Origin of the sequence: Nocardiopsis sp. LDBS0036, assembly GCF_041228755.1 — a bacterium.
Taxonomy (GTDB): Bacteria; Actinomycetota; Actinomycetes; order Streptosporangiales; family Streptosporangiaceae; genus Nocardiopsis; species Nocardiopsis dassonvillei.
Genome location: NZ_CP141103.1, coordinates 2,521,220 through 2,982,592 on the forward strand (window position 1 = coordinate 2,521,220; position 461,373 = coordinate 2,982,592).

A 461,373-nucleotide genomic window follows, 5' to 3' on the forward strand; every position below is an offset into this window, starting at 1 on the left:
CCCTCCGGACGGCGGCGGGGCGGGCCCCTGCGCCTCCGCCGTGCCCGCCCCGCCGGTGTCGTGGTCCGCGCCCCTAGGCGAAGCCCCGGTCCCGGGAGTCGACCCCCAGCACCAGTCCCAGGGCGACCATGTTGGCCACGATCGCGGTACCGCCGTAGGACATGAACGGCAGCGGCAGACCCGTCACCGGAACGACCCCCAGGCCCATCCCGATGTTGATGAAGGCCTGGAACCCGAACCAGGCGACCACTCCCACGCACAGCAGTCGCGGGTAGGACTGCTCGCACCCCTGGGCGATGCGCAGGATCCGCCACAGGATCAGCGCGAACAGGCCGATGACCACCACCGACCCCACGAACCCCAGTTCCTCGCCCGCCACCGTGAAGATGAAGTCGGTGTGCTGCTCGGGCACGAACTGACCGTGCGTCTGCTCGCCCTGGAAGAGCCCGGTGCCGTTGAACCCGCCCGACCCCACCGCGATCAGCGCCTGGTTGGAGTTGTACCCCGCGCCCTGCGGGTCGGCGGTCGGGTCCATCAGCGTGGCGATGCGGTCCAGCTGGTAGGGCTCCAGCAGGTCGAACCACCACACGCACAGCGCGCCGACCACCCCGCACGCCAGCATGCCCGCCACCCACACGATCGGGGCGCCCGACAGCGTGAGCATGCCCAGGAAGATCGTGACCAGCACCAGCGTGGTGCCCAGGTCCGGCTGCGCCATCACCAGTGCCAGCGGCACCGCCAGGACCACCAGGCAGAACACCACGTCCCGCGTCATCGGCCGGGCCTCGCCGTCGCGGGGCTCCCCCAGCAGCGTGGCCAGGACCAGGACCAGCCCGACCTTGGACAGCTCACTGGGCTGGAACTGGAAGCCGCCGACCACGATCCAGCCGCGCGACCCGTTGATCACCTCGCCGAGCGGGGTGAGCACCAGGACCAGCGCGACCACCGTGACCAGGTAGACGATCGGCGCGTACGCGCGGATCGTGCGGTGGTCCACCGCGGCGACCAGAAGGCACAGCGCCCACGCCACCAGCAGGTGGAGCAGGTGGCGGCCCAGGTGTTCGGTGGACTCCAGCGGGTCGCTGCCGTCGCCCGGGATGGTCGCCGACCACACCAGCAGCGAACCGATGGCGCACAGGGCCGCCACCGACGCGACCAGCGTCCAGTCCAGTCGGCGCGCCAGGCCCGCCGCGTTGCGTCCGATCTCGGCGCTCCGTGACCCGGGCGCCCCCATGTAGGTGCTCATGGCTACCGATCCAGCAGGTCGATGGAACCGTCGGGACGGATGTCGGGCAGTTGCTCGGGCGGCGCGCCGCCCGGGATCAGCGGCTCCGCGCCGCCGGACGCATCCTCTTCGACCTCGGCCTCGGCTCCCTGTGCCGGGGAGTCGAACCCGTAGATGCCGTCGTAGATGGCGCGCGCGATGGGCGCCGCGGTCGTACCGCCGGTACCGCCCTGGGAGACCAGGACGACGATGGCGAACTGCGGGTCGTCGGCGGGCGCGTAGGAGGCGAACCAGGAGGAGACCTGGCGCCCCTCCACGTCGGCGCTACCGGTCTTGCCCGCGACGGACACCTTGTCCTGCGGGAACCCGGCGAAGGCGCCGCGGGCGGTGCCCTCCTTGGGGACCGCCGTGAGCGCGGTCTGGAGGTACTCCAGCGTCCCGTCGCTGACCGGGAGCTCGCCGCGCACGACCGGTTCGATCTCGCGCACCTCCGTCCCGTCGGCGGAGACCAGCGCCCTGCCGATGCGCGGCTCGTGGAGCGTGCCGCCGTTGGCGACGGCCGCGTAGGCGCTGGCGAGCTGGAGCGGGGTGACGAGGACGTCCCCCTGGCCGATGGCGAAGTTGACGGCCTCGTTGGCCCGCCACTGGAAGCCCTCCACGCACTGCTCGTAGGCCAGCAGCTTGAGGTAGGCGGCGCGCGACGGGTCGGTCTCGGCGACGTCGGGGTAGCCGTGCTCGCCCCGGTGGCAGTTGTTCTCGCGGGTCTCCTGCCAGAAGGTGCGCTTCCACTCGCGGTCGGGGATGCGCCCGGAGGTCTCGTAGGGCAGGTCGATCCCGGTCGGGGAGCCGAAGCCGAAGCCCTTGGCCATCTCGGCCATCGCCTCGTCCGCCTCGCCGTCGGGGTAGAGCCCGCCGTCGTCCTTCCACATCTGGTAGCCGAAGTTGTAGAAGACGGTGTTGCAGGAGACCACGATGGCCTCGTGGAGGCTGATCGGACCCTGGCCCTGGCCCTCGTAGTTCTCGTAGTTCTGCCCGGCCAGGTTCACCGAGCCCGGGCAGGCGTAGGTGCTGCGCAGCGAGTACCCGTTCTCCGCGGCCGCCGCGAGCGAGGAGACCTTGAACGTGGAGCCCGGCGGGTAGGTGCCCTGCACGGCTCGGGAGAGCAGCGGCTCGCCCGCCTCCTCGCTGAGCATCTCGTCGAAGGTCTCCTGGTCGATGCCGCCGCGCCAGATCGCGGGGTCGTAGGTGGGCAGGCTCGCCATGGCCACCACGCCGCCGGTGCGCACGTCCAGGACGATGGCGGCGCCGGAGTCGGCCTTGTAGCGGGGCCGGGCGTTCGCCATCCCCTCGGCCAGCGCCTCCTCGGCGATCTTCTGCACGCCGAGGTCGACGTGGGTGACCAGGTGCATCCCCGGTTCGGGCGGCGCCTCGGAGATGACCTCCATGACCTCGCCGTGGTTGTTCACGCCCAGGACGCGCTTGCCCGCGGTGCCGCGCAGCTGGGCGTCGTAGACCGCCTCCACGCCGTCGCGGCCCACCATGTCGATGCCGGTGAACTGGGTGCGCAGATCCTCGCGGGCCTCCAGCTCCTCCTGGGTCACCGGTTGCAGGTAGCCCAGCATCTGGGAGCCGTGCTCGCCCTGCGGGTACTCGCGCACGGCGTGGGCCTGGGCGCTGATCCCGGGGAAGCGGTCGGCGCTCTCCATGATCTGGAGGGCGACGGAGGGCTCCACGTCGTCGGCGAGGGTGACGGGCTGGTAGGGCGAGCCGGGCCAGCACGGGCGGCTCACCTCGGGCCCGCACAGGCGCATGCGCTTCTGGAGTTCCTCCAGCGGGACGTCGAGCACCTCGGACAGGTCGGTCAGGACCTTCTCGCCGCCGTCCTCCATGCCCGTGATCTCGTGGTAGTCGGCGGAGACCACCAGCTCGGTGCTGTTGTTGACCAGCGGGCGGCCGGTGGTGTCCAGGATCTGCCCCCGCGTGGCGGGGACGAGGAGCTGCTGGTGGTGGTTGGCCACCGCGAGCTCGCGGTAGTGGTCCCACATCGGAATCTGGAGGTACCACAGCCGTACGGCCAGGGCCGCGAAGAGCACCAGGACCAGGATCTGGGCGAGCAGCAAACCGGCCCGGCCGAGTCTGCGGCCGGGCAGTTCGACGTCGTCGACGGGCGACATGTGCACGTTCACCACCCCCCGGGGGACACGGGGCCCCGGACGCCGGCGAGCTCGCTGTCGGAGAGCGCCCCCCGCGCCCACAGCAGCGGAAGCGTGACCAGCGGTGAGACCAGGGTGGTCAGGGCGGCTCCGACGAGGGTGTTGACCGCCACGGCGGCCAGCGACACCCGCGGGTCGCCCATGAGCACGCCGACCAGCGCGTAGCCCAGGCCCACACCCACGGCGGTGACGGCGGTGGCGGCCATCAGGGCCCACACCGAGGGCCTGCCTCCCAGGGCTCCGGCGGAGCCGGTGTTCCTGTGCAGCAGGGCCAGCAGGTAGGCGGCCACGCACAGCACCAGGGCGTAGCGGCCCAGCGCGTGCTCGGCGGGCGGCAGGACGTCCATGGCCAGCCCGGCGGCGAAACCGCACGCCGCGGCGGCGGCGGGGCCGGTGGTCAGGGCGACCGCGACGATCGCCGCGGCCACGAGGTCGGGCCCGGCCCCCCACTCGAACGGGAGCCGGTTGACGACGGTGGCCTGGGCGAGCACGGCGACGGCCACCAGTGCCAGGGTCGCTGCGTTCCTCATGAGCGTTCCCCCTTGTCGGGTCGGGGCGGGAGCACGGAGTCGCGCGGGTCCTCCTCGGGACCCCCGACCACCACGCCCACCACGTCCAGGGACGAGAAGTCCACGGCCGGGGCGATACGTGCGAGGCGGCTGAGCGCGCCGGGCGCCACCTGCACCTCCTCGACGGTGCCGATCGGCACGCCGGGCACGAAGGGCGCGCCCTCGTGCGAGCCGAGCGTGACCAGCCGGTCCCCGGCCTCGACCGGCGCCTGGAGGTCGAACAGCTCCAGGGTCAGTTCGGCGTCGGGGCCGCCGGGGACGGTGCCGCCCCGGACCACGCCGATCTTGCGCGTGGCCTCCAGACGGGCGCCGACGGCGGAGTTGACGTCGGTGGCGAGCATGACGGTGGCGGTGCTCGGACCGGCCTCGATCACCTTGCCCACCAGGCCGGAGCCGTTGACCACGGTCATGTCCGGGCGCACACCGGAGTCGGTTCCGGCGTCGATGGTGACCGTGTCGGCGTAGCCGCGCGCGGTGACGTGGGTGACGGACTGGGCGGGGACGATCTCGTAGCCGCCCAGACCGGCCAGCCCCAGCATCGCGTCGAGCTGCTCGGCGCGCGCCTTGTCGATGCGGGCGGCCCGCAGGTCGTCCTCCAGCTCGGCGTTGGCCTGCTCCAGCTCGGCCACGCGCTCGGATTCGGGGCCGCTGACCAGCCCCTCGTAGAGACCGGACACGGGTCCGGTCGCCCAGGTGACGCCCGCGGCGGCGGGCGCGAAGACGAGTTCGCCGCCCGCGCGGGCCACTGAGGTGACCGGGTTGGCGCCGGGACGGGCGTCCAGGACGAGCAGGGCCACCGCCACGGCGACGAGCACGGCGAGGAGTACGCGGGATCTGCGTGAGTCGCGGAACATGGGTCACCTCCGCCGCTCGGGGACGAGTACCTGGTGGAGCCGTTCGTAGTTCTCGACGCAGGTGCCCGAGCCGACGGCGACGGAGTCCAGCGCGTTGTCGGCGACGTGGATGGGCATCCCGGTCTCGTGCAGGAGCCTCTCGTCGATCCCGCGGAGCAGCGCTCCGCCGCCGGTGACGGCGATGCCGCGGTCCATGATGTCGCCCGACAGCTCCGGGGGGCACTTGTCCAGGCTGGTGCGGACCGCGTCGACGATGGCGGTGACCGGCTCCTCGATGGCCTGGCGGACGTCGCTCTCGGACAGGACGATGGTCTTGGGCAGCCCGCTGACGAGGTCGCGTCCGCGCACCTCGGCGCGGATCTCCTCGGAACCGGTCGGGTAGGCGGAGCCGATGGCCATCTTCAGCTCCTCGGCGGTGCGCTCCCCGATCATCAGCGAGAACTCCTTCTTGACGAAGGTCGCGATGGCCTGGTCGAGTTCGTCGCCGCCCACGCGGATGGACTGCGAGGTGACGATGCCGCCCATGGAGATCACGGCGACCTCGGTGGTGCCGCCGCCGATGTCCACGACCATGTTCCCGGTGGGCTCGTGGACGGGGAGCCCGGCGCCGATGGCGGCGGCCATGGGCTCCTCGATGATGTAGACCCTGCGCGCGCCGGCCTGGTATCCCGCCTCCTTGACGGCGCGGTGCTCGACCGAGGTGATGCCGCTGGGCACCGCCACGATCAGGCGCGGCTTGGCGAAGTGGCGCCGCCGGTGGATCTTCTGGATGAAGTAGCGCAGCATGCGCTCGGTGATCTCGAAGTCGGCGATGACACCGTCCTTCAGGGGACGGATGGCCGTGATGTTGGTCGGCGTGCGACCGATCATCTGCTTGGCTTCGATGCCGACAGCGACGATTCGGCCCGTTGAGGTGTTGAGCGCGACCACCGACGGCTCGTTCAGAACGATGCCGCGTCCTCGCACGTACACGAGCGTGTTGGCGGTACCCAGGTCGACGGCCATGTCCCGGCCGAGAAAAGCAAGGTTGTTCGGCATGTAACGTCCTCAGAGGCGCCGTGTCGGACGTGGTTGCCCGGGGCGACCATACGTAGTCGTTCCGGCACGATAGGTGTTGAGTCCCCCGTATCGTAACGGTCAGCACTTAGTCCGTTACGCAAACACACCGAATTGTTGCCCCGTCGGCGGACGAACCGACCGAAGTCGCCCGTGCCCGCGGGTCCCACATGCCGAAGGACCCGCGGACCGCCCCGTTTCCCCTACAGGTCGGGGAAGAAGAGCTTGATCTCGCGCTCGGCGGAGTAGGTGGAGTCCGAGCCGTGCACGATGTTCTGCTGCACCTCCAGCGCGAAGTCGCCGCGGATGGTGCCGGGGGTGGCGGTCACCGGGTCGGTGGCGCCGGCCAGGGCGCGGAACGCCTCCACCGCGCGCTCGCCCTCGACCACCATGGCCACGAGGGGGCCGCCGGTGATGAACTCGACGAGCGAACCGAAGAACGGGCGCTCGGCGTGCTCCTCGTAGTGCGTCTTGGCGGTCTCGGCGTCGAGCGTGCGCAGCTCCATGGCGACCAGCTTCAGGCCCTTGCGCTCGATGCGCGAGATGACCTCGCCGACGATGTTGCGGCGGACGCCGTCCGGCTTGATGAGAACGAGAGTGCGCTCCACGTGCGTGTCAACTCCTCACTGGGGCTCCGCGTGGCGCACGTGGGCACCCGCCCACGGCAGCGGCCGCACGCGGAGGAATCGGGTGATGGGTCACAGGTGCGGGGGCCGCAGGAGGAGGATTCTCCCCGGGCCGCCCGCCCGGACCTGCGTCACACTATCGCGTTTGGCGCGTGGGCGCGGAGGCCGCGGTGTCCTCGCCCCGCCCGGCGGCCTCCGCCTCGGCGCGGGCCAGGTGGGCGGCCTTCATCTCGTCGGTGCGGCGGCCCATGATGACGCCGGTCACCCACAGGGAGACGAACACCACGGCGACCAGCACCGCCCCGGAGACCAGGAAGGAGGTGAACAGGAAGGCGGCCTGCAGTACCCAGGCCGCGTAGTGCGCCCAGCGGTGCTTCTGGAGCCCGGAGAGCACGAGGGCGGCGACGGCCATCCCTCCCCACAGGCTCCCGGCCAGGACCGGGTCCATCCCCTCAAGGGAGATGGCGACGGGGATGAAGAGGCCGATCACGATGACCTCGAACACCAGGATGACGGCGCAGACTACACGCACGGCGGGTTCCCTTCGTAGTAGACCTGGCCCGTCACTCCTGCGCACCGCGCAACAGGTGGACGGCGTCACCGGCGGTGACGACCGATCCGGTGACCAGTACACCGGTGCCGCCGAACTCCCCGCCTTCCTCGGCCAGGCCCACGGCCCGGTCGATGGCGTCGTCGAGTCGGGGCTCCACGTGCACGCGTTCCTCACCGAAGATGTGCTGGGCGACGTTGGACAGCCGCTCCGGTTCGAGGGAACGCGGGGAGGAGTTACGGGTGACGACGATCTCGTCGAGCAGTGGTTCGAGGGGTTCGAGGATCCCCTCGACGTCCTTGTCGGCCATGATCGCGACCACCCCGACCAGCCGGGAGAAGGTGAAGGCCTCCTCCACGGCCGCCGCGGTGGCGGTCATCCCGGCCGGGTTGTGCGCCGCGTCGGCGATGATGGTCGGGCTGGTGCGCACGACCTCCATACGGCCCGGGGAGTCCACTCCCGCGAGGGCCTCGGCGACGATCGCGGGGTCCAGGCCCCCGGCGTCGTCGCCGGAGGAGGCGAACGCCTCGACCGCGGCCAGGGCCACGGCGGCGTTCCCCGCCTGGTGTGCCCCGAACAGGGGCAGGAACAGGTTCTCGTAGTTGCCGGTGAGGCCCTTGACGGCGATCTGCTGGCCGCCGACGGCGATCTCGCGGGAGGTGACGCCGAACTCCAGGCCCTCCCTGGCCACCCGCGCCCCGACCTCCGCGGCGTTGCGGACCAGGGCCTCGGCGGCGGGCAGCGGCTGCTGGGCCAGGACCGCCACGGAGTCGGGCTTGATGATGCCCGCCTTCTCCTCGGCGATGCCCTCCACCGTGTCGGGCAGGTACTCGGTGTGGTCGATCCCGATGGGGGTCACCACGGCGACGTCTCCGTCGATGACGTTGGTGGCGTCCCACCGGCCGCCCATGCCGACCTCGACGACGGCCACGTCCACGGGGGCGTCGGCGAAGACGGCGTAGGCCATCACCGTGAGGATCTCGAAGAACGACAGCGGTGCGTCGTTCATCGAGTCGGCCATCTCGACGTAGGGGCGGATGTCGTCGTAGGCCGCGACGAACCGCTCCTGGGATATGGGCTCCCCGTCGATGACGATGCGCTCGCGCACGGTGCGCAGGTGCGGGCTGGTGTAGCGGCCCACGCGCAGACCCCGCCCGCGCATGAGCGCGTCGATCATGCGGGCGGTGGAGGTCTTGCCGTTGGTACCGGTGACGTGGATGGCCCGGAAGTTGCGGTGCGGGTCGCCCAGGAGGTCCAGCAGGGTGCGGACCCGGTCCAGTCGAGGATCGATGTCGGACTCGGGCGCGCGGGCGAGGATCTCCGCGGTCACCTCGGCGTAGCGCTGCTCGGCGCTGGCTTCGCTCACGGTGTCTCGATGTCTCGTGTGTTCGGGGTGTACACCCGCGCCAGTCTACGCGCCCCCACCTGGGCACGATCCCCGGGTGAGGGAACCGGTGGCCTGTGTCGCGCAGACCATACTGGGACCATGCGAAGCCTTGACCCCTTCTTCTCCGAGTGGGCGCAGCGCCGCCCCGACCGCCCCCGCGACCGCACCGGAAGCCTGGAGCGTGCCACGGCGCTGATGCGCGTGCTCGGGCTGGACACGCGCCGCCCCCCGGTGCTGGGAGTGGTGGGGTCCAAGGGGAAGGGGAGCACGGCGACGACGGCCGCGGCGGCGCTGGCGTCGGCCGGACTGCGCACGGTCCTGGTCACCGGGCCGAGCTTCCGCTCCTACCGCGAGCGCGTACGGGTGGACGGGACCTCGGTGTCCGACGCCGAACTGGACGTGTTGGGCGCCCGGATCGACGCCGCCCGACGGGAACTGCCGACGGTGGAGGAGTTCGGCGGCCACCTGGCACCGAGCGGGCTGTTTCTCATGGCGGGGCTGCTGCGCGCCATCGAGGTGGGTGCCGACGTGTGCGTGCTGGAGGCCGGGATGGGCGGCCACCGCGACGAACTGCGCCTGGTCGGCCCGGAGGTCGTCGCGCTGGGCAAGGTCTTCGCCGAGCACGTGGGCGTCCTCGGCGACACCGTGGCGCAGATCGCCCGGGAGAAGGCGCGGGTGGCCGGGGAGCGGACCCGCGCGCTGGTGCGCCTGCCGCAGACCGCGGAGGTGGCCGCTGCGGCCGACGCCGCCCTGGCCGAGGCCACCGGGGGCCGGGTGCGGGCCGAGGTGGTCGATCCGGACAGGCCGGGGGTGGAGCCGCCGCCCGGGCTGCGCCCGCCGGGGCTGTCCGCGGCCTCGGGGGTGCTGGGGACGGCGGCGGCGGCGCGGATGCTGGACCACCTGGGCCGCCCGCCCCTGGACCGGGAGCGGCTGCACGCCGTCCTGGGCACCGTCCGGCTGCCGGGGAGGCTGTCCCGCCACACGGTGCCCGGAGAGGCGGCAGAAGCGTCCGGACGGGTCGGAGGGGCGCCCGGTCGGGCTGGAGGAGTGTCCGGCGGGGCCGACGGGGCCCCGGTGGGGGGCGGCAGCACGCCGGACGCGGAGGCGGACGCCGAGGTGGTCGTGGACTCGGCCATCGACCGCAACGGGGTCGCCGCCGCCCTGGCCCACGTCCGTGGGCTGTGGGGCGGGGTGGACCACGTGCTGCTGTGCCTGCCCGACCACAAGGACGTGTCGGGGGCGGTGGAGGTCCTGGGCGATCTGCCCGTGACCGCCGTGCGCCTGCCCGAGGCCCACCTGCGCTTCGAGCACGCCCTGCCGGGCCACTGGGGCCGCATGGACGCCGCGGACCTGTCCCCCGCGGCCCTGCGCGCGCTCGGCGAACGCGTGCTGGCCCTGGGCACGGTCTACTTCACCGGCCGGGTCCTGGAGGCCGTGGACGCCCCCACCGACCGCCTCTTCGGCTGAGGCCGGACCGCGCGGCCCCGAACGCCCACGTCGTCCACAGGTCGGAGGAGGCTCTGGCGGCGCTGGGCACTGGCGCGGGACACTCGAAAACGGGGGTGTCGGGCTTCCCCGGCGGTGGGGCGCGGCTCCCCCGAGATCGAGCCTACGCCGCCGGGCCCCGGTCCGGAACCGCTCTCCCGCAGCTGTGGAGGACTCCCCCGGACCCGCTCCACCCCCGCGTGCCCTCTCCCCGGGCCCCTCCGCCCGGCACGCCCTTCCCCATCCGGGACGGCACGCGGGGCCGCGGCACGGCGACGGGGGCGGTGCCGCGGCACCGCCCCCGCCCGGATCACGGGCTCGGGAAGCCCGTCAGCCCCTACCCGCCGTCAGCGCCGTCCCGGCCGGTAGCTCTCCTGACTCTGCGGGTTGAACTCCTCCATCCGCACCCGCTCGGCCGCGCGCACGCGCGGGTCGTCGATCCGCAGCACGTCCAGGCCGCGTTCGATGTCGGACGAGTACACGTAGCCGTTGTAGTAGTACGTCGACCAGGTGTCGTTGTCCTGCACACCCTCCTCGACGCGGGAGTCCACGTCGAAGAAGCCGATCTCGCTCGGGGCGCCCGGGTCGTTGAAGTCGATCACCGAGACGCCGCCCTGGTACCAGGACTGCACGAAGTAGTCCTGGCCGGGCACCGGGATCAGCGAGCCGTTGTGCGCCACGCACACCTGGTCGCCCTGGTGGCGGTCGATCTTGAAGTAGCTGGCGAATTCCAGCTCCGGCGAGTCGCCGCCGCCGATGGCGTAGATGGCGTTGGCGCCGCGCTGGGGGCCGACCTCCTCGGTGCAGGTCGGGGCGCCGCCTCCGCCGAGCTCGTCGGTGAACAGCACGGTCCGGGCGTCGTTGGTGAAGGTCGCCGAGTGCCAGAACGCGAAGTTCTCGTCCTGGACCACCTCGGTGACGACCGGGTTCACCGGGTCGGAGATGTCCATCAGCACGCCGTCGCCCATGCAGGCGCCCGCGGCGATGTCGCGCTCGGCGTAGACGGTGATGTCGTGGCAGCCCTGGGTGGGCAGCAGCAGCCCGTCCTGCTCGTGGTTGCCGCCCTCGGGGAACAGGACCGGTTCGTTGACGACCGCGGCCTCCTCGGGAGCGTCGTGCGGGACCTCGATGACGGAGATCTTGTCGTGCGGCGGCTGGCAGTTCGGGAAGCGCTCCGAGGGCGAGTACGACGACACGTAGATCAGGTCGCTGTCACCGGTCTTGCTCGGCACCAGGGTGTTGGTGTGCGAGCCGCAGTCGGTGCGCACCGCCGACACGTACTGGGGGTTGGCCTTGTCGGAGATGTCGAAGATCCGGATCCCCTCGAAGCCGTCCGGGTCGGTCACCGGGACGGAGGGTGCCCCGCACTCGGTGCTCGCTCGCGGATAGTCCACCGAGAAGTAGAGCAGGTCGCCGCTGACCGACACGTCGCCCTGTCCGCCCGGGCACAGCACCTCGGAGACGACCTGCGGCTCCTCCGGCTCGGAGATGTCGTAGATGACGAAGCCGTCGTAGTTGCCGCCGATGGCGTAGTCGCCGCTGAACGCCAGGTCGGAGTTGACGTTGCGCACGGCCGAGGGCTTGGGCGTGTGGGCGACGTGGGTGATGTTGTCGCTGTGGATGTCTTCGGCGGGCGCCTCGTCCGCCTGGGCGGCGGCCGGGCCGAGGAGCCCGAGGAGCAGGGACGCGGCCGCGGCGGACGCGAGGGCCGCGGTGCGCCGCAGCGCCTTCCTGGCCCGTGGTGCTGCGGGAGGTGCGGGCATGGGTTCTCCTGTGTGCACTAGGGGGTGGGGGTGGGGGTGGACGCGCCGGGGCCGCGGCGTACACGGCCGCGGCCCCGGTTCTTCGTCACCCGGCCACGGGCCGGGCGGCGTTCGGGCGGGCGCCCCGGTTCCCCTCGGGCCCGGGGCGCCCGTGCGGTCAGCGGCCGTTGCCGCGGCCCGGCCGGTACTCGGGCTGGGACTGGGGGTTGAACTCGTCCATCCGCACCTGCTCGGCCACCCGGAACCGGGGGTCCTCCAGTTTCAGGACGTCGAGCCCGCGGGTGATGTCGGAGGAGTAGACGTAGCCGTTGTAGTAGTAGGCCGACCAGGAACCGCCCAGGACGAGGTTGTCCTCGCTGATCGGGCCGCGGTCGAAGTGGCCGATCTCCCGGGGGTCGGCCGGGTCGTTGAAGTCGATCACCGAGACGCCGCCCTGGTACCAGGACTGCACGAAGTAGTCGCGTCCGGGGACGGGGATCAGCGAGCCGTTGTGCGCGACGCAGTTCTCGGTGTCGGCCTGGTGGCGGGGCAGCTTGTAGTAGCCCTCGAACTCCAGGTCGGGGGAGTCCTGGCCGCCGCCGATGGCGTAGATGGCGTTGGCGCCGCGCTCGGAGCCGATCTCCTCGTTGCAGGTGGCGCCGCCGCCTCCGCCGAGTTCGTCGGTGAACAGCACGGTCTCGCCGTTGTTGGTGAAGGTGGCCGAGTGCCAGAACGCGAAGTTGTCGTCCTGGACCACCTCGGTGACGACCGGCGCGGCCGGGTCGGAGATGTCCATCAGCACGCCGTCGCCCATGCAGGCGCCCGCGGCGATGTCGCGCTCGGCGTAGACGGTGATGTCGTGGCAGCCCGCGGTGCCGGTGTTGCCGCCGTCGGGGAAGAGCACCGGGGTGTCGATGACCTTGGCCTCGGACGGTTCGTCGACGGGGATCTCGATGACGGAGATCTTGTCGTGCGGCGGCTGGCAGTTCGGGAAGCGCTCCGAGGGCGAGTACGAGGAGACGTACACGTACTCGTGTTCGCCGTCCTTGCCCGGCACCAGGGTGTTGGTGTGCGAGCCGCAGTCGGTGCGCACCGCCGACACGTACTGGGGGTTGGCCTTGTCGGAGATGTCGAAGATCCGGATGCCCTCGAAGCCGTCCGGGTCGGTGGTCGGCACGGAGGGCGCGCCGCACTCGGTGCTCGCGCGCGGGTAGTCCACCGAGAAGTAGAGCAGGTCGCCGCTGACCGACACGTCGCCCTGTCCGCCCGGGCACAGGACCTCGGAGACGACCTGCGGCTCCTCCGGCTCGGAGATGTCGTAGATGACGAAGCCGTTGTAGTTGCCGCCGATGGCGTAGTCGCCGCTGAAGGCGAGGTCGGAGTTGAAGTCACTCATGGCCTCGGTCTTCGGGACGTTGGTCACATGGGTGATGTTGGCACTGGTGTCGGCGTCACTGGCGAACTCGTCGTCCGCCGAGGCCGAGGCCGGGCCGAGGAGCCCGACCATGAGCACCGCCGCTCCGGCGAGGGAGACTCCGGTCAGTCCGCGTCTGGCGCGCCGGGAGGTGGGGGTCGGGGGGGATGACGCCATCCTGTGTACTCCTGATTCTGATTGGAGCGAAACAGGAAGAAGGTACACAGTTCAACATCTATATGTATAGGGGGAGACAAAAGAAACCTTGTTCTTAACACGGTGTCCAGCTGGCCCGATTCGACTACACAAGGCGCCTAATCCGGGTGCCGCGCGGCGCACCGGAGGGCTCCGGCGCGCCGCGACCGACGGTTCAGCCGGAGGGCGTGGACGGCTGCGACTGCGGGTTGAACTCCTCCATCCGCACCTCCTCGGCCCCCGCCAGGCGGGAGTCGGTGAGCCGGAGCACGTCGAGCCCGCGCCTGATGTCGGAGGAGTAGACGTAGCCGTTGTAGTAGTAGGCCGACCACGAGCCCGCCGTCGTCAGGGCGTCGGGGTTCCAGGGTCCGCGGTCGAAGTGGCCGATCTCCCGGGGGTCGGCCGGGTCGTTGAGGTCGATCACCGAGACGCCGCCCTGGTACCAGGACTGCACGAAGTAGTCCTGGCCGGGCACCGGGATCAGCGAGCCGTTGTGCGCCACACAGTTCTCAGTTTCGGCCTGATGACGAGGCAGTTTGTAGTAGCTCCGAAATTCGAGCTTCGGTTCCGCCCCGCTCTGGTCCAGAGAGTAGACCGCGTTGGCTCCCCGTTCGGGCCCCGTCCCGGCGTCGCAGGTGGCCGCGTGCCCGCCGCCGAGCTCGTCGGTGAAGACCACGGTGCGGGCGTCGTTGGTGAAGGTCGCCGAGTGCCAGAACGCGAAGTTCTCGTCCTGGACCGCCTCGGTGACGACCGGGTTCACCGGGTCGGAGATGTCGAGCAGCAGTCCGTCCCCCAGGCAGGCCGCCGCGGCCAGGTTCCGCTCGGGGTAGGCGGTGATGTCGTGGCAGCCGGTGGTGGTCCCGTGGCCGCCGTCCGGCAGCAGCACCGGTTCGCTGACCACCCGGGCCGAGGCCGGGTCCGCCAGCGGAACCTCGACGACGGAGATCCTGTCGTGCGGCGGCTGGCAGTTGGGAAAGTCCTTCGAGGGCGAGTACGAGGAGACGTACACGTAGTCGCGCTCACCGTCCTCGCCCGGCACCAGCGTGTTGGTGTGCGAACCGCAGTCGGTGCGCACCGCCGACACGTACTGCGGGTTGGCCTTGTCGGAGATGTCGAAGATCCGGATCCCCTCGAAGCCGTCCGGGTCGGTGGCCGACACCGAGGGCGCGCCGCACTCGCTGCTGGCGCGCGGGTAGTCCACCGAGAGGTAGAGCAGGTCGCCGCTGACCGACACGTCGCCCTGACTCCCGGGGCACACGACCGTGGAGACCCGGCTCGGGTTCTCCGGATCGGAGATGTCGTAGACGACGAAGCCGTCGTAGTTGCCGCCGATCGCGTAGTCGCCGCTGAACGCCAGGTCGGAGTTGTAGGACGCGGTGCCGTCCAGCCCCTCCGGCCTGGGCAGGTTGGCCACGTGCACGACGCCCCCGCCGGTGCTCACCCCGTCGGCCCTGGCCCCGGGAACGGCCAGGAGGGCGGTGACCAGGAGGGGTGCCGTTCCGAGCGTCCCCCACCGCAGTCCGTTCGCGGGCCTTCGCGTCTCCGACACCACCGCACACCCCCCGGAAATACACAAAGCATCCAACTGACTACCATGGGTTTTACTCCTCCCCATTGGCAATAACCAGACGAAACGCCGAGAACGGACATCCAGCACTTCAGAAGGCCAAAAGCACGCAGAAACCCTCGGGGGTGAGAGGCGCCCCGGCACCGCGCCCGGTACCGCGAAGTCGAACGAGATGGCACCGACCCGGGTCCGGGACTGGACAGAACACCCGTCGAGTGAGTAAGAAAGCCCGCAGGACGTTGCCCCAGGGCACAGCGCCCGCCGGCACAGCGGCCCCGTCCGCACCCCACCCCATCGGAGGACACCTCGTGCGTCGCCTGGTACTCGCGGCCGGAACCGCTCTCGCCCTGCTCGGAGCCTCAGCCTGTACGGACGGGGGGGACGGGCAGGAGCAGGAGTCGGCCAACGTCATCGCCCCCGGCGCGCCCGGGGAGTCCTCCTCCCCCGCCACCGCCGACCAGATCGCCGCCCTCGCCGAGGAGCAGGGCCACAACGAGGCCGACGTCACCTACCTGGTGATGATGATCGAGCACCACTCGCAGGCCCTGGAGATGACCGACCTGGTACCCGAGCGCCACGAGCGCGAGGACATCGAGCTCATCGCCGACCGCATCGCCGACGCCCAGGGCCCGGAGATCACCGCCATGGAGAGCTGGCTGGAGGAGAACATCTTCGGTCCGGCCAGGGAGAACCCTGCGCACCAGAACTTCTGCGGGCTGGAGGGGGACGGCACCCACCACGACGAGAGCGGCGACGTGCCCGCCTGCGAGCTGGAGGTCGACCACGGCGACATGCCGGGCATGGCCACCGAGGAGGAGCTGGAGCGGCTGGCGGCGGCCGAGGGCGACGAGTTCGACCGCCTCTTCGTGGAACTGATGACCGCCCACCACGAGGGCGCGGTCACCATGGCCGAGGAGGTGCTGGCCGAGGGCAAGGACCAGACGGTGATGCGCATGGCCAACGACGTGATCGCCGAGCAGAAGGCCGACATCGCGCGCATGGAGCAGGCGCTGGAGGAGTAGGCACGGCGGTACCCGCGCGTCCGCCCCGGCGGGGACGGATCACGGCCCCGGACACACGCGAGGGGGCGCCCCGGTCGGGGCGCCCCCTCGCGTGTGCCGGACCTCGTCCCGCGGGCGGCCTGGCCGCCGGGGAGCGGGGCACGGGCCCGGGGAAGGCACCGCCGGACCCGTCGCAGGCGCGGAGACCCGGTGCGCGGGGTCCGGGAGGGACGCAGCTAGGCGGACTTCTCCTGGCGGGCCCGGCGCAGCTGGGCACGCGGGACGATGGTGGGGTTGACGTTGTCGATCACGGTCTCCCGCGTAATGATCACCTGCCCCACATCCTCACGAGAAGGCACCTCATACATCACCGACAACAACACCTCCTCGATAATCGCCCGCAAACCACGCGCACCCGTACCCCGAATAATCCCCTGCTCAGCAATCGCGTTCAAAGCATCCGGCGTGAACTCCAACTCCACACCATCCAACTCGAACAACCGCTGATACTGCTTCACCAACGCGTTCCGCGGCTCCGTCAAAATCCGAATCAACGCCTCACGATCCAGATCATGCACACTCGTGATCACCGGCAACCGACCCACGAACTCCGGAATCATCCCGAACTTCAACAGATCCTCCGGCATCACCTCACCGAACAACGCCGAACCACCCAGCTCACCCTTGGGACGCAACACCGCGTTGAACCCCATCCCCTGCTGACCCGTCCGCGACTCAATCAACTTCTCCAACCCCGCGAACGCACCACCACAGATGAACAACACATTCGTCGTGTCGATCTGAATGAACTCCTGATGCGGATGCTTCCGACCCCCCTGCGGAGGCACACTCGCCGTCGTCCCCTCCAAGATCTTCAACAACGCCTGCTGCACCCCCTCACCCGACACATCCCGAGTGATCGAGGGATTCTCGCTCTTACGCGCGACCTTGTCGACCTCGTCGATGTAGATGATCCCCGTCTCGGCCTTCTTCACGTCATAGTCAGCCGCCTGGATCAACTTGAGCAGGATGTTCTCCACATCCTCCCCCACATACCCCGCCTCCGTCAGCGCCGTCGCGTCCGCGATCGCGAACGGCACGTTCAGAATCCGCGCCAGAGTCTGCGCCAACAACGTCTTGCCCGACCCCGTCGGCCCCAACAGCAAGATGTTGGACTTGGCGATCTCCACATCCTCCTCGCCCGGACGATCCCCCTCCGAACGCACCCGCTTGTAGTGGTTGTACACCGCCACCGACAACGCCTTCTTGGCCTGCTCCTGACCGATCACGTACGAGTCCAGGAACTCGTAGATCTCACGGGGCTTGGGCAACGAGTCCCAGGTGAGCTCGGTGGCGTCGGCGAGTTCCTCTTCGATGATCTCGTTGCACAGATCAATGCACTCATCGCAGATGTACACGCCGGGGCCGGCGATGAGCTTCTTCACCTGCTTCTGGCTCTTGCCGCAGAACGAGCACTTCAACAGGTCCCCGCCGTCGCCGATGCGTGCCACCCAGCCACTCCTCAAAACTAAGGCCGCCCCGTCGGTGCCGCTCGCGCGGGCAACCGCCCGGAAGTCGAAAATCTTCCGTGACCGTCCACAGCGGTGGTCACGGACGAGGCGATCTGTGTGTCGCTCTCCGTCAGACTAAGCGAAAAACCGGACCGGCTTCACCACCGGGCTCCCCCAGGCGGGTCATGGGCCGGTCCGGCCTGCGCTTCACCTTCGCCCGGACGTCCTGCCCGGCGCCGCGTCCGCGCGCCCGGTCAGGCCGTCCGGCTGTGCCGCGGCCCTGCGTCAGGACTTCAGGGAGGCCTTGCGGTAGGGCAGCACGAAGTCGATGATGCCGTAGTCCTTGGCCTCCTCGGCGGTCAGGATCTTGTCCCGCTCGATGTCCTTGGAGACCTGCTCGACGGAGCGCCCGGTGTGGCGGGCCAGGGTGGTCTCCAGCTGCGTACGGATACGGGTGATCTCGTTCGCCTGGATCTCGATGTCGCTGGCCTGGCCGTGCATGCCCTCGGTCGCGGGCTGGTGGATCAGGATGCGGGCGTTGGGCAGCGCGCCGCGCTTGCCCTCCGTCCCGCCCGCGAGCAGGATCGCGGCGGCCGAGGCGGCCTGGCCGATGCACACCGTCTGGATGTCGGGGCGGACGAACTGCATCGTGTCGTAGATCGCCATGAGGGAGGTGAAGGAGCCTCCCGGCGAGTTGATGTACATCTGGATGTCCCGCTCGGAGTCGAGCTGCTCCAGGGTGATGAGCTGGGCCATCAGGTCGTTGGCCGACGTGTCGTCGATCTGGACGCCGACGAAGATGATCCGCTCCTCGAAGAGCTTGTTGTACGGATTCATCTCCTTGACGCCGTAGGACGTCCGCTCCACGTAGGACGGCAGGACGTAGCGACCCTGGGGGGCCATCGAGGCCGCGCCGCCGATGAGACTGGGGTTGAACTCGGTCATTTCACGCCTTCCACGCACTGCGCCGTTCCTGGGATGAGGTCCGACGGATCAACTCTGGGTTCGGCCCTGGGTCACGTCGAGGGTCCCTTCGAGGACCTCGTCGATGAAGCCGTACTCCTTGGACTCCTTGGCCGTGAACCAGCGGTCGCGGTCGGCGTCCTTCTCGATCTGCTCGACCGTCTGGCCCGTGTGCTCGGAGATCTTCTCGATGAACATCTTCTTCACGTAGAGCAGCTGGTCGGCCAGGATGCGGATGTCGGAGGCGGTACCACCGATGCCGCCGGACGGCTGGTGCATCATGACGCGGGTGTGCGGCAGCGCGTAGCGCTTGCCCGGCGCTCCGGCGCACAGGAGCATCTGGCCCATGGACGCGGCCATGCCGATACCCACGGTGCGCACGTCGTTGGGGATGTACTGCATGACGTCGTAGATCGCCATGCCCGCGGTCACGGAACCGCCGGGCGAGTTGATGTACATGGTGATGTCGCGCTGGCGGTCCTCCGCGGACAGCAGCAGCAGCTCACCCACCAGGCGGTTGGCGATCTCGTCGTCGACCTGCTGGCCGAGGAAGACGATTCGCTGGCGCAACAGGCGCTGAGGCGTCTGCTCAAGCAAAGGGGAAATCTGCGTCTCCGACGTACGGGCGTCGAAACGCGGGGACTCTTCAAAGGTCGACGGCACTCTCGTCACCTGCTCCGGAATCGAAACGGTTGCGATACAGCGACACTAACGCCGTGCGGCACCGCGCTCGTCCGGTTCGCGCCCCTGTTCGCTTTGAGCGCAGGGTGGCACGATCTCCGTACAGGGCGTTCTTCCACAGGCGAACACGACGCGGGCCCCGCCCGACCCGGAGGGGTCGGACGGGGCCCGTACGCGCGAAGCCTGGGGCTGCTCGGGGCCTACTTGGCCTCGTCGGCCTTCGTCTCCTCGGCCTTGGCCTCGTCGGCCTTGGCCTCGTCGGCCGCGTCCGCGGTGTCGGCCTCGGCGTCGTCCTCGACGGCCTCCAGGGCCTCACCCGCGGCGACGGCGGCGGCCTTGGCGGCCTCCTCCTCGGCGGTCTCCTGCTCGACGACGTTGCCGTCCTCGTCGGTGATCCGGGCGCCGGCCAGGACCAGGTCCATGGCCTTGCCGCGGACGACCTCGGTGAAGGCGACGCGGATCTGGTTGGACTCGACCAGGTGCTGGGCCAGCTGGTCCGGGCTCACGCCCATGCGCTGGGCCTGCTCGAAGACGTACTGGCTGAGCTCGCCCTGGTCGGCGCTCAGGTCCTCCTGGATGGCCAGCTGGTCGAGGATGAACCCGGCCTTGACCGCGGAGCGGGCGCCGGTGGTCAGCTCCTCGTCGAACTCCTCCTCGGTCTTCTCCTGCGACTCGAGGTAGGCCTCCTTGGTGAGGCCGCTCTGCGCGAGCTGCTGCTCCAGGCTCTGGCGGCGGCGGGTGATCTCCTCCTCGACGACCGACTCGGGCAGCGGGATGTCGACGGAGTCGATCAGCTGCTCCAGGGCCTTGTCGCGGGCGGCGGAGAGCTGCTGGAGGCGGCGGACCTCGCCCATGCGGTTGCGCACGTCCGCGCGCAGCTCCTCGATGGTGTCGAACTCCGAGGCCAGCTGGGCGAACTCGTCGTCCAGCTCGGGCAGCTCCTTGACCTTCACGCTGTGCACGGTGACGGTGACGTCCGCCTCCCGGCCCTCGTGCTCACCGCCGACGAGGGTGGTGGAGAAGGTGGCCTCGCCGCCGGCCTCCATGCCGCGCAGGGTCTCGTCGAGGCCCTCCAGCATGGTGTTGGTGCCGACCTCGTAGGAGTAGCCGCTGACCGCGACGTCCTCGAGCTTCTCACCGTCGACGGCGGCGGACAGGTCGATGGACAGGTGGTCGCCGTCCTCGACGGGGCGGTCCACGCCCACCAGGGTGGAGAAGCGCTCGCGCAGGGTGCCGATCTGCTCGTCGACCTGCTCGTCGGTCACCTCGGCGCTGTCGACGGTGACCTCGATGCCCTTGTAGTCCTCGACCTCGAACTTGGGGCGGACGTCGACCTCGGCCGTGAAGGCGAGCTCGTCGTTGTCCTCCAGCTTGGTGACCTCCACGTCGGGCTGGCCGAGCGCGAAGAGCTCCTCCTTCTGGATGGCTTCGTTGTAGAGCTCCGGAACGGCGTGGTTGACCGCTTCGCTGATCACCGCGCCGCGGCCGACGTAACGGTCGATCAGCCGCGCCGGCGCCTTGCCGGGGCGGAAGCCCTTGATCCGGACCTGCTTGGCGAGCGACTTGTAGGTCACGTCGAAAGCGTGATCGAGCTCCTCGAAGGGCACCTCGATGGTCAGCTTGACCCGGGTGGGGCTCAGCTCCTCGACATCGGTCTTCACGGGGCGGTACTCCTAGGTTTGCCGGCTGGTGTCCGCGTCGGCCCGCAGGCGCACCACACACAACGGCGAAAGGCACGCGCGCACCCCCGGGGTCTTGACGACCGCATCCAGCTGGGGTGCCCTGCGACGGGCTGGGACTTACAGTTTCCTGCTGATCGCACCAAGTCTAGGGCAGATAGACAGGGGGCCACGGCGCGCGGCCGGAGCCGCTGCCACGGTGGTTTCGTCGGGGTGGCGGGATTCGAACCCGCGGCCTCATGCTCCCAAAGCATGCGCGCTAACCAAGCTGCGCTACACCCCGTGTGCCGAACCAAGGATGGCACTCCTGAAAGGTGTGTGCGACCACGGCTCCGGAGACTGTAGTCTTGTCCCCGTCGGCTCCACGAGTCTAGAGGACACTCGAAGTCTCCGGTGCCACGCGGGCGTAGTTCAATGGTAGAACACCAGCCTTCCAAGCTGGCCATGCGAGTTCGATTCTCGTCGCCCGCTCCGCTCGGGGCGAGCTGTGCACTCACGTGCCAGCTCGCTTCGCCATTTCCCCCCGGGGGACGACCCCCGAACCCCCGCACCACACTCGGGACGAACTGCGCACTCAAGCACCAGCCCGCTTCGCCATTCCCCCCGGGGCCAACTCCTCCTCCTTGCCCTCCCCACTCTCCCTCCTTCATTCGCGATTTCGGACATTTCCGGCATTCCATCGAGTGGATTCTCCGGTGATGTAGCTCACATTCGCGGGCCACTCCCCCACACCGAAGGCGAACCGTGTTCGGTCGGTGCGCCCCGAGAAGGAATACCCGTCCCGAACGGATACGTTGACCTTTCGGGCGAGCCCGCGGGCGCGATCGGATCCGGGCGCCCTCAGGCCTGCCGAACGGGTGGTGGAATGACGGACACGGAAGCGACGCAGGGACCCGGCACCGCGCTGAGCGCCCACTGGTTCGAGCGTCCCGACCCCCTGGTACGACCGGCGGTCGTCACCGGGGCCTTCGACGTCCTGCACGTCGGACACGTCCGCTTCCTCCGCTCCATCGCCGACCGGGGGCTGCCCCTGGTGGTGGGCGTGGAGTCCGACGCGCGCGTGCGCGCCTGGAAGGGCCCGGGACGCCCCGTGAACCCTGCGGAGGAGCGCGCCGAGACCGTGGCCGCCCTGGCCTGCGTCACCGGCGCGTTCGTCATCGAGGGACCGCCCGAGGTCGCCGACTGGGTCTCCTACGCCGAGGTACTGCGCCCCCTGGCGCCCGCCGCCCTGGCCTACACCGCCGGGGACCGCTACACCCAGGCCAAGATCCGCGGCGCCGACGCGCTCGGCGCGCAGGCCTGGGAGCTGCCCTTCACCCCCGGCCGGTCCACCACCGCGGCCCTGGGCCGCCTCGCCCACTCCCTCTAGTACCGACAGGACCTCCCCGGCCCGTCGCGACGGCTCGCGGCTCCACCCGCCCCGTGACGCGTGCGGGCCCCTCCACGTGCCCGCAGGCGGCCTGGGAAGCGGTGCACACGCACCGGTGTTGACGCTTGCGTGGCGAATAGGCAAGCAGAACGAGGCTGTTCATGACAATGATGTCCGGCAGGCCCTCCTACAGGGCCCTGGTCAACGACGGGAGCGCGAAGGGGCAGTCACTGCCCCCCGGAATCACCCGACGCATCATCTCCTACGCCCGCCCGCACTGGCGGGTGATCCTGTGTTTCCTGTTGGTGACGACGGTCGGCGCCGGGATCGTGGTCGCCAACCCGCTCCTGCTCAAGGCCATCATCGACCGCGGCATCCTGACCGGGAACACCGCGCTGGTGGTGTGGCTGGCGCTCGCCGCGGCGGGGCTGGCGGTGCTGGAGAGCGGACTGACCCTGCTCGGCAGGTGGCTGTCCTCCCGGATCGGCGAGGGGGTCATCTACCAGCTGCGCACGCAGGTGTTCACCCACGTCCAGCGGATGCCGGTGGCCTTCTTCACGCGTACGCAGACGGGGTCGCTGATCAGCCGTCTGAACACGGACGTGGTGGGCGCGCAGCGGGCGATCACCTCCGTCCTGCAGTCGGTGGTGTCCAACGTGGTGAGCGCGACCGCGGTGATCGTGACGATGATCGCCCTGTCGTGGCAGGTGACGCTGATCGCGCTGGCCCTGATTCCGCTGTTCGTGGTCCCCGCCAAGGTGATCGGGCGACGGCTGGCGCACATCTCCCGCGACGCGATGGACACCAACGCGGACATGAGCTCGCTGATGACCGAGCGGTTCAACGTCGGCGGGGCGATGCTGGTCAAGCTGTACGGACGCCCCGAGGAGGAGTCGGCGGGGTTCGCCCGGCGCGCGAGCCGGGTCCGGGACCTGGGCGTGCGCCAGGCGGTGTTCGGCTCGCTGCTGTTCAGCATGCTGGGCCTGATCACGGCGCTGGCCATGGCGATGGTCTACGGGGTCGGCGGCGTGCTGGCGATCGGCGGGGCCTTCGAGGTGGGCACGCTGGTGGCGCTGACCACCCTGCTCGCCCGCCTGTACGGGCCGGTGACGACGCTGTCCAACGTGCACGTGGAGATCATGACCGCGCTGGTCTCCTTCGACCGGGTCTTCGAGGTGCTGGACCTGGAACCGGGCATCAGGGAGAGCCCCGACGCACGGAACCTGCCCGGGGAGCGTCTGGGCGTGGAGTTCGACAACGTGTCGTTCCGCTACCCGGCGGCGAAGGAGTCGTCGGTGGCGTCGCTGGAGCTGACGCCGCAGGCGTCGGTGGACGAGGACACCCAGGTGCTGAGCGGGGTGTCGTTCCGGGCGGAGCCGGGGACGATGGTGGCCCTGGTGGGGCCGTCCGGAGCGGGCAAGACGACGCTGACGCACCTGGTGTCGCGCCTGTACGACCCGACCGAGGGCCGGGTGCTCGTCGGCGGGCTGGACCTGCGCGAGGTGACCGGCGACTCGCTGCGCGAGGCGATCGGCGTGGTCACCCAGGACGCGCAGCTGTTCCACGACACCGTGGGGGCGAACCTGCGGTACGCCCGGCCGGAGGCGACCGACGCCGAGCTGGAGGAGGTGCTGCGGATGGCGCGGCTGGGCACCCTCCTGGACCAGCTGCCCAACGGGCTGGACACGATGGTCGGCGACCGCGGGTACCGGCTGTCGGGCGGTGAGAAGCAGCGGCTGGCGATCGCGCGTCTGCTGCTGAAGGCGCCGTCGGTGGTGGTGCTGGACGAGGCGACGGCCCACCTGGACTCCGGGTCCGAGGCGGCAGTGCAGGAGGCGCTGTCCGTGGCGCTGGAGGGCCGGACCTCGCTGGTGATCGCGCACCGGCTGGCGACGGTGCGCGAGGCGGACCAGATCCTGGTGCTGGAGGACGGCCGGATCCTGGAGCGCGGCACGCACGACGAGCTGCTGGTCCAGGGCGGGCTGTACACGGCGCTGTACCGGACCCAGTTCGCTCCGCAGAGCCGGTAGCGCCCGTGCCGGGGACCGACCCTGTGGGACGGTTTCCGGCGCGTCCGGGCGGCCGCCTGCCGGGAGCCTCTCCGGCGCCGGGGCGCGGGGCCTCCGGGGACCTGGGGTCAGTCCCCGCCGGACTTGCCGCCCTTCTCGGACTTCTTGTCCTTGGCTTTCTCGGCCTTCTTGGCTTTCTTGTCGTCCTTCTTGGACTTCTTGCCCTTCTTGGACTTCTCGTCCTTCTTCTTCCCGCCGTCCTTGCCCGGGCGGGCGGCGGCCTCGCGCCTGTCCTTCTTGCGCTCCTTCTTGGCCGCCTTGGAGTGCTTGGGCTTCTTGCGCTTCTTCGGCTTCTTGGCGTCCTTGGAGGTCACGTGGTCGGCCAGGACGGCGGGCAGCGGGGCGATACCGGGCCCGCCCTCGAAGATCCAGTCGTCGACGGCCTCGACCAGCTTGTCCTCGGTGACCTCCCCCAGCCACACCGGACGGCCTCCGGCGGCCCGCCCCGCCGAGGACGGCTGGACGACCACCACGTTGGCCTGGAAGCAGATGCCCAGGCACTTGCTGGTGCGGACGGGAACGCTGCGGCCGGAGTGGTCGTCGATGGCCCTGAGGCGGGCGAGCTGGGCCTTGTGGTCCACCCCGGGGACCTTCTTCTTGGTACCGCAGCAGCAGCCCCGGCACACCGTGAGCTGGCAGGGACGTCCTTGGGCCGTGTCCACTCTTCTCCCTTCACGCTCCCGTCGAGCCCCAGGAACCGTTAGGTTCGCCTTACCTCATCAGCGTAATCCGTGTCCGGAACCGTCTGACCAGCGGGTACGCCCTCGGGCTCGATGTCCTCCACCGGCGCGCCCCCGTGGCCGGGTCCGGCGACCACCACGGGGCGCCAGGTCTCGGGCAGTCCCGCGCCGCCGTCCCCGCCGTTCCACCCCGGCGCCCACACGAACGGCAGGCCGGCGGCGAACACAGGCCCCGGGCGGTCCATGAGCTGCATCCGCACCTGGGGCTCGGTGCAGGCACCGGAGTTCCCGCAGCGAGCCACCGTCTGACCCGCCCGGACGCGGTCGCCGCGGCGGACCGCGAGCGATCCGCGCTCCAGGTGGCCCAGAAGTACGTAGGCGCCGCCCACGTCGATCACCAGGTGGTTGCCGAGCAGCCCGGCCGGGCCGCGCAGCTCCCGCAGCGTGTTCTCCACGACCGAGCCGAACAGCCAGGGCCAGGAGTTGCGGCTGCGGTGGTCGCGCTGGCTCCCGTGCGCGGTCACCACCGTCCCGTCGGCGGGCGCGTGGACGGGTTGGCCGAAGGCCGGGAAGTCGCCCGGCGGACGGCTGAGCGGCCGCCAGCCGATGTCGGGGCGGGCGCCCGCGCCGGGTTCGGCGACCAGACCGAGCGCGTGGGTCTGCCCGTAGGCGTGGCTGCCCTGGCTCGGCACGCTGTCCACGGGGCTGGTGAGCGCCATCCACCTGCCCCGCACGGGCGGCTCCAGCACCCGGGGCTCGCACCGCACGGCGCCCAGTCGCAGGTACACGGCCAGCGCGGCGGCGAACAGGACGCCTCCCACCCACCAGGAGAGGCCGAGGTAACCGGCGAGGAGGGCGAGGGTGGCCGTCCACATCAGCGGCATGCGAACCCTGGCGAGCAGCAGCGGCCAGCGGGGGACGGGGCGGCCGGAGGGGTACGGGGAGCGGCGCGGGGCGGGTGAGGGCATCCCTCATTGTGGACGCCCCGCCCGCCCCGCGCGAAGACGGGCCGCGTTACCTCGGGTTCTCCCCGTCCCGGCGGATCTCCCCGTCCGGCCGGGTCCGCTCGTTCTCCCGAGCGCGCTTGCGCAGGTACTCCGTCGCGGCTCCGGCGCCCCGGTCGATCCTGTCGTCGTGGGCGCCGCCGGTGGCCTTCTTGGCCGCTCTGGCGGCCTTGCCGACCAGGCCCTGGGCGTGTTCGGCGTTGTCGTCGACGGCCTTCTTCAGCCGTTTGAACGCATCTCCGGTACCGGACATGTAATCCTCCCTCGATCCGTCCTGCCCTGTCGCGATACCCGGTTCCCGCCCCGTTCATGCCGGTGGGGCGTTCGGGGCGGGGCTGAAGACCAGGTCAAAGACCCAGGACCACGGTGGCGATGGAGAAGTAGATGAGCAGGCCCGTGGCGTCCACGATGGTGGTCACCATCGGAGAGGACACCACCGCCGGGTCCACGCCCACCTTGCGGGCGAGCAGCGGCATGGACGAGCCGATGGCCGCCGCCCACGTGCACACCGCGATCACCGAGCACGCCACCACCACGGCGACGTCCACGCCCACCAGCAGGGAGCCGATGCCCAGGGCCAGCACGGCCAGGAGGAGTCCCAGCAGCAGACCGACCCGGGCCTCCTTCCAGATCACCGAGGGCAGGTCGCGCACCCGGACCTCGCCCACGGCCAGGGCGCGCACGATCGCGGTGGCCGACTGGGCGCCGACGTTGCCGCCCGTGCCGATGAGCATCGGCACGAACAGGGCCAGGGCGGTGACCGCCTCCAGGGCCGACTCGAAGGCCTGCATCACGTTGACCGTGAGCGTGGCCGCCACGATGAGCAGCATCAGCCACACCGAGCGCGCGCCGACCAGGCGCAGCACCCCGACGGACACGTAGTGCTCGCCGACCGGGCTCGCACCGGACTGGAGGGCCATGTCCTCGGAGTCGGCGGCCTCGATGACCTCCAGGGCGTCGTCGAAGGTCAGCAGACCCACGAAGCGCTCCTCGGAGTCCACCACCGCCAGGGCGACCAGGTTGGCCTCCTGCATCAGGCGGGCGGCGTCCTCGACCGGTTCCGCGGCGCGCACGCGCGGCGCGAACACGTCCACGATGTCCTTGATCAGCCGTTCGTCGTCGCTGACCACGAGGTCGCCCAGCGTCACCGTCCCGACCATGCGGCGGCCGTCGCTGACCACCGGCAGGGTGTAGATGGTCTCGGCGTCGGCCCCCCGCGCGCGCACGACCTCCAGGGCGCGGCCCACCGTGAGGTCGCGGTGCAGGATGACCGTCTCGGGGGTCATGTACCGGCCGACGGAGTCCTCGGGGTAGCCCAGCAGGGCGGCGGTCATCCTGCGTTCGGCGGGGCTGAGCCCGGCCAGGGCACGGGTGGCGATCTTGGCTGGCGCCTCGCCGATCAGACGGGCCCGGTCGTCCGGGTCCATCTCCTCGAGGATCTCGTGGAAGGCCGTGTCGCGGAGCCCGAGCAGGATGGACTGCTGCTGGCCGGGGTCGAGCTCCTCGAAGACCTCCAGCTCGCGGTCCTTGTCCAGGAGCCGGAAGGGGATGATCGCCTCACTGCCGTCCATCCGGGAGAGTTCGTCGGCGATCTCGTAGGGCCTGTGTTCGGCCAACCAGAGCCGGATACCGGTCAGGTCGTTGTTCTCGACCAGATCGATCAGTTCTTCAGCGCGCTCGCCTTCTGACATGCGAAGCACCCCCTCGCATTCTTCTGCGCCCGGTGGGAAGCACCACGGGCGGCACCGGATCCTGGGAAAAGCGGTGGGCCGGTGGTTCCACGGCCCCGCTCCGGTCCCGTTGTCACTGGTGTGGTGAACCGTGCGTCGGATGGGTCTTCCGGGGGCGGAAAGGGCGGGCACGGTGATCCGGGGACGTGTACGGTCTGACCGCCGTACGCGGGACGGGGAGCACCCCGACCCTACCCGTCGAGGCGGTCCAAGAGCACACCGGACGCCTCACCAGCGCGCCAGAGGCCGCCCGGCGGGTCAGTCCCGCCAGAGGACGACCAGGGCGCAGTCGTCGTTCTTGTCCCTGCTGAGGGTGTCCACGATCTCGTCCGCCCCGGTGGCGAAACCGCGCGGGACGAGCTGCTCGGCCGCGCCGAGGAGGCGGTCGATTCCGGCGTCGAGGTCCTCGCCCGGGGTCTCGATGAGGCCGTCGGTGCAGAGCATGATGGCGTCGCCGGGCCGGAGTCTGCCCTCGACGGAGGTGTAGGTCATCTCGGGGATGACGCCGAGGACCACGCCCTTGGCCTCGGTGGTGCTCCACAGCCCGCCGCCGCTGTCGTAGTGCAGCGCGGGCGGGTGTCCGGCGGAGGCGATCTGGTACTCGCCGGTGTCCAGGTCCACGCTCAGGTGCACGGCGGTGACGAAGCCCTCGCCGCCGCTGTTACGCATGAGGTAGTCGTTGCAGTGGGCCAGGAAGTCGCGGGTGGGGACGGCCCCGATCAGCCCGCTGAAGGCGCCGGAGAGCAGCAGGGCCCGGGTTCCGGCGTCCACTCCCTTACCGGAGACGTCCACGACGGCCACGTCCAGCCGGTTCTCCCTGCGGATGGAGACGACGAAGTCGCCGCCGAAGGACGAGCCGCCCGCCTGGCGCAGGACCGCGGTGCGCCCCCAGCCCTCGGGCAGCCGGGGCAGCTTGCCCTGGCGGCGCAGGCGGTCGCGCAGGTCCAGCAGCATCATCTCGCCGCTGAGGCCCTGGACGCCGAGGCGCTCGCGCACCCCGGACAGCAGGTAGGACAGCACCGCGGTGACGCCGATGGTGACCAGCAGGCCGGGGCCCACCTGGCCGAAGTCGAGCATGAAGGCGACGAAGACCAGGACGGCGGCGACCACGGCCAGCAGGAAGGCCAGGCTCTTGCGCTTGAGGAGGAGGCCGCCCGCGAGGACGGTGAGGATGGTGGAACTGGGCGGGAACCAGCCGGTGGGACCCCACACGGCACCGACGCCGATGCCGACGGCCAGGGCGACGAGGGTGATCAGGACGAGCCGGTAACGGAACAGCACCTTGCGCCGGAGCACCGCGACGAGCCGCTGCGCGGTGGAGCGCAGTAGCCGGGTGGTCTTGGCGGTCGGTGTGGGCTTCATGTGTCCCCTGCGTTGCACACCCGCTCACCAGCGGGGGTTCGGTTCTCGGACGGCACGGTCGGGATGGGCGCGGGAGCCGCGTCGCCGCCGGGGGCCGGCGTACGGGGCTGTGTGGGGCACGCCCTGGCCGTGGTTGCCGGAGGTGCCGACCGGAGGGCACCGCCGCGCCGCGGGCAGCGAGGCCCGCAACTGTGCACGAACTGTAGCGCGGGGGGTGTCGCCGTGGCACGTGCAACCAGCAGTGTTCTCCACCCAAACCGAGGATTTGGGTTCAGCCGATAACCGAGCGTGTGGATTCGGGCATCGTTCCGGCGTCCGAAAACCGTTCCGTAAGCCGGGTGTTCATCCCTCTCGGACACTCCCGAGCGGTCGGGCTCCCCGCCGCCGATCGGGTCCGCGCCCCGTCGGCGCGGTCCGCTTCCAGGATCCCACGGTGCCGCGGCCCGGACCGGGGACTCTCGCCCTTCCGGTCCGCGCCGGAGGCCGCCGCGCGCGTACGGACGCCCCCGCGCGCGGCCTTCGGGCCCTCGGGGAGCGGTCCACGGGGTTCTGGAGGCGGCGGAGGTGGGGCTGCGAACAGGACTGCGCCGCGGGCGACCGTTGAGGGTGGTGGGCCCCGGTACGGGCCGTCTCACCGGAGACACCACCGCGCCCGCCGCGGCCCCGTTCCCGCGTCGAAGGGCGCCCGGACGGGGAGGGTACCGCGCGTGGCGGCGGTCGAAGGCGGTGGCCCGCCCCGCCGCGAAGCGCCCCGGAGGGCGGTGACGGACGACGGGCGGGCCGAAGCGAAGCGGAGGTCCCCGGAACCCCGTCTAGGGGAGCGGGGGCAGCTCGCCGGTCTCCTCGTAGGCCGTCAGCATCGCGATGCGGCGGGTGTGCCGTTCCTCGTCGCTGTACGGGGTGGTGAGGAAGACCTCCACGAACCGGGTGGCCTCCTGCGCGGAGTGCATCCTGGCGCCGAGGCTGAGCACGTTGGCGTCGTTGTGCTCACGCGCCAGGCGGGCGGTGTCCTCGCTCCAGGCCAGGGCCGCGCGCACGCCCCTGACCTTGTTCGCGGCGATCTGCTCGCCGTTGCCGGAGCCGCCGATGACGACGCCCAGGGAGCCCTTGTCGGAGGCGGCGCCCTCGGCCGCGCGCAGCACGAAGGGCGGGTAGTCGTCCGCGGCGTCGTAGGCGGCGGGCCCGGCGTCGACGACGTCGTGGCCCTGCTCCCTCAGCCAGGAGACGAGGTGTTCTTTGAGCTCGTAGCCCGCATGATCTGATCCAAGGTAAACACGCACGGGTCCAGTCTGGCAGGTCACGGCGGTGACAAGCGCAGCGCCCCGCTCGCTGGGGCGAGGCGGGGCGCGGTGGTACTCGTGTCCCTCAGATGGAGCCGGAGGCCGCAGCGGCGACGCTCAGCCCGAGGACAGCGAAGAGGGCCATCGAGCCGATGGCGATCACGTTGTAGAGGACGATCGCCTTGAGGTCCTTGCCGAGAGGACCTGCCTTGGAGACCGCGGGCTTCTTGCTCAACTTCCACCTCGTTAGGGTTCGACCAGGGATATCCCGTCGGAAATTTTTCCACACCGCACAACGTGGTTCCCACCGGGGCCGATTCCACGCGGGGGGCCGCGGGGGCCGTGAGTCCGCGCACACCCGTCGGCGGGTGCGCGCCACCGGTTCGCGCGCCGGGCTCCGCGGGGCCCGGCGCACGCCCGGCGTCACAGCTGGATGGCCTTGACCTCGCAGAACTCCTCCAGGCCGTGGGCGCCCCACTCACGGCCGTTGCCGGAGCGCTTGTAGCCGCCGAAGGGGGCGCGGGGGTTGAGGGCGCCGCCGTTGACCTCCACCTGTCCGGCCCGCAGGCGCCGGGCGACGGCCAGGCCGCGCTCGGGGTCGCCGGACCACACCGCGGCGTTGAGCCCGTACACGGTGTCGTTGGCGATGGCGACCGCCTCCTCCTCCGTGTCGTAGGGGATCAGCACCAGCACGGGGCCGAAGATCTCCTCCTGGGCGACGCGCATGTCGTTGCTCACGTCGGCGAAGACTGTGGGGTTGACGTAGTAGCCGTTCGGGCGGCCCTGGACCGGTTCGGGGCCGCCGGTGACCAGGCGGGCGCCCTCCTCCACTCCGAGCGCGAGGTAGGAGCGGACCCGCTCCAGCTGGTCGGCGGAGACCAGCGGGCCCATGCGGGTGGCCTCGTCCGCGGGGTCGCCGGGCGCGTACTTGGCCGCGGACTCGGCGGCCAGGGCGACGGCCTCCTCATAGGAGTCGCGGTGCACCAGCATGCGGGTGAGCGCGTTGCAGCTCTGCCCGGTGTTGCGCATGACGTCGGCGACGCCGCGCTTGACCGCCTTGACCAGGTCGGCGTCGGGCAGGATGACGTTGGGGGACTTGCCACCCAGCTCCAGGGCGACCTTCTTGACGGTCTCCGCGGCGACCTGGCTGACCCGGGTCCCGGCGCGCGTGGAGCCGGTGAAGGACACCATGTCCACGCGGGGGTGGGCGGCGATGGCCTCGCCCACGACCGGGCCGGTGCCCGAGACCAGGTTGAACACGCCCGCGGGCAGGCCCGCCTCGTGGAACACCTCGGTGAGGGCGTAGGCGCTGAGCGGGGCGACCTCGCTGGGCTTGAGGACGACGGTGTTGCCCGCCAGGAGGGCGGGGACGACCTTGAGCACGATCTGGTGGAGCGGGTAGTTCCACGGGGTGATGGCGCCGACCACGCCGACGGGCTCGCGCACGATGAGCGAGTTGCCCACCCGCTCGCCGCCGAAGTAGCGCTCGCCGCTCTCCTCGACCAGGTCGATGTAGGTCTGGAACATGCGGGCGGGCAGGCCCGCCTGGACCTTGCGTGCGAACACCGCGGGGGCACCCATGTCCCGGGTGAGCTCCGCGGCGATGTCGTCGATGCGGGTGTTGAACAGCTCCAGGGCCTTGGCCAGGTGGGTGACGCGCTGCCCGGGTGTGAGCGCGGACCAGGCGGGCAGGGCCGCCGCTGCCGCCGCGACCGCGGCGTCGACGTCCTCGGCGGCCCCGGCCGGAACGGTGTCGATGACCTGCTCGGTCGCCGGGTTGACCACGTCCAGTGCCTCGCTGGAGGCGGAGTCGCGCCAGGCGCCGTCGATGTAGAGGGATCGCATGGCCCCACTGTCGCAGAACGCGATTCGGGTTGGCCAGCCCGGGGCTCCGGGCCGGTGCTTTCCCCGATACCGGGATCCCGCGCGGCCCCCGTGGAAGGCACCGGACCGGCCCCGGTACGGGTCCCCGGACGGGCCCGGGGACCGACCGCGGGACCGGTCGCCCGCCGGATCAGTCCCAGTGCGGGGGGCGCTCCGCAAGGAGGCGCGCGGTGGAGTCGTCGTCGGAGTCGCCCCAGCCGGGGCCCCTCTCGTCGCCGGTGGTGTCGGGCAGGATGTCGAGATCGTCGAGGAAGTCGACCCTGCGCTCGTCGTCGGGTCCGGACACGGTCCCCCGCCCCCCTTCGCGTTCGTCGCGGCGGGCCCCCGCCCGCCGCCGGTGTTCGCCTCCAGTGTGCACCCCCGCGGGCTCGGCGCGGCCGTCCGCCCCGCCGGACCGGGGCGGGGGCCCCGGCGGACACGGGTCAGTCGAAGATGGGGTCCCGGGTGCGGGTCCGCTTGAGTTCGAAGAACCCGTCGGTCCCGGCGACCAGGAGCACGCCGTCCCAGAGCCTGCCGGCCGCCTCGCCGCGCGGGATCGGCGTGACGACCGGTCCGAAGAAGGCGGTGTCGGCGACCTGGACCACGGGGGTGCCCACGTCCTCGCCGACCAGCTTCATCGCCTCGGCGTGCGAGGCGCGCAGGGCCTGGTCGTAGTCGGTGGACGCGCCCGCCTCGGACAGGTCCTCGGGCAGTCCGGCCTCGGCCAGCGCCGCGCGGATCGTGTCCGTGGTGCGCGGTTCGCCGCCGTTGTGGAAACGGGTGCCCAGGGCCGTGTACAGGCCGCCCAGGACCTCGGGACCGAAGCGCTGTTCGGCGGCGACGCACACCCGCACCGCCTCCCAGGACCCGTCGATGCTCGCGCGGTAGTCCTCGGGCAGGTCGCGTCCCTCGTTGAGCACGCCCAGGCTCATCACGTGCCAGCGCACGCGGACCGGCCGGACCTTCTCCACCTCGATGAGCCAGCGCGAGGTGATCCAGGCCCACGGGCAGGCGGGGTCGAACCACATGTCCGCGTGGACGGTCTCCTGCCCGTCACCGGGGTCGAAGGTCTGCGTCATCGCTGCTCCTCGGATCGCGAAAAGGTGTGCACACTTCACGTCGTAGGAGTGCAACCCCGGTTATCGGTTGCGCATTCCGTCCCGGCGCGTGGCAGGATCGGGTCGAGTGGAAGACGACCTCCGGCCCCGACGACGCTCCACCCCAGGCGGCGGACTCGCCGTGGTCGGCAATGATCCGGCCGGCGACGACGGCGGCCGTGGAGGGAGCGTGGCGTGGCAGGGAACCTGACACGGGACGAGGCTCGTGAGCGTGCGCGGATTCTCAGCGTCGACTCCTACGCCGTGGAGCTGGACCTGACCACCGGTGCCGAGACCTTCAGGTCCACCACCGTGATCCGGTTCTCCAGCTCGGAGCCCGGGGCGCGAACGTTCGTCGAGCTGGCCGCCCCCGCGATCCGCACGGCGACGCTGAACGGAGCCGAGCTGGACGCGGCCGAGCTGTTCGACGGCGAGCGCCTCGTCCTCCCCGAGGTGGCCGCGGACAACGAGCTGACGGTCGTCGCCGACGCCGTGTACATGCGCACCGGAGAGGGCCTGCACCGGTTCGTGGACCCGGTCGACGACTCGGTGTACCTGTACACCCAGTTCGAGACGGCCGACGCGCACCGCATGTTCGCGTGCTTCGACCAGCCCGACCTGAAGGCGACCTTCGAGCTGACGGTGTTCGCTCCCCCCTCGTGGGAGGTCGTGTCCAACAGCGCGCCCGACGTGGAGCGCGAGGCCGCGGGCGAGGAGCGGGTGCGCTGGCACTTCCCGGCCACGCCGGTGATGTCCACCTACATCACCGCGCTGATCGCGGGCCCGTACCACGTGGTGCGCGACGAGCACGACGGCATCCCGCTGGGGCTGTACTGCCGCGCCTCGCTGGCCGAGCACCTGGACTCCGACGCCCTGTTCGAGGTCACCAAGCAGGGCTTCGACTTCTTCCACGGCCTGTTCGACCTGCGCTACCCGTTCGGCAAGTACGACCAGCTGTTCGTGCCCGAGTTCAACGCGGGCGCCATGGAGAACGCGGGCGCGGTCACGTTCCTGGAGGACTACGTCTTCCGTTCGAGGGTCACCGACGCCCGTTACGAGCGCCGCGCCGAGACGATCCTGCACGAGATGGCGCACATGTGGTTCGGTGACCTGGTCACCATGCGCTGGTGGGACGACCTGTGGCTGAACGAGTCGTTCGCGACCTACGCCAGCGTGTACTGCCAGGCCAACGCCACCAAGTGGACCGACGCCTGGACGACGTTCGCGAACGTGGAGAAGAGCTGGGCGCTGCGCCAGGACCAGCTGCCCTCCACCCACCCGGTCGCCGCCGACATGGTCGACATCCAGGCGGTCGAGGTCAACTTCGACGGCATCACCTACGCCAAGGGCGCCTCGGTGCTCAAGCAGCTCGCGGCGTACGTGGGCGTGGACGCGTTCTTCGCGGGCGTGCGCGCCTACTTCAAGGAGAACGCGTTCGGCAACACCGAGCTGCGTGACCTGCTCAAGCACCTGGAGGCCGCCTCGGGCCGCGACCTGTCGGGCTGGTCGCGCGACTGGCTGGAGACCACGGGCGTCAACACGATGCGCCCGGAGTTCGAGGTGGACGCCGAGGGCCGCTTCACCTCGTTCACCGTGCTCCAGGAGGCCCCGGCCGACCACCCGACGCTGCGCTCGCACCGCCTGGCGATCGGCCTGTACGACCGCACCGACGAGGGCGTCGTGCGCCGCGAGCGCGTGGAGCTGGACGTGCGCGGCGAGCGCACCGAGGTGCCGGAGCTGGTCGGCCGGGTCCGGCCGGACCTGGTCCTGATCAACGACGACGACCTGACCTTCACCAAGGTCCGCCTGGACGAGCGCTCCCTGCGCACCGTGGTGGAGGGCGTCGGCGAGATCCGCGAGTCCCTGCCCCGCGCGCTGGCCTTCGGCGCCGCCTGGGACATGACCCGCGACGGCGAGATGGCCGCCCGCGACTACGTCTCCCTGGTCATCTCCGGGATCAGCGGCGTGGACGACGTCATGGTCGCCCAGACCCTGCTGCGCCAGGCCAACTCGGCTCTGCACATGTACGCCGACCCGGCGTGGCGCCCGTTCGGCTTCGAGCAGCTCTCCGAGCGGCTGCGCGAGCTGCTGACCGCGGCCGAGCCGGGCGGCGACCTGCAGCTGGCCTACGCCAACGCGCTGGCCGCCTCGGCGGCGAGCGACGCCCACCTGTCCCTGCTCCAGGGCCTGCTGGACGGCGCGATCACCGTGGACGGGCTGGTCGTGGACACCGACCTGCGGTGGACGCTGCTGCGCCGCCTGGTCGCGACGGGCAAGGCCGGGGAGGCGGAGATCGCCGCCGAGCTGGAGCGCGACGCCACCGCGGCCGGGCAGCGCAACGCCGCCGGGGCCCGCGCCGCCATCCCCACCGCCGAGGCCAAGGCCGCGGCGTGGGAGCGGATCGTGGGCGAGGAGCTCGCCAACGCCGAGTTCCGCGCGGTCCTGCTGGGCTTCACCGAGCCGGGCCAGGCCGAGCTGTACCGGCCGTACGTGGAGAGGTACTTCGCGCAGCTGGGCCCGGCCTGGGAGAAGTGGACGGGCGAGTTCGCGCAGACCTTCGCCGAGGTGGTGTACCCGAGCGGTCTGGTGGAGGAGGCGACGCTGGAGCGCACGGACGCCTACATCGCCGAGTCCGACCCGGCCCCGGCGCTGCGCCGCCTGCTGGTCGAGGGCCGCGCGGGGGTGGAGCGGGCCCTGCGCGCCCGGGCCACCGACATCGCCGCGGGCGAGCGTCAGGAGTAGGAAGGGGCCGCGCGCCCGCCCCGCCTGCGACGGCGGAGCGGGCGCGCGCGTGTTCGGCCCGGCCGCCCTCCCCGCCGTGACCCGGTGCTCGCAGCGGGCCTCGGCCGCCGAGACCGGCCAAGACGCGGTCCAGGGCCCCGCGTCACTCGGCAAAGGTTCCGGACGGCCCGTTAGGGAGCGTGGTCCCGCCGGCCGACAGGCCCGAGGGTGCGGCGGATGCGCGCCACCATGCGCGGGTCGGCGAGCAGTTCGTCCACCAGGACCGGCTCTCCCTCGCCGCTGGTGAGCGGGATGCGCCAGTTCGGGTACTCGTCGCTGGTGCCGGGCTGGTTCTGCATGCGCCGCTCCCCCACCACGTCGGTGAGCGCGACCCCGATCATGCGGGCGGGGGTGGCCACCAGGTAGGCGTGCATGGCCGCCACCACGGCGGCCGGGTCGGCCACGGGGTCCACGTCCTCGTCGAGCAGGCCCAGCTCCACGAGGAGCTCGCGCCAGCGTTCCACCCGCGACTCGGCGTCGGCGCGCTCCTCCTCCACGGGGCGGCCGAGCAGGCCCAGCCGGTCGCGCAGCTCGACGTGCTCGGTGGACAGGAACGACGCCACCGGCGGCAGGTCGTGGGTGGCGACCGTGGCCAGGCAGTCGGTGCGCCACTCCTCCGGCGGGCGCGGGCGGCCGTCGGCGTCCTGCTCGAACCACAGCACGGAGGTACCGAGGATCCCGCGGTCGGCGAGGTGTTCGCGCACCCACGGCTCCACGGTGCCCAGGTCCTCCCCGACCACGACGGCGTCCGCCCGGTGGGCGGCCAGGGCGAGCGTGCCCACCATGCCCTCGTGGTCGAACCTGACGTAGGTGCCCTCGGCCGCGGAGGCGCCCTCGGGCACGCACCAGAGCCGGAACATGCCCATGACGTGGTCGATGCGGACCCCGCCCGCGTAGCGGAACGCCTGGGCCAGGATCTGGCGGAACGGTTCGTAGCCGCGCCCGGCCAGGCGCCGGGGGTGCCAGGGCGGCTGGCCCCAGTCCTGCCCCTGCCGGTTGAACTCGTCCGGGGGCGCCCCCACGTGCAGGCCGGGCACGAGGGCGTCCCCGTACATCCACGCGTCCGCGCCGCCCGCCTGCACCCCGATGGCCAGGTCGTGCACGATGCCGACGGCCATCCCGCCGGTCTCGGCGGTGGTCTGCGCCTGGGAGAGCTGCTCGTCGAGGATCCACTGGAGCCAGCGGTGGAACTCCACGGCGGGCCACCGGCGCAGGGCCTCCTCCCCGACGTCGCGGCTGTGGACCCCGCGCAGCCCCTGCGGCCAGGTCCGGTAGTCGGTGCCGTGCCGCTCGGCCAGGGCCGACCAGGTGGCGAACTCGACCAGCGGTCGGCCCTCGCGTTCGAGGTAGGCGCGCAGGGAGGCCTCGCGGCCGGGGGCGCGGGGCGACTCGAAGAGGACCTCCAGGGCGGCGCGCTTGGCCCTCCACACGGAGTCGCGGTCGAGGAGGTCGGCGGTGCGGCCGCGTTCGCGCAGCGGCCGGGCCAGGCGCTGGATGCCCTCGCGCTGGGCGGGGTCGAGCCGGGCGTACTCGGGCACGTCCTCGATGCGGATGTAGAGGGGGCTGGCGTAGCGGCGGCTGACCGGCAGGTAGGGCGAGGGCTCCACCGGGGGCAGCGGCTCGGTGGCGTGCACCGGGTTGATCAGGGCGAAGTCGGCGCCCAGGTCGCGCGCGCTCCAGTCGGCGAGCTCGGCGAGGTCGCGCAGGTCGCCGGTGCCCCAGGAGGCGCGGGAGCGCACGCTGTAGACCTGCGCCATGATCCCCCACAGGCGCGGGTGGTCCCTGAGCGCGCTGGGTTCGATGCGGTCGGGGGCCACGAGCAGGGGCGCGGTGTGCTCGGCGGCGCCGTCGGTGACGCGCAGGGTGTGCACGCCCAGCGGCAGCCCGGGGCCGAAGGGCAGCAGGGAGCCGCCGCAGGTCTCGACGACGCTGTGCGTCCCCTCGGCGAGCACGAGGTCGGGCGCCTTGCCCTCGCGGACGACGACCGCGGGCGGCAGCGGGCCCGGCGCCGCCCCCGCGTCCGGGGCCGCCGGGTCCACGCCCAGGGCGGCCAGGACATGGCGGATGGTGTCGGGGCTGACCGGGACCCTGCGCCCCCGCCAGTCCTCGTAGGTCGTCGCGACTCCGTGCTGCTCGGCCAACCGTGCCAGCTGAACGTCCCTCACAGAATCCGATCATGCCCTACCAGGGGCTCCGTACACCGGAGGCCGTTCCGGCGTGGGACCAGAACGTGTCCCGGGTGCGGGCCGATAACGGCTCCCCGCGCGGCGCGTCCGGACTGTCCAGCACGTACAAACGGGCGCTCTGCACAGGCCGTCAAAGCGATCGCCCGATGTCCTCGACATCTGCATAATCGAGGTGTGCTCGCGAACTACCGACGGCTCTTCGCCGTCCCCCACGTGCTTCCCCTGCTGGCCTGGTCCCTGGCCGCGCGCTTCTACATGCCGGGGCTGATGATCGCGGTCACCTTCCTGGTGGAGGGGTGGACCGGCTCCTACACCCTGGCCGGGCTGGTCGCGGGCGCCTTCACCCTGGGCATCGCGCTGGTGGGACCGCTGCGCGGGCGGATGGCCGACCGGGGCGGAACCGACCGGCTGGTGCTGGTGTGCGGCGTGGTGTTCAGCGCGGGGCTGCTGGGCCTGGTCCTGCTGCCCGAGCGGCTGTGGTGGCTCTCGCTCCCGCTGGCGCTGGGCACCGGGCTGTTCGGCTCCCCGGCCAACCAGATCGTGCGGGCGCTGTGGCCGCGGCTGACGCGCGGCCCCGAACGGCAGGCGATCTACGCGGCCGAGGCGACCACCCAGGAGCTGCTCTTCGTCTTCTCCCCGATCATGACCGCTGGAGTGGTGGCCTTCGCCGGTGCGCGCTGGGCGCTGGTGCTGCTGTCGGCGGTGGCCCTGCTCGGTTCGCTCGGGTTCGCGCTCGGGCTGCGCCGGGCCGGGGTGACCGGCCCCGCGCCGACCGGGGAGGGAGCCGGTGAGGAGCCGTCCGGTCCCCTCCGGAGTCTGCTGCGCAGCCCGGCGCTGGTGGCGCTGTTCCTCATGTGCCTGCTGATGGTCAGCGGGATCATGGGCGTGGACCTGGTGATCGTGGCGTGGGCCAACGAGCTCGGCGCCCCGCAGTACGTGATGGTGCTGGCGTCGGTGTGGGCGCTGGGGTCGCTGGTGGGCGGGGCGATCGCGGGCGCGCTGCGCGGACGCCCCCACCTGGTGCGCCGCTGCTTCGGCTCGGCGCTGGGCGTGGCGGTGCTGGTGCCGTTCGTACCGCCGTTCGCGCAGCTGTCGACACCGCTGCTGATCACACCGCTGCTGTTCCTGTCCGGTATGGCGCTGGCGCCGACCCTGGCCGCGGTCATGGGCCGTCTGGGCGACCTGGCCCCCGCGCGGCGGCGGGCCGAGGCCTTCGGGTGGATGTCCACGGCTCTGGGCGTGGGCGGGGCGGTGGCCGGTCCGCTGTCCGGCGGCCTGATCGACCTCATGGGGATCGCGGGCGGTGTGCTGGGCGCCGCGGTGCTGGTGCTGGTGTCGGCGCTGCTGAGCCTGTTCGTGCCCGAACCGCCCCCCGAGGCCGCCGAGGAGCCGGGCGGCCTCGACCCCGAGGAGGTCGGGGGGAGTGTGCTGGAGGCCCCTCCGGTGCACGGCGCCGCGGCGGGCGCCGAGGCCGCGTCCGACGAGCCCCGCTGAGGCGCGGGCCGCCGGAGCGCGCGCCTCGTGCCGGTCCTCGCTGCCGCTGTCGGCGTCGGGGTGGTACCGAACGGGGGGCGGCCCCGGCCGTCACACCGGTGACGAGTCCGGTCGGCCGGCGCGCAGCGGCGGGACGCGGTGGGCCCACGGGCGCGCGCGTTCGAGCTGCGCCGACAGCGACAGCAGGGTGCCCTCGCCGCCCATGCGGCCGGTGAGCATGACGCCGATCGGCAGTCCCTCGGGCGACCAGTGCAGGGGGACGCTGACCGAGGGCTGTCCCGAGACGTTGTAGACCGAGGTGAACGGCGCGAACGCGGTCATCCGCCGGAACTCCTCCTCGGGTCCGTCGCCGGTGAAGTGCCCCAGCGGGACCGGGGGCGCGGCCAGCACGGGCGAGAGCACCGCGTCGAGGGGTTCGGTCGCGGCGACCAGGGAGCGGACGCCGCGCTGGAGGCGGGCGCAGGCGGCGATGTAGTCGGGCACGGGCGTGGCGCGGGCCCGCTCGCGCAGCCATTGGTTGAGGGGGCTCAGCTCGGCCTCGCGGGCGGGGGCGACCGGCGTGGCCGAGGCCATCGCCGCCCAGACCACGCCGAAGTCCGCCATGAAGGAGCCTCCGAAGTGGGCGTCCCCGGGGGCGGGGACCTCCTCCACCTCGTGTCCGAGGTCGGCCAGGAGGCGGACGGCCTCCTCGTGGGCGGCCAGGACGTGGGGGTGCACGGGGATCCGGGCGGAGCCGGTGGTGGCGTGGCAGCCGATGCGCAGGCGTCCGGGTTCGCGGCCCACGTGGTCGGCGAAGGTCTCGCCCGGCGGCAGGGGCGGCGCGGTGAAGTGGTCGCCCGGTCCGGAGAAGGCCATGGCGTCCAGGAGGAGGGCGGCGTCGCGGACGCCTCGGGTGAGGGGTCCGGCGGTGGACAGGCCCGCGAGGTCGGGTTTGAGGGGTGCGCCGGAGATCCGGCCGCGGGTGGGCTTGAGGCCGAAGAGCCCGCACGCGCTGGCGGGGATGCGGATCGAGCCGCCGCCGTCGCTGCCCTGGGCCACGGGGGCGAGTCCGGCGGCGACGGCCGCCGCGGCGCCTCCGCTGGAGCCGCCCGGGGACAGGTCGGTGTTCCAGGGGTTGCGGGAGGGCGGGGCGACGGCGTTCTCGGTGTAGCAGCTCGACCCGAACTCGGGGGTGTTGGTTTTTCCCGGCAGGACCGCGCCCGCGGCGCGCAGCCGGGCGACCACGCCCGAGTCGGTCGGGGCGACGGCGTCGCGGAAGACCGGTGAGCCCTGGGTGAGGCGGACCCCGGCGACCGGGTCGAGGTCCTTGACGGGCACGGGGAGCCCGAGGAGGGGGGGCAGGGTCTCTGGCGTGTCGGCCATCACCCGCTTCTGCGCGTAACGGGCTTGTTCGAGCGCCTTTTCCGGGGTGACCGTAATGTACGCGCCGACGAGGTGGTCGTACCTCTCGGTGCGGTCCAGGAAGTGCTCAGTGATCTCAGTAGGCGACAGCTCACGACTGCGGACCATCGCGAGGAGGCGGTGGGCCGGAAGGTCATGGATCTGGGTCATGGCGAGACAGGTTAGCGGGCACACCGCAGGGCACCACGGTGAGGAGGAACCGCTTCTCCAGAGAGACTGACCGAAGGGTAAGCATTCCCTGTCCCAAGGCGACCGACACGCTTACGCACCGAGGAACAGGGATACAAAAGTGTGAGAAGTAATGCACTAGGACTCGGATATGGATCGAACTAACCTGTCCGACGTGAAATCGGCTACCAGAGTGAACGGCTCCACTCCAACGTCCGGGGGATCGGACCCCGAAAGGCCCGAATCCCTCTTTTTCCCCAATCAGAGAAAGAAGAAGGACACCTCGGGCGGCAAGGCGGTCTACGGTGCCCTGCGCTCCAACCGTTCCGTCCGCAGATGGGTGGTACGCGGCGGCGGCGCCGCCGTGGTGGCCGTCCTGATCGGCCTGCTCACCTCCGACTGGCGGATCGGCGTCACCTTCGGCGTCCTCACCCTGGCCGGGATCATGGTGTACGCCTCCCGGCGCGAGTCGGAGATCCCGCGCTGGCGCAAGCCCTCGGCGGCCCAGCGCAAGACCGAGGCGCAGCTCAAGGTGATGAAGCAGCTCGGCTACCGCGTCCTGCACGCGCGCGCGGTGCCCGGCGGCAACGGCCAGATCGACCACTTCATCGTGGGCCGGCGGGGCGCGTTCGCCATCGACTCCGAGTCGTGGGACAAGCGGCTGCCGCTGCGCAACAAGCTGGAGAAGCTCTACCACGGGCGGTTCAGCAAGAACGAGCGCATCGACGAAGCCCTGGAGGAGGCCAAGCGGGCGCAGGACCTGATCAGCTCCGAACTGGGGCGCGAGATCAAGGTGCGCGCGTCGCTGGCCATCTACGGACCCGGCATGCCCTGGGACAGCCACCGGCTGCGGGGCGTGGACATCATCACCGGCACCAAGGTCCGCAAGTGGCTGCGCAGCGGCCGGGACCGCCTGACCGAGAAGGAGATCGAGGAGATCTACCAGGCCGCGATGAAGGCCCTGCCGCCCAGGTACTGAGACGCCCCCACCCCCCCTGACGCCACCCCGGCCCGGGACGGACCACAGCGCCGTGGCACCCGGGCCCTCCTGTTTCCAGGGGCTTCTCGCTCCCCCGCACCGGCCGCGCCCCGGCCGCGGCCCGGCCTTCCCACCACGGGCGTCTCACGATCCGGATGGCCCGTCTTCCAGTACGAGACCAGAGCGGTGCGACGAAGGACTACCATCGAGGGGAAACACCCGTAACGATGGGAGCCCGCCCCATGCCAGCCCTACGCTCACGCACCGTCACCCACGGCAGGAACATGGCCGGCGCGCGCGCCCTCATGCGCGCCACCGGTGTGGAGCGCGAGGACTTCGGCAAGCCCATCGTGGCCGTGGCCAACAGCTTCACCGAGTTCGTGCCGGGCCACGTCCACCTGCGCGAGGTGGCCGAGGTCGTCGCCAACGCCGTCCGCGAGGCGGGCGGCGTCCCCCGCGAGTTCAACTCCATCGCCGTGGACGACGGCATCGCCATGGGCCACGGCGGCATGCTCTACTCCCTGCCCAGCCGCGAGCTGATCGCCGACTCGGTCGAGTACATGGTCAACGCGCACTGCGCCGACGCCCTGGTGTGCGTGTCCAACTGCGACAAGATCACCCCGGGCATGCTGCTGGCCGCGCTGCGCCTGAACATCCCCACGGTGTTCGTCTCCGGCGGCCCCATGGAGGCGGGCAAGGTCACGGTGGTCGACGGCACCGCCACCACCGTGCGCAAGCTGGACCTGATCAACCCGATGATCGCCGCGGCCGACGAGAGCGTCTCCCAGGCCGAGCTGGACGAGATGGAGGAGGCCGCCTGCCCGACCTGCGGCTCCTGCTCGGGCATGTTCACCGCCAACTCGATGAACTGCCTCACCGAGGCGATCGGCCTGGCCCTGCCCGGCAACGGCACCGTGCTGGCCACCCACACCGCCCGCCGCGCCCTGTACGAGGACGCCGGACGCCTGGTCGTGGAGGCCGCCAAGCGCTACTACGAGGACGACGACTCCTCCGTCCTGCCGCTGTCCATCGCCACCCCCGAGGCCTTCGGCAACGCCATGGCCCTGGACGTGGCCATGGGCGGCTCCACCAACACGATCCTGCACCTGCTGGCCGCGGCCACCGAGGCGGGCGTCGGCTTCGGCCTGCCCGAGATCGACGCGGTCTCGCGCCGGGTGCCGTGCCTGTGCAAGGTCGCGCCGAACACCGAGAAGTACCACATCGAGGACGTGCACCGGGCGGGCGGCATCCCCTCCATCCTGGGCGAGCTGGCCCGCGGCGGCCTGCTGGACACCTCCCTGCCCACGGTGCACGGTAAGACGGTCGGCGAGTTCATCGCCGAGTGGGACATCGTCTCCGACACCGTCTCACCCGAGGCCGTGGAGCTGTTCCACGCCGCCCCCGGCGGCAAGCGCACCACCAAGGCCTACTCACAGGACACCCGCTGGGACACCCTGGACACCGACCGGGAGAAGGGCTGCATCCGCTCCGTCGAGCACGCCTACACCAAGGACGGCGGCCTGGCGGTGCTGTTCGGCAACCTCGCCCCGGACGGCGCGATCGTCAAGACCGCGGGCGTGGAGGAGGAGCTGTGGACCTTCTCCGGACCGGCCAAGGTGTTCGAGTCCCAGGAGGACGCCGTGGACGGCATCCTCAACAAGCGGATCGAGCCCGGTGACGTGGTGGTCATCCGTTACGAGGGCCCCAAGGGCGGTCCGGGCATGCAGGAGATGCTGTACCCGACGAGCTTCCTCAAGGGCCGCGGCCTGGGCAAGGCGTGCGCCCTCATCACCGACGGCCGCTTCTCCGGCGGCACGTCGGGGCTGTCCATCGGCCACGCCTCCCCCGAGGCCGCCGCGGGCGGTGACATCGCGCTGGTGGAGGACGGCGACGTCATCAGCATCGACATCCCCAACCGGGGCATCGTGCTGGAGGTCTCCGCGGAGGAGCTCGACGCGCGCCGCGAGCGCCTGCTCAAGGAGCTGGGCCGGTTCAGGCCGCGCGACCGACAGCGGCCGGTGACCGCGGCTCTGCGCGCCTACGCGGCCATGGCGACCTCGGCCTCGACCGGCGCCGCGCGCGACGTGTCCCAGGTCGAGAAGTAGCGGACCGGGAGGTGGGGCGGCGCGGCCGCCCCACCCTCAGGAGCAGCAGCCGCCCCCGCAGCACCCTCCACCGGAGGGCGCGGGGGCGGACGCGCGTCCGCCCACCGCCACGGTGGACAGCAGCCGGACCGTGTCGCCGTGCCCCTGGGGGCAGGCCGCCGGGTCACCGGCCCGCGCCATCGGACGGGAGAGCTCGAAGGTGTCGCCGCACTCGCGGCAGCGGAAGTCGTATCTGGGCATGCGGTCAGGATACGACCGCGCCCGGCTCATCCCGTGAAGGGGTTCAGGAGCCGCACTCCACGGTTCGCGACGTCCTTGGTGTTACGGGTGACGAACGTCCACCCGTGGTGCTTGGCGGTGGCCGCCATCAGACCGTCGACCACGGGTATCCGATCCGGAACGTTCATCGGCGCCCATTCGAGGACGACTCCCACGTCCACGGGGACGACCCTGTCTCCGTAGGCGCGGACGAGTCGGTCGAGCCAGTCGGACAACCGCTCCGCCTGGGAACGGTCGCCCCGGTGGTGCAGTTTGCGGACTCCCAGCCGGATCTCTCCCACCACGAGTGCGCTGATGTACAGGTCCGAGTCCTCGACCTCGTCCCACCACCTCAGGAACCCCGGGTCCGGCTCGCGCCGACGCAGTTCGGACAGGACGTTCGTGTCAAGGAGGAAGCTCAACGTTCGCCCCAGTCGATCTCGCGCCCGAGATCCGGGGCACGGACCTCGTCGAGCACGTCCAGCGGAGGCACGGAACCGAGAAGCTCCTTGAAACCTCCGGACTCCCCCTTCAGCCTGCGGTACTCCTCCATGTCCACCAGTACCGCGATCTCACGCCCGTGGCGTGTGATGATCTGGTCGCCCTCACTCTCCACCGCACGGAGCACCTCACTGGTGCGCTGCTTCAGTTCCTGTACCTGCCATCTCACAGCAACCACCTCCGGTTACAGTCTAGACTGTCTGGACAGAAGATGGAGGACGTTCCGCACCGTAGCGGGGGAAGAGCCGAGGGAGCACGCGACCGCCCCCCGGCGCGTGCGCCGGAGGGCGGTCGGGGTCGGCGGCGGTGCCGGGTGGGACGCGAGGTCCCGGCTCCGCCGGATCAGGCGGCCAGGTGGGCCATGTACGGCTCCCACTGGGGGTCGCCGTGGAGGTCACCGTTGATCAGGCGCCAGTGGGGCCCCTTGGGCACCTTGGGGGTCACGTGCAGCTCCCAGCCGAGTTCGTCCAGGAACTTGTCGGCCTTGCGGTGGTTGCACGGCTTGCACGCGGCGACCACGTTCTCCCACACGTGCGCGCCGCCGCGGCTGCGCGGGATGACGTGGTCGATGGTCTCGGCCTTCTTGCCGCAGTATCCGCAGGTGTGCCTGTCGCGCCGCATGAGGGCGACCCTGGTGAGGGGCACTCTGCGGCTGTAGGGGACGCTGATGTAGCGTCGGAGCCGGATGACCGACGGCACGTCGTAGGAGCGCGTCGCCGAGTGCAGTATCGCGCCCGCGTCGTCCTGGTGGACGACCTCCGCCTTCTCTCTCAGGACGAGCAGGATCGCCCTGCGCAGGGGCAGTGTCGTCAGTGGTTCGAAGCTGGCGTTGAGCAGCAGCACGTGGCGGCGGGCGGTGCCTGTGCCACCCTCCCGGCTGCTTCGGGCGCTCATCGCGTCGCCCCAGCCGTCGTCTGTGACGGCCGTGTCTCCTCCCCAGCCAGCCGATCGGCCAGCCAGGAGACCTCCCTGTGCACCGATCCGAGGATCGATGGTTCCGTACGCCTTGCCACACGGACCTCCCGGTGGTCCCGCCGAGTTGCGTCCCGCATTCAGTTTGCGTGGTCGGACCGCTCCGGCGCCACCCCAATTTGCGCTGGGCCGCCCAGAAACCGCGTGTTCCCCCTTTTCCCGGCTCCATTGTGCGCTGGCGGCGCTCCTTTTCACACTGGCGCCGCGCCGGACACATCGGGGTGGATGGCGGTGGATAGGGTGCGAAGTATGCGTGAACTCCGCTACCCCCAGGCCGCACGGCTGGACATCATCGAGAACCTGCACGGTCACACGGTCGGTGACCCCTACCGGTGGTTGGAGGACGGCGATTCGGCGCAGACCAAGGAGTGGGCTGCCGCGGAGGACGCCCTGTACACCGAGGTCTCATCGCGGTTCACCACAAGGAACTGGTTCGCCGACCAGGTGCGGTCCCTGCTGGGCGCCGGAAGCGTCGGGGCGCCCGTGTGGCGGGGTGAGCGCCGCTTCTTCGTCCGCCGCACCGCCGAACAGGAGCACGGTGTGCTCTACGTCCAGGACGGCGACGGCCCCGAGCGGGTGCTGGTGGACCCCGGGGCGCTCGACCCCCAGGGTCTGACCACACTGGACGCCTGGAAGCCCGACCGCTCCGGCGCGCTCCTGGCCTACCAGCTCTCCGAGGGCGGCGACGAGGAGTCGGTGCTGCGCGTCGTGGACGTGGCCAGCGGAGACCTGGTGGACGGACCCGTCGATCGGGTCCGGTACAGCCCGATCGCGTGGCTGCCCGACTCCTCCGCCTTCTACTACGTGCGCCGGCTCCCCCGGGACCAGGTGCCCGAGGGTGAGGAGAGCTACCACCGCCGCGTCTACCTGCACCGCCTGGGCACCCCCGCCGAGCAGGACACCCTGGTCTTCGGCGAGGGCCGCGACAAGACCGAGTACTTCACCCCGGTCGTGAGCCGGGACGGGCGCTGGCTGGTGCTGCTGGCCAACCGCGGCACCTCGGCGGCCACCGACGCGTGGATCGCCGACCTGTCCGACGGCGGCCTGGACGCGCCGCGCCTGGTCCCCTTCCAGGAGGGCGTGGACGCCTCCCTGTACCCGCACGTGGGCCGGGACGGGCGCCTGTACCTGTTCACCGACCGGGACGCCCCGCGCGGACGCCTGTGCGTGGCCGACCCCGCCGACCCCGGCTACGGGAACTGGACCACTCTGGTCCCGGAGGACCCCGAGGCGGTGCTGGAGGGGTACGCGGTCCTGGACGGCCCCGGGATGGAGCGGCCCGAACTGCTGGTCTCGCGCAGCCGCCACGCCGTCAGCGAGATCACCCGGCACGCCCTGGCCACCGGCGAACTCCTGGGCGGGCTGGACATGCCCGGCCTGGGCACCGTGACCGGGCTGCTCGAACGCCCCGAGGGCGGGCACGAGGCGTGGTTCGGCTACACCGACAACACCCACCCCTCGTCGGTGTACCGCTACGACGCGCTCTCGGGCGAGGTGTCGCTGTGGGCCGACGCCCCCGGTGACATCGACCTGCCCGACGTGCGGGTGGAGCAGGTCACCTACACCTCCCGAGACGGCACGGCGGTGCGCATGCTCGTGGTCTCGCCCCAGGCGCCCGCCGAAGGACCGCGGCCGACCATCCTGTACGGCTACGGGGGCTTTCGCATCTCCCTCACTCCCGCCTACTCGGCGGTGGCGCTGGCCTGGGTGCGCGCGGGCGGCGTGTACGCCATCGCCAACCTGCGCGGCGGACTGGAGGAGGGCGAGGAGTGGCACCGGGCGGGCATGTTCGCCGACAAGCAGAACGTCTTCGACGACTGCGCGGCGGCGGCCGAGCACCTGGTCGCCACCGGGGTGACCGACCCCGGGCAGCTGGCCGTCATGGGCGGCAGCAACGGCGGACTGCTGGTGGGGGCCATGGTCACGCAGCGGCCGGACCTGTTCACCGCCGCGGTCTGCTCGGCCCCGCTGCTGGACATGGTCCGCTACGAGCGGTTCGGACTGGGCCAGTTGTGGAACGTCGAGTACGGCACCGCCGACGACCCCGAGCAGCTGGGGTGGCTGCTGGGGTACTCGCCCTACCACAACGTGCGCGAGGGCACCCGCTACCCGGCGACGCTGTTCACCGTGTTCGACAACGACACCCGCGTGGACCCGCTGCACGCGCGCAAGCTGTGCGCGCTGATGCAGCACGCCACGGGGGCCGCGCCCGAGGAGCGGCCGATCCTGCTGCGCCGGGAGTCGGAGGTGGGCCACAGCTCGCGGTCGGTGAGCCGCAGTGTGGCGCTCAACTCCGAGCAGCTGGCCTTCCTCGCCCACTACCTGGGGCTCCGCGTGGACTGAGGTCCCCTCCCCGGTGTCCGCCCCCGCGAGAGCAACAACACAGGGGGCGGGCACCGGGGGACGCCCGTTCCTCCGCGAAGCGTTGAGACAATCGAGGGGACCGCCCCCCAGGAGAACAGCGCGAGAGGATCCGGACGTGACACAGACCGAGACCGGAGCCGCCGACACCCGGACGGCCGAGCCCCGGAGGCACGTGCACCTCGCGCAGGTCCGCTACGCCGACCTCGACCCGCAGCACCACGTCAACAACGTGCGGATGCTGACCTACCTGGAGGACGCCCGGGTGTCCTTCCTGCGCTACGGCGGTGCCGTCGAGGGCGACGAGGTCTTCGGCGCCATGGTGGTGGCCCGCCAGGAGGCGGACTACGCGGCCCCGCTGCTGCCCCGCTCCGAGCCGGTGCGCGTGGAGCTGTGGGTGACCGAGGTGCGCAACGCCAGCTTCACGCTGGCCTACGAGATCCGGGACGAGACCACGGTGTACCTGCGGGCCAGGACGGTGCTGGTCGGCTTCGACGTGCCCACGCAGCGCGCCCGGCGGCTCAACGAGGTCGAGCGCGCCTTCCTCGCCGACTACGCCTGAGCGCCGCGGGGACCGGGCGGCCCGGTCCCGGCGGCCGTGTCGCCTCGGATCACTTGAGGGAGATGGTGACGGCCTCGCCGTCGTCCCCGTCGTCGCCCTTGGCGGACACCGAGACCCGGGTCGGGTTGGCGACCTCGGGAGCGGTGGTCTCCTCGGGCACGTTGACCATGCTGTGCGCCGCCATGACCATGTACTCCCAGAGCTGGCGCTCCAGGGCTTCGTGCAGGTCCAGGGAGTCCACGGCGGCGCGCATGTGCGTGAGCCACAGGTCGCGCTCGGCGACGCCGATGCGGAACGGCACGTGCCGCATGCGCAGCCGGGGGTGGCCACGCTGCTCGTTGTAGGTGCGGGGGCCGCCCCAGTACTGGATGAGGAACAGGCGCAGGCGCTCCTCGGCGGGGCCGAGGTCCTCCTCGGGGTACATGGGCCGCAGCACGGGGTCGTCGGCCACCCCCTCGTAGAAGCGGCGGACCAGGCGGGTGAAGGTCTCCTCACCGCCCACGGCCTCGTAGAACGTCATCTGCACGGGCTCGTCGCCCGCGCTCTGCTGGGAATCGCGCGCGGAAGTCATCGCCACCAGGGTATGCGACCGCCCCGGCCCGGACGAGTCGTCCGCCGGGGCGCGGGAGCGCGAGGGCCCGCGGCAGGATCGGGGATCCGGCCGCGGGCCCTGGGCACCGCTCGGCGCGGGGCGCTCGGCCCCGGCCGGTCAGTCGCGGGTGAGCTTGCGGTGGGTGACCGCGTGCGGGCGCGCGGCGTCCGGGCCCAGGCGCTCGACCTTGTTCTTCTCGTAGGACTCGAAGTTGCCCTCGAACCAGTACCAGTTGGCGTCGCCCTCCCACGCGAGGATGTGCGTGGCGACGCGGTCGAGGAACCAGCGGTCGTGGGAGGTGATCACGGCGCAGCCGGGGAAGTCCAGCAGCGCGTTCTCCAGCGAGCCGAGGGTCTCCACGTCCAGGTCGTTGGTGGGCTCGTCCAGGAGCAGCAGGTTGCCGCCCTGCTTGAGGGTGAGCGCCAGGTTCACGCGGTTGCGCTCACCGCCGGAGAGCACACCGGACGGCTTCTGCTGGTCGGAGCCCTTGAAGCCGAACGCGGCGACGTAGGCGCGGCTGGGGATCTCGACCTTGCCGACCTGGATGAAGGTCTCGCCGTCGGAGACGGTCTCCCAGACGTTCTTGGTGTCGTCGATGCGGCCGCGGTACTGGTCGACGTAGGAGATCTCGACGGTCTCGCCGACGTTGATCCTGCCCTGGTCGGGGGTCTCCTCGCCGACGATCATCTTGAACAGCGTCGTCTTGCCGACACCGTTGGGGCCGATGACGCCGACGATGCCGTTGGGCGGCAGCGAGAAGCTCAGGTCCTCGATGAGCACGCGGTCGCCGAAGCCCTTGGTGAGGTTCTTGACCTCGACCACGGTGTTGCCCAGGCGCGGGCCCGGCGGGATCTGGATCTCCTCGAAGTCCAGCTTGCGGGTCTTGTCGGCCTCGGCGGCCATCTCCTCGTAGCGCTGGAGGCGGGCCTTGCTCTTGGTCTGGCGGGCCTTGGCGTTGGAGCGGACCCACTCCAGCTCGTCCTTGAGCCGCTTGGCCTTCTTGGCGTCCTTTTGCCCCTCGACCTTCAGGCGGGCCTGCTTGGTCTCCAGGTAGACGCTGTAGTTGCCCTCGTAGGGGTAGAACTGGCCCCGGTCCAGCTCCAGGATCCACGTGGCGACGTGGTCCAGGAAGTACCTGTCGTGTGTGATCGCGATGATGGTGCCCGGGTACTTGGCCAGGTGCTGCTCCAGCCAGTTCACACTCTCGGCGTCGAGGTGGTTGGTGGGCTCGTCGAGCAGCAGCAGGTCGGGCTGCTCCAGCAGGAGCTTGCACAGGGCCACGCGGCGCTTCTCGCCACCGGAGAGCTGGGTGACGGAGGCGTCGCCGGGCGGGCAGCGCAGCGCGTCCATCGCCTGCTCCAGCTGGCTGTCCAGGTCCCAGGCGCCCCGGTGGTCGAGCTGCTCCTGGAGCTTGCCCATCTCCTCGAGCAGGTCGTCGGAGTAGTCCGTCGCCATCTGCTCGGCGATCTCGTTGAAGCGGGTCAGCATCGCCTTGGTCTCGGCGACGCCGTCCTCGACGTTCTCCAGGACGGTCTTGTCCGGGTCGAGGTGGGGTTCCTGCGCGAGCAGTCCGACGGTGAAACCGGGCATGAGCCTCGCCTCGCCGTTGGACGGCTGCTCGATGCCGGCCATGATCTTCAGAAGCGTCGACTTACCCGCACCGTTGGGGCCCACGACGCCGATCTTGGCTCCGGGCAGGAACGACCCCGAAACGTTGTCCAGGACGACTTTGTCGCCGTGCGCCTTGCGCACGTTGTTCATGGTGTAGATGTACTCCGGCATGAGTCCAAGCCTAGGGTGTCGCGGCCAATGCCCCCGCCATGGCCCGGGCCCGCGGGAGCCGGTTCCGGGCGGCGGTCGCGACCGAGAAGGCCGCGGCTCCACGGCCCGGGGCGGTGAGGCCGGTCCGGGGCCTCCGTCGCGGCCACAAGGCCACCGCCCCACGGCCGAGGCGGGGCCCGTTCCGCACGGGGAGTGGGACCCGGTTCCGTACGGGGGTCCCGCCGGATCGGGGCGGTGGGGTCCGCCGGACGGGCCCGGCCGCGCCCGCGAAGGCCGCGTCCCCTCACTCCTGCGGCCGCTGGCTCCTCGCCCGCAGCCAGCGGGGCGTGAACTCACGCCAGCGCTCCACGGGCAGCCCCCAGGCCAGGGCCCGGCTCATCAGCACCGCCATGGAGTAGCCGGGGTCGGCGGCCAGGGCCACCTCCAGCGCCGCGGCGGCCAGGGGCTCGTCCCCGCGCTGCCAGGCGGCGACCGCCAGCAGCGAGGCGGGCGCCGCGCGCTGGTGCCGGGGCAGGTGGCGGGTGACCCTGGCCCACAGTTCCTGGTGCACGGGGGCCGCCTCGGCGGTGATGCGCGCCCACGCCTCGTCACGCACCCGGATCTCACCCAGGTAGACCCCCAGCCAGGCCAGTTCCTCCCGGTCGGTGACGCCCCGGCCCGCCCGTTCGGCCCGCACCGCCGCGAGCACGGCGCTCAGACCGCGGTCGGTGAGCGAGCCCCGCATCCCCTGTTCCAGGAGCCGTCGGGCGCGCGCCTGCACCTCCTCGGCGACCACGTCCATCGCGGCGCGTTCGGAACCGTGCACGGGCCGCAGCACCTCCCGCACCCGCTCGATCTCGGCCGTGACCCCGGAGAGCGGCTGGACCGGGACGATCCCGTGCAGGACCGCGCTGGCCGGGACGGTGGAGCGGTCCACGTTGACCACGGTCCCCTCCACCGGACAGCAGTCGGCCCTGGCACAGGTGTAGGACCAGTACCGGCCGCCGGTGACCCGCAGGGCGTCGACGACGGTCAGGCCGCGGCTCCGGGCGGCGGACAGGATCCCGTCCACGTAGGGCGTGACCCGTTCGGGCGGCCCGTAGGCCACGGCCACCAGGGCGGTGCAGCCCTCAGCGACGGCCATGTCCACGGGGACGACCGCGCGTTCCAACGGGTCGCCGGAGGCGGCCAGGCGCTCCAGGTCCGCGCAGAACGCCGAGTGCACGCCCTTGTCGCGCACGGCGAGGACCACGATCCCCGGATCGGGCGGCGTGCCCACCAGGTAGGGCAGGGTCGCGATGATGTCGGTCGGGTTGGTGAGGGTGAGGGCCGCGCCCGCCGCCGCGGGGCCGGTCGGCCCCGGCCCGCCGGGGCTCCGGGGCGGGGGAACGGGGGCGCCTTCGCCCGGGGAGCGCCCGGGCGCGGTCGAACGGTCGGACGGGGCGGGACGGTCGGGAGCCCGCGCGGAGTCGAGGGGGCGTCGGGGGTCGGAGGGGCCGAGGGAGTGGTGCGGCTGGTCAGAGTGCATATCTTCACGGTGCGTGATCCGACGGTTCGGGCGCAACGCCCTTCTTCGCGCTGTGGACAACTCCGCCGGACCACGAAACCGCGGGTCACGGAAGTTCGGTGTGCTCGGTGGGGTCCTTGGGATCCGTCTGACCGGAGATCTCGCCTCCCCGCGGCCCCGGGATCTTGCCGCTGCTCCCGGTGCGCCCGGCGGGCAGGCACACGCGGTTGCGGCCGGTCTCCTTGGCCCGGTAGAGCGCGAGGTCGGCCGCGGTGAGCAGCTCCACCAGGTCGTTGCCGTGGTCGCCGATGACGGCCGCGCCGATCGAGATGGTGATGGACACCGGCACGTCGTCCACCGCGATCTCCATGCGTCCCACCTGGGAGCGCAGGCGCTCGGCGGCCCGCCAGGCCTCGGCGGTGTCGGAGCCGGGCAGCAGCACCACGAACTCCTCTCCGCCGAACCGGCCGAGCAGGTCGGACTGGCGCAGCTGCTGGGCGATGGTGGTGGCCACGCCGAGCAGCACCTGGTCGCCGAACAGGTGCCCGTGGTTGTCGTTGACCCTCTTGAAGTGGTCGATGTCGATGATCAGCACCGCCGCCCTGCCCCGCGAGGAGCGGGCCCTGGCGATCTCCACCGACGCCTCCTGCTCCCAGGTGGGGGCGTTGAGCAGGCCGGTCTTGGGATCGGTCCGCGCCGCCATCTGGAGCTGCTGGTACATCAGGCTGCGCTGGAGCAGCAGCACGGGGGGGACCGCGATGACCAGCAGGAACAGCGACAGGTGCGCGAGGATGGCGACGGTGACGCCGACACATAACTCGACGGCGTCCACGATGAGGGCCTCGCGGTCCCACATGGGCCGCAGGGTGTGCCCGGGGCCGCTGCTGATCCGCGCGGCCACCGCGACGAGCAGGTTGTTGAGGACGGTGAACCCCGTGCAGCACAGCACGGCGACGAGCACGCCGGGGCCCGTGGTCAGGTACTCGTGCGCGCCGGGGGTGCCGCTGAGCCCGTCGACGAGGCCGCCGCCCCAGATCGAGTGCCAGGTCACCGAGGCCAGGAACCCGGACAGGGCGATGGAGGCGGCGTTGAACACCCGCCGGTGGAGCAGCGCCCGGCGCGTGCGGTACTGGAGCATCAGGAAGACGGGCACCGGGAGGATCAGCGCGTACAGCGGCGGCAGCAGGAGGACCGCCGGAAACCACCAGGCCCCCAGGAAGTCCCGGTTGATCCCGGCCGGCGTGCCGAGGCGGCGGCCCGCCTCCACGCAGAGCACGGCGCCCGTCAGCAGCGCGACCAGGGTGACCAGGTCCATCACCGCGGGGGCGGTCAGCGCCACCGCGCCTCCGAACAGGAACAGCGTCGCGGACACGAGCAGAGCCATGTAGACGATCAGTCCGCGTGGCTGCTGGAGGATCGGCCAGCGCGGACGTTCGTCCTCAGGACGCCCGGCCGGCGCGATCGGCTTCTCAGAGATGCTCACCGTTGCGCCTCCCTCCTCACATCGCTCTCCACCGTCCGACTCCTACACCCGCCTCTGATGGGTCCACCGCCTCCCACGGTTCTCCCTTCGACGGGGTTGTTTCGCCGCGCGTTCCCTTACGGTGCCAGTCGGTTACGACAACGGGGTGTCGGAGCCCGACAGCGGTGCGGCACGTCAGTCCCGCGACACGCTCCACTTTACATTACGTTGGGTAATAACTTAATTGCTGATTGTGTGATCTCCATGGGTAACGGCTTACGGCCGAGGCACCCGGTTTTCACGGGGTTGGGCTCAGCGGTGATCTAGGGCATCCTGCCGTAGGGACCCTCCACGGTAGCCACTGCGTGGCACGGCGTGTCGACCGCCTGACACCCCGAACGCCTGGGCCCCCACGGCACTCACTACAAGGAGCACACATGTACAACGGCACTGTCTGGGTCTAGAACCCGTTACAGCTGAGTGAAGATCACCGGGGACGGGCGGCGCGGTGCCGCCCGTCCCCGGCCTCGGAAACGCGGTGGGGCTCCGGTCGGGGCGTCAGCGCCCCTCCGGACCCCGGGGTCAGTCCGCCGTCCTGGCCACCTCGTAGGCCGCCCGGAACGCCCGGTACCTGGCCAGTTCGGCCTCCAGGGGCTCCACGACGCGCAGCCCGGTGATCTCCCGGACCCGGGCGGAGGCCGTGCGCTCCACGTCCTCGCGGCGCTGGACCGCGGCCACCTCGACGAGGTTGCCGCAGCCCACCCCGGTCAGCCACCCCACCAGCAGGGCCGCGACCACCAGGACGCCGGAGTAGGCGGCGAACACCGGGTCGTCGAACACCACCAGGCCGGTGATGCCGCCGCCCAGCCAGCTCGACAGGGTCACGACGGCCCAGGCCAGGCCCAGGCCCGCGACCGCGAGCAGCGCGTACTGGGCCGCACGGGCGACCTTCCACCACGACGGGCTCCGGTCGGGATCGCCGACCGCCCCGGCCACGGCCTGCCCCAGTTCGGCGGGCAGCTCGGGAACGGCGCCGCGGGCCACGGCGCGCATGCGGCGGCGCCACATCGGGGGCATGCCCTCCGAGACACTGTCGGCGGCCTCGCCCAGCGCGGTCTCCAGCTCGGCCTCGTGCGCGTCCACCGGGCCGCCCACACCGCTGCCGCTGTCGCGGCGCAGGAAGTCCAGCTGGACCGCGGCGAGCGGGTCCTTGCCCAGCCGCAGCGAGCGGCGGGCCACCGGCCAGCCGACCTGGCGTCTGCCGCGCCGGACGTCGTTGGTCTCGGTGACGTCGGCGACCGCCGCCACACCGGCCGCGTTGGCCAGTCCCTCCTGGACGCGGGCGCGCACCTGGGCCGGGACCGCCTCGGGCACCGCGCCCTCGCCCTGGAACTCCCCGAAGGGCTCGACCACCTGGTCCAGGTCGGCGGCCAGCCGGTCCACCAGCGCGCGCCGCTCGCGCACCGTCTCGGCGAGGAACTCGCGCAGGTCGCGGATGCCCTGGCCGGTGAGCGTGGACGTGGTGATCACCCGCGGGTGCACCCCCGACTCCGTCTCCAGCAGGCGGCGCAGGTCGGTGAGCAGTTCCTCCAGCTCGGCGGGCTCGACCTTGTCGACCTGGTTGAGGACGGCGACGGTGACCGCGCCGTGCCCGGCCATCTGGGCCAGGTAGCGGTGGTGCACCGCGGCGTCGGCGTACTTCTGCGGGTCGAGCACCCACACCAGCAGGTCGACCGAGCCGATGAGGCGGTCGGCCTCGGCGGTGTGCATGCTGCGGACGGAGTCGTGGTCGGGCAGGTCGAGCAGGACCAGGCCGGTCAGCTCGGAGTTGCCCGTGTCCAGGACGCTGGTGCGCGAGTGGCGGTAGCGGGTCGGGACGCCCAGCCAGCCCAGGAGGGCGTCGGCCCCCTCGTGGCCCCACACGCAGGCGTGCGCCTTGGAGGTGGTGGGCCGGGTGACGCCGGTCTGCGACAGCTGGAGCCCGCACAGGGCGTTGAACAGCGAGGACTTGCCGCTGCCGGTACCGCCCGCCAGGGCGACCACGGTGTGGTCGCCCGACAGCCGCAGCCGTGCCCCGGCGTGGTCGAGCAGTTGGGTGGACCGGGCGACGAGTTCCTGCGGCAGGTCGTCGCGGCCCAGTTCGGTGAGGGTGGACAGCGCGTCCAGGCGCTCGATCAGCTCGGCCCGGGTGGTGGAGCGGGTGGAGTGCCAGGTGTCGTGGGTGGTGGGACGGTACTCCTCGTCCTCCTCCGCGTCGGCGGCGGTGTCGGCGCCCACGGCGCGGAAGGCCCCGGAGACCGCGGAGGGGCCGGGGACGCGGCGGGGCAGCGGCTCGATCCCCTCCGCGGCGCCGGATCCGGCCGGCGCGGGCTCCTCGGACGCCTCGTGCTCATCCGGTTCCGGGGAGGCCTCCCGCGCACGGGGCGGCGCCTGGTCCTCGCCCCCGTCCTCGGGCTGCTGGCCGACGACCGGAAAGGCGCCGGTGGCGCGCCCGGCGATACGGGTGTCGTCGGCGGCCTCGGCGAGGCTGCCCACCCATCCGGCGAGTCCGTCGGGGTCCTCGTGGTGGTCCTCGGCGGGACGGCGGACCGCCTCGCGCTCCCTGTCGGCGAGGGACCGCGCGTGGCGCCCAGAGCGCCGCTGCGCGGCGGGGGACGGCACCGGGCCCTCCGGCTCCGCGTCCGTACCGCGCGGAGCGCCCTGGTCGCTCTGGACGCCCCGGTGCGGAGCCCCGGCGCCCGAGGGGTCGGGGTAGGCCGCGATGCCGTCGTAGGCGGGATCCTCGGAGCCCGCCTCGGACACGGCGTGGTCGGGGTGCTCGGGCACCGGCATGGTGTACCCGCGCCAGGGCCCGGACGCCGCGTCGCCGCGGGGGCGCCCGTCGTCACCGGCGCCGGACGCGCTCTGTCCGCTCTCGCGGTCCTCGTCCTCGGCGCGGGCGTGCGCACCGGGCTCCCCGTGCGCCTGCGCGGGGTTCCATTGAGTCGTCATCGTGCAATCTCAAGGTTGTACGTGGCCTGGTAGAGCTGGACGGCGGTGTCCTCGGACGGGATCGCGGCAGACGCCAGGGCGCTGTCGAAGGGCACGCGCTCGCGGTCGAGCAGGCCCTGGACGCGCTGGCGCAGGTCGTCCCGTGCCGCTGCGCCAATGCTACGCAGTGACTGGGCGCCGAACAGCCCCTTGAGCAGGCGCTGCGGGGAAGGGCCGGAGGCCTCGGCCGCATGGGCGCCGCCTCCGGAGCGGGACCGCTCGTAACCGAGCAGGTCGATGATCAGGACCAGGGCGACGACGTCGTGGTCGAAGGTGACGAACCGCGCCACGGAGCGCTTGGTGGCGCCGCTGGCGGTGGTCATCTCGGCGACGCCGCGCTGCCACTCGGTGATCTCCTGGCGGATCTGCTGTGAGAGCAGGCCGGTGCCGGGTTGGTTGAGGGCCTTGGAGGCGAGGTCGCCGCCGCCGGGGACCTCGCGCCACCTGCGCTCGACCTCGTCGGAGGCGCGTTCGCAGGTGGAGACCACCAGGGCCTCCAGGCCGTCGCGGATGGCGCGCTCCAGGGCACCGACCCGCTGGCCGCGCTCTGCCTGTTCGGCGCGGCCGCCCAGGCGCGTGCGCCTGCCGCGCGGGCGCAGGCTCCTGGTGAGCTCTCCCCCGGCCGCCACCTCCTGCCAGCGGGCCAGCAGCGATCCGCGCAGCAGGGAGCCGTCGGCCAGGCTGGTGTCGACGCGGTCGCGGGCGGCGGCGTAGGAGTCGTCGACGGCGGCGGTGAGGGTGCGGCCGGTCTCGATCTGCGCCTCCACCTGGCGGGCCAGTTCGGGCACCCGCGTCCGGAAGCTGTCGATGACGCCGATGAAGGTGCGCCGTGAGACGCGGTCGCGCTGCTCGGCCTCGCCCGCGACCTCCGCCAGGTAGTCGCGGATGTGGTCGGCGACGTTGGAGGTGAAGCGCTCGCCCCGGATCTGGTCGGTCTCGGGGATGGCGAACCGCGCGGCCGCGCCCAGGCCGTTGGCCTCCAGCATCGCGCCGAAGTGGTCCAGGAGCTGTCGCCTGCCCCTGCGCGGCACCCGGGAGAGCACGACGGCCAGGGAGGTGTCGCGGTCGCGGGCGACCTGGAGGAACTCCCACACGCGCGCGTCGGCGTAGCGGCTGCTGGTGGTGACGAACACCCACAGGTCGGCGGCGTCGAGGAACTTGGCCGCGAACTCGTGGTGCGCGGCGACGGCGGAGTCGACGTCGGGGGTGTCGAGCAGGGCCACGCCCGGGGGCATGGCCTCGGTGGCGGCGAGCACGAGCATGCCGTCCTTGCCCGGCATGGCCAGGCCCTGCTGGCGCACGCGCGGCAGGGAGGGGATGAAGGAGGCCTCGCTGAACCAGTCGACGTCGGCGGGGTTGCAGGCCAGGACGGGGCTGTTGGTGGTGGGGCGGCGCACGCCCGTGGTGGTGACCTGTTCGCCGACCAGACTGTTGACCAGGGTGGACTTGCCCGCTCCGGTGGATCCGGCGACCGCGATCAGCAGCGGGATGTCGGGGCGGCGGACCCGGGGCAGGACGTAGTCGGAGAGCTGGGCGAGCACGTCCGCCTGGAGGGCGCGGCCCTCCTCGTCACTGGGCAGGCCCTCGGCGAACTCCAGGTCCCGGATGTGCTTGCGCAGTGCTTCCAGGACCTGTTCGAAGTGGTTCTCTTCGGGTTGGGGGGCGCGGTGCTTGGCCGGTCCGGCGGCGAGCGGCACGGTGGGCCCCCGTCGGGCGCCGACGGCCTCGGTGTCCGCCTCGCGCGCGGGTGCGGAGCCCTGGGCGGGCTGTTCGGAGGTGGCGGCCGGTCCGGTTCCGAACCGGTCCGGAGCGCCGGGACCGTTGGTCCCCGGTGCGGCCGACGGCCGGGTCATGATCGGGGTGCCCTCCTCATCGGTGCTGACGGTTCCCGCCGCGGAGCGACGTACGCCGCGGGCGGAGGTCTCACTGGAGATCGCGCCCGGTCGCCAGTCGACGGGTCTCGAACTGGTTTCCCGTGTGCAGTATGTCAAGATCCCGCGCTGTTTTGACCACTTCTCCGATGATCACCACCGCGGGGGGCCGCACTCCGGCCGATCGGGCCGCGGCGGCGATGGTGGCCAGCGTACCGGTGACGGTCCGCTGCCCCGGCAGCGTGGCCTCCTGTACCACCGCCACGGGGGTGTCGGCGGATCTGCCGTGGGAGACGAGGGCCTCGGCGATCGCCTCGATCCGCTCCACCCCCATGAGGACGACGACGGTACCGCCCGCGCGGGCGAGTCCGGCCCAGTCGACCGTGGAGCGCCCGTCCCCGGGGGGCACGTGCGCGGAGACGATGTGCAGGTCCTGGGCCACGCCGCGGTGGGTGGCGGGGATGCCCGCGCTGGCCGGGGCGGCGAGCGCGCTGGTCACACCGGGCACGGCGATGACGGGGATCCCCGCGGCGGCGCAGGCGGCGGCCTCCTCGCCGCCGCGGCCGAAGAGGAAGGAGTCGCCGCCCTTGAGCCGCACCACGAACTTCCCGCGTCCGGCGCGGTCGACCAGGGTCGCGTTGATCTCCTCCTGGGTCATGGACCGGCCGTAGGGGATCTTGGCGGCGTCGACGATCTCGACGTCGGCGGGCAGGCGGTCCAGGAGGGAGGTGGGGGCGAGCCGGTCGACCACCACCACGTCGGCCTGGGAGAGGAGCTGCTGTCCCCGCACCGTGATCAGGCCGGGGTCGCCGGGACCTCCTCCCACGAGCGCGACGCCGCGCAGGCGCTCGCGTCCGCGGCGGGCGTCGAGGGTGCCGTCGGCGAGGCCGTCGACGACGGCGTCGCGCAGTCCGGCCGAGCGGCGGGGGTCTCCGGAGGCGACGACGCCCACGGTGACCCCGGCCGCGCTGCCGCTGGCGGGGGTCCAGGCGGAGGAGGCGTGGCGGTCGTCGGCGCGCACGCACCACACGCGGGCGTTCTCGGCCTCCTCGGCGACGGCGGCGTTGACGCGGGGGTCGTCGGTGGCGGCGTGCACGAGCCAGTGGGCGGGGGCGTCCGGGCCCGCGACGTCGCCGGGGGCGTAGGGCCGCCGGTGCCAGGTGAGGCGTCCGGCCGAGGCGAGGTCCTCCAGGGCCGCCGAGGCCTCGGGGGAGACGAGGGTGACGCGGGCCCCGGCCTCGATGAGCACGGGGACGCGCCGCTGGGCGACCCTGCCCCCTCCGACGACGAGGACGTCGCGTCCCCGCATGCGCAAACCAAGGAGATAGGTCATGTGTCGCGCCCCTTCGGTCGTCCGTGCCGGTCCCCGGCGACGACGGCGGGGTGCTGGCGGAGGAGGACCGCCAGCCGCCGGCGATAGTTCGGCGATTGCTCCAAAAGTACCTTGTCAAAGAGGTATTACGCGGGTGTAAACGGGTCCCGCAACGGGGGTGTGAGCCCGCCCGCACCGGGGGCCGGTGCGGGCGGGGGACGGTGGGGCGCCCCAGGTCAGGGGGCGGTGGAGACGCCCGCGTCGTCGAAGGTGGCGACGTCGTGCAGGACACGCGCCGCGCTCTGGAGCAGCGGCAGTGCCAGCAGCGCTCCGGAGCCCTCGCCCAGGCGCATCTCCAGGTCGACCAGGGGGCGCAGGCCCAGGTGCTCCAGGGCCAGGCTGTGCCCGGGCTCGCTGGAGCGGTGCCCGGCGAAGCAGGCGCTGAGGGCCTCCGGGGAAATCGCGGCGGCGGCCAGGGCGGCCGATCCGGCGATGACCCCGTCCAGCAGCACCGGGACCCGCAGGGCCGCGCCGCCGAGCACGAACCCCGCCAGGGCGGCGTGCTCCAGGCCGCCCAGGGCGGCCAGGGTGCCGATGGGGTCGGCCGGGTCGACGGGGTGCTCGGCCAGGGCACGGCGCACCACGTCGACCTTGTGGGCGTACACGGCGTCGTCCACACCGGTGCCCCGTCCCGTGGCGTGCGCGGGGTCGGCTCCGGTGAAGGCGCACACCAGGGCGGCGGCCGGGGTGGTGTTGGCGATGCCCATGTCGCCGGTGACCAGGCAGCGGTTGCCCGCGGAGACCAGGTCGCGGGCGACCTCGATGCCGCACTCCAGGGCCTGGAGGGTCTGCTCGCGGGTGAGCGCTGGCCCCTGGGTGAGGTCGGCGGTGCCGCGCGCGACCTTGCGGGCCAGCAGGCCGGGGGCACGGGGCAGGTCCGCGGCCACGCCGACGTCCACGACGGTGACCTCGGCGCCGACCTGGGCGGCGAAGGCGTTGACGACGGCGCCGCCCTCCAGGAAGTTGTGCACCATCTGGGCGGTGACCTCCTGGGGCCAGTGGGTCACCCCCTGGGCGTGCACGCCGTGGTCGCCCGCGAACACGGCGACGGCGGCCGGGTCGGGGATCGGCGGCGGGCACTGCCCGGAGATCCCGGCCAGCTGGACCGAGACCTCCTCCAGGAAGCCGAGGGAGCCGGGCGGCTTGGTCATCCGGTCCTGGCGGTCCCTGGCCTCCTCCATCGCGCGGGTGTCCAGCGCTCCGACGGCGGTGATGGTCTCCTCCAGCAGGCTCGTGGGTTCCCGGCCGGGCAGACCGCGGCGGCCGTAGCGGTCGTGGTGCACCGCCCAGGACAGGGGGCGCTCCCTGGCCCAGCCGGAGAGGCTGAGCTCGGACTCGGCGGGGAACTCCTCCACGTAGCCGACGCACAGGTAGGCGGCCACGTCCAGGTGGGCGGGGAGTTCGAGGGCGCGGGCGACGTCGCGCTCGTCGACGAAGGTGAGCCAGCCGACGCCCAGCCCCTCGGCGCGCGCGGCGATCCAGAGGTTCTCCACGGCGAGCGCCGCGGCGTGGTCGGCGCTCAGGGGGCGGGCGTGGCGGCCCCGGGCGTGCCGTCCTCCCCGTGTGGGGTCGACGGTGACGGCGATGTTGAGGGGCGCGTCGAGGACCGCCTCGGCCTTGAGTCCGGCGAAGGCGCGGGCGCGGACGCCCGGCGGTGCGTGGGCGTGGTCCTCGCGCTCGGCCGCGGCGAGGTCGCCCACGCGGGCGCGCAGGCCGGGGTCCTCGATGACCAGGAAGTCCCAGGGCTGGGAGTCGCCGACGCTTGGGGCCTGGTGGGCGGCCTCCAGGACGCGGATGAGCACGTCGTGGGGCACGGGGTCGGGCCGAAAGCCCGTCCGGACGTCGCGGCGTTCGCGGATGGCCCGGTAGACGGCGGCGCGCTCGGCCTCGCCGTAGGCGTGGACGGAGCCGTTGCCGGCCCGCTCGGGAGCCTGGGCGGTGGACGCGGCCGCGGGCTCGGGGGCGGTCTGGACAGGAGGCCCGGCGGGCCCGGGCAGGGGCTCGGATGGTTCGTGTGCGTGCATGCTCTGCTCCGGCTCGGTGGTCGCGGAGTGCTGTTCCGCGCGTCCGTGGTCTGTGGTCGGTGCTCCGGCGTCCCCGGCCCCCGCTTCCTCCGGGTCGGTGGTGGTCCCGGGCGGGCGGACGGTCCGGGCGGGGTGCGTAGCCGGGCGTGCGGGTACCGCCGGACGGGTGGGAGCAGCCGGGCGGGCAGGCCCCGTGGGGGGCGCGGACGTGGCCGGGCGGGCGGAAGCCACAGGGGGTGCGGGCGTGTCCGGGCGGGCGGGTACCTCGGTGTTCGGGGGCGCGGCGGGGTGCGCGGACGCCGCGGTGTGCACGGGTTCGGCGGGGCGCGGGGGCGCCGGCGGTGGGGCGGGGGCGCCCTGGCGGGCGGGCGCCGCTGGACGGACGGGTACGGCCGGACGTGCGGGCGTGACCGGGCGGGCGGGTGCGGCGGCTCGGGCGGTCGTCGTGCCGTGCGCGGGCACCGCCTCCTGTGGGCGCGCCGCCTTCGCGAGCACCGCCGACCTCGCGAGCGCGGCAGCGTCCGCGAGCGCCGTCGAGGGCTCCGGCTCGGCCAGGGGCTCCGGCTCGGCCGGACCGCTGGGCTCCGCCGGATGTTCGGACTCGGCGGAGGGAACGGTCCGCTCCGGGCCCGCCTGGCTCTCGGGGCTCCCGGGAACCGGACTCGGCACGGCTCCCGGGCTGGCCGCATCGCTCCCGGCGGGGCGCTCGCCGCCGCGGAAGGGGATGACGTCGGGCCGGTGCGGCGACCCGGTCGGCGACGGCGCGTCCGCCGCGAGCTCGACCGTCGGCTCGGCCTCCGGTCGCGGGGCCGGGGGGATGTCCAGGGGAAGCGCGCCGTAGGGCGAGACCGGGGCGGAGGGGACCCGTGGCGCGGGGTCGGCCGGCGCGGGGGGCCGGGGCCGCTGCCGGAACGGGTTGGCCGTGCCCGAGGAGCCGCGCGGGGGTTGGGCCCGGGCGCCGCGCCCGCTCTCGGGGAGCCCGTCGAACAGGCCGCCGAGGCGGGGACCGGTTCCCGAGGCGGGTCTGCCGCCCTTCCAGCGGGACGGCTCGGCTCCGCCCTCCTCGCCGCGCCGGGCGTCCTCGCGGTCGTCTCTGGTCATGATCGCTCCACGCAAGAGGTGTTGTGACGGGCCCGTCTCCGCCTCGTCCGGCATAGACCGGTAAGCGTAGTCCGCCGCTTCCGTGCCGCCCGCACGGGTCCCGCGGACCCGGGGCGGCCGGTGCCGACCCGGTCGCCGGAGCTTCCGAGTCATCACCAACTGTGCCAGAGACCGAGCGGGTGCGCGCTGGCTCCGGGAACGGCCAGGCTCGGGAAACACGGCCGAGGCCGGGAACCCTGCGGGCGTGCTCCGGCCCCGGCGACGGGCCCGGTCCAGACGGCGCGGCGGCCGGGAACCCCGGGAACGCGCGCTGGCTCCGGCGGTCGTCCGCGCGCACGGCCCCCGTACGCGGACGCGCCTCACCGGTCGAGCAACTCCCCCAGCGCGTCCGTCAGGACCCGGTGGACGGCGGGTTCGCGGACCGCCACCCGGAACCACTCCGGGCCGAGGCCGGGAAAGGTGTCACCGCGCCGGACGGCGATCCCCCCTTCCCTGAGGCGGGCCCGCAGCCGGTCCGCCTCAGGGTCCGCTACCAGCAGGAACGAGGCCCGGGCTCCCGGGACCACCCGCAGGCCCAGGTTCCGCAGGCCCGCGGCGAGGTCGTCGCGGTGCTCGGTCAGGGACGTCGCCCAGGCGTCGGCCTCGGCGAGGGCCTCCGGCCTGCAGCACGCCTCCACCGCGACCAGGGCGGGCGTGGACACCGACCACAGGGGCTGTGCCTCGGAGAACCTGGCCACCAGGTCGGGTTCGGCGAGCAGGTACCCGGCGCGCAGCCCGGCGAGGGACCAGGTCTTGGTGAGGCTGCGCACCACCACCAGGCCCGGCAGGTCCCCGCGGGAGGCCAGCGACTCCGTTTCGCCGGGAACGCAGTCGGCGAAGGCCTCGTCGACGACCAGCACGCGCCCCGGGCGGGCCAGCCCGGCCAGGACCGGTCCGGGGTGGAGCACGGAGGTCGGGTTGGTCGGGTTGCCCACCACGACCAGGTCGGCGTCCTCGGGGACCAGTGCGGGGTCGAGGGTGAAGTCCGGTTCCAGCAGCACCCGGTCCACGGCGTGCCCGGCGGCGCGCAGGGCGGCCTCGGGCTCGGTGAACTGGGGGTGCACGACGACCGCCCGCCGGGGGTTCAGGACCCGCGCCAGGAGGACGAAGGCCTCGGCCGCCCCGGCGGTGAGCAGGACCTCGCCCGGCTCCCGTCCGTGGCGCCGGGCGACCGCCTTCCGCGCGCGGGAGGGGTCGGGGTAGGCACCCAGGCCGGTCAGCGAGTCGGCGAGGAGCCGCCCCAGCCAGGCGGGCGGCGTCCGGCCCCGCACGTTGACGGCCAGGTCGAGCAGCCCGCCGCCGACCTCGGCGTCACCGTGGTGGCGCAGGTCGTGGCCCGCGTCCATGTACTCCCCCACCCCGTATGTTCCTTTCTTCGCAGGAAAAACATCGCACCATACGGCATCAGCAGCCCTTTCTGATAACAGGGGGTGCCTTCGCCACATATTCGGACGTGCCGTTGGTGGCGCGGCTCACGGCCCTGTGTCAGGGTGTGCGCGTTCCCACCCTCAGGGCCCCCGCCCGATCCGAGAGAACGGACACACGATGCGAAGGCGTACCCTCCTGGCCGGTGCCACCGCCGCTGCAGGACTGACCGCGCTGGGCACCGCGCTCACCTCCGCCCGCCCCGCACTGGCCGACACCGGCGGCGACCGCACGGTCCCCCGCGTGCTGGCGGAGCCCTCCGCCTCACACGGACTGGTCCGCCCCGACCTGCGCTTCGACATGGTGGCCGTCACCGGTGACCCCGGAGAGGCCGACGCGGCGGTCCGCTTCGAGACCGCCGACGGCCTGGGCTCGTGGAACCCGGTGCACCTGCACACCGGGGGCCGCGACGGCCGGGACCCGGTCGCCGCCGCGCTGGTGCGCGCGCCCGAGGGCGCCACCGGTTACGAGGTGCGTTCGAGAGGGGGGACCGCGGCCGTGAACCTGCGCGACGGAGAGGGTCTGCGCTTCGGCGGCCCCGCACAGGCGTCGCTGTCCGCGGAGGCCTCCGGTACGCTGCGCGGCCGGACCAGCGTCCCGTTCCGCACCCGCGCGGGCTGGGGCGCCGACGAGTCCTGGCGTTTCGACGACCAGGGCGACAACCTGTGGGAGGCGGAGTTCCACCCCGTGCAGGCGCTGACCGTGCACCACACCGCGATGCCGACCGGGGACGACCACGCGGCGGACGTGCGGGCGGTGTACTACCTGCACGCGGTGCAGCAGCTGTGGGGGGACATCGGCTACCACGTGCTCATCGACCCCGACGGGGTGGTCTACGAGGGCCGCCACTCGGGCGAGGACGGCGTGCCGGTCTTCTCCGGGATCCCGCGGCCGGGGCGGGCCGAGTCGGTGACCGCGGGGCACGCCTACGGGTTCAACCAGGGCAACGTGGGCGTGTGCCTGCTCGGGGACTTCACCGACGAGCTGCCCACGCGGGCGGCGCAGGACTCCCTGGTCGACGTGCTGCGCGTGCTGTGCGCGGTGACCGGCGTGGACCCGGCCGGGCAGATCGAGTACGTCAACCCGGGCACGGGCGTGGTCACGCCGGGCGACGCGATCTCCCGGCACCGCGACTGGCTGGAGACCGAGTGCCCGGGCAACGCCTTCTCCGAGGTGTTCGACAGCGCGGTCCGCCAGCGCGTCATCGCGGGCCTGGCCTAGGCGGACGGGGGGTGCCCGCCGGAGCCGTGGTCCGCACGCGGTCCACGGCCGCCCCGACGGGTACTCCCTGGTCGGGGCGGTACGGCCCGCCCCTCGGGGCTCGTGGAGAAACCCGGGTGCCGCACTCGGACTCTGCGCGTATCGTGAGCGCACTCCGACCCGAGGGGAGAGGCGTGACCATCGCACAAGACAGACCGATACTGCCGTCAGTGATCCTGGAGACCGAGCGCCTGCGGCTGCGCCCGTTCGTCGAGGGCGACGTCGACGACGTACACGCGTCCTGCACCGACGCCGAGCTCCAACGCTGGCTCCCCCTCCCCCTTCCCGGGGTGCCCTACACCCGGGAGGAGGCCGAGCGGTGGTGCTGTGAGGTGGCCCCCGCCCTGCGTACCTGCGGTGAGGGACAGCAGTGGGCCATGGTCGAGCGGGAGTCCAAGCGGCTCGTGGGCTCGGTGGGCCTGGTGCGTGTCGTGTGGGCGTCGATGAACACCGAGGTCGGGTACTGGGTCTCGCCGTGGGGCCGCGGCCGCGGATACGCGACGGAGGCCGCCGTGGCCGTCTCCCGCTGGGCGCTGGACCAGGGCTTCCAGCGGGTGGAGATCAAGGCCGCCACCGGCAACACCGGGTCGCGCCGGGTCGCGGAGCGGTCGGGGTTCAGCCTGGAGGGCGTCGAACGCAGCGCGATGCCGCTGCACGAGGGCCGCGCCGACCTGGCGGTGTACAGCCTGCTCCCCGGCGACCTGGGCTGACCGGCGCACCCCGTCCGCACCGTGCTCCCCAGCCGCACCGGTCGTACCGGGCACGCGGCCGGGGCCGCACGCCCCCCGGCCCGCGGTCGCGGAGCGTACGGGGCACGCGGACGGGGCCGCGTCGCGGTCGCGGAGCGTACGGGGCCGCAGCGGACGTGCCCGGCGGCTGCCCCACGAACGGACACCGCCCGAGCGGGTACCGCGTGCGCGGCGCCACCGGGGATCGGCGCGGAGGAGGGCGGGCGCGGGGCGGGCGGCGTCAGCCGGGGCCCGGTGGGGGCACGGCGAGCCGGCCCGGGGGCCGCCCCCGAGCGCGCCCTACCCCCACACGCGGGAGAGCAGCCACCTTCCGGTGGCCGTGTCGTGGCGCAGTTCGTACACCCCCTGGGACTGGGCCGTGCCCGCCTCCACCCGCCAGTGCCTGCGCTCGGGCGCCTGGGACTCACGCGCCGGTGTCCAGTCCATGCGCAGCGTGACCCAGTGTTCGAGGATCCTGCGCACTCCGTACACCCTGCCGTTCCACACGAACCGGGCCGGGCGCCCCTCGTCCTCGACGACGGTCACCTCCGCCCCGTAGTACCGTCCCACGACACTTCCCCTCAGCATCATCCGCCTCCTGTCAGTCCCGGCACACGCCACCGGGACACCCATCCGTGGGGAAGACGCGGCCAGGTGTTCGAACGTGTGTTCTAATCCTAGCGAAAACCGGTGCCTCCGGGGAACCGTTTCGGCGCGAGGGGCATCCCCACGACTGACACGGCGCGTCCGCGCGCCGCTTTCGAACACCCCGCCCCCGGATCCGGGCCCCGCGTCCGTGGAAGCCGAGGGGGCTGTCAGTCCAGAACGCACCAGCGTGACGGCATCGGTACGCTGTGAGCGCGAACTCCACGATTCATATGAGGACCCCCAACTGTGACGTCGAACGGGCACCAGAGCGGCAAACCCCTGCGCGCGGGGGACCCGCGCGAACTCGACGGTTACCGCATCGTGAGCCGTCTCGGCCGGGGCGGTATGGGCACCGTCTACCTCGCCAGGGACGCCTCCGACCGACCCGTCGCAGTCAAACTCATCCACCCCGACCTGGCTGACGACGAGTCCTTCCGGCTGCGCTTCGCCCGCGAGGTCGAGTCCGCGCGCCGTGTGGCCCGCTTCTCCACCGCGGGGGTGATCGACGCCCGCCTGGAGGGCGATCCCCTCTTCATCGTCTCCGAGTACGTGCCGGGCCCGAACCTGGACGAGGCGGTCCGCGCGGACGGCTCGATGACGGGCGGCACCCTGGAGGGCCTGGCCATGGGCGTGGCCGCGGCGCTCACCGCCATCCACGGCTCCGGCGTGGTCCACCGCGACCTCAAACCCGCGAACGTACTGCTCTCCCCGGTCGGCCCGAAGGTCATCGACTTCGGCATAGCCCGCGCCCTGGACGAGGCGGCGGACGCGGTCACCCGCTCCAGCCAGCTCATGGGCACCCCCTCGTACATGGCCCCGGAGCTGATCCTGGGCGAGCGGGCCACCGCGGCCGCCGACATCTTCGCGTGGGGCTGCCTGGTGGCCTTCGCCGGTACCGGCACCGCCCCCTTCGACGCCGCCACGGTGCCCGCCGTCCTGCACAACATCTCCTCGGCACCGCCGCGCCTGGACGGCCTGGACCCGGATTTGTACGACCTGGTCAACGCGGCGCTGGACAAGAACCCGGCCAACCGGCCCACCTCCAAGCAGCTCCTGGCCAGGCTGACCGGCCAGGAGGACCCGCAGGAGGCCGAGGTGGAGCGCACGATCAGCACCTCGTGGGCCCCGCCGAGCAGTTCCCCGGTCCCGGGGCAGCCGCCCCAGGACACCGGGGTGCGGGAGAGCGGGCCCGCGGCGCACCAGACGCCGAGCGGACCGCAGCAGGTGGACGCGCGGCACCCGGACAGCGGACCGCAGCAGGGCGCCGCGCTCCCGGACGGCGGCCAGCCCCTCCACACGCAGGCCGCGCGGCACAACCCGTACGTGCCGCCCGCCCACGTCCAGCACCCGGTACAGCCGCCCCACGTGGTCCAGCAGCCCGGCGTGGAGCAGCACCACGGCAACCCGGGGCCGCAGCCCCCGGGACCCCAGCCGGGCACGGGGCACGGCGGGTACCCGCCCCAGGGCCAGCCTCCGATCCATGGCCAGCAGGTTCCCGGCCACTACGCCAACTCCGGCGGTCAGGCCCCCTGGACGCACCAGGCGCACGGCGGTTACGCGTCCTCGCCCCAGGGCCGGCCCGCCTTCAACGCCTACTCCGGTCCCGGCGGTCCGGGAAACCCCGGCGGACCCGGCGGTCCGGACCCAGCGGGCCGACCCGCCGGGCCGTCCGGCGGCTCCCCGCGCAGACGCAGGCGTCTGGTGGTGATCGGCGCGGCCGCGGGCGCGGTCGTCCTGGTGGCCGCCGTGGGCGCGACGGTCCTGCTCAACGGCGGCCCGGAGATCCCGGAGAACACCGTCTCCGTCTACAACACCGATTTCACCACCGATCCCGGCTGGGTCAGCAGGACCTACGAGCACGAGGAGTCCGACGGCTACTGGGCCGAGCGCAGGGGCGCCCTGCTCCAGCTCGACCCCGAGGACAGCCCCAGCCGGGGCGAGGTCGTGTCGCTGGACCGCGAGGAGGTCCTGCCGGACGACGTCCTGGTGAGTACCACCGCGTACGTGGTCCAGGGCCCGGAACAGGCGACGTTCGGCGTGCGCTGCTGGGACAACGACGGCGAGGAGTACCGGAGCCAGTACGAAGGACTGCTGCGCTACGACGGCCAGCGCGCGGAGATCCGCCGGATGCACGAGGCCGAGGGCGACATCACCCTCGGCGAGACCACCGACGTCGCCGGATACACCCCCCAACCCCTCTTCGACGAGTCGGTGCGCGAGGAGTACGGCTACGAGGAGCGCGACCCCCTCGGGTTCGACCACGAGAACATCCCCACCAACACCGTCACCCTCTCCTGCTCCCTGCAGGAGGACGGGGACGGCAACGAGGTCATGGAGCTCTCCCTGTGGGTCAACGGCGAGCACGCCGTGACCGCGGTGGACGAGGAGCCCCTCCCCGACGACGCCGAGGCCGTGGAGGACCGCCGCAGGGTCGGCATCGTCACCCGCTCCGGACCGGGCAACGACTTCCTGGGCGTGCTGTACACCGCGTTCTCGGTCCACGAGATCCTCGAGGAGGACCAGTCGGCCAGCCCGCCGTGGCCGGTCCCGGCTCCGAGCTGACATGATGCCGGGAGCCGACCCGGAAGGAGCAGTGGACCCATGCGTGCCATCGTGATCGAGGAGAACGGCGGGCCCGAGGTGCTGCGGCTGGCCGAGAGGGACGACCCGGCGCCCGGTCCCGGGGAGGTCCTGATCGACGTCGAGGCCCGCGGGGTCAACTTCATCGACATCTACCAGCGCAGCGGCCTGTACGACGTCCCGCTCCCCTATGTCCCGGGGATGGAGGGCGCGGGCGTGGTGGCCGCCGTTGGCGAGGGCGTCACCGACCTGTCCGTGGGGCAGCGGGTCGGCTGGGCGATGGCCCCCGGCGCGTACGCCGAACGGGCCGTGGTCAAGGCCTCGCTGGTCGTCCCCGTCCCCGACGCGGTCTCCGCCGAGCAGGCCGCCGCCCTGCTGCTCCAGGGCATGACCGCCCACTACCTGGTCCGCTCGGTGTACCCGGTGGCCGAGGGCGACACCGTGCTGGTGCACGCGGCCGCGGGCGGCACCGGCCTGCTGGTCACCCAGCTGGCCAAGGAGCGCGGCGCGCGCGTCATCGGCACCGTGTCCACCGAGGAGAAGGAGCGCATCGCCCGTGGGGCGGGCGCGGACGAGGTGGTGCGCTACACCGAGACCCCCGTGGCCGAGGCGGTGCGCGACCTCACCGGCGGCGAGGGGGTGGCCGCGGTCTACGACGGCGTCGGCCGGGACACCTTCGACGCCAGCCTGGCGTCGCTGCGCCCGCGCGGCGTGCTGGCGCTGTTCGGGCAGTCCTCGGGAGAGGTGGCCCCGGTGGACCCGCAGCGGCTCAACTCCGCCGGTTCGGTGTACCTGACCAGGCCCTCGCTGGCCTACTTCGTGGCCGACCGCGAGGAGCTGCTGGGCCGGGCCGGCGACCTGTTCGCGCTGGTGGGCGAGGGCCGTCTGGACGTGCGGATCGGCGGGCGCTACCCGCTGTCCGACGCGGGACGGGCCCAGAGCGACCTGGCCTCGCGCCGGACCACCGGCAAGCTCCTGCTGGTCTGAGCCGGACGGCCGCGCGCCGAGCACACGGCGGGCGGGGGAAGGTGTCACCTCTCCCCCGCCCTCACGGACGGACCGGTCATCCGGTCCTTCGCACGCAACCGTGCGCGCCCTGCCCCCGGCCCGCGCGGACGGACCCTAGTCAGTCCTCTTCGCGGGGCCCGGGCGGCCGGGAGCCGCCGAGGGCCGACCCGGCCCGCCGGACGTCGTCGCGGGCGTCGGCCACCGCGCGTTCGGCGGCCTCGGCCGCGTCCACGGCCGCCTGCGCCGAGGAGGACCGGGTGGGATCGGGCGCCGTGAGCTGCGCGGGTCCCCGGGGTTCGGCCTGCTCGTCCTCCTTCTCCGTGGAGGGAACCGTCGGGGCGTTGCCCGCGAAGGCGTGGCTGACGTTCTTGACCGCCTCGGTGAGTTCGCCGGGGATCACCCAGAAGGTGTTGCCGTCGCCCTCGGCCAGGGACGGCAGGGTCTCCAGGTACTTGTAGGCGAGCACCTTGGCGTCGGCGTTGTTGGCGTGCACCGCCTGGAACACGCGCTCGATCGCCTTGGCCTCGCCGTCGGCCCGCAGGATGGCCGCCTGCTGGTCGCCCTGGGCCTCCAGGATGGCCTGCTGGCGGGCGCCCTCCGCCTTGAGGATGCGTGACTGGCGCTCGCCCTCGGCGTGGAGGATGGCCGCGCGCTTGTCGCGGTCGGCCCGCATCTGCTTCTCCATCGCCTCCTTGATGGTGGGCGGCGGGTCGATGGCCTTGATCTCCACGCGGTTGACGCGGATGCCCCACTTGCCGGTGGTCTCGTCCAGGACCCCGCGCAGGCGGGTGTTGATCTCCTCGCGGGAGGTGAGGGTCTTCTCCAGGTCCATGGAGCCGATGACGTTGCGCAGCGTGGTGACGGTGAGCTGGTCGATGGCCTGGATGTAGTTGGCGACCTCGTAGGCCGCGGCCCTGGGATCGGTGACCTGGTAGTACAGCACGGTGTCGATGTTGACGACCAGGTTGTCCTCGGTGATCACGGGCTGCGGGCGCGAGGTGAACACCTGCTCGCGCAGGTCGAACTTGGAGTTGACGCGGTCCACGCCCGGGATGAGGAAGTTCAGACCCGGGTTCAGGGTGCGGATGTAGCGGCCGAAGCGCTCGATGTTGTACGCCCTGGCCTGTGGGACGATGCGGATCGCCGACAGGGCGACGGCCACGACGACGACCGCGAGGATGATGAGGGCGATGGTGGGTTCCATGTGCTGGCACCTGGCCTAGGTCGGGGACGTGGCTGTGTCGGGTTTCAGGGCAGTGCTTCGCGCGGGTAGACCACGGCTGTGGCCCCGTCGATCTCCATGACGTCGACGCGTGTGCCCACCGGGATGACGAGGTCCTCGTCGATGCAGCGCGCGGACCACTCCTCCCCGGAGAGCTTGATCCTGCCCCGGTCGGCGCCGACCTCCTGGAGGACGACCGCGGAGCGTCCGACGAGCGCCTGGGCGCCCGACCTGACGACGGGGCCGCCCCTGAGCTGGCGCCGCATGATCGGCCGCACGAGGTAGATCCCGGCCGCCGCGGTGGCGGTGAACCCGATGATCTGCGCGGCCACCGGAAGGCCGATGGCGCCGAGGAGGGCGGCGACCAGCGCCGCGACCGCCAGGAGGCCCAGTACGAACGTGAGGGTGAAGACCTCGACGACCCCCAGGCCCACGGCGAGGATGAGCCAGATCAACCAGGCGTCCATGTTCCTGCGGCCCTCCCGCTCATGTTCGGGTATTCCTTACGCTACCCACACGGACCCGGCGAAGCACGCGATCCGGCTCCAGTGTTCCCCTGCCGTGACACACGGACGCGGCCCCCGCCGGCACCCGCTCGGGGCCACCGCGGGCCGCGTCCGCTCCGCCCGTCCTACCGTCCGCCGGAGAACTGGTAGACGAGCTGGTACGTGGGCCGGTTCTGCCACGCGATGGGCCACATGTTGATGCCGCCGACCGCCTGGTGGATCACCGTGTCCGCGCACAGCTGGTCGCCCGGGTCGCAGTGCTCGTCGCCGGGGTAGACCTCCGCCGCGGGGGTGTCCGCGGCCTGGGCCAGGGTGTCCAGCAGCACCGTACGGCAGGCGTCGGGGTCGCCGCCACCGCAGTAGGCCTCGCCCAGTCCGCCCTCCACCTCCTGGCCGAGCACCGTGCGCAGGTCCTTGTCCACGTAGGACCACCAGCCGTACTGGAACGCCGATCCCCGGTGGGGCTGCGCCTGGTTGACGCTTCCGGGCTCGCCTCCCCCGATGGAGCCCGAGGGCGACTCGTCGGTCTGCACGGCCCTGGTGAGCTGGGTGTAGAGGTCCTCGCCCAGGCCCGGTTCGAACTGGGCCCGGACCAGCAGCGGCCACCAGGCGTCCAGCGTGCGGATGGCGTCGGCGTGGGAGTAGTACCCGGCGTCGCGGAAGGGCTCGCGGCGCAGGGATCCGGACTCGTGCCAGAGCCGCAGCTCCTCCACGACCGCGGCCAGTTCGGGGTCGTCCACGGCCTCGGCGCCGATCACCTCCAGCAGGAGCGGGAGGACCTCCTGGGCGCGCAGGTCGGCGACCCCGGCCTCCATCATCACCCGGGTCAGGCTGGCGGTGGTGAACTCGTGCCCGTCGGCGACCAGCGCGGAGACGCGGCCGTCGATGAGATCGCCGCGGTGCACCGGTCCGGTGGCCCAGCCCGAGGTGTAGCCCTGGGCGGGCTTGTTGTTCCAGTTGACGATGTAGTCGGGGTTGATCGCCTGCGGGTGGTCCTCCTGCGGGTGGTAGTCGGCGCCGTTGGTGGCGGGGTCCCAGCCGGACCAGCCCGCGTCGGAGTAGGCGTCCACGGGCAGGTTGGGGTTGGTGCCCTCGGTCCGGACCGGGTTGGCCCCGGAGTTGACGAAGGCGATGTCCTCGTCGTCGACGTAGTGCCAGTTGAAGGCGTAGCCGATGTCCTCGGCCGCGTCCGTGAAGGTCTGCGCCGAGGTGATCTCGCCGGGGTCGTTGAAGCGCTGGAAGCCGATGATGGAGTCGACCTCGCGCATGTAGGTGGAGCGCCGCGTCGTGAACGCGACGGGCTCGCCGTCCACGGTCGCGAAGGAGTGCACCAGGCCGAACTCCGAACGCAGGGAGGTCAGCGTGTAGCCGCCCGCCGGCGTGCCGTCGGCGACGGTGGGCGACCACTCGTTGGTGACGCTCAGCTCCTCGAAGGGCACGCAGTCCCCGGCGGTGTCCACGTAGGCGCGCGACCCGGTGGTGGGCGCGGACCCGTCGGTCTCGCACAGTTCGACGGCGAAGGTGTCGGTGACGTCCTGGCCCGCCGAGGTGGCGCTCCAGGCGTAGTCGACGCCGCGCCCCATCTGGACGTAGAAGCTCACGCCCGCGAAGGACGCGCCGCGCGCGCTGACACCCGGCCCCTGGAGTTCCTGGAGCATGAGCAGCTGCGGGGAGAAGTAGCCGGTCTGGGGGCCCATCACCGCGACGGGGTTGCCGCTCGCGGTGTGCTCGCCCGAGACGAGCAGGGCGTTGGACATGCCGCGGGGGTCGGTGAAGCCCTCGGGCAGGACGCCGTCGTTGAACACGCCCTCCACCGCGGACAGGTCCCCGTCCTCGACCATCCGTTCCAGCTCGTCGCGCTGCTCCTCGGGCAGGTCCTCGACGGCGGGCGCCTCGGCTCCCTCCCCGGGCTCCTCCACCGTGCTCGCCAGGGGGGCGGGCTGCTCGGCGGTCTCGCCGCTGAGCGCGGAACCGTGCTCGTCGTGGACGATGTCGTAGGGCTCCACGGAGCCGGGGTCGGGCACGGCCTCGCCGACCGGGTTCTCGGGGGTGCCGCCGTAGGGGAACTCGCCCCCGACGCTGACCACGGCCTCGGGGTCGTTCTCCATCCGCCAGGCGCGGTAGAGCTCGGCGCCCTCCTCGGCTCCGTAGCGGTCCCGGAAGTTGGCGAGCACGACGGCCGCCTGGACCTCGCCGCCGCCACCGCCGCCGAAGATGCCGCCCACCATGGCGGCGATGCCGACGACGTCGGTCGGGGTGAAGGGCTCGATCTCCCCGGCGTTGGTGATGGCGTCCTTGTGCCCGGTCAGGACGTACTCGCCGGGGAAGTCGCGGTTGTCGTCGGCCTCCTCGATGTAGGCGTTGACGCCCTCCAGGTAGGCGTCGACGTCGGCGAGGGCCTGTTCACCGCGCTCTCCGCTGGCCGCGACCCGGTCGATCTGCGCCTGCTTGTCCTCCTCGGTGTAGGGGGCGCTGCGCCACAGGTCCTGTTCCAGCCCGCGGTTGCCCTCGGCGCCTCCGGCGAAGGAGGTGAGTTCGCCGCGGCCGACCCGGCGCAGCACGTCCATGAGGAAGAGGCGGTCCTCGGCCGCGGCGTATCCGGCGCCGAACATGGTGCCCTCGCGGGTGGCGCCCTCGACGTGCGGGATGCCGTGGTCGGCGTCGCGGGTGATGGTGACGTCGTCGCGCGGCTGGTACCGGCGCCCCACGTCGTCGGGGTCGACCCCGAAGCCGGCGTCGAGGAAGAAGTCGTCCAGGCCTTCCTCGGTGAGGCCGTCGTAGTGGTGGACGAGGTTGTCGTACATGTCCAGCTGGCTGGAGGAGTGCCGCGGCCGGGTGCCGAAGACCTGGTGGCCGAGGATCTCGACGAGCGTGGCGCTGCCGTTCTGGCCGGGGGGAAGGATGTCGTTGCACCCCCCGGGCGCGCAGTAGTCGGGTTCCGGTTCGGCGAGGGCCTGGGGGGCGGCGGGCAGGGCGGCGAGCGTGGCCGCGGCCACCGCCAGGGCGGTACCCGAGGCGCCGGTGCGTAGCCGTCTTCTGAACGAGGGGAACAAGAGCTGTCACCACCTGGGGGTGCGGGCGATGGGTGAGCGCATGCTACGCACGGGTAGGGAAATCGCGAAAGAGATTCACGTTTGGGCGGGCCGGAAGGACCCCGTACCAGAGAACCGGCGGGTTTGGAGTGACCCACGCCACAAGCAGCCCGAATTCCGGGGCGCCGACGGGAAAGCGCCCGGTACGGGGGCCGGGGCGTGGCCACATCCGGCCACGGCCCTCGGCCGCGACGCCCGCGGGGCCGTGGGCGCGGTCGGAACGGCCCTGGGAACCGGGCGGTACGGCCCTGGAGGCGGAGCGGTACGGCTGGAAGGGGCCGGGGAGGGGGCGGCGGCAGCGGGAATGGGCCCGGGAAACGGGACCGCACAGGCGGGACCGGGCAGACGGACAGGCGGAACCGGACAGGCGGACAGGCGGGACCGGGCAGACGGACAGGCCGACGGACAGGCGGGCGGGTCGGTGCCGGTACCGGGGAAGTGGTTCTGGGCCTCCCCGCCCTTTGACACAATCGCCGCATGAGCGAGTACCCCAACTCCCGTCCAGGGGAACCGTGGTGGCACGAGCCCCACGGCGAGACCCCCGGCTGGGGCCTTCCCCCGCAGCAGCACAGCGGCGGGGCCCTGGAACCCTACGGCTCCCCCACCGGGGGCTACCAGCCCGCCGCCCCCCAACCCCAGCCCGAGGGGGACGTCCCCCTCGGCACCATCGGAGAGATCGCGTTCTCCCGGCACACCGTGATCACCCCCGTCGGGCGCTTCCCGATCAGGGGAACGGTGTGGACGGTGAACGACATGAGCCGCACCGAACGGAACACGCCCACCTGGGCGATCATCGTGGCCATCCTGGTCTTCTGGTGGACCTGTCTGCTCGGACTGCTCTTCCTCCTGGTCAAGGAGCAGAGGACCACCGGGCACGTGCAGGTCACCGTCCAGGGGCACGACAGGCACTACAGCACGACGATCATGGTGACCCACCCGGGCATGGTGGGCCAGATCCACCAGCAGGTGAACTACGCGCGCAACCTGACCTGAGTCGGGCCCGCGCCCGGCGCCGCCCCGGAAGCGGACGGCCGTCCGCTTCCGGGGTAGGCGCCCGCGGTCCCGGGGGCCGGGGCGCTCCCGGCCGCCCCGGAGCCCCGCACCAGGTGTTCACCGACGCCCGCGGCGCGCGCTACCGGGCCACCGCAGCGGCCACGGCCAGGGCCCCGAGGTGGACGGCCCGGGCGAGGCGGACCGCCCGTCGGATGTCGTCGACCCCGGCCCGGGGCCCGTCCCCCATCGCCGGGCGGCGCTCCTCGCGCCCCCCGTAGACATTGGCGCCGCCCAGGGTCCTGCCGAGCGCTCCCGCGAACGCGGCCTCGCACTGCCCGGCGTTCGGGCTCGGGTGCCGGTCACCGTCGCGCCGCCACACGCGCCACGCCCCGCGCACGTCGCCGCCGACCACGGGCGCGGTCAGCACCGCCAGGACCGCGGTCAGCCGGGCCGGACCCCACCCGGCGAGGTCGTCCAGCCGCGCCGAGGCGGATCCGAACCGTTCGTAGCGCTCGTCGCGGTGACCGACCATGGCGTCGAGGGTGTTGACCGCACGGAAACCCGCCAGACCCGCGACCCCGCCCAGGGCTCCCCAGACCAGGGGGCCGACCACGGCGTCGGAGGTGTTCTCCGCGACCGACTCGACCACCGCCCGGGCGACCCCCGCCTCGTCGAGCCCGGAGGGGTCCCTGCCGCACAGGTTCGGCAGGAGTCCCCGCGCCCGCGCGAGGTCGCCCTCCTCCAGGGCCCCGGCGATCCGCTCGGCCTCCCGGCACAGCATGCTGCCGCCGAGCACGGCCCACGTCGTGGCCGCCGTCGCCGCGCCGCCCCGCACCACGGAACCCGCGGCCACCACCGGGAGCACGGCCCCGGCCGTGAACAGGACCCCGCGCGCCCGCGAGTCCCCGTAGACGCGTCGCTCCCACCATCCCGCGGCACGCCCGTACAGGGCGACCGGATGCCCCCTACGCGGGTCGGGCACCGCCTTGTCGAGCAGGAAGCCCGCCACCAGTCCCAGAGATCGCACCCGACCACGTTAGCCGTGCCAAGGAAGTCCCCCGCAACTCCCAAACCACGGCAAACCATGTTTGTCCCCCTGGGTAATAACACATACACAAAGAGCAATAAGCGGCTGACCGTAAGGAGCCCCCTCATGCTGACCGCGCTGACCGCGCTGTTGGTTTCCGCAGGTCAGTGGTGGATGTTCTGACTCCCCGCCCCACTTTGGGCATCGGGACTTCGCGAAACGCCCGGGGTACAGCACCGCACCAGGAGTTAATCACCGGTAACGTGGTGCGCGAGGCCCATAGCGACCGGTTTGGTGGAGCGCGCGTGGTAACGAGAGGCAACTACGAATCACCGTAGTTGATGAGGCTTTGCCCGCCTGTGGGCGACATCGGACGAATACCCTAGAATGTCTGCCCGGGACGCCACCGGCACCACGGCACGGGTCCTCCCGACCGCAGGCCCGCCGAGCGGCCCCCGCCCTGCCTCCGGCACGCGACACCCACCCGCGACCACGTGTCACAGCGTGATCACGACCTGCCGTAGCGGGCCACAATTGAATCGAGCACCCGTAGCTCAGTGGATAGAGCACCGGACTTCTAATCCGATGGTCGCAGGTTCGAATCCTGCCGGGTGCGCAACAAAACCCCAGGTCAGACGGGGTGTGCGAGGACCTCGAACGAGGTCCTCGTCGTGTTTCGGGCCCTGAAATGCTCCCCGTGTGCTCCGCAGTGCAAGGTCCAGTACAGGTGGAGGCCCACCTCGCGGAGCACTTTGCCTGCGCGTGACCGTGGCGACGGCGCCCCGCGTCCGTCCACCAGCTCCCCACAGCCGCCCCGGCACCGCCGCGCGACGCTACGCCCCTGGACACGCCCCGTCGCCCCACCGATCGCATATGGCTGCTCCAGCCGAAACCCCTCACCCCACGGGATATTCCGCGCCACGTTCTGATGACATGAGCCCCGGATCCAGGGCTCCGGACAAGTCGGGCAGTGGGGATGTGACCTGCGTCTTCGTAGGTGGGACAAGCAGGTTCGGGCGTGTCCGATCCGGTTGGCTGGACGTTCTTCACGCCGCCATCCATCCGAGGAACACGCCCGCGCGCGCCATCGTCCAGCCCCGGTGCTCTCACCGTCGCACCCGTCTCACGCCAAGGCCACCTGCTCCAGGTCATCGACATCGTCGGTGCCATCGTCACCCTCGGCACGGTGCCCACCCAGGCCGACACCCCGGCCACGGTCCGCGCCGGGGGCGCCCACTACGTCTTGACCGCCAAGGCCAACGACAAGCACCTGTACGCCCAGCCCAAGGACCTGCCCTGGAAATACGTGCCCGCGCGCACAATGCGCGGCACGGGCCATGGCCACCGCGAGACCCGCACGACCAAGACCGCTGACGTCCCGGCGTGCATCACCTTCGAGGGCGCCGCTCACGCGGGTGGGTCATTACCGCAACTGACACGAGCACGTCATCGTGGGCTTGGCGTCGCGAGCCGCCGGGACCGAATCGGTACGTCATCGCCCGAGGCCCCCGGCCTTCAGCAGTGCAAGCTCAACGATGCGGTCGCAAAAGTCACCGAATGTAATTCCGGCAGGCTCCAACGCCTTCGGCAGGAGGCTCTGGGATGTAAGTCCCGGGAGCGTGTTGACCTCCATGAACCAGACAACACCTTCGTCGTCCACGAGGAAGTCGCTGCGGCTGTATCCGTCGAGTTTGAACAAATGGTGGATTTTCAACGCTGCCGCCTGCAGCTCAGCAGCCAGGTCTGCGCTGATCTGCGCCGGGAAGACTTCAGTAGCCCCCGCCGCCTGGTATTTCGACTCGTAGTCGAAGAGCCGTCCGTTGTCCGTGATGATCTCTCCTACTGGGAGCGGAGTGTCATCCAGGACGCTGACTGTGAACTCCCGACCGGAAACATACGTTTCGATCATGACCTCACCGTACCGAGCCGCGTTCACGATCGCCGATGAGAAGCCTTTTTCTTCCCGCACGATCTGCAGGCCGACGCTGGAACCCTGGGTGTTGGGCTTCACGATCACCGGGAGACCCAGTGAGGCCGCAACGGTTGGGAAGTGCGTCTCGTTCATGAGCCAGCTCGGTGTTCGAACTCCACCCTGCTCCGCGAGACGCTTAGAGATATCCTTGTCCATCGCCAGCCCGCTGGAGACACTCGATGAGCCCGTGAATGGCACACCCAGGAGCTCAAGCAGGGCCTGTACGTGACCGTCCTCGCCCGAACCTCCGTGTAACGCGATGAACACGACATCGAACTCCCCCATTGTGTTCCCGAACGCTATCGCGTTCGAACGTGAACGAAGGGACAAAAGGCTGCTTTCGGTCGGCTGTTCACGCACCCCGGAGAGCGCGGTCAGCTCGCGATCCTGTGCAGATGTCAGACGCCCGGTCGCGCTATCTATGGCGGTTACGTTGTGTCCCTTATCCCGAAGCGCCCGTACCACTTTTGACGCAGAAGCGATCGATACCTCTCGCTCTTCACTGGTACCTCCGAACAGGACGGCAATATTCATGAGTGCTCCTCCAACAAGAGTGTTTGTAGTTTAAGGTACCCGTAGGCGGGCGGTTCCGCTTCGCTTCTCGGGGCGGGGCCACCCGCCTACGTGAAGGGGACTACTCACTGGGTATAAGTCTGGCTTTCCAAGAGTCCGCCCGGAGCGGCTTCCACCTGCACTGATAAAGCTCGTGAGGTGGGCCGATCAAAGCGGCCCGCCCATGGGCGGAGGCACAGGCGGAGTCACAGGTCTTTCAACGGCCCACGCCCTGACACAGGGTTCTTCTGGTCTCCGCCACGTGAGGCCGGGGTGGCGCCACCCCCGTAACCACGGTCAGCACCACACCGGCGTGGGTTCTTACTCCTCAGGTGGAGATCGCCTGCCAGCGCCGCACCAGATGGGCCAGCTCAGCGAACTCACCTCCGTCACCGCCCCCAGGAGCAGAAGGCAGTGATGCCTCCGGGCCTCGACCACCCGCCGCTTCCCCACCTCGGTTCGCCTGCACGCCTTCCCTGGTAGACGTGCGGACGACGCGGTCCTCGTGCCGAGCGAGATAGGGGCGCACCCCGCGCACTCCCTCGTCGTCCTCACACCATCCACGCGGTCCCGTGTACGGAGTTCGCTGTGGCGGCACCCGCACCTGAGCCTCCCTCGGCTGTTCCTCTCCAGGCCGGGGCCGAGGAACATCCGTACGCTCCTTGGCCGCAGCCCGTACCGAGGCTGGTTCGCGGTCCTTTCGCGCACTCCGCAAGGGCAGCGGTGGGCGGACATCGGCCGCCGATCGTGCACTCGGGCCGGTGGGGCCGCAGAACAGCGCGGCGAGCACCACTCCGAGGACCCAGCGCATCTGTTCGCCCCAACCCTGGCGGCGCCTGCGGTGTCGCCCGCTATGCTTCTCCACGATTTCCTCCTGCTGTAGTCAGGTGGGAATCACGCCCCGGGCCGGTGTTCGCAGCACCGGTTCGGGGCACCCTTCGTCATGTTTGTCAGTGGCCTCGTGAACGAGGCCGGTTCTTCCTGTGACGTCGCGGGTGAGTGTCAATGGCCCCGAGGTCGTACGCTCCCGAAACTGCGCTTCTCACCCACACCGCACAATTATTCGCAAAACACCCCAAAGCCCAATGAATAGGTGCCCTATTCGCTGAGGGTGGTCGATGTTCCCTTGGGTGGGCGAGCGCCTGCAACCCCAACCACGAAATACGTCCCGCCCCTATTCGCTGGGCGTCCGTCACTGCTGGCCACGCGTGCGCCCGGACCGGTCGAAGGCGTCGTTCACTTCCAGGTCCTAGGGCGGGAGATGTCGGCGGGAGAGGACCTCTGCTTGGGCTTTGCGTTGCAGGGCTCGGCGTTTGCGCAGCCGAACCAGGTACATCACGTTCTGATGCCGGGCCCCGGGCCGGTCGTAACCCCACAGCTGGGAGGGGGTCTCGCCCTCGTGCCACAGAGCCAGGAACGCGCGGCGGGCCCGCCCCAGCGCGCGGGTGAAGGCAGGCGGGTCCATGTTCAGCGAACGTTCGGCGCGGCGTCGGTCCTCGTGTTCGGCCAAGGCGGTGAGGACCTGGCGGTGGGCTGGTTTCAGTGCGGTCCAGATTTGGGCCAGGGCCAGGCGGTCGACGATGTGGTCCTCGTGGGAGTGGGCGGGGGCCGAGGCGCTGGTCCAGTAGCGCACGAACGCTCGGGAGAGCAGAGTCTTGTCCTTGCCGCCCAAGCCACGGACCTTGAGGTCCTGGTAGTGCTGGGCCTTCATCGCCTTCCAGCCCAGGGCGATCAGCTCCGTCTCCTCCGGGCGTTCGGAGGCGAGTTGGAGGTGTTCGGTGATGGCCTCCCAGGCGGTCTCCGCGCGGTGCGCGGGGTCCATGGCGTCCACCCATCGGCATTCCCGGGCCGCCCACACCGCCAACCGCACCACCTGCACGGCGGTGTACCCGTGCCCCACCGGATCATCGGCCCGGGGAGGGGGCAGCAACGGACCGAACTCACTCGATCCACGCGGAGCATGCACAACAGGCCTGCTGTGATCGTCCCCTCGTGTCTCCGTTGTCCTCGGTTCAGTCTTCGAAGGTTGCAGGGAATCGCAGTGAGCATGGGTCTGGGTGCTGTGTGGAGGCCCGGGAAGTACTCGATGCGCACTTCGCGCAACGACCGGACCGATCTCAGACGTTCTCGCTGGGGTCATGGGGCCACTGTTGAGAGAAAACGCTGACAACCCCATGACTGTGCGGGCATAGTGGTTATGACAAGTCAGTCATGGTCGGTCGGTATGCGGCCCGCGTAGTGTTCTGTGCCATCCGACGCCCCGAGGTCTCCAGTGGAAGGCGCCCGTGCTCTGCGGAAATTGCGGCCGTCACCGCAGCGACGACTGTTCTTGCGTCCCTGCGCGTTTTTGGCGCATGCCTCAAGTGCGGCAGGCTGTGGCCGACCAGGACGCCAACATGCTAATTCGCCTTCTGTTGAGGCATACAGAACTGGCTCAGGATGCCATCGCGCGGATGGGTGACCTGTCGCAGGCCATGGTTTCCCGAGTCCTGAGCGGACAGCGCGAGTTGCGCAAGCGGGAGACCGTCCAGCGTGTGCTGGAGGGTCTGACTTGCGGGTACGACATCCCTGGGCCGACGATGGAACGCTTCCCGCCTGAACTCGGTTTGGGGCTGAACGGCTCCGGTCAGCAGACCGCTTCGGTTCTCGAACGGGTGACCCGGCTGGACCTGGAGGAAATCCCCGGAGCGGACGCACAACCGCCCTATTCAGCGATCAGTTCGGCCGTACTGTCGTGGTTGGTATCCCACACCCCGTCCGGTTCTGAGGGGTTCCGAGGCGAGAAAGGTCCCGCAGCGAGTATTCGTGCTGCCGCGGCTGCGTTCGCAAGCCTGGACAACCGCTTCGGCGGCGACCACACGCGGATAGCCGCCACGCAGTACCTCAGCGGCACGGTGGTCCCCTTGCTGCGTACGTCATACCCGAGCAGTACAGGGCGATCGGTGTTCGCGGCGTCTGCGGAGTTCGTGCTCTCGCTGGCGTGGATGTCCTACGATGCCCAGCGCAACGGAACGGCCCGACGCTACTTCGTGCAGGCCTTGGACCTGGCGAACCATGCCGAAGATCGCCTGCTAGGGGCGAGTGTATTGTCGGCCATGAGCCACCAGGCCAACTACGTGGGCTCCTATACCGAAGCTCGGGATCTGGCGCGAGCGGCGTTGACCGGAGCCGGGAATCGGGCGACGGCGACTCTGCGGGCGCAGTTCCTGATGATGGAAGCGCGCGCCCATGCATCTCTGAGGGACGAGGGCGCGTGTTCTCGGGCGATGGGCCACGCCGAGCAAGCTTTCAACCAACGCGACCCCGATGCCGATCCGGCGTGGATCGGGTACTTCGACCAAGCGGAGTACTCCGATGAAGTGGCCCACTGCCACCGGGATTTGGGGGAATCCCGTGCAGCTCGACGGTCGGCCGAGCACAGCCTGACCGCCTCCCGTGGTCAGGAGTACGCGCGCAGCCGGGTCTTCACCCGGGTCGTGCTGGCGTCCGCGATGCTCGGACAGGGCGAGGTCGAGGAGGCCTGCCACTTCGGTGCGGCGGTCGTGCCGCAGGTGCAGGCGACGTCCTCGGCCAGGTGCGCGGGGTACCTGGACACGTTCGTCGATAGTGTGCGCGCTTATCGGGGGCAGCCGGAGGCGGATCGGTTCCTTCAGCAGGCCCGGGCGGCGAAGGTTGTGGGATCCGCGGGTCAGTAGGGATTCCAGGTGCGCTGGCGCCGAGGCTCAGCGAGGTCGGCGATCCGCCGAGCGATCTCAGCGTCGATCTCGGGGCTCTCTCCGCCCTTCTGGGCAAGCCAAGTGATCATCCGCAGCTCCCCGACCTGTTTGTAGAGGGGGTAGCCGTCCCAGGAGGTGACGTCGAACCCGTATACGTCGCAAAAATCGGCGTACTCGGTGTCGGTGTGCCAGTCCAGGTCCCGGTACAGGGCGGTGAGGACCAGATCCCATTCGGGTGGGCCCCAGCAGATGCCGTCCAGGTCGAAGAGCACGACCCCCTGGGGGGTGGCCAGGACGTTGCCGATGTTGGCGTCACCGTGGATGACGTGTGTGCCGAGAGCGGGTGTGACCGTGGGCCAGCGGGCGGCGAGGTCCTGCTGGTGTGTGCGGAGCAGATCGCGCTGGGCGGTGTCGAGCCCGGGGGCGGTGTCGATGCGTTCGGCCACGCGGTGGAAGGGGTCCAGGTCAGGTAGGCCGAGCGACGGTGGTGGGGTGAGGTGGTGCAGGGTGCGCAGCAGCCGGGCCAGTTCCCGTGGGACGGTCCATTCGCCTTGAACCCCTTCCCAGAGGGTGACGAGGAGGCCCTCGGCCAGGACGGGTTGTCTCCCGCTGAGGGGACGGGTCACCGGGAGGGACTGCTCGGCAAGCCAGCGAGCGGCTCGTACTTCTCGGTCGGCCGCCTCCCACCTGTCCGTGGAGCGCTCAACGCGGGCGATCACGTCACCGTCACAGAGCCGGTACACCGCTCGTTCTCCCATCCGGACAAGCTCGGGAGGACTGCCAGTCCGTGAAGCGGGAACCCCCAGGATCCGGGCGGCAACGCTGACAGCGCGAGCGGCACGCTGGAGGAAGTCTTCGGTGTGGGCCACAGGCCCAAGGCTATGCCGGATCGGCTCTGTTGCCCCATGACCACAAGGCATAGGCCGATCGTGGAGGAGGAGTGCGCCAAGTGAGTGACGGGAGGCGATCCCGACACACACCACAGAGTCCAGCAACCGAACTCTGAAGACACGGGACACACCAGCCTCTGAACAACCTGGGGAGGTTAAGCGACGGTCCCATGGAGCCGGAGAACCCTGGGCCCTGGCCGGTTCCGGCGAACGGCTACCCCTGGCGCCTGGAACAGGGAACAATACCTTCATGCGGTGGAAATGGGTGGTACTCCTAGTCATCATCGCGGTCGTGCTCTCGGGTGTGTGGGCGCTGCCGTACCTGTTCCCGAACCTAAGTTTGGGATTGAATGAGCTCAACCAACTAGCCGGAATCGCCTCGCTGGCCATCGCGGTGGCCGCGCTGGTTTCCAGTGTGTGGGCGTTGTGTAGTCCCTCTGCCTCTCCCGATCGCCCCGGCACTGGGGGCACTGTCAACGCGAGCCACAGCAATGTGACGGGGTCCGTCGTCCAGGCCGGTCGGATCGAGGGCGGGGTCAGCAACACCGCTTACGAGGGCGACCACATCGACTTCTCTGGCGGCACCTTCTACGGCAAGGTCGTCGGCAAAGAGGAACACCATCCCTGGCCGAGCCCTCTGAACGGCCCTAACCGCTCATGACCGGTCTCAATCCTCGGTCGGATCGCATCGACTTCTCTGGCGGCACCTTCTACGGCAAGGTCGTCGGCAAAGAGGAACACCACCACCCCTCCACCGGGCTCGAAACCGAGGCGCCGCACAGTCTGCCGTCGGCGCCACGCGGATTCATCGGACGCTGCCAGGAGACGGAAGAACTTCTGAGACGGCTGGATCCAACGAGTGACGCGGATAACCCGAACGGGTCGGGTGCGGTGATGGTATCGGCCCTTTCGGGAATGGGCGGGATCGGGAAGACCGCGTTGGCCTTGCACGCTGCGGGCATCGCCCGTGGGAAGGGATGGTTCTGCGCGGAACTGTTCGTAGACCTGCACGGCTTCACCCCAGGGACGACACCCGTCAAGGCCACAGCCGCACTGGATACCCTGCTACGGCAGGTGGGCATAGATCCCGACGGGATCCCTGTGGACCCCGGAGAGCGGTCTGGGTTTTATCGGTCCGCATTGCAGTCCTTGTCCCATAAGGACCCGGAAGGTCGGCCAGTGTTGGTCGTGGCTGACAACGCCCACCACCTAGCCCAGATCGAACCCCTCCTGCCCGGGCCGGGTGGACATCGGCTCTTGGTCACCTCTCGTGGGCGCCTGACTATGGATGGCCACCGCCCCCTGTCCTTGGACCTTCTCTCCGAAGACGAGGCCGTGGAGCTGGTCGCGACCAGGCTAGGCTCCGATGATCACCGTTCACGGGACGAAGCAGGGTTGAGCACTCTCGCGCAACGGTGCGGTTTCCTGCCGTTGGCGCTCAAGATCTCCGCTGCCCTGCTCGCTCGCACCCCCTACTTGAAACCCGGTCGGCTCGCACAGCGGTTGGCCGTCGCTTCGACGTTCACGGACGACCGCGACGACCTTCCGACAATCTTCACAACCTCCCTGGACCATCTGCCGGCGGATCGGGTGCGGGCGTTCGCACTGCTCGGATCTAACCCCGGGACCGACATCTCCACCCTGGCCGCGATATACCTCACCGGCCTGGAACCGGATCGAGTGGAGGAGGTGCTGGAGGACCTGGCCGCAGCCCACCTGCTCACCGGACACCCGGAGGATCGGTGGTCGATGCATGACCTGCTCGCCGACCACGCGCGGACCCTCCCCCTGGGACCCGATCAGGCGGACCTGCGGGAACGGAACGTGAAGCAGCTGGTGGGCTTCTACGCCATCACGGCCTCGGCGGCCGATGAACATCTGTTCCCCACGCCGGGGGCCGCTCCATCGGAGATGTTCCCGAGTCGTGAAACGGCGTTGGTGTGGCTGGACTCCGAACTCAACAACCTCATCGCCGCCGCACACACCGCCCGGGATATCGGCCTCACCTCTACGCCCGTCGCTCTGGCCTTCGCGCTCAAGGACTACTTGGAGCTGCGGCACCGATTCGAGGAGGCCGTCGTCGTGCTCACCCTGGGCCGCCAAGCCGCGAATGAGATCGGCCACGCTGACCGTGAGGCCGTGGCGTGGAACAAGCTCGGCGGCATTCTGCTGAGAATGCGACGATTCGAGGAGGCCGAGAGCGCCCACACCCGCGCACGCGACCTGTTCCAGCAGATCGGTGACACCCATGGCGAGGCCATGGCCTGGAACAACCTCGGCTTCACTCTCCGGGAATTGGGGCGGTACGAAGACGCCATCACCGTTCTGGGTCGCGCACGCGACCTGTGCCTCCATCTCGGCGACATCCGGGGTGAGGCCATGGCCTGGGGCAATCTCGGTGCCGCTCTGTGCCAGTCCCAGCGAACAGAGGAGGCCATCGAAACCCTGACCCACGCACGCGGCCTTTTCCGCCAGGTTGGCGATGATCACAACGAAGCCTCGTCTTCGATGAACCTCGGATCGGCTCTGCGCCAAGCGGCAAGGCTCGAGGAGGCGGTCGATGTCCTCACCCATGCATGCGACCTCCACCACGAACTCGATGATGTCGACGGCGAAGCTCTAGCATGGACCAATCTCGGTGTGGCTCTGGCGGAGGCGGGCCGCTTCAACGAAGCCATCGACGCCCACATCCGCGCACGCGACCTGTTCCACGAGATCGTCGACATCCACGGTGAAGCCACGGCATGGCGCAACCTTGGTTTGGCCGCGGCCCATTCCCATCGTTTGGAGGAGGCCGTCACCTTCTTCGTCCATGCCCAGGACCTGAACCAGCGGATGAACGATGTCCGAAGTGAAGCCCTCGTCACGAACGAACTCGGTTTGGCACTCCAGGAAATCGACCGCCTGGATGAGGCTATCGACGCCCACATCCGCGCACGCGACCTTCACCAGCGCTGCGGGGACACCTGCGGCGAGGCCAAGGCCTGGGGCAACCTGGGCAACGCCTTCCAGCGGGTCGGTCGATTCGACGAGGCTATAGATGCCCACACTCACTACCTCGCCCACTGCTGCCAGGTTGGCAACGATCACGGTGAGGCCGCAGCATGGAACAACCTTGCCGTCGCCTTGGCGTCGGTCGGGCGCCGAGAAGAAGCACATCATGCCCATGAACAGGCTGTACAGAAGTTCCAGAACATCGGTGACCCTCTCGCTCTCACCATCGCGGAACAGCTTTCCGCCCGAACACGACAACAATCACCATGGCGCTTCTGGAAACGCTGGTCCAAGAATACCCGCTAAACCTCTATTCCATCGGGGTACAGACAGTCAGCCATTGGTGGGTTAACCAGAAAGGTTCACCGGGTCCGTGACCCCTGACAGGGTGGGACGCGACAACAAGTTCCACCCTATGGAAGGCATCCGGTGGTCGAACCTGTCCAAGCCCGCAGAATCGCCCTGCCCGAAGACCAGACACTCCAGCGCATCGTCCACCGAGGCAACACCAACACCGTGCACTACCGGCGGGCGATAATCATTCTGGCCTCGGGTGGCAGGGCCCACGGCGTGCCTTCTCAGAGGCTGTTCACGGTGTCGATGACTTGCCGCCAGGACGGCAGACGGTCCTCGTAAGGGGCGTCGTGGTCGTGCAGGACGGTGACCGCGTCCATGAAGCCCAAGGTGTCCAGGGAGCGGGTGAACGCCGGGGGACGCCAGTTGGGGTTTGCAGTGGGGCACCACCGCGGTGGACACCCCGTATCCGGCCATCTCGCACAGCAGGGCGTTCGCGAAGTTGTCGGCCAAGCCTTGGGAGAACTTATTGGTGGAGTTGAAGGTCAGGGTGCAGGCCAGCACCGCGTCGGCGAGCGGCAAGGGCGTGCCCTGGCCGGGTCTGCGAAACCTCACGCGGACCGGGTCGCCGGTGACCTCCTCCAAGCGGGCGGGGCCGTGGAAGTCGGCGCCGGTGGGGGTGGACAGCACCGTCACCTGCCAGTCATGGCCTTGCAGGGCCTGGACGAGTTCAACCACTCCCTCCGGTGCGGGTGCTCCGGTCAACACCAGGTACAGGGTTCGCGGCATGGCCCGAGTGCAAAGCCGAGCTGGCTGGCGGATCCGAGGTTCAGCCGTCTCGAACGAAGGGCACGGCGGGTCTCAGCCACCCGAGTGCCGGCAGGCGATCCCAGCACACACGCTCGGTACAAGACGCGTCTCACGGGCAGGACACCTGAGCCGCCCTCATACAGTCCAGAAAGTGAATGACTTCCCGACTGGTCAGGGTGTTCCACAGCCGAGATAGCGGTCAGACACAGGCATGGCCGTTACCGGCCAACCCGACCCACAAGACGCACCCAGCCCACTACCTTCCCGACGTGGACATCACGCTCGCCGAGGCCTGGACCCTGTGGTGGTCAGGTCAACAACTCACCGACCACACCATCCACGGCCTGTCCGTGCTGTGGCTCGCCAGGCTAGGGAAGCTTCTCGCGTTCCTCGCCGGAACCACCATCGTCCTTGATGTCATTGGCCCTGAACGACTCATCGCGTGGAGCCAAAAGGCAAGCACCGACCCCAAGCTAAAGCGCGGTGTGATCACTGCCTTGTTCGCCATGGGCTTGGCTCTCGGTGTAGTAGCGGAAGTGCTTGCCTGGCAGCGGAACGACTTCACCTCCCCGGACTACAACCTGAGGTGGGCGCTCCTTGTCGGCTTCGTTTCATCACTGCTTGGAGCCAACGCTGAGCGCATCGCTGGCTGGGTCGGTCATGCCCTGGCACGAGAGGGGATCGAGAAGTGGGTGCGCCGAGTCGCGATCCCCCTGTTCTTCCTCGGGTTCGCCCTGGACTACATGGCATCCTGATCCGATAGGCGAGGACCTCATGAGGTGCCATCGGACGCCACTAGGGGCCGGTGTGTGCTCCGTTTGTGCTCCGCAGTTCCGGACTGGGGCGACACCGGGCGACACCTCTTAACACGAAACGATGGTGGTGATCGGATGGATAGGGACGAAACGGCACCCTGTGGCACGTAGAAGCACGAAACCAGCGAACTTCTAATCCGATGGTCGCAGGTTCGAATCCTGCCGGGTGCGCCACAAAACCCCAGGTCAGACGGGGTGCGCGAGTCGAACAGACGAGGCGCCGGGCCCGGATCGGGGCCTGAAATGCTCCCCGTGTGCTCCGCAGTGCAAGGGCCAGTACAGGTGGAGGGCCACCTCGCGGAGCACTTTGCCGTTCCGTGACCGCGCGGACCCGTGGCGGCGTGCCCCTGCGTCCGCCCGCCAACGGCTCACGGCCGCCCCGACGCTGTCGCGTAGGCACCACAAGACCGGGGCACGCCCTACCCGCCCCACAGGCCATATATGGCCAGTTTCACTGCGGCCCCTTGCCCCGCAGGCCATGGACACTCCACAAGTGTCATGATGCGGGAAGCACTCTGAACCCCCATGATTCACCACATGCGATAGCGATCCAACCGAAGCTCCTTTACTCCCGAAGACACCTCTGGACCTCTGGCATTACAAGCTCCTTCAGGTCGCGGCACGAAAGGGCCTCCGTGGAACTCCTGCCCTCCACCGATCCTCCACAGATCTGCAGTTACCACCTGGGTTCACGCCTGAGCGGGGGCGACATGGGCCCCGTCTGCCTCGCCCGAGCCCGCTCAACCCACAAGGCCAATACCGCCCGCCGCGTCAGCGGATTCCACACAGTCGAGGTCGTAGATGCCTCCCCCGGCGCGGTTGTTGCCTACGTCCGTGACACCGAGTTCGCTGTAATCTCTCGGCTGGCGGGCTGATACGCATGCCCGCTCAGCTTCCAAACAAAGTCACCCGCTCTCGCTACCGCCTCTACCTACCACTTGGAGTACTGCTCCTCGTGACAACAGTGGCCGCCACCTGGCTCGTGGTTCGCATCGGCGGCGGACAGATTCCCCCCTCGGGCACCGAGCTCACCCCCGAACCCACCGCCCCTGCGCCCTCCTCTGTCGGGGAGAACTTTGTGCCGCTGGCCGGACAGGACATGGCCCACAACCGCTTCCCGGTGGGCTTCCCCCACAGCCCCGAGGGCGCCGCGTCCATGGCCATCGTCTACCTCCAGGCCCTGTCCACCAACGACGCCCAAACGCTCGCCCTGGCCTTCGACGCCTACGCCGACACCGCAGACCCCGACGCCGACGTCGGCGAGTGGCTCTTCCCCCTGCGCGCCGATGACATCGAGGACTACCTGCCGCCCGGCGGGAGCTTCGACCGCGAGGCCTTCCCCGCGCCGAGCTCCCACTACTACATCGAGCCCATCGGCGTGTCCTGGGATGAGGTCGACGCCGACACAGTCGACGTGTGGGTACTGGCGAACGAGGAGGTCAGCGACGGCGAGAGCGCAGCCTTCGCCCGGTCCTACATCCACGGGATGCGCCTGGAGTGGGATGCGTCAGTGCGCTCGGGGGACTGGGTGATCACCGACATCGAAGACCCCAGCCGCAGCGCGGCCTTCAACCTGGGCGAAGAGTACTACAGCTTGGACCACGAACTGTGGACGCCGATCTTCTTCCCCGAAGGGGACGAAGGAAGGTGAGATGCCTTTGGAACCAAAGCTGACCCTTAACGATCCTGAACCCAATGCCCAGCGAGTGACCACGGTCGCCCAGCCCTGGAGAGCGAACCACAAGGCGGCTCGCTTCGTGGTTCAGGAGCGGTTCTGATCGGGGTGCAGCACGGTTGGGTAGAATCCAAGGACACCCCGTGAGCCCAGCGAACAACCGCAAATTATTATGCTGGCCGATTGAGATTTTAAGCTGCACAGAATGGCCTCGAATGTCGGCACTACACGAAAGCTACCCACCTTTGGCACCGATGAAATCGCCGCCCCGGTCCTTCTTGCAGCGGTCTTTCAGTCGGCATGCAGTCCGTCACCGACCATCATCACCATGACCCCCTTCTGTCCACCACCAAATTCGCTAACTTCTTCCCCTAGCCGACCCAACGAACCGAAGGACACGCCTTGACCGGCGACAAAGTGACGCTGAAGCGGATCGCCCCCATCTTCCTTACCGCCGTGCTGGCACTGACCTCTTGCAGCTCCGGAGGAGACGAGGCCGCGCCGGAGGGGGCATCGCAGACCGACGCCGAGTCGGCGGAGCCCATGGTCCCGGCAGAGGAACTGTCCGGACTGTTGGAGTACCACTGGGGAACGAGAGGAGCGTTCCTCACCTTCCACGATCTGGAAGACGGAACCCAGAAAAGCCTGATCGATCTCACTGAACTGACAAGGGCCGAGACAGCCAGCATGGGGATCGATGTCTTCTGGAGCAGGTTCGCGTTCTCTCCAGATTTCGGGTTCGCCGCCTACGAGCATGACGGCGGACTTCGCTTCGGCACACTTAACGCCGAGACCTACTCCTATGACTGGATAGGAGCCGTGGAACCGGAGGAGTCGACCACGTTCAGCGGTGGCGAAGTCGAGTACCTCGCCCCACAGTTCTCCCCCGACGGTAGCCAGCTCTGGTTCGAGGAGCAGCACCAGCACAGCGAGGAGGACTCACGCATCCTTTCTGTCGAGATCACAGATCTGGAAGGGGAACCGGAGCACCGGGGCGACGCCCCGCGCGATGTCGAGACCATCCACGAAGTCGACTCGCGGGTGCTGAGCGGACAGGGAACCCGCCGAGGTCCGGACAACGTCTACGCCATCACCGAAGACACCCAGTTGGAAGTGCTGGAGAGGGTCAACGACGAGGAGACAGGGCTGGACTACTTCGTCGGAGACACCACCGGTGTGATCCCCTGGAACTTCGTCGAGGGGGCGCCCGGCCAGTTCTTCGGACCGCTCGGCTTCGACCACAGCACATTCACCGAACTACACTCGCTCTCGCTCTCCGATGACGGGACCGTCTCCGACGACGGGATCGACCTCGAAGCCACCGGCAACAGCATCAGTCGCGTATGGGCCGACAAGGAACACGACCGCCTGATCCTCTTGGCCGGAAACTCCTACTTCGCCTACACACCCGGCTCAGACGACGAACCGGTGGCGCTCTTCGACGACCTCACGTACGAGGAAAGGCCCGAAGGCGTGTATCAGAGCGAGATCCTCGGCGTCTACCCGGTCCATAACGGCTAGGTCAGGGAATCAGCGGGCCCACGATCACGATCGCATGGTGGGAGCCGAGCACGCCGCGACGGCGGTGATCCCTGCCGAGGCCGTCGACAAGGAACCCAGCCAGCGCGGGTTCCAGGTGCTTCCACACCGGCAGGACGTCGAGCACACGTTCGACTGGCTCGTGCTCCACCGCCGTCTGGTCCGCGACTACGAGCAGTTTCGGATCGAGGCGGCGCCACACGGCGTGACATGGCACGAGACGGCAAACCGGATCGGATGGATCCGTTTCCTGAGGAACAAGAAGTGGGCTTCCACGGCCTACCTCCCCAGCCTGTGGTGCACCATGGGACCTTTGATCCGATCGGTTACCGGCCCTGGGCATGAGGAAACCCCAGGCCAGTCGGGTTGAACCCGTGTGCTGACCTGGGGTCGGTGGTGCCGTGTGGCTCGGGGTGTGCTCAACGGTTCGGCTACCCGGCCCTCACCGGAGACGGGCCTCGTAGCAGCGCGGCGGTGGCCTCGGCCGCCGCTTTGGCCACGTCCGGGAACACCGACTGGTAGGTGTCCTGGGTGAAGTGCGTGGTCGCGTGCCCCAGCTCGGCCGAGACCACCTTCACGTCCGTCCCGGCGGCCAACGCCAGTGAGGCGGCGCCGTGGCGCAGCCCGTGCAACGTGATCGGCGGCAACCCGGCGGCCCTGGCGATGCGCAGGAACCAGTCACTGACCTGCCCCGGATGCCATCCTGCGCCATTCTCCTTGGTGAAGGCCAGGCCACTATCCACCCACGCCGCCCCGGCCTTGAGACGGGCCTCGTTCTGGAACCTCCTCCAAGCCCGCAGCACCTTGATGGTGTCGGCGTCCAGAGTGATGGTGCGCTGGCCCGCCGCGCTCTTCGGGGTGGAGGTGATCGTCTCCCACGCCAACTGGACGACCTGGACGCGGATGTCGATCTGCCCGTCCGTCAGCCGGGTGTTGGACCAGGGGAGTCCAACCGCTTCTCCTCGCCGTAGGCCTTTGACCGCGATCAGGTGGAACATCGGATACAACCACGGGTACTTCCTCGCGTGCACCAGGAAGGTGCGGGTCTGTTCCGGGGTCCACACCATCACCTCCCCCGGCACGATCCCGTCCTTCTTCCACTGGCGTACCCGGTCCGGTGTCCACACCAGCGGACGCTTCCTCGGACACGAGGGCAGGCGTACGTGCGAGGCGATGTTCACCGACACCGGCAGATCCGGACGCCTGACGGCTTCGGACAACGCACTCCGCAGAGTGGCGCGGATGCGGTGCTTGGTGGACAGCGAGATCACCCTTCGCCCCCTGACCGAGGCCCGCACCTGAGGGTCGTCGGACTCGCGACACTCCAAAATGTGGCTGTTGGTTTCCTCAATGGCCGCGAACATGGTCTCGACGTGGCGGGCCTGGAGCTTGTCCAGCCGGAGCCGGCCCAGGTGCGGGGCGAGGTAGGTGCGGATGTGCCCGGCGTAGGAGGCCCGGGTTCCCGCGGCCAGATCGGGCTTGCCCTTCAACCACTCCCCCAGCCAGGCGGCGAGGGTGGGTGGTTCGGTGCGCACGTCCACCGCCATCGCGACCCGCTTGCGTACCTCTTCCAGGTCCGGGAGTGGGCGGCGTTGCTTCAACGCCGCCTGGACCAGGTCAGCGATCTGTATCTCGACCGTGGGATCCTTCTCCGCCAGACCGATGAGCACTTTGACGTGCTCCAGTCCTTTCCGGGCTTCCTCCTGGGAGGGCAGGCCGACGCGGCGGGCTTGGCGGCGCCCGCCCTCACTGGTCGGGGGAAGCTCGTACTGAAACGCCCACGCCCCATGAGAGGGGTTCCAACCTCCGCTTCGGCGTTTGAGCTGCGGACACCTCACTCCCAACACCCTGCCGGTGTTCTCGTCGCGGCATCCGCACCGTTTGAACGTGGACCCCTCACGCGCGGCCATGCACGGCCTCACCTTCGTCTCGCTCCCCACGCACACCACATCCGCTACACCCGGCAACCACCGACAGCGAGCCGACCTCGACCACCATGACCGGAGTACTCACACCCACCTGGCTCACCTGCCCACCACCTTTGAACTGCGCGGATACGGCGTACGACCCCGCGTGTGGCGGGGCACCACGCATCCACGCTCGACCTCGTAGAGGTGGTCAAGCGGATTCAGCAGGAACGTCGTCAGATGGGCACACACCCCCGCCCGCCCATCCGATACGCCCGACATCGCCCTGTTCCTGCCACCGCCCCACCCCGGACCGGTCCAGGGGTCAACGACGCGAGCCCCACCGAGCCCGCCACGCGGCCCGTCCGCGCCGAACGCCCCGCCCCAGGACGCCCGGGGCACCGCCGCGCGGTCGGGCCGACGTGGGGGCGCTGACAGCCCCACGCCACCCGCCCACGTCCCGGGGCCACACCATGGGCCTGGAACCCGCTGCGAACCGCCCCGTCCCCGAGCAGTGCTTCTCCTCGCCACCACGCCTCGGTCTCTCCCCCGACATCGTCTTGGGCCTCTTCGCCCCGATGAACCCCTATGAAGACGCAACCTACGAAGATGCGACACCCGACCTCAGAACCTCACGCGGCTCGGCCTCCGCCACCACGTACCGCTGACAGACGAGGCCGCGCGAAACACAACGCGGGACAACAAAAAACACGTGGCAGGAATCAACAGGGAACGATGCGATGCAGCGCCCGGAGCTGGTCGATCTTGGGCTCTACACAGGAATAAGGGATCAGCTTTATCTCTCACGATGAAGACGAAAGACTTTCACTGAGAAAGAGGCGAAGAAAGAAGGGATGCCGCGCGAGCAGAGCGCCCGTGGAGGCGGGCGGGGCGGGCGCGCTCGCCCGCGAGCGAGGGCGCCCCGCCCGCCTACGTGAGGAGAACTACCCACTGGGGTATAAGTCTGGACGGCCGTTGGCCCACCCGCAGGGGCGTTGACCTGCGCATCAGCACGAGTAGGGGTGGGCCAGCCAAGAGTGGCCCACCCGCTGGCCCAGTCGGTGGCCCATGCGCTGGCCAGGGGTTCACTTCGGGTTCAGTGGAGGTTCACACCCCACCTTCCCGCTTCCAAGGAAGTCAGAGAGAAAGCGCGCATGCGCTTCTCACAGGCACAGGAAATCGCGCTTTGCCACTCGATAAGCGAGAGCACTCCGGCTACCTCGATCGCACTAGAGCGACTCTTCGCGGGAAGGGATCGCGATTGCGATCCGGAAGGAGAAGATCCCTTCTTCCATGGCGTCTTGGCCAGGGGAAGCCTGCGCGTGGCAGGTGATCGGACTTGCACGCCCCTGGTCTGGTGAGAGGAAGAGAGGGTAGACGAGACCGCCAGGGAGGAGGCGCAGCGGGAGGGGGAAGGCAGCCATGAGTGGGCTGAGGCCACGGTAGACGTAGGCGGGCGGGTCCGCCCCCGCTTGTCGGGGCGGGGCCGCCCGCCTACGTGAAGAGGACTACCCACTGGGTATAAGTCTGGCTTTCCAACGGCCCACCCGCAGCGGCTCCCACCTGCACTGATAACGCTCGCGAGGTGGGCCGATCAAAGCGGCCCACCCATGGGCGGAGGCACAGGCGGAGTCACAGGCCCCCGGAGAGGCCCCGTCACCGGCGGAGTCACAGGCCCTCCAACGGCCCGCTCCCCGGCATGACGCGGGGATGGAACACTCTCTCCCGCACCAACGGACAGGCTGCGCGAGTGAGGCCACCTTGACCGCACTCTCCAGGCGAAGAGGGCGCCCTGCGGTTCCAGGACGCCCCACCACAGCCTCTTGCCAGCCGCGAAACTAAGCCCTCATATCCAGCCAGATACGCACCGCAGAGGCCAGCTCGGCGAACTCTCCGTTCTTCTCCGCTCCAGGTGATCGTTGTCCTGTTCCAGGGCCACACGTGTTGCCCTGCGCTTGCGGGACCTTGAACACATACGGGCGAACCCCGCGCACCCCGTCATCGTCCACACACCACCCCCGTTCCTCAGGACGGGGCTCGCGCGGGCGGGGCACAGCGATGGTGCCACCGCCAGAACGGCTCTGGCGAGGTCGGGGAACCTCAGGGCCATCTGAGGCCTGACGAGAAGGCTCCGGAATGCCTGCCGGGCCTGCACCGACACCTTTGGGCGGCAGTGGTTTCGTCATGGTGGGGGACGCCGGGTCCGCGCCCCGGCCGAGTGGGCTGCAGAACACGAGCGCCAGCAGCGCTCCGAGCATCCAGCACAGGCGCTCCGCCCAGCCCTGGCGGCGCTTGCGGTGCCGCCCGCTATGCTTCTCCACGATCTCCTCCTGCTGTCGTCAGGTGGGAATCACGCCCCGGACCGGTGTTCTCAGCACCGGCTCGGGGCACCCTTTTCTCTTGCCAGCGACCTCATGGTCGCGGTCTTTTCCCTCCGCGTGCGGTTGCGGCATGGGTGTCAATGGCCCCGGAGGCGTACGCCTCTGAAACTGCGCTTCCCAACCGAACCGCGCGAAAATACGCAGAGAGCCGCCCCTGGAAAAGCGCACCGATTCCCAGGGGTGGTTGATGTTCACTTGGACTCGCGAGGTTTTTCAACCCGTTGCGCCAGAAAAACCACCCCGCCGTTCCATCCAAGGCTCATAGTTCGGATAAATAGGACATTCAGCCCCGGATATTCACAGAAGCCGGAGCCCGGCTCACATGCTCCTGACGGCATATGGCCGAAACGGGACAGACTCCGGCCTGCCGAGTACCTCGAGCACGTGGTCGAGGTGTTCCCGGGGGAAGAAGAGATGCGTGTCCCTGGTGCGTGCCGGTCCGCCGTAGACGTCCGGCACGACGGGGCGTACGCAAAGCCAGGACTCCGCTCTTCCCCACTCGTTCATGGCGATACAGATGTCCCGATCCGCTCCGAGGAGGGTGATCAGGTGTTCGGCGGGAGCGGGTCGCAGTTTGAGCCACACCCGGTCGGCGTAGAAGGCGCTCCACCGCGGGTCTCCCGGAGGCATCCCCGGCCCCGAGCCCTTCAGGGATTCGCCGAAGTTCTGGCAACTGGCCCTGGTGTTCATGCCGAGGGACCACAGGCGAAGGACGAGCGGGACGAGTTCACGGTCAATCGGGACACGCACTCCACTGGGTGCCTCAAGCAGCTGGGTCTCGTGGGTCTTCAAGGGGACGCTCATGGTGGTTCCCAGCGGTGTCGTGGGCCTGCGTGAGGGAGGCTGCCCAGAGCCGGATGGCCGCTATGTGGTGGCGGCCCAGCCCCGCATACGGGTCCGGCTGGATCAGCAGAGTGGGTGCACCGCGCCAGGTTCGCTCCGCGGCCCAGTCGTAGTCCGGTGGCGCGAAGTCGTCGTCGATCCAGGCGACGGGCGCGTTCCCGAGCCAGTCGACTACCGGGTCGCGTTTCCAGAGGTAGCCGCGCGGGTGCGGGGTCGAGATGTCGGGCGTGCCCAGATCGACGTGCGGGAAGTGGGGCATGCCCACGCGTGGCGCGATCAGAAGGTTCGCCTCGGCTCCCCAGCTCGTCGCCCAGCACGGTTGGACGAGGCCGGTGGAACACAGTGCGTTGACCGTCGCACCGTGGTTCGGGTTGAGCCAGATCGGCACACCTCGGTGTCCCCTGAAGTCGACACGGTGGGGAAGGTACTCCGGTGGCACGGAACCGCCCGGGCCGGGGAACGGGTTGAGGACTCCGTCGACGTCGATCAGCAGGTACGGGGGGACGGCTGCCATGGGTTCACCCTCCAAGGCTCAGACATCGAGGAGACGGGCCGCGTCGTGGGTGTGACGCCGCACCACGTTCGTGTAGGCGGGATCGGCGGCGGTGTCACCGATCCAGACCAGGGACTGGGCGAGGAACCACTCCAGGGCCCACACCCGGTGCCAGCCGAGCGCCCAGTCCTGTGGCGGCAGGCCTGCGCGTCGGGTGAGCACTCCGGCGCTGCCTCCGGCCTCCACGTAGGACTCCAGGAACGCCCGGGTCCGGTCGGGATCGGGGGGCTCCACTGTCCCGTGCCAGGAGGCGAGGTCGATCAGTCCAGGGCCGTGGAAGGCTCGGGCCAGGTCGTAGAGACGGACGCGTCCGTCGCGGATGTGCAGGCTCTCGGGATGGAACTCCGAGTGGACCCATCCGTAGGGTGCGGTCGTGGTGCCCTCGGCTCGTGCGCAGGCGGCTCGATCGATGTCGCGCAGTGTCTGCATGATGTCGTCGGCGTCGGACCAGCGTCCCTGGGCGTTCAGCAGGTCCAGGGTGCGCATCGCCCTGCGCGGGAGCGAGGCCAGCCATGTGCTGTCGGCCAGGGGAAGGTGGGGCGGGACCGCCGCGCTGTGGAGTTGGACCGCCGCCGCGACGCCGTCGCGGTCCGTGGCCTCTCGGTCGGGTTCGCCCAGGTCCTCCATCAGCATCGCCAGGGTGGTGCCCGAGCGCAGGGACGCGATGAGGCGGGGAACGCTGACGCCCGCCTGCCGGGCGCTGGTGAGCGCTTCGTGTTCGTGTGTGAAGGGTTCGGTGGCGCACTTGAAGACGACGGTGGACCCGTCCGTCAGGGTCAGGCGCTCCACGTGTGAGAGTTCCCAGCTGTGCAGCGGCTTGGCCTCTGCGAGTTTGTCGACCATGTCGGCGGCGGCGAGTACCTCGTCGCGCATCCGGTCGATGTCGGGTTGGTGCATGTGGTGCTCCTCGTGTCGAGGAGGGGCTCTCCGTAAACGAACGGAGAGCCCCTGGAGGTCGGGGATGGTCAGGAGCGGTCGCTGTAGGAGCGGACCGTGGTGAGCCAGGTGTCCCGGAAGGTGTCCAGCTCGTCGCGGAAGCGCTTCATGTCAGTGCCGTAGGGGGCCACGACTCCGCCCCTGCGGTCGGGGGCGGACTGGCAACCGTGCACCAGGCGCCCGCCCAGGGCGGCGTGGGCCTTGACTCCCTCGATGCGCCGGTACTCGTTGAACCAGGCGCCGTGGAAAACCTCGTCCAGGAGCTCGGTGGTGGGCTCGTCCAGGTCGTAGACGACCTGTGCGGTGTCGGCGAAGAACCAGGTGGGGCCGACGACACTGATGTGGCCGTCGTCCTCGACCTTGTTCAGGGCGGTGAAGGTGGAGACCTCCGCGAGCATCCGCAGGTGGTCCGCGGTGACCCCGTCGATGCCCAGCGAGGTCAGGTGTTCCTCGCGGAAGAGGTGGCTGTAGACCTGCCAGGCGATGTGCAGGACCTCGGCCGGGTCGTGGGTGGTGCGGGAGTTGCGGGCGATGTAGTCCAGGGCGATCTGTTCGATGGCCGACTCCGAGGTCTCCTCGACGGGAAGGAGTTCGGCGGCGACCTTGTCCCAGTCGATGACGGTCCAGGTGTCGGACTCCAGGCGGAAGAAGTACGCCTCGGGGTCGATGGTGACCGTGTCGTCCTCGACCGACATTCCCACGACGCGGTTCCAGCGGGGGTCGAAGTTGTGGCCGGGGATGCTCAGGCTCGTCGGGGCCAGCTTGACGGACATGGAGTGGTTCCTCTCTCAGGTTTCTTTGTGGAAGGGGTGTCGGATTTCTTTGTGGAAGGGGTGTTGGACTGGGCCGCGGCCGTACCAGGGCCGCTGTCCAGAGCTGTGGGGCAGGGGTTGCCTTGTTGTCACCGGTAGGTGTTCGGCCCACCGCTTGTCGCTCTCACCGCAGCGCCGATCGCGAGATGGCGGCCCACACCGTGAGGGGTGTCCCCTGGACGCCCAGGAATCCCCAACGGCGGCTGAGTCGCTCCACCAAGGCGAGGCCACGCCCGTTCTCCAGGCCGGGATCCATCGGACTCACGCGGGGAACGGAAGGGACCGCACCATGCCGGGGGCCGGCGTCCTCGACGGCGAGGCGGATCACATCGGTGTCGAGGTAGGCGATCGTGACCGTGAAGTGGCCGTTCTGGCCCGATGCCGTGTGCCTCAGAGCGTTGGTCACCAGTTCGGAGAGCACCAGTTCGATGACGTCGGCTTCCTCCTGCGAGAGACCGGTGACCGTCCTCGCCCAGCGGCGGGCCTCACGGACCTGCGGCGGTGTGTGCCCGAATCTGGCGGCGTGACGGCGGTGGGCTCCGCCCAGTCGGGGCATCGTGGAGTACCCGGGCACCCGGTGGGGCAGCGCCGGTGTCACCTCGGCATCCGCGCGGCCGTCCTGTTTGGGTGCGTTCATGGTGTTCATCCGTGTTGCGGTCGTCATCCGCGCCTCGATCTTCTGACCCGTACCGCACGAGTCCTGGGGTGTTCCCTGCCTGCACCTCCCATCGAACACCGAGAGCAACTACAGGTCACGGGGCGTACGGACATGGTTTCTATGCCACCCGCGACGTCCCTGAACTGGCGTTTTCCCGATGGGAAGCGCGTTTCCATGTCAGACCGGCGAGTGCGCGCGACGAAGTGCCGGTTGCAGGCTTTGTGGTTTCGGGCAATCTGGATACCGACGCCTGAGGAGAGCTGCATGAAGTGGACGAAAGCCCAGCTCCGGAAACTGCGCGAGCAAATGCGCGAGCAGGATCGCACGAACGATGAGATCGCCGACGAAATCCGTATCCGCTGCGGGTGCTCGCCGTTGGCCGCTTATCGCCACATGCGCGGGTGGAGCCAGGCCGAGGCGACCGAGCGGTATCGCGGTTCCGCTGGCGGGTTGCCGCTGGACCAGGCGGGACTCAGCCGCCTGGAGCTCTGGCCCGAGGTGGGTGGACGGGCACCACAGGCGACACAGGTCATCGCTCTGGCGACGCTCTACGGCACCTCCCCACGGAGACTGCTGTCCCCCGAGGGGTTCGACAAACTGAGCGAGCACGAGCGCAATGTCCTCAAAAGGATCGGAAACCAGCTCACTCCCACTGAAACAACCCAGACAAGCACAGAACAGGCATATTTCTCCGTCAGCGAAGAAACCAGAACGCTACCGCCAGAAAGGCAGATCGAGATGGCCGCGAAACGCGCGATGAGGTTCGGAGCGATGGCGGAGGGGACGAATGTGGGGGTGGAGACCATCCAGGAGCTCTTCGCGGAGGTGTCCAGGCTGGCGAAGGCCTATCCCCGTGCTCCCCTCCACGAGGTTCTGGGAGACCTGGTCGAGGCCCAGGACGTGGCGTTCATGTTGTTGGAGGGGCGGCAGCGTCCCAACCAGACCAGGGACCTGTATCTCCTGAGCGGCCTGTTGAGCATCATGCTCGCCAAGGCCAGTCATGACCTCGGTGATCCGCACGCCGCGATGAAGCAGGCCCGGACCGCGTTCATCTGCGCCGACAACGCCGACCACGACGGGCTGCGCGTCCGGGTGCGCGCCCAGCAGAGCCTGATGGCCTACTGGGCGGGGTGGCCTACCGAAGCCGCCCGGTACGCGGAACTGGCTCGCGATCTGGCCACCGAGCGCACCGGCACGGCCGCCATCTGGCTGATGTCCCAAAGCGCCCGCACGTGGGCCTCGCTGGGCAGCGCGGAGCGCGCGCTCGACGACCTCCAGGCGGCCACGGCCCTGCGCGAAGGACTGCGCGGCGACGACCTGGACGAGCTCGGCGGACTGATGCGCTTCGCGCACTGCCGCCAGCTCTACTACGGAGCCGAGACGCAGATCTGGATTCCTGGACGTGAGGAACAGGCCCAGCAGGTCGCGCAGGAGGCCGTGGGTCTCTACGAGACCGCCGCCGCGGAAGGGTCCGACGACTGGGCCTACCAGGACGAGGCCGGGGCACGCGCCGACCTCAGCTACGCCCGGGTCTCCCTGGGAGAGATCGAAGGTGCCGCGCAGGCCCTTGAACCGGTCCTGGGCCTGCCCGCCACGAAGCGGGTGTCCGGCGTGGTGAACAGCGTCATGCGCGTACACGGCGCCCTACGCAGCCCGGACTACACCGGAAGCAAGGCCGTAGCCCGGATCCGCCAGGAGATCGAGGCCTACAGCCGCACTCCCGCCTCGGCACTGACCTCGGGGCGCTAGCCTGCCGGACATGCACCCAGTCGAGCTCTCCAGCGCCAGGCTCAGCCTTCGGGAACTGCGCCTCACCGACGTCGAGGACCTGCTCCGGGTCTACGGAGACCCGGAGGCGGTAAGGCACCTGTCCTTCACAGCGCGCACCAGGCAGCAGTGCGCGGCCATCGTGGAGGCCGCGATGACCGATGCCGAGCGGGAGGGCAGGGGCGTCTACATGCTCGCTGTCGCACGGCAGGAGGAGCTTGTCGGCGCCGCGCGCTTGGCCGTGGACGAGCGCCCCCACAGCGCGCAGATCGGTTTCGCCCTGCGTCCGGACCTGTGGGGGCGGGGGTTCGGTAGTGAACTCGTCCAGCTCCTGCTCCGGCTCGGCTTCGACGAGCTGGGGCTCAAACGGATATGGGGCGCCCGCTCTCCAGAGAACCAGGCCTCCGAGCGCGTCATGCGCCGGGCTGGCATGGTGGAAGAGGGACGGATCCGGCGGCACCTGTGGACCCGGAACGCCTGGCGCGACTCCATCGTCCACTCGATCCTGGACGACGAGTGGACTCCCAACTCGGTGACGCACAAGCCATAGGTCCCGCCCGAAGTCCAAGTCACGGTCCGGGTGACGGGAGGCGACCCCGGCACTCATCTACATCCGGCACCAACGCCAACCCTGGGGCGAAGCCTGGCCGGATACGGCCAACCCTGTCCACACACCGCGCCACAGCCCGGGTTCTGCAATCGTAGGACCGCACACCCTTCACCCCCTGTCCTTAAAGGAGAGCAGCGTGGAACTTCGCCTGACCGACGCCGTCCGAACCTTGCGCGAGGACCTGACCAAGGCCGTCGAGGAGGCCGAAGCCCACAGCCCCGACATCACCTTCAAGGTCGGACCCATCCAGATGGACTTCGAAGTCCAGTTCCGCGCCGACGCCAAGGCCAAAGCCGGGTTCTCGGCCTGGATCGCCACCGGCAGCGCCGAAGCCGGGGCCGGGCGCACCAAAACCCACAAGGTCGCCTTCACCCTCACCCCGCACAACGCCACCCACCCCGGTGGGGACGTGTCCATCAACAGCACCCGCCAGGACACCGGCGGCGATACGACTCCCGTGGCCTTCACCCGCTAAGGCTCCGCATCTATCCCCTCTGAGGTATCGGTTCCGAGCCAGTGACCGGAGTAAACGTTGGACACCGCCGAGCGCATCACCCGCCTCACTTCCCCCCACGGCAGCGGGTCAGGGTTCGTGATCGCCCCGCGCCTGGTGCTGACCAGCGCCCACGCCGTACCCGAGGTTGGTGGCCAGGTACACGTGCACACCGCCACCGACCACCAACCCCACACCGGCCAGGTCCTCTGGCGCGGCACCCCGAAGGGGCGCGATGACGCCGCCCTGGTCCATATCACCGACCCCGGCTGGGTCGAGCGTGCGGTGAGCACCCGGTGGGGGCGCCTGGTCACCACCACCCCCGGCACCCCGTGTGAGGTGTGGGGGTTTCCCGACCTGGTCCAACGCCCCGGCCGGGCTGCGGAGACCGCGCAGTTGGTCGGCGTGGTGGCCCCGGGCAACCACTTCGTCAACCACCGGCACGTGATGGACCTGAGCGCTCACCCGCCCCGCTGGTACTCGCACGAGGTCGAGCAACAGCAGAGGGAGGGGGTGCGGCGCTCGCAGTGGGCGGGCCTGTCTGGAGCGGTCCTGCGCTGCGGCGATGGTGAACTACTGCTCGGGGTGGTGGCCGCCGACCTCGAACACCGCGACCACGCCGCCCTGGAGGTCGTGCCGGCCTACGTCCTGCACCACGACCCGGAGTTCCGGGCGGTGCTGGCCGAACACGGCGTGCCTTTGGTGTTGGAGCCGGTCGAGCTCACCCACCTGGCCCACACCCCGCGCACGCACCGGCGCCCCTCCCCCGCTTCGCTGTTGGAGGCCCATCGCCGGGTGGTGGACTTCCACGACCGCGAACCGGTGATGGACAACCTGTCCGCGTGGTGCAGAGGCGAAGAGGAGCTCTCGGCGGTGGTCGTGCACGGGCCCGGCGGGCAGGGAAAGACCCGCCTGGCCCACGAACTCACCGCGCGCCTCACCGACCCCGACACCGATGGGCGCCGGTGGGCCACTCTGTGGCTCAGGGGCGAGACCACCGCCGAAGAACTTGCCCCGGTCAAGGACTCCACCGTCCCGTTGTTGGTGGTGATGGACTACGCCGAGACCCGTACCAGGCAATTGGTTCACCTGCTCCGGCTGTGCGACCGGCCTCCGGGCCATGCCCCCGTTCGACTGCTGCTGTTGGTGCGCACGCTGGGCGATTGGTGGGAGCAGGTCAATACCGATACCGGCCACCTGCTGGCCGACATCACCCAACAACTCCCTCTGCCACCACTGGCGCACCGCCCCACCGAGCGCGCCCGGGAGTACCGTATCGCTCTGCACCACCTCGCTGACGCCCTGACCACAGCAAACACACAGCGCCCGGCCGACTGGGCTCAGGTCGTGTCCGGCCTGGCCGATCCGGACCTGTCGGGTCCTGAGTGGGACACCGTGCTGAGCGTGCACATGCGCGCCCTGGCCGACCTGCTGGACGCCACCCAACCCGCCGAGGCCATCACCGCCGACAGCGCGGTGGAGGGGCGGGTGCTGGCCCACGAGTACCGATACTGGAACCACACCGCCACCACCCACGGCCTGGGCGACACCGACCTCGCGCAACCACTGCGCGACGTGCTAGCTCTGGCCTTCACCCTCACCCCCGCTGACAAAGAGGAAGCGGATCGCCTCCTGCGGAAGGCCACGGTAATGGAAGGACAGACCACCGCCCGCAGAAATCAGATCCGCCAATGGATCACCGGCCTGTATCCCACTGACGGAAGAGGGGTATGGGGCTGCCTGCAACCTGACCGGCTGTTGGAGTACTTCCTCGGCCAGCGCCTGCAGAGCGACCCGGACCTGTTCGATCCCCATCTGGACACCATCGCCGACGCGGAAGCCGAACACCTGGTGACCCTGTATGCCCGCGCGGCCACGCACCCCGCCCTGACCGCCGTGGGAGGGCACCTGACCAGACTGTGCGCACGCCACCCGCTTGCGCTCGGCCCAGCCACCATCGCTGTAGCCACACAGTCCGAAGATCCCTCACCTCTCGTAGAGGCGCTCGACCAGATCACCGCACATCCCAAAACCGATACAAGAACTCTTGAGCGCCTACAAGACTCCCTCCCCGTTTTCAGCAATTGCCTCGCGGGATGGGCCGTACACCTCAACAACCAGCTAGTAAAAAATTATCGCATGGAGGAAGAACTCAACCCCAACGAGGACTTTGTCGGCCTCGCCAGATCTCTAAACAACCTATCCATTCGCTTGATCGACGTCGGAAAACAAGAAGCAGCCCTGCAGGTCATCAACGAAGCCGTCGAGCGCTACCAAGCTCTTTCCGAGAAACTCCCTCATGCCCACCTACCCAATCTCGCCTTGTCTCTCAATAACCAGTCTAAGGTCCTGGGCGAGATGGGAAAATATCAACAAGCATTAGATGCCATCACGCAGGCCGTTGGTCACTACCGAACACTTGCCAAGAGAGAGCCCAGCCCTAACCTTTCCGACCTCGCTATGTCCCTCAACAACCAGTCTGTCGCCATGAGCGACATGGGGTATCACGAGGAGGCTCTTGAAGCAATCACCATGGCCGTTGACATCCGCCGCGAACTCGCCCGCCACAACCCCGATGCCTTCCTGAACGACCTTGCCACATCCCTCACCAACCAAGCCAACCGCCTTGCTGATCTAAGGCGCCATGAGGAGGCTCTTGAAGCAATCACCATGGCTGTTGACATCCGCCGCGAACTCGCTTACCACAAACCCGATATTTTCCTCAGTGACCTTGCAACATCCCTCAACAACCAAGCAAACCGCCTCGGCGAAGTAGGGCGCCACGAAGAGGCAGCTAAGACAATCTCTCACGCCGTCCATCATTATGAAGAACTCTGCAAGAAAAATCCCGACACCCATCTTCCCAACCTTGCCACATCTCTCAAGAATCAGGCATTTCATTTAAAGAGCCTTGGACAGTATGACGAGGCCCTTACCTGCATGGACTGGGCCGCACGCATCCACCAGAGACTTGCAGAAATTCAACCAACTATCTACCGACCTCACTTGGAGCAAACTTTACAGGCATGCGCATGGCTGCAAAAAAAGTTTGATCTTTACGAGGATCGATTCAGTAAGGGAACCTTTGCCCGAAACCCACAGGAAGGCCCGTAAGGTCGGGGAGGGCACCGGTGAGCACCGCTCTATTCGGCCGCCATCGCTCCGAAGCCAAGGTGTTCAGGCCTGTTTCAGGTCGCTGGTCCTGGACACCCCGGGCCTGGTCAGGGCCACCAGGGAGGTGTAACCCTGGCTCATGGTCCAGGCCCATGGACGACCGCTGGAGGCGACCTTGTCGTTGACGAGCGGGGCGCTCAACCGCACCGTGTCGGCATCCTCCGGCCCGGAGAGCAGGAACACCATGTACTCCTCCCCCTCCTCCCGGACCTCGGTGTCCAGGGCCCACCTGATGATCTCCCCGATCCGAGCTTCGTTTCCTCCCTGGGTCTTGCGGCGGTCGGCCTCGGCGTAGGTGAACAGCACCCGGCTCTCCCGGGCGTGGACGCGGGCGATCTGCGGTTGGATGGCTCCGCCGGCGTAGAAGCCCAGGTGGGTCAGCCCGGGTCGGAAGAAGCGGTCAGGCTGGCAGATGTAGGCCGAGCTCTCCAGGTACTCGCCGTGGGCGATCCCGGCCGCGACGACCACCACGTCGTCATGGGTGATCAGTCCTTCAGCCTCGAACAGTGCCTGGAGTTCGCGCAGCAGGAACCGATCGCGCTCAGAAGGGGCGGAAAGGGCGTCGTCCAGGACCTCGGTGATGGCGTCGTGCAAAGCGGCGAAGTTGAACCACACCACCCGCATGTCCGCCAGCTCCTCGACAATTTGGGGGCGGACCGGGTCGGGGGTGAGCACGAATAGGAACCGCTTCGACGTCTTCTTTCCTGACTCCTCGTCCAAGAACTGCAGGTGGCCGGTGAGCTGTTCAGGGTCCTGGATGGCGTTGCGGGTGGTCTTGACCTCGAACAGGTAGGTGAAGTCCGCGGCAATCCGCGCGTCGGGGACTGTGCCCTTGCCGGTGGAGTGCTGGTTGGTGAAGACGACCGTCTCCAGAGTGGACTCACCCGAGGCCCGGGCCAGGATCGTCTCGGTCACGGACAGGCCGACGCGCTCGAAGACGGCCAGCATGGAGGAGGTGACGCGGTTTTCGCCCTGACGGTAGGTGGAGAATAACGGAGTGGAGGGCATCGGCCTGCACCTTCCCAAAAGAAGTACGAGGGGCGACCATCATCGCGCACCCACCGACTTCGCAAGCGCGATGGCCGATAGAGGACACACCCACCCCGTCTCGGAGCCGCTGGCCCGAGAATACTGAAGGACGACCGAGGTCCTCGCGAGGTGCCATCGGACGCCGCCAGGGGCCGGTGTGTGCTCCGATTATGCTCCGCCGTCCCGTACTGGCACGGCACCGGGCGGCATCTCTTGACACGAAACGGCAGCGGTGATCGGATGGATAGGGACGAAACGTCATCGTGTGACACGTAGAGGCACGAAAGCACCGGACTTCTAATCCGATGGTCGCAGGTTCGAATCCTGCCGGGCGCGCCACAAAACCCCAGGTCAGACGGGGTACGCGAGGACCTCAGAAGAGGTCCTCGCTGTGTTTTCGGGCGATGTGTGCTCCTGGTGTGCTCCCCAATACAAGGCGAGTACAGGTGGGGCGCGACCTCACAGAGCACTTTGCCGTCCCGTGACCGTGCGGGCCCGCAGTCGATGTGCCCCCGCACGCCCTTCAACACCCCGCGGCCGCCTCTGAACCCCTACCCTGCGCGGGGGCAACCGGGGGCCGGACGAGCCCTCTCAGACGCCCATCGGAGTGTCCAACACAACCGGGGAGATTCACTTCGTGTCGTGTGCATGCCGTGGTGTTGGGACCGACCAGCTCATCAACTACGCACCCGTCCGGGCCTGTCTACCCGGCCACGCACGACCCCCGTCGACGTGAGGAACGTGTTCTCAAGCTCAGGAAGCCTCTCCGCGTTCTTGTAGAGATCCTTGGCGCTGTTCGTGCCTTTCTCGGAAAGCCTCGCGCCGCTCCCGTTCGCGCCGGCTGAAGGCGGCGTTGCGCACCGACTCCTCGCTCTCGAAACCGGACCCGATCGCACCCGCCACCGTGGCCGCCGCCGTCACCAGCACAGGGATCAGCACATAGGTGCCCGCGCTCGCTTGGCCAGCGATGTACGAATCCAGAACCCCTGGCGAGAGCAATACCAGCGCCGCTGTCAAGTTGACCAGATACAGGACCACATACAAAAAAGCTACTCCGAGGCCCAAGGTCAGTACCGTCGTCGCGTTGAACAGCACCGCCTGTTGGCGCTCGTCGCGGGGGCGCGCCCTCACCGGTTCCCACAAGTTGTGGTAAACGATGAGCCATCCAGTCATCACCGACAGCGCTCCCATTGCCGCAAGGGCCAGGCGCCAGGCTGACAAAGTGGTCGCGATCTCCCAAACTGTGGCGTTGAGCAAATAGAATGCGCTGAAGGCAAAGGCACCGACCAGCGGGCTGGTTAAGCTCCAGGTCAGGCGCCAGGGCCGGTTGGCTCGTACCATCCCCAACAACAAACGCAGATTCCCCCCCTTGGAGGAGATCCGGGCATCGACTCCGGCCTGGTCGGGGGTGTGACGCCGAAAACGCGCCGCTAGTAGGGGGATGCGGTTTCGTGCGTGTGGTGCGGTCCCCTCTTGGGGAGCCCCGGGTCTGTGCATATCAGCGACGAGCTGAGCCACTACCGCACCGACCCTGCGCCGCAGCGCCATGACCCCGAAGGCCGGTAACGAGACCACGACTACGCGCCGCTGGCTGTTCATGTCACCCATGATCACTCGCTTGCCGCTGCGCATGGGCAGGTCGGTCACGCATACGACCATGTCCCAGCCGTGCTCGGCCAACTTGGTCTCGGCGAGCTCCATCATCGCCGTGTGGCGGCTATCGCTGGGCGGGAGGCGTTCCCAGTGCACCTGGGCGGCCCAGGTTTGTTCTGAGTCGACTTGTTGAGTCAACAACTGTGGAAGGTCCTGAGCGAGCTGTTCCCCGATCAAAGCTGGCATGGCGACGGGATCAGCGATCACGCCGACCGTAAGGCGGTTCTCGTTCTGGCCCTTCTGACGTTCTGCGTCCAGCAAAATTCTGCCTCTCTTATTGAGTGAGACCCAGTCAGGAAAGCTGACACACAAGCCCTGAAGAAAAACACCAGACCTTGAACCTTGCAAGCACAGACCTCATTGCCTCATAAACGGCAGCGGATCCCCTACTGAAATCTTATATGGGAAAAGTGAAAAATGTACCCGTCTCCTCAAGGGGCTACACTTCGATTTTACTGATCTTTGATGAGGCGCTTGACGGAATAGGGCACGGATCCAACCGGACCGATCGGATGAAACCGCGCAACAAACCGGGCTGTCACTGGACCGAGCACAGATGGGACCGCAGCACCCGCTCCAGCTCCTCCGAGCTCCGGAACGCCCGGTTCACCAGATGGCCCGTCGGGTGTGCCCACAGTGTCTCGCCCGGCACTCCGATTGGGTTTCCGGTTTGTCATGATTTCTGGACTGCTTTTCCGCGGTAGTGGCAGCGCCGAGCGTCTGTTTGATGGTCGAGGCAGGGCGCCCCAGTTGGCGCCCGATCACTCGCAGGCTCTGGCCTTGGTGGTGCAGATCCGCGATCCGTTCCCGGTCGGTCAGAGTCAGAAAACGCGGGTACACCTGCGCTCCGAGCGCGGCTAGGGTTGGCGGAGGGCTGGTCAGGGACTTGGTGGTCGTCTACCCGGTGGGGAGTCCACGCTACGCCCGTCGGTGTAGAGCCAGCTGTTACCGGACTTGCGTACCCTGTGGTCCCAGTCCCGTGCGGTGCGCTCATTCACCCCGACTTCTCACGCGGTCTGTCGGGGCACGTGTGCGCAGGCGTTCGTACTCCTGGCGCGCTGGGTACGGCCGTTGTCGGCGTTGTGCGCTCGGCCCGGCCTGACGAGCCCACCCCAAGGCGGTGTTCCGGTTGATCTCGAGCAGCCGGGCTACCTCGGTGGCGTTGCCGATCTGGTCCATCAGTTCCAGGAACCGTGCTCGCAGACGATCCCGTTCTTCCCTCGAAAACGACACCGTGGTCGCAATGTCCTGAAAGTCAGGGTGTTGCGACCACCGTTAGAACCTGAGCTCCTCCGGGCCCGCGTGGTGGAGGTTGCGTGGCCGACTGGCCGACCAGCGGCGTAGCTCACGCCAGCGCGGGCTTGAGCACCACCTTGGTCCAGCCGTCCTCGCGGTTGTCGAAGTGCTCGTAGGCCTCCGGTGCCCGCTGCAGAGGCAGGTCATGGGACACGATGAAGGACGGCTTCGCGCGGTCCCGGTGGATCATGTCCCGCAGTTGCCGGTTGTAGGCCTTCACCGGCGCCTGGCCGGTACCGATCTTCTGGCCCTGGAACCAGAACGTCCCCATGTCGAAGGTGAGCCGACCGTTGCGGGCCATCTCGTCCGACGCTCCGGGGTCGGAGGGCAGGAAGGTGCCCACGACGCCGATGCCGCCGGTGAACTTCACCGACTTGACCAGGTTGTTCATGGTCATCTCGGGGTGCTCGACACCGAGATGGTCGTGGGCCTGGTAGCCGACGCACTCGCAGCCGCAGTCCGCGCGACGGCCGTCGGTGAGGTTGAGGATCTGCTCGACCGGGTCGCCCTTGGAGTCGTCCACGGCGATCGCCCCCATCCTCTCCACGAGGCGCAGCCGGTCGGGGTGGCGGTCGACCACCATCACCTGGGACGCCCCTTGGAGCAGCGCGGAGTAGGCCGCCATCAGGCCGACCGGACCCGCGCCGTAGACGACGCAGGACTCCCCCGGCTTGAGCCCGGCCAGGCGGGTGGCGTGCCAGCCGGTAGGGAAGATGTCGGCGACCATCACGTAGTCGTCCTCCTTCTCCTGCGCGTCCTCGGGCAGCCGCAGGCAGTTGAAGTCCCCGAACGGCACGCGCAGGTACTCGGCCTGCCCGCCGGAGTAGGGGCCCATCCCGACGTAGCCGTAGGCGGCCCCGGCCATCTCCGGGTCGGGGTTGGCCGTCAGGCAGTAGGAGGGCATGCCAGTCTCGCAGTTGCGACAGAACCCGCAGCCGATGTTGAACGGCAGACACACGTGGTCGCCGACCTTGACGCGCTCGACACCCTCGCCGACCTCGACGACCACGCCGAGGTTCTCGTGCCCGAGCACCTTGCCGGGCTCCAGGTCGGTGCGTCCTTCGTACATGTGCAGGTCGGAACCGCAGATGTTGGTGGCGGTGATGCGCACGAGCACGTCGGTGGGACGCTCGATCCGGGCGTCAGGGACCTCCTTGACGGAGACATCGCGGGATCCGTTGTACACAAGGGCCTTCATGATCTTCTCCAAGAATGGGTGCGGGACGGGCCTGGTGGGGCTTTCCGCCCTTGCTCCGACCCCTGCTCTCCTAGCACCGGGACGAAACAGCCTCACGCCCACGATTCGGACAAAACATGTCAAGGTTCCGTGACTGACCGCCACGAGAGCCGGGACGCAGGGTCCACCATCCCCGCCACTGGTAGGCCGTGGTTGGCGGCCGCTTTCGCCCGTGTGGGAGGAACCTTCCGGGGACAGGGCTTCGGCGTCGCGGCAACTGAGCAAGCGCCGCGCAGGGGCGAAGTGCTGCTGGACGTCAACGACATCCAGCTGAGCCACCAGACCGAACTGCGCTGGAAGAGCAACGAGGATTGGGCGTGGTCGGGCTGTCCCGTCCGTGAGCCGCTCATCGGGCCGGAGGAGTTCGACCAGGTTCAGACGCTGTTGGGCTCGCGCGGCCGCACGCGGGCAGGGGAGCACAAAGTTCACCGCACTCGTCGGCGCTACCTGTTTTCGGGGAGCCATGGAGTGCTGTCTGCACGATCACAGGACACCGGGGCACTGGACCAACGGCGACCGTGCTGTCGGTGCCGCTGCCCGCAGGAACATGCCCTGGCCAACAGGTTGCACCACCCCCGTAACACCCCTCCACTTTCCTGGCCATAATCGGCACCGCCTGCATCCTCATTTGCTATAAGCATCTGGCCAAACGGGCCGACGACAGAATGACCAAAAGAGGAAGACACCAGGGCAAGTTCTCGATAATCGATCGGACCTTTGATCCGATCGGCCACCGCCCCCGAGCACGAGGAAACCCCAGGCCAGCCGGGGTGAACCCGTGCACTGGCCTGGGGCCGGTGGTGCCGTGTGGCTCCTGGTGTGCTCGTCGGTTCGGCTACCCGGCCCTCACCGGAACCGGGCCGCGCAGCAGCGCTGCGGTGGCCTCAGCCGCCGCCTTGGCCACGTCCGGGAACACCGACTGATAGGTGTCCTGGGTGAAGTGCGTGGTCGCGTGCCCGAGCTCGGCCGAGACCACCTTCACGTCCGTTCCTGCAGCCAACGCCAGTGAGGCAGCCCCGTGGCGGAGCCCGTGCAACGTGATCGGCGGCAGCCCCGCTGCCCTGGCGACGCGCAGGAACCAGTCACTGACCTGCCCCGGATGCCACCCCAAGCCGTTCTCCTTGGTGAAGGCTAGGCCGCTGTCCGTCCAGCCTGATCCGGCTTTGAGACGGGCCTCGTTCTGGAACCTCCTCCAAGCCCGCAGCACCTTGATGGTGTCGGCATCCAGGGTGATGGTGCGCTGGCCCGCCGCGCTCTTCGGGGTGGAGGTGATCGTCTCCCACGCGAGTTGCACGACCTGGACGCGGATGTCGATCTGCCCATCGGTCAACCTCGTGTTGGACCAGGGCAGTCCGACCGCTTCTCCTCGCCGTAGGCCCTTGACGGCGATCAGGTGGAACATCGGATACAGCCACGGGTACTTCCTCGCGTGCACCAGAAAAACGCGTGTCTGCTCCGGGGTCCACACCATCACCTCCCCCGGCACCGTGTCGTCCTTCTTCCACTGACGCACCCGGTCCGGTGTCCACACCAGCGGACGCTTCCTGGGACACGAGGGCAGGCGTACGTGCGAGGCGATGTTCACCGATACCGGCAAATCCGGACGCCTGACGGCTTCGGACAACGCGCTCCGAAGAGTGGCGCGGATGCGGTGCTTGGTGGACAGCGAGATCACCCTCCGCCCCCTGACCGAGGCCCGCACCCTCACATCGTCGGACTCGCGGCACTCCAGGATGCGGGCGTTGGTCTCCTCAATGAGGTTGAACATGGTCTCGACGTGGCGGGCCTGGAGTGTGTCCACCCGGAGCCGGCCCAGGTGCGGGGAAAGGTAGGTGCGGATGTGCCTGGCGTAGGAGGCCCGGGTACCCGCGGCCAGATCGGGCCTGCCCGCCAACCACTCCCCCAGCCATGCGGCGAGGGTGGGTGGTTCGGTGCGCACGTCCACCGCCATCGCCACCCGCCTACGCACCTCCTCCAGGTCAGCGAGGTCGAACTCCTACTCCGGCGCGGCTTCGACGAACTGGGGCTCAAGCGGATATGGGGCGTCCGCTCTAGGGAGAGCCGTGGCAAAGGGCTGTGGACATGGCGACCTCGGCATATGCGAGGCGGGCTTCCTCGCGCACGTTCGGGTCGGGGTGGTGAAGGAAGGGCTCGATCAGCGACTGTGCTCGCGGGTCCTGTGTGGCGCCGAGGATGTGCAGGGCGTACTCGAGGAGTCCGGGTTCCAGCGTCCTCGCGACTGAGGCCAGCGGTTCGACAAGGCCCAGAGGCAGGCTGTAGTGGTCGAACGCTTCGCTGACCGCGTTCAGGGCGGACTCACGGACTTTGACCACGGATTCGATGACGGCCAGGTTGATCAGCCGGCCAACGACCAGGCAGGCGGTGGCCGTGTCGAGCATGGCGCCGCGCAGGAAATCTCCGAGCACCTCGGCGGCGAGGTCTCGCCGGTCCGGATCGCAGCCGGTCAGTGCTTCGAGTGCTGTGAGAACGTCCTTCACACCATGCCCATCTTGGCTCTCTGGAGCAGGACTCCACGTTTCAGGACGGAGTCGACCGGGATCCCTGAAGCCGGTTGAAGGGCCTCCGAGCCACGCCGTTCTCACGTGGACTTCGGCGGCTTCTCCAGGTCGCCCAGCCGCCTGTTCATCGTGTCCAGTGTCGGCCAGGGAGGGCCGTCGCGCAGCGCGCGCAGGAGTTCCTCTCCGAATCGCCTCCCGTTCGGGAACTCGTCGTCTCGGTCCCAGCGCCACGCCGCGACCATCGCGAGGACGAGCTGTCGGCACTCGTCCAGCAGCTCCTGGTCGATGTTCGGGTAGTGCTCGCAGACCGCCTCGGGAACATGGGCGAGGTCGAACTCGACGGGACCGCGGCAGCACGTCTCCAGGTCGATGAACAACGGGCCGTTCCGCGTGCTGAGCACGTTGCCCGGATGCGGCTCTCCGTGGAGCAGCTGCTCCACGGCGCCGCGCTCCCCGATCGTCCGTCGCAGGTCCGCCAGCCTGCCGCTGAGGAAGGCGCGGTCGGCGTCGGCCAGCTCCGGCGAGCGGTCCGGGTCGGCGACGATGTCCTGCGCCTGGGCGATCCGGTCCGTGAACCGCGGGCTCGGCACGTCGACCCGGCGCATACCGGCGTGCAGCAGTTCCAGCGCCTTGGCGCAGTCGTTCGGTGGGACGCGGGGTGTCACGGGCTCGTGGTAGGTCCACAGCGTCACCGTGAAGCCGTCGCGCGTGTACACGCGCGGGTCCGCCCGGGGCTCCAGGGGGCACACCGGGGCCCCCACCGCGACGAGCCGCTGGGCGAGTTCGACCTCGAACCGCGCGACTTCCTGCCCCACGGGGGCGACCCGGGCGAAGACGTCGCACGGTGTCAGCCGCAGCGCCAGCTTGTTCGAGTTGTGGAGCACGATCGCGTTGCTGACCGGCAGGCCGAGCGACGCGGCGACCGAGGTCGCGGCCGCCATCGCACGAGTGACGTCGGACATCTCCATGCTCAGATCCTGGCGTACCGGCCGCCGGTAGTCTCCCCGTTTTCCGTGTCGGGCACGGGGCGGCTCGTGCCCTTCGCCGCCCGACCCCGTCCACCGCCGCCCCGACGCGCCTCCAGGCCGCACCGGTTCGGCCGTCCCGCGCGTCGACGTGCCGTTGGAAGTCCGCGAAGCTCCTCCCCGGCCGGGGCCCACTCGGCGAACGCCTCGCCCGGCAATCCGTCACCCACGGTCACCGGACATCACGCGGAGGGCCCGTGCGGCGGTTGGAGGGTTCGGGACCGGGTAGTGGTTGCCCCATGCTGCTGATGAGGCCACCGGGTGTTTACCCAGCTCAGGAGGACACCTCCCTGCTCCGTACCGTGCTGCGCCAGCGCGGTCGGGTCGCCGGGCGCTCAGTCCTCGACGTCGGTTCGGGCACCGGGGCGCTGGGCATCGAGGCCTTCCGCGCCGGTGCGGCCAGCCTCACCTCGATCGACCTGTCGCGACGCTCGGTACTGGCGAGCTGGCTCAACAGCCGACTGCACGGGGTCCCGGCGACGGTGCGGCGCGGCGACCTGTTCGCTCCCGTGGCCCCGCACCGCTTCGACCTCGTGCTCGCCAACCCGCCCTACATGCCCGCTACCGGTCGGCGGCTGCCCCGCCACCGGATGGCGAGGTGCTGGGACGCGGGGCCGGACGGGCGGATCCTGCTGGACCGCATCTGCGCGGGGGCGCCCTCGGTGCTCAGCGAGGACGGCGCGCTCCTGCTCGTGCAGTCCGAGCTCGCCGACGAGCAGGCCACGTTGGACCGGCTCGAGAAGGCCGGGCTGGTGCCCGAGGTCCTCGCCAGGGCCCGCATCCCGTTCGGTCCGGTGCTGCGCGCGCGTGCCGCGGCGCTGCGCGCCCGCGGACTGCTCGGCCCCGACCAGATGGAGGAGGAACTCGTGGTCATCGAGGCGTGCCGTGGCTGAGGACCGTCGCCGGGTCGTGGTCACCGACGACGGTCCGGTCCTCGTCTACGGCCCGGTCGACGTGGAGACGCCAGACGGAACGCGCGTGCGCAGCGACCGGGCGGTCACCGCGCTGTGCGTGTGCGGCCGCAGCAGGCGCCGCCCGTTCTGCGACACCAGCCACCGTCGGCGCGTACGCGGTGACGAGGGGAAGGAGTACGGCCCATGACCATGACGACGCCGGAGGCGCCGACGCTGCCCGCCCCCAGGGGTCCGCTCTCCGAGGCGGTTATGGACGCGCTGCGCGGGAACCGGACCGGGTTCCCCGCGGTGGACGGGTCCCCGCCCTACGGTGAGGACCTCCAGCTCGCCCTCTACTGCTGCTACGAACTCCACTACCGCGGGTTCGGGGGAGTCGACGCCGACCGCGAGTGGGACCCGGCGCTGCTGACGCTGCGCGCCGAACTGGAGGGGGCCTTCCTCGGCGCGCTCAGGGACGAGGTGGCCCCCGGCGCGGACGTCGGGAGCGAGCTCGGCGCGCTCCTGGTCGAACACGTCGACGCGTTCGGCGCCTCCCACCACCTGCGCCGCCACGGGCAGCTGTGGCAGCTGCGCGAGTACGTCGCCCACCGCTCGCTCTACCACCTGAAGGAGGCCGACCCGCAGAGCTTCGTCATCCCCCGCCTGCACGGCCCCGCCAAGGCCGCCCTGGTGACCGTGCAGCACGACGAGTACGGCGCGGGGGACCCCGAGCGGACGCACTCCACGCTCTTCGCCGACATGATGGCCGAGCTGGGCCTGTGCGCGGACTACGGCGCCTACCTCGACTCCGCCCCCGCCGAGATGCTGGCCGAGGTCAACTTCATGTCGCTGTGCGGTCTGCACCGCGGGTTGCGCGGAGCGCTGATCGGACAGTTCGCCACCGTCGAGCTCACCTCCTCCCCCGGCTCGGACCGGTTGGTCAAGGCCATGCGGAGGCTGGGCTGCGGCCCGGCCGCCGTCCGGTTCTACGCCGAGCACGTCGAGGCCGACGCGGTGCACGAGCAGCTCCTGCGGCGCGAGGTGATCGCGCCGCTGCTGGACACCGAACCCGAGCTGGCCCCCGACATCGTGTTCGGCATCCGCGCCAGCACTCTCCTGGCCACCCGGCTGGAGGAGTACCTCCTGCGGCGGTGGGGTCGCGGCGAGTCGAGCTTCCGCGACGGGACGGACGTGAGGGAACCATGAGAACACCTGGACCAGCGGTGCGGGTCCGTGTGCTTCCGCTCGCAGACAGGGGCGACGCGGTGCCGGACGACACCGTGGTGCGCGACTGCCTGCGGCAGTCGCCGCCCCGGCTGCCGCCCTGGCTCGGCTACGACGCGGTCGGCTCCGCACTGTTCGAGCGGATCACCGAGCTGCCCACGTACTACCTGACCCGTGTGGAACGCGACCTGTTGGAGCGCCACTCCGCGGAGATCGCCGAACTGCTCGCCTGCGGGCGGATCGCGGAGCTGGGCAGCGGAAGCGCGAAGAAGACACGGCTGCTGCTGGAGAGCTGTCTGCGCCTGCGCGGGACCGCCTACCTGCCGATCGACGTCGACCGGGGCATGCTGGAGTCCAGCGGCGCCGCGTTGTGCGCGGAGCTGGACCGCCTGGAGGTCACGGGCCTGTGGGGACGCTACGAAGCAGGTCTGGACTGGCTGCGCACCCATCCCGGTGAGCCGCTCGCGGTCGCCTTCCTCGGCAGCAGCTTCGGCAACGCCACCCGCGGGGAACGCGACGCGCTGCTGGGCGAGATCGCCCGGACCCTGCGCCCGGGCGAGGCCTTCCTGGTCTCCGCCGACCTGGACAAGGGCCGCGAGGCCCTGGAGACCTGCTACAACGATCCCGCCGGGTACTCGGCCTTCGCCGACTTCCGGCTCAACTACCTCACCCGGTTGAACGACCTCTACGGCGCCGGGTTCGTGCTCGACGACTTCGTCCCGGAGGCGTGTTACGACGCGGACACCACCACCGTGGAGGGACGCCTTCGCGCCCGGGCCGACCAGGCGGTGCCCGTACCGGGTCTGGGACTGACCGTGCGCGTACCGCGCGGGCGGTTCCTCAACGTCGGCTACTCGGTGAAGTTCGACGTGCGGGGGCTGGCCGACGAGGTGGGAGCGCACGGTTTCAGCCTGGGAGCCCGGTGGCTGGACCCCGGAGCACAATACGGGCTCTTCCTCTTCCGCCGTGACGGGGGCTGAACAACCGGCGCGAACGGGCGCCCGACTGCCGGCGCATCGGGCCGCTCCCCGCAGGCGGTCCGCACGCGCTCGCCCCGTCCGCCGCTCCGGCCCCGTCCGAAGGTCACCGGCCGGGGCAGCGGCCAAGGCGGAGGGCCGCCACCCGTGCGGGTGGCGGCCCTCCTGGCGGAGAGGTGCGGCTACCTCCGGCCGATGACCTCGAACTCGAGGACGTCGGTGAACTCGCGGCCGTAGGCGTCGGTCGCGGTCACCTCGGCGGTGTGCTCACCGGTGTGCAGGTTCCTGGGCAGGTCGAACCGCCACAGGTGCATCGTCCGGTTGGCGAGGCTGCCGCCGTGGACGAGCTGCTGCGCGACCGCGTACGGGTCGGAGTACTCGACGCCGACGTTGACGGCCTCGCCCCGCATCTGCTGGGTGCGGGTGGCCTCCTGGGCCGGTCGGCCGTCGATGCTGACCTCGACCGTCGAGCCGGTGGAGCCGAAGAAGAAGTTGGTCGTCAGCCAGCTGCCGTGGGCCAGGTCCCTGCGGTCGACCACCAGGGGCTCCTCCAGCTCGGGGGCCTCGCCCACCGGGTCGGCGTTCCACTCCTGGCGCGCCCCGACCCACTCGCGGTAGGTCGGGCTGTTGATGCCCAGCTGCGTCTGCACGTCGTCGGACTCGCCGGTGACGGTGTAGCGCTCCTGGAACCCGTTGCCCTGGATGTCCAGCGTCACCACGCCGGGGCGTCCGCCGTCGCGGCCGATCGCGGTCGGGTAGCCCTCCTCGCCGATCGCGCCGGAGTACCAGTCACCCGAGATCGCGCCCGCGGTGATGTGCGGAAACGGCAGGCCCTCGACACCGAACAGGTCGTTCCAGCCCTTGGCGCCGTCACCGGTCTTGAGGTTCTCGATGCTGTGGCTGTGGCCGGACACCGCCACGGCGTTGCGGCCCTCCAGCAGCTCGTGCACGCGCCGGACCTGGTCGGTCTGGTGCACCGGGGAGGTGGAGTCGGCGTAGTTGAGCAGGCCGATGTGGCTGGCGACGACGACGAGCTTGTCGGGGTCGACGTTGGCCAGGTCGCGTTCGAGCCAGGCGAGCTGGTCCTCGTCGAGGCGGCCGTTGTAGGAGGGGTCGCCCTCCGGGTCGGCGCAGTGCGCCTCGATGCCCGCGGGGCTGTCCTCGGCCGCGACGCACGGGTACTCGACGGTGTTGAGCGCGATGATGTGCGTGTCGCCGACGTCGTAGGAGTAGTACTCCGGAGCCAGCTGCGCGCGGTAGGTGTCGAAGGAGTGCTCGGAGTTCGGGGCGTCGAAGTCGAGGTCGTGGTTGCCCGGAAGGAAGCGGGCGGGACCGTTGGTCTCGGCGACCAGGTCCTTGATCTCGGGGTAGAGCGACAGGTCGTCGCCGACGACGTCGCCGACGAACAGCGTGCCGCAGCCGGCGTAGTCGTGGCGCGCGGCCAGGTCCGCGATGGCGCCGTCGCGCGCGTACTCGATCTCCTGCCGGTCGTAGGTCTGCAGGTCTCCGGCCATGATGCAGCTCTGCGCGTCGGTGGCGGTCAGCTCGCTCTCCACCAGCGGGAAGTTGACCGCGGACGGCAGGGGTCCGGTCGGCTCGATCCCGCCGTAGCGCAGTTCCGGCGACCCCTCGGGCAGGTGGTTGTAGTGGAACTGCGGGATGTTGTGCTCGTCCATCGGCACCTGGTAGCCCGACGGCTGCGTGATGGACACCGTCATGTTGTCGAACGCGGGCAGTTCGTAACGGCCCTCGCCGTCGGTCAGCACCACGTCGCGGCCGTTGGTGACCATGACGCCGGACAGGCCGGCCTCCTCGCCGTCACTGGCGCTGTCCCGGTCGGCGTCGACGAACACCCGGCCGGTCAGCACCGCGTCGTCGGCGGCTCCGGTCGGGGTGCGGACCACCTCGACCTCGCCGCGGTAGGCGGTGTCCTCGAAGTTCTCCGAGGGCGCCGCCGCGGCCGGTGTGGACACCGCGGTCAGGGAACCGGCGATGACCGCGGCCATCGAGGCCGCCAGCGCCGCGCGAGAGTAACGGCGTGCCCGCGGAGCACTCGGCGTTCGCGCACGTCGTGAATGTGTCGTTGGCATGCAGTTGCCTCCGGTATGCGGGGGAGGGGGAGCAAAACCGGCCAGGGGGACCGGCGGGAAGCAACCTTTCTAGATATCGCTGAACAAAGGACCAGTTGTCGGCCAACAGTCGGCCACCAGGCGGTGACCACTGGCGCGGCACACTGATTATTCTCAGCCAGTTCTATCCCCATACGTTGTGAATGGCTAGGGCCGTCCGGGCTTTCCCTGCGATCCCTCCCGGACTGGTTCGGGCCCTGATTTCGGGACGGCCACGAGGCTCATCCGGCCTCACGGCACACTTGTCCCGGAGAAAGTTCCGAAGCCGGGACCCGGGCGTGGCTGACAAATGTCCGCGCACGTCAGCTAATGTCTACGCACGCCGGCCCGGGAAGCAAGGCGCAACTCCGTCCACGCCGAAAATCCTCGCGGAGCGGCGTCGGGCAGCGCCCCGCGACCGTCCCGGACGGCACGCCACGTTCGGAGACGCCACCGGCACCGTGCGACGTACATCCAGGTGAACGGCGGGTGTTCGGGCCCGAGGAGCGGCCCTGTCGACCGGTGCCCAGCCCCTCCCCCGCGACCCCCGGGCGGCCCCGTCCTCCGCGACGACACCACGACCGGTGCCACCCTCGCGCGCCGCGACCCTTTCCTGTACCCTCGTCGTGGTCGCTTTTCGGATAAGCGGGAAGGTGCGAGCGAAGATCAGGACACTGGCTCCCCTCAGTCTGGCTTCGTCTTTCCGGGGCCATTACAACTGGCGGAGCATGCCCGCGAACTCGCACTCCCACTCGGCCCCGCGACACTCCTGCAGTTCCTTCTCACCATCGCCGCCGGCCTGTTCACCTGCAAAGTCGCCACGGGTACCGCTGATCTGCTCGTGAGAATCCTCAGGCACAAGGCCGCACAACGGTGGCCGGGCCTGGTGCCGGAAAAGCCGCGCCACTGTTCGGCCGAAACAGGGGAGCCCGTTCCGGGGCCGGCGGGAACCCGCAACGGGGTCCACGGCGACGTCGGGGGCGTCGTGATCCAGGCCGGGCGCGTAGACCGGCTCCACATCCACCCCCACGGCAGCGCGCCCCCGAAGGACGGCCCGGGGACGGCGGGAACGGCCGCGCCCGAGTAGACCCCCTGAGAGGCGAACCGTGCCCGGGATCGGGACACATCACCATCCTCCACCCATCTATACACATTGTGTATAGTCGCCGCCATGTCCATCGGCAACACGCTGCTCGGTCTGCTCGAATCGGGCCCCCGCCACGGGTACGACCTCAAACGCCTCTTCGACGAACGGTTCGGACACGACCGGCCGCTGCACTACGGACAGGTCTACTCGACGATGTCGCGCCTGCTCAGGGACGGCCTGGTCGAGGTGGACGGGGTGGAGACGGGCAGCGGCCCCGAGCGCAAGCGCTACGCCATCACCGACGCCGGTGTCACCGACGTCGGCCGCTGGCTCTCCACGCCGGAGAGCCCCGAGCCCTACCTCCAGAGCACCCTGTACGCCAAGGTCGTGCTGGCTCTGCTGACCGGCCGTGACGCCGCCGGGCTGCTGGACGTCCAGCGGACCGAGCACCTGCGCCTGATGCGTGAGCTCACCCGCCGCAAGAGGGGCGGCGACCTCGCGGACCAGCTCGTCTGCGACCACGCCCTGTTCCACCTGGAGGCCGACATCCGGTGGCTGGAGCTGACCGCCGGCCGCCTGGACCGGCTCGCCGGGCAGGTCCGCGCATGAGCGGCACCGCCGCCGCGGAGGTCACGGGCACCCTGCTCACCGCCACCAGGCTCCGCAAGTACTTCGGTTCGACCGCCGCGCTGAACGGGACGGACTTCAGCATCGACTCCGGCGAGGTCGTCGCCGTCATGGGCCCGTCCGGATCCGGCAAGTCCACGCTGCTGCACTGCCTGGCGGGCATCCTCGACCTCGACGGCGGCACCGTGCACTACGGCGGGCACGAGCTGACGGCCCTGTCCGACGCCGAGCGCAGCAGGCTCAGACGCAGCGACTTCGGCTTCGTCTTCCAGTTCGGCCAGCTCGTCCCCGAGCTCACCTGCGTGGAGAACGTCGCGCTGGCCCTGCGCCTGACCGGCGTCGCCCGCAGGCGGGCGGAGGCCTGCGCGACGGAGTGGATGGCCCGCCTGGAGGTGGACGACGTCCGCGACAAGCGCCCCGGCCAGGTGTCCGGCGGGCAGAGGCAGCGGGTGGCCATCGCGCGGGCGCTGGTGGCCGAGCCCCGGCTGCTCTTCGCCGACGAGCCCACCGCCGCGCTGGACTCGCTCGACGGGGAGCGCGCCATGGAGCTGCTCACGGGCGCGGCCCGCGACACCGGGGCCGCGGTCGTCCTGGTCACCCACGACGTCCGGGTCGCCGCCTACTCCGACCGCGAGGTCGTCTTCCGCGACGGCCAGGCCCTCGGCGACGCCACCGGGCCCACGGGGGCGACGTGACCGGCCGGTGGTACCGCGACCTGGCCATGGGCGCCAGGCTCACCCTGAACGGCGGGTGGGCCGGCTGGACGGGGACGCTGCTCACCGCGCTGGGCGTGGGCCTGGGGGTGATGGTGCTCCTGCTGGCCGCCTCGGCGCCCTCGGTGCGTGCGGCGGGCCAGGAGCGGATGGACGAGCGGACACCGGTGTACCTGGAGTGGGGTGCGCCGACCGGCGACGCCGCGGTCCTCGCGGCCCCGCGGGTCGTGGAGTACCGGGGCGAGATGTTCACGGGCATGCTGCTCGAAGCGCCCGCGGGTCCGGGGTCGGACGTGCGCCCGCCGGGGATCGACCGGCTGCCGGAGGCGGGCGAGCTCCACGTCTCCCCCGCCCTGCGCGACCTCCTGGAGTCCCCCGAGGGCGCCCTGCTCGCTGAGCGGTTCGACGGCGCCCCGGTCACCGGCCTGATCGGCGCCGAGGGGCTGCGGGGGCCGCACGAGCTCTACTTCTACCTGGGCACGGACACCCTCTCGCAGTCCCCGGTACCGCACGCCGCCTCGGGCTTCGGCGCGGATCTGCGGGACGGCGGCATGCCCGCGGTCCTCGTCCTTCTCGTCGTCGTCATCATCGCGGTGCTGCTGCTGCCGGTCGCCGCGTTCGTCCTCACCGCGACGCGGTTCGGGGCCGAGCGGCGCGACCAGCGCCTGGCCGCGCTGCGGCTGGTGGGCGCGGACAGGGCCACGACCCGCAGGATCGCCGCGGGCGAGTCCCTCGTCGGCGCGGTCCTGGGCCTGGTCCTGGGCACCGGGTTCTTCCTGGCGGCGCGGGCCTTCGCCGACGACGTGCGGCTCCCGGGCCCAGGCGTGCTGCCCGCGGACCTCACACCGGTGCCGCTGCTCGCCGCCCTCGTGGTGGTGCTCGTCCCGGCCGGCGCCGTCCTGGTGACGCTCCTGGGACTGCGCGGGGTCGAGGTCGGTCCGCTGGGCGTCTTCCGGGAGGGCGCCGACCGGGGGCGGCGGCTGTGGTGGCGCGCGGCGGTCCTGGCCGTCGGCTGCGCGGTCCTGGCCGTGCTCGGGCGCGGAGGAGGCTCCGAGGGCACGGAGTGGGCCGTCGCCGCCGGTGTGGCGGTGACCCTGACGGGGTTCACCCTACTGCTGCCGTGGGTGGTCGAGGCCGTGGTGGGCCGACTGCGCGGCGGTCCGCTGTCGTGGCAGATGGCCACGCGGCGCCTCCAGCTGAACAGCGGGATCGCGGCCCGCACCGTCAGCGGGGTCACGCTCGCCGTGGCCGGGGCGATCGCGCTCCAGATGCTGTTCTCCGCGATCGAGGCCCAGGCCGCCTCCGACGGCGGCCGGGGCTCCGGCCGGGTGGGGATGATCGCCTCGGCCGCGGTGGGGAGTCGCGCCGAGGCCGCGGAGTTCGCCCGCGACCTCGACGGCGCCAGGGGCGTGGAGTCCTCCTCCCCCTTCCTCCTGGCCCACCTCCCCCCGGCGGACGCCCCGCCCGGCGCCGACGACCCGTCGCGGACGCGGACGGTGGTCGTCGCCGACTGCGCGACCCTGGGCGGGCTGATCACGTTCTCCTCGTGCGCCGACGGCGACGCCTTCGTCGCGGGCGGGGAGGCGTCCGCCGTGCGTCCGGGGGAGCGGCTGGACCTCGACAACGCCCCCGGGGGCGGCTCCGCCGCCGGGCCCCGTCCCTGGACCGTCCCGCCGCTGCGCGAGGCCCGGGCCGCGGACGACCTGGTCGGGCAGGAGTACCGGGGCCTGTTCGTCACCCCGTCGGCCCTTCCGGTCGGGGAGCTGGAGTACCTCCAGTCCACGGTGTTCGTCACCCTGGACGGGAGCGACCCGGAGGCCGCCGAGCACGTGCGCAACCACATCGGGATCGACAGCCCCGGGACCTCTCTGCGCGCCCTCCACTCGGAGAGCGGCGGCAGCCTGTTGACGTCCATCGGCGACGCGCTCCGGGCCGGTGCGGTCCTCACCATGCTGGTGATCGGGGCGAGCATGGTCGTCTCCACGGTCGAGCAGCTGCGGGAGCGCAGGCGGCAGCTCCCGGTGCTGATCGCCTTCGGGACCAGCCGTTCCACGCTCGCCGCGTCGGTGCTGTGGCAGACCGCGATCCCGGTGGTGCTGGGCCTGGCGATCGCCGTCGGGGGCGGGACCGGGCTCGGGCTCCTCCTGCTGCGGCTGGCCGACCTCCCGGTCACCGACTGGTCGGGGTTCCTCCCGCTGGTGGGCGCCGGATTCGGCGTGATCGCGCTGGTGACGCTGGCGAGCCTGCCCTACCTGTGGCGGATGACGAGCCCCGAGGGACTGCGCACCGAGTGAGGCCGGGGAGCGCGGCGGGGTCGTGGATCCGGTGTCCGCGGCCCCGTCGGCCGTTCGGGGGAGGCGGTCACGTCGGAGGTCCCCGTCTCGGGAGGACCGCGGCGACCGAGGGAGACCCGGGACGGCCATATCGCCTTTTGTCCGACATTGAGGCGAACGCGTTTTCCCTACCCCCGACCGCGAACCCCCTTCAGGATTCACCGGGACCTGGAAGCCTCCCCGAGATTCGGGGAGGAGAACCCCGGAGCGAGCCGAATTCCGGCGTTCCGGACCGCCAGCCTTCGGAGTTCGACCCAGCCCCAACCCCGAAGAAGATGGCGACGGCAACCTGCAACAACACGGACAATCCGTACGGCTCCGCCGGTTTTTATTCACTCCTGTCCGTTTGCTCCTCTTGCTTCTTTCCGCCAACACTCGCCAAACCGAACCAGATCACACCATTGCGTTGACAAAAACGGCGATGGCCGAAGATGATCACTCCACGAGAACCGCGGCGGACATCCGGCCGCCCGGACGGTATTCGCCGTAGGCGGCGCCGTTTCCGGCCGCGGTCCTTTCCGTGCCGATCGGGAACAGGGGGTGTACGCCGTGGCGCACACCGATGATGACGCGGGCACCGACCGGGCACGCGAGCCGCTGCTGGTCGCGGCCGGGGTGGCCGACCTGGCGTGCAGCCGGATCGGCGCGGCCCTGCGGGGAGCGCGGTCGCTGCTGGGCCGGTCGGACCTGGCCGAGCTGGCCCGGGACGGTCGGCGGGACCTGCGCCAGCGCGGCGAACTGGCGCTGCGACGGTACGCTCCGACGACCGAGTCCCACATGGAACTGCTCGCCCGGCGGGCCGCCGCCTCCCGCCCCGGCCACAGCGGTGGCTGAGACCGGGGAGCAGGTCCTGCTCCGGACGCGCGTGGACGCCGAACTCCGGGAGTTCGCGCGCCGGGAGACGGACCGGCTCGTCGCCATCGACGCCGACCTGCTGCCGGTGGCCGAGCAGCTGGACGTGGCGCTGACCGGGGGCAAACGCCTGCGCGCGTCGTTCTGCTACTGGGGGTGGCGCGCGGCCGGGCAGCCGGACAGCGACGCGCTGGTCAGGGCCGCCGCCGCGATGGAGCTGGTGCACGCCGCGGCCGTCGTCCACGACGACCTCATCGACGAGAGCCCGATACGGCACGGTGTGCCGAGCGCCCACGTCGCCCTGCGCGCGGCGTTCACCGGCAGGCCCAGGCCCCACGCCGGGAGCCGCGCCCTGGCCCTGCTGACCGGGGACCTGCTCATGTCGTGGGCCGCGGAGCTGTTCCTGTGCTGCGGTCTGCCCTCGGCCTACCTGTCCCGTGCCCGTGAGCTGTGGCTGGTCATGGCACGGGAGCTGATCGCCGGGGAGTGCCTGGAGGTGCTGCGCACCGGCTCCCCGCCCGACACGGGCCGCTCGCTCCAGGTGATCCGGTACAAGACGGCCAAGTACACCGTCGAGCACCCCCTGCGCATCGGCGGCGCGCTGGCCGGCGCCCCGGGCGCGGTGATGGAGGCCTTCACCGCCTACGGGCTTCCCCTGGGCGAGGCCTTCCAGCTGCGGGACGACCTGCTGGGGCTGTTCGGCGACCCGGAACTCACGGGCAAGTCGAACCTGGACGACGTCCGGGGCAACCGGCCCACCGTCCTGCTCGCCGAGACCTGGGCGGCCGCCACCGCGGCCGAGCGCCGGGAGCTGCGCGGTCTGCTCGGCCGCCGCGACCTGGAGGGCGAGGGCCTGTCCAGGGTGCGGTCGATCATGCGGCGCACCGGGGCGCCCGAGCGCGTCGAGGAGATGATCGACGAGCGCGTCCGGGCCGCCACCGACGCCCTCGACCGCGCCGACCTGCCGGACGGAGCCGCCGCCGCCCTATCCCAGATGGTGGCCTCGGCCGCGGCCCGACACTCCTGACCCCTGGAAGGGATCCCATGTCCTACACACCGGAGTCCATGGACGCGCTGCGGCTCATGGGGGACGAGCTCGCCGACGCGACGGTGCAGACGCTCTTCGAACGCGGGGAGGTCGGCAAGTTCAACACCCTCATGCGCTACTTCTCCACCGCCGGACAGGACCTGCCCGACGGACTGCCCGACGTCGCCCGCGAGTACCTGCACGCCACGGCCGCGCCGCCCTCCTGGGTCGACTGGGACGAGATGGAGAGGGCCCGCCTGTTCTTCATCGACAACAACGTGCACATCTCCACCGCCCTGGCCTTCTCGGCGATGCCCGCCTGCTACGTCATCCCGCACGTGGCCAGACTGCTCAGCGCCACCCACGCCCTGGAGTACCCCTCGCGGCGCATGGCCGAGACCGGGCAGTTCACCGTGTACCTGATGCAGCCCGACGCCTTCGAGGCGGGGGGCCGGTTCGTCCCCTCGGCCCAGAAGGTGCGCCTGCTGCACGCCTCCATCCGCTACCACATGCGCCGGGAGGGCCGCTGGGACGTGGACGCGCTCGGCACGCCGATCTGCCAGGAGGACATGATCGGCGGCCAGATGATCTTCTCCATCCAGGTCCTGGACGCGCTGCACCGGCTGGGCGTGCACATGTCGGTCGAGGGCGCGGAGTCCTACTACTACGCCTGGCGCATCGTCGGCGCCATGCTCGGCGTCAGCACCGACCACGCTCCGCCCGACGTGGCCAGTGCCCGCGAGTTCTCCGACCTGTACATGACCCGGTACATGGGTCCCTCCGAGGAGGGTGCGCACCTGACCCGCCAGCTCATCGACCTCTACGAGGAGGTCGTGCCCGGGACCCTTCTGGACCCGGTGGTCGCCGCCCTCGTCCGCTACCTCATCGGCGACACCTGCGCCGACTGGCTCCAGGTTCCGCGCAGCGCCTGGGACACGGCCGTCAGGGCCTCCCCCGCCCTGCTCGGGATCCTCGAAAGCGTCGAGGACCGTTCCCCGCTGGGCGCGTGGGCCCTGGACCGCCTCGGCCACGTCACCACCCACCTGGAGCTGAGCTCCCTCACCCGCGGCAGGGTCATGCAGTACGCCATCCCCGAACGGCTCAAGGACGAGTACGGCGTCCCCTCCCGCGCCCCCCGCGCCCAGCGCTGGACCCCGCCGCCCCCGGTTCCCCAGCCCTAGGTACGGTCGGCCGGTCCCGCGCGCAGACCACCGGGCCGCCCGATGGCCCTGCTGGGCACTGCGACCCCTGTTGCACGGTGCCCCCGGGCGTCCTTCACGGGGGTTCCCGAACATGGCGGGGACTGCCGGGGACCCCCTCCCCCGGCAGCGGCCCACCCGGTGGGCCCCCTACGCGGTCGCCGCTGGGATGATCGCGGGGCCGACGCCACGGTCGGCGCAGTCGAGGGGAGCCCCTGCCGTGACCGGACGCCTTGTGCACGTGGGACCGGTGATCATCGACGTCGTGATGGCGGTCGACGCCCTCCCCCGGGCCGGTGAGGGCGTGTTCGCCTCCTCCGCCCGAACCCTGGTCGGAGGCGGTTTCAACGTCGTCGCCGCCGCGGCGCGCGCGGGCATGGAGGTGGTCTACGCGGGGGCGCACGGAACCGGGCCCCACGGGGACCTGGCCCGTGCCGCGCTGCGCTCCGAAGGGGTGGCGGTGGCGCACGCACCCTCCCCCGACGCGGACACCGGCTTCTGCGTGGCCCTGGTGGACGGCGACGCCGAACGCACCTTCGTCACCCGGCTGGGCGCCGAGATGGACCTGGCCCTGGACCGGCTGCGCACCCTCCGGCCCGGACCGGGGGACTTCGTCTACACCGTGGGGTACTCGCTGCTGCCCGGACCGCGCGCCGACGACCTGCTCACCTGGATCGGCGGACTCCCGGAGGGGGTGCGCCTGGTCCTGGACCCGGCTCCGGTCGTGGGCGACGTCCCCGGGCCGACCCTGGACCGGGTCCTGGCCCGCGTGGACCTGCTCAGCCTCAGCGCCGCCGAGGCCGCGACCGTGACCGGGCGCGCCGTCCCCGAGGAGGCCGCCGCGCTCCTGCTCCCCCGGATCCGGCCCGGCGGCGCGGTGGTCGTGCGCGACTCCGCGCGGGGCTGCGTGGTGGCCGGGGGCGGGAACGGGCCCGGGGCCGGGGACACCGCTCCCCGCCGGGTGCCCGGTTTTGCCGTGCGCGCCGTGGACACCAACGGAGCGGGCGACGCGCACGTGGGCGTGTTCACCGCCGCCGTGGCCGAGGGCATGGACCCGCTCGCGGCCGCCCGTCGGGCCAACGCGGCCGCCGCCCTGGCCGTCACCCGCCGCGGCCCGGCCACCTGCCCCACCGCCAAGGAGACGGACGCCTTCCTGGAGGAGGCCGAGGGCGGCGAGGCCCCCGACCGGGGCAGGTGAGCCGACCACCAGCGCCGCCGTCCCGAAGCGTGGGCCCCTGCCCGTGCCCCGCCCGGGACCGGCGCTGCGACCCCGCCACAGGTACGGGGCCGCGGTGAGGGGACGGGCGGCGCCGCGCCCGCCTTCACCCGCCGGAAGCGACCACCGGACCCACCTGCGGTTTTCGGGACGCGTCCTGACCCCCGGCTTGCCGCCGGGCGATCCGCGGGTGAACGCCCGGCCGGTTTCCGGGGAGAGGGTGAAGTCCCCATGAACCGAAAATAAAGTTGCAGGAAAAACAGCCTGTGCAAGAAAAATTGCTTGTATCGTGGGCGCCGTGAACCTCCAGGAACGCATGAGCGAGTACCGCGACCGGCTGACGAAGTCGGACCGGGTCCTCCTCGACGAACTGCTCTCCAACCCCGCCGAGGCCCCCCTGTGGCGGGGCGGGGAGGTGGCCCAGCGCGCGGGGGTCCACCCCGCCGCCGCCACCCGGCTGGCCCAGCGGCTGGGCTACCAGGGCTATCTGGAGCTGCGCGAGGACCTGCGCGAGGCCCACGAGGCACGCCTCAACGGTGCGGGCGACCGGTTCCGGGCCGAACTCCGGGGCCAGGGGCAGGCCAGCGTGCTGGACACCCTCCTGACCACCGAGCTCGACTCCCTGGCCGCGGTCGGCAAGCACGTGAGCCAGGCCCAGATCGACGAGGTGGCCGACCTCCTCGTCGGCGCGCGGGTGGTCTACCTCTTCGCGCGCGGCAACTCCGGGGTCCTGGCCGAACTCCTCGACAGCCGGCTGCGCCGGTTCGGGATGCGCCCGGTCAACCTCGTCGGCCCCGGCCGCGAGGTCGCCGAACGCGTCCTGGCGATGTCGGACTCCGACGTCGTCGTGTCGTTCGCGTTCCGCCGCGCTCCGCGAGGCCTCACACAGCTGTACGCACACGCCTGCGAGGTCGGAGCCCGGTCCGTGCTGGTCACGGACACCCTGCACACCCTCGATCCGGCTCCGACCACCGTGCTCTCGGCCCCGCGCGGACACCAGGAGGGCTTCTCCTCCCTGAGCGTCCCGATGATGATCGCGAACGCCATCGTGCTCACCGTCGCCCAGCGGCACCCCGAGACCATCCTGCCCGCCCTCGACCGCCTGGACGACCTGCTCAACGCGTTCGACTGACGCCGGTCTCCCCATCCCCCGCGACGGCCGGACCACCCCGGCCCCGCTCCCGCCTGCGCGAAAACCGACGCAAAGGACCTGTCATGCGTACTTCGAGACTGCTCTCCGCCTCCGTCGCCCTCCCGCTCGCCGTGACGCTCGCCGCCTGCGGCGGCGGCACCCCCGAGGCCGCCGACACCGCCGACGCCGGCGAGGCCGCCCAGCCCCACGAACTCGACGACGCCACCCACGAGGAGCTGGTCGAGCTGGCCAGGGAGGAGGGGGAGGTCACCGTCTACTCCTTCACCTCGCGCATCGCCTCCGTCGAGGAGGCCTTCGAGGAGGAGTACCCGGGCGTCGACCTCATCGGCCACGACATCGCCTCCTCCGAGCAGATCACCCGCCTCCAGTCCGAGGCCCAGGCCGGAACCCCGTCGGCGGACGTCGCCTACATTTCCGACGCCCCGGTGGTCATCACCGAACTCGTCTCGGGCGGCATCCTCCAGAACCACGTCCCCCAGCGCGTCGCCGAGACCGTGCCCGAGGAGTACCGGCAGCCCCTGCTGGCCAACCGGCTCTCGACCAAGATCCTCATGTACAACGAGGAGGCCCACCCCGACGGCAGCCCGGTCCAGAACCTGTGGCAGCTGACCGAGGAGGAGTGGAACGGCCGGGTCGTCATGGTCGACCCGAGCGTGCGCGGCGACTACCTCGACCTCATGGCGGAGATCGTCCAGCGCTCCGACGAGATGGCGCAGGCCCACCAGGAGCACTTCGGGTCCGAGGTCGAACTCGACGAGGGCGTGGAGAACGCCGGGCAGCAGTTCATCAAGGACCTCTACGCCAACGGCCTGGTCCTGGTCGACGACACCGACAACGTCAACGCGGCCGTGGGCGCGACCGGGCAGGAGGACCCGCCGGTCGGCATCACCTCCTACTCCGACCGCCGGGACAACGAGGAGGAGGGCTGGGCGCTCCAGGCCTCCCTGGGGACCGCGCCGTCGCTGGGCATCACCTTCCCGGCCTACATCGGCATGGTGCAGGGCTCCGACAGCCCGGCCGCCGCGCGCCTGGTCGCCGACTTCCTCATGGGCGACGACTCCGCGACCGGCGGTCCCGGATACGAGCCCTTCTACGTCCCCGGCGACTACCCGGTCCGCACGGACATGGAGATGCCCGAGGACGCCGCGCCCCTGGACGAACTGGGCGCCTGGGACATCGATCCCGAGGAGACCGCCCAGGTCCGCGACGACGTGGCCGACTTCCTGCTCACCCTGTAAGACCCCTCCCCCGGCTCCCACGCCGGCGAAAGGACACCATGACGACGGCACCCGCCCCCCGCCGCACCGCGGTCGGCACCACGGTGGCCCGTGCGCGCACGGCACTGAGGCAGCCCGCCGTGGTGCTGGGAGCCGGCACCCTGCTCGTACTGTCCGTCCTCGTGGTGGCGCCGCTCAGCGGGCTGGTCAACACGACCCTCCAGAGCGGCAACCGCGAGGCGTGGGCGGACGTGTTCGCCAGCCCGATGTCGGAGAACCTCCTGTGGAGGCCGATGGGCAACTCGATCCTCATGGGGACCGCCACCGCCGTCTGCTCGACGGTGGTGGGCGGGTTCCTGGCCTGGGTGGTCGTGATGACCCGCATCCCGGGGCGCAGGACCCTGGGGCTGCTGGCGACGATCCCGTTCGCCCTGCCGAGCTTCGCCCTGGCGCTGGCGTGGGAGTCGGTCTTTCGCAACGACCTGATCGGCGGGTCCACCGGGATCCTGATGAACCTGGGCCTGGGCGTCCCGGACTGGCTGGCCTGGGGACCCGTACCGATCGCCGCGACCCTGACGGCCCACTACTTCTCGCTGTCGTTCATGCTGGTCGCCGCGGCGCTGGCCAGCGTCAACGGCGACCTCATGGAGGCCGCCGAGATGACCGGGGCCTCCACGCTGCGGGTGGCCCGGGACATCGCCCTGCCGGTCGTGGCCCCGGCGATGATCTCCGGCGCGCTGCTCGCCTTCGCCGAGGGGGTCTCCAACTTCGTCTCGCCGGCCCTGCTCGGCCTGCCGGTGCGGTTCCACACGCTCTCCACCCGGCTGTACGGGGCGATCTCCACCGGTGACGTCGCGCGCGGGTACGTGCTCTCGATCGTGCTCATCGTCGTCGCCGCGATGATCATGTACGCCTCGACGCGCATCACCGGGGGCGGGCGCAGCTTCGCGACGATCACCGGCAAGGGCGGCCGCCGCCGGGGCGTGGACCTGGGCCCCTGGGGGTGGCCGGTGGCCGGGCTCGCCTGGCTGCTGGTCACGTGCACCACGGTCGTGCCCGGCCTCGTGCTCGTCCTGAGCTCGCTGACCGTGCGCACGAACGACTTCGCCTCCGGGCTGACCCTGCACTACTGGATCGGCGGCTCGGACCCGGCGCTCGCCCAGGGGCAGCGGGGCGTCCTGAACAACCCGCAGATCCTGGAGGCCACCTGGAACACCGTCCTGCTCGGGGTGTGCGTGGCGGTCGGCGCCGGTGTGCTCGGGCTGCTCATCTCCTACGTCATCACCCGCTCCAACGGCCCGAGGTGGCTGGTGGGGACCATGAGCGTCACCTCGTTCGTGCCCTTCCTCATCCCCGGCATCGCGCTGGGCGCGGCCTTCATCGCGCAGTTCGGGGCGCCCATCGGCCCGCTCCCGAGCCTGTACGGGACGTTCGCGATCCTCGTGCTGGCCGGGATCGCGGCGACGATCCCGTTCTCCGTCCGGTCGGGCACCTCGGCCCTGAGCCAGGTGTCCAGGGACGTCGAGGAGTCCGCGGTGATGGCGGGGGCCGGGCTGACGCGCAGGATCGGCGCGGTCATCGCGCCGCTGACCGCGCGCGGCCTGTTCACCGGCGGGGTGCTGGTGTTCGTCCAGATGGTGCGCGACCTGTCCCTGGTCGTGCTGCTGGCGACCCCGGCGATGCCGGTGCTGGCCGTGCTCACCTACCAGTACTCCTCGGAGAACTTCACCCAGTTGGCCAACGCGGTCACCGTGGTCATCGCGGTGATCTCGGTCGCGGCAACCGTCATCGCGCGGCGCTTCGAGGGCGCCGCCCAGCCCTGGAACTCCCGATCATGACCCCGATGCCGCGCGCCCGGCAGGCCGAAAGGACCGACATGCGCTCCGAAACCTCCTCGGCCTCCCTGACCATCACCGACCTGCGCAAGGACTTCGGCGGCACCGCCGCCGTGGACGGCGTCTCGATCGAGGTCCCGGCGGGCTCCTTCCTCGTGCTGCTCGGACCGTCCGGCTGCGGGAAGACGACGACCCTGCGGATGCTCGCCGGACTGGAGAACCCCACCGGGGGCGAGATCCGGTTCGGCGACCGCGTCATCGCCCGCGGCGACGGGACCGAGATCGTGCCGCCCGCCGAGCGCGAGGCCGGTCTGGTCTTCCAGTCCTACGCGCTGTGGCCGCACAAGACCGTGCGCCAGAACATCGTCTGGCCGCTGACCGTGGCCAAGTGGTCCAAGGCCGACCGGCGGGCCCGCAGCGAGCAGGTGCTGTCGATGCTGTCGATCGAGGACCTGGCCGACCGCTACCCGGGGGAGATCAGCGGCGGCCAGCAGCAGCGGGTGGCGATCGCCCGCATGATCGCCCCGCAGCCCAAAGTGCTGCTCTTCGACGAACCGCTGTCCAACCTCGACGCGAAACTGCGGGTGGACACCCGGGGCGAGCTGATGCGCGTGCACCGCTCGACCGGCGCCACGAGCGTCTACGTCACGCACGACCAGGTGGAGGCGATGACCATGGCCACGCACATCGCGCTCATGAAGGACGGCCGGATCGAGCAGTTCGGCACGCCTCGGGAGCTGCTGGAGTCGCCGCGCACCGCGTTCGCCGCGACGTTCGTCGGCACTCCCCCGGCCAACATCATCGAGTGCCGGGCCGGGGGCGGTCGCCTGTCGGCCCTGGGCGCCGACTGCGGCGCGGCTCCCGCGTCGGTCCCGGACGGGGTCGTGCGGGCGATGTACCGGGCGGGTTCGCTCGGGGTCGACCGTGACGCGTCCGCGCCCGGCTGCCTGGAGGCGGTCTTCGCCGACCAGGTGCCGATGGCCGACAGGTGGGTCGTGGGCGTGGACCTGGCCGACGGCACCCGGGTGAACGTCTCCCGGGACACGCCGGTCGACCTGCTGCCCGGGGACGCGGCCGGTCTGCGGCTGCCCGAGGCGCCGGACGCCTACTTCGACGCCGCGGGCGACTGCCTGGACACCGGGGATGCCCGATGACGCGGCTGATCCTGGTCCGCCACGGCGAGACCGAGTGGAACGGCGAGCGCCGCCTCCAGGGGCAGCAGGACATCGGGCTGTCGGAGGCCGGGCGCGGCCAGGTCGCCGCGCTGGCGGAGACGGTCCGCTACCTGGACCCCGGCTACGTCGTCACCTCCGCGCTGCGCCGCACGCGGGAGACCGCCGAGGTCCTCGGGGTCAGCCCGAACGCGCGCGACCCCCGGCTCAACGAGGCCTACCTGGCCGGGTGGGAGGGGCGGTACTCGGCGCAGATCAAGGAGGAGGACGGCGGTGTGTACGCCGCGTGGCGCGCGGGGCGGTTCCACCCCCCGGGCGCGGAGAGCTTCGGCGAACTCACCGACCGGGTGGTCGAGGGGATCGGCGCCGCCGTCCGCCGGGCGCACGCCGACGGCCACCGGACGCTGCTGGCCGTCACCCACGGAGGACCGGTGCGGGCCTTCCTCGTGGCCGCCGTCGGGCTCGACCCGGCGCGCACGGTACCGAGCCACCCGGCCAGTCTGAGCATCGTGGACGTCGACCCCGGGGCCGCCTCCCTCACCGAACCGGGTGCGGCCAGGCTCCGGCTGTTCAACTACTCCCCGGCGATGTCGCCGCTGGACCCGCCGGACTGACGGCAACCGCCGGGGCGGGAACGCTCGTGCGGCGTTCCCGCCCCGGCGGCGGGTCGGTCCGGGGGGCTCCACGGCCGGTGCGCGGACCGGTCCCGCGGATCGTCCCCGCACCGTAGCCCGGCCGGTCCCCGCTCGCTGGAGTGCGGACCGGAGCCGGGCCTCAGTCGTTGCCGGACTCCATGGCGGCGTGGTCGAGCAGGTCGTCGCTCTCGGGGGCCTGGCCTCGGGAGGCGATCGCCTCGGCGCCGCCCTCGGGCATCGCGCCGATCAGCCCGGTCGAGGCCGCCTGGGCGGCGCCGATCGACGTCGGGTGCGAGGTGCCGACCATGCCGACCCTGGAGTACTCCTCCAGCTTGGCGCGGGAGTCGGCGATGTCGAGGTTGCGCATGGTCAGCTGGCCGATGCGGTCGACCGGGCCGAACGCGGAGTCCTCGGTCCGCTCCATGGACAGCTTGTCCGGGTGGTAGCTGAACGCCGCGCCGGTGGTGTCCATGAGGGAGTAGTCCTCGCCGCGCCGCAGCCGCAGGGTCACCTCGCCGGTGACCGCCGTGCCCACCCAGCGCTGGAGGGCCTCGCGCAGCATCAGCGCCTGGGGCTCCAGCCAGCGGCCCTCGTAGAGCAGCCTGCCGAGCCGTCGGCCGTCGTTGTGGTAGCTGGCGAGGGTGTCCTCGTTGTGGACCGCGTTGACCAGCCGCTCGTAGGCCGCGTGCAGCAGCGCCATGCCCGGGGCCTCGTAGATGCCGCGGCTCTTGGCCTCGATGACGCGGTTCTCGATCTGGTCCGACATGCCCAGGCCGTGCCGGCCGCCGATGGCGTTGACCTCGTTGACCAGGTCGACGGCGGTGGCGAAGGTCTTGCCGTTGACGGTCACCGGGCGGCCCTGCTCGAAGCCGATCGTGACGTCCTCGGGGGTGATCTCGACCTCGGGGTCCCAGAACCGCACGCCCATGATGGGCTCGACGATCTCGATGCCGGTGTCGAGGTGTTCGAGCGCCTTGGCCTCGTGCGTGGCGCCCCAGATGTTGGCGTCGGTGGAGTAGGCCTTCTCGGTGCTGTCCCGGTAGGGCAGGCCGTGGGCCAGCAGCCACTCCGACATCTCCTTGCGGCCGCCGAGCTCGTTGACGAAGTCGGCGTCCAGCCACGGCTTGTAGATCCGCAGGGAGGGGTTGGCGAGCAGGCCGTAGCGGTAGAACCGCTCGATGTCGTTGCCCTTGAAGGTGGATCCGTCGCCCCAGATCTGCACGCCGTCCTCGAGCATCGCGCGCACCAGAAGGGTGCCCGTGACGGCCCGCCCGAGGGGGGTGGTGTTGAAGTAGGTGCGGCCGCCGGAGCGGATGTGGAAGGCTCCGCAGGCCAGCGCCGCGAAACCCTCCTCCACCAGCGCCTCCCGGCCGTCCACCAGGCGGGCGCCCTCGGCGCCGTAGGCGGTGGCGCGGCCGGGGACCGAGGCGATGTCGGGTTCGTCGTACTGGCCGATGTCGGCGGTGTAGGCGTACGGGACGGCGCCCTTGTCGCGCATCCACGCGACCGCCACCGAGGTGTCGAGGCCACCGGAGAAGGCGATACCGACGCGCTCGCCGACGGGGAGGGAAGTGAGTACCTTGGACATGGAAATAAGTATGCGCCCTTATGAATGAGCATGCAATCTGGGGGACCGCATGTCGGTGTGGGATAGATCCCTGACCTGGCGCGCGGGGCACCGGGGCCGGGGCCCGCTCCCCCCACCCTGCCCGGGACCGGGGCCGCCCGACCGGCGACGCGCCGGACGCTCCCGGGCGGTCGCGCCCCGCGCCCGCGGGGCCGCGGGAAAACCGCGTGCGCCCCGGGGGAGCGCGGGTTAGCGTTCCGGGATGAGCGCACGGGAGAACCACTTCGCGGAGAGCGTCGCGGCGACCTACGACGAGTCGTCGGCGGAGATGTTCGAGCCCGCCGTCCTGGATCCGGCCGTGGACCTCCTGGAGGAGCTGGCCGGTGGCGGCCGGGCCCTGGAGCTGGGGATCGGCACGGGGCGCGTCGCGCTGCCGCTGGCCCGCCGCGGGGTCGCGGTGCACGGCATCGACCTGTCCGAGGCGATGGTCGAACGGCTGCGGGCCAAGCCCGGCGGCGACGCGGTCGGGGTGACGGTCGGCGACTTCGCGACGACCCGGGTGGAGGGCACGTTCTCCGTCGCCTACCTGGTCTTCAACACCATCATGAACCTGACCACGCAGGACGAGCAGGTGGCCTGTTTCCGCAACGCCGCCGACCACCTCGAACCCGGGGGTCACTTCGTCATCGAGGTCGGCGTCCCCGACCTGCGCAGACTGCCGGAGGGCCAGGACGCCGTGCCCTTCCACGTGGGTTCGAACCGGCTGGGGTTCGACGTCTACGACGTCGCCACGCAGGCGATGAGCTCGCACCACGTCACGGTCGCCGACGGGCGCGGCACGTACCGGGAGGTCCCCTTCCGGTACGTGTGGCCCGCCGAACTCGACCTGATGGCGCGGCTCGCCGGGATGCGCCTGCGCGACCGGTGGGACGGGTGGACCCGGGACCCCTTCACCAGCGCCAGCCGCCAGCACGTCTCGGTCTGGGAGAAGCCCGTCGGCTGAACCCGGGGCGCGACCGGTCCGCCTGACGCGGGCGCACCGCGAGGTCCCGGTGTTCCCGCCGGACCGACAACGGCTTTACGGAGGGGGCGCGTTCGGCGGGGGCCGGCTCCGCAGAAGGCCACCGCGCCCGGCGGCGGGCCGCGCCCCGCCGGAACCGCCGTTAGAGTCGAGTGGACGAGAGGGGGTGCCGCGATGTCCGGGGCGCAGCACATGCAGATCGGCGAGGTCGCCGAGCGGACCGGCCTGTCCCTGCGCACGATCCGCTACTACGGCGAGGTCGGCCTGGTCGAGCCCTCCGCGCGCTCCCGCGGCGGCTTCCGGCTCTACACCGAGACGGACGTGGACCGCCTGAACCTCATCAAGCGGATGAAGCCGCTGGAGTTCAGCCTGGAGGAGACCCGCGAGCTGCTGGAGGCCGTCGACCGGCTGGGTTCGGCCGAGACCGGCCCCGAGGAGCGGCGGGCCCTGAGCGAGAGACTCGACGCCTTCGAGGCGGCCATCGTCGCCCGCTGCCAGGCCCTGCGCGACCAGTTGGCGATGGCCGAGGAGTTCGCCGAGCGGCTGCGCGAGCAGCGCGCCCGGGACGACGCCACCGCCTAGCGTCCGCCGGGACCGAGCCGCCAGCACCCCGGGGCGGGAACCCGCTCCCCCCGGCCCCCGCATCGCGGGTCACCGCACACCGGCACCGCTCCGGGACGGAACCCGCGCCCCGCGCCCGAGCCGGGGACCGGGGCGTGCCGCCGCGGCCGTGGAACACGGCCGCCTTCGCTCCCGGGCGCGCGTCATGGACCGCGCCCCACCCCACCAGCCGCAGGCTGAAACCGCTCCCGCGGGACGCGGGCCACGGACACGGCCCCGCGGCCCCGACCGCACCCGCACCCGCACCCGCACCCGCACCCGCACCGACGGTCACGGTGCGCCGCCACCAGTGGAGCACCCACCCCTGCCCGGAGGAACAGCCACACCCTTCCGTCGTGTGAGGGTTGTCTCAGTCGCCGCGAGCGAATCAGACTCTCACGTAAGAGTAGAGTTTCTCCGGGTCGTCACCCGCGCACGAGCGGAGGACCACCACACCCTCTTCCCGGCCCGGCCCAGGGGCACGGCCGGGCCCGCGGCGACGAAGCCGCGCCGGGGCGTCACCGACATCGCCCCGGATCCCCGTGCGCACCAGCGCACCCCCGCCTCACCCGGCGCGCGTCCGCGCCGTGCACGAACGCCTGACCCGACACCGCGGTCCTCGTTGTGGGCTGCCCGAAACCCGATGGGTGCCATGAAACTGCCCGTGAAGACCCCCAGGTCACTCAAGGCCCGGATCCCCGCCGCCGCGCAGCTGCGCGCCGACGTTCTGGCCGGACTGGTCGTCGCCCTGGCCCTGATCCCCGAGGCCATCGCCTTCTCCCTCATCGCCGGGGTCGACCCCCGCGTGGGCCTGTACGCCTCCTTCGTGATGGCCGTGTCCATCGCCTTCCTGGGCGGACGGCCCGCGATGATCTCCGCCGCCACCGGAGCGATGGCCCTGGTCGCGGCGCCGCTGTCGATGGAGCACGGCGTCGACCACCTGATCGCCGCCACCATCCTGGCCGGGCTCATCCAGGTCGCCCTGGGCCTGCTCGGGGTGGCCAGGCTGATGCGGTTCGTGCCGCCCAGCGTCATGACCGGGTTCATCAACGCCCTGGCCATCCTCATCTTCACGGCCCAGCTGCCCTACCTGGAGGGCGTGGGCGTGCCGATCTACGTCATGGTGGCCGTGGGCCTGGTCATCGTCTTCGGCCTGCCCCGCCTGACCAGGGCGGTCCCCGCGCCGCTGGTGGCCATCGTCGTGCTCACCGTCGCCGCGCTGGCCCTGGGCGTCCCGGCGCAGACGGTCGGGGACATGGGCGAACTGCCCGACACCCTGCCCGTGCCGCTGATCCCGGACGTGCCCTACACGCTGGACACGCTGGTCCTGATCGCCCCCTACTCGCTGACCCTGGCCCTGGTGGGGCTGATGGAGTCGCTGATGACCGCCAAGGTCGTCGATGACCAGACCGAGACCGCCTCGAACCACGGCCGCGAGGCACGCGGACAGGGCATCGCCAACGTGCTGGTCGGGTTCTTCGGCGGCATGGCCGGGTGCGCGATGATCGGCCAGACCATGATCAACGTCAAGTCCGGGGCCCGCACCCGCGTCTCGACCTTCCTGGCCGGCGTGTTCCTGATCATCCTGTGCGTGGCCCTGGGCGACCTGGTGGGCATGATCCCGGTCGCGGCGCTGGTCGCGGTGATGTTCTTCGTGGCCGTCGTGACCTTCGACTGGCACAGCGTCGCCCCGGCCACCCTGAGGCGGATGCCCTGGACCGAGACCCTGGTCATGGCCATCACCGTCGCCGTGGTCGTGGCCACCCACAACCTGGCCCTGGGCGTGATCGTCGGGGTCGTGGTGTCCATGGTGCTCTTCGCCCGCCGGGCCGCCATGCAGGCCGACGTCACCAGCGTGCTCGACCCCGAGGGCGGCACCCGCGTGTACTCGGTCAACGGCGAGGTGTTCTTCGCCTCCACCGGCGAGCTGGTCAACCGGTTCGACTACACCGAACAGGGTCTGGAGAAGGCGGTGGTGGACATGTCCAACGCGCACGTGTGGGACTCCTCGGCCGTGGCCGCCCTGGACCAGGTCACCGAGCACTTCCGCAGGCACGGGGTGCGGGTGGAGATCACCGGCCTCAACGGGCCCAGCGCGCACCTGCACCGGGAGCTGTCCGGGACCCTCACCGGCGGCCACTGACCCGGGGCGCCGGAGGGCGGCCCGCCGGAAGCATGGCGGGCCGCCCCCGTGTTTCCTCGGACCGTGCCCCGGCCGCGGCGGCGCCGGGGAAGGACGGCCCCGGCCGGGTGGAATGGGTACGGCCGGGCGGGGCGGACGAGCCTGACCGGGCGCGGCCGGTCGCGGGACGCGCGCTCCCCCCGCCCGGCGCGGTCAGGCCTCCTCGTCCACGTGGATCGCTCCGGTGGGACAGACCTGCCCCGCCTCGCGCACGGCCGGGTACAGGTTCTCCGGCGGCCGTTCGGTGAGCAGTTCGACGATGCCGTCCTCCTCCCTCTGGTCGAACACCTCCGGGGCGAGCAGCACGCACTGACCGGCGCCGCAGCACCAGTCCTGGTCGACGGTCACCCTCATGGTCGCTCCTCCTTCGTCGTCGCGGCGTGGTCGCGCCCCTCGGCCGGGGTCGCGGGGGCGAGCCAGATCCCCGTGAGCGCGTCCACCAGTCCGGTCGCCGTGTCCTCCCAGCTGCACCGGGGCGTCGCCGTCTCCTCGGCGAGCGCGCGCTCGCGTTCGGCGCACGTGTGCACGATCAGGTGGCGGGTCATGTCCTCGCGTTCGGCGCGCACCCGCGGCGGCAGGTCGGGCAGGCTGGCGCGCAGGCCGAGGAGGACCCGCCCGAGCGGGGGCGAGGTGAGCGTCTCCTCGGTCATGATCACGCGCAGGCCCGGGTCGGTCATGACCTGCGCGGAGAAGCGGGCGAACCAGCTCGGGACGCCCAGGTCCGCGAGGTGCCGGGTCACCGGCCGGACCAGGCAGGCGATCCAGTCGCCCGCCCCGGCCGGGTCTCCCGCCTCCTCGACCGCCCGCGCCCACAGCGGTTCGAGCCGGTCGGTGTGCGTGCGCACGATCGCGCGCACGAGGTCGGTCCTGGTGCCGAAGTGGTAGCCGACCGCGGTGTTGTTGCCCTGACCGGCGGCCGCGCCGATGCCGCGGTTGGACACCGCGAACAGACCGTGTTCGGCGAACAGGCGCTCGGCGGTGGCCAGGATCAGCTCCCGGGTGGCGCCGGCCCGTTCGGTCCGCGTCCTCGGCACGGTCACCACCGGACCGGGACCTCGCGCAGTCCGCCCACGACCAGGCCGTCGAGTCGCCTCAGCTCCGCCGCGGGGACGGCCAGCTCCAGCGTGGGGAGTCTGCGCAGCAGCACGTCGAGCACGGCCTGGAGTTCGGTGCGGGCCAGTGCCTGCCCCAGGCACGAGTGCGCCCCGGCGCCGAAGCCCAGGTGCGGGTTGGGCACGCGCCCCAGGTCCATCTCGTCCGCGTTCTCGAACGCGCTCTCGTCCCTGTTGGCGGCGCCCATGCTGCACATGACGGTGGTCCCGGCGGGGACGGTGGCGCCGCCGATCTCGGTCTCCTCGGTGATGTAGCGCGGCAGGCCGAGCCCGGAGTTGGCGTCGAAGCGCAGCGCCTCCTCCACGGCGGAGCGCACCAGCGTCCGGTCGGCCAGCAGCCTCTCCCAGCGGCTCCGGTCGTCCAGCAGCATCGCCACCATCTTGCCGATCATGTTGGCGGTGGTCTCGTGCCCGGCGACCAGCAGGCCCATGCTGGTGGCGACCAGCGCGGAGGTGGGCAGGTCGTACCCGGCCTCGGCGGTCTCGGTGATCAGGGAGCTGATCAGGTCCTCGCGCGGCTCCGCCCGCTTGGCCTCGACGTGGCCGCCCATGTACGCGAGGAACTCGGCCTGGGCCCGGTCCATCTCCTCCTGGGTGTAGCGGGTGAGGTTGAGCAGCGCGTCCGACCAGTGGGAGAAGCGGTCGCGGTCGGAGTCGGGCACACCGAGCATGTCGCAGATGACCCACACCGGCAGGGGGAAGCCCAGGTCCGCCCTGAGGTCGGCCGGGTGGCCGCGCTCGACCATGCCGTCGACGAGCTGGTCGGCCATGGCCTCGATACCGGGCCGCAGCGCGTTCATGCGCCTGGCGGTGAACCACTTGCCGACCAGCCGCCGCCACTGCCGGTGCTCCTCCCCGCTGTCGGGGACCGCCGCCGCCAGGTCGCTGTTGAACACGCCGCCCGTCGCGCTGGCCGAGACCCGGGCCGCGTCCTCGGCGTCGAGCCGCCGGGTGAAGCGCGGGTCGGAGAGCACCCGCCTGACGTCCTCGTAGCGGGTGACCACCTCCGCCCGGTCGCCGCTGGGCAGCCGTACCCCGGCGACGGGGCACCGCCGCCTCAGCTCGGCCCACTCGGCGGGCGGCTCCAGCGCCTCCGGGCCGGGGAAGGGGTAGTCCATCAGCGGTTCGGTCCCGTCGGCACCCACAGCCCTCACTCCTCTGCGTCAGCGGTACGTACACGTACAGTGAACGTCCGCCGCGGCGTTGAGTCAAGCGACTGACTTAAGAAGTGGGGCGTAGGCGTCGGGGCGGCCGCCGTCGCGGACCCGGGGCCGGGTCCGCGCGCGGTCGCCTCCTCAGACGGCCGACCAGCCGTTGTCCACCGGCAGCACCGCGCCGCTGATGCTGCTCGCCGCGTCGGAGGCCAGGAAGACGACGGCGGCGGCCAGTTCCTCGGCCCGGGCCACACGGCCCATGTTGGACATGAAGGTGCCGAGGGTGGTCGGGCCGTGGGGCGCGGAGGCGACGTCGACGGTGATCGAGGTGGCCGTGCCGCCCGGGGCGACGGCGTTGACCCTGATCCCCTTGTCGCGGTACATCACCGCGGTGGACTTGACCAGGCCGACCACGCCGTGCTTGGAGGCGGTGTAGGCGGCCCCGGCGGCGCTGCCGCGCAGGGAGGCCTCCGAGGCGGTGAAGACGACCGATCCCCGGCCCCGCTCCGCCATCAGGGGCAGGACGGCGCGGGTGAGCAGGAAGGGCGCGGTCAGGTTCACCCGCAGGAGCCGCTCCCAGACCGCGTCGGTGACGTCGGCGGTGGCGGACATGTCGTCCATGATCCCGGCGTTGTTGACCAGGACGTCGACACCGCCGAGGCGTTCGACGGCCGTGGCGACGACCCGGTCCACGACCTCCTGGCTGCTGAGGTCGCCGACCACGGTCTCGGCGGTGCCCCCGGCCGCGCGGATCTCCTCGGCCGCCTCCCGCGCGGTGTCGGCGTTGAGGTCGGCGATCAGGACTCCGGCGCCCTCCTTGGCGAAGCGCAGCGCGCTCGCGCGGCCGATGCCGGAGCCGCCTCCGGTGACGATGACGTTCTTGTCCTTCAGGCCCAGGCCGGTCATGGGAAGCCCTCTCGTTGCCGCTGGTGGCGGCCGCGGCGGCCGCTTTTGTCACTGTAGGACTTTTTGTCACTCAGAGACAAATATTGTTCTGCCTGGTCCGGACGTCAGTAGAGTGGACACGCCCAGACACCGCGGACACGGGAGGGGGCGGTCGTGCCGGGAACACCGTCCGCGCAGACGCCCCGCGCACCCTCGGGGCGGGGCCGCCCGCCCATGACCGAGCGGCGCAGGGAGATCGTGCGCACGGAGATCGCGCGCGCGGCCGTGCGGCTGTTCACCGAGAACGGGGTGTCGGGCACCACGGGCGACGACATCGCGCACGCGCTCGGCATCTCCACCAGGACGCTGTGGCGCTACTTCCCCAGCAAGGAGAGCTGCGTCCGGCCGCTGCTGACGACGGGCCTGGAACACATGGCCGAACGCCTGCGCGCCTGCCCTCCCGGGGTCCCCCTCCTGGAGTACCTGGAGCGGGAGCGGTTCTTCGACGGCGAGCCGCAGGTCGTGGAGGGGCCCGTAGCAGACCTCATCCGGATGACCCGCACCGAACCGGCGCTCATGGCGGTGTGGCTGGAGGTCCACCACGCCGCCGAGTCCGTCTTCGCCCGGATCATCGCCGACCGCACCGGCGAGTCCGCCGACAGCCTGCCCGTCCGCGTCCAGGCGGCCACCCTCAACTCGGCGCTGCGCCTGGCCGCCGAGGAGCGGGCGCGCCTGGGGGACGACGGGCGCGGCCTTCCGCCGGAGGGAGTGGGGCCGCTGCTGCGCACCGCGCTGACCACCGCGGCCCGCGGCCTGCCCGCCTTCGGGCACGAGGGCGGGGACGAGCACGGGCACGCGCCCTCGGACTGAGGGTGTCCGCGCCGCCCCCGGTCGCCGCCAGCACGGGGACGCGCTCTCAGACTGAGGGTGTCCGCGCCGACCCCGGCCGCCGCTACTGCCGGTGCGGGGACGATGCCCTCGAAGGCGCGATGGTTCCGGGAGGCCGCCCCTCTCCCGCCGCGCCCGGTGCGGCTGCGGCGTGCGGCGGAGCGGATCGGGTCGAACCGGTACCGCCTGTGGACACGCACCCCAGCACCCGGATGCGAACGTGCCCCGGACGGCCGGGCCGCCGGGGCACGCGCCTGCCCGCTCCTACTCCGGGTAGACGGCTTCGGGAACCTCCACCCGCGCCCAGTCGGTGTCCGCGCCCAGGTGGAAGGACGTGTACGCGGGCTGGTTGTAGCCGGTCTGCTGCCGGGCCACGTCCACCCGGTACTGCGGGTCGTGCATAAGGGTGTGCAACCGGTGTCCGGTCACCTCGGGGCTGGTGAGGATGCGCAGCGCTCCGCTGTCGCGCGTGCGCAGGACCAGCTCCTCGCGCCAGTCGCCGAGCACGTCCGCGACCAGGGCGGGGTTGCCCTTCGTCCCGTTGTTGGTGAGCGTGCCCTGGGCGGTGAGCAGGGTGCCGCGCCGCCAGTCCTCGATCCTCGGGTCCTCGGTACCCTCGACGATCTGCGTGGTCATGTCGGCGGACCAGCGGATGCTCATGTTCGTCCCGGGGGTGCGGTCGCCCAGGAACTCGCCGTCCGCGCTCCACAGGCCCGCCTCGCCCCCGCCTCCGGGCGGCATCGAGGACCACGCCTCCAGACCGGGGACGTCCGGATCGACGTCGCCGACCATGCCCCGGCCGGTGTCGGTGCCCGTGTACCCGCCGAACAGCACCTCGCCGGTGGCGGCGTCGCGCATCGCGAACCCGTACGGCGCGCTCGCGCCGCCCTCGTGCACGGTCCAGATCTCCAGGCCCTCGCGCTCCGGGTCGAGGTCGCCCACGTGCATCGCGTCGCCGTGCCCGAGCTTGGCCGTCTCGCCCTCGATGGCGCTCCCGGGCGGCCCCTCGGCGTGCGAGGAGTACAGCAGCGACCCGTCGTCGTCCAGGGTCGCGGAGCCGTAGACGATCTCCTGGCGTCCGTCGGCGTCCACGTCGGCCACGCCGAAGGAGTGGAAGCCCTGACCGGCCAGCGTGCCCATGTCGGGATCGGAGCCCCGACCGCCGTGCGGTGAGGCGTCGAACGGGTTGTCCATCGGCACGTGCCCGCTGTCCGCGATCCAGCGCGTGCTGATGTCCTCCCCGTCGAAGTCGTAGGCGGCCACGGCCGAGCGCGTGTAGTAGCCCCGGGCGAACACCGCCGACGGGTTCCGTCCGTCCAGATAGGCCACGCCGGACAGCAGCCGGTCCACCCGGTTGGCGGGTTCGATGCGCGCCATCGCGTAGTCGCCCCACATCAGGCCGTCGTCGCCCCGGCCCGGTTCGTAGCGGACGGTGTCCAGCTCCGCGCCGGTCCGGCCGTCGAACACCGTCAGGTACTCGGGGCCGTCCACGACGAAGCCCTCGAACTCGCGCAGCTCGTTGCGCGCGCTGCGCGAGGGCGCGTACTCGTCGAGGAAGAAGTCCGCGAGGGCCCCGGCGTCCGCCTCGCTCAGGGGGTAGTCGTACCGGGGTTGCTCACCGAAGGCCTCCTCCAGGGTGGCGGGCCAGTTCCCGGCCACCACCTCGGGGTGCCCGTGCCAGCCCCGGAACACCTCCACGACGTGCTCGCGGTAGTCCTCGGCGCTCATCCGGTAGTCGTCACCGTGATCGACCCCGGCCTCGACGTCCTCGTCCGGCAGGGTGATGTGGTCCCCGGCCGCTCCGCCGTCCCCGTCGAAGGTCAGCGTCCGGGTGCCCGGGGCGGTCTTGAGCATGATCTCCGAACGGCCGTCGCCGTCGAGGTCGTAGACGACGAACTGCGTGTAGTGCGCGCCCGAGCGGATGTTGACGCCCAGGTCGATGCGGTGCAGCAGCTCGCCGTCCAGGGTGTAGGTGTCCACGTACGTCGGACCGGTGTAGCCCCGCTGCGAGACGTCCTTGGAGTTGGTGGGGTCCCACTTGACCACGAACTCGTACCGCCCGTCGCCGTCCACGTCGCCGACGCTGACGTCGTTGGCGGTGTAGTCGTACTCCTCCCCCGCCGGGGTGGTGCCGCCCTCGGGCTTCTGGAGCGGCAGGTCGTGGTGCCCCTCGGCCCACACGGAGGCCTCGCCCTCGGGGCCGACGCCGGGTCTCCCCCGGGGGACGGGGACCACCCGGTACTCGGAGTCGGCGCCGCCCTCCCCGTCCAGGAAGTTGGTGCTGTCGCGCACGATGGCGATGACGTCACCGTCCCGGTACACCCGGAACTGCGGGCCCCGGAGCCCGGAGTCGGTGTGTCCGCCGACCTCGGAGGCCAGCAGGCGCCAGCTCAGGAAAACGCCTTCCGGGGTGTCGACCGCGACCAGACCGCGATCCAGCCGTTCGAGCTGGACGCCGGAACCGGTGTCCGGCTCGGCCAGGGCAGTGGCACTCGCGGCCATCACCAGGGCACATACGCCCGCGAGCAGCGGACTCGTTCTTCGGACGGAACGCGGGGGGATCCCCATGGGCACGCCTCCTTGAACAGCGGGGTGACCCACGTTACAAGGCAAGCGCTTTCCGACCAAGGCCCCCACCGAGGGGGCCGCCGCTGCGCCGGGGACACACACCCGCGCACGACCGGGGCCGCACCCGCCTGTGCCAGGCCACCGCCCGCGACCGGGACCACCTCTCCACCGGGAGGCCCCGCCCGCACCGGGACACCCGGCTCGCGATCCGAACGCCCTGACCTCAACCGGGACCGCCTCCCGGGCCGGGACACACCGCCGCGCACCGGCGACACGCACCGGCGGCACGCGAACGGGCGCGGCTGGCACGCCGGACCTCCCCTTCCGCCCTCCGGCGGAGGCGGTGTCCGTCCCCTCGACGCGGACCGCCCCTCACCTCGGGCGGACCCGGCGTGCCGCCGCGGGCCCGACCGGACCCGTGGGCCCGGCCGGGCGCTCCCTCCCGGCGTGGTCGAAGATCCCCCTACGGGACGAGGATCGCGCGGCCTCGGATCCGCCCGGCGTCGAGGTCGTCCAGCGCGTCCTGGAAGCGGTCGAGCGGGTACTTGCTGGTGTGCAGCCGCACGTGTCCCCGCGCCGCCAGCACCATCAGCTCGCACAGGTCGTTGTAGGAGCCGACGAGGTTGCCGACGAAGTTGATCTCCGCCGAGATGACGTCGATCGTCGGCACATCGATGTTCTCGCCGTACCCGACGACGTGGTAGTCCCCGGCACGGCGCAGGAACCGCACCCCGTCCGAGGTCGCCCCGCCCTCCCCCACGAAGTCGATGACGGTCTCGGCGCCGTGGCCGCCGGTGAGTTCGAGGACCTGCTCGACCTGCGTGCCGTCCGCGACCACTCCGTGGTCCGCGCCGATCGAGGTGGCCAGGGCGACCGCGTCGGCGTTGCGGTCCACCGCGATGATCTCGGCCGCGGTGATCGCCTTGAGCACCTGGATGCCGATGTGCCCGAGGCCCCCGGCGCCGATCACCGCGCAGCGGTCGCCGGGACGCAGGCGGCGCGCGGCCTTGGCCGCCGCGTGGTAGGCGGTCAGCCCGGCGTCGGCGAGCGCGGCCACGTCGGAGGGTTCGAGGGAGTCGTCGATGCGCACCACGCTGCGCGCGGAGGTCTTGAGGTACTCGGCGTAGCCCCCGGCCGTGTCGATGCCGGGGAAGAGGTTGTTCTCGCAGTGGACGTCGTCACCGGAGCGGCAGGCCCGGCACAGGCCGCAGGTGATCAGCGGGTGCACGATGACCTTGTCGCCCTCGGAGACGTTGGTGACGCCGCTGCCCACGGCGTGCACCCAGCCCGCGTTCTCGTGGCCGATCGTGTAGGGCAGGGTGACACCGGACTTCTGGGCCCACTGCCCCTCCAGGATGTGGATGTCGGTGCGGCAGACTCCGGCGCCGCCGATCCTGACGATGACGTCGAAGGGACCGGTGACCTCCGGGGCGGGCACCTCCTCCATGCGCGGGTTCTGGCCGTAGCCGACGACCTGGACTGCCTTCATGACTGCCTCGCTTGAACGGTGAGCGGAAGTGTGTGGGCGGGCGGGGCCTGGTCGGCCTCCGACCCGGGGTAGCGGGTGCGCAGCAGCCCGCGGCAGAAGTGCGAGTTGCCCTCGATGGAGATCCGGGTGGAGCGGGCGAACCTCAGCCGCAGCGGGACCTCCTCGCGGGGGAAGGGGTCGCCGTGGTCGTCCACGAGCACACGCGCGGACGGGTCGCAGTTCAGCCCGAGCGCCGCGCGGCGCCGCAGCAGCGCCCGCCCCGCCCGGTCGTCGGGCAGGTCGGCGAGGGTGAGGTCGTGCAGGTCCTCCTCGGCCAGGCCGGGGTCCGCGCGCAGCAGCAGGGTCAGCGCCCGCTCCATCGCGGCGGCGTGGGCCTTGCGCCGGAAGACCAGGCGCAGCTCCTCCAGGTCCTCGCGGGCCTCGTCCCCGAACGTGCCGCGGTAGCCCGCGTCCGCGGCCAGGCCGCGGTTGATCCTCTCCGAGTCGTGGTGGTCGTCGAGGAGGACCGCGACCTCCCGTACGCCGGACAGGTCGGTGAGCACGTCCTTGGCGTCGGAGGCCATGAGGTAGGCGAAGTTGGGCGCGCAGAACGAGGTGGGCAGCCGCAGGTGGACGGTGAGCGCGCCGCCGTCGGCCCTGACCGAACGGACGAAGCCCAGGTCGGTGACGGGCTCGTCCAGCTCTGGGTCGTACACCGCGTCCAGCGCCCGCAGCGCCGCGAGTTCCAGTTCGGCGTCCTGCGGAGTGCCGGGTTCGGAGGCCGTGTGCGCGGTTTCCGGGCGCTCCAGTGCGGCGTGTCCGGGCGGGCGCATGTCAGACCACCGCCTTGGCGTCGGCCTCGGCCGTCAGACCTAGCCCCTGCGGCACCTCGATGCCGTACATCGCGGCCGCGTTGAGCCCGAGGATCTTCTTCTTCTGGTCCACGGTGACCGGCGCGTACTCGGTCATGTCCTCGGGGATCTGGAAGTCCACGAACTTCTCCACCAGCCAGCGCGGGGTCCACAGGGCGTAGTCGCTGGAGAACTGGATGCGGTCCTCGTCCAGCCAGTACAGCAGCTCTCCGAGGATCTGCGCGAAGTAGCGCGGCCGCGTGTGGATGAAGGGGATCGCCACCGCCAGGCCCGCGTGCACGTTGGGCTCCTGGGTCGCGATCCAGCAGAAGTCCTCCAGGCGGGGCAGCCCGCAGTGCTCCACCACGAAGTTGAGGTCGGGGAAGTCGGTCGCCGCGTGGTCCACGTCGGCCACGTCGAAGGCGTCGCGGTCCAGCGGCCGGATCGTGGGCCCCTTGTGGACGTGGATGTTGCGGATCCCGAGTTCCTGGCAGGTCTCCAGGTAGCGGTAGGTCCACGGGTCGTCCAGCTTGTACCCGCGCGAGCCCTCCTTCCACTCGGCGGTGTAGAGCTTGACCCCCTGGAGCCCGAACCGCTCGGCGTCGCGGCGCAGCCACTCCAGCCCCTCCTCCTCGAAGCGCGGGTCCCAGCAGTGGTTGTAGGTGAGCTTGTCGGGGTGGGCCTGGGTGAGCGCGAAGGCCTCCTCGGCCTGCCCGAACCCGTTGCGGTAGAAGGCGCCGAGGTGGGCGGGCTGGAAGATGGCGTGGTCGACGTAGCCGTCGGTGAACAGGTCGCGCATCAGGCGCTCGCCGCCGTAGTAGAGGAAGTCCTCGTACGGCCACAGCTCCGACTCCGGGCCGAGGTTGCGGTGGTAGTCGTAGAAGCAGTCGATGAACTGCTTGCCGTGGATGTTGAGCTGGTTCTCGGGACGCGCGTCCCACAGGGCCACGTGCGCGTCCACGACGAAGTAGTTCTCGCCGTCCTTGCTGTACATGCTTCCTCCCACGGGGCCGGGTCGAATCGGCCGTTTCGCTGGAAGACTAGGGAGACGTACGCAACTCTGGCCTGTGTCGCGTGTCTCAGTTTGAGACAGCCGCTCCGAAGCCTCCGGGACACGGACGAGTAACCTGGCCGTCACGCGGCCCGGGCGGATGTACCGACCGTCCGCCCAGGTCGCGGCCGCAGAACCCCTGGAGGCCGACGTGCACGACCGGACGTGTTCACCGCCCAGACACGCACCCACCGACACCGCCGGACGGACACCGGCGAAAGCCCCGCGGCTGCGCGCCTCGTGGCGGCGCAGCGAGCACTACGGCGTCTCCGCCGAACGGGTGGAGCCCGCGTTCACCGGTTCCGTGGACACGGAGTCGCTGTTCTACGAGTGCGGCAACGAGGTCCTGCGGGGCATCCAGCGGACCATCGCCAACGAACCGGTGAGCCTGATGATCACTGACAGCGAGGGACTGGTGCTGAGCAGGCTCGCCAACGACGCGGCGATCCTGCACTCGCTGGACCGGGTCCACCTCGCCCCCGGATTCTCCTACGCCGAACGCGACGCGGGCACCAACGGCCTCGGACTGGCCCTGGCCGACCGCGCGCCGTCGCTGGTCAGGGCGGAGGAGCACTACTGCACGGGGCTGCGCGGGTACACCTGCGCCGCCGCTCCGGTCCTGGACCCGGCGGACGGCACGCTGGTCGGCAGCGTCAACCTGACCACCTGGTCGGAGTCCTCGTCGGCCCTGCTGCTGGCTCTGGCCCAGTCCGCCGCGCAGAGCACGTCCGCGCTCATGCTCGCCCGGGGCACGGGGCGCCGGGTCCAGCCCGCGCCCAGGGGCGCGGTGTTCCGCTTCCGCGCCGCCGGCGGCGGACAGGCCGACGCTTGCGCGTCGCGACTCTGGCGCGGCGCCGTCGCCGAGGCCCGCGAGGCGGTGGGCGGGCGGACGCTGGCGGTCGTGGGCGAGCCGGGTTCGGGTAGGACTTCGTTGGCCTCGCTCGCGCGGCGGCAGGTCAGCGCACGGGAGAGGGTGCTCAACGCCCGTCCGCCCGCCCCGGAGGACGTGAACTCCTGGCTCACGCTCTGGACCCCCGAGCTGGCCAAGGACGACACGTGCGTGATCGTGTCCGGGGTGGAGGCGCTTCCGGCGTGGGGCGCGAGCGAGCTGGCCCGGCTGCTGGCCGGGGCGCGGCGCGCGGGTGGGCGCCCCCAGCCCTTCGTGGTCACGGGACGGAGCTTCGACGCTCTCCCGGAGGCGCTGCGGGAGCTGGTGGACACGGTGGTCGAGGCCCCCGCCCTGCGCCGCCGCCCGGAGGACGTGCTGCCGCTCGCGCGGCACTTCGCGCAGGGGGCCCGGGGGCGGGCGATCGGCCTCACCCCGGCGGCCTCCCGCGCGCTCACCGACTACCACTGGCCGGGCAATGCCACCGAGCTGAAGCGGGCGGTGTGCGACGCGGCGCAGCGCGCGGACGTGGTCGACGTGCACCACCTGCCCGCCGAGGTCTTCCGCAGCAACGGCGGGCGCCGCCTCAGCCGCATCCAGGCCGTGGAACGCGACGAGATCATCCGCTGCCTGACCGCTCCGGGCGCGACCGTCGTCGGGGCCGCCGCCGAGCTGGGAATGGGGCGGGCGACCGTCTACCGCAAGATGCGCCAGTACAACATCCGGATGCCCCACCAGCAGGAGTAGGCGGTTGTCCGGCCGTGGAGGCTCCGGCGGGAACCAACGCTGAGTCACGGGTGGGCCGGAACCGCTGGCGGCGGTTCCGGCCCGTGGTGGGAGGGCCGGTCAGGCCGGTACGGGAGTGCCGGTCTCGACGGCCAGGGCGGGCGGCATGAACGGGGCGTTGTGCGGCCACAGGGCCAGGAGGAGGGCGTCAGCGCTCACGGCTTCGAGGAGTCCGGTGGGAGTGACCGCCCAGAAGGACTGCGTGGCCTCGCCGTAGTAGACGATCAGGTGGCGGTGCCGGGCCTGGACCGCGGCGGCCTGGGCGTGCTCGCGGGAGAACTCGGAGCGGTGGCCGCCCAGGCGGGGCAGGCGCTGGGCGCGGCGAACCCGGCAGGAGGGGTGCTCGCACACCGGGCAGACCGGGCCGACGAGCGGGGTGCGGCGCGGAAGCGGCGGGATTGGCCGGGGCATCGGTCGAACGTCGTCCGAACGCCGGGGCGAGGGGATAGGGTTCTGCATCAGATCCTCTTTTTCCTTACTTATGAGCTGTTTGGTTTCTGGGGGTTCAGGGCTCGGGAGAAGCGCTGCAACGCTTCCCTGGGCCCGTCTCATGTCGGCGGCATGTCAGTCGTCGGTGTGGGTGTTCCAGCGGCTTCTGGTGAGGTCGTAGGCCAGCGAGAACCACACCGTGCGGTAGTGGGCGTTGCCGTTGTCGCCCCAAGCGGTGGCGAAGGCGTTGACCATGGCCAGGCCCCGGCCCGATTCGGCGTCCAGGTTGAGACCGTTCTTCTTGGGCTCCAGGCGGGAGTCCTTGTCACGCAGGCCGCCCCGGTCGCGGCAGGCCAGGTGCAGCCCGGTGCGGTGGCGGTGGACGAGGAGGGCGTAGCTGCCGCCGGGTCGGCCGGAGAGGCTGTGGCGGATCGAGTTGTTGGCCAGCTCCGATCCCAGCAGCGTGAACAGGTAGCGGTAGTCGGTGTCCTGTGCGACGGCGCAGGTGTCCAGGAATGCCCGCACCAGCGGCATGACAGCCGGGGTCCCAGCGAAGTCGTAGCGGCGCGTGCGGTAGTTGGGCCGCTCGGGCTGCCGGGTGAAGTAGTGGCGGTGGACCGGCCGGATGAAGCTGGTCAGCGGGACCGTGGCCTCGCCCAACGCGGGCACGGGAGTCGGGGCGGTTGCGGGCATGACGAACACACTCCTTGGCGTGAGCAGGGGTTTCGTGGTGCCCGTTGGAGGAGTCTCACGGATGCCGTGATGCGCGGAACGGGCGAGGCGTAGCCTGACCGGCATGAACTCTCCGTGATTCACCGGTCACTGGTTACAGTCACATGATGCAGCTCGATTATCGAGCTGTCAACGATAATCGAAAACTCTTGGTCTAGAATCCTGACATGCACAGCCCTTTCAGCCCCACGGTGCGCCGCCGACGATTGGCGCGCGAGCTTCGACGGCTACGTGAGTCACAGGGATTGAAGCTGTCTGTGGCCGCGAAGGCAGCCGACGTCCCCCAGTCCACCCTCAGCAACATCGAAGGTGCGGACGCACGCCGCATCAAAGCGCGTGACATCGACGCACTCGCCGACCTGTACAGGGCTCCTGACGAGATCCGCGCAGCTCTTCACGAGCTGGCGAGAGAGTCCAAAGAACAGGGCTGGTGGTCCAGTTACAAGGATGTCTTCGGCGGTAACGCCATACCGGACTTCGAGGCCGAAGCGTCCATGATTCGGACCTACCAGTGCCAGGTCGTTCCCGGCCTGCTGCAAACACCCAGGTACAGCGAGGCTGTCTTCCGAGGTGGGCGCGCCTACTCAGACGATGAGGTCAGGCGCAACGTTGACGCACGGCTACAGCGTCAGCACATCCTGGGGCGCTACCAGCCGCCACACTTTTGGGCCGTGATCGACGAAGCAGCCCTGAGAAGACGGCTCGACGACCCACAGATCATGCGAGAACAGCTACAGCACCTGCTGGACATGGCCACCAGGAAGAACGTGGACATCCAGGTGCTGCCCTTCGACGCGGGCATGCACGCTGGACTGTCCGGGTCCTTCGTCCTCCTGGACTTCCCCAACCCGGCCGATCCCTGCATCGCCTACACAGAGACCGCGACAGCGAGTCTCTTTGCCCAGGATTCCGATGACGTGCAGCGCTATGTCACGATCTTTTCGCATCTGAACTCAGCAGCGCTACAAGCTTCGCGTACGACCCACTTCGTCCAGCAGATCATGGAGCAGGAGCACCTGACATGACCAGCAGAACCGAACTGCGGTTCTTCAAGTCCAGTTACAGCAGCGACAGAGTCGAATGTGTCGAGGTCGCGCACATCCCCACGGGCTTCCGGAAGAGCACCCACAGCGGCCGGGCCCAGAACTGCGTCGAGATAGCCGACCTCCCCTGCGGCGCGGCCGTCCGCGACTCCAAGCACCCCAGCGCCGGACACCTCCCCTTTCCCGCCGCCGAATGGAGCGGCTTCCTGAGAACCGCCCTCTCTCGCTGATCCCTGGAACCACCCACGCCCGGCCGCCTCCCCCGAGGACCACGGCCGGGCGTCGCTGTTCCCAGAGAACAGGCATCCCGGCCGCCTCGCCCGTCTCCCGCCTCACCCCAGGGAGTTGAGGATGAACAGAAGCAGGGCGGTCAGCGCCACCGAGACCACCAGCGACATGACGCAGCCCAGACGGTTGCTGAAGAAGACGAACACGGTATCCCCTCCACTCTCAGCCACTCCCGAAGGACTGAGCACGGTTGCCGGTCCCCTACCCCGCCTGCCCCGCCCCAGTACGGCCCCCTCCGGCCGCATCTTCAGGGCTAGCCAACCTCAACTCCCAAATACCGCCAGATAAATCGCCTTGAGGGCATACCAGAGAAAGCTGGCAGAAAACAAGGCGAGAACAGCCGTAGCCAGGTTCCTCTGAAAGCGGTACGCGCCCCCCTCTTCGACTCCTGCCTCCGACCAGCCCTTCGAAACGACCATCCATGGCATCGAAAAATTTATCAAAGTGCCTATGATTCAGCCAGGCCAGAAGAGCAAGGAAGACAGAGAGAAAGACGATAAGGGCAATTTCACACCATATCCCACCCACCACAAGCCAGAAAAAGGAGGATTACTGAAACACAGAAGCCGAGGCCGCGAGTCCACAAGCCAACACAGACAGAGGAAGCCAACGGGCTTCTGAAAGAAAACGCACGAGACTTTCCTAACCAGGCCCCACTGCCCTCCCGCACCACCACCGTCTCGCTCGCGCGCTCGGAGGAAATCATAGTCTCCGTGTCCAATGCGGAATTCCAGGCCACTTCTACCCGCCAAATAAGTGACCGCCTGAGAACCGACCGCTCGCGTTGACTCCAAGCACCACCGATGCGCAATCACCTTCACCAGGAAGACTACAGCCGAGCATCACTGTGCTCACAGCTATGCTGCTTGAAGTCCTCAAACAACACCCCCTAGCCAAATACTCCAGCAAGCACCATTAAGGATAGAACAACAACAATGGAAAAAAGGGAAATGATCGAAATAGTAACCAGCCTTGGCGGATTTACGCCTTTACTCTGCGCAATCACATGCAGCAGCATTGCCAACGAAGCGACGGCAGCCAACAGAAGTACGAGCCTCTCCAAACAAACCTCCACCAATCAAATAAGAGCCAGTCAATTAGTCCCAGGTTAAATTTCATCGCGACACTGCTTAAAATTCGCCCGGACGCATAGCGGAACAGTTTTCGCCACAGTTAGCCACGAGCATAGTCACCATCGCTCGCCAGAACTGCATCTTAAATCCACCAGACGCAACCACCTAATGGATTTCATGACAAATCGTAGACCACGCAGGCAAAGGTAGATCCTGCTGCAACAACTCCCCAGAATATTCCCCAGGCACCCAAGCCTGGAGGACCTCCCATGGACGCAGCCGCCAAAGTTCCAAAACCAATCGTCCCCATGACAGCTCCGACTCCTACACAGAGACTCGGCTTGTCATCGTCTTGGGTGTTATAGCATTCATACGCAGGATCAGAACAGTCAATTGGCTCGGGCCCGGATGGGTTGTCAGTAGGTTCAGGGAGATCGGACCCAACAGACATAGTCGAAACTCTTCGGTATTCAGCAGACCCACCTTCAGCACGAACCGCCGTGGCCCTCACCGCTTCCCGACGCCGTGCCTGCTGCTCCTGTGCCTGACGGCGGGCAGCATTTCGACGTTTCTCCGCAGCGACCCTCGCCGCCCTCTCACGCGCAGCCTTCACCGCGGCCGCCTTACGCGCCGCAGCTGCCCTCGCGGCCGCCGCCCTCTTCGCAGCCGCGATCTTGGCGGCGCGGATCTGAGCAGCCCTGATCTTAGCGGCGCGAATCTGCGCGGCACGAATCTGCGCCGCACGGATCGCGGCCTGGCGAATGCGGTACGCCCGGATCGCGGCCAGACGGGCCTGGTAAGCGCGGATCGCGGCCTGGCGGGCCTGGTACACGGCCCACCTCCGGGCCTGCGCGAAGGCCTTCCTCAGGAACAGACCGTCGGGGTCGGTGAAGGACACCGGGTTGTTGTTGGAGTAGGAGTACCCGTGCATCTGCTCGGGGTCGCTGAAGTCCACGACCGGGTCCGGAGAGATGAACGACCCCAGTTCCGGTGCGTAGGAGCGCGCCCCGAGCCGGGTCAGGCCGACCTGTTCGTCAATGACTCCGCCGACGAACCCGCGCGAGTTGGGCCAGTCCCCTCCGACGCTTCCGCGGTCTCCGCCGAAAGCGGTGAACCTGCGCCGGATCGTTTCCCCGGTGAGGGAGTCCATGGCGAGCTGGCCGGTCTTGTGGTGGTCGGAGAAGATCCAGTGCACCCTGCCGTCGTTGGAGCGGCTGGCGACGACTTCACCGGCGTGCTCATAGAGGCGGGTGGACTGCGAGATCAGGTCTTCCTTGTCGTACTTGATCTCCATGCCGGGCAGGAACAGCGTGACCACACCGCCGTCGTCACGGATCAGCCGCTCGCCCTCGGCGTCGTAGACGAACTCCGAGGTGTTCTGGCCCTCGTGGATGGCCGCGAGCTGGCCCTCGGCGTCCCACTCCAGCGTCTGTGTGCGGTTGCCGTCCTGCCTGGAGGCCATGTTCCCGGCCTCGTCGTAGGTGTAGGTCGCGGTTCCGCCAGCACCGTTGGAGTCCACCCGGGTCACCGCGTGCGGGCGCTCCTCCCCCGCCCCGGGACGCTGGTAGGTCCTCTCGACGTCGCTGCCGTCGACGAATCCGTGGCGGGTCTCGGTGAGGCGGTTGCCGAGGTCGTCGTAGGTGTAACTGTTCCAGTACGGCGCGGCGCCGCCCATGGCCTCCTGGGACGGGGTGGTGTCACAGGCCTGGTCACCGCTGGCTGACGTCGTCCACTCGTTGGTGAGGCGGCGCATGTCGTCGTAGGCGAAGCACTGCACGTCCGGCAGCAGCCCCTGGGCCGTGGGTTCGTCCCGGATGCTCAGCACATTGCCGGCCGCGTCGTAGGAGTAGGTCTGGTCGACCAGTGTCCCGTGGCCGATCTCGTGGCTCACCCGCGCGGTGAGGAGCCGCTGGGTGCCCGGGTCGTAGTCTCGCGTGGACCAGGTGGACTTGGCCTGGGTCGATCCGTCGTTGCGGTGGTGCCACCGCTGCATGATCTGCCCGCGGGACGAGTACGACGTTTCGTGGACGTAATCGAGCGTCTCCACTCCTTCGAGCGAGCCAGCCACCGAGACCGGCAGGCCCAGCTCGTTGTAGGTGTAGCGGACGAACTCGCGGGGCAGCCCCCCTGCCGCGGGCAGTGTCTCCGTCTCGATGGTGCCGTCGGCGTTGTAGGTGCTCCGGAACCGGTAGGACCCGCTCAGAGCCCCGTACTCCGGTGCGGAGGGGATGCTGATCGTCGTCGCGAGCGGCCGGCCCATGGCGTCGTAGGCGGCGACGGACGTGCTGTACTGCAGTCCGTCGGCGTGCCGGGTGGCACGGGTCAGCTCTCCCTTGGCGACGGAGTCGAAGGTCCACGAAGCGAGCAGGGGACCGTTGACTCCGCCCTCCCGCTGCTCGGTCTTACGGCCGAGTTCGTCGTAGGCGTAGACGACCGTCTCGTCCCGGGCGTCGGTCCGGGCCACCATGCGGTCAGCGGAGTCGTAGACGAACGTGGTCGTGCCCCGGTCGGGCTCGTCGGTACGAACCTTGCGCCCCCGCAGGTCGTAGTGGTTGCGCCAGACGTTGCCCGCCTCGTCGGTCACCGTCTCCACCTGCCCCGCCGGGGTGTGGGTGTAGGTCAGAGCGGTGTAGTCGGCTTCGGGGGTGTCGCCCTGGTGCTGGCGCACCTCGATGGTCTGGCCGCGCGCGTTCTTGATCGTGGTGGTGGGGATGGCGCCCGGAGCCGGTGTGACCAGTTGGCGGTCACCGCGGTCCTCGGAAGAGGTCCGCCACAGCTCTTGGCCGTTGGACATGGTCAGGACCTCGGTCGGGCGCTCCGCGCCGTCGTAGACCGTCTGGGTGTACCGGGGGATGAGGTCGTCGTTGCCGCCGGGCACGCCGTTGTTGCCGGGCACGAAGATGTCCTGTGTGGGCGCCTCGTCGTTGGTGTAGGCGTGGCGTTCCTTGACCTTCAGACCGCGGCTGTCGTAGAAGGTGTCGGTGATCAGGCGTCTGCCGCCCACACCGGGCTCCTGACGCTGGCGTTCACGCAGCAGCCCGTCGTAGATCTGGTAGGTCGAGGAGTAGCCGCCCTCGTTGTTGCGGGTGTGGGTCGCCACCACCGTGGGGGCGTCGTCGCGCACGTGGTACTCGAACCGCATCGCCGGATCGTCATCGGACTTCTTCAGGTCGGGAGTCCATACCGCGGTCAGGCGTCCCAGGGGGTCGTAGGTCATGTCACTGCGGTTGCCGTTGGCGTCGATCTCCGCCACGGGAAGCCCGCGTGCGGGATCGAAGTGCTCGGTGGTGGTGTGGCCGAGCGGGTTGGTGGTGGTGACGGTGGTCGGCGCACCACCGGGCACGGTGGTCGTGTAGTCCGTCTCGGTGACGTTGCCGAGCGCGTCGGTCTCGGAGACGGTGCGCCCGTAGGCGTCGTGTTCCCTCTCCTGCACGACCTGGTAGGTGGGGGTGGAGCCGTCGTACTCCATGACCCGTTGGGAGCTGGTCTCCAGTCCGACGGTGGGGGCGTCTCCGAAGCCGCCTCCGTCGAAGAGGGAGCGCTCGTCGCTGATCACGTCGTCGGGGTAGGCGGGAGTCGTGCCGCAGCCGACCGCGACCTTCTCCGTGCGGGTGACGGTGTCCAGGATCCTGCGACCGGTGTTGTCCGCGTAGGTGTAGCGGGTGCACTGGTCGTCGTCGGCGTCGTCGAGGTCACCGTGGTCGTGGGTCTGGGTGATGCGGCCCAGGGAGTCGTACTCCGCGCTCTCCCTGCTACGCATCCATCCGTCGCCGACTGCCGTGTACTGGGTGCTGGAGGCCATCCCCGTCATACGGGACTCGAGAGTGCCCCACGAGTAGGTCCGCTCACCGGTGACCCGGCTCCAGGGCAGGGAGATGGTCTTCTCCACGACGTCCCCGCCGGGTCCGTTGAACGTGGCCTCCTCCAGCGTGAACCCGTTGTACTGGTTGAGGTCGGTGTGCTCGCCGCCCGCTGAGTCGGTCACCGTGGCGGTTCGGGTCCCGTTGGGCAGGCGGTCGCCGTGCATGCCGCGGAAGAAGCGGTGTTCGGTCGCTGACCGGGTGGCGTTGGCATCGCCTTCGATGACGCGGACATGCGCGTATCCGCGCCAGTCGGACCAGGTGCGACGCTCGTCGCGCACGAACCCGTCTGCGTCCTGGTAACGCCAGGCGGCGTCGCCCAGGTACTCGTAGGCGGTGATGAGGTCCGGCTGTGCGGTGACCAGGTCGTGCTCACTGACCTGGGTCACCACGTACTTGTGGAACCAGTCGGTGTACTCGCCCTTGCCGTCCGCAGTGCTGTTCACGACCGGGAAGCAGCGGGTGCCGTTGGTGTGCGGGTCCGGGAAGTCCCCGGTGTCGCACTCACCACCGGCGTAGCTGATGTCGGTCTGGGAGCCGCTCTCGGTGAGGATCTTCGTGATCCGCCACTTCAGCATGGGGGCGAAGCCGTCGTCCTGGGTGTCGACCCTGTTCTCGAACTGGGTGCCGCCGAACTCCAGCGTGGGCATGGAGGCGGTGTCGCCCACGTGACCGGTGTGGGAGATCGACTGCAACCACAGGTCCGGCGGGGTGCCGTCGCCGTTCGCGGGGTAGACGTGTTCCAGCTCCCAGGAGTCGACGTTGCCGTAGGCGGAGCCGTCGTGGACCTGGGTGGTGATGGAGTCCAGCTTCTTGCGGGTCCAGAAGGTCGGGGAGAGTTTGTTGGTGCAGTTCTGCCCCTGCGCGCAGTGCCGGTCGAAGGGGGCGTCCGGCCAGTGTCTGGCGTTGCCGCTGGTGAACTTGTCCTCGGCGCAGTCGAAGCCGTCCGTGGGGATGCAGCGCTCGCTGACCGCGAAGTTGACCCGGGCGGGAGCGGTGGCGTAGACGTCGTCGGAACGCAGACCGTAGTTGATACGGCGCAGGTACCCGCCCCGGTCGTAGACCGTGGGGGAGTTGGCCTGCCCGTTGCGGCCGTAGTAGTTGCGCTCCTTGGTGTACTGGTAGGTCATCACGTTGCCGTGCGCGTCCACCACGTAGTCCAGGTTCCACCGCCATGCCTGCTGGCACCAGGAGTTGGCGAAGCTGGAACCGTTGCAGGGCTGACCCGAGTTCCGGCCGAACACCGGCACCGTCCACGCCGAGTTCGTCTCGGCATCGCCGCTGCCGTAGCCGGGAAGCCGGTTCATCCCGAAGTAGTACTGGGTGCCGTCCGTGGTGGTGATGCGCCAGTACTCGCCGTCGTTGTCGCCGTTGGTGGTGCCGGTGAGCCGCTCGATGCGGGACGCGTCGTCGTGGCGCATCCGCCACGTTCCGTCCTCGTCCAGGAACATCTCGCCGGAGCGGCCGTTCAGCGAGAACGTGGCGTTGTGCCGGGACCAGCACAGGTCCCCGGTCTTGGCCGAGTCCGGCTGACTGTCGGCGCAGGGAACGTACTTGCGCTCGATGAAGCCGGGGTTGTAGTCGAAGCCCTCACCGATCCAGGACGTCTGGTTGTTGGAGGAGGAGACCCTGCCGTCCACGGAGGCCGAGGAGTAGCCCAGTTCGATGCCCGGGGTCAGGTCACCGGCGACGGGGGGTGTGTCGACGGGGTAGCTCCAGGAGAAACTGCCCGTCTGGAGACCGACGTCCCAGCTCGACGTGGCGGACAGGTCGGTGGCCTGGTAGTCGCCTCGGGGGCCCTCCTCCTCTGCGGCCGCGGCCAGGAGCATGCCCTCTCCGCCCAGGGCGGGCACGGTCCCGGTGAGCGTCTGGGCGTCGGTGTCGTTGTCCGTGGTGAACGTGTGCGGAGCACGGTCCTGGCACTCGACGGAGTCGTCGAGGAGACAGGTGTCGACCTCGACCAAGTCGAGGCGGCCCCCGTAGTCACCGCCGTAGGCGTTGGCGAAGTCGGAGTAGTCGACCGTCAGGTCGACCGGGCCTACACCGGCCTCGTCGTCGGTCCGGGTCACACGGAGAAGCAGCCCTTCGATCCCCGCTTCCTCGGCCGCGGAGCGGTCGAGGACCTCCACCTGGACGGATTCGACGCTGCTGACCGCCGGATCGGTTTCCTCCGCCTCTTCGGGGGAGGATTCAGTTGTATTCTCCGCTTCGGGTGCGCTGCCGGTTTCCGCTTCCGGCTCTGGGCTCTCCGGCTGTTCCTGCCCCGCGTCCGAACCCTCCTCAGAACGCGCGGGCGCGTCCCCCTCTTGCTGAGGGTCTTCCTCGTCCTCGGAAGCTCCGGTGTCGACGTAGTCCTCGGCTACTTCTTCAACCCACGTTTCTTGGGCCTCGTCGGAGACCTGGGCGACCGTGACCAGGTCATCGACGACCTGGAGGTCGGTTCCAGGGTCGGCGAGTCCGGTTTCGCCGACGTCACCGGTCGGCCAACTGGCCTCCAGGGGCTCGGTCAGAGCGGCGTCAGTAGCCGCGTCCTCGGTCGAGGGCGCGTCGAGGGCCCCGGCGATGTCCTGTCCCGGAACGGACGCCTCGTCCTCCACCTCGGGGCGGGTGTTGAAGGTGAGCGAGGACGCGGGAGCGGCCTGGAGGAGGCTGCCGACCAGGACCAGAGTCGCGGCATAGGTCATCGGCCTCTTGATGAAACGGATGACACGGCTGTTGGCCATGGTGCGAGCTTGTGGACGCGAGGGCTTTTCCTGGTCCGGCTCGGGTGTTCTCGCAGCGGAGTTGGACGCGTTCGGGGGCAGGTCGGACACGGCGTGCCTTTCTGACAGCGGCCGAAGCACAAGGGGGATGAGGGCGAGGACGCGGGGGGGCGGTCTACCGCTTAGAGCCTGGGGACCGGCGCGATTCCTTCCCTGACTGCGAGGATCTCGTGTTCGTCGAACACGCCCTGGTACAGGAAGACGTCGCTGATGTCTCCGGCCCAGGCATCGGAGAGCTGCTGCTCGAAGCGTCCGCCGCCGATGACGACCGGACCGTTGGCGTGCCAGGCGTCAGGCACCTCGGCCGTGCCCTGCTCGACACCGTCGAGGTAGAAGGTGGTGGTCCGCGAGGTGTGGTCGTAGGTTCCGACCAGGTGGGTCCAACGCCCGAACTCGGCGTGCTGATCGGATCTCGCCCGGTGCCAACCCGAAGCTCCCGCGGTGTCCGAAGGCGGATTCTTCAGCATCCACTGGTGGGAATCTGCTGTGTACTGGTAGCCCAGGTAGAAGCCGCTGTGATGAACACCGTCCTGGGAGACCGCCGTGGAGTTGTGCCCGACCTCGTCCAGACGGACCCACGCCGCGACGCTGTAACTGCGGTCGGTACGGATAGCCGGGCCTTCGGTCGTGATGCGTTCGGGGACGGCTGGGTTCAGGCTCACACCAGGAGCGAACGTGACGTCGTTGAGGGCCTTGTTCCACGCGGTCAGGGGGTCGCCGTGCAGGGTTGCGCCAAGACCGTGGTCGGAGGAGTCCGCGGCGAGGGCGCCGTCGGTCTCGTCCAGTTGCCAGCGGCCTTCCAGCGCGATGGGGCGGTTGGCCAGGGTCCAGACCTCTGAACGCGCCTCGGTGTCCTCCCCCGTGACCTCGTCGGTGACCACACGGTCCCAGACCCGTACGTCGTCGATGGCTCCGGACCAGGCGTCGTAGAACTGACCCCGGTACCTGGCACCTCCGATCACCAGAGGGCCTTGCGCGTTCCACGGGGACTCCTGGACCACCTCGCCCTGACGTACTCCGTCGACGTAGAGGACGAGCTGACCGGTCTCTGGATCGTGGGTTCCCAACAGATGGGTCCACACCCCCGTCTCAGCGGGCTCATTCGAGTAGACGCGCCGGGAGATACTGGTCTCGTCTCCGTCGAAGGGGGCCTGCTTGAACACCCAGTTGCCCTCGGCAGTGTGGTTGTAGCCGAGGTAGAAGCCGCTGTGCCGTTCACCGTCCTGGGACACGGCCGTGTGGTTGCCTGTGGCCTCGTCCAGACGCACCCACGCCGACACCGAGAACGCGCCACTGGTGTCGACCACCGGTGCGTCGGTACGGGCGTGGCCCCCGTCCGCCGTGGCCAGGCTGGTGCCTTCCAGCTGGTAGCGGCCCTGTCGGACACCGCCCACTCGGCCCCGCGTCCAGCCGGTGTCACCACTGGCCGTGGCCGTCCTGTCCGGGTCCGCCGCGTCAACGGCGGTTCCCCCTGTGCCTTCGTCGAGGGTGAAGCGGGAGATCGGGGCGCTCGGGGGCGCGACCAGGAAGTAGTACGCGAGCTCGCACGGAGACGAGTTGCCGTAGGCGTCGACAGTGCTGGCGTAGATCATGTTCGCCCCGCTACGGCTGGGCGTGATCGGGATCGTGGCGCTGGCCCCCGGCTCACCGAGCTTCACCTCGGTCGTGCACGAGGTGTCATTGAGGCTGTAGTAGTACGAAGCCGCCTGTTCGACGCCGTTGTTGGAGAAGGTGAAGTCGCCGGTGCGTCCGGCGCTGCCGTGCAGCGCGTCGTCGGCCGGGTAGTCGGTGGAGGCCACGATGGGACCGGTGTCGGGCTTGGATGTGTCGATCTTGATCCAGCACCAGTCCGACCACGGGTAGCCCCACTCGGTCTCGTCGTGTGCGATCGCCCGGTATCCCAACACCTCGCCCTCGGGAAGTCCGGTGGCGGTCACCGCGCGTTCGGAGCCCTCAGGCCAGTAGCCCACGTCGGCGTAGGAGGAGTCGGCGTACTCACGAGGTTCGGTGCCGTTGACCCGCCACTCCACACGCAGCTTGAGCTTCTGGCCGCCCCAGGCGGCGCGCGCGTCGTAGTCGCGGACGGTGGCGCGGAACGTGACGGTGGTGTTGTTGATCAGTCGCGGGTTGTCCTGGTCCGTAGAGCACACTCCGCCAAGGGAGTCGGACATGCTGGAGGTGGCCACCTGGGAGGGCGTGTTGTTGTAGTTGATCACCAGCACGGGCGGCTTACCGTCGATGTCGATGCGCCGCCAGGCGGAGTTCGAGGTCTCGTCGCGTTCCTTCAGGCGCAGGTAGACGTAGGACTCGTCGTTGTCCGCGCCCCACTGATAGGCCTCGGTGGCGTCGAACTCCGTACCGCGGTCGGACGGGCAGGCGGCCCAGCCATCCCTGATGTTCCGTGTGTCGAGCAGAGTCCTCGCGGTGGGTTGGTTGTTCCAGGTCGTCCTGTTCGTGAAGCGGTCCACTCGGTGCAGCTCCACGTAGGAGTTGCTGTTGCAGGTGGAGGCCCACTCCACCTCGACGCGCATCGTGGCCGAGTGGATCGTGGTGGTGTCCTGCTTGATGCGTCCCGGAACGGAGAACTGGAAGAACGCGCGGCGGGTGTACGTGCCGGTGTGGTCGGAGTAGCGGCCCACACCGACATTGTCGATCTTCTTGTTGTGGTTGGCCTGGTCCGGGTAGGCCTTGTCGACATAGGCCCAGTTGAGGCGGCTGGCGCTGACCGAAGGGTCGATGTAGAGCGGGAACTCGGTGTCCTCCCCGGTGAGTAGCCCCTGGTCCGGGATGAGACGGATGGAGTCAACGCCGATCTCGGTCTCGACCAAAGCTGTGCGGGATCCCGTGGTCGGCGCCAGGAGCGGGTTCTCACCGGCAGCCTCGTCCTGGCCGGTGGAGTCCCACATCGCCGGGGCCTGGGCTGTGAAGACGCTCTGGCCGCCCTCGTCACCGATGGCCTCGATGTTGCCGTGTTCGTCGGCGACGACGCTCACCCCGGTGGCGTCCAGGGGGAGTTCGAGTTCGGCCAGTTCCGGGGAGGCGGCGGCCTCGGGGGTGTGCACGACCAGGACCTGGGTGAAGCCCTCCACCCCGGCGGTCAGGACCAGGTCCACGTCCGGCAGCACGTCGGCGTAGGTGGCCTGGTCGCCGTCCAGGGTCGGCGTGGGCAGTTCCGCGACCCAGTCGAGCGCGACGCTGTTCGAGCCGATACCGATCCGGGCCATCGGGGCGTCGCCGCCGCCGGAGAAGGCGATGTCCATGCCCGCCGCCCTGGGTCGGACGAGACCGTCGTCGCCGGCGACCAGGGTGGTGTCCACGTCCACCCAGCCACCCCCGGAACGAACCCGAACGGGGATCGCGGAGACCTCGGCGGTGAAGGTGCCGTCGGGGTTGGCGAAGTGCTGGGTCTTCTCGTCCGTCAGGGACGGGATCTCCACCGGCTCCCCGGTCTGCTCCGCCAGCGCGAGCGCGTCGAACTCCTCGTTCCCGCTCTGCGTGCCTTCGCTGCTGGGCGATGTGGACTCGTCGTCGGCCGCGGCGGGTACCGCGGTCAGGAGTGACAGGGCCAGAGTGGCAGCGGTGGTCACCGCCGCTACCCGGGTCAAGGGGGAGAGCACGGGGGATGCCTGTCTTGTGTTGTCGTGGTGGAACACCGTTCCCCGAGGGACAGGGACACAGTTTCTTCAAACCGGACAGAAAGCTACTAGTCACTCTGATGAGGGCACAAGGCACACGAGAGTTTTATTGTTCGCCCCAACGAAGTCAGACCTCCACTCGAACAGGTTGACATGGGCGCAAACCTCGTTGGCCGGATCCGGCCAACGGGTTCTCGTCCCGAGGACACCGTCCTCGCGGGCACGCTGTCCTTCACCCTGTGGTCGCAGGTGCGAATACTGCTGATTCTCTACAAAGCCGCAGTTCACGGTCTGTTTTTCTGCGGGTTCGAGAGCGAGGGCCGCTACCGGGAAACCGACGTGTCCTCGCCCAGGCCAGCTTTGAGGACAGTGCCCGGCATTCTCGGGAGTACCCGTCCATGTCGCCTACGCAGCCACCGGCACCTCGTGGACGCGCTCGCGACAGTCCTGGAACCAGCCCTGCTTCTCGACGGCGACCGCGTCCAAGGTGGCCGGGGAGAGTTCTCCATGGGTGGGGAAGCTCTCAGTCCGCTTCCGGAGAGTCCTGGACCGAGACGAGTCTCGACCAACGCGGTGGAACGAGGTGTGCCCATCAGACAGGTGAGGGGCAGAGGCGGCCCGAGCAGGGGTTCCCCATCAACAGCGATGGCGAGCTCCCCGTCGGGCAGCAAAGGTCACCGGGAGAAATACCGCTTTCTTCCCGTGGTAGAAAAAATTCCATGCCAGCCAGAAGTAGCATTCCGGGCCACGAGGTCGGGAGTCCCTCGCAGGACCTGCCGCCCGGAGTGCCACAGCCGTGGGACCCCGCCGCGCCCACCTCCTCACCAGCGCCGACGGAGTCAACGGCCCCCGCCAGTTCGGACGGCGCAGCCCAGCGAAGCACCCGTCCCCCGGCGCGCGATTCCCACTTGGACAACGCCAAATTCCTCCTCATCACGCTGGTGGTGGTGGGACACGCCATCGAGCCCCTGCTCGACCAGGGAGCGGCACGGGCGCTGTACTACTGGATCTACTTCTTCCACATGCCCGCGTTCATCCTCGTCAGCGGATATCTGGCGCGCTCGTTCGACGGCTCGCCCGCACGTGTCGAGAAGCTGGTCCTGTCCGTCGCCGTGCCCTATCTGGTCTTCTGGGGCATCCATAAGGGGATCTACACGGTCGAAGGCGGTGAGCTGCCCGAAACGCTGTCCCCACTGGAGCCGACCTGGACCCTGTGGTTCCTGATCGCCCTCTTCGTGTGGCGGCTGAGTGTGCCGGTGTGGCAACGCCTCAAATATCCGGTGCTCATCGCCGTGCTGATCTCGCTTTTCGCCGCATCGGTGGAACTGGGAACGACGATGTCCCTGGGCAGGGTGCTCAGTTTCCTGCCGTTCTTCGTGCTGGGTCTGTGCCTGCGGCGAGAGCACTTCGCGCTTCTGGCGCGCACACGGGTACGCGTCGTCGCGCTCGTGTTCCTGGCCTCGACCGTGCTCCTGGCTGTTCCTCTGGCCGAGCGGTTGGACAAGGACTGGTTGTACTGGGTCCACAGTCTGACCGACCGCGCCATCGATCCGCTGCTCCCGAGTGTCCTCATCCGTCTGGGCCTCATGGGGCTGGCTCTCCTCATGACCGCGGCGTTCTTAGCCCTGGTTCCGCGACGCCGCACGTGGTTCACCGACGCTGGTCGGCACACGATGTACGTGTTCCTCTGGCATTCGGTCGCCTTCATCCTGCTCAAGGCATCGCCCTGGTACGACTCCATCGACGGTGAGAAGGGGCTGGTGGTCACCGTCCTCATAGGGCTGGCCCTCGTCCCGCTGTTGTCCTCGTCGTGGGTTCGGCGCTCCACCCACTGGGTGGTGGAACCGAAGGCCGGGCGACTTCTCCGCGAGGACGTTTCCCGGAACGGCCTCTCCGGCAGTTCCTGACGCGGCCGGAACCGGACCGGGGCGACGAGGCGCCCCGGGGCTCCGGGCAGAGCGACGACCCCCGGCTCGCGCGACACATCGGTATCAACCTGACGTAGGAGTCTTGCATCTGCCCGATAAATCATGAAGGTTTTCTCCTAGGGCAGACCCGGACGCCGCGCGCGGTGACCGCACCGGAGCGCGTCCCTTCCGGCTGCTCGCTGTCCGCACGACAGAAGCCGGAAGGAGCCCACGTTGGCGAAACCGCACCGGAACCGTCCCGCTCATCCGCCCGCCCGGGGGGCGGGCCGGGTCTCCCGAGCCGTCGCCCTGGCCGCAGCGCTCACCGCGTCGCTGCTCCACGCGCCGCACGCGGCGGCCGCCGCTCCGGCCGTCCCGGCGACGAACACCTCCGCCGAGCCGTGCGCGGTCGATCCGCAGGCGCCGCCCAAGCGGCAGATGCGCGCCGAGTGGATCTCCTCGGTGGTCAACATCGACTGGCCCAGCGAGCAGGGCCTCTCACCCGAGCGGCAGAAGGCCGAGCTGATCGACCTGTACGACCGGGCGAAGGCCGACGGGCTCAACGCCGTGTTCGTGCAGATCCGGCCGACCGCCGACGCGTTCTGGCCCTCACCGCACGAGCCCTGGTCGGAGTGGCTCACCGGCACGCAGGGCACCGACCCCGGGTACGACCCGCTGGCGTTCGCGGTCGAGGAGGCGCACGCCCGCAACCTGGAGTTCCACGGCTGGTTCAACCCCTACCGGGTGGCCATGCACGACGACCCCTCGCGCCTGGTGGCCGACCACCCGGCGCGGGTCAACCCGGACTGGGTGTTCGCCTACGGCGGCAAGCTCTACTACGACCCGGGCATCCCCGAGGTGCGCGCGTTCGTCGTCGAGGCGATGATGCACGCGGTCGAGAACTACGACCTGGACGGCGTCCACTTCGACGACTACTTCTACCCCTACCCGGTGGCGGGCGAGACGGTGCCCGACCAGGACACGTTCGCCGAGTACGGCGGAGAGTTCGGCGACATCGGGGACTGGCGGCGCGACAACGTCAACCGCATGGTCCAGGAGATGGACGAGGCGGTGCACGCCGCCAAGCCGCACGTGAAGTTCGGCATCAGCCCGTTCGGGATCTGGCGCAACGACACCAGCGACCCGAACGGCTCCGACACCGGCGGGTTCGAGTCCTACAGCCAGATCTACGCCGACAGCCGCAGGTGGGTGCGCGAGGGCTGGGTGGACTACATCAACCCGCAGGTCTACTGGGAGATCGGCCTGCCCGTGGCCGACTACGCGGTGCTCGTCCCCTGGTGGGAGCAGGTCACCGAGGGCACCGACGTACACCTCTACATCGGTCAGGCCGCCTACAAGGTCGGCAACGCGGGCGCCTGGTCCGACCCGGACGAACTCTCCCGGCACCTGGACCTGAACCGCGAGTACCCGGGCGTGGACGGGGACGTCTACTTCAGCGCGAACTCGCTGCGCACCAACGCCAGGGACGCCATGGACGTCGTGGTCGAACAGCACTACTCCCACCCCGCCCTGATCCCGGTCAAGGAGGACCTGGGCGGGGCCGCTCCCGCACCGCCGGTGGTCACCGCCGCCGCCCGGGCCGACGGCGGCACCGAGCTGACCATCCGCCCCGGACGCGGCGGCAGGCCCGCCTACTACGCGGTCTACGAGCTGGAGGGCGCACCCGGACGGCAGGAGGTCCCGTGCGAAGTGCAGGACGCGCGCGCACTGATCGGCACGGTGCGCGCGGCCGAGGACGGTGGCGAGACGGTCTTCACCGCGCCCGGCGGCGGTGACGTGACCTACTACGTGACCGCCCTGGACCGGCTGCACCACGAGAGCACGACGAGCAACCCGAGGCATGTGCCCCGGGGCTGACCGGCGAACCGCGGGGCCCGGCGCGCGTGCGCCGGGCCCCGCGGCCGTTCCCCTTCGGACCTCGAACCCCGACCATCACCCGCGCACGCCTCGAACAGCGACCCCTCCTCCGCCCGGGGGACGGACAGCACCCCCGCAGCGCCCCCGCGGACCGGCGCCGCCGCGGTCTCCTCCCCCGTTTCCGTCTCCGCACACCACCGTCCCCGCTCCGGACCCGCGCCCGCGCCGCCGCGGTCCGCACCGTGGTCGGTCCGTGACACCACGGCGACGGACCGGCGAAGAACGCGCCAACTCCCCCGCCAGGACCTGGCCACGGCGCGCACCGCTGGGCCAGACTCGCCGGGACCGTTCGCTCCCCCGCTAAGGACCGCAGAGGATGACCCTCCCTCCACGCTCCCCCCGACTCCTACCCCCGCTGCTCGCCCTCGCCGTCGGCGCCGCCCTGCTCTCCCCCGCACCGGCGGCCTCCGCGTCGCCGCTCCCGGCCGAGACGGCCCGGGCCGTGGCCTCGCCCGTCGACCACGTGGACCCGTTCATCGGCTCCACGAACGGCGGCAACACCTACCCCGGCGCGGTCCGGCCGTTCGGGATGATCTCCTGGAGCCCGACCACCACCCGCGGGGACCAGACCGACACCGGCGCGGCCAACGGCTACTCCTACGACGTCACGCGGGTGCGGGGCTTCGCCCTGACCCACGTCAACGGCGCCGGGTGCCACCCCGGTGCCGCCGGTGACGTGCCGATCATGCCGGTCACCGTGCCCGTGGAGAGTTCGCCCAGCGCCGACACCCGCGACGAGGTGTACGCGAGCGACTTCGGCCACGCCGACGAGTCCGCCTCCCCCGGCCGCTACACGGTGACCCTGGAGAACGGGGTGCGCACGGACCTGAGCGTCACCGACCGGGCCGGTGCCGGGGAGTTCGACTTCCCCGAGGACACCCCCGCCAGCCTGCTCTTCCGCACCTCCAACTCGCTCAACGGCAGCGAGGAGGCCGACGTCCGCATCGACGCGGAGGCCCGCACGGTGAGCGGTTCGGTGCTCACCGGCGCCTTCTGCGGACAGCGCGCCAACGGCGGCGAGAACAACCGCAACTCCTACTACCGGCTGCACTTCACCGCGCGCTTCGACACCCCCTTCACCGAGGTGGGCACGTGGGAGGACGGCGAGCTGAAGCCGGGGGCCACCACCGCCTCCGGGGGTGAGGGCTACGACCGCGACCAGCGGCGGGGCCGGGGCTCGGGCGGTTACGTCTCCTTCCCCGAGGGCTCCGACGTGGGCGTGCGCGTGGGCATCTCCTACGTCAGCGCGGAGAACGCCGAGGCCAACCTCGCCGCCGAGATCGCCCCCGGGCAGAGCGTGGACGCGGTGGCCGCGTCGGCGCGCGAGGCCTGGGACCGGCGCCTGCGCGCGATCAGGGTCGGCGGCGGCACCGACGACCAGCGCACCGCCTTCTACACGGCGCTGTACCACTCCCTGCTCCAGCCCAACCTGGTGAGCGACGTCGACGGCCGCTACCCGGGCATGGACGGCGGGGCGCACCGCGTGGCGGACGGACAGGACGCCCAGTACACGAACTTCTCCGGCTGGGACCAGTACCGCGCGCAGGTCCAGCTGCTCGCGCTGCTGGAGCCCGGGGTGGCCGGGGACTTCGCGCAGTCCCTGCTCAACTTCTCCGAGCAGAACGGGGGCGTGTGGGACCGCTGGGTGCACATCAACGGGCCTACCCACGTGATGACGGGCGACCCCTCGGCCGCGACGCTGGCGACGTTCGCCGCGATGGGCGTGGACGGTTTCGACGCCGAGGCCGCCTACGCGTCCCTGCGGGCCCAGGCCACCGAGCCGCACCCCGACGGCCTGTCCGACGCCGGGTGCCCGGGCCAGTGCGAGGGCCAGCGCCCGAACCTGGAGCGCTACCTCGAACTCCGCTACGCGCCGCAGGACGACTGCCACTGCTGGGGCGGGGCCGCGGAGACGCTGGAGGCCTCCGTGGCCGACAACGCGCTCGCCCAGTGGGCGGAGCGTCTGGGGCGCGGGGACGACGCCACGATGTTCGCCGAGCGCGGCGGGTACTGGCGCAACGTCTACAACCCGGAGGCCACACCGGAGGCGGGCTACGCGCAGGCGCGCGACGCCGACGGGTCCTGGGTGACGCCCTTCGACCCCGGGCGCGACACCGGGTTCGCGCAGGGCACGAGCGCGACCTACACGTGGATGGTGCCGCACGACGTCGGCGGCCTGGCCGAGGCGATGGGCGGCCGGGAGACCGCGGCCGAGCGCCTGGACGGGTTCTTCCGCACGCCCGACGGCGCGTGGTCGGTGGGCGGCGGCGATCCGCTGCGCTACGACCCCACCAATGAGCCGGGCATCCACGCGCCGTGGATGTACAACGCGCTCGGGCAGCCCTGGAAGACCCAGGAGACGGTGCGCGAGATCGTGGACACCCAGTACGGGACGGGGCCGGGCGGCCTGCCGGGCAACGACGACCTGGGCACGATGTCGGCCTGGTACGTGTTCTCGGTCCTGGGGCTGTTCCCGCAGGCGCCGGGGCGCGGCGAGCTTCTGCTGTCGGCTCCGGTGTTCTCCTACGCCAGGATCGCGCCGAGCGGGCGCGAGCCGATCACCGTCGTCGCCCCGAACGCCGGGCCGGACACGCCCTACATCGGTTCGGTGCGCCTGGACGGGCGGGAGCACACGCGCTCCTGGCTGCCGGAGTCCTTCCTCAGCGAGGGCGGGCGGGTCACGCACGTGCTGGTCGGCGAGCCCAACACGGAGTGGGCGACCGCTCCGGAGGACCTGCCGGTCGACCACTGAGGACGCGGGCGTGCGCCGCGCTCTCAAGTGCGGCGCCCGCCCGCGACCGGGTATCCGGACGGACGCGGCGCCCGTCCGCGATCGGGTTCCCGAGCGAGGGTGACGCCCGTACCGACCTCTGCACGCGACCGGATTCCGGAACCCGCCCGTGACCGTCGCGGGGTCCGGCGAGCGCCGGGCCCCGCGGCTCTCACCCGGCGGCGTGCAGCGGGCGGGCGCGCAGAGCCGCGACAGCCGGGACCAGGCTCGCGAGCAGCCCGATGCCCACGACGGCACCGGCCAGCGGCAGGTACTGGTCCAGTGGGACGGCGAGCACCACCGTCCCGCCGCCGACAAGGGCGTGGCCCACGGCGGCCACCCCGGTCAGCGCCGTGGCGGTGCCCAGCGCCATCCCCGCCAGCGACCCCGCCAGGGCCTCCCCCGCGACCGTCCCGGTGACCTGGGCCCGCGAGGCCCCCACCAACCGCAGCAGGGCGAAGCTCCGCGCGCGGGCCGAGACGGAGACCACGAGGGCGTTGACCGCGCTCACCCCGGCGAAACCCGCCACCAGGGCCACCATGAGGTGGGTGATCCACGCGTCCTCCTGGCCGATCCGGGCCTGGTCCGCGATGTGCTCGGCGCGATCAGTGACCCGGAGTTCGGGCCCGGCGTCGATCGCCTCCTCCACCAGGGAGGCCGTCCTCCCGGCGTCGGCCGAGGGGTCGAGCGCCACGTACAGGCCGTTGTGCAGGGTGTCGAGCATCCGGGGCGCGACGGCCTCCTCGGGCTGCAGGACGTCGGGGAAGTCGAGCCCCGCCCGGTACAGGACCGACACCCGGGCCGTGAACCCGGTGCCGTCGGGGCCGAGCAGCTCCACGGTCCACCCCGCGCGCCACCCCCGGCTCCGTGCGGTGTCGGCGCGCGAGGTCCGGTGGTGGGGACCACCCCACCACCGGAGACCGGCCGGGACACGGGGACGGGCCGCGCGGGCGGGCCTCCCGTCGGCGGTGCGGACATGGGCCTCCCCGACGGGTGCGGCGGCACCGGCGGGCGGGATCCGCGGGCGGGGCGCGCGGTCCCGCTCCCTCCCGACGACCGCTTCCCCTGGTCGCGGTGTCCGGACGTCCCTATACTTTGCCGGGGCCGCCTGTCCCAGGAAAGCGGACGGAGACGAGGGGGAGTCCGTGACGGACGGATACGACGTGCTGGTGGTGGGGGGCTCGGGCGTCGACACGATCGTCCGGGTGGACGAGCTGGCCCTGCCCGGCGGGGACTCGGTGTTCGTCCCGCCGGTGGTCGACTACGTGGGGCACACCGGCAACGGGGTGGCGCTGGGGTGCCACGCGCTGGGGCTGGCCACCAAGTTCATCGACTACCTGGGGGACGACGCCCAGGGCCGGATGGTGCTCGACTCCTACGCCGAGCGGGGACTGGACTTCAGCCACACCGTCTCACCGCACGGCACGCCCCGGGGCGTCAACCTCGTGGACCGGAGCGGGCGCCGCTTCTCCTTCTACGACGGGCGCCATCCGGGAGACCTGCGGCTGCCCCCGGAGTTCTACCTGCCCTTCGTGCGACGGGCCCGGCACGCGCACCTGTCGATCATCGGCCACAACCGGGACATGTACGGGGACCTGGAGCGCCACGGCCTCACCACCTCCACGGACCTGCACGACTGGGACGGGACGAACCCCCACCACCTGCACTACGCGCTGCGCTCGGACGTGGTGTTCATGAGCGCGGCGAGGGTCCGCGACGGGGTCGGGGACGTGCTGCGCGACGTGGTCGGCCGGGGGCGGGCCCGGGTCGCCGTCGCCACCGACGGCGAACGGGGCTGCCACGTCCTGGAACGGGGCTGGGACGCGCCGCGCGGCTTTCCCGCGGTGCGGCCGAACCGGCCGGTGGTGGACAGCAACGGCGCGGGGGACGCGTTCGTGGCCGCCTTCCTGCACGCCTGGCTCGGCGGGGAACCCGTGGAGCTGTGCGTCCTGGCCGGTGCGGTGGCGGGGGCCTTCACCTGCGGCAGCGCGGGAACGCACACCGAACTGATCGACCTGCCCACGCTGCGCCGTCTGTCCGAGGACGCCGAGTACGAGCCCGCGTGAGGGGGCGGCCGGAAGTGGTGCCGGTGTAGCGTGCGGAGCGGGCCCTGAACCCTGACGGCCACGGCGCCGGCGGCGGGGCCGGTCCCCGCCCAGCGCCCGACAGCCGGACGGGGCGCGCAGGATCCACGCACGTCTCGCGGTCGCCCCGGCCGCCCACACCACCCCGGTCGCCGGGTCGCGTTGGGCGGCGGGGCACGGAGCGACGTAGCGTGACCCCATGGACATCGATCTGCGTACACGCACGGCCCTGGTGACCGGCTCGACCCAGGGCATCGGCCTGGCCATCGCCACGACGCTGGCGCGCGCCGGGGCGACGGTGGCGGTCAACGGGCGCGGCGAGGAGAAGGTGGCCCGCGCGGTGGAGGCGGTCACCGAGCGGGTGCCCGGGGCCGCGCTGGTGGCCGCGACCGCCGACGTGACCACCGAGGAGGGCGTCGACCGGCTCCGCGAGCTGCTCCCCCGGCTCGACGTGCTCGTCAACAACCTCGGGATCTTCGGGGCTCAGGACGCGCTCGACATCTCCGACGAGGAGTGGCGGCGCTACTTCGAGGTCAACGTGCTCTCCGCCGTGCGCCTGACCAGGGAGTTCCTGCCCGGGATGACGGAACGCGGGTGGGGCCGGGTGCTCAACATCGCCAGCGACTCGGCGGTGGTGATCCCGGCCGAGATGATCCACTACGGCATGTCCAAGACGGCGCTGCTCGCGGTCTCGCGGGGGTTCGCCAAGGAGGCCGCGGGCACGGGGGTGACCGTCAACTCGGTGATCGCCGGTCCCACCCACACCGGAGGCGTGGAGGACTTCGTCTACCAGCTCGTCGACCGGAACCTGCCGTGGGAGGAGGCGCAGCGGGAGTTCATGCGCCTGCACCGGCCGCAGTCGCTGCTGCAGCGGCTGATCGAACCCGAGGAGATCGCCAACATGGTCGCCTACCTGAGTTCGCCGCTGGCCTCGGCCACCACGGGGGCCGCCGTGCGGGTGGACGGCGGATACGTCGACTCCATCGTCCCCTGAGAACGCGCCCGGACGCCGGGCGCCCGGCGTCCGGGCACGGCGCCGCTCTCAGCCGGTGGTGTCCACGGACCGGTGGAGCCGGTCGGCGAGCGCCGCGGTGTGGCGGGCGAACTCCGGCGGACCCTCGACCGTGAAGGGCAGGCCGGTGAGCGCGAGGACGACCGCGAGCCACTCGTGGGAGTCCACGCGGGCGGTGTAGCGCGCCCGGTCGGGGCCGACCGCCTCCAGGTCGCCGTCGATCCGGGAGATCCGCGCCGCCACCTCCCCGGCCGACGCGTCGAACAGGACCGACACCGTGTGCCGGGCCCGCCCCGCCCCGAAGCCCCGCTCCAGGTGCTCGGCCAGCGGTTCCCCGGGCAGCTCCCGGCGGGTGAAGGGCGCCCTCGTGGGGGTGACCCCGGTGATCCGGTCGAGTCGGAAGGTCCGCCAGTCGTCGCGCTCGCGGTCCCAGGCGAACAGGTACCAGCGCCGTCCGGTCAGGACCAGCCGGTACGGGTCCACCTTGCGGCGCAGCTCGCGGCCGTCGCCGCCGCGGTGGAGCATCCGGACCCAGTGCCCGTCCGTGACGGCCTCGCCCAGGTCGGTGAGGACCCGTGTCCGCACGCCCGGCCACACCCGCTGCTCCGGTTCGACCGCCGCGGCCATGGCTTTCGCCCTGCGGGCCAGGCGCGAGGGCAGTACCCGGCCGAGCCGGGCCAGGGCCCGCTCCGCGCTCTCCTCCACCCCCTCCACCCCGCCGAGCCCGGCGGCGACGATCCGCAGGCCCAGGGCGGCGGCCACGACCTCGTCGTCCTCCAGGAGCAGGGGCGGCACCGCGCGGCCAGCGGCCAGCCGGTAGTGGCCTCCGGGACCGCGGAGGCTCTCCACCGCGTAGCCCAGTTCGCGCAGCCGGTCGATGTCGCGGCGCAGCGACCGCGGGCTGACCTCCAGAGCAGCGGCCAGGTCCGCGCCGGGCCAGGACCTGCCGGTCTGGAGCAGGGAGAGCAGGCGCAGCATCCGCGCACTCGTGTCGGCCATACGACTCATTCTCCGGCGGGTTGTGGCCGGATTCCGACCGCAATTCCCCGGTGCGGCGCGGTCGCCGATCTGGCCGGGCGTTCCGGCAGCCCGGAACACGGATTTGCGCACGGTCACGGGGGTGGCAGAAAGGCACCAGTGGTGTGATCGCGGACACCGTCGGCGTTTTCGTGGGATCGCTCCCCGTCGCCTGGGGTGGAGACCTCATGCGCTGACCAGCGGCTCCCGGGAAAGGGAGCAGCGCGGAAGTCGCGTTGCGCCCCTGTGCGATCACTCTGCGCGTCCATCTCTTACTGAGAGTTTACCCGGGCCGGGTAGACATAGACGGAATAGGCCCCCACGGACCTGAGATAAGGATGTGCGCGACGTGATGGACTGGTTGAGCAACATCTTCGGCGGAGCAGCCGAGGAAGCAGCCCAGGGAGTGTCCGACGCCGTGGGCGGAGTCGGCGAGGCCGTGGGCGGGGTCGGTGAGACCCTGGGCGGCGCCGGAGAGGCCGCGCAGGCCTACGGCGAGGAAGCCGTCGGCGGGTTCGCCGAAGGCGCCCAGGCCTACGGCGAGGAGGCCGTGGGCGGTTTCCAGGACAGCGCCACCGAGGCGGTCGGCGGCTTCCAGGACCAGGTGGACACCGTGAGCGGTATCGCGGAGGACCCGGGCGGTGCCGCCGCCGACCACTTCTTCGGCAACAACTGACCTACCACCCTCCCGGCCCCGGCCGGGAGGGCACGGCCCGCCCGGAGCACCCGTGCCCCGGGCGGGCCGTTCGTGCGCCGCTCCCGTCAGCCGGGGAACAGCCGGTCCGGGCGGTCGTCCGGAGCCCGTTGCCGGTGCCCGGCCGGGAACCGCCTGCGAGTCCGCGCACGAGCGCCAGGACCGCGGTCGCCCTCTCGGACCCGGGACCCTCGGCTCACTCCCGGCGCGGCCGGGCCACCGAGAGCACGGCGAGCGCGGCCAGGGCGGCGACGCACGTCCAGGCGAAGGCGTCCCCGATCCGGGAGTAGACCGTGGTCACCCCCTCCCGGGGCACCATGGCGACCATGGTCTGCTGCCCGGTGGTGAAGTAGTCGGTCGTCGCCAGCACCCGCCCCTGGTGGTCGGTGGCGTTGGCGCGGCCGCGGCTCGCCTGCCGGAACAGGGCCGAGCCGTTCTCCACCGCGCGGAACACCGCGTTGCGCGCGTGCATCTCCTTGATCCCCTCCCAGGTGTTGGCGCCGACCAGCAGGACGTCCACGCCCCGCGCGCCCGCCTGGCGGACCAGTCCCGGGAAGTCGGCGTCGTAGCAGATGGCCACGGCCAGCCTCCCCGCCGGCGTGTCCGCGACGGGCACCGTGCCGGGCCCCGGCTCGTAGGGCTCCAGGACGGGCACCGGCCTGCTCTTGTCGTAGGTCCACACGACCTCGCCGTCCGGGGCGACCATGAGCATCTGGTTGCGGATGTGGGGAGCCCGCCCGGTGTAGACCGACATACCGGCGTTGACGTACACCCCGTGGTCCCGGGCCACCTCCCGGATGTCGGCCACCAGCAGGTCGCGGTCCTCCTCCAGGGTGAAGGCCGCCGACTCGGGCCACACCACGACCTCGGCGCCCGCGGCCGCCTCCCTCGCGGTGCTGGCGAGGAGTTCGTCGTTGACGACGCCGAAGCGCTCACGCAGCACGACCGGATCGGCGGCCCGCAGCGCCTCCAACGAGTCGTACTCCCGGAAGGTCGGCACCAGCTCCTCCCACGCGTCCTGCGAGGTGGTGACCCCCGCGACGCGCACGGTGTCGCCCGAGGGCGCGGCGAATACCAGGCGAGCGCCGCCCGCGACCGCGACCAGCGCGACCGTCCCGGCGCAGGCCGCCGCCACCGTGCGGGCCGCGCGGTCGGTCAGGCCGCGTGCCCACAGCAGCGCCGCCGCCGAGCACGCCCAGGCCACCAGGAAGCTCACTCCGTACACACCGGTCACCGAGGCCACCTGGATCAGAGGGAGGTTGTCGGCCTGGGTGGCGCCGAGAACCCCGTGGATGGTGCCGAAGGGGGTCACCGAGGCCACCGTGAACTCCACGGCCACGGTGGCGAGCGGGAAGACCAGGCTGACCCGCCACGGGGCGCGCTCCCCCAGTCGGCGGTACAGGAGGCGGTCGACGGCGTAGGGGGCCGCGTCGGCCAGGGCCAGGGCCAAGGCGAGCAGCACCAGCGGCGGGGAGAGCAGGTCGGCCAGCCACAGCCAGACCAGCACGGCCGTCGTGCTGGCGGCGAGGACGCCCGACAGGGCGGGCAGCGGTCGGCTGGCGCGTGCGAAGCGCAGCAGCAGGACCGGATAGACCCACGCGAGCAGCGCGATGTCCCAGGCGGCCTGCATCGCGAAGAGGGACAGGGCGGTACCGGCGAGGAGCCAGGCGTAGCGCGGGAGGGTCGGGGGCGCGGTCATGGTTCGGCCTTCGTCTCGGGAACGGGGGTCTCGGGGAACAGGAGTCTCGGGGAGCAGGGGTCTCGGCCGGCCGGCACGGCCACAACGCTAGGGAGCCGCGGCCCCCGCGCCCATGGGGAATCCCGCCCTGTTCGGGACGCGGCTCCCCACCCCGGAATGCGGTGTTCCGCAGTACCCGCGCGCCCGGGGGGTGGCTAGTGTCGACGCTGACGTCGACCGCGGCCTCCCCCCGTTCTCCGAGAACACGGGTTCCGAGGGCACGGGCCCGCGCGGACAACCGGGCACGGACACTCGAAGACGGGTGCCCGTCACGCACCAGCGGACGCGGGCACCCGGCGCCGGGCTACCGGGCACGGGCAGTCGGGTCCGGGTACCCGGCACGGACGCCGGAGGCGGCGGCGACCGGACAGGCGGAGAGGACGGACGTGACGACGCACGGAGACGCGCATCCGGCGGCAGCAGTGGCGCGCGGAGACGCGCATCCGGCGGCAGCGGTGGCGCGCGCATGGGGCCGGGCCGTGACGGGCGCCGCCGCCGGAGCGGTGACCGCGCTGGCCGAGGCCCTCTTCCTCGCGGCGGCCCTCGTAGCCGCCGTTCCCGCGCTGCCGCTCCTGCTCCGTCCCGCCTCGCGCGCGTCCCTGCGCCGGGCGCTGGACGGGGCCGCCCGGCCGCTGGTCTCCCTGGAGCGCGGCCGCCTGTCCGCCCTGTTCGGCGTCGACATCACCGTGCGCCCCGGGACGGCCCGACCGCTGGCCTACCTCGCGGTGCGCTGCCCGGTGGGGCTCTTCGGCGGGCTGGTGCTGGCCTTCTTCGCCGCCGGGCTCTACCTGGCGCTGTCACCGCTGGAGGTGCTCGACGGCAACGACCCCGCGATCGTGCCGATCGGCTTGGCCCTGATGTACCTGAGCGCTCAGGGAACCGTGGGCCTGGTGGGAACGGAACGCTGGCTGGCCCGGAGGTTCCTCGGCCCCAGCCGCCAGGACCTCATGGAGGAGCGGATCGGGGTCCTGGTCGCGACCCGCGCGGGAGTGGTCGCCGCCGTGGACGAGGAGCGCCGCCGGATCGAACGCGATCTGCACGACGGCGTCCAGCAGCGCCTGGTACTGCTGGGGATGGCGCTGGGGCGGGCCCGCCGCGACCCGGGTTCGGAGCGGGGGCGCGCACTGGTCGAGCAGGCCTACGAGGAGTCCCGCGACGCCCTGCGCGACCTGAAGGAGGTCGCCTGGCGGGTCTACCCGGCCGCGCTCGCCGGGTCGGGGCTGCGGGCCGCGCTGCACGACCTGGTCGGCCGGTCGAGCCTGCCGATCGACCTGGAGTACGGCCTGGAGGGCGCGTGCCCGCCGACCGTGGAGACGGCGGCCTACTTCGTGGTCGCCGAGTCGGTGACCAACGCGGTCAAGCACGCGCGCGCCGAACGGGTCAGCGTGCTGGTCGGCGCGCGGGGCGAGGAGGGAGCGAGGTCCGTGGTGGTGCGGGTACGGGACGACGGGGTGGGCGGGGCCGACCCCGCGGGAACGGGGCTGGCCGGTCTGGCCAGCCGGGTCGAGGCGCTCGACGGCCGGCTGTCGGTGGACAGCCCCACGGGCGGACCGACCACGGTCAGGGCGGAGCTGCCGTGCGGGTGATGTTGGCCGAGGACTCGGCGCTGCTACGCGAGGGGCTGGTGCGGCTCCTGGAGGACGAGGGGCATCAGGTGCTCGCCTCGGTCGGGGACGCCGACGCCCTGTTGGCGGCCGTCCGCGAGGAGGCGCCCGACGTGGCCGTGGTGGACGTGCGCATGCCGCCCACGCACACCGACGAGGGGTTGCGCGCCGCGCTGCGGATCCGCCGGGAGCAGCCCGGAGTGGGTGTGCTGGTGCTGTCCCAGTACGTGGAGAAGCGGTACGCCACCCGGTTGTTCGGTGAGAACACCACCGGTGTGGGCTACCTGCTCAAGGACCGGGTGGTGGAGGTCGACGAGTTCCTGGAAGCCCTGGTCAGGGTGGGGAGGGGAGGCGCGGCCTTCGACCCGGAGGTGGTGCGCCAACTGCTCGCGGGCAGCAGCCGCAGGGACCCGCTGGGGCGTCTGACCGAGCGCGAGCGCGACGTCATGGCCCTGATGGCGCAGGGGCACATCAACTCGGCGATCGCGGCGCGGCTGTTCGTGTCGCAGAGCGCGGTGGAGAAGCACGCCAACGCCATCTTCGACAAGCTGGAACTGGGCGACACCAAGGGGTACAGCCGTCGCGTGCTGGCGGTGCTGCGCTACATGCAGGCCTGAGCGCGGGCGGGGCCGGGCACGGGGGCGCCGCGCGGCGGTGAGCGGTGTCCGCCGCGCGGCCGTCGGCCGCGGGTCCGCCGGGGGTGGAGGTCCCGGCGGACCCTGTCCGGAGGAGGGGTCCGGACGGCCGGTCGGTTGGTCGTGGGGATCAGGTGAAGTTCACGTCACTGCACAGGTAGTAGACCTGGTCCATGTGGGAGGCCTGCCAGATCGTGAACACGATGTGGTGGCCGGACCTGCCCGAGGTGCTGACGTCGATGTAGCTGTCCAGCGCGGGCGCGTAGGGACCGGTCTCCTCGACCAGTTCGAGGTCGTCCCAGCCCAGGGCCTGGGTGGTCGGGTCGAAGCCCTGCTCGGTGACGTAGACGCGGAAGTAGTCCGCGCCGTGCTGGGCCTGGTCGTACAGGTGGAGGGTGAAGTCGTCTCCGACGTCGGTGGTCTTCCACGGGCCGACCGCGTCCATCGAGTCGTAGCGGCCGCCCTCGGTGTTGCCGCCGCTGCACAGGGTCCCGTCGGGGATCTGGCCCTGGTGGTCGCCGCCCACGTTGTCGCGGTACAGGCCGTTCCAGTTCCACATGGCGTTGGGGTTGTCCTGCCACGCCTGCCAGCACATGGGGTCTTCCTGCGCCATGTCCGGGTTGAGGTGGTCGCTGCCCCAGCGCTCCCAGCAGCCGTAGTTGCGGCTGGCGGGGTCCACGATCGAGCCGTGCGCGGAGGCGGGGGCGGCCATCGTGGTCAGGGCGACCAGGGGCACGGAGGCCAGGACGAGCGCGCGTGCGGCCCAGGTCCGGCGGGTGGTCCCGGTGCTCTCGGTGGTCTCGGTGGTTTCAGCGGTTCGGGGGGTCATGCTTTCCATTGCGTTCTCCATCGTTCTCGGCTTGGTCAGCCGATCGACGGGAGCGCTCCCACAGCGCATGTTACCCCTCGGAGCCGAGTCGAAACAGAGCGCGGGGAAAATCCCTGGCGCGCCCTTCACGGCGGCGGCCACCGCCCCCGGCGCCCCCGGTCGCCCTCCAGGAGGAACACCCACGCGCACCACCGTCGCCCGCCGACCGGCCGCCCCGCTCCGACGCGGTGGTCGCACCCCCAGGCGACACGGCTGCGGGGAGAGCGCCGACGACGGAGACAGGTTCCCGGTCGCCTCGGATCCGCCACTGCCTCCGCTGGTCCACCGCGACTCGTCCGGCCGGATCGATGCCTGACCGCTGGGCCGGGTCGGGGCACCTGCCGGCCGGCCGAGCTGGGCGGAGCCGCCCTGGGGGCGGTGGCGGGCGGCCTCCTCGCCGAGTACGCGGGACTGCCGGTTCCGTTCCGGGTCGCGGCCGCCGCCGTGGGGCTGCTGACTGTGGCCGCCCGGCGACCGCAGGTTATTACTGATCGGTTGTGAACCAGGTCACTACCTGCGCATTTCCCTTGTGTGAACCGCGTACCAGAAATACTCCGGTCATATGGTGTTTACATATCACCATTGGCGGGCTACCGTTCAGGAAAGCGTTCCGGACCCGTAACACTCCGTCGCGGGAACCGGCGACGCCTTCGCACACACTGTTCACATCCATCCCCCTACACCCCCGCTCACCCCGACTGGGAGCGCTCCCAATCCTTCCAGTCCTTTTCGCTCGGCTTTACCCCGGATCTAAGGCACGCGAATGCAGCGCTCACCTCCATAAACGCAGGGAATTGTCCACACCTCCCGTCCGCCGGGCCCGAACTCGCCGGCCCGGCACTTCAGAAGGCTCCTTCTGGCAACCCGCTTCCATAAGGAAAGAAGAGATGAGCACACCCCCCCGTGCCGCGAACCTACGTTCGTGGACACGACGCGGCCTGGCCGCGACCTCCGCCCTGGTGCTCGGCAGCACCCTGGCGGTCGCCTCCTCCGTACCCGCCAGCGCGGCGGCCGGTTGCGAGGTCGACTACCAACTCAACGACTGGGGCTCCGGGTTCACCGCGAGCGTGGAGATCACCAACCTCGGCGACGCGGTCAACGGCTGGACCCTGGAATGGGACTTCGCCGGAAACCAGCGGATCACCAACTCCTGGAACGGCACCGTCACCCAGAGCGGACAGAGCGTCTCGGTCACCAACGCCGGGCACAACGCCTCACTCTCCACCGACGGCACCGCCAGCTTCGGCTTCCAGGGAAGCTACACCGGAAGCAACGCCGCGCCCACGGCCTTCGAACTGAACGGCGTGCTGTGCAGCGGTGACGTCGAGGAGCCGGAGGAACCGGAGGAACCGGAAGAGCCCGGGGAGCCCGAGGAGCCCGGCAGCAACGGTCGGGTGGACAACCCGTACGTGGGCGCTGACGTGTACGTCAACCCGATCTGGTCGGCCAACGCCGCCGCCGAGCCCGGCGGGGACGCCGTGGCCGACGAGCCCACCGGGGTGTGGCTGGACCGCATCAGCGCCATCGAGGGCAACGACAGCCCCACCACCGGCAGCATGGGACTGCGCGATCACCTGGACGAGGCCCTGGCCCAGGCCAACGGTGAACCCCTGGTGTTCCAGGTGGTCATCTACAACCTGCCCGGCCGTGACTGCGCCGCTTTGGCCTCCAACGGCGAGCTGGGCCCGGACGAGATCGACCGGTACAAGAACGACTACATCGATCCCATCGCCCAGATCCTGGCCGATTACGAGGACACCGAGCTGCGGGTGGTGACCACGGTCGAGATCGACTCGCTGCCCAACCTGGTCACCAACGTCTCCCCGCGCGAGACCGCGACCGAGAACTGCGACGAGATGCTGGCCAACGGCAACTACGTCGAGGGGGTGGGCTACGCGCTGGCGCAGCTGGGCGCGATCGACAACGTCTACAACTACGTCGACGCCGGCCACCACGGGTGGATCGGTTGGCAGGACAACTTCACCGCCTCGGCGGCGCTGTTCTTCGAGGCGGCCAACGCCGCCGGTGCCAGCCCCGACGATGTGCACGGGTTCATCGCCAACACCGCGAACTACTCGGCTCTGGTGGAGGACAACTTCTCCGTCGACCAGACCATCGCCGGTACGCCGGTGCGCCAGTCGGAGTGGGTGGACTGGAACCAGTTCACCGACGAGTTGTCCTTCGCCCAGGCTCTGCGTGAGGAGCTGGTGGGTCAGGGGTTCGATTCGGGGATCGGGATGCTCATCGACACCTCCCGTAACGGGTGGGGTGGGCCGGACCGCCCGGACGGGCCGGGGCCGAGCACGGATGTGAACGCCTACGTGGACGGGGGCCGCTACGACCGCCGTCTCCAGTCGGGGAACTGGTGCAACCAGTCCGGTGCGGGGCTGGGTGAGCGCCCCCAGGCCGCTCCGGAGGCGGGGATCGACGCCTATGTGTGGATGAAGCCGCCGGGTGAGTCCGACGGGTCCAGTGAGTTCATCGAGAACCCCGAGGGCAAGGGGTTCGACCGGATGTGCGATCCGACCTATGAGGGCAACCCGCGCAACAACTACAACATGAGTGGCGCGCTGCCCAACGCGCCGATCTCGGGGCACTGGTTCTCCGCGCAGTTCCAGGAGCTTTTGGCCAACGCCTACCCGCCCATCCAGTAGCAACTCCCGGATCTCGGCTCCCTTCCGAGACGGGGCGCCCGTCCACCCCTGGGGGTGGGCGGGCGCCCGCCATGCGCGGGTCCTGGGATCATGGGACGGGGCTCCGGGCGGCGGAGCCCCGGACACCGGACCTGGGGGAAACGCGTGACGGCACCGTTGGAGACCGACACCGTCGTGGTCGGACTGGGAGCCATGGGGGCGCAGGCCCTGTGGCGCCTGGCCCGGCGCGGTGTGGACGTGATCGGGGTCGAGCAGTTCACGCCCGGGCACGACCGGGGCTCCAGCCACGGCGAGTCCCGCATCATCCGCACCGCCTACATGGAGGGCGCCGCCTACGTGCCGTTCGTGCGGTCGGCCTGGCGCGCCTGGTCGGAGCTGGAGGAGGCCTCCGGAACCCGGCTCGTGGTGCGCACCGGCGCCCTGATGCTCGGCGCGCCGGACAGCCCCGCCGTCACCGGGTCGGTCGCCGCCGCCGAACACCACGGTCTCCCCCACCAGGTGCTCTCCCGCGACCAGGTCGCCGAGCGCTTCCCCCAGCACGTGCTGCGCCCGGGTGAGGTGGGCGTCTTCGAGGAGGACGCCGGTGTGGTCCTGCCCGAGGCCGCGATCACGGCGGCCGTGCGGCTCGCGCGGGAGGCGGGCGCGCGGGTGCTCACCGGCGCCCGGGCGTCCCGTGTCGTCCCCGACCCGGACCGCCCCCGTGTGGTGGTCGGGGACACCGTGATCCGGGCCCGCCGGGTGGTCGTGACCGCCGGGTCCTGGCTGCCGCGGCTGGTGCCCGAGGTGGCGGAGCTGGGCGGCGGCCTGCGGGTGGAGCGGCGGGTGCTGGGCTGGTTCCGCACCACGCGGGACCCGTCCCCGCACGCGCACGGACCGGTGTTCGCCCGGGACGAGGACGACTGCACGTGGTACGGGTTCCCCAGCATGGACGGCGGCCTGACCGTCAAGATCGGTGTGCACGCCGAGGCTCCGGGAAACAGGGGCGAGGGCGCCCAGTGGGGCGAACCGGTCGACCCCGACGCGGGACCGCGGGAGCCCGACGCCGCCGACGCGCGGCGGCTGGGACGGCTGGCCGCCGGACTGAACGGTGTGGCCCCGCTGCCCGAGCGGATGGCGTCGTGCATGTACACGATGACGCGGGACGAGCACTTCGTCATCGGGCAGCGCCGCGAACTGCCCGGACTGGTGCTGGCGGGGGGCTTCTCGGGGCACGGCTACAAGTTCGCCTCCGCGGTCGGGGAGGCGCTGGCCGACCTGGCCCGGCACGGGCGCACGGACCTGGCCGTGGACCTGTTCGACCCGCACCGCTGGGACTGAGCCGGGCGGTCGACGGGCCCCGGGGCGGGGTGCGGTCGGCGCGCGCGGGCGTGCGATCATCGCTTCCACGCGCGGCGCGAGCGCGGCCTCCCTCCCCCCTCAGCCTCCCTCCGGAAGGACCGCCATGAACAGTCCCACCGTCCCGCGGACCGCGCTCGTCACGGGCGCGTCGTCGGGGATCGGCGCCGCCGTGGCCGCCGAGCTGGTCCGCCGCGGCTACCGCGTGTACGGGACCAGCCGCGACCCCGGGGCGGTGGCCGAGCCGGTTCCGGGCGTGGAGTACCTGGCCCTGGACCTGGCCGACGGGGCGTCGGTCGAGGCGTGCGCGGCCGCCGCGGGCGACGTGGACGTACTGGTCAACAACGCCGGGGAGAGCCAGAGCGGGCCCTTCGAGGAACTGCCGCCGGAGGCGGTGGAGCGGTTGTTCCGGATCAACGTGTTCGGCGCGGTGCGGCTCACCCAGCTGCTGCTGCCGGGAATGCGCGCCCGAGGGTACGGGCGCGTGGTGATGGTGGGTTCGATGCTGGCGAGCTTCCCGCTGGCCTACCGGTCCTCCTATGTGGCCTCCAAGGCGGCGCTCAAGGGGTTCGCGAACGCGCTGCGCCGCGAGGTGTCCCCGTACGGGGTGGGGGTGGCCACGGTCGAGCCGGGATCGATCAACACCGGCATCAGCGAGCGGCGGACCCAGTACCTGCGGGAGGGGTCGCCGTTCGCGGCCGAGTACCGCACCATGCTCAGGGCGCTCAACGCCAACGAGGCGTCGGGGATCACGCCGGGGGCGGTGGCCCGGACCATCGTGCGCGCCGTCGAGGCGGACCCGCCCCGGCCGTTCTACGCGGTGGGCAGCAACGCCCCGGTGGTCTTCGCGCTGCGGCGGCTGTTCCCGCGCTCGCTCGTCCTGCGCGTGGTCGCCCGCAGGCACGGGCTGTAGCCGCGGGTGTGCCCGGGCGGCCCTGGGGCCCGGGTGTCCTGGGCTTCCCGGCACCTCTGGGGCCCTGGGGCCCGGGCCCGCGCGGACCCGCCGCGTCCGAGGGGTTCCGGGCGGTGTGTCCCCGGTCCCGGATAGGTTGTCCCGGCCACAGGACACCGCCCGCCCCGGGCCCTTTCGGGGCGGGGTACAACGACGGAGCCGCCGTGAAACAACAGGTTCACTTCATCACTCTGGCCACGGCCGACCTGGACGCCGCCCGCGCGTTCTACCGGGACGGGCTCGGCTGGGAACCGCTCGCGGACGTCCCCGGGGAGATCGTCTTCTTCCAGGTCGCGCCGGGGCAGGTCCTGGGCCTGTTCGACGCGGAGAAGTTCGACCGCGACCTGGGGCGACCGCCCGGCACGACCGGTGTGTCGGGGCTGACGCTGTCGCACAACGTCGACGGCCCCGAGGAGGTCGAGCGGACCGTGGAGGCCATGGCGCGGGCGGGCGCGCGGGTGCTCAAGGCCCCGCAGCCGGGTGAGTTCGGCGGGGTCTTCCACGCCCACGTGCGGGACCCCAACGGCGTGGTGTGGGAGATCGCGCACAACCCGGGCTGGCGCGTGGACGAGACCGGCCGGGTCGTGTTCGGCTGAGTCCCGGGCGCCCGCCGGGAACCGCCGCGCCCGTCGGAGCCGCGGGGGCGGCGCCGGGCGGTCGGAGCCCGGGGCCCCGGCCGGTTCACGGTTCCAGGGGGCGCAGGCGGATGTCGTGGCCCTCGGAGTCGGCCGCCGCGAAACGGAGCAGCCGTGCGCCCTCCTCGGTGACCGCCTCCTCCTCGGCCGGGGTGAGCCGTGCGAACAGCCGCACGTCCAGTACGGCGGGGCCGCCGCGCCGGGTCCGCTCGATCCGCCACAGCCCGCGCACGAACCCGTCCACGGTCAACGGCGCCTCGACCACGATGTGGGGGCGCTGGTGGTCGGCGACGACGCGGGAGCGGTCGTCGTAGGAGACCAGCACGTTGTCGAGCAGCGCCAGGAAGCGGACCGGCGCGGGCGTGTCGGGGTCGGGGCGGGGCGCGTCGGGCAGGTCGAACAGCTCGCGGCCGTCCGGGTCGCGCAGGACCCGCAGCCGCGGCCGCAGCCCCTCCACGACCGCGCGCATGCGGGTCGTCCCGCTCCAGGCCTGGACGTCCCTGGCGGTGGCCGGGCCGAACGCGGCGAGGTAGCGCAGCACGAGGGTGTCCGGGGAGGGCTCGGCGGCCAGCGGCGCGCCGAGCCACTCCTCGGCGAGGGCGAAGGGTGTGGTGCCGCGCCGTCCCCACGTGCCGTCGGGCGGCGGGTGCAGAACGGGCAGGAGCCCCTGGACCGAACGGGCCAGGGAGACGGGGGCGCGTCCGGGCCAGCGCTCGGCCAGGGCCCGGCCCAGGTCGGGGCGGGGGAGTCCGCCGTCGGCGAGGAGCGCGCGTGCGGCGGCGGCCAGCTCGGCGGGTTCGACACCGGGCAGGTCCCGGCCGAAGGCTCCTTTCTGCCAGCGGGTCAGCATGGGGTGCAGGGTCGGGCGCAGCCACAGGTAGTCGGCGGCGGTGACCAGGTGCTGGGTGCCTCGCAGGAGGGTGGCGCGCACGACCTCGCGGCTGTGCAGGAGCCCCGTGAGGTCGTCGATCCGAAAGTCCCGGACACGGGACCACAGGCCCACGTAGGGAGGCTCGGGGTCCTGCGCCTGGAGTCCGACGAGGTGGTGGACGACCTCGGCGGCGGTGTGGTCGGCGGTCCGGCCGAGGAGCAGTTGGCGGGACAGGGTCGCCCGGTTGAGGGCGCGGCGGTCGAGCGCGGTCATGGACGCGACCCTAGGAGGGGTGGAGGTCATCGGCTGTCCTCCACTCGCCGGCCGGGGACGGTCACCGCGTGCGGCCGTGCGGGCGGGCGGGGACACAGGGCGGGCGTGGCGCGGGTCGGCCGGTCGGGGGGCGTGTTCGGGGCGGGGCGGCGCGGGCGTCGGCGGAGGTTGTCCTAGGTTGGGCGGGAGAACCGCAGACAACCGAGAGAGGTGCCGCGTGAGCAGCGTCGTCAAGTTCAACGTCCTGACCGTCCCCGAGGGCGCCGGGGCGACCCTGGAGGAGCGTTTCGCCAAGCGGGCCGGGCTCGTGGAGGACCAGCCGGGGTTCGAGGAGTTCCAGCTGCTGCGCCCGGTCGAGGGCACCGACAAGTACCTGGTGTACACCCGGTGGCGGTCCGAGGAGGACTTCCAGAACTGGGTGAACGGCCAGGCCTTCCGCCAGGGGCACGCCCAGGCCGCCGCGGACGCCCAGAAGGAGGGCGCGTCGGCCGGGCACGGCCGGGGTCACGGGCACGGCCACGGCGGCCCGGCCGCGACCAACAGCGAGATCTGGGGCTTCGAGGTCGTCCAGCGGGTCTCGGCCCGCTCCTGACCGCCGGGGGCGGGTGCCCGCGCCCCGCGGCCCGGGCGGGTCAGCGGGGCTTGCGGGCCTCGATGAGGAAGCGGGTCGTGGTGGCCCTGAACGACCCCTCGCGCTCGATGTGCTCGTGCATGTCCCGGAGCCGGTCCCGGTAGGCCTCCACGGTGAACCCGGGCACCATCCAGACCACCTTGCGCAGGAAGTACACGACCGCGCCGACGTCGAAGAACTCCGTGCGCAGCCGCTCCATGCGCAGGTCGGTCACCTCCAACCCGGCCGCCCGCGCCCCCTCCCGCGCCTGTTCCGGGTGGCGGGAGGCGCGCGCCTCCCCGGGCTGCGGCCCCAGGAAGAACTCCACGACCTCGAAGACGCTCGCCGGGCCCACCTGCTGGGACAGGTAGGTTCCGCCCGGTGCCAGGACCCGGGCGATCTCCTCCCACCACACGGTCACCGGATGGCGGGAGACCACCAGGTCGAAGGCACCGTCCGCGAAGGGCAGCGGCGGCTCGTCCTCGTCGGCGACGACCACGACCCCCAGCGGATGGAGCAGCCGGGTGGCCTCGGCGATGTTGGGCGGCCAGGACTCCGTCGCCGCGGTCAGGGGCGGGCGTTCGGGGATCCCCGCCAGCACCTCGCCGCCGCCGGTCTGGATGTCGAGCGCGGCGCTCGCGCGGGCCATGTACCCGGCCATGGTGCGCTGGTAGCCCCAGGAGGGGCGCTGTTCCGTGGCCCGGCCCTCCAGCCAGGAGAAGTCCCAGCCGTGCGTCGGCTCCGCGTCGGCCTCGGCGACGAGTGCGTCGAAATCGCGTCCCATGGCGGCATCCTCCCCCGGGCGCCGCGGCCGGGTCCAGCGGTTTTCCCTCCCCCCGGGCGACGGCGCGGGTCCGGTGGCGCGCGAGGATGGTGGACTATGAGAACCCTCGTCCGTCTTGTCGGCCTCGTGGCCCCCGCGCCCGCCGTCGCGGCCGGTCTGGTCGCCGTGCTGGTCGGGGTGACCAGCTCGGCGGCGATCGTGTTCACCGCGGCCGAGGCCGCCGGTGCCTCCTCCGGGCAGACCGCCTCGTGGATGCTGGCCCTGGGTGTGGGGATGGCGGTGACCTGTGTGGGACTGTCCCTGCGCCACCGGGCCCCGATCGTGACCGCCTGGTCCACGCCCGGCGCCGCGCTGCTGGCGGTGGGGCTGGACGGGGTGACGATGGCGCAGGCGGTGGGGGCGTTCCTGTTCTCGGCCGCGCTGATCACCCTGAGCGGCGTCACCGGGTGGTTCGAGAGGGTCATGGACCACGTGCCGGTGCCGCTCGCGGCGGGGCTGCTGGCCGGGGTGCTGCTCCAGTTCGGCATGGGGCTGTTCACGAGCATGGAGGACGACTTCGCGGTCGTGTTCACCATGTTCGCGGCGTACCTGCTGAGCCGCCGGTGGCTGCCGCGCTACGCGGTCATCCTGTCCCTGGTCGCGGGCGGTGTCGCCGCGGCGCTGCGCGGGACCCTGGACCTGGGCGGGGTGACCCCGTCGCTGGCCCGGCCGGTGTTCGTGGCGCCCGAGTTCTCCTGGCAGGTGCTGGTGAGCGTGGGGCTGCCGCTGTTCGTGGTGACCATGGCCTCGCAGAACCTGCCGGGGGTCGCGGTACTGCGGGGCGACGGCTACCGGGTGCCGATCTCGCCGGTGATCGGGTGGACCGGGGCGACCAACCTGGTACTGGCGCCGTTCGGGTGCTTCGGGATGAACCTGGCCGCGATCACCGCGGCCATCTGCACGGGACCGCAGGCGCACCCCGACCGCGAGCGCCGCTACCTGGCCGGGGTGTGGGCGGGGGTCTTCTACCTGTGCGTGGGGGTCTTCGGGGCGACGGTGGCGTCGCTGCTGGCCGCGCTGCCGCCGCCGCTGATCCTGGGGATCGCCGGGCTGGGCCTGCTCGGAACGATCGGGGGTTCGCTGGCGTCCGCGCTGGGGGACGAGCGCTCCCGGGAGGCCGCGGTGGTGACCTTCCTGGCCACGGCGTCGGGGTTCACCCTGTTCGGTGTGGGGTCGGCCTTCTGGGGTCTGCTGGCGGGTGCGCTGACGCTGGCGGTGACCCGTTCCTGGCGCCGGTCGCGGCACACGGCTTCGGGCGGCGGTGCCGGGCAGGACACCGAGGACGCGCGGGAGGCCGACGAGACCGCGGAGGCCGTCCGGGGAGAGGGCGGCGGAGCGCGGGAGGCGGCCGGAACACCGGCGACCCCGATACGGACGGCCGACGGGGCTCACGAGACGGGTGGGACTGGACAGGCCGGAGAGGACGGAACGACCACCGAGGCGCAGGGGCCCGGTGATCCCGGTGCGGACAGCCGGTCGGCCCGCGGTTGAGGGGTGGGCAGCCCCACCGACCGGGGACGGCCACGGGTGTTCCGGCACCGGTCGGCCCGCGGTCGGGGAGTCCGGCGCCGCCGACCGGAGGACGGCCGCGAGAACCGGCGCCGGTCGGCCCCCGACCAAAAGGGCTTGCCCGCCGGTCGGGAGACGGCTATAACAGTCGCGGCCCCGACCACAGCGGAACCGGGGCCCCGACGACGAAAGGAGGCGGAGCCGTGTTCACCGCAACCACCGCGCTCGCGCCCTCCCGGGGCGGCCTCGACAGCTGAATCCCCGGAGCGGCCGGGCGCACGCACCGAAGGTGTCGCCTTGACCGTGCATGACCTGACCATCCGTACGATCACCGGATCCGGGGAGCTCGACCTCTTCAACCGGTTCCCCTACCCCCTGAACTTCGAGTTCGCCGACGACCTCGCCCGGGGGCGCCGACGCCCCTCGTGGATGTGGGTCGCCCTGGACGGCGACCGCCTCCTGGCCCGCCTCTCCTGGTGGTGCCGGGGCGGTGACACCTCTCCCCTGCTGCTGGACGTCCTGGACGTGGACGACACCGCCGGGGACGTGGACCGCACGGGGATCCTCGAACACCTGCTGCGCACCGCCTCGGCGGCGACCCTGCCCGGAGGCCGGACCCCGCCCGAGTACCTGCGCATCGTCCCCGCCGACTGGCGCGAGGACGCCGACGGGCGCCGCGCCGTACGGGAGCGCATGGCCGCCGTCGAACGCACCGGCGGATCGCTCCTGGTGGAGCGGCTGCGCTTCGAGTGGACCCCCGACGTCCCGGCGCCGGGGCCGGGCGACCGCCTCCGGTTCCGGCAGGTCCGGGACGAGGAGGAGATCCTCGGCCTGATGGTCCGGGCCCTGGAAGGCACGCTGGACGCCCACGACCGCGCCGATCTCGCACACACCACGGCGGAGCAGGTGGCCGCCGACAGCTGGAACGAGGAGTTCGCCCGGTACACGACGCCGCGCTCCTGGTGGCGGATCGCGACGCTTCCGGACGGCGAGCCGGTCGGCTTCGTGCTGCCCGCCCGCAACGACTACCACCCGATCATCGGCTACATCGCGGTGCTGCCCGAGCACCGCGGCAACGGGTACATCGACGAGGTCCTCGCTGAGGGCACCCGCGTCCTGGCACAGGAGGGGGCGGACCGTATCCGCGCCGCCACCGACCTGGGCAACGTCCCGATGGCGCGGGCCTTCCAGCGGGCGGAGTACGCCACGCTCAGCGGGGTCGTCAACATGACCTGGTAGGTCAGAACCGGCTGCCCGGTCCAGCACCGCGCCGTGGCCCGGGATCCGGGCCACGGCGCGGCGGTGTGCTCCCCCGGCCCGGGCCTGGAACCCGCGGTCGGTCCGAGCCCGGACCATTCCCCGGGACGCGGGTGCCAGACCACCCCCGGGTCCCGGGGCGCGGACGCTCTGGGCGCGGATCCGGCCAGCGGTGCGGGGACTCAGGCCGTGGCGAGAATCCGTCCGGCCTCGGCGACCGCCGAACTCAGGTCCCGGGGGTCGGCGGTCATTCCGGCGACCACGAAGTCGATCTCCTCCAGTTCCGCCATGGACAGCAGTGCCTTGTCGTTGGTGACCCAGACCCCGCGCTCGGCCAGGACCGCGTGCGCGGCCTGCGAGGCGGCCTGGGCGAGGAGGCCCGCGGTCTGGGCGACCCGGCCGTAGGGGGCGTGGTTGTGCTGGGCGTAGGACAGGGTGGCCGCGGCCGTGCCCCGCCAGACGGGCGGTGCGCTCCTGCGCAGCGCCTCGGGGTAGTCGGGCCGGGGCAGGTCCCCGACGAGGACCTGGCCGATGGCGAGTTCGGCGACGACCAGGTAGGTGGGGATACCCGCCAGGTGGAACATGAGCGGTTCCACCCGGAAGCGTCCCTGCCGCGCTTCGGCGAGCTGGTGCTCGACCACGTCCAGATCGCGGTAGTGCACGTCCACCGCCCGGCCGTCGATCCGAAGCCAGGCGCCGCCGTTGAAGACACCGCCTCCCCAGCCGCCGACCTCCGACACCTCCCCCTCCCAGCCGAGGTCCCGCAGCGCCTGCGGGTCGAACTCGCCCCGGTAGTAGACCGCCAGGTCCCAGTCGCTGTCGGGGCGGTGGGTGCCCTGGGCCCGGGAACCGCCGAGGGTGACCGCCTCGACGGCCGGAAGGGCGGCGAGCCGGTCGGCGGTGGCGGACAGGAAGGTCGCGTCGTCATGTGCGGAGATGGACATGGCGACCATCATCGCGGATGACGTATCCGGTCGGCGATGAGGTTTCCGCCGGGCCGGTGGCCAGCGCGGACGGCGGCCTCACCGAGCGCTTCGGCACCGGTCGTCTCCGCACCGGTACCCGCCCGAGGCCACCACCGCACAGGCCGCGCCGAGCGTTCCCGCCTCCCGGCCTTCTCCGCACCGGCACCCGTCGGAGGCCGCCAGCCGCGCGGAGTGGGTGTCGGATGTTCCAGGCCGCGCAGGTCACGCCGGACGTTTCCGAGCGTGCGGTCATCTCCGCACTGGTTCGGCCTCCGGCTGCTCCGCTCGCACGGTTCTGTAGGTTCCCCAGCGCAGGAGGCGTTCGGCCGGACCCCGGACTCCCACGCGACGCATGACGTCGGCCAGGACCACGGTGGCCAACCAGACGGCGACGCCGAGCAGGACGGCGGCGGTCCCGGACAGCTGTGGCCCAAGGTCGAGGGCGTAGGGCGCGAACAGCACGATCCAGCCCACCGACTGCAACAGGTAGCAGGTCATGGAGCGCTGGCCGGTGGCGACCAGGGCCCGCACGAGGGGCCCTCTGCGGTCACCGAGGCGGACCGCGACCAGCGCGATGAGCGCGGCGTAGCCGAAGCCGCCCGCGTAGCCGGTCAGAACGTGCAGCCAGCCCACACCGGCCTTGAGCACGAACTCGGGCACCCACAGCTCGGTGGCCACTAGGGCCTGCGGCAGTCCGCCGACCACGGCCACCGGGATACCGATGAAGGCGACGCGGCGCAGCAGCCCGAGGTGGAGCTCGGGCTGTTCCATCAGGCGGCGGCGGGCCGCCCAGACTCCGACGAGGAAGGGGAACACCGAACTCGCCACGAGCATCGGGGTCATGACCGGCCAGGTGAACAGGCGTGTGACCATGTCGGCCAGCGGGTCCTGGGTGAAGACCCCGCCCGCCTCGGGGTCGGAGAGCGGGAGGCTGTTCATGACCGCGTAGAACAGCGAGCCCAGGGAGGCCCAGGTGAGGGCGTGGGCGAGCAGGCGCCGGTCACCGGCGTGCAGCAGACCCGCGAACATCAGGGCGATGAGCCCGTAGACCGCGACGATGTCGCCGAAGAAGAGCAGGACCGTGTGCAGGAGCCCGATCAGCACCATCCACCGGCCGCGTCGGCGCACCAGTGAGCGCACCCACGGCTCCGGGCGCCCCTCGGCGGTGCGGCGCAGGTGGATCCAGGCGAGCCCGTAGCCGAACAGCGCCGCGAACATGGGGTACCCGCGCGCCTCGGCGAACAGCATCAGCAGGGCGGTGGAGGCGGCGTCGAGGAGGCCGCCCGAGGCGGGACTCTGACCCGCGGTGGCCATCACCCAGACGATGTGCGCGTGCACGACGGCGATGACCAGCAGCATCACCCCGCGTGCCAGGTCGGGCGCCAGGGAGCGCCGGTCGAGTGCCACGCCCCCGGTCGAAGGCGGCGGGGAGGGGGGAAGAGACATACTGAACTCCGATCACACGGAAGGGGATAGCATTGGATACGGAGGCGTATCCAATCCTCTTCTAAGATACGCCATCGTAGCTTAGTTGGGAAGAGCATGGTTGACCGGGAGCGGCCGCGGGTCGACGACGAGGCGCGGGAGACGGCGCCGGACGCGCGGGAGGAGGCGCCCCGGGCCACGCGCAGACGCGGGCGGGAACTGCTGAACGCCATCCACGAGGCGGTCATCCTGGAGGCCGCGGACGTCGGTGTCGCCCGCCTGTCCATGGAGGGGATCGCCCGCAGGGCGGGCACGGCCAAGACCTCGCTGTACCGGCGCTGGCCCACGCCGGGGGACATCCTGCTGGACGCGATGTACCACACCTACCCGCAGGAGGCCCCCACGCCGGGCGCCGACGACCTGCGCGGGGACCTCGTCAGGGCCCTCATGCTCCTGCGCGACACCATGAGCCGGTCCCTGGGACAGGCGATGTTCTCCGTGGTCGCCGAGGCCAGGCACCACCCCGAGCTCTACGACCGGTTCGTGCGGGAGGTCTTCGACTCCCGCGGGGGGCGCTTCACCCGCACCGTCCTCGAGCACTACGCCGACCACGGCAGGATCGACCCCTCCCGCGTCACCTCCGTCACCGACGACATCGGTGAGGCCATGCTCATCAAGTACGCCATGGACCACCAGGGGCCGCCCGACGGGGAGTACGTGGAGCGGATCGTGGACGAGGTGATCCTGCCCGTCCTCGGCCTGGACCCGCGCGCTGCCTCCCCCGCCGCTCCGGAGGAGGGTCCTTCCGCTCCCTTGGACGGTTAGCGCACACGGCGGCCCGGAGCCTCGCCGACGGGCGCGCCGCCGTCGGCGGGCCCGGGCCGGGCCGCCCGGCTCCGCGGACAGCCGGGACGCGGGCCGTCGGCGGGTCCGGTGTGCGCTCGGCGGAAGCCGCACGCCTGGTGGACCGCTGGGACCGGGGCGGGCGGCGGGGCTAGGGTGCGGGGCATGCGCATCCCTCCGTCCGTGGACGCCGACCGCGTCAAGGAACTCGACGTGGGGCTTTCCGGAGCCCGTGTGGCCCGGCTGTTCGACGCCCGGGACCGGCCCTTCGCGGTGCTCAAGTCGGTGGACGCCGACCGCCCCGACCTGGTGGCCGAACTCCTGGGCCAGGAGCGGCGCCTGCGCTGGCTGGCCGGACGGGGGCTGCCGGTGCCGCACGTGCTGGACTCGGGCGCCTGGGCGGGGCTGCGCTGGCTGACCATGAACCACCTGGACGGACGCGCCGCCCACGAGCCCTGGCCCGCCGGGGACCGGTCACGGGTGGTCGACCTGCTCGCCCGGGCCGCCCGCGCGCTGCACCGCGCTCCGGCCGCGGGGTGCCCCTTCGACATGACGCTGCCCGCCCAGCTCGAACGGGCCCGGGAGCGGGTCGCCTCCGGGCTGGTGGAACGCTCCTGGGCCGCCGCGGGCAAGGAGGGGCCGCCCGCCGCCGAGGTGCTCTCCGAGCTGGCCGGTCTGGCGCGCGCCCTGGGCCCCGGACGGACCGCGCTGGTCCACGGCGACTACTGCCTGCCCAACGTGCTGCTCGACACCGGCGCCGTGCGCGGCGTTGCGGCGCGCACGCACCGGTCCGCGGGCGGGGTCCCCGGTCCCGCACGGCCGGACGGCCCCCCACCCGCCGGGGACGGCCGGGCGGACGGCTGGGCCCTGGTGGACCTGGGGCGGGCCGGACTGGGGGACCCCCACGCGGACCTGGCCGACATGGTGGGCAGCCTGCTCAGTCCGATGAACCCGCAGTTCGGGCCGTCGGACGCCGAACGGTTCCTGGACGCCTACGGGCGGGAGGACGTCGACCCCGAGCGGCTGCGGCTGTGCGCCGGGGTCAACTCCTTCTTCTGGCCCGTGTGAGGGCCCCGGCCGGAGCGGCCGGGGCCCGTGGCGGCGCTGTGTCCCCTACCGCGGACCGCCGTCACCGGTGCCGTTGCCCCCGTTGCGCTCGCCGGCGCGGGACCCGGCCTCGCCCAGGCGCCGGTACCGCCGCTGGATCCTGCGCGCCCTGGTGGCCAGCGGAGCCTTGCGTTCGCGCTGAAGGCCCGACCCCTCCGCGAACTCGGCGTGCAGCGAGCGCACCAGCCCCACCATCATGAAGAAGCCGATCACGAAGAAGGGCAGCCCGAACACGATGATCGTCTGTTGCAGGGCGTCCAGGCCGCCCACGCCGGAGGCGGTGAGCACGGTCGCGGCGACGACGCCCTCGGTGATCCCCCAGAACACCCGCTGCCGGGTGGGGTTGTCGCTCTTGCCGGAGCAGAGCATGTCCACCACCAGGGAGGCCGAGTCCGAGGACGTGGTGAAGAAGATGATGACGATGAGGATGGCCACCACCGACACGACCGTGGTCAGCGGGAAGTGCTCCAGGAAGGCGAACAGGGAACCGGGGATGTCCTCCTGTGTGACCACCTCGTCCACCAGGCCGCCGCCCTGGTTGCGCTCGATGTCGAAGGCCGACAGGCCGAACACGCTGAACCACACGACGCTGAACGCGGTGGGCGCGGCCAGCACGCCGAGGATGAACTCCCGGATGGTCCGGCCCTTGGAGATGCGCGCGATGAAGATGCCGACGAAGGGCGACCAGGTGATGGTCCACGCCCAGTAGAAGACGGTCCAGGAGCCCTGCCAGCCGGTGTTGGCGAAGGTGTCGTTCCAGAACGACAGCGGGACCAGCATCTCCAGGTAGACGCCGGTGGTCTCGATGACCCCCTTGGCCAGGTAGAGCGTCGAGCCGGCGAGGAAGACGAAGACCAGCAGCCCCACGGCCATGTAGATGTTGATCGTGGACAGCCACTTGATGCCGACGTCGAGGCCGGTGGCCACGGAGATCACGGCGACGGTGGTGACGATCGCGATGAGGATCAGTTGGCTGACGCGGCTCTCCTCCAGGCCGAACAGGGTGTTGAGGCCGCTGTTCATCTGGAGGGTGCCCAGGCCGATGGTGACGGCGACGCCGAACAGGGTGCCCAGGACCGCGACGATGTCGATGGTCCGCCCGATGGGGCCGTTGATCCGGTCCCCGAGGAAGGGCTGGAAGACGGAGCTGACCCGGAAGGGCAGGCCCTTGCGGTACACGAAGTAGGCGAAGGCGAGCCCGGGCAGACAGAAGATCGTCCAGGTGTGCAGGCCGAAGTGGTAGAGCGTGAAGCCCATCGCCTCCTCGGCCGCCTCGATGGTCTGCGGGCCGACGTCGGAGCGCGGCGGCTCGGCGTAGTGGCTGATGGGTTCGGCCACTCCCCAGAACATCAGGATGCTGCCGATGCCGGCGGCGAACAGCATGGCGAACCAGGCGGAGTTGCTGTAGTCGGGCGTGCTCTCCGGCGGCCCCAGTCGTACCCGCCCGAACCTGCTGAACGCGATCCAGACCAGGAAGATGAGGAAGGTGGTCACACCGAGGATGTAGAACCATCCCAGGTTGGTGAGGATCCAGCCGGAGGTGGTTCCGAAGACGGCGTCCACCGTGTCGGTGAAGAAGATCGCGGACACCACGAAAACGATGGTCAACGCGGCGGACACGAAGAAGATCGCCGGGTTCGTCTCGAGCCCCAGTCTTTGCGCCAGCTTTTGGAACATGCCGATTGCTTTCTGGTGATTCGGGGACGTTCGTCGAGGGACAAGGGCCCGTCAGCCCGCACCGACCTCGGGCAAGGATACGTCCTTGGGCGGGGTTCCCTGTTTATCCTTCCTTTTGCGGAGAGTCGGGAACGTCCTTACCCGCCACCATTAGCAACACACCGAAAACTCGCTGTTTAAATATGCCGAAAGCCACATTAGGCATGTTCTTGCAGGGTTGAGTACGCTACGCGCGCTTTCGCACGGATACGTACCACCCTGTCACCGCACACGGGAACCGCGGGGAGAAGACCCGGAACGTCGGCCCGGAGCGGGCCGGGCGACGCCCGCGAACCACGCGTCGCGGCGCTCTCCGCCCCGGCGCGGAAGGGGCCGGGGCGCTGGGAAGAGGAGGACGGGCCCTGCGACGGGCTCCGCCCTCGTGCGGAGGGACCGGCACTCCGGGGCGGGGGCGGGCCCTGCGACGGGCTCCGCCCCCGCACGGAGGGGGTCAGGAGTCGAGTGCGCCCAGCAGCTCGCGCACACGCTCCGGCTGCTCGTACAGCGACAGGTGCCCCGCGCCCTCGATGGTGTGGACGTCGGCGTCCAGGAACCGGCGGGCCGGGCCGTGCAGGCGCGCTGGCGAGAAGAACGGGTCGTGCGACCCGGTCGCGACGGCGACCGGGGTGTGGGCCCAGGCGCGGAAGTGCTCCGCGGGCAGCGGGCTGGGGGTGGATCCCGCGCGGCAGTACCGGGCCACCAGGGTCAGCCACTCGGCCTCGGCCCGGTGCTTGTCGCACTCGGTGGAGGGGCCGCTGAGGAACTCCACCAGGCGCCCGCTGGTCTGCTCGTTGGGGTGGATCATCCACGGCAGGGTGGCGCGCATGGACTCGGAGCTGACCCCGGCCGCGGTCAGACCGGCCGGGTTGAGCAGCAGGATCCCGGCGACCAGCGGGGACGGCGTGGAGGCGAGCGCGATGGCGGCGCCGCGCGAGTGCCCCAGCACGAGGACGGGCCGGTCGGTGATCTGGGGCAGGAGCTCGTCGAGCCACGCGCCGTAGGTCTCGATCCTGGCGCCGCCGACCCTCTGGCTGCAGCTCAGGCCCGGCTGCCCGGGCAGGTCGACCAGCAGCACCGGCCGGTCCGCGGACAGCGCGCGGGCCGCGGGCACCGTGGCGGCCGCGTTGAAGTTGGTACCCGAGAGCACCAGCACCGGGGTGCCGGGGCCGCCCGCGGAGCGGAAGGCCTGCGTGCTGCCCAGACGGGTCTCCACGGGCGGGAGGGGTCCGAGTTCGGGCCACTGGCTCAGGGCTTTGTGGCACCAGGCGTGCACGGAGCGCTCGGCGTTGTCGGAGCGGTACACGCGCGCGGTGCGGTGCGGGACGACGGTCATGATCTGCTTCGCCTAAGAGGAGACTGGCCGCCGTCCTTGCTTGTCGGCGCGCCAAGAGAGGACTGTACGCCTCCGTTCGGCACCACGCCACTCGGGGACGCTCGGAGTGTCCGAACAGACACGCGAAAGAGATCCACACTCGGCATGGGGTGTCCCCTGTTGAGCCGTTCGCCCTGGTCTGAGGGTTTTCGTCCGCCTCTTCCCAGCCGTGTCCGGCCCCGCTCCCCCGCCCCGGCGGGGGTGTTCCCGGACCGGGCGCCGGCCCGGGAACACACCGGTCAGCCGACCGTGGCGGGGTCCGAGCCGATCCGGCCGCCCCGGTCGAGGGCCGAGACCCGGTCCATGTCCTCGGCGGACAGCTCGAAGCCGAACACGTCGAAGTTCTCGCGGATCCGGGACGGGGTCACCGACTTGGGGATCACGACGTTGCCGAGCTGGAGGTGCCAGCGCAGCACGACCTGCGCCGCCGACCTGCCGTGCTTCTCGCCGAGGGCGGTCAGCTCCGGGTCCTCCAGCAGCCCCTTGCCCTGGCCCAGCGGGCTCCAGGCCTCGGTGAGGAGGCCGTGGCGGGCGTTGACGGCCCGCATGGCCCCCTGCGAGAAGTAGGGGTGCAGCTCGATCTGGTTGAGGACCGGGACGACGTCGGTCTCCGCGACCAGGCGGTCCAGGGTCTGCTCGGTGAAGTTGGACACGCCGATGGACCTGGCGCGGCCCTCGGCGTGGATGCGCTCCATCGCCTTCCAGCTCTCGACGTAGGCGTCCTGCCCGGGGCAGGGCCAGTGGATCAGGTACAGGTCCACGTAGTCCAGGCCGAGGCGGTCCAGGCTGGCGTCGAAGGCCTTGAGGGTGCTGTCGTAGCCCTGCTCGTCGTTCCACAGCTTGGTGGTGACGAACAGCTCCTCGCGGGCGATGCCCGACTCGGCCAGGGCCCGGCCCGTGCCCCGCTCGTTGTCGTAGATCCTGGCGGTGTCGATGCTGCGGTACCCGGTCTCCAGGGCGGTCGCGACCGCGGCCCGGGCCTCGTCGTCGGGAACCTGCCAGACGCCGAACCCGAGTTGGGGCATGGTGAGGCCGTTGTTCAGCGTGACGTGCTGCATGAGCGCCCTTCTGTCGTGGCGGATTCGTTGTTCCTCGTGGGGTGGTCCCCCATGGTGGCCACCTGGAGTGCACTCCAGGCAAGCGGTTCAGGGTGTGAGGTGGACCAGCATCTTGCCCGTGTTGGCGCCCCGCATCATGCCGAGGAAGGCCCGCACGGCGTTGTCGATGCCGTCGACGACGGTCTGCTCGCTGCGCAGCCTGCCGTCGACGATCCACCCGGAGGCGCGCTCGGCGTACTCCTTCATCAGGTGGCCGTGGTCTCCGGCGATGAACCCGCGCAGGGTGAGGCGCTTGCCGACGGCCAGGAAGAGGTTGTCGGGGCCGGGCTCGGGCTTGGTGGCGTTGTACTGGGAGATCGCGCCGCACAGGGCGATCCGGCCGTGGTTGCGCATCGCGGCGATGGCGGCCCTCAGGTGGTCGCCGCCGACGTTGTCGAAGTAGACGTCGATCCCCTCGGGCGCGGCCTCGGCGAGCTGCTCCTCCAGGCGGCCCTCGCGGTAGTCGATGGCGGCGTCGAAGCCGAAGTCCTCCAGGAGGCGGCGCTTCTTCTCCGGGCCGCCCGCGGACCCGACCACCCGGGACGCGCCCAGCTGGCGGGCGATCTGGCCGGCGGCGGAGCCGACCGCGCCCGCGGCGCCGGAGACGAACACCACGTCGCCCTCGCGCACCGGGGCGATCTCGGTCAGGCCCGCGTAGGCGGTGAGGCCGATCATGCCCAGCACGCCGAGGTAGGCCTCGGCGGGTGCCAGGGAGGCGTCCACCGCGCGCACGGAATCCGCGGGCAGCAGCGCGTACTCGCGCCATCCGGCCGAGTGCAGGACGGTGGTGCCCACGGGGACGTCGTCGCTGCCGGAGGCGGTGACCACGCCCACGGCGCCGCCGTCCATCGGCTCGCCGAGCCGGAACGGGGGGACGTAGGACTTGGCGTCGTTCATGCGGCCGCGCATGTACGGGTCCACGGACATCCAGTCGTTGCGCACCAGGACCTGCCCGGGACCGGGGTCGGCGACGGTGGTCTCCACGAGGGAGAAGTCGGTGGGCTCGGGCTCGCCGACGGGACGGGCCACCAGGTGGACCTCCCTGCTGGTGACGGACATGACGTGACCTCCGTGACTTCGCTGGGTGTTGGCGCGGTGACCCGCGGACCGAACAGACACTAGTCCGACCACCCATTCACCGACCAATAAAATCGGCGAGGTGAGCTATAGGAATGTCAATGGTTCGGGCACGGCGGCCGATCCGCGGCCCGGCGGGCCGCTCGATCTGCAGCAGTTGAGGACCTTCCTGGCGGTACACCGGTCGGGGTCCTTCACCGCCGCCGCGCAGTTGCTGCGGCTGTCGCAGCCCACGGTCACCACCCAGATCCGTTCCCTGGAGCGGCGGCTCGGACACCCCCTCTTCGAGAGGCTGCCCCGGGGGGTGGCCCCGACCGCCGAGGCCAACGACCTGGCCGCGCGCGTGGCCGGGCCCCTGGACGCGCTGGAGGTGGTCGCCGGGCGCGACGGCGGCGGCGCGTCCGCGTCGCCCGCGCCGCTGCGCGTGGCGGGCCCCGCCGAGGCGCTGCACGCGCTGGTGCTGCCCGCGCTCGCGCCCCTGGTGGAGGGCGGCGTACGGCTGCGCGTGCGCACCGGTCCGGCCGAGGACCTGCTGGAGGAGCTGCGCCGGGACCGGCACGACCTGGTGGTGTCCGCGGTGCGGCCGCGGGGGCGGACCCTGGTCGCCGAACCCCTCGCCGACGAGGAGTTCGTGCTGGTGGCGTCGCCGGCGTGGGCGGACCGGATCGGCCGCGACCGGCTCCTGCGCCAGGGCGCCTCCGCGCTGTGCGCGGTCCCGCTGGTGGCCCACGACGACGAGTTGTCGGTCCTGCGCCGCTACTGGCGGCAGGTGTTCGGGGTGCGGCTGACGTGTGCGCCCGCGGTCACCGCGCCCGACCTGCGCGGGGTGGTGTCGGCCGTCACGGCGGGGGCGGGGGTGACGGTGCTGCCGCGCCACCTGTGCCGGGAGACGCTGGCCGAGGGGCGCCTGGTGGCGCTCCTGGCCCCGGAGGAGCCGCCGGTCACCACGTTGTACCTGGTACGGCGCCCGGGGGTGGCGGACAACCCGTGCCTGGAGGAGGTGCACCGGCGCCTGGTGGCGGCCGCCCGCGCCTGTTGAGGGGACCGCCCGGGGCCCGGAGCCGCCGGGGCGGGTACGCCGGTGTCCCGGACCCCCGCCGCGGTGGTGTAGTCCTGACCCGGTGAAGGGCGGACGGCGGCGTCCGCTCCGGGAAGGACGGCGATGGAACGCGTACAGGCACCGGGAAGCGGCACGGGACCGGCGGGCGGTGGGGCCTCCGGGGCCTCCGGCCGCTCCCCCGCGGTGACGGTCCTGGTCGCGCTGGCCGCGGCGGGGCTCGCGGTGTTCTCCCTGCTGCGGGTCCTGGGCCTGGAACGGGGCTGGCCCCTGGTGCCCGCGCTGGCCTTCACGCCCTACGCGCTGGCCGCCGCGCCGCTGGCGGCGGTGGTGGCCGGGCTGCTGCGGCGCTGGGGGTCCATGGCGGTCCTGACCGCGGTGACGTTGGCGCTGGCCGCCGTGGTCGTGCCCCGCGCTGTGCCGTTCGGCGTGACCTCGGCGGGCGGTCCGGTCGTGCGGATCATGACCCTGAACACGCTCGGCGGCGGCGCCGACGCGGCGCGGGTGGTGTCGCTGGTGCGCGACCGGGAGGTGGACGTGCTCACCCTCCAGGAGGTCACCCCCGACCTGGTGCGCGAGCTGTCCGCCGCCGGGCTGGACGACCTGCTGCCGCACGCCGTCGACCGCTCCGACCCCCGGGGCGTGCACGGGAGCACCGTCCACTCGGCCCTCCCGCTCACCGACACCGGCGGCGGGGAGGCGGGCCACGACACGTTCGCGATGCCGACCGCCGTCGTGCGGCTGCCCGAGGACGGCGACGGGGACGGGGAGGACGACGTGCTGGAGGTGACGTCGGTGCACGTCCCGCCTCCGCTGTCCCCCGCCTACACCGGTTCCTGGCGCGGGGAGCTGGAGGGCCTGGCCGAGGTGGGCGACCCGGACACGATGCGGGTCCTGGCCGGGGACTTCAACGCCACGCTCGACCACGCGGCGCTGCGCGAGGTCCTGGAGGCGGGGTACCTGAGCTCGGCCGCGGTCCTGGGTGAGGGGTTGGAGCCCACGTGGCCGGTGGGGCGAGCGGTGCCGGGCCTGGCCATCGACCACGTGCTGGTGCACCCCCGGATGGGCGTCGACGGCCTGGAGGTCGTGGAGGTGACCGGCACCGACCACAGGGCGGTGCTGGTCGAGGTGTCCCTGCCCTCGCCCCGGTAGGCGTTCCCGCGTTCCCGCGTTCCCGCGTTCCCGCGTTCCGGCGTTCCGGCGTTCCGGCGTTCCGGCGTTCCGGCGTTCCGGCGTTCCGGCGTTCCGGCGTTCCGGCGTTCCGGCGTTCCGGCGTTCCGGCGAGGACGGTACGGGAACATCTGGCCCGTCCTCGCCCTCACACCGGTGGCACCGTCTACCGTCACTCCATGAGCGAGTTGACCGAACCGATCACGGGAACGCCCCTCCAGGTGGTCCTGCCCGACGAGTCCGCGCGGATGTCACCGAGAACCCTCGTCGAACTGGGGGTTCGCGCCGAGGAGCTGGGCGTGGACGCGGTGTGGCTGCCCGACCACCTGCTGCCGCCCGCGCCGTACGGCCGCACCTTCGGCGGCGTGTACGAGCCGCTGGTGGCCCTGGCCCACCTGGCGGCCCTGACCCGGCGGATCCGACTGGGCACGTCGGTGCTGGTGGCGCCGATGCGCGACCCGTTCGTGCTGGCGAAGCAGGTGGCGACCCTGGACGCCCTGTCCGGGGGGCGCTTCGTCCTGGGCGTGGGGACCGGCTGGTCGCGCGAGGAGTTCGAGGCCGTGGGGTCGGACTTCGCCACGCGCGGCGCCCGGACCGACGAGACGCTGCGGCTGCTGCGGCACCTGTTCGAGGGCGAGGGGCCGTTCGAGGGGCGCTTCCACTCCTACGAACGCGGGGTGTTCGCGCCCCGTCCGGCGCGGCGCGTACCCGTGATGGTGGGCGGCACGTCCGACCGGGCGCTGCGGCGGGCCGCCGAGTGGGCCGACGTGTGGCAGGGCGTGGGACTGGACACGGCGGGGTTCGTGGAGGCCCGGAACCGGCTGCGGGAGCTGACCCCGCGGCCGGTGCGCGCGGGAACGCGGATCGCCTGGTCCGGTGGCGAGGAGGAGTTCGAACGCGCCGTCGGGCTGTTCCGGGAGCTGACGGCCGCCGGAGCGGACGCGGTGGCGGTGTGGTTCGGCGACGCGGAGGGCTTCGGCGAGAGGATGGAGCGGTTCGCGGCGGCACTGCGCTGACAGGGGGCACCGGGCCGGGCCGGGCGTCGGCACCGCGCCGACCGGCGGTGCCGGGCCGGTGCGGCGTTCCTACTCCTGCCCGCCGAAGAGCCCGCGGCCTCCGTACTTCTTGTGGATGGCCTGCTTGGACACGCCGAGCACCCCGGCGATCTCGGCCCAGGTGGAGCCGCGGTTGCGGGCGCGGCGGACGAGGACGGCCTCGACCCGCTCCATCTCCCTGCGCAGCTGGACGGTGGCGTCCAGACCCACCAGCGGGTCGTCGGCTCCGGTGGTGCGGGCGAGGGCGGTCAGCTGTTCGGCGTCCATGGGTCAACTGTAATTGACATGCCCGTGGTGGCGCACCCGTCTCCGGGCGCGTCCTCGTCGGACAGGCGGAGGACGGCCGGCTGCCGTGCCGGATCCGGCCGGTCCCCGCTCCCGACGCTCCGGCAGGGGTACCGCCGCCGACGCCCCGGCGGTCGCGGATGGCACCCTGGAGTGCCTGGCGGGAACCGGACGAGGGAGTGACGTGGGCGGCTACGACGAGGCGACCGTGCTGTTCGACCTGGACGGCGTGCTGGTGGACTCCACGGCGAGCATCCGCGCGGGGCTGACCGCGTGGGCCGTGGAACGCGGCCTGGACGTCGGCGCGGTGCTCGAACACCACCACGGGCGGACCGACGTGGACCTGGCCCGCCTCTTCGCCCCGCACCTGGACCCGCTGGCCGAGGCGCCGCGGATCGAGGACCACGAGGCCGCCGCCGGGGACGGCGTCCGGGGCGTGCCCGGCGCACGCGAACTCCTGAGCGAACTCGACGCGCACGGACGCCCCTGGGCGATCGTCACGTCCGGGAGCGACCGGATCGCGCGTTCGCGGATCGCGGCGGCGGGGCTGCCCCTCCCCCGCGTGCTGGTGACCGCCGACCAGGTGGCCCGGGGCAAGCCCCACCCGGCCCCGTACCTGCTGGGAGCCGAGCGCATGGGGGTCGCCCCCGGGCGGTGCGTGGTGGTGGAGGACTCCGTGAGCGGCGTCCGCTCCGGCCTGGACGCGGGCATGCCCGTGGTGGCCGTGGCCTCCACGACCGACCCCGGGGACCTCGCGCACGCGACCACCGTGGTGGCGGACCTCGAAGCCGTGGCCGCGCTGCTGTTCCCCTAAGCCCCCCGCCCCGGACCGACCCCGCCCGCGCCGCGGGCGAGCGCTCCGGAGGGCCGGACCCTCGCTCCCCCGGAACCGCTCGGGGCGGGCCCCGGCGACCGCGTCCGGCGGCGCCGGAACACCTGACGACGAACGGAGCACCCTTGAACGAGGGCATCACCATCAACCGGGCCCGCGCCGAGGACGTGGCGGCGATCGTCGCCATGCTCGCCGACGACGAACTGGGCGCCCGACGCGAGGATCCCGGGAACCCGGCCCCCTACCTGGCGGCCTTCGAGGTGATCGACGCCGACCCGCACCAGTTCCTGGCGGTGGCCCGCCGCGGGGACCGGGTGGTGGGAACCCTCCAGCTGACCTTCCTGCCGGGCCTGTCCCACCGGGGCGCCACCCGCGCCCAGGTGGAGGCGGTGCGGGTGCACTCGGACGTGCGCGGCGGCGGTCTGGGCACCGACCTGCTGGCCTGGGCCGAGGAGGAGGCCCGCCGCCGGGGAGCCGCCATGCTCCAGCTGACCTCGGACGCCTCGCGGGAGGACGCCCACCGCTTCTACGAGCGGTTGGGGTACACCGCCTCCCACGTCGGCTTCAAGAAGCGGCTCGGCTGACCGTTACGGAAGCCTGGCCGCATCCACATGAGACGGACAGCACGGGTCTTGGCCGGCACGGGTCGCTGATCGCATCGGGGGCACCAGCGGTTTCTCTCCCCTCGTCCGTCCGGGGGCGTGGCCGTACCTCACCCACCAGCGGAGTTCCACACCCCTGCGCTCGATAAGGCGCGATATTCGCTGTGAGGTTGGACCATGTCCGATAGCGGGCTTCCGCTTCCCTTTCCCCGCCAGTTCCGCTGCGAGCACACCCAGTCCAAGCATCGGGTGCTCGCCCTCGTCTCAGACGACAACGGCACCGCATACCTCCAGGCGGTTCTGAGTCGAGCAGACGGGAAACTTGCCCGCCGCGCCGCTCATGCCCTGGACGCCGCCCTCGGCAAAGGTCCTGGAAGTTCCGTGCACAGCACGTGTGGGGACGTCGCCGCCGAACTCCCCCGCGCCCCCGCCGCTTCGTTGCGCCAAACCGTGTTGGCCTCGGGGACGCCCCTACGATGTGTCGCCCGAAACCGTGACCTGGAGCAGCCGGACTCCCTTGCGCGGGCACCGGCGTGCGGCTACGGCGTCCGGCGGGCCAGGTGGAGCCGCGTGACGTAGGGGACGCGCACGTTCCCGTCGGGGAAGTGCGCGGCGACGAGCTCGGTGAGGGCGGCCCGGGTGCGCTCCTCGCCGATGTCGCGGACCACGGCGGCCATCCTGCTGGAGGACAGCGCGCTCCCGACGAAGCCCGCGGTGTCGAGTTCGCGCGTCCAGGCGGTGGTGAACTCGGTGGCGTTGGAAAGGCCGTCTTGGGCTTCCATCTCGGCGACGGTGTCGTAGGCGCGGTAGTCGCGCCGGTAGTCGTCGCCGTACTCCTCCATCAGGCTCTCGTGGGCGTCGACGAACGCACTGGCCGTCCAGTCGCGGTCGTTGTTGAGGACCGCGACGGTGCCGCCGGGCAGGAGCAGGCGCGCGGCCTCGGCGTAGAAGGCGGGCCGGTCGAACCAGTGGACGGCCTGTGCGGCCAGCACGAGGGAGGCCGACGCGTCGGGGAAGGGGACCTCCTCGGCACGGCCGTCCACGTACTCGACCCCGTCGGGTTCCTCGGCGGCGGCGGCCCGCATGGAACGCCCCGGCTCGACGCCGACCACACGAGGATCCGGACCGAAGACGCGGCGCAGGGCGCGGGTGGAGATGCCCGTCCCCGCGCCGACGTCGAGCAGGAGCCAGGGCTCGGGCCAGGAACTCCGCTCACCGGCGAGGACGTGGGCGCGCAACCGGTCGAGCAGGGCACGGGGGTATCCCGGCCGGAAACGGCGATAGCCCTCGCTGAGCTGGTCGAACGCCTGGGTGCTGTCGGTCATCGCGTCCCCCTTCTGCCGTGCCCTGGCCCCGGGTCTCGGGAAGACCTACCCAACCACGTGGCTCGGGAACGCGTCAGGCCTCCTGCGGCACGCGTTCGGCCCGGGCGGCCCGGTACGCGGACGGGCTCGCGCCCGTGTGGTTCTTGAACGCGGAACTGAACGCGAACGCGCTCCCGTAGCCCACCCGTGCGGCCACGGCCTCCAGGCCCAGCCCCGGGCTGGCGGTGAGCAGGTCGCAGGCCACCGTCAGCCGCCAGGTGCGCAGGTAGGTCATCGGAGGGGTGCCCACGGCCCGCTGGAAGCGCGCGGCCAGGGTGGCGCGGGAGACCGCGCACTCCCCCGCCAGGGACTCCAGCGTCCAGGGGTCGGCGACGCGCTCGTGGACCAGCTCCAGCGCCCGCGCGACGACGGGGTCGCTGCGGGCGGTGAGCCAGTTGGGCGCGCTGTCGGGGTTGTCCTCCAGCCAGGCGCGCACCGCCATCACCAGCAGGCAGTCCAGGAGCCGGTCGTTGAGGCTGGTCTGGGCGACGTGGCCGGTGGTGATCTCGCGTGCGAGCAGTTCCACCAGCGCGGGGTCGACCCGGCCCTCGGGGAGCACCGCCAGCGACGGCAGCGCGGCCAGGGCGAGGCGGCCGACCTCGCTGTCGTCCAGGTAGGCGCCCACGACCATGGTGTCGGTGCCGTCGGGGTCGTTCCCCCAGGTGCCGACGCCGTGGCTCATGGACACGTGGACCTCCGCGCCGTCGCGGGCCACGCACCGCGCACCCGGCAGAGCGGTGACGGTGGGCTCCCGGCCCGGGCTGTCGGCGATCACGTAGGGCTCCGGGCCGCGCACGAGCACCAGGTCGCCGGGACCGGCCTCGGCCTCCTCTCCGTTCGCCGCCACCCAGGCGCGCCCGGAGGTGACCACGACCAGGGTGAGCGCGGCCTCGTCGCGGATGTCGATGCCCCAGGGCGGGCTCATGACGGTGCGCAGGGTGAAGGCGCCGCGCGCGCGTGGTCCGTCCAGGAGGTGCACGAGGGGGTCCATGGCCTCACCCTAGTGACGCGGACGGGGGCTCGGGGCTCTGCCGCCGAACGCGCGGGCTCCTCCGAGGGGGCCGCGTCCGAGGACAGCGGGGACCGCGCCGGATCCAGACGAACGCTTATGCACACCAGCGTTCTGGCTATGTTCCGTCCGGCCCCCGGCTGGTGGAGTGGGGGACATGACCACACAACACGTCCTCGTCACCGGCGGCACCGGCATGACCGGCCGCCGTGTCACCCGCCTGCTGCGCGAGCACGGCGCCGACGTCCGGGTCGGCTCCCGCTCCGGTCGGCCCCGCTTCGACTGGCACGAACCCGCCACCTGGGACGCCGTCCTGGAGGGGGTCGCCTCCGTCTACCTGTGCTACCACCCCGACCTGGCCTTTCCCGGGGCCGACGAGGCCGTCGCCGCGTTCGCCTCCCGTGCCGCCCGGAGCGGCGTCCGGCGCGCGGTGCTGCTGTCGGGCCGGGGCGAGGAGGGGGCCGAGCGCGCGGAGCACGCCGTGCGCGGCGTGTTCCCCGACCTGACCGTGCTGCGCTGCTCGGTCTTCGCGCAGGACTTCTCCGAGAGCTTCCTGCTCGGGCCGGTCCTGGAGGGCACCGTGGCCCTGCCGGTGCCGGACGTGCCCGAGCCGTTCGTGGACCTCGACGACGTCGCGGAGATCGCGGCCCGGGCGCTGACGGAGGACGGGCACGCCGGTGAGCTGTACGAGCTGACCGGGCCCCGGGCACTGACGTTCACCGAGGCCACCCGTCTGATCGGTGGGGCCGCCGGGTACCCCGTCGCCTGCCGCCGGGTCCCGCCGGAGGAGTTCGTCGCCGGGGCGGTCGCCGCGGGGCTGCCCGGGGAGGTGGCCCGGGGGCTGACCGAGCTGTTCGGCGAGATCCTGGACGGCCGCAACGCCGAGCCCGCCGACGGGGTCGAGAAGGCGCTGGGCCGCCCGGCCTCGGACTTCGCCGAGTACGTCCGCCGGGCCGGGGCCGCCGGGGCCTGGAGCCGCCCGGTGTGAGGGCCCCTGTACGAGGGCGCCCGGCACAGAGGGGAGCAGCGCACAGGGGTCCGGCACGAGGGCGCTGGGCGCGGGGGCGTCGGCGCGGGGGCGTCGGCGCGGGGGCGTCGGCGCGGGGGCGTCGGCGCGGGGCGCCCTTCCAGGGCTTGTCCGCGTTGTGAGCCCGCTACCGGATCTGTTGCCCTCCGTTACCGCCAGCCGAACCGGAGACCGGCGTCAACGCAGGTCAGGGCATCCTCCGGTCACAGGCGGGCCGACCATCCCCGCCACGCCCCTCACAGGGAGCCACCGGTCCTCGCGAGCACCCGGACACACGAGCACCCTCAGTGAACAGAAATGCGGTGCCGTACCACCGAAAGTGATCAAATGTCAGGTAAACCTTAAGTTTCCCCCTCGTGGGTTGGCCGTTACGCGCCTCTGGCGTGAAGGTTCCTGTGACCCGCTACACAGGACCTGGAGGAGAAGGCCATGCCGAGTCCCGGACGCGCCGCCGCCCCCGGGCAGAGTGCCGACAAGGCACCGCCCAGGCGCAGGAAGCCCATCTACCGTCACCTGTACTTCTGGGTGCTCGTCGGTATCGCGCTCGGCATCGCCGTCGGTCTGCTCTTCCCGGCCTGGGCCGCGGACATGCGCTGGCTGGCCGACCTGTTCATCAAGCTCGTCAAGGTCGTCATCGCCCCGACCATCTTCTGTACCGTCGTCGTGGGCATCGCCGGTCTGGGCAACCTGGCCAAGGCGGGCGGGCTGGCCCTGCGCACCCTGGTGTACTTCACCGCGCTGACCGTGCTCGCCCTGGCCATCGGCCTGGTCACCGTCAACGTCATGCGTCCGGGCGTGGGCCTGAACGTGTCCTTCGACGAGGCCGACGCCGCGGACACCATCGCCGAGGCCGAGGCGGGCGGAACCGGTTTCTCCGGCTTCATCCTCCACATGATCCCCGACTCGTTCTTCTCCGCGTTCGTGGAGGGCGAGCTGATCCAGGTCCTGGTCCTGGCCATCCTGGTCGCCTGCGCCCTGACCATGCTCGGCAGGCGCGGCGAGCCCGCCGTCCGCGCCCTGGACACGATGTCGCACATCATGTTCGGCGTCATCAAGATCGTCATGTACGCGGCGCCCGTCGGCGCCTTCGGCGGCATGGCCTTCACCATCGGCGAGTACGGCGGCCAGGTGCTCAGCAGCCTCGCCTACTTCATGCTCAGCTTCTACGTCACCTGTGTCCTGTTCATCGTCGTCGTCCTGGGGCTCGTCAGCCGCCTGGCCGGGTTCAGCCTGTTCCGCCTGGTGCGCCTGATCCGCGACGAGCTCCTCATCGTGCTGGGCACCTCCTCCAGCGAGTCGGTGCTGCCGCGCATGATGACCAAGCTGGAGGCCGCGGGCGCCAAGAAGTCCGTGGTGGGCCTGACCATCCCGACCGGGTACTCCTTCAACCTGGACGGCACCGCGATCTACATGACCATGGGCGCCATCTTCATCGCCCAGGCCACCGGTTCGGACATCTCCGTCTGGACCCAGGTCGGACTGCTGCTGTTCATGCTGCTCTCCAGCAAGGGCGCGGCGGGCGTCAGCGGTGCCGGTCTGGTGACCCTGGCCGCCTCGCTGGCCGCGTTCGGCGACGTGATCCCGCTGGCGGGCATCGCGCTCATCGTCGGCATCGACCGCTTCATGTCCGAGGGCCGCGCCCTGACCAACCTCATCGGCAACGCGGTGGGCACCCTGGTCATCGCCCGCTGGACCGGCGGCCTGGACCGCGAGCGCCTCACCCACACGCTGAGGAACCCGGACAGCATCGACATGGACGCCCTCATGAGCTACGACAAGCCCGCCGAGGGTTCCGGTGGGGCCGCGGAGGCCTCCGGCACGGCCGGGGGCGACGGCTCGGAGGCCGAGGAGGCCAGGACGGCCGACTCCGACACGGCCGCCGGGGAGTCGCGGACCGCCGACGCCTCCGGTGGGGGAGGCGGGGAGCGGCACGCCCCCGTGGGCGCACCGCGCGGCTGAGCCCGCGCCGCGATACCCGGGCGCGGTCAGCGGCTCGCCGCGGTCGGCGGACGGTCCACCCAGCCGACCGCGGCTCCGGACCGCGGGCCGGACACTCCCAGCCCGTCCCCCGGCCCGTGCCCGGTGTCCGTACGCCTCCCGTCCCTCGTGCGGGCACCGGTTCCCACCGCCCCGGGCGGACCGCCGGGTCCGCCCGGGGCGGTCCGCGTCCGGGGCCGGTCACTCCTTCGCCGGTCCGCGCCGCAGGTAGCGCACCCAGTTCGCCGCGACACCGCCGGCCAGGGCCGGGCACGCCGCGAGGACGAGCGAGGACAGGATCCACTCGCGGGAGCCGTCGGGGCCGTAGACGCGGTTGGCGGCCCCGGCGTCCACGGCCGGGATCCGCGCTCCCTCCTCGCAGGTGTCGCGCCCGGCCGCGTGCAGGTAGACCCCGCGCGGCTCTCCTCCCCCCGCACCGGTGAAGGTGCCGTTGCAGGTGCACGACTCGTGCCCCGGGTGCTGGACGCAGGTGATGCTCGTCGCGGTGAACACGCCCGGTACCCCCTCGCCGCGCGCCGCGCGCAGTCCCTGCTCCAGCCCGGCGAACCCCACGTAGGCCACCAGGGCGGCGAGGACCACCAGCACGGCGGAGAACCCTGGTGACGGGCGCCCGGCCCCGCGGGCCGTACCCGGACCGACCCCGGCACCGGCGCACGCGGGACCCTCGGCGCCGCCCCGGGTTCCGGTGTCCCCCATCGCGCTCACACCCTCCTGCGCTCGTGGTCACGGGCCCCTCCGGACCCCTCGTCCGCGAGGTCGGAGCCCGTGCCGCGCGGCACCCTGAGGGCCAGCATCGCGGCGACGGCGCACAGGGCGGCGCCCGTCAGCCACACCGGCCCGTAGCTTCCGCCCACGTCGCGGACGAAGCCGCCGAAGACCGCCATGGACCCCGCGCCGACCTGGTGGACGGCGTTGACCCACCCGAAGACGATGGCCCCGTCTGCGCCGAAGAGCCGGCGGCACAGCAGGATGGTCGGGGGCACCGTCGCGACGTCGAGCAGGCCGAACACCACGACGAAGGCCGCCATCGCCGCTCCGGCGTCCGGCCCCAGCAGCGCGGGCAGCGCGGCCAGGAGCACGCCCCGACCCGCGTAGTAGGCGACCAGGAGCAGGCGCGGGTCCACCCGGTCGGTGAGCCATCCGGACAGGACCGTCCCCACCAGGGAGAAGACGCCGATCGCCGACACCAGCGCCGCCGCGACCGTGACGGCCATTCCCTGGTCCTGGGCGGCGGGTACGAAATGGGTCCACATGATGCCGTTGGTGGTCGCGCCGCACATCGCGAACGCTCCGCCCAGGAGCCAGAACCGGCGACTGCGCACCGAGGAGGACAGGACCCGCACGGTCCGGCGCGCCGCGCCCCGGTCCGCTCGGGGCCTGTCCACGAAGACCGGGGAACCGTAGGGGCGCTGTCCCAGGTCGGCCGGGTGGTTCCGCAGCACCAGGGCGACGAGGACGATCATGACGCCCGCCGTCAGCACCAGGGTCACGATGGCCGGACGCCATCCGCGGTGGTCCACGATCCAGGCCAGCGCGGGGAGGAACACCAGCTGGCCGAAGGCGCTGGCCCCGGTCAGGGCGCCGATGACCAGCCCACGGCGTCGGACGAACCAGTTGTCGGCCACCGTGGCGGCGAACGTCATCGCCAGTGACCCCGTGCCCGCGCCGACGAGCAGCCCCCAGTAGAGGGTCAGCTGCCAGGCGGTGGTCATGACGAGGGTCAGTCCGGCCCCCGCCACGACGGCGCCCAGGGCCGCCAGGGCGACCCCGCGGACACCGAACCGGTCCATCAGCGCCGCGGCGAAGGGGGCGATCAGGCCGTAGACGAGCATGTTGACCGAGGCCGCCGCACCGATCGCCCCGCGGGACCACCCGTACTCGGCGTGCAGGGGATCGGTCAGGACTCCGGGCATCGCGGCGAAGGCCGCCGCGGCGACGATGGTCAGGCACGCGACGAGGGCGACCAGCCACGCGCGGTGGAACGGGGTGCGTGCGGGCTCTTGCGCGGAAGCGGTGTTCTCGGCCATGGCCTCAGGCTCCTGCGCGGGCACCTTCCCCGACAGTGTCCTGAAAGCCAACATGCGCAAGAATCAGGCCATGAGGATTTTCTCGCGGCCCGGCCGCCACCGCGTGGCCGTCCTCGTCCGGCACGGCCTGCTGCCCATCGAGGCGGGCATCGTCCACCGCCTGTTCGGCCAGGCCCGGAGCGCCGACGGGGAGCTGCTCTACGAAGTCGTCACCTGCGCGCTGGAACCGGGGGAGATCAGCACCGACACCGACTTCACGATCAACGTGGCCCACGGACCGGAGGCCCTCGACGAGGCGGACACGGTGATCCTGCCCGCCGCCGACGAGGACTACGGCGAACGCCCGCACGCCCCACTCGCACCGGCTCTGGCCGCGGCCGTCGCGCGCATCCCGCCGAACGCGCGCGTGGCCTCGATCTGCACCGGCGCGTTCGTGCTCGCCGCGGCCGGGCTCCTGGACGGGTGCCGCGTGACCACCCACTGGAAGTCCGCGGGCTACTTCCGCGCCATGTACCCCGGCATCGACCTGGACCCGGACGTGCTGTACACCGACAACGGGCGTGTGCTGACAGCTGCCGGGGTCGCCTCGGGCATCGACCTGGGCCTGCACATGATCCGGCTCGACCACGGCGCCGCCGTGGCCAACGAGGTGGCGCGCAGCACCGTCGTCCCGCCCCACCGCGACGGCGGCCAGGCCCAGTACATCCGCCGTCCCGTGCCCGCGCCGGAGCGTGCCGCGACGGGTCGGGCGCGCGCCTGGGCCCTGGAACACCTGCACCTCCAGCCGGGCCTGCGGGAGATGGCCCTCCAGGAGGCCGTGAGCGTGCGTACCCTCACCCGCCGTTTCCGCGACGAGGTGGGGCTCTCGCCCGGCCAGTGGGTCGCCCGGCAGCGCCTGGACCGGGCCCGGCAGCTGCTGGAGGAGTCGGACCTGCCGGTGGACAGGGTCGCGCACGAGGCGGGTTTCGGCACGGCGGCGTCGCTGCGCCAGCACATGCACGCCGAACTGGGCGTGTCCCCCAGCGCCTACCGGCGCACCTTCCGGGGCGCACCGGACCCGGCCTGAACCCGTCCGGGGCCCGGAACCCCTGAACGGGGACGCGGGCGGCGGGCCTCCACAGCGGGGAGGCGCCGCCGCGAGGATCGCCGGTACGGCACGCGGAACCGGGCGCGGGCCTCCTCTGGAGACGGCTCCGCCGGTGCCGTCGGTACGGCGTACGGTCCGGAACGGTTCCCACCGGTGCCGGGGGGCGCGGGACGGAGCCCGCGAGAGCGGGATGCGGGGGCGCGGGACGGACCGTGCAAGAGCGGGACGCGGGCACGGAACCCCCGTGGCTGCGCGGTTCGCGGCGTGAGGCGGCTCCGAACGGGTAACGGGGAACCGTGGGTCCTCGCCCACGCCCGCCCCTCACCCCCGGAAGGCCCCCGTGAAGCTCTACGCCGAGTACCCCGTGCGCGCGTTCCTCCAGTTCGCCTCCGACCTGCTCGCCGCCGCCTGGGTGTACGCGTGGGTCAGCGCGGCGCTGGCGCTGCGCGAGACCCTCATGGCCCTCAGCCGCCCCGGCGAACTCATGGTGAGCACGGGCGAGGGCTTCAGCGAGCACATGAACTCCGCCGCCGAGCAGGCCCGCCAGGTGCCCCTGGCCGGGGAGGCCCTGGCCACCCCGTTCACCAGCATGAGCGAGACCGGCGAGTCCCTCACCGCCGCCGGGACCTCCTTCCAGGAGACGGTGGCCTCGCTCGCGCTGACCCTGCCGCTGCTGACCGCCGTGCTCCCGCTGCTGCTGCTCGCCGCCACCTGGCTGCCCCTGCGCGCCCGGTGGGTGCGCCACGCCAGCGCCGCCAGGCGGTTGCGCGGGCTCGCGCCCGAGGCCCGGTCCCGGCTGCTGGCCCTGCGCGCCCTGACCTCGGCGTCCCCGTCCCGGTTGGCCGGTACGCACGAGGACCCGGCGGGCGCCTGGCGCTCCGGTGACCGAGGAACCGTGGAGGCGCTGGCCGCCCTGGAGCTGCGCCGTCTGGGCCTGCGCCGGATCTGAAGCCCACAGCACCCCGCACCCCGCACCCCGCACCCCGCACCCCGCATCGACGAGGGTCGTCCCGGTCGCGCGGCGGCGGGCCCGCACCGGGCCTGACCGGGTGGCGGGGCGGCGGGCCCGCACCGGGCCTGACCGGGTGGCGGGGCCGGACGCGCGGCCCGGAGATGGCCCCATCCGGCCACGCCGGACCGTGCGAACGTCGTCGCCGCTTCCTAGGCTGGAGGGCCACACACCCGACCCCCCGGAGCATGCATGCACCTGTCAGCGCTGTCGGACTTCGACGCCGTCCCCCGGGACACCGAAGACGCCGTGTCCGTCCTGGTCGACATCACCGCCCCCGAACGCGAGGAGGAGACCGAACGCCCGCCCGCGACCCTCCAGGTCGTGCTGGACCGCAGCGGGTCCATGGGCGGAGGACGCCTGGACGGCGCGGTGCGCGCGCTGCTCTCCCTGGTGGAGCGGCTCGCGCCCTCCGACAACTTCGGACTCGTGTCCTTCAACGACCAGGCCCGGGTCGAGGTGCCCTGCGGGCCGTTGGAGGACAAGGCGCGGGTGCGCCGCCTGATCTCCGGGCTGCACGCGTCGGGCGGCACCGACCTGTCCAGCGGACTGCTGCGCGGCGTGCAGGAGGCCCGCCGCGCCGGAGCCGACCGGGGCGGCACCCTGCTGCTGATCTCCGACGGCCACGCCAACCAGGGCGTCACCGACCACGACCTGCTCCGACAGGTGGCGGCCGACGCCTACGCCCACGGGGTCACCACCACGTCCCTGGGGTACGGCCTGGGCTACGACGAGGAGCTGCTGGGCGCGGTGGCCGACGGCGGCGCGGGCAGCGCCCTGTTCGCCGAGGACCCCGACACCGCGGGCGGCCTCATCGCCCGGGAGGCCGAGTACCTGCTGGCCAAGACGGCCCAGGCCGTGTCCCTGCGGGTTCCGTCCGGCCCGCTCCTGCGCTCCGTCTCCGTGGTGGGCGAGATGCCCTCCCACCGGCTCGCGGACGGATCGGTGGTGGTCGAACTGGGCGACTTCCACTCCGGGGAGCGGCGCCGCCTGCTGCTGCGCCTGGAGGTCCGCGGGCTGTCCGCGCCGGGCGCCGTCGCCGCGCTGGAGGTCGCCTACGCCGACCCGGCCACGCTGGACACCCGCACCGTGTCCCTTTCCGTCGAACTCGACGTGGTCGCGCGGGACGCGGCCGACGAGCGGGTGCCCCGGCCCGAGGTGCGCGCGGAGGAGGTCCTGCAGCGGGCGCAGACCGCCAAGAGGAGGGCCAGCGAGGCCATGCGGCGGGGCGACCGCTTCGGCGCCGCGGGTCTGCTGGAGGAGGCGCGGACGGACCTGGCCGGCCACATGCCGGCGGCGCCCGCCGGGGCGGGTGCGGCGGCTCCGCCGCCGGAGGTGCTCGCGCAGATGGAGGAACTGCGGCGAATGGCGGGGATGTCCCGGACCGGCGACGCCTCCCGGGTCTCCAAGTCGCTGTACGCGAGCCAGGCGGGTTACTCGCGCAAGAGCGGCCGTCAGCGTCCGGGGGCCGCGCAGGACGGCGGGGAGCGGGCCGGAGGGGACGGGGACCGGGCGGAGGAGGACCGGACCGGCGGCAACGGGAGCCGGGACGGTGCCGCCGGTCCCGGTCAGGGCTCCGGCCCCGAGGTCAGGGGCGGCCCCGGCCGGGGCTCCGGTCGCGGTCGCCGCGGTCGCCTCATCCGGGGCCAGCAGACCGACGGCGGACGACCCACCCCCGACGAAGTCGCTCCTCCCCCGCGGGAGTCCTGAGGCGGCCCCGCCCGGCTTCCGGACGCGGCCGGGGAAGCAGCCAGGGACGGCACACCAGGAAGATCAACGCGATCTCCACCGGCGCACCGGCGTAGTACATGAGCTGGGCTCCGGCATGGGCCTGTTCGGCGGGCACCCCCGGAGGCGGCACCGCGTAGAGGGACTTGGCCAGGACGTTGTGCGCGGCGACGGCCGCGACCAGGGCGGCGGCCCGCCACGGCGGAGGGAGCCGGTGCGGTGCGGGGTCGGGTCCGCCCAGCACCGCGAAGGTGAACAGGCATCCGGCGGCCAGCACGTGGGCGTGTACCAGGGCGTGCAGGAGCGGGTCGGTGTGCGTCGCGGCGTACAGGCCGGTGCGGTACAGCGCCCACAGGCCTCCGACGCTGAGCAGGCCCGCGACGACCGGATGGGTCGCGAACGCGGCGGGCGCCGACCGCAGAACCCGGGAGAGGGTGCGCGCGGCGTCCAGCGGCAGGGTCCGCAGGGCCAGAGTGGCCGGTGCCGCCAGGACCAGCAGGAGCGGGCCCAGCATGCCCAGCAGGACGTGCCCCGCCATGTGGGCGGCGAAGTCGTGGTGGGCCCGCTCGGCCAGGGGGCCGACCAGGGCCGCCCCCACGGCCGCGCATCCCGCCGCCCAGGCCAGGGCGCGGATCCAGGGCCAGGCCCCGCCCCGGCGGCTCGGCAGGAGCGCCGCGACCGCGTAGACCGCCAGGGCCGCGCACACCAGTGCCAGGACGGCCCACGCGCCGGGAGCGAGGAGGCCGGGGACCGCGGTGGCGGGTTCGTGCCCGCGGTGGTCCACGGGTCAGGCCCGCCCGGGATCGGCACCCGACGCCCCGCGTGTCCGCCTCCGGGACAGGGTCCACAGCGCGACGCCCGCGACCAGCAGTGTCCCGGCGAGGATGTTCCAGGTCAGGTCGTAGGGCACCAGGTTCACGCCGTAGCGGATCTGGTGCAGGCCCATGAGTTTGTGCTGGACCAGCCCGTCGTAGAGCTGGAAGGACCCCGCCCCGGTCAGCCAGCCCGCCGTGAAGGCCAGCCCCCGGAAGCGGCGTTCCCGGCGCAGGGAGGCCACCATGAGCAGGGAGGCCACCGTGGCGAACCAGCTGAAGGCGTGGAACAGCCCGTCCGACACCAGGCCGACGCCGGTGGTCGAGAGGTCGTAGAAGTGGTGCCAGTGCAGCAGCTGGTGGAAGACCACCTCGTCCACGAACGCCACCGTGCCCAGCCCGAGCAGGACGCCCGCGGCCGTGTTGCGGCCGTGCGCCGTCGGCGGTCGCGCCCCCGCGTGCGCGGATGCCGTCATGGACGCCTCCCTGGGTGTCTTGGCCTCTTCCGGGGGTTCCCGAGGGCCCCTGTTCCCGAGGACCGGTGCGCCGCCGTCGAGAAGGCGGCGTCACCGACCGTGCGGGCTCGCCGTGCCCCCGACCGGCCGGACGTAGTACCCCGCGCCCGGGACGGGTCGGCCCGCGAGGAAGCGGTCCGCCACGCGGACGCCCCGAAGAGGCGCTGCCTCCTCCGGGGCGTCCGGGTGCTGTCACTCGGGGTTCGGCCCGCGGCGCGGTCAGCGCTCGGCGTCGGCCAGCGCGGTGCGCACCGCGCCCGGGAGCTTCTGCTCCAGGAAGCGGGCCATGTCCTCCTCCTGGTGGAGGATGGCGGTCAGCTTGAGGGCGATCTGCTCCTCGCCGAGCGCGCGGGCGCCCTCGATCAGCGCCCGGTAGGAGGCGATCTCGAAGTGCTCGGCGGCGTAGTCGGAGAGGGCGTTCTTGACCATGGTGTCGCCCGCGGGCTTGTTGGCCATGCCCTGCACGGAACCCATCATTCCGGCCAGGGCGCTCTTGACCTTGGACACGCTGCCGCCCAGGGACTCGATGCATCCCTTGACCGTCTCGGCCTGCTGACGGGTCTCCTCGATGTGCCGCGTGATACGGGCGTGGACCTCGGGGTCCTTCTCCGCGTCCTTGGCGTGCCTCTCCAGCGTCTCCTCGAGGGACTTCTCCATCGAGTAGGCGTCGTTGAGCCAGGCGATGAGCTGCTCGCGGCTGTTCACACCGTTCCCCTTCGTTCGTCGTGTCGCTCGACCCTGGGCCCGCGACTACCCCTGGGGTCCGGCGACAAACGTCAGGGCACCTGGTAGGAGGAGTCGCGCACGTCGGTGATCGCCATGTGGCCGGGGGCGTGGCCGATGGCGAACTCCGGGGCGGAGGCCGTCACGGCCGCCTGCGGGGTGACCCCGCACGCCCAGAAGACCGGGATCTCACCGGGGCGCACCTCGACCGCGTCACCGTAGTCGGGCCTGTCCAGGTCCTCGATGCCCAGCGCGGCGGGGTCGCCCACGTGCACCGGGGCGCCGTGGACCGCCGGGTAGCGCGAGGTGATGCGCACCGCGTCGGCCACCCGGTCGGCGGGGATGGGCCGCATGGACACCACCAGCGGACCGCTGAACCGGCCCGCGGGGCGGCACGGCCGGTTGGTGGCGTACATGGCCACGTTGGTGCCCGCCTCGATGTGGCGCACCGGCACACCGGCCTCAAGGAGGGGCGTCTCGAAGGTGAAGCTGCACCCGATGAGGAAGGCCACCAGGTCGTCGCGCCACAGGTCGGTGACCTCGGTGCGCTCCTCGACCAGCTTCCCGTCGCGGTAGACGCGGTAGGCGGGCAGGTCCGTGCGCAGGTCGCCGTCGAAGACGGAGGCGTCCACCCGTCCCGGCTCGGTGACGTCCAGGACCGGGCAGGACCTGGGGTTGCGCTGGGCGAACAGCAGGAAGTCGAAGGCCGCCTCGCGGGGCAGCGCGATGAGGTTGGCCTGCGCGTAACCCGCGCTGTAGCCGGAGGTGGGGACCCGCAGGCCGTCGCGGAACAGCGCGCGGGCCTGGGACGGGGAGAGGTCGGCCGGAGAGGTCATTCGGTTCTGCCTTTCGTTCCGGGTGGGACGGACGGGCGGTGTTCCCGCGGCTGCCGGACCGCCCGGGAACGCCGTTGTCCCCGGGCGGCGTTCCCGCACCGCACGCGGTGTTCCCGCGCCGCGCGGAACGCTGTGCGCCGTGCGGGGGCTCCCGCGCGGCGCCGCGGCCCGTTCCCCGGTACGGAACCGGGTCCGCGGTCGTGTCGGGGCCCCGCCGTTCCGGCGGGGCCCGGCCGGTCAGAGGGTGAAGCGCAGGCGGGTGCCGGGGCGTGCCTGGGCCGCCCTGGGCAGGTCCGCCGAACACACGACGGCCACCACCGGGTAGCCGCCGGTCACGGGGTGGTCGGCCAGGAACAGCACGGGCTCCCCGCCCGGCGGGATCTGGAGCGACCCCGCGACCATGCCCTCGCTGGGCAGCTCGCCGGAGCGGGCGCGTTCCAGAACGGGGCCGGACAGGCGGGCGCCGACCCTGTCGCTGCGCGGGGTGACCTCGTAGGCGGACGACAGCAGCGTGCGGACGGCCTCCTCGGTGAACCAGTCCTCGCGCGGGCCCAGGACCACCCGCAGGACCTCCTCGGGTCCGCCGACGGGCGGCACGGGGGCGTGGTCCGCGTTCGGGAAGTCCGCGGGCGCGGGGCCGACCGGCAGCAGCGCCCCGGGCACGGGCAGGTCGGGGCCCAGCCCGGCCAGGACGTCGGTGCTGCGCGAACCCAGGACCGGCGGGACGTCAACCCCGCCGCGTACGCCCAGGTAGGAGCGGAGTCCGCGGTCGGGCACGCCCATGGTCAGCTCCGCGCCGTCGGGCAGGTGCAGCACCGTGTTGGCGGCGGCGCCCCGCCCGTCCACCCGCAGCAGGGTTTCGGCCCCGGTGACGGCGACGGTCACCGGCCCGCGGGCCCGCACGCGCAGCCCGCCCAGGGTGGCCTCCAGGGCGGCGGCCCCCGCGGGGTTGGCGAGCAGGCGGTTGGCCAGGGCGTAGGAGTGGGCGTCGGCGGCGCCGGAGCGGCCCACGCCCAGGTCGGCGTGGCCGAAGCGGCCCGCGTCCTGGACCGTGGTCATGGGTCCGGTGGCCACGACCTCCAGGGCCGAACGCCCCCTGGCGGCGGCCGGGGTGCGCGCCGCGGCCCCCTCGCCCGGTTCCGACGCCGCTCCCCGACCCGCCACCGCGTTCCTTCCCCGTTCCCGTCCCTGGTCGCGTTCCCGCCCCTGTTCGAGGCCGGGTCCCGTCCGGGTGGGCCCGACACGCGTACTCATGAGGCCTCCGCGTCGGTGAAGCGCACGCGCACCCCCGGCCGCAGCAGGCCGGGCGGGTCGCGGTCCAGGTCCCAGATCGGGGCCTCGGTGCGGCCCAGCAGCTGCCATCCGCCGGGCGAGCTGCGCGGGTACACCCCCGCGAACTCCCCCGCCAGGGCCACCGAACCGGCGGGCACGCGGGTGCGCGCCTCACCGCGCCGGGGCACGTGCAGGCGCGGGTCGTCGCCGACCATGTAGCCGAACCCGGGGGCGAAGCCGCAGAACGCGACCGTCCAGGTGGCGTTCGTGTGCGCCTCGACCACCCCGCGCCTGGTCAGGCCGGTCAGCTCGGCGACGTCGTCGAGGTCCTCGCCGTCGTAGAACACCGGGATGGTGACGGTGTCCCCGGAGTCCGGTCCGGTCCCGGGGGCCAGCGGCAGCCCGGTGACCGCGGCGGCGACCCCGTCGGGGTCGGTGCCGGGTTCGATCCGCAGCAGCAGCGTGCGGGCGGCCGGAACCACGTCGGTGACCCCGGGAATCGGCCGCGCCCGGAGCGCGGCGCGCAGCGCGATCACCTCGGCGAGGTCGGCGACCTCCACGAGCACACCGCTGTCCGCGCACGTCAGGACACGCACGGCGCCTCCTCGGCGGGGGTCGGGAGCCCCCTCCTCCCGGCAGGGGTCACGCGGCCTCCCCGGTGAACGGCGCGAGGGTGACGCCCTCGGCGCGCAGCCGGTCGGCCACGGCCCGGGCGATGTCCACCGCGCCGGGGCTGTCGCCGTGCACGCACAGGGAGTCGGCCTCGATGACGATCCGGGTGCCGTCCACGGCCTCGACCGGCTCGCCGTGGGCGATGCGCAGGCAGCGCTCGGCGATGGCGGCCGGGTCGTGCAGGACGGCGCCGGGCTCGCGGCGCGAGACCAGCGTGCCCTCCGGGGTGTAGGCGCGGTCGGCGAAGGCCTCGCGGTGCGTGGGCAGTCCGGCCTCCTCGGCCAGGCGCAGGAACTGCGATCCGGGCAGGCCCAGCACGGGCATGGCGGGGTCGAACTCGCGCACCGCGGCGACCACCGCGGCGGCCTGCTTCTCGTGGTGCACGATCGTGTTGTAGAGGGCACCGTGCGGTTTGACGTAGCGGATCCGGTCCCCGGCCAGGCGGGTGAACGCCGACAGCGCCCCCATCTGGTAGACCACCTCGTCGGTCAGCTCGGCGGGCGGCACGTCGAGGAAGCGGCGGCCGAACCCGGCGAGGTCGCGGTAGCCCACGTGCGCGCCGACGGCCACTCCCCCGGCGGCGGCGTCGAGCGTGGTGCGCCGCAGCACGGACGGGTCACCGGCGTGGAAGCCGCAGGCGACGTTGGCGCTGGTCACGATGGACAGCAGTGCCTTGTCGTCGCCGAGTTCCCAGCGGCCGAAGCTCTCGCCGAGGTCGGAGTTGAGGTCGATGCGCAACGTCGGTGCTCCTCGTTCTTTCGTGTTGCCCCTTGCGGGGTTCCCCTACCCCGCCCGGGTGGCGGTCCGGGCGGGGTAGGGGCGGGGGAGGGTGGAAGGGCGCGCCCGGCGGGTTACTGCCAGAGGTCGGCGATGCCGCCCAGGGAGCCGATGGCCATGTACACGGTGAGCGCCCAGGCGGCGACGCCGATGACGATCAGCCAGCGCGGGTAGCGGTACCCGCCCAGCAGGTCGCCGGAGCGGCGGGCCGCGACCCACAGCAGGATGCCGAGGCCCACCGGCAGGATCACGCCGTTGAGGGCTCCGGCCAGGATCAGCAGCGTGTTCGGAGCCTGCCCGGACAGCAGCAGGATTGCCAGCGAGACACCGATGAAGACGGTGACCAGGAGGCCCCGGCGCTTCTCCAACCACGGGTGGAAGGTCGTGACGAAGGAGATCGAGGTGTAGGAGGCGCCGATGACGGAGCTGACCGCCGCGGCCCACAGGATGACGCCGAACAGGCGCACACCGGCCTCGCCCGCGGCCTGGCGGAAGGCCTCGGCGGAGGGGTTGGCGGACGCCAGGATGTCGGCGCCGCCCGCGACGACGCCGAGGATGGCCAGGAACAGCACCACGCGCATGACGCCGGTGACGATGATGCCGGTCACGGAGGTCTGCGTGATGGCGCGGACGTTCTCGCGCCCGCCCTGACCCGCCTCGACGAGTCGGTGCACGCCCGCGTAGGTGATGTAGCCGCCGACGGTGCCGCCGATGATGGTGACGGTGGCCAGGAAGACGTCCGCGCCGAACCGCTCGGGCAGGACGGCCTGGCGCAGGGCCTCGCCGACCGGGGGCTGGGACACGAAGGCCACGTAGACGGTCAGCGCGATCATGGCCACGCCCAGCACGACCAGGATCCGGTCCAGGGCCACGCCCAGCCTCTTGACGGCCAGGATGACCACGGCCAGCACCGCGGACAGGACGGCGCCGAGCCGGGTGTCGAACCCGACCATGGCGTTCAGGCCCAGGCCGGTGCCCGCGAGGTTGCCGACGTTGAAGATCAGGCCGCCGAAGACGATGAGCGCGGCCAGCAGGTAGCCCGCGCCGGGGACGACCTTGTTGGCCAGGTCCTGGGCGCGGGTGTTGGCGACGCCGATGACGCGCCAGATGTTCAGCTGGACCGCGATGTCGACCAGGATCGAGATGAGGATGGCGACCGCGAAGGTCGCGCCCAGCTCGGCGGTGAACGTGGTGGTCTGGGTGATGAAGCCGGGGCCGATGGCGCTGGTGGCCATGAGGAACATCGCACCGAGCAGACTGCTGCTGATCGCGATCCGCCCGACACGGGGGCGCACCTTCGTGGGTGCGGGGGGTGTGTCACCCATGGGTCACTCCAAGGGGTCCGATGTGGGTCGGTGACGCGATAACCGACCGCGCCATCGTTGGATTGTTGAACGATACTTCAATCCAACGAGACGGGTAAAGAGCCGGTATGCAAAAAACCCAGGTCACCTGGGTTGCAGAAGTATCTCTTCGCCCCGCCCTGCCCAGGGGCGTCATCGGAGGAACCCCCGGAATGCGCGTCCGCGAGCCCGTGGACGAAGCCGCGCCGGACCGTGCGCGTCCTCGCCCGAGGGCCCGCGGAAGCCGCGCGGAAGGCTCAGCCGCCCGGAAGCCCCGCGGAAACCGCGCGGAAACCGCACAGGAACGCGCGCCCCCGCCCGGAACTCACCGGACGCGCGGAGGGCTCACCCGCGAGCCGCGCGGGGGCCGGTCAGTGGCGGTGGAGCCGCGCGGTGGCGGGGTGGAGCGGATGCGCCGTGCACGCGAGGCGGTGCGGCGGGGAACCCGTGTGGGAACCCGTTCGGGGACCGCGCCACGGTCCACCGGTCCGATGAACCGACTTCTGTGGGCTCCCCGCTCTCCCGGGAGTGCTCCGCGTCGGTGACAATGAAGTAACAGACGCCAGTCCCCTTAAGGAGCACCTGTGACGGCCACGGACGCCCGCACCGACCGGACCAGCGGCCGCACGCGCCTCCTCCCCCCGCTGCCCACGCAGGCCGAGCGGGTCGCGGAGCTGCTCCGCGAGTCCCTCATCGACGGCGTGTACCCGCCGGGACAGCGCCTGTCGGAGGAGCGGCTGTGCGAGGAGCTCGGAGTATCCCGCAACACCCTGCGCGAGGCGTTCCGGCTGCTGGTGCGCGAGCGGCTGCTGGTGCACCAGATGCACCGGGGAGTGTTCGTCGGCCTGCCGACCAGCGAGGACGTCCGAGACCTGTTCAAGGCGCGCCGCTCCCTGGAGCTCCCCGCGCTGCGGGGCGCGGCGGACCCGGACGAGGAGGCGGTCCGGCTGGTCGGGGCGGCCGTGGACGAGGGCGAGGCCGCGCGCGGACGCGAGGACTGGTGGCGGATGGGGACGGCGAACATGCGTTTCCACCAGGCCGTGGCCGGTCTGGCCGGGAGCGCGCGGGTGAACGAGTTCATGAGCCAGGTGCTGGCCGAGACCCGGCTGGTGTTCCACGTGATGGACGCGCCCCGGGAGTTCCACGCTCCGTACCTGGACTGGAACCGCAGGATCCACACCCTGCTGGCCTCCGGGGACGCGTCCGGGGCGGCGGACGAGCTGACGACCTACCTGGAGACCTCCGAGAACCAGCTGGTCACCGCGTTCACCGCCATGGAACAGCAGCGGAACTGACCGCGGGGCGGGCGCCGGGACGGATCGGGCGGCGGCACAGGCCAGGGGTCGGGGACGGGTCGGGTCAGGAGGCGCCGTCCGCCTGGACGGACGTGACCGTGAGCTGGTCGCCGGGCACGTCCGGATCGGCGCAGCCGCGGCCCTGCGCCGCGACGAAGACCGACCCCGTGTTCCGGGGAGGGTAGACGCGCAGACCCCGGGTGTCGGTGGGGTCGCACTCGTCCTCGTCGTAGTCGGCGACCCGGGTGAACCCCACGGTGGCCGAGGCGGTGTCTCCCGGTCGGAGGGTCACGGCGGGACCCGGTCCGCCCTCGCGCGCGGCGGCGGCGCCGACCTGGTCGCCGTCCTCCTCGGTGACGTAGGAGACTCCGGGGTGGCCCCCGATCACGCACGGGGCGTCTGCGGTGTTGGTGAACTCCAGGGGCCGGTAGACCGTCCCGGCCGCTCCCTCGGCCCGCCCGAGAGCGACTTCCAGGTCGCCCGAGCCGCAGACGCTCGCGCTGTCCTCGGCCGTCCCGGTCGCCGCCGGCTCCGGTGCGGAGGTGGGGACCGCCGGGGCGCTCGGGGAGCCGTCGCCCCGGGGTGGCGCGGTGCTGGTGGGTTCGGTGGCCGCGCCGCCGCCGCTCGCGCCGCACCCCGCCAGAGCGAGTGTCACGGCGGCTCCCGCCGCGAGCGTGGTGACCGGGTACGCGCGTCCTCGTTGTCCGACCATGGGGCCCGCCCTACCCGGACGGGAGGAACCGACACACGGGTTTCGAGTTCGGCGAACGCGGAGGACCGCAGAACGTCCGGTTCCGTGGTCCCCGTGCCCTTCGTCGCGGGTGTTCGGTGTCGGGTCCGGTGCGGTCGCGCCGGACGTGCGACGCGTCCGCCCCCTCCTTCCCCGCAGCCGGACGGACCGCACCCCCGAACAGCGGGAACACCCCCTCGCCGGCCCTCCACCGGGGGGTGAAAGGCCCGCGCCGGAGGGCCGATCTACCTTGAGGACATGACGAAATACGCGTGGATGTACCGCCTCGGCCTCACCCCCTGGGAGCGCTACGGCGCCGCGGGCGGGGCGGCGCAGCTCGGCGCCCTGCTCGACCGCGAGACGCGGGAGCGTTCGACCGGCCCCGGCCGGGCGCTGGACATCGGCTGCGGACGCGGTCAGTTCACCCCCGAACTGGCCCGGCGCGGCTGGGAGGCGGTGGGCGTCGACATCGTGCCGGAGGCCGTCGAGGCCGCCCGCCGCAAGGGCCCGGCGGAGGTCGCCTACGTCGTCGGCGACGTGACCGGCCTCGAATCCTCCGGCCTGGGCGCCTTCGACCTCTTCCTCGACATCGGCTGCTTCCAGGGCCTGGACACCGACCAGCGGGCCGCGGAGGGGCGGGGAGTGACGGCCCTGGCCGCTCCGGGGGCCACCCTGCTGATGCTCGCCTTCGGCCCGTCCCGGTACCGGCGGCTCGTCGAGGGCGTCGCACAGGCGCAGATCGAGGCCGCGTTCCCGGGGTGGGAGCTCCTCACGGCCGAGGACGCGCGGACCAGCGGCCTGGGGTGGCCGATGAACCGGACCTCACCGCGGTGGTACCGCTTCCGCCGCACGACCGGCTGACGCGGACCCCGGCGACCGGGCCCCGGCCCGACCGGCGCGGTGCTTCCGCCGCCCCGGTTCCGGTGGGGGAAACCCCGATGGCGCGGATCCCCGAATGCCATGATGGACACCTCATGGAACTGAACGGACGCCCCGTCAGCACCGGGGAACTCGCGGGCCTGGCCCTGTACGGCTACGGCCACTTCACCACCATGCTCGTCACCGACCTGCGTGTCCGCGGCCTCGACCTGCACATGGACCGCCTGAGCCGCGACTGCCGCACCCTCTTCGGCGTCGAGCTCGACATCCCCCGGGTCCGCGAACTCGCGCGGCGCTCCGCGCGCGCCCACCTCTCCCCATCGGTGGTCCGCGTGACCGTCTTCGACCCCCACATGGACCTGGGCCACCCCTCCGCACGCCAGCTCCCGCAGATCCTCGTCAGCACCCGTCCCGCGCCGACGGACGCCTCCCCTCCCCCGGTCCGCCTGGGCACGCGCCGCTTCACCCGCGACACCCCGCAGATCAAGAGCACCGGCCTGTTCGGAGCGATCCGCCAGCGCCGCGCCGCCCAGTTGGACGGCTACGACGACGCGCTGTTCATGGGCGTGGACGGCCGCGTCTCGGAGGGCCCCACCTGGAACATCGGCTTCCTGGACGGCGGGGGCCTGGTCTGGCCGCAGGCCCCGTGCCTGCCGGGGGTGACCACGGCGCTGGTCAGCCGGGCCGCCGAGAACCTCGGCATCCCGGTGACCACCCGGCCGATCGCCTCGGCGGCCAGCACCCGCACGGCGGGCGCGTTCATCACCAACGCCACCACGGGCGTGCGGCAGGTGGCCGCCATCGACGGCGTCCACCTGCCGCAGGCCGCGCTGGTGCGCAAGTTCGCCGCCGCCTACGCGGAACTGCCGGGAGACCCCCTGTAGGGACCTCCGGAGCGCACACGCTCCGCCGTGCCGCGCGCACGACGAGGCCGGGGCCGGGGGGAGTACGAGGCCGACGCCGCGCTAGGCGCGATCGGCGGGTTCGTGCTCCTGCGCGCGCCCGGGGGCACGGCCTGCGCGGCCGGGCCACCACACACGGGGCCCGACGTCCAGGGACAGCGCGGGCACCAGCACGGTCCGCACGAGCAGCGCGTCCACCAGTACACCGAAGGCCACCAGGAACGCCAGCTGGAGCAGGAACAGCAGCGGGATCACCGCCAGCGCCGCGAAGGTCACGGCCAGCACCACCCCGGCGGAGGTGATCACCCCGCCGGTGACGGTGAGCGCGCGCAGCACGCCCTCGCGGTGCCCGTGCAGCAGCGTCTCCTCACGCGCCCGGGACATGAGGAAGATGCTGTAGTCGATCCCCAGCGCCACCAGGAACACGAACGCGAACAGCGGCACCACCGGATCCGCGCCGGGCAGGCCGAGCACGTGGTCGAACAGCAGCGTTCCCACGCCCAGCGCCGCGGCGAAGGACAGGACGTTCACGGCCATCAGCAGCAGCGGCGCCACCAGGGAGCGCAGCAGCGGGATGAGCACGAGGAAGACCACCACGAGCACCAGCGGCACCACGACCGCGAAGTCGCGCTGGGCGGTGTCCAGGGTGTCCAGGTCGGTGGCGCTCACCCCGCCGACCAGGGCGTCGGCGCCCTGGACGGAGTCCAGTTCGGCGCGCAGGTCGCGCACCGCGTCCACCGCCTCGGCCGACTCGGGGCCGACGGTGAGGACCACCTCGACCAGCACCCGTCCGTCCTCCACCAGGGGCGGCAGGTCGGCGCCGGGCGGACCGGGCTCGGTCACCGGCGCGGCCGCGTCCACGACGGGCAGGCGTTCGGCGGCCCGGACCACCTCGTCCAGGTGGTCGGCGTCGGCGACCACCAGGGCGGGGGCCGCGCTGGCGTCGGAGCCGAAGCCCCGGTCGAGCGCCTCCTGGGCCTCGACCGCCTCCACCTCGGTGCGGAAGACCTCGGCCTGGCCGGTGCCCCCGGCGTCGAACTGGGGCGCGAACACGGCCGCGGCGGCCAGGACGGCGGTGGTGACGATCCAGTACAGGCGCGGCCTGCGCGAGACGGTGGTCGCCAGGCGGCCCCAGAACCGGTGGCTGGCCACGACCTCGTCCAGGGTTCCGTCCGTACGGCCGCCGCTGTGCGGCGCCACGGGCCAGAAGGCGGCGCGTCCGCACAGGGCGAGCACGGCGGGCAGGAAGGTCATCGCCGAGAGCAGGGCCGCGACGACGCCGATGGCCACCACGGGACCGAGGCTGCGGGTGGAGGCCAGGTCGGCGGCGAGCAGGCAGAGCAGGCCGAGGATGACGGTTCCGCCGGAGGCCAGGACGGGCCCGGTCACGCCGCGCACGGCGGCCATGACGGCTTCGGGCACGCGGTCGCGGACGGCCAGTTCCTCGCGGTAGCGGGCCACGAGCAGCAGCGCGTAGTCGGTGCAGGCGCCCACGACCAGGATGAACAGGATGCCCTGGCTCTGCCCGTTGAGGCTGACCAGGCCGGTGTCGGCGGCCAGGTAGACCAGCGCGCCGGACAGGCCGAGCGCGAGGAGGCAGGCGAGGATGACCAGGACCGGCAGCAGCGGTGAGCGGTAGACGGCCACGAGGATGATCAGCACGGCGGTGATGGCCACGATCAGCAGCGTGGAGTCGATGCCGCCGAAGGCCGCGGCGAGGTCGGCCGCGAAACCGGCGGGGCCGGTGACCTGCACCTGGAGTCCCGACACGGGGTCGTCGGCCAGCACCGCGCGCAGGTCCTCGACCGCGTCGCCGGTGTCGGCGGCCGGGTCGAGCGGCACCACGAACTGGGCGACGGAGGGGTCCTCGGTCCCGGGGAAGGGGCCGACGACGGCTCCGGAGACCCAGGGCTCCTCACCCACGCGCTCGGCGACCGCGGCGACGTCGGCGAGTTCGCCCTCTCCGAGCGCCCCGCCCCCGCCGTCCCCGGCGTCCTCGCGCGAGTACACGACGACGGCCGGGACCGCCTCCTCGCGGTCGAACTCCTCGGCGATCTCACTGACCTCGGTGGACTCGGCGCCCACCGGCAGGAACGCGCCCGGGTCGTTGGTCTGCACCTCGCCGAGCCTGCCCAGGAACATGCCCAGGGGCCCGGCGCCCGCCAACCACACCAGGGCGACCAGCAGGGCCGCTCCGATCCACCAGCGCGACCGCCCGGCAGGTGGTCTGCCGTTGTCCTTGTCCACGTTCGGGATCCCTCTCACACCGACAGCTTGCTCGAAATTAAAGCATCTCGCTTTTCAAGTTACTTTCGGGCACGACCCTACCCCAGTCCGCTCCCGCCATGCGTCCGCCCCCGTCCGGCGGCGACGTGTCCCCCGTCACCGTTTCTCCGGTGGCGCGGCCGGGCGCGCTTCCATCCGGACGCGCTTCTGGTCGGGCACCCCTGGGAAGCCCCCCGGTGACGCGCTCCCAGGCGGGCACCTGCGGACAGGGCACCCCCTCGGCGGCGGTACGGGCGCGAACGCCGTCGGCCCCGGTCCGCGCGGACCGGGGCCGGGGAGCCGGGCGTCAGCGGCGCGCGTGCGCCTCCCGCGGTGCTGTCCGTTCCGAAGCCGCCCGTTCCGCGGCCGCGACGATGTTGCTGGCCATGGCACCGAACACGAACCCGTGGAAGGGGGTGACGGCCTTCCAGTACAGGTGCCCCAGCAGACCGCGCGGGTGGAAGAGCGCGCGCTGGCGGTAGACCGTGCGTCCGCGCACGCGCGCCACGCCCAGTTCGAGCCAGGCCGGTCCGGGCAGGCGCATCTCCGCCCGCAGCCGCAGCAGCTGGCCGGGGACGACCTCCTCCACCCGCCAGAAGTCCAGGGAGTCGCCCACCCGCAGCCGCTCCGGGTCGCGCCGCCCCCTGCGCAGGCCCACCCCGCCCACGGCCAGGTCGATCCAGCCGCGCGCGGCCCAGGCCAGGGGCCAGGAGTACCAGCCGTGTTCGCCGCCGATCCCCTCGACGACCCTCCACACCGCCTCCGTTCCGGCGTCGACGTACCGCGCGCGCACGTCGGTGTAGAGGCTGCCGCCCGCCCAGGCGGGGTCGCTCGGCAGGGGGTCGGACGGGGCGCTCGGCCAGGCGGCCGAGGACCAGCGGGTGTCCACGCGCGACTCGTCGACGCGGCGCAGGGCCAGCTCCACGGCCCGGTCGAAGCCGATCCGCTCGTGGTCGTCCAGCAGTTCGGACAGGTCGTCCTCGCCGACCACCGCGTCGTGGCGCAGCGACTCCACCAGCGGCCGGGCGATCGCGGGCGGTACCGGCGTGACCAGGCCGACCCACAGGCTGGACAGGCCCGGCGAGAGCACGGGGACGGGGACGATCAGCCTCCGGGCGATCCCCGCCGCCCCGGCGAAGCGCTGGATCATCTGGGCGTAGGAGAGCACCTCCGGGCCGCCGATGTCGAAGGTCCGGTTGGTCCCCTCCGGGAGTTCGGCGCACCCCACCAGCAGCCGCAGCACGTCGCGCACCGCGATCGGCTGGACGCGGCTGCGCACCCACCGGGGCGTGGTCATCACCGGCAGGCGCTCGGTGAGGTGGCGCAGCATCTCGAAGGAGGCCGAGCCGGAGCCGAGGATCACCGCGGCGCGCAGCACGGCGGTGGGCACGCCTGACTCCAGCAGGATCCGGCCGACCTCCTCGCGCGAGGCCATGTGCGCCGACAGGCCGCCCCCGTGCGGCGCGAGGCCGCCCAGGTAGACCAGGCGGGTCGTGCCCGCCTCCCGCGCCGCGCGGGCGACGTTGCGGGCGGCCCGGGCGTCGGTGCCCGCGAAGTCGCGCCCGCCCGCCATCGAGTGGACCAGGTAGTAGGCGGTGTCGGTACCCGCGAACGCCTCGGCCAGACCCTCGCCGCTCACCACGTCGCCCCGGACCACCTCCACGCGGTCGCGCCAGGGCTGGTCGCGCAGCTTGTCCGGGGTGCGCGCCAGACAGCGGACGCGGTACCCGGCCGCGAGCAGCTCGGGCACCAGACGTCCGCCGATGTAGCCGGTGGCCCCGGTGACCAGGACGGACGGCCTCATCCGGTCGCACCGGCCACGCCGTGGCGGCGCTCGCGCCGCCGCGCGCGCCTGCGGCGGTACGGGTTGTCCTCGGGCAGGCCGCCGCTGACCCGGCCGTACATGCCGAAGGTCATCACCATGATCCCGACGACGAAGCTGAAGATGACGTTGGGCATGGAGAAGGCCAGGATGTTGGGCCCCGCGCCCATCAGGTAGAGGTTCACGAGTCCGCTGGCCACGAAGCCCACCCCCACCACCGTGCAGACGGTGGAGGCGAACGAGCCGCCCAGGACGGAGGCGCCCAGCAGCAGTGAGCCGATCGCGACGGACAGGAAGCTCAGCGCGCCGTTGGTGGACAGGCCCGCGACGACCTCCCCCTGGGTGTCGAAGAGCGGGAGCCTGACCACCAGCCCCGCGATGCCGAAGCCCATGAGTACGAGTCCGGTGAGTCCGGCGCCGACACGGTGGACCACGCTGAGACGGCGGTCGGCCGGACGCCTGGTGTCCAGATCCATGGTGCTGCCCCTTCCGGTGTTCTCCCAGCTAGAGTTCTACGCGTGTGGTGCGCGACACAAGACGCACCGCTTTCGCAACGCTTGGGGCGCCATGGCCGACGCACTGACCCCGGGGGCGACCGCGCGTCTGCTCGGGGTCTCGCCCTCCACGCTGCGCAGCTGGGACCGGCGCTACGGCGTGGGGCCGCGCGAGCGCAGTCCGGGCGGGCACCGCCGCTACTCGCCCGCCGACGTGGCGCGTCTGCGCGAGCTGTGCCGCCTGGTCGGTGAGGGCCTGTCGCCCGCCTCGGCGGCGGAGTGCGTGCTGGTCCCGGCTCGCGGGGGTCCGGCGCCCGATCCAGCCCCGCCGCGCGTTCCCCGGCCGCGGGGCGCGGGGGCGCCACGGGTGGGCGGAGGCGCCGAGGAGGAGGAACCGGGGACCGGGCAGGAGGGTCCGCGGGACTTCCGGAAGGGCTCGGGAGCCAGCGGGAAGGACGCGGGCAACGCCCAACCGGGCGCGAAAGCTCCCGGGAGGGGTGCGCGGCCCCGCTGGCGCCCCGGCGGGGACACCCTGCCGCTGGGTCCGGCCGGGCCCACCCTCCAGGGGATCGCCCGCGCCGCCATGCGCATGGACGCCGAACTCGTGGAGCGCCTGCTGGAGGAGGCCCTGGACGAGTACGGCGTGGTGGCGGCCTGGGAGGACCTGGCGATGCCGCTGCTGTACGGGATGGGCCGCAAGTGGGAGGACACCCGGCGCTACGTGGAGGTGGAGCACCTTCTGTCGTGGTGCGTGTCCTCGGCGCTGCGCCGCGTGGCCGCCCCCGGGGACGCGGACCCGGCGGGCCGCCCCACGGTCCTGGCCTGCGGCCCCGGCCAGATGCACAGTCTCCCGATGGAGGCGCTGGCCGCCGCGCTGCGCGAACGGGGCGTGCCGCGCCGGGTGCTGGGGCCGTGCACGCCCGTGGTGGCGACGGTGCGGGCGGTGCGCCGCACGGGTCCGCGCGCGGTGGTCCTGTGGTCCCACGCCGGAGACGCCGACGACGTCGCGGCGCTGCGGGCGGCGGTGCGCGCGGCGGCGGGGTCGGCGCAGGCCACGGCCGTGTACACGGCCGGGCCGGGCTGGCGGTCGCTGGGCGCGGCGCCGGGGCTGGCCGCCGGGCACCTGGGCTCGCTCACCGACGCCGTGCGGGCCCTGGCCCCCGGCTGAGGCTCCTCGCACCGACCCCGCGCAGCGCGTACCACGCCTGGTCCAGGCTGGTCAGCGACATGGCCGCGACCGGTGTGCTCAGGCCCATCGCCAGTTCCCGGGGCAGGCGCGAGCCACCGTCCAGGAAGGCCAGCACGTCCCCGAGGCGGTTGGCCGCGAACAGCCCCGCGAAGAACTCCGCTCCCCGCACCCGCCCCGTGTCCAGGGCCCGCAGCATGACCGCGTCCATCGCCAGGTGGCGGCGGCGGTGGGGCACCGGCGGTACCGGGGCCCGCCCCTGGGCCAGCGCCCGCGCCACGACGGCCGTCTGGCGCCGCACACCGCTGAACGTGTACCCGGTCGAGGGCCGGGTGGCGCCGCCCGCCGTCCCCACCCGGAACACGCGCCGCCCCGCGCGGGGGCGGAACCGCGCGTCGGTCATCGGGATGACGCCCTGCTCGGCCGCGGTCACCTCCACGTCCCCCAGCCCGAGCAGGCCGCAGTAGTCCTTGAGCGCGCGCTCGTACTCGGGGGTCGTGAGCGCCTCGCGCCCGAACTCGGTGTACTCCACCAGCGCCTCGCGCGGCGACAGCGGCAGCACGTAGCCGAAGGCCACGCCGTTGGCCGGCTGGGGAGGGCGCAGGTCCATGAGCACGGCCGAGGCGGGGTCGAAGGCGTCGTCGGGCGTGCGCACGAACCAGCCGCGGAAGTGCTGGAGCAGGTGCGTGCGCCCGCGCGGGGCGGGCCGGGGCGGACGCGAGTCGAACACCCATGAGGCGGTCAGCTCCCGCTCCCCTCCCCCGGGGCCTCCGGGGCAGGTGCCCCGTACCACGGCGTGCTCGACGCCGTCGACGACCTCGGTGACCAGCACCGGAAGCTGGTCCACGTGTTCACCGGCCGAAGCGCGCACATGCGCGTCCACGTCGGCCGACCGCAGCATCTTGTACACGTAGGGCGCCGCCGGGGAGTCGTGGACGGCCCCGTCCGGCCCCACCACGGACAGGTCCCTCCAGCGGGCGGCCAGCAGGTGGTCCCACGGCCCGCCGTCGGGCTCCCAGAAGCACCAGGTGCGGGGCGGAGGGGTGTGCGGCCCGGGGGGCGGTTCCACCAGGGCGACCCGCAGCGGTCGGCCACGTCGGTCATTGACCCCGCGAAGCTGGTGGGTCAGGGTGAGCCCAGCGGCTCCCCCGCCGATGATCGCCACGTCGTAGTCGGCCATGCCCCCAGCATGCACGGGAAGGGCCCCGCCCGCACGCGAACACCCCCCGGGAGGAGAACGTGGACACCACGACGCACGCCATGAAGGACGGCGCGGTCACCGACGAGTTCGACCACGCCGCCGGAGCCTACGACCGGCTCGTGGCCGCCAACCCCGGCTACCACGCGCACCTGCGGGTCTCCGCCAGGCGGCTGGGCCTGCCCTGGGACGGCACGGGGCTGCGCCTGCTCGACCTGGGGTGCGGCACGGGCGCCTCCACCGCCGCCCTGCTGCGCGCCCTGCCCCGGGCCCGGATCGCGGCCGTGGACGCCTCGCCCGGAATGCTGGAGGCGGCCCGCGCCAAGCGGTGGCCGGAGTCCGTCTCCTTCCACCGGGCCAGGGCCGAGGACCTGACCCCCGAGTGGGCCCGGCGGCAGGTGGGGGGTCCGGTGGACGCGGTGTTCGGCGCCTACCTCATCCGCAACTGCCCCGACCCCGACGCCCTGCTCGCGTCCGTGCGCGCGCTGCTCAAACCCGGCGGACGCGTCGTCCTGCACGAGTACTCCGTGGCCGACTCGGTGTCGGCGCAGGCGGTGTGGTCGGCGGTGTGCTGGGGGGTGGTGATTCCGGCGGGCAAGGCGCTGACCGGCCGGACGGACCTGTTCCGCTACCTGTGGCGCAGCGTTCTGGAGTTCGACGGCCGAGACGCGCTGCTGGAGCGGATGCGCCGCGCGGGCCTGGAGTCGGTGGCCAGCGCGCCGCTGCCGGGCTGGCAGTACGGGGTCACGCACACGTTCGTGGGACGGCGCCCGAACGGCGCCCCGGTCCACACTCCGGGGGGCCGCGTTGACGAGCGCTGACGGCGGAGGGCGCCCCGGGACGCGCCCCGCCTCCGACGGGTCCGGCCGTCCCCCCGGCGCCCGCGACCCCCGGGCCGAGGCCGTCCCGCCCGCCCCGCCGACCGGCCCCGCGACCGGCGGGAGACCCCGTGTCGTCGTGGTCGGCGGCGGCATCGCCGGGCTGGCGGCGGCCTGCGCACTGGCCGAGCGGGACGTGGACGTGACGGTGCTGGAGCGCGAACCCTCACTCGGGGGGCGGCTGCGCGGCTGGTCCACGACGCTCTCCGACGGTTCGCCCGCGACCATGACCCGCGGGTTCCACGCGTTCTTCCGGCAGTACTACAACCTGCGCGCCCTGCTGCGCCGCGGCGACCCCGGGCTCGGCGCGCTGGTGCCGCTCACGGACTACCCGCTGGTGCACCGGGACGGGCCGCGCGACCGCTTCTCGGGTCTGCCCGCGACCCCGCCGTGGAACGCGGCCGTCCTGGCGGCGACCAGCCCGAGCTTCCCGGCGCGCGACATGGCGCGGGTCAACCTGCCCGCGGCCCTGCAACTGCTCGACGTGGACGTGCCCGGCGTGTACGAGCGGCTCGACCACCTCAGCGCCCGCGACCTGCTGGACGCGGTGCGCTTCCCGCCCACGGCACGGCACCTGGCCTTCGAGGTGTTCACCCGCAGCTTCTTCGCCGACCCCGGCGTGCTGTCGGCCGCCGAACTCGCGCTGATGTTCCACGTGTACTTCCTCGGCTCGTCCGAGGGTCTGGTGTTCGACGTACCCGGCTCGCCGTTCCCGCAGGCGCTGTGGGACCCCCTGGAGCGCTACCTGGCCAAGCGCGGGGTCCGGCTGCGGACCGGTGTGCGGGTCGGGGAGGTGGGCCGGGCGCGAGAGGGCGAGGAGACGGGGAGCCGGTTCACGCTGCGCGGGCGCACGGCCGGGGGCGAGGTCTTCGAGGAGGGCGCGGACGCCGTGGTGCTCGCCGCCGACCCCGCCGGAACCCGCGACCTGGTGGCGGCCTCGCCGGAACTGGGCGCACCGGAACCGGGCGGAGCGGACTGGCGCGACCGGATGGCCCGGATCCGCACGGCTCCCCCGTTCCTGGTGTCGCGCTACTGGCTGGACCGGCCCGTGCGCCCGCACCGGCCCGCCTTCCTGGGCACGGCGGGCTACCCCACCCTGGACAACATCAGCGTGCTGGAACGGTACGAGGACGAGGCCCGCGAGTGGACCCGGCGCACCGGCGGGTCGGTGGTGGAACTGCACGCCTACGCGCTGGAGGAGGGGTGCGGTCCCGATCACGAGCGGCACCGGCTCTGGGAACAGGCCGGGTCCGTCTATCCGGAGCTGCGCCGGGCCCGCGCGGTGGACGCCCGGCACGAGCTGCGCGCGGACTGTCCGCTGTTCGCCCCCGGCAGCCACCGGGACCGGTGCGGGGTGACCACGCCCGACCCGTTCGTGACGGTGGCGGGTGACCACGTGCGCACCGACCTGCCCGTGGCCCTCATGGAACGCGCCGCCACCAGCGGCCTGCTCGCGGCCAACGCCCTGCTGTCGCGGTGGGGGCGGCCGGGGCACACAGTGTGGACCGTGCCCCGGCGGGGGCGGTCGGCGCCGTTGCGGGCGCTCGCCCGGTGGTCGAGGAGGTCCTAGCGGCCCTGGCCGTTGCGACGGGTCAGCCGGGCCAGCGGCCGGTGCTCCTGAGCAGGTACCGGCGCTCCGCGTAGTCCAGGTCGTCCTTCCACAGGCGCCGGGCGGCCATCCGCATCACGGGGCGCACGACCGGCCCCGCCAGCTTGCGGGCCAGCAGGAAGCCGGTCCGCTCCGAGCTGGCCACGGTCGCCTCGATGACCGCCGTGCGCGGCACGCCCTTGTCGTCCACGCCCAGCGGGGTGGCGTGCGTCTCCACCACGCTGCCCAGGCCCTCCCCCTCGATGATGCGCATGACCACCGTGCGCGGGTCCGGGCAGCGGAACTCCGCGCGCACCGGCACGCCCCACCGGCCCGCCACCCGGAACCCCACGTCCACCACCATGCGGTCCGGATCGGAGTCGGCTCCCTTGGGCACCTCGGTCACCTTCAGCCCCACAAACGAGTAGGGGTGGAACCACGAACCGTGCCAGGGGTCGAGCCGGTTGGCCACCACGTCCTCGGGTTCGCACCGCCCCGCCAGGCTCTCCACCGCCACCAGGCTCCCGGGCAGCGCGGGGCGCTCGGGGACCACCGGCTCGTCCAGGGGCTCCTCACCGCCCTCCCGGTCCAGGCGCACCCACACCAGGACGCCGTCGTCGTGCACCGGGTAGGGGTCCCACCCCGGGAAGCCGCCGCCGTCCAGCGACAACCCGTGCCACCGGCACACCAGGCGCCCGGAGTCCACCGCGCCCCGGCACAGCGGCGCGCCCAGGTGCGGGCAGGCGCCCGGCCCCGCGTGCGCGGTCCCGTCCGGGGTGCGCCAGGCCACCAGCTCGGTCCCGGCCACGACGCGCCCGAACGGCCGGTCCGCGCGGACCTCGCTGCTCGCTGCCAGCACGAACCAGTTCCCCGAGGGCCGGGCGAGCGCACGTTTGAGCGCCGACCCGATGACGGAGGGCGAGCCCTCCCGCCAGGTCGGCTCCTGCTTCTTCCACGTGGTGGCGGGCATGCGGCGCAGGGGAAGCCGCCGCGGTCGCGGGTCGGGCAGTGTCACGGGGTCCTCCAGGTACGTCGGTCGAGGGGTCGGGGACGGACCGCGCCTCCTCAGCCTGTCCGCGGGCGCGGCACCCGGCCGCGCAGGGAGCGCGCGATCAGCGACCGCGCGAGGGCGGGTACGGCGGCGGCCGCCTTACGGGTGTCCGAGACGCGGTGCCGGACGCTCCACACGTCGTAGTCGGCCGCACGCACCTCGTCCAGGATCGCGCGGTAGAGCCGGAAGGCGGTGGCGACACACGGGCGCGCCACGGGGGAGAGCATCGCGATGCCCGGTTCGGCCCGCCGGTAGAAGCCCTGGTTGACCTCCACCAGGTCGGCGAGGGCCTCCCTCACGCGCGGGTGCTGTTCCCGGGCCCGCGCGCACTGCTCCAGCAGCTCGCGGTCCACGCCGTGCGCGGCCAGCGCCTCCTCCGGCAGGTAGACGCGGCCGCGCCGCAGGTCCTCGGCCACGTCCCTCAGGAAGTTGGTCAGCTGGAAGGCCTCGCCCAGCGCGGCGGCGTGCGGGGCCGCCTCCTCGCGCGGCGCCACCGTGCCCAGGACCGGCAGCACCTGGAGGCCGATCACCGCGGCCGAGCCGTGCATGTACTCGCGCAGGTGCTCCAGGTCGCGGTAGCCGGTCACGGTCAGGTCCATGCGCATGGAGGCCATGAACGCGGTGAAGTAGGCGTGCGGCAGCGCGTACCGGTGGACCGTGTGCGCCAGGGCGGACAGCACCGGCGCCGCCTCGGGGTCCCGGGCGGGTTCCCCGTCCAGGACCCGGGCCAGGTCGGCGTCGATGACGTCCAGGCGGGCGGTCTGGTCCGCCACCGTGGTGCCCGGCGACGGCTCGTCGACGATGTCGTCCACCCACCGCGCGAAGCCGTACAGGGCGTGCACCCCGGGCCGGTGCTCGGGCGGCAGCACCCGTGTGGCCGTGTAGTAGGTGCGCCCGTGGTGGGCGTGCAGGGCCCGGCACCTGAGGTAGGCCTCCCGCAGCGGCCCGTCGGTGATCCCGGCCGCGTCGAGTTCGGCGGCTCCCCCGTTCATCCGACCCCTCCGGTTCTGCGGACCACCTCGGCCGCGGCGAGCTTTCCCGAGATCAGCACGGTCGGCACGCCGACCCCGGGTGTGGTCCCGCACCCGGCCAGGACGGCGTTGGAGGTGCCGGGGACGGTGTTGCGCGGGCGGAACGGCCCCGTCTGGGCGAAGGTGTGCGACAGCGAGAAGGGTGTGCCGTGCGCGAGTCCCTGCCGTGCCCAGTCCGCCGGGGTGACCAGGTGCTCGGCCCTCACGGAGGCGTCCAGCCCCTCCAGCCCGCGCTCCTCCAGGGTCCCGACCAGGCGGTCCCGGTAGCGCGGCCCCTCCCGGTCCCAGTCGATGCGGCCCGCCGCCAGGTTGGGCGCGGGGGCGAGCACGTACAGCAGGTGGCGTCCCTCCGGGGCCAGCGACGGGTCGGTCAGGGTGGGCTGGGTGACCAGCAGGGAGGGGTCGCTCATGGTGCGGCCCTCACGGATGATCTCGGTGAACGTGCGCTGCCACGCGGCGCCGAAGGAGATGGTGTGGTGGCCCAGCCGCTCCCAGGTGCGGTCGGTGCCCAGATGCAGCACGACCGCCGAGGGCGAGTAGCGCGCGGCCACGGGGCGCCGGGGCGTGTGGCCGAGCAGCCGGTGGGCGGCGGGCAGGTCCGCGGTGAGCACCACCTGGTCGCAGGCCAGGCGCTCCCCGTCCGCGGTGACGACGGCGCTGACGCGGTCGCCCGCGCGTTCCAGGCGCGCGACCTCCTGGCCGTAGCGGACGGCTCCCCCGGCCTTGGTGACCGCGCCCGCGAGGGCGTCGCCCAGGGCGCGCATCCCTCCCCTGGGGAAGTACACCCCGGCGACGGTGTCCATGTAGGCGATGACGGCGTAGGCGGCCAGGGCGCTCTCCGGCGCCACCCCCGCGTACAGCGACTGGAAGGAGAAGATCCGGCGCAGCCGCTCGTCGCGCACGTGGCGGCCCACGGCCGGAGCCAGCCTGCCGAAGCCGCCCATCGCGGCCAGCCGGAACAGGTCGGGGCGGACCAGGTCCAGCGGGGACCGGAACCGGGCGTCGATGAACGAGCGCATCTCCACCCGGTACAGCCGGGTGAGCCAGTCGCGCAGCCGCAGGTAGCCGTCGGCCTCGCGCTGCCCGGCCACCCGGGCGACCTCGGCGGCCATCGCCTCGCGCTCGGTGTGCACGTCGATCACCGAGCCGTCGGCGAAGGAGGCGCGGTAGGCGGGGCTGAGGGGCACCAGGTCCAGCCGGTCGGCCACGGTCTCGCCGACCGCCCCCAGCGCCTCGTCCAGGAGTTCGGGCATGGTGAGCACCGTGGGGCCGGTGTCGATCTGGAAGCCGTCCAGGTCGAGCCGCCCCGCGCGACCGCCCGGATGCGCCTCGCGCTCGACCACGACGACCTCGCGCCCCGCGCCCAGCAGGTGCAGGGCGCAGGCCAGACCGGACAGGCCGGCGCCCACGACGACCACGGGACCGCGTCCGCGCGACCCGGGTCCGGGCCGGTGCGGAGCCGACGGCTCGGGGATCTCCTCAGGCACGGTGGTGCTCCTCTCCGGTGTTGCGGATACCTTCCCCGCCTGGCCGGTCACACACGGTCACGCGCGATCCGGGAGGCCAGGCCGCCCAGCCCCTCCAGCACGTGGGCTGGCGCGTCGAGCCCCTCCAGGTGCGCCCGGCCCCGTTCGGCGAGCTCACGGCACCTGGCTCCGACCAGGTCGCGTGCGCCGAGGCGGTCCAGCGCGTCGGCCGCCTCCGCGGGGTCCACGTCCTCGCCGGGCAGACCGATCCGGTCGAGCAGCCGCAGCGCGGCGTCGTCCCCGCGCTCGCGGGCCAGGCGGGTGCCGGTCACGAGCAGCAGCGTGCACTTGCCCTCGCGGATGTCCTCGCCCACGGGTTTGCCGGTCCGGGAGCTGTCCCCGTAGACGCCGAGCAGGTCGTCCCTGAGCTGGAAGGCGATGCCCACGTCCCGGCCGTAGCCGCGCAGGGCCCCCACCGCCGCCGGGTCGGCCCCGGCCATCGCCGCGCCCAGGTGCAGGGGGCGTTCGACGCTGTAGGAGGCCGTCTTGAGCAGGTCCACACGCAGGGCGGCCTCCTCCGAGCGCTCCCGGCGCGCCTGGGCGCGCACGTCGAGGAACTGCCCGGCCATGATCTCGGTGCGCAGGTCCCGCCACACGGCCCGCGCCCGGACGGGCTCGGGCACGCCCGGCAGGGCCTCGTTGAGCATGTCGTCGGCCCAGACGAGGGCCAGGTCGCCCACGAGGACCGCCAGCGCCTCCCCGTAGCGGCGGGAGTCGCCGACGTGGCCGTCCCGCTCGTGTTCGAGGGCGTGCGCGGCGTGCACCGAGGGGCGGCCCCGGCGGGTCGGCGAGCCGTCCATGACGTCGTCGTGGACGAGCGCGCAGGTCTGGACGAGTTCGACCGCGGCGCAGGCCTGGCGGGCGGCGCGGGCCGTCTCCCCCGAGGGGGCGCCTCCGCCCGCGAGCCACCCCCACCAGGCGAGCAGGGGCCGCATCCGTTTGCCGCCGCCCAGGGTGAAGCGGACGGTCGTGCCGGCCAGGTCCCGGCCGAAATCTCCGTCGAGGTCCTCCGAGTCGCGGAGCCTGCGCTCCAGGTAGTCCTTGAGGGACGCCTCCAGGGCGGAGCGCTCGTCGGCGTCTTCGGCGTCCGGCGGGCGCGGGTGCCTGTGGGTGTTCAGGATGGGATTGACGGTGTCCTCCCCGGGTAGCATCCGAACAATGCGACTCGGTTTCCATGAATCTTGGCAACCGAAATACTTCCCCCTCTGCGAGGGTCAAACCCTTCGCTGGTGGAGGGGTGCGCCTCCCGGAGAGGGTTCGCGTGTCCCGGTGGCGCTTAGAATTCCAGGAACGGCCGGAGCCACCGGCCACGAGTGCGAGAGAGGAACCATGGACACCGCGTCGGCCGCATCCTCTCCCCCCGACTTCGAGGGGTCCGCGGCCGCGGATCCCGAGGTCAGGTCGCGGGCCGAACTCTACGACGCGTTGCAGACCGACGGGCAGCGACTCGCCGTACGGCTCATCCGCATGCTGCACCGGATGGCGGAGCGCTCGGGGATGAACCCGACCGACTTCCAGTGCTACACGCTGCTGCGCGTGGGCGGTTCCATGACACCGGGCGAGATCGCCGACAGCCTGTGCCTGTCCACCGGTTCGGTGACCGGGGTGATCGACCGGCTGGAGGCGCACGGCCTGGCCGAGCGCACCCGCCACCCCGAGGACCGGCGCAAGGTCGCCGTCCGGCTGACCGACGACGCCGCGCGCGTGGGCCCCGCCACCGCGCCCGGGATGCGCGAGGCGATGACGGCCGCGCACGCGGACTACTCGCTGGAGGAGCTGTCCACGATCACGGACTGGCTGGACCGGGTCGGCACGGCTCTGGACCGGCTGTCCGCGAAAACGGAGCCGTGAGGCCGAAGGGGCGGCGGTCGCGGCCGTGAGCATGGCACCCGCAGGGGACGAGGGGAGCGAGGGTGACTTCTCCTACCCCGATACGTGCGGACATATGCAGTCATGTGTCCAGTCAGGGCCCATGGCACCGCAAGGGATATTTCGCCGCTCGTAGGACAACACTCCACGATTGTGCGGTTGCTTCACGAAAAGGCTTCTGGCACCTACCATCCCACGGGACATGTCCGTGGGCCGGTGCCCGCACCGGTCCGTCATCCCCCGACCAGGGAAAGCGACCCTCCGGGGCTGGGAAGGAGCCAGCATCTCATCCCTACGCGAGTACATCCGAGAACACACCAACCCCACGGTCTTCGGGGTTTCCGGGGTCGTGATCCTCGCCTTCGTCATCGTCGGCATCGTGGCCACCGAGCCGATGCTCGACGCGGCCACCGCCACGCGCGACTGGATAGGTGAGAAGCTGGGCTGGGTCTACGTCCTGTCCACCACCTTCTTCCTGGTGATGGCGGTCTTCCTCATGCTGAGCCGGTTCGGGAAGATCCGGCTGGGCCCGGCCGACTCCAGGCCCGAGTTCGGGACGCTGGCCTGGTTCGCCATGCTGTTCACCACCGGCATGGGCATCGGCCTGGTGTTCTGGGGGGTGTCGGAACCCATCCACCACCTCACCTCGCCGCGCTCGGCCGAGTTCGTCACCCCCGAGGGTGAACCGCCCCCGCCCGAGGCGGCGAGCGAGGCGCTGGCCCTGAGCTACTTCCACTGGAGCTTCCACCCCTGGGCCATCTACATCGCGCTCGGCCTGTCGCTGGGCTACTTCGCCTTCCGCAAGGGCCTGCCCCTGCGCCCGGCCTCCGCGCTCTACCCCCTCCTGGGCGACCGGGCCTTCGGCTGGCCCGGGAACGTCGTGGACATCCTCGCCATCTTCGGCACGATCTTCGGCCTGGCCACCTCGCTGGGCCTGGGCACCCTCCAGATCAACGGCGGGCTCAACCACGTCTTCGGCATCCCCTCCAACGCCACCGTGCAGTCGGTCATCATCATCCTCATCACCGCGGTCGCGCTGGCCAGCGTGCTCTCCGGCATCGACAAGGGCATCCGCCGCCTGTCGATGATCAACCTGTGGCTGGCCTTCCTGCTGCTGGTGGTCGTCTTCGCCCTGGGCCCCAAGCTGTGGATCGCCAGCATCATGACCACCGGCACGGGCGAGTACCTGAGCAACATCGTCGAGTGGAGCCTGGCCTTCCCGAGCCCGCTCATCGACGAGACGGCGGCGGCCTGGACCACCGCGTGGCCCATCTTCTACTGGGGCTGGTGGATCTCCTGGGCCCCGTTCGTGGGCATCTTCCTGGCCCGTATCTCCTACGGCCGCACCATCCGCGAGTTCGTCATCGGGGCGCTGTTCGCCCCCGTCGCCGTGTCCATCCTGTGGTTCGGGGTGTTCGGCGGCTCCGGCCTGTACTACGAACTGTTCGGGAACGCCGGACTGAGCGCGCTGAGCGAGGAGGACCGGTCCTTCCGCCTCGTGGAGCTGCTGCCCGGAGGGCCGCTCATCGGCGGCATCATCTCCGTCCTGCTGATCATCGTGGTGGCGGTCTTCTTCATCACCTCCTCCGACTCCGGCTCGCTGGTGGTGGACACGCTCGCCAGCGGCGGGAGCCTCAAGCCGGTCAAGGCCCAGCGCGCCTTCTGGGCGATCAGCGAGGGCGCGGTCACCCTGATCCTGCTGGTGCTGGGCGGGGAGAACGCCCTGTCGGCGCTCCAGGCCGCGTCGGTGGTCACCGGACTGCCCTTCGCGATCATCCTGCTGCTCATGCTCTGGGGCCTGATCAAGGGGCTGTCGGAGGAGCCCAGGCCCGGAGGCCCCCGGGAGCAGCGCGCCGAGGACCGCCCCCGGTCCGGCCGGTCCCCGGAGAAGCAGGCGAGCGACTAGTTTCCCGTCAGCACGAGGAAAGGAGGCCGCCGTGGCGTCGAGGAGGTTCCACAACCCCTTCCACGGTGTGGTGGACATGATCACCGAGATGAACCGCATCTCCGACAGCATGTCCTCGATGGAGACCGGCAACGCCGGTGAACGCGAGCGCGGGCACGCCGACGCGTGGAGCCCGCCCACCGACATCCTCGCCCGGGGCAACGACCTGGTCGTCCGGTGCGAGGTCCCCGGGGTCCAGGAGCAGGACGTGGCCGTGAGCCTGAACAACGGCATCCTCACCATCAGCGGCGAGCGCCGCCGGGACGGGGACGACGTCGTCTACTACTCCTCCGAGCGGTTCATGGGCACATTCCGCCGGGAGATCAGCCTCCCGGAGGCCGTGGACGAGGAGGACATCGAGGCCAGTTACGGCGAGGGGCTGCTGGAGGTGGTGGTGCACGGCGCCGCCAACGCCCGCGGCCCCCGGCGCATCGCCATCCGCAAGCGGACACCGAAGAAGTCCTAGACACCGCAGACGGGGCGGGTCCGGCACGGCCGGGCCCGCCCCGTCTGCGTGCGAGGACCTGATGCGGCACGGGGCACCCGGACGCCGGGAACCGGACGGCCCCGCGATCCGACCCGTAGGGGGAACGGCCGCGAGAACGCGGCTCGTACCCCCGGAGGGAACATGGACCGCATCCGCACCAGCCGTACCGCATGGGCCGCCTCACTGCTCTGCCTCGGCCTCACCCTCACCGCCTGCGGAGGGGCGCAGGAGCAGGACGCCACCCCGGCGGAGGAGGCCGCCGACAGCGCGGCGACCGCCGCCGACGCCTTCTCCGTGACCGACCCCTGGATCAAGGCCGTCACCGCCGAGGAGGGGATGACCGGCGTCTTCGGTGTGCTGGCCAACGGCTCCGGCGAGGAGATCACCGTCGTCTCGGCCGACTACGACGCGGCCGGGATGGTCGAGCTGCACGAGGTCGTCTCCGAGGGGACCGACGCCACCATGCGCGAGAAGGAGGGCGGGTTCCCCATCCCCGCCGGAGGCAGCACCACCCTGGAGCCCGGCGGCGACCACATCATGCTCATGGAACTGACCGAGGACCTCCAGCCGGGAGCCGAGGCGACCGTCACCGTGGAGTTCTCCGACGGCTCCACCACCGAGTTCACCGCCGCGGTCAAGGACTACGCCGGGGCCAACGAGGAGTACGAGGACGGCCACGGCGAGGGGCACGGCGACGGGGAGCACGGCTCCGAGGGAGAGGACGGCGGGGCGCACGGGGACGAAGGGCACGGGGACCACTGATGGGCGGTGAGTCCCGGCTCAGCCGCAGAGGGCTGCTCCTGGGCGGCGCGGCGGCCGGTGTCGGCGCGGCCGGGGGCGCGCTCGCCCACCGGTGGGCCGCGGAACCTGCGGCGGCCCCCCAGGCGCCCCCGCTCAACGGCACGCTGACCGTACCGTTCCACGGCGTGCGGCAGGCGGGCGTGGAGACCCCGCCGCAGACGCACGGCACCTTCCTCGCGCTGGACCTGGAACCGGGGACGGACGCGGACGGGGTCGGCCGGCTCCTGCGGCTGCTCAGCGACGACGCGGCCCGCCTGTCCCGGGGCGAGCCCGCCCTGGCCGACACCGAGCCCGAACTCGCCCTGGTCCCGGCCCGGCTCACCACCACGTTCGGCTTCGGGCGGGGTCTGGTGGAGCGGGTGGACCCCGACGCGGTGCCGGAGTGGCTCGGGCCACTGCCCGAGTTCGGGCACGACCGGCTCGACCCGGCCTGGGGCGGGGCGGACCTGCTGCTCCAGGTGTGCGCGGACGACCCCGTCACCGTCTCCCACGCGGTGCGGATGATGCTCAAGGACGCGCGGGCCTTCGCGCGGGTGCGGTGGACGCAGAGCGGGTTCCGCCGGGCCCACGGCTCCCAGCCCGAGGGCACCAGCATGCGCAACCTGATGGGGCAGGTGGACGGGACCGTCAACCCGGCGCCGGGAACCGGGGACTTCGACCGGCTGGTCTGGGGCGGGAACCCACCGCGGTGGCTCAGGGGAGGCACGAGCCTGGTGCTGCGCCGCATCGCCACCCACCTGGACACCTGGGACGAGCTGGACCGGCCCGCCCGCGAGGCGGTCATCGGCCGCCGACTGGACAACGGCGCGCCGCTGACCGGTACCGAGGAACACGACGAGGCGGACCTGGAGGCCACGGACGCCTCCGGGCTGACCGTCATCGCGGACTTCGCGCACATCAGGCGGGCCCGCACCGACGACCCGGACCAGCGGATCTTCCGGCGCGCCTACAACTACGACGAGCGCGGCTCGGGCGGCGAGGAGGCGGGGCTGCTGTTCGCCTCCTTCCAGGCCGACCCTCTGCGCCAGTTCGTGCCCATCCAGCGGCGCCTGGACGAGCTGGACCTGCTCAACGAGTGGGTGACCGCCGTGGGCTCGGCGGTGTTCGCCGTCCCGCCGGGCTGCGAGGAGGGAGGGTACGTGGGGCAGGCCCTGCTGGAGGGGTGAGGCCCCGGCCCCGGCGACCGGTTCCGGCCTCCGGGGCCGTATGGGGTCGCTTCCGCGAGCGCGGTACGCGGTCCCCGCCGCGCGGCCGACCGTTCGGCCCGCCCCCCGGGCGGAGGCCCGGAACGGGTGCGACGTTGACTTCTCTCCCAGCTGAAGCGGGGAGATTCTTCCCTCACGGGTTGAGCTTTCTGCTTCGTAGCCGGTTGCCGACCCGAACTAACGGCGGGGGACGGGGTGCCGCCCATCGGTCTTACATCAGCTCCACAGACATCACTTCCCGCCAGCCCGGCGGTAGGCCGACTCGGTTCTCGTCTGAGCCGACGCGAGTTAGGCTAGCACCGGTTCCGGCGTTGCTCCGCGGATTCGGTGATTCTGGTGGGCGGTGATCCACCCAGGGACGAACCACCGTTTCCCGTCTTGCTCCGCGGGAGTCCGATTCCTCCCTGGTCTGAAGTCCAGAGTTTTTCGGAAGGATCCAGATGACGGAGCGGCCACCCCTGCGCGCGGCCCGCGCCGGGGTGTTCGCCTCGGTGTGCTCCGCCGTGTCCGTGGGCGGCCACGCGCTGTCCTCCGAGCACGCCGTCCCACTGGGCGGACTGCTCGTCGGCGCCGCCCTGGTCTACGCCTCCGCCTGGGCCGCGACCGGCCGCGAGCGCGGACTCGGCGCGATCGCCGGATGGATGGCGTGGGGCCAGCTGGCCCTGCACCTGGTCTTCTCCACGGCACAGGCGGCGGGAGCCCACGGCGCCCACGCGGCCGACCCCGCCGCCGTCGAGGCCGCCTCGGGCGGCGCCCGGATGCTCGTCGCCCACCTCGTGGCGGGCGCCGTGTGCGCCTGGTGGCTGCGCCAGGGCGAGGCGGCGCTCTTCGCCTACCTGCGCCTGGCCGCCGCCGCGCTGCTGCCCGTCCTGGTGCTCGCGGTCCCGCGGCTGGTGCCCGAACGGGTGCCCTCGGCCCCGCTCCCCGAGCGCCGGACGCCCGCCCCGGCCGCGCCCTACCTCCGACACAGCCTGGTTCTGCGGGGACCGCCCGCGGCGTAGTAGGCCGTGTTCGACCGCACCGCCGACCGCCGCGCGGCGGTCGGCGCCCGCGAACACGCCCGGGCCGCTGACCCGGCCCCTGCCCGCACCCGCACCGCCAGCGCGCCTTCCACCCCGACGGCGGGCTCCGCGGGGACCGGCTCCGAGCCGTCCTCGCGCCGCGCCGTGCCCACGGAGGGAACGGCCGCGCGGTCCCGGCTCCGCCCGGGCGGGCGCGGGCACCCGGGTCAGCGCCCTCACGCCGCGTCCTCCGCACCGCCGCGCCCACGCGCGCACGTCCGGGGAGACGCGTCCGGTCCCCGCGTGCCCGGGACCGGTCCCCCCGTCGGGGACCGGCCGCGCACGCTCCCGTCACCGCGCGCACCACCGCCCGAGGCCACCGGCCGCCGGGCCGCTGGTGCACGCCGGAACCCGGAGCACCGATGCCCACCGACACCGTCTTCCAGGAGCAGCGCCCGGCACGGGCGCGCCGTTCCCACCCCGACCGCCTGTCGTGCCGTCCGCGGCGCGACCACCGCACCGACCCGCCGCCCCCCGCGGCGGTCGAAGCGGACGAGCCCGCTCGCGAGGACGGGCCCGCCTCCGCGAAGGGCACCGCTCTCCCGCGGGGGCACGCCCGTCCGGAGGAACCCGGCCTTCCAGAGGAACCGGTCCGTCCGGAAGGACCCGTCCTCGCGGAGGGACCGGTCCGGTCGGAGGAGCCCCCGCACGCGGAGGAGCGCGCGCATGAGCGGGACGGCGAGCTCGACCGGCTGGCGCTCGCCGCCCGTGAGGGCTCGGCCGCCGCGCTCGACGCGTTCGTCCGGCGCACCCGTTCCGACGTCGCCCGCTACATCGCCCGCAGGGTCCACCCCGACCGCGTCGAGGAGCTGAGCCAGGAGACCTACCTGCGGGCCCTGCGCGGCCTGCCGCGGTTCGCCGGACGCGCCCCGGCGCGGACCTGGCTGCTGGCCATCGCCCGCAACACCGTCGCCGACCGCTACCGCCACGACGCGGCCCGCCCCGACTGCGTGCACCACGCCGACTGGGACCTGTTGCCCGCCCGGGCCGTCCGGTTCGACGAGCACGTGGCCCTGCTGTGCCTGCTGGACGGCCTCGCGGCCGAACGGCGGCAGGCGTTCGTCCTCACCCAAGTGGAGGGCCTGTCCTACGCCGAGGCCGCCCGGCTGGCCGACGTGCCCGTGGGCACGATCCGCTCGCGGGTGGCCCGGGCCCGCGGCGACCTGGTGCGCGGGCTCACCGCCTGAGGGCGGAACGCGACGGCCCCGGGTCGCTCCGCCCGCGCGGAGCGGCCCGGGGCCGCCTACGTCACATCAGAAGACCCGGTCGGCCGCGTAGGGGCCGATCACGGCCAGCGCGCGCGGCCGCGACAGCAGATCGGCGGCCACCTCGGCCACCTCCGCGCCGGTCACCGCGTCGAACAGCGCCAGGCTCTCGTCGATCGAGTAGTGCCCGGGCCTGTTCAGCTCGTGCGAGAGCAGCCGCCCCATCCTCGCGTTGGTGCCCTCGCTGCCCAGCACCAGCGACCCCTGGATCTGGCCCTTGGCCCGGGCCAGCTCCTCCTCGGTGATGCCCGAGGCGGCCACCTTCGCCAGTTCCTCGCGGCACACCCCGATGACCTCGTCGGCCTTGTCCGGCAGGCAGCCCGCGTAGATCTGGAAGCTGCCGGTGTCGGCGTAGTCGGCGTTGTAGGCGTGCACCGCGTAGGCCAGGCCGCGCTTCTCGCGCACCTCCTGGAACAGGCGCGAGGACATCCCGCCGCCCAGGGCTGCGCTGAGCAGCCGCAGCGCGTGCCACCGCGGGTCGGTGCGGCAGAGCCCCTCCGACCCCAGGATGATGTGCGCCTGCTCGGTCTCGCGCGACTGCACCACCGTGCCGCCGTAGGTGGCGACCGGCGAGCCGCCGATGCGGGGACGCGCGGGGCGGGCGTCCCCGGCGGCGGCCGAGTGCTCGGCGAACAGCGCGCGGACCTGCTCCACCACCCGGTCGTGGTCCAGGCTGCCCGCCGCGGTCACGATCAGCTCGCCGGGCACGTAGGCGTCGCGGTACTGCTCGGCGATGCGGTCGCGGGAGAGCGCCTCGATGGTGTCGGTGGTGCCCAGGATCGGTCGGCCCAGCGGCGAGTCGCCGAAGAAGTGCGCCGCGAAGACGTCGTCCACCAGGTCGGCGGGCTCGTCCTCGTACATGGCGATCTCCTCCAGGATCACGCCCCGCTCGGTCTCCACCTCGCCCTCGTCGAGCACCGAGTTGGCCACCATGTCACCGATGACGTCGACGGCCAGCGGCAGGTCGCGGTCGAGCACCTTCGCGTAGTAGCAGGTGTGCTCCTTGGTGGTGTAGGCGTTGTGGTCGGCGCCCACACCGTCCAGCAGCGCGGAGATCTCCAGCGCCGAGCGCTCCTTGGTCCCCTTGAACAGCAGGTGCTCCAGGAAGTGCGCCGAGCCCGCGTGCGCGGAGTCCTCGTCGCGGGAACCCGTGGTCGCCGAGATCCCGAACGCGGCGGAGCGCACGCCCGGCACGGCCTCGGTGACCACGCGCAGGCCGCCGGGGAGCACCGTGCGGCGCACCAGTCCGGTACCGCCGTCCGGCTCCAGCAGCGTCACGGTCGTGTCCGGGTCCTGCTCGGCGGCGATGGGGACAGAGCTCATGGATCCTTCTTCTTCGTCGGGACGTCGGTGGCCGGTCCACCCGGCGGTTCCGGCCGAGGATACGCGCCGGGGCGGCCGCACCCAAGGTGCGACCGCCCCGGCGTCGGTCAGGATCAGGTGTTCTCCGAACGCCCGCCCGAGCTGCGGCGGCGGCGACGGCGCGGGGCGTCCCCGCCGTTCTTGTCGCCGCCGTCCTCCTCGGCCGGGGAGCCCTCGTCCTCAGCGGCGGGAGCCGCGGGAGCGGCCTGGGCCGACTCGGCCTCCACGACCTCGACCGGGACCAGCGACAGCTTGCCGCGGTCGTCGATCTCGCGGATCTCGACCTGGATCTTCTCGCCGATGCTGATCACGTCGTCGAGGTTCTCGATCCGCTTGCCGCCGTGCAGCTTGCGGATCTGCGAGATGTGCAGCAGGCCGTCCTTGCCGGGCAGCAGCGACACGAACGCGCCGAACGTGGTCGTCTTGACGACGGTGCCCAGGTAGCGGTCACCGACCTCGGGCATCGTCGGGTTGGCGATCTGGTTGATCGTGTCCCGCGCGGCCTCGGCCGAGGGGCCGTCGGTGGCGCCGATGTAGATCGTGCCGTCGTCCTCGATGGTGATCTCGGCGCCGGTGTCGTCCTGGATCGAGTTGATCATCTTGCCCTTGGGGCCGATGACCTCGCCGATCTTCTCCACCGGGACCTTGACGGTGAGGATGCGCGGAGCGTTCGGGCTCATCTCGGCCGGGCGCTCGATGGCCTCCTGCATGACGTCGAGGATGGCCAGGCGGGCGCCGCGGGCCTGCTGGAGCGCGAGCGCCAGCTGCTCGGCGGGGATGCCGTCGAGCTTGGTGTCCAGCTGCAGGGCCGTGATGAGCTCGCGGGTACCGGCGACCTTGAAGTCCATGTCGCCGAACGCGTCCTCGGCGCCCAGGATGTCGGTGAGGGTGACGAACTCGTCGCCCTCGCTGATCAGGCCCATGGCGATGCCCGACACCATCTCCTTGAGGGGCACGCCGGCCGCCATCAGGGACATGGTGGAGGCGCAGACCGAACCCATCGAGGTGGAGCCGTTGGAGCCCAGGGCCTCCGACACCTGACGGATGGCGTAGGGGAACTCCTCGCGGGCGGGCAGGACCGGGAGCAGGGCGCGCTCGGCGAGGGCGCCGTGCCCGATCTCGCGCCGCTTGGGCGAGCCCACCCGACCGGTCTCACCGGTGGAGTAGGGCGGGAAGTTGTAGTTGTGCATGTAGCGCTTGGTCTTGTCCGGGTTGAGCGTGTCAACCGTCTGCTCCATGCGCAGCATGTTGAGCGTGGTGACACCCATGATCTGGGTCTCGCCGCGCTCGAAGAGGGCCGAGCCGTGCACCCGCGGCAGGACGCCGACCTCGGCGCTCAGCTGGCGGATGTCCTTGGGGCCGCGGCCGTCGATGCGGATCCCGTCGCGCAGCACGCGCTCGCGCATGAGCTGCTTGCTCAGGGAGCGGAAGGCGGCGCCGATCTCCTTCTCGCGGCCCTCGAAGTCCTCGGCGAGCTTCTCGGCGGCCGAGGCCTTGACGCGGTCCAGCTCGGCCTCGCGGTCCTGCTTGTCCGCGATGGTCAGCGCCTTGGACAGCTCCTCGCGGACGGCGCCCTCGACGGCGGCGTACACGTCGTCCTCGTAGTCGAGGAAGATCGGGAACTCGCCCTGCTCGCGGCTGGTCTGGTCGGCGACGGCCTGCTGGGCCTTGCACAGGACCTTGATGAAGGGCTTGGCGGCCTCCAGGCCCTCGGCGACGGTCTGCTCGTTGGGGCCGACGGCCCCCTCGGCGACCAGCTTGAGGGTGCGGACCGTGGACTCGGCCTCCACCATCATGATGGCGACGTCGCCGTCGGCCAGGACGCGACCGGCGACCACCATGTCGAAGGTGGCGTTCTCCAGCTCGGCGTGGGTCGGGAAGCCCACCCACTGGCCGTCGATGAGGGCGACGCGCACGCCGCCGATCGGGCCGGAGAAGGGCAGCCCGGCGATCTGGGTGGACATCGAGGCCGCGTTGATGGCGACGACGTCGTACAGGTGCTCGGGGTGCAGGGCCAGGACCGTCTCGACGATCTGGATCTCGTTGCGCAGGCCCTTCCTGAACGACGGGCGCAGCGGCCGGTCGATCAGGCGGCAGGTGAGGATGGCGTCCTCGGAGGGACGGCCCTCACGCCGGAAGAAGGAGCCGGGGATGCGGCCCGCGGCGTACATGCGCTCCTCGACGTCCACCGTCAGGGGGAAGAAGTCGAGGTTCTCCTTGGGGCGCTTCGAGGCGGTGGTGGCGGACAGGACGACCGTCTCGTCGTCCAGGTACACCGTGGCCGATCCGGCGGCCTGGCGGGCCAGGCGACCGGTCTCGAAGCGGATGGTGCGGGTGCCGAAGGAGCCGTTGTCGATGACGGCTTCGGCCGAGTACACGCCCTCCATGGGCGACCTCCTACTACACGTGTTCGCGTTCGTGGCGCCCGGCACGCGAGGCGTGCCGGCGCTCGTTGTTCGTCTTCCCGCGTCCGTGCCCCGGAGTTGATGACGGCCGGTCATCGATCGAAGCCCACGGCATGCCCTGAGGGGAATGTCCGGGGACCACTACCGAGGACCGGCCCCGACTCTGCGCCGGGGTGGGGAGCGGGTGGTTCTCACTGTGGAACCGGGGTGGACGGCGGCGCATGACCACCGTCGTGTCACACCTTACTAACAAAGCGGGAGCGGCCGAAGCCACTCCCGCCGACAACCTAGCGGCGCAGACCCAGACGCTCGATGAGCGAGCGGTAGCGGGTGATGTCCTGCTTGGCGATGTACTTGAGCAGACGGCGGCGGCGACCGACCATCAGCAGCAGGCCGCGGCGGCTGTGGTGGTCGTGCTTGTGGCCCTTGAGGTGCTCGGTCAGCTCGGTGATGCGGTGCGTGAGCAGCGCGACCTGGACCTCGGGGGAACCGGTGTCACCCTCGCCGGTGGCGTACTCGGCGATGATCTTCTCTTTGGTGGCGGTGTCGATCGACACGTCGCTCCTTCACTGGAAAGTCGGTACGCGGTGTGGAACCCGGTGCGCGACCGGGAACAGACGCGGTGACCGCGCGTACGAACAGTCACCGTCGCGTGTGGTGCGCGGCCCGCCGCCGACGGCGTGGGTGCGCCGCGCTCCCCCGGCGACGGTACGCGCGGAGGCGACCGGCCGTGGGCACACGTGGACAACGACCACCCTACCGCAGAGCACGAGGTGGCGGACCGTGGCCGGGCACGGGTGGGGTCTCCCCCGCTCCGCGCCCTACCCGGCGCGCAGGACCTCGCGGCAGCGGTCGACGTCCCGGCGCATGGCGACGATCAGCTCGTCGATGCTGTCGAAGCGCTCCTGACCGCGGATGTGCACCGTGAAGTCCACCGTCATGCGCAGCCCGTACAGGTCCAGGTCGTCGCGGTCCAGGGCGTAGGCCTCCACGGTGCGCTCGGCGCCGTCGAACGTGGGGTTGCTGCCCACGGAGATGGCGGCGGGCCAGCGCGACTCCTGCCCCGGGGCGGGCTCGGAGCGGTGGAGCCAGCCCGCGTAGACGCCGTCGCCGGGGACGGCGGTGTCGGGGAGCAGGTCCATGTTGGCGGTGGGGAAGCCCAGCAGCTCGCGGCCGCGCGCGGCGCCGTGCACGACCTCGCCCCCGACCCGGTGCGGGCGGCCCAGCAGCTCGGCGGCCCCGGCCACGTCGCCCTCGGCGAGCAGCCCCCGCACGCGCGTGGAGGTGATGGTGTCGCCGTCCGCGACCAGGGCGACCCCGTCGGCGGTGAAGCCGTACTCGGCGCCCAGCGCGGCCAGCGCGGCGACGTCGCCCGAGGCGCGGTGGCCGAAGCGGAAGTCCTCGCCCACGACCACGGCCGCGGCGTGCAGGCGGTCGACCAGGACGCGCTGGACGAACTCCTCCGGGGTCAGGGAGGACAGGTCCTTGGTGAAGGGCAGGACGCACACGGCGTCGGCGCCGTACTCGGTCAGCAGCTCCACCCGCCGCTCCAGGGGGGTGAGCACCGGCGGGGTGGTGCCGCGCAGCACCGTCTGCGGGTGGGGGTCGAAGGTCACCACGGTGACCGGGAGGCCGAGTTCGCGCCCGTGCCCGACCGCGGTCTCCAGGATGGCCTGGTGGCCACGGTGCACTCCGTCGAACACGCCGACCGCCACCACGGAGCGCCCCCACCCGGAGGGAACGCCCTCCAGCCCGTCCCATCGCCGCACGTCCGGCTCCCCTGCTCGTCGCTGCTCGTGGTCCGCGCGGAGCCCGTGGCGCCCAGCGCGCCCGGAACCCGCACGAACCAAGGGTGCCACGTCCGCGGGTCCCCCACCGACACAAGGGGTGTGTGGCCCAGCACACGCCGGACCACCGCTCCAGCGGATACCGAAGGTCAGCGCCCGACCGAGTAGTGGTAGGCGTCGGCCCGCCCCCGAATGTCGCAGACGACGATGACGCCCTTGTCGTCGTCTATGCCGAATCGAATCCTGTAAGTGGCACGGCGGGCGACCCGTTCCTGACCGTAGGGGGGATTGAGTCGTTTCCCCACTTTGCGGGGGTTCTCCCTGAGGTCTCCCCGAATCAGCTCCCATGCCGCCGTGGCCACCTTGTCAGGCAACGTCTCGGACAGGGCACGGCGCGCGGTACGGGCCAGGACGATTTCGTACCGGTCGCTCACGTTTCCGTCTCCCTGCGCGCACGTTCTCGCATGAGCTCGGCCATCTCGTCACCGGTGACCACGTCCCCGCGTTCGTACTCCTCCTTCGCCCGGGCCAGACTCGCCTGCTCCTCCGGACTGTCCAGAAGGGCGAAGGTCTCCATCATCGACTCGTAGTCGTCCACGGAGATCACCACGGCACTGGGCCTGCCGTTGCGGGTGATGGTGACGGCGTCGTGCGTTCTCTCCACCTCATCGACGATCTTGGACAGGTTGTTTCTGGCCTCGGCCAGCGGAAGCGTCGTCATGGCGTGAATTCCAGCCAATCGTGTCGCGGGTTGTACATCATTCACGCCAGTCCGCTCTCTTCGTATGGCGGTTACGGGAAGTCCCGTCGCCCGGGAGGAACTGGAGGACGCCGGGCTCCGCCGCGGCTGAGGCCCGGGCGCGCGCCCGGCCGCTCCGCCCGCGGCGGAGCCGGGTTGGCACACGTGCGCGGGGCGGTTACCGTGCACCGATGGCGATGATCGACACGGGTGCGACCCGACTGGCGTACGACGAGGCCGGTTCCGGTCCCGCGATCGTTTTCGTGCACGCCGGTGTGGCCGACCGGCGCATGTGGGACCACCAGTTCACCGAGTTCGCGAAGACCCACCGGGTGGTCCGCTACGACTGGCGCGGCCACGGCGGCTCCGCCGACCACGAGGGCCCCGTCGACCACCACGAGGACCTGCTGGCCCTCATGGACGCCCTGGAGATCGACCGGGCGACCCTGGTCGGCGCCTCCTTCGGGGGCGCCTACTGCGTGGACGCGGCGCTGGCCGCCCCGGAACGGGTGGGGGCACTGGCCCTGGTCTGTCCGGGAATGTCAGGGCACGAGTGGCCGGAGGTCTTCGTGCGCGAGGCGCGCAAGATGGTGCTGGGCGCCGTCCCCCACGAACGCCTGGAGGTGTACCGGGCGGGACGCGCCGACCCCGATCCCGGGGACGTGGCGGCGATGGCCGAGGCCCAGGCCCGGTTCATGGTGCTGGGCCCCGGGCGGGTGCCCGAGGACCTGCCGCCGGAGGCCTGGGACCTGGTGCTGCTCATGCTGCGCGAGATGTTCGCCCGCGAGTGGTCCGGGCCGGTCGCCACCACCCGCTGGCCGGAGCGGCCAGCCAGCGACCGCCTGGGCGAGATCGCCGTGCCGACGCTGGTGGTGAAGGGGATGTCGGAGATCGCCCAGGTACGGGAGGTCGCGGACCTGTACGCCGGGGGCGTGCCCGGGGCGCGGCTGCTGGAGATGCCCGACACCGGCCACCTGCCGTCCGTGGAGCGCCCCGGCGAGCTGACCGCGGCCCTCGCCCGGTTCCTGGGGACCGCCTGACCGGGCGGGTCCGCGCGGGGTCAGGCGGGTTCGAAGACCACCACGGGCTTCATGTGGTCGCGGCGGTTCTCCCCCAGGGCGATGACGCGGCCGTCCTGGGCGAAGAGGCCGACCGGGCCGCTTCCGGACTCGTCCGGCTCGATCCGGTTGCCGTGCCGGATCCGCTGCTCCTCGTCCCCGCTCAGGGCGCGCGCCGGGAAGGCCGCGGCCACGGCCTCGGCCAGCGGGACCTGCGTGAACTCCTCGGCCAGCTCGTCCAGCGTGCGCGCCCGGGACAGGTCGTAGGGGCCCACCCTGGTACGCCGCAGCGCCGTCAGGTGCCCGCCCACGCCCAGGTCGGCGCCCATGTCACGGGCCAGCGCACGGATGTAGGTGCCGCTGGAGCAGGTGACGGAGGCGTCCACGTCCACGAACTCCCCGTCGGCGTCAAGGACCCGGCGCACGTCGGTGACCGTGAACTCCGCGACGGTGACCGTGCGGGCCTTGAGGGCCACCTCCTTGCCCTCGCGCGCCGACTTGTAGGCGCGCTTGCCGTCCACCTTGATCGCGCTGACCTGGGGCGGAACCTGCTGGATCTGCCCGGTGAGCCTGCCGACGGCGGCGCGCACGGCCTCCTCTCCGACCCCGGAGGCGTCCGCGCGCACGAGGGGCTCGCCCTCGGCGTCGTCGGTGTTGGTCGTCAGACCGAGGCGGATCGTCGCCTCGTAGACCTTCTCCGTCAGGGTCAGGTGGCCCAGGAGCTTGGTGCCCTTCTCGATGCCCAGCACCAGGACCCCGGTGGCCATCGGGTCCAGGGTCCCCGCGTGGCCGACCCTGCGGGTGCGCGCGAGCCCGCGCGTCCTGGCGACCACGTCGTGCGAGGTCCAGTCGGCGGGCTTGTCGACGACCACGACGCCGCTCTCGGCCATGGTGCTCCCTCGGGGTGAAGGGCGGCGGCGCGGTCCGCGCCGCCGCCGGGGGTGTTACTCGTCCTCGTCGCGCTCGTCCTCGCGGGGCGCCCGGTAGGGGTCGGCCTCGCCCGCGGGCTTGGCACCGCTGGCCCTCTCGGCCAGCTCCGCGTCCGACTGGCGCGCCTTGAGCAGGAGTTCCTCGATGTGCTGGGCGTTCTCCTGCACCTCGTCGACGACGAAGGCCAGGCTCGGCGTGTGCCGGATGCCGGTCTGGCGTCCCACCTCGCTGCGGATCACGCCCTTGGCGCTCTCCAGGGCGGCGGCGGAGGCGGCCTTCTCGTCCGGGGTGCCGAACACCGTGTAGTACACCGTGGCGTCCCGCAGGTCGGCGGTGATGCGCGCGTCGGTCACGGTGACGAATCCCAGGCGCGGGTCCTTGATGCGCCGGTCCAGCATCTCGGCGACGATGCGCTGGATGCGGTCGGCGATCTTGCGCGCGCGTGCGGCGTCAACCATCGTCAGTCTTCCTCTTCGTTGAAGAGCCGCTGCCTGGCGGAGAGCAGCTCCAGTTCGGGACGGCCCGCGACGAAGCTCTCGCAGGAGTCCATCAGCTCCCGGGCGTGCGCCGCCGTCGGCGCGACCACCGCGACACCGATCTTGGCCCGGCGGTACAGGTCCTGGTCTCCCGCCTCGGAGACCGAGACCGAGAACTTGCGGCGCAGCTCGGAGACGACGGGTCGGACCAGCGAACGCTTCTGTTTGAGCGAGTGGACGTCACCGAGAAGGACGTCCAGGGTCAGCGCCCCAACGTACAAGTGATCACCTGTGGTGTGTGGAGTTGTCCGCCGCTGTCGGCGGCGTGAAACGCGGGGCCCCGGCCGCACGGCCGGGGCCCCGTCTGGTCATGCTCCGCGAGGATCAGTCGCGGGGCTTCTCCTGCATCTCGTACGTCTCGATGACGTCCTCGACACGCAGGTCGTTGTAGCCGACGCCGATACCGCACTCGAAGCCCTCGCGGACCTCGGTCGCGTCGTCCTTGAACCGACGCAGGGACTCCACGTTGAGGTTCTCGGAGATGACGACCCCGTCGCGGATGAGCCGCGCCTTGGAGTTGCGGCGGATCAGGCCGCTGCGGACGATCGAACCGGCGATGTTGCCGATCCGCGGCACCTTGAAGACCTCGCGGATCTCCGCGCTGCCGAGCTGGACCTCTTCGTAGATCGGCTTGAGCAGACCCTTGACCGCGGCCTCGACCTCGTCGATGGCCTGGTAGATCACCGAGTAGTACCGGATGTCCACGCCCATGCGGTCGGCCAGCTCGCTGTTCTTGCCCTCGGGCCGAACGTTGAAGCCGACGATGATCGCCTCGGCGGAGGCCGCCAGGTTGATGTCGTTCTGCGTGATCGCACCGACACCGCGCCCGATGACCCGGATGCTCACCTCGTCGCCACCGGCGTCGATCTTGAGCAGGGACTCCTCCAGCGCCTCGACGGAACCGGACATGTCACCCTTGATGAGGAGGAGCAGCTCGGAGCGCTCGCCCTCCTTCAGGGCGTTCTGCCAGTTGTCGAGGGTGACCCGGCGGGCCGAACGCGCCTGCTGGGCGAAGCGCTCGCGCGCCTCGCGCTGCTGGGCGATCTGCCGCGCCACCCGGTCGTCCTTGACGACCAGGAAGTTGTCACCGGCGCTGGGAACGTTGGTCAGACCCAGCACCTGCACCGGACGGGACGGCTCGGCGCTCTGCACGTTCTGGCCGTGCTCGTCGAGCATGGCGCGGACGCGGCCGAAGGCGTCACCGCAGACGATCGAGTCACCGACGTTGAGCGTGCCGCGCTGGACCAGCACCGTGGCCATGGAACCGCGACCGCGGTCCAGGTAGGCCTCGATGGCCAGACCCTGCGCGTCCATCTCCGGGTTGGCCTGGAGATCGAGCGCTGCGTCGGAGGTCAGCACGATCGACTCGAGCAGGGCGTCGATGTTGTCGCCCTTGAGTGCGGAGATGTCCACGAACTGGACGTCGCCGCCGTACTCCTCGGCCACCAGGCCGTACTCGGTGAGCTGCGCGCGGACCCGCTGCGGGTCGGCGCCCTCGACGTCGATCTTGTTGACCGCGACCACGATCGGCACCTCGGCCGCCTTGGCGTGGTCGATGGCCTCCGCCGTCTGCGGCTTGACGCCGTCGTCGGCGGCCACGACCAGCACCGCGATGTCGGTGACCTTGGCACCGCGGGCACGCATGGCGGTGAACGCCTCGTGACCCGGGGTGTCGATGAAGGTGATCTTGCGCTCTTCGCCGTCCACCTCGGTGGCGACCTGGTAGGCACCGATGTGCTGGGTGATACCGCCGGCCTCGCCGCTGACGACGTTGGTCTTGCGGATGGTGTCCAGCAGTCGGGTCTTACCGTGGTCGACGTGACCCATGACGGTGACCACCGGCGGACGCGGACGCAGGTCCTCCGCGGTGCCCTCGTCCTCGCCGAACTCGATGGAGAAGGACTCCAGCAGCTCGCGGTCCTCGTCCTCCGGGCTGACGACCTCGATCCTGTACTTGAGCTCCTCGCCCAGCAGCATCAGGGTCTCGTCCGGAAGGGACTGGGTCGCGGTGACCATCTCACCCAGGTGCATCATCACCTGGACGAGCGACGCCGGGTTGACGTCGATCTTGTCGCCGAAGTCCGACAGCGAGGCGCCGCGGGACAGGCGGATGGTCTGGTCGTTGCCGCTCGGGATCTTGACGCCGCCGAACGACGGGGCCTGGAAGTCGTGGAACTCCTGGCGCCGCTGCTTCTTGGACTTGCGGGCACGTCCGGGACGGCCGCCGGGGCGTCCGAACGCACCGGCCGTACCGCCGCCGCGACCGCGGCCACCGCCGCCGGGACGGCCACCGAAGCCACCCGGACGACCGCCGCCACCGCCGACACCGCCGGGACGCGGACCGGAACCCGCGGGGGCTCCCCCGCGGCCACGGCCACCGCCGCCGCCGGGACGGCCGCCGCCACCGCCGCGACCGCCACCCGCGGGTGCGGCCGGACGGGACGAGGGCATGTTCATCGGGCTGGGACGCGGACCGCCGGGCCGGGGACCGGGACGCGGGGGACCCGCGGCACCGCCCGGACGCGGAGCGCCCGCCGCACCGCCGGGACGCGGGGCGCGCTGCTCGCCGCCGCCCTGCGGACCGGGACGCGGACCCGGACGGGGACCGCCCGGACGCGGAGCGCCCGCCGCACCGCCGGGACGCGGGGCGCGCTGCTCGCCGCCGCCCTGCGGACCGGGACGCGGACCCGGACGGGGACCGCCCGGACGCGGAGCACCGCCGCCGGGCCGCGGGGCGGCCGGCTTGGAGCCCATGCCGGAGGCGTTGGACGCGAACGGGTTGTTGCCCGGACGGGGACCGGACGGGCGCGGGCCGGGACGGGGCCCGCCGCGCTCGGAACGGTCGCCGCGCTCGGGGCGCTCACCGCGCTCGGGACGGTCGCCGCCGCGCTGGGCGCGGTCGGGACGGCCACCCTCGGGACGGCCACCCTCGGGACGACCGCCCTCGGAACGGCCGCCGGGGCCCGCCGGGGCACCGGGCTTGGGGGCGCCGCCGGGGCGGGCGCCGGCCTCGCCGCGGGGAGCCTTGGGGCCGGGCTTGGGCGCGTTCGCACGCGGAGCGGCCTCGCTCTGCGGGCTCGGCTTGGGCGCGGGGCTCGGCCTGGGGCCGGGCTTGGGGGCCGGACCCGGCTTCGGGGCGGCACCGTTGTCCGCGGCGGGACGCGGGCCGGGCCTGGGAGCCGAACCCTTGCGACCGCCGTCGGAACCGTTGTTGAAAGCTTCCTGGAGGCGTCGTACGACGGGGGCCTCTATGGTCGAGGACGCCGAACGGACGAATTCACCCATCTCGTTGAGCTTGGCCAGAACGGCCTTGCTCTCTACACCGAACTCCTTGGCGAGTTCATATACCCGGACCTTCGCCACTACTCTCCTTCAGCTTCGGTCCGGGACATGGGCTTGTGCCGGACCGTCGTTAGCTCGAGTTACTCATCGCTGCGTACTCATCAGGCGCTCATCGCAATCTCGACCTGCTTCCTCATCGCTACACAACAATGGGCCAGCTTCTGCGTGCCGACACAGCACTGGACGCCGACCTCGGTCCGTACAACCCAGAAGTCGGTCCAGACATTCCAACCCTATCGGGAACGTTGACCCGATCCGCCACGCGGGGCGGCGTCGATCAGGGCCGCCACGGGTGAGACGTCCCACCCGTCGGCGCCCGCTCCCCTCCGGTAGGCGCGTGACCAGGCCCTGCGCCGTTCGGCGAGCTCGAAGCACCGCCGATCGCGGTGCAGGTAGGCGCCGCGCCCCGGAAGACGACCCCGGGTGTCGGGCGTGATGACCGTGCCCTCGGCCACCAGCCGCACGAGGTCGGACTGGACTGCCCGCGACCGACACCCCACGCAGGTACGCACGGGGCGGTCGGGACCGTCATGGGCCACCCTATCGCGTCGAGGCATGAGCGCGACCCGATCAGCCCGTCGCGGCGGTGTCGTCACCCTCGGCGGCGCCCTCCCGTTCCGGCTCACCGGCGGGCTCGGCGTCGGAGCGGATGTCGATGCGCCAGCCGGTCAGACGTGCGGCCAGACGGGCGTTCTGGCCCTCCTTGCCGATCGCGAGGGACTGCTGGTAGTCGGGCACGATCACGCGGGCGACGCGGGAGGCCATGTCGAGGATTTCCACGGAGTTGACCCGCGCCGGGGACAGGGCGTTGGCGACGAACACGGCCGGGTCCTCGGAGTAGTCGACGATGTCGATCTTCTCCCCGTGGAGTTCGGCCATGACGTTGCGGACGCGGCTGCCGAGCGGGCCGATGCAGGCGCCCTTGGCGTTGACCCCGCCGCGGTTGGAGTGGACGGCCATCTTGGTGCGGTGGCCCGCCTCCCGGGCGATCGCCGCGATCTCCACGGTGCCGTCGGCGATCTCGGGGACCTCCAGCTCGAAGAGCTTGCGCACCAGGTTGGGGTGCGTGCGCGAGAGGGTGACCGAGGGGCCGCGGTGGCCCTTGCGGACCTGCACCACGTAGGCGCGCAGGCGCTCGCCGTGGGTGTAGGTCTCGGTGGGCACCTGCTCCTGCGGGGGCAGGACCGCCTCGATCTTACCGAGGTCCACCAGCACGTTGCGGGGGTCCTTGCCCTGCTGGATGATGCCGGAGACGATGTCGTGCTCGCGCCCGGCGAACTCGCCCAGGGTCAGCTCGTCCTCGGCGTCGCGCAGACGCTGGAGGATGACCTGCTTGGCGGTGGAGGTCGCGATGCGGCCGAACCCGGTGGGGGTGCCGTCGAACTCGCCGACGGACTCGCCGTCCTCGTCGGTCTCGGCCACCCACACGGTCACGTGGCCGGTGGAGCGGTTGAGCTCGACGCGGGCCCGCTTCTCCGGGCCCTCCTCGCGGTGGTAGGCGATCAGAAGCGCGTCCTCGATGGCCTTGGCCACGAGTTCGACGGAGATGTCCTTCTCGCGTTCCAGGCTGCGCAGAACGCTCATGTCAATGTCCACGGGGCTCCCCCTCTAGTCCGCCGCGTCGGTGTCGGCATCGTGGCGGAATTCCACCTGGACCCTGCCCTTGCCGAGTTCGGCGTGGGTGAAGGTGCGGGGCTGGCCCTCGACGTCCAGGGTGACCCCGTCGTCGTCGGCGCCGGTGACGCGCCCGGTGACCTTGCCGCCCTCGGCGAGGGAGGCGATCACCAGGCGGCCTCGGGAACGGCGCCAGTGCCTCGGCTGGGTCAGCGGGCGGTCCACCCCGGGCGAGGTGACCTCCAGGACGTAGGGCTGCGCGCCCATGACGTCGGAGGAGTCCAGCAGGGTGTTCACCTCCTGGCTGACCTCGCCGACCGTGTCCAGGTCGACCCCGTTGTCGGAGTCCACGACCACGCGCAGCACCCGTCGCTTGCCGGCCGGTGTGAGTTCGACGGCCTCCAGGTCCAGTCCGGCCTCGGCCAGTACCGGCTCCAGCAGCTCGGCGATGCGCTCCTCGCGCGCCTGCGCTCCCATGTGGTCCTGCTCCTCCAACGGCGAAGATCCCGCCCGCGCGGCCTTCGGGCCGGTGTACGGGGCGGTCCAGCTCTGTACGTAGTCTTCGACTTCAGCGGCCCGCCCCCCGGTGCGGGGACGCGGGCCGACCGCACGTCGCGTGCGACGGCGGTTGTGCTGCAAGGGTATCCACACCCGGAACCCCTCCAGGTCGCCGTCGGTGGCCGGGGCGCGTCGGCGCGTGGCCTCCGGGGCGCGGCCACGCGGCGGCGTCCCCCGCGCGGTACGGGACGTGGAAGGATGGGGGCCGGGGGGCCGCCGCGGGCGGTCCCCACCGCACGGGAGGGAGAGCGCGTGGGGATCGGCTGTGTCAGCCGTCGCACGGTGCTGGGCGCGACGGCCGCTGTGGGCGCCGTGGGCCTGGCCGGGTGCGGCGGTACCGAGTGGTACCCCTCCGACGTGACCCCGGACGTGTACGTACTGCGCGCGGTGGTCCGGGAGAAGGAGCGGATGATCGCGCGCTACGAGGCCGCGGTCGCCGAGGGGACGGGGCCGGTCGAACTGCTGGAGCGGTTCCTGGAACACCACCTCTCCCACCTGGACGCGCTGCTGGAGTCCCTGCCCGAGGACACCCCCTCCCCCTCCGCTGAGCCCTCCGGCGGCCCCTCCTCCCCCGAGGAGGCCCCCGTCGCGGAGACGGCGCCGGGGACGGCGGCGCTGTGCGTACTGGAGGCCGCGGCGACCGGCGCCCGGCTGGACCAGGCGGGCGCCGTCACCGACTCCGCGCTGGCGCAGCTGATCAGCGCGATCGGCGCGTGCGAGGCGGGGCACGCCCACCTGCTGGCCCAGGAGTAGTGGCGGCGCACACCCCCAGACGGAAGGCAGGTAGCAAGGTGAGCGAGAGCCCCGCGTCCGCCGGCGAGGAGCCGGACGCCGGTCCCCAGGCGCTGGCAGAGGCGCTGCGCGCCGAACACGCGGCCGTGTACGGGTACGAGTTCATCGGCGGGGCCGCCGAGGACGAGGACCGGCGCGACCGCGCGGGGAGCAGCGCCCACGAGCACAAGGCGCTGCGGGACGCGCTGCACGCGGCGGCGGTGGAGCGGGGCGTGGACCCGCCGCCCGCGCTGGCCTCCTACCCGGTCGCCGACGAGTACGGCGACGAGGCCGTCGACGCCTACGCCGCGGGGCTGGAGCAGGCCGCCGCGCGCGCCCACCTGTGGCTGACCGCCTCGCGGGACACCGACCTGCGGGTGACCGGCGCCCGGGCGCTACAGGAGACGACCGTGCGCCTGCTGGAGTGGGGCGGGGCGCTGGACGCCCTGCCCGGTTTCGACGAGGCCGGTTAGCCCGGCGGCCGGGACCGAGCCCCTGGCCACGGTGTCGGATGGCCCCGCCCGCGCGGGCCTCTTCTCCGACGGGGGTCCAGGCCCAGGTGCCGAGCGGTCCCGTCCGCGCGGGGGCCACGGCACGACGGAGGCCGGGGCCGGTGGTGTCGGCGGGCGGCCCGGGGAGTGCCAGCGACAGGCCGCGGGCGGGAGGGGCGGGGTCCGCGATCTCCTCGCGGACCCCGCCCCTCCCGTCACCCGCTACGCGCGGCAGGCGGCGACGGCGCGGTCCACGATCTCGGCCAGGGCGACCTCCTCGCGGTCGCCGGTGGCGCGGTCGCGCAGCTCCACCAGGCCGTCCTTGAGGCCGCGGCCGACGATGACGCCGGTGGGGACGCCCAGGAGTTCGGCGTCGGTGAACTTGACGCCGGGCGAGACGCCCTTGCGGTCGTCCACGAGGACGCGCAGGCCCCTGGCCTCCAGCTCCCGGGCGATCCGCAGCGCCTCCTCGATCTGCTCTCCCTTGCCGGTGCCGACCACGTGCACGTCGGCGGGCGCCACCTCGCGCGGCCAGACGACGCCCTTGTCGTCGTGGGACTGCTCGACGACCGCGGCGACGGCGCGCGAGACACCGATGCCGTAGGAGCCCATGGTGATCCGCCGGGGCTTGCCGTCGGGGCCCAGGGCGTCCACCTGGAAGGCGTCGGTGTACTTGCGGCCCAGCTGGAAGATGTGGCCGATCTCGATGCCGCGCGCGGTGTACAGGGTCCCCCTGCCGTCGGGCGAGGGGTCGCCGTCGCGCACCTCGGCGACGTCGATGGTGCCGTCGGGGACGAAGTCGCGGCCCGCGACCAGTCCGACGACGTGGTGGTCGGCCTCGTCCGCACCGGTCACCCAGGAGGTGCCGGTGACCACCCGGGGGTCGACCAGGTAGCGGACCTTGTTGTCCAGCAGCGCGCGGGGGCCGATGTAGCCCTTGACCAGGAAGGGGTTGGCCGCGAAGTCGGCCTCCTCCAGCAGGGCGACCTCGGCGGGCTCCAGCGCCGCCTCCAGGCGCTTGAAGTCCACCTCACGGTCGCCGGGCAGGCCGACGGCCAGCAGCTCCCACTCCTTCGCACCGGGCGCGCGGGTCTTGACCAGGACGTTCTTGAGGGTGTCGGCCTCGCTGAAGTCGCGGCCCAGCCCGGCGCCGTTGAGGAAGTCCACCAGGGTCTGGATGGTGGCGGTGTCCGGGGTGTGGTGGACCGCGGCCTCGGGCAGCCCCTCGACCGGCAGCGCCTCGGGGGCCGGGACGGCCACGGCCTCGACGTTGGCGGCGTAGTCGGACTCCGTGCTGCGCACGAAGGTGTCCTCGCCGGTCGGGGCGACGGCCAGGAACTCCTCCGAGGCCGATCCGCCCATGGCGCCCGACGTGGCCGACACGATCACGTACTCCAGGCCCAGCCGGTCGAAGACGCGGATGTAGGCGGCGCGGTGGTCGGCGTAGGACGCGCGCAGGCCCTCGTCGTCGATGTCGAAGGAGTAGGAGTCCTTCATGTGGAACTCGCGGCCGCGCAGCACGCCCGCGCGGGGACGCGCCTCGTCGCGGAACTTCTCCTGGATCTGGTACAGCGTGACCGGGAAGTCCTTGTAGGAGGAGTACTCCCCCTTGACCAGGAGTGTGAACAGCTCCTCGTGGGTGGGGCCGAGCAGGTAGTCGGCGCCCTTGCGGTCCTTGAGGCGGAACAGGGTGTCGCCGTACTCCTCCCAGCGCCCGGTGGCCTCGTAGTACTCGCGGGGCAGCAGCGCGGGCAGGAGCACCTCCTGGGCGCCGATGGCGTCCATCTCCTCGCGCACGATCCGGGCGACGTTCTCCAGGACGATCTTGCCCAGGGGCAGCCAGGTGTAGACGCCGGGTGCGGCCCGGCGCACGAACCCGCCCCGGACCAGCAGCTTGTGGCTCGGCACCTCGGCGTCCGCCGGGTCCTCACGCAGGGTGCGCAGGAACAGGGTCGACATCCGCAGTAGCACGGCCACTCCTCGTGGGATAAGCAAAGGAATCTGCAATGCCAAGAAAGACCTTGGCGGCTCAAAAAAACCTGGGTTCCCCAGGCTAGCGCGATCACGGACACGCTCGCTCGGGCCTGTGCGTAGTCTTGGGGCCGACGAACGGAGGCGGACGTGGGCAGACGCGGCGCGCGGAGGGAAGCGGCGCCCGGCGGGGACGGCGAGGACGCCGTGCACGACGGGAACCCGGGCACGGAGCTGCTCGCCGACGCCGACCGGCCCGACTCGTGGTTCCTGGTCGTGGACGGTACGCCCCAGTCCCACGTGGACCTGGCCGACCCCTCCTACCTGGACTTCTCCTACATGCGCCGCATCGCGCACGCGGCCGACCTCGTGGCGCCGCCGGAGGAGGCCGTGGACGCCCTGCACCTGGGCGCGGGCGCGCTGACGCTGGCCCGCTACGTGGCGCACACCCGCCCCGGCTCACGGCAGCGCGCGGTGGACGTGGACGCGCCCCTGGTCGAGATGGTGCGCAGGCGGCTGCCCTGGGACCGCAGGGCGCAGCTGCGCGTGGGCGTCGGCGACGCCCGGGAGTGGATCGCCGCCCGGCACACCGACAGCGCGGACCTGGTGGTCAGCGACGTGTTCTCGGGCGCGCGCACCCCGGCCCGGCTGACGTCGGCGGAGTTCTACGCCGAGCTGGCGCGCGTCCTGCGGCCGACCGGGATGCTGGTGGTCAACATCGGCGACGGCGGGGGCCTGGCCCACACCCGGGGCCAGGTGGCGACCGCGCGCACGGCGCTGCCGCACACCGCGCTGTCGGCCGAGCCTGGCGTGCTGCGCGGGCGGCGGTTCGGCAACCTGGTCCTGACGGCCTCGCACAGCCCGCTGCCCGTGGAGGAGCTGGGCCGCCGGGCGCACCGGGACCCGGAGATGGCCCGCCTCCTGGAGGGCGGGGAGCTGGACCGCTTCGTCTCGGGCCGGTCCCCCGTGCGCGACGCCGACGCCGTGGACTCCCCGGCTCCGCCGGACGACGTCTTCTAGCCCGGCGGTGGTCTACTCCCCGGGGAGTAGACCACCGCCGGAAAACCCTCCCCCGGGGTGACGGCCTCCCCGAGGGGTCCCCCGTACTGTCGGGGTTGTGGCAGCACTACTCCTCCGCCCCGCGCGCACCGACGTCTGGCTCGCGTTCGGCCTGCTCGCCGCCTCCACGGGCAGCACGGCGCTGGTCAGCGCGCTCCAGCGGGAGGCGGGGGCGGTCAACCCCTGGCCGTGGGGCCACGCGCTGATCCTGGTGGCCTGCCTGGCCGTCCTGTGGCGCACCGCCTACCCGTGCGTGGCCGGGCTGGTGTCGGTCGTCGCCTCCACCGTGTACTACCCCCTGGGCTTCCCCGACGGCATGGTCATGCTGTGCACCGCCGTCATGCTCTACACCCTGGTGCGCTGGGGGTACCGCGTGTTCGGCTGGACGCTGGGCGTGGGCCAGTTCGTGGCCGTCAACAGCTACGAGTTCCTCATGACGGGGACCTTCCGGCCCGAGGCGATCGGCATCGTCGGCTGGGTGCTCGTCCTGCTGTGCACGGGCGAGGTCGTGCGCTGGCGGCAGGAGTACCTGCGGGCCGACCACGAGCGCGAGGCCGAGTCCCTGCGCACCCGGGAGGAGGAGCTGCTGCGCCGGGCCTCCGAGGAGCGCGTCCGGCTGGCCCGGGACGTGCACGACACGGTCGCGCACAACATCTCCCTCATCAACGTGCAGGCGGGCACCGCCCTGTACCTGATGGAGACCGAGCCGCAGCGGGCCGCGGAGGCGCTGGCCACCATCAAGCAGACCAGCAAGGACACCCTGGTCGAGCTGCGCGGCATGCTCGGCGTGCTGCGCGCCGTGGACGAGGCCGCGCCGAGGTCGCCGGTCCCCGGGCTGGACCGCCTGGAGGAGCTGGCCGAAGGCACCCGCCGCGCGGGGATCGACGTGGTCGTGGAGGTCAGCGGTGTGCCCGGGCACCTGCCCGTGAGCACCGAGTCGGCCGCCTACCGCACGGTCCAGGAGGCGCTGACGAACGTGGTCCGCCACTCCGGGGCCTCCTCGGCGCGGGTGGGCATCGAGCACCGCGCGTCCTGGCTGGTCGTGGAGGTCACCGACGACGGCGCCGGGACCGTCGGGCCGCCGGCGGCGGGCAACGGCATCACCGGGATGCGCGAACGCGCCGCCCTGGTGGGCGGCACGGTGGACGCGGGCCCCCTGCGGGAGGGAGGATTCCGGGTGCGCGCCCGGCTCCCGCTCGACGGCGCCGGACCGGACCGCGGGGCACAGGCCGTCCCCTCCCCCGACACCGACGAAACGAGGCCCCGTTGATCCGGGTACTGCTCGCCGACGACCAGGCGCTGGTACGCGCGGGGTTCCGCGCTCTGCTGGACAGCGCCCCCGACATCGAGGTGGTCGCCGAGGCCGCCGACGGCGAAGCGGCCGTCCGGCTGGCCCGCGCCGAACGCCCGGACGTGGTCCTCATGGACATCCGCATGCCCGGTGTGGACGGCCTGGCCGCCGCCGGGCGCATCCTGGCCGATCCCGCCCTGGAGGCGACGCGGGTCGTCATCCTCACCACGTTCGACCTGGACGAGTACATCTTCGAGGCGCTGCGCGCGGGCGCCAGCGGGTTCCTGGTCAAGGACACCGAGCCCGGGGACCTGCTGCGGGCGGTGCGGGTGGTGCACGGCGGCGAGGCGCTGCTGTCGCCGGGCATCACCCGGCGGCTGATCGCCGACTACGCGCGCCGGCCGCCGAGCGCGCCCGACCCGTCGGTCCGGCTGAACGGGCTCACCGAGCGCGAACGCGAGGTGGTCGCCCTGGTCGGCGGCGGACTGTCCAACGAGGAGATCGCCGCCCACCTCGTGCTCAGCCCGGCCACCGCCAAGACCCACGTGAGCCGGGCCATGGTCAAGCTGGGGGTGCGCGACCGCGCCCAGCTGGTCGTCATCGCCTACGAGACCGCCCTGGTCACCCCGAAGTGGAGCCGGTGAGGACGGACCGCGTGCGCCCGGGAGCGTTTCCGGGGTCGCCCCGGGGCCGCCTCGGGGTCGTCCCCTACGCCCGCGGGAGTACCTCCGCCGCCGCCCCTACCCTCGGAGGGGGCGGCGAGGAGCCCCCGCCGGGACGATGCGCCCGCCCTCGCCCCAGTCGGATGCTTGACCGCGTTCCCACCGCCGAACGCGAGGCCCGACGATGCTCGAAGACCCCCTCCTGCTGGCGCGGCTCCAGTTCGCGCTGACCGCCGCCACCCACTACATGTTCGTGGCCCTGACCCTCGGGCTGGCCCCCTACCTCCTCGCCACCCAGCTGGTCGCCACCCTGCGCGGCGACCGCTCCCGGACGACCGCCGTGCGGTTCTGGGGCGGCCTGTACCTGGTCAACTACGGGATGGGCGTCCTGTCCGGGCTGGTGATGGAACTCCAGCTCGCGCTGAACTGGAGCGGCCTGCACGGGATGTTCGGCTACACCTTCGCCGCTCCGCTGGCGCTGGAGACGATGACCGCGTTCTTCGTCGAGTCCACGTTCCTGGGTTTGTGGATCTTCGGGTGGGACCGCATGGGCCGGTGGGCGCACCTGGCCTGCTTCGCCGTGGTCACCGCGACGGCGTACGCCTCGGCGTGGTGGGTGCTGGTCTCCAACGGCTTCCTGCGCAACCCCGTGGGCTTCGAGATGGTCGACGGGGTGGCGCACCTGACCGACCCCGTCGCGCTGATGACCAACCCGGCGGCCGTGCTGGCCTTCGGTCACATCGTCACCGGTTCCCTGCTGGTCGGCGCCCTGGTCGTCGCGGCGACCAGCGCCTACCACCTCGTCCGTCGCGACGACGCGCACGGCGTCTTCCGGCGCGGTATCCGCCACGCGACGCTGGTCCTGTGCGTCGTGCCGATACCCGTGGCGGCCTTCGGCGGGGTGCAGTTCGGGCTGTTCGGCCAGGACCCGCCCACGAGCGGGCTGACCTACACCGCCGAGGAGATCGCGGCGATCGAGGCGGCGCACCCGGGCGGCCCCCTCCTGGAGGCGGCCAACACGGCCGGCGACCTGGTGATGATGACGTCGTGGGCGCTGGTGTTCCTCCTGGGCCCCCTCATGCTGCTGGCCTGGCCCCTCGGCGGTCTCGACCGCTGGAGGTGGTTCCTCGCCCCGCTGGTGGTGACGCCGTTCCTGCCCTACCTGGCCAGCGTCGGCGGCTGGGTGTTCCGGGAGACCAACCGCCAGCCGTGGACGGTCGTGCACCACCTGACCACGGCCGACGCGGTGACCCCCCTGTCCCCGGTCGCGGCCGTGGCCTCCTTCGGTTTCTTCACAGCCGCCTTCGCGGCCCTGGCCGCCGTCACCTACTGGCTCCTGGTGCGCTACGCGCGGCGCGGCCCCGAGGGCGGGCCGCTGGCGGAGCAGCGCACGCAGCCGCCCGAGGGCCCCGCGGAGCCCGGTGGGTCCGCCGTCCCCGTCCACACGTACTGAGCCCGGAAGGCCGCAAGCCATGGACCTCCTCTCCTCCGCACTCCTCGCCCTGCTCGTCGTGGGCTACCTCGTCCTGGCCGGTGCCGACATCGGCCTGGGCATGCTGATGCCGCGCCTGGCGCGCGGTCCCGAGCAGCGCCGCCGCGTGGTCGCCGCCATCGCCCCCTACTTCCTGGCCTCGGAGGTGTGGCTGGTCGCCGCGGTCGGGGTCCTGGCGGGCCTGTTCCCCGCCCTGGAGCACCACGCGGTCGCCGAACTGTGGCCCGTGCTCGCCGTCCTGCTGGCCGGATGGCTGGTCCGCGACGCAGGGCTGTGGCTGCGCGCCCGCGTGGACGGCGAACGCTGGCGGCTGGTCTGCGACTGCGCGCTCGTCGGGGGCAGTTGGGCCCTGGCCGCCGCGTGGGGCCTGGTGGTGGCGGGTCTGCTCGCGGGCGGCCTCACCGCGAGCGCGTTCACGCCGCTCTGCGCGGTCGCCGTCACGGCGCTGTTCGCGTTGCGCGGCGCGGCCTTCGGGGCCGAGCGGCTGGTCGGCCCCGCCGACTCCGAGAGCGCGGACGTGGCCGCCCGGGACACGCGCCCGCTCGCGCGTCTGGCCCTGGGGGCGGCGGCGCTGGCGGCGGTGGCGGCCGTGCTGCCCGGCGGCCCGGACCTGTCCCCCGGGCCCGCCGCGGCGCTGACCGCGGTGCTGCTGGCGGCCCTGGTGGCGACGAGCGGCCTGGTGGGGCCGATGCTGTCGCGGCACACGTCGGCGGCGGCGATCGCCGTCCCCGGCCTGCTCGTGGCACTGGCGGCACCGGAGCTGCCCTCGGCGCCGATCCCCGCCACGACCGCGGTGTTCGTGTGGGCGACCCTCGTTCCCGTAATTCCGGTCATGTTCGTCGGCCAGGTTTGGCTCTACCGAATGACACGCCGTCCGGCGGTCGCACCGACCTTCTTCGCCTGATCCCGGTCGGCCCTCAGCACAGGTCAGTGCGCCCCGCGGGAACCGCGGGGCGCGCCCGGGCCCGGCTGCGCCGGCACACGCCCCGGTTGGCGGCGGCGGCGAACGGGCACGGTCTCCTGCGGGAAACGCGCCCGTGACGCCCCCTCCCACCGGGGAGGCTCCGGCGTGATCGCGCACGGGTGCTGTCGAGCCCCTTGGAGGGACTGTGACTCACCGGATGACCACGACCCCCGACCTGCGTGGGTGCAGCTGCGGTTCGGGCTGCGGCTGCGGCTGTCAGAGCGGCGGCTCCTGCAACTGCGGCGGAGGCTGCGGCTAGCGGGTCCCCGCGTCCACAAGGATCCGTCTCCCCTTCCGGCGGGCCGCCCCTCCCCCGGGCGGCCCGCCGCCTCTCCCCCCTCTTTTCCCGCCCCGCCTCCGCGTGTCGCGACAAGGGGCAATGCTGGGTATACGCTGTGTTACCACGTGAGCCCGCGTATCCACGTGGTGGGGGAGATCAGCGATGTCGCCGTTCACCAGACCAGCGTCGGGGAGGGGTCACCCCTCCGAGCACGCGAGAGTGCTCCAGTGCGTTCTGGGCATCCGGGAGCGCTCGGCGCGTGCGGTCCCCTGGGAGCCGGACACGGTCGGCATCCCGGCCTCGGGCCGCTCCAGCGCCCTGGCCCGGATCAACGACGTCGCCTTCTACGCGAACGCGCGCGAGGAGGTGTCCGCCCTGGCCGGGATCTGTGTGGACCTGCTGCACCTGCACGCCCCCGACGACGGGGACGACGACGGGGACCGCTGCCGGGGGTGCCGCCTGGCCTGGCCGTGCCCCACCTTCGCCGAACTCTGCCGCCTGCTCGCCTAACGGCGGAGCGCGGGCGGCCGTCAGGAGAGCGGACGCCGTCCGCCGGAGTCGGGGCGCGATCCGACTTCGACGGACGACCGTCCTCGCCTGCCGTCCGCTGACGCCCCGCGGTCGAGCCGCCGGGCGCCCTCACCGGGGCAGGCACCTCCAGAGACTAATACTGAAACGCGTTCTACCGCAAGACCCGGGTTCACGGATCCCACCACGAGAACCGGGGTGGACAGGCCTCCATGCTCGGGAGGAACAGGATCTACTCGTCAGCGGACGGAGAGGTCGGGGAAGCGTCGGGACAGCACACGGCGGACGTCCGGTGAAGGAGGCGCGGACGCGCCGGAACGGGGCCCCGCGCGCGACGCGAGGGACGGAGGAGACCGCCCCGCCTACGCGGGGCAGCCAGGCCCAGGGGCGGGGGACAGCCCCTGGGACCGGCCTTGGGGCGGCAGGGCGCAGCGGCCCGTGGACTCTCCGGGAGTGGGGGGAGCCTCCCTGCGGTCGCTGCCGGGGCGCGCCTTGCTCCACAGACGTTAACGAGGAACCGGTAACACGAACACCCTCCATCAGATAACCGGAACGTCTCGATTCGCGCTGGTGGGCACGCCACCCTCATCCGTGACCTGCGCCGATGCTCGTTCTTGACCGTCGCGTCACCTCTGGAGCCTCCGGGTTCCCACCGGCCACACAAGCAACAAAACCCTTGCCAGTCGACGCCCGAAAAGACGGCCGGTCACAAAACCGGGGTTCGGCAATCCCCCTCCGGTAAAAGGTTGCACGGGGTTGCAGCCCTCACCGGAACAAGGAAAACGAAGGCCCCGAGCGTTCGCCCGGGGCCCGGAGTCAACTTATTCGCGTGGCCAGCAGATATGCGGAGGGAGTATCCGCGTCGACAATGTCGGTCACCCTCCACGCCTGCCCTCCGACGCTGAACACGTCGCCCACCCGGACGTCGATCATGGGTGTGGGCCGCCACTCCTTCGGTCCGCCGATCTTGGCGACCGGGTGGCCGTCCTCATCCACCCAGAAACTGCCCCCGCCCACCGGACCGCCCGCGAATCGGTCGTTCCGTCCATAACTGATCTTCTCCTGCGCACCGACCTCGTGGACCACGGTGAATTTCGTCCCAACCGTCTCGGGTTCCGTTGAAAACGCAGCCATGTTAACCCGGACGGAGCAATTGGCGATGCCGTTTTCGGGCTTGTGGGGCGTTTCGAGCAGAGTAGCTGACAAAAGTAATGCGCGGGCCGGGACTTTGGTCCCGACCCGCGCATCCGTCTGCGGGGAATGGTCAGCTCCCGCTGCCCCGGCCGCCCTTGAGCCTGCCCACCAGGGTCTCGAACGCGGAGCTGAACGGGTGGTCGTGCACCATGTACGTCCACGTCATCGACGGACGCTTGACGCCCACCGAGCTCACGTCCAGCTCGCCGTCCACGACCTCCAGCTCCTCGAAGCTCTCGGCCGCCCGGGCCCGAGCCTCGTCCAGGAAGCCCTTGAAGACCGGCACGGCGTCGCGGTTGAACTCGTCCAGCGGGTCGCGACGGCCCAGGAAGCGCAGGTGGATGCCCTCGCGCAGCTCCGACAGGAAGGCGTTGTGGTCGGTCCAGCCCCGGTCCAGGTGGTAGAGGGTGATGAGGCGGGCCGCCCGGGCGACCTTCTCCTCGTTGGACTCCTCCGCCCCGGCGTCGGCGCCGTTTCCAGTGCCCTCGGCGTCCCCGGCGTTCTCCTCCGCCTCGGCGCCCTCCGCGGCCCCGGACCCCTTCCCGGCCAGCTCCTCCAGCAGCTCCTCGTGCCGCTTCTTGCGGTCCGCCCTGATCTGCCGGTCGCCCTGGTCCCCGGTCAGCACCATCTCCCGGTGCTCCAGGACCACGTCGCGCTGCACGTCGATCAGCTGGTTGTACCGCCAGGTGTTGCGGTGCACCTCCAGCAGCTGCCCCTCGGCCACGCGCTGCGCGTGGTCGATCATGGCCAGCCAGCCCTGGTCGGTGATCTCACCCTCGGAGGTGGTCTGGTAGCCCGTGGTCTCGGGGGCGTGGTTGACCACCAGGTCGTCGTCCATGCTGACGAAGAAGATGGAGTCGCCCGGGTCGCCCTGGCGCCCCGCGCGGCCGCGCAGCTGACCGTCCAGACGGCTGCTGGGGTAGCGGCCGAAGCCCATCACGTACAGGCCGCCGGTCTCCACCACCCGCTCGCGGTCGGCCATGTCGCTGCCGCCCAGCCGGATGTCGGTGCCGCGCCCGGCCATCTGGGTGGAGACCGTGATGGCGCCGTGGGTGCCCGCCTCCGCGATGATGGCGGCCTCGTCGGCGTCGTTCTTGGCGTTGAGGACCACGCACTCCAGCCCGGCATCGCGCAGACGCCCGGCCAACAGCTCGGACTCGGCCACGTCCTGGGTGCCGATGAGGATCGGCCGCCCGGACTTGTGGACCTCCTCCACCTTGGCGATGAGGGCGTCCTCCTTCTCCTCGCGCGTGGCGTACAGGCGCGAGCCGTGGTCCTCTCGGACGTTGGGCTTGTTGGAGGGGATGACCGCGACCTCCAGCTCGTAGAACTCGCGGAGCTGTTCGGCGACGGCCATCGCGGTACCGGTCATACCGGCGCGCGTGGGGTAGCGCAGGACGAGCGACTGCACGGTGATGGAGTCCAGCACCTCGCCGGTCTCGCTGAGCGCCACCTTCTCCTTGGCCTCGACCGCGGCCTGGAGGCCGTCCGGCCAGCGCTGGAGCAGGGCGATGCGCCCGCGCGACTCGTTGATGAGGCGGACCTCGCCGTCGCGCACCACGTAGTGGACGTCGCGCTGGAGCAGCACGTGCGCGTGCAGGGCCAGGTTGACCTGCGGCAGGACGGAGGTGTCGTCCTCGGAGTACAGGTCGACCCCGTCCAGCGCCTTCTCCACCGCGTCGATCCCGGCGTCGGTGAGCTGGACGTTGCGCCCCTCGCCGTCGATCTCGTAGTGCAGGCGCGGCTTGAGCCCGCGCACGACGTCGGCCATCTCCACGTCGGCGTTCACGCTCTCCGCGGCCCCGGCCAGGACCAGCGGGACGCGGGCCTCGTCGACGAGCACCGAGTCGGCCTCGTCGATGATCGCCACGTGCGGCGGCGGCACGACCCGGTCGGCGATGTCGGTGACCATGCGGTCGCGCAGGACGTCGAAGCCCAGCTCGCTGACGGCCGCGTAGGTCACCTCGCAGGAGTAGGCGGCGCGCCGCTCCTGGGGGGTGGAGTCCTCGGTGATCCAGCCCACGGTGACGCCGAGCATGTCGTAGAGGGGGCGCATCCACTCGGCGTCGCGCCGGGCCAGGTAGTCGTTGACGCTGAGCAGGTGCACGCGCCGGCCGCGCAGGGCGAACCCCGCGGCGGCGAGGGCGCCCGCCAGCGTCTTGCCCTCGCCCGTGGCCATCTCCGCGACGTGGCCGTCGAGCAGGGCCATGACACCGAGGAGCTGCACGTCGAAGGGCCGCTCGTCGAGTGAGCGCCGGGCGGCCTCGCGGCCGACCGCGCACAGCGACACGAGGTCGTCGCGCTCGTAGGGGAGTTCGGCGTTGCCGAGTTCGATGGCCTTCTCCGTCAGCTCGGTGTCGCTGAGCTCACGCAGACCATCCTCCTCGGCCTCGATCGCCGACAGGAGCTTGGTATAGGGCCGCAGATCCACCGCACCGGGCTTACCCAGGAAGCGGCGAACGCCTTCCGCCATTCGTCCGAACACCACCACAGGGTAACGCCGGACACAACCGTTGGAAGAACCCCGGGCGCCCACATGTGCGGACGGTTGCGTCGAAACCGCCCCCTCGGTCCGCCACGGGGCGCCCGACGGCTCAGGCGAACTGGCGCTGGTGGCGCTGGCGGGCCTCCACCGCCATGGCGTGCTTGACCAGGGTCACCAGGACCCGGACGACGGAGTTGCGGTCGCGGGCGTCGCAGTGCACGACGGGCACGTCCGGGGTCAGGTCCAGGGCGTCGCGCAGTTCGTCGGCGCTGTGGGGGTTCTCGGGGTCGAACTCGTTGACCGCGACGACGAAGGGCAGCCGGTACTGGCGCTCGAAGTAGTCCAGCGCCTGGAAGGTGTCCTCCAGGCGGCGGGTGTCGGCCAGGATCACGGCGCCCAGCGCGCCCCGGACCAGGTCGTCCCACATGAACCAGAAGCGCTGCTGGCCCGGGGTCCCGAACAGGAAGAGGGTCAGGTCGGTGTCCAGCGAGATGCGGCCGAAGTCCATCGCGACCGTGGTGCTCGTCTTGTCCGGGGTGTGGGAGAGGTCGTCCACGCCCGCGCTGGCGGCGGTGACCGCGGCCTCGGTGCGCACCGGCGGGATCTCCGAGACGGCGCCGACGAACGTGGTCTTGCCGACCCCGAACCCCCCGGCGACGATGATCTTGGTGGACAACGCGGTGGAGGCGTGGACGTTGTTCGTGCTGTTGACTGGATCGATCACAGTTAGTCCTAGCGGGAGTGCCGGGCCAGCGGGGCGGACGGCGCGCACGGTCCGGTCCTCGGGGTACACGACCCGCCGGGGTCGGTACCGACATGGGAGGCACCGTTCCTGGAACCTAACACCGGATGGTCGGTGGGGAAGGCGTTTTGGCTCAGTGGTGCGGCACGCCACACCGGTCGGCTCGTGGGGTCCGCGGCTCCCGGGCAGAGGAGGAGTCGCGGGAGTGGGGTGGCCGTCGCGTGGCGGTGCGTCCTCCGCCCGAAACCGACCGTGAACAGGTAAGCACACACCTGTACCCCGGAAGGTCGACTTTACGACATTGTGAGCGGTCATTTTCGGCCGCTTTCGGCCGTGCCGATCCCTGTCCGGCGGCATCCGCGGAGTCTACGGTGGAGGCAGGGCCCCCGCACCGGCAAGTGCGGTCGCGGAGAAGACTCCTGGCACGAGGACGCGACCATCCGCGGGAGCCCCGGCGGCGCCCCGGGCACAGGGCCACCCACCGACGTCCCGCTCTTCGACGTCGGTCCGGTCGACACTCCGGTCCGGCGCGTCAGCGCCCCACCGGCCCACAACCGTCCACGTGGGCCGGTGGTGGCCGGACCGCGGTCGGCGGTCCGTCCGTCTGGCCACCCTCCCGACCGGGTTCCCCGTAGACTGGGCCAGCCCTCCCCCGCCCGTCGAGCGAACCCGCGCGTACCCACGCGCGCCGCGGCGCGGACGGGGCCAGCAAGCCGAGACGAAACTGTGAGCCGAGAACCCCACATGTCCGATCAGCGCGTCGTCCGACCCACTCCCATCAGCGGTTTCCCCGAGTGGTCCCCTCAGGTCCGGGCCGTGGAGCAGCGCTGGCTGGACCATATCCGCGCCGGGTTCGAGTCCTTCGGCTTCGCGTCGGTGGAGACGCCGTCCGTGGAGAACCTCGACGTGCTGATGGCCAAGGGCGAGACCTCCCAGGAGGTCTACACCCTGCACCGCCTCCAGGCCGACGCCAAGGACGACTCCGACGCCAGACTCGGGCTGCACTTCGACCTCACCGTGCCCTTCGCCCGGTACGTCGCCCAGCACTTCAACGAGCTGGCCTTCCCCTTCAAGCGCTACCAGATGCAGCGCGTGTGGCGGGGCGAGCGCCCCCAGGAGGGGCGCTTCCGGGAGTTCACCCAGTGCGACATCGACGTCATCAACGTCGACTCCGTCCCGCTGCACTTCGACGCCGAGCTGCCGCGCATCGTGCACCGGGTGCTCAGCGGGCTGGACCTGCCCGCATGGACGCTCAACGTCAACAACCGCAAGGTCCTCCAGGGCTTCTACGAGGGCCTGGGCATCAAGGACCCGATCGCGGTCATCCGCGCCGTGGACAAGCTGCACAAGATCGGCGACGACGGCGTGCGCCAGATCCTGCTGGCCGACGGCCTGACCGACGAGCAGGCCGACGCCTGCCTCGCGCTGGCCCGCGTCCGGGGCGCCGGGACCGGCGTCGCCGAGCGGGTCCGCGGGCTCGGGGTCTCCTCCGAGCTGCTCGACGAAGGGCTGGAGGAGCTCTCCTTCGTGCTGGAGGACCTGGCCGACCTGCCCGAGGGCAGCGTCGTGGCCGACCTGTCCATCGCCCGCGGCCTGGACTACTACACGGGCACGGTCTACGAGGCCTCCTTCGACGACGACCCCGGCTACGGGAGCATCTGCGCGGGCGGGCGCTACGACGACCTGGCCGGGCAGTTCATCCGCAGGCGGCTGCCGGGCGTGGGCATCTCCATCGGCCTCACCCGCATCTTCGCCAAGCTCGTCGCCGAGGGCCGGATCGAGGAGGGGCGCGCCTGCCCCACCGACGTGATGGTCGTGGTGCCCGGCGCCGAGCGCCGCAGGGAGGCCCTGCTCACCGGGGAGCTGCTGCGCGGGCGCGGGTTCAACACCGAGGTGTTCCACTCCACCGCCAAGGTCGGCAAGCAGATCCAGTACGCCGCCAAGAAGGGCATCCCCTTCGTGTGGTTTCCGCCCTTCGGCGAGGACGGCGGCCACGAGGTCAAGGACATGGGGTCGGGGGAGCAGGGTCCGGCCGACCCCGCCACCTGGGCCCCGAAGGGCACGGAAAGCGCGGAGTAACCGCTCCATAGCACCTTCCCGTCCGGCGTGGGCGGTTTCTGTCCGCTCATGCCGGAACCGGCCATTCGGAGGACAACCGGGGGCGGCGGGTGCGACACTGGGAACGGCGTTCCCCGCGCCGCCCCCGCAGCGGCGGCGCGGCCTTCCGGGGCCCGCGGTGGATGCTTGCTCAGCCCCTGGGGGTTGTCGTTCAAGCGCCGGCGGGGTTCTGGAGGTGCCGGAGGTGGGACTGCGAGGAACGAGCCGTCTCACCGGAGGTGCCGTTGTGCTTGCTTCAACCCGATTCCTGCCTTCGGGGCGCCTGAACACAGGAAGGCTGCGGCCGCAGGCCGTCCGTTGAGGGTGGTGGAGGATGACGGGCGGGAGAAGCGGAGCGGAGCCCCAAAGAAGCACTGCCCAGTAATCGAGGCCATGTCCCCTCCCCGCCACAACCTGCCCCTGTCCGCCGGCGAGTTCATCAGCTTCGTCGGACGCGAGCGCGACATCGTCGACCTGGGCCGCCTCCTGGGCACCGCCCGGATGGTCACGCTGACCGGTACCGGCGGTATCGGCAAGACGCGCCTGGCCCTGCACCTGGCCGAACGCGTCATGCGCCGGTTCCCCGACGGCGTGCGCTTCGTCGACCTGAGCGAGGCCTCCACCCACGACCAGGCGCTGCGCGCGGTCGCGGGCAGCCTCCAGGCGGTGCAGGACGACTCGCGCACCATGACGGACGCCGTCATCACCTCGCTGCGCACCCGCAACCTGCTGCTGCTCCTGGACACCTGCGAGCACGCCGTGGGGCCGATGGCGCAGCTGTGCCAGGCCGTGCTGCGCGACTGCCCCCGGGTGCGCATCCTGGTGACCAGCCGCCAGCCCCTGCACGTTCCCGAGGAGAACATCTGGCGGGTGCCGCCGCTGTCCCTGCCAGCGCGGCCCACCCCCACCGACCCCTACGCGGCCGACCCCGCGCCCATCCCCCGGCGCGACACCCAGCGCTACGAGTCGGTGCGCCTGTTCGTGACCCGCGCGCACGCCGCGCGCGCCGGGTTCGAGATGACCAGGGAGAACTCCGGTTACATCGCGGAGATCTGCCGGATGCTGGACGGCATGCCGCTGGCGATCGAGCTGGCCGCCGCACGGGTGCGGGTGCTGTCGGTGCAGCAGATCCTGCGCCGCCTGGACGACCGCTTCCAGCTGTTGACCAGCGACGGGTCGGAGGACCTGCCGCCGCGCCAGCGGACGCTGCGCGCGGTCCTGGAGTGGAGCCACGAACTGCTCACCGAGCCGGAGCGGCTCCTGCTGCACCGGTTGTCGGTGTTCTCCACCTGGTACCTGGAGGCCGCGGAGGACGTCTGCTCGGGCGAGGGGGTCGATCCCGCCGACATCCTGCCGCTGCACTTCTCCCTGCTGGACAAGTCGCTGGTGGTGATGGACGCCGAGGTCGACGGCACCACCCACTACCGGCTGACCGAGACGGTGCGCGCCTACGCCGCCGAGCACCTGGCCGACAGCGGCGGCGAGGACGACCGGTGGGAACGCTACCTGCGCTTCTGCGTCGCCCGTCTGGAGGAGTGGGCCAAGAGCTGCTGCGCGCCGATGCCGTGGGGGGAGCGCCTGGGGCACCTGCGGCTGCTCGACCACCACCGGGAGAACCACGCCCGCGTGGTGGACTGGGCGCTCTCGCGCGGACGCGTGGACGAGGCCCTGCGGGTGTGCGTGGCGCTGCGCTCCTACTGGATCGTGCGCGACCTGGCCGCCGAGGGCAGCCGCCTCCTGGAGCGGGCGCTGTCCACCGACTCCGACGCGCAGTCCCCCCACCTGCGGGCGCGCGCCCTGGCCCTGCACGCCGAGCTGCGGCTGGACCTGGACGCGGCGCCGCGCGTGTCCACCCTGGCCCTGTGCGCCCTGGAGTCGGCGCGGGCCTGCCGTGAGGCGGGAGCCGCCGCCTCCGCGCTGGCCACCCTGGCGGCGCTGTGCCTGCGCACCGGCACCCTGGACGAGGGCCAGGAGCACGCCGAGCGGGCCGGGGTGTGGGCCTCCCAGGTCAGCGACCCCATCACCGAGGCGGCCACGCTGGACGTGCTGGCCCAGCTGGCCCGCCGCCGCGGCGAGGCCGAACGGGCCACGGCCCTGCTGGAGCACAGCGTCGCGGTGGCCGACAACCTCGGCGACCGCTGGAGCGCGGCCCGCGCCCTGCACGGGCTGGGCTCGATCGCCGCCGAGCGCGGCGACTTCACGCGGGCGCGGGAGCTGTTCTCCGACGCCCTGTCGGTCTTCGGCGAGCTGGAGGCCGCCCCGGCCACCGCGCACTGCGCCCGGGAGCTGGGCCGCCTGTACCTGGCCGAGGGCGAGACGCTGCTCGCCCGGGAGCCCCTGGCGACGTGCCTGCGGGTGAGCTTCACCTCCGGCCGCAGGCTCGCGGTGGCCCGGGCCCTGGAGGCGCTGGCGGAGCTGGCCCTGGCCGAGGAGGAGGCCGAGCGGGCCGCCGCCCTGGTGGGGGTGGCCGCCGATCTGAGGGCGGCGCTGGACCGCCCCTCGGCCGAGACGCTGCGGCTGCGGTCGGCGGCGGAGCGGCGCGTGGGCGCCACGCGCACCGCCGAGGCGTGGAACGCGTGGCGCCCCCTGCCGCTGGAGCAGGTGCTCGACCGCGCGCTGGCCTTCCCCCGGCCGCAGTCCTCGGGGCCCTCGGGCCCGGATTCGCTGACCCCCCGGGAGAGGGAGGTGGCCGAACTGGCCGAAGAGGGCCTGTCCAACCGCGAGATCGCCGAGCGGCTGACCATCAGCCACGCGACGGCGGCCCGCCACATCGCGAACATCTTCAGAAAACTCTCGATTTCCTCCAGGACGCAGTTGACCGGCTGGGCCGTCCCGGGTGACGGTGGCTGACACGGCCCCGGTCGAGGGGACGCACTTGCACAGTGCGCGTGCACCCGCTAAGACAGGAACTCCGGGTACCAGAGCCCACACCAACGACGTCCGCCCCTGCCGACCTTCCCCCCCAACCCTGGTGAGAACCTCCCCCGACAGCCCCTACATGTGAAGGCCATGGCACCTTTGACCGCGCCCGCGCGGCACAACCTCCCCCGTCCGGGCACCGGATTCGTGGGCCGTGAGCGGGACCTGAGCGACCTGCTCCGTCTGCTCGGCTCCAGCCGCTCCGTCACGCTGAGCGGAACCGACGGCCTGGGCAAGACGCGTCTGGCGATACGCGTGGCCGAGCAGTCCACCGCGTGGTTCCCCGACGGCGTGTGGATGGTCGGCATGGCGGACGCGCGCACGACCCTGGAGGTGTACGCGCGGGTGGCCGCCGCGGTGGGCGTGGTGGAGGAGCCGGGGCAGCCGCTGTCGGTCACGGTGACCGAGGCACTGTGCGAACGCCACCTGCTGCTGGTGCTGGACGCGTGCGAGCACGCCGTCGAGCAGGTGGCGGAGGTCGGCGAGGCCCTGCTGGCCTCGTGCCCGTCCGTGTCGATCCTGCTCACCAGCGAGACCCCCGTCCGTCTGTCGGGCGGCACCGTGTGGCGGATGACGCCGATGGCGCTGCCGCTGCCCGCGCGCAAGGGGCCCCAGCCCGACCCGGCCGGCGCGGAGGCGGTGCGTCTGTTCATGGACCGCGCCCGCGCCCGCGACCCGCGTTTCTCGCTCTCGCGCGAGGAGATGGAGACCGTGACGGAGCTGTGCGACCTGGCGGGCGGCATCCCGCTGGCGATCGAGGCGCTGGGCGCGAGCGCGCCCGGGGTGGGGCCCGCCGTGCTGGTGGAGGGGCTGCGCGAGCACCTGTCCTCCCCCGAGGTCCAGCCCGGCCCGGGGCAGGCGGTCCCGCGCAGCGAGATGCTGCCGGTGGTGCTGGACTTCGTGTACCGCGGGCTGCCCGAGGCCGAGAGGGTGCTGCTGCGCCGCCTGTCGGTGTTCCGGGGCTGGAACCTGGAGCTGGCCGAGCAGGTGTGCGCCGACGAGGCCCTGCCCGAAGCGGACATCCTCGACCTCGTGACGTCCCTGCTGAACCGCTCCCTGATCACCGTGACCGGCGAGTTCGAGGGCCGGGTGCGCTACCGGCTGCCCGAGGCCGTGCAGCGGTTCGCGCACTCCCGGCTGGTCGCGGCGGGCGAGGCGGAACTGTTCCAGGAGAGGCTCCTGGACCGGATGCTGCGCCTGGCCGAGGACCTGGGCCAGAAGCTGGAGTCGAGCCGGGTCATGCCCTGGAGCGAGCGCGACTCCGGGCGCCAGCGCGTGATCGCCGAGTACGACACGCTGCGCTCCCTGCTGCGCTGGGCGCTGGAGCACGGCGCCGCCGAACCGGGCCTGCGGCTGTGCGTCAGCCTGACCGCGCACTGGGTGAGCCACCAGAGCTACTCCGAGGGAGCGCACTGGATGGACCGCCTGTTGGAGCTGGAGGACGCGGCCAAGGCTCCCTCACGCGCGCGGGCGCTGGTGGGTCGGGCCCAGCTGGCGCGGGTGCGGCGCGACCACGGGCTGGCGGTCTCACTGGGCGAGGAGGGCCTGCGGCTGTGCCGCGAGGCCGGGGACGACGTGTTCGTCCGCGTCGCGCTCAACCTGCTCGCCCTGGTCGAGGTGCGCGACCGCGTGTCGGACCAGGCCGCGGTGCGGGTGGAGGAGGCTCTGCGGCTGTGCCGTGAGTCGGGTGACCTGTGGGGAGAGGCGATCGCCCTGGGCACCCGGGCGGCCCTGGTCGCCCAGCAGGGCGACCATCCCACGGCCGACCACCACTACAACGCCGCGCTGACGCTGCTGCGCGGGATCGACCACCGGTGGGGCGTGGGCGTCACCCTCATGGGCCAGGCGTACGCGGCGGAGGCCAGCGGCGACCTGTTGACGGCGGACCGCTGCTACCGGGAGGCGCTGGACACCCAGCGGCTGATCGGGGCGGCGGCTGAGGAGGCGCGCTGCCTGGCCGGGATCGGCCGGGTCGCGCACGCCCAGGGGTCCACGGGACAGGCCTACGACTACCTGAGCGAGGGGCTGCTGCTGAGCCACTCGACGGGCCAGCGCGCGGACGCGGCGCGCGCCCTGACCGCGATCGCCCGGGTGGCGTTCGGGGCGGGGCTGCGCGAGGGCTCCTGCCGCCTGGCGGGCGCGGCGATGAGCGTGCGCGAGCGGCTGGGGCTGTCCACGCACGAGGCGCCGTGGCCGTTCACCGACGTGGAGAAGGTCCGGCGGCGCCGCCGCCAGCTGGTGGGCTGGTGGGAGCAGGGCCGGACGCTGGCCCTGGCGAACGCGGTCCGCGAGGGAGAGCAGCTGGCGGAGGAGGCGCGGCGCCCGCCGTCGCGCCGCTCCGCGCCGCCCAGCCGTCCCGCGCGCGGGCGCCGGGAGCGGGGAGGGCCCGCCCCGGACCCGGAGTCGGTGACCCCCGAGGAGCGGCTCACCCCGCGTGAGCTGGAGGTGGCCCTCCTGGTGAGCCGGGGCAGGAGCAACCCGGAGATCGCCCGGGAGCTGTTCATCACCCCCTCGACGGCGGCGCGGCACGTGGCCAACATCAACCGCAAGATGGGCTTCCACTCGCGTACGCAGATCGCCTCGTGGGTACGCCACCACCGGAGCTCGGACTAAGCTGCCCGGTCTGCCCTGTTAAGCCCGGCTCGCCACCGGGAGAACCAGCTTCCGCACCGAATCTACATATGCATGTGCATAGCAATATGCATGTGCATCTGGCTGTGAACGCGCTAGGCTTCAAGCCATGGGACACCACGTTCGTGGCACTGTGGTGGCACGGTCGTCGAGGTCCCGGAAACGGCCGTCGAACACCGGTGTGACACCGGTTTCCGGCGGACGTCAGTCCCGGAGAGGTCTCCGGGGCCGGTGGGAGGCCGCGTCGGCACGGGTTGCGTCCTGGGGAGGGACGCCGCATTCGCCGACCGGTGCGTCGCCGCCGGGTTCGCCACGTGGAGGGGGCGTGACGAGCCCGGGCGGCGGTACCGCCGCCGGATGGGCGAACTGGGGGTACGTATGGGGGTAGGGCTGTCTTCAGGAACCGGACGACCGGGGCGCCACCTGCCGCGCCGGGACGACCCGATCGGATCCCTGACCGGGGGCCTGTGCGAGCGGCTCCGGCTGCGGTCCGCGCGGGGGGGGTCGATCCGCGGGGTCGGGCACCGCGTGGACGCCCTGTCGTTCGCCGCCAAGGTGGAGCAGGCCGCCGCGGGGCTCAGCCGCCGCGGCATGTGCTTCGGTGACGTGGTGGGAGTGCTCGCGCCGGTCTCGCCGGACCGGTTCCTGGCCACCTACACGGTGATGGCCGTGGGCGGACGCGCGCTGCCCCTGTCGACCGCGTCCGACCTGGACACCCAGTGCGCGGTGCTCACCGAGACCGACACCCGCCTGCTGCTGGTCAGCGCCGACATGGCGCAGACGGCACTGGAGCTGGCGGAGCGCTCGCGGGTGCGGCAGGTGATCGCGTTCGGACAGGCGCTGGGGACCACGCCCTTCGAGGAGCTGTTGCAGCCCAGTCCCGACGGCAACGGGTACAGCCCGGCGCGCGGTCTGTTCGACAACGGCATCCTGGGCTACGAGGACACCAGCGGGGGGCTCCTGACCACGCTGCACCCGCACAACGACCTCATGGGGCGCTTCTCGGAGCTGCGGGACCTTCTGGAGCTGACCGCCGACGACGTGGTCGCGGTGGACGAGCGCGGCGACGAGGCCACGCGGGTGACCCTGGTGGCGCTGGCGCTGTGGACCGGGGCCTGCGTGCTGACGGGGGCGGACTGCCCTCCGCCGGAGGGACGCCAGGTGACGGTGCGCTGCGCGCCCGAGCCGGAGCGGATCGGCTACCCGCCGGTCGGCGGGGCGTACTGACCCGGACGTGCTCGGGAGAGGCGGATCCGCTGGTGTGGCGGGGGCCGACGATAAGGCCGTGAATCCGGGCGTCAGCTGAGGCTGGCGGTGCGGACAGCGGCCGCAGGGGCGCCGCGCGGCGGACGGGGCGGTCCGTGGACCCTTTCCGGTCACCGCCTCAGTCGTCGACCGCCAGCCCCGCCTCCGGCCGATCCCCCTCGACCTCGGCGGCCTCCCCCGCGTGGTCGTCGATCTCGAACCAGGCCACGTGCGTGGCGTCGCTCCAGTACTCGCCGCTGCGGGTGGCGCAGCTGTCCACGATGAGCTTGCCGCGACCGAAGTCGTCGCCGTCCTCCCGCGTGTGCTCGCTCTCTCCGTCGCGCGCCCCCTGGTCGGCGATCGCGACGCGCAGGCGCCCGTCGTCGGAGCGGATGAACAGCGTCATGACGCCGCCGCTCTGCCCGGAGCGCGAGTGGAGCAGGGCGTTGGTGGCCAGTTCGCTGACGGCCAGCTCGGCGTCGTCCAGGGAGCCCTCGGAGTGGCCCATGCGGGTGAGGAACTCGCGCACGCGGGAGCGGATGGAGCGCACCGCGGTCAGGTTCCCGGCGCAGCTCCACACCGTGTGGTCGGTGACCCCGCCGGTGAGGTCGCCCGTCTCGATGGTCGGTGCGGTCGGAGCCGTGCCCTCCGGCACCTCCGCGGGCACGTATTCCCGGAGTTGCCTCGCCTCAGCCATCCGGTCACTCCAATCACCCGCGACGGACGCGCGGGTTGCGCCGCCTGCACTCACCTTAGACAAGGGTGTGCTGGCTCCAGAACAGCACACCCGTGTTCTCCCTGTCGGGGATTGGCCACAAAACCCTGTCACGTGTCATCCCCGATATGGACAAAGGAAACAGTCCCGACTCCAGCGACACTCATGTGAGGTGCAACACGTTGGCAATACGCGGCGCGACGGGGCCGTTCGGCTGACAGCACGGTTAACAGGAACGATAATCATTGCCATCTCCGGGGCGCCGCGGCCCGCCCCGTCATGGGCGGGCCGCCGCCGTGCGCCCGGCACACATCCACGTTCCGAAGGGCTCACATGAAGATCGCGTTCGCTGGCAAGGGCGGCAGCGGCAAGACCACCCTCTCCGCGCTGTTCACCCGCTACCTGGCCGCCCAGCGCGTGCCCGTGGTGGCCGTCGACGCCGACATCAACCAGAACCTGGGTGCCGCGCTGGGGGCGTCCGAGGAGGACCTGGCCGCGCTCGCGCCCCTGGGCGCGCACCTGGACGAGATCAAGGAGCTGCTGCGCGGGGACAACCCGCGCATCTCCTCGGCACGGGAGATGATCAAGACCACGCCGCCGGGCCGCGGATCGCGCCTGTTGACGGTGACCGGGGACAACCCGCTGCACGCCCGCTTCGGGGCGCCGGTCCGGGGCGCCACGCTCATGGTCACCGGCCCGTTCGCCGAGTCGGACCTGGGCGTGTCCTGCTACCACTCCAAGGTGGGCGCGGCCGAGATGTACCTCAACCACCTGGTGGACGGGCCCGGGGAGTACGTGGTCGTGGACATGACCGCGGGCGCCGACTCCTTCGCCTCGGGGATGTTCACCCGCTTCGACATGACCTTCCTGGTCGCCGAGCCCACCGTGCGCGGCGTGGGCGTGTACCGGCAGTACGCCGGGTACGCCCGCGACCACGAGGTCGCCATCCGGGTGATCGGCAACAAGGTGCAGGACGAGGCGGACGTGGAGTTCCTGCGCGAGCACGTGGGCGACGCTCTGGCGGGGTGGATGACGCACTCGGGGTTCGTGCGCTCGATGGAGAAGGGCCGCCACCCGGAGCTGGCGGACCTGGAGGAGGACAACGTCAAGACCCTGGCCCTGATGCGGGACATGGCCGACGCCGCGCCCAAGGACTGGGAGCGCTTCACCCGGCAGTCGGCCGAGTTCCACCTGCGCAACGCGCGCGCCTGGGGCGACGAGGCCAAGGGCGCGGACCTGGCCGCCCAGCTGGACCCCGATTTCCTCATGGGCCCGGCGGCGCTCACCGGCTGAACACGCGGAGCGGGTCACGGGGCCGGATCGGCCACGCGCCCGCGCACGCGCGGCGAGGTCAGGGCCAGCAGGACGCCCAGGCCCAGGAGGGAGGTCGTGAACAGGACGGCGCCCATCGGCACGGCGGTGCTCTCGTCCAGTCCCACCAGCGGCGCCACCGCCGCGCCGAGCAGCGGGGGCAGCGCGCCCAGCACGGCGCTGGCGCTGCCCGCACGCCGCTCCTGGCCGCGCATGGCCAGGGCGAAGGAGCTGGTGAGGATCATCCCCATGCACGTCATGTAGACGAAGATCGGCGCGACGAGGGTCACCAGCGGACCGTGCGCGAGCGTCGCCGCGAACAGCACCCCGGTCGCCGCCACCGCGGCGGAGACCGCGCACACCAGGAGGACCCGCTCGCCGAAGCGGGCGCTGAACCGGCCCACCGCCCAGCTCCCGGCGATGATGGCCGCGCCGTTGATCCCGAACAGCACGCCGAAGACCTGCGGCGACACCCCGTACAGGTCCTGGTAGACGAACGGCGTCCCGGCGACGTAGGCGAAGCTGCCGCCGTGCACGAGGCCGACCACCAGCGCGTAGCCGAGGAAGGCGCGGTCCCTCAGCAGCTCCCCCACCGTCCGCAGGGTGCCGCCCACCGTGCCGGGGATGCGCCGCTCCACCGGCAGGGTCTCCTCCAGCCGCAGCGCCACGACCGCGACGATCACCGCGCCCAGCAGCGCCAGGGCCAGGAAGACGGCCTCCCAGCCCGCGAAGGACGGCCACAGGATGGCGCCGCCCGCGATCGGCGCCATCAGGGGCGCGACCGCGTTGATCACCATCAGCAGGGCGAAGAACCTGGTCAGTTCGGTGCCGTCGAACACGTCGCGCACGACCGCGCGCGAGAGCACGACCCCGGCCGAGGCGGTGAACCCCTGGAGGAAGCGGGCCAGCACCAGCACGGCGATGTTCGGGGCCAGGGCGCACAGCAGCGACGCCAGGACGAACAGGACCAGGCAGGTGAGGAGCGGGCCGCGGCGCCCACGGGCGTCGCTGATCGGGCCGACCACCACCTGGCCCACGGCGAGGCCGACCAGGCAGGTGGTCAGGCTCAGCTGCACGTGGGAGGCGCCGGCCCCCAGGTCCGCGGCGATGTCGGGGAAGGCCGGCAGGTACATGTCGATGTTGAGGGGGCCCAGGACGGCGAGCAGGCCGAGGAGGAGGGCCAGGCCCAGGCGTGCGCGGCCGGTCGGGTTGTGCTGCATGGCGCTCTCTCGTGGGTGGCAGAGGGCGCGGGGCGCCACGGACCTGGGACCAGGCTAACCGGCCGCGGCCCCCCGTCGGCGGCGCGGGGGCGGATCTGACGCGGGTCCGTCAGAACCCCGTCGGCCGCCCCAGGCGCGGTGCGCTCAGAACAGCACCGACATGACCTCGCCGACCTGGCGGAAGCCCACCCTCTGGTAGGCGGCGCGGGCCGGGGTGTTGAAGTCGTTGACGTAGAGGGTGACGCGGGGCGCGATCTCGGCGAGCGCGTACTCGACCACGGCGGCCATCCCCGCCGTGGAGTGGCCCTGGCCGCGCAGGTCCGGGTGTACCCACACGCCCTGGACCTGGCAGGCGTGCCGGGTGACCGCGCCGATCTCGGCCTTGAACACCACGCGCCCGTCCTCGATGCGGGCGAAGGCCCGGCCGGTGCGCACCAGTTCGGCCACCCGGGCCCGGTAGAGCGCGCCGCCGTCGCCGGAGTCCGGCGGGACGCCGACCTCCTCGGTGAACATGGCCACGCAGGCGGGCACGAGGGTGTTGAGTTCGGACAGCTGGACCCGGCGCACCAGGGGGTCGGCGGGCACCGAGGGCGGGCCGCTGATCTCCAGGACGGGCTGGCTGGCCCGGATGACGCGGGCGGGCCCCCACGCCGGGGTGACCTGCTGCCAGAAGTCGCTGACCGCGTCGACGGGCCCGACGATCGAGGAGCAGCGGCGGCCCCTCCACCGGGCGTGGTCGGCGAAGCTGCGGATCGCGGCCGGTCCGGCGTTGACGGGGACGAGGTTGGCCCCCGAGTAGCACAGGGCGGTCAGGCGTCCCCTCTCCGTGTGCCCCCACACCTCGGCGCCGCCGGAGAGGCCGGTGGCCATCAGGCGGGAGGCGACGAAGACGTTGCCCACGGGGTCGGCGTCCAGGAGCGCGCGAACGGCCTCCCGGTCGCGTTCTCCGAGGATCCGTACCGGCGAGGTCCGCAGCATCGCATCTCCCCCATCTTCCCAGTGCCCTCCTGCGAGCGCCGGGGGACGACCAACCAAGCCTTTTCGCGCCGGTTCCAGCCTATTCGACCCGTTACTCCCGCGTCTCGGACTCCACGATCGCGCCCACGTGGTGCCCGGGTAGCGGCGCGGGGCGCTCCACCATCGTCCCAGGTGCGTTCTGGGCGGTACGCGGCTGGGGTTCGGGACGTCCCTCACAGGTGACGTCGGGCCCCTCTCCCCCGGCGCGCGCGGGCAGCTCCCCGTCCCGGAGGTAGGCGGTGACGATCTCGTCCACGCATTCGTTGCCGGTGAGGGAGACGCCGTGGGTGTGGCCGCCCTCCTCGATCACCAGGGCGGAGGCGGGCAGGCGCTCGCGCAGGGCGAAGGCGCCCTCGACCGGGGTGGCGCCGTCCTCGGTGGCGTGGACCAGGAGCACGTCGCCCTCGTAGGCGGGGTGCTCGCCGGGGCCGTCGCCGACCTGGAACCAGTCGCCGGATCCGGCGCTCCAGGACGCGCACGGAGCGTTGTACCAGGTGTTGTTCCAGCTCATGAAGGGCGCCTCGGCGTGGGACTTCTCGGCGTCGGCACTCCAGGTGGACCAGTCCCGGGGCCAGTGGGAGTCGGTGCACTGGACGGCGAGGTAGCCGCCGTAACCGCGGTCGGACCCGGCGTTCTCGCCGTAGGCCTCGTACAGGGCGAGCAGGGGTGCGCCGTCGGACTCGGTGATCCGGGCCGAGAGCGCGTCGGCGACCTGGGTCCAGTAGGCGCTGCTGTAGGCGACCACCATGGCCGTGCCCTCCAGCTCGGTGGGGCCGACGGTGCCCTCGGCGGGTTCGTCCGCCAGTTCCGAGCGCAGCGCGTAGTAGGCCCCGGCGACCTGTTCCCCGGTCGTGCCGAGCCCGTAGACGTCGTGGTGGCGGGCGGTCCAGGCGAAGAATGCGTTCGCCGCGCGGTCCAGCGCGCGGTTCTGGGCGAGGTTGCTCTCGTACCAGGGCTTGTCGGGGTCGACCACGCTGTCCAGGACCAGGGAGCGGACGCGGTCGGGGTAGAGCGCGGAGTAGACGGTGCCCAGGTAGCTGCCGTAGGAGTAGCCGAGGTAGTCGATCCGCTCGCGGCCCAGGGCGGCCCGGATGGCGTCCATGTCGTGGGCGGTGTCCACGGTGCGGGTGTGGTCGAGCAGGGGACCGGTGTTGTCCGCGCAGGCCTCGGCGTAGGCCCGGGCGTCGGCGCGCAGCGCCTCCTCGGCGGCGGCGTCGGCGGGCACGGCGTCGGGGCGCACGGGGGTGAAGTGGCCGGGGTCACAGGCGATGGACGGGGTGGAGGCGCCCACGCCGCGCGGGTCGAAGGAGACGACGTCGTGGGTCTCGCGCAGTTCCGCGGGCATGCGCCAGTAGGTGTAGGAGGCCCACTGGCGTCCGGCGCTGCCGGGCCCCCCGGGGTTGACCAGCAGGGTGTGGCGGGCCTCGCCGCTGGCGGGGACCCGCGAGAGCGCGAGTTCGACGGTGTCGTCCCGGCCGACGAGCCGCTCGCCGTCGGCGGTGCGGGCGAGGGGGACGGTGAGGGTGGCGCACTCCAGGTTCTCGTCCGCGACGGGCTGGATGTCCTCGCAGGGCGCCCAGTCGAGGCCGCCCTGGTCGATGCGGGTGGTCTGGCCGGCCTGGGCGGGGACCGCCGCGACCAGGGAGGCCAGGACCGCCACGGCCGAGACGCCGGCCCGGGTTCGTGCTCGCACTCGTCCACTCCCTCACAGAGATGGTTACTCTATGAATTTTTATCACTTCGGAGAGTGACCAACGGATGCGACACGAAGCCCGGGGCGACACACCCCGGTAGCATGTGCCCTGCCTCAATCAGACGTGGACAGACGGGGACGAAGCGCAATGCGGCTGGATCGTGTCGATGAGCGGATCATCGCGATACTCGGCGCGGACGCGCGGATGAGCTTCGCCGAGATCGGCCAGCGGGTCGGGCTGAGCCCCTCCGCGGTCAAGCGCCGCGTGGACCGGCTGGTGGAGTCCGGCGCGGTGCGCGGGTTCACCGTGGTGGTGGAGCCCCAGGCCGTGGGGTGGACCACCGAGGCCTTCATCGAGCTGTACTGCCGGGCCCGCACGTCGCCGGGCGAGATCCGGACGGGGCTCGCGGGCTACGCCGAGATCACCTCCGCGTGCACGGTCACCGGTGAGGCGGACGCCATCGTGCAGGTCCGCGCCCGTGACACCCACCACCTGGAGGAGGTCATCGAGCGGCTGGGCGCCGAGCCGTTCGTGGTGCGGACCAAGAGCACGCTCGTGCTCTCGCGCCTGGTGGACCAGCCCATCCTCGCCGGGACGGCCGACCTGCCCTGAGGCGCCTCCCCACGGCGGGACCGCGGGAAGGCGCCCGAACAGGAGAGGACTGCGCGGAGCGTCCGTTGAGGGTGGTGGCGCGCCTCCGCGCGGAGCACCCCCCGGCGGGCGGCGGTGGGCGACGGGCGGGCGGGGCTCCGAAGAGGTACAGCCTCAGTCCTCGGGGAGGGCGACCGGCGCGAGCTCGTCGAACAGGTCGCCGGGGCCCGGGTTGGACGGGTCGGTCCCGCCGCCGAGGTGGTGGACCACGCCCCACACGGCGTTGAGCGCGGTCTGCACGGCGCCCTCGGCCCAGCCCGCCGTCCAGGACACGTCGTCCCCGGCCAGGAACAGGCCCCGGTGGCGCTCCTCCAGGCCGTCCTGGCGGAAGTGCGTGAACAGACGGCGCTGGTAGCGGTAGTGGCCCGGGAGGTTGGCCTTGAACGCGCCCATGAAGTAGGGCTCGTCCTCCCACGACACCGTCACCGGGTCGCCGGTGATGTGCGAGCGGATGTCCACGCCCGGGTAGATCTTGGACAGCGACGAGAGCATGACCTCCAGACGCTCGTTGGCCGACAGCGGCAGCCACTTGAGCGAGTCGTCGCACCAGGTGTAGGACATGCAGATCGCCGCCGGGCCGTCCGGGTCGGACCCCTCCAGCAGGTAGGTGCCCCGGGTCATGCGGTCGGTGAGCGTCATGCTCATGACGTCGCGTCCGGTCTCGGGGTCCCTGTCCCGCCAGAACGCGCGGTCCACCGGCACGAACAGCTTCGAGGACTCCATGTAGTGGGTGCGCTCGATCGCCGTCCAGTGGTCGATGGGCAGCAGGTCCTCGTCGCAGTCGATCTTGGACAGCATCATCCAGCTCTGCGCGGTGAACACGGCCGCCGCGTAAGTGCGGGTGGAGCCCGAGGCGTCGGTGACCGTGATGTTGCCCGCCGGGGAGCCCTTGGCCGCGGTGCGGCGCAGGGCGGTGACGGCCGGACGCGGGCCGCCCCCGTGCAGCGAGGCCAGGGTGGTGCCCTGCGCCCAGTGCACGAGCTTGTCCGGGGCGTCCTCCCACAGGCGCAGCGGCAGCTGCTCCACACCGCCCACGATGCCCATGTGGTCGTCGTCGGCGCCGGTGTAGGTGACGCGCAGGATCTCCAGGATGGAGTTGGGGAAGTCGGTGTCCCAGCCGCCGGTCCCGAAGCCCACCTGGCCGAAGATCTCGCGGTGGCGGAAGGAGGCGAAGGCCGGGGAGTCGCACAGGAAGCCGTAGAAGGTCTGGTTGTCGAGCCGGGCGACCAGCTCGTTCCAGATCTCCTTCTGGGTGGCCACGTCGCGCTCGCGGATGGCCTCCTGCATGCGGGTGTGCTGGACGCTGTCCAGGGTCGCGTCCCAGGCGCGGGCCACCTCGCGGTAGACCTCGGGCAGGTCGTCGAGGGAGGTGGCGTAGTGGGACCGCCCCTTGAGGTCGACCACGGTGCTGGGGGTCGCCGGGGAGAGCGGGTTGGGGAACGGCGTCGTCTCCAGGCCCACGCGGTCCACGTAGTGCCAGAAGGCGGTGGAGGAGGGCGGGAAGCGCATGGCGCCCATCTCGGCGACCACGTCGTCGGGGCAGCCCGCGAGCTTCTCGGTGCGCAGCCGCCCGCCGATGCGGTCGGCCTCGTACACGACCGGTTTGAGCCCCATCTTCATCAGCTCGTAGGCGGTGACGATCCCCGACAGCCCGCCGCCGATGACGGCGACCTCGGTGCCGTGGCGCTCCGCCGGGACCTGCCCGAGTCCGGCGGGGTGGTCCAGGTAGGCGTCGTAGGCGAACGGGAAGTCCGGCCCGCACATGTTCAGCGGCGTGTTGTCCTGCGCGGGTGCGGCACCGGCGGCCGTGGGCACGGCAGACGTCATTCTCCAACCCCTCCTTCGTGGGTGCGGTCCGGCGGGGAAGCCGGTGGGTGTCCGTGCGCGGATGGCACGGGAGGTGACGGGTGGGTCAACGGTTCGGGTGGGTTCGGGGGCGCGGGCGGGTCCGCCCCCGCACGGGCGTGCGGGGCGGGCGGCGCGGCGCCACCCGCCCCGGGCGCGGGTCACACGGTGAGTGTCCGGTACAGGGCCGGACGGCGGTCGTCCAGGTAGGACTGCTCGCGGCGGGCGCGGGCGAGGGCGTCCGGGTCGACGTCGCCGACCAGGAACTCCTCGCCGGGACCGGCCCGCAGCGTCTCGGAGCCGTCGGGTGCGACCAGGGTGCTCAGCCCCGCGTAGCGCAGGTCGCCCTCGGCGTCGCAGCGGTTCACGTACGCCAGGTGGATCTGGTTCTCCAGGGCGCGCACCGGCACGATCCGCTCGGCCACCTCGGTGAAGGGCAGCATGAGCGCGGTGGGGACGAGGAGGAGTTCGGTGCCGGCGAGGGCGTGGGCGCGCACGGCCTCGGGGAACTCGACGTCGTAGCAGACCAGCAGGCCGACGCGGATCCCGTCGAGGTCGGCCTGGACCACCGGCTCCGCGCCCGGGGAGAACGCCCCGCGGTCCAGGTCGCCGAACAGGTGGGTCTTGCGGTAGGTCCGGCGGTCGCCGTTGGAGTCCACGAGCTGGACGGCGTTGTACACGGCGCCGTCGGCGCGCTCGGGGAAACCGTGGACGATGGCGACGCCGGTGTCGGCGGCGATGGCGGTGACCGCCTCGCTGAGGGGGCCGTCGTGGGGTTCGGCCAGCCGGGCCAGGAGGCCGGGGTCCAGGTTGTAGCCGGTCAGGGACATCTCGGGCCCCACCAGCAGGCGGGCTCCGGCGTCGGCGGCGGCTCTGGCACGCTCGGCGAGCCGGTCGAGGGCGGCGGCGGGGTCCGCGCCTGGTCCGGTGCCCTGGTCAAGGGCCACGCGCAGGGGTCCGCGTGTCACTGCCTCCCACCTCGCTTTTCTCCGTCGTCTCGGGGCCGCGTCCACTCTAGGTGGACGAACGCGCCGAAACAGTGCGCCCATACGGAGGATTCCCGCGTCTTTCCCGCGAGGTGCCGCTTTTTCTTGCGCCCGGGGACGGATTGGCGCGGCATGTGGTGCGCCGCACTCCCCCCGGGAACACGCGAGGGGGCCGGGGGATCCCTCGGCCCCCTCACACGCGGTTCCCGACCGGTCCGGCTAGGAGCGGACCTCGCTGACCTCGGGGTCGGTCTCCAGCGCGGAGCGGCGCATGCTGTAGGCGAAGTAGATCGCCACGCCGACGGCGAGCCAGACCAGGAAGGCCACCCACACGCTCATCGACATGCTGAACATGAGGTAGGCGCAGGCCAGCACGCCCAGGACCGGCGTGACCGGCGCCCCCGGCACGCGGAAGGCGCGCGGCAGGTCGGGCCTGCTGCGCCGCAGCACCAGGACGGCCACGTTGACCAGGGCGAAGGCGAAGAGGGTGCCGATGGCGGTGGCGTCGGCGAGCGGCCCGAGCGGGACCAGGGCGGCGAGCACCGCGATGAGCACGGAGGTGATGAGGGTGTTCGCGCGCGGGGTGCCCTTGGCGTCGAGGGTGGAGAAGGCCTTGGGGATGAGGCCGTCGCGCGACATGGCGTAGAGGATGCGGGTCTGGCTGTAGAGCACGACCAGGACCACGCTGGCCAGGGCCAGGACCGCACCGGCGGCGAAGATGACCGCCCACACGGGGGTGCCGGTGACCGCGGTCAGGATGCCCGCCAGGGAGGTCTCGCCGTCGACGAAGCCGGTCCAGTCGAGCGCGCCGACCGCCGCGAAGGCGACCAGGCAGTACAGCGCGGTGACCAGGATCATCGCGAACATGATCGCCCGGGGCAGGTCGCGCTGCGGGTTCTTGGCCTCCTCGCTCGCGGTGGAGACCGAGTCGAAGCCGATGTAGGAGAAGAACAGGGTGGCGCCCGCGGCGCTGACACCGGCCATGCCCATCGGCATGAACGGGGCGAAGTTGCCGTCCTGGACGGCGGTGATCGCGATGGCCACGAACATCACCAGGATGGCGACCTTGACGGCGACCATGACGGCGTTGACGCGGCTGCTCTCGCGGACCCCGGCGAGCAGGGCGAACATGGACAGCAGGACCACGACGGCGGCGGGCAGGTTGATCACGCCGCCCTCCAGGGGACCGGAGAGCACCGCGCCCGGCAGGGACAGGCCGGTGGTGAGCTGGAGGAGCTCGTTGATGTACTCGCCCCAGCCGACACCGACCGCGGCGACCGACACCCCGTAGGTGAGCATGAGGCACCAGCCGCACACCCAGGCCATGAACTCGCCGATGGTGGCGTAGCTGTAGGAGTAGGCGGAGCCGGAGGCGGGGATCATCCCGGCCATCTCGGCGTAGGCGAGCGCGGAGAACAGCGCGGTGATCCCGGCGAGCACGAACGAGACGATGACGGCCGGTCCGGCGACGGGGACGGCCTCGCCCAGCACGACGAAGATGCCGGTGCCCAGGGTGGCGCCGATCCCGATCATGGACAGCTGCCAGAAGCCCATGTGCCGCTGGAGGCCGCTGCCCTCGGAGTCCCGGGTCTCGGCGACGAGCCTCTCGATCGGCTTGCGCCTGGTGAGGCGCTGCCTCAGCGCGGGCGCACCGCCCGGGCCTGCGGCCCCGCGGGTGCCCGCCGGGCTCTTCTGGTTCACCACGTGTTTACTCCTCGTTCATGTACGTGGGCACACCGCTCCCCCGGGGGAGGTACGGCGGGGGGGTGGGGGGTCCGGCCGCCGCGCGTCCGGGCGGCCCGAAGCCCTCAGCAACGGTAGCCGCGTTATCTACGTAACATGACCCACATTCGTTGCGTCTGTCCGGTTGAAGCGGTGGGTTCGTGCGTGGCCGCGCAAGGAAACGCAGGACCCTGTGATTGATGCCATACAAAATCACCCTGGGTGACCGCCGCCACTTCGGACAGCGAACAGGCTGGTCAGGGGCGCGCGGCGGAGCCACGGGCATGACGGAGGGCCGGAACCGTCCGTGCGCGGACGCGTCCCGGCCCTCCCGGCCGTCTCGCGGTTCGGCGCTCGGGAACGTGCGCGGCCGCGGCGGGCGCACCGGCCGCGCGACCGGTCGGGCTACTCCGCCGTCGCGGGCACGACCACGGCGTCCGGCCCCGGGTAGATCAGGGTCTCGCGGCCGTCGGGGAAGCGCACCACGTAGGGCGGTCCCCCGTCGGAGCCGCGGACCTCGATGACCTCTCCCGCCCAGTCCTCCGTACTCGTCCCTCTGTCCCTGACATGGATCCGGTCCCCCACACTCGCATGCACCGGCAGGCCCTCCCGTTTCTCGCGCGCTCGTCCTCACGTCACCGCCGACCGGCGGAACGGGATGTTCCTTTCCCGCCCCCACCTGCGCAAACAACGTCCCTTTACCGCGGGAAGCGGGACAGGGAGGGCACGGGGTGACGTTCCCGACGGCCCCCGGTCAGGAAGCTCCGCCGTCCGGGGTCCGGGGCTCCCGGAGCCGGGCCGTCTCCGACAGGGCGGCCTCCAGCGCGCGCCAGTCGGCCCTGTTCGCCATCCACCGCCGCACCGGGACGGGGGTACGGGTCCCGTCCGCGGCCACGTGCGCGAGTCGGCCCTGCTCGACCGCGAAGCGCTCACCCCGTTCGGCTTTGACTCCCCTGGCGAGCGGGCCGAACCTCGCGGGACCGGAGACGGACGACCATCCGGCCCCGATCTCGGGATCGAACCAGAAGTAGGTCCTGGTCAGCTGCACGGCCCCCGCGAAGGTGATGACCACGCCGATGGGCAGGCCCATGGTGAAATCCCCCAACCCCAGCAGCCACACACCGAGGACGAGGTTGAGCAGGCCGAGTGCGAGGAGGAGGACTCCGACGACCGGGGTGAGACGCACCTTGATCCGTGAGGGGGACACGAGGGCTCCTGAGGGGGTCGTTCCGGCTGCTGACGGTCCCATCATGGCCGCCGGGCGCGCGGAGCACAACGGAGAGCGACGGCTCCGTGGCTCTGCCGCGGAGTGCGCACCGCACACGCGAACGGCCGCGCCGATCCCGGAAGGGCCGGCGCGGCCGTCGGAGGCGGCGGGAGGGGCTCAGCCTGCCACGGAGACCGTGGGCGCGCCCGACTCGGCGCCGGACTCGCCCATCTCCTCGGCGATGCGCATGGCCTCCTCGATGAGGGTCTCCACGATCTTGGACTCGGGCACGGTCTTGATGACCTCGCCCTTGACGAAGATCTGGCCCTTGCCGTTGCCGGAGGCCACGCCCAGGTCGGCGTCGCGGGCCTCGCCGGGGCCGTTGACGACGCAACCCATGACGGCCACGCGCAGCGGCACCTCCATGCCCTCCAGACCCGCGGTGACCTCCTCGGCGAGCGTGTACACGTCCACCTGGGCCCGGCCGCAGCTGGGGCAGGAGACGATCTCCAGGCCGCGCTCGCGCAGCCCGAGCGACTCCAGGATCTGGTTGCCGACCTTGACCTCCTCCGCGGGGGGCGCGGACAGGGACACGCGGATGGTGTCGCCGATGCCCTCCGAGAGCAGAGCGCCGAAGGCCACGGCGGACTTGATGGTGCCCTGGAAGGCGGGACCGGCCTCGGTCACGCCCAGGTGCAGCGGGTAGTCGCAGGCCGCGGCGAGCTGGCGGTAGGCGTTGACCATGACCACGGGGTCGTTGTGCTTGACCGAGATCTTGATGTCGCGGAAGCCGTGCTCCTCGAACAGCGAGCACTCCCACAGAGCCGACTCGACCAGGGCCTCAGGCGTGGCCTTGCCGTACTTCTGGAGCAGGCGCTTGTCCAGCGAACCGGCGTTGACGCCGATGCGGATCGGCGTCCCGGCCTCACCGGCCGCCTTGGCGATCTCGGCGACCTTGTCGTCGAACTTCTTGATGTTGCCCGGGTTGACGCGCACGGCGGCGCATCCGGCGTCGATCGCCTGGAACACGTACTTGGGCTGGAAGTGGATGTCGGCGATCACCGGGATCTGCGACTTCCTGGCGATGATCGGCAGGGCGTCGGCGTCGTCGTTGGTGGGCACGGCCACGCGGACGATCTGGCAGCCCGCGGCGGTCAGCTCCGCGATCTGCTGGAGGGTCGCGTTGATGTCGGAGGTACGGGTGGTCGTCATCGACTGCACGGACACCGGGGCGTCCCCGCCGACGGGGACGTTTCCGACCATGATCTGCCGCGTCTTGCGGCGGGTCGCCAGCGGGCGCGGCGGTGCGGCGGGAATACCGAGATCGACGGTCACGCTTGATTCACCTCGTCTGCCGCCGGGGAGGGGGCGGCACTTGATTCGTCCGTTTCGGGAATGGGTGTCCGGCGCAGCGCGCGGGTCCGCGTCCGGGGAACACCGTGTCCGGCGGCCTTGGCTACGCCGTCGTTCCCGGATCGCGCCCCCAGGTTACCCGTACCCGGGGGCGTGCCCGGCACGGAAGGCGGAGCAGGCGGACCAGGGTGAACGCCCGGCGCCGCGGGGGTGTCCGCCGACCGTCGCGCGGTCACCGCGGCGGTGGACGGGGAAGGCCCCGGCGGCCGGAGGGCCGCCGGGGCGGGGGTCAGCCGAAGAGTCTGACCGGGTTGAACAGGTCGGCCACGAGCAGGACCACGCTGAACACCAGGAAGCAGGCCACGACCACGTAGGCCACCGGTGTCAGCATCGCCACGTCCACCGGGGCGGGTTCGGGTCTGCGGAACAGCTTGGCCCAGCCGCGCTTGATCCACTCCCAGATGGCGCCGGCCATGTGCCCGCCGTCCAGCGGCAGGATGGGCACCAGGTTGAAGGCGAACAGGAAGAGGTTCACCCCGGCCAGGATCTGGATCATGATCGCGGCGGTGTCGGCCACGGGGAGCCCCTGGGCCATGATCTCTCCGCCGATGCGGGAGATGCCGACGATGCCCACCGGGGAGTCCTGGGTGCGCTGCTCGCCCAGGAAGGCCGCGGCGAACACGTCGGGCACCTTGCTGGGCAGGGCGATGAGGGCCTCGCCGACGCCGATCATCATGTTGCCCATCTCGGCGGCGGACTCGGCGAGGGTGAGCGGGGCGCGCTCGGTGGCGAAGACGATGCCGAGGAAGCCCACGACCTCGGTCTCGTAGACGCGGTAGCCCTGCTCGTCGTAGACCGGTTCGCCGTCGGCGTCGGTCTCGTAGACGAACTCGCCCTCGGCGTCGCGGGCCGGGAGCTCGTTCTCGACGATGTCGACGTTCAGCGGCAGCCGCTCGCCGTCGCGCTCGACCACGATCTCCGTGTCACCCATGGCCTCGCGGATCTGCCGGTTGGCGGTGCTCCAGTCCGGGGTGGACTCGCCGCCGACGGAGACGATGACGTCGCCGGGCAGCATCCCGGCCTCGGCCGCGGGCGTGGGCGGGGCGTCCTCGCAGTCGGTGACGGAGCTGCCCGCGGGGACCACGCACTCGCTGACCGTGGCGATCTGGGTGGTGCTCTGCGGCACCCCGATGCCCATGAACAGCACGGCGAGCAGGATCGCGGCCAGAATGACGTTCATGCCCGGACCGGCGAACATCACGATGAGGCGCTTCCAGGGCGCCCGCTGGTAGAACTGCCGGTCCTGGTCCTCGGGGGACAGCTCGACGTAGGACGCCTCACGGGCGTCCTCGGCCATGGCCCGCCACCGCGAGAGCTTGCGGGAGCTGCCGTCGGCGCTCTGACGCGAGGGCGGGAGCATGCCGACCATGCGCACGAACCCGCCCAGCGGGACCGCCTTGATGCCGTACTCGGTCTCACCCCTGCGGACGGACCACAGGGTCTTGCCGAAGCCCACCATGAACTCGGTGCACTTGATCCCGAACATCTTGGCCGTGGACATGTGTCCCAGCTCGTGCCAGGCGATCGAGAACAGCAGGCCGAAGACGAACAGGACGATCCCGACCACGGTCATCAGGGCGACCATGCATCTCTCCTCAGGGCGGTGTCAGGCCTGGCGCGCGAGCAGCTCGCGCGCACGCGTGCGGGCCCAGGTGTCAGCGGCGTACACGTCGTCCAGGCTCAGGTGTCCTCTGTGGGAGGACGCTCCCCCGGCACGTTCTGTTCGCTGGTGCTCCGAGACTACCCGGGAGACGGTGTCCATGATGGCCGGGAACGCGAGGTTTCCCCGGAGGAAGGCGTCGACCGCCTCCTCGTTGGCCGCGTTGTAGACCGCGGGCGCGGTCCCGCCCGCGCTACCGACCTCGCACGCCAGGCGGACGGCGGGGAAGGCCTCGTGGTCCAGGGGCTCGAAGGTCCAGGTGTGGGCGCGGGTCCAGTCCATGCCGGGCGCGGCGTCGGGTACGCGGTCGGGCGCGCCGAGCCCGTAGGCGATGGGGATCATCATGCTGGGCGGGCTGGCCTTGGCGATCGTGGAGCCGTCCACGTACTCGACCATGGAGTGCACGACCGACTGCGGGTGGACGACCACGTCGATCCGGTCGAAGGGCACGTCGAAGAGCAGGTTGGCCTCGATGACCTCCAGCCCCTTGTTGACCAGGGTGGCGGAGTTGACGGTGATGACCGGGCCCATGCTCCACGTGGGGTGGTTGAGGGCGTCTGCGGGGGTGACCGAGGCCAGTTCGTCGCGGCCCCGGCCGCGGAAGGGGCCCCCGCTGGCGGTGACGACCAGGCGGCGCACCTCGTCGCGGCGGGCGTGGACGTGGCCCTGCGCCGGGCTGGCGAGTTCGCCCTCGGGCAGGTGGGGGAAGCACTGGGCGATGGCGAAGTGCTCGGAGTCGACCGGGACGATCTGGCCGGGCCTGGCGAGTCCGCGTACGAGCGGTCCGCCGATGATGAGGGACTCCTTGTTGGCCAGCGCGAGGGTGCGCCCGGCGCGCAGCGCGGCGAGGGTGGACTCCAGGCCCAAAGCGCCGGTGATGCCGTTGAGGACGACGTCGCACTCGCTCCCGGCCAGCTCGGCGACCCCCTCGGGCCCGGCCAGGACGGTGGCGCGGCTGCCGTGTCCGGCGAGGGCGCGCGCGAGTTCGCCCGCGCGGTCGGGGTCGGCGACGGCGACCAGCGGGACGTCGAGCTCGGCCGCCTGCTTGGCGAGCAGGTCCACGCGCCCGCCGCCCGCGGCCAGGCCCACCACGCGGAAGCGTCGGGGGTTGCGCTGGACGATGTCGACGGCCTGGGTCCCGATCGAGCCGGTGGAACCGAGGATCACTGCTGTTCGCTGTTCTTCTCGCACGCTCCCCATTGTTCCGCAATCCGCGGGGCGGGGTGCGGGGCCCGTGGCGCCGGTCACGGGAACCAGGGGGATCGCGCGTCACCGGGTCTTTACAACCGGTGCCCGGTGACCTAACTTAACCGGTGAGTAAGTTACCCCCCAGTTAGAACGGTCCGTCAGACAGCGCGTCCAGGCGACGCGAGCACAGCCCGGTGGGACCACCGGGCAGGACGACCCCCGTGAGGCGCTCCCCCCGGACGCCTCCGCCGGGCCCCCGGGTCCCGGCCTCCCCCGATGGCGAGACGGCGCGACGACCCATCGGTCACCCCCACCCCGCCAGTCCCCCCGAGGTTCCCCCGTCATGCGCCCTGCCAGAACCCCCTTCCGCCCCGCGCCCTGCGAGGACGGACCGCCCCGGACCGGCTCCGGGCTCCGCGCCGCCGCGCGACTCCTCCCCCGCCTGCTGTCCGTCGCCCTGGCGGCCGTGCTCGCCGCCGCGGTCCTCTCCCCCGCCCCGGCCTCGGCCGCGGTCGGCGCCAGCATCGGCTACGAGACCATCGTCAGCCACGACGGCACCGAGCTCAGGGCCAAGGTCATCACCCCCACCGGGGTCGAGGGCCCGCACCCGCTGCTGGTCATGCCCTCCGCCTGGGGCACGCCCCACCTCCTCTACGTGGGCGCCGCCGCCAGGCTGGCCCACGAGTCCGGCTACCAGGTCGTGGCCTACACCTCGCGCGGCTTCTGGGACTCGGGCGGCGGGATCGGGGTGGCCGGTCCCGAGGACCGCGCGGACGCCAGCGCCGTCATCGACTGGGCGCTGGAGAACACCGACGCCGACCCCGACCGCATCGGCATGGCCGGGATCTCCTACGGGGGCGGCATCAGCCTGCTGACCGCCGCCGAGGACGACCGGATCCGCGCCGTGGCCTCGCTGAGCGGCTGGGCCGACCTGGCCGTCTCCCTGTACCCCAACGAGACCGTGGACACGCAGTCGGCCGAGCTGCTCCTGCTGGCGGGCCACCTCACCGGCACCCCCGGCGAGGAGCTGGCCGGGATCGAGGCCGCCTACCGGCGCGGCGACATCCAGCCCGCCCTGGACGTGGCCCCGGACCGGTCGGCGGCCACCAAGGTGGACGCCATCAACGCCAACGGCACGGCCGTGATGATGGCGCACGCCTGGAACGACGGCATCTTCCCCGTGGGCCACATCACCGACTTCTACGAGGAGCTGGAGGTGCCCAAGCGGCTCATGATCACCCCGGGCGACCACGCCACGCAGGAGCTGTTCGGCGCGGCCGGGCTGCCCAACGAGGTGTGGGAGGCCCTGGGCGACTGGTTCGACCACCACCTGCGCGGCCAGGCCAACGAGGTGGACGCCGAGGGGCCCGTGCACGTCAGGCCCAACAACGGGCGCGGCGGCTGGACCACGCACCCCGACTGGCCGTCGGTCACCGCGAGCACCGACCGGTACTACCTGGCCGAGCCGAGCACGGACTGGTTCCGCTGGCAGAGCAGCGGCGCCATGGAACCCGAGCCCTCCACCGGATGGGACTACCGCTTCCGCACGGGGATCGCCACCCCGGCCGAGAGCGGCACGGTGATGCTCTCCGGCGCCCTCCAGCAGTTCTTCGACATCCCGGCCGGGGTGCTGCTGCCGACGGTGGACCGCTACCGGGCCGCCGTGTGGACCAGCCCCGCCTACCCCGAGGGGGCGCGGGTGGCGGGGACGCCGGAGGTCTCCCTCACGTTCACGCCGACCGCTCCGGAGCAGTCGGTGTACGTGTACCTGTACGCGATCGACGGGCGCGGAAGGGGTTCCCTGCTGTCGCACGCGCCCCACACCCTGCGCGGAGCCACTCCCGGTGAACCGGTGACGGTGGACACGGAGCTGGCGCCGGTGGTCTGGGACGTGCCCGCGGGGCACCGCCTGGCCGTGGTGGTGGACAGCATGGACGCGCGCTACCAGGACGAGAGCGACATCGGGGACCGGGTGAGCGTGACCTCCCCCGAGGAGGCCCCCGCCCAGGTCACGGTCCCGCTGGCCTGATCGGCCCCGAGGGGTCTCCCGCGGCGGCGGGCCGGGCGCCCTCCGGCCGTCTCCGGCACACCCCCGTGCCGGAGACGGCCCCTTCTTCCCCTACCGCAAACGACACAAACACAAAGTAGCCACTTGACTACCGAAAGTGTGCGAGGATGCTCGTCATGACCTCGTCCACCGCACACAGGATCCTCGCCCCCCTCGCCGCCGCGGCGGTCGCCGCCGGGGGTCTCTTCCTCGCCGAGCAGCTCCCGGCGCCCGCGTCCGCCGTCACCCAGGCCATCCACTCCCCCGCGGTTCCCGCGCAGGAGGACCGCGAGGCCCTGTCGCACGTGGCGGGGCTCTCCCACCAGAGCGCCGCCGTGACCGGCGACCAGCACCAGGCCGTGCTGGACTACTGGACCGAGGAGCGCATGGCCGCCGCCAAGCCCATCACCGGCATGCTGGAGGACGTCCTCCCGCCCGCCGAGGACGGGTCGGCCCCGGACGGGGGAGTGGAGCACCAGGCCGCGCCGCGCCCCGACAGCCGGGGCGAGCGCTGGACCTCGGGCGGGCTGGTCACCAGGACCACCGGCAAGGTCTACCTGACCATGGACGGGCGCGACTTCACGTGCTCGGCGTCGGTGGTGGACGCGGCGAACCGGAGCACCGTGGTCACCGCCGGGCACTGCGCCAAGGACGGCCGGGGCTCGTGGGCCCGCAACTGGACCTTCGTGCCCGGCCACGCGGACGGGGAGAGCCCCTACGGGCGGTTCACCGCCAGCGACCTGCTGGTGGCGCCGGAGTGGTCGCGCCAGGCCGACGACAGCTACGACTTCGCCATGGTGGTGCTCAACCCCGACGGGGGCACCACCGTCCAGGAGCGGGTGGGCTCCCAGCGGATCGAGTTCGGCACCTGGACCGAGGACAAGGTGCGCGAGGGGGTGCAGGTGTACACGTTCGGGTACCCGTCGGCGGCCCCGTACGAGGGCAGGCACCTGCACTACTGCTCGGGCCGCACCGAACCCGACACCGGCGGCACCACGGCCAACGGGGTGCGCTGCTCCATGACGCAGGGCTCCAGTGGAGGCCCCTGGTTCGCCGGTTTCGACACCGGTACCGGCCGGGGCACGATCACCTCGGTGGTCAGCTTCAAGTACGCCGACGACCGCAGCGTCCAGTACGGCCCCCGGCTCGGCCAGGAGGCACGCGAGCTGTACGAGCAGGCCGCCCAGCTGTAGTACCCGCCGGACGAGCGGTGTCCCCCGGCCCCCGTGGCACGGGGGACACCGCTCGTTCCGCGTCCGGGGGCGGCCCCCGCCGGTCCTACAGGTCGATTCCGGTCAGAACCAGGACCCGCTCGTAGGACAGGTCGGTCATGGCGGCGCGCACGCCCTCCTTGCCCACACCCGACCCCTTGACGCCGCCGTAGGGCATCTGGTCGGCCCGGAACGTGGGCACGTCGCCGATGACCACGCCGCCGACCTCCAGCTCGCGGTGGGCGCGGAACGCGGTGGGCAGGTCGCGGGTGAACACGCCAGCCTGGAGCCCGAAGTCGCTGTCGTTGACCGCGGCGAAGGCGGCGTCGGTGTCGGCCGCGCGCTGGAGGACCAGCACCGGGCCGAAGACCTCCTGGCGCACCACCCGGGAGTCGTCCGGGGCCTCGGCGAGCACGGTCGGCGCCACGGTCACGCCGTCGCGCGTGCCGCCGGTGAGGAGCTTGGCCCCGGCGGTGACGGCCTCGTCGATCCAGGAGGCCACGCGCTCGGCCGCGGCCTCGTCCACCAGCGGGCCCACGTCGGTGGCCGGGTCGGCGGGGTCGCCCACGCCGAGGGCCTCCACCCGCTCCACCAGGCGTGGGACGAACTCGTCGTACACGGCGTCCTCGACGATGACGCGCTGCACGCCGATGCACACCTGTCCGGCCTGGTTGTTGCCGAACAGGGCCACCCGCTGGGCCGCCCAGTCCAGGTCGGCGTCGGCGAGCACCACGGCGGCGGCGTTGCCGCCCAGTTCCAGGGTGACGTGCTTGTGCGGGGCCAGGCGGGGCAGCTGCCAGCCGAAGGGGCCGCCGGTGAAGGAGATGACGGGCAGGCGTTCGTCGGTGATGAGGGGGGCGGCGAGCTCGTTGGGCATCGGCAGCACCGACACCATGCCGCCGGGCAGGTCCGTCTCGGCGATGACCTCGCCCAGGAGCAGGGCGGTCATCGGGGTGGCGGGGGCGGGCTTGAGGATGATCGGCGCGCCGACGGCGATGGCCGGAGCGACCTTGTGGGCGACGAGGTTGAGGGGGAAGTTGAACGGCGAGATGCCCAGGACCGGGCCCTTGGGGACGCGGCGCACCAGGGCCATGCGGCCGGTGCCGCCCGGGTCGGTGTCCAGGCGCTGGAGCTCACCGCTGTCGCGGCGGGCCTCCTCGGCCGCCCAGCGGAACACGGACACGGCGCGTCCGGCCTCGGCGCGGGCCCACTTGATCGGCTTGCCGCTCTCGGCGGTGATGGTGCGGGCGATCTCCTCGGCGCGCTCGCCGATGCGCCGGGAGACGTGGTCGAGGGCGTCGGCCCGCACGTGGGCGGGCAGGGCGGCGGCCTCGGCGGCGACCGCGTGCGCGGCGGCCACCGCCTCCTCGATCTGCTCGGCGGTGGGCACGGAGACGGTACCCGCGTCCTCGCCGGTGTAGGGGTTGACGACGGTGATCTCGGTGTCGCCGGTCGCGGCGGTGCCGGCCAGCCAGAACGGACGCGTAGACATGCCCGTGACGCTAGTGCCCCCTTCTCCCGGTGTGCCTTGTCCACTGTTGCCAACCCGAACGCGGGAGTTGGCCACCGTGGCGCAAGAACGACGCGCACACGGGTCCGCGCTCCGAACAGGGGCGACAGCGGGGGGTGTACACCGGGGTGACGGGCGGTATCGTCTGAGGATCAGACAGCCTGACCGGGGATCTTTGGTCGGCCGACTGGCGCCGGCGACCTCCTTCGTCCACAGTGGTGAGGAGGGCTCTGCCAGCGCGTTCGGCCGGACCCTCGGGTCCGCCACCGCCGACGGGATCCCGGGAGTGCCCATTGCCGCTTGTCTACCGCACGCTCGTCGCGGTCCCGGAGCACGACGGCGACCTGGTCGCCGTCACCTCGACGGTCCTGTCGCGGTGGCTGAGCAAGCGCGGCAACTCGGGCGCGCGCGTGGACTTCTCCGCCTCGGGGCGCCATGAGCTGAGCAACCGCTCCCGCGCCCTGGTCGTACGGCACGACAACCCCGACGAGGGCCTGTCCTTCCTGCGGCTGACCACCGAGTCCGACAAGACGGACGGCGTGTGGCGGACGGTCGCCACCGCTGTCGTGGACCCGGCGCTGTCCCCGTGGCGGTACGTGTGGATCGACATGACCGTCACCCCCTCCCCTCCGGCGGGTGAGGGCTCCGAGCATCCCCGGCTGGACGTCATGCCGCCCGAGGCCGCGCGCATGCTCCTGGAGGCGGTGCACGGCCACGACGGCGGCCACCCGCTGCCGCCCACGCCCCGGATCGTGCGCGGGCGCGACGACGACCTCGTGGACACGCTCGTGGCGACGATCCGCGACCCCCTGCGGCGCATGGCGGTGGTGGCCACCGGTTCGCCCCGCGACGTGACCGTCGCCGACTGGCGCGGGGCCATGGCCGGGGCGCTGTCGCGCTGCACCGGCATGTGCTCGGGGTACGTGCTCGACGACGCCGCCCTGGAGCGCGTCGGAGCGCTCCTGCCGCCGGGCCTGGACGTCCCGCCCGGCGGGGTGCGCACCTTCTTACCGGGGGTGGACCCGCACGACGAGGCGGACTCCGCCCGCCACCCCCGGATGAGCCCGGCCACGCTGGACACCGCGCGCGACGGCGAGCGCATCCGCAACTGGGTGGGCGCCGCCCTCTCACGGCGGGTGCGCGACAACGCGCTGGAGGTGGGCCTGCCCGACCCGCTCCAGGCCGTGGACGCGCTGCTGGAGGAGGAGACCGACGACCTGCGGCGGTCCGCCCCCGGCACGGCACGGCCTCGGGTGAGCGTGCCCGCGGCCCGGGGCGCGGCCGTCGTGCACCAGGCGGCGCAGGGCGGGGCGGTCCCGGCCGGAACCGCCTCGGCGTTGGAGCGCGAGGCCCTGGAACAGCAGACCCAGCGGCTGCGGGAGGAGGTCACCCGGCTCGGCGCGCGGGTCAGCGAGCTGGCCGAGGAGCGCCACGGGCTCCTGGCCGAGACCGCCGACCTGAGCGAGGAGCTCGACACCGCGCGCGAACAGGCGCGCGCCGCCCGCTACGAGGCCCGCTGGCTGCGCGAACAGGCGCGCGAGGCCGGGCTGTTCCGGCTGGCCGCGGCACCCGCGCCGAGCGATCCGCAGCGGCGGCCCCCGGTCAGCGTGCGCGAACTGCTGGAGCGGATCACCGACGACTCGGTCCTGCCGCACCTGTACTTCACCATCGAGGACGCCACGGTCTACGAGCTGTCCGACAGCCGCAAGGAGTCCCTGTGGGTCACCCGCGCGTGGGAGGCGCTGCTGGCCCTGAACGACTACGCGCGCTACCAGTTCGACAACCCCGGCACCGGGCTGGGCTTCCACTCCTACCTGCGCGAGACCCCCGACGGGTACCAGGTGATCCCCATCAAGCGGTTGGCCTCGCAGGAGTCGGACCACGTGCGCAACCGGGGCAAGCTCAACGACAAACGCCTGTTCCGGGTGCCCGAGGAGGTGGAGCCGAGCGGGCGGCTGCCCATGTACGCGCACATCAAGCTCGACATCGAGTACGGGATCTGTCCGCGGCTGTACTTCTACCCCCACCTGGGGCCGGGCACCACGAACCGCGTGTACATCGGCTACCTGGGCCGCCACCTGCCCGTGCAGCAGTCGAACTGAGCCCGGCCGGGCGGGCGGACCGGAGCCGGACCGCGCCGGGGGGGCTACCCCCCGGTGAGGCGCAGGATCTCATCGACGACGCGCGCGAGCGGCCTGGTGGCGTCGACGACCGTACCGTCCCGGGGAACGTCCTCCTTCGTCCGGTGCAAGCGCGCGATGAGGTCCCGTTCGGCCTGCCTGCCGCCCCACTCCCCCTCCGGTCTCCCGTCGAGCCGACGGCGCAGCGTCCCCGGGTCGATCTCCAGGACGAACACGCCGTCGAACAGGTCGACGAACTCCGGGAAGTTCCTGGAACCGCCGCAGAAGAACGTCACCGCGCTGCCCCGGTCGGCGACCAGGGACCTGACCCTGTCGACGTGCCAGAGATGGTGCTCGTGCCTCATGCCCTCCGTCGGCTCGCCGGTTCGCGGGTCGCCCTGGTAGGCCAGTTCGAGGTCGCCGTCCACGGCGTGGTACCCGCGCCGCCGCAGTTCCGCGCAGACCGAGGTCTTGCCGGTGCCGGAGACGCCCTCGACCAGATAGTTGCGCACGCCCATCACCGGAGCGTACAAGAACACGTGCGACGTGACGCGGGGGCGGCAGATCCCGCGGCGCGCGTACCCTGGGGGCCGTGACGGAAGCGAGTACGCGGGCCCTGGCGGCCCTGCCCGAGGAGCGGTGGCGCGAGCGCGCCGAGCGGCACCGCGACCGCGTGGACGCGCTGGTCGGGGACCACCTGCGGCGCCGCCGGGAGGGCGTGCGCCATCCGGTGGAGGACTTCCTGTTCACCTACTACAACCTCAAGCCCGCGCAGCTGCGGCGCTGGCACCCGGGCGCGGGGACGGTGCTGCTGGGCGAGGGCGCCCGCGCCCGCCTGGACGAGCGGTTCTACACCGCGCTGCCCGGGGGCGCGGTGGGCCTGGACACCGCGGCGTTCCTGGCGGCGCGGCCGGTGCTGGACTTCGTGGAGCGGCTGCTGTCGTCGGTCGCCGGGCGCCCCGCCCACCTGGGCTGCTTCGGCCTGCACGAGTGGGCGATGGTGTACCGGGCCGGAGAGGTGCGGCACGGACAGGTGCCGCTGCGGCTGGGCCGGGAGGGCACCGACCGGGTCGTGGAGACGCACCGGATCCGGTGCTCGCACTTCGACGCGTTCCGGTTCTTCACCGACGCCGCGCGCCCGCTCAACACGCTCCGGCCCAGCCGGGAGCGGCAGGACGAACTGGACCAGCCGGGGTGCCTGCACGCCAACATGGACCTGTACAAGTGGGCGTACAAGCTGGCCCCGGCGGTTCCCTCGGAGCTGGTGGTGGACTGCTTCGAACTCTCGCGGGAGATCCGGACGCTGGACATGCGCGCCTCCCCCTACGACCTGGCGGCGTGGGGGTACGCGCCGGTGCGGATCGAGACCGCCGGGGGAAAGGCGGAGTACATGGAGGCGCAGCGGGGGTTCGCCGAGCGCGGCGCGGTGCTGCGAGGGCGGCTGCTGGAGGTGTGCCGGACCCTGCGCGCGGCCTGAAGTCCGCGGTCGGCCGGTCGGCACGGAGGCGTCCGCCGACCGGCCACCGGTCGCGGGGGCGCCGGGTCATCCGTCCTGTGGCGGGGGGCCGAGGCCGCAGGAGGGGGCTCCTCCGGGGATCGGGATGCGGTGGCGGTTGGCGGCCACCCAGCGGTAGGCGGCCCGGTTGAGCGCGCGCAGCAGCGGAAGGCGCGCCAGGCGGCCCAGCGGCCGGGTGAGCGGGCGCCCGTGCAGCAGGAGTTCGGCGACGGCGTCGCCCCCGCGGAATCGGCGTCCGTCCGCGTACACGAACCAGGCGCTGGCGTCGGTCTGCTCCGGCGTCAGCCCCGCGGAGTCCAGGTCGAAGTCCTGCCAGGCCACGAAGCTGCTGCGGGCGCGCAGCCGGTCGCGGGCGAAGACCACCGAGCGCTTGCAGAACCCGCAGTCGCGGTCGTACAGGAACGCCCCGGTGCCGGGGACGGTGTCCAGCGAAGGCCTCATGCCGTCATCGTGCCCGCGCGGGGGCGTCCTCTCCCGGTTCCGGCGGAAGTTCTCGCCGCCCGCCGCGCACGGGACACGCCCATCTGGGGCTTCGCGCCCCTGCGTGAGCGACCGCACAGCCGCCCGCGCGCGCGGCGCCCCGCTGCACGCTTTTCAGCGGGCACCGGTGTCGCGGGCCGTCCGGGCCCGCGCGGTCCGTTCCGCGCGCCGCGCACCCAGGAGCAGCAGCACCGGGCCCGTCCCCCATCGGCGCCAGCATCGCGGCCGCCTGGAGGAGAAACCACGCCCGAGAAGGGGCCACGGTGGCCCGGCACGGCGGGGGCGGCCGCCCGGATCCCGGACGGCCGCCCCCGCCGGTCGGCTCAACCGGTGCCGTGCACGATGCGCTCGGCCATCTCCTCCCTGGGCTGGATCTCGCCCGAGAGGATCTGCTCGGCGTAGTGGCAGGCCACCCTGTGGGTGCCGCCCCCGGCGGCGTTCCCGACCGGGCGCAGTTCGGGCCGCTCGGTGTCGCACCGCTCCTTCTGCCGCCACGGGCAGCGGGTGTGGAAGCGGCAGCCCTTGGGCGGGTCGGCGGGCGAGGGCAGGTCTCCCGCCAGCAGGATGCGCTCGCGGCTGTCCTCCACCTCCGGGTCGGGGACCGGCACCGCCGACATGAGGGAGCGCGTGTACGGGTGCATCGGCGTCTCGTACAGGTCGTCGCTGGAGGCCTCCTCCACCAGGCCGCCCAGGTACATCACCCCGACCACGTCACTGACGTGGCGGACCACGGCCAGGTCGTGCGCGATGACCAGGTAGGTCAGCCCCAGTTCCTCCTGGAGGCTCTCCAACAGGTTGAGCACCTGGGCCTGGATCGACACGTCCAGCGCCGACACCGGCTCGTCGCAGATGATGAGGTCGGGCTCCAGCACCAGCGCGCGGGCGATGCCGATGCGCTGGCGCTGGCCGCCGGAGAACTCGTGCGGGTAGCGGGTGAGCGCCTTGGCCGACAGGCCCACCCTCTCCAGGGCGTCGACCACGCGCCTGCGCTGGTCCTCCAGGACCAGGGCGCGGCGCTCCCTGCCGCCGGAGGGCCCCTCCCCCGGCGCGGGGCCGCCGATCCCGTGGGTCTGCAAGCCCTCCAGCAGGATGGAACCGATGTTCTGCCGGGGGTTGAGGCTGCCCAGTGGGTCCTGGAAGACCATCTGGAGGTTCTTGCGCTGGCGGCGCATCGACTCCTCGTCCAGACCGGCCAGGTCCTGCCCGCCGAAGAGCACCTCGCCCTCGGTGACGTCCACCAGGCGCAGCACCGCGCGGCCCAGGGTGGTCTTGCCGCAGCCGGACTCGCCCACCAGGCCGTAGGTCTGGCCGCTCTCGATCTCCAGGCTGACGCCGTCGACCGCGCGCACGTGGCCGATGGTGCGGTCGAAGAACACCCCCTTCCTGATGGGGAAGTGCACCTTGAGGTCGTTGATCCGCAGCAGGCTCATCCCCGCTCCTCCTCGTCGTCGCCGTCCGGACCGTCCGAGCCGTCCAGCGTGGGCCGGTCGGTCACGTCCGCGTCCCGGATCGGGTTCACGCACCGGTGCACGTGTGCGGCAGCCGGGCCCTTCCCGGAGCGGCCGCCCTCCTCCACGCCCGCCGCGGCGCCCACCGCCACGAGCTCCGGCGGCCCCTGGAGGCACTCCATCGTGTAGTGGTCGCAGCGGGGCGCGAACGCGCACCCCTGCGCCCAGGCGATGTTGTCGTTGACCGACCCCCGGATGGGGGTGAGCCGTTCGCCGCGCGGGGCGTCCAGCCGGGGGATGGAGCCCAGCAGGCCGACCGTGTAGGGGTGGGTGGGGTCGGCGAACAGCGGCGCGCGCGGCGCCGTCTCCACCGCCCGCCCCGCGTACAGGACGTTGATGTCGTCGCACAGCCCGGCGACCACGCCCAGGTCGTGCGTGATCATCAGCAGGGCGGTGCCCTCCTCGGTGACCAGGTCCCGGAGCAGCTCCAGGATCTGCGCCTGGATGGTGACGTCCAGGGCGGTGGTGGGCTCGTCGGCGATCATCACGCGGGGGCGGCAGGCCACCGCCATGGCGATGAGCGCGCGCTGGCGCATGCCGCCCGACAGCTGGTGCGGGTACTCGCGCAGCCGCCGCCCGGGGTCGGGGATGCCCACCCGGTCCAGCAGGTCGGCGGCCTCCTTGTCGGCGGCCGAACCGCGCATCCCCCGGTGGCGGCGCAGGATCTCGGTGACCTGGCGGCCGATGGGCACCACGGGGTTGAGGGAGCTGAGCGGGTCCTGGAAGATCATCGCCAGCTGGGAACCGCGCAGGTCGCGCATCCGTCTCTGCGGCAGCTTCAACAGGTCGACGGGGCCGTCTGGCAGCCGCATGACGGCGCTGCCGCCGACCCGCACCCCCCGGTCGGGGAGCAGGCCCATGAGGGCGAGCGAGGTGACGCTCTTGCCGCAGCCGGACTCGCCGACCAGGCCGGTCACCCGGCCCTCCTCCAGGGTGAAGGACACCCCGTCCACGGCCCGCACCTCGTCGGAGCCGCGTCCGCCGAACACCACGGACAGCTCGTCCACCGCCAGCAGCGGCGTGCTGGAACTCATGTCACTTCCTCAGCTTGGGGTCGAGCGCCTCCCGCATCGCCTCACCCAGCAGGGTGAAGCCCAGGGCGGTGACGATGATGGCCAGCGCCGGGTACACGGCCAGCTGCGGCGCGCTGGACAGGAACCGCTGGGCGTCGGCGAGCATGGTCCCCCATTCGGGGAAGGCCGGGTCCGGGTTGCCCAGACCCAGGTAGGACAGGGCCGCCGCGTCGATGATGGCGGTGGCCAGGGTGAGCGTGGACTGCACGATCACCGGGCCGAGCGAGTTCGGCAGGATGTGCACGAGGGCGATCTTGTGTTTGCGCACGCCCAGCGCGCGGGCGGCCAGCACGTAGTCGCGGTTGCCCTGGGAGAGCATCGCGCCGCGCAGGAGGCGGGCGAAGATGGGGATCTGCGCCACGCCGACCGCGAACATGACCGTGGTCAGGCTGGGGCCGACCAGGGCGGCGATGGTGACCGCGAGCAGCAGGGTGGGCAGCGCCAGCATCATGTCGATGACGCGCATGACGGCGTTGTCCACCTGGCGCCCCCAGCGGCCGCCGAGGACCGCGGCGGCCCCGGCCGCGCCGCCGAGCAGCGCGCCGACGCCGAGGCCGACCAGGGTGGCGACCACGCCGACCAGGAGGGTCTGGCGGGCGCCGATCACCATGCGGGAGAACTGGTCGCGGCCGAGGTTGTCCAGGCCCAGCCAGTTCTCGGCGCGCGGGCCGACGAACACGTTGCGGTTGGGGAAGACCTCGTCGCCCCAGCTCTGCGAGACGGGGTCGTAGGGCGCGATGAGCGGCGAGAACAGCGCCACGACGAGGAACACCACGACGATCACGGCGCCGGTGATGGCCATGGGGCTGCGGCGCATGCGCTCGAAGGCGGTGCGCCAGATGCCCGCGCCGTGTTCGCCCTCCTCGCGCTGGCCCATGAGTTCGGCCAGCCGGTCCACCCTGGCCGCCTTGCGTCCCAGGAGGGGCGTGCGCTGGGCCGCGGTGCCCTCGGGCTCCGGGGCGCCCGCGGGTTCGGACCGGTTGTGGGGGCTCGGTGTCGTCGGCATCACTGGGCCCGCACTCTCGGGTCGAGGAGGCTGTAGGAGATGTCCACCAACAGGTTGATGAACACGTACATGGTCGCGATGAGCAGGATGAACCCGGTCAGGACCGGGTAGTCGCGCCCCTGCGTGGCCGCGTAGACGAACGAGCCGATGCCGGGGAAGGCGAAGACGCTCTCGGTGAGCACCGCCCCGGCGAACAGGCTTCCGGTGAGCAGTCCGACGGAGGTGACCACGGGGAGCATGGCGTTGCGCATCACGTGGCGGGTGCGCACGGTGTTGCGGTGCAACCCCTTGGCGTTGGCGGTGCGCACGTAGTCCTCGCCGACCACCTCCAGCACGCTGGCGCGGGTCATCCGGACGATCACGGCGAGCGGGATCGAGGCCAGCGCGATCCCGGGCAGCACGAGGTGGAGCAGGGCGTCCCACACCACGTCGAGTTCCCCGGTCCGCAGGCCGTCGAGGACGACGAACCCGCTGAGGTCGGTGCGGATCAGGCCCGGGGAGAGCCGGAAGGCGGAGGGGAACATCCCGAGCCGCTCGGCGAAGACCACCTTCAGGATGAAGGCGAGGAAGAACACCGGCGTGCAGATGCCCAGGAGGGATCCGCCCACGGCCGCGAAGTCCAGCACGGAGCCGCGCCTGCGCGCGGCGAGGTAGCCGAGGGGGACGCCGATGACGACCGCGATCAGCATCGCGGTGACCGACAGTTCGAACGTGGCCGGGAAGCGGGTGAGGAACTCCTCGGTGACCGGCCGTCCGGTGGAGAGCGAGGTCCCGAGGTCGCCCTGGAGGATACGGCGCAGGAAGGCCAGGTACTGAACCGTGATCGGTTCGTCCAGGCCGAGGGAACGACGCAGCGCGGCGCGCTGTTCGGCCGTCGCGTCGTCGGGGAGGAGGGCGTACTCCGGTCCGCCCGGCAGCCGTTGCAGCCAGACGAACAGCAGGATCGACAGGCCGCCCAGTGTCGGGATCAGCTGGAGGAGACGCCTGACGATGAATCGCAGCACCTTCGCCGCCTTTCGCCAGTGGTGGGAACGATGGACGCGAAGCGTCCCCCGCCGGGTCGCGGCGGGAGTTCGAGCGGGTGGTTGGGACAGGGGCCCGGGCGGCGCGCGTGCGGCGCGCCCCGCCGGGCGGTGCCGCGGCGCGGGGCGCGCGGGCCCGGTCGGGCCGGGGACCGCGGGCCCCGGGCAGTGGGCGGGCCCGACCGGCGGCCGGTCGGGCCCTTCCCCTCCCCGCGGAGGAGGGGGACTACTTCCAGGAGGCCTCGGCGAACTGCTCCTGGGTCAGCGGGCTGACGTTGGGCGGGTTGACGTTCGCGGAGAAGGCGATGGACGGCGGGGAGCTGGAGATGGGCAGCCCCGGCAGGATGTCCATGATCTGGTTGTTCAGGTCCTGGTAGGCGGCGACGCGCTCCTCCTGGTTCGGGTTGGTGCTCGCCTCCTCCATGGCCTCGAACAGGTCCTCGTCACGGAAGCCGAACTCGCTGTTGTACTGGGAGAACCAGGTGCCGATGAAGTTGTAGGCGTCGTTGTAGTCGCCGGTCCAGCCGAGCAGGTACAGCGGGCACTCACCCGAGTTGGTGCGCGGCACGTACTCGGTCCACTCGTAGGTGACCGGCTCCACGGTGACGCCGACCGCCTCCAGGTCCGCGGCGATGACGTCGAAGATGTCGCGCGGCGCGGGCATGTAGGGGCGGGTGACGTCGGTCGGGTAGCAGAACTCCAGGGTCAGGTCCTCCTGCCCGGCGTCCGCCAGCATCTCCCTGGCCAGTTCGGGGTCGTACTCGTAGGTCTGCACGTCCGGGGACCAGCCGTCGAGGGTGTCGGGGTGGAACTGGCTCGCGACCTCGCCGCCCTCGGGCAGGATCGTGTCGACGATGCGCTGGCGGTCCACGGCGTGGGCGAGGGCCTGGCGCACCTCAAGGTCGGCGAGCGCCTCGCTGGCCTCCTGCTGGTAGGCCATGTACAGGACGTTGAACACGCCGCGGGTGGGCACCTGGAACCCGGCCTCGGACAGGGGGGCGACGTCGGCGGGGGCGACCAGGTCGTAGCCGTGGATGTCACCCGCCTCCAGGGCCTGGCGGCGGGCGGTCTCGTCGGGGATCGCGCGCAGGATCATCGTCTCGAAGCCCGCGGCCTCGCCCCAGTAGTCGTCGAAGCGCTGGAGGGTCACCTCGGCCTGGTCGTGGTCCCACTCCTGGACGGTGAAGGGCCCGGTGCCCGCGACGGTTCCGGCCGTCTGGGTGTACTCGGGGAGGGTGAAGTTGCCCTCCTCGCCGGTGATCTCGGCGTCGGCGATGGCCTCCAGCGTGCTGGGGCTCATGATGCCGAACGAGGCGAGGCTGAAGCCGCCGGGGAAGATCGAGGAGTACTCGTCGATCGTGATGACCGCGGTCAGCTCGTCGGTGGCCTCGCAGGAGACGTACCGGGACTCGGCGAGGTCCTCGCTCTCGTTCTCCGCGAAGCCGCCGAAGATCGACTGCCAGTAATAGGAGTTGTTCGAGCTCTGGAAACCGCCGGTGAGGTTGTACCAGCGGTCGAAGTTGGCGCAGACCGCCTCGGCGTTGAACTCGTCGCCGTCGTGGAACAGGACGCCGTCGCGCAGGTGGAAGGTCCAGACGGTGCCGTCCTCGGACTGCTCCCAGTCCTCGGCGAGTCCGCCGACGATTTCGGTCCCACCCGATTCGTGTTCGAGAAGGGTTTCGAATACCTGCCTGCTGTAACGGAAGGTCTCACCGTCACTGGTGAGGAAGGGGTCGAGGGTTTTGATGTCGCCCGCGGAGGCGAAGACGAAGGGTTCCGACGCGTCGGTCCCCCCGCCCTCGCGGTTACTCTCGGCGCACGCCGTGGCCACCAGCGTGAGCGCGGCCGCGGAGGCCAGGAGGGCCAGCGGCTTTCGGAAAGGCTTCCTGAACATGGTCCACCTCAGTGCGGGGCCCGGCAGGCCCTGGAACGATTGAGTGGACCCTAGACCGCTCCGAGAGCGACTGTGAAGATAGACAGCTGGGTATTAATACAACCGTTTCCCATCTGTGCCGTGATCCATGGGTGCATTTTCGGATACGAGTTGTCGAACAGATGAACGCACTATCACGTGATACTTCACGGCAACACCCCCGTAACCCGGGGAAAAGAATTTTCCCCGCCACCTGATGTCGGATGATCGGATGAAAGGGTGTGTTTTCCGGGGCCGCGAACCCGCCCCGGAGCCCGGACACCGGTGTCGGTGGAGGCACCGGGCGGGCCTATGATCTGCCAATGACCACACCGCTTGACGACGCGGCGCTGACCGCGTTCCTCGAGGGCCAGGAGGCCTCCTGGCTGGCCGAACAGCTGATGCTGGTGGCCGACGAGGATCCCATCACCAGGATCCGGCTGACCGCCGCGGCCGGATCCGAGAGTGCCGTGGACGAGGCGCGGGCCGCCGTCCTCGCCATCGTCGCGGACCACCTCCCGCAGGAGGCCGCCCAGTCCCCCGACGACGGCGACGCCCTGCACCGGGCGCTGGACCTGCTGGACGACCTGGCCGACTACGGTTTCGAGGACGAGTCGGCCGACATCGCGGACGAGGCCAGGGAGATCTACCTGGGCCGCCACGGGGAGGACGACAGCGACCACCTGGCGCGGCTGCACGCGGCCGCCGACGGCGAGGACGACGAGGAGTAGCGCGGGAGGGGGCCGACGGCGCTCCGTCGGCCCCCTCCCCTTCGGGCACGCGCGCGACGAGGGCCCGGGCTCCGGCCGTCCCGCCCCCAGGGGCGGGGCGCCACAGGGCGTTGCCGCCGCGCCGGGACGGCGCTCGCCTCAGTCCCCGACGACCGGTGCCTCCGCCGGACGCAGCAGCGGCCCCACGTACTCCAGGGCCTGTCCGACGAGGGACTCCACGTCGTCCCTGACGTCGAGTTCGAGGCCGGGTTCGTCCTCCCTCAGCCGTTCGAGGGTGTCGAGCTGCGACTCCAGGAGCGCGGGCGGCATGAAGTGGTCCTGGCGGGCCTCGATCCGCCGCCAGATCACCTCGGCGGAGCCGTGCATGTGCAGGAAGCGCACCCCCAGGGCGGCCTGGCGCAGGACGTCGCGGTAGCTGTGCCTGAGCGCCGAGCAGGCCATGACCGTGGACTGGTCGGCGGCCTCGTGCTCGGCGATCCACCGGGCCAGCTCGTGCAGCCACGGCCAGCGGTCCTCGTCGGTCAGCGGGACGCCCGCCGCCATCTTGTCGATGTTGGCCCGGGGGTGGAAGTCGTCGGCCTCGGCGAAGGGCAGGCCCAGCTGCTTGGCCACACGTTCGGCGACAGTGGTCTTGCCGCTGCCCGAGACCCCCATGAAGACAAAGTGCATGGTTTCTCCGTGTCGTGGTGCCCCTGCGCGGCCGCAAGCGTCACCGTTAATAGTGATATCAATCAATCCGGCTAGGCTTCAGCGTGACCCACGGCCGCATGCGGCCAACCGGACGGCCCCGGAGCACGAGGAGAACGATGGCCACGGACCACCGCACACTGCACAACCGCGTGCTGGCGGTGCTCGGACCCGCCATCGCCGCAGGCGAGTACCGGACCGGCCACACCTTCACCCTCCAGGGCCTGGAACAGGACTTCGGCGTCTCCCGGACGGTCGCGCGCGAGGCCGTGCGCGTCCTGGAGTCCATGCGGCTGGTGGTCAGCCGCCCCCGCACCGGCATCCGCGTGCGCCCGCGCCGGGACTGGAGCGTCTTCGACCCCCAGCTCATCCGCTGGCGCCTGGCCGGGCCCGGCCGGATGGAGCAGCTGCGCTCGCTCAACGAACTGCGCGCCGCGCTGGAACCGGGGGCCGCGGCCCTGGCCGCCGAGCGCGGCGACGCCGAGGAGCGGGCCCAGCTGGTCGTGGTCGCCGACCAGATGGTCCGCACCGGGCGCGCCGGTGACCTGGAGACCTTCCTGGAGTTGGACGTCACGTTCCACCGCCGCATCCTGGAGCTGTCCGGCAACGAGATGTTCGTCGGCCTGTCCCAGGTGGTGGCGGAGGTCCTGGTCGGACGCACCTCCTACCACCTGATGCCGCGCAACCCGCGCCCGGAGGCGCTGCGGCTGCACAAGGCCGTGGCCCAGGCGATCCGGGACGGCCTCCCCGACGTGGCGGAGGCCGCGATGCGCTCCATCGTCACCGAGGTGTCCGTCGCGCTGGAGGGCGACCGGAGGGCGGAACCCGCGTCCTGAGCGGACGACCGGGTTCCGCCCGCGCGGTCACAGCACCAGGCTGAGTCCGAAGGCGAGCCCGAAGCCGATGAAGCCGATCAGGGTCTCCATGACCGTCCAGGTCTTGAGCGTCGTCTTGACGTCCATACCCAGGAAACGGCCGACCAGCCAGAACCCGGAGTCGTTGACGTGCGACAGGGCCGTGGCGCCGGAGGCGATCGCGATGACGATCAGGGCCAGGTCGATCGAGGAGAGTCCCGAGGTGGCCGCCACGGCCGGGGCGATCAGGCCCGCCGCCGTGGTGATGGCGACGGTGGCCGAGCCCTGGGCGACGCGCAGCGCGAGCGCGATGACGAAGGCGGCGACGATCACCGGCAGGCCGGTGGACTCCAGGCTGTCGGCGAGGGCGTCGCCGATGCCGCTGGTGCGCAGCACGCCGCCGAACATGCCGCCCGCGCCGGTGATGAGGATGATGGCGCAGACCGGGCCGAGCGCGCCGCCGACGATCTCCTCCACCCGCTGGCGGGTGAAGCGGCCCGGGCTGAGCACGACCATCGCGAAGAGCACGGTGATGAGCAGCGCGATCGGGGTCTGCCCGAGCAGCTGGAGGATCTGCACCCACGTGGCCTCGGCGGGCACCGCGCCCGTGGAGACGAGCGTGGTCATACCGGTGTTGGCGAAGATCAGCAGCATCGGCAGCAGGAGGACGGCCAGCACCGTCACCAGGCGCGGCGGGTTCTCGTGCTTGACGGTGCCGTCGGACATGATGTCCTCGGGAACCGCCAGCTCCCACTTCCTCCCGGCCCACAGGCCGAACAGGTAGCTGGCCAGGTACCAGGTGGGGATGGCCAGGATGGTGCCGATCAGCAGCACCAGGCCCATGTCCGCCTCGATCTCCACAGCCGCGGTGACCGGACCGGGGTGCGGGGGCACGAAGGCGTGCATGACCGCGAAGGCTCCCGCGGTGGGCAGCGCGTACATGAGCACGGATCCGCCGACGCGGCGGGCCACGCTGAAGACGATCGGCAGCATGACGATGAGGCCGACGTCGAAGAAGATCGGGAAGCCGAAGAGCAGGGAGGCGACGCCGAGCGCGAGCGGCGCGCGCTTCTCACCGAAGAGCCTGATCAGCGCCCCGGCCAGGACGGCCGCGCCTCCGGTGATCTCCAGCAGGCGGCCGATCATCACGCCGAGCCCGACGAGCAGGGCGACGTTGGCGAGGGTGCCCCCGAAGCCGTCCAGGAGGGTGGGCACCACCCCGGAGACGGGGATGCCGGTGGCCAGGGCGGTCAGGACGCTGACCAGGATGAGCGCCACGAACGCGTGCAGCTTGAGGCGGATGATCAGGAACAGCAGGAGGGCGATGGCTCCCGCAGCGATCCCGAGAAGGGGTCCCGTCCCGTAGACGGGTTCGAAGTTCTCCACGACGGAGCCTTCCGTGGGTGTGCGGTGGTGCTGAGCTGTACGGGAGTACGGCTCCGACCTGCTCTGGGGGCAGGCTCCGAGAATGGTAATACCATTTGTGAGGTTATGTGAACACCGGCGTTCCGTTCTGTTACGCCCGCGAGACCTGCGTCACCGGAAACCCGACCCACCAGCAGCTTCCGGGGCAAGGGTGACATGCGACACACCGGTGCGTTCGGGCGTCACTCCGTGAGCCCGGCGGCCACCGCCAGCCCCACCTCCCTGGACGTGAGGTAGGGCGAGGCGTCGTGCGCCTTCGGCCCGTTGTCCACCGGCAGGTCCGCCACGCCGCCGAACAGCGGGTCGAGCTCCTTGACCAGGGCGACCACGTCGCGCCGGTCGGCCACGTTGGTCCACGTGCGCACCGCCGGCGGACGGGTGCCGCGGCCCTTCTCGGGGGAGGGCAGGAGGCGGTCGAAGATCAGCCCCGCGATTCCGAGGGGGGACCCGACCGTCACGAGGTCGAGGAACGGAGCGGAGGCGGAGGCCGGATCGTCGGAGGGGGCCCGGGAGGCGGCGCACAGGGCCTCGTAGGCGACCACGCTGCCGAGCGAGTGCGCGACGACGAGGCGGGTGTCGGGACCGATCCCGGCGAGGACCCGCCGCTGGGCCGCCGACCTCACGGCGGGGTCGGTGAGGTAGGCGCGGACCTGCTTGAGGTCGGCGATCATGGCGCGGTCGGCGAGCCCCGCGAAGACGGGGTGGCGGGACAGCGACACCAGGGCGCGCTGTACCCAGGAGGGGGCGCCGAACCGGACCGGTGCCCCCGGTCCGGGCACCGAGGGGTCGGTCCGGGCGGCCTCCTCCCACAGTGCGCGCAACAGGTCCTGTTCCAGGCCCTCCTCGACGTCGGAGGCGTCGTAGGGCGGGAGTCCGACCGCCCGGTGTCCGGCGGGCCGGAAGAGGTCGCCGTAGAAGGCCATGGCGACGTCGTCCGGAGCGAGGCGGGCCCCGGCCAGGGCCGCGCCGTCGGTGAGCGCGGGGCGCCACTGGGCGAGCAGGGTCTCGGCGCCCTTGAACTGCTGGGCGATGCCGTGGACGCAGAGGATCCTGGCCACGCGGCCTCCTTGGAGCGGTGGGGGGTTCAGGGGCGGGTGAGTGAGTCCGTGTTGAGGCGGAGGGCGACGAGGCCGGAGTCGGTGGCGGCGTAGAGGTTCCCGTCCGGGGTGACCGAGAGGTCGTGGACCAGACTGCCCACACCGATCTCCCCGACCATGGTCCCGGCCGCGTGGTTCCAGGCGCGGATCACACCCTGGAGGTCGGAGACGACGACGAGCGGGACACCGGCGACCCGGGCGATGCGGATCGTCCGAACCCCGTCGACGAGGTCGGGTACCGGCAGTGCGGTACGCGACCAGTTCCGTGTGTTCCAGGCGAGGAGGGGGCCCTTGTCGCCGCCACCGACGAGCAGTCCTCCGTCCCCGGTGTCGGCGATGTCCACCGCGCGCAACCGTGTCCCGGCGTCGCCGAACGGCCCGGCGACCGGTTCTCGGGTCCGCAGGTCCCACACCCGGACCGTGCCGTCGGCGGACGCGCTGGCGAGCAGGTGCCGGTCACCGATGCGCACGGTACGGATGTTGCGCACGATCGCGGTGTGCCCTCCCAGCGGTTCCCCGACACGCGTGCGCTCGGCCAGGTCCCACACGTGGAGGCGGGCGTCCTTGCCCGTGGTGACCACGACGGTCCGGCCGTCCAGGTCGTGTACCGCGAACTCCGTCAACGGCGCCAGGTCCTGCTCGTGGAAGGAGGCGACCGCCTCCCCGGCGGCCGTGTCGACCAACTCCATCCACCGCCATCTCTGCACGAGGTGGGTGGTGTCCGAGACCCGGCACAGACGTGAGCCGCGCTCCTGGCTGGTGAGCAGGGGATGGGCCAGGTGCCCGGTGTCCGCGTCGTGGGCGCGCAACGTCCCGTCGAACCCCATGGTGTGCACCCTCCCCTGGGCACCGTCGACGGACACCCCTCGCAGCTGGTGGTCGAGGCCGGAGAAGGCCTCTCCGACCGGACTGGTCGTGGCCACGTCCCACAGGCGCGCCTGCGCGTTCTGGACGGACAGGAACCCGAGCCCCGTGGCGGTCTCCGTGAAGACGCCCTTGATCAGCCCGTTCTCGCTGGACAACAGGGGCCTTCCCAGCCGCTCTCCCGCGAGCAGGTCGCCCAGGTGGAGCCTCCTGTCCGCGTCCAGTACCGCGGTGTGGCCGTCGTTGGTGACCCGGGCGCCGAAGTTCAGCAGTTGGACGCCCCACCCCTCCAGGGCACGGCCGACCGGCTGCCAGTGTTCGACGGAGTAACAGCACAGGTCGTTGGCCCCGCTCGTGGTCAGGGCCACGGGAGTCCCCCGGACGAAACCGATACCGATCGTGCCCCTGTCCAGCGCCTCGTCCCATGACTCGCGTCCGACCACGCGTTCCGGGAGGGTGGCGGGCCGCCCCTCCCAGGACCAGAGGTACAGGTAGTCCTGCGTCGTCCGGACGAGAAGGCGCAGTACCCCCGCGTCCACCCGGGCCCGCATCTCGTGGATGCCGCCGATCTGCCCGGTGAGGGGGCTGACGACATCGGCGCCCGTGCCCAGGTCCCACAGGCGGATGGTCCCGTCCTCGCTCCCGCTGACCACCAGGGAGCGGCCGTTCAGTGCCACCGTCTGGAGGCAGGTGACCGCGTTGGTGTGTCCGGTGAGGTGTCGGACGCACTCGCGTCCCCGGAGGGGATGCCAGACCCGCAGACTCGTGTCGTCCCCTCCGGTGACCGCGACCAGGTCGCCGTCCACCGAGGTCATCGCCACCGCCCGGATGGCGCCGTGGTGGCTCTCCAGCGGCCGGGCGATCCCCCGGAGTTCCTCCAGGTCCCAGACGCACAGCATGCCCTCGGCCCCGCCGGTCGCCGCGTAGGGCCGTCCCGCGTGCACCGCGGCGGTGACGGCGTTGATGGTCTCGACGTGCCCGGTCTCGGGCTGGTCCGCGGCCAGGTCCCACACCCGCGCGGTCCGGTCATCGCTGACGGTGACGGCGAAGACATCATCCGACTGCGAGGTCAGAACCGCCTGGTTCAGCGCCTGGGTGTGCCCCCGCAGGGGGTGGCCCTGCTGGCGCATGGTCTCCAGGTCCCACACCCGCGCGTCCTCCCACCCGCTGGTCAGGACCACCCTCCGTTCACCGAACCCGCCCGCGTCGATGGACCTGACACCCGCCCGGACAGGCATGACATGGGGGTGCACGGAAGTGGGTTCACCGATCTGCTGCCGGTTCAGCGGGTTCCAGCGGTTGAGCATCCCCTCCTCGTCACCGCTGAGGACCACGGGCCCCTCGGGGGTGTCCGTGAGGAGGAGCGTCGACACCTCCGCCGTGTGCGCGACGAACGCGTCACCGAGCACTTCCGCGCGCGGATCGTCGAGCAGCGCGGTCAGATCCCAGACGTAGGCCCTGCGATCGGTCCCGCCCGTGACCCCCAGCAGCCGGTCTCCCACGGGGGCGAGGGCCGCGGCGTTGACCGAGCTGCGGTGTGCGGCCAGCGGCCCGCCCAGAGGACTCCGGGTGTCCAGGTCCCAGAGCCGGGCGGTCCCGTCCTGACTCGACGTCAGTGCGAAGGGCCTGCCCCGGAAGGTCGCCATGGCCACGTCCGTGACGAGGTTGGTGTGGGCCTCCCACTGCTCACCGAGGACCCGGCTGGTGGACAGGTCCACGATCCGCAGACGGCCGTCGATGCCTCCGACCAGGGCGACGGAGTACTCGTCCAGCTCCCCCAGGGTGAGGCAGGTGGGCCTGACGGGCAGCGCCAGTGGATCGCCCAACTGGCTCTGGGTGCTCAGGTCCCAGATCCGCACCGTCCTGTCGGCGCTGCCGGTGACCGCGACGCGGTGCCCGTCCAGCGCCGTGGTGGCCACGCACACGACCTCCTTCGTGTGCCCCACCAGTTGCCGGTGCGCGCCGCTGGTGGACCACCACGCCCACCGCGTGGTCCACGTGGACGGCAGGCCCGACTTGTCGATCCGCTCCGCGAGCGCGTCGGCGCCGCAGCGCCGGGCCGAGAGCTGGAGGTCGGAGGTCCGGTCCTTGAGCGGGTACCTCTCCGACAGCCGGTGGGCGACCTGTTCGTAGGCCGTGCGGGCCGCCTGCGCCTCCTCACCCGAGGCCCTGCCCAGCACCCGCATCAGGGGGAGCTGACCGGCCGCCAGCAGGAACACCGGGTCGGCCACCAGAGCGTCGAGGTGCCCGGTGTCGGAGGCGTGCGTGGCCAGGTGCGCGCGGACGTAGGCGGAGGCGGAGAACCAGTCCGGCCCCTGGCCGTCCAGGCGGCCCGGCACGGTCCCCAGCAGCGCTGCCACGATCCGCTCCTGCGCGCGGGTGGCGTCCCCGCGGCCGTTGTAGGAGGCGCGCAGGTGGTCGGCGAGCGCCTGGTGGTAGAGGCGGTACACCGACCGCTCCCCCTCCACCACCTCGGCGACGTAGTCGCTGGCGAAGCGCAGGACCTCGCTGATGTCGGCGTCGGAGCACTCCGCGTCCGACAGGCCGGCGGCCATCGCCGCCCACGTGCTCCCCCGGGGGAGCCCCTGGCCCTCGGCGAAGGCCAGCGGGGTGAGCAGGCGCCGCACCCGGTCCTCCTCCTCACCGAAGCGCGCCAGGTAGTCGTCGAAGGCCTCGCCGACCCCGCTGGGCAGGGTCCTCTGCCAGCCGGACACCGAGGTGTCGATGGGGGTCGGCTCCTTGCGCAGGCTGCGGGCGGTGAGCCGGGCGACCAGGAAGACCCCGGCCGCGCGGCCCGCCACTCCCCTGGCCACCCGGTCGGCCAGCTCGGGCCTGTCCCGGTAGGGGGTGCGCGTGTCGGCCTCGTCGGAGGCGAGCAGCACCTGGCGCACGTAGCCGCGGATGTCGGCCTCGGTGTCGGCGGGATGGGTGTCCAGGTCGATGACGGTCATCACCGACTCCAGCGCCCTGACCAGCTCGCGGCGGGTGCCGACCAGGAGCCGCACCCCGGGGATCTCGGCCATGGGCCGCAGCAGCTCGCGGGCGATCCGGCGCGGCTCACCGCGGCCCACGAAGTCGGCCGTGCTGCCCGAGCCCGCCTCGTCGAGGGCGTCGACGACGATGACGAGGGGCCGTTCGCTGACCCGTGCGCGCTGGGCCAGCTCCTGGAGGAGCCCGGCCGCCGAGGGGGTCCGCGCCCGGGAGCCGAGCGCAGTGGAGACGCGCTCGACGATCTCCTCCAGCCGCTTGTGCCGGGCGTGGACCGCGGCGGTCACCGTCCCCACGGGGACGAGGGTGTCGTCGGAGGACTCCGCGAGCCCCAGCCGCTCGCGGTACTCGCGGTCGGACACGGTGACGACCCGGCCCAGCACCGCCGACTTGCCGCAGCCGGGCTTGCCGGTCACGATGCGGCCCCGCCCGTCGCCCTCCGGCGACGTCATCCAGGAGACCAGGTCGCGCAGGACCCACTCCCGGCCGCTGAAGTAGCGGCCCTGCTCGGACTCGAACTCCACGCCGCGCGAGCGCGGGCCGTAGTGCTCGGCCAGTTCGGCCGCCTGGCGCTGGAAGTCGAGGTCGGTGCCCTCCGAGGGCAGGTCGGCGCGGTAGGAGTCGTTGGGCAGGAAGGGGTCCAGGCCGGTGCCCGCGCCCTTGGCCAGCTCGGCGCGCTGGGGGACGCCGTTCTCGGCGAAGTGGTCGTTGACGTGCTGGACGACGGAGGCCAGGTCGAGGTAGGGCTGGCGCTGGCCCGCCCGCTCGGTGGCCGTCTCCACGGCCTCGCGCAGCGCGGGCGCGAAGGCCCCGTCCTGGGCGAGGTCCTTGGCGCGCGCGGAGGACAGGAAGCACACAGAGGTGGACACGTCGCCGCCGGTGAGGCGGTAGGCGAGGGTGTTGAGCGCGATCCCGGCCGCGTCGGAGGCGCCCGCCCCGGCCGCGCAGGTGTCCAGGATCAGCAGCAGCCTGCGCAGCCGCCCCTCGCACAGGATCCGGACCAGGTCCTCGGTGGCCAGGGCGGTCGAGGCGGGGGTGTCCTCGCGTGTGTCCCAGCAGCACAGGTAGTGCCGGTCCCGGTCGGGCGCGTATCCGTGGCCCGCGAAGTACAGGACGACGACGTCCTCCTCGCCCAGTTCGACATCGGCGACCCAGCGGCGGATCTTCTCGCGGATGTCGTTGGCGCTCCCGTAGTCGCCGATCCCCTCCAGAACGGATTCGTAGCCGAAGCCGGTGAACAGGTTCCGGACGGCGAGAACATCTTCTCCGACCCCGGTCAGCTGCTCCTCTCTGGACAGGTGCTGGTACCTGGAAACACCGACGGCAAGGAAGAAACGACGACCGGTTCCGCTCGGCAAGGGGGCAACCTCTCGGTTTTCTTCAGGGGGTTTTATGCACTTGTCGAAGGCCCGAAAAAGCGCGCCAGGCGCTGTCTGATCCATTATGCCCGTGGGAGCTCCGGGGCCCCACCCCTGTGGAAAAGCGCAAACACCCACATAGGACTCACCAATCACGTGGGGGCCCACGGGGGGATCCCCTCCGGCCGATCACCCTTCGAGCATTGACAGCACCCTGTCAAAATGACAGCATGCTGTCATGATCGAAGACACCAGGCAGACCGTCCACCTCGCCGTGTACGACCAGCTGGCGGACTGGGAGATCGGGCACACCACCGCGACCATCCGGGGCGGCGACTGGCAGCGCGACCCCGGGCGCTACGACGTGGTGACCGTCGGCCTCACCGGCGCGCCCGTCACGACCGCGGGCGGGCTGACCATCCTGCCGGACATCACCCTGCCCCAGCTCAAGCCCTCCTCCAGCGCGATGCTGATCCTGCCGGGCGCCGACGGCTGGGACCTGGACCCCGAGGCCTTCTCGCCGTTCGCCTCGGCGGCCGGGATCTGGCTCGACGCCGGTGTGCCGGTGGCGGCCATCTGCGGCGCCACGGCCGGGCTCGCCCGTGAGGGGCTCCTGGACTACCGCGACCACACCAGCGCCGCGCCCGAGTACCTGCTGGCCACCGGCTACGCCGGGATGCGCCGCTACCGCTCCGCGCTCGCGGTCTCCGACGGCGGCCTCATCACGGCCGGGCCCACCGCGCCGCTGGAGTTCGCCCGGGAGGTCTTCGCGGCCCTGGACCTGTACACGCCCCGCGTCCTCGACGCGTGGTACCGGCTGCACGCCGAGCACGACCCCGGCGCCTACCACGTGCTGCTGGAGGGGTCCTGAGCATGGCCCCTGCCGAGGACAGACACTCCGACCTGCTCACCGGGACGGCGCTCACCGTCTTCCGCCTCAACGGGCAGTTCCTGTCGGTGGCCGAGGAGCTGGCCCGCACCGCCGGACTGACCGCCGCGCGCTGGCAGGTGCTCGGCGCGGTGACCCGCGACCCCCTGCCGGTGTCGGCGGTCGCGCGCCGCTTCGGCACCACGCGGCAGAGCGTGCAGCGCATCGCCGACCTGCTGGTGGAGCAGGGACTGGCCGAGTACCGGCCGAACCCGGCGCACAGCCGCGCCAAGCTGCTCGCCGCCACCGGGGAGGGCCTGGACGCCCTGCGCCGGATCAGCCCCGACCACGACCGGGTGGCCAAGGCCCTGGTCGCCGAGCTGGGCGAGGAGGACAGCGCTCGTGTCCTGGAGGCGCTGCGCCAGCTCTCACGCGCCCTGGACCGGATCGGGGGCGACTGAGCGGCGGGCAGTATCGTCGGGCGGACACCCCGTCCACCCCGGGTCCGCTCCCCCCGCCCGAGGGCACGCGTCCCACCAGGAGGAAGACGCCATGATCGACCTGCGTTCCGACACCGTCACCCGCCCCACCCCGGCCATGCGCAGGGCCATGGCCGAGGCCGAGGTGGGCGACGACGTGTGGGGCGAGGACCCGACCGTGCGGGAACTGGAGGAGGAGACCGCCGGGCTGCTGGGCCGGGAGGCCGCGCTGTACGTGCCGTCCGGGCACATGGCCAACCAGCTGGGGCTGTACGTGTCCACCCGCAGCGGCGAGGAGGTGTGGGCGCACGAGAACCACCACCTCATCGGCGACGAGCAGGGCGCGACCGCGGTGCTGGCCCGGGCTCTGCCGCGCCTGTACTCGGACGGGCTCTGCCCCACCGACGCGGTGCTGGAGTCGTGGATCGCCGGCCGGGGCGACGTCCACCGGGCCGAGCCCGCCCTGGTGTGGCTGGAGAACACCTTCACCGGCCGCGTCGTACCGCTGGCCGAACAGCGCCGGGTCACCGGGTTCGCGCACCGGCACGGGCTGCGCGCGCACCTGGACGGGGCTCGGCTGTGGAACGCGGCCGCCGCCCTGGACGCCGCTCCCGCCGAGGTCGCGGACGGGTTCGACACGGTGTCGGTGTGCTTCTCCAAGGGCCTGGGCGCCCCGGTGGGCTCGGCGCTGGTCGGGGACGCCGACACGGTGCGCAGGGCCCGGCGCGGGCGCAAGCTGCTGGGCGCGGGGATGCGCCAGGCCGGGATCATCGCCGCCGGGGCCCTGTACGCGCTGCGCCACCACCGCGAGCGGGTGGCCGAGGACCACGAGCGCGCCGCGGAGCTGGCCCGGCTGATCTCCGAGCGGTCCGGGCTGGCCGTGCGGGCGCAGACCAACATGGTGCTGGTGCCCACCCCGGCCGGACAGGGCGCGCGCTACGCCGAGGCCTTCGCCCGCCACGGGGTCGCGGGGCTGGGCATCGGCGACGCCGTGCGCCTGGTGGTGCACCTGGAGACCACCGACCGCGACGTCGAGGAGGCCGCCCGGGGCGTGGCCGAGGCCGCCGCCGAGCTGTGACCCCGGCGGCCGGGCGCGGCGGTCGGCCGACCTAGACTGTGCCGATCGCCTGACCGCCCGGCTGCCGCGGGCGTGCCACGCGTCACAACGCGTAGTAGCATTTCGCGTATGACATTGTCGTACTAGAGAGTGGTAGCACCGCAATGCCGGGAAGAATCCAGTCGATCGAACGCGCGGCAGCCATTCTCCGGATCCTGGCCACCGGCGCCCGCGGGCTCAGCCTGGCGGAGATCTCCCGGTCCCTGGAGCTGCCCAAGGGCACCGTGCTCGGCATCCTGCGCACCCTCCAGCACGTGGGCTTCGTCGAGCAGGACCCCGAGTCGGGCCGCTACCGCCTGGGCGGGGGCATGCTCAGCCTGGGCACCCGCTACCTGGACGGCAACGAACTGCGCACCCGCGCCCTGAACTGGGCGGACAGCCTGGCCTCGCGCAGCGGTGAGAGCGTGCGGATCGGCACGCTGCACAAGCACCAGGTGCTCGTGGTCCACCACGTGTTCCGTCCCGACGCCTCCCAGCAGACCCTGGACGTGGGCACCCTGCTGCCGCTGCACGCCACCGCCATCGGCAAGGTCATCATGGCCTTCGACCCCCTGGCGGCCCCCGAGGAGGACCCGGCCGTGGTCGAGAGCGGCGGGGCCCCGGCCCTGACCTCCTTCACCCGGCACACCGTCACCTCCCCCGCCGCGCTGGAGCGCCAGCTCGACCAGGTGCGCGACGACGGCTGGGCGTGGGAGGCCGAGGAACTCGTGGACGGCGAGGTCTCCATCGCCGCCCCCATCCGCGACCGGCGCGGCACGACCGTCGGCGCCATCGGGGTGCGCGGCGCCGTCGAGCGCCTGCGCGGCGAGGGGGGCAGGCCCGACATGGAGCAGGTCTCCTACGTGCGCGACGCGGCGCGGGCCATCTCCCGGGAACTCGGCGTCACCCCCTACTGAGGTCGCACCGCAGTTCTCCCACCGCCCGCGGAAGGCCTCCCGCGCGGCGGCTTCCGGCGTTCGCCCGCGCCTGGAAGCGTTGCCGTCGAGAGGACGTGACGCACGCGACACGATTGCGTCACACGGCCTTGACATGGGAAGGAAAGACGGATGAAACTAACGGCTACTCATACGTCAATGTCGTACAACGTGCGGGTTTAATCCGAAACCGTGTGCGTCCGGCCCCGTCCCGAGCCCCACCCTGAAGGCGAGCACCCGATGAGTCAGCAGTACGTCGCCGCGATCGACCAGGGCACCACGTCGAGCCGCTGCATCCTCTTCGACCGCGACGGACGTATCGTCTCGGTCGACCAACGCGAACACAGGCAGATCTTCCCCAAGCCGGGCTGGGTCGAACACGACGCCACGGAGATCTGGACCAACGTCGAGGCGGTCATCAGGGGAGCCCTGGACAAGAACGACATCACCCCCGACCAGATCGCGGCCGTCGGCATCACCAACCAGCGCGAGACCACCCTGGTCTGGGACCGCGAGACGGGCGAGCCGGTCCACAACGCCATCGTCTGGCAGGACACCCGCACCGACGACCTGGTCCGCGAACTGGGCGGCGAGGAGGGCCAGGACCGCTTCCGCGACCGGTGCGGCCTGCCGCTGGCCACCTACTTCTCCGGCCCCAAGCTGCGCTGGCTGCTGGACAACGTCGACGGCCTGCGCGAACGCGCCGAGCGCGGCGAGGTCCTGTTCGGCACCATGGACACCTGGATCATCTGGAAGCTGACCGGCCGCCACGTCACCGACGTGACCAACGCCAGCCGCACCATGCTGATGAACCTGTCCACCCTCCAGTGGGATCCCGAGATCCTGGAGGCCATCGGCGTCCCCGAGGGCGTCCTGCCCGAGATCCGCTCGTCGTCGGAGGTCTACGGCGAGGCCAGGGGATACCTGGCCGGAACCCCCGTCGCCTCCTCCCTCGGCGACCAGCACGCCGCCCTGTTCGGCCAGACCTGCTTCGACCCGGGCGACGTCAAGGGCACCTACGGCACCGGTACCTTCCTGGTGATGAACACCGGCACCGAGCCGGTGACCTCCGAGAACGGCCTGCTCACCACGCTGGGATACAAGCTCGGCGACGAACCGGCCGTGTACGCCCTGGAGGGCTCCATCGCGGTGACCGGCTCCCTCGTGCAGTGGCTGCGCGACAACCTGGGCCTGATCTCCACCGCGCCCGAGATCGAGACGCTGGCGCGCACCGTGGAGGACAACGGCGGCTGCTACATCGTGCCCGCCTTCTCCGGCCTGTTCGCCCCGCACTGGCGCAGCGACGCGCGCGGCGTCATGGCGGGCCTGACCGGTTACGTCAACAAGGGCCACATCGCCCGCGCCGTCCTGGAGGCCACCGCGTGGCAGACCCGCGAGGTCGTCGACGCGATGAACGCCGACGCGCCCACGGAGCTGACCACGCTCAAGGTGGACGGCGGCATGACCGCCGACAACCTGCTCATGCAGATCCTGTCCGACGTGCTCGACACCGAGGTCGTGCGTCCGATGGTCGCCGAGACCACCTGCCTGGGCGCCGCCTACGCCGCGGGGCTGGCGGTGGGCTACTGGCCCGACGTCGAGACGCTGCGCGCCAACTGGCACAAGGCCGCCGAGTGGACTCCGAAGATGGAGCCCGCCGTGCGCGAGCGCGAGTACCGCAACTGGAACAAGGCCGTGCGCCGCACCCTGGACTGGGTCGAGCACGAGGACGCCCAGTAGCGCGGGGGCGGCGTCACCCCACCGAACGACCGGTTCCCAGGAGCCCCGGCTGCCACCTTCGGCTCCCGGGAACCGGCCCGCGGGGCGCCGTACGCGCTCCGCTCCATCCCATTCCTGTGACGGGTGCGTCCTATTAAACCCCCGCCTCCGGCCCGGCGCCGGTCGGCGGGGGCGAGGCCCCCGTGACCCGGCTCCCCTGACGGGGCGGAGGTCCCCATGGTCTATCTGGCAGAGTTCGTCGGTACGGCGATCCTGATCCTGCTCGGCGGCGGTGTCGTCGCCGGTGTCTCGCTCGCGCGCTCCAAGGCCCTCAACGGCGGCTGGATCGTCGTCACCTTCGGCTGGGGCATGGCGGTCGCGATGGCCGTCTACGTCGTCGGCGCCACCAGCGGCGCCCACATCAACCCCGCCGTCACGCTGGGCCTGGCCAGCATCGGCGACTTCCCGTGGTCCCAGGTGCCCGGGTACATGCTGGCCCAGCTGGCGGGCGCGTTCACCGGCGCCGTCCTGGTCTACCTGGTCTACCTGCCGCACTGGAAGGTCACCGACGACCCGGAGGCGAAGCTGGGCGTGTTCAGCACCGCCCCGGCCGTGCGCAACCTGGTGGCCAACTTCGTCACCGAGGTCATCGGCACCGCGATGCTGCTCCTGGGCGTGCTGGGCATCGGCGCGAACTCCGGCTTCGTCTCCGTCGAGGGCGGGGCCGACCTGAGCGGCCTGTTCACCAACGGCCTCGCGCCGCTGCTGATCGGCCTGCTGGTGCTGGCGATCGGCCTGTCCCTGGGCGGCCCGACGGGGTACGCCATCAACCCGGCCCGCGACCTGGGGCCGCGCATCGCGCACGCGGTGCTGCCGATCCCGGGCAAGGGCCCCTCCGACTGGGGGTACGCCTGGGTTCCGGTGGTCGGCCCCCTGGTGGGCGGCGTGATCGGCGCGTGGATCTGGAAGCTCACCGGGTTCGGCGCCTGAGCTCCGCCGGCCCGGGGGCGGTGTGACCGCCGCCCCCGACCGGCCCCGCCACGATCGCCCGGGGCTCTCCAGGCCCCGCCCTCCGGGCCCGCGCGGCGGGTCCGGACCCCGTGAAGCCCCGGGGTGTCGCGCACACGCGTGGCCCCCGGGGCTTCGCCGTGCGCGCCCTCCGGGCGGGCCGACCGTGTGATGGGCCGACAAGGTGCGACAATGCCGCATCTCCTGAACCCCGTGTGTCGACCCGGCTCCCCTGGGCAACAGGCGCCAAGCTCGCCTTCGTCCTGGACCACCCCTGGAGCTGTTTTCTCGGCCGGATCACCCCCTCTTCTTCACCAGCGTTCGGCATTGTCGTATTATGAAGGCGATACATCGCCTGAAACGTGGAGACTGTTCAGGTGCACGCGAGGCCCCCTCCATCCCTCCGAGGAGCACAGCCATGACCGTCAGCGCCAGCCAGAACCGCATCGCCTCGTCGCGCTCGCGCACACGCGACGAACTCACCCGGGGGACCTTCGACCTCCTGGTCGTCGGCGGCGGGATCCTCGGGACCTCCGTCGCCTGGACCGCCACCCAGGCGGGCCTGCGCGTGGCCATGGTCGACTCCGGCGACTTCGCCGGAGCCACCTCCAGCGCCTCCTCCAAGCTGGTGCACGGCGGGCTGCGCTACCTCCAGAGCGGCCAGGTGCGCCTGGTCGCCGAGAACCACCGCGAGCGCCGGTCCCTGGCCTCGGAGGTGGCACCGCACTTGGTCAACCACATGCCGTTCCTGGTCCCGATCTACTCCGGCGGCCCGCACGGGGCCGCGAAGATGGGCGCCGGGGTGTTCCTGTACTCGGCCCTGTCGGCCTTCGGCGACGGCATGGGCCGCCTGCTCTCCCCCGCCCAGGCGCGGCGGCTCGCCCCGGGCCTGCGCACCGACGGCCTGCGGTCGGTGGCCGCCTACAGCGACCACCAGATGAACGACAGCCGGATGGCCGTCATGAGCGTGCGCGCCGCCGTGGACGCGGGCGCGGTGGTGCTCAACCACGCCGAGGTCGTGGGGCTGCGCACCACCCGGGGCCGGGTCACCGGCGCCGACCTGCGCGACCGCGTCGACGGCGGGGAGTTCGGCATCGACGCGCGGCTGGTCCTCAACGCGACCGGCCCGTGGGTGGACCGGCTGCGGAGCATGGAGGACCCCTCCGCGACGCCCAGCGTCCGCCTGTCCAAGGGCGCGCACCTGGTGCTGCGGACCCCCGAGCCCTGGCGCGCCGCGCTGACCATCCCCGTGGACAAGTACCGGGTGTCGTTCGCGATCCCGTGGGAGGGCAGGCTGCTGCTGGGCACCACCGACGAGGAGTACACCGGGGACCCGGCCGACGTGTCGGTCGTGCCCGCCGACGTGGAACAGATCCTGGGCGAGGCCGCGCTGGGCATCGACGCGCCCTACCTGGACGCCTCCCACGTCGACTACTCCTTCGCGGGGCTGCGGGTGCTGCCCGGCGGACCCGGCGGCACCAGCTCGGCCAAGCGCGAGACCGTGGTCACCCAGGGGCGGGGCGGGATGCTCTCGGTGGCCGGCGGCAAGTGGACGACCTACCGCCACATCGGCCGCGCCGTCCTCAAGGAGCTGCGCAGGGTCAGCGCCGTGCCGCTGGCGGAGGACATGGCCGACCCACTGCGCACGGTGCCGCTGCCCGGACTGGCCAGCCCGGACGCGGTGGCCCAGCGGCTGATCACCGACCGCGCGCCCGGCGCCCCTCTGGACCCGCTGGTCGCCCGCCACCTGGCGTCGCACTACGGGAGCCTGGCCATGGACATCGCGGCGATGGTGCGCGAGGAGCCGCGGCTGGGCGAGCGCATCCACCCCGACGGCCCCGACATCTGGGCGCAGGTGGTCTTCGCCCGCGACCGCGAGTGGGCGGTGAACGCGGACGACGTGCTGCGCCGCCGCACCACGGTGACCGTGCGGGGGCTGGACACCCCCGAGGTGCGTCAGCGCACCGAGGCCCTGCTGGAGGGGTGAACCCCCTCCCCCGCGGGGGCCGGACACGCGAACGCCCCGGAAGGCGGTGCCTTCCGGGGCGTTACGCGAGGTTATCGCGTGCTGGTTAGAGCGCGACGACGTTCTCGGCCTGCGGGCCACGCGTGCCCTGGACGACCTCGAACTCCACGCGCTGGTTCTCCTCCAGGTTACGGAAGCCCGTGCCCTGGATCGCGCTGTAGTGAACGAAGGCGTCGGGGCCGCCGCCGTCGGGGGAGATGAAGCCGAAGCCCTTCTCGCCGTTGAACCACTTCACAGTTCCCTGAGCCATGTTCTCTCCTTCAGCTCGGTGTACACGGACGCAGACTCACGTCCGCGAATTGCCGCGAGCCGGACTTCCTTGAAGAAACCGCCCGCCGGTCACAAACTCCGCGGGCAAGACACCAACTGCGAAATTCAACGACTAACAATCACTTTGAACGTACCACAGACAGGTCGGCCAGCGAAGGATTCCGATGTGGCAACCCGCACGGCCCGCCGGGGAATACCGGCGGACCCTCCAGGGTACACGTGGGCCGCGTGGGAACGCACGCCGGGATGTCACACCCCGTTCAGGCGGGCGTCGCCGACACGTCGTCGGCGCACCTCAGGACGGGTCCGCGCGTACCCGCGTCCGGCTCAGCCCTCGGCCGCCGGGGCGCGCGGCCCGCCGGGCGGCGGAGCGGTCGGGAGGTGTCCGCCGACGCCCTCCGGAACGGGCCCGTCGGCGCCCGGAACCGGACCCCGCGAGAGGCTCCGAGGCCGTGCGGACACCCGTGGAACACCGCCGGCGATCCGGGTTCGCGCGTCGAATCGCGGCTTCGGGCGGCCGATGACGGGAGCGCGCGAGGAGGGCCGGAAAACACCGAGGCGCCCGCGGGGGGTGGACGGGCGCCGGGATGAGGGGAAGCGGGCGGCTCAGCCCTGGTCGATCCCCACGAAGTGGCCCTCCTCGGCCTCGATCAGCGGAGCGGAGTCCTCGTCGGGCGCCGTCGGCAGGACGACGTCCTCGGGGGGGTTGGCCGCCAGTTCGGCGTCGACCTCGGCCCAGGTGCGGTGCAGCTGCGGCACGCAGGACAGCAGGTGACGGCTGTAGGGGTGCAGCGGGTTGTCGAAGACCCTGGCCGTCGGACCCATCTCGGCGATCGCGCCCTTGCGCAGGATCACCGACTTGTCGCTGACGTAGTTGCCCAGCGACAGGTCGTGGGTGACGAACAGGATGCCCAGGCCGCGCTCCTTGAGGTCGGCGAGCAGGTTGAGCACGTCGATGCGCGTGGAGGCGTCGAGCATGCTGATGATCTCGTCGGCGACCAGCAGCTTGATGTCCAGCAGCAGCGCCCGCGCGATCAGCAGGCGCTGCAACTGGCCGCCGCTGAGCTGGTGCGGGTACTTGTTGAGGACGTTGCCCGGGTCCAGGCGCACCGTGGCGATCGCGTCCAGCACCTTGTCCCGCCACTCCGTCTCCGAGGTCTTCGGGAAGTAGGAGGTGCGGACCATCTCGAAGACGCGGTCGGCCTTGAAGATGGGGTTGAAGCAGCTGAACGGGTCCTGGAAGACCCCCTGCACGCGGCGGTAGTACTCCTTGCGCGCGGCGTGGCCCTTGATGGTGGTGATGTCGGTGCCCTCGAAGGTGATGCTCCCCGAGGTCGGCTTGAACAGGCCCAGCACCATCTTGCCGAGGGTGCTCTTGCCGCTGCCGCTCTCACCGATCAGCGAGACGACCTCGCCCGCCTCCACCGTGAGGCTCACGTCGCGGACGGCGCGCAGGCGGTCACCGCCGAACGCGCCCACCTTGTACACCTTGTGCACGTGGCTGAGTTCCAGCACGGTCTACCTCACCCCGTCTTCCAGCAGGCGGCCCAGTGGCCGGGTTCGATCTCCACCAGCGGCGGCTTTTCGGAGCACTTGGAGAACGCCATCGGGCAGCGGTCCTTGAACCGGCAGCCGGTGGGCGGGTTGAGCAGACCCGGCGGGGTGCCGGGGATGCCCGCCAGGCGGCCCCCCTGCACGGTGGAGGTGGAGCCGACCTCGGGCAGCGCCCCGATGAGCATCTGGGTGTAGGGGTGCTTGGGCTCGTTGATGATGGTGCCCGCGGCCGCCTTCTCCACGATGTGGCCCGCGTACATCACCATGATCGTGTCCGCCATCTGGTACACGAGCGAGATGTCGTGGGTCACGAAGACCATGCTCTTGATGTAGCCCCGGTCGCGGAACTCCACCATCGACTCCGCGACGGAGCGCTGGGTGGACACGTCCAGGGCCGAGGTGACCTCGTCGGCGATCAGCAGCGACGGGTTGAGCAGGGTCGAGATGACCATGACGACGCGCTGCTTCATGCCGCCGGACAGCTCGATCGGGAACCGGTTGAGCACGTCGGTGTCCAGGCCGACCAGCTCCAGGCGGCGGTGGAGCTCCTCGGTGACGTCGGCGGGCCGCACGCCGCGGGCGCGCAGCAGCTCGTTGATCATCCTCCCGATCTTGCGGGTCGGGTTGAGCGCGCTCATCGCGTACTGCGGGATGAGCGAGATCTCGTGGTACCGCAGGGGCACCATCGCGCGGTCGTCGGCGATGGGCACGTCCTTGCCGTCCAGCTCGATCGTGCCGCCGACGTGGCGCATCCGCGAGTCCAGGCGGATCAGGCTCTTGCCCAGGGTGGTCTTGCCGCAGCCGGACTCCCCGGCCAGGCCCATGATCTCCCCGTCGGCGAGGTCGAACGTGACGCCGTCGAGGGCGTGGACGTCCCCGCGCAGGGTCTGGTAGTAGACCTTCAGGTCCTTGACGCGCAGGGTCATCACAGCTCCCGCAGCTTGGGGTTGAAGACCTCGTCCAACCCGACGTTGAGGATGTACAGCGAGCCCACGATCACGGTGATTCCGAGACCCGGCGGGATGAACCACCACCACATGCCGAGGGTGAGCGCGCTCCAGGCGACGGCGCTCTCCAGCATCAGGCCGAGGGACACGCCGTTGGAGGGGCCGAGGCCGATGAAGTCCAGACCGGCCGCGGTGAGGACCGCGCCGCCGAACTGCAGGATGAAGGCCATCACCAGGTACGAGCTCATGTTGGGCGCGATCTCGGTGGTGATGATCTTCCAGGTGCGCCGACCGCTCAGCCGGGCCAGGTCCACGTAGTCGCGGGTGGCCAGGGACAGCGCCTGCGAACGGACCGCGCGGGCCGCCCACGGCCAGGCGGTCAGACCGATGAACAGGCCCTGCACGAACAGGCCGCGCGCGTCCAGGTAGGCGATCGCGACGATGAGCACGACCATCGCGGGCAGCACCAGGACCACGTTCGTGATCATGTTGAGGATCTCGTCGACGATCCCGCCCTTGTACCCGGCGACGAAGCCGACCGCGGTGCCGATGACGAAGGCGACGCCGCCGCCGAACAGGCCGATGATGAACGTGGCGCGCACGCCGTGCACGAACTGGGCCCAGATGTCCTGGCCGAACGTGGTGGTGCCCAGCCAGTACTCGCCGTTGGGCGCCTGCATCTGCGGGCCGACGTACTCGTTGGGGCTGTCGCTGACGAAGAAGGGGCCGACGATCCCGAGCAGCAGGAAGGCCAGGACGATACCCGAGCCGATGAGCAGCTTGGGGTTGCGCCGGGCGAAGTACAGGGCCTCGGAGCCCTTGCGCCCGGCAGGTTCGGGGGCGTCCGCCTTCTCGGCGGTGCCCGGAGCTCCGGCGACGTTCGTCATGAGGAGCCTCCCGTCATCTGGACCCGGGTGCGCGGGTCGATCAGCACGTAGACGATGTCGATGATGAAGTTGGCGATCAGCACGCCGACGACCACGAACAGGAAGACGCCCTGGAGCAGGAAGAAGTCGCGGCTCTCCAGGGAGTCCAGGATGAGCTTGCCGAGGCCGGGGTAGTTGAACACGATCTCGGTGAGCAGGGAGCCCGCGATGATCGTGCCCAGCTGGACGGCCAGACCCGTGATCTGCGGCAGCATGGCGTTGCGGAACGCGTAGCGCCGGACCAGCTTGCGCGGCGCGCCGAGGGCCTGGAGGTAGTTGGAGTAGTCCGCGTCCAGCTCGTAGATGATCATGTTGCGCATGCCGATCGCCCAGCCGCCGAGCGCCACCAGGAACATGGACAGGAACGGCAGGAACCAGTGGGTGATCAGGTTGGAGATGAACAGCCAGCTGAACTCGGGGCGCAGGGAGAAGCTGTAGCCGCCCGAGGCCGGGAAGATCCCGGCGACGATGCCCAGGCTCCAGGCCAGCAGCAGGGCCAGCCACATGTACGGCGTGGCGGTGAGGATGTACCCGACCGGCAGGACCGTGTTGTCCAGGGCCTTGCTGCGGGCGGCGAAGGCGCCGAAGCGGTTGCCGATGATCCAGCTGAGCAGGATCGCGGGGAGCAGCAGTCCCAGGGTGAAGGGGACCGCCCTCATGATGACGTCGGTGACCGGCTCGGGGTAGAGCATCACGCTGATGCCCAGGTCCCCCCGGAACAGACCGGCCCAGAAACTCAGGTACTGCTCGTGCAGCGGCTTGTCGAGGCCGAAGACCTCCTCGTAGTAGGCGGTCATGGTGGCCAGGGCCTCGGGGTCGCCCGCCGAGGCCCGGGAGAGCATGCTGCGGATGGGGTCGCCGGGCATGAAGCGCGGAATCATCCAGTTGATGGTGACCGCGACGATGAACGTAAGCAGGTAGACGAAGAGCTTACGACCGATATAGCGCCACACACGTTCCTCCAGGTGATGGCGGCGGACAGTCGAGTGGCCCCGGAGGGGGCGCGGCGCGGACCCTGTGGGGGGTGTTCCGTGCCGCGCCCGCTCTCCCGGGGCGTCCCCCGGCCGGGCTCTTTCGCGCCGTGCCTCGGCCGGGGGCGGGGAGTGGTCAGCGGGGTGGATGGGGGGAGATCGCTCCCCCGCCCCTACTCGACCGGTTCGATCGAGGCGAGGGTCTCGATCCCGCCGAGCTCGTACCAGCCCTCCCACATCACCGCGGGGCTGTTGGGCGTGCCCTCGGCCTCACTGGGCCAGTTGGTCCAGGCGGAGTTGTTGGCCTGCGACCACTGGCCGTTGTACCAGAGCGGGATGGTCGGCAGCTCGGCCAGGAAGTGCTCCTGGAGCTGCGAGGTGACCTCGGCCGCGGCCTCGACGTCGTCGGCGGGGACCCGGGCGAGCTCCTCGGTGAGGGCCCACGCCTCGTCGCTCTCGTAGCGGTGGAAGTTCACCGTGGTCTGCTGCTCCTGGACGGGCAGCTGGTAGAGGTAGTCGTAGTAGGTCCACGGCGAGTTGCTCAGCTGCCGGGCGTTGTTGATGACCAGGTCGAACTCGCCCGCGTTGCGGTTGTCGTCGAGCAGGCCCGCGTCGGGGAACTCGGCCGTGATGTTGATGCCGACGTCCTGGGCGTTCTGCTCGATGATCCGGGCGGCCTCCATCCAGTCGGTCCAGCCGGAGGGGACCGCGAGGGTCAGCGCGATGGGCTCGCCGTCGGGGGTCTCGACGAAGCCGTCGCCGTCCTCGTCCATGTAGCCGGCCTCTTCGAGGATGGCCACGGCCTCGTCCGCGTCGAAGGTGAAGCCCTCGCGCTCGACCAGCTCGTGGTCGATGTAGGCGTCCCACTCGGGCAGCAGACCCGTGGGGTTGGCCGCCTGGACCAGGTTGGCGTACGGGCCCTCGACGATCTGGGTGATGTTGATCGAGTGGGCCAGGGCCTGGCGGAACGCCGTGTCGTTGAGCGGCTCACGGGTGTGGTTCGGGATGAGCCACGCCGTGTTGGCGCTCTTCATGTACGGGGGGCCGTCGTAGAAGCTGGTGATGGTCTCGTTGCTGTTGAGGACCTGGTCGATACCGGGCAGGAAGTTGTTGGAGAGGTCGACCTCGCCCTGGTTCAGCATGCCCATCGTGACCTCGTTGGAGGCGTTGACGATGTCGACGATGTAGCGGGCGTCCATCGTCATGTCGAGGGCCTCGATGGCCCACCACTCGTCGTTGCGCTCCCAGACCATGCGGTCGTCGGTGTGCGACTCGTAGACGTAGGGGCCGGTGCCGACCGGGTTCTCGTTGGGGCTGTCGGCGACCTGGCTCTCCTCCATGCCGGCCCAGATGTGGTCCGGGACGATGGGGTTGGAGTAGGCCCAGTTCATCCACTCCTGCGGACGGCTCTCCGAGAAGGTGACGGTGACCGTGCGCTCGTCGGTGGCCTCGACGCTCTCGATGTAGTCCCAGACGTTGCTGTAGGGGACTCCGGGGACCTGGCCGAGTTCCAGCGTGGTGACCACGTCCTGGGCGACGAAGGGCTCGCCGTCGTTCCACGTGACGCCCTCGCGCAGGGTGATCACGTGCTCGGTCTCCGAGGTCCACTCGTCGCTCTCGGCGAGCCAGTGGACGTACTCTCCCGCGTCCGCGTCGTAGTGGAAGAGCGACTCGTAGACCAGGCCGTTGGTGCCGACCGCGAACTGGCCCCGCATCATCGGGTTCCAGCTGGTCGGCGCCTCCCAGGCCGTACCCGTGGTGTACAGGGTCTCGTTCCTGGGGTACTGACCCGAACCGCCGTCGCTGTTCCCGCCGCCACCCGAGCAGGCGCTGACCGCGAGGGCCAGGGCCGCGAGTGCCGCCGGAAGCCGCAGCATTCTCATCTCGACTCCTCCTTGTCACCCGGCCGGCCTATGGGGGGAGTCCCCTCCGAGAGACCGGAAGGGTTGGGAGCGCTCCCAGTGGTGAGCGCGCGAGACCGTTGCTGAACCGGGTAAGTGACGTTAACAACAACACGTCCGCAGGAAGGGCGTCAATGCCCGACACTTCGCTGTTATTCGCTTGTAACAGCACAGATGCGGGTATGTCAGTAAGTTCGGCGGCGCTGAACCGGTTCCGCACGGGCGTTCTCGCTCCCTTGGGGGCCTGTCGGCGTGGGGCGTTACGCGCCGCAGCCTTCCACAGCTCGTGAGGAGGTGACAGCACCCTCACGGTCACCTTTTGGACACCAAAGCCGCAGAGACCACCGAGGCAACTCACGCCCCTGTTTTCACATCGTTAACAACTGCCACGGTGCACGCCGCGCCCCCGGCATCCGCGCCACGCGGGGCTCGCGGACCCTCACGCGGTGTACGCGTCGGACGGGGCGCGGGCGGCCGGCGGGGAGCGCCGGATCACGCGCCCAGGGGGCCGGTGCTGCCCCGCGGGAGCAGCTCCCCGCGCGAGGTCTCGCTGTTGGCCACCGGCTTGCCCTCGATCGTCCTGGCCAGCATCAGCGCGGCCTGGCGGCCGTAGGACACGATGTCGCGCACTATGGCGGTCAGCGAGGGGCGGACCAGGCGGCACAGCACCGAGTCGTCCCAGGCCACGATGGACAGCTGCGAGGGCACGTCCACGCCCATCTCGTGGGCCACGCCCAGTCCGGCCACGGCCATGAGGTCGTTGTCGTAGATCAGGGCCGTCGGCCGGTCGGTGGCGGCCAGCAGCTTGCGCGTGGTCCTGGTGCCCCCCTCGCCCGTGTAGTCGGCGTGCACCCAGCGGGCCTCGCTGAGCCCGGCCTGGGCCGCGGCGTCCAGGAAGGCCTGGGTGCGCACGCGGGTGTGCACGAACTTCTCCGGGCCCGCCACCTGGACGATGCGCCGGTGGCCGAGGGCGGCCAGGTAGTGGACGACCTCGCGCATGGCGGTGGCGTCGTCGGTGTACAGGTAGGGCAGGGAGCCCACGCCCTCGGGTCCGCCGAGGACGACGGCGGGCAGCGGGAGCTCCTCGACGACCTGGACGCGCGGGTCGCCCACGCGCAGGTCCACCATGATCACGCCGTCCACCCGGCGTTCGGACGACCAGCGCCGGTAGGCCGCGATCTCGGCGCCCATGTCCTCGGTGACCTGTAACAACAGGTCGACCCCCGAGGTGGCCAGCTCGGTCTCGATCCCCGAGACCAGCTGCATGAAGAAGGGTTCCAGACCGAGGGAGTGGGCGGGCCGGTCCACCACCAGGCCGACCGCCCCGATCCGGCCGCCGGGGGCGAGTGCGCGCGCCGGGCTGCTGGGCGCCCAGCCGAGGTCGCTGGCGATCGCCAGGATGCGTCTTCGGGTCTCCTCCGAGACCCCCGGACGCCCGTTGAGCGCGTAGGACACGGCCCCCTTGGACACCCCCGCGGCCTTGGCGATGTCCATGATGGTCGGACGCCGCATCAAACCCCCCATTCGTCCCCCTGATCACACAAAGCTGAACCGGTTAAGCAGACGGTTCGGGATTGTACTGCATGACCTTGGCGTCTAACCCGACAAATGGGTACTTAACTCACGAAAGTTCTCAAACTCCCTGGCATCGGGGGCACCAGTAGAGGGTGCGTCCGGCCAGTTCCGCGGAGGCGACCGGCGAAGAGCACACCCGGCAGGGTTCTCCGGTCCGGTAGCACACGTAGAGGCTGTCGGGCCGGGGCACGGGACGCGCGTCCGGGTCGGGGCGGTGCTCGGGCAGGGTGGTGATGATGTAGCCGTCCCGCACGCCGTCGCGGAGCAGGCCCGACAGGTCGTCCCACAGCCGCGACCACTGGTCGGCCGTGAGGTCGCGGCCCGGGGTCATCGGGTCCAGCCCCGCCCGGAACAGCGACTCCGCGCGGTAGATGTTGCCGATGCCCGCCACGACGTCCTGGCGCATGAGGAGCGCGGCGATGCTGGTCCGGGAACGGCTGACCACGCGCCAGGCGCGCTCGGGGTCGGCGTCGTCGCGCAGGGGGTCGGGCCCCAGCCTGTCCTGGACGGCGCGCTTGTCGTCCTCGGTGACGACCTCGCAGGCCGAGGGGCCGCGCAGGTCGGCCCAGCCGGAGGAGTTGACCAGCCGGGCGCGCACCGCCCCGACGGGTTCGGGCGCCACGACGAAGCCCTCGGCGTCGCGCAGCAGCTCCCGGCGGGCGCCGCCCGCGGCCCGAGGCGCGCCCAGGTGGCGTTCGCCGTCGGCGTCGCCGAAGGACCAGGCGCCGTACAGGCCCAGGTGGACCCGCAGCCACTCCCCCGAGTCGAACCCGAGGAAGAGGTGCTTGCCGTGGGCCTCGCTCTCGGTGAGGACCCGGCCGTCGATCCGGGCGGCGCCGTCGGCGAAGCGCCCCTGCGGACTGCTGGCGCGTACCGCGCCGCCGCCGAAGGTCTTGTCGAAGTGCGCTGCCAGGCGGTGCAGCGTGTGGCCCTCGGGCACCGGTCCTCTCCTCCTCCGTCCGTCCGGGGCTGCGGCGTGAACACCGCTTTCCGGACATCCGGCTCCAGGGTAGTGCGCCCGGCCCGTCCGCCGGTCCGGTCGGCTTCCGGCGCCGGTGGGGCCGCCCGGCCGTGCGCGCGGGCGTGGCCGCCCGGCGGGTCAGTGGGCGGTGAGGATCTCCTCCACCAGGGCGCGCGGGTCGGCCAGGCAGCGCCAGGCGGGCACCACGACCACGGGGTCCCCCGTGGTGCGGTTGAGCGTCTCCCCCCGGGCGAGCAGCCAGCGCAGGGAGCGGCCGTCGGGCTCCCGGTCGAGCAGGAGCAGCAGGCGGCGGGAGCCGAACCGGACCACCATGTCGGCGGTCCAGCCCTCGCCCGTCTGCTGGAGGGTCACCTCCGTCCCCACCCCGCGCAGCTCCCTGACCAGCGCGGAGGCCGCCGCGTCGGTCCGTCCCGCGTGGCCCCCGGCCGCCGACGCCTCCAGCTCGCCCAGCGGGCCGTCGTCGCCCGACCAGTACCCGCGGTCGCCCACCACCACGAGCCGCTGGCGGGTGCGGGTGAGCACCGACGACCACAGGTGACCCATCCGGCGCACACGCCGCTCGGCGACGGCGGGCGCCCCGGAGGCCAGCGTCGGCGTCAGGACGGTGACGTCCGCCGGATCGTGGTCGTCCGCCAACAGGTCCGGTCCGCCCACCCGCACCTCGTGGCGCAGGACGCGCTTGCTCAGCAGGCGGCGCACCAGGGCCGCCTGGGGCTGGGTCGGCGCGACCACCGCGACCACCCGGCCCCGGGGCAGGTGCTCGTCGAGTTCGTCCACCACCACCGCCACCCGGTAGGCCTCGTCCCGGTTGACGAAGGACGCCCCGGGCACGGCCTCGCAGACCCCGGCGACGTCGCGCCACTCGAACGCGGGGCCGCCCGAGGGGTCGGGGAGGGTGCGCACCGCGAGCCTGCCCCCGTAGCAGTGCCGCGACGCGGCCCCGGCGAGCTGGGGCGGCGCCCCGTCGTGCTCGTCCAGCCACCGCATGGGCGGCGCCGCCCGGTACAGGGCGCGCATCGCCGAACCGCCGCCGTAGCGCAGGCCCCGGTCGTCCAACTGGCCCGCGACCAGACCCGCGGCGGCCAGCGCGCGGCGCTCCTCGTCCGGTTCCAGCACGCTCACCGGTCCCGGGTGCGCGGGGTCGCCGAACACCACGGCGCGGTTGGCGCGGTAGAGCACCGGCAGCAGTTCGGCCAGCCGGGTGCGCTCGGCCCCGACCACGACGGCCAGGTCGAACAGGCCCGCCCGGGGTTGCAGCGCCCGGACCTGGTCGGTGCGGCACACCCACGCGGGCAGGGTGTCGAACAGCGCGCCCGGGCCCGGCCAGCCGTGGCCGCGGTGCCAGTTGAGGCTCTCCAGGCGGTGCTCGATGGCGGCGCGTCCCCGCCACAGCCGGGGGTCGCCGACCGCGCGCAGGCAGGCGGAGCTGGACCTGCGGTGCCGGGCGAGGGCGTCGGCCAGGTCGGCGGTGAGCGCGTTCAGCGGCGCGCAGCGGATCCGCCGGTCCACGGCCGCGCGCCACTCGCCCTCCAGACGGGCGACCGCGCGCAGGCGGGCGAGGCTGTCGGGGTCGGTGTCCACGCCCAGTTCGCGGCGGACGGCGCCCCGGTGCGCCAGCCCGGCCAGGCCCCCGGCCGCCGCGCGCTCGGCCCGGTGCAGCCAGTACTCGGGGCCGCCCCGCTCCGGGGTGAAGAGGGAGTCGGGGTCCCACCCCTGGGCGACGACCCGGCCGCGTTCCTCGGCCAGGCGGGCGAGCGCGTGGCCTCCGGAGGCCATGGTGTCCATGGCCCGCCACGCCTCGCGGACCGCCGTCCAGTCCGCGGCCAGGTCCGCCCAGTGGACGGTGGGGTCCTCCCCGCCGGAACCGGCGGGGGCCGCGGGCAGGCTCCGGGAGTGCTCGGTGAGGAGCCGGGTGAGCAGCACGGCCTCGGCCGTGCGCCGTCCCTCCCCGCCCACGCGCACGACGGGGTGCCCGGGGGAGGCGTCCGCGCGCAGGCGCACCGCGGCGACGTCGGCCTCGGTGCGACCGCACACCAGGACGCGCTGGCCGTTGCTGACGGCGGTGCGCACGAGGGCGTCGACCAGGTCGTGCACCCCGCTCCCGGGCGGGGCCGCGGCCACGGTGAGCTGCTCACGCATGGCCGCGCACAGGACCGCGTACTGGGACTGGTCGAGGGCGGTCGCCGAGATCGGGACGGGGGGCTCGGCGGTGTCCCCGCCGGGGTCGGCGCAACCGCGGCGGTTCGCGGCGCGGGAGCAGCGGAAGAGCCGTCCGGACGCCGCCGGGCCGGAGGCCGCGGCCGTTCGGGAGGGCTGTCCGAGCAGGGCCTCCAGGGCGGTCCCGCTGACGTCCTCGGGGTCGAGGCCGTCGCGGCCGGAGGGGTCGAGGTCGGCCAGGACGCCCTCGACGCCGACGGGTTCGCGCTCGTCGGCGTCGTGGCGTCCCCCGGGCCCGGCCCGGAAGAGCACGGCGACGTTGTGGGCGCCGTCCATCCAGGTGCGCGGGGCGCCGCGGGTGCCCAGGGGCGCGATGTCGTCCACCCGCTCGATCTCCAGGCCGGCGAGCAGGAGGCGGATCCTGGCGGCGAGGTCGGCGACGGCCGCGGGGCGCCGCAGGGGGTCGGGCGCCCCGGAGCGCAGCCGGGTCCGGAGTTCGAACAGGTCCTCGGGGTCGGTGAGGCCGAGGCGTTCCAGGAGCGCGGGGTTGACGTCGGGCGGGCCGACCGCGCGGACCAGGGTGTCCCCGGCCCCGGCGGGGGTGTCCGCGGTCTCGTCCGCGACGCGCACGTCGACGGTGAGCAGGGGCAGGGCCGCCCGGTCCCCGCCCTCCCCCAGGACCACGAGCGGGTAGCCGTAGCGCGCGGACTGGCCGAGGTCGTTGGCCGCGCGCAGGACGCGGACGGACTCCGGGCGCAGCGCAAGCGTCTCCCCGGCCCCGCTGAAGAGCACCTCCGGGCCCGGGGGCAGGCACGCGCAGCTGTCGGAGCCCAGGTCGCCGACCGGGACGACGTGGGTGTGCACCGCCTCGCGGCGCATGCAGGCGCGCAGGTAGGCCAGCAGGGAGCTCACCTCGGAACGGTCGATCGGGGGCTTCCAGCGCAGCGAGGCCGTGCCGACTCCCGACGGGCCGCCGAGCGCGCCGGGGAGGGGGCCGGTGACTCCCGGCGGCGCCCCCGGCACGCCCGCGTGCCCGACCTCGTCCTCGTCGTCCCGCAGTGACCTCAACGTCTCCCCCACACGGCTGTGTCATCGGCCGACCACCCACCGACAGCAAGCCATTGTGGTGGATGGACCGGTCCCGGACCCCGCGAACACCGGAACCCGTCACCACTTTCACTCGGGGTGACGACTCCGGGTGACGGTGCCCGGGGCCCGGAGGGCGGTCAGCCCGCGCTGCCGTGGACGCGCAGGGCGATCCACAGCTCGGTGCGGTAGTCGGGATCGTCCAGGTCGCCGGGCAGCAGGTCGCGGATGCGCCGCATGCGGTAGCGCAGCGTGTGCCGGTGGATCCCCAGTGCCTCCGACGCCGCGTCCCACCGGCCCGAGGCCGCGAGGTAGGCGCGCAGCGAGGCCAGCAGTTCGGCCGAGGTGCGCTGGCGCAGCAGCGGGGCGAGCAGGTCCCCGGCCATGCGGGCGCCGGCGGGGGTGTCGGCCAGCCCGAGCAGTCCGCCGGGCAGGTCGCCGACGCGGAGCAGGCCCCCGCCCGCGTCGCGCGCGGCGGCCAGCGCGCGTTCGGCCTGGGACAGCGCCGCGGACAGTTCCGCGTAGGGGGAGGGGTCGCTCACCCCGACCGGCCCCTCCAGGACCTCGGCGAGCACTCCCGTTCCGGTGTCGGCGGGGGCCAGCAGCAGGACGCGGCCGTCGTGCTCGGTGACCAGGACGCCCTCGGGCGGCTGTGCGGGCCCGACCCCGTCGGCGGCCGCCACGAGGACGGGTTCGGCGGGAAGGACCCCGCGCAGCCGCTCCGCCCCCGGGTGCAGGGGGTCCAGCGCCCCGGTGAGCAGCGCCGCGAGCACCCCCTCGCGCACCCGGGCCGTGGCGTCGTGCGCGGTGCGCTCCAGTTCGAGGGAGAGCAGCGACACCGCCGCGTTGACCAGCGTGCGCTCGTCCGAGCCGAGGCGCCCGCCGGTGCCCACGGCAAGGAAGCCGCGGACCCGGCGGCCGGTGGCCAGGGGCTGCACGGAGACGTGTTCGCCGCCCGAGGTGAGGGAGACGCTGGCGCGCACGCCCGCCTCGCGCAGCCGGTCCAGCTCCTCGGCGAGTCCGGCGGCGCGGGGGGAGGCCCCGGCGGGGGCGGCGTGCCGGGGGGCGCCGTCGGCGGACAGCAGCAGCACCCAGGCGCCGAGTTCGCGGGCCAGCCGGTCCACGATCGCCGCCTCCCCGGTGAGCGCGGCGCGGGTGAGGTCGCGCTGGGCGGCGAAGGCCCGGCTCAGCCCCTCGTACTCCTCCTTGGCCAGGAGCCGGGACACCTCCTTGCCGATCGCGATGAAGGGGGTCTCCCTGGCCACCTCCAGCAGGGTGAGGCCGAACTCGGCGGCGGCCTCGCGGAGCGGCTCGGGGGTGCGCTCCAGGACCACGCCGACCGCGAAGCCCAGCGCGGTGACGCGGCGCTCGGCCAGGCGGCGCGTGTAGTCGCGCAGGTCGGGGACGCCGGTGGCCCAGCGCACGCCGGTGGTGAGCAGGAGTTCGCCGCCCGCCAGGTAGGGCGTGGGGTCCTCCAGCTCGCTGACCGCGACCCACTCCACCCTCCGGTCCAGGTTCTCCTGGCCGGTGAGCAGGTTCAGGCGCAGGCGGGGCGTGCGCATCAGGGCCCCCAGGGTCGGTGGCATCGGCTTCCCCTCCACTTCGGCCGCCGGTCGAGGCGGTTCGGCGCGGTCGGCGGGACGGGACGCGGGCCGTCCTCCCCCCGCTCCAGCGGACCCGCTTCGTGCGAACCCTGACGCGCTGGCGCAAGGCTCAGCCCTGATTATCCACCTTGTCCATGTGGGGGTGGTTCCGCGCACCCTAGTGTCGTCCCAGGTCGGGGAGCCCACCCCCGGCCCCTCTCCGCTCCCGTCCACCGCAGAAGGAGGCAGCCGCATGGCAGCGACCGAGGTCGCCCAGTCCCGCCGGATCGTCACCGAGATCCCCGGCCCCAAGTCCCGCGCGATCCAGGAGCGCCGCCGTTCGGCCGTCGCCCAGGGCGTGGGCAGCGTCCTGCCGGTCTACGTCGAGCGCGCGGGCGGCGGCATCGTCGAGGACGTCGACGGCAACGCGCTGATCGACTTCGGCTCCGGCATCGCCGTGACCAACGTCGGCAACGCCGACCCGCGCGTGGTGGAGCGCGCCGCCGAGCAGCTCGGCCGGTTCACGCACACCTGCTTCATGGTCAACCCGTACGAGGCGTACGTGGACGTGTGCGAGGCGCTCAACCGGATCACGCCGGGCGACCACGAGAAGCGCTCGATCCTGCTCAACTCGGGCGCCGAGGCGGTCGAGAACGCGGTGAAGATCGCCCGCAGCGCGACCGGCCGCCAGGCGGTCGTGGTGTTCGACCACGCCTACCACGGCCGCACCAACCTCACCATGGGGCTGACCGCCAAGAACATGCCCTACAAGCAGGGCTTCGGGCCGTTCGCCGGTGAGATCCACCGGATGCCGATGGCCTACCCGTACCGCTGGCCGACGGGCCCGGACAACTGCGGCCCCGAGGCGGCGGCCATGGTGATCGAGCAGATCACCAAGCAGATCGGCGCCCAGAACGTGGCGGCCGTGGTGATCGAGCCGATCCAGGGCGAGGGCGGCTTCATCGAGCCCGCCCCCGGCTTCCTGCCCGCGGTGGTGGAGTTCTGCCGCGCCAACGGCATCGTGTTCGTCGCCGACGAGGTGCAGACCGGCTTCGCCCGCACCGGCCACATGTTCGCCAGCGAGCACGAGGGCGTGGTCCCGGACCTGATCACGACCGCCAAGGGCATCGCGGGCGGCCTGCCGCTGGCCGCGGTGACCGGCCGCGCCGAGCTGATGGACGCCGTGCACGGCGGCGGCCTGGGCGGCACCTACGGCGGCAACCCGGCCGCGTGCGCCGCCGCGCTGGCCGCACTGTCCGCGATCGAGTCCGACGGCCTGGTGGAGCGCGCCCGTGAGATCGGCGAGCTGATGCTGGGCCGCCTGCGCGAGCTGGCCGCCAAGTACGAGGTCATCGGCGACGTGCGCGGACGCGGCGCGATGATCGCGATCGAGCTGGTCCAGGACGCCGACCGCACGCCCGCCCCCGAGGCGCTGGCCAAGGTCCTGTCCTACTGCCACTCCCGCGGCCTGGTCCTGCTGAGCGCGGGCACCTACGGCAACGTGATCCGCATGCTGCCGCCGCTGGTGATCGGCGACGAGCTGCTGCACGAGGGCCTGGACATCCTGGAGGAGGCCTTCGCCCGGCTGTAGTCCCCCGTGCGGCGGAGGCGGCGGGCGGCGCGGGAAGCGCCGCCCGCCGCCTCCGTCACCACCGGGCCCCGCTCCGCGGTCCCGCCCGGGGCGGCGCGGTCGCGTCAGCGCGTCCGCCGTGCTCCCGCACGCGACATCGTCGGCGCACCTCCCGCTCCGGCCCCGTCAGTGCGTCCAGGCCACGTCCCGCGGCAGCGGGTGGTCCTCGGCGCGCATCTCCTCCAGCAGTGCGAGGAACCCCGCCGCGACCGGCCCCGGCCTGCGGTCCCGGCGCGTGAGCACGCTCAGCCCGCGGTCCACGACCGGGTCGGTCAGGGGCACGCGCACGTGGTCGGCGAAGCTCATCAGCACTCCGACCAGGGCCGGGAGCGCGGTGACGCCGATCCCCGCGGACACCAGGCCGCCGATGGTCGAGACGTTGCCCGCCCGCACGATCCGTTCGGGCACCACGCCCGCGCGCTCGAAGGCGGCGTCCGCGCCCGCGCGCACGCTGGAGTCGCCGCCGGTGGCCAGGAAGGCCTCCCCCGCCAGATCGGCCCAGGTCAGCGCGGACCGCTCCGCGAAGGGGTGCCCCACCGGCACGACCGCGAAGTAGCGGTCCCGCAGGAGCGGCCGCGACACCAGCTCCCCGGGCACCCGGCCCGCGGCCACCAGGGCCAGGTCGCACTCCCCCGCCTGGAGCCGTTCCACGGCCGCCTCCGACATCCCGTCCAGGACGTGGACGTCGGCCTCGGGCGTGCGCGACCTGAGCCGGGAGATCACCGAGGGCAGCAGGGCGGCCGCCACCGAGGGCAGCGTCGCCACCGCGACGGTGCCGCGCTCGCCGCGCAGGAAGCGCTCCAGCCCGTTCATCTCCGAGCGGTGCGCCTCCAGCAGGCGTTCGGCCACGGCCAGCAGCTCGGCCCCCTCCGGGGTGCACTCCACCCTGCGCGTGGTCCGCTCCAGGAGGCGGACCCCCAGGGTGCGCTCCAGCCCGAGCACCGTCCTGCTCAGCGAGGGCTGCGCGACGCGCAGTTCACGGGAGGCGCGCGTGAAACTCCCGTACCTGGCCACCGCGGCGTAGGCGGACAACTGCCTCAGGCTCAGATCCATGCCTCCAGAGCATAGATCCAGAGGAAACCGATGTTGGACAAGGGGAGAACCCCGCGAAACCATGTCGGCATGTGTCCCCCGTCACTTCCCCCCGTGAGGGTGTCCGAGGAGCGTGCCAGATGCTGACCGCCATGGGTTTCGCCACGATCGCCGTGGTGCTCCTGCTGCTGTTGTCCAACCGGGTGGGCGCGGTGGTCGCGCTCGTCGGCGTCCCGGTGGCGGCCGCCTTCGCGCTGGGCTTCGGCCCCGGCGAGGTGGCCTCCTTCGTCGGCGAGGGCATCGGCGGCGTGGCCTCCACGACCGCGATGTTCGTGTTCGCCATCCTCTACTTCGGGGTGATGCGCGACGCGGGGCTGTTCGCGCCGATCATCCGCCGCGTGCTCGGGTTCGCCGGGAACACGCCGGTGACCGTGGCGGTCGCGACGGTGGTGCTCGCGATGGTCGCCCACCTGGACGGCGCGGGCGCCACCACCTTCCTCATCACCATCCCGGCGATGCTCCCGCTCTACGACGCCCTGGGCATGCGCAGGGTGGTCCTGGCCGCGCTGGTCGGGCTGGGCGCGGGGATCATGAACATGCTGCCGTGGGGCGGGCCCACCGCCCGGGCCGCCACCGTCCTCGGCGTTCCGGCCAACGAACTGTGGGCCCCGCTGATCCCGGCCCAGCTGGCGGGCATGGCCGCCTGCGTCGCCGTCGCCTGGTACCTCGGCCACCGCGAGCGCGTGCGGCTGGCGGCGGCCGACCCCCTGCCCTCCCCGGTGCCCGTCGGGGGCGGCCGCCCGGGCGGGACCGCCGGAGAGGGCGGGGCCGACCCGCTCGCCGCGGGCGGGCAGGAGCCCGACGCCGACCTGCTGCGCCCGCGCCTGTACTGGGTGAACGCCGCGCTGACCGTCGCCGCCGTCCTCGCCCTGGTCTTCGGGCTGCTCTCCCCCGAACTCGTCTTCATGCTGGCCCTGGTCGTGGCGCTCGTCGTCAACTACCCGGGGATGAAGGCCCAGACCGACCGCGTCAACGCCCACGCCTCCGGGGCGATCCTCATGGCCAGCACCCTGCTCGCCGCGGGCGTGTTCCTGGGCGTCATGGACAGCAGCGGCATGATCGAGGCGATGGGACAGGCCATGACCGGCGCCATGCCCGGTTTCCTCGGCCCCGGGATGGCCGCGATCGTCGGTGTCCTGGGCGTGCCCATGAGCCTGCTCTTCGGCCCCGACGCCTACTACTTCGCCGTCATGCCGGTGCTGACCGCCGTGGGCGAGGGCTTCGGCGTCGCCGCCGCCGACATCGCCCAGGCCTCGATCATCGGCCAGGAGACCGTCGGCTTCCCGATCAGCCCGCTGACCGGCTCCTTCTACCTGCTGGTCGGCCTGGCCGGGGTGCCCATCGGCTCCCACATCCGCTTCCTGCTGCCGTGGGCCTGGCTGGTCAGCCTGGTCGTCCTCGCGGTCGCCCTCGCCAGCGGGGTCGTCCCGCTCTGGGTCGGCTGACCGCCCGTCCACACCGTTCGAAGGAGTCAGTGTGCCCAGCAGAGCCCGGATCGGGTGCGGCGCCGGTTTCGCCGGCGACCGCCTCCAACCCGCCGTCGACCTCGTGGAGGGAGGCGGCCTCGACACCCTGGTACTGGAGTGCCTGGGAGAGCGCACCGTGTCCCTGGCCTCGCTCCGGGAGGCCAGCGGGTCGGGCCCCGGCTACGACCCGACCCTGCGGCGGCGCCTGGAACTCCTGCTCGAACCGCTGCACCGGCACGGCACCCGGCTGGTCACCAACGCCGGGGCGGCCGCGCCCGTGGCGGCGGCGCGCATGGCCCGCGCCACGGCCCGGGAGCTGGGGCTGCCGACCCTGGTCGCCGCGGTCTCCGGGGACGACGTGCTCCACCTGCTGGACCCGTCCGCGCCCTGCTGGGAGGACGGGCTGCCGCTGGAGGCGCACGGCGAGATCGTCTCCGCCAACGCCTACGTCGGCGCCGACGCCCTGACGCCCGCGCTGGAGGGCGGAGCCGACGTGGTGATCGCGGGCCGGGCGGCCGACCCCTCGCTGTTCCTCGCGCCCCTGGCCCACCGCCTGGGCTGGGACCCCGGCGACGCGGACACGATGGCCGCCGGGACCCTGGTGGGCCACCTGCTGGAGTGCGCGGGCCAGGTCAGCGGCGGCTACTTCGCCGACCCGGGCCGCAAGGAGGTCCCCGGCCTGGCCCGCCTCGGCTACCCCCTGGCCGAGGTGGAGCGGGACGGTTCGGCGGTGGTCACCAAGCTGCCGGGGACCGGCGGCCGGGTGGACCGGCTCACGGTCACCGAGCAGCTCACCTACGAGGTCACCGACCCCCGGGCCTACGTCACGCCGGACTCGGTGCTCGACATGACCGGGGTGCGGCTGACCGAGAGCGGACCGGACCGGGTGCTGGTCACCGGAGCCCGTGGGCTGCCCCGGCCCGGAGAGCTGAAGGTCAGCGTCGGGTACCGGGCGGGTTTCCGGGGCGAGGGCGAGATCTCCTACGCCGGGCCGGGCGCACTGGCGCGGGCCCGGCTGGCGGGCGAGGTGGTGCGCGAGCGCCTGGGCGGGAAGGTCTCCCGGTTGCGCGCCGACGTCGTGGGCGTGGACGCGCTGCACGGCTCCGGCGGGGACGGCCGGGACGAGCCCTTCGAGTGCCGGCTGCGGGTGGCCGCCCTCGGCTCCGGCCGCGCGGACGCCGAGGCGGTCGCCGAGGAGGTGGGCGCCCTCTACACGTCGGGACCCGCCGGAGGGGGCGGTCTCAGGACCTCCGTCCACGAGGTCGTGGGCGTGCTGTCGACCACCGTCGACCGGGAGGCCGTGCGCACCCGGGTCGACTTCTTCGGAGAGGGGGAGCGGTGAGCACCGTGCTCCGCGACGTCGCCCACGCCCGGGCCGGGGACAAGGGCAACCTCAACACGATCGCCGTCATCGCCTACGAACCGGAGTGGTACCCGGTGCTGTGCGCCGAGCTGACGCCCGACCGGGTCGCCCGCGCGCTGGGCGGACGCGTGCGCGGGCCGGTCACCGTCCACCGGATGGACAACGTGTGCGCGCTGGTCCTGGTGTGCCCGCGCGCGGGCGGGGACACCGTGACCACGTCGCTGTACCTGGACGCCCACGGCAAGAGCCTGGCCTCGGTCCTGCTGGGGATGGAGCTGGAGGGGGCGCCCGGGGCGCGCTGACCGCGGGCGCCGGGTCAGCGCTCGTCGCGGACCGAGTCCAGCGACAGCAGCGCCACGTGCAGGGACAGGCAGGTCTCCACCGAGTCCAGGTCCGCGTCAAGGACGTGGGCGACCCGCCGCAGCCGGTCGTAGAACGCCGGGCGGGACAGGTGCGCCCGCCCGGCGGCGAGCGCCTTGTTGCGGCCCGCGCCCAGGTAGTGGCGGAGCATGTCGGTCAGGTCGCCGCCGTGCCGCGCGTCGTGGTCCAGCAGCGGCCCCAGCTCGCGCTCGACGTAGGTCTGGAGCCGCTCGTCGTCGCGGAACAGGTGGAGCAGGCCGCGCAGGTGCAGGTCGGGCAGCCGGTAGAAGGGGCGCTGGTCGCTCTGGCGGATGGCCACGTCGCCGACCTGGCGCGCCTCCAGGAAGGAGCGCCGCACCTCCCGGACTCCGTCCGCGGAGGAGCCCACGGCCAGCACGGCGCCGCCGCCCACGGCGGTGCGGATGCGGTCGGCGAGCAGGTGCAGGGTCGGGTCCAGGCGCTGGCGGCCCGGCAGCGCGAGCAGGATGCCCACGCGCAGGTCGTCGAGCGAGCCCACCAGGGCGGGCAGGCGCAGCTCGCGGCAGGCGCGCGCGGCGCCCTCGGCGGTGTCGGACAGGCGCGCCTGGGCGGCCAGCCCGGTCCCGCTCTCACGCAGGCGCAGCACGAGCCCCACCAGTTCGCGGCCGTTGAGCGGCACGCCCACGGCGCGGGCCCGAACCAGCGCCTCCTCCGGGTCGGAGTAGGCCCGGTCGATGATGCCCGCGATGATCGTGCGGTGCGTCTGCCGCTCCAGGCTCTCCTGGTGGCGCTCCAGCAGCCTGACCAGCGCGAGGGTGGTGGCGGCGCGTTCGATGAGCATGCTCTGGCGCGGGGTGGGGTTGGCCCCGACGACGAGGATCAGACGCCCCCAGTCCTGGCCGCGCGCCCCGACCGTGGTGACCAGCCAGCCGTTGGCGGGCGTGTGGACGGTGCGCGAGCCCGAGCGCGCCGCGCGCGAGCGGCTCTCCCAGGAGGTGAGCAGGGTTTCGGGCTCCTCGCCGTTGAGGTCGCAGGCCAGCACCTGGTGGGTGAGGTTCTCCAGGACCACGGGGCAGCCGGAGAGCTGGGCGACCTCGTGCAGGATGCGCCCGGTGTCGGCGCCCTCCACGGAGAGCTGGGTGAAGACCGAGTGCAGCTTCTCCGACTCGCGCAGCTCCTCCAGCTGTTCGTTGACCACCCGGACGTGCACGGCCTCGGTGATCTCCACGAAGCGGGCGTCGCGGTCGAGCAGGACCACCGGCACGCCCGCCTCGCGCGCGGCGTCGAGGAAGGCGGGCGGGAGCTCGGCGTGGTACTTGCGACCCAGTTCGACCGCGATGCCGCTGACCCCGGCCGCGGCGAGGTCGTCGATGTAGCGGCGCAGCGCCTCGGGATCGTCGGGCATGGCGATGCCGGTGCTGAGGACCAGCTCACCGCCGCGGAGCAGGTGGGCGAGGTCGGTGACCTCGGCGATGTGCACCCAGCGCACGGCCACGTCGAGCCGGTCCGGGCGCGCCACGACCCGGGGGCGGGCGCGCTGGAGGGCGGGCAGCTGGAGGACCTCGGCGAGGGTGGGAAGCACGGCTTCCATCCTAGGAGGCGGACACGGGACGCAGTGTCAGACATCCGGCCGCCGGTCTTACACGGTGTATCGCGCAGCCGGTGCCCGGCCCGGGGGCGGGGGTCGGACGCGGAGGGACGTACGCGTCGTCGGCCCGGCCGACGTCTTGTCACCATGCTGGTCCTGGCCAAGTCCGGTGCTCGGGGCGAGACTGGGGGCATGTCGGAACTTCTCTCACGCCACCGCGCGGTCATGCCCTCCTGGCTTCCCCTGTACTACGAGTCCCCGCTGGAGATCACCGGCGGCAAGGGCGCCCGTGTCACGGACGCCGACGGAAACACCTACCTGGACTTCTTCACCGGCATCGTGACCAACATGCTCGGCTACGACGTGGCGGAGGTGCGCGAGGCCGTCGAGCGCCAGATCGCCAGGGGGGTCGTGCACACCTCCACCCTCTACCTCATCCGCAGCCAGGTGGAGCTGGCGGAGAAGATCGCCCGCCTGTCGGGCATCCCGGACGCGAAGGTGTTCTTCACCAACTCCGGCACCGAGGCCAACGAGACCGCCCTGCTGCTGGCCACGTACGCGCGCGGCAGCGACGAGGTGCTGGCGATGCGCGGCAGCTACCACGGGCGCTCGTTCGGCACGGTGGCCGTGACCGGCAACCGGGCGTGGAAGAACTCCTCCCTGTCGCCGCTGAACGTGCACTACCTGCACGGCACCGACCACGCGGCCCCGGCCTTCCGGGGGATGACCGACCGGGAGTACGTCGATGCGTGCGTGGCCGACCTGCGCGACGTGCTGGACACCACGGCGCCGAACGTGGCGTGCCTGATCGCCGAGCCCGTGCAGGGCGTGGGCGGGTTCGCGATGCCTCCGGACGGCCTGTACGCCGCCTACAAGGAGGTGCTGGACGAGCACGGCATCCTGTTCGTGTCCGACGAGGTGCAGACCGGCTGGGGGCGCACGGGCACGAGCTTCTTCGGCATCGGCAACCACGGGGTGGTCCCGGACGCCATGACCTTCGCCAAGGGCCTGGGCAACGGGTTCGCCGTGGGCGGTGTGGTGGCGCGCGGCGACCTGATGGACCGGCTGGGCGCGCTGGGCGTGGCCACGTTCGGCGGCAACCCGGTGTCGATGGCGGCGGCGGGGGCGACCCTGGACTACGTGCTGGAGCACGACCTCCAGGGCAACGCGCGGCGGCAGGGCGCGCTGATCCTGGAGGGGCTCAGCGCGCTGACCTCGCTGCCGAGCGTGCGCGACGTGCGCGGCAAGGGGCTGATGTTCGCCGTGGAGATGATGGACCCCGCCACCGGCGCGCCGTCCTCACCCCTGGCCGGGCGGGTGCTGGAGGCCACCCGTGAGCGCGGCCTGCTGGTGGGCAAGGGCGGCGTGCACGGCAACGTGCTGCGGATGGCGCCGCCGATGACGCTGTCGCGGGAGGAGGCCGTGGAGGGCCGCGACGTGCTGCTGGACGCGGTGCGCACGGTGGACGCCGGGGCCTGAGGGAGGGCCGGCCGGGCCCGGGGGTCGCCGCGCACGGCCGCGGAGGCGGGCAGCACCACGCTGGCGGCCCCCGGGGACCCCCCGTATCAAGCAAACCGCGCCGGGGCGCGGCGCACCAGCCCCGACCGCACGCCTGTGGACAAGGAAGAGAGCGCCAGCATGAGCAAGCACGTCACCCACTGGATCGGCGGGTCCGCCCACGAGGGGCCGGCCCGGCGCACGGGGGACATCTACAATCCGGCCTCCGGACGGGTCACCGGCACGGTCGACCTCGCCGGACGGCAGGAGGTCGACGCGGCGGTGACGGCCGCGCGGGAGGCCTTCCCGGGGTGGCGCGACACCCCGCTGTCCCGGCGGGTGCAGGTCCTGTTCCGCTTCCGCGAGCTGCTCAGCGCCAACGCCGACCGGCTGGCGGAGCTGGTCAGCGCCGAGCACGGCAAGGTCCTCTCCGACGCCCGGGGCGAGGTGGCCCGCGGCCTGGAGGTCGTCGACTTCGCCTGCGGCATCCCGCACCTGCTCAAGGGCGGCTACTCCGAGAACGTGTCCACGGGCGTGGACGCCTACTCGATCCTCCAGCCTCTCGGCGTGGTCGCCGGGATCACGCCGTTCAACTTCCCGGCGATGGTGCCGATGTGGATGTTCCCGGTGGCCCTGGCCTGCGGCAACGCGTTCGTGCTCAAGCCCAGCGAGAAGGACCCCTCCGCGTCGGTGCTGCTGGCCGGGCTGTGGGCCGAGGCGGGGCTGCCCGAGGGCGTGTTCAACGTGGTGCACGGCGACAAGGAGGCGGTGGACGCCCTCCTGGAGCACCCGGACGTGGCGGCGGTCAGCTTCGTGGGCTCCACCCCGATCGCGCGGTACGTCTACCGGACCGCCGCCGAGCACGGCAAGCGCGTGCAGGCCCTGGGCGGGGCCAAGAACCACATGGTGGTGCTGCCCGACGCCGACCTGGACCTGGCCGCGGACGCGGCGGTCTCGGCCGGGTTCGGCTCGGCCGGCGAGCGGTGCATGGCCATCTCCGCGGTGGCCGTGGTGGACTCGGTGGCCGACGGGCTGGTGGAGCGGATCCGCGAGCGGGTGGCGCGCCTGCGCGTGGGCCCCGGCGACGACGAGCGCAGCGAGATGGGGCCGCTGGTCACCAGGGAGCACCGCGACAGGGTGGCCTCCTACCTGGAGTCGGGGGTGCGCGAGGGCGCGACCCTGGCGGTCGACGGCCGCGCGCACCCTGTGTCGGGCGGGAGCCCGGACGGGTTCTGGCTGGGACCGTCGCTGCTGGACCACGTCGGCCCCGAGATGTCGTGCTACCGGGACGAGATCTTCGGCCCCGTGCTGAGCGTGGTGCGCGTGGGCGGCTACGACGAGGCGGTCAAGCTCGTCAACGCCAGCCCCTACGGCAACGGCACGGCGGTCTTCACCAACGACGGGGGCGCCGCCCGGCGGTTCCAGAACGAGGTCGAGGTCGGCATGGTGGGGATCAACGTCCCCATCCCGGTGCCGATGGCCTACTACTCCTTCGGCGGCTGGAAGCAGTCCCTGTTCGGCGACTCACACGCGCACGGCACGGAGGGTGTCCACTTCTACACCCGTACCAAGGCGGTCACCGCCCGGTGGGCCGACCCGGGCCAGAGGCCCGAAGGGGGCGTCGACCTGGGGTTCCCCACCAACGGTTGACTCGGTTTCCGCGAAAATACCGGACGGATCTGCCTCACTGTCGGTCGGCGGTGAACGACACGGAGTATCGTTGTCATCGGACGCCCCTCACGGGGCGTGGTCGGCGCCGGCAGCCGACGCACGAACCATCCGGGAAGGGCGCGCTCATTTCCCCTCCTCCCCAATGGAAGCGGGTGCGCCAACGGAAGCGCTCCGGGTCCGCCTCTCCCCCTGGACCCGGAGCGCGACCGTCTGCGCACCGCTAGCGCACCGCGAACAGCCGCTCCTCGGCGGCCACCCGGGGCTCCGCGCCGACGAGGTCGGCGCACTCCTCACAACCGAACACCGCACTCCCGTCCGGGAGCTCACCGAGCACCCGGCGGGGCCGGGGCCACTTGGTGTGGCAGACGACGCAGGCATCCCCCATGCACTGCGCCCAGCTCAGCGAGTCCGGATCGTAGACCTCGACGTCGATCGTGGGCCGCGTATCTGGTTCGCACATCATGCTCGTTCCGCGCAATGTCCTTGCTCCCCCCGTGGTTTAGGACAGTCTGGCGGGCCGATAGTTACCGGCTCTTTATTGAATCAGAAGCTTTGGGCACCTGGAATGGTTCGGACCGATCCACATCACACCATGCACGGGAATCATAACCCTAAGTGATGATGCCTGGGAAGACCCTGTCTTGCCGGATGGTATTCATCTGTTTTGTCCGGTTAGCTGCGGGGCGGTAGCGATCCGGGACCTCAGTCCTCGGCCCGCACAGAGACCGAAAAACGGCGCAGGGAGAGTGCCGGATTGAGCTCCCGCACCTCCTGCACCCGGGCGGCCGAAACCCCGGCCGAGGCGACCGCGAAGGTCTGCTCACCCAGCGCCGCGAGCGGTGTCCCCATGGGATCGACCACCATGCTGTTGCCCGCGCCCGTGGGCGCCGCCTGCCCGGAGGCGGCCACGTACACGGTGTTCTCGATGGCGCGCGCCCGGGCCAGGGTCCGCCAGTGCTCCTCCTTCAGCGGGCCGGGAACCCACTGCGCGGCCAGCAGCACCACATGCGCCCCGGCCTCGGCGATGCGCCGCGTCACCTCGGGAAAGCGCAGGTCGTAGCAGGTCTGCAGACCGAACACCACGCCGTCCACGGTGAAGGTCTCGGGCTCCTCGATCGGGCCGGGGCGCAGCACGTCCGACTCCCGGGCCCCGAAGGCGTCGTACAGGTGGATCTTGCGGTAGTGCGCGACCCGCTCACCCCGCGGCGACAGCGCCACCAGCGTGTTGGTGAAGTGGGCGGCGTCGGCGCCGTCCTCGGCCTCGCCGACCCCCAGCACCAGGTGCACGCCCTCCCGCCGGGCGGTGTCGGCCGCCTCGGAGACGAAGGGGCCGTCCAGGGGCTCGGCCGCCGCCACGTAGCGCTGGTCGACGCGGCCCGCGGTGAACATCGTGTACTCGGGGAACAGGACCACCTCGGCCCCGTCCGCCGCGGCGCGGGCGGTCAGCTCCGCCACCGAGCGCTGGTTGCGCGCCTTGTCCTGACCGGGGGCGAACTGGGCGACCGCGACCTGCACCATCGAACCTCTCCTCGTCGGCGTGGGGCGCCCGGGGCGCCGTGCACCGAGTGTACGGCCACTTCCGCGGCCACCCCCTTGTCAGAAGGCTGAACAAGTGTTTAAAGTATTGAACATGAGTTCAACCGACCGTCCGGACCGGCCCGACGGGGAGTCCGACCTCACGGCGCGCGCCAGGATCCGCGACGCGGCGATCGCGTGCTTCGGCCAGCGCGGGTTCGGCGTGAGCGTGCGGGCGATCGCCGAGCAGGCCGGGGTCTCCCCCGGCCTGGTGATCCACCACTTCGGCTCCAAGGACAAGCTCCGGCGGGCCTGCGACGACCACGTCACCGCGGCCGTCAACGAGGTCAAGACGGACACGGTCACCAGCCACGACGGGCAGACCTTCCTCCACCAGCTCGCGACGATGGAGCAGTACGCCCCGCTGCTGGCCTACGTCGTCCGCTCCATGCAGGCCGGGGGCCCGCTCGCGGCCGCGCTCTTCGAGCGCATGGTGGCCGATATCGAGGTCTACCTCGCCGCGGGCGAGGCCGAGGGCACCATCCGCCCGAGCCGGGACCCGGCCCGGCGCGCCCGCTACCTGGCCGCCAACTCCCTCGGATCGCTGCTGCTGTTCCTCACGCTGGGGCGCTTCGGGGAGGAGGTCGACTTCACCCGGGTCGCGCGCGAGTGGTCGCGGGAGTACATGCTCCCGACCCTGGAGCTGTACACCGAGGGTCTGCTCACCGAGCGCACGATCCTCGACGCCTACCTCCTGTACGTCGGCGATCCCCCCGAGGAGCCCCGCTGACCTCCCCGAACTCCCGTCCCCGACCCCCACCACGCACGGAGGGAACGACGACCATGACACCAACCGCCATCGAGGTCCGCGGCGTCGACAAGCGCTTCGGCCGCTTCCAGGCCCTGGACAAGCTGGACCTGACCGTCCGCACGGGCCAGGTCGCGGGCTTCCTCGGGCCCAACGGCTCCGGGAAGTCCACCACCATCCGGGTCCTGCTCGGCCTGCTCAGGGCCGACGCCGGAACGGTCAGCCTGCTCGGCGGCGACCCCTGGCGGGACGCCGTCGCCCTGCACCGGCGCCTGGCCTACGTGCCCGGCGACGTCACCCTGTGGCCCAACCTGACCGGAGGGCAGGCGATCGACCTGCTCGGGCGGCTGCGCGGCGGACTCGACCCCGCGCGCCGCCGGGAGCTGCTGGCCCGCTTCGAACTGGACCCGACCAAGAAGGCGCGCGCCTACTCCAAGGGCAACCGGCAGAAGGTCGCCCTGGTCGCCGCCCTGGCCTCCGACGCCGAACTGCTCATCCTCGACGAGCCCACCTCCGGCCTGGACCCGCTCATGGAGGCCGTGTTCACCGAGTGCGTCCTGGAGGCCAAGGCCCGGGGCCGCACCGTGCTGCTCTCCAGCCACATCCTCTCCGAGGTGGAGAAGCTGTGCGACACCGTCACCATCATCCGCAGGGGGCGTGCGGTGGAGTCGGGCACCCTGGACGACCTGCGCCACCTGACCCGCTCCGCCGTGCGCGCCACCGTCACCGGGGACGCACGGGTCCTGGAGGGCGCCGAAGGGGTGCACAACCTGCGGCTCGACGGCGGCACCGTCGCCTTCGACGTGGACAACACCCGCATGGGCGCCGTCATGGGCACGCTCACCGGCCTCGGGATCCTCTCCCTGGTGAGCAACCCGCCCTCCCTGGAGGAGCTGTTCCTGCGCCACTACGGCGACGAGCTGGCCGCGCGCGGGGCCGACCGGAACGGGGGGACGGCGGTATGAACGCGTTCACCGGCACCGGCGCCCTCATCCGGTTCGTCCTGCGCCGCGACCGCCTCCGGCTGACCGTCTGGACCCTGGCCCTGGTCGGCACCGTCGCCGCGACCGTTCCGACGCTCGACGACATGTTCTCCACCGACGCCCAGCGCCAGGCCCGGGCGGCTCTCATGGAGACCCCGACCGGCGTCCTCTTCGGCGGCCCCGGATACGGGCTGGACGACTACCAGCTCGGCCCGATGGTGGTCAACGAGCTGACCATGAGCGTGCTCATCGCCCTGGCGGTCATGAGCGTCCTGCACGTGGTCCGGCACACCCGCGCCGAGGAGGAGAGCGGCCGCGCCGAACTGCTGCGCGCCAGCGTCCTGGGCACGAGCGCCCAGATGACCGCCGCGCTGGTGACCATCTCGGTCGTCAACCTGCTCATCGGCGGCCTGACCGCGCTGGCCATGGCGGGCAACGGCCTGGCGGTCGCCGACTCCGCGGCCTACGGGCTGGGGCTGGCCCTGGCCGGGATCTCCTTCGGCGCCGTCGCCGCCGTGTGCGCGCAGGTCACCGAGCACGGACGCGCCGCCGCGGGCCTGGCCTTCCTGGTCACCGGCGTGCTGTTCCTGTCCCGGGTCGTCGGCGACATGGCCGAGGAGGGCGGCAACGCGCTGTCCTGGCTGTCGCCGTTCGCCTGGGTCCAGCAGACACGCGTGTTCGACGACCTGCGCTGGTGGCCGCTGGCGCTGTACGCGGTCCTCGTGGCGGCGCTCTTCGCGCTGGCCTACGCCCTGGCGGACCGGCGCGACCTCGGCGCCGGCCTGGTCCCCTCCCGGCCCGGTCCGGCCGGTGCGGGCGGGCTGCTCAACGGCGTGTTCGCGCTGCACCTGCACCAGCAGCGCGGGGCGATCCTCGCCTGGGCGGCCGCGGTCTTCCTCTTCGCCCTCGCGTTCGGCTCGCTGGCCACGGAGGTGGAGGGGATGCTGGAGGAGAACCCCGACCTGCTGGCCGTCCTCGGCGACTCCGCCGACGACGTCACCGGGGGCTTCCTCGGCACCATGAGCGGTTACGTGCTGATGGCCGCGTCGGCCTACGCCGTCATGTCCGTGCTGCGGGCGCGGGGCGAGGAGACCTCCGGGCGCGCCGAGCTGACCCTGTCCGCGGCCGTGGGCAGGGTGCGCTGGTTCGGTGGCGCCCTGCTGGTCAGCGTGCTGTCCTCGGCGGTGATCGTGGTGGCGGGCGGCGTCGGCATGGGCCTGAGCGCGTCGGCGGCTCTGGAGGACCCCTCCTGGACGTGGACGATGACCGAGGCCGCCCTGGCCCAGCTGCCGGTGGCCCTGCTGTTCGCCGCTCTGACCGCGCTGCTGGTGGGAACCGCCCCGCGCCTGACCCCGCTGGTGTGGGCGTGGCTGGGCTACAGCCTCCTGGTCTCGCTGCTCGGACCGATGCTGGGCCTGGACGACCGGCTGCTGGACCTGAGCGCGTTCGGGCTGCTGCCCCAACTGCCCGCCGACGAGTTCGACGCCGCCCCGGTGGCCGTCGCGCTGGGGGCGGCGCTCGCGGCCAACGCGGTCGCCCTGGCGGGCTTTCGCCGCCGGGACCTGGCCAGCGTCTGACGGAGACGCCGTCCGGGGCGCCGCCGAGCCGGGGACCGGTTGGGCGGCGCCCCGGCCGCGTCAGGCGCGGACCGCGCTCAGGGCAGGAAGGACAGCCCCCAGGCGGGCGCGAACACCACGACCAGGAAGCGCGCGGTGCGGGTGACGAAGGTGATCAGGGCGAACAGCACGACGTTCATCCGCACCACCCCGGCCAGCACCGACACCACCACGAACGGCGGCACGCTGGCGAGGGAGCTCACCGCCACCAGGCCCGCGCCCCAGGCGGGCCGCTCCTCGGCCCTGCGCCGCCAGCCCTCGGCCCGTGCGGCCCACTTGCCCGGTGTGGCGCTCCTGCGGCGGATCCACGGCGCGGAGAGCGTCCCGCGCCCGGCGTAGTAGTAGGGCAGCTTGCCCAGGGTCTGCCCGACCCCGGCGGCCACCGCCATGGCGACCAGGGCGCCGTCGTCCATCGCGATGACGGCGCCCACCAGGTAGACCTCGATGTTGATGACCGGGACGAGCCCGGAGACGAGGGCGACCACGAAGGCCAGCGCCGTCTCGATCACCCCGCGCTCCCGGTCGCCGTGGGCGGGCCGGTCAGTTCTCGGCCGCCGCGAGCTGCCCGCACGCGCCGTCGATCTCCTGTCCGCGGGTGTCGCGGACGGTCACCGCCACCCCGTGCGACTCCAGCCGCCGCACGAACTCGCGCTCGTCCTCGGGGCGCGAGGCCGTCCACTTGGACCCCGGGGTGGGGTTGAGCGGGATGAGGTTGACGTGCACCAGGTGGCCCTTGAGGAGCTTGCCCAGCAGGTCGGCCCGCCAGGCCTGGTCGTTGATGTCCTTGATCAGCGCGTACTCGATGGAGACCCGGCGGCCCGTGGTGCCCGCGTAGCGCCAGGCGGCGTCCAGGACCTCGTCGACCTTCCAGCGGGTGTTGATGGGCACCAGCTCGTCGCGCAGCTCGTCGTCGGGGGCGTGCAGGGAGATCGCGAGGCGGACCTGCATCCTCTCGTCGATGAGCTTGTTGATCGCGGGCACCAGGCCGACCGTGGACACGGTGACCCCGCGCTGGGAGATGCCCAGGCCGTTGGGGACGGGGTCGGTGATGCGGCGCACCGACTGGAGCACGCGCTTGTAGTTGGCCATGGGCTCGCCCATGCCCATGAACACGATGTTGCTGATGCGGCCCGGGCCGCCGGCGACCTCGCCGTTGGCCAGGTCGCGGGCGCTGGCGACCACCTGGTCGATGATCTCCCCGGTGGAGAGGTTGCGGGTCAGGCCCGCCTGGCCGGTGGCGCAGAACGGGCAGTTCATGCCGCACCCGGCCTGGGAGGAGATGCACAGGGTGACGCGGTCCGGGTAGCGCATGAGCACCGACTCGAACAGCACCCCGTCGAACGCCTTCCACAGGGTCTTGCGGGTCATCCCGTTGTCGCAGGTGATGTGGCGCACGGGCGTGAGCAGGGTGGGCAGCAGCGCCTCGCCGAGCCGCTCCCGGGAGGAGGCGGGCAGGTCGGTCATGGCCGAGGTGTCCGACACCAGGGAGCCGAAGTAGTGCTGGGCGAGCTGCTTGGCCCGGAAGGGCTTCTCCCCCAGCTCGCGGACGACCTCGGCCCGCTCGTCGGGGCTGAGGTCGGCCAGGTGCCGGGGAGGTTTGGCACGACGGGGTGCGACAAAGGTGAGCTCGGCGGGCATACACAGTCCGTAGGAAGTGGAGTCGGTGGTCTGGCGCCCGGGCGCGGACGGCGGCGGGAACGTGTCGTTATACGACTTATACGCCGCCGCGGTGCAGCTCCGCCTGTCAGGGCACTACCGTCGATTCTACGCACTGCGCGGACGGGCCTGACGGGTCCGTCCGGCTACGACGACCGGGGATCGGTGTGTGGGAGGGCCGGTGACAGGGATCGACGTCCTGCTCGACGAGATCAGCCCGTACCAGAGCCGACGCGTCGTCGTCGAGTGTGACTCCCACACCACGGCCGCCTACCTGCTGGACGCGCGCGGGCGCATCCGCGTCCCGGTGTGGCTGGCCAACCACGAGATCGCGCCGCGCACGAGCGAGTCCGGCGGACTGTACGAGGGCCGGGCCCCGCTCATGCCCGAGGCCTACACCAAGCACCCGCAGGGCCGCCCCCGCTTCGACCCCGACCGCCTGCGCGCCGTGTGGTTCGAGGAGGGCGACGGGGTCGCCCTGGTGGACGAGGAGGGGCTGCTGGCCGTCATCCCGGGCTGGGCGGAGGCCGACAGCGGGCTGCCGGGGTACGCGCGCGAGGCGATCGGCCGCAGCGCGTACGCCTGGGAGCTGGACTCGGTGCGCGGGCAGCTGTGGCCGCGCGTGGTGCACGCCGAGGCCTACTGGGACTGGCGGCGCGCCTCGGGCGCCTGGCGCAGCGTGCAGCGCACGGTGCTCAGCCACCTCAACCGCAACGTGGGCGAGCCCGGGCACTACTGGGACGTCTCCGACGGCCACCCGCCGCTGCTGCGCGTGTCGGAGCGCCCGCCCACCGCGGACCGCCCGTACACGGTGCTGTCCACGGTCGGGATGTGCGGTCAGCGCATGCCCACCCTGGACCGCTACATGGCCAACACCTCCCAGCACGCCCGGGTGGAGCTCGCCCTGGCCACGACGCTGCCCGCGCACCACGCCGCCCGCGTCTTCCGGTGGATCGGCGCCTTCCCCTGGCGGGCGGTGACCTGGTTCGGCACCGGGCACACCGTCAAGTGGCTGGACAACCCCGAGGACCGGGCCATGCGCGGCGGCGCGGGAGCCGTGCTGCTCCTGGAGGACCCCTCCGCCCTGGTCACCCGCCCCGAGCACCGGCCGCCGGACACCGCCGGGCTGTCCTTCCAGGGCGACCCCGTGCGCTGGCTGTGGATCGTGCCGATCACGCGCCCCGAGCACCTGTTCGCCAAGGAGCACGACAGCGCCACCCTGGTGGAGAAGCTGGCCGCCGAGGGCCGCAGCTGGGTGCTGGGTTAGCCGGGGTCCCGGGCGCCGCGCGAAAACCCGTTGACACCCCCTCGGCCGGAACGGGATCGTCGCTGCCGTTGGGACGAGCGGGGACGGGGGACCATGGCGCGCACTGGCGGCGCGGGCGCGGGACTGACCGCCCCGCTGGGGCACCCGGCCTTTCGCGGGCTGATCGCGGGCCGGACCCTGATGGCCCTGGGCAACGGCATGGCGTCGGTGGCGCTGGCCTTCGCCGTGCTGGACGTGACCGGCTCGCTGACGGGCGTGGGGCTGGTGGTGGGCGCGCGCTCGGTGGCGAACGTGGCGCTGCTCCTGCTCGGCGGCGTCATCGCCGACCGGCTGCCGCGCGCGCTGGTGCTCCAGGGCGGGTGCGCCCTGGCCGCGCTCTCCCAGGCGGTCCTGGGCGCGCTCCTGTTGACGGGCACCGCCTCGCTGCCGCTGATGATCGCGCTGAGCCTGGTCAACGGCGCGGCCGCGGCGGTGAACCTGCCCGCCTCCGCGGCCCTGACGCCGCAGACCGTGCCCCGGGAGCTGCTGCGCCAGGCCAACGCGGCGATGGGCGTGGGCGTCCAGGGCGGGCTGTTCCTGGGGATGTCGGCGGGCGGCGTCGTGGTGGGCCTGCTCGGCGCGGGCTGGGCGATCACGGCGGACGCGGCGCTGTTCGCCTGCGCCGGGACGGCCTTCCTGTCCGTACGGGCGGCACGGGCGGACGGGCCGGTGGACACCGGGGACGCGGACGTGCTGCGCGACCTGCGGGAGGGGTGGAGCGAGTTCGTGTCGCGGCCCTGGGTCTGGATCATCGTGCTCCAGTTCATGGTCGTCAACGCGGGCTGGTCGGCGGCCACGGCCGTGCTGGGTCCGGGCATCGCCGACGAGACCTTCGGCCGGACCGCCTGGGGCCTGCTCATGGCGGCCAACAGCGTCGGGCTGCTGGCGGGCGGCGTGCTGGCGGCCCGCTGGCAGCCGCGGCGGGCGCTGGTCTACGGCACGGCCCTGATGACGGCGCACGCCGTGCCCTTCCTGGCCCTGACCGGGCCCTCGCCGCTGCCGGTGCTGTTCGCCGCGATGTTCCTGGCGGGCGTGGCGGTACAGCAGTTCGACGTGGCCTGGGAGGTCGCCGTCCAGGAGAACGTGCCGAAGGAGAAGCTGTCGCGGGTGTACTCCTACGACGCGCTGGGCTCGTTCGTGGCGATGCCCCTCGGGCAGGTCGCGATCGGCCCGTTCGCCGAGCGCTTCGGCCCGGCCCCGGCCCTGGTGCTGGTGGCCTCGCTGACGCTGCTGGCCACCCTGGCCGCGGTCTCCTCGCGCAGCGTGCGCACCCTGACCCGCTCCTAGGGCTGTCCGGCGGGCGCCCCGCTAGCTGGCGACGCCGCGCCGGTCCCGGGTCTGGGCCAGCACGCGGTGGAGGCGCGCCACCTCCTCGTCGCTGAAGCGCTCCACGAAGCGCAGCAGGGTGGCGCCGGGGTCGGGCCCGGTGTTGAGGACCTCGTCCATCATCCGCGCGGTGTACTCGGCGTGCGACTCGCGCGGCCAGTACGTCCAGGCGCGGCCGGTCTTCTCCCGGTCCAGCAGCCCCTTGGTGAAGAGGATGTTGGCCACCGTCATGACGGTCGTGTAGGCCACGTCGCGGTCGTAGACCATGTTCTCGCGGACCTGGCGCACGGACATCGGCTCCTCGGACCGCCACAGCGCGTCCATGATGGCCGCCTCCAGTTCACCCAGACCCCTCATGGCCTCCCCGCCCGTCGCGTCCTCGGTTCCGAGGATCGTAGACACGAGGGGGCCTCCCGCGTGGGAGAACTCCGGAGAGCACACAGATCCGTACATCCTCGGCACCGGTCACCGGCGTTTCACCAGCGAACGCGCGTCCGCGCACGAGGGAAAGAGCGTTCACGGCCGGGCCCGGACCCCTCCCGCCCGCTGGGAAGACCGGCGGAGGGAGCCCGGCCGTCCTGCCCGGCCGCTCGCACCCCCTCCGACGGAGGCCCGCCCCGACTGGTTCCCCGAGGGACACCGTGTTACACGCCACATCCGGCGTGGCCGGACGCGGCCAACAACTTCACATCGTGAAACCCCTGCAAAACCCCGCAAACCAGGCGCTCTCGCGACTCTGGGCTTTGTTACTCACACGTAGTGGCAGTGTCGATGTGAAAGATTGTTACCTATCTCCTAGTTTCCACAAGGTCAGCGTTCCCCGCGCGGAGGCCGGTACAAGTAGCCTTGTACCCGACGAGTGCTGGCCAGGCCAGATGCTTCTCCGTATGCGCGGAACAGCTCCCGCGTTCGTTTCTTGAGCCCGCCTTGCCAGCAGCCACCCGTCTTCCTACACATTCACAAGCGAGCTGCGGAAGTGGGCGATCTCCGCCGTGTCGTCTGAGGCGTCTCAACCCCTGACAGATTTCGGTCCCAACGAGTGGTTGGTCGAGGAGCTTTATCAGAAGTACTTGAACGACCCGAACTCCGTTGACAAGGCCTGGTGGAACTTCTTCGCGGACTACAAGCCCGCGGAGACTGCTGGCGCGAAGGGCGGGAGCGGCGCGAAGGCGCAGGGCGAGAAGGCCCCCGCGGCCTCCGCCCCCAAGAAGAAGCCGACCGCCCCCGCGGCCCCGGCTCCGTCCGCCAAGCCGAAGAGCAAGGACGACAAGGAGGGCAAGGACGAGGCCCTCCAGGTCAAGCAGGAGCGTCTGCGCGGCGCACCCGCGCGGACCGCGACCAACATGGAGTCGAGCCTGGGCCTGCCCACCGCCACCAGCGTGCGCGCGGTGCCGGTCAAGCTGCTCTTCGACAACCGCATCGTCATCAACAACCACCTCCGGCGCGGCCGTGGCGGGAAGGTCTCCTTCACCCACCTCATCGGTTACGCCATGGTCAAGGCCCTCAAGGCCCTGCCGGAGATGAACCACTCCTACGTGGAGGTGGACGGCAAGCCCGGTGTCGCCAAGCCCGAGCACGTGAACTTCGGCCTGGCGATCGACCTCCAGAAGCCCGACGGCTCCCGGCAGCTGGTCGTGCCCTCCATCAAGAAGTCCGACGAGATGGACTTCACGGAGTTCTGGAGCGGCTACGAGGACCTGGTCCGCAAGGCCCGCAGCAACAAGCTGGGCGTGCCGGACTTCCAGGGCACCACCATCAGCCTCACCAACCCCGGCGGCATCGGCACCGTGCACTCGGTCCCGCGCCTGATGCCGGGCCAGGGCACCATCCTGGGCGTGGGCGCGATGGAGTACCCGGCCGAGTTCCAGGGCGCCTCCTCCGACACCCTGGCCGAGCTGGGCATCAGCAAGGTCATGACGCTGACCTCCACCTACGACCACCGCATCATCCAGGGTGCGCAGTCCGGTGAGTTCCTGCGCCGGATCCACCAGCTGCTGCTGGGCGAGGACGGTTTCTACGACGAGATCTTCAACTCGCTGCGCATCCCCTACGAGCCGGTGCGCTGGGTGCAGGACATCCACGTCAACAAGGCCACCCAGCTCGACAAGACCACCCGGGTCCAGGAGCTGATCCACGCCTACCGCGTGCGCGGCCACCTGATGGCCGACACCAACCCGCTCGACCACGAGCAGCGCAAGCACCCCGACCTGGACGTGCTCGAACACGGCCTCACCCTGTGGGACCTGGACCGCGAGTTCCCCACCGGGGGCTTCGGCGGCAAGCAGGTCATGAAGCTGCGCGACGTGCTGGGCGTGCTGCGCGACACCTACTGCCGCACGGTGGGTATCGAGTACATGCACATCCAGAGCCCGGAGGAGCGGGAGTGGATCCAGGCGCACGTCGAGCGCGAGCACGAGAAGCTCGACCGCGACGAGCAGCTGCACATCCTGCACCGGCTCAACAGCGCCGAGGCCTTCGAGACCTTCCTCCAGACCAAGTACGTGGGCCAGAAGCGCTTCTCCCTGGAGGGCGGCGAGTCGCTGATCCCGCTGCTGGACGGCGTGATCTCCAAGGCCGCCAAGGCCGAGCTGGACGAGGCCGTCATCGGCATGGCCCACCGAGGCCGCCTGAACGTGCTGGCCAACATCTGCGGCAAGTCCTACGCGCAGATCTTCGGTGAGTTCGAGGGCAACCTCGACCCGCGCAGCGCGCACGGCTCGGGCGACGTCAAGTACCACCTGGGCACCGAGGGCACCTTCGAGACCCACGACGGCCAGAAGATCCGCATCTCGCTGGCCGCCAACCCGTCCCACCTGGAGACGGTCGACCCGGTCGCCGAGGGCATCGTCCGCGCCAAGCAGGACGTGCTCAACAAGGGCCCGCAGGGCTTCACCGTCCTGCCGATCCTCATCCACGGCGACGCCGCGTTCGCCGGGCAGGGCGTGGTCGCTGAGACGCTGAACCTGTCGCAGCTGCGCGGTTACCGGACCGGCGGCACGGTGCACGTCATCGTGAACAACCAGGTGGGCTTCACCACCTCGCCGTCCGACAGCCGCTCCAGCGTCTACGCCACGGACGTGGCGCGGATGGTGCAGGCGCCGATCTTCCACGTCAACGGGGACGACCCCGAGGCCGTGGTCCGGGTCGCGCACCTGGCCTTCGCCTACCGCCAGGCGTTCAACAAGGACGTCGTCATCGACCTGGTCTGCTACCGGCGCCGCGGCCACAACGAGGGCGACAACCCCGCCTTCACCCAGCCGCTGATGTACGACGTCATCGACGCCAAGCGCTCCACCCGCAAGCTGTTCACCGAGGCCCTCATCGGCCGCGGCGACATCACGGTGGAGGAGGCGGAGTCGGCGCTGCGCGACTACCAGTCGGAGCTGGAGCGGGCCTTCACCGAGACCCGCGAGGTCGAGAAGAAGCCGATCGAGCCCGGCTCCGTGGTCAAGCCCGAGGTGTTCACCGAGGGCCGCCTGGAGCACTCCGCCGTCGAGACGGCGATCAGCACCGAGACGGTCAAGCGGGTCATCGACACCCAGGTGTCGCTGCCCGAGGGCTTCACGCCGCACCCGCGGCTGGCCCCCCAGCTCTCGCGCCGCGCGACGATGGTCGAGACCGACGCGATCGACTGGGCCACCGGTGAGCTGCTGGCCTTCGGGTCGCTGCTGCTGGACGGCCACCCCGTCCGCCTCATCGGCCAGGACAGCCGCCGCGGCACCTTCGGCCAGCGCCACGCCACGCTGATGGACCGCGAGACCGGCGAGACCCACACGCCGCTCAAGCAGTTCGACGACGGCATCACCCGGTTCCACGTGCACGACTCCCTGCTGAGCGAGTACGCGGCCCTGGGCTTCGAGTACGGCTACTCGCTGACCCGTCCCGACGCCCTGGTGATGTGGGAGGCGCAGTTCGGCGACTTCGTCAACGGCGCGCAGACCATCATCGACGAGTACATCAGCGCGGGCGAGCAGAAGTGGGGACAGCGCTCCAGCGTGACCCTGCTGCTGCCGCACGGCTACGAGGGCCAGGGGCCGGACCACTCCTCCGCCCGCATCGAGCGGTTCCTGCAGCAGTGCGCGCAGGAGAACATGACGGTGGCCCACCCCAGCACCCCGGCGAGCTACTTCCACCTGCTGCGCTGGCAGGCCAAGTCGCCGCTGGAGCGCCCGCTGGTGGTGTTCACGCCCAAGTCGCTGCTGCGCCTGAAGGCCGCCACCTCGGCCGCCGCGGACTTCACCTCGGGCCACTTCGAGCCGCTGATCAAGGACGACTCGATCGCGCCGGACAAGGTGCGGCGCGTGGTGCTGTGCTCGGGCAAGATCTACTACGACCTGGACGCGGCGCGCCGCAAGAGCGGTGACAAGCACACCGCGATCATCCGGGCGGAGCGGCTCTACCCGCTGCCGATCGAGGAGATCCGCGAGCAGCTCAAGGCCTACCCCAACGCGGGCGAGGTCCTGTGGGTGCAGGAGGAGCCGGCGAACATGGGCCCGTGGCCCTTCGTCGCGCTGGTCTTCTCCGAGCAGCTCGACCGCCCGTTCACCCGGATCTCGCGTCCGGCCTCCTCCGCGCCCGCGGCCGGTTCGGCCAAGCGCCACGAGGCCGAGCAGCGGGCACTGGTGGACACGGTCTTCCCGCCCGCGGACTAGCGGACGGGCCTGCGAGCACGTAGAAGGAAGAGCGTGTACTACACCGATCGCGGAATCGAGGAGTTGGAGAACCGCCGCGGCGGCGAGGAGGTCAGCTTCGCCTGGCTCGCCGAGCAGCTGCGGGCGTTCACCGACATGAACCCCGAGTTCGAGACCCCGGTCGACCGGCTGGCCACGTGGCTGGCGCGGCTGGACGACGAGGACGACGAGTAGGGACCGCATGAGGGGCCCGGGTCAGCGCGACCCGGGCCCCTTCGCGTGCCCCGGGCCAGCTCTCAGGCGCCGGTGGCGCGGAACCACTCCCGGCTGGAGCGGGCGACCAGCAGGAGGAGGAAGAGGAGCCCGGGGAAGAGCAGTCCCACCGCGGCGCTGAACACCCACAGGACGGCGTCGAACACCGAGACGACCCCGAGTGCGGCCACCCCCACGGCCGCACCGACCAGGATCGCGCCCGCCTCGACGCCCACGGCGACGCGCGCCCACCTACGGCCGGTGCGCCCTCCCCCGCCGAGCCGGGTCGCGGCGACGGCGCAGGATGCTGCCCTGAGGGCGTGCAGCGCGGGCATGACCCAGAGTTCGGCCGCGAAGAAGCCCTGGACGGAGAGCCACTCCTCGAAGGTCGTCGAGGGGTACAGGTACAGGCTCAGCAGTAGGAATAGGTAGTAGAGGGTCATCAGCGCGGCGATGGTGCCCATGAGGCTGAACAGCACGCGCAGGAACCGCAAGGCGCGGGGCATGCGCGGGGGCCCGCCCGTCCTCGGCGGGACGAGGGCGAAGGCGGGTGTTGGGGGATGGTGCATTCTCGGTTCTCCAGGTCGTACGGTCGGTCCGATCGGGCCGACCGCCCATTCAAGCGCAGACCCGCGGCACCTCCGGCACCGCCCGGGGGTCCGGACTCCGGCGGCCTCGGGGTTTGCCCGGAGGTCTCCCTGAAACACCCCGCGAATCCGCGACATATCTTGAGTTCGCCGCAGACGCGACATATCGTGAGAACACGGAGCGAGCGAAAGGGGCCGAGCACGATGGCACGTTGGACCATCGACAGGCCGATGACCCAGACCCTGGACGGCATCGTCGCGTTGCGGGTCCGGATCATCGGAGGCCACGTCAACATTCTTCCCACCGACGACCCGGTCACCTTCGAGGTCACCGACATCGTCGGTGAACCCCTCCTGGTCACACAGGAGGCGGGCATCCTCACCATCCACTACGAGGACCTCACCGGCCAGGGGTTCCTGGACCGGCTGCGGCCGGTCCAGCTCAACAGCTACAAGAGCGTGCAGCACCGCAGGGCCACCGTGAACCTGCGGCTGCCCAAGGACTGCCCGGTCGAGGTCACCACGGCCAGCGCGCCGATCGTCGCCGCCGGGCTCAGCGCCCGGAGCCAGCTGCGGACCGCGACCGGGGAGATCACCCTGGACGACGTCTCGGGCGAGACCGAGATCAACACCGTCTCGGGGAGCACCGCCGTGCGCGACCCCCACGGCAGCCTCAAGTTCAACAGCGTGAGCGGCCAGCTGGCTGTGGCGGGCGGACGGCTGTCCGCGCTGAGCGCCAAGACCGTCTCCGGTCAGCTGCTGGCCGACACCGGCGTCGCCCCGGCGGGGCGGGTCCGGCTCACCTCGGTCTCGGGCGAGATCGCCCTGCGGGTGCCCTCCGAGACCTCGGCGACCGTGGAGCTGCGCACCGCGGCGGCGCCCGCCAAGTCCGACTTCGGGCTGGACCGGCGCAGCGCCCCGGCCAGGACGATCCTGAGCGGGAGGATCGGCAGCGGCGTCGATCCCGCCTCCATCACCACCAACTCCGCGTCCGGTCGGACGGCGCTGCTGCGGCGCGCGCCCGAGGCACCGGCCGCGATCCCCGAGGGGGCCTGAATGAGCACCATCTTCGGCCACGGCAGACTACGGCTGTACCTGCTCAAGCTGCTGGACGAGAACCCGCGGCACGGCTACGAGATCATCAGCCTGCTCCGCGACCGCTTCCTCGGCGTGTACTCGCCCTCTCCCGGCACGATCTACCCCCGGCTGGCCCGGCTGGAGGAGGAGGGGCTGGTCACCCACACCGAGGAGGGCGGACGCAAGGTCTACAGCCTCACCGACAAGGGCCGCGAGGAGCTGCGCGAGCGCGAGAACGACCTGAACGACCTGGAGCGGGAGATCACCGACTCGGTGCGCGACATCGCCCGCGCGGTCAAGCAGGACGTGCGCGCGACGATCAGCTCGCTGCGCGACGAGCTCAAGTTCGCCTCCGGGGGCGCGCGCCGCTCCGGAACCGAGGCCCCGGGCGGACCCGCCGGGACCACTGGGACCGCTGGGACCGCCGACTCCACCGCCTCGGAGGAGGCCGGTCGGAGCGAGGAGGGGGCGGACGCGCCCGGGAAGGAGTCCGGCGAGCGCCGCGAGCAGTCCGGGCCGGGCTGCGAGGACGGCTCGCGGTGGTCCCGCGAGTGGGAGCGCTTCACGCAGGGCTTCGGCGCGTTCGGCGCCGCCTGGGGAGGCAGGCGCGATTCCGAGCGCCCGTCGCAGGGCCCGGAGTTCGAGCGCGCGCTGCACGACTTCGGCGACCGCGTGCGCGACGTGGTCCGCGAGGCGGGACACGTCGGAGAGGCCGCCGCCACCGACCTGCGGCGCATCCTGGACGACACGGTCGAGGTGATCCGCCGGGACATGCGGCACTGGGGCCCGCCCGCCGACCGGGCGGAGGGAGCCGGGGACCGAGCCGACGGGACCGCTCCCGCCGGGGAGGGAACCGCCGCCGCCCCCGGGACGGGGAAGGAGGAGCCCGCCGCCACGGAGCGGCCAGGGCCCGCCGAGGACGAGCCCGGCACGGAGGAGCCCGCCGCCGCCGAGCGGCCCGGGCCCGCCGGGGACGGGCCCGCCACGGAGGGCGGAACGCGTCCGAGGCCGTCCGCCGATCCCTGGAGCGAGGCGGTCGACGACCCCGGCGACGGTAGGTAGACCAGTACGGCGAGGGGCCCGGAGGGCGGCGCGGGGGCGCGCCCTCCGGGCCCCGTCGTGTCCGGGTCCCTAGCCGCGGACGACGCCGTCCTCACGGGCCTGGGCGGCGACCGCGGCGGCGACCGCCGGGGCCACCCTCTCGTCGAAGGGGCTGGGGATGATGTAGTCGGCGGACAGCTTGTCGCCCACCAGGTCGGCCAGCGCGGTGGCGGCGGCCAGCTTCATGTTCTCGGTGATGTCCGTGGCCCCCGCGTCGAAGGCGCCCCGGAACACGCCCGGGAAGGCCAGGACGTTGTTGATCTGGTTGGGGAAGTCGCTGCGCCCGGTGGCGACCACGCTCGCGTGCCTGCGGGCGACGTCCGGGTGCACCTCCGGGTTGGGGTTGGCCATCGCGAAGATGATCGCGTCGTCGGCCATGGTGGCGACCACGGACTCGGGGACCTCGCCCGCGGACAGGCCGATGAACACGTCGGCCCCCTCCAGCGCGCTCTCGATGGACCCGCGCAGCCCCGCCCGGTTGCTGATGGAGGCCAGCTCCCGCTTGACCGGGGTCAGGCCTTCGCGGCCTTCGTAGATCATGCCCTTGGAGTCGGCCACGGCGATGTCGCCGATCCCGCCGTCGACGAGCATCTTGGTGACGGCCACGCCCGCGGCGCCCGCGCCGGAGACCACGGCGCGCAGGTCGGCCAGGGTGCGCCCGGTGAACCGGGCGGCGTTGCGCAGCGCGGCCACGGTGACGATGGCGGTGCCGTGCTGGTCGTCGTGGAAGACCGGGATGTCCAGGCGCTCGCGCAGCTGCCGTTCGATCTCGAAGCAGCGGGGCGCGGAGATGTCCTCCAGGTTGATCCCGCCGAAGGAGGGCGCCATGCGCACGACGGTCTCGACGATCTCGTCGACACCGGTGCAGCCCAGCGCGATCGGCACGGAGTCGACGCCGGCGAACTGCTTGAACAGCAGCGACTTGCCCTCCATGACCGGCAGGGAGGCCTCGGCGCCGATGTCGCCCAGGCCCAGGACAGCGGTGCCGTCGGTGACGACGGCGACCAGGTTGCTCTTCCAGGTGTAGGTGTCGACGAGTTCGGGGGACTCGGCGATGGCGTCGCAGACGCGGGCGACGCCGGGGGTGTAGGCGAGGGAGAGTCCCTCCTGGTCGCGGACGTCCACGGACGAGGTCACGTGGAGCTTGCCGCCGCGGTGCATGGCGAAGGCGGGATCGTCGTCACGACGCGGGTTCTGGGAACGCGAAACAGTGGTCACGGCTGAAAACCCCTCAGGTCTTGCGTGTTCCACCCGCCGTCGGCCATGACGGGGGCGGACCTGGCGGTGGTGCGGACCGCGCGCGAAGACGTGACGATTGCTAGGGGGCCCTCCTCGGCGCCGGTCGGCCATGACCGGTGGTGTCGCCGGGGAGAGTCGTTCTTCGCCGGACTCCTATACGAGTTGCTGCGCGGCCGCCTCTCACGGGGATGACCCGTTACGTAATCCTCTCACAACGGTGACCACAGGAACATCGCGGGTGTGCACGATGGGACGGCACCGGCTTCTGAGTGTTAAAAGAAGATTGTCCTAAATGTCGTTCCGGCTCGGGCAGACGGGTCACGAACCCGCCCCCGCCAGGCGTTACGCGCCCCCGAAGGAGACCCCGCGATGGCTCTGCACAAGTCCCTGCCCACGCCGTTCGCCCTCGGCGCCCTGTCCCTCGCCGGCGTCCTGGCGCTGACCGCCTGCGGCGGCGGGGACGGCGGAGGCGGAGGCGCGGAGGAGTCGGCCGCCCCCGAGGCGCCCTCCGTCGAGGTCGACGAGGAGCTCGCCGCGCTCGTGCCCGCCGACGTCGCCGAGGCCGGGACCGTCACGATCGGCGTCGAGGCCTCCTACCCGCCCGGCGAGTACCTGGACGCCGACGGCGAGACCGTCCTCGGCTTCAACGTGGACCTCGTCAACGCCGCCCTGGCCAAGCTCGGCCTGGAGGCCACGTGGGAGCCCACCGCCTTCGACTCCATCATCATCGGCGTGGACACGGGCACCTACGACCTGGGCTCCTCCTCCTTCACGGTCACCGAGGAGCGCATGGAGCAGGTCAACATGATCAGCTACTTCTCCTCGGGCACCCAGTGGTTCGCCCAGGCGGGCAACCCCCAGGACGTGGACCCCGACAACGCCTGCGGCATGCGGATCGCGGTGCAGTCCAACACCACGCACGACACCGACATCGAGGAGCGCAGCGCGGCCTGCGTCGACGCCGGCGAGGAGGCCATCACCATCCAGAAGTTCGAGAGCCAGCCGCTGGCCACCGAGACGGTCGTCTCCGGCGTCAACGACGCCTCGCTCGCCGACATGCCGACCTCGGCCTACGCTCTGGAGCAGACCGGCGAGGGCGTCCTGGAGTTCATCGGCGAGCAGTACAACGCCGCCCCCTACGGCATCCTCACCAACAAGGAGGACACGGAGCTGGCCGAGGCCGTGGCCGCCGCCTTCAACGCGCTCATCGAGGACGGCACCTACGCCGAGGTCCTGGGCGAGTGGGGCGTGGACGCCGGCGGCATGGAGTCCGCCGAGGTGAACCCCGACGTCGCCGAGTAAGCAGGCCGACCGACACCCACTGAGCGAAAGACCGACCCTTGTCCTCACCGACCGAACCGACGGACGGCCCGGTGTCGAAGACCTCGACACCGGGCCGTCCGGCCGACCACGTCACCGCCGTTCCCGTGCGCTACCCCGAGCGGTGGGTCGCCGCCGGGGTCATCCTCGTCCTCGCGGCCATGTTCGTGCACATGCTGTTCACGAACGACGCCTTCAACTGGCCGTTCATGTTCGACCACATGTTCTCCGAGCCGGTCGTGCGCGGCGTGTGGATCACCCTCAGCGCCACCGTGCTGTCGATGGTCATCGGCGTCGTCCTGGGCATCGTCCTGGCGGTGATGCGGCTGTCGGGCAACCCCGTCCTGGTATCCGTCTCCTGGCTGTACACCTGGTTCTTCCGGGGCGTGCCCCGCCTGGTGCTGGCGGTGCTCTTCGGCAACATCGCCATCCTGTACCAGACCATCGAGTTCGGCCTGCCCTTCGACAACTACTGGATGCCGTGGCTGGGCCTGGAGGGCGACGCCCGCTTCTTCGAGATCGACACCCGCACCGTGCTGAGCGGCTACACCGCCGGCCTGCTGGCGCTGTCGCTGTCCGAGGGCGCCTACATGGCCGAGATCATCCGCGCGGGGCTCCAATCGGTCAACAAGGGCCAGACCGAGGCCGCGCAGGCGCTGGGCATGGGCAAGGGCAAGGTCCTGCGCCGGATCACCCTGCCGCAGGCGATGCGGGTGGTCGTGCCGCCCACGGGCAACGAGACCATCGCCATGCTCAAGGACACGGCGCTGCTGGCCTACGTGCCGGTGACCATCGAGCTGTTCTACCAGCTCCAGGCCATCGGCTCCCGGACCTACCAGATCTTCCCGATGCTGGTCGCCGCGTGCCTGTGGTACCTGGCCATCACCAGCGTCCTGATGGTGGGCCAGTACTTCCTCGAACGCAGGTTCAACCCCGGCCAGTACGGCAGTATCCGCGACCGCATCGTCGGAGGGGCGCACAGGTGAGCGACAAGACGAAGGACCCTGGCGTCGTGGAGACCGCCGAGGGCGCCACGCTGCCCGCCGACGCGCTCGTCGTGGCGGAGAACGTGCGCAAGAGCTTCGGCCGCCTGGAGGTGCTCAAGGGCATCGACCTCCAGGTCGGGCGCGGCGAGGTCATGTGCGTGATCGGCCCGTCCGGGTCGGGCAAGTCCACCTTCCTGCGCTGCGTCAACCACCTGGAGAAGCTCACCGCCGGACGGCTGTGGGTCAACGGCGAGCTGATGGGCTACCGGCAGAAGCGCGGCAAGCTCTACGAGCTGCGCGACAACGAGATCGCCGCCCAGCGCAGCGACATCGGCATGGTCTTCCAGCGCTTCAACCTGTTCCCGCACCTGAGCGTCCTGGGCAACATCACCGAGGCGCCCGTGCAGGTCAAGCGGGTCCCCCGGAGCCAGGCCAACGCCAAGGCCATGGAGCTGCTGGAGCGGGTGGGCCTGCCCGACAAGGCCGACGCCTACCCCGACCAGCTCTCCGGCGGCCAGCAGCAGCGCGTGGCCATCGCCCGCGCGCTGGCCATGGAACCGTCGCTGATGCTGTTCGACGAGCCCACCAGCGCCCTGGACCCGGAGCTGGTCGGCGAGGTCCTGGACGTCATGCGCGACCTGGCCCGGGGCGGGATGACCATGGTGGTCGTCACCCACGAGATGGGGTTCGCCCGCGAGGTCGGCGACTCCCTGGTCTTCATGGACGACGGCCTGGTCGTGGAGTCGGGCACGCCCGCCGAGGTGCTCTCCAACCCGCGCCACGAGCGCACCCGGGCGTTCCTGTCCAAGGTGCTCTGAGCGCTCCGCGGGGGCCGCCGCGTCCCCGCCCCGGGCGCGGCGGCCGGTACCGGCCGGGGAAACACCCCCGGATCCCTTGACCGCGCGGCGGCGCGTCGCCAGAGTCGTGGTGTACGCGCCCCGCTCGGGAGAGGCACATGGACGCTCGCACGGACCACACACGCAGGCGCTGGGACCGCATGGCCGCCTACTGCGAGCACAGCGAGCGCTTCCAGAGCCCCGCCATGCGCCGCACCCGCGAGATCCTGTGCGCCGGGGCGCGCGGCGAGACGCTGGAGGTGGCGGTCGGGACGGGCCGCAACCTCGCCCACTACCCGCCGCAGGTGCGCCTCACCGCCGTCGACGTCAGCCCGCGCATGCTCGACCGCGCCCGCGACAGGGCCGAGGAGCTGGGCAGGGCCGTGCGCTTCGTGGAGGGCGACGCCCAGGAGCTGGACTTCCCCGACCAGGCCTTCGACACCGTCCTGTGCACGCTGGCGATGTGCGCCGTCCCCGACCAGCGGCGCGCCCTGGCGGAGATGTACCGCGTGCTGACGCCGGGCGGCAGGCTCCTGATGGCCGACCACATCGAGTACGCCCGCCTGCCCGGGCGGCTGGTGGAGCGGCGCCGGGAGAACCCGCGCCGCCTGCCGCGGGAGGTCGCCGTCGAGGCCGGGTTCGAGGTCGTCCACCACGACCGGCTGTTCCTCGGACTGGTGGAGCGGGTGGTCGCCCACCGTCCCTGAGCGGTCCCGGAGCGCGGGGGCGCCCCGCCGCAGCGCATACCCTGGAGGCGACCGTGTCCCCGCCGCGCGCCCGAGGTGGTCCGATGATCCGTCCCGCACGTCCCGACGACGTTCCCGTCATCCACGCCCTGGTGCGCGAACTCGCCGAGTACGAGAAGGAGCCGGACGCGGTCGTCGCCACCGAACAGGACCTGCGCACCGCCCTCTTCGGACCGGACGCGGCGGTGTTCGCGCACGTCGCCCAGGAGGACGGGGACGGCCCGGTCGTCGGGTTCGCGCTGTGGTTTCGCAACTACTCCACCTGGACCGGCAAGCACGGCGTGTACCTGGAGGACCTGTACGTGCGCCCCCAGGCGCGCGGTCGGGGACACGGCCTGGCCCTGCTGCGGACCCTGGCCCGGATCTGCGTCGAGCGCGGCTACACCCGGCTGGAGTGGTCGGTGCTGGACTGGAACGAGCCCTCGATACGGTTCTACGAGTCGCTGGGCTCGCGCCCCATGGACGGGTGGACGGTCCGCCGCCTGGACGGCGGCGCGCTGGACGCACTGGGCTCCGAGGAGCCCTGAGACCGGCCGTCCGTCCGGCCTTTCGCCCCGGATCGTGTGGACACGATCCGTTCGCCCTGCGTCAGTGGCAGGGTAAACCAGATACATTGCTCTCAAGCGGCAACCCCGCCCCCCGAAGGAGGGACGTGACCGAAGAAACCGCTGTGCCCACGGCCGACGCCATCGGCGTCCGGGACGCTGTCACCGTCAACATGCCCGCGGACAGCGCCTACTTGTCCGTTCTGCGGACGGCGACGGCGGGTCTGGCCGCGCGACTGGACTTCACCCTCGACGAGATCGAGGACCTGAGGATCGGTGTCGACGAGGCCTGCGCCATGCTCCTCTCCCAGGCGCTGCCGGGCACGGAACTGACCACGGAATTCGAACTCACCCCCGACGGGATGCGCATCTCCGTCTCGGTGCTCACCGCGGACGGGCGCCTTCCCGCCCGCGACACCTTCGCCTGGACCGTCCTGTCCGCCCTCGCGGGAGAGGTCGACGCGGGCGTCGGACCGGACGACCGTGTCCACATCGTCCTGTACAAACGCCGCGGCACACTGGAGTCGGCGTGAGCGAGAGGGGGCCCGCTCTGACAGCGAAGACCGAGCACGCGGTGCCCGACAGGGCCCGCGCGAGAGAGTTGTTCGAGCGCCTCGGCGAACTCGAGGCGGACTCCGAGGAGCGCCGGAGGATCCGCGACGAGCTGGTGGAGCTCCACCTGCCCTTGGTGGAGTACCTGGCCCGCCGCTTCCGCAACCGCGGCGAGTGGCTGGACGACCTCACCCAGGTGGCCACGATCGGGCTGATCAAGTCCATCGACCGGTTCGACCTGGAGCGCGGGGTGGAGTTCTCCACCTACGCCACCCCCACCATCGTCGGTGAGATCAAGCGGCACTTCCGCGACAAGGGCTGGGCGGTGCGGGTTCCACGCCGCCTCCAGGAGCTGAAGCTCTCGCTCACCAAGGCGGTCAGCGACCTGTCGCAGCGGGAGGGGCGCTCCCCGACCGTCGCCGAGCTCGCGGCGCACCTGCAGATGACCGAGGAGGAGGTGCTGGAGGGCCTGGAGTCCGCCAACGCCTACTCGACGGTGTCGCTGGACGCGCCCGACAGCGGGGACGAGGACGCGCCCGCGGTGGCCGACTCACTGGGCATCGTGGACGAGTCCCTGGAGGGCGTGGAGTACCGGGAGTCGCTCAAGCCGCTCCTGGAGCAGCTTCCGCCGCGGGAGAAGCGCATCCTGCTGCTGCGCTTCTTCGGCAACATGACGCAGTCGCAGATCGCCCAGGAGCTGGGGATCTCGCAGATGCACGTGTCCCGTCTGCTGGCCCGCACCCTGGCGCAGCTGCGCCAGGCGCTGACCACCGACGACTGACACCCGAGCGGTCGCCGCGGGCGGCCGCGGCGCTACTTCCCCCGCTCGTCGGGGAAGAGCGCCGCGGTCGTCGGCGGCGAGAGCACGGCGGCGGAGGCGCACACCGCCACGGCCGCGAGCACCGCGGCGAACGCGTACTGCTCGCTGGTGAACATGTAGTAGGCCACCACGGCCAGGAAGAGCTGGGTGACGAACACCGGCGTGCGCGCCCAGTCCCGCAGCTGCCAGAGCCCGCGTGCGACGAAGACCAGCAGCGCGCCCGCGCCCAGCCCCAGGGCGGTCAGGGGGATCGCGCTGGTCAGGTCGCTGGCCCGACCGGTGATCGCGGTGAAGAGGCTGTAGACCCCGCTGGCCGCGGCGGCCAGCCCGATCAGGGCCTCCAGGGCGGCGGCGATGACGATGGTGACGGGACGCGAAGACACCTGACGAGCCTATACGCGCTCCGGGGGTCCCTCCCCCCGGCCCCGGCTTCGCGCACACGGCGCCCGCACCGTGGTCCGCGACGACGTGCCGCCCGGCGCCGCCCCGGCTTCGCACACGAGGCGCCCCCGGCAGGAGGAGCGCCGCGCGCGGCGTCCCCTGAGGGTGGCGGCCGCACCGGCGCGGAGCGCCCCCGGCGGGCGACGGGCGGGCCGAAGCGGAGCGGAGCCCCCGGGAGATACGCCCTAGACTGGCGTGGTGCGCGCCCTTCTCATCATGAACCCCCAGGCCACCACGACCACGTCACGCACGCGTGAGGTGATCATGGGCGCCCTGGCGTCGGAGCTGGACGTCACCGTGTCCGAGACCGAGTACCGCGACCACGCGGGCGAGCTGGCCCGCGAGGCGGCCGGGAACGGATACGAGCTGGTGCTGAGCCTGGGCGGCGACGGCACCGTCAACGAGGTGGTCAACGGCCTCCTGACCACCCCCGAGGGGCTCAGGCGCCCCCGCTACGCGGTGATCCCCGGAGGCAGCGCCAACGTCTTCATCCGCGCCCTGGGCGTGCCCGGCGACCCGGTGGAGGCCACCGGCGTCGTACTGGAGGCAGTCCGCGAGGGCCGCGAGCGCGAGATCAACCTCGGCCGGATCACCAGCGACCAGGACGACCGCTACTTCACTTTCTGTGCTGGTTTCGGCTGGGACGCCGACGTGGTCCAGCAGGTGGAGAACGAGCGCGCCAACGGGCGCAGGGCCACTCCCGCGCTGTACGCGGAAGTGGCGGTAAAGCTGTTCTTCCAGGGGGATATCCGCGATCCGTCACTAAGCGTGGTCAGCCACGGAAGGTCCCTTGTGGGGGCGTATTTCGCGCTCGTCACCAACACCACGCCCTGGACCTACGCGGGGGCGCTGCCGCTTCAGCCGACCCCGTCCTCGCGTTTCGATCTGGGCCTGGACGCTTTCGCGCTGACCCACTCCTCGCACGCGCTCACGGGGTGGATCCTTTCCCAAATGTTCTTCCCCAAAGGCCTTCCCGCACGTGGGGACGGCTACGTGACGTGGCATGACCAGGACTCTCTCCAGATCACGTCATCCCACCCCAGGGCCTTCCAAATCGACGGCGAATACCTGGGAGACCGCGAACAGGTCAACTTCCACTCTGTACCGAAGGCATTACGAATCGTCTGTTAATTGCGCCGAAAGACGCCATTCCGAGCCACTGTGACGCACCCGACACGCCGAACAGGACCTTTGGCCTCGGCAGCTCTTGCATGGGCCGAACGATCCTGTCACGCTCAAGTTATCGCCGCGAGTTACAGGCGAGTTAATTGGGGCGCTTCCCACATGGCCGTGGGATGAAACCTGGACGGCCCTCGGCCCGAACACCCCTTCCGATGGAACCCATCCATCGGGCGCCCTTCGCCCGTTACGGACGCGCACAAGATCGTGAAAAGCTTCACAAGCCCCCGATCGCCTCACCGTGAGGAGTGGACCGCATGGACTGGCGCCATGACGCAGCCTGCCGTGACGAAGACCCCGAACTCTTCTTCCCCATCGGGAACTTCGGCCCCGCACTGATCCAGATCGAAGAGGCCAAGGCGGTCTGCAACCGCTGCCCGGTCAGCTCCGCCTGTCTGCGCTGGGCCCTGGAGAGCGGCCAGGACGGCGGCGTCTGGGGCGGCACCAGCGAGGACGAGCGCCGCGCGCTCAAGAAGCGCCGCGGCAGCGCCTACCGCACCATGGTCCGCAGCTGAGGCCCCGCACACGGTAGGTCCCCGGAAGACCCCGAGGAGCTCCGGAAGGCCCCCAGGAGTCCCCGCGCGGCGCGGCGGGGACGGCGCCCGGGGCCGTCGCGGGCCGGTGCTTCCGCCGGCCCCCCGGAGCGGGCCCGCGCGTGGTCCGCGCGAGCCCCGTCTCAGGGCAGCTCCCCCTCCTCGTGCTCCAGCGGCAGGCTGATCGCCACCTCGGTCCCGCCGCTCTCCTTGGGCTTGATCGCCAGGGTTCCCCCCAGCTCGCCCACGATGAGGGTCCGCACGATCTGCAGGCCCAGGCTCGTGGTGCCCTCCAGGTCGAAGTCCTCGGGCAGCCCCCCGCCGTCGTCGGAGACGGCCAGCTCCAGGCTGCTCGGCCCCGGGTAGCCCGGCTGCGCGTCGAACCGGCGCACCCGCACCTCGATCCGCCCCGGCCCCTGCCCCAGGCCGTGCTCCACGGCGTTCTGCACCAGCTCGGCCAGGACCATCGACAGCGGTGTCGCCACCAGCGCGTTCAGCAGGCCGAAACCGCCGATCCGTCGCGGCACCACCGCGGTGCCCGTGGAGGAGACCTCCGCCGCCATCTGGATCACCCGGTCGGCGATGTCGTCGAAGTCCACCACCTCGTCGGGGGTGTGCGAGAGCATCTCGTGCACGATCGCGATGGACCCGACCCGGCCCACCGCCTCGTCCAGCGCCGCCCGCGCCTCGGGCACGTCCAGGCGCCGCGCCTGGAGGCGCAGCAGGGCGGCGACCGTCTGGAGGTTGTTCTTCACCCGGTGGTGGATCTCCCGGATGGTGGCGTCCTTGGTCATCAGCTCGCGCTCGCGGCGGCGCAGCTCGGTGACGTCGCGCACCATCACCAGGGCGCCGATGCGCACCCCGTCGATGACCAGGGGGATGGAGCGCAGCTGCACGGTGACCCCGCGCGCGTCCACCTCGGCCTCCTGCGGTGCCCGGCCGCTCGCCGTGTAGGTCAGCGCCTCGTCGCGCGCCTCGCCCGGGGCCGCCAGCTCCAGCGTGGTGCGGTCCAGGCGCGCCCCCACCAGGTCGGCGGTCAGGCCGAGCCTGCGGTAGGCCGACAGGGCGTTGGGGCTGGCGTAGACCACCTCGCCGTTCTGGTCCAGGCGCAGCAGCCCGTCGCCGACCCTGGGCGAGCGCACCATCAGGGGCCCCTGGTCGCTGAACGGGAACGCGCCCTCGGCGATCATCTGGGCCAGGTCGCCCGCACTCTGCAGGTAGGTCAGCTCCAGGCGGCTGGGCGTGCGCGCCGAGCTGAGGTTGGTGCTGCGCTGGATGACCCCGATGAGGTTGCCCTGGCGGCGCACCGGAATGGTCTCCTCGCGCACCGGGACGCCGCCCGACCAGTCCGGGTCGCCGTCGCGGCAGATGCGCCCCTCCTCCCAGGCGCGGTCGATCAGGGCCCTGCGCCCGATCACGCGCGGCGCCGAACGGGACGTGACATCGGTCATGTCGTCGCGCAGGACGGTCTCGACCAGGTCGTCCTGGAAGGCGGTGGGCCCGGTGGTGGGACGCATCTGGGCGATGGCCACCCAGCCGTCGTCCTCGCGCAGACGCACCCACAGCACGAGATCGGCGAAGGACAGGTCCGCCAGGAGCTGCCAGTCCGAGACCAGGGAGTGGAACCACTCCAGGTCGGCCTGCTTGAGTGACGTGTGTCGCCAGATGAGATCACTGAGGTGAGGCACTCACAAATCATCCCATGAAGGCGTGCATACTCAAGAGGTACGCACTCGACCAGTGGTCCACACCAATCGGCGGCTGCCACCCCCGCCGTGCCGACCACACCGGGAGGGTTGTGCGGCAAGCGCGGGACTCGGCGAAGGAGACTGATGACTGGTCAGCGCACACTGGACGGCAACCCCCGGGTGCCGAAGTACTACCAGGTGAAGAAGCAGCTCCTGGAACTGATCGAGGCGATGCCCGCGGGCAACCCGGTCCCCCCGGAGCGCGCCCTGGCGACCCAGTTCGGCACCTCGCGGACCACCGTGCGCCAGGCGCTCACCGAGATGGTGGTCGAGGGCCGTCTGCTGCGCATCCAGGGCAAGGGCACCTTCGTGGCCAAGCCGAAGGTGGCACAGGTCCTGCAACTGACCAGCTACACCCAGGAGATGCGCGCGCACGGCCTGCACCCCGCCACGCGCATCCTGGACGTGAGCTACATCAACGCCGACGACCAGCTCGCCGAGCTGCTGGCCATCCGCTCCGGCGGGCGCGTGCTGCGCATCGAGCGGCTGCGGCTGGCCAACGGCGAGCCGATGGCCGTGGAGACGGCCCACCTGGCCGCGCGGCGCTTTCCGGGCCTGCGTCGGCAGCTGGACCGCTACGCGTCGCTCTACGAGGCTCTGGCGAGCGCGTACGACGTCTCCCTGGCCGAGGCGGAGGCCTCGATCGAGACCGTCCTGGCCACGCCCAACGAGGCGCGGCTGCTGGGCGTGGACGTGGGCCTGCCGCTGGTGCTGCACTGCCAGCACAGCTTCGACGGCGACGGGCACCCGGTGGAGTGGGTGCGCTCGCTCTACCGGGGCGACCGGTACAAGTTCGTCACACGCCTGCGCCCGCCCCGGGACTGACCCCCGTGCGGGCGGGCGCCGGAGCAGGGCGGCCGGCACGCCAGCGCCCGCTCCGGGACCGTCCGGCCGTGACACGGCCCGCGCCCGGCCGCCGCCGGGTCCGGGCCGGTGCTCCCCGCCGGACGGATCCCGCGGGTCAGAGCCGGGAGAGCACCGTGGCCAGCGCGTCCACCACGCGGGGGTCGTACTCGCTGTCGGTGTCCATGCGCAGGCGCTCCAGGACCGCCGTGCGGCGCTCGGCGTCGCCGTTGTCGCCGACGAGGTCGTCGAAGGCGTTGGCCACCTTGATGATCCGGCTGCCCAGCGGCGGGACCCCCTCGTCGCCGTCCCCGGCGAGGGGCTCGCACTGGCGGCGGACCGTCTCGGCCACGTTGTCCAGAACACCGGTCTCCCGGATGATCGCCGACCCCAGCTCGGCGATGCGCCTCTGCTCCCTGGGCGAGGCGAGCACGGTGGCGCCGCCCGCGATGGGCTCGCGCAGGGACAGCTGGCCGATGTCGTGCATCAGGGCGGCGTACTCCAGCTCCAGCAGCTCGGCCTCGGCCAGGCCCAGTTCGCAGGCGATCCCGTGCGCCAGCTGGCTGACCCGGCGCGAGTGCCCGTTCTCCACGTAGCCGCCCACCTCGGTGACCCGCGACAGCGCCCGGACCGTCTCCAGGTAGGTGCGGCGCACCTCCGCGTGGCGGCGGAAGGCCACCTGCGACACCAGCAGCGGGGCGATGAACACCAGCAGCCCGCCCAGACCGGTCACCGTGCAGGCCAGCGCGATCAGCACGCCGCTGGAGCCGATCGCGGCACCGGTGGCGAACTGGGCGCGCAGTTCGTCGCGGACCGCGACGGAGGGGCTGGTGCGCAGGCGCTCGGCCCGCAGCACCGCCGCCAGCAGGGAGTCCGCCGCCCAGACGAGCATGACCAGCGCCGCCATCAGCAGCGTGGCCGTCACCGACGGGCCCGACAGGTGGAGCTGGTCGGCCAGCGGCCGGAAGGCGATCGCCAGCGCCGCCGCGACGAGCACCCTGCGGGCCACGTCCTCCACCCGGGGGCTGCGGCCCACGGCGATGTGCGGCAGCTCGCCCAGCGCCACCCCCAGGGCGACCACCGCCACCACCTGCCAGGCGGAGTGGTGCAGCGGCCCGGAGCCCAGCGACAGCAGGAACGCGTAGCTGATCGCGCCGGCCGAGGCGATGGGGGCCACCTCCCGGTGGCCCGGCAGAGTGATCCGCGCCAGCTCACCGGCCGCGACGACCAGGCAGAACGCCAGCGCCACGTGCGGTTCCACGACCCCGGTCGAGGCCGTCCACACCAGCGCGGCCAGAGCGCCCGAGCCCACCGAGCCGACCAGTGCCGCGCGCACCGGCCGGGAGGTCCGCCAGACCGGCCCGCGCGGGCGCTGGTGGTTGAGGGCACCGCCCTCGGGACCGCTCAGCACGGGCCCGGACGACCGGGCCCCGTCCGACTGTCTCTGCGTCATCATCGTTCACGCCCGCCCGTCACTGCCTCGGCGGAGGCCGTGGCGTCCGCGGAGGCGGCCTCGTCGGCCGCCGCCCCTGCGGAGGACGGCTCCCCGGCGGCGCTCTCCTCGGCGGACGCGTCGGCGGGCACCTCCTCCGGTTCCCCGGCTCGGCCGGACCCCTCCACGGAGCGTTCGGCCGCCTCCGACCCGTAGCAGCCGCCCGGAGGCTCGGCGATGTCGGGTGTCTCCCAGCCCTCGCGTTCGACGGCGCGCACGAGCGCCTCGACCATCCTGGGGTCGAACTGGGTCCCGGCGCAGGCCCGCAGTTCGGCGACGGCGTCCTCCACCGACCACGCCCTGCGGTAGGAGCGCGTGGAGGTGAGGCAGTCGAAGACGTCGGCGACGCTGATGATGCGCGCGGACTCGGGGATCTCCATCCCGACCAGGCCCATGGGGTACCCGCGCCCGTCCAGGCGCTCGTGGTGGTGCCGGATCCCGGCCAGCGCCTCGTCCAGGAAGCTGATCTCCCGCACGATCTCGTAGCCGCGCGTGGGGTGCAGCTTGATGGCCGCGTACTCGTCGTCGGTGAGCTTGCCGGTCTTCTGCAGCACCTTGGTGGGCACTCCGAGCTTGCCGATGTCGTGCAGCATCCCGGCGTAGCGGATCTTCTGCACCCGGTCGGCGGGCATGCCCAGTTCGCGTGCGATCATGGCGGCGCCCTCGGCCACGCGCATGCAGTGGCCCCGGGTGTAGTAGTCCTTGGTCTCCACCGCCTGGCACAGGGTGGCCAGGGTGGCCTCGTGCGCGCGCGCCTCGTCCAGCTGCTGGGCGAAGGTCCAGCGCGCGATGAACAGCGGGAGCAGCACCAGCAGCGGCGCGATGAGGCCGACCCCGCCCCAGACCGCGGCGATGGCCAGGCCGAGCATCTGGTAGCCCATGGAGGACAGCTCGACCCCCACCAGCGGACGCCAGTCGAACCGGCCACGCGAGCCGCCGGGGCGCACGACGCCCAGGGTCCACATCAGGACGGCCACGAGCACCGAGTTGACCAGGGAGTGGGTCAGGACGGCGGCGACGTAGGGGAGGACGATGGCCGGGAAGTCCTCCCGGCCGGGTTCTCCCACCGTTCCGCCGAGCAGAAGGTAGACGTGTCCGGCCGCGTAGGCCGCCAGTGCGAACTGTGCTCCGTTGAACGCCCTCTTGACGAGGTTCTGCCTGCGGATGGCGAAGCAGGAGGCGAAACCGACCACCGCCGCCCCGACCGGTCCGACCAGGACGACGGCGGCCAGGGAGACCGCCGAACTCGGCGAGATCCCCGCCTTGACGCCCGTCAGGACCGCCGTACTGATCGACTCCGCGACCACGAAGAGAATCGCGATCAGGACCAGTGTGCGCAGATCCAGGCCCGAGTAGGGACCCATGAGCATGATGGTGACAGCACTGACAACGATGATTCCGACGTAGACACGCGCGCCCCCAGGAAGAGCCCGCACCCCCGTTCACCCCCCGCCGACGACGACCGGACTGTCATGGTTTCACCGGTTCTGTTCTACCACCAGGACCATCCACTGAAGGCGGTTACCACCCAAAGAACACCCATCACCGCGTGGAGCATGCCGACGAACACCGTTGTCCCCTCTCCCCCGACGCGCGCGCACCGCCGTTATCCCCGGGCACGCCGCGTAAATTACCCCATTCGTTGGATATGGCGTCCAGTTTAACGGGCAACGACAGCGCCCCGATTACCCCCAACCCGAACTACCCTCACCACACCCCCTCCCACTGGCGCCAAGTTCCGGAATATGGAATTACGAATTCAATTAGCAGCGCACTTCGATTACCCTGCGTAACAACACCCCCGGGCGTGGGAGCGCATGAAGATCCACCGCCTGGGCGCTTGCCCCGCCACCCGCCGACCAGAACCACCAGGTACGACTACCCCAGGTAACCAGATGAAACGAACCCCGGAGCCGGGCAGAAAAAACATTCCGAGTGGGTCACGACCGGGAACGGCCCGGGCGCGCCGGGCGTGTCGGGGAAGGAGCCGGGAACACGGCCGGGAAGCACCTGACCAAAAACCCGACAGGCACGGGGAATACGGCACGACATTCCCGCAAAAGTGCATAAAAGCCACACATCACTTCAGAGATCGCTAATAACGGAACAGGGCACAAAATCCAACAAAAAGGTGGCGGAAGCTGGAATTCCAGCTTCCGCCACCAGGTGTGCCAGGTTTCGTCCGGTACCGGGCCCGGTCGTGCCCGGGCTCCCTCAGGAGGGCGCGGTGCCCGGGCTTTCCACGCGGGCCTCCCGGGCCAACTGCTCCGTGCGCGCCCGGGCCAGGCGGTTGAGCACCTTGTCCCTCAGGTCCATCGGCACCGGATCACAGCCGCAGTGCTTGGCCACGAGCTTCTTCACCGCCTCCTCGAGGCCGTACTCGTCGAGGCAGGGCCCACACCCGTCCAGGTGCTCGCGCACCTGTTCGTAGTTGCCCTCCTCCAGCTCGCCGTCGATGTAGGTGTAGAGCTTGGCGAGCACCTCGCTGCACGGGGTGTCGCTGTGTTCGCCGTGGCCGCCGCTCATTGCCGGTCTCCTCGATCCGAGACGTCCTGTCCCCGTCCGCGCGGGGACGTCCCCGAGGCGACCGCGCCGGCCTCGGCCGCCGCCCGCGCCGGCAGGAACCCCCGCTCCACCGCGTACTCCTCCAGCATCGACCTGAGCTGGCGGCGCCCGCGGTGCAGCCGGGACATGACCGTCCCGATGGGCGTCCCCATGATCTCGGCGACCTCCTTGTACGCGAAGCCCTCGACATCGGCGAGGTACACCGCGATCCGGAAGTCCTCGGGCAGCTCCTGGAGAGCCCGTTTGACGTCGGTGTCGGGGAGGTGTTCGAGCGCCTCGGCCTCAGCCGACTTCAGGCCCGCCGCGGTGTGCGACGCGGCCTGCGCCAGCTGCCAGTCCTCGACGTCCTCGGTCCCCGCCTGCTTCGGTTCGCGCTGCTTCTTGCGGTAGGAGTTGATGAAGGTGTTGGTGAGGATGCGGTAGAGCCACGCCTTGAGGTTCGTTCCCTGTCTGAACTGGTGGAACGAACCGAACGCCTTGGCGAAGGTCTCCTGTACGAGATCCTCCGCGTCGGCGGGGTTACGGGTCATCCGCAGCGCCGCGGAGTAGAGCTGGTCGAGGAAGGGAAGCACGTCCCTCTCGAAGCGCTCTTCCCGTTCCTCGGCTGTCTCCTGCTCCTGGCCCTGTTCCAAGCCCGTCGGCCTCCTCGCGCTGGTCCCGGTTGGGGCGTCCATACCCCAACGATACGGTCCCATGGCACGGACCCGCGCATCGGCGCCGCGTGGCGCCGACACCGTCTCCTCGCGCTCCAGGCACGTCGCGGCTGTCGGCATGGTCTGTCGGCCCTCCCCCGCATACTCGCGTGTGGCGCGCCCGGACGCTGCTGCTCCGGGCGCGGTGTAGGGGAGAACAACGCTTCGCCCGAGCTGATTCCGCGCCGCGGAGGGACGAAGGTCCCTCCTTGGGCGAACTTTGTCGTTTACCTCCGTCACCGGAGGTGAGGCATGGCAGAGTGCGGGTAGGACATCTGGAGGATGGGAGAGGAGTGCACGTGCGACCGTCCCCGACCCCGGCCTCCGACCGCCCCCGTCCCACGGCGGCCCAGTTCGCCACCCCCGACCGCCTGTCGGACTACTGGCGGTTCTACTGGGCGGTCGCAGAGGCGCAGGTCGCCCGGTGGCTCCCCGACACCCCCTCCCTGCTGCTCGACCTCTCCGGCGCGGACTACCAGGGCGCCCCGCGCGCCGTGGCCGCCGGACACGACGTGGTCACCCTGCTGCCGTCGGTGGACGTGGCGGTGCGCCGCCCGCTGACCCTGGTGAACGGGCGCGCGGTGGTGCCCCGGCCCGCCCGGCGCGGACGGCTGCGCCACGTGGTGGGCGACTCCGCCTTCCTGCGCAGCTTCGCCCCGGACTCCTTCGACGGGGTCATCGCCGACAACCGGGTGCTGTCCCGGCACCTGGCCACCGAGGAGGCGCTGGCCCAGGTCAGCCGGGTGCTGCGCCCGGGGGGCCGCGCCCTGCTGTGCGTGGACTCGGTGGTGCTGGGCATGGCGATGCTGGCCGAGCAGGACCGCTGGCCCGAGCTGAGCCACGCGCCCAACGCGGACGTGCTCCTGGTGCCCTGGCCGGACGGCTCCATCACGCGGTGCTTCACGGCCGAGCAGCTCACCGAGGCGGTCGCCGAAGCCGGTCTGGAGCTGGAGTGGGTCAAGCCCCGCACGGTGCTGTCCGCCTCCACGGTGGAGATGATGCTGGCGCGCGACCCGAGGTCGATGGGACGCCTGGTGGAGATGGAACTGCGCGCCACGGAGTCCGACGACTACGTGGGCGTGCACCTGGTGGCGAGCGCGCGCAAGCCCGGCTAGGGCGGGGACGCCGCCGCCCCCGCCCCATCCCTCACTGGTGCTGCGCGGTCTCCTGGTCCGCCAGGGGCAGGTAGACCCGCTTACCCTGTTCGGCGAACTCCGCGGACTTGTCGGCCATGCCCTTCTCGATGGCGGCCACCGTCTCCAGCCCGTGCTCCTCGGCGTACCTGCGCACGTCCTGCGTGATCTTCATGGAGCAGAACTTCGGCCCGCACATGGAGCAGAAGTGCGCGGTCTTGGCGGGTTCGGCGGGCAGGGTCTGGTCGTGGAAGGACTGCGCGGTCTCGGGATCCAGGGCCAGGTGGAACTGGTCCTGCCAGCGGAACTCGAACCGCGCCTTGGACAGCTCGTCGTCCCACTCCTGCGCCCGGGGGTGCCCCTTGGCCAGGTCGGCGGCGTGCGCGGCGAGCTTGTAGGTGATCACACCGGTCTTGACGTCGTCCCGGTCGGGCAGCCCCAGGTGCTCCTTGGGGGTGACGTAGCACAGCATCGCCGTACCGAGCCAGCCGATCTGGGCGGCGCCGATCGCGGAGGTGATGTGGTCGTAGCCGGGCGCGACGTCGGTGGCCAGGGGGCCGAGCGTGTAGAACGGCGCCTCGCCGCACAGCTCCTCCTCCAGGCGCACGTTCTCCGCGATCTTGTGCATCGGCACGTGCCCGGGCCCCTCGATCATCACCTGCACGTCGTGCGCGCGGGCGATGTGGGTGAGTTCGCCCAGGGTGCGCAGCTCGGCGAACTGGGCCTCGTCGTTGGCGTCGGCGATCGACCCCGGCCGCAGCCCGTCGCCGAGGGAGAAGGTGACGTCGTACTCCCGGAGGATCTCGCACAGCTCCTCGTAGTGGGTGTACAGGAAGCTCTCCCTGTGGTGGGCCAGGCACCAGGCCGCCATGATGGAGCCGCCGCGCGAGACGATGCCGGTGACCCGGCGGGCGGTGAGCGGCACGTAGCGCAGCAGCACGCCCGCGTGGACGGTCATGTAGTCCACGCCCTGCTCGCACTGCTCGATGACGGTGTCGCGGTAGACCTCCCAGCTCAGCGCCGCCGGGTCGCCGTTGACCTTCTCCAGGGCCTGGTAGATGGGTACGGTCCCGATCGGGACGGGCGAGTTGCGCAGGATGCGCTCGCGGGTCTCGTGGATGCGCTTGCCGGTGGACAGGTCCATGACGGTGTCGGCCCCCCAGCGGGTGGCCCACACCATCTTCTCCACCTCCTCGGGCACGGAGGAGGTGACGGCGGAGTTGCCGATGTTGGCGTTGATCTTGACCAGGAAGTTCTTGCCGATGATCATCGGCTCGGACTCGGGGTGGCACCGGTTGGCGGGGATGACCGCCCGGCCCACGGCCACCTCCTGGCGGACGAACTCGGGGTCCACGCCCTCCCGGGCGGCCACGAACCGCATCTCGGGGGTGATGGTCCCGGCCTTGGCGTGGGCCAGCTGGGTGGTCGCGCCGCCGGACGGGGCGGGCGCGTGGGCCCACTCCCCGCGGGTGGGGGCCAGGCCCCGGTGGACGTCGATGTGCGCGGTGTCGTCGGTGTACGGACCCGAGGTGTCGTACAGGTCGAAGTGGCTGCCGTTGCTGAGTTCCACCCGGCGCTGCGGGACGCGGAGGGTGTGCCCCTCGGGGGTGGCGACCTCCCGGTAGACCTTGCGTGATCCCATGATGGGACCGGTGGTCACCCGGTGGTCGGCGGTGGAACTGACGTCGCGGCCGTCGAGAGCCGTCATGGCATGCCTCCCTACGTCGGAATTACCCGAACAGGTTCTGCGGTCGGCGACACCGTTGAGTCGCCCTCTCAGCCCGCCATGGCGCGAGCTCCCGCGTTGCGTATGAAGATGTGGGGACGCCTGGGGCGCCCCGGGCACGCGTGACCGGGGCGTGCCCGGTCCGTGTGGCCCCGGACACTCTATCCGTCGGCCGAGCGGGGCTGTCCACCGTCCCGGGGATAGAAAAGTGTCTCCCGCACGCCACCCCCGACAGCGCGGTCGGCTCGGGGCCGTGCCGCGCTCCCCCGGGTCAGAAGAGCGTCTGCGGCTCGTCTCCCCCGGTGTCGGAGAGCGGTTCGAGCAGGTCGGGACGGTTGTTCTTGATGCTGTTGACGTCGGTGGAGACCTCGTCCACCTCGAAGCGCTCGGCGGGGGTGTCCTGGAGCAGGTGGGCCAGCTCGTCGGCCCCGGTCGCCGGGTCCAGCCAGGCCGCCCAGTCCTCGGGGGGCACGACGACGGGCATGCGCTCGTGGATGTGGGCGAGTTCGGGGGCGGCCTCGGTGGTGACGACGGCGCAGCTCCACACCCACGCGGCGGGGTCGTCCTCGGCCACCTCGGGGTCGCGCCAGCGCTCGAAGATCCCCGCCAGGGCCAGGGGCCGGTCGTCGGGGTAGTGGATGGAGTAGGGCTTCTTGTCCGCCTTGGCCTTGCGCTTCTTGTGGTGGGGGTCGGTGACCGGCGAGGTGCTGGCCTGCACGGTCCCGTCCCTGCCGATCAGCTGCCACTCGTAGTAGGCGTCGGCGGGCAGCAGGCAGCGGCGGCGCCGGAAGGCCGTGCGGAAGGCGGGCTTGTCGGCGATGGTCTCGCTGCGGGCGTTGATCATCCGGTAGCCGATGTTGCGGTCCTTGGCCCAGGAGGGCACCAGGCCCCAGCGCAGGGTGTGCAGGGAGCGGGGCCCCGGCTCGCCCCGGTCCTCCCCCTGCGGGGGCGGTCCGAGCACCGCGTACACGGGCCTGCCCGGTGAGATGTTGTAGTCCGGGTCCAGCTCCTCCAGCGGCGGCCACGCCCGGGGATCGGTCTCCTCGGGAAGGGCCTGCTCGGGCAGGCCGAAGGCGAGCTGCAACTGGTGCACGTTCCGGGACTGGGCATAACGACCGCACATGGGTGTGATCCTACGGTCGAAACGGCTCGTTCTCTCCCGGAACACCCGTATCCTCAGGTGTTTCCCGTCCCGGGGCACCGGGCGCGGCTCGAACGGCCCGCCGGTTCCGTCGGAACTCAGCCCGGCGTCGGCGCGACGGGCTCCCCCTCCGCGCGTTCGGGCCCCCGCTCCGCTCCCCCGTGCGCGTCCCGGCCCCGCCGGGCCCGGACCAGGCCGACCAGCACGACCAGGCCGCCGAGCGGGGCCAGCGTCCACGGCGCCCACGAGGAGAGGGCGCGCAGCAGCACCGAGCGCACGCGGGCCTGCTCGGCCTGGGCCGCGACCTGCTGCTCGGCCAGGACCAGCCGCGCGTACAGCAGGGGCGCCTCACCGCTGTCGTTCTGCGGGCGCAGGGTCTCCGCGCGGGTCTCGTGGGCGTTGACCACGATCCCGCTGACCGGTTCCACCCAGAACGTCCGGCTGACCTCCAGCCAGCGGGTGGCGGTGACCGTGCCCGTGGCCCCGGGGCGGAACAGGGAGGCGGGCACGGGGCGGGCCGAGTCGGGCATCTGGGTGGACTCGATCCACTGGCTGTACCGGCGCACCCGCACTCCCGCCACCTCCTCCCACTCCTGGAACTCCAGCATCGGCGCGGACCGCACCTCGGCGTCGTAGAAGGGGTACTCGCCCTCCCCGTCCCCGGGCGGCCAGAAGTACACCAGCCCCGCCTGCCGGACCGCCCGGTCGCCGTCGACGTGCTCACCGCAGCAGTTGACCGCCCGGCCGGTCTCCCGGTCGACGATGACGCGGCGGCTCCAGTGGTCGATCATCCGGTCGGGCACGGAGGTGTCCACGGACACCTCCCACGCCGACCAGTCGCCGCCGTGCGCGGAGGCGTCCACCCGGGTGACCCTGCTGAGCTCGGCCGACTCCACCCACGACCACGTGGAGGTGTCCAGGTAACCGGCGTCCTCGTCCAGCATGCGGATGTCGAACTCGGCCCCGGCGGGCAGCAGGGCCATCCGCTCGTACACGTAGAGCGGGAGCAGGGCGGCCAGGGTGAGCAGGAAGGCGCCCACGGCCACCAGCAGGGTGCCGCGGGGCAGGGAGCGCCCCGGTCGGCGCTCGGGGCCGACCTGACTGGGGGCGGCCTCCCCCGCGCCGAGCGCGCTCATGTCCGGGCCTCCTCGGGGTCGTTCTCCCACCGGTCGTCGTCCGAGGGGCCCCCGTTGTGGGGAGCGCCGCCGGCCTCATCGCTCACAGGAGTCGCCGGGGTGCCGGTAGGACCGTTAGACCCACTGACCCCGGCAGTATCGGCCAGACCGGCCGCACCGCCGGGCGGAGCGGGCCCGTCCGCCCCGCCACCGGCGTCCGCAGCGGCCGCTCGGACGCGGACCGACGGCGGATCGGCGTCGGCGTCCTCGCCGTCGCCCGGCTGGCCCAGGGCCAGCACGAGCCGGACCAGCGCCGGCAGGCACAGCAGCTGGGAGACCCAGCCGCGCAGCGCTCCCCCGAACACCTCGGTCACCTCGTGGAAGGGCATGTACAGCGCCAGGTGGGTACCCGCGCCCATGGCCAGCCCGGCCAGCGCCAACGACACCGCCACCGGCCAGGGCCCCGCCAGAAGCGGCAGCGTCCGCCCGCCCATGGAGGGCCGTCCCGGCTTGGCGTGCCGCAGCCTCCGGGGCGCCCGGCGCCCCAGCCACCACATGCACACCAGGATCACCGCGACCAGGGCGGCACCGACCGCACCGGCCACCCACACCCCGTAGGCCAGGCCCAGCGGCAGCACGACCCGCCGCCCCAGCCATCCGGGCCCGGCGTCGGGCAGGGCGCGGGCGCCCCGCGGGGCCGCGGCCCCGGCCGCCGCGCCCCCGGGCAGCAGGCGCCTGGGCCACAGGGCGGCGACCACCAGCACCGCGGCCAGCGCGGCGCCCACGGCCAGGGCCCGGTGGTAGGCGGTGTCGGGCGCGTAGGTCAGGGTGACGGTGCCCGCGCTGCCCGCGGGCAGCACCCAGGCCTGCTTCCAGCCCTCCAGCCGGATCGGCTCCAGTGCGGCGTCAGCCCCCTCCAGGCGGGCCCGCCAGCCCTCGTTGAAGTTCTCGTTGACCACCAGCAGGCTGTCCTCGGCGACGTCCACGTCGAAGCGGCGCTCGCCCGGACCCCAGGCGTGCACCCGCTCCACCTCGGCCATGGTGACCTCGGGGCGGTCCGAGACGGGGTCGGCGGACTCCACCAGCGCCGAGCGCACCTCGTAGCGGTTGCCCGGATCGACCACGATCCGGTTCCCGCCCCCGACCAGGTCCAGGTCGGTGCAGCTCTCGTAGCGCAGCGGGCGGCCGGTGAGCTGGTCGGCGAGGGTGCCCCGGCTGATCCGCGTCTCCACCCGCTGGTCGTTGACCCGCAGCGTGGGGCCCAGGCCGCACGCGGTGGAGGCGTCGCCCTCGGGCAGCGGCTCCACCGGCTCCACCCCGGGCAGGGTGACGGTGCCGATCTCCAGGGCCTGCCCCTCGGGGCGTTCGAAGGTCACCCGCAGCGACTCCGCGGTGAACTCGGCGAAGTCCACCCGGCCGCTGCCGTCCAGCCACCCCTCGCGCACGGTGCCGCCGCCCTCGACGGTCACCCGGATCGGCCGCAACACGCTGTCGGCGCGCGGGAACTCCACCTCCAGGTGCCCGATCTCGGTGGGCGCGCCCAGCTCGATGTCGAGCCAGGGGTTCTTCTCCTCCGGGTCCGGGTACCAGACGGTGCTCTCGTCGTCGTCCAGCGCGCCCCGGCCCATCGCGGCGGGGTGCTGCACGGCAGTGGAGGAGGCCGTCACGTGCGGGTGGGGGCTGGCCCGGTTGGCGGCGTTCTCCGCCTCCCGGGGGTCGGTGAGCACGACCTCGCCCGAGACCGTGTGCGGGGCGGAGGCCGACTCCGCCGACAGCTCGAACGTGCGGTCCAGGCGGCGCGCGTCCTCGCCCCGCACCTGGAGGTCGGGGTTGCACACCCACACGTGCGAGCCCTCCATGCAACCGGGCGCGGTACCGGTGGAGCCGGTGAACAGCAGCGTTCCGGCGTCGGCGGGGCCGGGGACCCGCAGCGTGCGGGCCGGTTCCAGGCCGGGCACGGAGATCGAGGCGACACCCACCCGGGTGCCGAACCGGTACTCCGGCTCCCAGGCCAGCTCGTCCACGCGCACGCGCAGTGTGGTGGTCGCGCCGGGCGGTGCCGCCAGCTCCTGGGGCTCCTCGGTCTCGGCGACGGGCACCTGCGCCTCGCCGCCGTCGGTGACGAGGGTGACCCGGGAGGGCGGCGGCTCGCCGGGCAGGTGCTCGAAGGCGACGCTGAGCCCGGTCAGGTCCTGGGGCTCCTCGAACTCGACCTCGATCCACTCCCCCAGGGCGCCGGTGAAGGCGCTGGACCGCCAGGAGGTGGTGAGGTCGTCGTCGAGCGCGGCGTGCGGGGCGTGCCCCGGGTCGCGGTCGGCGGCGCGCGCCCCCGCCCCGCTCTCCGCGGAGGAGGCGCGCACCGAGGCGATCCCGACGTCCTCGGCGTGGGCGACGTGGTCCTCCCACGCCGGGTCGAGGACGTCGGGGGCGGGGACGTCGCGTTCGAGCTCCTGGTCCCCGGTGAGGGTGGCCGACACGTTGCGGCGCACATCGGAGTAGACCACCTCGCGGCGGCGGGCGGTGTCGGTGACGACCGTGTCCTGGGCGGCGACCTCCCCGGCTCCGGGGTCGTCCCCGAGCAGGATCGGGCGGTCGTCGTCGACCACCCCCTGTTCGGCCAGGTGGAGCACGGACTCGGGGCCGCCGGTGACCCGCAGCACCTCGTCGGCGGGCACGGTGCCGACGGTGGGCGCGGCGTCCTCCACCTCGTAGACGCTCAGCGCCCGGTAGGGCTGGTCGAACCACTGGGAGGCGGACTGGTGGTCCAGGGAGCCGATGACCGGGCCGAACTCGGCGGCCCGGGTGATGCCCGGCGAGTCGGTCAGGGCCTGGTGGACGCGGGCGGGCCAGCCGCCGTTGTTGCCGGTGCGCTGGAGGTCGTTGCGCACGAGGAGGTGGGTGACGCCCATGCGCGCGAAGGTGTCGGCGAGCCCGGCGGAGCCGCGTCCCGAGGAGACGCGCTGGTCGATCTCGTGGGTGACGCGGGAGACGCCCGCCGAGCCCCACGGGATGATCTGGTGGTTGGTCCAGGCCCCCTCGAACAGCGGTTGCAGGGGTTCGTCCATGGGGCGGCCCCACTCGTACTCGCCGCGCGCCGAACCGGGAAGGGCCATGGTCATACCGCGCTCGTCGGCGCGCGCCTCCAGCCAGTCGGTGGCCTCGTACCAGTAGTCGGGGATCTGCGCGAAGCCGCCCGCGGGGGCGATCCCGACGGTGCCGACGGGCACGAGGGTGGCCGCGAGGACGGCGGCGGTGGCGCCCGCGACGGTGCGGCGCACGCGTCCGGACACGGGCGTGCCCCTGCGGTCGGCCAGGTCCCGGGCCACCACCACGGGCAGGTGGGCCAGGCCCAGCACCAGGGGCAGGCGCACGAGCGCGTCGAACTTGTGCACGTTGCGGAACGGGGAGAGGAGACCGTCGAACAGCTCGCGCATGGTCCCCGCGAAGGGGCCCGTGAGGTCGCCGGTGAAGCCCGCGACGATGACCGCGGTGCCGGTGAGGAGGCTGGCGATGAGGAAGAGCCGTTCGGGGGTGCGCCGGTTGACCAGCCCGGCCAGGCCCAGTCCCGCCACCAGCGCGGTGGCCGCGATCAGCCAGGGGGTGGTGGACAGCTCCGCCCCCGAGGGCAGCGCGGTGTTTCCCTGGTCGGGCAGGAAGCCCATCCAGTTGGAGGTGCCGCGCAGCGCGTTGAGCAGCGAGGTGACGCCGGTGGTGACGGCGGCGTCCTCGGTGTAGGGCATGAACGAGAACACGTACCGCGCCATGAGGAGCAGCGGCGCGACGTACCAGAACGAGGCCAGGACCAGCGCGACCGTCCACCAGGCCGTCAGGCGCCACTTGCGCGGACCGTTCGCCCGGGTGAGCAGGTAGAGCCCCGGCACGACCAGGACGGCCAGTTCGGAGGCGGCGTTGGTGCCGCCGCACAGCAGGAAGGCCAGGCCCGACAGCAGGGCCATGCGGGCGGGAGAGCGGCCGTGCCTGGCCCCGAGCACGAGGGGCAGCAGGATCCACGGCATGAGCAGCATGGGCTGCAACTCGGCGGAGTTGTACGACAGCAGCGTCAGCACGCGGGGGGCCAGCGCGTAGGCGACCCCGGCCAGGATGCGGGTGTTGACGGTGCCGATGCCCAGCGCCCCGGCGACCTTGTACACGCCGGCGAACGCGGCGACGAGCAGGACGGCCATCCACAGGCGCTGGATGAGCCAGTCGGGCATGCCGAGCAGGTCGAACAGCAGGTGGAAGGGACCGTTGGGGAAGAAGTACCCGTAGGCCTGGTTCTGGATCTGGCCGAAGTAGGAGGCGTCCCACAGGTGCAGGGCGCGCTCCATGAACCCCAGGGGGTCGGCCGTCAGGTCGAGCTTGGTGTCGCTGACGATCCTGCCGGGGTCGATGCTGGCGGCCAGCGCTCCCAGGAGCAGGCACACCGTGAGGACCTTCAGCCGGGCCAGGAGGCGGGGATCGGCACCGCCGGGGCCGGTGGAAGGTGGTGTGCGGGAATCCTCCGGTTCGCGCCTGGCGGTGGATTCCGTCGGTGTCACGTCTTCGCTTTCCTGCCTGCTGCCGTGTTCCGGGCGGCGGGGGCGCCCGTGTCGTCGGAGGTGAGGGGGTCGGGGACGGGGGCGTCCGGTGCGGGGGCGGTGCCGGGAGTGGGGACGGGGGCGTCGGTGGCGGGGGCGTCCGGTTCCGCGGCGCCGGGCAGGCCCAGCTCCCTCGCGACGAGCCGGGTCATCCGCGCGCCGCTGGCCTCCCACGTGAACCGGGACGCCCACGCGCGGCAGGCGCGGCGGACGGCTTCGGCCCGGCGGGGGTCGGACAGCTCCTCCAGGGCGCGCGCGACCACGTCGGCGAGTTCCTCGCCCTCGCGCACGAGCCACCCGGTCTCGCCGTCGCGGACCGAGTCGCGGAGTCCGTCCACATCGTAGGCCACGGTGGGCACGCCGAGGCGGGCCGCCTCGATGACGGTCAGGCCCCAGCCCTCGAACTCGGAGGCGGTGACGTGGAGGTGGCACGAGGCCAGGACGCTGTTCTTGTCCTCCTCGGGCAGGAAGCCGTGCAGGCGCACGCGGTCGCCCGTGCCGTCACGGGCGACCTGCTCCGCCAGGGGTTCGCCCTCGGGGCCGCGGCCGATGATGTGCACCTTCAGGTCGGGGTGCTCCTCGCGCAGCGCGCGGGCGAGGTCGACCACCCGCGAGACCCGCTTCTGGACGACCAGGCGGCCCAGGCTGACCACGGCCGGGTGGCCCATGTCGGCGGGGGCGGGCGCGTCGTCGAGGGGCTTCTGGGGCCCGGGGAGTCCGCCGTTGTGGATGATCTCGATCGGCGCGCGCCAGCCCAGCTTCTCGCGCATGGCCCGGCGGGAGGACTCCGAGACGGTGACGGTGGTGCAGCGGCGGTAGACGCGCGAGGCCACGACCGACTCCAGCGTGCGGCCCAGCCAGGCGACGGGCGCCGGGAAGTAGGCGTTGAACTGGAGGTCGTGGACGTGGTGGACGACGCTGACCACCCGCGTGCTGCGGCGCAGGACGAGGCGGCACAGGAAGGGAACGCCGTTCATGCAGTCGAAGGCGAGCTGGTACTCGCGGCGCCACAGGGCCAGCCACGCCATGACGCGCGGGTAGACGGTGAACCTGCCGCCCATGCGGCGGATGACGATCCCGTCCCTGGTCTCCACGCGCGCCTGGTGGGGCTCGCGGCTGGTGAGGAAGGTGACGATGGCACCGCGTTCGGCCAGGTGGCGGCTGATCCGCCAGGAGTACTCCTCGGCTCCCCCCGCGGTGGACTGCCAGGGGTCGCGCCAGTTGACCATGACCAGGCGGACCCCGTCCAGGCGCGGCCCGAGGTCGGCGGGGACGTCCGGGGCGGCGGGTGCGCCCGTGCCGGTCGGGACCTGGACGGGGACGACGGCGGCCGGGGCCTCGGTGACCGCGGGCAGGCCCGGTTCCGCCTCCTGGCGGATCCGGTGGACCTTCTGGAAGACCACACGCTCTCCTTCCGCGCGGTGTCCGGCCGGACCGCGTGCCGCTACCTCGCGCGTGCGGGTGAACACGCACGGCGACCCCCTGGGGGAAGGGTGGAGCGCACGCCGAACGGGCCCGTGGGCCGGACGTCGGTGGTGGTGGGCGGCCGGGGGAGGGTACCCGGGGCCGCGGGAGTCGGGGAGTGGGGCGCCCCGCCGGGGGCGGAGCGCCCGCGAACCTCCGCCGTACGGCCGTCCTAGCGGTCGCCGTAGTTGTAGAGGGTTTCGTTCACCGGTTCCGCGGTGGCGGTCGAGTCCGTGGCGAGGCTGGTGGCCACGAAGGTGGCACCTCCCGCCAGGGCCGCGCCGATGACGCAGGCGGCGATTACCTTGATCACTTGGGGATCTCCTTCCGCGCGCCCGATCCCGCGCTGGGTCCGGAGCGCTGGAAAACGAGACTAGAACCTGATCTAGCCATAGACCAGATGATTGCCCCAACTGTAACTAACCCGCCGGTAACTTCCAACCCCGGAATGCCAGCTTTGTCAGCCTTTACATGCTGGTCCTGCACCCGAAGAAGCACCATGCCGGAGCCCTCCACCACCACGGACAGGCCCTCCACACCTGACCAGAACTGGTTATCGGCTGGCGCGGACACCGCCACGTACCGCACCCCCAGCCCGCCCAGCGCCGCGGCGTCCAACCGCCCGGGCAGGCCCGTCGCCGGGTCAGGCCCGAGCACCCCGGCGACCCGTCGCGCCCGCGCGTCCTCCCCGGTCACGACCACCTCTCCCCCGTCCGGGGTGCCCACGACCAGGTCGTCGTTCCACAGGGTGCGCCGGTCGAAGAGCTTGGTCGCCGGGTCCAGGACGACCGTGGCCCGCCCCGACCAGTCGGGGCCGCGGTAGGCGCTCCAGGGCAGCACCAGCACCGCCCCGGGCCGGTCGTCGGCGGCCACCGCCTCCTGCGCCGCCAGCCACTCCCCGGGGTAGTGCACCGGGGCCAACCGGCCGCTCGCGCCCCACAGCAGTCCCGGCAGCACCACCACCGGCAGCAGCGCCACGAACACCGCGAGCCCCGTCCGCAGCGCAGCACCCTGCCGTCCGGCCAGCCACCACACACACGCGCCGAGGCCGAGCGCCTGGACCAGGGACAGCGGGGCCACGTAGAGCTGGCCGTCGCGCAGCGGCCCGAACCCCGGCCAGGCGGAGATCAGCCAGACCAGCAGCGCGCGCCCCGGCCCGGTGGCCCCCAGCAGGGCGATCAGCAGGCCCAGGGCGGCGGCCGCCGAAAGACCGGGGCCGAACTCCGGCCGCTCCCGGCGCAGCAACCACACCCAACCCGCCAACGCCAGCAGACACAGCAGCAGGCGGGCCGTGGCCGTCACCGGCTCGCCGTAGCCCGCCGGAACCGCACCGGAGTTCCACACCCCGCCCAGGAGCAGCAGGGAGCCGAGGACCCCGAACGGGGTGTCCGAACGGGCCGCGAACGCCGCCACCCCGGCCGGGTCCGTACCCGCCCCGCTGACCAGGGACGGAAGCAGCCAGGGCAGGGAGACCACCACCAGCGCCAGCACGAACAGCACCGCCCGCCCCCACCAGCGCGGCGCACGCGGGTGCGCGGAAGTCACGGGAGAGGCGTTCTGAGCCTCCCGGGGGTCAGGAGGAACCTGAGTCGCCGAGGGAGCCGCAGGGGCCCCAGAGTCCGAAGCGCCCGCAGGAGTCGCGGTCGCCGGAGAGGCTGGAGGGTCTGAAGACCCCGCAAGGGCTGAGGGATCCGCGGAGACCGAAAGATCCGCAGGGGGCGCAGGTGCCGCAGGGCCTGAAGGGGCCCCAGTGCATGGAGGGGCCCCAGAGACAGGAGGACCCGAAGTACCTGAAGGAGGCGGAGGAGTACCGGAAGGCCGCTTACGTCGAGGGTCCCGAGAGGTCGAAGCGGCGCGGGATGCTCGGAGGGCACGACGCTGACGCGGCGCGCGCGGGCGGGCGGTGAGGGCGACGGGACCGGCGGTGAGGGCGGTCAGCACCACCGACGAGAACCCGCCGACCGCGGCGGGCACCAGAGCGCGCACCAGCCCGGCGAGCCCCGGACCCGGCCGCACCCTCGCCAGACGGACGGTCGCCCCCACCACCCACGGCAGCCCCGCGTAGCCCAGCAGCATCGCCCACTGGCCCAACAGCAGCCGCTCGGCCACGAACGGGTTCCACACGTAGGCCGTCCCGGCGGCGGCCGACGCCACCAGGACCCCGGCACCGCCGCGGGGCAGCACCCGCAGCACCAGGCGCGCGGCACCGGCCCCGCCCACGGCGAACACCGCCAGCAGCGCCAGCGACTGCACCGCGTCCCCGGGCAGAACCGCGGACAGCGCCGCCACCACGGCGTCACTGGGAATCGCGCGGGGGAACCCGTCCGCGCCCCGCAGCGCCGTGCCCAGCGACAGGTCGGGCACGAACACCATGTCGTAGCGCAGCACGTATCCGGGCCCCAGCGCGGGACCGAGCACCAGCACACCGGTCAGCAGTCCCACGGCCCACGGCAGCAGACGGACGCCCCCTTCTCCTCGGGCGCCCCTTCCCCGCCGAGCGCCCCTTCCTCCCGGGGCTCCCCGCACCCGCCGGACCCTCAGCCCTGTGAACGACACCGTCGACCTCCGCCCCTGGAAAGCAACCCCTCGGCCCGCCGTCAGCCCCGCGCGAGCAGAACGCTGTCGGAGTAGCCGCCCTCCACGTAGTCGCGGTAGGAGCGGACCACAAGTTCGTAGGGGCCCGACACCGTCACCGACCAGCGCGGCTCCTCCCCCGCCGGGCCCAGCGTGCGCCACCCCCGCCCGCCCCCGGGGCCGAGCCCGTCACGGCGCTCGCAGTCCGAGCCGGGCGTGACGGGCTCGGGTTCCGGCACGGACGGCGTGGGGGCCGGAGCGGGCGTGGGGGTGGGCCGCGGACCGGGGTCCGCGTCGGGCACGGGGTCGGACGGCCCGCCGCTGGGGACGGGCGATTCGACGGGTTCCTCCGAGGCGTGGTCACCCTCCGGGGACGCGTACGGGCCGCCGTCCACGGGCGCCCGCCGGTCGTCGGCGACCCCGCAGTCCAACGCGCGCACCCACACCTCGTAGTGGGAGGCCTCCTCGACCTCCTCCCACTCCACGGTCGCCCCGCCGTCGACGACGCGCAGCCAGGACGGCCCCGGCGGCGGATCGTCGTCCCACACCCACGGGAGGGGCTCGGACTCCACCCCCTCGTCCCGGCCCTTGAACGAGCGCACCACGAACTCGTAGCGGGCTCCGCTGAAGAGCGCCCCCACCAGCACGGAACGGCTGTCCCCGTCGGCGCGCACGTCCACGGGAAGCACGACGGCCTCGTCCGGGTCCGGCCCCACGCGCCGCTGCACCACCCGGTAGCCGGTCGCACCGGGCACGGCCTCCCAACTGAGCACGAGGCCGTCCTCTGACTCCTCCGCCACCGGCTTGGGCGCGCTCGTGGGCCCCACCGCCGGTTCCGGCAGCGGCCGCCGGTAGGCCGGTCCGACCCCCAGCGGTTCGGCGAGCGCGTCGGCGAAGGCCGCCGCGATCCTCAGCTCGCCGCGCGCGTTGGGGTGCGCCTCGTCCCAGTTGTCGCTGGCCGGGGCGTACCCGTCGGCGACCCGCGCGACCACCACGGGCGATTCGCTGGAGGTGAGCTGAGCGGCGAGGTCGACCAGACCCATGTTGAACCGGTCGATCTCGGCGTTGGCCCGCGGGTCCTCCACCGGCGGGAGCTCCCCGAGGACGAACCGGGTCTGCCCCCGCACGACGCGCACCGTGGACACCGTCTCGCCCACCCCCTCCAGCGCGCTGTCGGCGTCCTCCCCCGCCAGGATGTCCTCGGTACCGGCCAGGAGGAGCAGGTAGTGCGGCCGGTACTCGGCGGCCACCCGCGCGGCCCCGGTGGACAGGTCCTGCGCGGTGGTGCCCCAGCGGGCGGCGTGGTCGGTGTCGAAGTCGGGGTCGGCGTAGTCCTGGTTGCCGAACTCGCGGTCCGCCAACCCGTACACACCGTCGTAGGGGCCGACGAAGTCCACCTCCACCCCGGCCTCGCGCAGGTGGGACCACAGGCGATAGCGCCAGGTGTAGTCGCCGCTGCTGCCCTGGGAGAGCGAGTCGCCGACGACCATGACGCGCAGTTCGCCGTCCGGCGGGCCCGGCACGGTGACGGGCTCCTCGGCGCGCCCGCCCTCCGCGGCGCCTCCCCCGGAGCCGCTCTGGATCAGCAGCAGGGTGACCGCCATCGCCGAGAGCATGACGCCGAGCAGCCCCAGGGGCCCGGGTTCGAAACGGGAGTGGCTGTCCCAGCGGGGCCGGAGCAACGGGAGGCGGAGCCGTCGGGGCCACCGGTCCAGGAGCAACGCCAGACGCGGCGCTCGCGGGCGGTCCCGCCCCGGTTCGCCGGGCCGGGAGCGGCGCGGTCCGGGCCAGCGGAACCGAAGCCTGCCGAAGCGGTCGGCCACGCGCGACCACCACACGGAGCGTTCGTCGGATCCGCGCACCGCGCCCCCTGCGTTCCCAGAACGGGTTCTACCCCCAGCAGGGGGTTCGTCAGACAAGACTAGAACTGGTTATATATAATTCGTCAACTCGCTGCGGTCGAGCGGAACCGCCTACACCGACGTTAGCGGCCGCCCCCGCCCTCTCGACTCCGCGCCCCGACGGAAAGCAGGACCCCCGTGACCGGACTCGTGGTAGCCCTGCTGTCCGCGGTGGTCTACACCGTCGGCCTGACCGTGGAACAGCGCGCCCTGCACGGCGCGGAGTCGATCTCGATCAACCGCCCCCTCCACCTGGCCCGGGTCCTGCTCACCAACCCCCGCTGGGTGCTCGGCTGCCTCTTCGCCGCCGTGGGCAGCGTCGGCCTGATCGTCTCGCTCGGCCTGGCGCCCGTGTCCGTGGCCCAGCCCGCCTTCGCCGCCGGGGTCGCGTGCGGCATCCTCGTCATCACCCTCGTCCTGGGCGAGCGCGTCACACGGGGCGAGTACGTGGCCCTCGGCATCATGCCGGTCGCGCTCGGCCTGCTCAGCCTGTCCACCGCCGAGGGCGCCGAGACCGGCACCACCGCCGACGCACCGCTGCTCATCACCGTCAGCCTGCTCACCGTGGCGGTGTGCCTGGTCGTCGTGGGCCTGGCCGGCGGCCGCGGCCGCTACGTGTCCGCCGCCGCCCTGGGCGCGGCCGCGGGCTTCGCCCAGGGCAGCGCGGGCCTCCAGGGCAAGGGGCTGGGCGGCCTGCTGGCCGACCACGGCCTGTGGGGCGCGATCGTCCCCGCGCTGCTGTCGCCCTACCCTTACCTGTACGCGGTGGGCTGGGCGGTGGGCATCGTCCTCTTCCAGACCTCGCTCCAGCGCTCGCGCGCCTCCATCACCGCTCCGGTGTCCAACGTCGTGGGCAACGTGTTCATGGTCGTCATGGGCACGATCCTGTTCGGCGAGCGGCTGCCCGACGACTCCGTCATGCTGGCCCTGCGCGTGGGCGGATTCGCCCTCACCCTCGTCGTGGTCGTCCTGGTCCGCGGCAACGTGGCGGCCGCCGAGGCGGACACGAGCCGCAAACGCGCCCACGCGTAGGCCGCACACGGGCGCGCGGAGGAGGCGGACGTAGGCGGGGACGGCGAAGACGAGGGAGCGGCGTGCGGCCCCCGCGGAGGCCGGGGAGAAGGCGGGACACTCCTGCGCGTCTCCCCTGCCACCACGGACCCGCCGCTACGGGACCGCCGCGGCGACCCCGCTCAGACGGCCACCGACACGGCCTCGCGCAGGCCCGGGGCGGCGACGTCGGCCCACGCCCGCACCACGCTGTCGGGCTGGCCGGTCTCCCCCTCGGCCAGGATCAGGCCGGGCTCGGCCACCCAGGCGCCCAGGTCGGCCAGCAGGATACGCAGGTCCTCCTCGATGCCCCGGCTGTTGCGCAGGTCCTCCACGACCGCCAGCGGAACCGCGACCGTGTGGCCCAGTCCCAGCTCGGGCAGGCGGTCGAGGAAGACCTTCAGCAGCCCGGTGTAGGTGCCGTGCGCCTGCGGGGAGGCCACGAGCAGGACGTCGCTCTCGCGCACCTTCGCCAGCGCGGCCTCGACCGCGGCGGAGGACTCCGAGAGCAGTTCGGCGCCGAGTTCGGCGATGTCGATGACGTCGGGGCGGGAGTCGACACCCGCGCGGGCGGCGACCTCGGAGGCCGCGCGCAGGGCGGCGTCGCGGACGGAGGAACGGATCTGGGGGGCGGCGACGAGCACGGTGAAGCGGGTCATGCGAGAACTCCTGGGTTCGAACAGAGCGAGCCGGGATCGGAGGAGACACCAGCCGGGGAGGACGGCGGGGCGGTTGACACCGGAAGGAGGGGTGACGAACGTCCTTGGACTCTCGCGGTTCCTCGCCTCCGACACGGCGGGAGCGGACCACGCTGTCCGAAAACCGCCCGTGTCGGGCCTGGCAGGTCTGCTTGGGCGACCGCGGGGCGGTCCCCACGGGACCCAGGGGAAGAGATGAGCGTCCGGTGTCTGCGACAGGGCACGTGCGACGGGGCACGAAAGGCGCGGGGCGAAACCCCGCAGGGCGCTAGCTACGACAGAGCGCGCTCGCCTGCTGTCTCAGATCGACATGCAGGCGCTGGACAAGCAGCTCACCGGCGGACATGTCTCCATCATGAAGCGCCCCGGCCGTTATCGTCAATGCGTGCGCGCACCACGGTGGGCGGTCCACCCCTCGGACAGCCGTCCCAGGAAGCGGGATCACCCAGCTCCGCAGGCAATACGGAAGCCCGCGGTGACGGCTCCGAAGGCCTGTGTAATGTGCGACACACACCGACGAGACGAGCACGAGGAACCCCTCACATGGCCCACACCCCCGTCACACTCACCAACGCGCGCGTCGTGACCCCCGACGGGGTCCACGAAGGATGGTTGAGGATCGAGAACGGCCGCGTGGCCGCGCTGGGTTCGGACGGACCCGTTCCCGGCGGCCGCGACCTCGGCGGCGCCTGGGTCGTCCCCGGCATGGTGGACACCCACGTCCACGGCGGCGCCGGGCACGCGTTCACCGAGACCGACCCCGAGGGCGTCCGTGAGACGATCGCGTTCAACCGCTCCCGGGGCGTGACCGCGCTGGTGGGCGGCCTCGTGGCGGCCACCCCGGAGGACACCCTGCGCCAGGTGGCGGCGCTGGCCGAACTGTGCGACGCGGGCGAGCTGGCGGGCATCTACCTGGAGGGCCCCTTCATCTCCCGGGCCAGGTGCGGGGCGCACGACCCCGACCTGCTCCGCGACCCCGACACCGCCGAGTTCGACCGCTGGCTCAAGGCCGGGCGGGGGCACGTGCGCATGGTCACGGTGGCCCCGGAGCTGCCCGGAGCGCTGGACCTGATCGGCGCGGCGGCCTCCTCCGGCGTGGTGGCGGCGGTGGGGCACACCGAGGCCACCTACGAGCAGACACTGGCGGCCTTCGACGCGGGGGCGTCGGTGGCCACCCACCTGTACAACGCGATGCGTCCGCTGGGCCACCGCGACCCGGGGCCGATCGCCGCCGCGCTGGGCGACGAGCGCGTGACGGTCGAGCTGATCCTGGACAACGTGCACGTCCACCCGGGCGCGGCCGGGCTGGTCTTCGACGCCGCGGGCGCGGACAGGGTGTCCCTGGTGACGGACGCGATGTCGGCGACGGGCCTGGGCGACGGCGAGTACACGCTGGGCGACCTGCGGGTGCGGGTGAGCGGCGGCGAGGCGCGCCTGGCGGAGAGCGGCACGATCGCCTCCAGCACGATCGTCCTGCCCCAGGCGGTGCGCAACGCCGTGCGGGGCCTGGGCGTCGGCGTGCCCGAGGCCGTGCGGTCGGCGTCGTCGGTTCCGGCCGCGGCGCTGGGGCTGGACGGGGTGGGCCGGATCGAGGTCGGAGGGCGCGCCGACCTCGTCGTGCTCGACGACGACCTCGGAGTCCGCGAGGTGGTGTACGAGGGCGCCTGGGTGGAGTAACGGCGTGTCGTAACCGCGTTACGGACTAGTAATATAACCCTGGGTGACAATGGCGGCAGGGCATCGAGGAGAGCCACCACGCTCGACACGAAAGGATCTGCGCCATGGCCAAGTCGAGACAGACGAGGGACGAGCAGCCGACCCGTGTGCCCTCCGAGGAGCACGAGCACCTCGGCAAACTCGCCGCGGAACTGTCCCGTTACGACGTGCGGGCGGACGTGGTCGACGAACAGTCGTCGCCCTGCCTGCGCGTGCGCAACCCGTCATCCGCGTGTGCGGTTGAGGACGTGATCTGTGAGCGCCGAGAACACGACTACGCGTTCATCGCCTCGTTCGGGGTCTACCTCGGCAGCAGTGGGAGCCTCGGCGTCACGGCCCACAAGGTCGCCTGGCTCGTGGGAGCCACCGAGGCGTGACGGCCGCGCGGGACGGGTGCGGTGCCGGTCGCACCGCACCCGTCCGCGTACCGGCCTGGCTTTCCCACGGAGCTTTACGACGTAGATTCCTGGAGGCCGGGCCGGGAGCCCGCACCCCGGCACCCTAGAGTCGTGCCGTCCCCACCCCTCGACGGAAGGCGAGCCCGTGGACTACGTCAAGCTGGGCCGGACCGGACTCGACGTCTCCCGCGTCACCCTCGGCTGCATGAGTTACGGAGACCCCGCCAGGGGCACCCACGACTGGACCCTGGACGAGGAGGCCAGCAGACCCTTCATCCGCCAGGCGGTCGAGGCGGGCGTCAACTTCTTCGACACCGCCAACACCTACTCGGACGGCAGCAGCGAGGAGATCGTCGGCCGCGCCCTGGCCGAGTACGCCGACCGCGACCAGATCGTGCTGGCCACCAAGGTGTTCGGCCGCACCCGCCCGGGCCCCAACGGCGGCGGGCTCTCGCGCAAGGCGATCCTCACCGAGATCGACCACAGCCTGCGGCGCCTGGGCACCGACTACGTGGACCTGTACCAGATCCACCGCTGGGACCCCGCCACGCCGATCGAGGAGACCGTCGAGGCCCTGCACGACGTGGTCAGGGCGGGCAAGGCGCGCTACGTGGGCGCCTCCTCGATGCACGCCTGGCAGTTCGCCAAGGCGCTGAGGGTCGCCGACGTCAACGGCTGGACCAGGTTCGCCACCATGCAGAACCACTACAACCTGCTCTACCGCGAGGAGGAGCGGGAGATGCTGCCCCTGTGCGCGGACGAGGGCATCGGGGTCATCCCGTGGAGCCCTCTGGCGCGCGGTCGGCTCACCCGCGCGTGGGAGGAGGAGACGGCGCGCAGCCGCGGTGACGCGTTCGGCTCGCGGCTGTACGCGGAGGCGGACCGGTCGATCGCGGACGCCGTCGGCGCGGTCGCCCGGAGGCGCGGTGTTCCCCGTGCGCGGATCGCCCTGGCCTGGGTGTCGCGGAATCCCGCGGTGACCTCGCCGATCATCGGCGCCACCAGGCCGCACCACCTGGACGACGCGATCGCGTCGCTGTCGCTGGAGCTGACCGACGACGAGGTGGCGGAGCTGGAGCGCCACTACACGCCGCGCCCGGTCTCCGGCTTCTGACACCGCCCGGCGCGGGGCCGCCGGCGGCCCCGCGCCCACGGCACGCGCCGAGGACGCCCGAGCCGTCCCGGGGCCCGCGGAGGCACCCGGTCAGCCGCGCGCGGTGACGCGGATCTTGGACTGGCCGTGCGGGCGCTTCTCCCAGTCCTCCATGAACCGGGCCGACAGCCCGTGCTTCTCCGCGAGGGTGATCAGCGTTTCGGTCCGGTAGTAGAAGTCCTCCCGCAGCACCTGGTGCTCGACTCCCTCGGTCCGGTCGTAGGTGAAGTCGAAGAACCCGCCCGGCACCAGGACCCGCTCGACGTTGGCCAGGCACTCGTCGATCACCTCGATGGGCGAGTGCGAGAACACGCTGTGCGCGTGGACGACGTCGAAGTAGCCCTCCGGCAGGAAGGAGAAGGTCAGGTCCCGCGTGATGGTCAGGTGCGGCAGCTTCTCCTGCAACCCGCGCTCGGCCAGCACGCCCTTGGCGGCGATGAGGATGTCCGGGGAGATGTCGATCCCGTAGTAGCCGCCCGGGTCGAGGTAGTCGATCAGCCGCCACCCGGCGCGCAGGTTCCCGCAGCCGATGTCGAGCATCCTGTGCTCCGGTCTGAGACCGTGTTCGACCAGGTAGTCGAACTGCATCTGCCCCAGCGCCAGCCAGCGCTCCTGACTCTGGCTGCCCACGGCCGACCTGGGATCGCGGGCGGCGTCGGAGGCCATCACCGCCCGGTAGTAGTCCACGTGGTCGCGGTGGGTCAGGCGCAGCCGCAGGTCACGGGCGGAGCGGCGCACGTACGGCACCACCTTGCCGGGGTTGCGCAGCGCGTAGCGCACCTTGTGCACCAGGGAGGACCGGTTGGCGTTGAGGGAGGCGGCTGTCTTCTTCGGCATCGGAAGGCTTTCGGTCGAAGGCTCTCGCTCACCCGCGGATACGGGGTCGGGGGGTCAAAGAGGATAACGCTTTCGTCGCGGCCCCGGTTCGCCGCCTCGGATCCGACCGTACCCGGAAAGTCACCGGGAGTGCGGTACCCCCGCCCTCCCGGAGCGCCTTCCGCCGGGGTCGCGCCGGGCCGCCGCGAGCCGCACGGCACCCCGCAGGAGCCCGATGACCAGGAGCGCGCCGAGGACCGCGCCGACCGCGAACCCAGCCCAGCCGGCGGCGCCCTCCGCCCCGTCCGCCAGCCGCAGGACCGACCAGGTCCCCGCGACCACCGCGATCAGCAGGCAGGCGCCGATGGTCAGTGCGCCCCTCCAGCCCAGGAAGTAGCGGCGGGGGCCGGGCGCGGGCGGAGAGGCCAGTTCGGCCGCAGGCCCGGAGGTGGCCGACCCGGGGCGTTTGAAGTAGGCCAGGACCGACCAGTGGCCGCACGGCTCCCAGCCCTCGGGGGCCAGGCGCTGGACGAGGCGCTCGCGGTCGCCCGGGCCGGGGCTGAGCTCCTGGCGGTACTCCCAGGTCTGCGGCCGCTCGGGGGCGCGGCGGCTGACGAAGCGGCCGAGCCGGTCCACCCGCTCCACCTCCCAGCCCTGGGCGCCCATCGCGGCCAGCCGGGCGGGGCCCTCGAAGGCGTCGGCCGACCAGACCAGCACGTCCGGCTCCGCGGCGGCCTCGTCCCGCGCGCCGGTCGGGGGCGCCAGGGCCTCGGCGAACTCCTCGGCCGGGCCGAACTCCTCCTCCGGGTCGGCTCCGCTCTCGGCCGTGTGCGCGGCCAGGTCCTCCAGCAGGACGCGTGACCTGTCCGCGTCCACACCGCGTTCGCCCAGCAGCTCCGCGAGCCGGGTGAAGTAGTCGCTCATCGGATCCCCCCCTCTTCGAGTACCGAGCGCACCGAGGCGTCGAACTCCATCCAGGCCGCGCCCTGTTCGCTCAGGACGGCGCGGCCCTCGTCGGTCAGTACGTAGTAGCGGCGGCCCGGGCCCTTCTCGGCCGTCCGGTACTCGGCGTCCACGAGCCCGGCCTCCTCCAGCCGGTTGAGCACGGGGTAGAGCGTGCCGCCCCGGATCCTGCCGAAACCGGACTCGTCCAGCCGCCTGGCGATCGCGTACCCGTAGCTCTCGCCCCCGGTCAGGCTGGCCAGGACCAGGAGGTCCAGCACTCCCTTGAGCCAGCTCGCGCGGCGGTCCATGCGCGGCCCCCCTTCATTCGTGTTCGCTACCTAGACCATAGAGCTACCTAGGTAGGATCGCAACCTATCTAGCCGTACCGACCCCAGACACGGAAAACGCCCCTGAGCCGCCGCGAACAGGCAGGCCAGGGGCCGAAAGAAACCAGACACACGAAAGCGGGCTCGATGAAGGCGTCGCGGACGGCCCCGTCCCGCAGGGCGAAGCCTCGCGGGACCAGGAACAACCCCACCGACCAGAGCCGCAGAGGGGTGCCTCAGAGAATCCGGGGCCCGAGAAGCGCCGTGGACAACCCCGCCCCACGGGGCGAAGCCTCACGTCGCCAGCAACAGCCCCACCCACTCCGCCGACCAGCGCGGCCCCAACCACAGGGGGCGCCTCGGGGGGTTCGGGGGGTCTCCCCCGGAAAGCATCGCGGGCTGCGGCGAGCCGGTCGAAGACCGGCGAGCAGCAGCCCGCGCAACACGTGGAGGTGGCGGGAATCGAACCCGCGTCCTTCAGCACCGAGCCAGGGCTTCTCCGGGTGCAGTCCGCGCTGTCGTTCTACTCGGCCTCAGCGCTTGCACGGACACATCGCTGACAGGCCCAGCCACGAAGATGTCCCGCTCAGGCCCCGTGGCCTGATCTGAGCGGTAAGTCATCTAGCTGATGCCGGGATCTGGGCCGATGACGAGCCCAGGCCGACAGAGACGCTATCGCTTAGGCAGCGAGAGCGAACTCAGTGCGCTTAGAATTGGCACTTGTGTTTACGCGAATGCAGGATTAACGAGGTCACAAACGCAACCCTCGACCCGCTTCCCCTGGAACGACTACCGAAGTCGAAACCGATCACCCCCTGTGGAATTGTCACGGCCTCCCCGCCAGGCGGGGCGGCCGACATGCGAGCGGCGAACGCTCGCGCGTCCGTCACTCTACCTGTTGAACAGTACAGGGGCCAAGCTGATTCCCGGTAGCGGAGGGGAATCCGCGGCCGCCGGGCCCGGACGGGGAGAAACCCCCGCGGGCGCGGACGCAAGAGGTGGTCGACGCGGCCCGCGGGGGCGGTCGGCAGGGTCGGGCCGACCTTGGGAAACGACAGGATCTCCCCCGAGATGAGGTCCTGCCCCTCACTGGTCCGCTACCCCCTGTCGCGGCCCAGTCATAGGGGAAGACGCGGGCGGACCCCCGGGAGGTTGCCCGAGGGTCCGCTCTTTGCCGGGTTCTGCCCTGTTCAGAAGGAACGGTGACCGGAGCCGCCGACCGGCCGGCCCTACCAGCCGGTCTCCTCCGTGCCCGTCAGGTCGGCCTGGTTGGTCGGCCCCGTCGGTCCGGTCTGCGTCGGATCCGTCTGCTCCGAGGGCAGGCCCACGCCCTCGGTGGTCGTGGGACCGCCGGGCACCTGCTCGCCGGTGGTCGGCCCGGCGGGGGCCCCCTCGGGCACCCCGTTGGCCATCCCGTCGAGGAAGGAGCCCGCGGCGTTCACCGCGTGCTGCGACACCAGGGTCGTCGCCGGGTCGGCCTCGGCCAGGACGGCGAAGGCCACGTCGTCCTTGTAGCCGACGAACCAGTGCAGCGAGGTGTCGCCCTGCTCCACGCGGGCCGCCTGCCCGTAGACCTCTCCCCCGGTGGCGAGCAGCTCGGGCATGCGGTTGGTCACCGCGTCGCGCAGCCCGGTGCGGACCACCTCCAGGTGGGCGTCGTCCAGGGTGGCGGCCCCGATCGGGTCCGGGCCCTCCTCCGGCACCAGGGCCGGCGCGTTCCACGTGCCGTCCGCGACCGCGGCGGCGACCAGGGCCATGGACAGCGGGCTGACCCGCACGCCGTGCTCGCCGATCATGGCCGCGGCCACGTTCTCCTCGCCCTCCTCCACGGCCACCGAACCCGAGGAGGCCGGGACGGGCAGCTGCCACTCGGCGCCGATGCCCACCCGTCCGGCGGTCTCGGCGATCGCCTCCGGCCCCACCTCGGCGCCCAGGCCCGCGAAGCCGACGTTGCAGCTGAAGGTGATGTTGCGGGCCAGGGTGGCCTGGTCGAGCAGGGCCCCGCCACCCGGGTTGACGAAGGTGCGTCCGCCGATCTCCGCGGAGTAGCCGCAGGGCACCTCGCTCTCGGGGGTGGCCGCACCCGACTCCAGGGCGGCCAGGGCGGTGACCATGCCGAAGGTGCTGCCCGGCAGGTAGGAGCCGGTGAAGGCGTTGTCGTCCGCGGTGCTGCCCGAGGCGCTCGCAGCGGCCAGGACCTCGCCGCTGCCGGTGTCGACCGCCACCAGGTAGCCGTTGCCCGGCACCGTCGCCAGCGCGTTCTCGGCGGCCCGCTGCACGTCCAGGTCCAGGGTGGTGTCGATGGCCCCGCTGAGCGAGCCCTCCCACGCCTGCAGGACGTCGGTGACCTGTCCGTCCTGGTCCAGGGAGACCACCTGGGTGGTGCCCGAACCGGCCAGCTCGTGCTGGAAGATGTTCTGGAGCCCGTTCAGGCCGACGGTGTCGCCCGCCTGGTAGGAGCCGGGCACGCGGGAGGAGACCCGGTGCTCGGCGGTCCCGGCGACCTCGCCCAGCAGGAACGGCGACACCGAGGGCGTCAGGTTGACCTGGACCTCCTGGGTGTCCACCCCGGAGATCCTCGAGGCCTCGCTCAGCAGCGTCTCGTCCACGCTGGAGCCGCGCATGAGCACCAGCGGCTGGAACTGCTCGGGCGGTGCGGAGCGCACCCGGTTCAGGAGCGGGTCGGGGTCCTCGTCGAGGAGTTCGGCGAGCTGGGTGACCCCGGCCTCCTTGTCCTCCATGTCCGCGGGGTAGACGCCGAAGGCCGTCACACTGTCCGCGGTGACCAGCGGCTCGCCCTCGCGGTCGAGGATCTGGCCGCGCTCCTGGCTCTCGTAGCTGACCGCGAGGCGCTCCTCCTCGCTCAGGTCGGGGTGCAGCACGCTCGTGGACCAGGAGATGAGCCAGCCGTCGGGGCCCCACTCCAGGGGCATGCGCCCGGTGTAGTTCCAGGTCGGGTCGCCGATGCCGAGGTCGGCGTTGACACCGAACTCGGCCTGCGCCGAATCGCCCTCGCGGGAGATGGGTCCGAGCTGGAACCGCAGGGAGGCCAGGTCGAGCTGCTCGCGCATGTCCGTGAGGGCCGCGGACACCTGTGCGGGGTCTCCGTCGGTGTAGGCGGCGGCGGTCTCGTGGTCACCGTCCTGCCAGGCGAGCAGGAAGGACCTGACCGCCACCTCGGGACTGGGGTGCGGTGTGCACGCGACCAGGGCAGCGGCGAGGAGCAGGCCGCTGCCGGCGGCCGTGAACCGGCCGAGGGGACGGGGGGACACCGTGTGTGTTCCTTTCGGCTGCCTCATCGACGGCGGCGCAGGGCGCGTTCCATGTCGCGCTTCGCCTCGCGCTCGGCGATGTCGTGGCGCTTGTCGTACTCACGCTTACCGCGGGCCAGAGCGATCTCCACCTTGGCGCGCCCGTCACTGAAGTACAGGGACAGCGGGACGAGCGTGAAGCCGGGTTCCCGGGTCTTGCCGATCAGCCGGGAGATCTGCTCGCGGTGCAGGAGTAGCTTACGCGATCGTCGGGCGGCGTGGTTGGTCCAGGTTCCCTGGGAGTACTCGGGGATGTGGACGTTCTCCAGCCACACCTCGCCGTCGTTGATGTGCGCGAAGCCGTCCACGAGGGAGGCGCGGCCCTGCCGCAGCGACTTGACCTCGGTACCGGTGAGGACGAGGCCCGCCTCGTAGGTCTCGTCGATGTGGTAGTCGTGCCGGGCCCGGCGGTTCTGCGCGATGAGCTTGCGCCCGGTCTCCCGTGCCACAGGTGTGTCCCTTCATACGTCCGGGGGGCACGAGGCCCCCCGGTGTCGAATCCTCCCCGCCCCAGGCGGCCGTGTCAGATCTTGAGGTAGCGGCGCAGGGTGAGGAACGAGGTGATGGTGCACAGCAGGATGCCGAGGATCATCGAGACACCGATGACGTACATCAGCGAACCCGCGCCCAGGGCCACGTCGAACTGGAACCAGTCCTCGATCTGCGTGAGCAGGGTGTAGCGGGTTGCCACGATGAAGCCGGAGGCGATCAGACCGCCGATGAGGCCGGCGACCGCGCCCTCCAGCAGGAACGGCAGCTGGATGTAGAAGTTCGACGCGCCGACCAGACGCATGATGCCGGTCTCCCGGCGGCGGCTGTAGGCCGACAGCCGGATGGTGTTGCCGATCAGCAGCGCGGCGGCGGCCAGCTGGACACCCGCGAGCACGAGGGCGGCCGCGCGCAGACCGTCCAGCAGCCCGAAGAACTGCTCCAGCACGAGCTGGTCGTCGGAGATGCTGTCGACGCCCGGGGCTCCCTCCACCGCCGAGCGCACGGTCTGGTACTGGGAGGGGTCGGTGAGCTGCACCCGGTAGTTGTCCGGGATGTCACCCTCCTGCGCGGCGTTGGCCAGCGCCTCGTTGGAGGAGCCGAGCCGGTCCTGGAAGTCCTGCCAGGCCTCGGCCGAGGTGAGGTAGGTGTAGTCCTGCACCTGGGCCAGGCCTTCGAGGGTCTGCTCCAGGGCCTGGCGGTCCTCGTCGGTGGCCGGGCCGTTCTCCTGGCAGGCCGTGGTGGGCGAGATCTCGGTGCACATGTAGATGGTGAGCGTGATCCGCTCGTCCCAGTAACTGCGCATCTCGGAGACCTGCTGGTTGACCAGTAGACCGGCGCCGAAAAGAGTCAGTGAGATGGCCACCGTCGTGATGACCGCGATGGTCATCGTCAGGTTTCGGCGAAGGCCGATCCACGTCTCGGAGAGAACGAATTGTGCTCGCATGATCTGTTAAAGGTCCATCCTTCGGGGCTTCGCCGCGCCGGTCCTCGCAGCGGGAGGTCAGTACGCCTGGCCGTAGACGCCGCGCGTCTGGTCGCGCACTACCAAGCCCTCTTCAAGCTCGATCACGCGCTTGCGCATCGAGTCGACGATGGCGGCGTCGTGGGTCGCCATGACGACGGTGGTGCCCGTGCGGTTGATTCGGTCCAGCACCTTCATGATGCCGATGGAGGTCGCGGGGTCGATGTTGCCCGTGGGCTCGTCGGCCAGCAGGATCTGGGGACGGTTGACGAACGCGCGGGCGATGGCCACGCGCTGCTGCTCACCGCCGGAGAGTTCGTTGGGCATCCGCCCGGCCTTGCCCTCCAGGCCGACGAGTTCGACGACCTCCGGGACGACCTTGCGGATGAAGCGGCGGGGCTTGCCGATGACCTCCAGCGCGAAGGCGACGTTCTCGAAGACGTTCTTGTTCGGCAGCAGGCGGAAGTCCTGGAAGACGCAGCCGATACGGCGGCGCAGGTGGGGGACCTTCCAGTTGGACAGGCGCGCCAGGTCCTTGCCGGCGACGTGCACACGTCCCTTGTCGGGCTTCTCCTCCTTGAGGACCAAGCGGAGGAAGGTCGACTTGCCGGAGCCGGACGGACCGACCAGGAAGACGAACTCGCCCTTGTCTACGTCAATGGAAACGCCGTCGAGCGCGGGGCGCTTCTGGGTCGGGTAGACCTTGGTGACGTTATCGAAGTGGATCACAGGCGCATCACAAGGTTCTCGAAGGTATGGGCACCCGCAGTGGAGGGCACTCCGCGCGGGATCGTACCGGCCACATGGCCAACCGACAGTGTAGAGGGGGGAGCGGCCCGGATTGTCCCGGTCGCCTCACACCCGAAGATCAGTGCACCATCGGACAACAGCCTCGAGCATATCGGAGGCGTCAACCGATGATAACGTTCACATATAGCAGTTTCGGTAAAACTGCGGAGACGTGATCATCACCATTGGGACACAATGGCCACATGCGTCCCGCCCGCTCACGCGGGGTGCCGCCGTCGCGACCGGGCGTGTCCGCGGCCCCCGCCGGGACCGGCCCGGCCGCGGAAGGTCCCGGCGCCCGGGGGCGCCGGGACCCGCGTCCGGCTCGCCGCCGCGTCCCCGGGAGGGGCGGCGCGGTGACCGCGCCGCGGCGCGCACGGGCGGAGGGAGTTCCCCCGGGGCGGGGCCGCCGGGGAGGGTGCCGCTAGGCGTCCTCGGAGCGCTCCCGGCTGCGCATCCAGCGGATCTCGGCGTCGATGAACTCGTCGATGTCACCGTCCAGCACACCCGAGGTGTTGCCGGTCTCGGCGCCGGTGCGCACGTCCTTGACGCTCTGGTAGGGGTGCAGGACGTAGTTGCGCATCTGGGTGCCCCAGCTGCTCACCGAGTCGCCGCGGATCTCGTCCAGCGCCGCCTGCTCCTCCTCGCGCTTGCGCGCCAGCAGCTTGGCCTGGAGCATCGACATGGCCGTGGCCTTGTTCTGCAGCTGCGACCGCTCGTTCTGGCAGGACACCACGATGCCGGTCGGCAGGTGGGTGATGCGCACCGCCGAGTCGGTGGTGTTGACGCCCTGGCCGCCGGGGCCGCTGGAGCGGTACACGTCCACCCGCAGGTCGCCGTCGTCGATCTCGATGTGGTCGCTCTGCTCCACCACCGGGACGACGTCCACGCCCGCGAACGAGGTCTGACGCCGGTTCTGGTTGTCGAACGGCGAGATGCGCACCAGGCGGTGCGTGCCGTGCTCGCCGCGCAGGGTGCCGTAGGCGAACGGGGTCTTGACGGCGAAGGAGGTGGACTTGATGCCCGCCTCCTCGGCGTAGGAGGTCTCGTAGACGTCCGTGGGGTAGCCGTGCCGCTCGGCCCAGCGCAGGTACATGCGCTGGAGCATCTGCGCCCAGTCCGCGGCGTCCACGCCGCCCGCCTGGGAGTTGATCGTGACGATGGCCTCGCGCTCGTCGTGCGGCCCGTTGAGGAGGGTGCGCACCTCCAGCTCGCCGATCTCCTTGCGCAGCTGGTCGAGCTCGCGGTCGGCCTCGACCCTGGTGTCGGCGTCGTCCTCGGCCTCGGCCAGCTCGTAGAGCACGCCGAGGTCGTCGAGCCGCTGGCCGATGCCGTTGATCTTGTTGACCATGGACTCCAGGCTGGAGAGCTGGCGCGTCACCTTCTGCGCGTTGTCCTGGTCGGCCCACAGCTCGGGGTCCGCGGACTGCTCGCGCAGTTCGGCGATCTGCGTGTGCATGGCCTCCAGGTCCAACACGGCGCTGACGCTCGCCAGGGTCGCCGCGAGGTCCTTGATCTTCTCTGCTGGGTCCAGTTCTGCCACGGACCCCAGTGTAGGCCCCAAACAGGGGACGGGCTCCCCGCGCGCACCTGCGCGGGGAGCCCGTCGGGGTCGGACGGGGGCTGGGCCGGGTGGGCCGCCCCTGCCGGGCGCTAGCCCACCAGGCCGCGGAAGGACCGCAGCGCCACGGACAGCGTGGCCAGGTCGAAGCGCTCGTTCTCCTGGATCTCCGACAGCGTGATCCCGGCGCGCTGCACCCGGTCGCCGTTCTGGTCGATCCACGCGGCGATCAACTCGGAGGGCTCCTGCGCCGGACCGCTCTCCAGCACCCGCGCGGTCAGGTCGGCGTGCGCCGCGTACAGGTCGTCGCGCAGCGAGGAGCGCGCCGTCGTCACCCACCGGTCGTCGCGCGGCAGGTCGATGACGCGCTCGCGCCACCAGCTGATGTTGAGCCGGTCGGCCAGCTCGAAGTAGAGCTCGGCGACCTTCTCCACCGGGCGACCGGTGCGCTGGGCGATCTCCACCAGGTCCAGCGTGGAGTAGGCGGGCACCATCACGGCCACCCGCTCGGCCAGCTCGGTCGGCACGCCCATCGACGTGTAGCGGTCGCGGCGCTCGACGAAGGCCTCGCGGTCGCGTCCCCGCAGCAGATCGACCAGCTGCGGCAGCACCTCGCCCACGCCGTCGGCGAAGTAGCCGATCTCGCTGCTGATGTCGAAGGGGAAGGTGCGGTTGCGCAGCAGCCACCGGGCGGAGCGCTCGGCGAGCTTGCGCGCCTCCAGCAGCAGGACGAGCTGGCTGTCCATCGAGATCTCGTGGTCCAGCTCCTCCAGCCTGCTCCAGAACCGGCGCAGCCCCAGCACGTCCTGCACCACCAGGTAGGCGCGGGCGATGTCGGCGGAGCTGGAGCCCAGTTCCTCGTTGAGCCGGAACGCGAAGGTCAGACCGGAGCGGTTGACCATCTGGTTGACGACCTGGTTGACGATGATCTCCCGGCGCAGCGGGTGGGAGCGCACGCCCTCGGCGAAGCGCTCCGACCGCAGGGGCGTCGGGAAGTACGCCGTCAGGGTGTCGGTCAGGTAGGGGTCCTCGGCCAGGTCGGACAGCTCGAGCTGGTCCTTGAGGCTGATCTTGGTGTACGACAGCAGCGTGGCGAACTCCGGGCTGGTCAGGCCCCTGCCCGCCGCGCGCCGCTCCGCGATCGTCTTGTCGGAGGGCAGGTCCTCCTGCTTGCGCTTGAGCACCCTGGTGCGCTCCAGGTGGCGCATGTAGCGGCCGTGGACGTGCAGCATCTGGCCGTCCTGCTTGCGAGCGGCGGCCAGCACGGTGTTCTGCGCGTCGTTGTTGTCCAGGACCAGCTCGGCGACCTCGTCGGTCATGTCGATGAACAGCTGGTCGCGGTCGGCCTTGTCCAGCTTGCCCGACCGCACCTCGCGGTCGAGCATGATCTTGATGTTGACCTCGTGGTCGGAGGTGTCCACACCGGCGGAGTTGTCGATGAAGTCGGTGTTGATCCGACCGCCCGCGCGGGCGAACTCGATCCGCGCGTCCTGGGTCAGGCCCAGGTTGCCGCCCTCGCCGACCACCTTGACGCGCAGCTCGGCGGCGTCCACGCGCAGCTGGTCGTTGGCCTTGTCGCCCGCGTCGGCGTGCGTCTCGGTGCTGGCCTTGACGTAGGTGCCGATGCCGCCGTTCCACAGCAGGTCGACGGGCGAGGTGAGCACGCACCGGATCAGCTCGTCCGGTGTGAGGCTGTGCACCCCCTCCTCGATGCCCAGGGCCTCGCGCACCTGCGGCGTGATCGGCACGGACTTGGCCGTGCGCGGGTGCACGCCGCCGCCCTCGGAGATGAGCTTGGCGTCGTAGTCCTCCCACGTGCTGCGGGGCAGGTCGAAGACGCGCTTGCGCTCCACCCAGGAGGTGTACGGGTCGGGGTCGGGGTCCAGGAAGACGTGGCGGTGGTCGAAGGCCGCGATCAGCCGGATCTGCTGGGAGAGCAGCATGCCGTTGCCGAACACGTCGCCGGACATGTCGCCGATGCCGACGACGGTGAACGGCTCCTCCTGCACGTTCACGCCCATCTCGCGGAAGTGGAACCGGACCGACTCCCAGGCGCCGCGCGCGGTGATGCCCATGGCCTTGTGGTCGTAGCCGACCGAGCCGCCGGAGGCGAAGGCGTCGCCGAGCCAGAAGCCGCGCTCGGTGGAGATGGCGTTGGCGGTGTCGGAGAAGGTGGCGGTGCCCTTGTCGGCGGCGACCACGAGGTAGGAGTCGTCGCCGTCGTGCAGGACGGTGCGCTCGGGGTGCACGATCTCGCCGTCCACGAGGTTGTCGGTGACGTCGAGCAGGCCGCTGATGAACTGCTTGTAGCAGGCCACGACCTCGGCCATCACCTCGTCGCGGGTGCCGTTCTGGGGCAGCCGCTTGCACACGAAGCCGCCCTTGGCGCCGCTGGGGACGATGACGGAGTTCTTGACCATCTGGGCCTTGACCAGGCCCAGGATCTCGGTGCGGAAGTCCTCGAAGCGGTCCGACCAGCGCAGCCCGCCGCGCGCGACCGCGCCGAAGCGCAGGTGCACGCCCTCCACGCGCGGGGAGTAGACGTACATCTCGAACCGGGGCCGCGGGTGGGGCAGGTCCGGGATCTCCTGCGGGTCGAGCTTGAGCACCAGGTAGGGGTGACCCTGGTAGTGGTTGGTGCGCAGGGTGGCGCGGATGGCCGCCAGGAACGAGCGCAGGATGCGGTCGTGGTCCAGGCTGGCCACGGCCTCCAGTTCGCCCTCGACCTTGCCGACGAGGACGTCGGCGCGCTCGTCGCGGCCCTCGCCGGGCTGGTCGGGGTCGAAGCGGGTCTCGAACAGCTCGACCAGCAGGTTGGCGATCCCGACGTTGGCCACCAGCACGTCGGCCAGGTACTCGGGGGTGAACGTGGAACCGGTCTGGCGCAGGTACTTGGCGTAGGCGCGCAGCACGGTGAGCTGGCGCCAGTCGAGGCCGGCCCGCACCACCAGGGCGTTGAAGCGGTCGCTCTCGCCCAGGTCGCGCCAGGAGGCGTCGAAGGCCTCCTCGAACAGGCACTTGAGGCGCTCGGGAGCCAGGTCGGACTCGGGGATCGGGCCGAGGCCGAAGTCGTAGATCCACACCCGGCCCACGTCCCGGACGGTGACGTCGTAGGGCCACTCGTCGACGACCTCCACGCCCAGGTTCTCCAGGACGGGCAGGACGCGCGAGAGCGAGATGGGCTCGCCGATCCGGTAGAGGCGGAACCGCCAGCAGCCGGGGTCGGCGTCCTCGCGCTGGTACAGGACCGCGGAGAACTCGCCGTGGCGCCGCCCGGGGTCGGTGCGGGCGAGGAGCTTCTCCAGCTCGCGGATGTCTCCCGCCGCCGTGGCGGGGCTGTTGTCGACCTTGTAGGCCTCGGTGAGGCCGCCCGAGTAGCGCTCCTTGAACTCGGTGGCGCGCACGGGGCCGAAGGCCGCGGCGAGGGCGTCGTCGAAGTCCAGGTCCCAGGAGCGGGCCGCCTCGCGGACCTTCTCCTCCAGGGCGACCTGGTCGATGTCGGCGAGGGTGCGCCCGTGCTGGGCGCGGGCCACCAGGTACAGGCGGGCCAGCGGGGCGGCTCCGATGAGCACGTTGTGGTCCATCGTGGCGCCGTGGAAGGCCTCGGCGAGGACGTCCTGGATGTCCAGGCGCACCCGGGTGCTGTACTGGTCGCGCGGCATGTACACGAAGCAGGACATGTACCGGCCGCCGTAGGGGTCGCGGCGCATGAACAGCTTGGTGCCGCGCCGGTCGCGCAGGCGCAGGACGCCGCGGACGATGTTGTACAGCTCGCCCACGGGGATCTGGAGGAGTTCCTCGCGGGGGAAGGTCTCCAGCAGTTCGATGAGGTCCTTGCCGTCGTAGCTGTCGGCCTCGAACCCGGCCAGGGCCAGCACCTCGGCCTGCTTGCGGCGCATGATGGGGATCTGGGCGATGCTGGTGGTGCTGGCCTGGGAGGTGAACAGGCCGAGGAACCGGCGCTCGCCGACGATGTTGCCCTGGGCGTCGAACTTCTTGACGCCGATGTAGTCCAGGTACTTGGGGCGGTGGACCGTGGCGCGCGAGTTGGCCTTGGTCAGGACCAGGATGTAGGGCTCGCGGGCCTTGCCGCGGATCTCGGGCGGCAGGGCGGCGAAGCCGGTGGAGGCGGGCGAGTCCATGCGCAGGATGCCCAGGCCCGATCCGGGCTCGGGGCGCAGGGAGTCGTCGCCGTTCTCGTCGGTGACCAGGGTGTACTCGCGGTAGCCCATGAAGGTGAAGTGGCGGCCCGCGATCCAGCGCAGGAAGTCGACGCTCTCGCCGATCTCGCGCGGGTCCACTCCCCCGGCCACGAGCCGGTCGGGGTAGGCCGCCAGCTCGTCGGCGATCCGGATGGCCCGGTCGCTCATTTTGCCGGCGTCCTCGTCCACGTAGCGCACGTCGGCCAGGACGGACTCGACGCGGGCGGTGATCTCGCGCAGGCGCTCGGGGTCGGGCTGCGGGTCGATCTCGATGTGCATCCAGGACTCGTCGATCGGCAGCAGGCCCTCGCCGCCGGCCTCCGGCTCCACCCGGACCAGGCGGCCCTCCAGGTCGCGGCCGACGGTCATCTGGGGGTGGATGATCAGCCGGACCCCGGCGCCGAGGTCGCTGAGGGCCATGGTGACGGAGGAGACGAGGAAGGGGGCGTTGTCGGTGACGATCTCCACGACGCCGGTCTGCTGGTCCCATCCGTCGCGCTCGGCGTCGGGGGTGTAGACGCGGACCTTGGCCCGTCCGGCGGCGCGCCGGGCGCCGAAGGAGCGGTGGGCCTCGGCCGCGCCACAGATCTGCTCGGGGGAACGGCCGCTGATCTCCTCGGGGTCCGTGTGCCGGTAGTACACGGGGAGGAAGCGGCGGACGGCGTCGGCCTCCTCGGGGCTGATGCGCGCCCCGGGGGACCACTTGGCGGCCGCCTCACTGAGCAGCTTCTGGAGCTGGACGTCGGATTGCCCGGACATAGGGATCTCTCACTCCTTTGTGAGCAACGTCGCACGAGTGTCGGCAGAACGACCGGTCATATGACCTGTGAACTTCTGGGCCACTGCGTGATTCGGTGTGAACTCCCTGGGCCGCAAGGAGCCCACGACCGTGGTGGTTCGGATTGGGGTCGCGGGGCGCCGGACCTCGTTGTCCCCGCCCCGCCCGGTGCCAAGGCTACTGGCTTTCGGGCCCGGGGGCAGGACCAACACCGTTACAGGGCGGTTGCGGAGTGTTAGAAACAGATTGCGGTGATCGGTTACTGCGTACACGGGCCACCACCTACCCCCGAACAGGGGGGACATGTCGTTACCGAGCCGTTGCCTGGTGGACCGCGGTCATCACGGCCCGGGGGTCGGTCAGGTCGGGCAGGACGACGACCGCTCCGGCCTCGCGCAGCTGGCCCTCGGTGGTCGAGCCGTTGAGCACCGCGACCGGGGTCGCGCCGCCGATCACGGCGGCGCGCACGTCCGGGGCGGAGTCGGTGATGAAGACCGTCTCCTCCTCGGAGTAGACCCGGCCGCCCTCGCCCGAGGCGTGCAGGCGGATGGACTGGATGAGGCTGGACTTGGGGTAGTTGACCGAGCCGTAGCCGCCGATGGCCAGGTTGAGGTAGGTGTCCAGCCCGAAGGCGACCAGTTTGGCCGTGGCGTTGGCGCGGGTGCTGCCGCTGACCACGGTCTGGACGGTGTCGGGCATGGAGGCCACCGCCGCCAGCGAGGCCGCGGCGCCGGGCATGACGCGGCCCTTGGAGAGCAGCTCGTCCGAGCGGTTGCCGAAGGACTCCTCCAGGGCGTCGAGGAACTCGCCCAGGGAGCCGGTGTCGGGTTCGACGTCGACGTAGTTGCGGGCGCAGAACTCGAAGAACATCTCCGAGTCGGTCCGGCCCGCCGACGAGGTCAGGTAGACGAGGGGCTCACCGGTGACCTTCTCGAAGGCCTCGGCGTAGGCCGCCCTCGTCACCCGTCCCACGTCGAGGAGGGTGAGGTCGATGTTCCATAGCACCAGGCGGCTGATGGCGAACTCCTCGGGGCGCGACGGGGTGGGGCCCCTCCATCTTGCCGTATGGGCGCACAAGGGCGGAAACCTCCGTCCGGGTCCGGCCGGGAGGCGGAAGGGCGGCCGGGCCGGCCCGCGGGCCGGGCTTCACGTCCCCGCCGGCTGAGGTGGGCACGCGTTCGCGCCCCGGCCCCGCCAGCGGGCCGTCGGCCTACGGCCGCGTGGTCGAGGTCTCCTCGACGAGGTAGCGCAGCTCCTGGACCGCGAACCACATCAGTTCGTGGTCCTCCACCGCTCCCGAACCGGGGTCCTGGACGGCCGCCGCCACGTCCGCGACGGCGTCGGCGTCGTCCACGTGCGCCGACGCCAGCTTCTTGAACGGAACGGCCCCGGTGACCCTCACCCGGACCACGCCCCGCCCCGCGCGGCCCGCGCGCTCGACGACCTGGTCGGGCATGTCCGCGGCCAGCACCACCCGTCGCCGGGGAGCGCCGGAGTCGGCCGCCAGCAGCGCCAGCGACTCCCCGGCGGCGGCGTACATGGCCTCGTACTCCGCCTCCTCCACGTCCTCGTCCGGGCCGGGGTCGGCCGCGAACGCGGTCAGCGGCACGCCCTCCAGACGCCCCTCCTCCAGCAGGCGAGCCAGGGCGGGGATGGTGCTGGGCAGGAAGACGTACATGCGAGCGGCTCTCCAGGATGCGGGATGAACACACCAAGTGTGCCAAACCCCGGGCTCAGGCCGCCCGCTCCCCGGGCACCGGGGGCGCGCCGTCGCCGTCCGGCGCCAGGAAGCGCTCCAGCTCCAGCCGCGTGGTGTCCACGTCGGTGTGCAGGATGCCGGTCATCCCGAGTTCCTCGGCCGTGCGGACGTTGTGCTCCAGGTCGTCGATGAACACGCAGTCCTCGGGGCGCAGGCCGATCCGCTCACAGGTGTGCAGGTAGATGCGGTGCTCGGGCTTGCGCATCCCCACCTCGCCCGAGATCACCACCGCGTCGAAGGTGGTGTCGAAGTGCTCACGGGGATAGCAGTTGCCCCAGGAGTTGGACAGCAGGGCGGTCACGGCCCCGGCGGTCCTGGCCTCGCGCAGGGCCTCGTACATGTCGTGCACGGGGTCGAACTCGCAGAACATGCGGTTGATCAGCCCCTCGGCCACCACCGGGCCGCCGTGCGTGCAGCGCAGCAGGGCCGCCAGCTCGCGCTCGAACGCGCAGGTGTCGATCTCGCCCCGCTCCAGCGCGTGCACGAGGTTCTCCCCCTCGACGCTGCCGTCGAAGTAGGGCCGCATGACCTCGTGGTAGTGCTCGACGTCGATGCGGTCGGCGTGCAGCCAGGCCCGGATGCCCACGGGCAGCGGCGGTGTGAGGACACCGCCCCAGTCGCAGATGACCCCTCGCCGGGTGCCGTCCATCCGATCCCCTCCTCCGGTCGTCGGTGACCTCTCCCCCCAGACGCCCGCGGGTCGGGCGGGGAAGCGTTCTTCCCGTTCCCCGCCCGTTTCAACCCCCGGCGAAACCCGGCCGGTCAGGTGGTCAGCCCGGTCCCGATCTCCACGTCGGCCGCGGGGATGTCCACCGGCAGCTTGCCGGAGGGCTTCACCTGTCCGGCGACGACCCGCGCGGCGGCCGCCCGCGACACGTCCATGGACGAGTACACCGCCACGAACGCCTCCGCCTCCGGGAAGGCCGCCAGGTCGTAGGGCGTGCCCTGGGACACCACGACCACCGGCAGCCCCTCGGCGCGCGCGGCCTGGACCAGGCCGCTCTGCTCCGAGGCCCCGCTGCCGCCCCCGGTGCCCACGACCACGGCGTCGGCCCCGCTCTCCACCACGTCGATCCCGGCCTCGGTGAGCGCGGCCGCGATCTGCTCCGCGCCCACCCCCCGGACGCGGACTCCGCTGCCCTCGGCCAGGGGCAGCAGGTCGCCCTCGTTGCGCAGCAGGGTCGCGGAGACGTCCGCCACGCGCTGGGCGGCCTCGGCGTGCTCGGGGTCCTCCAGGACCGCCGCGGCGCCCTGCGCGTCCACCGGTTCGGCCTCCAGGATCCCGCGCTTCTCCTTGAGCGCCAGGACGCGCAGCACGGACTCGTCGATGCGCTCCTCGGTCAGGCGGCCCTGCTCGACGGCCTCGCGGATCGCGGACACCGCGGCGGCGGGGTCCGGCGGCATGAGCAGCTGGTCCACGCCCGCCTCCAGCACGCGCACGGCGATCTCGCCGTCGGAGTGGCGCTGGCGCACACCCTCCATGTTGAGGGCGTCGGTGGTCACCACGCCGTCGTAGCCCAGCTCGTCGCGGAGGATGCCGTCGATCAGCTCCGGGGAGATGGTGGCGGGCTCGGGGTCCTCGCTCCCGTCCAGCTGCGGCATGAGCACGTGGGCGGTCATGATGGCGTCCACGTCGGCGTCGATGGCCGCCCGGAACGGCGGCAGGTGCCCGGCCTCCCACTGCTCGCGCGGCATGTCGATGACGGGCAGGCCGCTGTGGCTGTCCACGTCGGTGTCGCCGTGCCCGGGGAAGTGCTTGACCACCGACACCACACCGGCGCCGGAGTAGGCGTCCGACTCGGCGACGGCCATCTGCGCGACCAGGTCGGGGTCGGATCCGAAGGAGCGGATGCCGATGACCGGGTTGCCGGGGTCGGTGTTGACGTCGGCGTCGGGCGCGTAGTTGAGGTTGACTCCCAGGGCGGTGAGCTCCTCGGCGGTGGTGGAGGCGCGCAGCTCGGCCAGCTCGGTGTCGCGGGTGGCGCCGACGGCCATGGCGTCGGGGAAGCGGGTGCCCACGGGCAGCCGGGCCACCAGGCCCTGCTCCTGGTCGATGCCGACGAACAGCGGAACGCCCCGCCCCTGGTCGGCGGCGAGGTCCTGCACGCCCGCCGACATGGTGGCGATCTGCTCGGCGTCGGTGAGGTTGGCGTCGAAGTAGATGAGGCCGCCGGGCCGGTAGGCCTCGATCTGGGCTGCGTTCTCGGCGGCCGAGGTGCCCTGCGCGGTCAGGACGAGGAGCTGGCCGATCTTGTCGTCCAGGTCCATCTCGGACAGCAGCTGGGGTGCGAGCACGGGCTCGAAGGGCTCGGCCTCGGCCGACGGCTGGGTTGCGCGGTCCTCCTGCGAGGAACCCACCTCCTCTGTGGTGCATGCGGTGGCGATCAGTGCGAGTCCCACGCAGGCCGGGGCCAGGGCGTGCGGAACGGACAGTTTCATGGCGGACTTCATCTCCGGCGAAATCGTGGGTTCGCCGCCGGAGAATACCCGTTGCGGCAGGCCCGGAGGCGGAACCGCCGCCACGCGGGCGCGCGTGGCGGCGGTTCGGGGCCGCGTTGGGCGGGGTGCGCGGGCCCGGGTCCGGGTCCGCGCGCCCTTCAGCCCCAGGTGAAGAGGGCGTCCCCCCGGTCGACCGAGCCGCTGGCCACCTCGCCCAGCGCGTCGGGCGAGGCGTCCAGGGCGACCACCGGGACCACCGACGGCCTCCCCTGCGCGGCCACCGAACCCGGCGACCAGCGGACCACCGGGGTGCCCGCCTCGACCTCGTCGCCCTCGGCGGCCAGGAGGGTGAACCCCTCCCCCGCCATCTGGACGGTGTCGATGCCCAGGTGCACGAGCACGCCCCGGCGGTGGTCGGGCGCCATCACCACGAACGCGTGGGGATGCAGCTTGACCAGGGTCCCCGCGATGGGGGACACGGCGTCCTGGACGCCCTCCTGCCCGCCCTCCTGGCCGGGCTCGGGGTGGACGGCGACCCCGGGGCCGACCATCGACTGGGAGAAGACGGGGTCGGGCACCGTTTCGAGGGACAGCGCCGTTCCGGGCACGGGGGAGAGTACGCGCAGCGTACCGATCACGTCTGGCATGGGGGGTGTCTTCCCTCCCTGGAGGGTTTGATCCTTCCTGGCGGGGCCTATTCGAGCAGGTCCCGAATGTCGTCGGTGAGGACGTCGGCCTCGGGACCGACCACCACCTGGACGACGTTGCCCGAGACCAGCACGCCGTGGGCTCCGGAGGCCTGGAGGGCCTTCTCGTCCACGAGACCGGGGTCGGCCACCTCGGTGCGCAGCCGGGTGATGCAGGCCTCGATGTCCTCGATGTTGTCCGCGCCGCCCAGACCGGCGACGATCGCCGCTGCCTTGTCCGCCATGTGTCCTCCGTGTTCTGCCGTGGAACGGGGTGTACCCGAAACCTGAGGGCGAGCTTAGGGGCGGGGCACCGCGCGCACCAGGGTCGGGGGCCGGACGGGGTGTTGTGCCCCGCTCAGGAGGTCTGCGTGACCTTGTTCAGACCGCGCGGGACGTCGGGGTTGTAGCCCAGGCGGCGGGCCAGGCGCTCGGTGAGCAGCTGGGCGGGGACGATGAGGTTCATCGGGGACACCCACTCGGGCACGTCGGGGACCGGCACGGACACGTCGCTGGCGGCGGCCAGGGCGTCGCCGCCGCCGAAGCCGAAGACCGGCGCCCCGGCGGAGCGGACGCGCTCGGCGAGGGAGACCGTGCCCTGGAGGGTCGGGCCGGTGGGCGCGGCCACCAGCAGCGCGGGGGTGCGCGGGTCCACCACGGCGATGGGGCCGTGCAGCAGGTCGGCGTAGGACAGGCCCATGGCGTGGAGGTAGCAGGCCTCCTTGAGCTTGAGGGCGGCCTCCAGCGCGGTGGAGAAGGCCATGCCGCGGCCGGAGATGACCGCTCCCTGGACCGCGACCATCCGCTCGACGATCTCCTCCAGGGCGTCCGAGGGCGCCGCGAGGGTCTCCTCGATGCCCTCGGAGACGCGGGTCAGGTCGCCGGGGTCCAGGTCGGCGCCCAGGCCCAGGGCCAGGACGGCGAGGGCGGCCAGCTGGGTGCTGTAGGTCTTGGTGGCGGGTACCGCGACCTCGCTCCCGGCCCGGGTGACCAGGGCGACGTCGGCCTCGCGGGCCAGCGGGGACTCCGCGCCGTTGGTGACGCCGACGGTGCGCGCGCCGCAGTCGGCGGCCCAGCGCATGGTCTCGACGATCTCCTCGGTCTTGCCGGACTGGGAGATCGCGACGGCCAGGACGTCGGACAGGTCGATCCGCGCCCCGTAGGTGGTGGCGATGGACGGCGAGCCCAGGGTGGCCAGGCGGCCGGTGTGCGCCTGGAGGAGGTAGCTGCCGTAGACCGCCGCGTTGTCGGAGGAGCCGCGGGCGATGAACAGCACGTGCCTGGTGCGGCGGCCCAGGGCCTCGATCTCGGGGCGCAGCGGCAGGAGTTCGGTGAAGGTGCGGCGCAGCGCCTCCGGCTGTTCGGCGATCTCGGAACGCATCACGCTCGTGGTGGTGGTCATGGAGGGCCCTTCCTGTGGGTGGCGCGGGCGGTGGACGCGGCGGAGCGCGCGCCTCGGCTGGCGGACGGCGGACAGGGGGTCGCGCGTGTGGTCCGGACTCCCGGGCGGACCCCTCGGTCTGCCCTGATAACAGGTGCGAACCGCCTGCCCTTGGGTGGATTGACACGCGGTCGGAGCTGTGGTCTAGTCCGGACTATACCAGTCGCGCCCGAATCGTCCCGGAGGAACCCGGGCCGGGTGCGCCGGACACGCAGGGTCCGTCCGCGCTAAGGTCTGACGCCAACTCCACCCGCCGACCGAGAAGGCCACCCGCTCCATGTCGATCGACCCCAGCAACCCGCTGCCCAAGTACAGCCAACTGCGCGACCTGCTCCTGGACTGGATCACCGCGGCGGGGCTGGGCGTGGACGACATGATCCCCTCCGAGCGCGAGCTCAGCGCCACCTACGGGCTCTCGCGGATGACCGTCCGCCAGACCATCGACCTGCTGGTGGCCGAGGGGCGGCTGTACCGGGTCCCCGGCAAGGGGACCTTCATCGCCCGCCCCAAGATCGAGATGTCCCTGGTGCTGGCCTCCTTCAGCGAGGACATGCGCGCACGCGGCTTCGAACCGGGGGCCCGCGAGCTGATCCGCCAGGTCATCCCGGCGAGCGGGCACACCGCGCGCATGCTGGACATCGCGCCGGGCACCCTGGTGCACCACATCGAGCGCATGCGCACCGCCGACGACGAGCCGATGGCCGTGGAGCGCTCCAACATCCCCGCCGCCATGGTCCCGGGCCTGGAGGACTACGACCTCGCCGAACGGTCCCTCTACGAGGTGCTGGAAAACGAGTTCGACATCCTGTTGGATTCCGGGGAACAGACCATCGAGGCCGGGATCTGCGACTCGGCCGACTCCCGACTCCTCGGCCTGCCAGCTGGGAGCCCGGTGCTGGTGATGCAGCGCCGGAGCTTCGCCAACGGACAGTGCGTGGAACTGGCGCTGTCCACCTACCGAGCCGACCGCTACCAGCTGCACTCCCGGCTGGACCCCCGGCGGCACGGCGACTGAAGTCCCGCGCCCACGAGGCGCGTGTCCGAGGAAGGACCCCCCATGAGTTCGGACCAGACCCCGACACCGACCGCGTCGCAGCCCCCGGGCGGCGACGCGGGCCGGTCCAAGCGCGGCTCGTCCACGCTCGCCGTCCTGCAAAGGCTCGGCCGCAGCCTGATGATGCCCATCGCGGTCCTGCCCGCCGCCGCGATCCTGCTCCGCCTGGGCCAGCCCGACCTGCTCGGCGCCGACGGCCTGGCCGGGCTTTCCGGGATGGGCTGGATGGAGCCGGTCGCGGGCGCCGTCGGCATGGCGGGCGACGCGGTCTTCCAGGCCCTGCCGCTGCTGTTCGCGATCGGTGTGGCGATCGGGTTCGCCAAGCGCGCCGACGGTTCGACCGCCCTGGCCGCGGTCGTGGGCTACCTGGTGTTCGACCGGGTGGCCACCTGGACGATGGTGACCTTCGACGGCGCCACCGGTGACCTGGGGTCGCGGCTGACCACGTACCCGCTGGCGGTGGACCCGGTCACACGCCAGCCCGTCACCGACCCCGAGGCCGTCAACGCGGTCATGCCGGTGATCAACCACGCGGTGAAGAACCCGACCGACGTGCTCGGCGGCATCGCGGTGGGTCTGGTGGCGGCCCTGCTGTGGCAGCGCTACCACCGGATCAAGCTGCCGACCTGGCTGGGCTTCTTCGGCGGTCGCAGGTTCGTGCCGATCGTGACGGCGCTGGCCGGTCTGGTGATGGGCGTGGTGCTCGGCCTGGTCTGGCCGGTCGTGGGCGGATGGATCCAGGACCTGGGCGAGGGCATCATCGGCGCGGGCGCGGTGGGAGCCGGGGCCTACGGGGTGATCAACCGCCTGCTGCTGCCGCTGGGCCTGCACCACGTGGTGAACTCGTTCATCTGGTTCGTGTCGGGCACCTACACCGCTCCCGACGGCACCGTGGCGCACGGAGAGATCACCCGCTACTTCGCCGGCGACCCGGACGCGGGCGGTCTGCTGTCCGGGTTCTTCCCGGTGCTGATGTTCGGCCTGCCCGGTGCGGCGCTGGCGATGTGGCTGGCCACGCCCAAGGCCCGGCGGACGCAGATCGGGTCGATCATGATCCCCGCGGCGCTGACGGCCTTCGCGACGGGCATCACCGAGCCGGTGGAGTTCGCGTTCATCTTCGTGGCCCCGGCGCTGTTCGCGGTGCACGTGGTGCTGACCGGCATCTCGATGGCGGTGCTCAACGCGCTGGACGCCCAGTTGGGCTTCGGGTTCTCGGCGGGTCTGATCGACATGCTGTTGAACGCCACCAAGGACAACACCCAGGGGCTGGGGGTGATCCTGTTGGTGGGCCTGGTGTACTTCGCGGCCTACTTCGGGATCTTCTACCTGCTCATCACCCGCTTCAACCTGCCCACGCCGGGCCGGGAGCGCGACCCGGACGAGCCGGGCGAGACCGTGCGGGCGCGCACCGGGGCCGACACGGGTGAGGACCCGCCGGGGGCCGGGGGGACCGCCGGGGGCGGGACGGGCTCGTCCGGCTGACCCGCCGGGACGCCCGAGGGCCCGCGGCCCGAAACCCGTGCACGGGTTTCGGGCCGCTCGTGTCGGGGCATCCGACGCACCAGACCGCATTCATCGGCCTCCCGGGAGGTGGGCGATGTTCAGGAAGGACGTGGCGGAGGGCATCCACTGCGTGCGGGACGGGTACGTCAACTGGTTCATCGTCGAGGACGAAGGGCTGCTGACGATCGTCGACGCCGGGGTGGGGGGCTCGTGGGACTCCCTGCGGCGGGCCCTGATGCTGCTCGGGCGGCAGCCCCGGGACATCCGCGCCCTGGTGCTGACGCACGGGCACTTCGACCACCTCGGGTTCGCGGAACGGCTCCGGTCCCGGATGGGCGTTCCCGTCCACATACACGAGAACGACGTTCCGCTCACACGGCATCCCCGCCAGTACGGGCACGCGCGTGCCCGTACCCCCTACTTCCTGACGCAGGTGAAGGCCTTTCCGATGGTCGCCTCGTTCGTGGGGCGGCGGGCGTGGTGGCCGAAGCCGATCAGGGAGGTACACCGCTTCCGGGACGGCGAACTGCCGGTGCCCGGGGCGCCGCGGGTCGTTCCCACCCCGGGTCACACGCTCGGCCACTGCGCCCTGCACTTCCCGGACCGCGGAGCGGTCATCGCCGGCGACGCCGTGGTGACCCTCAACCCGTACCGGGGCACGTACGGACCGCAGATCGTGTCGGGAGCGGCGACCGCGGACGAGGAGCGCGCTCTGGCGTCGTTGGGCGCGATCGCGGACACGGGAGCGCGGACCGTGCTCGTGGGACACGGCGAGGAGTGGCGGGACGGTGCGGAGAGGATGGCCGAGCTCGCCCTTCGGCACGGCCCCTCCTGACACCGCGACGGCGTCGCGGGGACGGTCGGCCCGCGCCCTAGAGGAGGCGTTCGGCCAGCAGGCCCACGCCGATGACGATCATGGCGGCCCCGGAGAAGCGGCTGACGGCGCGCGCGGCGGCGGGGCGGGTTCCCAGCACCGTGCGGGCGAGCACGCCCACGCACAGGTAGACCGCCCCGCAGCTGGCCGTGTGCACCAGGCCCAGGGCGCCGATCTGCGCGGCCATCGGCCACCCGCCCGCGGGGTCGGTGAACTGCGGCAGCAGGGCCAGGAACAGCAGCAGCGCCTTGGGGTTGAGACCGCTGACGCCGGTGCCGGTCAGCACCCGCGAGCCCCAGGAGGAGGGCACCGCGGCGCCGCCCGCTCCGGGCACCGCGGGACGGGCCAGGGTGGCCGCTCCGAGCCACACCAGGTAGACGGCGCCCGCCAGGGTCAGGCCGGTGAGCACGGCCGGTGTGCTGGCCACCAGCGCCGCGACCCCGCCCGCCACGACCCCGGTGAGGGCGACGTAGCCCAGCAGCAGCCCGGACACCGCCGGGAGCACCGAGCGGTCCCTCAGCCCGGCGGAGATGGTGTAGGCCCAGTCCGCCCCCGGCACCAGGATCAGCAGGACCGACACCGTCCAGAACGCCGCGACCGAAGCCGGTTCCACGGCCACCCCTCTCCTCGAAACTCCTGTTCAGAGGGGAAGAGTAGCCACAAAACGCCCGAAAATGGTTCCACTTCTTGCGGCTGGAACCGCCGCTGGTGGAAGAATCTCCTCCATGGACAACGTCGACCGGAAGATTCTTGCGGAACTCCAGGAGGACGGCCGTCTGAGCGTCACCGAACTGGCCCACCGCGTCGGGCTCAGCGTCTCCCCGTGCCATCGCAGACTGCGCGAACTCGAACGCGCCGGGGTGGTCAGCGGGTACCGCGCGGTCGTGGACGCCGAGGCGGTGGGTCTGGGCTTCCAGGCGCTGGTCTTCGTCACCATGCGCCAGGAGGACCGGGACACCGTCGTGGCCTTCGAGCGGGCGGTCGAGGACATCCCCCAGGTCGTCCAGGCCGAGCGCCTGTTCGGCGACCCCGACTACCTGCTGCGCGTGGTCAGCGCCGACCTGGCCGCCTTCCGTGTGCTCTACGACGAGTCGCTGGCCACCCTGCCCGGCGTCCAGCACCTGAGTTCGACGCTGGTGATGAAGCACGTCGTGCGGGAGCGGCCCCTGCCCGCCTGAACCCGGGTGCCCGTGTCCGGGCGGCGGTCCGGAGCCCCGGACACGCTTGCGGAGCGGTCGGCGGACGCGCTCGGGCGCGGCCCCCGTGGGAGCCGCGCCCGAGCGCGTTTCGTTCCGGCTGCCGCCGGGGCCTACCGTCCGCCTACTTGGCGGCCGGGTCGCCGTGGCACTTCTTGTACTTCTTGCCGGAGCCGCACGGGCAGGGCGCGTTGCGCGCCGTGCCGGAGTACTCGTCGGCCGTCTCGCTGTGGCGCTCGACGGTGCCGTCCTCACTCGGCGCGGAGTACTGGAGCCGGTTGGGCTGGCCCTCGCCGAAGCCGGGGACGACCACGTCCTCGGCGGGCTCGGCCTCCTCCACCGGGGAGGCGGCGTCCTGGACCTCCTCGTCCTCCTCCACCGCGGTCGCGACGGCGGTCGCGCTGGCGGAGCCGCCGACTGCCGCGGCGGTCTTGGCAGCGGCGGCGGTGGTGAGGGCGGGCTCCTCCTTCTTGCGGACCTGCACCTCGACGTTGAAGAGGTAGCCGACGGACTCCTCCTTGATGGCCTCCAGCATCTGCTGGAACATGTCGAATCCCTCGCGCTGGAACTCGATCAGCGGGTTGCGCTGCGCCATGGCGCGCAGCCCGATGCCCTCCTGGAGGTAGTCCATCTCGTAGAGGTGCTCACGCCACTTGCGGTCCATGACCTGGAGGATGACCCGGCGCTCGACCTCGCGCATGGCCTCCTCGCCCAGCTCGGCCTCGCGGGCCTCGTAGGCGGTGTTGGCGTCCTCCACCACGCGGTCCGCGATCACCTCGGTGGTCAGCGTGTGCAGGTCGCCGTTCTCCTCGATGAACTCGTCGACGGTGAAGCTGATCGGGTAGACCTGCTTGAACGCCCGCCAGAGCTTGTCGAGGTCCCAGTCGCTGGGGTCGCCGCTGGCGGTCTCCTCCACGACGTAGCCGCGCAGGACCTCCTCCAGCATGCTCATGACCTGGTCGCGCAGGTCCTGGCCCTCCAGGACCTTGCGGCGCTCGGCGTAGATGACCTTGCGCTGGCGGTTGAGGACCTCGTCGTACTTGAGGACGTTCTTGCGGATCTCGAAGTTCTGCGTCTCGACCTGGCCCTGCGCGGAGGCGATCGCCTTGCTGACCATGCCGGACTCGATGGGCTGGTCGTCCGGGATGTTCAGCTGGTTCATGAACGCCTCCAGACGGCTGCTGTTGAACAGGCGCAGCAGGTCGTCCTGGAGGGAGAGGTAGAAGCGGGAGATGCCGGGGTCGCCCTGGCGGCCGGAGCGGCCGCGGAGCTGGTTGTCGATGCGCCGCGACTCGTGGCGCTCGGTGCCGAGCACGTACAGGCCGCCGGCCTCGACGACCTTCTCGTGCTCCTCCTCGTAGTCGGCCTTGGCCTTCTCCAGCGCCTCGGGCCAGGCGGCCTCGTACTCCTCGGGGGTCTCCAGCGGGCTCAGTCCGCGGCCCTGGAGCTCCTCGTCGGCGAGGAAGTCGGGGTTGCCGCCCAGCATGATGTCGGTACCGCGACCGGCCATGTTGGTGGCGACGGTGACCGCGCCGAGCTTGCCCGCGCGGGCGATGATCGCGGCCTCACGGGCGTGGTTCTTGGCGTTGAGGACCTCGTGGGGCACGCCCTCGCGCTTGAGCATCCGGGACAGCAGCTCGGACTTCTCGACGCTGGTGGTACCGACCAGGACGGGCTGCCCGGCCTCGTGGCGCTCGGCGATGTCCTCGGCGAGCGCCTGGAACTTGGCGTCCTCGTGCTTGTAGACGACGTCCTTGACGTCCTGGCGGACCATCGGCTTGTTGGTGGGGATGGGCACCACGCCGACGTTGTAGGTCTGGGTGAACTCCGCCGCCTCGGTCTGGGCGGTACCGGTCATGCCGGCGAGCTTCTCGTAGAGGCGGAAGTAGTTCTGGAGGGTGACCTTGGCGAGAGTCTGGTTCTCGTCCTTGATCTTGACGCGCTCCTTGGCCTCGATGGCCTGGTGCATGCCCTCGTTGTAGCGGCGGCCCGCGAGGACGCGGCCGGTGAACTCGTCGACGATGAGGACCTCACCGTCCTTGACGATGTACTCCTTGTCCCGCTTGTACAGCTCCTTGGCCTTGAGCGAGTTGTTGAGGAAGCTGATGAGCGGGGTGTTGACGGCCTCGTAGAGGTTGTCGATGCCCAGCCAGTCCTCGACCTTGGCCACGCCGGACTCGGTGATGCCGACGGTGCGCTTCTTCTCGTCGACCTCGTAGTCCTCCTCGCGCTTGAGGCGCGGGGCGATCTTGGCGAACTCGGCGTACCACCGGGAGTTCTGCTCCGAGGGGCCGCTGATGATCAGCGGGGTGCGGGCCTCGTCGATGAGGATGGAGTCGACCTCGTCGACCAGGGCGAAGTAGTGCTCGCGCTGGACGGTGTCCTTGAGCGAGAGCGCCATGTTGTCGCGCAGGTAGTCGAAGCCGAACTCGTTGTTCGTGCCGTAGGTGATGTCGGCCTGGTAGGCGCTGCGGCGGTCGGCCGCGGTCATCTGCGGTCCGACGACGCCGACCTCGAGGCCGAGGAAGTGGTAGATGCGGCCCATGTTCTGGGCGTCGCGCTTGGCCAGGTAGTCGTTGGTCGTGATGACGTGGACGCCCTTGCCCGCGAGCGCGTTGAGGTAGACCGCGAGGGTGCCGGTCAGGGTCTTGCCCTCACCGGTCTTCATCTCGGCGATGTTGCCGAGGTGCAGCGCGGCGCCGCCCATGATCTGGACGTCGAAGTGGCGCTGGCCCAGGGTGCGCTTGGCCGCCTCCCGGACGGTGGCGAAGGCCTCCGGGAGCAGGTCGTCCAGGGACTCCCCGTCCTCGTAGCGCTCCTTGTACTCCCCGGTGAGGTCGCGCAGCTCCTCGTCGGTGAGGTCGACGTAGTCTTCCTCGAGCGAGTTGACCTGGTCCTTCAGCTTGTTGAGTCGGCGCAGGATCTTTCCCTCACCCGCGCGCAGGAGCTTGTCGAGTATCCCTGGCACTTCCTATGCGCTCCTCGCAGATCGCGGTTGGCTCCACCCACGTGGAGTTCAGATCTAGGCCCGCTGACCGCTTTCCCGTGGCCGCGGAGGACGGCGGGGGTTCCTGGGCCCTCGGCCCTACATCCTAGAGGACACGAACCCTACGCCCACCCTCTCAGGTGGAGCGGCCCGTCCGCACGTTTCCCTGTGCGCAACGAAGAGAACCAACCGATATGTTCCCGCATGTCACAGACCTGGCAGAGGGTTCGGAAGGTTTTTGGCGACGTCCCGGTACCAGGGGGGATCGGATACCGGCGCGGACGGGGCGCCGGGCGCGTACGCCGACCGCCCCCTCGCTTTCGGCGTGGGCGCCGATGGCTCCCGGCTTTCGTGGGTAGGCACGTGGTAGGAGGTCGCACCGCGGCCGAACGGCCGCGGACGGACCGGACGCGAACGTGTTCCCAGGGGGGATCACCATGCGAACGAACCGAGACAAGAAGGACCGCGGGGCACGGGGCGGCGAGGGCCGCGAGGCGAGGGACATGTCGGCCCCCTCCCCGCGTTCTCCCGACGACGTGGCCAAGGAGGCCGTCGGGGAGTCGCCCGTACTGCGGCGCGACCCGGTGGCCGACGACCCGGCGCTGGCCTGGGAGAAGGAGCATCCCGACAGCGACAGCCGTTTCGGGCGCATCCGGGGCTTCCAGCACCAGGGCGGCAGTCTCGCACCGAGCAACAGCCATCGCGGGCGCGTGTCGTCGTGGGCGGCGGTCCTGCTGGCGTGCGTCGGGTTCGTCGTGGGCGGGGTCGGCGTCGCCATGGGGATGTCCGTGGTCCTGCTGGTGGTCGCCGCGGTCCTGCTGGTGGCGGCGGCCGTCGTGGCCCTGGTCTTCGACCTGATGAGCGACGTCGTCCTCGACACGCCCCGGGCCGAGCCCGAGGAGCCGCACGACACCCCGCTGCACCGGATCAAGCAGGAGGAGGCCGAGCACCGGCCCGAGTAGGCGCGATTCGAGGGCCCGACCGGCCGGGACGGGGGACGGGTTCCTGGCCGGGTACGGGGGAGGGAGCGCACACCGCCGCGGCGGGTCCGAGCGGACCCGCCGCGGCTTCGTGTGCGGGGGGATCCGTCGAGGGCGGTGGCGAACGTCTAGTCGACCAGCCGGAGGACGCCGTAGTTGAAGCCCTTGCGCCGGTAGACGACGCTCGGGGCGTCCTTGACCTCGTCATGGAAGAGGTAGAAGTCGTGGCCCACGAGTTCCATCTCCATGAGCGCCTGGTCGATGCTCATGGGCTTGGCCCTGTGGAACTTCTCCCGGACGACGACGGGAACCTCTCCCTGGGTGTCGAGTTCGACGAACTCGTCGGAGAACCTTCCGTCCACCTCGGTGCCGTTGACGTCCTCCTCGCCGCCGCGCCGCTGGGCGGGGGGAGCCTGCGTCGCGGTGGCGGTGGCGGACGAGGGCAGGTCTCCGGGGAGGCCGGCGGTGGCCGACGCGACGGAGACGGGGGCGTGGTTGCCCCGGTGGACCTTGCGCCGGTCCGCGGACTTGCGCAGGCGGGCCTCGATCTTGTCGAGGGCGAGGTCGAGGGCGCCGTACCGGTCCGAGGCGGCGGCCTCGCTGCGAATGACCGGACCGTTGGTCCGGATGGTCAGCTCAACCCGCTCGCAGACGTCGGCGAGCTTGGGGTTGCGCTCTTTGGACACCTCCACGTCGACGGTCATGCCCTTCTTCTCCCACTTGGAGAGCCTGTCGAGCTTGTTGTCGACGTGCTGACGGAACTTCTCACTCACACCGGTGCGTCGACCCTTGACGATGATGTCCATAGGACCCCCTTCATCGCGTGGCCGCCGGAAGACGACGGCCAGGCTGGCTCTGCGTCCCTTCCGCCGACAGGGGGGCGGGAGGGGTGTCGCGCGCTAGCCCCCTTCCCCTGGTGCCCCTGTTCGGTGGGGGGCACGGCTCGGTTGGAGATGCGTATACCCACCAGCGGGGGTGTCATCACGCGCACCAGGGGCGCGATTGGCGAAGGCCGCCGCGCTGGGGGAAAGGACTGCCGGAACTGACGGTACGGGGCACCCCTCGGGGAACCGCAGGTCACCCGGGGCCACGACGGGACGCGCGCGGCGGGGACGCGAGGGGATCGTCTCCGGGGGTTCGCCGTTGGCGAACCCCCGGACGATGGGATGCCACCCGTCCGGCCGACCTGGTCTTCGTCCCCACATCCGCCTGCTGAGAGTGTCGCCGCTCTTGATCGCGACTACTGCTCTTCTCCCTGTCATGAGGGACATCTGGACCCTCCGCGGGGCAGGGCTTACCTCTAAGGCGCACCGTGATCGGTCGACGAAAAGTCGCCTTACGTGGGCCGTTTCGCCTGCGCCTGGCATCGGCTTGCCGGAGCGGCGCCCCGGTGTTCCCGGGAGCTCGCAGACTCCGACGCAACCACGGACCCGGACGGGTGCCATACCGTGACCGTAACCTGTCCTGGCGAGGATGTCAGGTAGCAGCCACCCTCTCAACTCATCGGTAACCGCCTCAAACCCCTTCGTACATGGACTTTTCGCCTGTTCACGAGGGTTCGTAAAACCTTCTTGCACCGTCCGCCTCCTTCTCCCGGGAAGGACCTCCGACAGCGCCGGGCAGGCGTTCGAGGAGGACCACCGCGCCCGCCACGGTGATCCCGCGGGCCCGCAGTGCGCGGGTGGCCTCGGCCACCGTGGCGCCCGTGGTGAGGACGTCGTCCACCACGACCGCGCTCCCCCCGGCCCCCGACCGCGCGCCGGGGACCGCGCCGAGGGCCCGGGGAAGCGGGCGGTCCGCGACGAGGGTGCCCGCCCGGTTGGCCAGGCGCTCGGCCCTCCCCAGGCCTGCCTGGCGTCTGGGGCGGCTCCGGTAGCGCAGCAGGGGCGCCACCCTCCCCGCGCCCGCTCCGCCGGCCTGCACCAGGCAGGCGCGCGCCAGCCTGGTGACCGGCGCCCGGGGGTCGCCCGGCGGACCGCGCCCGGGTACGGGGACGAGCAGGGTGTCCGGGCGGGCCAGGCCGGACGCGGTGTGGGCGGCGGCCAGCCACCCGCCCAGGGGCGCGGCCAGGGCGTCCGCGCCGCCCTCCTTGTAGGTGAGCAGCACCCCGCGGTGTCGCCCGGCGTAGGGTCCGGCCGCCCAGACGGGCGGGCAGCCGGGCCTGGGCGCGCACCGGTGGGGGCGGCGCCGCAGCGCGGTGAGGCAGTGCGCGCACAGCGGCCCCGAGGGGCCCGCGCACGCCGCGCAGGGCTGCGGCAGGAGCAGGTCGAGCAGCGCGCCGAGTATCCACCGCAGCACGCCCGTGGGGTGTGTCCGTTCGTCCATACCCCAAGGTTCGATGCCCGGAGCGGTGCCCGCCAGCCCCTTCTCGAACCTGTGGACAACGCTCCCGACGGCCTCCTCCACGCCCCTCACCGGCTCCGGCACCGGCTCCGCGGTCACGTCCCCGGGAAAAGCCCGGAGCAACCGGTCGCCGCCCGGGCCGTGACCGGTGCCCGCGAGCCTGCGGCCGTCACCCGGCGTCGCGGCCGCGGTGCGAAGGCGGCACGGGAGGGCCCCTCAAGGCGCGGGGCCGGTCGGCACACGGACCGGTGACGACCGTCCGGGCCGGTCCGCGCGGTCAGCGGATGATCGACACGATGCGGCAGCAGGCCCGGGCCAGGTCGGGGTCGCCCGAGAGGACGCCCCTGGCCTCGGCCTCCTCCGGTTCGATCCCCCGCACGCACAGCCGCCAGGCGGTCTCGAAGTCCCAGCGCACGGCCGCCGCGGGCGGGCCGGAGCCCCCCGCTCCGGCGGGGGCCAGCGTCCACCCGGCTCCGGCGCGGGTGACGGTCCACTCGCCGCCGTCCGGGCCGTCCACGGCCACGCTCACCCGGGTTCCGGTCCGCGCAGGGGCGTCGCGCAGGGTGTGCGGCAGCGCGCGCATGAAGGTGTCCAGCACCAGGGAGCCCGCGGGCCCGGGGTCGGTGGCCCGCCCGGCGGCGTGCCGGATCTGCTGCCGGTGGGCCCAGTTCTCGGTGAGTTCGCGGGCGCAGTCCAGCCAGACCGGCGCCGGGTCGGCGCCCGCCCAGGAGACGGCGACGCCCGGGGCGTGCGGGTCCGCGGAGCGCCAGAGCCGTACGAGCTCGCGCCCGGTCATCTCCAGCGTCTGGACCAGCGCCTGCGGGCTGATCCTGGCGGTGGCCCGCACCCACTCCCGGTTGTTGCGGTGGACGAACGCCGCCAGCGGCTCCCCCGGCGCCGGTGCCGGGGCCGCCCGGTAGCGGTCGCGCATCCCCGCGATGCGCCAGTAGTCGTCGCCGAGCAGGTGGGCGGCCACGTCGCGCGCGCTCCACCCGGTCACGGCCTCGGCCTGCCACTCGTCGGGGGTCAGGCCGCGCAGGAGCGCGAGGAGGTCCTCCCGCTCCCCGGCGAAGTGGGGGCGTGCGTCGATCGGCGTACCCAGCCGCGTCAGGTCGTCCATGGCGCCACCCTTCCAGGCCCGCGCGCCGGGCGCACCCCGGTTTCACCGCGGGCGTGCGGCCGGAGTCCGACCGCACGCCCGAAGTGCCTCAGCCCGGGAAGGCGGGCGAGCCGCCCTCCACGACGCTCTGCCAGTTGAGCGGGTCGCTGGACACCCAGATGTTGCCGTCGTCCGAACCGGCCACCAGGGGCTGGCCCGGGGCTCCGGAGACGGTCACCATGCTGGCGACGGGGGTTCCGGCGCTGGCGGGCGGCGTGCCGCCGTCCAGCGACACCAGGAGGGCCTGGCTCGTACCGCCCTCGCGGGTGCCGAGCACGACCAACTGGTCGCCCGAGCGCCAGGAGATGTCGGTGACGTCCTCCAGCTCGCGGGCCAGGGTCACGAACGACTCCACGGAGACCTGCCCGTCGGCGCCTTGCACCACGCGGCCCACCTGGAGCGAGCGGCGCCCGTCCACCTCGGTCACCACCGCGGCGCGGGTGCCGTCCCGGGAGATCTGGAACTGCACCAGCGGCCTGTCGCGCAGGTCGGACACGTCCACGCGGACCACCTCGTGGCCGTCGCGCAGCAGCCACAGGTCCGTCGGACCCGGGGAGGGCGGCGGCCCGTTGAGGTTGGGGCTCTCGGCGTCGGAGTCCTCCCGGGCCTCCTCGCCGTCCTCCCCGTCCTCGTCGTCGACCTCCTCGACCACCCACAGGTCGCCGTTGACGTCCCAGGACAGCTCGGTGAAGACCCCGTCGGCCAGGACCTCCCGGACGTCGGCGCCCGGGGTGGCCTGGCTCGTGACGACCTCGCGGCCGCCCGTGGTGACCCCGGCGATGGTCTGCTCGTCCAGCGACACAGCGAACCTGCCCAGGGGGACCTCGCCCGATCCCAGGGGCCCGGGTACCGGCTCGCCGCTGCCGAACGTGTCGGTGTCCCAGTCCGAGGCCGACCACAGCTGGCCCTCGTGGGAGTAGTAGACGTGGACGCCGGGCGAGGTCGCGCCGGGGCTGACCTCCGACCAGTAGGTGCTGCCCGGGCGCGGCCGGTCGGCGCTCTCGCCCTCGGCGCCGGGGAAGTCCACCTCGTTGCCGTTCACCCGCAGCGTGAACTCCTGGATCTCCGGCAGCTGGCGCAGGGTCCAGGCGATCTGGGCGCCCATGCCGAACTCGTCGGCCTGGCCGGGGGCGGTCACGCTGACGGTCACCCGGTCCTCCTCCACCTCCACCTCGGGGTCGGCGTCCTCGGCGAAGGAGGAGTGCACGGAGGGGTCCAGCCAGGTGCTGGGGCCGCGGACGAGCCTGTGCAGCAGGCGCTTGGTGAGCTCGTCGTTGCTGACGGGCAGGTAGACCGGGTCAGGGACCAGGGCGTTCTCGTCGGGGTTGAAGTAGTAGAGGTTGAACGGGCGGTGGGTGCGCTCCACGTCGAGCTGGCTGAGGATGAGCTCGTCGGGCAGGCTCTGGATGCGCCACTCGCCCTCGGGGTCCTCGTCCTCCCGGGCCAGGACGAAGGTCTCGTCGAGCAGGCGACCGGAGTCGCCGGAGACGTATCTGCCGTCCTCGTCGATCGTGGCCACCAGCGAGCTGCGCATCCGCACGGTGGCGGTGAGCCCGTCTCCGCTGATCTCGGTGTCGAGGTCGACGGTGTCGTGGCCGGGGAAGACCTTGACCGTCCCGTCCGGGTTCCACGACTGGTCCGTGCTCGACAGCATGTAGCTGCGGGCGGCCTCGTAGTCCTGCTCGAAGCTGCCCATGTCCTTGAGGAAGTCGCTGACCAGACCCTCCGGCGCCACTCCCTCCTGGGGTCCGGCGGGCAGCAGGCGCACGTAGCCGCCGTAGGGGTCGCCCTCGGACTCGTTGCCGTCGCTGGCCACGACCGGGCCGGTGGTGGGGACGGTCGCGCAGGCGGCCATGGACACGACCGCCACGGCCGCGGCCAGGCAGGCGCGCGCGGCGCGGCCGAACCGGTGCGGTGTCCTCACAGCTTCTCCTCGTCCTCGCGCTGCTCGGCGCGGGCGGCGGCCGCGCCCTCCTCCGCGGCGTCCGCGCCGTTCCTGGCGGGCACCCTCTCGGGGCGGGCGGCGCCGTTGCCGTTCTCACCCTTGTCAGCGAAGGTGGTGTAGGTGCGGCCCAGCGCGAACTCCGGCGGCACCAGCGGCAGGGGGGAGCCGCGCAGTTCGCTGCCGGAGCGGCGCGGCAGGGACAGGCGGAACTGGGAGCCCTGGCCGGGCTGGCCCCACGCCTGGAGCCAGCCGCCGTGCAGGGTGGCGTCCTCCTTGGCGATGGAGAGCCCGAGGCCGGTGCCGCCGGTGGTGCGCACCCGGGCCGGGTCGGCGCGCCAGAAGCGGTCGAAGCACAGGTGCTCCTCCCCCTCCTTGAGGCCCACCCCGTAGTCGCGCACGGCCACGGCGACCGCGTCGCGGTCGCACGCGGCGGTGACCACCACGTCGCGGCCCTCGCTGTGCTCGATGGCGTTGACCACCAGGTTGCGCAGGATGCGGTTGATGCGGCGGCCGTCGTACTCGGCGGTGCAGGGGTCGGTGGGCAGGCGCAGCACGACCTTGATGCCGCGCCGCTCGGCGATCTGCTCGGCGTCGCCGACGGCCTTCATTACGGCGTCGCGGATGTCGAGCGACTCGGTGCCCAGGGTGGCGGCCCCGGCGTCGTGGCGGCTGATCTCCAGCAGGTCGGAGAGCAGTTCCTCGAACCGCTCCACCTGGCTCTGCAGCAGCTCCACCGAGCGGCGCATGGTGGGGTCGAGCTCCTCGCGCTCGTCGAAGAGCACGTCCCCGGCCATCTTGATGGTGGTCAGCGGGGTGCGCAGTTCGTGGGAGACGTCGGAGACGAACTGGCGCTGGAGCTTGGACAGCTCCTCCAGCTCCTGGATCTTCTCCTGGAGGTTGCCCGCCATGTCGTTGAAGGACAGGGCGAGCCGGGCGAGGTCGTCCTCGCCGTGCACGGCCATGCGTTCGGTGAGGTCGCCCGAGGAGAGGCGTTCGGCGGACTGGGCGGCCGAGCGGACCGGGCTGACCACCTGCCGGGTGATGACGAAGGCGATCAGGCCCAGGAGGATGACCAGCAGCACGCCCACCAGGCCGACCGTGCCCTGGACCAGGTCGAGGATCTGCTGCTCGTGCTGGAGCGGGAAGATGTAGTACAGCTCGTAGGCGCGCGTGAGCTGCGCGCCGACCACCAGCGCGGGCTCCTCGCCCTGGTCGGTGGTGATGCGCGTGTACGTGTGGTACTGCTGCTCGTCCACCTCGGACTCGTGGACCTGGTTGATGAGCCTCTGCGGGACGCTGCCCTCGCCGGTGGCCCAGCCGACCTCTCCGCCCACCGAGGGCAGGATGACCACGCTGTACAGCCCGGTGTCGCCGCTGCGGCTGGTGAGCTCGTTGGCGAGGTTGTACATGAGCCGGTTGCGGTCGCCCGACTCGTTCTCCTGGAGCTCGGCGGACGCGTAGTTGAGCCCGGCGCGGTGGTCGGTGACGGCCGTGGAGATCTTGGCGTCGAGCAGGCCGCCGCGCACCTGGGAGATGAGCACGTACCCCAGGCCCACCATGACCACCAGGGACAGCACCAGGGTGGTGGAGATGACCCGCAGGTGCAGCGAGCGGCGCCAGTTGCTGTGGACGCCGCGCACCAGGGCGCGGGCGGCGCGCTGGGCGAGCGCGTAGGAGCGGGTGAGCCCCGTGCCGCCGTCGCGCCAGCGCCCTCCGGCCGCGGACGGCCCGGAGGGCGGGATCTGGGTGTCGGAGGCGGTCCCCCGCTCCTCCTCTGGTGTGGCTGCGGTCATGTGCGGCTCGGGAGGATCAGGCGGTTCCGGCCTTGTAGCCGACGCCGCGGACGGTCACGACGACCTCGGGGTGCTCCGGGTCCTTCTCGATCTTGGCGCGCAGGCGCTGCACGTGGACGTTGACCAGGCGGGTGTCGGCGGCGTGCCGGTAGCCCCAGACCTGCTCCAGCAGCACCTCGCGGGTGAAGACCTGGCGCGGCTTGCGGGCCAGGGCCACCAGGAGGTCGAACTCCAGCGGGGTGAGACTGATCTGCTCGCCGTCGCGGCGCACGGCGTGCCCGGCGACGTCGATGGTGATGTCCCCGATCTGGAGCACCTCGGGCGCGGGCTCCTCGGTGCGGCGCAGGCGCACCCGGACGCGGGCCACGAGCTCCTTGGGCTTGAAGGGCTTGACGATGTAGTCGTCGGCGCCCGACTCCAGCCCGAGGACGATGTCGATGGTGTCGCTCTTGGCGGTGAGCATCACGATGGGCACGCCGGACTCGGCGCGGATCTGACGGCAGACGTCGATCCCGTCGGCGCCGGGGAGCATCAGGTCGAGGAGGACCAGGTCGGGCTTGGTCTCGCGGAAGGCCTCCAGGGCCTTGTCCCCGTCGTGCACGAACGAGGGCTCGAACCCCTCTCCACGCAGAACGATGCCCAGCATCTCAGCGAGGGCGAGGTCGTCGTCGACAACCAGTACACGTCCCTTCATCGGTGCGTCCGGCGCCGGGCGTCGGACCCGCGGGCGGGTACGGCGGCGCCTACTCCTCTCTCTGGAAACACTCAAGCGGCATGAACGTTCGGTGCGCCCCGAGACGCAAGAAACTGCTTCGTCCTCCCCCCACCTTGCCACCTTCGGGCGGGATCGGGAGAGTGGTCGGTGTTTTTCGGTCCGTGGGAACCGTTTCGGCCTGCGGCGCGTCGACCCTGGTGACCTGGCACGCGAACCTTCGCGACCCGGCCTGTTGATAACAGAAAGCATACAAAAGGAATGAAGTGGGTCGGTTGCGCCTGCATACGCCCGAACATCGCGGGCACCGGTGGAACCGGCGGGTAGGTTGGTTCACCAGAGGCCGAAAACCGCGGAAGCGTGCTCGCGCAGCGTAACCGAACCCCATGGAGGGCGGGGCAGATGACCCAGGAGGACGACCACCGGGACACGTCGGGGAACCCCCCGGACGGACCGGACGGCGGCGGGGCTTCCGAGGCCGCTCCCCCGCCCGCGTCCGGCGGATGGGCCGCCCCCGGTCAGGAGGGTCCCTCCTCCGCCTCCTCCGCGCCCTCCGGTACGGGGCCGGACTCCGCGTCGGCCGGTCAGACGCCCCAGGGGCAGCCGAACTTCGCCCCTCCCGAGCAGACCCCCGGGTACGGGCAGCAGGGCTACGGGCAGACGCCCTCCGGGCAGCAGCCCGGATACGGACAGTACGGCCAGCACGCCTCCGGCCAGCAGCCGTCCCAGGGCGGCGGGTACGGACAGCAGCCCGCGTACGGGCAGCAGCCGGGTTACGGCCAGTACGGCCACGGACAGCAGGCGCAGTGGCAGCAGTCCGGACACGGTCAGCAGCCGGGCTACGGACAGTACGGCCAGCAACCCGGTTACGGACAGCCCGGATACGGAGCGCAGGCCGGATACGGCCAACAGCCCCCTTACGGGCAGCCGCGCCCGCTCAAGCCCGGTGTGGTCGCGCTCCGGCCGATGACGCTCGGGGACATCCTCAACGGTGCGTTCAGCCTCATCCGCAACAACCCCAAGACCACCGTCGGGCTCGCACTGGTCGTCATGGCAGTCGCGAGCATCGTGAGCTCGGTCGGTTTCAGCGGCTACATGTCCGGCTACGGGGCCTTCCTCGACCAGGTGATGGCCGACCCCGCGTCGATCGACCCCAACGACCCGTTCCCGTTCAGCGGCTGGTCCCTCGTGGCCCTGTACGGCGGCGGCCTGCTGACCCAGGCCGGGATCATCCTGGTCACCGGTCTTCTCACGGCCGTGGTCGGTATGGCGGTCCTCGGCCGCAAGCTCAGCCCCTCCGAGGCCTGGACCGCCGTACGCAGCCGGATCTGGACCGTTGTGGGCCTGGCACTGCTGCAGCTGGTGACCATCTTCGTCCTCTACGTGGCCGTCACCGTCGGAATCGTCGTCTTCTTCATCGGTGTCTTCGTGGCCATCGCGGAGAGCCAGGGCGTCGGCGTCATCGTCGTGATCGCCTCGATGCTGGGGGTCGCCGGAGGCGTCGCCCTGGTCGCCTGGATCTACATCCGCATCTACTTCGCCATACCGGTCGCGGTGCTCGAGCGTGTCGGTGCGGGCACGGCCTTGACCCGCTCCTGGCGACTCACTCAGGGCAGATGGTGGCGGACCTTCGGCATCTCACTGCTTGCCTCCATCCTCATGTTCCTCGTCCAAGGACTGCTGAGCACGCCCTTCAGCATCGTCTCGGTGGTCCCCACCTTCATCGCTCCCGGTGCTGCCTGGGCCGCCGTCGTGGCGGGCGCCGTCATCTATGTGGGCAACGTCGTGGTCTACGCGATCACCGCGCCCTTCAGCGTGGGCGTGAAGACCCTCCTGTACGTGGACGCGCGGATGCGCAGTGAGGGCCTGGACCTGAAGCTGCACCAGGTGGCCCAGGCCGGCTACGAGGCGGGCCCGGAGATCTACCTGCCGGAGCCGCGGACGTGAGGGCACCCGCCGTCGGGGAGGTGACCCGTGAGGAGGGGCAGCGGCGCGCCGTCGAGGAGCTGAGCGACCCCCTGTACGGGGAACAGGAGCCCTCCCTGTGGGACCGCTTCCTCTCCTGGCTCCAGGAGCTCCTCGCGGACCTGGTCTCCCAGGCGCCGGACGCCCTCGGCGGCTGGACGGTCCTCGGACCGCTGCTGGTGGTCGTCGCGGTCCTGGTGGTCTGGCTGGTCCTCTGGCTGCGCCCGACGCGGAGCCGTCGCGCGGGAGCGCCCGTGCACGAGGGCGCGCCGATGGACGCGGCCGACCACCGGGCCGCCGCCGACCGGCACGAGAGGGCCGGTGAGTTCGCCGCCGCCGTCACGGAGAGGCTGAGGGCCATCAGCGTGGACCTGGAGGAGCGGGCGATCATCACGCCGCGCGCGGGGCGCACCGCGACCGAGCTGGCGGCGGAGGCCTCCGCCGTGCTGACCGCCGAGGCCGAGGGGCTGAGCGAGGGCGCGCGGATCTTCAACGACGTGGCCTACGGCGACCGCCCGGCGACCGCCGACTCCGCCCGCCTCCTGCGCGAGCTGGACACGCGGCTCAGGGCCGCCCGGCCCGTCGGGGAGGTGGGCCGATGACGGCCACCGCTCCCCCGGCCGCGCCCCCGCGCTCCCCCGGCCGCGCGCCGTCCCGGGAGGACTCGCGCGTCCTGCGGGTGTGGCGCTCGGTCCGGGTTCCGGCAGCCGTGGTGGCCGCGCTCGTCACGGTCTCGGTGCTGCTGTCGCTGGGCAGCGAGCAGTTCCCCACCGGCCACCTGGAGCCCGGTTCCATCGACCCGGACGGCACGCGGGCGCTGGTGAACGTGCTGGAGGAGGACCGCGACGTGCACGTGGTGCGCTCCTCCGCCGCCGCGGAGGAGGCCGTGGCCGACGCCGGGGACGACGCCGTGCTCGCGGTCTTCCTGGACCACCGCCTGCTCCCCGAGGAGCTGGACTCACTGGCCGCGCTCGACGTGGACACCGTCCTGGTGCAGCCGTCCACGCGGTCCCTGGAGGCGTTCGCCCCCGGGGTGACGATGACCGGTCGGGAGGAGCCCGAGGGGTTCCCCACGCCGGAGGCCCCCTACGCCCCCGAGTGCGGGCTGTCGGCCGCCGAGGCCGCGGGCGAGGCCTACGTCGCCGGTGAGCTGTACACGGCCGGTTCCGGCGCGGACGCCGTGGGCTGCTACCCCGGTGGCGGCGGCGACGCCCTGGTCCGGGTGGAGCGGGACGGGGCCGCCACGACCGTGCTGGGCACCGGCAGGCCGCTGACCAACACCGCGCTCTCCGCCGGCGGCAACGCCGCGCTGGCGATGAACCTCCTGGCCGCCGAGGACGTGGTGTGGCTGCGCCCCGACCCGCCCCAGCAGGAGGGCGGCTCCGGGCTGTGGCAGCTGCTGCCGCTGGGCCTGCGCTGGTCCCTGGTGCCGCTGGTGGCCGCGTTGGCGCTGCTCGCCCTGTGGCAGGGGCGCCGGATGGGCGCCCTGGTGCCCGAGTCGCTGCCCGTGGTGGTGCGCGCCTCGGAGACCACCGAGGGGCGTGCGGGACTGTACCAGTCGCGCAGGGCCCGGGACCGGGTCGCGGCCGCGCTGCGGTCGGGGTTCGTGGACCGGGTCGCACCCAAGCTCGGGCTGGGCGCGGACGCCGCGCCCGACACGGTCGTGGCGGCGGTCGCCTCGCGGACCGGTGACGACCCCGCCCACCTGCGGGCCCTGCTCCACCCCGGGCAGCCCGACCCGTACGCGGGCGACGACGACATGCTGGTCAGGCTCGCCGACGAACTCGACGAGCGCGCCCGGAGGCTCCGGTGACCCCGAGCCGCGGCGACCAGCGAACGACCACTGAGGTATCGAGAGAGGTAGACGGCACGTGAGCGCCTTCACACCCGAGGCACTGCCATCAGCCGACGAGGCGCGCGCGGCCCTGGTCGCCCTGCGCCGCGAGGTGGCCAAGGCGGTCGTGGGCCAGGACGAGACGGTGACCGCGATGGTCGTGGCGCTGCTGTGCCGCGGCCACGTGCTGATGGAGGGCGTGCCCGGTGTCGCCAAGACGCTGCTGGTGCGCACCCTCGCGGCCGCGCTGTCCCTGGACCACAAGCGGGTGCAGTTCACCCCGGACCTGATGCCGGGCGACGTGACGGGCTCGCTGGTCTACGACCAGCACACCGCGAAGTTCGAGTTCATGGAGGGGCCGGTCTTCACCAACCTGCTGCTCGCGGACGAGATCAACCGGACCCCGCCCAAGACCCAGGCGTCGCTGCTGGAGGCGATGGAGGAGCGCCAGGTGACCGTGGAGGGCAGGCCGTCCGCGCTGCCCGACCCGTTCATGGTGGCCGCCACCCAGAACCCGGTGGAGTACGAGGGCACCTACCCCCTGCCCGAGGCCCAGCTGGACCGGTTCCTGCTCAAGGTGACCGTCCCGCTGCCCGAGCGGGCGGCCGAGGTGGAGATGCTGGGCCGCCACGCGGCCGGTTTCGACCCGGGTGACCTGGCCGCGGCCGGGGTCACCGCGGTGGCGGGCGCGGCGGAGCTGCGCGCGGCCCGGCTGGCCGTGGAGCGCGTGCGGGTGGCGCCCGAGGTCCTGGGCTACATCGTGGACCTGTGCCGGGCCACCCGGCAGTCGCCGTCCCTCCAGCTGGGCGCGTCCCCGCGCGGCGCCACGGCGCTGCTGCGCACCAGCCGGGCGTGGTCGTGGCTGTCGGGCCGCGACTACGTCACCCCCGACGACGTGAAGGCGCTGGCCAAGGGCACGCTGCGGCACCGGATCTCGCTGCGGCCCGAGGCCGAGTTGGAGGGGGCGACCACCGACGGAATCCTGGACGGTGTGCTCGCCTCCGTCCCGGTGCCGCGCTGATGGTGGTCACCGGCCGGGCGGTGCTGCTGGCGCTGGCGGCCACGGTCGCGGTGGCGCTGTCCGGTCTGATCGGCGCCGCGGCCGCGGCCGCGGCCCTGGGCGTGCTGGCGGCGCTGCTCGCCCTGGACGTCGTGCTGGCGGCGAGCCCCAAGGCGGTGCTGCTGTCCCGTGAGGGCGACACGTCGCTGTGCCTGGGCGACTCGGCGACGGTGTACGTGACCGTCGCCAACCCCACCCGGCGGGCACTGCGGGGGTCGGTGCGCGACGCCTGGCCGCCGAGCGCGCACGCCGCGCCGCGCAGCCAGCCGCTGCGGGTACCGGCCGGGGAGCGGCGCCGGGTGAGGACCGTCCTGACCCCGACGCGGCGCGGCGACGCCCGGGCCGCGGGCGTGACCGTGCGCAGCCTGGGGCCGCTGGGGCTGGCGGGCAGGCAGCGGACGCTGCCCGCGCCCTGGACCGTGCGCACGCTGCCGCCCTTCCACAGCAGGCGCCACCTGCCGGGCAAGCTGTCCCGGCTGCGCGAGCTGGAGGGGCAGCACACGGCGATGGTGCGCGGGCAGGGCAGCGAGTTCGACTCCCTGCGCGACTACGTGCCCGGCGACGACGTGCGGTCGATCGACTGGCGGGC

The 461,373-nt window shown here is 71.9% G+C and carries 361 protein-coding genes, 3 tRNA genes, 1 other RNA gene, 7 pseudogenes and 1 riboswitch (1 of these 373 running past the window's edge); of the genes and pseudogenes, 160 read left to right on the forward strand and 212 right to left on the reverse strand.

Annotated elements, in window-relative coordinates:
• Positions 1-73 precede the first annotated feature (73 nt).
• The 8 genes from rodA to UIS43_RS10610 all read right to left on the reverse strand — a co-directional run bounded on the left by rodA (position 74) and on the right by UIS43_RS10610 (position 8,459).
• Entirely contained in the window at positions 74-1,246 is a 1,173-nt protein-coding gene (gene rodA / locus UIS43_RS10575; protein ID WP_370013053.1) for a rod shape-determining protein RodA, read from the reverse strand.
• A 2-nt stretch (positions 1,247-1,248) separates the two neighbouring features.
• Complete coding sequence (mrdA, locus tag UIS43_RS10580) at positions 1,249-3,399, reverse strand: penicillin-binding protein 2 (protein ID WP_013154397.1); 2,151 nt, start codon at positions 3,397-3,399, stop codon at positions 1,249-1,251.
• Positions 3,400-3,407: 8 nt separating this feature from the next.
• The gene (gene mreD, locus UIS43_RS10585; RefSeq protein WP_013154398.1) at positions 3,408-3,968 is read right to left on the reverse strand and encodes a rod shape-determining protein MreD; all 561 of its coding nucleotides are present in this window, start codon (positions 3,966-3,968) and stop codon (positions 3,408-3,410) included.
• Positions 3,965-4,861 carry a rod shape-determining protein MreC gene (mreC, locus tag UIS43_RS10590; protein WP_013154399.1) on the reverse strand — a complete coding sequence of 299 codons (897 nt, stop codon included), beginning with the start codon at positions 4,859-4,861 and terminating at the stop codon, positions 3,965-3,967. Before mreC ends, mreD begins: the two co-directional genes overlap by 4 nt.
• 3 nt (positions 4,862-4,864) lie before the next feature.
• Complete coding sequence (locus UIS43_RS10595) at positions 4,865-5,899, reverse strand: rod shape-determining protein (RefSeq protein WP_013154400.1); 1,035 nt, start codon at positions 5,897-5,899, stop codon at positions 4,865-4,867.
• Between the two features lie 221 nt (positions 5,900-6,120).
• Entirely contained in the window at positions 6,121-6,525 is a 405-nt protein-coding gene (gene ndk / locus UIS43_RS10600) for a nucleoside-diphosphate kinase (protein WP_013154401.1), read from the reverse strand.
• Between the two features lie 154 nt (positions 6,526-6,679).
• A complete protein-coding gene (locus UIS43_RS10605) occupies positions 6,680-7,075 on the reverse strand; it encodes a DUF4233 domain-containing protein (RefSeq protein ID WP_013154402.1) in 396 nt (131 codons plus the stop codon).
• A gap of 31 nt (positions 7,076-7,106) precedes the next feature.
• A complete protein-coding gene (locus UIS43_RS10610; RefSeq protein ID WP_358421872.1) occupies positions 7,107-8,459 on the reverse strand; it encodes a folylpolyglutamate synthase/dihydrofolate synthase family protein in 1,353 nt (450 codons plus the stop codon).
• Between the two features lie 120 nt (positions 8,460-8,579).
• Between UIS43_RS10610 and UIS43_RS10615 the strand changes: the two genes are divergently transcribed.
• Positions 8,580-9,947 (forward strand): hypothetical protein, encoded by a 1,368-nt coding sequence (locus tag UIS43_RS10615; RefSeq protein ID WP_370013056.1) that lies wholly within the window; start codon positions 8,580-8,582, stop codon positions 9,945-9,947.
• A 365-nt stretch (positions 9,948-10,312) separates the two neighbouring features.
• Here UIS43_RS10615 and UIS43_RS10620 read toward each other — a convergent pair whose 3' ends face one another.
• The 3 genes from UIS43_RS10620 to UIS43_RS10630 all read right to left on the reverse strand — a co-directional run bounded on the left by UIS43_RS10620 (position 10,313) and on the right by UIS43_RS10630 (position 14,868).
• Positions 10,313-11,728 (reverse strand): LVIVD repeat-containing protein, encoded by a 1,416-nt coding sequence (locus UIS43_RS10620; RefSeq protein WP_013154405.1) that lies wholly within the window; start codon positions 11,726-11,728, stop codon positions 10,313-10,315.
• Positions 11,729-11,885: 157 nt separating this feature from the next.
• Complete coding sequence (locus UIS43_RS10625) at positions 11,886-13,298, reverse strand: hypothetical protein (RefSeq protein WP_071622535.1); 1,413 nt, start codon at positions 13,296-13,298, stop codon at positions 11,886-11,888.
• A gap of 193 nt (positions 13,299-13,491) precedes the next feature.
• Positions 13,492-14,868 (reverse strand): LVIVD repeat-containing protein, encoded by a 1,377-nt coding sequence (locus tag UIS43_RS10630; RefSeq protein ID WP_013154407.1) that lies wholly within the window; start codon positions 14,866-14,868, stop codon positions 13,492-13,494.
• A gap of 323 nt (positions 14,869-15,191) precedes the next feature.
• On the opposite strand from UIS43_RS10630, the gene UIS43_RS10635 reads away from it, so the two are divergent.
• A complete protein-coding gene (locus UIS43_RS10635) occupies positions 15,192-15,905 on the forward strand; it encodes a DUF305 domain-containing protein (protein ID WP_117199653.1) in 714 nt (237 codons plus the stop codon).
• Positions 15,906-16,120: 215 nt separating this feature from the next.
• Here the strand turns inward: UIS43_RS10635 and clpX are convergent, their stop codons facing one another.
• The 5 genes from clpX to UIS43_RS10660 form a co-directional block, all read right to left on the reverse strand.
• Entirely contained in the window at positions 16,121-17,395 is a 1,275-nt protein-coding gene (gene clpX, locus UIS43_RS10640) for an ATP-dependent Clp protease ATP-binding subunit ClpX (protein ID WP_013154409.1), read from the reverse strand.
• 285 nt (positions 17,396-17,680) lie between these two features.
• Complete coding sequence (locus tag UIS43_RS10645) at positions 17,681-18,340, reverse strand: ATP-dependent Clp protease proteolytic subunit (RefSeq protein WP_013154410.1); 660 nt, start codon at positions 18,338-18,340, stop codon at positions 17,681-17,683.
• Positions 18,341-18,388: 48 nt separating this feature from the next.
• On the reverse strand, positions 18,389-19,021 hold the full coding sequence (locus UIS43_RS10650; RefSeq protein WP_013154411.1) for a ClpP family protease: 633 nt from the start codon (positions 19,019-19,021) through the stop codon (positions 18,389-18,391).
• A gap of 218 nt (positions 19,022-19,239) precedes the next feature.
• Positions 19,240-20,700, reverse strand: coding sequence for a trigger factor (gene tig / locus UIS43_RS10655; protein ID WP_117197850.1), 1,461 nt, complete (start codon positions 20,698-20,700; stop codon positions 19,240-19,242).
• 226 nt (positions 20,701-20,926) lie between these two features.
• A tRNA-Pro gene (locus UIS43_RS10660) sits at positions 20,927-21,001 on the reverse strand.
• Between the two features lie 117 nt (positions 21,002-21,118).
• On the opposite strand from UIS43_RS10660, the gene UIS43_RS10665 reads away from it, so the two are divergent.
• The 3 genes from UIS43_RS10665 to UIS43_RS10675 all read left to right on the forward strand — a co-directional run bounded on the left by UIS43_RS10665 (position 21,119) and on the right by UIS43_RS10675 (position 24,117).
• Positions 21,119-21,189, forward strand: a tRNA-Gly gene (locus tag UIS43_RS10665).
• A gap of 394 nt (positions 21,190-21,583) precedes the next feature.
• Positions 21,584-22,087 (forward strand): adenylyltransferase/cytidyltransferase family protein, encoded by a 504-nt coding sequence (locus UIS43_RS10670; RefSeq protein WP_358170939.1) that lies wholly within the window; start codon positions 21,584-21,586, stop codon positions 22,085-22,087.
• A gap of 167 nt (positions 22,088-22,254) precedes the next feature.
• Complete coding sequence (locus UIS43_RS10675; RefSeq protein WP_370013244.1) at positions 22,255-24,117, forward strand: ABC transporter ATP-binding protein; 1,863 nt, start codon at positions 22,255-22,257, stop codon at positions 24,115-24,117.
• A 107-nt stretch (positions 24,118-24,224) separates the two neighbouring features.
• On the opposite strand, the gene UIS43_RS10680 is transcribed toward UIS43_RS10675, so the two are convergent.
• The 10 genes from UIS43_RS10680 to UIS43_RS10725 form a co-directional block, all read right to left on the reverse strand.
• On the reverse strand, positions 24,225-24,818 hold the full coding sequence (locus UIS43_RS10680) for a (2Fe-2S) ferredoxin domain-containing protein (RefSeq protein ID WP_117198025.1): 594 nt from the start codon (positions 24,816-24,818) through the stop codon (positions 24,225-24,227).
• Positions 24,819-24,856: 38 nt separating this feature from the next.
• Positions 24,857-25,804: a M23 family metallopeptidase gene (locus UIS43_RS10685; RefSeq protein ID WP_358170937.1), complete on the reverse strand. Its 948-nt coding sequence runs from the start codon at positions 25,802-25,804 to the stop codon at positions 24,857-24,859.
• 46 nt (positions 25,805-25,850) lie between these two features.
• Positions 25,851-26,093 carry an Rv0909 family putative TA system antitoxin gene (locus UIS43_RS10690; RefSeq protein ID WP_013154417.1) on the reverse strand — a complete coding sequence of 81 codons (243 nt, stop codon included), beginning with the start codon at positions 26,091-26,093 and terminating at the stop codon, positions 25,851-25,853.
• A gap of 94 nt (positions 26,094-26,187) precedes the next feature.
• Complete coding sequence (mgtE, locus tag UIS43_RS10695) at positions 26,188-27,531, reverse strand: magnesium transporter (RefSeq protein ID WP_013154418.1); 1,344 nt, start codon at positions 27,529-27,531, stop codon at positions 26,188-26,190.
• A gap of 297 nt (positions 27,532-27,828) precedes the next feature.
• Positions 27,829-28,932, reverse strand: a complete 1,104-nt coding sequence (locus tag UIS43_RS10700) for a PP2C family protein-serine/threonine phosphatase (protein ID WP_013154419.1) — start codon at positions 28,930-28,932, stop codon at positions 27,829-27,831.
• An 812-nt stretch (positions 28,933-29,744) separates the two neighbouring features.
• Positions 29,745-30,212, reverse strand: coding sequence for a ribose-5-phosphate isomerase (locus tag UIS43_RS10705; RefSeq protein ID WP_013154420.1), 468 nt, complete (start codon positions 30,210-30,212; stop codon positions 29,745-29,747).
• Between the two features lie 85 nt (positions 30,213-30,297).
• A complete protein-coding gene (locus tag UIS43_RS10710) occupies positions 30,298-30,447 on the reverse strand; it encodes a hypothetical protein (protein WP_013154421.1) in 150 nt (49 codons plus the stop codon).
• Between the two features lie 188 nt (positions 30,448-30,635).
• Positions 30,636-32,057 carry an aldehyde dehydrogenase family protein gene (locus UIS43_RS10715; protein ID WP_174546770.1) on the reverse strand — a complete coding sequence of 474 codons (1,422 nt, stop codon included), beginning with the start codon at positions 32,055-32,057 and terminating at the stop codon, positions 30,636-30,638.
• Between the two features lie 169 nt (positions 32,058-32,226).
• Entirely contained in the window at positions 32,227-32,382 is a 156-nt protein-coding gene (locus tag UIS43_RS10720) for a hypothetical protein (RefSeq protein WP_013154423.1), read from the reverse strand.
• A gap of 136 nt (positions 32,383-32,518) precedes the next feature.
• Complete coding sequence (locus UIS43_RS10725; RefSeq protein WP_094804257.1) at positions 32,519-33,154, reverse strand: DsbA family protein; 636 nt, start codon at positions 33,152-33,154, stop codon at positions 32,519-32,521.
• Between the two features lie 213 nt (positions 33,155-33,367).
• Here UIS43_RS10725 and pepN point away from each other — a divergent pair, with 213 nt between their 5' ends.
• Positions 33,368-35,914: an aminopeptidase N gene (gene pepN, locus UIS43_RS10730; RefSeq protein WP_013154425.1), complete on the forward strand. Its 2,547-nt coding sequence runs from the start codon at positions 33,368-33,370 to the stop codon at positions 35,912-35,914.
• Between the two features lie 170 nt (positions 35,915-36,084).
• On the opposite strand, the gene malQ is transcribed toward pepN, so the two are convergent.
• Complete coding sequence (malQ, locus tag UIS43_RS10735) at positions 36,085-38,118, reverse strand: 4-alpha-glucanotransferase (protein ID WP_071622542.1); 2,034 nt, start codon at positions 38,116-38,118, stop codon at positions 36,085-36,087.
• Positions 38,119-38,313: 195 nt separating this feature from the next.
• Between malQ and UIS43_RS10740 the strand changes: the two genes are divergently transcribed.
• The gene (locus UIS43_RS10740; RefSeq protein ID WP_370013063.1) at positions 38,314-39,633 is read left to right on the forward strand and encodes an MFS transporter; all 1,320 of its coding nucleotides are present in this window, start codon (positions 38,314-38,316) and stop codon (positions 39,631-39,633) included.
• A gap of 90 nt (positions 39,634-39,723) precedes the next feature.
• Here the strand turns inward: UIS43_RS10740 and UIS43_RS10745 are convergent, their stop codons facing one another.
• Positions 39,724-41,184 (reverse strand): amidase, encoded by a 1,461-nt coding sequence (locus UIS43_RS10745; RefSeq protein WP_013154428.1) that lies wholly within the window; start codon positions 41,182-41,184, stop codon positions 39,724-39,726.
• A 169-nt stretch (positions 41,185-41,353) separates the two neighbouring features.
• On the opposite strand from UIS43_RS10745, the gene UIS43_RS10750 reads away from it, so the two are divergent.
• Both UIS43_RS10750 and ilvD read left to right on the forward strand, forming a co-directional pair.
• Entirely contained in the window at positions 41,354-42,181 is an 828-nt protein-coding gene (locus UIS43_RS10750) for a nuclease-related domain-containing protein (RefSeq protein ID WP_013154429.1), read from the forward strand.
• A gap of 242 nt (positions 42,182-42,423) precedes the next feature.
• Positions 42,424-44,286, forward strand: coding sequence for a dihydroxy-acid dehydratase (gene ilvD / locus UIS43_RS10755; RefSeq protein ID WP_013154430.1), 1,863 nt, complete (start codon positions 42,424-42,426; stop codon positions 44,284-44,286).
• A gap of 36 nt (positions 44,287-44,322) precedes the next feature.
• Here ilvD and UIS43_RS10760 read toward each other — a convergent pair whose 3' ends face one another.
• The 4 genes from UIS43_RS10760 to UIS43_RS10775 form a co-directional block, all read right to left on the reverse strand.
• On the reverse strand, positions 44,323-44,526 hold the full coding sequence (locus UIS43_RS10760; RefSeq protein WP_041552825.1) for a zinc ribbon domain-containing protein: 204 nt from the start codon (positions 44,524-44,526) through the stop codon (positions 44,323-44,325).
• 26 nt (positions 44,527-44,552) lie between these two features.
• Positions 44,553-44,966 carry a type II toxin-antitoxin system VapC family toxin gene (locus UIS43_RS10765; protein ID WP_013154432.1) on the reverse strand — a complete coding sequence of 138 codons (414 nt, stop codon included), beginning with the start codon at positions 44,964-44,966 and terminating at the stop codon, positions 44,553-44,555.
• Positions 44,963-45,214: a type II toxin-antitoxin system Phd/YefM family antitoxin gene (locus tag UIS43_RS10770; protein ID WP_013154433.1), complete on the reverse strand. Its 252-nt coding sequence runs from the start codon at positions 45,212-45,214 to the stop codon at positions 44,963-44,965. Before UIS43_RS10770 ends, UIS43_RS10765 begins: the two co-directional genes overlap by 4 nt.
• 173 nt (positions 45,215-45,387) lie before the next feature.
• On the reverse strand, positions 45,388-45,888 hold the full coding sequence (locus UIS43_RS10775; protein ID WP_019611059.1) for an HNH endonuclease: 501 nt from the start codon (positions 45,886-45,888) through the stop codon (positions 45,388-45,390).
• A gap of 378 nt (positions 45,889-46,266) precedes the next feature.
• Between UIS43_RS10775 and UIS43_RS10780 the strand changes: the two genes are divergently transcribed.
• Both UIS43_RS10780 and UIS43_RS10785 read left to right on the forward strand, forming a co-directional pair.
• Positions 46,267-48,360 carry a prolyl oligopeptidase family protein gene (locus tag UIS43_RS10780; RefSeq protein WP_013154435.1) on the forward strand — a complete coding sequence of 698 codons (2,094 nt, stop codon included), beginning with the start codon at positions 46,267-46,269 and terminating at the stop codon, positions 48,358-48,360.
• A gap of 136 nt (positions 48,361-48,496) precedes the next feature.
• On the forward strand, positions 48,497-48,940 hold the full coding sequence (locus tag UIS43_RS10785; RefSeq protein WP_013154436.1) for a thioesterase family protein: 444 nt from the start codon (positions 48,497-48,499) through the stop codon (positions 48,938-48,940).
• A 49-nt stretch (positions 48,941-48,989) separates the two neighbouring features.
• On the opposite strand, the gene UIS43_RS10790 is transcribed toward UIS43_RS10785, so the two are convergent.
• From UIS43_RS10790 to cobC, 9 genes are all read right to left on the reverse strand, one after another.
• Positions 48,990-49,511 carry a globin gene (locus UIS43_RS10790; protein ID WP_013154437.1) on the reverse strand — a complete coding sequence of 174 codons (522 nt, stop codon included), beginning with the start codon at positions 49,509-49,511 and terminating at the stop codon, positions 48,990-48,992.
• A 138-nt stretch (positions 49,512-49,649) separates the two neighbouring features.
• A complete protein-coding gene (gene ettA, locus UIS43_RS10795) occupies positions 49,650-51,314 on the reverse strand; it encodes an energy-dependent translational throttle protein EttA (protein WP_013154438.1) in 1,665 nt (554 codons plus the stop codon).
• Positions 51,315-51,597: 283 nt separating this feature from the next.
• The gene (locus UIS43_RS10800; protein ID WP_013154439.1) at positions 51,598-52,821 is read right to left on the reverse strand and encodes a DUF4192 domain-containing protein; all 1,224 of its coding nucleotides are present in this window, start codon (positions 52,819-52,821) and stop codon (positions 51,598-51,600) included.
• A gap of 85 nt (positions 52,822-52,906) precedes the next feature.
• The gene (locus UIS43_RS10805) at positions 52,907-54,283 is read right to left on the reverse strand and encodes a GGDEF domain-containing protein (protein WP_370013067.1); all 1,377 of its coding nucleotides are present in this window, start codon (positions 54,281-54,283) and stop codon (positions 52,907-52,909) included.
• A gap of 561 nt (positions 54,284-54,844) precedes the next feature.
• Entirely contained in the window at positions 54,845-57,253 is a 2,409-nt protein-coding gene (locus tag UIS43_RS10810; RefSeq protein ID WP_370013068.1) for a GTPase, read from the reverse strand.
• Positions 57,250-59,145 carry a dynamin family protein gene (locus UIS43_RS10815; RefSeq protein WP_013154442.1) on the reverse strand — a complete coding sequence of 632 codons (1,896 nt, stop codon included), beginning with the start codon at positions 59,143-59,145 and terminating at the stop codon, positions 57,250-57,252. Before UIS43_RS10815 ends, UIS43_RS10810 begins: the two co-directional genes overlap by 4 nt.
• A gap of 70 nt (positions 59,146-59,215) precedes the next feature.
• Positions 59,216-60,496: a uroporphyrinogen-III C-methyltransferase gene (gene cobA, locus UIS43_RS10820; RefSeq protein ID WP_013154443.1), complete on the reverse strand. Its 1,281-nt coding sequence runs from the start codon at positions 60,494-60,496 to the stop codon at positions 59,216-59,218.
• A gap of 215 nt (positions 60,497-60,711) precedes the next feature.
• The gene (gene cobT, locus UIS43_RS10825) at positions 60,712-62,559 is read right to left on the reverse strand and encodes a nicotinate-nucleotide--dimethylbenzimidazole phosphoribosyltransferase (protein WP_358410941.1); all 1,848 of its coding nucleotides are present in this window, start codon (positions 62,557-62,559) and stop codon (positions 60,712-60,714) included.
• A 1,460-nt stretch (positions 62,560-64,019) separates the two neighbouring features.
• Positions 64,020-65,045 (reverse strand): Rv2231c family pyridoxal phosphate-dependent protein CobC, encoded by a 1,026-nt coding sequence (gene cobC, locus UIS43_RS10830; protein ID WP_041553206.1) that lies wholly within the window; start codon positions 65,043-65,045, stop codon positions 64,020-64,022.
• Between the two features lie 199 nt (positions 65,046-65,244).
• Between cobC and UIS43_RS10835 the strand changes: the two genes are divergently transcribed.
• Positions 65,245-66,345, forward strand: coding sequence for a peptidoglycan recognition family protein (locus tag UIS43_RS10835; protein WP_370013069.1), 1,101 nt, complete (start codon positions 65,245-65,247; stop codon positions 66,343-66,345).
• Between the two features lie 173 nt (positions 66,346-66,518).
• On the forward strand, positions 66,519-67,094 hold the full coding sequence (locus UIS43_RS10840) for a GNAT family N-acetyltransferase (RefSeq protein ID WP_013154447.1): 576 nt from the start codon (positions 66,519-66,521) through the stop codon (positions 67,092-67,094).
• A 318-nt stretch (positions 67,095-67,412) separates the two neighbouring features.
• Here the strand turns inward: UIS43_RS10840 and UIS43_RS10845 are convergent, their stop codons facing one another.
• On the reverse strand, positions 67,413-67,703 hold the full coding sequence (locus UIS43_RS10845; RefSeq protein ID WP_013154448.1) for a DUF6504 family protein: 291 nt from the start codon (positions 67,701-67,703) through the stop codon (positions 67,413-67,415).
• Positions 67,704-68,006: 303 nt separating this feature from the next.
• Between UIS43_RS10845 and UIS43_RS10850 the strand changes: the two genes are divergently transcribed.
• Positions 68,007-70,322 (forward strand): protein kinase, encoded by a 2,316-nt coding sequence (locus UIS43_RS10850; protein WP_370013070.1) that lies wholly within the window; start codon positions 68,007-68,009, stop codon positions 70,320-70,322.
• A 39-nt stretch (positions 70,323-70,361) separates the two neighbouring features.
• Complete coding sequence (locus UIS43_RS10855; RefSeq protein ID WP_370013071.1) at positions 70,362-71,327, forward strand: quinone oxidoreductase; 966 nt, start codon at positions 70,362-70,364, stop codon at positions 71,325-71,327.
• A gap of 139 nt (positions 71,328-71,466) precedes the next feature.
• On the opposite strand, the gene UIS43_RS10860 is transcribed toward UIS43_RS10855, so the two are convergent.
• From UIS43_RS10860 to UIS43_RS10870, 3 genes are all read right to left on the reverse strand, one after another.
• A complete protein-coding gene (locus UIS43_RS10860; protein ID WP_013154451.1) occupies positions 71,467-72,552 on the reverse strand; it encodes an SPFH domain-containing protein in 1,086 nt (361 codons plus the stop codon).
• A 44-nt stretch (positions 72,553-72,596) separates the two neighbouring features.
• Positions 72,597-73,037, reverse strand: a complete 441-nt coding sequence (locus UIS43_RS10865) for an NfeD family protein (protein ID WP_013154452.1) — start codon at positions 73,035-73,037, stop codon at positions 72,597-72,599.
• Between the two features lie 164 nt (positions 73,038-73,201).
• On the reverse strand, positions 73,202-76,129 hold the full coding sequence (locus tag UIS43_RS10870) for a penicillin acylase family protein (RefSeq protein WP_370013072.1): 2,928 nt from the start codon (positions 76,127-76,129) through the stop codon (positions 73,202-73,204).
• 516 nt (positions 76,130-76,645) lie between these two features.
• On the opposite strand from UIS43_RS10870, the gene UIS43_RS10875 reads away from it, so the two are divergent.
• Positions 76,646-77,161 carry a hypothetical protein gene (locus tag UIS43_RS10875; protein WP_013154454.1) on the forward strand — a complete coding sequence of 172 codons (516 nt, stop codon included), beginning with the start codon at positions 76,646-76,648 and terminating at the stop codon, positions 77,159-77,161.
• 139 nt (positions 77,162-77,300) lie between these two features.
• On the opposite strand, the gene UIS43_RS10880 is transcribed toward UIS43_RS10875, so the two are convergent.
• Positions 77,301-78,188 (reverse strand): cobalamin biosynthesis protein, encoded by an 888-nt coding sequence (locus UIS43_RS10880; RefSeq protein ID WP_370013074.1) that lies wholly within the window; start codon positions 78,186-78,188, stop codon positions 77,301-77,303.
• A 543-nt stretch (positions 78,189-78,731) separates the two neighbouring features.
• On the opposite strand from UIS43_RS10880, the gene UIS43_RS10885 reads away from it, so the two are divergent.
• Positions 78,732-78,804, forward strand: a tRNA-Arg gene (locus UIS43_RS10885).
• 876 nt (positions 78,805-79,680) lie between these two features.
• Here UIS43_RS10885 and UIS43_RS10890 read toward each other — a convergent pair.
• The gene (locus tag UIS43_RS10890; protein WP_370013075.1) at positions 79,681-80,694 is read right to left on the reverse strand and encodes a D-alanine--D-alanine ligase; all 1,014 of its coding nucleotides are present in this window, start codon (positions 80,692-80,694) and stop codon (positions 79,681-79,683) included.
• Between the two features lie 1,267 nt (positions 80,695-81,961).
• Positions 81,962-82,642: a hypothetical protein gene (locus UIS43_RS10895; protein WP_370013077.1), complete on the reverse strand. Its 681-nt coding sequence runs from the start codon at positions 82,640-82,642 to the stop codon at positions 81,962-81,964.
• Between the two features lie 445 nt (positions 82,643-83,087).
• Between UIS43_RS10895 and UIS43_RS10900 the strand changes: the two genes are divergently transcribed.
• Positions 83,088-84,407: a hypothetical protein gene (locus tag UIS43_RS10900; RefSeq protein WP_370013079.1), complete on the forward strand. Its 1,320-nt coding sequence runs from the start codon at positions 83,088-83,090 to the stop codon at positions 84,405-84,407.
• On the opposite strand, the gene UIS43_RS10905 is transcribed toward UIS43_RS10900, so the two are convergent.
• Positions 84,401-85,186 (reverse strand): phosphotransferase enzyme family protein, encoded by a 786-nt coding sequence (locus UIS43_RS10905; RefSeq protein ID WP_370013081.1) that lies wholly within the window; start codon positions 85,184-85,186, stop codon positions 84,401-84,403. The genes UIS43_RS10900 and UIS43_RS10905 overlap by 7 nt on opposite strands.
• 382 nt (positions 85,187-85,568) lie before the next feature.
• Here UIS43_RS10905 and UIS43_RS10910 point away from each other — a divergent pair, with 382 nt between their 5' ends.
• Both UIS43_RS10910 and UIS43_RS10915 read left to right on the forward strand, forming a co-directional pair.
• A complete protein-coding gene (locus UIS43_RS10910; RefSeq protein WP_370013082.1) occupies positions 85,569-85,979 on the forward strand; it encodes a hypothetical protein in 411 nt (136 codons plus the stop codon).
• The gene (locus tag UIS43_RS10915; RefSeq protein ID WP_370013084.1) at positions 85,976-88,618 is read left to right on the forward strand and encodes a tetratricopeptide repeat protein; all 2,643 of its coding nucleotides are present in this window, start codon (positions 85,976-85,978) and stop codon (positions 88,616-88,618) included. Before UIS43_RS10910 ends, UIS43_RS10915 begins: the two co-directional genes overlap by 4 nt.
• A 272-nt stretch (positions 88,619-88,890) precedes the next feature.
• Here the strand turns inward: UIS43_RS10915 and UIS43_RS10920 are convergent.
• Positions 88,891-89,395: pseudogene (locus UIS43_RS10920) on the reverse strand (flavoprotein).
• A gap of 290 nt (positions 89,396-89,685) precedes the next feature.
• On the opposite strand from UIS43_RS10920, the gene UIS43_RS10925 reads away from it, so the two are divergent.
• The 4 genes and pseudogenes from UIS43_RS10925 to UIS43_RS10940 form a co-directional block, all read left to right on the forward strand.
• The gene (locus UIS43_RS10925; protein ID WP_248771638.1) at positions 89,686-90,171 is read left to right on the forward strand and encodes a hypothetical protein; all 486 of its coding nucleotides are present in this window, start codon (positions 89,686-89,688) and stop codon (positions 90,169-90,171) included.
• A 1,015-nt stretch (positions 90,172-91,186) separates the two neighbouring features.
• A complete protein-coding gene (locus UIS43_RS10930) occupies positions 91,187-91,882 on the forward strand; it encodes a hypothetical protein (RefSeq protein WP_156910850.1) in 696 nt (231 codons plus the stop codon).
• A gap of 426 nt (positions 91,883-92,308) precedes the next feature.
• Entirely contained in the window at positions 92,309-93,427 is a 1,119-nt protein-coding gene (locus tag UIS43_RS10935; RefSeq protein ID WP_071622553.1) for a hypothetical protein, read from the forward strand.
• Positions 93,428-93,527: 100 nt separating this feature from the next.
• Positions 93,528-93,623 (forward strand): annotated as a pseudogene (locus UIS43_RS10940) (IS5/IS1182 family transposase); the annotation flags it as partial.
• A 253-nt stretch (positions 93,624-93,876) separates the two neighbouring features.
• Here the strand turns inward: UIS43_RS10940 and UIS43_RS10945 are convergent.
• The 6 genes from UIS43_RS10945 to UIS43_RS10970 all read right to left on the reverse strand — a co-directional run bounded on the left by UIS43_RS10945 (position 93,877) and on the right by UIS43_RS10970 (position 101,514).
• Complete coding sequence (locus UIS43_RS10945) at positions 93,877-95,355, reverse strand: tyrosine-type recombinase/integrase (RefSeq protein ID WP_370013086.1); 1,479 nt, start codon at positions 95,353-95,355, stop codon at positions 93,877-93,879.
• A 2,696-nt stretch (positions 95,356-98,051) separates the two neighbouring features.
• Complete coding sequence (locus tag UIS43_RS10950; protein ID WP_370013088.1) at positions 98,052-98,537, reverse strand: hypothetical protein; 486 nt, start codon at positions 98,535-98,537, stop codon at positions 98,052-98,054.
• Positions 98,497-99,090 carry a hypothetical protein gene (locus UIS43_RS10955; RefSeq protein ID WP_370013089.1) on the reverse strand — a complete coding sequence of 198 codons (594 nt, stop codon included), beginning with the start codon at positions 99,088-99,090 and terminating at the stop codon, positions 98,497-98,499. Before UIS43_RS10955 ends, UIS43_RS10950 begins: the two co-directional genes overlap by 41 nt.
• 18 nt (positions 99,091-99,108) lie before the next feature.
• Positions 99,109-100,026, reverse strand: a complete 918-nt coding sequence (locus UIS43_RS10960) for a hypothetical protein (RefSeq protein WP_370013091.1) — start codon at positions 100,024-100,026, stop codon at positions 99,109-99,111.
• A gap of 68 nt (positions 100,027-100,094) precedes the next feature.
• Positions 100,095-100,838 (reverse strand): hypothetical protein, encoded by a 744-nt coding sequence (locus UIS43_RS10965; protein WP_370013093.1) that lies wholly within the window; start codon positions 100,836-100,838, stop codon positions 100,095-100,097.
• A 163-nt stretch (positions 100,839-101,001) separates the two neighbouring features.
• The gene (locus tag UIS43_RS10970) at positions 101,002-101,514 is read right to left on the reverse strand and encodes an ATP-binding protein (protein ID WP_370013094.1); all 513 of its coding nucleotides are present in this window, start codon (positions 101,512-101,514) and stop codon (positions 101,002-101,004) included.
• A 759-nt stretch (positions 101,515-102,273) separates the two neighbouring features.
• On the opposite strand from UIS43_RS10970, the gene UIS43_RS10975 reads away from it, so the two are divergent.
• From UIS43_RS10975 to UIS43_RS10990, 4 genes are all read left to right on the forward strand, one after another.
• Positions 102,274-103,284 carry a hypothetical protein gene (locus UIS43_RS10975; protein WP_370013096.1) on the forward strand — a complete coding sequence of 337 codons (1,011 nt, stop codon included), beginning with the start codon at positions 102,274-102,276 and terminating at the stop codon, positions 103,282-103,284.
• A gap of 10 nt (positions 103,285-103,294) precedes the next feature.
• A complete protein-coding gene (locus UIS43_RS10980; RefSeq protein ID WP_370013098.1) occupies positions 103,295-103,852 on the forward strand; it encodes a GNAT family N-acetyltransferase in 558 nt (185 codons plus the stop codon).
• Between the two features lie 196 nt (positions 103,853-104,048).
• Entirely contained in the window at positions 104,049-104,387 is a 339-nt protein-coding gene (locus UIS43_RS10985) for a trypco2 family protein (RefSeq protein ID WP_130397897.1), read from the forward strand.
• A gap of 117 nt (positions 104,388-104,504) precedes the next feature.
• Complete coding sequence (locus tag UIS43_RS10990; protein WP_370013100.1) at positions 104,505-107,519, forward strand: tetratricopeptide repeat protein; 3,015 nt, start codon at positions 104,505-104,507, stop codon at positions 107,517-107,519.
• A 63-nt stretch (positions 107,520-107,582) separates the two neighbouring features.
• Here UIS43_RS10990 and UIS43_RS10995 read toward each other — a convergent pair whose 3' ends face one another.
• The 7 genes and pseudogenes from UIS43_RS10995 to UIS43_RS11025 all read right to left on the reverse strand — a co-directional run bounded on the left by UIS43_RS10995 (position 107,583) and on the right by UIS43_RS11025 (position 116,281).
• Entirely contained in the window at positions 107,583-108,587 is a 1,005-nt protein-coding gene (locus UIS43_RS10995) for a hypothetical protein (RefSeq protein WP_130397895.1), read from the reverse strand.
• A gap of 774 nt (positions 108,588-109,361) precedes the next feature.
• Positions 109,362-110,522 carry a hypothetical protein gene (locus tag UIS43_RS11000; RefSeq protein ID WP_370013102.1) on the reverse strand — a complete coding sequence of 387 codons (1,161 nt, stop codon included), beginning with the start codon at positions 110,520-110,522 and terminating at the stop codon, positions 109,362-109,364.
• A 345-nt stretch (positions 110,523-110,867) separates the two neighbouring features.
• Entirely contained in the window at positions 110,868-111,101 is a 234-nt protein-coding gene (locus UIS43_RS11005; protein ID WP_160167885.1) for a helix-turn-helix domain-containing protein, read from the reverse strand.
• 505 nt (positions 111,102-111,606) lie between these two features.
• Positions 111,607-112,755, reverse strand: a complete 1,149-nt coding sequence (locus UIS43_RS11010; RefSeq protein ID WP_370013104.1) for a glutathione-independent formaldehyde dehydrogenase — start codon at positions 112,753-112,755, stop codon at positions 111,607-111,609.
• A gap of 874 nt (positions 112,756-113,629) precedes the next feature.
• Positions 113,630-114,781: pseudogene (locus tag UIS43_RS11015) on the reverse strand (tyrosine-type recombinase/integrase); the annotation flags it as partial.
• A gap of 64 nt (positions 114,782-114,845) precedes the next feature.
• On the reverse strand, positions 114,846-115,292 hold the full coding sequence (locus UIS43_RS11020; RefSeq protein ID WP_370013106.1) for a hypothetical protein: 447 nt from the start codon (positions 115,290-115,292) through the stop codon (positions 114,846-114,848).
• Positions 115,293-115,393: 101 nt separating this feature from the next.
• Positions 115,394-116,281 carry a phosphotransferase family protein gene (locus UIS43_RS11025; RefSeq protein WP_370013108.1) on the reverse strand — a complete coding sequence of 296 codons (888 nt, stop codon included), beginning with the start codon at positions 116,279-116,281 and terminating at the stop codon, positions 115,394-115,396.
• 305 nt (positions 116,282-116,586) lie between these two features.
• Here UIS43_RS11025 and UIS43_RS11030 point away from each other — a divergent pair, with 305 nt between their 5' ends.
• The 4 genes from UIS43_RS11030 to UIS43_RS11045 are packed head-to-tail and all read left to right on the forward strand — an operon-like array spanning position 116,587 to position 119,435.
• Positions 116,587-117,231 (forward strand): HemK2/MTQ2 family protein methyltransferase, encoded by a 645-nt coding sequence (locus tag UIS43_RS11030; protein ID WP_041553215.1) that lies wholly within the window; start codon positions 116,587-116,589, stop codon positions 117,229-117,231.
• Positions 117,224-117,439 carry a CDGSH iron-sulfur domain-containing protein gene (locus UIS43_RS11035; protein WP_013154476.1) on the forward strand — a complete coding sequence of 72 codons (216 nt, stop codon included), beginning with the start codon at positions 117,224-117,226 and terminating at the stop codon, positions 117,437-117,439. Before UIS43_RS11030 ends, UIS43_RS11035 begins: the two co-directional genes overlap by 8 nt.
• Positions 117,436-118,437: an iron-containing redox enzyme family protein gene (locus tag UIS43_RS11040; RefSeq protein WP_013154477.1), complete on the forward strand. Its 1,002-nt coding sequence runs from the start codon at positions 117,436-117,438 to the stop codon at positions 118,435-118,437. The genes UIS43_RS11035 and UIS43_RS11040 overlap by 4 nt, the downstream gene beginning before the upstream one ends.
• Positions 118,434-119,435 (forward strand): L-histidine N(alpha)-methyltransferase, encoded by a 1,002-nt coding sequence (locus tag UIS43_RS11045; protein WP_370013109.1) that lies wholly within the window; start codon positions 118,434-118,436, stop codon positions 119,433-119,435. Before UIS43_RS11040 ends, UIS43_RS11045 begins: the two co-directional genes overlap by 4 nt.
• A 179-nt stretch (positions 119,436-119,614) precedes the next feature.
• Here the strand turns inward: UIS43_RS11045 and UIS43_RS11050 are convergent, their stop codons facing one another.
• Positions 119,615-121,438: a calcineurin-like phosphoesterase C-terminal domain-containing protein gene (locus UIS43_RS11050; RefSeq protein WP_370013110.1), complete on the reverse strand. Its 1,824-nt coding sequence runs from the start codon at positions 121,436-121,438 to the stop codon at positions 119,615-119,617.
• 1,273 nt (positions 121,439-122,711) lie between these two features.
• On the opposite strand from UIS43_RS11050, the gene UIS43_RS11055 reads away from it, so the two are divergent.
• The 12 genes from UIS43_RS11055 to UIS43_RS11110 all read left to right on the forward strand — a co-directional run bounded on the left by UIS43_RS11055 (position 122,712) and on the right by UIS43_RS11110 (position 136,585).
• The gene (locus tag UIS43_RS11055) at positions 122,712-123,236 is read left to right on the forward strand and encodes a PadR family transcriptional regulator (protein WP_013154480.1); all 525 of its coding nucleotides are present in this window, start codon (positions 122,712-122,714) and stop codon (positions 123,234-123,236) included.
• Positions 123,233-123,949, forward strand: coding sequence for an ABC transporter ATP-binding protein (locus tag UIS43_RS11060; protein WP_013154481.1), 717 nt, complete (start codon positions 123,233-123,235; stop codon positions 123,947-123,949). The genes UIS43_RS11055 and UIS43_RS11060 overlap by 4 nt, the downstream gene beginning before the upstream one ends.
• Positions 123,946-126,261 (forward strand): FtsX-like permease family protein, encoded by a 2,316-nt coding sequence (locus tag UIS43_RS11065; RefSeq protein ID WP_370013112.1) that lies wholly within the window; start codon positions 123,946-123,948, stop codon positions 126,259-126,261. The genes UIS43_RS11060 and UIS43_RS11065 overlap by 4 nt, the downstream gene beginning before the upstream one ends.
• Positions 126,262-126,849: 588 nt before the next feature.
• Positions 126,850-127,134 (forward strand): hypothetical protein, encoded by a 285-nt coding sequence (locus UIS43_RS11070; protein WP_013154483.1) that lies wholly within the window; start codon positions 126,850-126,852, stop codon positions 127,132-127,134.
• Positions 127,127-128,179, forward strand: a complete 1,053-nt coding sequence (locus UIS43_RS11075) for a polyprenyl synthetase family protein (RefSeq protein WP_013154484.1) — start codon at positions 127,127-127,129, stop codon at positions 128,177-128,179. The genes UIS43_RS11070 and UIS43_RS11075 overlap by 8 nt, the downstream gene beginning before the upstream one ends.
• A 17-nt stretch (positions 128,180-128,196) precedes the next feature.
• A complete protein-coding gene (locus tag UIS43_RS11080) occupies positions 128,197-129,360 on the forward strand; it encodes an oxygenase MpaB family protein (protein WP_013154485.1) in 1,164 nt (387 codons plus the stop codon).
• Positions 129,361-129,598: 238 nt separating this feature from the next.
• Positions 129,599-130,576, forward strand: coding sequence for a PfkB family carbohydrate kinase (locus UIS43_RS11085; protein ID WP_370013114.1), 978 nt, complete (start codon positions 129,599-129,601; stop codon positions 130,574-130,576).
• Positions 130,577-130,892: 316 nt separating this feature from the next.
• On the forward strand, positions 130,893-131,726 hold the full coding sequence (locus tag UIS43_RS11090) for a MurR/RpiR family transcriptional regulator (protein ID WP_232051698.1): 834 nt from the start codon (positions 130,893-130,895) through the stop codon (positions 131,724-131,726).
• 83 nt (positions 131,727-131,809) lie between these two features.
• Positions 131,810-132,985: an extracellular solute-binding protein gene (locus tag UIS43_RS11095; RefSeq protein WP_071622576.1), complete on the forward strand. Its 1,176-nt coding sequence runs from the start codon at positions 131,810-131,812 to the stop codon at positions 132,983-132,985.
• Positions 132,986-133,023: 38 nt separating this feature from the next.
• On the forward strand, positions 133,024-134,802 hold the full coding sequence (locus tag UIS43_RS11100; protein ID WP_071622577.1) for an iron ABC transporter permease: 1,779 nt from the start codon (positions 133,024-133,026) through the stop codon (positions 134,800-134,802).
• Positions 134,803-134,840: 38 nt separating this feature from the next.
• A complete protein-coding gene (locus tag UIS43_RS11105; protein ID WP_370013116.1) occupies positions 134,841-135,953 on the forward strand; it encodes an ABC transporter ATP-binding protein in 1,113 nt (370 codons plus the stop codon).
• The gene (locus tag UIS43_RS11110; RefSeq protein WP_370013118.1) at positions 135,950-136,585 is read left to right on the forward strand and encodes a histidine phosphatase family protein; all 636 of its coding nucleotides are present in this window, start codon (positions 135,950-135,952) and stop codon (positions 136,583-136,585) included. The genes UIS43_RS11105 and UIS43_RS11110 overlap by 4 nt, the downstream gene beginning before the upstream one ends.
• Positions 136,586-136,745: 160 nt before the next feature.
• On the opposite strand, the gene argG is transcribed toward UIS43_RS11110, so the two are convergent.
• Positions 136,746-138,194, reverse strand: coding sequence for an argininosuccinate synthase (gene argG / locus UIS43_RS11115; RefSeq protein WP_013154492.1), 1,449 nt, complete (start codon positions 138,192-138,194; stop codon positions 136,746-136,748).
• Positions 138,195-138,435: 241 nt separating this feature from the next.
• Between argG and UIS43_RS11120 the strand changes: the two genes are divergently transcribed.
• From UIS43_RS11120 to UIS43_RS11130, 3 genes are all read left to right on the forward strand, one after another.
• Positions 138,436-139,176: a class I SAM-dependent methyltransferase gene (locus UIS43_RS11120; protein ID WP_370013120.1), complete on the forward strand. Its 741-nt coding sequence runs from the start codon at positions 138,436-138,438 to the stop codon at positions 139,174-139,176.
• Positions 139,177-139,368: 192 nt separating this feature from the next.
• A complete protein-coding gene (locus tag UIS43_RS11125; RefSeq protein ID WP_013154494.1) occupies positions 139,369-139,776 on the forward strand; it encodes a MerR family transcriptional regulator in 408 nt (135 codons plus the stop codon).
• A gap of 661 nt (positions 139,777-140,437) precedes the next feature.
• On the forward strand, positions 140,438-141,937 hold the full coding sequence (locus UIS43_RS11130) for a SulP family inorganic anion transporter (RefSeq protein ID WP_071622580.1): 1,500 nt from the start codon (positions 140,438-140,440) through the stop codon (positions 141,935-141,937).
• Between the two features lie 192 nt (positions 141,938-142,129).
• On the opposite strand, the gene UIS43_RS11135 is transcribed toward UIS43_RS11130, so the two are convergent.
• The 4 genes from UIS43_RS11135 to UIS43_RS11150 all read right to left on the reverse strand — a co-directional run bounded on the left by UIS43_RS11135 (position 142,130) and on the right by UIS43_RS11150 (position 145,148).
• Entirely contained in the window at positions 142,130-142,330 is a 201-nt protein-coding gene (locus tag UIS43_RS11135; RefSeq protein WP_013154496.1) for a ferredoxin, read from the reverse strand.
• Positions 142,327-143,019, reverse strand: coding sequence for a TetR/AcrR family transcriptional regulator (locus tag UIS43_RS11140; RefSeq protein WP_370013122.1), 693 nt, complete (start codon positions 143,017-143,019; stop codon positions 142,327-142,329). The genes UIS43_RS11135 and UIS43_RS11140 overlap by 4 nt, the downstream gene beginning before the upstream one ends.
• Complete coding sequence (locus UIS43_RS11145) at positions 143,013-144,233, reverse strand: cytochrome P450 (RefSeq protein ID WP_083555306.1); 1,221 nt, start codon at positions 144,231-144,233, stop codon at positions 143,013-143,015. The genes UIS43_RS11140 and UIS43_RS11145 overlap by 7 nt, the downstream gene beginning before the upstream one ends.
• Positions 144,234-144,383: 150 nt before the next feature.
• Complete coding sequence (locus UIS43_RS11150; RefSeq protein ID WP_370013125.1) at positions 144,384-145,148, reverse strand: SDR family NAD(P)-dependent oxidoreductase; 765 nt, start codon at positions 145,146-145,148, stop codon at positions 144,384-144,386.
• A 213-nt stretch (positions 145,149-145,361) separates the two neighbouring features.
• Here UIS43_RS11150 and UIS43_RS11155 point away from each other — a divergent pair, with 213 nt between their 5' ends.
• Entirely contained in the window at positions 145,362-145,997 is a 636-nt protein-coding gene (locus UIS43_RS11155) for a TetR/AcrR family transcriptional regulator (RefSeq protein ID WP_370013245.1), read from the forward strand.
• A 282-nt stretch (positions 145,998-146,279) separates the two neighbouring features.
• Here UIS43_RS11155 and UIS43_RS11160 read toward each other — a convergent pair whose 3' ends face one another.
• The 4 genes from UIS43_RS11160 to UIS43_RS11175 all read right to left on the reverse strand — a co-directional run bounded on the left by UIS43_RS11160 (position 146,280) and on the right by UIS43_RS11175 (position 151,896).
• Complete coding sequence (locus tag UIS43_RS11160) at positions 146,280-148,517, reverse strand: rhamnogalacturonan lyase (protein WP_197724920.1); 2,238 nt, start codon at positions 148,515-148,517, stop codon at positions 146,280-146,282.
• A 529-nt stretch (positions 148,518-149,046) separates the two neighbouring features.
• Positions 149,047-150,072, reverse strand: a complete 1,026-nt coding sequence (locus tag UIS43_RS11165) for an NAD(P)-dependent alcohol dehydrogenase (RefSeq protein ID WP_013154502.1) — start codon at positions 150,070-150,072, stop codon at positions 149,047-149,049.
• On the reverse strand, positions 150,069-150,884 hold the full coding sequence (locus UIS43_RS11170; RefSeq protein WP_013154503.1) for an iron-sulfur cluster assembly protein: 816 nt from the start codon (positions 150,882-150,884) through the stop codon (positions 150,069-150,071). Before UIS43_RS11170 ends, UIS43_RS11165 begins: the two co-directional genes overlap by 4 nt.
• 1 nt (position 150,885) lies before the next feature.
• Positions 150,886-151,896, reverse strand: coding sequence for an amidohydrolase family protein (locus tag UIS43_RS11175; RefSeq protein ID WP_013154504.1), 1,011 nt, complete (start codon positions 151,894-151,896; stop codon positions 150,886-150,888).
• A 157-nt stretch (positions 151,897-152,053) separates the two neighbouring features.
• On the opposite strand from UIS43_RS11175, the gene UIS43_RS11180 reads away from it, so the two are divergent.
• Positions 152,054-153,586: a helix-turn-helix domain-containing protein gene (locus UIS43_RS11180; protein WP_370013128.1), complete on the forward strand. Its 1,533-nt coding sequence runs from the start codon at positions 152,054-152,056 to the stop codon at positions 153,584-153,586.
• 99 nt (positions 153,587-153,685) lie between these two features.
• On the opposite strand, the gene UIS43_RS11185 is transcribed toward UIS43_RS11180, so the two are convergent.
• Positions 153,686-154,036: a hypothetical protein gene (locus UIS43_RS11185; protein ID WP_370013129.1), complete on the reverse strand. Its 351-nt coding sequence runs from the start codon at positions 154,034-154,036 to the stop codon at positions 153,686-153,688.
• Between the two features lie 153 nt (positions 154,037-154,189).
• Positions 154,190-154,747 (reverse strand): ATP-binding protein, encoded by a 558-nt coding sequence (locus UIS43_RS11190; protein WP_370013130.1) that lies wholly within the window; start codon positions 154,745-154,747, stop codon positions 154,190-154,192.
• Between the two features lie 206 nt (positions 154,748-154,953).
• On the opposite strand from UIS43_RS11190, the gene UIS43_RS11195 reads away from it, so the two are divergent.
• The 3 genes and pseudogenes from UIS43_RS11195 to UIS43_RS11205 form a co-directional block, all read left to right on the forward strand.
• Positions 154,954-155,811 carry a helix-turn-helix domain-containing protein gene (locus tag UIS43_RS11195; protein ID WP_370013131.1) on the forward strand — a complete coding sequence of 286 codons (858 nt, stop codon included), beginning with the start codon at positions 154,954-154,956 and terminating at the stop codon, positions 155,809-155,811.
• Positions 155,808-156,059, forward strand: coding sequence for a DUF397 domain-containing protein (locus UIS43_RS11200; RefSeq protein ID WP_370013132.1), 252 nt, complete (start codon positions 155,808-155,810; stop codon positions 156,057-156,059). The genes UIS43_RS11195 and UIS43_RS11200 overlap by 4 nt, the downstream gene beginning before the upstream one ends.
• 1,483 nt (positions 156,060-157,542) lie before the next feature.
• A pseudogene (locus tag UIS43_RS11205) lies at positions 157,543-157,902 on the forward strand (hypothetical protein); the annotation flags it as partial.
• Positions 157,903-158,121: 219 nt separating this feature from the next.
• Here the strand turns inward: UIS43_RS11205 and UIS43_RS11210 are convergent.
• Positions 158,122-163,773 (reverse strand): annotated as a pseudogene (locus UIS43_RS11210) (type IV secretion protein Rhs); the annotation flags it as partial.
• A gap of 161 nt (positions 163,774-163,934) precedes the next feature.
• A complete protein-coding gene (locus UIS43_RS11215) occupies positions 163,935-167,429 on the reverse strand; it encodes a LamG-like jellyroll fold domain-containing protein (RefSeq protein WP_117198297.1) in 3,495 nt (1,164 codons plus the stop codon).
• 926 nt (positions 167,430-168,355) lie between these two features.
• On the opposite strand from UIS43_RS11215, the gene UIS43_RS11220 reads away from it, so the two are divergent.
• The 3 genes from UIS43_RS11220 to UIS43_RS11230 all read left to right on the forward strand — a co-directional run bounded on the left by UIS43_RS11220 (position 168,356) and on the right by UIS43_RS11230 (position 174,044).
• On the forward strand, positions 168,356-169,354 hold the full coding sequence (locus UIS43_RS11220; RefSeq protein WP_197724893.1) for an acyltransferase family protein: 999 nt from the start codon (positions 168,356-168,358) through the stop codon (positions 169,352-169,354).
• A gap of 234 nt (positions 169,355-169,588) precedes the next feature.
• The gene (locus UIS43_RS11225; protein WP_370013133.1) at positions 169,589-171,232 is read left to right on the forward strand and encodes a glycoside hydrolase family 10 protein; all 1,644 of its coding nucleotides are present in this window, start codon (positions 169,589-169,591) and stop codon (positions 171,230-171,232) included.
• A gap of 376 nt (positions 171,233-171,608) precedes the next feature.
• Positions 171,609-174,044, forward strand: a complete 2,436-nt coding sequence (locus UIS43_RS11230; protein ID WP_370013134.1) for a GH92 family glycosyl hydrolase — start codon at positions 171,609-171,611, stop codon at positions 174,042-174,044.
• Between the two features lie 190 nt (positions 174,045-174,234).
• Here the strand turns inward: UIS43_RS11230 and UIS43_RS11235 are convergent, their stop codons facing one another.
• Positions 174,235-174,900, reverse strand: a complete 666-nt coding sequence (locus tag UIS43_RS11235) for an ABC transporter permease (RefSeq protein ID WP_370013135.1) — start codon at positions 174,898-174,900, stop codon at positions 174,235-174,237.
• Between the two features lie 307 nt (positions 174,901-175,207).
• Between UIS43_RS11235 and UIS43_RS11240 the strand changes: the two genes are divergently transcribed.
• Both UIS43_RS11240 and UIS43_RS11245 read left to right on the forward strand, forming a co-directional pair.
• The gene (locus UIS43_RS11240; RefSeq protein ID WP_071622599.1) at positions 175,208-176,128 is read left to right on the forward strand and encodes a carbohydrate kinase family protein; all 921 of its coding nucleotides are present in this window, start codon (positions 175,208-175,210) and stop codon (positions 176,126-176,128) included.
• A 217-nt stretch (positions 176,129-176,345) separates the two neighbouring features.
• A complete protein-coding gene (locus UIS43_RS11245) occupies positions 176,346-177,140 on the forward strand; it encodes an SDR family NAD(P)-dependent oxidoreductase (protein WP_071622600.1) in 795 nt (264 codons plus the stop codon).
• Between the two features lie 48 nt (positions 177,141-177,188).
• Here the strand turns inward: UIS43_RS11245 and UIS43_RS11250 are convergent, their stop codons facing one another.
• Entirely contained in the window at positions 177,189-178,157 is a 969-nt protein-coding gene (locus UIS43_RS11250) for a helix-turn-helix transcriptional regulator (protein ID WP_370013137.1), read from the reverse strand.
• Between the two features lie 370 nt (positions 178,158-178,527).
• On the opposite strand from UIS43_RS11250, the gene UIS43_RS11255 reads away from it, so the two are divergent.
• Positions 178,528-178,851 carry a hypothetical protein gene (locus tag UIS43_RS11255; protein WP_210751195.1) on the forward strand — a complete coding sequence of 108 codons (324 nt, stop codon included), beginning with the start codon at positions 178,528-178,530 and terminating at the stop codon, positions 178,849-178,851.
• 214 nt (positions 178,852-179,065) lie between these two features.
• On the opposite strand, the gene UIS43_RS11260 is transcribed toward UIS43_RS11255, so the two are convergent.
• On the reverse strand, positions 179,066-180,568 hold the full coding sequence (locus UIS43_RS11260) for a nitrilase-related carbon-nitrogen hydrolase (RefSeq protein WP_370013138.1): 1,503 nt from the start codon (positions 180,566-180,568) through the stop codon (positions 179,066-179,068).
• Positions 180,569-181,086: 518 nt separating this feature from the next.
• On the opposite strand from UIS43_RS11260, the gene UIS43_RS11265 reads away from it, so the two are divergent.
• Both UIS43_RS11265 and UIS43_RS11270 read left to right on the forward strand, forming a co-directional pair.
• Positions 181,087-182,193, forward strand: coding sequence for a sensor histidine kinase (locus UIS43_RS11265; protein WP_049800312.1), 1,107 nt, complete (start codon positions 181,087-181,089; stop codon positions 182,191-182,193).
• The gene (locus UIS43_RS11270) at positions 182,184-182,828 is read left to right on the forward strand and encodes a response regulator transcription factor (protein WP_013154525.1); all 645 of its coding nucleotides are present in this window, start codon (positions 182,184-182,186) and stop codon (positions 182,826-182,828) included. Before UIS43_RS11265 ends, UIS43_RS11270 begins: the two co-directional genes overlap by 10 nt.
• A 148-nt stretch (positions 182,829-182,976) precedes the next feature.
• On the opposite strand, the gene UIS43_RS11275 is transcribed toward UIS43_RS11270, so the two are convergent.
• On the reverse strand, positions 182,977-183,675 hold the full coding sequence (locus tag UIS43_RS11275) for a lytic polysaccharide monooxygenase (RefSeq protein ID WP_232833191.1): 699 nt from the start codon (positions 183,673-183,675) through the stop codon (positions 182,977-182,979).
• Between the two features lie 926 nt (positions 183,676-184,601).
• On the opposite strand from UIS43_RS11275, the gene UIS43_RS11280 reads away from it, so the two are divergent.
• The 4 genes from UIS43_RS11280 (at position 184,602) to UIS43_RS11295 (ending at position 189,251) form a co-directional block, all read left to right on the forward strand.
• Positions 184,602-186,368, forward strand: a complete 1,767-nt coding sequence (locus tag UIS43_RS11280; RefSeq protein WP_370013140.1) for a glycoside hydrolase family 6 protein — start codon at positions 184,602-184,604, stop codon at positions 186,366-186,368.
• 144 nt (positions 186,369-186,512) lie between these two features.
• A complete protein-coding gene (gene solA / locus UIS43_RS11285) occupies positions 186,513-187,685 on the forward strand; it encodes an N-methyl-L-tryptophan oxidase (RefSeq protein ID WP_013154528.1) in 1,173 nt (390 codons plus the stop codon).
• 124 nt (positions 187,686-187,809) lie between these two features.
• Positions 187,810-188,616: an SDR family oxidoreductase gene (locus tag UIS43_RS11290; RefSeq protein ID WP_071622606.1), complete on the forward strand. Its 807-nt coding sequence runs from the start codon at positions 187,810-187,812 to the stop codon at positions 188,614-188,616.
• Positions 188,617-188,819: 203 nt separating this feature from the next.
• Positions 188,820-189,251, forward strand: coding sequence for a VOC family protein (locus tag UIS43_RS11295; RefSeq protein ID WP_013154530.1), 432 nt, complete (start codon positions 188,820-188,822; stop codon positions 189,249-189,251).
• A gap of 85 nt (positions 189,252-189,336) precedes the next feature.
• On the opposite strand, the gene UIS43_RS11300 is transcribed toward UIS43_RS11295, so the two are convergent.
• Positions 189,337-190,434 (reverse strand): winged helix DNA-binding domain-containing protein, encoded by a 1,098-nt coding sequence (locus UIS43_RS11300; protein ID WP_370013142.1) that lies wholly within the window; start codon positions 190,432-190,434, stop codon positions 189,337-189,339.
• A gap of 217 nt (positions 190,435-190,651) precedes the next feature.
• Here UIS43_RS11300 and UIS43_RS11305 point away from each other — a divergent pair, with 217 nt between their 5' ends.
• A complete protein-coding gene (locus tag UIS43_RS11305; RefSeq protein ID WP_013154532.1) occupies positions 190,652-191,026 on the forward strand; it encodes an antibiotic biosynthesis monooxygenase in 375 nt (124 codons plus the stop codon).
• Between the two features lie 40 nt (positions 191,027-191,066).
• Here the strand turns inward: UIS43_RS11305 and UIS43_RS11310 are convergent, their stop codons facing one another.
• Positions 191,067-191,828 (reverse strand): class I SAM-dependent methyltransferase, encoded by a 762-nt coding sequence (locus UIS43_RS11310; RefSeq protein ID WP_117199180.1) that lies wholly within the window; start codon positions 191,826-191,828, stop codon positions 191,067-191,069.
• Positions 191,829-191,924: 96 nt separating this feature from the next.
• On the opposite strand from UIS43_RS11310, the gene UIS43_RS11315 reads away from it, so the two are divergent.
• Both UIS43_RS11315 and UIS43_RS11320 read left to right on the forward strand, forming a co-directional pair.
• The gene (locus UIS43_RS11315; RefSeq protein WP_013154534.1) at positions 191,925-193,358 is read left to right on the forward strand and encodes a benzoate/H(+) symporter BenE family transporter; all 1,434 of its coding nucleotides are present in this window, start codon (positions 191,925-191,927) and stop codon (positions 193,356-193,358) included.
• A gap of 315 nt (positions 193,359-193,673) precedes the next feature.
• Entirely contained in the window at positions 193,674-194,615 is a 942-nt protein-coding gene (locus tag UIS43_RS11320; protein WP_013154535.1) for a GNAT family N-acetyltransferase, read from the forward strand.
• A 200-nt stretch (positions 194,616-194,815) separates the two neighbouring features.
• Here UIS43_RS11320 and UIS43_RS11325 read toward each other — a convergent pair whose 3' ends face one another.
• Together UIS43_RS11325 and UIS43_RS11330 are read right to left on the reverse strand one after the other, a co-directional pair.
• A complete protein-coding gene (locus UIS43_RS11325; protein ID WP_370013143.1) occupies positions 194,816-195,589 on the reverse strand; it encodes a nucleotidyltransferase domain-containing protein in 774 nt (257 codons plus the stop codon).
• Positions 195,590-195,847: 258 nt separating this feature from the next.
• Positions 195,848-197,044 carry a DUF418 domain-containing protein gene (locus UIS43_RS11330; RefSeq protein ID WP_013154537.1) on the reverse strand — a complete coding sequence of 399 codons (1,197 nt, stop codon included), beginning with the start codon at positions 197,042-197,044 and terminating at the stop codon, positions 195,848-195,850.
• Positions 197,045-197,140: 96 nt separating this feature from the next.
• Here UIS43_RS11330 and UIS43_RS11335 point away from each other — a divergent pair, with 96 nt between their 5' ends.
• Positions 197,141-197,848: a TetR/AcrR family transcriptional regulator gene (locus tag UIS43_RS11335; RefSeq protein WP_358168899.1), complete on the forward strand. Its 708-nt coding sequence runs from the start codon at positions 197,141-197,143 to the stop codon at positions 197,846-197,848.
• 183 nt (positions 197,849-198,031) lie between these two features.
• Positions 198,032-198,934 carry an aminoglycoside 3'-phosphotransferase gene (locus tag UIS43_RS11340; protein WP_370013144.1) on the forward strand — a complete coding sequence of 301 codons (903 nt, stop codon included), beginning with the start codon at positions 198,032-198,034 and terminating at the stop codon, positions 198,932-198,934.
• Between the two features lie 45 nt (positions 198,935-198,979).
• Here the strand turns inward: UIS43_RS11340 and UIS43_RS11345 are convergent, their stop codons facing one another.
• From UIS43_RS11345 to UIS43_RS11360, 4 genes are all read right to left on the reverse strand, one after another.
• Positions 198,980-200,650, reverse strand: coding sequence for a BCCT family transporter (locus UIS43_RS11345; RefSeq protein WP_013154540.1), 1,671 nt, complete (start codon positions 200,648-200,650; stop codon positions 198,980-198,982).
• A gap of 490 nt (positions 200,651-201,140) precedes the next feature.
• Complete coding sequence (locus UIS43_RS11350; protein WP_013154541.1) at positions 201,141-202,022, reverse strand: alpha/beta fold hydrolase; 882 nt, start codon at positions 202,020-202,022, stop codon at positions 201,141-201,143.
• Between the two features lie 278 nt (positions 202,023-202,300).
• Positions 202,301-203,119 (reverse strand): aldo/keto reductase, encoded by an 819-nt coding sequence (locus UIS43_RS11355; RefSeq protein ID WP_071622610.1) that lies wholly within the window; start codon positions 203,117-203,119, stop codon positions 202,301-202,303.
• An 87-nt stretch (positions 203,120-203,206) separates the two neighbouring features.
• Positions 203,207-204,217, reverse strand: a complete 1,011-nt coding sequence (locus tag UIS43_RS11360) for an NADP-dependent oxidoreductase (RefSeq protein ID WP_013154543.1) — start codon at positions 204,215-204,217, stop codon at positions 203,207-203,209.
• Positions 204,218-204,317: 100 nt separating this feature from the next.
• On the opposite strand from UIS43_RS11360, the gene UIS43_RS11365 reads away from it, so the two are divergent.
• The 3 genes from UIS43_RS11365 to UIS43_RS11375 all read left to right on the forward strand — a co-directional run bounded on the left by UIS43_RS11365 (position 204,318) and on the right by UIS43_RS11375 (position 207,478).
• Positions 204,318-205,274 (forward strand): LysR family transcriptional regulator, encoded by a 957-nt coding sequence (locus UIS43_RS11365; protein ID WP_240004103.1) that lies wholly within the window; start codon positions 204,318-204,320, stop codon positions 205,272-205,274.
• 123 nt (positions 205,275-205,397) lie between these two features.
• Positions 205,398-206,444 (forward strand): endonuclease/exonuclease/phosphatase family protein, encoded by a 1,047-nt coding sequence (locus UIS43_RS11370; protein WP_370013145.1) that lies wholly within the window; start codon positions 205,398-205,400, stop codon positions 206,442-206,444.
• Positions 206,445-206,641: 197 nt separating this feature from the next.
• Complete coding sequence (locus UIS43_RS11375) at positions 206,642-207,478, forward strand: TIGR03619 family F420-dependent LLM class oxidoreductase (RefSeq protein WP_071622613.1); 837 nt, start codon at positions 206,642-206,644, stop codon at positions 207,476-207,478.
• Positions 207,479-207,547: 69 nt separating this feature from the next.
• On the opposite strand, the gene UIS43_RS11380 is transcribed toward UIS43_RS11375, so the two are convergent.
• Positions 207,548-207,784, reverse strand: coding sequence for a hypothetical protein (locus tag UIS43_RS11380; RefSeq protein WP_013154547.1), 237 nt, complete (start codon positions 207,782-207,784; stop codon positions 207,548-207,550).
• 202 nt (positions 207,785-207,986) lie between these two features.
• Between UIS43_RS11380 and UIS43_RS11385 the strand changes: the two genes are divergently transcribed.
• Positions 207,987-208,616, forward strand: a complete 630-nt coding sequence (locus UIS43_RS11385; protein ID WP_117197754.1) for an HAD-IA family hydrolase — start codon at positions 207,987-207,989, stop codon at positions 208,614-208,616.
• A gap of 143 nt (positions 208,617-208,759) precedes the next feature.
• On the forward strand, positions 208,760-209,218 hold the full coding sequence (locus UIS43_RS11390; RefSeq protein WP_013154549.1) for a GNAT family N-acetyltransferase: 459 nt from the start codon (positions 208,760-208,762) through the stop codon (positions 209,216-209,218).
• A gap of 557 nt (positions 209,219-209,775) precedes the next feature.
• On the opposite strand, the gene UIS43_RS11395 is transcribed toward UIS43_RS11390, so the two are convergent.
• Together UIS43_RS11395 and UIS43_RS11400 are read right to left on the reverse strand one after the other, a co-directional pair.
• The gene (locus UIS43_RS11395) at positions 209,776-210,561 is read right to left on the reverse strand and encodes a class I SAM-dependent methyltransferase (protein WP_013154551.1); all 786 of its coding nucleotides are present in this window, start codon (positions 210,559-210,561) and stop codon (positions 209,776-209,778) included.
• 73 nt (positions 210,562-210,634) lie between these two features.
• Positions 210,635-211,591 (reverse strand): AraC family transcriptional regulator, encoded by a 957-nt coding sequence (locus UIS43_RS11400; RefSeq protein WP_013154552.1) that lies wholly within the window; start codon positions 211,589-211,591, stop codon positions 210,635-210,637.
• A gap of 175 nt (positions 211,592-211,766) precedes the next feature.
• Here UIS43_RS11400 and UIS43_RS11405 point away from each other — a divergent pair, with 175 nt between their 5' ends.
• Both UIS43_RS11405 and dctA read left to right on the forward strand, forming a co-directional pair.
• Positions 211,767-212,597: an NAD-dependent epimerase/dehydratase family protein gene (locus UIS43_RS11405; RefSeq protein WP_071622614.1), complete on the forward strand. Its 831-nt coding sequence runs from the start codon at positions 211,767-211,769 to the stop codon at positions 212,595-212,597.
• A 468-nt stretch (positions 212,598-213,065) separates the two neighbouring features.
• The gene (gene dctA / locus UIS43_RS11410) at positions 213,066-214,595 is read left to right on the forward strand and encodes a C4-dicarboxylate transporter DctA (RefSeq protein WP_013154554.1); all 1,530 of its coding nucleotides are present in this window, start codon (positions 213,066-213,068) and stop codon (positions 214,593-214,595) included.
• 219 nt (positions 214,596-214,814) lie between these two features.
• Here the strand turns inward: dctA and UIS43_RS11415 are convergent, their stop codons facing one another.
• A complete protein-coding gene (locus UIS43_RS11415; RefSeq protein ID WP_370013246.1) occupies positions 214,815-215,330 on the reverse strand; it encodes a hypothetical protein in 516 nt (171 codons plus the stop codon).
• Between the two features lie 5 nt (positions 215,331-215,335).
• Positions 215,336-216,661 (reverse strand): MFS transporter, encoded by a 1,326-nt coding sequence (locus tag UIS43_RS11420; protein ID WP_013154556.1) that lies wholly within the window; start codon positions 216,659-216,661, stop codon positions 215,336-215,338.
• Between the two features lie 70 nt (positions 216,662-216,731).
• Between UIS43_RS11420 and UIS43_RS11425 the strand changes: the two genes are divergently transcribed.
• The 3 genes from UIS43_RS11425 to UIS43_RS11435 all read left to right on the forward strand — a co-directional run bounded on the left by UIS43_RS11425 (position 216,732) and on the right by UIS43_RS11435 (position 220,467).
• The gene (locus tag UIS43_RS11425; RefSeq protein ID WP_071622616.1) at positions 216,732-217,727 is read left to right on the forward strand and encodes a GlxA family transcriptional regulator; all 996 of its coding nucleotides are present in this window, start codon (positions 216,732-216,734) and stop codon (positions 217,725-217,727) included.
• A gap of 361 nt (positions 217,728-218,088) precedes the next feature.
• Positions 218,089-218,697: a hypothetical protein gene (locus tag UIS43_RS11430; RefSeq protein ID WP_013154558.1), complete on the forward strand. Its 609-nt coding sequence runs from the start codon at positions 218,089-218,091 to the stop codon at positions 218,695-218,697.
• 252 nt (positions 218,698-218,949) lie between these two features.
• A complete protein-coding gene (locus tag UIS43_RS11435) occupies positions 218,950-220,467 on the forward strand; it encodes a VWA domain-containing protein (protein WP_013154559.1) in 1,518 nt (505 codons plus the stop codon).
• Here UIS43_RS11435 and UIS43_RS11440 read toward each other — a convergent pair.
• The 8 genes from UIS43_RS11440 to UIS43_RS11475 all read right to left on the reverse strand — a co-directional run bounded on the left by UIS43_RS11440 (position 220,394) and on the right by UIS43_RS11475 (position 227,417).
• Positions 220,394-221,269, reverse strand: a complete 876-nt coding sequence (locus UIS43_RS11440; RefSeq protein ID WP_071622619.1) for a cytochrome c oxidase assembly protein — start codon at positions 221,267-221,269, stop codon at positions 220,394-220,396. The genes UIS43_RS11435 and UIS43_RS11440 overlap by 74 nt on opposite strands.
• Positions 221,270-221,272: 3 nt before the next feature.
• Positions 221,273-221,773, reverse strand: a complete 501-nt coding sequence (locus tag UIS43_RS11445) for a DUF2243 domain-containing protein (protein ID WP_019607947.1) — start codon at positions 221,771-221,773, stop codon at positions 221,273-221,275.
• Positions 221,774-222,031: 258 nt separating this feature from the next.
• Complete coding sequence (locus UIS43_RS11450) at positions 222,032-222,517, reverse strand: ferritin-like domain-containing protein (protein ID WP_013154562.1); 486 nt, start codon at positions 222,515-222,517, stop codon at positions 222,032-222,034.
• Positions 222,518-222,588: 71 nt separating this feature from the next.
• Positions 222,589-223,371 (reverse strand): putative hydro-lyase, encoded by a 783-nt coding sequence (locus UIS43_RS11455; RefSeq protein ID WP_013154563.1) that lies wholly within the window; start codon positions 223,369-223,371, stop codon positions 222,589-222,591.
• 237 nt (positions 223,372-223,608) lie between these two features.
• On the reverse strand, positions 223,609-224,535 hold the full coding sequence (locus UIS43_RS11460; protein ID WP_071622620.1) for a biotin-dependent carboxyltransferase family protein: 927 nt from the start codon (positions 224,533-224,535) through the stop codon (positions 223,609-223,611).
• 86 nt (positions 224,536-224,621) lie between these two features.
• Positions 224,622-225,239 carry an allophanate hydrolase subunit 1 gene (locus UIS43_RS11465; protein ID WP_071622621.1) on the reverse strand — a complete coding sequence of 206 codons (618 nt, stop codon included), beginning with the start codon at positions 225,237-225,239 and terminating at the stop codon, positions 224,622-224,624.
• Between the two features lie 46 nt (positions 225,240-225,285).
• On the reverse strand, positions 225,286-226,053 hold the full coding sequence (locus UIS43_RS11470; protein ID WP_013154566.1) for a LamB/YcsF family protein: 768 nt from the start codon (positions 226,051-226,053) through the stop codon (positions 225,286-225,288).
• Between the two features lie 113 nt (positions 226,054-226,166).
• The gene (locus UIS43_RS11475) at positions 226,167-227,417 is read right to left on the reverse strand and encodes an NRAMP family divalent metal transporter (protein ID WP_013154567.1); all 1,251 of its coding nucleotides are present in this window, start codon (positions 227,415-227,417) and stop codon (positions 226,167-226,169) included.
• Between the two features lie 602 nt (positions 227,418-228,019).
• Here UIS43_RS11475 and UIS43_RS11480 point away from each other — a divergent pair.
• On the forward strand, positions 228,020-228,730 hold the full coding sequence (locus tag UIS43_RS11480) for a GntR family transcriptional regulator (protein WP_013154568.1): 711 nt from the start codon (positions 228,020-228,022) through the stop codon (positions 228,728-228,730).
• A 64-nt stretch (positions 228,731-228,794) separates the two neighbouring features.
• Here UIS43_RS11480 and UIS43_RS11485 read toward each other — a convergent pair whose 3' ends face one another.
• Positions 228,795-229,385, reverse strand: a complete 591-nt coding sequence (locus UIS43_RS11485; RefSeq protein WP_126624998.1) for a DUF4232 domain-containing protein — start codon at positions 229,383-229,385, stop codon at positions 228,795-228,797.
• 351 nt (positions 229,386-229,736) lie between these two features.
• On the opposite strand from UIS43_RS11485, the gene UIS43_RS11490 reads away from it, so the two are divergent.
• Positions 229,737-230,321: a bifunctional 2-polyprenyl-6-hydroxyphenol methylase/3-demethylubiquinol 3-O-methyltransferase UbiG gene (locus UIS43_RS11490; protein WP_019607955.1), complete on the forward strand. Its 585-nt coding sequence runs from the start codon at positions 229,737-229,739 to the stop codon at positions 230,319-230,321.
• A gap of 113 nt (positions 230,322-230,434) precedes the next feature.
• Positions 230,435-231,223 carry an aminotransferase class IV family protein gene (locus UIS43_RS11495; protein ID WP_013154571.1) on the forward strand — a complete coding sequence of 263 codons (789 nt, stop codon included), beginning with the start codon at positions 230,435-230,437 and terminating at the stop codon, positions 231,221-231,223.
• Between the two features lie 81 nt (positions 231,224-231,304).
• Here the strand turns inward: UIS43_RS11495 and UIS43_RS11500 are convergent, their stop codons facing one another.
• From UIS43_RS11500 to UIS43_RS11510, 3 genes are all read right to left on the reverse strand, one after another.
• Positions 231,305-233,488: an MMPL family transporter gene (locus UIS43_RS11500; RefSeq protein WP_013154572.1), complete on the reverse strand. Its 2,184-nt coding sequence runs from the start codon at positions 233,486-233,488 to the stop codon at positions 231,305-231,307.
• Between the two features lie 325 nt (positions 233,489-233,813).
• Entirely contained in the window at positions 233,814-235,310 is a 1,497-nt protein-coding gene (locus tag UIS43_RS11505; protein ID WP_013154573.1) for an SDR family oxidoreductase, read from the reverse strand.
• Positions 235,307-235,804: a DUF4383 domain-containing protein gene (locus UIS43_RS11510; RefSeq protein WP_013154574.1), complete on the reverse strand. Its 498-nt coding sequence runs from the start codon at positions 235,802-235,804 to the stop codon at positions 235,307-235,309. The genes UIS43_RS11505 and UIS43_RS11510 overlap by 4 nt, the downstream gene beginning before the upstream one ends.
• Positions 235,805-235,895: 91 nt before the next feature.
• Between UIS43_RS11510 and UIS43_RS11515 the strand changes: the two genes are divergently transcribed.
• Positions 235,896-236,990 (forward strand): MerR family transcriptional regulator, encoded by a 1,095-nt coding sequence (locus UIS43_RS11515; RefSeq protein WP_370013148.1) that lies wholly within the window; start codon positions 235,896-235,898, stop codon positions 236,988-236,990.
• Here the strand turns inward: UIS43_RS11515 and UIS43_RS11520 are convergent.
• The gene (locus tag UIS43_RS11520; RefSeq protein ID WP_370013149.1) at positions 236,956-238,188 is read right to left on the reverse strand and encodes a lycopene cyclase family protein; all 1,233 of its coding nucleotides are present in this window, start codon (positions 238,186-238,188) and stop codon (positions 236,956-236,958) included. The two genes, UIS43_RS11515 and UIS43_RS11520, sit on opposite strands and share 35 nt — an antisense overlap.
• 59 nt (positions 238,189-238,247) lie before the next feature.
• Here UIS43_RS11520 and UIS43_RS11525 point away from each other — a divergent pair, with 59 nt between their 5' ends.
• Together UIS43_RS11525 and UIS43_RS11530 are read left to right on the forward strand one after the other, a co-directional pair.
• On the forward strand, positions 238,248-239,027 hold the full coding sequence (locus tag UIS43_RS11525) for a class I SAM-dependent methyltransferase (RefSeq protein ID WP_370013151.1): 780 nt from the start codon (positions 238,248-238,250) through the stop codon (positions 239,025-239,027).
• Positions 239,014-240,654, forward strand: a complete 1,641-nt coding sequence (locus UIS43_RS11530; RefSeq protein ID WP_013154578.1) for an FAD-dependent oxidoreductase — start codon at positions 239,014-239,016, stop codon at positions 240,652-240,654. Before UIS43_RS11525 ends, UIS43_RS11530 begins: the two co-directional genes overlap by 14 nt.
• Positions 240,655-240,676: 22 nt before the next feature.
• Here the strand turns inward: UIS43_RS11530 and UIS43_RS11535 are convergent, their stop codons facing one another.
• The 4 genes from UIS43_RS11535 to UIS43_RS11550 all read right to left on the reverse strand — a co-directional run bounded on the left by UIS43_RS11535 (position 240,677) and on the right by UIS43_RS11550 (position 245,431).
• Positions 240,677-241,687, reverse strand: a complete 1,011-nt coding sequence (locus UIS43_RS11535) for a DUF5914 domain-containing protein (protein WP_370013152.1) — start codon at positions 241,685-241,687, stop codon at positions 240,677-240,679.
• Positions 241,688-241,737: 50 nt separating this feature from the next.
• The gene (locus UIS43_RS11540; RefSeq protein ID WP_013154580.1) at positions 241,738-242,715 is read right to left on the reverse strand and encodes a squalene/phytoene synthase family protein; all 978 of its coding nucleotides are present in this window, start codon (positions 242,713-242,715) and stop codon (positions 241,738-241,740) included.
• Positions 242,712-244,172, reverse strand: a complete 1,461-nt coding sequence (crtI, locus tag UIS43_RS11545) for a phytoene desaturase family protein (RefSeq protein ID WP_041553224.1) — start codon at positions 244,170-244,172, stop codon at positions 242,712-242,714. The genes UIS43_RS11540 and crtI overlap by 4 nt, the downstream gene beginning before the upstream one ends.
• A gap of 116 nt (positions 244,173-244,288) precedes the next feature.
• On the reverse strand, positions 244,289-245,431 hold the full coding sequence (locus tag UIS43_RS11550) for a polyprenyl synthetase family protein (protein WP_071622625.1): 1,143 nt from the start codon (positions 245,429-245,431) through the stop codon (positions 244,289-244,291).
• Positions 245,432-245,609: 178 nt separating this feature from the next.
• Here UIS43_RS11550 and UIS43_RS11555 point away from each other — a divergent pair, with 178 nt between their 5' ends.
• The 7 genes from UIS43_RS11555 to UIS43_RS11585 all read left to right on the forward strand — a co-directional run bounded on the left by UIS43_RS11555 (position 245,610) and on the right by UIS43_RS11585 (position 252,835).
• Positions 245,610-246,131 (forward strand): MarR family winged helix-turn-helix transcriptional regulator, encoded by a 522-nt coding sequence (locus tag UIS43_RS11555; RefSeq protein ID WP_013154583.1) that lies wholly within the window; start codon positions 245,610-245,612, stop codon positions 246,129-246,131.
• Positions 246,132-246,498: 367 nt separating this feature from the next.
• The gene (locus tag UIS43_RS11560) at positions 246,499-248,055 is read left to right on the forward strand and encodes a BCCT family transporter (protein ID WP_370013154.1); all 1,557 of its coding nucleotides are present in this window, start codon (positions 246,499-246,501) and stop codon (positions 248,053-248,055) included.
• A gap of 31 nt (positions 248,056-248,086) precedes the next feature.
• A complete protein-coding gene (locus tag UIS43_RS11565) occupies positions 248,087-248,560 on the forward strand; it encodes an Hsp20/alpha crystallin family protein (RefSeq protein WP_013154585.1) in 474 nt (157 codons plus the stop codon).
• 162 nt (positions 248,561-248,722) lie between these two features.
• Positions 248,723-249,343, forward strand: a complete 621-nt coding sequence (locus tag UIS43_RS11570) for a copper chaperone PCu(A)C (protein ID WP_370013155.1) — start codon at positions 248,723-248,725, stop codon at positions 249,341-249,343.
• Positions 249,343-250,548 carry a Dyp-type peroxidase gene (locus UIS43_RS11575; RefSeq protein ID WP_013154587.1) on the forward strand — a complete coding sequence of 402 codons (1,206 nt, stop codon included), beginning with the start codon at positions 249,343-249,345 and terminating at the stop codon, positions 250,546-250,548. The genes UIS43_RS11570 and UIS43_RS11575 overlap by 1 nt, the downstream gene beginning before the upstream one ends.
• Before the next feature lie 479 nt (positions 250,549-251,027).
• Positions 251,028-251,588, forward strand: a complete 561-nt coding sequence (locus UIS43_RS11580; protein ID WP_013154588.1) for a hypothetical protein — start codon at positions 251,028-251,030, stop codon at positions 251,586-251,588.
• Between the two features lie 422 nt (positions 251,589-252,010).
• A complete protein-coding gene (locus tag UIS43_RS11585; RefSeq protein WP_370013157.1) occupies positions 252,011-252,835 on the forward strand; it encodes a sigma-70 family RNA polymerase sigma factor in 825 nt (274 codons plus the stop codon).
• A 66-nt stretch (positions 252,836-252,901) separates the two neighbouring features.
• Here UIS43_RS11585 and UIS43_RS11590 read toward each other — a convergent pair whose 3' ends face one another.
• The 6 genes from UIS43_RS11590 to UIS43_RS11615 all read right to left on the reverse strand — a co-directional run bounded on the left by UIS43_RS11590 (position 252,902) and on the right by UIS43_RS11615 (position 259,188).
• Positions 252,902-254,236: a pitrilysin family protein gene (locus UIS43_RS11590; protein ID WP_013154590.1), complete on the reverse strand. Its 1,335-nt coding sequence runs from the start codon at positions 254,234-254,236 to the stop codon at positions 252,902-252,904.
• A gap of 113 nt (positions 254,237-254,349) precedes the next feature.
• Positions 254,350-256,662, reverse strand: coding sequence for a polyribonucleotide nucleotidyltransferase (locus tag UIS43_RS11595; protein ID WP_071622628.1), 2,313 nt, complete (start codon positions 256,660-256,662; stop codon positions 254,350-254,352).
• Between the two features lie 305 nt (positions 256,663-256,967).
• Positions 256,968-257,237 carry a 30S ribosomal protein S15 gene (rpsO, locus tag UIS43_RS11600; RefSeq protein WP_013154592.1) on the reverse strand — a complete coding sequence of 90 codons (270 nt, stop codon included), beginning with the start codon at positions 257,235-257,237 and terminating at the stop codon, positions 256,968-256,970.
• A gap of 264 nt (positions 257,238-257,501) precedes the next feature.
• On the reverse strand, positions 257,502-258,449 hold the full coding sequence (locus UIS43_RS11605; RefSeq protein ID WP_013154593.1) for a bifunctional riboflavin kinase/FAD synthetase: 948 nt from the start codon (positions 258,447-258,449) through the stop codon (positions 257,502-257,504).
• A 167-nt stretch (positions 258,450-258,616) separates the two neighbouring features.
• Positions 258,617-258,901: a type II toxin-antitoxin system RelE/ParE family toxin gene (locus UIS43_RS11610; protein WP_013154594.1), complete on the reverse strand. Its 285-nt coding sequence runs from the start codon at positions 258,899-258,901 to the stop codon at positions 258,617-258,619.
• Positions 258,898-259,188 (reverse strand): type II toxin-antitoxin system Phd/YefM family antitoxin, encoded by a 291-nt coding sequence (locus tag UIS43_RS11615; RefSeq protein WP_013154595.1) that lies wholly within the window; start codon positions 259,186-259,188, stop codon positions 258,898-258,900. Before UIS43_RS11615 ends, UIS43_RS11610 begins: the two co-directional genes overlap by 4 nt.
• A gap of 209 nt (positions 259,189-259,397) precedes the next feature.
• Here UIS43_RS11615 and UIS43_RS11620 point away from each other — a divergent pair, with 209 nt between their 5' ends.
• Positions 259,398-260,246 (forward strand): alpha/beta fold hydrolase, encoded by an 849-nt coding sequence (locus UIS43_RS11620; RefSeq protein ID WP_013154596.1) that lies wholly within the window; start codon positions 259,398-259,400, stop codon positions 260,244-260,246.
• A 20-nt stretch (positions 260,247-260,266) separates the two neighbouring features.
• On the opposite strand, the gene truB is transcribed toward UIS43_RS11620, so the two are convergent.
• The 7 genes from truB to rimP form a co-directional block, all read right to left on the reverse strand.
• Positions 260,267-261,154, reverse strand: coding sequence for a tRNA pseudouridine(55) synthase TruB (gene truB, locus UIS43_RS11625; protein WP_370013161.1), 888 nt, complete (start codon positions 261,152-261,154; stop codon positions 260,267-260,269).
• Positions 261,155-261,208: 54 nt separating this feature from the next.
• Entirely contained in the window at positions 261,209-261,652 is a 444-nt protein-coding gene (gene rbfA, locus UIS43_RS11630) for a 30S ribosome-binding factor RbfA (protein ID WP_013154598.1), read from the reverse strand.
• Between the two features lie 2 nt (positions 261,653-261,654).
• Positions 261,655-261,951, reverse strand: coding sequence for a DUF503 domain-containing protein (locus UIS43_RS11635; RefSeq protein ID WP_013154599.1), 297 nt, complete (start codon positions 261,949-261,951; stop codon positions 261,655-261,657).
• A gap of 103 nt (positions 261,952-262,054) precedes the next feature.
• Complete coding sequence (gene infB, locus UIS43_RS11640; protein WP_370013162.1) at positions 262,055-265,093, reverse strand: translation initiation factor IF-2; 3,039 nt, start codon at positions 265,091-265,093, stop codon at positions 262,055-262,057.
• A 212-nt stretch (positions 265,094-265,305) separates the two neighbouring features.
• Positions 265,306-265,629: a YlxR family protein gene (locus UIS43_RS11645; RefSeq protein ID WP_081461755.1), complete on the reverse strand. Its 324-nt coding sequence runs from the start codon at positions 265,627-265,629 to the stop codon at positions 265,306-265,308.
• A 13-nt stretch (positions 265,630-265,642) separates the two neighbouring features.
• The gene (gene nusA, locus UIS43_RS11650; RefSeq protein WP_013154601.1) at positions 265,643-266,656 is read right to left on the reverse strand and encodes a transcription termination factor NusA; all 1,014 of its coding nucleotides are present in this window, start codon (positions 266,654-266,656) and stop codon (positions 265,643-265,645) included.
• Between the two features lie 24 nt (positions 266,657-266,680).
• Positions 266,681-267,163, reverse strand: coding sequence for a ribosome maturation factor RimP (rimP, locus tag UIS43_RS11655; RefSeq protein WP_013154602.1), 483 nt, complete (start codon positions 267,161-267,163; stop codon positions 266,681-266,683).
• A gap of 333 nt (positions 267,164-267,496) precedes the next feature.
• Between rimP and UIS43_RS11660 the strand changes: the two genes are divergently transcribed.
• Complete coding sequence (locus tag UIS43_RS11660) at positions 267,497-267,997, forward strand: hypothetical protein (RefSeq protein WP_041552842.1); 501 nt, start codon at positions 267,497-267,499, stop codon at positions 267,995-267,997.
• A 38-nt stretch (positions 267,998-268,035) separates the two neighbouring features.
• Positions 268,036-268,488, forward strand: coding sequence for a ferritin-like domain-containing protein (locus tag UIS43_RS11665; RefSeq protein WP_013154604.1), 453 nt, complete (start codon positions 268,036-268,038; stop codon positions 268,486-268,488).
• Positions 268,489-268,728: 240 nt separating this feature from the next.
• Here UIS43_RS11665 and UIS43_RS11670 read toward each other — a convergent pair whose 3' ends face one another.
• Positions 268,729-270,465, reverse strand: coding sequence for a proline--tRNA ligase (locus UIS43_RS11670; protein WP_041552843.1), 1,737 nt, complete (start codon positions 270,463-270,465; stop codon positions 268,729-268,731).
• A gap of 162 nt (positions 270,466-270,627) precedes the next feature.
• Between UIS43_RS11670 and UIS43_RS11675 the strand changes: the two genes are divergently transcribed.
• From UIS43_RS11675 to UIS43_RS11700, 6 genes are all read left to right on the forward strand, one after another.
• The gene (locus UIS43_RS11675; protein WP_013154606.1) at positions 270,628-271,497 is read left to right on the forward strand and encodes a spermidine synthase; all 870 of its coding nucleotides are present in this window, start codon (positions 270,628-270,630) and stop codon (positions 271,495-271,497) included.
• Between the two features lie 97 nt (positions 271,498-271,594).
• The gene (locus tag UIS43_RS11680; protein ID WP_013154607.1) at positions 271,595-272,806 is read left to right on the forward strand and encodes a sensor histidine kinase; all 1,212 of its coding nucleotides are present in this window, start codon (positions 271,595-271,597) and stop codon (positions 272,804-272,806) included.
• Positions 272,803-273,471: a response regulator transcription factor gene (locus tag UIS43_RS11685; protein ID WP_013154608.1), complete on the forward strand. Its 669-nt coding sequence runs from the start codon at positions 272,803-272,805 to the stop codon at positions 273,469-273,471. Before UIS43_RS11680 ends, UIS43_RS11685 begins: the two co-directional genes overlap by 4 nt.
• Before the next feature lie 202 nt (positions 273,472-273,673).
• Positions 273,674-274,942: a cytochrome ubiquinol oxidase subunit I gene (locus UIS43_RS11690; protein ID WP_117199443.1), complete on the forward strand. Its 1,269-nt coding sequence runs from the start codon at positions 273,674-273,676 to the stop codon at positions 274,940-274,942.
• Between the two features lie 19 nt (positions 274,943-274,961).
• Entirely contained in the window at positions 274,962-275,885 is a 924-nt protein-coding gene (locus tag UIS43_RS11695) for a cytochrome d ubiquinol oxidase subunit II (protein ID WP_013154610.1), read from the forward strand.
• Positions 275,886-276,387: 502 nt separating this feature from the next.
• Complete coding sequence (locus tag UIS43_RS11700) at positions 276,388-276,735, forward strand: hypothetical protein (protein ID WP_013154611.1); 348 nt, start codon at positions 276,388-276,390, stop codon at positions 276,733-276,735.
• 834 nt (positions 276,736-277,569) lie between these two features.
• On the opposite strand, the gene UIS43_RS11705 is transcribed toward UIS43_RS11700, so the two are convergent.
• From UIS43_RS11705 to UIS43_RS11715, 3 genes are all read right to left on the reverse strand, one after another.
• Positions 277,570-277,839, reverse strand: coding sequence for a DUF6406 domain-containing protein (locus tag UIS43_RS11705; RefSeq protein ID WP_019607990.1), 270 nt, complete (start codon positions 277,837-277,839; stop codon positions 277,570-277,572).
• A gap of 178 nt (positions 277,840-278,017) precedes the next feature.
• A complete protein-coding gene (gene secA2, locus UIS43_RS11710) occupies positions 278,018-280,420 on the reverse strand; it encodes an accessory Sec system translocase SecA2 (protein WP_013154613.1) in 2,403 nt (800 codons plus the stop codon).
• A 121-nt stretch (positions 280,421-280,541) separates the two neighbouring features.
• Positions 280,542-281,156: an ATP/GTP-binding protein gene (locus UIS43_RS11715; protein ID WP_013154614.1), complete on the reverse strand. Its 615-nt coding sequence runs from the start codon at positions 281,154-281,156 to the stop codon at positions 280,542-280,544.
• Between the two features lie 762 nt (positions 281,157-281,918).
• Between UIS43_RS11715 and hisS the strand changes: the two genes are divergently transcribed.
• From hisS to UIS43_RS11735, 4 genes are all read left to right on the forward strand, one after another.
• Positions 281,919-283,253, forward strand: a complete 1,335-nt coding sequence (gene hisS / locus UIS43_RS11720; protein WP_013154615.1) for a histidine--tRNA ligase — start codon at positions 281,919-281,921, stop codon at positions 283,251-283,253.
• 411 nt (positions 283,254-283,664) lie between these two features.
• The gene (locus UIS43_RS11725) at positions 283,665-286,121 is read left to right on the forward strand and encodes a LuxR C-terminal-related transcriptional regulator (RefSeq protein ID WP_013154616.1); all 2,457 of its coding nucleotides are present in this window, start codon (positions 283,665-283,667) and stop codon (positions 286,119-286,121) included.
• Between the two features lie 168 nt (positions 286,122-286,289).
• Entirely contained in the window at positions 286,290-288,803 is a 2,514-nt protein-coding gene (locus UIS43_RS11730; RefSeq protein WP_041552844.1) for a LuxR C-terminal-related transcriptional regulator, read from the forward strand.
• Positions 288,804-289,052: 249 nt separating this feature from the next.
• Positions 289,053-290,048: an AMP-binding protein gene (locus tag UIS43_RS11735; protein WP_013154618.1), complete on the forward strand. Its 996-nt coding sequence runs from the start codon at positions 289,053-289,055 to the stop codon at positions 290,046-290,048.
• A gap of 157 nt (positions 290,049-290,205) precedes the next feature.
• Here the strand turns inward: UIS43_RS11735 and UIS43_RS11740 are convergent, their stop codons facing one another.
• Positions 290,206-290,763 (reverse strand): ATP-binding protein, encoded by a 558-nt coding sequence (locus UIS43_RS11740; protein WP_013154619.1) that lies wholly within the window; start codon positions 290,761-290,763, stop codon positions 290,206-290,208.
• A gap of 351 nt (positions 290,764-291,114) precedes the next feature.
• On the opposite strand from UIS43_RS11740, the gene UIS43_RS11745 reads away from it, so the two are divergent.
• The gene (locus tag UIS43_RS11745; protein WP_013154620.1) at positions 291,115-292,074 is read left to right on the forward strand and encodes an ATP-binding protein; all 960 of its coding nucleotides are present in this window, start codon (positions 291,115-291,117) and stop codon (positions 292,072-292,074) included.
• Between the two features lie 14 nt (positions 292,075-292,088).
• Here UIS43_RS11745 and UIS43_RS11750 read toward each other — a convergent pair whose 3' ends face one another.
• The 3 genes from UIS43_RS11750 to UIS43_RS11760 all read right to left on the reverse strand — a co-directional run bounded on the left by UIS43_RS11750 (position 292,089) and on the right by UIS43_RS11760 (position 296,022).
• Positions 292,089-293,312 (reverse strand): multidrug effflux MFS transporter, encoded by a 1,224-nt coding sequence (locus tag UIS43_RS11750; RefSeq protein WP_013154621.1) that lies wholly within the window; start codon positions 293,310-293,312, stop codon positions 292,089-292,091.
• Positions 293,313-293,456: 144 nt separating this feature from the next.
• Positions 293,457-294,290 (reverse strand): GNAT family N-acetyltransferase, encoded by an 834-nt coding sequence (locus tag UIS43_RS11755; protein ID WP_013154622.1) that lies wholly within the window; start codon positions 294,288-294,290, stop codon positions 293,457-293,459.
• 91 nt (positions 294,291-294,381) lie between these two features.
• Positions 294,382-296,022, reverse strand: a complete 1,641-nt coding sequence (locus tag UIS43_RS11760; RefSeq protein ID WP_198662449.1) for an alpha/beta hydrolase — start codon at positions 296,020-296,022, stop codon at positions 294,382-294,384.
• A 148-nt stretch (positions 296,023-296,170) separates the two neighbouring features.
• Here UIS43_RS11760 and UIS43_RS11765 point away from each other — a divergent pair, with 148 nt between their 5' ends.
• Positions 296,171-296,635: an Lrp/AsnC family transcriptional regulator gene (locus tag UIS43_RS11765; protein WP_013154624.1), complete on the forward strand. Its 465-nt coding sequence runs from the start codon at positions 296,171-296,173 to the stop codon at positions 296,633-296,635.
• Positions 296,636-296,788: 153 nt separating this feature from the next.
• Here the strand turns inward: UIS43_RS11765 and UIS43_RS11770 are convergent, their stop codons facing one another.
• From UIS43_RS11770 to dxr, 8 genes are all read right to left on the reverse strand, one after another.
• Positions 296,789-298,501: an NAD(P)/FAD-dependent oxidoreductase gene (locus UIS43_RS11770; RefSeq protein WP_013154625.1), complete on the reverse strand. Its 1,713-nt coding sequence runs from the start codon at positions 298,499-298,501 to the stop codon at positions 296,789-296,791.
• 179 nt (positions 298,502-298,680) lie between these two features.
• Positions 298,681-299,487: a carbon-nitrogen hydrolase family protein gene (locus UIS43_RS11775; protein ID WP_013154626.1), complete on the reverse strand. Its 807-nt coding sequence runs from the start codon at positions 299,485-299,487 to the stop codon at positions 298,681-298,683.
• A gap of 237 nt (positions 299,488-299,724) precedes the next feature.
• Positions 299,725-301,209 carry an amino acid permease gene (locus UIS43_RS11780; protein WP_370013163.1) on the reverse strand — a complete coding sequence of 495 codons (1,485 nt, stop codon included), beginning with the start codon at positions 301,207-301,209 and terminating at the stop codon, positions 299,725-299,727.
• Positions 301,210-301,632: 423 nt separating this feature from the next.
• Positions 301,633-301,824: a DUF1918 domain-containing protein gene (locus tag UIS43_RS11785; protein WP_013154628.1), complete on the reverse strand. Its 192-nt coding sequence runs from the start codon at positions 301,822-301,824 to the stop codon at positions 301,633-301,635.
• Between the two features lie 157 nt (positions 301,825-301,981).
• A complete protein-coding gene (locus tag UIS43_RS11790; protein WP_071622636.1) occupies positions 301,982-302,434 on the reverse strand; it encodes a hypothetical protein in 453 nt (150 codons plus the stop codon).
• 177 nt (positions 302,435-302,611) lie between these two features.
• Positions 302,612-303,769 carry a flavodoxin-dependent (E)-4-hydroxy-3-methylbut-2-enyl-diphosphate synthase gene (ispG, locus tag UIS43_RS11795; protein ID WP_013154630.1) on the reverse strand — a complete coding sequence of 386 codons (1,158 nt, stop codon included), beginning with the start codon at positions 303,767-303,769 and terminating at the stop codon, positions 302,612-302,614.
• A gap of 307 nt (positions 303,770-304,076) precedes the next feature.
• Positions 304,077-305,432 (reverse strand): RIP metalloprotease, encoded by a 1,356-nt coding sequence (locus UIS43_RS11800; RefSeq protein WP_013154631.1) that lies wholly within the window; start codon positions 305,430-305,432, stop codon positions 304,077-304,079.
• A 21-nt stretch (positions 305,433-305,453) separates the two neighbouring features.
• On the reverse strand, positions 305,454-306,674 hold the full coding sequence (gene dxr / locus UIS43_RS11805; RefSeq protein ID WP_041552846.1) for a 1-deoxy-D-xylulose-5-phosphate reductoisomerase: 1,221 nt from the start codon (positions 306,672-306,674) through the stop codon (positions 305,454-305,456).
• A gap of 364 nt (positions 306,675-307,038) precedes the next feature.
• Here dxr and UIS43_RS11810 point away from each other — a divergent pair, with 364 nt between their 5' ends.
• Positions 307,039-308,724 (forward strand): CocE/NonD family hydrolase, encoded by a 1,686-nt coding sequence (locus UIS43_RS11810; protein ID WP_370013164.1) that lies wholly within the window; start codon positions 307,039-307,041, stop codon positions 308,722-308,724.
• A gap of 155 nt (positions 308,725-308,879) precedes the next feature.
• On the forward strand, positions 308,880-309,935 hold the full coding sequence (locus UIS43_RS11815) for a serine protease (protein ID WP_013154634.1): 1,056 nt from the start codon (positions 308,880-308,882) through the stop codon (positions 309,933-309,935).
• Positions 309,936-310,020: 85 nt separating this feature from the next.
• Here UIS43_RS11815 and UIS43_RS11820 read toward each other — a convergent pair whose 3' ends face one another.
• A complete protein-coding gene (locus UIS43_RS11820; RefSeq protein WP_370013165.1) occupies positions 310,021-311,445 on the reverse strand; it encodes an aldehyde dehydrogenase family protein in 1,425 nt (474 codons plus the stop codon).
• A gap of 311 nt (positions 311,446-311,756) precedes the next feature.
• Here UIS43_RS11820 and UIS43_RS11825 point away from each other — a divergent pair, with 311 nt between their 5' ends.
• Positions 311,757-313,565 (forward strand): hypothetical protein, encoded by a 1,809-nt coding sequence (locus UIS43_RS11825; protein ID WP_370013166.1) that lies wholly within the window; start codon positions 311,757-311,759, stop codon positions 313,563-313,565.
• 44 nt (positions 313,566-313,609) lie between these two features.
• Here UIS43_RS11825 and UIS43_RS11830 read toward each other — a convergent pair whose 3' ends face one another.
• Positions 313,610-314,101, reverse strand: a complete 492-nt coding sequence (locus UIS43_RS11830; RefSeq protein ID WP_013154637.1) for an AAA family ATPase — start codon at positions 314,099-314,101, stop codon at positions 313,610-313,612.
• Positions 314,102-314,175: 74 nt separating this feature from the next.
• On the opposite strand from UIS43_RS11830, the gene UIS43_RS11835 reads away from it, so the two are divergent.
• Positions 314,176-315,060: a hypothetical protein gene (locus UIS43_RS11835; protein WP_013154638.1), complete on the forward strand. Its 885-nt coding sequence runs from the start codon at positions 314,176-314,178 to the stop codon at positions 315,058-315,060.
• A 66-nt stretch (positions 315,061-315,126) separates the two neighbouring features.
• Here the strand turns inward: UIS43_RS11835 and UIS43_RS11840 are convergent, their stop codons facing one another.
• The 6 genes from UIS43_RS11840 to UIS43_RS11865 all read right to left on the reverse strand — a co-directional run bounded on the left by UIS43_RS11840 (position 315,127) and on the right by UIS43_RS11865 (position 322,082).
• Positions 315,127-315,540, reverse strand: coding sequence for a thiol-disulfide oxidoreductase DCC family protein (locus UIS43_RS11840; protein WP_013154639.1), 414 nt, complete (start codon positions 315,538-315,540; stop codon positions 315,127-315,129).
• Positions 315,541-315,902: 362 nt separating this feature from the next.
• Entirely contained in the window at positions 315,903-317,009 is a 1,107-nt protein-coding gene (locus tag UIS43_RS11845) for an ABC transporter ATP-binding protein (protein ID WP_013154640.1), read from the reverse strand.
• Positions 317,006-318,121: an ABC transporter ATP-binding protein gene (locus UIS43_RS11850; protein WP_358454154.1), complete on the reverse strand. Its 1,116-nt coding sequence runs from the start codon at positions 318,119-318,121 to the stop codon at positions 317,006-317,008. The genes UIS43_RS11845 and UIS43_RS11850 overlap by 4 nt, the downstream gene beginning before the upstream one ends.
• Position 318,122: 1 nt before the next feature.
• Positions 318,123-319,166 carry an ABC transporter permease gene (locus tag UIS43_RS11855; RefSeq protein WP_013154642.1) on the reverse strand — a complete coding sequence of 348 codons (1,044 nt, stop codon included), beginning with the start codon at positions 319,164-319,166 and terminating at the stop codon, positions 318,123-318,125.
• Entirely contained in the window at positions 319,166-320,170 is a 1,005-nt protein-coding gene (locus UIS43_RS11860) for an ABC transporter permease (RefSeq protein ID WP_013154643.1), read from the reverse strand. Before UIS43_RS11860 ends, UIS43_RS11855 begins: the two co-directional genes overlap by 1 nt.
• Positions 320,171-320,414: 244 nt before the next feature.
• Positions 320,415-322,082, reverse strand: coding sequence for an ABC transporter substrate-binding protein (locus UIS43_RS11865; RefSeq protein WP_013154644.1), 1,668 nt, complete (start codon positions 322,080-322,082; stop codon positions 320,415-320,417).
• 341 nt (positions 322,083-322,423) lie between these two features.
• On the opposite strand from UIS43_RS11865, the gene UIS43_RS11870 reads away from it, so the two are divergent.
• Positions 322,424-322,831, forward strand: a complete 408-nt coding sequence (locus tag UIS43_RS11870) for a hypothetical protein (RefSeq protein WP_013154645.1) — start codon at positions 322,424-322,426, stop codon at positions 322,829-322,831.
• Between the two features lie 138 nt (positions 322,832-322,969).
• Here the strand turns inward: UIS43_RS11870 and UIS43_RS11875 are convergent, their stop codons facing one another.
• Complete coding sequence (locus UIS43_RS11875; protein WP_370013167.1) at positions 322,970-323,500, reverse strand: gluconokinase; 531 nt, start codon at positions 323,498-323,500, stop codon at positions 322,970-322,972.
• Positions 323,501-323,637: 137 nt separating this feature from the next.
• Here UIS43_RS11875 and UIS43_RS11880 point away from each other — a divergent pair, with 137 nt between their 5' ends.
• Positions 323,638-324,354, forward strand: coding sequence for a FadR/GntR family transcriptional regulator (locus UIS43_RS11880; protein WP_013154647.1), 717 nt, complete (start codon positions 323,638-323,640; stop codon positions 324,352-324,354).
• A 27-nt stretch (positions 324,355-324,381) separates the two neighbouring features.
• Here the strand turns inward: UIS43_RS11880 and UIS43_RS11885 are convergent, their stop codons facing one another.
• The 3 genes from UIS43_RS11885 to UIS43_RS11895 all read right to left on the reverse strand — a co-directional run bounded on the left by UIS43_RS11885 (position 324,382) and on the right by UIS43_RS11895 (position 332,104).
• On the reverse strand, positions 324,382-325,758 hold the full coding sequence (locus UIS43_RS11885; RefSeq protein WP_013154648.1) for a GntP family permease: 1,377 nt from the start codon (positions 325,756-325,758) through the stop codon (positions 324,382-324,384).
• Between the two features lie 221 nt (positions 325,759-325,979).
• On the reverse strand, positions 325,980-326,855 hold the full coding sequence (locus tag UIS43_RS11890) for a hypothetical protein (protein WP_013154649.1): 876 nt from the start codon (positions 326,853-326,855) through the stop codon (positions 325,980-325,982).
• A gap of 26 nt (positions 326,856-326,881) precedes the next feature.
• On the reverse strand, positions 326,882-332,104 hold the full coding sequence (locus UIS43_RS11895) for a caspase family protein (RefSeq protein ID WP_370013168.1): 5,223 nt from the start codon (positions 332,102-332,104) through the stop codon (positions 326,882-326,884).
• Between the two features lie 238 nt (positions 332,105-332,342).
• On the opposite strand from UIS43_RS11895, the gene UIS43_RS11900 reads away from it, so the two are divergent.
• From UIS43_RS11900 to UIS43_RS11930, 7 genes are all read left to right on the forward strand, one after another.
• A complete protein-coding gene (locus UIS43_RS11900) occupies positions 332,343-332,975 on the forward strand; it encodes a DJ-1/PfpI family protein (RefSeq protein ID WP_071622640.1) in 633 nt (210 codons plus the stop codon).
• 2 nt (positions 332,976-332,977) lie between these two features.
• Positions 332,978-333,433, forward strand: a complete 456-nt coding sequence (locus tag UIS43_RS11905) for a MarR family winged helix-turn-helix transcriptional regulator (protein ID WP_013154652.1) — start codon at positions 332,978-332,980, stop codon at positions 333,431-333,433.
• A gap of 91 nt (positions 333,434-333,524) precedes the next feature.
• Positions 333,525-334,529 carry a low specificity L-threonine aldolase gene (locus UIS43_RS11910; RefSeq protein WP_094804549.1) on the forward strand — a complete coding sequence of 335 codons (1,005 nt, stop codon included), beginning with the start codon at positions 333,525-333,527 and terminating at the stop codon, positions 334,527-334,529.
• A gap of 143 nt (positions 334,530-334,672) precedes the next feature.
• Positions 334,673-335,464 carry an IclR family transcriptional regulator gene (locus UIS43_RS11915; protein ID WP_013154654.1) on the forward strand — a complete coding sequence of 264 codons (792 nt, stop codon included), beginning with the start codon at positions 334,673-334,675 and terminating at the stop codon, positions 335,462-335,464.
• Positions 335,465-335,722: 258 nt separating this feature from the next.
• Positions 335,723-337,222, forward strand: a complete 1,500-nt coding sequence (gene glpK, locus UIS43_RS11920) for a glycerol kinase GlpK (RefSeq protein ID WP_013154655.1) — start codon at positions 335,723-335,725, stop codon at positions 337,220-337,222.
• 216 nt (positions 337,223-337,438) lie between these two features.
• Positions 337,439-338,191, forward strand: coding sequence for an MIP/aquaporin family protein (locus UIS43_RS11925; protein ID WP_013154656.1), 753 nt, complete (start codon positions 337,439-337,441; stop codon positions 338,189-338,191).
• A gap of 436 nt (positions 338,192-338,627) precedes the next feature.
• Entirely contained in the window at positions 338,628-340,196 is a 1,569-nt protein-coding gene (locus tag UIS43_RS11930) for a glycerol-3-phosphate dehydrogenase/oxidase (protein ID WP_071622642.1), read from the forward strand.
• 85 nt (positions 340,197-340,281) lie between these two features.
• Here the strand turns inward: UIS43_RS11930 and UIS43_RS11935 are convergent, their stop codons facing one another.
• The 10 genes from UIS43_RS11935 to UIS43_RS11980 form a co-directional block, all read right to left on the reverse strand.
• A complete protein-coding gene (locus tag UIS43_RS11935; RefSeq protein ID WP_013154658.1) occupies positions 340,282-340,485 on the reverse strand; it encodes a cold-shock protein in 204 nt (67 codons plus the stop codon).
• Between the two features lie 626 nt (positions 340,486-341,111).
• Positions 341,112-342,020 (reverse strand): ABC transporter ATP-binding protein, encoded by a 909-nt coding sequence (locus tag UIS43_RS11940; protein ID WP_013154659.1) that lies wholly within the window; start codon positions 342,018-342,020, stop codon positions 341,112-341,114.
• A gap of 8 nt (positions 342,021-342,028) precedes the next feature.
• Complete coding sequence (locus UIS43_RS11945) at positions 342,029-342,985, reverse strand: ABC transporter ATP-binding protein (protein WP_013154660.1); 957 nt, start codon at positions 342,983-342,985, stop codon at positions 342,029-342,031.
• Positions 342,985-343,893, reverse strand: coding sequence for an ABC transporter permease (locus tag UIS43_RS11950; RefSeq protein ID WP_013154661.1), 909 nt, complete (start codon positions 343,891-343,893; stop codon positions 342,985-342,987). Before UIS43_RS11950 ends, UIS43_RS11945 begins: the two co-directional genes overlap by 1 nt.
• Positions 343,890-344,885 carry an ABC transporter permease gene (locus UIS43_RS11955; RefSeq protein ID WP_013154662.1) on the reverse strand — a complete coding sequence of 332 codons (996 nt, stop codon included), beginning with the start codon at positions 344,883-344,885 and terminating at the stop codon, positions 343,890-343,892. The genes UIS43_RS11950 and UIS43_RS11955 overlap by 4 nt, the downstream gene beginning before the upstream one ends.
• 191 nt (positions 344,886-345,076) lie before the next feature.
• Complete coding sequence (locus tag UIS43_RS11960) at positions 345,077-346,780, reverse strand: ABC transporter substrate-binding protein (protein ID WP_071622643.1); 1,704 nt, start codon at positions 346,778-346,780, stop codon at positions 345,077-345,079.
• Between the two features lie 516 nt (positions 346,781-347,296).
• Complete coding sequence (locus UIS43_RS11965; RefSeq protein WP_019608035.1) at positions 347,297-348,316, reverse strand: LacI family DNA-binding transcriptional regulator; 1,020 nt, start codon at positions 348,314-348,316, stop codon at positions 347,297-347,299.
• 121 nt (positions 348,317-348,437) lie between these two features.
• The gene (locus tag UIS43_RS11970; RefSeq protein ID WP_013154665.1) at positions 348,438-349,319 is read right to left on the reverse strand and encodes an Fpg/Nei family DNA glycosylase; all 882 of its coding nucleotides are present in this window, start codon (positions 349,317-349,319) and stop codon (positions 348,438-348,440) included.
• 159 nt (positions 349,320-349,478) lie between these two features.
• On the reverse strand, positions 349,479-352,586 hold the full coding sequence (locus tag UIS43_RS11975; protein WP_370013169.1) for a DEAD/DEAH box helicase: 3,108 nt from the start codon (positions 352,584-352,586) through the stop codon (positions 349,479-349,481).
• Between the two features lie 158 nt (positions 352,587-352,744).
• Positions 352,745-354,190 (reverse strand): PucR family transcriptional regulator ligand-binding domain-containing protein, encoded by a 1,446-nt coding sequence (locus UIS43_RS11980; protein ID WP_358168964.1) that lies wholly within the window; start codon positions 354,188-354,190, stop codon positions 352,745-352,747.
• A gap of 250 nt (positions 354,191-354,440) precedes the next feature.
• Between UIS43_RS11980 and gabT the strand changes: the two genes are divergently transcribed.
• The gene (gene gabT, locus UIS43_RS11985) at positions 354,441-355,778 is read left to right on the forward strand and encodes a 4-aminobutyrate--2-oxoglutarate transaminase (RefSeq protein ID WP_013154668.1); all 1,338 of its coding nucleotides are present in this window, start codon (positions 354,441-354,443) and stop codon (positions 355,776-355,778) included.
• Positions 355,779-355,943: 165 nt separating this feature from the next.
• Here gabT and UIS43_RS11990 read toward each other — a convergent pair whose 3' ends face one another.
• Positions 355,944-356,870 carry a LysR family transcriptional regulator gene (locus UIS43_RS11990; protein ID WP_013154669.1) on the reverse strand — a complete coding sequence of 309 codons (927 nt, stop codon included), beginning with the start codon at positions 356,868-356,870 and terminating at the stop codon, positions 355,944-355,946.
• A gap of 119 nt (positions 356,871-356,989) precedes the next feature.
• On the opposite strand from UIS43_RS11990, the gene UIS43_RS11995 reads away from it, so the two are divergent.
• From UIS43_RS11995 to UIS43_RS12005, 3 genes are read left to right on the forward strand one after another with little or no spacing between them, the layout of a single operon-like run.
• Positions 356,990-358,354 (forward strand): CitMHS family transporter, encoded by a 1,365-nt coding sequence (locus UIS43_RS11995; RefSeq protein WP_013154670.1) that lies wholly within the window; start codon positions 356,990-356,992, stop codon positions 358,352-358,354.
• Between the two features lie 31 nt (positions 358,355-358,385).
• Positions 358,386-359,717, forward strand: a complete 1,332-nt coding sequence (locus UIS43_RS12000) for an acyclic terpene utilization AtuA family protein (RefSeq protein ID WP_013154671.1) — start codon at positions 358,386-358,388, stop codon at positions 359,715-359,717.
• Complete coding sequence (locus UIS43_RS12005) at positions 359,714-360,040, forward strand: hypothetical protein (RefSeq protein ID WP_013154672.1); 327 nt, start codon at positions 359,714-359,716, stop codon at positions 360,038-360,040. Before UIS43_RS12000 ends, UIS43_RS12005 begins: the two co-directional genes overlap by 4 nt.
• Positions 360,041-360,054: 14 nt before the next feature.
• Here the strand turns inward: UIS43_RS12005 and UIS43_RS12010 are convergent, their stop codons facing one another.
• Positions 360,055-361,659 carry a PucR family transcriptional regulator gene (locus UIS43_RS12010; protein ID WP_013154673.1) on the reverse strand — a complete coding sequence of 535 codons (1,605 nt, stop codon included), beginning with the start codon at positions 361,657-361,659 and terminating at the stop codon, positions 360,055-360,057.
• Between the two features lie 198 nt (positions 361,660-361,857).
• Here UIS43_RS12010 and UIS43_RS12015 point away from each other — a divergent pair, with 198 nt between their 5' ends.
• Both UIS43_RS12015 and UIS43_RS12020 read left to right on the forward strand, forming a co-directional pair.
• Positions 361,858-363,144 (forward strand): aspartate aminotransferase family protein, encoded by a 1,287-nt coding sequence (locus tag UIS43_RS12015; protein ID WP_041552847.1) that lies wholly within the window; start codon positions 361,858-361,860, stop codon positions 363,142-363,144.
• Positions 363,145-363,303: 159 nt separating this feature from the next.
• Positions 363,304-364,812: a CoA-acylating methylmalonate-semialdehyde dehydrogenase gene (locus UIS43_RS12020; RefSeq protein ID WP_117199001.1), complete on the forward strand. Its 1,509-nt coding sequence runs from the start codon at positions 363,304-363,306 to the stop codon at positions 364,810-364,812.
• Positions 364,813-365,053: 241 nt separating this feature from the next.
• On the opposite strand, the gene UIS43_RS12025 is transcribed toward UIS43_RS12020, so the two are convergent.
• Both UIS43_RS12025 and UIS43_RS12030 read right to left on the reverse strand, forming a co-directional pair.
• The gene (locus UIS43_RS12025; protein ID WP_013154676.1) at positions 365,054-365,296 is read right to left on the reverse strand and encodes a hypothetical protein; all 243 of its coding nucleotides are present in this window, start codon (positions 365,294-365,296) and stop codon (positions 365,054-365,056) included.
• A gap of 239 nt (positions 365,297-365,535) precedes the next feature.
• Positions 365,536-366,351, reverse strand: a complete 816-nt coding sequence (locus UIS43_RS12030; RefSeq protein WP_013154677.1) for a carbon-nitrogen hydrolase family protein — start codon at positions 366,349-366,351, stop codon at positions 365,536-365,538.
• A gap of 112 nt (positions 366,352-366,463) precedes the next feature.
• On the opposite strand from UIS43_RS12030, the gene UIS43_RS12035 reads away from it, so the two are divergent.
• From UIS43_RS12035 to UIS43_RS12045, 3 genes are read left to right on the forward strand one after another with little or no spacing between them, the layout of a single operon-like run.
• On the forward strand, positions 366,464-367,138 hold the full coding sequence (locus tag UIS43_RS12035) for a TetR family transcriptional regulator (protein WP_370013170.1): 675 nt from the start codon (positions 366,464-366,466) through the stop codon (positions 367,136-367,138).
• 53 nt (positions 367,139-367,191) lie between these two features.
• A complete protein-coding gene (locus UIS43_RS12040) occupies positions 367,192-368,121 on the forward strand; it encodes an ABC transporter ATP-binding protein (RefSeq protein WP_013154679.1) in 930 nt (309 codons plus the stop codon).
• On the forward strand, positions 368,118-369,716 hold the full coding sequence (locus tag UIS43_RS12045; protein WP_358454181.1) for an anibiotic ABC transporter efflux pump: 1,599 nt from the start codon (positions 368,118-368,120) through the stop codon (positions 369,714-369,716). Before UIS43_RS12040 ends, UIS43_RS12045 begins: the two co-directional genes overlap by 4 nt.
• A 77-nt stretch (positions 369,717-369,793) precedes the next feature.
• Here UIS43_RS12045 and UIS43_RS12050 read toward each other — a convergent pair whose 3' ends face one another.
• Positions 369,794-370,264 (reverse strand): hypothetical protein, encoded by a 471-nt coding sequence (locus tag UIS43_RS12050; protein WP_013154681.1) that lies wholly within the window; start codon positions 370,262-370,264, stop codon positions 369,794-369,796.
• A 31-nt stretch (positions 370,265-370,295) separates the two neighbouring features.
• Positions 370,296-371,393 (reverse strand): 23S rRNA (adenine(2503)-C(2))-methyltransferase RlmN, encoded by a 1,098-nt coding sequence (gene rlmN, locus UIS43_RS12055; RefSeq protein ID WP_013154682.1) that lies wholly within the window; start codon positions 371,391-371,393, stop codon positions 370,296-370,298.
• A gap of 199 nt (positions 371,394-371,592) precedes the next feature.
• Here rlmN and UIS43_RS12060 point away from each other — a divergent pair, with 199 nt between their 5' ends.
• Positions 371,593-372,678: a suppressor of fused domain protein gene (locus tag UIS43_RS12060; protein ID WP_013154683.1), complete on the forward strand. Its 1,086-nt coding sequence runs from the start codon at positions 371,593-371,595 to the stop codon at positions 372,676-372,678.
• A gap of 93 nt (positions 372,679-372,771) precedes the next feature.
• Positions 372,772-374,004: an MFS transporter gene (locus UIS43_RS12065; RefSeq protein WP_370013171.1), complete on the forward strand. Its 1,233-nt coding sequence runs from the start codon at positions 372,772-372,774 to the stop codon at positions 374,002-374,004.
• Positions 374,005-374,025: 21 nt separating this feature from the next.
• Here UIS43_RS12065 and UIS43_RS12070 read toward each other — a convergent pair whose 3' ends face one another.
• Positions 374,026-374,400 (reverse strand): BlaI/MecI/CopY family transcriptional regulator, encoded by a 375-nt coding sequence (locus UIS43_RS12070; protein WP_041553227.1) that lies wholly within the window; start codon positions 374,398-374,400, stop codon positions 374,026-374,028.
• Between the two features lie 635 nt (positions 374,401-375,035).
• On the opposite strand from UIS43_RS12070, the gene UIS43_RS12075 reads away from it, so the two are divergent.
• Together UIS43_RS12075 and UIS43_RS12080 are read left to right on the forward strand one after the other, a co-directional pair.
• The gene (locus UIS43_RS12075) at positions 375,036-378,695 is read left to right on the forward strand and encodes a multifunctional oxoglutarate decarboxylase/oxoglutarate dehydrogenase thiamine pyrophosphate-binding subunit/dihydrolipoyllysine-residue succinyltransferase subunit (RefSeq protein WP_013154686.1); all 3,660 of its coding nucleotides are present in this window, start codon (positions 375,036-375,038) and stop codon (positions 378,693-378,695) included.
• 33 nt (positions 378,696-378,728) lie between these two features.
• Complete coding sequence (locus UIS43_RS12080) at positions 378,729-378,908, forward strand: DUF6104 family protein (RefSeq protein ID WP_013154687.1); 180 nt, start codon at positions 378,729-378,731, stop codon at positions 378,906-378,908.
• 62 nt (positions 378,909-378,970) lie between these two features.
• Here UIS43_RS12080 and UIS43_RS12085 read toward each other — a convergent pair whose 3' ends face one another.
• Complete coding sequence (locus UIS43_RS12085) at positions 378,971-379,495, reverse strand: hypothetical protein (protein WP_358168970.1); 525 nt, start codon at positions 379,493-379,495, stop codon at positions 378,971-378,973.
• 222 nt (positions 379,496-379,717) lie between these two features.
• Between UIS43_RS12085 and UIS43_RS12090 the strand changes: the two genes are divergently transcribed.
• Together UIS43_RS12090 and UIS43_RS12095 are read left to right on the forward strand one after the other, a co-directional pair.
• Complete coding sequence (locus UIS43_RS12090) at positions 379,718-380,569, forward strand: DUF4097 family beta strand repeat-containing protein (RefSeq protein WP_013154688.1); 852 nt, start codon at positions 379,718-379,720, stop codon at positions 380,567-380,569.
• Complete coding sequence (locus UIS43_RS12095; RefSeq protein ID WP_370013172.1) at positions 380,570-381,652, forward strand: helix-turn-helix transcriptional regulator; 1,083 nt, start codon at positions 380,570-380,572, stop codon at positions 381,650-381,652. It abuts the gene before it with no gap.
• Positions 381,653-381,721: 69 nt separating this feature from the next.
• On the opposite strand, the gene UIS43_RS12100 is transcribed toward UIS43_RS12095, so the two are convergent.
• Positions 381,722-382,852: an NADP-dependent malic enzyme gene (locus UIS43_RS12100; RefSeq protein ID WP_049800314.1), complete on the reverse strand. Its 1,131-nt coding sequence runs from the start codon at positions 382,850-382,852 to the stop codon at positions 381,722-381,724.
• A 447-nt stretch (positions 382,853-383,299) separates the two neighbouring features.
• Here UIS43_RS12100 and UIS43_RS12105 point away from each other — a divergent pair, with 447 nt between their 5' ends.
• The 7 genes from UIS43_RS12105 (at position 383,300) to UIS43_RS12135 (ending at position 388,696) form a co-directional block, all read left to right on the forward strand.
• The gene (locus tag UIS43_RS12105) at positions 383,300-384,232 is read left to right on the forward strand and encodes an ABC transporter substrate-binding protein (RefSeq protein WP_013154691.1); all 933 of its coding nucleotides are present in this window, start codon (positions 383,300-383,302) and stop codon (positions 384,230-384,232) included.
• 38 nt (positions 384,233-384,270) lie between these two features.
• Complete coding sequence (locus UIS43_RS12110; protein ID WP_041552849.1) at positions 384,271-385,236, forward strand: amino acid ABC transporter permease; 966 nt, start codon at positions 384,271-384,273, stop codon at positions 385,234-385,236.
• Positions 385,233-386,054: an amino acid ABC transporter ATP-binding protein gene (locus UIS43_RS12115; RefSeq protein ID WP_013154693.1), complete on the forward strand. Its 822-nt coding sequence runs from the start codon at positions 385,233-385,235 to the stop codon at positions 386,052-386,054. The genes UIS43_RS12110 and UIS43_RS12115 overlap by 4 nt, the downstream gene beginning before the upstream one ends.
• 137 nt (positions 386,055-386,191) lie before the next feature.
• Positions 386,192-386,779, forward strand: a complete 588-nt coding sequence (locus UIS43_RS12120; protein WP_013154694.1) for a class I SAM-dependent methyltransferase — start codon at positions 386,192-386,194, stop codon at positions 386,777-386,779.
• Positions 386,780-386,862: 83 nt separating this feature from the next.
• Positions 386,863-387,345 (forward strand): GNAT family N-acetyltransferase, encoded by a 483-nt coding sequence (locus UIS43_RS12125; RefSeq protein WP_013154695.1) that lies wholly within the window; start codon positions 386,863-386,865, stop codon positions 387,343-387,345.
• Between the two features lie 125 nt (positions 387,346-387,470).
• Entirely contained in the window at positions 387,471-387,896 is a 426-nt protein-coding gene (locus tag UIS43_RS12130) for an anti-sigma factor (protein WP_013154696.1), read from the forward strand.
• A 41-nt stretch (positions 387,897-387,937) separates the two neighbouring features.
• The gene (locus UIS43_RS12135; protein WP_061080583.1) at positions 387,938-388,696 is read left to right on the forward strand and encodes an RNA polymerase sigma factor SigF; all 759 of its coding nucleotides are present in this window, start codon (positions 387,938-387,940) and stop codon (positions 388,694-388,696) included.
• A 32-nt stretch (positions 388,697-388,728) separates the two neighbouring features.
• Here UIS43_RS12135 and UIS43_RS12140 read toward each other — a convergent pair whose 3' ends face one another.
• Complete coding sequence (locus UIS43_RS12140) at positions 388,729-389,118, reverse strand: hypothetical protein (protein WP_071622652.1); 390 nt, start codon at positions 389,116-389,118, stop codon at positions 388,729-388,731.
• 256 nt (positions 389,119-389,374) lie between these two features.
• On the opposite strand from UIS43_RS12140, the gene UIS43_RS12145 reads away from it, so the two are divergent.
• Positions 389,375-390,307 (forward strand): diacylglycerol kinase family protein, encoded by a 933-nt coding sequence (locus tag UIS43_RS12145; RefSeq protein ID WP_013154699.1) that lies wholly within the window; start codon positions 389,375-389,377, stop codon positions 390,305-390,307.
• Positions 390,308-390,612: 305 nt separating this feature from the next.
• Positions 390,613-390,870, forward strand: coding sequence for a WhiB family transcriptional regulator (locus UIS43_RS12150; protein WP_013154700.1), 258 nt, complete (start codon positions 390,613-390,615; stop codon positions 390,868-390,870).
• 161 nt (positions 390,871-391,031) lie between these two features.
• Here the strand turns inward: UIS43_RS12150 and UIS43_RS12155 are convergent, their stop codons facing one another.
• Complete coding sequence (locus tag UIS43_RS12155; protein WP_013154701.1) at positions 391,032-392,576, reverse strand: sensor histidine kinase; 1,545 nt, start codon at positions 392,574-392,576, stop codon at positions 391,032-391,034.
• 144 nt (positions 392,577-392,720) lie between these two features.
• On the opposite strand from UIS43_RS12155, the gene UIS43_RS12160 reads away from it, so the two are divergent.
• A complete protein-coding gene (locus UIS43_RS12160) occupies positions 392,721-393,461 on the forward strand; it encodes a GntR family transcriptional regulator (protein WP_013154702.1) in 741 nt (246 codons plus the stop codon).
• 136 nt (positions 393,462-393,597) lie between these two features.
• Here the strand turns inward: UIS43_RS12160 and UIS43_RS12165 are convergent, their stop codons facing one another.
• From UIS43_RS12165 to UIS43_RS12180, 4 genes are all read right to left on the reverse strand, one after another.
• Positions 393,598-394,932: an HD-GYP domain-containing protein gene (locus UIS43_RS12165; RefSeq protein ID WP_081461757.1), complete on the reverse strand. Its 1,335-nt coding sequence runs from the start codon at positions 394,930-394,932 to the stop codon at positions 393,598-393,600.
• Positions 394,932-396,341 (reverse strand): HD-GYP domain-containing protein, encoded by a 1,410-nt coding sequence (locus UIS43_RS12170; protein WP_083555310.1) that lies wholly within the window; start codon positions 396,339-396,341, stop codon positions 394,932-394,934. The genes UIS43_RS12165 and UIS43_RS12170 overlap by 1 nt, the downstream gene beginning before the upstream one ends.
• 844 nt (positions 396,342-397,185) lie before the next feature.
• Positions 397,186-397,497 carry a mycothiol system anti-sigma-R factor gene (gene rsrA, locus UIS43_RS12175; RefSeq protein WP_013154705.1) on the reverse strand — a complete coding sequence of 104 codons (312 nt, stop codon included), beginning with the start codon at positions 397,495-397,497 and terminating at the stop codon, positions 397,186-397,188.
• Positions 397,494-398,210, reverse strand: coding sequence for a sigma-70 family RNA polymerase sigma factor (locus tag UIS43_RS12180; RefSeq protein ID WP_049800385.1), 717 nt, complete (start codon positions 398,208-398,210; stop codon positions 397,494-397,496). The genes rsrA and UIS43_RS12180 overlap by 4 nt, the downstream gene beginning before the upstream one ends.
• 311 nt (positions 398,211-398,521) lie before the next feature.
• Between UIS43_RS12180 and UIS43_RS12185 the strand changes: the two genes are divergently transcribed.
• The gene (locus UIS43_RS12185; protein ID WP_041552851.1) at positions 398,522-399,343 is read left to right on the forward strand and encodes a methyltransferase domain-containing protein; all 822 of its coding nucleotides are present in this window, start codon (positions 398,522-398,524) and stop codon (positions 399,341-399,343) included.
• Between the two features lie 31 nt (positions 399,344-399,374).
• On the opposite strand, the gene thiC is transcribed toward UIS43_RS12185, so the two are convergent.
• From thiC to UIS43_RS12230, 9 genes and pseudogenes are all read right to left on the reverse strand, one after another.
• Positions 399,375-401,069 (reverse strand): phosphomethylpyrimidine synthase ThiC, encoded by a 1,695-nt coding sequence (thiC, locus tag UIS43_RS12190; RefSeq protein ID WP_013154708.1) that lies wholly within the window; start codon positions 401,067-401,069, stop codon positions 399,375-399,377.
• A riboswitch (TPP riboswitch) is annotated at positions 401,063-401,174 on the reverse strand. Its footprint overlaps the gene before it by 7 nt.
• Before the next feature lie 184 nt (positions 401,175-401,358).
• Entirely contained in the window at positions 401,359-402,210 is an 852-nt protein-coding gene (locus UIS43_RS12195; RefSeq protein WP_013154709.1) for an SOS response-associated peptidase, read from the reverse strand.
• A gap of 116 nt (positions 402,211-402,326) precedes the next feature.
• Positions 402,327-403,364, reverse strand: coding sequence for a DUF3068 domain-containing protein (locus tag UIS43_RS12200; protein WP_370013173.1), 1,038 nt, complete (start codon positions 403,362-403,364; stop codon positions 402,327-402,329).
• Entirely contained in the window at positions 403,361-407,881 is a 4,521-nt protein-coding gene (locus tag UIS43_RS12205) for an alpha-(1->3)-arabinofuranosyltransferase (RefSeq protein WP_370013174.1), read from the reverse strand. Before UIS43_RS12205 ends, UIS43_RS12200 begins: the two co-directional genes overlap by 4 nt.
• On the reverse strand, positions 407,878-409,323 hold the full coding sequence (locus UIS43_RS12210; RefSeq protein ID WP_071622657.1) for a glycosyltransferase family 4 protein: 1,446 nt from the start codon (positions 409,321-409,323) through the stop codon (positions 407,878-407,880). The genes UIS43_RS12205 and UIS43_RS12210 overlap by 4 nt, the downstream gene beginning before the upstream one ends.
• Positions 409,324-409,556: 233 nt before the next feature.
• Positions 409,557-409,697, reverse strand: coding sequence for a hypothetical protein (locus UIS43_RS12215; protein WP_013154713.1), 141 nt, complete (start codon positions 409,695-409,697; stop codon positions 409,557-409,559).
• Positions 409,694-410,929, reverse strand: a complete 1,236-nt coding sequence (locus UIS43_RS12220) for a hypothetical protein (protein ID WP_370013285.1) — start codon at positions 410,927-410,929, stop codon at positions 409,694-409,696. The genes UIS43_RS12215 and UIS43_RS12220 overlap by 4 nt, the downstream gene beginning before the upstream one ends.
• 348 nt (positions 410,930-411,277) lie before the next feature.
• Positions 411,278-411,826: pseudogene (locus UIS43_RS12225) on the reverse strand (hypothetical protein); the annotation flags it as partial.
• Between the two features lie 155 nt (positions 411,827-411,981).
• Positions 411,982-413,820: an SGNH/GDSL hydrolase family protein gene (locus UIS43_RS12230; protein WP_370013175.1), complete on the reverse strand. Its 1,839-nt coding sequence runs from the start codon at positions 413,818-413,820 to the stop codon at positions 411,982-411,984.
• A 177-nt stretch (positions 413,821-413,997) separates the two neighbouring features.
• Here UIS43_RS12230 and UIS43_RS12235 point away from each other — a divergent pair, with 177 nt between their 5' ends.
• Positions 413,998-414,891 (forward strand): hypothetical protein, encoded by an 894-nt coding sequence (locus tag UIS43_RS12235; RefSeq protein ID WP_013154717.1) that lies wholly within the window; start codon positions 413,998-414,000, stop codon positions 414,889-414,891.
• A gap of 161 nt (positions 414,892-415,052) precedes the next feature.
• Here UIS43_RS12235 and UIS43_RS12240 read toward each other — a convergent pair whose 3' ends face one another.
• The gene (locus UIS43_RS12240) at positions 415,053-415,568 is read right to left on the reverse strand and encodes an NADPH-dependent FMN reductase (protein WP_013154718.1); all 516 of its coding nucleotides are present in this window, start codon (positions 415,566-415,568) and stop codon (positions 415,053-415,055) included.
• A 582-nt stretch (positions 415,569-416,150) separates the two neighbouring features.
• Between UIS43_RS12240 and nagA the strand changes: the two genes are divergently transcribed.
• The 3 genes from nagA to UIS43_RS12255 all read left to right on the forward strand — a co-directional run bounded on the left by nagA (position 416,151) and on the right by UIS43_RS12255 (position 418,835).
• Positions 416,151-417,284, forward strand: a complete 1,134-nt coding sequence (gene nagA, locus UIS43_RS12245) for an N-acetylglucosamine-6-phosphate deacetylase (protein ID WP_071622660.1) — start codon at positions 416,151-416,153, stop codon at positions 417,282-417,284.
• A gap of 104 nt (positions 417,285-417,388) precedes the next feature.
• Positions 417,389-417,700, forward strand: coding sequence for a hypothetical protein (locus tag UIS43_RS12250; protein WP_013154720.1), 312 nt, complete (start codon positions 417,389-417,391; stop codon positions 417,698-417,700).
• Positions 417,701-417,866: 166 nt separating this feature from the next.
• Positions 417,867-418,835 (forward strand): aldo/keto reductase, encoded by a 969-nt coding sequence (locus tag UIS43_RS12255; RefSeq protein WP_013154721.1) that lies wholly within the window; start codon positions 417,867-417,869, stop codon positions 418,833-418,835.
• 90 nt (positions 418,836-418,925) lie between these two features.
• On the opposite strand, the gene UIS43_RS12260 is transcribed toward UIS43_RS12255, so the two are convergent.
• The 17 genes and pseudogenes from UIS43_RS12260 to UIS43_RS12340 form a co-directional block, all read right to left on the reverse strand.
• On the reverse strand, positions 418,926-419,711 hold the full coding sequence (locus UIS43_RS12260) for a class I SAM-dependent methyltransferase (RefSeq protein WP_370013176.1): 786 nt from the start codon (positions 419,709-419,711) through the stop codon (positions 418,926-418,928).
• Between the two features lie 120 nt (positions 419,712-419,831).
• A complete protein-coding gene (locus UIS43_RS12265; RefSeq protein ID WP_071622661.1) occupies positions 419,832-420,614 on the reverse strand; it encodes a DUF2812 domain-containing protein in 783 nt (260 codons plus the stop codon).
• Positions 420,611-420,943 (reverse strand): PadR family transcriptional regulator, encoded by a 333-nt coding sequence (locus tag UIS43_RS12270; protein ID WP_013154724.1) that lies wholly within the window; start codon positions 420,941-420,943, stop codon positions 420,611-420,613. The genes UIS43_RS12265 and UIS43_RS12270 overlap by 4 nt, the downstream gene beginning before the upstream one ends.
• 462 nt (positions 420,944-421,405) lie before the next feature.
• Positions 421,406-421,777, reverse strand: a transfer-messenger RNA (tmRNA) gene (ssrA, locus tag UIS43_RS12275).
• Positions 421,778-422,190: 413 nt separating this feature from the next.
• Positions 422,191-424,233: a penicillin-binding transpeptidase domain-containing protein gene (locus UIS43_RS12280; RefSeq protein WP_041552852.1), complete on the reverse strand. Its 2,043-nt coding sequence runs from the start codon at positions 424,231-424,233 to the stop codon at positions 422,191-422,193.
• Between the two features lie 23 nt (positions 424,234-424,256).
• Positions 424,257-424,721: an SsrA-binding protein SmpB gene (gene smpB / locus UIS43_RS12285; protein WP_013154726.1), complete on the reverse strand. Its 465-nt coding sequence runs from the start codon at positions 424,719-424,721 to the stop codon at positions 424,257-424,259.
• 74 nt (positions 424,722-424,795) lie between these two features.
• Entirely contained in the window at positions 424,796-425,707 is a 912-nt protein-coding gene (ftsX, locus tag UIS43_RS12290; protein WP_370013177.1) for a permease-like cell division protein FtsX, read from the reverse strand.
• Positions 425,708-425,764: 57 nt separating this feature from the next.
• Positions 425,765-426,454 (reverse strand): cell division ATP-binding protein FtsE, encoded by a 690-nt coding sequence (gene ftsE, locus UIS43_RS12295; protein WP_013154728.1) that lies wholly within the window; start codon positions 426,452-426,454, stop codon positions 425,765-425,767.
• A 484-nt stretch (positions 426,455-426,938) separates the two neighbouring features.
• The gene (gene prfB, locus UIS43_RS12300) at positions 426,939-428,057 is read right to left on the reverse strand and encodes a peptide chain release factor 2 (protein WP_013154729.1); all 1,119 of its coding nucleotides are present in this window, start codon (positions 428,055-428,057) and stop codon (positions 426,939-426,941) included.
• A gap of 110 nt (positions 428,058-428,167) precedes the next feature.
• Positions 428,168-433,036, reverse strand: a complete 4,869-nt coding sequence (locus UIS43_RS12305; protein WP_013154730.1) for an NAD-glutamate dehydrogenase — start codon at positions 433,034-433,036, stop codon at positions 428,168-428,170.
• A gap of 328 nt (positions 433,037-433,364) precedes the next feature.
• Positions 433,365-434,060: an HAD family hydrolase gene (locus tag UIS43_RS12310; RefSeq protein ID WP_026338138.1), complete on the reverse strand. Its 696-nt coding sequence runs from the start codon at positions 434,058-434,060 to the stop codon at positions 433,365-433,367.
• A 205-nt stretch (positions 434,061-434,265) separates the two neighbouring features.
• Positions 434,266-434,733 carry a hypothetical protein gene (locus UIS43_RS12315; RefSeq protein ID WP_013154732.1) on the reverse strand — a complete coding sequence of 156 codons (468 nt, stop codon included), beginning with the start codon at positions 434,731-434,733 and terminating at the stop codon, positions 434,266-434,268.
• 55 nt (positions 434,734-434,788) lie between these two features.
• On the reverse strand, positions 434,789-435,463 hold the full coding sequence (locus UIS43_RS12320; protein WP_019608085.1) for an HAD family phosphatase: 675 nt from the start codon (positions 435,461-435,463) through the stop codon (positions 434,789-434,791).
• Positions 435,464-435,576: 113 nt separating this feature from the next.
• Positions 435,577-437,253 carry a glycoside hydrolase family 3 N-terminal domain-containing protein gene (locus UIS43_RS12325; protein ID WP_370013178.1) on the reverse strand — a complete coding sequence of 559 codons (1,677 nt, stop codon included), beginning with the start codon at positions 437,251-437,253 and terminating at the stop codon, positions 435,577-435,579.
• Positions 437,254-437,411: 158 nt separating this feature from the next.
• A complete protein-coding gene (locus tag UIS43_RS12330; protein ID WP_013154735.1) occupies positions 437,412-437,900 on the reverse strand; it encodes a PTS glucose transporter subunit IIA in 489 nt (162 codons plus the stop codon).
• A 47-nt stretch (positions 437,901-437,947) separates the two neighbouring features.
• Positions 437,948-438,196, reverse strand: a pseudogene (locus UIS43_RS12335) (glucose PTS transporter subunit EIIB); the annotation flags it as partial.
• A gap of 101 nt (positions 438,197-438,297) precedes the next feature.
• Complete coding sequence (locus tag UIS43_RS12340) at positions 438,298-439,341, reverse strand: SIS domain-containing protein (RefSeq protein WP_013154737.1); 1,044 nt, start codon at positions 439,339-439,341, stop codon at positions 438,298-438,300.
• A 316-nt stretch (positions 439,342-439,657) separates the two neighbouring features.
• Here UIS43_RS12340 and UIS43_RS12345 point away from each other — a divergent pair, with 316 nt between their 5' ends.
• The 3 genes from UIS43_RS12345 (at position 439,658) to UIS43_RS12355 (ending at position 442,772) form a co-directional block, all read left to right on the forward strand.
• Positions 439,658-440,395: a GntR family transcriptional regulator gene (locus UIS43_RS12345; protein WP_013154738.1), complete on the forward strand. Its 738-nt coding sequence runs from the start codon at positions 439,658-439,660 to the stop codon at positions 440,393-440,395.
• Positions 440,396-440,437: 42 nt separating this feature from the next.
• Entirely contained in the window at positions 440,438-441,916 is a 1,479-nt protein-coding gene (locus UIS43_RS12350) for a PTS transporter subunit EIIC (RefSeq protein ID WP_013154739.1), read from the forward strand.
• A gap of 115 nt (positions 441,917-442,031) precedes the next feature.
• Positions 442,032-442,772, forward strand: a complete 741-nt coding sequence (locus UIS43_RS12355; RefSeq protein ID WP_013154740.1) for an MBL fold metallo-hydrolase — start codon at positions 442,032-442,034, stop codon at positions 442,770-442,772.
• Positions 442,773-442,809: 37 nt separating this feature from the next.
• Here the strand turns inward: UIS43_RS12355 and UIS43_RS12360 are convergent, their stop codons facing one another.
• Complete coding sequence (locus tag UIS43_RS12360; protein ID WP_232238524.1) at positions 442,810-443,424, reverse strand: LysE family translocator; 615 nt, start codon at positions 443,422-443,424, stop codon at positions 442,810-442,812.
• A gap of 112 nt (positions 443,425-443,536) precedes the next feature.
• On the opposite strand from UIS43_RS12360, the gene UIS43_RS12365 reads away from it, so the two are divergent.
• The gene (locus UIS43_RS12365) at positions 443,537-443,989 is read left to right on the forward strand and encodes an Lrp/AsnC family transcriptional regulator (protein ID WP_370013179.1); all 453 of its coding nucleotides are present in this window, start codon (positions 443,537-443,539) and stop codon (positions 443,987-443,989) included.
• A gap of 142 nt (positions 443,990-444,131) precedes the next feature.
• Here the strand turns inward: UIS43_RS12365 and secA are convergent, their stop codons facing one another.
• Positions 444,132-446,975 (reverse strand): preprotein translocase subunit SecA, encoded by a 2,844-nt coding sequence (gene secA, locus UIS43_RS12370; RefSeq protein WP_013154743.1) that lies wholly within the window; start codon positions 446,973-446,975, stop codon positions 444,132-444,134.
• A gap of 455 nt (positions 446,976-447,430) precedes the next feature.
• Between secA and UIS43_RS12375 the strand changes: the two genes are divergently transcribed.
• Positions 447,431-447,955, forward strand: coding sequence for a hypothetical protein (locus UIS43_RS12375; RefSeq protein ID WP_013154744.1), 525 nt, complete (start codon positions 447,431-447,433; stop codon positions 447,953-447,955).
• Positions 447,956-448,101: 146 nt separating this feature from the next.
• Here UIS43_RS12375 and hpf read toward each other — a convergent pair whose 3' ends face one another.
• The 6 genes from hpf to mtrA form a co-directional block, all read right to left on the reverse strand.
• A complete protein-coding gene (hpf, locus tag UIS43_RS12380; RefSeq protein ID WP_013154745.1) occupies positions 448,102-448,779 on the reverse strand; it encodes a ribosome hibernation-promoting factor, HPF/YfiA family in 678 nt (225 codons plus the stop codon).
• Between the two features lie 742 nt (positions 448,780-449,521).
• On the reverse strand, positions 449,522-450,298 hold the full coding sequence (locus UIS43_RS12385; RefSeq protein ID WP_041553229.1) for a ComF family protein: 777 nt from the start codon (positions 450,296-450,298) through the stop codon (positions 449,522-449,524).
• 295 nt (positions 450,299-450,593) lie between these two features.
• Positions 450,594-451,436 (reverse strand): maleylpyruvate isomerase family mycothiol-dependent enzyme, encoded by an 843-nt coding sequence (locus tag UIS43_RS12390; RefSeq protein WP_013154747.1) that lies wholly within the window; start codon positions 451,434-451,436, stop codon positions 450,594-450,596.
• A gap of 88 nt (positions 451,437-451,524) precedes the next feature.
• Positions 451,525-453,399 carry an LpqB family beta-propeller domain-containing protein gene (locus UIS43_RS12395; protein WP_117197788.1) on the reverse strand — a complete coding sequence of 625 codons (1,875 nt, stop codon included), beginning with the start codon at positions 453,397-453,399 and terminating at the stop codon, positions 451,525-451,527.
• Positions 453,396-455,213 (reverse strand): MtrAB system histidine kinase MtrB, encoded by a 1,818-nt coding sequence (gene mtrB / locus UIS43_RS12400; protein WP_013154749.1) that lies wholly within the window; start codon positions 455,211-455,213, stop codon positions 453,396-453,398. Before mtrB ends, UIS43_RS12395 begins: the two co-directional genes overlap by 4 nt.
• Positions 455,214-455,229: 16 nt before the next feature.
• Positions 455,230-455,907, reverse strand: coding sequence for an MtrAB system response regulator MtrA (gene mtrA / locus UIS43_RS12405; protein WP_013154750.1), 678 nt, complete (start codon positions 455,905-455,907; stop codon positions 455,230-455,232).
• A gap of 420 nt (positions 455,908-456,327) precedes the next feature.
• Between mtrA and UIS43_RS12410 the strand changes: the two genes are divergently transcribed.
• The 5 genes in view from UIS43_RS12410 to UIS43_RS12430 are tightly spaced (at most 58 nt apart) and all read left to right on the forward strand, a layout consistent with a single transcriptional unit that may run on beyond the window.
• Positions 456,328-457,872, forward strand: coding sequence for a glycerophosphoryl diester phosphodiesterase membrane domain-containing protein (locus UIS43_RS12410; protein WP_358168988.1), 1,545 nt, complete (start codon positions 456,328-456,330; stop codon positions 457,870-457,872).
• Entirely contained in the window at positions 457,869-458,492 is a 624-nt protein-coding gene (locus UIS43_RS12415) for a DUF4129 domain-containing protein (protein ID WP_013154752.1), read from the forward strand. Before UIS43_RS12410 ends, UIS43_RS12415 begins: the two co-directional genes overlap by 4 nt.
• Positions 458,489-459,703 carry a DUF4350 domain-containing protein gene (locus UIS43_RS12420; protein ID WP_071622667.1) on the forward strand — a complete coding sequence of 405 codons (1,215 nt, stop codon included), beginning with the start codon at positions 458,489-458,491 and terminating at the stop codon, positions 459,701-459,703. The genes UIS43_RS12415 and UIS43_RS12420 overlap by 4 nt, the downstream gene beginning before the upstream one ends.
• Before the next feature lie 58 nt (positions 459,704-459,761).
• Positions 459,762-460,745 (forward strand): MoxR family ATPase, encoded by a 984-nt coding sequence (locus tag UIS43_RS12425; protein ID WP_013154754.1) that lies wholly within the window; start codon positions 459,762-459,764, stop codon positions 460,743-460,745.
• Positions 460,745-461,373 carry the 5' end (the start) of a DUF58 domain-containing protein gene (locus UIS43_RS12430; protein WP_370013180.1) on the forward strand. The gene runs 676 nt beyond the window's last position, so only the first 629 of its 1,305 coding nucleotides appear in the window; it begins with the start codon at positions 460,745-460,747; the stop codon falls past the right edge of the window. Before UIS43_RS12425 ends, UIS43_RS12430 begins: the two co-directional genes overlap by 1 nt.

Excerpts from the sequence above, each read along its gene's own strand:
- rodA (WP_370013053.1), bottom strand. The coding sequence starts at position 1,246 with ATGAGCACCTACATGGGGGCGCCCGGGTCACGGAGCGCCGAGATCGGA.
- mrdA (WP_013154397.1), bottom strand. The coding sequence starts at position 3,399 with ATGTCGCCCGTCGACGACGTCGAACTGCCCGGCCGCAGACTCGGCCGG.
- mreD (WP_013154398.1), bottom strand. The coding sequence starts at position 3,968 with ATGAGGAACGCAGCGACCCTGGCACTGGTGGCCGTCGCCGTGCTCGCC.
- mreC (WP_013154399.1), bottom strand. The coding sequence starts at position 4,861 with ATGTTCCGCGACTCACGCAGATCCCGCGTACTCCTCGCCGTGCTCGTC.
- UIS43_RS10595 (WP_013154400.1), bottom strand. The coding sequence starts at position 5,899 with ATGCCGAACAACCTTGCTTTTCTCGGCCGGGACATGGCCGTCGACCTG.
- UIS43_RS10615 (WP_370013056.1), top strand. The coding sequence starts at position 8,580 with ATGCGAAGCCTTGACCCCTTCTTCTCCGAGTGGGCGCAGCGCCGCCCC.
- UIS43_RS10620 (WP_013154405.1), bottom strand. The coding sequence starts at position 11,728 with ATGCCCGCACCTCCCGCAGCACCACGGGCCAGGAAGGCGCTGCGGCGC.
- UIS43_RS10625 (WP_071622535.1), bottom strand. The coding sequence starts at position 13,298 with ATGGCGTCATCCCCCCCGACCCCCACCTCCCGGCGCGCCAGACGCGGA.
- UIS43_RS10645 (WP_013154410.1), bottom strand. The coding sequence starts at position 18,340 with ATGACCGAGTTCAACCCCAGTCTCATCGGCGGCGCGGCCTCGATGGCC.
- UIS43_RS10670 (WP_358170939.1), top strand. The coding sequence starts at position 21,584 with ATGACGGACACGGAAGCGACGCAGGGACCCGGCACCGCGCTGAGCGCC.
- UIS43_RS10675 (WP_370013244.1), top strand. The coding sequence starts at position 22,255 with ATGATGTCCGGCAGGCCCTCCTACAGGGCCCTGGTCAACGACGGGAGC.
- UIS43_RS10685 (WP_358170937.1), bottom strand. The coding sequence starts at position 25,804 with ATGCCCTCACCCGCCCCGCGCCGCTCCCCGTACCCCTCCGGCCGCCCC.
- UIS43_RS10690 (WP_013154417.1), bottom strand. The coding sequence starts at position 26,093 with ATGTCCGGTACCGGAGATGCGTTCAAACGGCTGAAGAAGGCCGTCGAC.
- mgtE (WP_013154418.1), bottom strand. The coding sequence starts at position 27,531 with ATGTCAGAAGGCGAGCGCGCTGAAGAACTGATCGATCTGGTCGAGAAC.
- UIS43_RS10700 (WP_013154419.1), bottom strand. The coding sequence starts at position 28,932 with ATGAAGCCCACACCGACCGCCAAGACCACCCGGCTACTGCGCTCCACC.
- UIS43_RS10715 (WP_174546770.1), bottom strand. The coding sequence starts at position 32,057 with ATGCGATCCCTCTACATCGACGGCGCCTGGCGCGACTCCGCCTCCAGC.
- UIS43_RS10725 (WP_094804257.1), bottom strand. The coding sequence starts at position 33,154 with ATGACGCAGACCTTCGACCCCGGTGACGGGCAGGAGACCGTCCACGCG.
- UIS43_RS10745 (WP_013154428.1), bottom strand. The coding sequence starts at position 41,184 with ATGACCCAGATCCATGACCTTCCGGCCCACCGCCTCCTCGCGATGGTC.
- UIS43_RS10750 (WP_013154429.1), top strand. The coding sequence starts at position 41,354 with ATGGATCGAACTAACCTGTCCGACGTGAAATCGGCTACCAGAGTGAAC.
- ilvD (WP_013154430.1), top strand. The coding sequence starts at position 42,424 with ATGCCAGCCCTACGCTCACGCACCGTCACCCACGGCAGGAACATGGCC.
- UIS43_RS10760 (WP_041552825.1), bottom strand. The coding sequence starts at position 44,526 with ATGCCCAGATACGACTTCCGCTGCCGCGAGTGCGGCGACACCTTCGAG.
- UIS43_RS10780 (WP_013154435.1), top strand. The coding sequence starts at position 46,267 with ATGCGTGAACTCCGCTACCCCCAGGCCGCACGGCTGGACATCATCGAG.
- UIS43_RS10790 (WP_013154437.1), bottom strand. The coding sequence starts at position 49,511 with ATGACTTCCGCGCGCGATTCCCAGCAGAGCGCGGGCGACGAGCCCGTG.
- ettA (WP_013154438.1), bottom strand. The coding sequence starts at position 51,314 with ATGCCGGAGTACATCTACACCATGAACAACGTGCGCAAGGCGCACGGC.
- UIS43_RS10800 (WP_013154439.1), bottom strand. The coding sequence starts at position 52,821 with ATGCACTCTGACCAGCCGCACCACTCCCTCGGCCCCTCCGACCCCCGA.
- UIS43_RS10810 (WP_370013068.1), bottom strand. The coding sequence starts at position 57,253 with ATGACGACTCAATGGAACCCCGCGCAGGCGCACGGGGAGCCCGGTGCG.
- UIS43_RS10815 (WP_013154442.1), bottom strand. The coding sequence starts at position 59,145 with ATGACCCGGCCGTCGGCCGCACCGGGGACCAACGGTCCCGGCGCTCCG.
- cobA (WP_013154443.1), bottom strand. The coding sequence starts at position 60,496 with ATGACCTATCTCCTTGGTTTGCGCATGCGGGGACGCGACGTCCTCGTC.
- cobT (WP_358410941.1), bottom strand. The coding sequence starts at position 62,559 with ATGCACGCACACGAACCATCCGAGCCCCTGCCCGGGCCCGCCGGGCCT.
- cobC (WP_041553206.1), bottom strand. The coding sequence starts at position 65,045 with ATGGACGCGGGCCACGACCTGCGCCACCACGGTGACGCCGAGGTCGGC.
- UIS43_RS10835 (WP_370013069.1), top strand. The coding sequence starts at position 65,245 with ATGCGAAGGCGTACCCTCCTGGCCGGTGCCACCGCCGCTGCAGGACTG.
- UIS43_RS10845 (WP_013154448.1), bottom strand. The coding sequence starts at position 67,703 with ATGATGCTGAGGGGAAGTGTCGTGGGACGGTACTACGGGGCGGAGGTG.
- UIS43_RS10855 (WP_370013071.1), top strand. The coding sequence starts at position 70,362 with ATGCGTGCCATCGTGATCGAGGAGAACGGCGGGCCCGAGGTGCTGCGG.
- UIS43_RS10860 (WP_013154451.1), bottom strand. The coding sequence starts at position 72,552 with ATGGAACCCACCATCGCCCTCATCATCCTCGCGGTCGTCGTCGTGGCC.
- UIS43_RS10865 (WP_013154452.1), bottom strand. The coding sequence starts at position 73,037 with ATGGACGCCTGGTTGATCTGGCTCATCCTCGCCGTGGGCCTGGGGGTC.
- UIS43_RS10875 (WP_013154454.1), top strand. The coding sequence starts at position 76,646 with ATGAGCGAGTACCCCAACTCCCGTCCAGGGGAACCGTGGTGGCACGAG.
- UIS43_RS10890 (WP_370013075.1), bottom strand. The coding sequence starts at position 80,694 with ATGAATATTGCCGTCCTGTTCGGAGGTACCAGTGAAGAGCGAGAGGTA.
- UIS43_RS10905 (WP_370013081.1), bottom strand. The coding sequence starts at position 85,186 with ATGGGAGAACGAGCGGTGTACCGGCTCTGTGACGGTGACGTGATCGCC.
- UIS43_RS10910 (WP_370013082.1), top strand. The coding sequence starts at position 85,569 with ATGCGGTGGAAATGGGTGGTACTCCTAGTCATCATCGCGGTCGTGCTC.
- UIS43_RS10915 (WP_370013084.1), top strand. The coding sequence starts at position 85,976 with ATGACCGGTCTCAATCCTCGGTCGGATCGCATCGACTTCTCTGGCGGC.
- UIS43_RS10945 (WP_370013086.1), bottom strand. The coding sequence starts at position 95,355 with ATGGCCGCGCGTGAGGGGTCCACGTTCAAACGGTGCGGATGCCGCGAC.
- UIS43_RS10950 (WP_370013088.1), bottom strand. The coding sequence starts at position 98,537 with ATGAGCGTCCCCTTGAAGACCCACGAGACCCAGCTGCTTGAGGCACCC.
- UIS43_RS10955 (WP_370013089.1), bottom strand. The coding sequence starts at position 99,090 with ATGGCAGCCGTCCCCCCGTACCTGCTGATCGACGTCGACGGAGTCCTC.
- UIS43_RS10960 (WP_370013091.1), bottom strand. The coding sequence starts at position 100,026 with ATGCACCAACCCGACATCGACCGGATGCGCGACGAGGTACTCGCCGCC.
- UIS43_RS10965 (WP_370013093.1), bottom strand. The coding sequence starts at position 100,838 with ATGTCCGTCAAGCTGGCCCCGACGAGCCTGAGCATCCCCGGCCACAAC.
- UIS43_RS10970 (WP_370013094.1), bottom strand. The coding sequence starts at position 101,514 with ATGAACGCACCCAAACAGGACGGCCGCGCGGATGCCGAGGTGACACCG.
- UIS43_RS10975 (WP_370013096.1), top strand. The coding sequence starts at position 102,274 with ATGGCCGCGAAACGCGCGATGAGGTTCGGAGCGATGGCGGAGGGGACG.
- UIS43_RS10980 (WP_370013098.1), top strand. The coding sequence starts at position 103,295 with ATGCACCCAGTCGAGCTCTCCAGCGCCAGGCTCAGCCTTCGGGAACTG.
- UIS43_RS10995 (WP_130397895.1), bottom strand. The coding sequence starts at position 108,587 with ATGCCCTCCACTCCGTTATTCTCCACCTACCGTCAGGGCGAAAACCGC.
- UIS43_RS11010 (WP_370013104.1), bottom strand. The coding sequence starts at position 112,755 with ATGAAGGCCCTTGTGTACAACGGATCCCGCGATGTCTCCGTCAAGGAG.
- UIS43_RS11025 (WP_370013108.1), bottom strand. The coding sequence starts at position 116,281 with ATGGAGATGTCCGACGTCACTCGTGCGATGGCGGCCGCGACCTCGGTC.
- UIS43_RS11030 (WP_041553215.1), top strand. The coding sequence starts at position 116,587 with ATGAGGCCACCGGGTGTTTACCCAGCTCAGGAGGACACCTCCCTGCTC.
- UIS43_RS11040 (WP_013154477.1), top strand. The coding sequence starts at position 117,436 with ATGACCATGACGACGCCGGAGGCGCCGACGCTGCCCGCCCCCAGGGGT.
- UIS43_RS11045 (WP_370013109.1), top strand. The coding sequence starts at position 118,434 with ATGAGAACACCTGGACCAGCGGTGCGGGTCCGTGTGCTTCCGCTCGCA.
- UIS43_RS11050 (WP_370013110.1), bottom strand. The coding sequence starts at position 121,438 with ATGGCCGCGGTCATCGCCGGTTCCCTGACCGCGGTGTCCACACCGGCC.
- UIS43_RS11055 (WP_013154480.1), top strand. The coding sequence starts at position 122,712 with ATGTCCATCGGCAACACGCTGCTCGGTCTGCTCGAATCGGGCCCCCGC.
- UIS43_RS11060 (WP_013154481.1), top strand. The coding sequence starts at position 123,233 with ATGAGCGGCACCGCCGCCGCGGAGGTCACGGGCACCCTGCTCACCGCC.
- UIS43_RS11080 (WP_013154485.1), top strand. The coding sequence starts at position 128,197 with ATGTCCTACACACCGGAGTCCATGGACGCGCTGCGGCTCATGGGGGAC.
- UIS43_RS11095 (WP_071622576.1), top strand. The coding sequence starts at position 131,810 with ATGCGTACTTCGAGACTGCTCTCCGCCTCCGTCGCCCTCCCGCTCGCC.
- UIS43_RS11100 (WP_071622577.1), top strand. The coding sequence starts at position 133,024 with ATGACGACGGCACCCGCCCCCCGCCGCACCGCGGTCGGCACCACGGTG.
- UIS43_RS11105 (WP_370013116.1), top strand. The coding sequence starts at position 134,841 with ATGCGCTCCGAAACCTCCTCGGCCTCCCTGACCATCACCGACCTGCGC.
- UIS43_RS11110 (WP_370013118.1), top strand. The coding sequence starts at position 135,950 with ATGACGCGGCTGATCCTGGTCCGCCACGGCGAGACCGAGTGGAACGGC.
- argG (WP_013154492.1), bottom strand. The coding sequence starts at position 138,194 with ATGTCCAAGGTACTCACTTCCCTCCCCGTCGGCGAGCGCGTCGGTATC.
- UIS43_RS11120 (WP_370013120.1), top strand. The coding sequence starts at position 138,436 with ATGAGCGCACGGGAGAACCACTTCGCGGAGAGCGTCGCGGCGACCTAC.
- UIS43_RS11125 (WP_013154494.1), top strand. The coding sequence starts at position 139,369 with ATGTCCGGGGCGCAGCACATGCAGATCGGCGAGGTCGCCGAGCGGACC.
- UIS43_RS11130 (WP_071622580.1), top strand. The coding sequence starts at position 140,438 with ATGGGTGCCATGAAACTGCCCGTGAAGACCCCCAGGTCACTCAAGGCC.
- UIS43_RS11135 (WP_013154496.1), bottom strand. The coding sequence starts at position 142,330 with ATGAGGGTGACCGTCGACCAGGACTGGTGCTGCGGCGCCGGTCAGTGC.
- UIS43_RS11150 (WP_370013125.1), bottom strand. The coding sequence starts at position 145,148 with ATGACCGGCCTGGGCCTGAAGGACAAGAACGTCATCGTCACCGGAGGC.
- UIS43_RS11155 (WP_370013245.1), top strand. The coding sequence starts at position 145,362 with ATGACCGAGCGGCGCAGGGAGATCGTGCGCACGGAGATCGCGCGCGCG.
- UIS43_RS11160 (WP_197724920.1), bottom strand. The coding sequence starts at position 148,517 with ATGGCCGCGAGTGCCACTGCCCTGGCCGAGCCGGACACCGGTTCCGGC.
- UIS43_RS11165 (WP_013154502.1), bottom strand. The coding sequence starts at position 150,072 with ATGAAGGCAGTCCAGGTCGTCGGCTACGGCCAGAACCCGCGCATGGAG.
- UIS43_RS11170 (WP_013154503.1), bottom strand. The coding sequence starts at position 150,884 with ATGCGCCCGCCCGGACACGCCGCACTGGAGCGCCCGGAAACCGCGCAC.
- UIS43_RS11175 (WP_013154504.1), bottom strand. The coding sequence starts at position 151,896 with ATGTACAGCAAGGACGGCGAGAACTACTTCGTCGTGGACGCGCACGTG.
- UIS43_RS11180 (WP_370013128.1), top strand. The coding sequence starts at position 152,054 with ATGTACCGACCGTCCGCCCAGGTCGCGGCCGCAGAACCCCTGGAGGCC.
- UIS43_RS11185 (WP_370013129.1), bottom strand. The coding sequence starts at position 154,036 with ATGCCCCGGCCAATCCCGCCGCTTCCGCGCCGCACCCCGCTCGTCGGC.
- UIS43_RS11190 (WP_370013130.1), bottom strand. The coding sequence starts at position 154,747 with ATGCCCGCAACCGCCCCGACTCCCGTGCCCGCGTTGGGCGAGGCCACG.
- UIS43_RS11195 (WP_370013131.1), top strand. The coding sequence starts at position 154,954 with ATGCACAGCCCTTTCAGCCCCACGGTGCGCCGCCGACGATTGGCGCGC.
- UIS43_RS11200 (WP_370013132.1), top strand. The coding sequence starts at position 155,808 with ATGACCAGCAGAACCGAACTGCGGTTCTTCAAGTCCAGTTACAGCAGC.
- UIS43_RS11230 (WP_370013134.1), top strand. The coding sequence starts at position 171,609 with ATGACCCTCCCTCCACGCTCCCCCCGACTCCTACCCCCGCTGCTCGCC.
- UIS43_RS11245 (WP_071622600.1), top strand. The coding sequence starts at position 176,346 with ATGGACATCGATCTGCGTACACGCACGGCCCTGGTGACCGGCTCGACC.
- UIS43_RS11250 (WP_370013137.1), bottom strand. The coding sequence starts at position 178,157 with ATGGCCGACACGAGTGCGCGGATGCTGCGCCTGCTCTCCCTGCTCCAG.
- UIS43_RS11255 (WP_210751195.1), top strand. The coding sequence starts at position 178,528 with ATGGACTGGTTGAGCAACATCTTCGGCGGAGCAGCCGAGGAAGCAGCC.
- UIS43_RS11260 (WP_370013138.1), bottom strand. The coding sequence starts at position 180,568 with ATGACCGCGCCCCCGACCCTCCCGCGCTACGCCTGGCTCCTCGCCGGT.
- UIS43_RS11275 (WP_232833191.1), bottom strand. The coding sequence starts at position 183,675 with ATGACCCCCCGAACCGCTGAAACCACCGAGACCACCGAGAGCACCGGG.
- UIS43_RS11280 (WP_370013140.1), top strand. The coding sequence starts at position 184,602 with ATGAGCACACCCCCCCGTGCCGCGAACCTACGTTCGTGGACACGACGC.
- UIS43_RS11290 (WP_071622606.1), top strand. The coding sequence starts at position 187,810 with ATGAACAGTCCCACCGTCCCGCGGACCGCGCTCGTCACGGGCGCGTCG.
- UIS43_RS11300 (WP_370013142.1), bottom strand. The coding sequence starts at position 190,434 with ATGACCGCGCTCGACCGCCGCGCCCTCAACCGGGCGACCCTGTCCCGC.
- UIS43_RS11310 (WP_117199180.1), bottom strand. The coding sequence starts at position 191,828 with ATGGGACGCGATTTCGACGCACTCGTCGCCGAGGCCGACGCGGAGCCG.
- UIS43_RS11315 (WP_013154534.1), top strand. The coding sequence starts at position 191,925 with ATGAGAACCCTCGTCCGTCTTGTCGGCCTCGTGGCCCCCGCGCCCGCC.
- UIS43_RS11325 (WP_370013143.1), bottom strand. The coding sequence starts at position 195,589 with ATGATGGTCGCCATGTCCATCTCCGCACATGACGACGCGACCTTCCTG.
- UIS43_RS11330 (WP_013154537.1), bottom strand. The coding sequence starts at position 197,044 with ATGTCTCTTCCCCCCTCCCCGCCGCCTTCGACCGGGGGCGTGGCACTC.
- UIS43_RS11335 (WP_358168899.1), top strand. The coding sequence starts at position 197,141 with ATGGTTGACCGGGAGCGGCCGCGGGTCGACGACGAGGCGCGGGAGACG.
- UIS43_RS11340 (WP_370013144.1), top strand. The coding sequence starts at position 198,032 with ATGCGCATCCCTCCGTCCGTGGACGCCGACCGCGTCAAGGAACTCGAC.
- UIS43_RS11345 (WP_013154540.1), bottom strand. The coding sequence starts at position 200,650 with ATGTTCCAAAAGCTGGCGCAAAGACTGGGGCTCGAGACGAACCCGGCG.
- UIS43_RS11350 (WP_013154541.1), bottom strand. The coding sequence starts at position 202,022 with ATGACCGTCGTCCCGCACCGCACCGCGCGCGTGTACCGCTCCGACAAC.
- UIS43_RS11355 (WP_071622610.1), bottom strand. The coding sequence starts at position 203,119 with ATGCAGCACGTCACGCTGAACAACGGCCTCACCATGCCCCAACTCGGG.
- UIS43_RS11360 (WP_013154543.1), bottom strand. The coding sequence starts at position 204,217 with ATGTCCGTCACCAGCAGGGAGGTCCACCTGGTGGCCCGTCCCGTCGGC.
- UIS43_RS11370 (WP_370013145.1), top strand. The coding sequence starts at position 205,398 with ATGGAACGCGTACAGGCACCGGGAAGCGGCACGGGACCGGCGGGCGGT.
- UIS43_RS11375 (WP_071622613.1), top strand. The coding sequence starts at position 206,642 with ATGAGCGAGTTGACCGAACCGATCACGGGAACGCCCCTCCAGGTGGTC.
- UIS43_RS11380 (WP_013154547.1), bottom strand. The coding sequence starts at position 207,784 with ATGGACGCCGAACAGCTGACCGCCCTCGCCCGCACCACCGGAGCCGAC.
- UIS43_RS11395 (WP_013154551.1), bottom strand. The coding sequence starts at position 210,561 with ATGACCGACAGCACCCAGGCGTTCGACCAGCTCAGCGAGGGCTATCGC.
- UIS43_RS11400 (WP_013154552.1), bottom strand. The coding sequence starts at position 211,591 with ATGGACCCCCTCGTGCACCTCCTGGACGGACCACGCGCGCGCGGCGCC.
- UIS43_RS11405 (WP_071622614.1), top strand. The coding sequence starts at position 211,767 with ATGACCACACAACACGTCCTCGTCACCGGCGGCACCGGCATGACCGGC.
- dctA (WP_013154554.1), top strand. The coding sequence starts at position 213,066 with ATGCCGAGTCCCGGACGCGCCGCCGCCCCCGGGCAGAGTGCCGACAAG.
- UIS43_RS11415 (WP_370013246.1), bottom strand. The coding sequence starts at position 215,330 with ATGGGGGACACCGGAACCCGGGGCGGCGCCGAGGGTCCCGCGTGCGCC.
- UIS43_RS11420 (WP_013154556.1), bottom strand. The coding sequence starts at position 216,661 with ATGGCCGAGAACACCGCTTCCGCGCAAGAGCCCGCACGCACCCCGTTC.
- UIS43_RS11425 (WP_071622616.1), top strand. The coding sequence starts at position 216,732 with ATGAGGATTTTCTCGCGGCCCGGCCGCCACCGCGTGGCCGTCCTCGTC.
- UIS43_RS11435 (WP_013154559.1), top strand. The coding sequence starts at position 218,950 with ATGCACCTGTCAGCGCTGTCGGACTTCGACGCCGTCCCCCGGGACACC.
- UIS43_RS11445 (WP_019607947.1), bottom strand. The coding sequence starts at position 221,773 with ATGACGGCATCCGCGCACGCGGGGGCGCGACCGCCGACGGCGCACGGC.
- UIS43_RS11455 (WP_013154563.1), bottom strand. The coding sequence starts at position 223,371 with ATGACCTCTCCGGCCGACCTCTCCCCGTCCCAGGCCCGCGCGCTGTTC.
- UIS43_RS11475 (WP_013154567.1), bottom strand. The coding sequence starts at position 227,417 with ATGGGTGACACACCCCCCGCACCCACGAAGGTGCGCCCCCGTGTCGGG.
- UIS43_RS11490 (WP_019607955.1), top strand. The coding sequence starts at position 229,737 with ATGTACCGCCTCGGCCTCACCCCCTGGGAGCGCTACGGCGCCGCGGGC.
- UIS43_RS11495 (WP_013154571.1), top strand. The coding sequence starts at position 230,435 with ATGGAACTGAACGGACGCCCCGTCAGCACCGGGGAACTCGCGGGCCTG.
- UIS43_RS11505 (WP_013154573.1), bottom strand. The coding sequence starts at position 235,310 with ATGAGGCCGTCCGTCCTGGTCACCGGGGCCACCGGCTACATCGGCGGA.
- UIS43_RS11510 (WP_013154574.1), bottom strand. The coding sequence starts at position 235,804 with ATGGATCTGGACACCAGGCGTCCGGCCGACCGCCGTCTCAGCGTGGTC.
- UIS43_RS11515 (WP_370013148.1), top strand. The coding sequence starts at position 235,896 with ATGGCCGACGCACTGACCCCGGGGGCGACCGCGCGTCTGCTCGGGGTC.
- UIS43_RS11520 (WP_370013149.1), bottom strand. The coding sequence starts at position 238,188 with ATGGCCGACTACGACGTGGCGATCATCGGCGGGGGAGCCGCTGGGCTC.
- UIS43_RS11540 (WP_013154580.1), bottom strand. The coding sequence starts at position 242,715 with ATGAACGGGGGAGCCGCCGAACTCGACGCGGCCGGGATCACCGACGGG.
- UIS43_RS11550 (WP_071622625.1), bottom strand. The coding sequence starts at position 245,431 with ATGCTACCCGGGGAGGACACCGTCAATCCCATCCTGAACACCCACAGG.
- UIS43_RS11555 (WP_013154583.1), top strand. The coding sequence starts at position 245,610 with ATGGACACCGCGTCGGCCGCATCCTCTCCCCCCGACTTCGAGGGGTCC.
- UIS43_RS11570 (WP_370013155.1), top strand. The coding sequence starts at position 248,723 with ATGGACCGCATCCGCACCAGCCGTACCGCATGGGCCGCCTCACTGCTC.
- UIS43_RS11575 (WP_013154587.1), top strand. The coding sequence starts at position 249,343 with ATGGGCGGTGAGTCCCGGCTCAGCCGCAGAGGGCTGCTCCTGGGCGGC.
- UIS43_RS11580 (WP_013154588.1), top strand. The coding sequence starts at position 251,028 with ATGACGGAGCGGCCACCCCTGCGCGCGGCCCGCGCCGGGGTGTTCGCC.
- UIS43_RS11585 (WP_370013157.1), top strand. The coding sequence starts at position 252,011 with ATGCCCACCGACACCGTCTTCCAGGAGCAGCGCCCGGCACGGGCGCGC.
- UIS43_RS11590 (WP_013154590.1), bottom strand. The coding sequence starts at position 254,236 with ATGAGCTCTGTCCCCATCGCCGCCGAGCAGGACCCGGACACGACCGTG.
- UIS43_RS11595 (WP_071622628.1), bottom strand. The coding sequence starts at position 256,662 with ATGGAGGGCGTGTACTCGGCCGAAGCCGTCATCGACAACGGCTCCTTC.
- UIS43_RS11615 (WP_013154595.1), bottom strand. The coding sequence starts at position 259,188 with ATGACGACGCTTCCGCTGGCCGAGGCCAGAAACAACCTGTCCAAGATC.
- UIS43_RS11620 (WP_013154596.1), top strand. The coding sequence starts at position 259,398 with ATGGCGATGATCGACACGGGTGCGACCCGACTGGCGTACGACGAGGCC.
- truB (WP_370013161.1), bottom strand. The coding sequence starts at position 261,154 with ATGGCCGAGAGCGGCGTCGTGGTCGTCGACAAGCCCGCCGACTGGACC.
- rbfA (WP_013154598.1), bottom strand. The coding sequence starts at position 261,652 with ATGGTTGACGCCGCACGCGCGCGCAAGATCGCCGACCGCATCCAGCGC.
- UIS43_RS11645 (WP_081461755.1), bottom strand. The coding sequence starts at position 265,629 with ATGCCTCGACGCGATAGGGTGGCCCATGACGGTCCCGACCGCCCCGTG.
- nusA (WP_013154601.1), bottom strand. The coding sequence starts at position 266,656 with ATGAGCGTTCTGCGCAGCCTGGAACGCGAGAAGGACATCTCCGTCGAA.
- rimP (WP_013154602.1), bottom strand. The coding sequence starts at position 267,163 with ATGGGAGCGCAGGCGCGCGAGGAGCGCATCGCCGAGCTGCTGGAGCCG.
- UIS43_RS11670 (WP_041552843.1), bottom strand. The coding sequence starts at position 270,465 with ATGTCGACCCTGTTCCTGCGCACCCTGCGTGAGGACCCGGCGGACGCC.
- UIS43_RS11690 (WP_117199443.1), top strand. The coding sequence starts at position 273,674 with ATGCTCGAAGACCCCCTCCTGCTGGCGCGGCTCCAGTTCGCGCTGACC.
- UIS43_RS11695 (WP_013154610.1), top strand. The coding sequence starts at position 274,962 with ATGGACCTCCTCTCCTCCGCACTCCTCGCCCTGCTCGTCGTGGGCTAC.
- UIS43_RS11700 (WP_013154611.1), top strand. The coding sequence starts at position 276,388 with ATGTCGCCGTTCACCAGACCAGCGTCGGGGAGGGGTCACCCCTCCGAG.
- secA2 (WP_013154613.1), bottom strand. The coding sequence starts at position 280,420 with ATGGCGGAAGGCGTTCGCCGCTTCCTGGGTAAGCCCGGTGCGGTGGAT.
- hisS (WP_013154615.1), top strand. The coding sequence starts at position 281,919 with ATGTCCGATCAGCGCGTCGTCCGACCCACTCCCATCAGCGGTTTCCCC.
- UIS43_RS11725 (WP_013154616.1), top strand. The coding sequence starts at position 283,665 with ATGTCCCCTCCCCGCCACAACCTGCCCCTGTCCGCCGGCGAGTTCATC.
- UIS43_RS11740 (WP_013154619.1), bottom strand. The coding sequence starts at position 290,763 with ATGGCTGAGGCGAGGCAACTCCGGGAATACGTGCCCGCGGAGGTGCCG.
- UIS43_RS11745 (WP_013154620.1), top strand. The coding sequence starts at position 291,115 with ATGAAGATCGCGTTCGCTGGCAAGGGCGGCAGCGGCAAGACCACCCTC.
- UIS43_RS11750 (WP_013154621.1), bottom strand. The coding sequence starts at position 293,312 with ATGCAGCACAACCCGACCGGCCGCGCACGCCTGGGCCTGGCCCTCCTC.
- UIS43_RS11755 (WP_013154622.1), bottom strand. The coding sequence starts at position 294,290 with ATGCTGCGGACCTCGCCGGTACGGATCCTCGGAGAACGCGACCGGGAG.
- UIS43_RS11765 (WP_013154624.1), top strand. The coding sequence starts at position 296,171 with ATGCGGCTGGATCGTGTCGATGAGCGGATCATCGCGATACTCGGCGCG.
- UIS43_RS11770 (WP_013154625.1), bottom strand. The coding sequence starts at position 298,501 with ATGACGTCTGCCGTGCCCACGGCCGCCGGTGCCGCACCCGCGCAGGAC.
- UIS43_RS11800 (WP_013154631.1), bottom strand. The coding sequence starts at position 305,432 with ATGGTCGCCCTGATGACCGTGGTCGGGATCGTCCTGTTCGTCTTCGGC.
- UIS43_RS11810 (WP_370013164.1), top strand. The coding sequence starts at position 307,039 with ATGCGCCCTGCCAGAACCCCCTTCCGCCCCGCGCCCTGCGAGGACGGA.
- UIS43_RS11815 (WP_013154634.1), top strand. The coding sequence starts at position 308,880 with ATGACCTCGTCCACCGCACACAGGATCCTCGCCCCCCTCGCCGCCGCG.
- UIS43_RS11820 (WP_370013165.1), bottom strand. The coding sequence starts at position 311,445 with ATGTCTACGCGTCCGTTCTGGCTGGCCGGCACCGCCGCGACCGGCGAC.
- UIS43_RS11830 (WP_013154637.1), bottom strand. The coding sequence starts at position 314,101 with ATGGGCGTGCGCAACTATCTGGTCGAGGGCGTCTCCGGCACCGGCAAG.
- UIS43_RS11840 (WP_013154639.1), bottom strand. The coding sequence starts at position 315,540 with ATGAGGCCTTCGCTGGACACCGTCCCCGGCACCGGGGCGTTCCTGTAC.
- UIS43_RS11845 (WP_013154640.1), bottom strand. The coding sequence starts at position 317,009 with ATGAGCCTGCTGCGGATCAACGACCTCAAGGTGCACTTCCCCATCAGG.
- UIS43_RS11850 (WP_358454154.1), bottom strand. The coding sequence starts at position 318,121 with ATGAGTTCCAGCACGCCGCTGCTGGCGGTGGACGAGCTGTCCGTGGTG.
- UIS43_RS11855 (WP_013154642.1), bottom strand. The coding sequence starts at position 319,166 with ATGCCGACGACACCGAGCCCCCACAACCGGTCCGAACCCGCGGGCGCC.
- UIS43_RS11865 (WP_013154644.1), bottom strand. The coding sequence starts at position 322,082 with ATGTTCAGGAAGCCTTTCCGAAAGCCGCTGGCCCTCCTGGCCTCCGCG.
- UIS43_RS11870 (WP_013154645.1), top strand. The coding sequence starts at position 322,424 with ATGACCACACCGCTTGACGACGCGGCGCTGACCGCGTTCCTCGAGGGC.
- UIS43_RS11875 (WP_370013167.1), bottom strand. The coding sequence starts at position 323,500 with ATGCACTTTGTCTTCATGGGGGTCTCGGGCAGCGGCAAGACCACTGTC.
- UIS43_RS11880 (WP_013154647.1), top strand. The coding sequence starts at position 323,638 with ATGGCCACGGACCACCGCACACTGCACAACCGCGTGCTGGCGGTGCTC.
- UIS43_RS11900 (WP_071622640.1), top strand. The coding sequence starts at position 332,343 with ATGATCGAAGACACCAGGCAGACCGTCCACCTCGCCGTGTACGACCAG.
- UIS43_RS11905 (WP_013154652.1), top strand. The coding sequence starts at position 332,978 with ATGGCCCCTGCCGAGGACAGACACTCCGACCTGCTCACCGGGACGGCG.
- UIS43_RS11910 (WP_094804549.1), top strand. The coding sequence starts at position 333,525 with ATGATCGACCTGCGTTCCGACACCGTCACCCGCCCCACCCCGGCCATG.
- UIS43_RS11915 (WP_013154654.1), top strand. The coding sequence starts at position 334,673 with ATGCCGGGAAGAATCCAGTCGATCGAACGCGCGGCAGCCATTCTCCGG.
- glpK (WP_013154655.1), top strand. The coding sequence starts at position 335,723 with ATGAGTCAGCAGTACGTCGCCGCGATCGACCAGGGCACCACGTCGAGC.
- UIS43_RS11925 (WP_013154656.1), top strand. The coding sequence starts at position 337,439 with ATGGTCTATCTGGCAGAGTTCGTCGGTACGGCGATCCTGATCCTGCTC.
- UIS43_RS11930 (WP_071622642.1), top strand. The coding sequence starts at position 338,628 with ATGACCGTCAGCGCCAGCCAGAACCGCATCGCCTCGTCGCGCTCGCGC.
- UIS43_RS11935 (WP_013154658.1), bottom strand. The coding sequence starts at position 340,485 with ATGGCTCAGGGAACTGTGAAGTGGTTCAACGGCGAGAAGGGCTTCGGC.
- UIS43_RS11945 (WP_013154660.1), bottom strand. The coding sequence starts at position 342,985 with ATGACCCTGCGCGTCAAGGACCTGAAGGTCTACTACCAGACCCTGCGC.
- UIS43_RS11950 (WP_013154661.1), bottom strand. The coding sequence starts at position 343,893 with ATGACGAACGTCGCCGGAGCTCCGGGCACCGCCGAGAAGGCGGACGCC.
- UIS43_RS11960 (WP_071622643.1), bottom strand. The coding sequence starts at position 346,780 with ATGCTGCGGCTTCCGGCGGCACTCGCGGCCCTGGCCCTCGCGGTCAGC.
- UIS43_RS11965 (WP_019608035.1), bottom strand. The coding sequence starts at position 348,316 with ATGCGGCGTCCGACCATCATGGACATCGCCAAGGCCGCGGGGGTGTCC.
- UIS43_RS11980 (WP_358168964.1), bottom strand. The coding sequence starts at position 354,190 with ATGCCACCGACCCTGGGGGCCCTGATGCGCACGCCCCGCCTGCGCCTG.
- gabT (WP_013154668.1), top strand. The coding sequence starts at position 354,441 with ATGGCAGCGACCGAGGTCGCCCAGTCCCGCCGGATCGTCACCGAGATC.
- UIS43_RS11990 (WP_013154669.1), bottom strand. The coding sequence starts at position 356,870 with ATGGATCTGAGCCTGAGGCAGTTGTCCGCCTACGCCGCGGTGGCCAGG.
- UIS43_RS11995 (WP_013154670.1), top strand. The coding sequence starts at position 356,990 with ATGCTGACCGCCATGGGTTTCGCCACGATCGCCGTGGTGCTCCTGCTG.
- UIS43_RS12015 (WP_041552847.1), top strand. The coding sequence starts at position 361,858 with ATGTCGGAACTTCTCTCACGCCACCGCGCGGTCATGCCCTCCTGGCTT.
- UIS43_RS12020 (WP_117199001.1), top strand. The coding sequence starts at position 363,304 with ATGAGCAAGCACGTCACCCACTGGATCGGCGGGTCCGCCCACGAGGGG.
- UIS43_RS12025 (WP_013154676.1), bottom strand. The coding sequence starts at position 365,296 with ATGATGTGCGAACCAGATACGCGGCCCACGATCGACGTCGAGGTCTAC.
- UIS43_RS12030 (WP_013154677.1), bottom strand. The coding sequence starts at position 366,351 with ATGGTGCAGGTCGCGGTCGCCCAGTTCGCCCCCGGTCAGGACAAGGCG.
- UIS43_RS12035 (WP_370013170.1), top strand. The coding sequence starts at position 366,464 with ATGAGTTCAACCGACCGTCCGGACCGGCCCGACGGGGAGTCCGACCTC.
- UIS43_RS12040 (WP_013154679.1), top strand. The coding sequence starts at position 367,192 with ATGACACCAACCGCCATCGAGGTCCGCGGCGTCGACAAGCGCTTCGGC.
- UIS43_RS12045 (WP_358454181.1), top strand. The coding sequence starts at position 368,118 with ATGAACGCGTTCACCGGCACCGGCGCCCTCATCCGGTTCGTCCTGCGC.
- rlmN (WP_013154682.1), bottom strand. The coding sequence starts at position 371,393 with ATGCCCGCCGAGCTCACCTTTGTCGCACCCCGTCGTGCCAAACCTCCC.
- UIS43_RS12065 (WP_370013171.1), top strand. The coding sequence starts at position 372,772 with ATGGCGCGCACTGGCGGCGCGGGCGCGGGACTGACCGCCCCGCTGGGG.
- UIS43_RS12070 (WP_041553227.1), bottom strand. The coding sequence starts at position 374,400 with ATGAGGGGTCTGGGTGAACTGGAGGCGGCCATCATGGACGCGCTGTGG.
- UIS43_RS12085 (WP_358168970.1), bottom strand. The coding sequence starts at position 379,495 with ATGCACCATCCCCCAACACCCGCCTTCGCCCTCGTCCCGCCGAGGACG.
- UIS43_RS12090 (WP_013154688.1), top strand. The coding sequence starts at position 379,718 with ATGGCACGTTGGACCATCGACAGGCCGATGACCCAGACCCTGGACGGC.
- UIS43_RS12095 (WP_370013172.1), top strand. The coding sequence starts at position 380,570 with ATGAGCACCATCTTCGGCCACGGCAGACTACGGCTGTACCTGCTCAAG.
- UIS43_RS12100 (WP_049800314.1), bottom strand. The coding sequence starts at position 382,852 with ATGCACCGCGGCGGCAAGCTCCACGTGACCTCGTCCGTGGACGTCCGC.
- UIS43_RS12105 (WP_013154691.1), top strand. The coding sequence starts at position 383,300 with ATGGCTCTGCACAAGTCCCTGCCCACGCCGTTCGCCCTCGGCGCCCTG.
- UIS43_RS12120 (WP_013154694.1), top strand. The coding sequence starts at position 386,192 with ATGGACGCTCGCACGGACCACACACGCAGGCGCTGGGACCGCATGGCC.
- UIS43_RS12125 (WP_013154695.1), top strand. The coding sequence starts at position 386,863 with ATGATCCGTCCCGCACGTCCCGACGACGTTCCCGTCATCCACGCCCTG.
- UIS43_RS12150 (WP_013154700.1), top strand. The coding sequence starts at position 390,613 with ATGGACTGGCGCCATGACGCAGCCTGCCGTGACGAAGACCCCGAACTC.
- UIS43_RS12160 (WP_013154702.1), top strand. The coding sequence starts at position 392,721 with ATGACTGGTCAGCGCACACTGGACGGCAACCCCCGGGTGCCGAAGTAC.
- UIS43_RS12165 (WP_081461757.1), bottom strand. The coding sequence starts at position 394,932 with ATGACGCAGAGACAGTCGGACGGGGCCCGGTCGTCCGGGCCCGTGCTG.
- UIS43_RS12170 (WP_083555310.1), bottom strand. The coding sequence starts at position 396,341 with ATGCTCATGGGTCCCTACTCGGGCCTGGATCTGCGCACACTGGTCCTG.
- rsrA (WP_013154705.1), bottom strand. The coding sequence starts at position 397,497 with ATGAGCGGCGGCCACGGCGAACACAGCGACACCCCGTGCAGCGAGGTG.
- UIS43_RS12180 (WP_049800385.1), bottom strand. The coding sequence starts at position 398,210 with ATGGACGCCCCAACCGGGACCAGCGCGAGGAGGCCGACGGGCTTGGAA.
- thiC (WP_013154708.1), bottom strand. The coding sequence starts at position 401,069 with ATGACGGCTCTCGACGGCCGCGACGTCAGTTCCACCGCCGACCACCGG.
- UIS43_RS12195 (WP_013154709.1), bottom strand. The coding sequence starts at position 402,210 with ATGTGCGGTCGTTATGCCCAGTCCCGGAACGTGCACCAGTTGCAGCTC.
- UIS43_RS12200 (WP_370013173.1), bottom strand. The coding sequence starts at position 403,364 with ATGAGCGCGCTCGGCGCGGGGGAGGCCGCCCCCAGTCAGGTCGGCCCC.
- UIS43_RS12240 (WP_013154718.1), bottom strand. The coding sequence starts at position 415,568 with ATGACCCGCTTCACCGTGCTCGTCGCCGCCCCCCAGATCCGTTCCTCC.
- nagA (WP_071622660.1), top strand. The coding sequence starts at position 416,151 with ATGGCCCACACCCCCGTCACACTCACCAACGCGCGCGTCGTGACCCCC.
- UIS43_RS12250 (WP_013154720.1), top strand. The coding sequence starts at position 417,389 with ATGGCCAAGTCGAGACAGACGAGGGACGAGCAGCCGACCCGTGTGCCC.
- UIS43_RS12260 (WP_370013176.1), bottom strand. The coding sequence starts at position 419,711 with ATGCCGAAGAAGACAGCCGCCTCCCTCAACGCCAACCGGTCCTCCCTG.
- UIS43_RS12265 (WP_071622661.1), bottom strand. The coding sequence starts at position 420,614 with ATGAGCGACTACTTCACCCGGCTCGCGGAGCTGCTGGGCGAACGCGGT.
- UIS43_RS12270 (WP_013154724.1), bottom strand. The coding sequence starts at position 420,943 with ATGGACCGCCGCGCGAGCTGGCTCAAGGGAGTGCTGGACCTCCTGGTC.
- ftsX (WP_370013177.1), bottom strand. The coding sequence starts at position 425,707 with ATGCGAGCACAATTCGTTCTCTCCGAGACGTGGATCGGCCTTCGCCGA.
- UIS43_RS12305 (WP_013154730.1), bottom strand. The coding sequence starts at position 433,036 with ATGTCCGGGCAATCCGACGTCCAGCTCCAGAAGCTGCTCAGTGAGGCG.
- UIS43_RS12315 (WP_013154732.1), bottom strand. The coding sequence starts at position 434,733 with ATGTACGTCTTCCTGCCCAGCACCATCCCCGCCCTGGCTCGCCTGCTG.
- UIS43_RS12320 (WP_019608085.1), bottom strand. The coding sequence starts at position 435,463 with ATGGACGGCACCCGGCGAGGGGTCATCTGCGACTGGGGCGGTGTCCTC.
- UIS43_RS12325 (WP_370013178.1), bottom strand. The coding sequence starts at position 437,253 with ATGAAACTGTCCGTTCCGCACGCCCTGGCCCCGGCCTGCGTGGGACTC.
- UIS43_RS12330 (WP_013154735.1), bottom strand. The coding sequence starts at position 437,900 with ATGCCAGACGTGATCGGTACGCTGCGCGTACTCTCCCCCGTGCCCGGA.
- UIS43_RS12340 (WP_013154737.1), bottom strand. The coding sequence starts at position 439,341 with ATGACCACCACCACGAGCGTGATGCGTTCCGAGATCGCCGAACAGCCG.
- UIS43_RS12345 (WP_013154738.1), top strand. The coding sequence starts at position 439,658 with ATGTCGATCGACCCCAGCAACCCGCTGCCCAAGTACAGCCAACTGCGC.
- UIS43_RS12350 (WP_013154739.1), top strand. The coding sequence starts at position 440,438 with ATGAGTTCGGACCAGACCCCGACACCGACCGCGTCGCAGCCCCCGGGC.
- UIS43_RS12355 (WP_013154740.1), top strand. The coding sequence starts at position 442,032 with ATGTTCAGGAAGGACGTGGCGGAGGGCATCCACTGCGTGCGGGACGGG.
- UIS43_RS12365 (WP_370013179.1), top strand. The coding sequence starts at position 443,537 with ATGGACAACGTCGACCGGAAGATTCTTGCGGAACTCCAGGAGGACGGC.
- UIS43_RS12375 (WP_013154744.1), top strand. The coding sequence starts at position 447,431 with ATGCGAACGAACCGAGACAAGAAGGACCGCGGGGCACGGGGCGGCGAG.
- hpf (WP_013154745.1), bottom strand. The coding sequence starts at position 448,779 with ATGGACATCATCGTCAAGGGTCGACGCACCGGTGTGAGTGAGAAGTTC.
- UIS43_RS12385 (WP_041553229.1), bottom strand. The coding sequence starts at position 450,298 with ATGGACGAACGGACACACCCCACGGGCGTGCTGCGGTGGATACTCGGC.
- UIS43_RS12390 (WP_013154747.1), bottom strand. The coding sequence starts at position 451,436 with ATGGACGACCTGACGCGGCTGGGTACGCCGATCGACGCACGCCCCCAC.
- mtrB (WP_013154749.1), bottom strand. The coding sequence starts at position 455,213 with ATGACCGCAGCCACACCAGAGGAGGAGCGGGGGACCGCCTCCGACACC.
- mtrA (WP_013154750.1), bottom strand. The coding sequence starts at position 455,907 with ATGAAGGGACGTGTACTGGTTGTCGACGACGACCTCGCCCTCGCTGAG.
- UIS43_RS12410 (WP_358168988.1), top strand. The coding sequence starts at position 456,328 with ATGACCCAGGAGGACGACCACCGGGACACGTCGGGGAACCCCCCGGAC.
- UIS43_RS12420 (WP_071622667.1), top strand. The coding sequence starts at position 458,489 with ATGACGGCCACCGCTCCCCCGGCCGCGCCCCCGCGCTCCCCCGGCCGC.